Source organism: Pedobacter sp. AC402 (assembly GCF_979252805.1).
Genome location: NZ_CEEDAI010000015.1, coordinates 1 through 461,373 on the forward strand (window position 1 = coordinate 1; position 461,373 = coordinate 461,373).

415 protein-coding genes, 3 tRNA genes and 26 pseudogenes (1 of these 444 only partly in view) are annotated in these 461,373 nt (G+C 37.7%); 277 read left to right on the forward strand and 167 right to left on the reverse strand.

Annotated features, from left to right (window positions below; genetic code table 11):
* Positions 1-702: pseudogene (locus AC0IWE_RS23520) on the reverse strand (vWA domain-containing protein); the annotation flags it as partial.
* A 339-nt stretch (positions 703-1,041) separates the two neighbouring features.
* The gene (locus tag AC0IWE_RS23525) at positions 1,042-1,923 is read right to left on the reverse strand and encodes a carbohydrate kinase family protein (RefSeq protein WP_471794977.1); all 882 of its coding nucleotides are present in this window, start codon (positions 1,921-1,923) and stop codon (positions 1,042-1,044) included.
* 93 nt (positions 1,924-2,016) lie between these two features.
* Here AC0IWE_RS23525 and AC0IWE_RS23530 point away from each other — a divergent pair, with 93 nt between their 5' ends.
* On the forward strand, positions 2,017-2,352 hold the full coding sequence (locus tag AC0IWE_RS23530) for a Cif family virulence factor (protein WP_471794978.1): 336 nt from the start codon (positions 2,017-2,019) through the stop codon (positions 2,350-2,352).
* Between the two features lie 323 nt (positions 2,353-2,675).
* Here the strand turns inward: AC0IWE_RS23530 and AC0IWE_RS23535 are convergent, their stop codons facing one another.
* The 12 genes and pseudogenes from AC0IWE_RS23535 to hemW all read right to left on the reverse strand — a co-directional run bounded on the left by AC0IWE_RS23535 (position 2,676) and on the right by hemW (position 9,873).
* Entirely contained in the window at positions 2,676-2,915 is a 240-nt protein-coding gene (locus tag AC0IWE_RS23535; protein ID WP_471794979.1) for a hypothetical protein, read from the reverse strand.
* 45 nt (positions 2,916-2,960) lie between these two features.
* On the reverse strand, positions 2,961-3,299 hold the full coding sequence (locus AC0IWE_RS23540; RefSeq protein ID WP_471794980.1) for a hypothetical protein: 339 nt from the start codon (positions 3,297-3,299) through the stop codon (positions 2,961-2,963).
* On the reverse strand, positions 3,296-3,484 hold the full coding sequence (locus AC0IWE_RS23545; protein WP_471794981.1) for a hypothetical protein: 189 nt from the start codon (positions 3,482-3,484) through the stop codon (positions 3,296-3,298). Before AC0IWE_RS23545 ends, AC0IWE_RS23540 begins: the two co-directional genes overlap by 4 nt.
* Positions 3,485-3,509: 25 nt before the next feature.
* On the reverse strand, positions 3,510-3,809 hold the full coding sequence (locus tag AC0IWE_RS23550) for a hypothetical protein (RefSeq protein ID WP_471794982.1): 300 nt from the start codon (positions 3,807-3,809) through the stop codon (positions 3,510-3,512).
* A 49-nt stretch (positions 3,810-3,858) separates the two neighbouring features.
* Positions 3,859-4,284 (reverse strand): sugar O-acetyltransferase, encoded by a 426-nt coding sequence (locus AC0IWE_RS23555; protein ID WP_471794983.1) that lies wholly within the window; start codon positions 4,282-4,284, stop codon positions 3,859-3,861.
* On the reverse strand, positions 4,271-4,441 hold the full coding sequence (locus AC0IWE_RS23560; RefSeq protein WP_471794984.1) for a maltose acetyltransferase domain-containing protein: 171 nt from the start codon (positions 4,439-4,441) through the stop codon (positions 4,271-4,273). Before AC0IWE_RS23560 ends, AC0IWE_RS23555 begins: the two co-directional genes overlap by 14 nt.
* A gap of 131 nt (positions 4,442-4,572) precedes the next feature.
* Positions 4,573-5,454: pseudogene (locus tag AC0IWE_RS23565) on the reverse strand (cupin-like domain-containing protein).
* 127 nt (positions 5,455-5,581) lie between these two features.
* Positions 5,582-6,366: pseudogene (locus AC0IWE_RS23570) on the reverse strand (DUF3050 domain-containing protein).
* A gap of 191 nt (positions 6,367-6,557) precedes the next feature.
* A complete protein-coding gene (locus AC0IWE_RS23575; RefSeq protein ID WP_471794985.1) occupies positions 6,558-6,710 on the reverse strand; it encodes a hypothetical protein in 153 nt (50 codons plus the stop codon).
* Positions 6,711-7,074: 364 nt separating this feature from the next.
* Positions 7,075-7,626: a fasciclin domain-containing protein gene (locus tag AC0IWE_RS23580; protein ID WP_055913348.1), complete on the reverse strand. Its 552-nt coding sequence runs from the start codon at positions 7,624-7,626 to the stop codon at positions 7,075-7,077.
* A 265-nt stretch (positions 7,627-7,891) separates the two neighbouring features.
* The gene (locus AC0IWE_RS23585) at positions 7,892-8,674 is read right to left on the reverse strand and encodes an SDR family oxidoreductase (RefSeq protein ID WP_471794986.1); all 783 of its coding nucleotides are present in this window, start codon (positions 8,672-8,674) and stop codon (positions 7,892-7,894) included.
* 65 nt (positions 8,675-8,739) lie between these two features.
* A complete protein-coding gene (hemW, locus tag AC0IWE_RS23590; protein ID WP_471794987.1) occupies positions 8,740-9,873 on the reverse strand; it encodes a radical SAM family heme chaperone HemW in 1,134 nt (377 codons plus the stop codon).
* A 162-nt stretch (positions 9,874-10,035) separates the two neighbouring features.
* Between hemW and AC0IWE_RS23595 the strand changes: the two genes are divergently transcribed.
* The 6 genes from AC0IWE_RS23595 to porN all read left to right on the forward strand — a co-directional run bounded on the left by AC0IWE_RS23595 (position 10,036) and on the right by porN (position 16,666).
* The gene (locus tag AC0IWE_RS23595) at positions 10,036-10,992 is read left to right on the forward strand and encodes a DUF4271 domain-containing protein (protein ID WP_471794988.1); all 957 of its coding nucleotides are present in this window, start codon (positions 10,036-10,038) and stop codon (positions 10,990-10,992) included.
* 14 nt (positions 10,993-11,006) lie between these two features.
* Positions 11,007-11,777 (forward strand): uroporphyrinogen-III synthase, encoded by a 771-nt coding sequence (locus tag AC0IWE_RS23600; RefSeq protein ID WP_055913344.1) that lies wholly within the window; start codon positions 11,007-11,009, stop codon positions 11,775-11,777.
* Positions 11,778-12,001: 224 nt separating this feature from the next.
* Positions 12,002-13,327, forward strand: a complete 1,326-nt coding sequence (gene porK / locus AC0IWE_RS23605; RefSeq protein WP_471794989.1) for a T9SS ring complex lipoprotein PorK/GldK — start codon at positions 12,002-12,004, stop codon at positions 13,325-13,327.
* Between the two features lie 40 nt (positions 13,328-13,367).
* A complete protein-coding gene (gene porL, locus AC0IWE_RS23610; protein ID WP_055912936.1) occupies positions 13,368-14,174 on the forward strand; it encodes a type IX secretion system motor protein PorL/GldL in 807 nt (268 codons plus the stop codon).
* Between the two features lie 40 nt (positions 14,175-14,214).
* Positions 14,215-15,747 carry a type IX secretion system motor protein PorM/GldM gene (porM, locus tag AC0IWE_RS23615; RefSeq protein ID WP_471794990.1) on the forward strand — a complete coding sequence of 511 codons (1,533 nt, stop codon included), beginning with the start codon at positions 14,215-14,217 and terminating at the stop codon, positions 15,745-15,747.
* Positions 15,748-15,754: 7 nt separating this feature from the next.
* A complete protein-coding gene (porN, locus tag AC0IWE_RS23620) occupies positions 15,755-16,666 on the forward strand; it encodes a type IX secretion system ring subunit PorN/GldN (protein ID WP_471794991.1) in 912 nt (303 codons plus the stop codon).
* 109 nt (positions 16,667-16,775) lie between these two features.
* Here the strand turns inward: porN and uvrC are convergent, their stop codons facing one another.
* From uvrC to porW, 3 genes are all read right to left on the reverse strand, one after another.
* Positions 16,776-18,578 carry an excinuclease ABC subunit UvrC gene (uvrC, locus tag AC0IWE_RS23625; RefSeq protein ID WP_055912927.1) on the reverse strand — a complete coding sequence of 601 codons (1,803 nt, stop codon included), beginning with the start codon at positions 18,576-18,578 and terminating at the stop codon, positions 16,776-16,778.
* Positions 18,579-18,769: 191 nt separating this feature from the next.
* Positions 18,770-20,989: a transglycosylase domain-containing protein gene (locus AC0IWE_RS23630; protein WP_471794992.1), complete on the reverse strand. Its 2,220-nt coding sequence runs from the start codon at positions 20,987-20,989 to the stop codon at positions 18,770-18,772.
* A gap of 105 nt (positions 20,990-21,094) precedes the next feature.
* A complete protein-coding gene (gene porW / locus AC0IWE_RS23635) occupies positions 21,095-23,860 on the reverse strand; it encodes a type IX secretion system periplasmic lipoprotein PorW/SprE (RefSeq protein WP_471794993.1) in 2,766 nt (921 codons plus the stop codon).
* A 110-nt stretch (positions 23,861-23,970) separates the two neighbouring features.
* Between porW and AC0IWE_RS23640 the strand changes: the two genes are divergently transcribed.
* The 9 genes from AC0IWE_RS23640 (at position 23,971) to AC0IWE_RS23680 (ending at position 31,459) form a co-directional block, all read left to right on the forward strand.
* Complete coding sequence (locus tag AC0IWE_RS23640) at positions 23,971-24,195, forward strand: AtpZ/AtpI family protein (protein ID WP_471794994.1); 225 nt, start codon at positions 23,971-23,973, stop codon at positions 24,193-24,195.
* 228 nt (positions 24,196-24,423) lie between these two features.
* A complete protein-coding gene (locus tag AC0IWE_RS23645; RefSeq protein WP_471794995.1) occupies positions 24,424-24,813 on the forward strand; it encodes a hypothetical protein in 390 nt (129 codons plus the stop codon).
* Positions 24,814-24,827: 14 nt separating this feature from the next.
* On the forward strand, positions 24,828-25,958 hold the full coding sequence (gene atpB, locus AC0IWE_RS23650) for a F0F1 ATP synthase subunit A (protein ID WP_471794996.1): 1,131 nt from the start codon (positions 24,828-24,830) through the stop codon (positions 25,956-25,958).
* A gap of 41 nt (positions 25,959-25,999) precedes the next feature.
* Positions 26,000-26,215 (forward strand): ATP synthase F0 subunit C, encoded by a 216-nt coding sequence (gene atpE / locus AC0IWE_RS23655; protein ID WP_055912908.1) that lies wholly within the window; start codon positions 26,000-26,002, stop codon positions 26,213-26,215.
* 89 nt (positions 26,216-26,304) lie between these two features.
* Positions 26,305-26,799: a F0F1 ATP synthase subunit B gene (locus tag AC0IWE_RS23660; protein WP_055912905.1), complete on the forward strand. Its 495-nt coding sequence runs from the start codon at positions 26,305-26,307 to the stop codon at positions 26,797-26,799.
* 92 nt (positions 26,800-26,891) lie between these two features.
* Positions 26,892-27,431 carry an ATP synthase F1 subunit delta gene (gene atpH / locus AC0IWE_RS23665; RefSeq protein ID WP_471794997.1) on the forward strand — a complete coding sequence of 180 codons (540 nt, stop codon included), beginning with the start codon at positions 26,892-26,894 and terminating at the stop codon, positions 27,429-27,431.
* A gap of 139 nt (positions 27,432-27,570) precedes the next feature.
* Entirely contained in the window at positions 27,571-29,145 is a 1,575-nt protein-coding gene (gene atpA / locus AC0IWE_RS23670; RefSeq protein WP_025144014.1) for a F0F1 ATP synthase subunit alpha, read from the forward strand.
* Between the two features lie 87 nt (positions 29,146-29,232).
* Positions 29,233-30,129, forward strand: coding sequence for an ATP synthase F1 subunit gamma (atpG, locus tag AC0IWE_RS23675; RefSeq protein WP_463497450.1), 897 nt, complete (start codon positions 29,233-29,235; stop codon positions 30,127-30,129).
* Between the two features lie 202 nt (positions 30,130-30,331).
* Positions 30,332-31,459 carry an ATP-binding protein gene (locus AC0IWE_RS23680; RefSeq protein WP_471794998.1) on the forward strand — a complete coding sequence of 376 codons (1,128 nt, stop codon included), beginning with the start codon at positions 30,332-30,334 and terminating at the stop codon, positions 31,457-31,459.
* Between the two features lie 50 nt (positions 31,460-31,509).
* Here AC0IWE_RS23680 and AC0IWE_RS23685 read toward each other — a convergent pair whose 3' ends face one another.
* On the reverse strand, positions 31,510-32,220 hold the full coding sequence (locus tag AC0IWE_RS23685) for a hypothetical protein (protein ID WP_471794999.1): 711 nt from the start codon (positions 32,218-32,220) through the stop codon (positions 31,510-31,512).
* Positions 32,221-32,445: 225 nt separating this feature from the next.
* On the opposite strand from AC0IWE_RS23685, the gene AC0IWE_RS23690 reads away from it, so the two are divergent.
* The 5 genes from AC0IWE_RS23690 (at position 32,446) to AC0IWE_RS23710 (ending at position 34,915) form a co-directional block, all read left to right on the forward strand.
* Positions 32,446-32,841 (forward strand): HAD family acid phosphatase, encoded by a 396-nt coding sequence (locus AC0IWE_RS23690; RefSeq protein WP_471795000.1) that lies wholly within the window; start codon positions 32,446-32,448, stop codon positions 32,839-32,841.
* Positions 32,723-33,211: an HAD family acid phosphatase gene (locus AC0IWE_RS23695; RefSeq protein ID WP_471795001.1), complete on the forward strand. Its 489-nt coding sequence runs from the start codon at positions 32,723-32,725 to the stop codon at positions 33,209-33,211. Before AC0IWE_RS23690 ends, AC0IWE_RS23695 begins: the two co-directional genes overlap by 119 nt.
* Before the next feature lie 57 nt (positions 33,212-33,268).
* Complete coding sequence (locus tag AC0IWE_RS23700) at positions 33,269-33,487, forward strand: hypothetical protein (RefSeq protein ID WP_055912883.1); 219 nt, start codon at positions 33,269-33,271, stop codon at positions 33,485-33,487.
* 533 nt (positions 33,488-34,020) lie between these two features.
* Positions 34,021-34,482, forward strand: coding sequence for a DUF4349 domain-containing protein (locus AC0IWE_RS23705; protein WP_471795002.1), 462 nt, complete (start codon positions 34,021-34,023; stop codon positions 34,480-34,482).
* Position 34,483: 1 nt separating this feature from the next.
* Positions 34,484-34,915, forward strand: coding sequence for a hypothetical protein (locus tag AC0IWE_RS23710; protein ID WP_471795003.1), 432 nt, complete (start codon positions 34,484-34,486; stop codon positions 34,913-34,915).
* Positions 34,916-35,312: 397 nt separating this feature from the next.
* Here AC0IWE_RS23710 and ruvC read toward each other — a convergent pair whose 3' ends face one another.
* Positions 35,313-35,900 (reverse strand): crossover junction endodeoxyribonuclease RuvC, encoded by a 588-nt coding sequence (gene ruvC / locus AC0IWE_RS23715; protein WP_471795334.1) that lies wholly within the window; start codon positions 35,898-35,900, stop codon positions 35,313-35,315.
* Between the two features lie 41 nt (positions 35,901-35,941).
* Here ruvC and AC0IWE_RS23720 point away from each other — a divergent pair, with 41 nt between their 5' ends.
* From AC0IWE_RS23720 to AC0IWE_RS23730, 3 genes are read left to right on the forward strand one after another with little or no spacing between them, the layout of a single operon-like run.
* Complete coding sequence (locus AC0IWE_RS23720; RefSeq protein ID WP_463497440.1) at positions 35,942-36,919, forward strand: lysylphosphatidylglycerol synthase domain-containing protein; 978 nt, start codon at positions 35,942-35,944, stop codon at positions 36,917-36,919.
* Entirely contained in the window at positions 36,897-38,033 is a 1,137-nt protein-coding gene (locus AC0IWE_RS23725) for a glycosyltransferase family 2 protein (RefSeq protein ID WP_471795004.1), read from the forward strand. The genes AC0IWE_RS23720 and AC0IWE_RS23725 overlap by 23 nt, the downstream gene beginning before the upstream one ends.
* The gene (locus tag AC0IWE_RS23730) at positions 38,033-39,175 is read left to right on the forward strand and encodes an ABC transporter permease (RefSeq protein WP_471795005.1); all 1,143 of its coding nucleotides are present in this window, start codon (positions 38,033-38,035) and stop codon (positions 39,173-39,175) included. Before AC0IWE_RS23725 ends, AC0IWE_RS23730 begins: the two co-directional genes overlap by 1 nt.
* A gap of 60 nt (positions 39,176-39,235) precedes the next feature.
* On the opposite strand, the gene AC0IWE_RS23735 is transcribed toward AC0IWE_RS23730, so the two are convergent.
* The 7 genes from AC0IWE_RS23735 to pgi form a co-directional block, all read right to left on the reverse strand.
* The gene (locus AC0IWE_RS23735; protein ID WP_471795006.1) at positions 39,236-39,688 is read right to left on the reverse strand and encodes a QcrA and Rieske domain-containing protein; all 453 of its coding nucleotides are present in this window, start codon (positions 39,686-39,688) and stop codon (positions 39,236-39,238) included.
* 35 nt (positions 39,689-39,723) lie between these two features.
* Positions 39,724-40,671 (reverse strand): DUF5777 family beta-barrel protein, encoded by a 948-nt coding sequence (locus tag AC0IWE_RS23740; protein WP_471795007.1) that lies wholly within the window; start codon positions 40,669-40,671, stop codon positions 39,724-39,726.
* Between the two features lie 6 nt (positions 40,672-40,677).
* On the reverse strand, positions 40,678-41,220 hold the full coding sequence (locus AC0IWE_RS23745; protein ID WP_471795008.1) for a YceI family protein: 543 nt from the start codon (positions 41,218-41,220) through the stop codon (positions 40,678-40,680).
* Positions 41,221-41,270: 50 nt separating this feature from the next.
* A complete protein-coding gene (locus AC0IWE_RS23750) occupies positions 41,271-41,639 on the reverse strand; it encodes a hypothetical protein (RefSeq protein WP_055912863.1) in 369 nt (122 codons plus the stop codon).
* A gap of 395 nt (positions 41,640-42,034) precedes the next feature.
* Positions 42,035-44,062 carry a M16 family metallopeptidase gene (locus AC0IWE_RS23755; protein ID WP_471795009.1) on the reverse strand — a complete coding sequence of 676 codons (2,028 nt, stop codon included), beginning with the start codon at positions 44,060-44,062 and terminating at the stop codon, positions 42,035-42,037.
* Positions 44,063-44,094: 32 nt separating this feature from the next.
* Entirely contained in the window at positions 44,095-45,408 is a 1,314-nt protein-coding gene (locus AC0IWE_RS23760; RefSeq protein WP_471795010.1) for a M16 family metallopeptidase, read from the reverse strand.
* Between the two features lie 174 nt (positions 45,409-45,582).
* The gene (gene pgi / locus AC0IWE_RS23765) at positions 45,583-47,232 is read right to left on the reverse strand and encodes a glucose-6-phosphate isomerase (protein WP_471795011.1); all 1,650 of its coding nucleotides are present in this window, start codon (positions 47,230-47,232) and stop codon (positions 45,583-45,585) included.
* Between the two features lie 80 nt (positions 47,233-47,312).
* Here pgi and AC0IWE_RS23770 point away from each other — a divergent pair, with 80 nt between their 5' ends.
* Both AC0IWE_RS23770 and AC0IWE_RS23775 read left to right on the forward strand, forming a co-directional pair.
* Positions 47,313-47,897 carry a hypothetical protein gene (locus AC0IWE_RS23770; protein ID WP_471795012.1) on the forward strand — a complete coding sequence of 195 codons (585 nt, stop codon included), beginning with the start codon at positions 47,313-47,315 and terminating at the stop codon, positions 47,895-47,897.
* Between the two features lie 146 nt (positions 47,898-48,043).
* On the forward strand, positions 48,044-49,348 hold the full coding sequence (locus AC0IWE_RS23775; protein ID WP_055912854.1) for an amidohydrolase: 1,305 nt from the start codon (positions 48,044-48,046) through the stop codon (positions 49,346-49,348).
* Between the two features lie 17 nt (positions 49,349-49,365).
* On the opposite strand, the gene AC0IWE_RS23780 is transcribed toward AC0IWE_RS23775, so the two are convergent.
* A complete protein-coding gene (locus AC0IWE_RS23780) occupies positions 49,366-52,191 on the reverse strand; it encodes a TonB-dependent receptor (RefSeq protein WP_471795013.1) in 2,826 nt (941 codons plus the stop codon).
* 10 nt (positions 52,192-52,201) lie between these two features.
* The gene (locus AC0IWE_RS23785) at positions 52,202-53,458 is read right to left on the reverse strand and encodes a 6-bladed beta-propeller (RefSeq protein WP_471795014.1); all 1,257 of its coding nucleotides are present in this window, start codon (positions 53,456-53,458) and stop codon (positions 52,202-52,204) included.
* 500 nt (positions 53,459-53,958) lie between these two features.
* Between AC0IWE_RS23785 and prfB the strand changes: the two genes are divergently transcribed.
* Both prfB and AC0IWE_RS23795 read left to right on the forward strand, forming a co-directional pair.
* Positions 53,959-55,033, forward strand: a protein-coding gene (prfB, locus tag AC0IWE_RS23790; protein ID WP_463497420.1) for a peptide chain release factor 2 whose coding sequence is annotated in 2 segments (ribosomal slippage) — positions 53,959-54,018 and positions 54,020-55,033 — 1,074 coding nt in all. Because the reading frame shifts where the segments join, the coding sequence is not laid out codon by codon here.
* Positions 55,034-55,079: 46 nt separating this feature from the next.
* A complete protein-coding gene (locus AC0IWE_RS23795; protein ID WP_471795015.1) occupies positions 55,080-55,958 on the forward strand; it encodes an alpha/beta hydrolase in 879 nt (292 codons plus the stop codon).
* A gap of 133 nt (positions 55,959-56,091) precedes the next feature.
* Here the strand turns inward: AC0IWE_RS23795 and AC0IWE_RS23800 are convergent, their stop codons facing one another.
* Positions 56,092-57,216, reverse strand: coding sequence for a glycoside hydrolase family 18 protein (locus AC0IWE_RS23800; RefSeq protein ID WP_471795016.1), 1,125 nt, complete (start codon positions 57,214-57,216; stop codon positions 56,092-56,094).
* A 17-nt stretch (positions 57,217-57,233) separates the two neighbouring features.
* On the reverse strand, positions 57,234-58,097 hold the full coding sequence (locus AC0IWE_RS23805; protein WP_055903292.1) for a transglutaminase-like domain-containing protein: 864 nt from the start codon (positions 58,095-58,097) through the stop codon (positions 57,234-57,236).
* A 44-nt stretch (positions 58,098-58,141) separates the two neighbouring features.
* On the opposite strand from AC0IWE_RS23805, the gene AC0IWE_RS23810 reads away from it, so the two are divergent.
* The 9 genes from AC0IWE_RS23810 to AC0IWE_RS23850 all read left to right on the forward strand — a co-directional run bounded on the left by AC0IWE_RS23810 (position 58,142) and on the right by AC0IWE_RS23850 (position 66,646).
* Complete coding sequence (locus tag AC0IWE_RS23810; RefSeq protein WP_471795017.1) at positions 58,142-58,924, forward strand: O-methyltransferase; 783 nt, start codon at positions 58,142-58,144, stop codon at positions 58,922-58,924.
* A gap of 7 nt (positions 58,925-58,931) precedes the next feature.
* Positions 58,932-59,603: a DUF1345 domain-containing protein gene (locus tag AC0IWE_RS23815; protein ID WP_471795018.1), complete on the forward strand. Its 672-nt coding sequence runs from the start codon at positions 58,932-58,934 to the stop codon at positions 59,601-59,603.
* Positions 59,604-60,033: 430 nt separating this feature from the next.
* Positions 60,034-60,402 (forward strand): BlaI/MecI/CopY family transcriptional regulator, encoded by a 369-nt coding sequence (locus AC0IWE_RS23820; protein ID WP_055903289.1) that lies wholly within the window; start codon positions 60,034-60,036, stop codon positions 60,400-60,402.
* Positions 60,399-60,644, forward strand: coding sequence for a hypothetical protein (locus tag AC0IWE_RS23825; protein ID WP_471795019.1), 246 nt, complete (start codon positions 60,399-60,401; stop codon positions 60,642-60,644). Before AC0IWE_RS23820 ends, AC0IWE_RS23825 begins: the two co-directional genes overlap by 4 nt.
* Before the next feature lie 136 nt (positions 60,645-60,780).
* Positions 60,781-61,980 carry an N-acetylmuramoyl-L-alanine amidase gene (locus AC0IWE_RS23830; protein WP_471795020.1) on the forward strand — a complete coding sequence of 400 codons (1,200 nt, stop codon included), beginning with the start codon at positions 60,781-60,783 and terminating at the stop codon, positions 61,978-61,980.
* 13 nt (positions 61,981-61,993) lie between these two features.
* Entirely contained in the window at positions 61,994-62,524 is a 531-nt protein-coding gene (locus tag AC0IWE_RS23835; RefSeq protein ID WP_471795021.1) for a hypothetical protein, read from the forward strand.
* 4 nt (positions 62,525-62,528) lie between these two features.
* Positions 62,529-64,256: a hypothetical protein gene (locus tag AC0IWE_RS23840; protein WP_471795022.1), complete on the forward strand. Its 1,728-nt coding sequence runs from the start codon at positions 62,529-62,531 to the stop codon at positions 64,254-64,256.
* Positions 64,257-64,263: 7 nt separating this feature from the next.
* Positions 64,264-65,028 carry a carboxypeptidase-like regulatory domain-containing protein gene (locus AC0IWE_RS23845; RefSeq protein WP_471795023.1) on the forward strand — a complete coding sequence of 255 codons (765 nt, stop codon included), beginning with the start codon at positions 64,264-64,266 and terminating at the stop codon, positions 65,026-65,028.
* 43 nt (positions 65,029-65,071) lie between these two features.
* Positions 65,072-66,646, forward strand: coding sequence for an outer membrane beta-barrel family protein (locus AC0IWE_RS23850; RefSeq protein WP_471795024.1), 1,575 nt, complete (start codon positions 65,072-65,074; stop codon positions 66,644-66,646).
* Between the two features lie 119 nt (positions 66,647-66,765).
* Here the strand turns inward: AC0IWE_RS23850 and AC0IWE_RS23855 are convergent, their stop codons facing one another.
* Positions 66,766-67,536, reverse strand: coding sequence for a BamA/TamA family outer membrane protein (locus AC0IWE_RS23855; RefSeq protein WP_471795025.1), 771 nt, complete (start codon positions 67,534-67,536; stop codon positions 66,766-66,768).
* Positions 67,505-67,897: a hypothetical protein gene (locus AC0IWE_RS23860; protein ID WP_471795026.1), complete on the reverse strand. Its 393-nt coding sequence runs from the start codon at positions 67,895-67,897 to the stop codon at positions 67,505-67,507. The genes AC0IWE_RS23855 and AC0IWE_RS23860 overlap by 32 nt, the downstream gene beginning before the upstream one ends.
* A 508-nt stretch (positions 67,898-68,405) precedes the next feature.
* Here AC0IWE_RS23860 and AC0IWE_RS23865 point away from each other — a divergent pair.
* The 40 genes and pseudogenes from AC0IWE_RS23865 (at position 68,406) to AC0IWE_RS24060 (ending at position 109,090) form a co-directional block, all read left to right on the forward strand.
* A pseudogene (locus AC0IWE_RS23865) lies at positions 68,406-69,384 on the forward strand (deoxyhypusine synthase family protein).
* A 255-nt stretch (positions 69,385-69,639) separates the two neighbouring features.
* On the forward strand, positions 69,640-69,792 hold the full coding sequence (locus AC0IWE_RS23870; protein ID WP_471795027.1) for a hypothetical protein: 153 nt from the start codon (positions 69,640-69,642) through the stop codon (positions 69,790-69,792).
* Positions 69,793-69,803: 11 nt separating this feature from the next.
* Positions 69,804-70,010 (forward strand): annotated as a pseudogene (locus tag AC0IWE_RS23875) (cytochrome C); the annotation flags it as partial.
* An 88-nt stretch (positions 70,011-70,098) separates the two neighbouring features.
* Positions 70,099-70,944 carry a cytochrome c3 family protein gene (locus AC0IWE_RS23880; RefSeq protein ID WP_471795028.1) on the forward strand — a complete coding sequence of 282 codons (846 nt, stop codon included), beginning with the start codon at positions 70,099-70,101 and terminating at the stop codon, positions 70,942-70,944.
* 48 nt (positions 70,945-70,992) lie between these two features.
* The gene (locus tag AC0IWE_RS23885; RefSeq protein WP_471795029.1) at positions 70,993-74,028 is read left to right on the forward strand and encodes a TAT-variant-translocated molybdopterin oxidoreductase; all 3,036 of its coding nucleotides are present in this window, start codon (positions 70,993-70,995) and stop codon (positions 74,026-74,028) included.
* Positions 74,029-74,054: 26 nt separating this feature from the next.
* Positions 74,055-75,527, forward strand: a complete 1,473-nt coding sequence (gene nrfD, locus AC0IWE_RS23890; RefSeq protein WP_055903281.1) for an NrfD/PsrC family molybdoenzyme membrane anchor subunit — start codon at positions 74,055-74,057, stop codon at positions 75,525-75,527.
* Between the two features lie 2 nt (positions 75,528-75,529).
* Positions 75,530-76,066 carry a DUF3341 domain-containing protein gene (locus AC0IWE_RS23895; protein WP_055903280.1) on the forward strand — a complete coding sequence of 179 codons (537 nt, stop codon included), beginning with the start codon at positions 75,530-75,532 and terminating at the stop codon, positions 76,064-76,066.
* Positions 76,038-76,643 (forward strand): c-type cytochrome, encoded by a 606-nt coding sequence (locus tag AC0IWE_RS23900; protein ID WP_055903279.1) that lies wholly within the window; start codon positions 76,038-76,040, stop codon positions 76,641-76,643. The genes AC0IWE_RS23895 and AC0IWE_RS23900 overlap by 29 nt, the downstream gene beginning before the upstream one ends.
* Positions 76,644-76,659: 16 nt before the next feature.
* Entirely contained in the window at positions 76,660-77,883 is a 1,224-nt protein-coding gene (locus tag AC0IWE_RS23905; RefSeq protein WP_055903278.1) for a hypothetical protein, read from the forward strand.
* 69 nt (positions 77,884-77,952) lie between these two features.
* Positions 77,953-78,354, forward strand: a complete 402-nt coding sequence (locus tag AC0IWE_RS23910) for a hypothetical protein (RefSeq protein WP_471795030.1) — start codon at positions 77,953-77,955, stop codon at positions 78,352-78,354.
* A gap of 1 nt (position 78,355) precedes the next feature.
* A complete protein-coding gene (locus AC0IWE_RS23915; RefSeq protein WP_471795031.1) occupies positions 78,356-79,186 on the forward strand; it encodes a cytochrome c oxidase subunit II in 831 nt (276 codons plus the stop codon).
* Between the two features lie 116 nt (positions 79,187-79,302).
* A complete protein-coding gene (locus tag AC0IWE_RS23920) occupies positions 79,303-81,090 on the forward strand; it encodes a cytochrome c oxidase subunit I (protein ID WP_471795335.1) in 1,788 nt (595 codons plus the stop codon).
* A gap of 80 nt (positions 81,091-81,170) precedes the next feature.
* Positions 81,171-82,229, forward strand: a complete 1,059-nt coding sequence (locus AC0IWE_RS23925) for a COX15/CtaA family protein (protein ID WP_471795032.1) — start codon at positions 81,171-81,173, stop codon at positions 82,227-82,229.
* Positions 82,230-82,398: 169 nt separating this feature from the next.
* The gene (gene cyoE / locus AC0IWE_RS23930; protein ID WP_471795033.1) at positions 82,399-83,151 is read left to right on the forward strand and encodes a heme o synthase; all 753 of its coding nucleotides are present in this window, start codon (positions 82,399-82,401) and stop codon (positions 83,149-83,151) included.
* 15 nt (positions 83,152-83,166) lie between these two features.
* A complete protein-coding gene (locus AC0IWE_RS23935; protein WP_082458606.1) occupies positions 83,167-83,733 on the forward strand; it encodes a cytochrome c oxidase subunit 3 in 567 nt (188 codons plus the stop codon).
* Between the two features lie 31 nt (positions 83,734-83,764).
* On the forward strand, positions 83,765-84,472 hold the full coding sequence (locus tag AC0IWE_RS23940; RefSeq protein ID WP_055903272.1) for a cytochrome c oxidase subunit 3: 708 nt from the start codon (positions 83,765-83,767) through the stop codon (positions 84,470-84,472).
* A 24-nt stretch (positions 84,473-84,496) separates the two neighbouring features.
* Entirely contained in the window at positions 84,497-84,850 is a 354-nt protein-coding gene (locus AC0IWE_RS23945) for a cytochrome C oxidase subunit IV family protein (RefSeq protein ID WP_055903271.1), read from the forward strand.
* Complete coding sequence (locus tag AC0IWE_RS23950) at positions 84,850-85,545, forward strand: SCO family protein (RefSeq protein WP_471795034.1); 696 nt, start codon at positions 84,850-84,852, stop codon at positions 85,543-85,545. The genes AC0IWE_RS23945 and AC0IWE_RS23950 overlap by 1 nt, the downstream gene beginning before the upstream one ends.
* 68 nt (positions 85,546-85,613) lie before the next feature.
* Positions 85,614-86,156, forward strand: a complete 543-nt coding sequence (locus AC0IWE_RS23955; protein ID WP_471795035.1) for a DUF420 domain-containing protein — start codon at positions 85,614-85,616, stop codon at positions 86,154-86,156.
* A gap of 96 nt (positions 86,157-86,252) precedes the next feature.
* Entirely contained in the window at positions 86,253-86,855 is a 603-nt protein-coding gene (locus AC0IWE_RS23960; RefSeq protein WP_471795036.1) for an RNA polymerase sigma-70 factor, read from the forward strand.
* Between the two features lie 131 nt (positions 86,856-86,986).
* Positions 86,987-87,673: a FecR family protein gene (locus tag AC0IWE_RS23965; protein WP_471795037.1), complete on the forward strand. Its 687-nt coding sequence runs from the start codon at positions 86,987-86,989 to the stop codon at positions 87,671-87,673.
* Positions 87,627-87,959 carry a FecR domain-containing protein gene (locus AC0IWE_RS23970; protein ID WP_471795038.1) on the forward strand — a complete coding sequence of 111 codons (333 nt, stop codon included), beginning with the start codon at positions 87,627-87,629 and terminating at the stop codon, positions 87,957-87,959. Before AC0IWE_RS23965 ends, AC0IWE_RS23970 begins: the two co-directional genes overlap by 47 nt.
* A 25-nt stretch (positions 87,960-87,984) precedes the next feature.
* Complete coding sequence (locus AC0IWE_RS23975) at positions 87,985-91,614, forward strand: SusC/RagA family TonB-linked outer membrane protein (RefSeq protein WP_471795039.1); 3,630 nt, start codon at positions 87,985-87,987, stop codon at positions 91,612-91,614.
* Between the two features lie 10 nt (positions 91,615-91,624).
* Entirely contained in the window at positions 91,625-93,082 is a 1,458-nt protein-coding gene (locus AC0IWE_RS23980) for a RagB/SusD family nutrient uptake outer membrane protein (RefSeq protein WP_471795040.1), read from the forward strand.
* A gap of 17 nt (positions 93,083-93,099) precedes the next feature.
* Positions 93,100-93,945, forward strand: a complete 846-nt coding sequence (locus tag AC0IWE_RS23985; protein ID WP_471795041.1) for a zinc-binding metallopeptidase — start codon at positions 93,100-93,102, stop codon at positions 93,943-93,945.
* An 11-nt stretch (positions 93,946-93,956) separates the two neighbouring features.
* Positions 93,957-95,228: a DUF4302 domain-containing protein gene (locus AC0IWE_RS23990; RefSeq protein ID WP_471795042.1), complete on the forward strand. Its 1,272-nt coding sequence runs from the start codon at positions 93,957-93,959 to the stop codon at positions 95,226-95,228.
* Between the two features lie 278 nt (positions 95,229-95,506).
* Complete coding sequence (locus AC0IWE_RS23995) at positions 95,507-96,106, forward strand: RNA polymerase sigma factor (protein ID WP_055903268.1); 600 nt, start codon at positions 95,507-95,509, stop codon at positions 96,104-96,106.
* A 61-nt stretch (positions 96,107-96,167) separates the two neighbouring features.
* On the forward strand, positions 96,168-96,542 hold the full coding sequence (locus tag AC0IWE_RS24000; protein WP_471795043.1) for a hypothetical protein: 375 nt from the start codon (positions 96,168-96,170) through the stop codon (positions 96,540-96,542).
* A gap of 2 nt (positions 96,543-96,544) precedes the next feature.
* Positions 96,545-97,327 carry a FecR family protein gene (locus AC0IWE_RS24005; protein WP_471795044.1) on the forward strand — a complete coding sequence of 261 codons (783 nt, stop codon included), beginning with the start codon at positions 96,545-96,547 and terminating at the stop codon, positions 97,325-97,327.
* A 350-nt stretch (positions 97,328-97,677) separates the two neighbouring features.
* Positions 97,678-101,301, forward strand: a complete 3,624-nt coding sequence (locus tag AC0IWE_RS24010) for a SusC/RagA family TonB-linked outer membrane protein (RefSeq protein ID WP_162235773.1) — start codon at positions 97,678-97,680, stop codon at positions 101,299-101,301.
* An 11-nt stretch (positions 101,302-101,312) separates the two neighbouring features.
* Positions 101,313-102,782: a RagB/SusD family nutrient uptake outer membrane protein gene (locus AC0IWE_RS24015; RefSeq protein WP_463497381.1), complete on the forward strand. Its 1,470-nt coding sequence runs from the start codon at positions 101,313-101,315 to the stop codon at positions 102,780-102,782.
* A 5-nt stretch (positions 102,783-102,787) separates the two neighbouring features.
* Positions 102,788-104,206, forward strand: coding sequence for a substrate import-associated zinc metallohydrolase lipoprotein (locus AC0IWE_RS24020; RefSeq protein WP_055903264.1), 1,419 nt, complete (start codon positions 102,788-102,790; stop codon positions 104,204-104,206).
* 10 nt (positions 104,207-104,216) lie between these two features.
* On the forward strand, positions 104,217-105,314 hold the full coding sequence (locus AC0IWE_RS24025; RefSeq protein WP_471795045.1) for a DUF4302 domain-containing protein: 1,098 nt from the start codon (positions 104,217-104,219) through the stop codon (positions 105,312-105,314).
* A 371-nt stretch (positions 105,315-105,685) separates the two neighbouring features.
* Positions 105,686-106,072, forward strand: a complete 387-nt coding sequence (locus tag AC0IWE_RS24030) for a hypothetical protein (protein ID WP_471795046.1) — start codon at positions 105,686-105,688, stop codon at positions 106,070-106,072.
* A gap of 101 nt (positions 106,073-106,173) precedes the next feature.
* Positions 106,174-106,446 (forward strand): hypothetical protein, encoded by a 273-nt coding sequence (locus tag AC0IWE_RS24035; RefSeq protein ID WP_471795047.1) that lies wholly within the window; start codon positions 106,174-106,176, stop codon positions 106,444-106,446.
* Positions 106,447-106,470: 24 nt separating this feature from the next.
* Positions 106,471-106,674 (forward strand): DUF2683 family protein, encoded by a 204-nt coding sequence (locus tag AC0IWE_RS24040; RefSeq protein ID WP_055903260.1) that lies wholly within the window; start codon positions 106,471-106,473, stop codon positions 106,672-106,674.
* The gene (locus AC0IWE_RS24045; protein WP_471795048.1) at positions 106,674-106,937 is read left to right on the forward strand and encodes a Txe/YoeB family addiction module toxin; all 264 of its coding nucleotides are present in this window, start codon (positions 106,674-106,676) and stop codon (positions 106,935-106,937) included. Before AC0IWE_RS24040 ends, AC0IWE_RS24045 begins: the two co-directional genes overlap by 1 nt.
* A complete protein-coding gene (locus AC0IWE_RS24050; RefSeq protein WP_463497370.1) occupies positions 106,937-107,326 on the forward strand; it encodes a DUF983 domain-containing protein in 390 nt (129 codons plus the stop codon). Before AC0IWE_RS24045 ends, AC0IWE_RS24050 begins: the two co-directional genes overlap by 1 nt.
* Before the next feature lie 182 nt (positions 107,327-107,508).
* Positions 107,509-108,171: a DUF2461 domain-containing protein gene (locus AC0IWE_RS24055; RefSeq protein ID WP_471795049.1), complete on the forward strand. Its 663-nt coding sequence runs from the start codon at positions 107,509-107,511 to the stop codon at positions 108,169-108,171.
* 79 nt (positions 108,172-108,250) lie between these two features.
* Entirely contained in the window at positions 108,251-109,090 is an 840-nt protein-coding gene (locus tag AC0IWE_RS24060) for an OmpA/MotB family protein (RefSeq protein WP_471795050.1), read from the forward strand.
* 530 nt (positions 109,091-109,620) lie between these two features.
* Here AC0IWE_RS24060 and AC0IWE_RS24065 read toward each other — a convergent pair.
* Entirely contained in the window at positions 109,621-112,017 is a 2,397-nt protein-coding gene (locus tag AC0IWE_RS24065) for a hypothetical protein (RefSeq protein WP_471795051.1), read from the reverse strand.
* 437 nt (positions 112,018-112,454) lie between these two features.
* Here AC0IWE_RS24065 and AC0IWE_RS24070 point away from each other — a divergent pair, with 437 nt between their 5' ends.
* The 6 genes from AC0IWE_RS24070 to AC0IWE_RS24095 all read left to right on the forward strand — a co-directional run bounded on the left by AC0IWE_RS24070 (position 112,455) and on the right by AC0IWE_RS24095 (position 131,991).
* Complete coding sequence (locus AC0IWE_RS24070; RefSeq protein WP_471795052.1) at positions 112,455-120,158, forward strand: Ig-like domain-containing protein; 7,704 nt, start codon at positions 112,455-112,457, stop codon at positions 120,156-120,158.
* Entirely contained in the window at positions 120,139-125,919 is a 5,781-nt protein-coding gene (locus AC0IWE_RS24075; RefSeq protein ID WP_471795336.1) for an Ig-like domain-containing protein, read from the forward strand. The genes AC0IWE_RS24070 and AC0IWE_RS24075 overlap by 20 nt, the downstream gene beginning before the upstream one ends.
* A 37-nt stretch (positions 125,920-125,956) precedes the next feature.
* The gene (locus AC0IWE_RS24080; RefSeq protein WP_055903253.1) at positions 125,957-126,958 is read left to right on the forward strand and encodes a PorP/SprF family type IX secretion system membrane protein; all 1,002 of its coding nucleotides are present in this window, start codon (positions 125,957-125,959) and stop codon (positions 126,956-126,958) included.
* A 70-nt stretch (positions 126,959-127,028) separates the two neighbouring features.
* Positions 127,029-129,029, forward strand: a complete 2,001-nt coding sequence (locus AC0IWE_RS24085; RefSeq protein WP_471795053.1) for an OmpA family protein — start codon at positions 127,029-127,031, stop codon at positions 129,027-129,029.
* Between the two features lie 162 nt (positions 129,030-129,191).
* A complete protein-coding gene (locus tag AC0IWE_RS24090) occupies positions 129,192-131,765 on the forward strand; it encodes a thiopeptide-type bacteriocin biosynthesis protein (protein ID WP_471795054.1) in 2,574 nt (857 codons plus the stop codon).
* Positions 131,766-131,784: 19 nt separating this feature from the next.
* Complete coding sequence (locus tag AC0IWE_RS24095; RefSeq protein ID WP_471795337.1) at positions 131,785-131,991, forward strand: lantibiotic dehydratase C-terminal domain-containing protein; 207 nt, start codon at positions 131,785-131,787, stop codon at positions 131,989-131,991.
* On the opposite strand, the gene AC0IWE_RS24100 is transcribed toward AC0IWE_RS24095, so the two are convergent.
* Entirely contained in the window at positions 131,988-133,088 is a 1,101-nt protein-coding gene (locus AC0IWE_RS24100) for a sensor histidine kinase (RefSeq protein WP_471795055.1), read from the reverse strand. The genes AC0IWE_RS24095 and AC0IWE_RS24100 overlap by 4 nt on opposite strands.
* Before the next feature lie 159 nt (positions 133,089-133,247).
* On the opposite strand from AC0IWE_RS24100, the gene AC0IWE_RS24105 reads away from it, so the two are divergent.
* Positions 133,248-133,394 (forward strand): hypothetical protein, encoded by a 147-nt coding sequence (locus tag AC0IWE_RS24105; RefSeq protein WP_471795056.1) that lies wholly within the window; start codon positions 133,248-133,250, stop codon positions 133,392-133,394.
* A gap of 5 nt (positions 133,395-133,399) precedes the next feature.
* Here AC0IWE_RS24105 and AC0IWE_RS24110 read toward each other — a convergent pair whose 3' ends face one another.
* Positions 133,400-134,143, reverse strand: coding sequence for a LytR/AlgR family response regulator transcription factor (locus tag AC0IWE_RS24110; RefSeq protein WP_055903249.1), 744 nt, complete (start codon positions 134,141-134,143; stop codon positions 133,400-133,402).
* A gap of 348 nt (positions 134,144-134,491) precedes the next feature.
* Here AC0IWE_RS24110 and AC0IWE_RS24115 point away from each other — a divergent pair, with 348 nt between their 5' ends.
* Positions 134,492-134,866, forward strand: coding sequence for a hypothetical protein (locus AC0IWE_RS24115; protein ID WP_055903248.1), 375 nt, complete (start codon positions 134,492-134,494; stop codon positions 134,864-134,866).
* Between the two features lie 19 nt (positions 134,867-134,885).
* Entirely contained in the window at positions 134,886-135,380 is a 495-nt protein-coding gene (locus tag AC0IWE_RS24120) for a type I restriction enzyme HsdR N-terminal domain-containing protein (RefSeq protein WP_055903247.1), read from the forward strand.
* A gap of 146 nt (positions 135,381-135,526) precedes the next feature.
* On the opposite strand, the pseudogene htpG reads toward AC0IWE_RS24120, so the two are convergent.
* The 14 genes and pseudogenes from htpG to AC0IWE_RS24190 all read right to left on the reverse strand — a co-directional run bounded on the left by htpG (position 135,527) and on the right by AC0IWE_RS24190 (position 148,580).
* Positions 135,527-137,413 (reverse strand): annotated as a pseudogene (gene htpG, locus AC0IWE_RS24125) (molecular chaperone HtpG).
* Between the two features lie 613 nt (positions 137,414-138,026).
* A complete protein-coding gene (locus AC0IWE_RS24130; protein WP_471795057.1) occupies positions 138,027-138,194 on the reverse strand; it encodes a DUF4241 domain-containing protein in 168 nt (55 codons plus the stop codon).
* A pseudogene (locus AC0IWE_RS24135) lies at positions 138,164-138,763 on the reverse strand (DUF4241 domain-containing protein); the annotation flags it as partial. The pseudogene AC0IWE_RS24135 and the gene AC0IWE_RS24130, both read right to left, overlap by 31 nt.
* Positions 138,764-138,854: 91 nt before the next feature.
* A complete protein-coding gene (locus AC0IWE_RS24140) occupies positions 138,855-139,247 on the reverse strand; it encodes a response regulator (protein ID WP_055903245.1) in 393 nt (130 codons plus the stop codon).
* Positions 139,248-139,364: 117 nt separating this feature from the next.
* The gene (locus AC0IWE_RS24145) at positions 139,365-139,631 is read right to left on the reverse strand and encodes a hypothetical protein (RefSeq protein WP_471795058.1); all 267 of its coding nucleotides are present in this window, start codon (positions 139,629-139,631) and stop codon (positions 139,365-139,367) included.
* Positions 139,632-139,740: 109 nt separating this feature from the next.
* Positions 139,741-140,229, reverse strand: coding sequence for a hypothetical protein (locus tag AC0IWE_RS24150; protein WP_471795059.1), 489 nt, complete (start codon positions 140,227-140,229; stop codon positions 139,741-139,743).
* 172 nt (positions 140,230-140,401) lie between these two features.
* Positions 140,402-140,806: a hypothetical protein gene (locus AC0IWE_RS24155; RefSeq protein ID WP_471795060.1), complete on the reverse strand. Its 405-nt coding sequence runs from the start codon at positions 140,804-140,806 to the stop codon at positions 140,402-140,404.
* A 5-nt stretch (positions 140,807-140,811) separates the two neighbouring features.
* Positions 140,812-141,234: a hypothetical protein gene (locus tag AC0IWE_RS24160; protein ID WP_471795061.1), complete on the reverse strand. Its 423-nt coding sequence runs from the start codon at positions 141,232-141,234 to the stop codon at positions 140,812-140,814.
* Between the two features lie 5 nt (positions 141,235-141,239).
* Positions 141,240-141,656 (reverse strand): hypothetical protein, encoded by a 417-nt coding sequence (locus AC0IWE_RS24165; RefSeq protein WP_471795062.1) that lies wholly within the window; start codon positions 141,654-141,656, stop codon positions 141,240-141,242.
* Positions 141,657-141,661: 5 nt separating this feature from the next.
* A complete protein-coding gene (locus tag AC0IWE_RS24170; protein ID WP_471795063.1) occupies positions 141,662-142,081 on the reverse strand; it encodes a hypothetical protein in 420 nt (139 codons plus the stop codon).
* Positions 142,047-142,853 (reverse strand): hypothetical protein, encoded by an 807-nt coding sequence (locus AC0IWE_RS24175; RefSeq protein WP_471795064.1) that lies wholly within the window; start codon positions 142,851-142,853, stop codon positions 142,047-142,049. Before AC0IWE_RS24175 ends, AC0IWE_RS24170 begins: the two co-directional genes overlap by 35 nt.
* Before the next feature lie 202 nt (positions 142,854-143,055).
* The gene (locus tag AC0IWE_RS24180; RefSeq protein WP_471795065.1) at positions 143,056-144,366 is read right to left on the reverse strand and encodes a TolC family protein; all 1,311 of its coding nucleotides are present in this window, start codon (positions 144,364-144,366) and stop codon (positions 143,056-143,058) included.
* A gap of 1 nt (position 144,367) precedes the next feature.
* Positions 144,368-147,478, reverse strand: a complete 3,111-nt coding sequence (locus AC0IWE_RS24185) for an efflux RND transporter permease subunit (RefSeq protein WP_471795066.1) — start codon at positions 147,476-147,478, stop codon at positions 144,368-144,370.
* Positions 147,479-147,503: 25 nt separating this feature from the next.
* The gene (locus AC0IWE_RS24190) at positions 147,504-148,580 is read right to left on the reverse strand and encodes an efflux RND transporter periplasmic adaptor subunit (protein WP_471795067.1); all 1,077 of its coding nucleotides are present in this window, start codon (positions 148,578-148,580) and stop codon (positions 147,504-147,506) included.
* Positions 148,581-148,999: 419 nt separating this feature from the next.
* Between AC0IWE_RS24190 and AC0IWE_RS24195 the strand changes: the two genes are divergently transcribed.
* A complete protein-coding gene (locus AC0IWE_RS24195) occupies positions 149,000-150,778 on the forward strand; it encodes a M61 family metallopeptidase (RefSeq protein ID WP_471795068.1) in 1,779 nt (592 codons plus the stop codon).
* A 122-nt stretch (positions 150,779-150,900) separates the two neighbouring features.
* On the opposite strand, the gene AC0IWE_RS24200 is transcribed toward AC0IWE_RS24195, so the two are convergent.
* Positions 150,901-151,365, reverse strand: coding sequence for a hypothetical protein (locus tag AC0IWE_RS24200; RefSeq protein WP_055903231.1), 465 nt, complete (start codon positions 151,363-151,365; stop codon positions 150,901-150,903).
* Positions 151,366-151,618: 253 nt separating this feature from the next.
* Here AC0IWE_RS24200 and AC0IWE_RS24205 point away from each other — a divergent pair, with 253 nt between their 5' ends.
* The 3 genes from AC0IWE_RS24205 to AC0IWE_RS24215 all read left to right on the forward strand — a co-directional run bounded on the left by AC0IWE_RS24205 (position 151,619) and on the right by AC0IWE_RS24215 (position 156,507).
* Positions 151,619-153,394 carry an AMP-dependent synthetase/ligase gene (locus AC0IWE_RS24205; protein ID WP_471795069.1) on the forward strand — a complete coding sequence of 592 codons (1,776 nt, stop codon included), beginning with the start codon at positions 151,619-151,621 and terminating at the stop codon, positions 153,392-153,394.
* Positions 153,366-155,087 (forward strand): gamma-glutamyltransferase, encoded by a 1,722-nt coding sequence (gene ggt, locus AC0IWE_RS24210; RefSeq protein WP_471795070.1) that lies wholly within the window; start codon positions 153,366-153,368, stop codon positions 155,085-155,087. Before AC0IWE_RS24205 ends, ggt begins: the two co-directional genes overlap by 29 nt.
* Positions 155,088-155,244: 157 nt before the next feature.
* Complete coding sequence (locus tag AC0IWE_RS24215) at positions 155,245-156,507, forward strand: DUF6089 family protein (RefSeq protein WP_471795071.1); 1,263 nt, start codon at positions 155,245-155,247, stop codon at positions 156,505-156,507.
* A 202-nt stretch (positions 156,508-156,709) separates the two neighbouring features.
* Here the strand turns inward: AC0IWE_RS24215 and AC0IWE_RS24220 are convergent, their stop codons facing one another.
* The gene (locus AC0IWE_RS24220) at positions 156,710-157,672 is read right to left on the reverse strand and encodes a hypothetical protein (protein WP_471795072.1); all 963 of its coding nucleotides are present in this window, start codon (positions 157,670-157,672) and stop codon (positions 156,710-156,712) included.
* A 124-nt stretch (positions 157,673-157,796) separates the two neighbouring features.
* On the opposite strand from AC0IWE_RS24220, the gene AC0IWE_RS24225 reads away from it, so the two are divergent.
* The 8 genes from AC0IWE_RS24225 (at position 157,797) to AC0IWE_RS24260 (ending at position 167,459) form a co-directional block, all read left to right on the forward strand.
* Positions 157,797-158,231: a MarR family winged helix-turn-helix transcriptional regulator gene (locus AC0IWE_RS24225; RefSeq protein WP_055903221.1), complete on the forward strand. Its 435-nt coding sequence runs from the start codon at positions 157,797-157,799 to the stop codon at positions 158,229-158,231.
* Positions 158,232-158,308: 77 nt separating this feature from the next.
* Positions 158,309-160,714 (forward strand): 3-hydroxyacyl-CoA dehydrogenase NAD-binding domain-containing protein, encoded by a 2,406-nt coding sequence (locus AC0IWE_RS24230; protein ID WP_471795073.1) that lies wholly within the window; start codon positions 158,309-158,311, stop codon positions 160,712-160,714.
* A gap of 70 nt (positions 160,715-160,784) precedes the next feature.
* Positions 160,785-161,159 (forward strand): four helix bundle protein, encoded by a 375-nt coding sequence (locus AC0IWE_RS24235; protein WP_471795074.1) that lies wholly within the window; start codon positions 160,785-160,787, stop codon positions 161,157-161,159.
* A 137-nt stretch (positions 161,160-161,296) separates the two neighbouring features.
* Positions 161,297-162,472 (forward strand): acetyl-CoA C-acyltransferase, encoded by a 1,176-nt coding sequence (locus AC0IWE_RS24240; protein WP_471795075.1) that lies wholly within the window; start codon positions 161,297-161,299, stop codon positions 162,470-162,472.
* Between the two features lie 225 nt (positions 162,473-162,697).
* Positions 162,698-164,491 (forward strand): acyl-CoA dehydrogenase family protein, encoded by a 1,794-nt coding sequence (locus tag AC0IWE_RS24245; protein ID WP_471795076.1) that lies wholly within the window; start codon positions 162,698-162,700, stop codon positions 164,489-164,491.
* A gap of 362 nt (positions 164,492-164,853) precedes the next feature.
* Positions 164,854-165,300 (forward strand): FKBP-type peptidyl-prolyl cis-trans isomerase, encoded by a 447-nt coding sequence (locus AC0IWE_RS24250; protein WP_055903211.1) that lies wholly within the window; start codon positions 164,854-164,856, stop codon positions 165,298-165,300.
* A gap of 163 nt (positions 165,301-165,463) precedes the next feature.
* Positions 165,464-166,336: an FKBP-type peptidyl-prolyl cis-trans isomerase gene (locus AC0IWE_RS24255; protein WP_471795077.1), complete on the forward strand. Its 873-nt coding sequence runs from the start codon at positions 165,464-165,466 to the stop codon at positions 166,334-166,336.
* A 124-nt stretch (positions 166,337-166,460) separates the two neighbouring features.
* On the forward strand, positions 166,461-167,459 hold the full coding sequence (locus tag AC0IWE_RS24260; RefSeq protein WP_471795078.1) for a hypothetical protein: 999 nt from the start codon (positions 166,461-166,463) through the stop codon (positions 167,457-167,459).
* 3 nt (positions 167,460-167,462) lie between these two features.
* Here the strand turns inward: AC0IWE_RS24260 and AC0IWE_RS24265 are convergent, their stop codons facing one another.
* Positions 167,463-168,758 carry a cryptochrome/photolyase family protein gene (locus AC0IWE_RS24265; protein ID WP_471795079.1) on the reverse strand — a complete coding sequence of 432 codons (1,296 nt, stop codon included), beginning with the start codon at positions 168,756-168,758 and terminating at the stop codon, positions 167,463-167,465.
* A 61-nt stretch (positions 168,759-168,819) separates the two neighbouring features.
* A complete protein-coding gene (locus AC0IWE_RS24270) occupies positions 168,820-169,725 on the reverse strand; it encodes a TIGR01777 family oxidoreductase (protein WP_471795080.1) in 906 nt (301 codons plus the stop codon).
* Between the two features lie 167 nt (positions 169,726-169,892).
* On the opposite strand from AC0IWE_RS24270, the gene AC0IWE_RS24275 reads away from it, so the two are divergent.
* The 4 genes and pseudogenes from AC0IWE_RS24275 to odhB all read left to right on the forward strand — a co-directional run bounded on the left by AC0IWE_RS24275 (position 169,893) and on the right by odhB (position 175,483).
* The gene (locus tag AC0IWE_RS24275; protein ID WP_471795081.1) at positions 169,893-170,816 is read left to right on the forward strand and encodes a deoxyribodipyrimidine photo-lyase; all 924 of its coding nucleotides are present in this window, start codon (positions 169,893-169,895) and stop codon (positions 170,814-170,816) included.
* Entirely contained in the window at positions 170,756-171,166 is a 411-nt protein-coding gene (locus tag AC0IWE_RS24280; RefSeq protein WP_471795082.1) for an FAD-binding domain-containing protein, read from the forward strand. The genes AC0IWE_RS24275 and AC0IWE_RS24280 overlap by 61 nt, the downstream gene beginning before the upstream one ends.
* A 211-nt stretch (positions 171,167-171,377) precedes the next feature.
* Positions 171,378-174,176, forward strand: a pseudogene (locus AC0IWE_RS24285) (2-oxoglutarate dehydrogenase E1 component).
* Positions 174,177-174,253: 77 nt separating this feature from the next.
* Entirely contained in the window at positions 174,254-175,483 is a 1,230-nt protein-coding gene (gene odhB, locus AC0IWE_RS24290; RefSeq protein WP_471795083.1) for a 2-oxoglutarate dehydrogenase complex dihydrolipoyllysine-residue succinyltransferase, read from the forward strand.
* A gap of 876 nt (positions 175,484-176,359) precedes the next feature.
* Here odhB and AC0IWE_RS24295 read toward each other — a convergent pair.
* The 5 genes and pseudogenes from AC0IWE_RS24295 to ileS form a co-directional block, all read right to left on the reverse strand.
* The gene (locus AC0IWE_RS24295) at positions 176,360-177,040 is read right to left on the reverse strand and encodes a 3-keto-disaccharide hydrolase (RefSeq protein WP_471795084.1); all 681 of its coding nucleotides are present in this window, start codon (positions 177,038-177,040) and stop codon (positions 176,360-176,362) included.
* Between the two features lie 206 nt (positions 177,041-177,246).
* Positions 177,247-177,765 (reverse strand): DUF4269 domain-containing protein, encoded by a 519-nt coding sequence (locus AC0IWE_RS24300; protein WP_471795085.1) that lies wholly within the window; start codon positions 177,763-177,765, stop codon positions 177,247-177,249.
* Between the two features lie 545 nt (positions 177,766-178,310).
* Positions 178,311-178,914: pseudogene (locus AC0IWE_RS24305) on the reverse strand (lipoprotein signal peptidase).
* Complete coding sequence (locus tag AC0IWE_RS24310; protein ID WP_025144123.1) at positions 178,914-179,297, reverse strand: TraR/DksA family transcriptional regulator; 384 nt, start codon at positions 179,295-179,297, stop codon at positions 178,914-178,916. Before AC0IWE_RS24310 ends, AC0IWE_RS24305 begins: the two are co-directional and overlap by 1 nt.
* A 30-nt stretch (positions 179,298-179,327) precedes the next feature.
* Positions 179,328-182,732, reverse strand: a pseudogene (gene ileS / locus AC0IWE_RS24315) (isoleucine--tRNA ligase).
* An 82-nt stretch (positions 182,733-182,814) separates the two neighbouring features.
* Here ileS and AC0IWE_RS24320 point away from each other — a divergent pair.
* Both AC0IWE_RS24320 and AC0IWE_RS24325 read left to right on the forward strand, forming a co-directional pair.
* Complete coding sequence (locus AC0IWE_RS24320; protein WP_471795086.1) at positions 182,815-183,003, forward strand: hypothetical protein; 189 nt, start codon at positions 182,815-182,817, stop codon at positions 183,001-183,003.
* Entirely contained in the window at positions 183,000-183,272 is a 273-nt protein-coding gene (locus tag AC0IWE_RS24325; protein WP_082458603.1) for a hypothetical protein, read from the forward strand. Before AC0IWE_RS24320 ends, AC0IWE_RS24325 begins: the two co-directional genes overlap by 4 nt.
* 278 nt (positions 183,273-183,550) lie before the next feature.
* Here AC0IWE_RS24325 and AC0IWE_RS24330 read toward each other — a convergent pair whose 3' ends face one another.
* From AC0IWE_RS24330 to AC0IWE_RS24345, 4 genes are read right to left on the reverse strand one after another with little or no spacing between them, the layout of a single operon-like run.
* Positions 183,551-184,459: an MMPL family transporter gene (locus AC0IWE_RS24330; RefSeq protein ID WP_471795087.1), complete on the reverse strand. Its 909-nt coding sequence runs from the start codon at positions 184,457-184,459 to the stop codon at positions 183,551-183,553.
* 37 nt (positions 184,460-184,496) lie between these two features.
* Complete coding sequence (locus AC0IWE_RS24335; RefSeq protein WP_471795088.1) at positions 184,497-184,880, reverse strand: hypothetical protein; 384 nt, start codon at positions 184,878-184,880, stop codon at positions 184,497-184,499.
* Entirely contained in the window at positions 184,880-185,212 is a 333-nt protein-coding gene (locus tag AC0IWE_RS24340) for an MMPL family transporter (protein WP_471795089.1), read from the reverse strand. Before AC0IWE_RS24340 ends, AC0IWE_RS24335 begins: the two co-directional genes overlap by 1 nt.
* Complete coding sequence (locus tag AC0IWE_RS24345; RefSeq protein ID WP_471795090.1) at positions 185,190-185,903, reverse strand: hypothetical protein; 714 nt, start codon at positions 185,901-185,903, stop codon at positions 185,190-185,192. Before AC0IWE_RS24345 ends, AC0IWE_RS24340 begins: the two co-directional genes overlap by 23 nt.
* Before the next feature lie 121 nt (positions 185,904-186,024).
* On the opposite strand from AC0IWE_RS24345, the gene AC0IWE_RS24350 reads away from it, so the two are divergent.
* The 6 genes and pseudogenes from AC0IWE_RS24350 to AC0IWE_RS24375 all read left to right on the forward strand — a co-directional run.
* Complete coding sequence (locus AC0IWE_RS24350; protein ID WP_471795091.1) at positions 186,025-186,294, forward strand: recombination protein O N-terminal domain-containing protein; 270 nt, start codon at positions 186,025-186,027, stop codon at positions 186,292-186,294.
* The gene (locus AC0IWE_RS24355) at positions 186,287-186,499 is read left to right on the forward strand and encodes a DNA repair protein RecO C-terminal domain-containing protein (protein WP_471795092.1); all 213 of its coding nucleotides are present in this window, start codon (positions 186,287-186,289) and stop codon (positions 186,497-186,499) included. The genes AC0IWE_RS24350 and AC0IWE_RS24355 overlap by 8 nt, the downstream gene beginning before the upstream one ends.
* A 435-nt stretch (positions 186,500-186,934) precedes the next feature.
* Positions 186,935-187,010, forward strand: a tRNA-Val gene (locus AC0IWE_RS24360).
* 148 nt (positions 187,011-187,158) lie between these two features.
* Positions 187,159-187,233, forward strand: a tRNA-Val gene (locus tag AC0IWE_RS24365).
* Positions 187,234-188,182: 949 nt separating this feature from the next.
* The gene (locus tag AC0IWE_RS24370; RefSeq protein WP_471795338.1) at positions 188,183-188,263 is read left to right on the forward strand and encodes a GIY-YIG nuclease family protein; all 81 of its coding nucleotides are present in this window, start codon (positions 188,183-188,185) and stop codon (positions 188,261-188,263) included.
* 5 nt (positions 188,264-188,268) lie between these two features.
* Positions 188,269-188,436 (forward strand): annotated as a pseudogene (locus AC0IWE_RS24375) (GIY-YIG nuclease family protein); the annotation flags it as partial.
* A 132-nt stretch (positions 188,437-188,568) separates the two neighbouring features.
* Here the strand turns inward: AC0IWE_RS24375 and AC0IWE_RS24380 are convergent.
* Positions 188,569-188,988 carry a VOC family protein gene (locus AC0IWE_RS24380; RefSeq protein ID WP_471795093.1) on the reverse strand — a complete coding sequence of 140 codons (420 nt, stop codon included), beginning with the start codon at positions 188,986-188,988 and terminating at the stop codon, positions 188,569-188,571.
* A 395-nt stretch (positions 188,989-189,383) separates the two neighbouring features.
* Here AC0IWE_RS24380 and AC0IWE_RS24385 point away from each other — a divergent pair, with 395 nt between their 5' ends.
* The 5 genes from AC0IWE_RS24385 (at position 189,384) to AC0IWE_RS24405 (ending at position 193,431) form a co-directional block, all read left to right on the forward strand.
* The gene (locus AC0IWE_RS24385; protein ID WP_471795094.1) at positions 189,384-190,721 is read left to right on the forward strand and encodes a DUF3472 domain-containing protein; all 1,338 of its coding nucleotides are present in this window, start codon (positions 189,384-189,386) and stop codon (positions 190,719-190,721) included.
* Positions 190,722-190,841: 120 nt separating this feature from the next.
* Positions 190,842-191,753: a UbiA prenyltransferase family protein gene (locus AC0IWE_RS24390; protein WP_471795095.1), complete on the forward strand. Its 912-nt coding sequence runs from the start codon at positions 190,842-190,844 to the stop codon at positions 191,751-191,753.
* Between the two features lie 79 nt (positions 191,754-191,832).
* Positions 191,833-192,459 carry a class I SAM-dependent methyltransferase gene (locus AC0IWE_RS24395; RefSeq protein ID WP_471795096.1) on the forward strand — a complete coding sequence of 209 codons (627 nt, stop codon included), beginning with the start codon at positions 191,833-191,835 and terminating at the stop codon, positions 192,457-192,459.
* Positions 192,460-192,533: 74 nt separating this feature from the next.
* Entirely contained in the window at positions 192,534-193,283 is a 750-nt protein-coding gene (locus AC0IWE_RS24400) for an NAD(P)/FAD-dependent oxidoreductase (RefSeq protein WP_471795097.1), read from the forward strand.
* Positions 193,240-193,431, forward strand: coding sequence for an FAD-dependent oxidoreductase (locus tag AC0IWE_RS24405; RefSeq protein WP_471795098.1), 192 nt, complete (start codon positions 193,240-193,242; stop codon positions 193,429-193,431). The genes AC0IWE_RS24400 and AC0IWE_RS24405 overlap by 44 nt, the downstream gene beginning before the upstream one ends.
* Positions 193,432-193,445: 14 nt before the next feature.
* Here the strand turns inward: AC0IWE_RS24405 and AC0IWE_RS24410 are convergent, their stop codons facing one another.
* The 3 genes and pseudogenes from AC0IWE_RS24410 to AC0IWE_RS24420 all read right to left on the reverse strand — a co-directional run.
* Positions 193,446-193,610: a hypothetical protein gene (locus AC0IWE_RS24410; protein ID WP_157255310.1), complete on the reverse strand. Its 165-nt coding sequence runs from the start codon at positions 193,608-193,610 to the stop codon at positions 193,446-193,448.
* Positions 193,611-193,815: 205 nt separating this feature from the next.
* On the reverse strand, positions 193,816-194,676 hold the full coding sequence (locus tag AC0IWE_RS24415) for an APC family permease (protein WP_471795099.1): 861 nt from the start codon (positions 194,674-194,676) through the stop codon (positions 193,816-193,818).
* 100 nt (positions 194,677-194,776) lie between these two features.
* Positions 194,777-195,271: pseudogene (locus AC0IWE_RS24420) on the reverse strand (amino acid permease); the annotation flags it as partial.
* A gap of 433 nt (positions 195,272-195,704) precedes the next feature.
* Here AC0IWE_RS24420 and AC0IWE_RS24425 point away from each other — a divergent pair.
* The 6 genes from AC0IWE_RS24425 to AC0IWE_RS24450 all read left to right on the forward strand — a co-directional run bounded on the left by AC0IWE_RS24425 (position 195,705) and on the right by AC0IWE_RS24450 (position 202,129).
* Positions 195,705-196,040 carry a PadR family transcriptional regulator gene (locus AC0IWE_RS24425; RefSeq protein ID WP_055903176.1) on the forward strand — a complete coding sequence of 112 codons (336 nt, stop codon included), beginning with the start codon at positions 195,705-195,707 and terminating at the stop codon, positions 196,038-196,040.
* Positions 196,041-196,054: 14 nt separating this feature from the next.
* Positions 196,055-197,794 carry a PspC domain-containing protein gene (locus AC0IWE_RS24430; RefSeq protein ID WP_471795100.1) on the forward strand — a complete coding sequence of 580 codons (1,740 nt, stop codon included), beginning with the start codon at positions 196,055-196,057 and terminating at the stop codon, positions 197,792-197,794.
* Between the two features lie 113 nt (positions 197,795-197,907).
* Positions 197,908-200,139 carry a TonB-dependent receptor domain-containing protein gene (locus AC0IWE_RS24435; protein WP_471795101.1) on the forward strand — a complete coding sequence of 744 codons (2,232 nt, stop codon included), beginning with the start codon at positions 197,908-197,910 and terminating at the stop codon, positions 200,137-200,139.
* Entirely contained in the window at positions 200,132-200,356 is a 225-nt protein-coding gene (locus AC0IWE_RS24440) for a hypothetical protein (protein ID WP_471795102.1), read from the forward strand. Before AC0IWE_RS24435 ends, AC0IWE_RS24440 begins: the two co-directional genes overlap by 8 nt.
* A gap of 125 nt (positions 200,357-200,481) precedes the next feature.
* Complete coding sequence (locus AC0IWE_RS24445) at positions 200,482-200,844, forward strand: hypothetical protein (RefSeq protein WP_471795103.1); 363 nt, start codon at positions 200,482-200,484, stop codon at positions 200,842-200,844.
* A 706-nt stretch (positions 200,845-201,550) separates the two neighbouring features.
* Positions 201,551-202,129, forward strand: a complete 579-nt coding sequence (locus AC0IWE_RS24450; RefSeq protein WP_471795104.1) for a dihydrofolate reductase family protein — start codon at positions 201,551-201,553, stop codon at positions 202,127-202,129.
* Between the two features lie 517 nt (positions 202,130-202,646).
* Here the strand turns inward: AC0IWE_RS24450 and AC0IWE_RS24455 are convergent.
* Positions 202,647-202,973 carry an energy transducer TonB gene (locus AC0IWE_RS24455; protein WP_471795105.1) on the reverse strand — a complete coding sequence of 109 codons (327 nt, stop codon included), beginning with the start codon at positions 202,971-202,973 and terminating at the stop codon, positions 202,647-202,649.
* Positions 202,974-203,021: 48 nt separating this feature from the next.
* Between AC0IWE_RS24455 and AC0IWE_RS24460 the strand changes: the two genes are divergently transcribed.
* The 3 genes from AC0IWE_RS24460 to AC0IWE_RS24470 all read left to right on the forward strand — a co-directional run bounded on the left by AC0IWE_RS24460 (position 203,022) and on the right by AC0IWE_RS24470 (position 204,296).
* A tRNA-Lys gene (locus tag AC0IWE_RS24460) sits at positions 203,022-203,094 on the forward strand.
* Between the two features lie 281 nt (positions 203,095-203,375).
* The gene (locus AC0IWE_RS24465; protein WP_471795106.1) at positions 203,376-203,894 is read left to right on the forward strand and encodes a Panacea domain-containing protein; all 519 of its coding nucleotides are present in this window, start codon (positions 203,376-203,378) and stop codon (positions 203,892-203,894) included.
* Between the two features lie 216 nt (positions 203,895-204,110).
* Positions 204,111-204,296 (forward strand): hypothetical protein, encoded by a 186-nt coding sequence (locus AC0IWE_RS24470; RefSeq protein ID WP_471795107.1) that lies wholly within the window; start codon positions 204,111-204,113, stop codon positions 204,294-204,296.
* A gap of 124 nt (positions 204,297-204,420) precedes the next feature.
* Here AC0IWE_RS24470 and AC0IWE_RS24475 read toward each other — a convergent pair whose 3' ends face one another.
* A complete protein-coding gene (locus tag AC0IWE_RS24475) occupies positions 204,421-204,612 on the reverse strand; it encodes a hypothetical protein (protein WP_055903168.1) in 192 nt (63 codons plus the stop codon).
* A 158-nt stretch (positions 204,613-204,770) separates the two neighbouring features.
* On the opposite strand from AC0IWE_RS24475, the gene AC0IWE_RS24480 reads away from it, so the two are divergent.
* The 15 genes from AC0IWE_RS24480 (at position 204,771) to AC0IWE_RS24550 (ending at position 225,788) form a co-directional block, all read left to right on the forward strand.
* Entirely contained in the window at positions 204,771-206,756 is a 1,986-nt protein-coding gene (locus AC0IWE_RS24480) for an FUSC family protein (protein WP_471795108.1), read from the forward strand.
* Between the two features lie 782 nt (positions 206,757-207,538).
* Complete coding sequence (locus tag AC0IWE_RS24485) at positions 207,539-208,189, forward strand: GDSL-type esterase/lipase family protein (protein WP_471795109.1); 651 nt, start codon at positions 207,539-207,541, stop codon at positions 208,187-208,189.
* A 950-nt stretch (positions 208,190-209,139) separates the two neighbouring features.
* Complete coding sequence (locus AC0IWE_RS24490) at positions 209,140-210,129, forward strand: two-component regulator propeller domain-containing protein (RefSeq protein ID WP_471795110.1); 990 nt, start codon at positions 209,140-209,142, stop codon at positions 210,127-210,129.
* Positions 210,095-210,682, forward strand: a complete 588-nt coding sequence (locus AC0IWE_RS24495) for a hypothetical protein (protein WP_471795111.1) — start codon at positions 210,095-210,097, stop codon at positions 210,680-210,682. The genes AC0IWE_RS24490 and AC0IWE_RS24495 overlap by 35 nt, the downstream gene beginning before the upstream one ends.
* Entirely contained in the window at positions 210,624-212,060 is a 1,437-nt protein-coding gene (locus AC0IWE_RS24500; protein WP_471795112.1) for a triple tyrosine motif-containing protein, read from the forward strand. The genes AC0IWE_RS24495 and AC0IWE_RS24500 overlap by 59 nt, the downstream gene beginning before the upstream one ends.
* A 258-nt stretch (positions 212,061-212,318) precedes the next feature.
* Positions 212,319-212,804, forward strand: a complete 486-nt coding sequence (locus AC0IWE_RS24505) for a carboxypeptidase-like regulatory domain-containing protein (protein ID WP_471795113.1) — start codon at positions 212,319-212,321, stop codon at positions 212,802-212,804.
* A complete protein-coding gene (locus AC0IWE_RS24510; protein WP_471795339.1) occupies positions 212,773-215,502 on the forward strand; it encodes a SusC/RagA family TonB-linked outer membrane protein in 2,730 nt (909 codons plus the stop codon). The genes AC0IWE_RS24505 and AC0IWE_RS24510 overlap by 32 nt, the downstream gene beginning before the upstream one ends.
* Positions 215,503-215,515: 13 nt before the next feature.
* Positions 215,516-217,045, forward strand: a complete 1,530-nt coding sequence (locus tag AC0IWE_RS24515) for a RagB/SusD family nutrient uptake outer membrane protein (RefSeq protein ID WP_471795114.1) — start codon at positions 215,516-215,518, stop codon at positions 217,043-217,045.
* A gap of 95 nt (positions 217,046-217,140) precedes the next feature.
* The gene (locus AC0IWE_RS24520; RefSeq protein ID WP_471795115.1) at positions 217,141-218,547 is read left to right on the forward strand and encodes a glycoside hydrolase family 30 protein; all 1,407 of its coding nucleotides are present in this window, start codon (positions 217,141-217,143) and stop codon (positions 218,545-218,547) included.
* 25 nt (positions 218,548-218,572) lie between these two features.
* A complete protein-coding gene (locus AC0IWE_RS24525) occupies positions 218,573-220,324 on the forward strand; it encodes a cellulase family glycosylhydrolase (protein ID WP_471795116.1) in 1,752 nt (583 codons plus the stop codon).
* 13 nt (positions 220,325-220,337) lie between these two features.
* A complete protein-coding gene (locus AC0IWE_RS24530; protein WP_471795117.1) occupies positions 220,338-221,144 on the forward strand; it encodes a multiheme c-type cytochrome in 807 nt (268 codons plus the stop codon).
* Positions 221,080-221,535, forward strand: a complete 456-nt coding sequence (locus tag AC0IWE_RS24535) for a hypothetical protein (RefSeq protein ID WP_471795118.1) — start codon at positions 221,080-221,082, stop codon at positions 221,533-221,535. The genes AC0IWE_RS24530 and AC0IWE_RS24535 overlap by 65 nt, the downstream gene beginning before the upstream one ends.
* A 97-nt stretch (positions 221,536-221,632) precedes the next feature.
* Positions 221,633-223,957 (forward strand): TonB-dependent receptor, encoded by a 2,325-nt coding sequence (locus AC0IWE_RS24540; RefSeq protein ID WP_471795119.1) that lies wholly within the window; start codon positions 221,633-221,635, stop codon positions 223,955-223,957.
* A 4-nt stretch (positions 223,958-223,961) separates the two neighbouring features.
* On the forward strand, positions 223,962-224,771 hold the full coding sequence (locus tag AC0IWE_RS24545; protein WP_471795120.1) for a DUF4249 domain-containing protein: 810 nt from the start codon (positions 223,962-223,964) through the stop codon (positions 224,769-224,771).
* A gap of 138 nt (positions 224,772-224,909) precedes the next feature.
* On the forward strand, positions 224,910-225,788 hold the full coding sequence (locus AC0IWE_RS24550; RefSeq protein WP_471795121.1) for a 2-hydroxyacid dehydrogenase: 879 nt from the start codon (positions 224,910-224,912) through the stop codon (positions 225,786-225,788).
* A gap of 1,173 nt (positions 225,789-226,961) precedes the next feature.
* Here AC0IWE_RS24550 and AC0IWE_RS24555 read toward each other — a convergent pair.
* From AC0IWE_RS24555 to mutL, 9 genes and pseudogenes are all read right to left on the reverse strand, one after another.
* Positions 226,962-228,533 (reverse strand): hypothetical protein, encoded by a 1,572-nt coding sequence (locus AC0IWE_RS24555; protein WP_471795122.1) that lies wholly within the window; start codon positions 228,531-228,533, stop codon positions 226,962-226,964.
* Positions 228,520-229,002 (reverse strand): hypothetical protein, encoded by a 483-nt coding sequence (locus tag AC0IWE_RS24560; protein ID WP_471795123.1) that lies wholly within the window; start codon positions 229,000-229,002, stop codon positions 228,520-228,522. The genes AC0IWE_RS24555 and AC0IWE_RS24560 overlap by 14 nt, the downstream gene beginning before the upstream one ends.
* A complete protein-coding gene (locus AC0IWE_RS24565; protein ID WP_471795124.1) occupies positions 228,989-229,690 on the reverse strand; it encodes a hypothetical protein in 702 nt (233 codons plus the stop codon). The genes AC0IWE_RS24560 and AC0IWE_RS24565 overlap by 14 nt, the downstream gene beginning before the upstream one ends.
* Positions 229,691-230,101: 411 nt before the next feature.
* Positions 230,102-230,734: an NAD(P)H-dependent oxidoreductase gene (locus tag AC0IWE_RS24570; RefSeq protein ID WP_055903146.1), complete on the reverse strand. Its 633-nt coding sequence runs from the start codon at positions 230,732-230,734 to the stop codon at positions 230,102-230,104.
* Positions 230,735-231,312: 578 nt separating this feature from the next.
* Positions 231,313-232,425 carry an endonuclease/exonuclease/phosphatase family protein gene (locus AC0IWE_RS24575; RefSeq protein WP_471795125.1) on the reverse strand — a complete coding sequence of 371 codons (1,113 nt, stop codon included), beginning with the start codon at positions 232,423-232,425 and terminating at the stop codon, positions 231,313-231,315.
* Positions 232,425-233,279 (reverse strand): rhomboid family intramembrane serine protease, encoded by an 855-nt coding sequence (locus tag AC0IWE_RS24580; protein ID WP_471795126.1) that lies wholly within the window; start codon positions 233,277-233,279, stop codon positions 232,425-232,427. The genes AC0IWE_RS24575 and AC0IWE_RS24580 overlap by 1 nt, the downstream gene beginning before the upstream one ends.
* On the reverse strand, positions 233,272-233,496 hold the full coding sequence (locus AC0IWE_RS24585) for a rhomboid family intramembrane serine protease (RefSeq protein ID WP_471795127.1): 225 nt from the start codon (positions 233,494-233,496) through the stop codon (positions 233,272-233,274). The genes AC0IWE_RS24580 and AC0IWE_RS24585 overlap by 8 nt, the downstream gene beginning before the upstream one ends.
* The gene (locus AC0IWE_RS24590; RefSeq protein ID WP_471795128.1) at positions 233,412-234,002 is read right to left on the reverse strand and encodes a rhomboid family intramembrane serine protease; all 591 of its coding nucleotides are present in this window, start codon (positions 234,000-234,002) and stop codon (positions 233,412-233,414) included. Before AC0IWE_RS24590 ends, AC0IWE_RS24585 begins: the two co-directional genes overlap by 85 nt.
* 261 nt (positions 234,003-234,263) lie before the next feature.
* Positions 234,264-236,033: pseudogene (gene mutL / locus AC0IWE_RS24595) on the reverse strand (DNA mismatch repair endonuclease MutL); the annotation flags it as partial.
* A gap of 662 nt (positions 236,034-236,695) precedes the next feature.
* On the opposite strand from mutL, the gene AC0IWE_RS24600 reads away from it, so the two are divergent.
* From AC0IWE_RS24600 to AC0IWE_RS24610, 3 genes are all read left to right on the forward strand, one after another.
* On the forward strand, positions 236,696-238,330 hold the full coding sequence (locus AC0IWE_RS24600; RefSeq protein ID WP_471795129.1) for an amidohydrolase: 1,635 nt from the start codon (positions 236,696-236,698) through the stop codon (positions 238,328-238,330).
* A complete protein-coding gene (locus tag AC0IWE_RS24605) occupies positions 238,317-240,035 on the forward strand; it encodes a serine hydrolase domain-containing protein (RefSeq protein WP_471795130.1) in 1,719 nt (572 codons plus the stop codon). The genes AC0IWE_RS24600 and AC0IWE_RS24605 overlap by 14 nt, the downstream gene beginning before the upstream one ends.
* A 154-nt stretch (positions 240,036-240,189) precedes the next feature.
* Complete coding sequence (locus tag AC0IWE_RS24610; protein ID WP_055903128.1) at positions 240,190-240,711, forward strand: hypothetical protein; 522 nt, start codon at positions 240,190-240,192, stop codon at positions 240,709-240,711.
* 66 nt (positions 240,712-240,777) lie between these two features.
* Here the strand turns inward: AC0IWE_RS24610 and AC0IWE_RS24615 are convergent, their stop codons facing one another.
* From AC0IWE_RS24615 to AC0IWE_RS24645, 7 genes and pseudogenes are all read right to left on the reverse strand, one after another.
* The gene (locus AC0IWE_RS24615) at positions 240,778-241,440 is read right to left on the reverse strand and encodes a hypothetical protein (protein ID WP_471795131.1); all 663 of its coding nucleotides are present in this window, start codon (positions 241,438-241,440) and stop codon (positions 240,778-240,780) included.
* A gap of 1,123 nt (positions 241,441-242,563) precedes the next feature.
* Entirely contained in the window at positions 242,564-243,193 is a 630-nt protein-coding gene (locus AC0IWE_RS24620; protein ID WP_471795132.1) for a hypothetical protein, read from the reverse strand.
* On the reverse strand, positions 243,138-243,494 hold the full coding sequence (locus tag AC0IWE_RS24625) for a hypothetical protein (RefSeq protein ID WP_471795133.1): 357 nt from the start codon (positions 243,492-243,494) through the stop codon (positions 243,138-243,140). Before AC0IWE_RS24625 ends, AC0IWE_RS24620 begins: the two co-directional genes overlap by 56 nt.
* A gap of 69 nt (positions 243,495-243,563) precedes the next feature.
* Entirely contained in the window at positions 243,564-243,938 is a 375-nt protein-coding gene (locus tag AC0IWE_RS24630) for a Crp/Fnr family transcriptional regulator (protein ID WP_471795134.1), read from the reverse strand.
* A gap of 355 nt (positions 243,939-244,293) precedes the next feature.
* A pseudogene (locus tag AC0IWE_RS24635) lies at positions 244,294-244,566 on the reverse strand (DUF6929 family protein); the annotation flags it as partial.
* Between the two features lie 41 nt (positions 244,567-244,607).
* Positions 244,608-245,134 (reverse strand): annotated as a pseudogene (locus tag AC0IWE_RS24640) (DUF6929 family protein).
* 97 nt (positions 245,135-245,231) lie between these two features.
* Positions 245,232-246,173, reverse strand: a pseudogene (locus AC0IWE_RS24645) (isopenicillin N synthase family dioxygenase).
* 359 nt (positions 246,174-246,532) lie between these two features.
* Between AC0IWE_RS24645 and msrA the strand changes: the two are divergent.
* The 4 genes and pseudogenes from msrA (at position 246,533) to AC0IWE_RS24665 (ending at position 249,201) form a co-directional block, all read left to right on the forward strand.
* Positions 246,533-247,057: pseudogene (gene msrA, locus AC0IWE_RS24650) on the forward strand (peptide-methionine (S)-S-oxide reductase MsrA).
* Between the two features lie 690 nt (positions 247,058-247,747).
* Entirely contained in the window at positions 247,748-248,194 is a 447-nt protein-coding gene (locus AC0IWE_RS24655; protein ID WP_471795135.1) for a malate:quinone oxidoreductase, read from the forward strand.
* Positions 248,181-248,345 carry a malate:quinone oxidoreductase gene (locus AC0IWE_RS24660; protein WP_471795136.1) on the forward strand — a complete coding sequence of 55 codons (165 nt, stop codon included), beginning with the start codon at positions 248,181-248,183 and terminating at the stop codon, positions 248,343-248,345. Before AC0IWE_RS24655 ends, AC0IWE_RS24660 begins: the two co-directional genes overlap by 14 nt.
* Complete coding sequence (locus AC0IWE_RS24665) at positions 248,296-249,201, forward strand: malate:quinone oxidoreductase (RefSeq protein WP_471795137.1); 906 nt, start codon at positions 248,296-248,298, stop codon at positions 249,199-249,201. The genes AC0IWE_RS24660 and AC0IWE_RS24665 overlap by 50 nt, the downstream gene beginning before the upstream one ends.
* A gap of 1,390 nt (positions 249,202-250,591) precedes the next feature.
* On the opposite strand, the gene ytxJ is transcribed toward AC0IWE_RS24665, so the two are convergent.
* The 3 genes from ytxJ to ribH form a co-directional block, all read right to left on the reverse strand.
* Positions 250,592-250,924 (reverse strand): bacillithiol system redox-active protein YtxJ, encoded by a 333-nt coding sequence (ytxJ, locus tag AC0IWE_RS24670; RefSeq protein ID WP_055910188.1) that lies wholly within the window; start codon positions 250,922-250,924, stop codon positions 250,592-250,594.
* An 88-nt stretch (positions 250,925-251,012) separates the two neighbouring features.
* Positions 251,013-251,135, reverse strand: coding sequence for a hypothetical protein (locus AC0IWE_RS24675; protein WP_255352041.1), 123 nt, complete (start codon positions 251,133-251,135; stop codon positions 251,013-251,015).
* 53 nt (positions 251,136-251,188) lie between these two features.
* Entirely contained in the window at positions 251,189-251,680 is a 492-nt protein-coding gene (gene ribH / locus AC0IWE_RS24680) for a 6,7-dimethyl-8-ribityllumazine synthase (protein ID WP_471795138.1), read from the reverse strand.
* Between the two features lie 162 nt (positions 251,681-251,842).
* Between ribH and AC0IWE_RS24685 the strand changes: the two genes are divergently transcribed.
* The 5 genes from AC0IWE_RS24685 to AC0IWE_RS24705 all read left to right on the forward strand — a co-directional run bounded on the left by AC0IWE_RS24685 (position 251,843) and on the right by AC0IWE_RS24705 (position 258,183).
* Positions 251,843-252,655, forward strand: coding sequence for a hypothetical protein (locus tag AC0IWE_RS24685; RefSeq protein ID WP_471795139.1), 813 nt, complete (start codon positions 251,843-251,845; stop codon positions 252,653-252,655).
* Positions 252,656-252,723: 68 nt separating this feature from the next.
* Complete coding sequence (locus AC0IWE_RS24690; protein ID WP_471795140.1) at positions 252,724-256,230, forward strand: MG2 domain-containing protein; 3,507 nt, start codon at positions 252,724-252,726, stop codon at positions 256,228-256,230.
* Complete coding sequence (locus AC0IWE_RS24695; protein WP_471795141.1) at positions 256,199-257,263, forward strand: hypothetical protein; 1,065 nt, start codon at positions 256,199-256,201, stop codon at positions 257,261-257,263. Before AC0IWE_RS24690 ends, AC0IWE_RS24695 begins: the two co-directional genes overlap by 32 nt.
* A 111-nt stretch (positions 257,264-257,374) precedes the next feature.
* Positions 257,375-257,824, forward strand: coding sequence for a hypothetical protein (locus tag AC0IWE_RS24700; protein WP_471795142.1), 450 nt, complete (start codon positions 257,375-257,377; stop codon positions 257,822-257,824).
* Positions 257,713-258,183, forward strand: coding sequence for an alpha-2-macroglobulin family protein (locus AC0IWE_RS24705; protein ID WP_471795143.1), 471 nt, complete (start codon positions 257,713-257,715; stop codon positions 258,181-258,183). Before AC0IWE_RS24700 ends, AC0IWE_RS24705 begins: the two co-directional genes overlap by 112 nt.
* Positions 258,184-258,188: 5 nt before the next feature.
* On the opposite strand, the gene AC0IWE_RS24710 is transcribed toward AC0IWE_RS24705, so the two are convergent.
* The 4 genes from AC0IWE_RS24710 to AC0IWE_RS24725 form a co-directional block, all read right to left on the reverse strand.
* Positions 258,189-258,356, reverse strand: a complete 168-nt coding sequence (locus tag AC0IWE_RS24710) for a LytTR family transcriptional regulator DNA-binding domain-containing protein (protein ID WP_471795340.1) — start codon at positions 258,354-258,356, stop codon at positions 258,189-258,191.
* Positions 258,328-258,672, reverse strand: coding sequence for a LytR/AlgR family response regulator transcription factor (locus AC0IWE_RS24715; RefSeq protein ID WP_471795144.1), 345 nt, complete (start codon positions 258,670-258,672; stop codon positions 258,328-258,330). Before AC0IWE_RS24715 ends, AC0IWE_RS24710 begins: the two co-directional genes overlap by 29 nt.
* A gap of 5 nt (positions 258,673-258,677) precedes the next feature.
* On the reverse strand, positions 258,678-258,872 hold the full coding sequence (locus tag AC0IWE_RS24720; protein WP_471795145.1) for a LytR/AlgR family response regulator transcription factor: 195 nt from the start codon (positions 258,870-258,872) through the stop codon (positions 258,678-258,680).
* Positions 258,873-259,109: 237 nt separating this feature from the next.
* On the reverse strand, positions 259,110-260,648 hold the full coding sequence (locus AC0IWE_RS24725) for a sensor histidine kinase (protein WP_471795146.1): 1,539 nt from the start codon (positions 260,646-260,648) through the stop codon (positions 259,110-259,112).
* A 280-nt stretch (positions 260,649-260,928) separates the two neighbouring features.
* Here AC0IWE_RS24725 and AC0IWE_RS24730 point away from each other — a divergent pair, with 280 nt between their 5' ends.
* From AC0IWE_RS24730 to AC0IWE_RS24840, 23 genes and pseudogenes are all read left to right on the forward strand, one after another.
* Positions 260,929-261,354 (forward strand): arsenate reductase, encoded by a 426-nt coding sequence (locus AC0IWE_RS24730; RefSeq protein WP_471795147.1) that lies wholly within the window; start codon positions 260,929-260,931, stop codon positions 261,352-261,354.
* 68 nt (positions 261,355-261,422) lie between these two features.
* The gene (locus AC0IWE_RS24735) at positions 261,423-262,163 is read left to right on the forward strand and encodes a carboxypeptidase-like regulatory domain-containing protein (protein WP_055910169.1); all 741 of its coding nucleotides are present in this window, start codon (positions 261,423-261,425) and stop codon (positions 262,161-262,163) included.
* Between the two features lie 117 nt (positions 262,164-262,280).
* Positions 262,281-264,266 (forward strand): M1 family metallopeptidase, encoded by a 1,986-nt coding sequence (locus tag AC0IWE_RS24740; RefSeq protein WP_471795148.1) that lies wholly within the window; start codon positions 262,281-262,283, stop codon positions 264,264-264,266.
* A gap of 124 nt (positions 264,267-264,390) precedes the next feature.
* Complete coding sequence (locus AC0IWE_RS24745; RefSeq protein ID WP_471795149.1) at positions 264,391-264,798, forward strand: RidA family protein; 408 nt, start codon at positions 264,391-264,393, stop codon at positions 264,796-264,798.
* A gap of 366 nt (positions 264,799-265,164) precedes the next feature.
* Entirely contained in the window at positions 265,165-265,776 is a 612-nt protein-coding gene (locus tag AC0IWE_RS24750; protein ID WP_471795150.1) for a class I SAM-dependent methyltransferase, read from the forward strand.
* 20 nt (positions 265,777-265,796) lie between these two features.
* On the forward strand, positions 265,797-266,018 hold the full coding sequence (locus tag AC0IWE_RS24755; RefSeq protein WP_471795151.1) for a VF530 family protein: 222 nt from the start codon (positions 265,797-265,799) through the stop codon (positions 266,016-266,018).
* A gap of 282 nt (positions 266,019-266,300) precedes the next feature.
* Positions 266,301-269,117, forward strand: a complete 2,817-nt coding sequence (locus tag AC0IWE_RS24760; RefSeq protein ID WP_471795152.1) for a TonB-dependent receptor — start codon at positions 266,301-266,303, stop codon at positions 269,115-269,117.
* A gap of 430 nt (positions 269,118-269,547) precedes the next feature.
* Positions 269,548-270,120, forward strand: coding sequence for a chromate transporter (locus tag AC0IWE_RS24765; protein ID WP_471795153.1), 573 nt, complete (start codon positions 269,548-269,550; stop codon positions 270,118-270,120).
* 19 nt (positions 270,121-270,139) lie between these two features.
* Positions 270,140-270,778: a chromate transporter gene (locus AC0IWE_RS24770; protein ID WP_471795154.1), complete on the forward strand. Its 639-nt coding sequence runs from the start codon at positions 270,140-270,142 to the stop codon at positions 270,776-270,778.
* Entirely contained in the window at positions 270,778-271,806 is a 1,029-nt protein-coding gene (locus AC0IWE_RS24775; protein WP_471795155.1) for a sulfotransferase family protein, read from the forward strand. Before AC0IWE_RS24770 ends, AC0IWE_RS24775 begins: the two co-directional genes overlap by 1 nt.
* Positions 271,807-271,812: 6 nt before the next feature.
* Complete coding sequence (gene cysQ / locus AC0IWE_RS24780) at positions 271,813-272,577, forward strand: 3'(2'),5'-bisphosphate nucleotidase CysQ (protein WP_471795156.1); 765 nt, start codon at positions 271,813-271,815, stop codon at positions 272,575-272,577.
* Positions 272,578-272,586: 9 nt separating this feature from the next.
* The gene (gene cysC, locus AC0IWE_RS24785) at positions 272,587-273,156 is read left to right on the forward strand and encodes an adenylyl-sulfate kinase (protein ID WP_471795157.1); all 570 of its coding nucleotides are present in this window, start codon (positions 272,587-272,589) and stop codon (positions 273,154-273,156) included.
* 197 nt (positions 273,157-273,353) lie between these two features.
* Entirely contained in the window at positions 273,354-275,117 is a 1,764-nt protein-coding gene (locus tag AC0IWE_RS24790; RefSeq protein WP_471795158.1) for a SusC/RagA family TonB-linked outer membrane protein, read from the forward strand.
* Positions 275,095-276,450 carry a SusC/RagA family TonB-linked outer membrane protein gene (locus AC0IWE_RS24795; RefSeq protein ID WP_471795159.1) on the forward strand — a complete coding sequence of 452 codons (1,356 nt, stop codon included), beginning with the start codon at positions 275,095-275,097 and terminating at the stop codon, positions 276,448-276,450. The genes AC0IWE_RS24790 and AC0IWE_RS24795 overlap by 23 nt, the downstream gene beginning before the upstream one ends.
* A gap of 38 nt (positions 276,451-276,488) precedes the next feature.
* Complete coding sequence (locus AC0IWE_RS24800; protein WP_471795160.1) at positions 276,489-278,018, forward strand: RagB/SusD family nutrient uptake outer membrane protein; 1,530 nt, start codon at positions 276,489-276,491, stop codon at positions 278,016-278,018.
* 100 nt (positions 278,019-278,118) lie between these two features.
* Positions 278,119-279,519 carry an aryl-sulfate sulfotransferase gene (locus AC0IWE_RS24805; RefSeq protein ID WP_471795161.1) on the forward strand — a complete coding sequence of 467 codons (1,401 nt, stop codon included), beginning with the start codon at positions 278,119-278,121 and terminating at the stop codon, positions 279,517-279,519.
* A 4-nt stretch (positions 279,520-279,523) separates the two neighbouring features.
* Entirely contained in the window at positions 279,524-279,982 is a 459-nt protein-coding gene (locus tag AC0IWE_RS24810) for a hypothetical protein (protein WP_471795162.1), read from the forward strand.
* A 711-nt stretch (positions 279,983-280,693) separates the two neighbouring features.
* Positions 280,694-281,107 (forward strand): 30S ribosomal protein S12, encoded by a 414-nt coding sequence (gene rpsL / locus AC0IWE_RS24815; protein WP_029278631.1) that lies wholly within the window; start codon positions 280,694-280,696, stop codon positions 281,105-281,107.
* Positions 281,108-281,124: 17 nt separating this feature from the next.
* Positions 281,125-281,592 (forward strand): 30S ribosomal protein S7, encoded by a 468-nt coding sequence (gene rpsG, locus AC0IWE_RS24820; RefSeq protein WP_055910127.1) that lies wholly within the window; start codon positions 281,125-281,127, stop codon positions 281,590-281,592.
* 131 nt (positions 281,593-281,723) lie between these two features.
* A pseudogene (fusA, locus tag AC0IWE_RS24825) lies at positions 281,724-283,839 on the forward strand (elongation factor G).
* Positions 283,840-283,970: 131 nt separating this feature from the next.
* Positions 283,971-284,276, forward strand: coding sequence for a 30S ribosomal protein S10 (gene rpsJ, locus AC0IWE_RS24830; protein WP_008244591.1), 306 nt, complete (start codon positions 283,971-283,973; stop codon positions 284,274-284,276).
* A 96-nt stretch (positions 284,277-284,372) separates the two neighbouring features.
* Positions 284,373-284,618, forward strand: a complete 246-nt coding sequence (locus tag AC0IWE_RS24835; protein ID WP_055910120.1) for a hypothetical protein — start codon at positions 284,373-284,375, stop codon at positions 284,616-284,618.
* An 81-nt stretch (positions 284,619-284,699) separates the two neighbouring features.
* On the forward strand, positions 284,700-285,017 hold the full coding sequence (locus tag AC0IWE_RS24840) for a hypothetical protein (RefSeq protein ID WP_471795163.1): 318 nt from the start codon (positions 284,700-284,702) through the stop codon (positions 285,015-285,017).
* 232 nt (positions 285,018-285,249) lie between these two features.
* On the opposite strand, the gene AC0IWE_RS24845 is transcribed toward AC0IWE_RS24840, so the two are convergent.
* From AC0IWE_RS24845 to AC0IWE_RS24855, 3 genes are all read right to left on the reverse strand, one after another.
* A complete protein-coding gene (locus AC0IWE_RS24845; protein WP_055910115.1) occupies positions 285,250-285,444 on the reverse strand; it encodes a hypothetical protein in 195 nt (64 codons plus the stop codon).
* An 11-nt stretch (positions 285,445-285,455) separates the two neighbouring features.
* The gene (locus AC0IWE_RS24850) at positions 285,456-285,818 is read right to left on the reverse strand and encodes a hypothetical protein (RefSeq protein WP_471795164.1); all 363 of its coding nucleotides are present in this window, start codon (positions 285,816-285,818) and stop codon (positions 285,456-285,458) included.
* Positions 285,819-285,927: 109 nt separating this feature from the next.
* Positions 285,928-286,575, reverse strand: coding sequence for a hypothetical protein (locus AC0IWE_RS24855; protein ID WP_055910110.1), 648 nt, complete (start codon positions 286,573-286,575; stop codon positions 285,928-285,930).
* 137 nt (positions 286,576-286,712) lie between these two features.
* On the opposite strand from AC0IWE_RS24855, the gene dgt reads away from it, so the two are divergent.
* The 8 genes from dgt to AC0IWE_RS24895 all read left to right on the forward strand — a co-directional run bounded on the left by dgt (position 286,713) and on the right by AC0IWE_RS24895 (position 299,764).
* On the forward strand, positions 286,713-288,056 hold the full coding sequence (gene dgt, locus AC0IWE_RS24860) for a dGTP triphosphohydrolase (RefSeq protein WP_463497200.1): 1,344 nt from the start codon (positions 286,713-286,715) through the stop codon (positions 288,054-288,056).
* Between the two features lie 253 nt (positions 288,057-288,309).
* A complete protein-coding gene (locus AC0IWE_RS24865) occupies positions 288,310-290,730 on the forward strand; it encodes a beta strand repeat-containing protein (protein ID WP_471795165.1) in 2,421 nt (806 codons plus the stop codon).
* 6 nt (positions 290,731-290,736) lie between these two features.
* Complete coding sequence (locus AC0IWE_RS24870; protein WP_471795166.1) at positions 290,737-291,240, forward strand: gliding motility-associated C-terminal domain-containing protein; 504 nt, start codon at positions 290,737-290,739, stop codon at positions 291,238-291,240.
* Positions 291,241-291,253: 13 nt separating this feature from the next.
* The gene (locus tag AC0IWE_RS24875; protein ID WP_471795167.1) at positions 291,254-292,132 is read left to right on the forward strand and encodes a PorP/SprF family type IX secretion system membrane protein; all 879 of its coding nucleotides are present in this window, start codon (positions 291,254-291,256) and stop codon (positions 292,130-292,132) included.
* 674 nt (positions 292,133-292,806) lie between these two features.
* Positions 292,807-294,807, forward strand: coding sequence for a SusC/RagA family TonB-linked outer membrane protein (locus tag AC0IWE_RS24880; RefSeq protein WP_471795168.1), 2,001 nt, complete (start codon positions 292,807-292,809; stop codon positions 294,805-294,807).
* A gap of 172 nt (positions 294,808-294,979) precedes the next feature.
* A complete protein-coding gene (locus AC0IWE_RS24885) occupies positions 294,980-295,948 on the forward strand; it encodes a hypothetical protein (protein ID WP_471795169.1) in 969 nt (322 codons plus the stop codon).
* Between the two features lie 9 nt (positions 295,949-295,957).
* Positions 295,958-297,943, forward strand: coding sequence for a RagB/SusD family nutrient uptake outer membrane protein (locus AC0IWE_RS24890; protein ID WP_471795170.1), 1,986 nt, complete (start codon positions 295,958-295,960; stop codon positions 297,941-297,943).
* A 294-nt stretch (positions 297,944-298,237) separates the two neighbouring features.
* Positions 298,238-299,764, forward strand: a complete 1,527-nt coding sequence (locus AC0IWE_RS24895; RefSeq protein WP_471795171.1) for an RICIN domain-containing protein — start codon at positions 298,238-298,240, stop codon at positions 299,762-299,764.
* Positions 299,765-300,082: 318 nt separating this feature from the next.
* On the opposite strand, the gene AC0IWE_RS24900 is transcribed toward AC0IWE_RS24895, so the two are convergent.
* Entirely contained in the window at positions 300,083-300,694 is a 612-nt protein-coding gene (locus AC0IWE_RS24900; RefSeq protein WP_055910094.1) for a hypothetical protein, read from the reverse strand.
* Between the two features lie 170 nt (positions 300,695-300,864).
* Between AC0IWE_RS24900 and AC0IWE_RS24905 the strand changes: the two genes are divergently transcribed.
* The 36 genes and pseudogenes from AC0IWE_RS24905 (at position 300,865) to AC0IWE_RS25080 (ending at position 322,729) form a co-directional block, all read left to right on the forward strand.
* Positions 300,865-302,121, forward strand: a complete 1,257-nt coding sequence (locus tag AC0IWE_RS24905) for an NAD(P)-binding domain-containing protein (RefSeq protein WP_471795172.1) — start codon at positions 300,865-300,867, stop codon at positions 302,119-302,121.
* 8 nt (positions 302,122-302,129) lie between these two features.
* The gene (locus AC0IWE_RS24910; protein WP_471795173.1) at positions 302,130-302,723 is read left to right on the forward strand and encodes a hypothetical protein; all 594 of its coding nucleotides are present in this window, start codon (positions 302,130-302,132) and stop codon (positions 302,721-302,723) included.
* Positions 302,724-302,892: 169 nt separating this feature from the next.
* Positions 302,893-303,726 carry a sulfite exporter TauE/SafE family protein gene (locus tag AC0IWE_RS24915; protein ID WP_471795174.1) on the forward strand — a complete coding sequence of 278 codons (834 nt, stop codon included), beginning with the start codon at positions 302,893-302,895 and terminating at the stop codon, positions 303,724-303,726.
* Entirely contained in the window at positions 303,726-304,121 is a 396-nt protein-coding gene (locus AC0IWE_RS24920) for a DUF1634 domain-containing protein (protein WP_055910082.1), read from the forward strand. The genes AC0IWE_RS24915 and AC0IWE_RS24920 overlap by 1 nt, the downstream gene beginning before the upstream one ends.
* Before the next feature lie 172 nt (positions 304,122-304,293).
* Positions 304,294-304,910: pseudogene (gene rplC / locus AC0IWE_RS24925) on the forward strand (50S ribosomal protein L3).
* Between the two features lie 4 nt (positions 304,911-304,914).
* Positions 304,915-305,544 carry a 50S ribosomal protein L4 gene (rplD, locus tag AC0IWE_RS24930; protein ID WP_055910081.1) on the forward strand — a complete coding sequence of 210 codons (630 nt, stop codon included), beginning with the start codon at positions 304,915-304,917 and terminating at the stop codon, positions 305,542-305,544.
* Between the two features lies 1 nt (position 305,545).
* Positions 305,546-305,836 carry a 50S ribosomal protein L23 gene (gene rplW / locus AC0IWE_RS24935; protein ID WP_029278648.1) on the forward strand — a complete coding sequence of 97 codons (291 nt, stop codon included), beginning with the start codon at positions 305,546-305,548 and terminating at the stop codon, positions 305,834-305,836.
* A 20-nt stretch (positions 305,837-305,856) separates the two neighbouring features.
* Positions 305,857-306,327: a 50S ribosomal protein L2 gene (gene rplB / locus AC0IWE_RS24940; RefSeq protein ID WP_471795175.1), complete on the forward strand. Its 471-nt coding sequence runs from the start codon at positions 305,857-305,859 to the stop codon at positions 306,325-306,327.
* Positions 306,317-306,682, forward strand: coding sequence for a hypothetical protein (locus AC0IWE_RS24945; protein ID WP_471795176.1), 366 nt, complete (start codon positions 306,317-306,319; stop codon positions 306,680-306,682). The genes rplB and AC0IWE_RS24945 overlap by 11 nt, the downstream gene beginning before the upstream one ends.
* Positions 306,682-306,948 carry a 30S ribosomal protein S19 gene (rpsS, locus tag AC0IWE_RS24950; RefSeq protein ID WP_010599906.1) on the forward strand — a complete coding sequence of 89 codons (267 nt, stop codon included), beginning with the start codon at positions 306,682-306,684 and terminating at the stop codon, positions 306,946-306,948. Before AC0IWE_RS24945 ends, rpsS begins: the two co-directional genes overlap by 1 nt.
* Positions 306,949-306,955: 7 nt before the next feature.
* A complete protein-coding gene (gene rplV, locus AC0IWE_RS24955; protein WP_029278650.1) occupies positions 306,956-307,318 on the forward strand; it encodes a 50S ribosomal protein L22 in 363 nt (120 codons plus the stop codon).
* A gap of 9 nt (positions 307,319-307,327) precedes the next feature.
* On the forward strand, positions 307,328-308,173 hold the full coding sequence (gene rpsC / locus AC0IWE_RS24960; RefSeq protein WP_029278651.1) for a 30S ribosomal protein S3: 846 nt from the start codon (positions 307,328-307,330) through the stop codon (positions 308,171-308,173).
* A 40-nt stretch (positions 308,174-308,213) separates the two neighbouring features.
* A complete protein-coding gene (gene rplP, locus AC0IWE_RS24965) occupies positions 308,214-308,636 on the forward strand; it encodes a 50S ribosomal protein L16 (protein ID WP_010599903.1) in 423 nt (140 codons plus the stop codon).
* Positions 308,637-308,709: 73 nt separating this feature from the next.
* Positions 308,710-308,922 carry a 50S ribosomal protein L29 gene (rpmC, locus tag AC0IWE_RS24970; protein ID WP_055910078.1) on the forward strand — a complete coding sequence of 71 codons (213 nt, stop codon included), beginning with the start codon at positions 308,710-308,712 and terminating at the stop codon, positions 308,920-308,922.
* A gap of 13 nt (positions 308,923-308,935) precedes the next feature.
* Positions 308,936-309,190: a 30S ribosomal protein S17 gene (gene rpsQ / locus AC0IWE_RS24975; RefSeq protein WP_010599901.1), complete on the forward strand. Its 255-nt coding sequence runs from the start codon at positions 308,936-308,938 to the stop codon at positions 309,188-309,190.
* Position 309,191: 1 nt separating this feature from the next.
* Positions 309,192-309,560 (forward strand): 50S ribosomal protein L14, encoded by a 369-nt coding sequence (rplN, locus tag AC0IWE_RS24980; protein ID WP_010599900.1) that lies wholly within the window; start codon positions 309,192-309,194, stop codon positions 309,558-309,560.
* A gap of 1 nt (position 309,561) precedes the next feature.
* The gene (gene rplX, locus AC0IWE_RS24985) at positions 309,562-309,903 is read left to right on the forward strand and encodes a 50S ribosomal protein L24 (protein ID WP_471795177.1); all 342 of its coding nucleotides are present in this window, start codon (positions 309,562-309,564) and stop codon (positions 309,901-309,903) included.
* On the forward strand, positions 309,900-310,466 hold the full coding sequence (gene rplE / locus AC0IWE_RS24990) for a 50S ribosomal protein L5 (RefSeq protein ID WP_086547740.1): 567 nt from the start codon (positions 309,900-309,902) through the stop codon (positions 310,464-310,466). Before rplX ends, rplE begins: the two co-directional genes overlap by 4 nt.
* Positions 310,466-310,735, forward strand: coding sequence for a 30S ribosomal protein S14 (gene rpsN / locus AC0IWE_RS24995; RefSeq protein ID WP_025145214.1), 270 nt, complete (start codon positions 310,466-310,468; stop codon positions 310,733-310,735). Before rplE ends, rpsN begins: the two co-directional genes overlap by 1 nt.
* Positions 310,736-310,929: 194 nt before the next feature.
* Positions 310,930-311,328, forward strand: a complete 399-nt coding sequence (rpsH, locus tag AC0IWE_RS25000; protein WP_010599896.1) for a 30S ribosomal protein S8 — start codon at positions 310,930-310,932, stop codon at positions 311,326-311,328.
* A gap of 18 nt (positions 311,329-311,346) precedes the next feature.
* Positions 311,347-311,904, forward strand: coding sequence for a 50S ribosomal protein L6 (gene rplF, locus AC0IWE_RS25005; protein WP_055910076.1), 558 nt, complete (start codon positions 311,347-311,349; stop codon positions 311,902-311,904).
* 5 nt (positions 311,905-311,909) lie between these two features.
* The gene (gene rplR, locus AC0IWE_RS25010; protein WP_029278655.1) at positions 311,910-312,263 is read left to right on the forward strand and encodes a 50S ribosomal protein L18; all 354 of its coding nucleotides are present in this window, start codon (positions 311,910-311,912) and stop codon (positions 312,261-312,263) included.
* A gap of 17 nt (positions 312,264-312,280) precedes the next feature.
* On the forward strand, positions 312,281-312,799 hold the full coding sequence (rpsE, locus tag AC0IWE_RS25015; protein ID WP_010599893.1) for a 30S ribosomal protein S5: 519 nt from the start codon (positions 312,281-312,283) through the stop codon (positions 312,797-312,799).
* A 4-nt stretch (positions 312,800-312,803) separates the two neighbouring features.
* On the forward strand, positions 312,804-312,983 hold the full coding sequence (rpmD, locus tag AC0IWE_RS25020; RefSeq protein ID WP_010599892.1) for a 50S ribosomal protein L30: 180 nt from the start codon (positions 312,804-312,806) through the stop codon (positions 312,981-312,983).
* A 104-nt stretch (positions 312,984-313,087) separates the two neighbouring features.
* Positions 313,088-313,534 carry a 50S ribosomal protein L15 gene (gene rplO, locus AC0IWE_RS25025; protein ID WP_055910204.1) on the forward strand — a complete coding sequence of 149 codons (447 nt, stop codon included), beginning with the start codon at positions 313,088-313,090 and terminating at the stop codon, positions 313,532-313,534.
* A gap of 7 nt (positions 313,535-313,541) precedes the next feature.
* Entirely contained in the window at positions 313,542-314,882 is a 1,341-nt protein-coding gene (secY, locus tag AC0IWE_RS25030; RefSeq protein ID WP_029278656.1) for a preprotein translocase subunit SecY, read from the forward strand.
* 8 nt (positions 314,883-314,890) lie between these two features.
* On the forward strand, positions 314,891-315,676 hold the full coding sequence (gene map / locus AC0IWE_RS25035) for a type I methionyl aminopeptidase (RefSeq protein WP_471795178.1): 786 nt from the start codon (positions 314,891-314,893) through the stop codon (positions 315,674-315,676).
* A 71-nt stretch (positions 315,677-315,747) separates the two neighbouring features.
* Positions 315,748-315,966, forward strand: coding sequence for a translation initiation factor IF-1 (infA, locus tag AC0IWE_RS25040; protein ID WP_010599888.1), 219 nt, complete (start codon positions 315,748-315,750; stop codon positions 315,964-315,966).
* Between the two features lies 1 nt (position 315,967).
* A complete protein-coding gene (gene rpmJ, locus AC0IWE_RS25045; RefSeq protein ID WP_010599887.1) occupies positions 315,968-316,084 on the forward strand; it encodes a 50S ribosomal protein L36 in 117 nt (38 codons plus the stop codon).
* 68 nt (positions 316,085-316,152) lie between these two features.
* Complete coding sequence (rpsM, locus tag AC0IWE_RS25050) at positions 316,153-316,530, forward strand: 30S ribosomal protein S13 (protein ID WP_010599886.1); 378 nt, start codon at positions 316,153-316,155, stop codon at positions 316,528-316,530.
* Between the two features lie 151 nt (positions 316,531-316,681).
* A complete protein-coding gene (rpsK, locus tag AC0IWE_RS25055; RefSeq protein WP_055910073.1) occupies positions 316,682-317,071 on the forward strand; it encodes a 30S ribosomal protein S11 in 390 nt (129 codons plus the stop codon).
* A gap of 62 nt (positions 317,072-317,133) precedes the next feature.
* Positions 317,134-317,742 carry a 30S ribosomal protein S4 gene (rpsD, locus tag AC0IWE_RS25060; protein WP_029282720.1) on the forward strand — a complete coding sequence of 203 codons (609 nt, stop codon included), beginning with the start codon at positions 317,134-317,136 and terminating at the stop codon, positions 317,740-317,742.
* An 85-nt stretch (positions 317,743-317,827) separates the two neighbouring features.
* Positions 317,828-318,822: pseudogene (locus tag AC0IWE_RS25065) on the forward strand (DNA-directed RNA polymerase subunit alpha).
* 111 nt (positions 318,823-318,933) lie between these two features.
* Positions 318,934-319,458 (forward strand): 50S ribosomal protein L17, encoded by a 525-nt coding sequence (gene rplQ, locus AC0IWE_RS25070; protein WP_471795179.1) that lies wholly within the window; start codon positions 318,934-318,936, stop codon positions 319,456-319,458.
* Positions 319,459-319,758: 300 nt separating this feature from the next.
* Positions 319,759-321,459: a glycoside hydrolase domain-containing protein gene (locus AC0IWE_RS25075; protein ID WP_471795180.1), complete on the forward strand. Its 1,701-nt coding sequence runs from the start codon at positions 319,759-319,761 to the stop codon at positions 321,457-321,459.
* Entirely contained in the window at positions 321,431-322,729 is a 1,299-nt protein-coding gene (locus tag AC0IWE_RS25080; protein ID WP_471795181.1) for a glycoside hydrolase domain-containing protein, read from the forward strand. The genes AC0IWE_RS25075 and AC0IWE_RS25080 overlap by 29 nt, the downstream gene beginning before the upstream one ends.
* A gap of 486 nt (positions 322,730-323,215) precedes the next feature.
* Here AC0IWE_RS25080 and AC0IWE_RS25085 read toward each other — a convergent pair whose 3' ends face one another.
* The gene (locus AC0IWE_RS25085; protein WP_055910070.1) at positions 323,216-323,848 is read right to left on the reverse strand and encodes a gluconate 2-dehydrogenase subunit 3 family protein; all 633 of its coding nucleotides are present in this window, start codon (positions 323,846-323,848) and stop codon (positions 323,216-323,218) included.
* 11 nt (positions 323,849-323,859) lie between these two features.
* Positions 323,860-325,596 carry a GMC family oxidoreductase gene (locus AC0IWE_RS25090; RefSeq protein ID WP_055910068.1) on the reverse strand — a complete coding sequence of 579 codons (1,737 nt, stop codon included), beginning with the start codon at positions 325,594-325,596 and terminating at the stop codon, positions 323,860-323,862.
* A gap of 245 nt (positions 325,597-325,841) precedes the next feature.
* On the opposite strand from AC0IWE_RS25090, the gene AC0IWE_RS25095 reads away from it, so the two are divergent.
* Positions 325,842-327,029 (forward strand): class I SAM-dependent methyltransferase, encoded by a 1,188-nt coding sequence (locus AC0IWE_RS25095; RefSeq protein ID WP_471795182.1) that lies wholly within the window; start codon positions 325,842-325,844, stop codon positions 327,027-327,029.
* A gap of 139 nt (positions 327,030-327,168) precedes the next feature.
* Here AC0IWE_RS25095 and AC0IWE_RS25100 read toward each other — a convergent pair whose 3' ends face one another.
* Both AC0IWE_RS25100 and AC0IWE_RS25105 read right to left on the reverse strand, forming a co-directional pair.
* Positions 327,169-327,744: a murein L,D-transpeptidase catalytic domain-containing protein gene (locus AC0IWE_RS25100; protein WP_471795183.1), complete on the reverse strand. Its 576-nt coding sequence runs from the start codon at positions 327,742-327,744 to the stop codon at positions 327,169-327,171.
* Positions 327,745-327,802: 58 nt separating this feature from the next.
* On the reverse strand, positions 327,803-328,162 hold the full coding sequence (locus AC0IWE_RS25105; RefSeq protein ID WP_055910062.1) for a DUF1304 domain-containing protein: 360 nt from the start codon (positions 328,160-328,162) through the stop codon (positions 327,803-327,805).
* A 356-nt stretch (positions 328,163-328,518) separates the two neighbouring features.
* On the opposite strand from AC0IWE_RS25105, the gene dnaK reads away from it, so the two are divergent.
* Positions 328,519-330,429, forward strand: coding sequence for a molecular chaperone DnaK (dnaK, locus tag AC0IWE_RS25110; protein WP_055910201.1), 1,911 nt, complete (start codon positions 328,519-328,521; stop codon positions 330,427-330,429).
* 1,006 nt (positions 330,430-331,435) lie between these two features.
* Here dnaK and AC0IWE_RS25115 read toward each other — a convergent pair.
* The 7 genes from AC0IWE_RS25115 to AC0IWE_RS25145 all read right to left on the reverse strand — a co-directional run bounded on the left by AC0IWE_RS25115 (position 331,436) and on the right by AC0IWE_RS25145 (position 339,638).
* On the reverse strand, positions 331,436-332,512 hold the full coding sequence (locus AC0IWE_RS25115; protein WP_471795184.1) for a phosphotransferase enzyme family protein: 1,077 nt from the start codon (positions 332,510-332,512) through the stop codon (positions 331,436-331,438).
* On the reverse strand, positions 332,503-333,402 hold the full coding sequence (locus AC0IWE_RS25120) for a nucleotidyltransferase family protein (RefSeq protein WP_055910058.1): 900 nt from the start codon (positions 333,400-333,402) through the stop codon (positions 332,503-332,505). The genes AC0IWE_RS25115 and AC0IWE_RS25120 overlap by 10 nt, the downstream gene beginning before the upstream one ends.
* Before the next feature lie 302 nt (positions 333,403-333,704).
* A complete protein-coding gene (locus AC0IWE_RS25125; RefSeq protein WP_471795185.1) occupies positions 333,705-335,279 on the reverse strand; it encodes a helicase HerA-like domain-containing protein in 1,575 nt (524 codons plus the stop codon).
* A gap of 94 nt (positions 335,280-335,373) precedes the next feature.
* Positions 335,374-335,679, reverse strand: a complete 306-nt coding sequence (locus tag AC0IWE_RS25130) for a chaperone modulator CbpM (RefSeq protein WP_055910054.1) — start codon at positions 335,677-335,679, stop codon at positions 335,374-335,376.
* 5 nt (positions 335,680-335,684) lie between these two features.
* Positions 335,685-336,581 (reverse strand): DnaJ C-terminal domain-containing protein, encoded by an 897-nt coding sequence (locus AC0IWE_RS25135; protein ID WP_471795186.1) that lies wholly within the window; start codon positions 336,579-336,581, stop codon positions 335,685-335,687.
* Positions 336,582-336,852: 271 nt separating this feature from the next.
* A complete protein-coding gene (locus AC0IWE_RS25140; protein ID WP_471795187.1) occupies positions 336,853-337,065 on the reverse strand; it encodes a hypothetical protein in 213 nt (70 codons plus the stop codon).
* A gap of 155 nt (positions 337,066-337,220) precedes the next feature.
* Positions 337,221-339,638 (reverse strand): alpha/beta hydrolase family protein, encoded by a 2,418-nt coding sequence (locus tag AC0IWE_RS25145; RefSeq protein ID WP_471795188.1) that lies wholly within the window; start codon positions 339,636-339,638, stop codon positions 337,221-337,223.
* A 1,475-nt stretch (positions 339,639-341,113) separates the two neighbouring features.
* On the opposite strand from AC0IWE_RS25145, the gene AC0IWE_RS25150 reads away from it, so the two are divergent.
* The 5 genes from AC0IWE_RS25150 to AC0IWE_RS25170 all read left to right on the forward strand — a co-directional run bounded on the left by AC0IWE_RS25150 (position 341,114) and on the right by AC0IWE_RS25170 (position 345,639).
* Positions 341,114-341,533, forward strand: a complete 420-nt coding sequence (locus tag AC0IWE_RS25150; RefSeq protein ID WP_055910043.1) for a helix-turn-helix domain-containing protein — start codon at positions 341,114-341,116, stop codon at positions 341,531-341,533.
* Positions 341,534-341,745: 212 nt separating this feature from the next.
* Positions 341,746-342,858, forward strand: coding sequence for a Gfo/Idh/MocA family protein (locus tag AC0IWE_RS25155; RefSeq protein ID WP_471795189.1), 1,113 nt, complete (start codon positions 341,746-341,748; stop codon positions 342,856-342,858).
* Between the two features lie 370 nt (positions 342,859-343,228).
* Positions 343,229-344,305: a PAS domain-containing sensor histidine kinase gene (locus AC0IWE_RS25160; protein WP_055910034.1), complete on the forward strand. Its 1,077-nt coding sequence runs from the start codon at positions 343,229-343,231 to the stop codon at positions 344,303-344,305.
* Between the two features lie 40 nt (positions 344,306-344,345).
* On the forward strand, positions 344,346-344,996 hold the full coding sequence (locus AC0IWE_RS25165; RefSeq protein ID WP_471795190.1) for a response regulator: 651 nt from the start codon (positions 344,346-344,348) through the stop codon (positions 344,994-344,996).
* Positions 344,997-345,120: 124 nt separating this feature from the next.
* Positions 345,121-345,639, forward strand: coding sequence for an RNA polymerase sigma factor (locus AC0IWE_RS25170; protein WP_471795191.1), 519 nt, complete (start codon positions 345,121-345,123; stop codon positions 345,637-345,639).
* A 202-nt stretch (positions 345,640-345,841) separates the two neighbouring features.
* Here AC0IWE_RS25170 and AC0IWE_RS25175 read toward each other — a convergent pair whose 3' ends face one another.
* The 3 genes from AC0IWE_RS25175 to AC0IWE_RS25185 are packed head-to-tail and all read right to left on the reverse strand — an operon-like array spanning position 345,842 to position 346,786.
* Positions 345,842-345,997, reverse strand: coding sequence for a hypothetical protein (locus AC0IWE_RS25175; RefSeq protein WP_471795192.1), 156 nt, complete (start codon positions 345,995-345,997; stop codon positions 345,842-345,844).
* A 17-nt stretch (positions 345,998-346,014) separates the two neighbouring features.
* Positions 346,015-346,323: a hypothetical protein gene (locus AC0IWE_RS25180; RefSeq protein WP_471795193.1), complete on the reverse strand. Its 309-nt coding sequence runs from the start codon at positions 346,321-346,323 to the stop codon at positions 346,015-346,017.
* Between the two features lie 7 nt (positions 346,324-346,330).
* Positions 346,331-346,786, reverse strand: a complete 456-nt coding sequence (locus AC0IWE_RS25185) for a sigma factor-like helix-turn-helix DNA-binding protein (protein ID WP_471795194.1) — start codon at positions 346,784-346,786, stop codon at positions 346,331-346,333.
* A gap of 164 nt (positions 346,787-346,950) precedes the next feature.
* Between AC0IWE_RS25185 and xth the strand changes: the two genes are divergently transcribed.
* Positions 346,951-347,727 carry an exodeoxyribonuclease III gene (xth, locus tag AC0IWE_RS25190; protein ID WP_471795195.1) on the forward strand — a complete coding sequence of 259 codons (777 nt, stop codon included), beginning with the start codon at positions 346,951-346,953 and terminating at the stop codon, positions 347,725-347,727.
* Here xth and AC0IWE_RS25195 read toward each other — a convergent pair whose 3' ends face one another.
* From AC0IWE_RS25195 to AC0IWE_RS25240, 10 genes and pseudogenes are all read right to left on the reverse strand, one after another.
* A complete protein-coding gene (locus AC0IWE_RS25195; protein ID WP_471795196.1) occupies positions 347,728-348,138 on the reverse strand; it encodes a PAS domain-containing protein in 411 nt (136 codons plus the stop codon).
* Positions 348,139-348,478: 340 nt separating this feature from the next.
* Positions 348,479-348,646: a hypothetical protein gene (locus tag AC0IWE_RS25200; protein ID WP_471795197.1), complete on the reverse strand. Its 168-nt coding sequence runs from the start codon at positions 348,644-348,646 to the stop codon at positions 348,479-348,481.
* A complete protein-coding gene (locus AC0IWE_RS25205) occupies positions 348,570-349,124 on the reverse strand; it encodes a 2,3-bisphosphoglycerate-dependent phosphoglycerate mutase (RefSeq protein WP_471795198.1) in 555 nt (184 codons plus the stop codon). The genes AC0IWE_RS25200 and AC0IWE_RS25205 overlap by 77 nt, the downstream gene beginning before the upstream one ends.
* Positions 349,125-349,280: 156 nt before the next feature.
* Positions 349,281-349,541, reverse strand: a complete 261-nt coding sequence (locus tag AC0IWE_RS25210; protein WP_471795199.1) for a hypothetical protein — start codon at positions 349,539-349,541, stop codon at positions 349,281-349,283.
* Positions 349,541-350,657: pseudogene (locus AC0IWE_RS25215) on the reverse strand (M42 family metallopeptidase). The gene AC0IWE_RS25210 and the pseudogene AC0IWE_RS25215 overlap by 1 nt, the downstream one beginning before the upstream one ends.
* Positions 350,658-350,698: 41 nt before the next feature.
* Positions 350,699-351,148 (reverse strand): GNAT family N-acetyltransferase, encoded by a 450-nt coding sequence (locus tag AC0IWE_RS25220; protein WP_055910002.1) that lies wholly within the window; start codon positions 351,146-351,148, stop codon positions 350,699-350,701.
* 2 nt (positions 351,149-351,150) lie between these two features.
* Positions 351,151-351,735 carry a hypothetical protein gene (locus tag AC0IWE_RS25225; RefSeq protein ID WP_463497109.1) on the reverse strand — a complete coding sequence of 195 codons (585 nt, stop codon included), beginning with the start codon at positions 351,733-351,735 and terminating at the stop codon, positions 351,151-351,153.
* Positions 351,736-351,793: 58 nt separating this feature from the next.
* Positions 351,794-352,927 carry an MFS transporter gene (locus AC0IWE_RS25230; protein WP_471795200.1) on the reverse strand — a complete coding sequence of 378 codons (1,134 nt, stop codon included), beginning with the start codon at positions 352,925-352,927 and terminating at the stop codon, positions 351,794-351,796.
* A 91-nt stretch (positions 352,928-353,018) separates the two neighbouring features.
* A complete protein-coding gene (locus AC0IWE_RS25235) occupies positions 353,019-353,156 on the reverse strand; it encodes a carboxyl transferase domain-containing protein (protein ID WP_471795201.1) in 138 nt (45 codons plus the stop codon).
* Positions 353,131-354,510: an acyl-CoA carboxylase subunit beta gene (locus AC0IWE_RS25240; protein WP_471795202.1), complete on the reverse strand. Its 1,380-nt coding sequence runs from the start codon at positions 354,508-354,510 to the stop codon at positions 353,131-353,133. Before AC0IWE_RS25240 ends, AC0IWE_RS25235 begins: the two co-directional genes overlap by 26 nt.
* A gap of 414 nt (positions 354,511-354,924) precedes the next feature.
* On the opposite strand from AC0IWE_RS25240, the gene AC0IWE_RS25245 reads away from it, so the two are divergent.
* From AC0IWE_RS25245 to can, 5 genes are all read left to right on the forward strand, one after another.
* Positions 354,925-355,269 (forward strand): hypothetical protein, encoded by a 345-nt coding sequence (locus AC0IWE_RS25245; RefSeq protein WP_055909994.1) that lies wholly within the window; start codon positions 354,925-354,927, stop codon positions 355,267-355,269.
* A 158-nt stretch (positions 355,270-355,427) separates the two neighbouring features.
* Positions 355,428-356,294 carry a SulP family inorganic anion transporter gene (locus tag AC0IWE_RS25250; protein WP_471795203.1) on the forward strand — a complete coding sequence of 289 codons (867 nt, stop codon included), beginning with the start codon at positions 355,428-355,430 and terminating at the stop codon, positions 356,292-356,294.
* 44 nt (positions 356,295-356,338) lie between these two features.
* Positions 356,339-356,785, forward strand: coding sequence for a SulP family inorganic anion transporter (locus AC0IWE_RS25255; protein ID WP_471795204.1), 447 nt, complete (start codon positions 356,339-356,341; stop codon positions 356,783-356,785).
* A 121-nt stretch (positions 356,786-356,906) separates the two neighbouring features.
* Positions 356,907-357,038 carry a hypothetical protein gene (locus AC0IWE_RS25260; RefSeq protein WP_471795205.1) on the forward strand — a complete coding sequence of 44 codons (132 nt, stop codon included), beginning with the start codon at positions 356,907-356,909 and terminating at the stop codon, positions 357,036-357,038.
* 2 nt (positions 357,039-357,040) lie between these two features.
* Positions 357,041-357,697: a carbonate dehydratase gene (can, locus tag AC0IWE_RS25265; RefSeq protein WP_471795206.1), complete on the forward strand. Its 657-nt coding sequence runs from the start codon at positions 357,041-357,043 to the stop codon at positions 357,695-357,697.
* A 63-nt stretch (positions 357,698-357,760) separates the two neighbouring features.
* On the opposite strand, the gene AC0IWE_RS25270 is transcribed toward can, so the two are convergent.
* The 12 genes and pseudogenes from AC0IWE_RS25270 to AC0IWE_RS25325 form a co-directional block, all read right to left on the reverse strand.
* A complete protein-coding gene (locus tag AC0IWE_RS25270) occupies positions 357,761-358,021 on the reverse strand; it encodes a hypothetical protein (RefSeq protein ID WP_471795207.1) in 261 nt (86 codons plus the stop codon).
* Between the two features lie 69 nt (positions 358,022-358,090).
* Positions 358,091-359,740, reverse strand: coding sequence for a glycoside hydrolase family protein (locus AC0IWE_RS25275; protein ID WP_471795208.1), 1,650 nt, complete (start codon positions 359,738-359,740; stop codon positions 358,091-358,093).
* 182 nt (positions 359,741-359,922) lie between these two features.
* Complete coding sequence (locus tag AC0IWE_RS25280; RefSeq protein ID WP_471795209.1) at positions 359,923-360,357, reverse strand: L-rhamnose mutarotase; 435 nt, start codon at positions 360,355-360,357, stop codon at positions 359,923-359,925.
* Between the two features lie 14 nt (positions 360,358-360,371).
* Positions 360,372-360,890 carry an alpha-L-fucosidase gene (locus tag AC0IWE_RS25285; RefSeq protein ID WP_471795210.1) on the reverse strand — a complete coding sequence of 173 codons (519 nt, stop codon included), beginning with the start codon at positions 360,888-360,890 and terminating at the stop codon, positions 360,372-360,374.
* Position 360,891: 1 nt separating this feature from the next.
* Positions 360,892-361,674 (reverse strand): alpha-L-fucosidase, encoded by a 783-nt coding sequence (locus AC0IWE_RS25290; RefSeq protein ID WP_471795211.1) that lies wholly within the window; start codon positions 361,672-361,674, stop codon positions 360,892-360,894.
* 7 nt (positions 361,675-361,681) lie between these two features.
* Positions 361,682-363,334, reverse strand: a complete 1,653-nt coding sequence (locus AC0IWE_RS25295) for a sodium:solute symporter (RefSeq protein WP_471795212.1) — start codon at positions 363,332-363,334, stop codon at positions 361,682-361,684.
* A 10-nt stretch (positions 363,335-363,344) separates the two neighbouring features.
* Positions 363,345-363,479, reverse strand: coding sequence for a hypothetical protein (locus AC0IWE_RS25300; protein WP_471795213.1), 135 nt, complete (start codon positions 363,477-363,479; stop codon positions 363,345-363,347).
* Positions 363,454-363,918, reverse strand: a pseudogene (locus AC0IWE_RS25305) (RagB/SusD family nutrient uptake outer membrane protein); the annotation flags it as partial. The pseudogene AC0IWE_RS25305 and the gene AC0IWE_RS25300, both read right to left, overlap by 26 nt.
* 155 nt (positions 363,919-364,073) lie before the next feature.
* Entirely contained in the window at positions 364,074-364,868 is a 795-nt protein-coding gene (locus AC0IWE_RS25310) for a RagB/SusD family nutrient uptake outer membrane protein (RefSeq protein WP_471795214.1), read from the reverse strand.
* A 55-nt stretch (positions 364,869-364,923) separates the two neighbouring features.
* On the reverse strand, positions 364,924-367,986 hold the full coding sequence (locus AC0IWE_RS25315; protein WP_471795215.1) for a SusC/RagA family TonB-linked outer membrane protein: 3,063 nt from the start codon (positions 367,984-367,986) through the stop codon (positions 364,924-364,926).
* A 33-nt stretch (positions 367,987-368,019) separates the two neighbouring features.
* Positions 368,020-369,237: an enolase C-terminal domain-like protein gene (locus AC0IWE_RS25320; RefSeq protein ID WP_471795216.1), complete on the reverse strand. Its 1,218-nt coding sequence runs from the start codon at positions 369,235-369,237 to the stop codon at positions 368,020-368,022.
* Positions 369,238-369,246: 9 nt separating this feature from the next.
* A complete protein-coding gene (locus AC0IWE_RS25325; protein WP_471795217.1) occupies positions 369,247-370,011 on the reverse strand; it encodes an SDR family NAD(P)-dependent oxidoreductase in 765 nt (254 codons plus the stop codon).
* Between the two features lie 167 nt (positions 370,012-370,178).
* Here AC0IWE_RS25325 and AC0IWE_RS25330 point away from each other — a divergent pair, with 167 nt between their 5' ends.
* A complete protein-coding gene (locus tag AC0IWE_RS25330) occupies positions 370,179-371,057 on the forward strand; it encodes an AraC family transcriptional regulator (protein WP_471795218.1) in 879 nt (292 codons plus the stop codon).
* A 274-nt stretch (positions 371,058-371,331) separates the two neighbouring features.
* Here AC0IWE_RS25330 and AC0IWE_RS25335 read toward each other — a convergent pair whose 3' ends face one another.
* From AC0IWE_RS25335 to AC0IWE_RS25400, 14 genes and pseudogenes are all read right to left on the reverse strand, one after another.
* Positions 371,332-372,840, reverse strand: coding sequence for a sulfatase family protein (locus tag AC0IWE_RS25335; protein ID WP_471795219.1), 1,509 nt, complete (start codon positions 372,838-372,840; stop codon positions 371,332-371,334).
* 266 nt (positions 372,841-373,106) lie between these two features.
* Positions 373,107-374,742 (reverse strand): annotated as a pseudogene (gene pruA / locus AC0IWE_RS25340) (L-glutamate gamma-semialdehyde dehydrogenase).
* Positions 374,743-375,589: 847 nt separating this feature from the next.
* The gene (locus tag AC0IWE_RS25345) at positions 375,590-375,928 is read right to left on the reverse strand and encodes a hypothetical protein (RefSeq protein WP_471795220.1); all 339 of its coding nucleotides are present in this window, start codon (positions 375,926-375,928) and stop codon (positions 375,590-375,592) included.
* A gap of 113 nt (positions 375,929-376,041) precedes the next feature.
* On the reverse strand, positions 376,042-376,305 hold the full coding sequence (locus AC0IWE_RS25350; protein WP_055907588.1) for an acyl carrier protein: 264 nt from the start codon (positions 376,303-376,305) through the stop codon (positions 376,042-376,044).
* A 12-nt stretch (positions 376,306-376,317) separates the two neighbouring features.
* Complete coding sequence (locus AC0IWE_RS25355; RefSeq protein WP_471795221.1) at positions 376,318-377,418, reverse strand: beta-ketoacyl-[acyl-carrier-protein] synthase family protein; 1,101 nt, start codon at positions 377,416-377,418, stop codon at positions 376,318-376,320.
* Positions 377,408-377,578 carry a beta-ketoacyl synthase N-terminal-like domain-containing protein gene (locus AC0IWE_RS25360; RefSeq protein WP_471795222.1) on the reverse strand — a complete coding sequence of 57 codons (171 nt, stop codon included), beginning with the start codon at positions 377,576-377,578 and terminating at the stop codon, positions 377,408-377,410. Before AC0IWE_RS25360 ends, AC0IWE_RS25355 begins: the two co-directional genes overlap by 11 nt.
* Complete coding sequence (locus AC0IWE_RS25365; protein WP_471795223.1) at positions 377,571-378,011, reverse strand: 3-hydroxyacyl-ACP dehydratase FabZ family protein; 441 nt, start codon at positions 378,009-378,011, stop codon at positions 377,571-377,573. The genes AC0IWE_RS25360 and AC0IWE_RS25365 overlap by 8 nt, the downstream gene beginning before the upstream one ends.
* 30 nt (positions 378,012-378,041) lie before the next feature.
* Entirely contained in the window at positions 378,042-378,704 is a 663-nt protein-coding gene (locus AC0IWE_RS25370; protein ID WP_471795224.1) for a type III polyketide synthase, read from the reverse strand.
* The gene (locus AC0IWE_RS25375) at positions 378,640-379,095 is read right to left on the reverse strand and encodes a hypothetical protein (protein WP_471795225.1); all 456 of its coding nucleotides are present in this window, start codon (positions 379,093-379,095) and stop codon (positions 378,640-378,642) included. The genes AC0IWE_RS25370 and AC0IWE_RS25375 overlap by 65 nt, the downstream gene beginning before the upstream one ends.
* Entirely contained in the window at positions 379,092-379,661 is a 570-nt protein-coding gene (locus AC0IWE_RS25380; RefSeq protein ID WP_471795341.1) for a methyltransferase domain-containing protein, read from the reverse strand. Before AC0IWE_RS25380 ends, AC0IWE_RS25375 begins: the two co-directional genes overlap by 4 nt.
* Positions 379,662-379,677: 16 nt before the next feature.
* Entirely contained in the window at positions 379,678-379,806 is a 129-nt protein-coding gene (locus AC0IWE_RS25385) for a hypothetical protein (protein WP_471795226.1), read from the reverse strand.
* The gene (locus AC0IWE_RS25390; RefSeq protein WP_471795227.1) at positions 379,807-380,064 is read right to left on the reverse strand and encodes a hypothetical protein; all 258 of its coding nucleotides are present in this window, start codon (positions 380,062-380,064) and stop codon (positions 379,807-379,809) included.
* On the reverse strand, positions 380,045-380,941 hold the full coding sequence (locus tag AC0IWE_RS25395; protein ID WP_471795228.1) for an NAD(P)/FAD-dependent oxidoreductase: 897 nt from the start codon (positions 380,939-380,941) through the stop codon (positions 380,045-380,047). The genes AC0IWE_RS25390 and AC0IWE_RS25395 overlap by 20 nt, the downstream gene beginning before the upstream one ends.
* A 690-nt stretch (positions 380,942-381,631) precedes the next feature.
* Positions 381,632-382,771, reverse strand: a complete 1,140-nt coding sequence (locus AC0IWE_RS25400) for a sterol desaturase family protein (protein ID WP_055907606.1) — start codon at positions 382,769-382,771, stop codon at positions 381,632-381,634.
* A gap of 221 nt (positions 382,772-382,992) precedes the next feature.
* Here AC0IWE_RS25400 and AC0IWE_RS25405 point away from each other — a divergent pair, with 221 nt between their 5' ends.
* The 5 genes from AC0IWE_RS25405 (at position 382,993) to AC0IWE_RS25425 (ending at position 388,171) form a co-directional block, all read left to right on the forward strand.
* Positions 382,993-384,147: a carboxypeptidase-like regulatory domain-containing protein gene (locus AC0IWE_RS25405; RefSeq protein ID WP_471795229.1), complete on the forward strand. Its 1,155-nt coding sequence runs from the start codon at positions 382,993-382,995 to the stop codon at positions 384,145-384,147.
* A gap of 166 nt (positions 384,148-384,313) precedes the next feature.
* Entirely contained in the window at positions 384,314-385,375 is a 1,062-nt protein-coding gene (gene lpxK, locus AC0IWE_RS25410; protein WP_463497067.1) for a tetraacyldisaccharide 4'-kinase, read from the forward strand.
* Positions 385,347-386,162, forward strand: a complete 816-nt coding sequence (locus AC0IWE_RS25415; RefSeq protein WP_471795230.1) for a purine-nucleoside phosphorylase — start codon at positions 385,347-385,349, stop codon at positions 386,160-386,162. The genes lpxK and AC0IWE_RS25415 overlap by 29 nt, the downstream gene beginning before the upstream one ends.
* Positions 386,163-386,285: 123 nt before the next feature.
* A complete protein-coding gene (locus AC0IWE_RS25420) occupies positions 386,286-387,335 on the forward strand; it encodes a putative porin (protein ID WP_471795231.1) in 1,050 nt (349 codons plus the stop codon).
* A 35-nt stretch (positions 387,336-387,370) separates the two neighbouring features.
* Complete coding sequence (locus AC0IWE_RS25425; RefSeq protein WP_471795342.1) at positions 387,371-388,171, forward strand: putative porin; 801 nt, start codon at positions 387,371-387,373, stop codon at positions 388,169-388,171.
* 219 nt (positions 388,172-388,390) lie between these two features.
* Here AC0IWE_RS25425 and AC0IWE_RS25430 read toward each other — a convergent pair whose 3' ends face one another.
* Entirely contained in the window at positions 388,391-389,131 is a 741-nt protein-coding gene (locus AC0IWE_RS25430) for an outer membrane beta-barrel protein (RefSeq protein WP_055907563.1), read from the reverse strand.
* A gap of 282 nt (positions 389,132-389,413) precedes the next feature.
* Positions 389,414-390,596: pseudogene (locus AC0IWE_RS25435) on the reverse strand (asparagine synthetase B).
* Between the two features lie 233 nt (positions 390,597-390,829).
* On the opposite strand from AC0IWE_RS25435, the gene AC0IWE_RS25440 reads away from it, so the two are divergent.
* Positions 390,830-391,291 carry a peptidylprolyl isomerase gene (locus AC0IWE_RS25440; RefSeq protein ID WP_055907558.1) on the forward strand — a complete coding sequence of 154 codons (462 nt, stop codon included), beginning with the start codon at positions 390,830-390,832 and terminating at the stop codon, positions 391,289-391,291.
* 151 nt (positions 391,292-391,442) lie between these two features.
* Entirely contained in the window at positions 391,443-391,985 is a 543-nt protein-coding gene (locus tag AC0IWE_RS25445) for a DUF5606 family protein (RefSeq protein WP_055907555.1), read from the forward strand.
* 59 nt (positions 391,986-392,044) lie between these two features.
* Here AC0IWE_RS25445 and AC0IWE_RS25450 read toward each other — a convergent pair whose 3' ends face one another.
* Positions 392,045-392,173 (reverse strand): hypothetical protein, encoded by a 129-nt coding sequence (locus AC0IWE_RS25450; protein ID WP_255352031.1) that lies wholly within the window; start codon positions 392,171-392,173, stop codon positions 392,045-392,047.
* An 82-nt stretch (positions 392,174-392,255) separates the two neighbouring features.
* Entirely contained in the window at positions 392,256-392,729 is a 474-nt protein-coding gene (rlmH, locus tag AC0IWE_RS25455) for a 23S rRNA (pseudouridine(1915)-N(3))-methyltransferase RlmH (RefSeq protein WP_316845689.1), read from the reverse strand.
* 111 nt (positions 392,730-392,840) lie between these two features.
* Here rlmH and AC0IWE_RS25460 point away from each other — a divergent pair, with 111 nt between their 5' ends.
* The 8 genes from AC0IWE_RS25460 (at position 392,841) to AC0IWE_RS25495 (ending at position 404,387) form a co-directional block, all read left to right on the forward strand.
* Positions 392,841-394,655: a MutS-related protein gene (locus AC0IWE_RS25460; RefSeq protein WP_471795232.1), complete on the forward strand. Its 1,815-nt coding sequence runs from the start codon at positions 392,841-392,843 to the stop codon at positions 394,653-394,655.
* A 276-nt stretch (positions 394,656-394,931) separates the two neighbouring features.
* A complete protein-coding gene (locus AC0IWE_RS25465) occupies positions 394,932-397,664 on the forward strand; it encodes a DUF1553 domain-containing protein (protein ID WP_471795233.1) in 2,733 nt (910 codons plus the stop codon).
* A gap of 11 nt (positions 397,665-397,675) precedes the next feature.
* Complete coding sequence (locus AC0IWE_RS25470) at positions 397,676-399,187, forward strand: DUF1501 domain-containing protein (RefSeq protein ID WP_055907543.1); 1,512 nt, start codon at positions 397,676-397,678, stop codon at positions 399,185-399,187.
* A gap of 103 nt (positions 399,188-399,290) precedes the next feature.
* Entirely contained in the window at positions 399,291-400,223 is a 933-nt protein-coding gene (locus AC0IWE_RS25475; protein ID WP_471795234.1) for a sugar phosphate isomerase/epimerase family protein, read from the forward strand.
* A gap of 6 nt (positions 400,224-400,229) precedes the next feature.
* Positions 400,230-401,624 carry a c-type cytochrome domain-containing protein gene (locus AC0IWE_RS25480; RefSeq protein WP_471795235.1) on the forward strand — a complete coding sequence of 465 codons (1,395 nt, stop codon included), beginning with the start codon at positions 400,230-400,232 and terminating at the stop codon, positions 401,622-401,624.
* 435 nt (positions 401,625-402,059) lie between these two features.
* Positions 402,060-402,278 carry a hypothetical protein gene (locus AC0IWE_RS25485; RefSeq protein ID WP_471795343.1) on the forward strand — a complete coding sequence of 73 codons (219 nt, stop codon included), beginning with the start codon at positions 402,060-402,062 and terminating at the stop codon, positions 402,276-402,278.
* 125 nt (positions 402,279-402,403) lie between these two features.
* Positions 402,404-403,741 (forward strand): GH1 family beta-glucosidase, encoded by a 1,338-nt coding sequence (locus tag AC0IWE_RS25490; protein WP_471795236.1) that lies wholly within the window; start codon positions 402,404-402,406, stop codon positions 403,739-403,741.
* Positions 403,742-403,955: 214 nt separating this feature from the next.
* Positions 403,956-404,387: a putative signal transducing protein gene (locus tag AC0IWE_RS25495; RefSeq protein WP_471795237.1), complete on the forward strand. Its 432-nt coding sequence runs from the start codon at positions 403,956-403,958 to the stop codon at positions 404,385-404,387.
* A 701-nt stretch (positions 404,388-405,088) separates the two neighbouring features.
* Here AC0IWE_RS25495 and AC0IWE_RS25500 read toward each other — a convergent pair.
* The 3 genes from AC0IWE_RS25500 to AC0IWE_RS25510 all read right to left on the reverse strand — a co-directional run bounded on the left by AC0IWE_RS25500 (position 405,089) and on the right by AC0IWE_RS25510 (position 411,422).
* Positions 405,089-407,368, reverse strand: a complete 2,280-nt coding sequence (locus AC0IWE_RS25500) for an aconitate hydratase (protein WP_471795238.1) — start codon at positions 407,366-407,368, stop codon at positions 405,089-405,091.
* A gap of 191 nt (positions 407,369-407,559) precedes the next feature.
* Complete coding sequence (locus tag AC0IWE_RS25505; protein WP_471795239.1) at positions 407,560-410,325, reverse strand: bifunctional aconitate hydratase 2/2-methylisocitrate dehydratase; 2,766 nt, start codon at positions 410,323-410,325, stop codon at positions 407,560-407,562.
* Between the two features lie 428 nt (positions 410,326-410,753).
* Complete coding sequence (locus AC0IWE_RS25510) at positions 410,754-411,422, reverse strand: polysaccharide deacetylase family protein (RefSeq protein ID WP_471795240.1); 669 nt, start codon at positions 411,420-411,422, stop codon at positions 410,754-410,756.
* Positions 411,423-411,442: 20 nt separating this feature from the next.
* On the opposite strand from AC0IWE_RS25510, the gene AC0IWE_RS25515 reads away from it, so the two are divergent.
* The 4 genes from AC0IWE_RS25515 (at position 411,443) to AC0IWE_RS25530 (ending at position 416,004) form a co-directional block, all read left to right on the forward strand.
* Complete coding sequence (locus tag AC0IWE_RS25515; RefSeq protein WP_471795241.1) at positions 411,443-412,936, forward strand: TolC family protein; 1,494 nt, start codon at positions 411,443-411,445, stop codon at positions 412,934-412,936.
* 75 nt (positions 412,937-413,011) lie between these two features.
* Positions 413,012-414,352 carry an efflux RND transporter periplasmic adaptor subunit gene (locus AC0IWE_RS25520; protein ID WP_471795242.1) on the forward strand — a complete coding sequence of 447 codons (1,341 nt, stop codon included), beginning with the start codon at positions 413,012-413,014 and terminating at the stop codon, positions 414,350-414,352.
* 172 nt (positions 414,353-414,524) lie between these two features.
* Complete coding sequence (locus AC0IWE_RS25525) at positions 414,525-415,526, forward strand: NAD(P)H-dependent glycerol-3-phosphate dehydrogenase (protein ID WP_055907512.1); 1,002 nt, start codon at positions 414,525-414,527, stop codon at positions 415,524-415,526.
* Positions 415,527-415,662: 136 nt separating this feature from the next.
* Positions 415,663-416,004 carry a hypothetical protein gene (locus AC0IWE_RS25530; RefSeq protein ID WP_055907509.1) on the forward strand — a complete coding sequence of 114 codons (342 nt, stop codon included), beginning with the start codon at positions 415,663-415,665 and terminating at the stop codon, positions 416,002-416,004.
* A 52-nt stretch (positions 416,005-416,056) separates the two neighbouring features.
* On the opposite strand, the gene AC0IWE_RS25535 is transcribed toward AC0IWE_RS25530, so the two are convergent.
* The 10 genes and pseudogenes from AC0IWE_RS25535 to AC0IWE_RS25580 form a co-directional block, all read right to left on the reverse strand.
* Positions 416,057-416,560 (reverse strand): hypothetical protein, encoded by a 504-nt coding sequence (locus AC0IWE_RS25535; protein ID WP_471795243.1) that lies wholly within the window; start codon positions 416,558-416,560, stop codon positions 416,057-416,059.
* 258 nt (positions 416,561-416,818) lie between these two features.
* On the reverse strand, positions 416,819-418,150 hold the full coding sequence (gene rimO / locus AC0IWE_RS25540) for a 30S ribosomal protein S12 methylthiotransferase RimO (protein WP_055907601.1): 1,332 nt from the start codon (positions 418,148-418,150) through the stop codon (positions 416,819-416,821).
* Positions 418,151-418,231: 81 nt separating this feature from the next.
* Positions 418,232-418,402: pseudogene (locus AC0IWE_RS25545) on the reverse strand (GxxExxY protein); the annotation flags it as partial.
* A gap of 114 nt (positions 418,403-418,516) precedes the next feature.
* Complete coding sequence (gene ftsY, locus AC0IWE_RS25550; RefSeq protein ID WP_471795244.1) at positions 418,517-419,479, reverse strand: signal recognition particle-docking protein FtsY; 963 nt, start codon at positions 419,477-419,479, stop codon at positions 418,517-418,519.
* Positions 419,479-419,895 (reverse strand): type II toxin-antitoxin system VapC family toxin, encoded by a 417-nt coding sequence (locus AC0IWE_RS25555; RefSeq protein WP_471795245.1) that lies wholly within the window; start codon positions 419,893-419,895, stop codon positions 419,479-419,481. Before AC0IWE_RS25555 ends, ftsY begins: the two co-directional genes overlap by 1 nt.
* On the reverse strand, positions 419,896-420,123 hold the full coding sequence (locus tag AC0IWE_RS25560; RefSeq protein WP_471795246.1) for a hypothetical protein: 228 nt from the start codon (positions 420,121-420,123) through the stop codon (positions 419,896-419,898). It lies immediately after the preceding gene.
* A gap of 120 nt (positions 420,124-420,243) precedes the next feature.
* Positions 420,244-420,399, reverse strand: a complete 156-nt coding sequence (locus tag AC0IWE_RS25565; protein ID WP_010599808.1) for a DUF4295 domain-containing protein — start codon at positions 420,397-420,399, stop codon at positions 420,244-420,246.
* 86 nt (positions 420,400-420,485) lie between these two features.
* Positions 420,486-420,668 carry a 50S ribosomal protein L33 gene (gene rpmG / locus AC0IWE_RS25570; RefSeq protein ID WP_010599807.1) on the reverse strand — a complete coding sequence of 61 codons (183 nt, stop codon included), beginning with the start codon at positions 420,666-420,668 and terminating at the stop codon, positions 420,486-420,488.
* A gap of 44 nt (positions 420,669-420,712) precedes the next feature.
* The gene (gene rpmB / locus AC0IWE_RS25575; RefSeq protein WP_025145121.1) at positions 420,713-420,946 is read right to left on the reverse strand and encodes a 50S ribosomal protein L28; all 234 of its coding nucleotides are present in this window, start codon (positions 420,944-420,946) and stop codon (positions 420,713-420,715) included.
* Positions 420,947-421,037: 91 nt separating this feature from the next.
* Positions 421,038-421,529 (reverse strand): hypothetical protein, encoded by a 492-nt coding sequence (locus AC0IWE_RS25580; RefSeq protein ID WP_471795247.1) that lies wholly within the window; start codon positions 421,527-421,529, stop codon positions 421,038-421,040.
* 120 nt (positions 421,530-421,649) lie between these two features.
* Here AC0IWE_RS25580 and acs point away from each other — a divergent pair, with 120 nt between their 5' ends.
* Positions 421,650-423,545, forward strand: a complete 1,896-nt coding sequence (gene acs, locus AC0IWE_RS25585; RefSeq protein ID WP_055907492.1) for an acetate--CoA ligase — start codon at positions 421,650-421,652, stop codon at positions 423,543-423,545.
* Positions 423,546-423,935: 390 nt separating this feature from the next.
* Positions 423,936-425,060, forward strand: coding sequence for a M57 family metalloprotease (locus AC0IWE_RS25590; RefSeq protein WP_471795248.1), 1,125 nt, complete (start codon positions 423,936-423,938; stop codon positions 425,058-425,060).
* Positions 425,061-425,153: 93 nt separating this feature from the next.
* Here AC0IWE_RS25590 and AC0IWE_RS25595 read toward each other — a convergent pair whose 3' ends face one another.
* Positions 425,154-426,533 carry a RagB/SusD family nutrient uptake outer membrane protein gene (locus AC0IWE_RS25595; protein ID WP_471795249.1) on the reverse strand — a complete coding sequence of 460 codons (1,380 nt, stop codon included), beginning with the start codon at positions 426,531-426,533 and terminating at the stop codon, positions 425,154-425,156.
* A gap of 16 nt (positions 426,534-426,549) precedes the next feature.
* Positions 426,550-429,639 (reverse strand): SusC/RagA family TonB-linked outer membrane protein, encoded by a 3,090-nt coding sequence (locus tag AC0IWE_RS25600; RefSeq protein ID WP_471795250.1) that lies wholly within the window; start codon positions 429,637-429,639, stop codon positions 426,550-426,552.
* 199 nt (positions 429,640-429,838) lie between these two features.
* Here AC0IWE_RS25600 and AC0IWE_RS25605 point away from each other — a divergent pair, with 199 nt between their 5' ends.
* Both AC0IWE_RS25605 and AC0IWE_RS25610 read left to right on the forward strand, forming a co-directional pair.
* Positions 429,839-430,024, forward strand: a complete 186-nt coding sequence (locus AC0IWE_RS25605; protein ID WP_055907479.1) for a CsbD family protein — start codon at positions 429,839-429,841, stop codon at positions 430,022-430,024.
* A gap of 63 nt (positions 430,025-430,087) precedes the next feature.
* Positions 430,088-431,137 carry a glycoside hydrolase family 130 protein gene (locus tag AC0IWE_RS25610; protein WP_471795251.1) on the forward strand — a complete coding sequence of 350 codons (1,050 nt, stop codon included), beginning with the start codon at positions 430,088-430,090 and terminating at the stop codon, positions 431,135-431,137.
* Between the two features lie 215 nt (positions 431,138-431,352).
* Here AC0IWE_RS25610 and AC0IWE_RS25615 read toward each other — a convergent pair whose 3' ends face one another.
* Both AC0IWE_RS25615 and AC0IWE_RS25620 read right to left on the reverse strand, forming a co-directional pair.
* Positions 431,353-431,718 (reverse strand): hypothetical protein, encoded by a 366-nt coding sequence (locus AC0IWE_RS25615; RefSeq protein WP_471795252.1) that lies wholly within the window; start codon positions 431,716-431,718, stop codon positions 431,353-431,355.
* A gap of 4 nt (positions 431,719-431,722) precedes the next feature.
* On the reverse strand, positions 431,723-434,287 hold the full coding sequence (locus AC0IWE_RS25620) for a M16 family metallopeptidase (RefSeq protein WP_471795253.1): 2,565 nt from the start codon (positions 434,285-434,287) through the stop codon (positions 431,723-431,725).
* A gap of 224 nt (positions 434,288-434,511) precedes the next feature.
* On the opposite strand from AC0IWE_RS25620, the gene surE reads away from it, so the two are divergent.
* From surE to AC0IWE_RS25715, 19 genes and pseudogenes are all read left to right on the forward strand, one after another.
* Positions 434,512-435,351 (forward strand): 5'/3'-nucleotidase SurE, encoded by an 840-nt coding sequence (surE, locus tag AC0IWE_RS25625; protein WP_055907469.1) that lies wholly within the window; start codon positions 434,512-434,514, stop codon positions 435,349-435,351.
* 12 nt (positions 435,352-435,363) lie between these two features.
* Positions 435,364-435,636: a stationary phase survival protein SurE gene (locus AC0IWE_RS25630; protein WP_471795254.1), complete on the forward strand. Its 273-nt coding sequence runs from the start codon at positions 435,364-435,366 to the stop codon at positions 435,634-435,636.
* Positions 435,637-435,794: 158 nt separating this feature from the next.
* Positions 435,795-436,899 (forward strand): annotated as a pseudogene (gene lpxB / locus AC0IWE_RS25635) (lipid-A-disaccharide synthase).
* Between the two features lie 211 nt (positions 436,900-437,110).
* Positions 437,111-439,624 (forward strand): SusC/RagA family TonB-linked outer membrane protein, encoded by a 2,514-nt coding sequence (locus AC0IWE_RS25640; protein ID WP_471795255.1) that lies wholly within the window; start codon positions 437,111-437,113, stop codon positions 439,622-439,624.
* Positions 439,625-439,798: 174 nt separating this feature from the next.
* Positions 439,799-440,269, forward strand: coding sequence for a hypothetical protein (locus tag AC0IWE_RS25645; protein WP_471795256.1), 471 nt, complete (start codon positions 439,799-439,801; stop codon positions 440,267-440,269).
* Positions 440,270-440,279: 10 nt separating this feature from the next.
* Positions 440,280-441,950, forward strand: coding sequence for a RagB/SusD family nutrient uptake outer membrane protein (locus AC0IWE_RS25650; protein WP_471795257.1), 1,671 nt, complete (start codon positions 440,280-440,282; stop codon positions 441,948-441,950).
* Between the two features lie 195 nt (positions 441,951-442,145).
* Positions 442,146-443,150 carry a LacI family DNA-binding transcriptional regulator gene (locus AC0IWE_RS25655; protein WP_055907458.1) on the forward strand — a complete coding sequence of 335 codons (1,005 nt, stop codon included), beginning with the start codon at positions 442,146-442,148 and terminating at the stop codon, positions 443,148-443,150.
* Positions 443,151-443,370: 220 nt separating this feature from the next.
* Positions 443,371-445,815 carry a glutaminase family protein gene (locus tag AC0IWE_RS25660; protein ID WP_471795258.1) on the forward strand — a complete coding sequence of 815 codons (2,445 nt, stop codon included), beginning with the start codon at positions 443,371-443,373 and terminating at the stop codon, positions 445,813-445,815.
* A 105-nt stretch (positions 445,816-445,920) separates the two neighbouring features.
* On the forward strand, positions 445,921-448,188 hold the full coding sequence (locus tag AC0IWE_RS25665; protein ID WP_471795259.1) for a GH92 family glycosyl hydrolase: 2,268 nt from the start codon (positions 445,921-445,923) through the stop codon (positions 448,186-448,188).
* A gap of 67 nt (positions 448,189-448,255) precedes the next feature.
* The gene (locus AC0IWE_RS25670; protein WP_471795260.1) at positions 448,256-448,384 is read left to right on the forward strand and encodes a hypothetical protein; all 129 of its coding nucleotides are present in this window, start codon (positions 448,256-448,258) and stop codon (positions 448,382-448,384) included.
* Positions 448,385-448,388: 4 nt separating this feature from the next.
* Complete coding sequence (locus AC0IWE_RS25675) at positions 448,389-449,129, forward strand: ROK family protein (RefSeq protein WP_471795261.1); 741 nt, start codon at positions 448,389-448,391, stop codon at positions 449,127-449,129.
* A 259-nt stretch (positions 449,130-449,388) separates the two neighbouring features.
* Entirely contained in the window at positions 449,389-450,360 is a 972-nt protein-coding gene (locus AC0IWE_RS25680) for a basic secretory protein-like protein (protein ID WP_471795262.1), read from the forward strand.
* A gap of 282 nt (positions 450,361-450,642) precedes the next feature.
* Entirely contained in the window at positions 450,643-451,314 is a 672-nt protein-coding gene (locus AC0IWE_RS25685; RefSeq protein ID WP_463496994.1) for a basic secretory protein-like protein, read from the forward strand.
* A gap of 40 nt (positions 451,315-451,354) precedes the next feature.
* Entirely contained in the window at positions 451,355-453,643 is a 2,289-nt protein-coding gene (locus AC0IWE_RS25690; RefSeq protein WP_463496990.1) for a GH92 family glycosyl hydrolase, read from the forward strand.
* A 147-nt stretch (positions 453,644-453,790) separates the two neighbouring features.
* On the forward strand, positions 453,791-455,200 hold the full coding sequence (locus tag AC0IWE_RS25695; RefSeq protein WP_471795263.1) for a 3-keto-disaccharide hydrolase: 1,410 nt from the start codon (positions 453,791-453,793) through the stop codon (positions 455,198-455,200).
* An 11-nt stretch (positions 455,201-455,211) separates the two neighbouring features.
* Positions 455,212-456,414, forward strand: coding sequence for a PQQ-dependent sugar dehydrogenase family protein (locus AC0IWE_RS25700; RefSeq protein WP_471795264.1), 1,203 nt, complete (start codon positions 455,212-455,214; stop codon positions 456,412-456,414).
* The gene (locus AC0IWE_RS25705; protein ID WP_471795265.1) at positions 456,338-457,186 is read left to right on the forward strand and encodes a c-type cytochrome; all 849 of its coding nucleotides are present in this window, start codon (positions 456,338-456,340) and stop codon (positions 457,184-457,186) included. The genes AC0IWE_RS25700 and AC0IWE_RS25705 overlap by 77 nt, the downstream gene beginning before the upstream one ends.
* Before the next feature lie 303 nt (positions 457,187-457,489).
* A complete protein-coding gene (rpiA, locus tag AC0IWE_RS25710; protein ID WP_471795266.1) occupies positions 457,490-458,179 on the forward strand; it encodes a ribose-5-phosphate isomerase RpiA in 690 nt (229 codons plus the stop codon).
* 329 nt (positions 458,180-458,508) lie between these two features.
* The gene (locus AC0IWE_RS25715) at positions 458,509-458,898 is read left to right on the forward strand and encodes a LiaF transmembrane domain-containing protein (RefSeq protein ID WP_471795267.1); all 390 of its coding nucleotides are present in this window, start codon (positions 458,509-458,511) and stop codon (positions 458,896-458,898) included.
* 247 nt (positions 458,899-459,145) lie between these two features.
* Here the strand turns inward: AC0IWE_RS25715 and AC0IWE_RS25720 are convergent, their stop codons facing one another.
* The gene (locus AC0IWE_RS25720) at positions 459,146-460,132 is read right to left on the reverse strand and encodes a GlxA family transcriptional regulator (RefSeq protein WP_471795268.1); all 987 of its coding nucleotides are present in this window, start codon (positions 460,130-460,132) and stop codon (positions 459,146-459,148) included.
* Between the two features lie 132 nt (positions 460,133-460,264).
* On the opposite strand from AC0IWE_RS25720, the gene AC0IWE_RS25725 reads away from it, so the two are divergent.
* The 3 genes from AC0IWE_RS25725 to AC0IWE_RS25735 form a co-directional block, all read left to right on the forward strand.
* On the forward strand, positions 460,265-460,684 hold the full coding sequence (locus AC0IWE_RS25725) for a VOC family protein (protein WP_471795269.1): 420 nt from the start codon (positions 460,265-460,267) through the stop codon (positions 460,682-460,684).
* Positions 460,681-461,058, forward strand: a complete 378-nt coding sequence (locus AC0IWE_RS25730; protein WP_471795270.1) for a DoxX family protein — start codon at positions 460,681-460,683, stop codon at positions 461,056-461,058. The genes AC0IWE_RS25725 and AC0IWE_RS25730 overlap by 4 nt, the downstream gene beginning before the upstream one ends.
* Positions 461,059-461,213: 155 nt before the next feature.
* Positions 461,214-461,373, forward strand: partial view of a DUF3887 domain-containing protein gene (locus tag AC0IWE_RS25735; protein ID WP_471795271.1) — the 5' portion only. 119 nt of this gene lie beyond the right edge of the window; the window shows 160 of its 279 coding nt (coding positions 1-160); the start codon lies at positions 461,214-461,216; its stop codon lies beyond the right edge, outside the window.

Sequence of the window (461,373 nt, forward strand, 5' to 3'; positions counted from 1 at the left end):
GTAGGCTCAATGCTTATCGGCCAGGCATCATTTCCAAATACCACAATATCCAGTGTATCTTTAGGATATTTCGTTTTAATCAGCTCAGCTAAAGCCATTGCCACTTTTTTTGCAGGTGTAATCCGGTCTTCACCGTACAAAATCATCGAGTGCGAAATATCAATCATCAGCACAGTAGAGGTTAAGGTTTTAAAATCTTTTTCCTCCACTTCCAAATCTCGGTCGGTTAACTAAAATCACCAATACCATGGTTAATTTGTGCATTTTGAATCGAAGCAGTCATATCGATCTGGTCTAAACTATCACCAAAACTATACTCCCGCCTGTCGGCATTTTTTCTTCACCAATGCCCGATTGGTTACTGTTGTGGTTCCCGCGACCAGATTTTTTCAGTTTCCCGAAAATTTCATCCAATGCCGATTTACGGATCGTTTGTTCCGTTTTAGCGGTAATTTTAAATTCTCCCGATTGGTTGTCTTCCGTAAGGTAGCCCTTATCTTTCAGGTCATCAATAAAATTACCGATTCCGTAATCATTATTGGTTAATTTATATTGTTTGTCGAGTTCGTTCAGCCAGCTTAAAGCCTCTGCTGCATCTCCAGCTGTATAATTTAGCAATTCGCTAAATAATTTAAGCAACTCATCAAACCCACCTTTTGGCGTATCGCCAGGCTTATAATCAGAAAAACGAAAACCTCTCATGTGCTTGTATTAACGATTTATCGAAGATAAAAGTTTCGATTTGCATTAATTTAAGCGCGGTGTCATATTTGGTGCCAAGCAGAAAGGTAAAAGCCGAAAGACCAAAGCATGGTTAAATTGAAACTATAAACTGTCAACTAAAAGCTGTCAAACTGATCCGGGCGTTTCCCAAGCTGCGCAAGGGTCGGGCTTTTCAGGGCTGCGCTTCGCTCCGGTACCGATGAAGGATCGGTAATCTAACCCTTCCAATCCCTAACGCAAACCCCACCGTTTTAACTGCTGCCTATTAGGTTAAACTTTCCGTGTTAATCCGTCCATCCGTGGCAAAAAGGCAAAAGCTTACCCAAGCGCCATATGGTAGATCTTTTTGTTATAATCAGGGTTGGCACCAGCTTGTGAGGCTACAAAAGCGCCAACTTTGCAGGCATTATCTAAAGTGGTTTCCATTGGGTAACCTTGCAAATAACAGGCTATAAACGTGGCTAAAAAAGCATCACCGGCACCAACCGTATCGGCCACTTGTACTTTATAGCCCTTGTGTTTAAACAATTTGCCATCTTTTAACACACAAGCACCTTTATCACCAAGTGTAAGGCAAATGGTTTCGATATTAAATTGAGTAGAAAGTTGTTTTAAAAGCTGTTCGTCGGTATTGCCAGTTAAACCGAACGATTCTTTAACCCATAAAATTTCATCCTCGTTTATTTTTAATATATCAGCTTTTGCTAAAAGTTTTGCTATTAAATCTTTAGTATAAAAGGGCGCCCGAAGGTTAATATCGAATATTTTAATTTTTGCATCATCTAAAAGTGCAAGAATGGTCTTTCTTGATTTTTCTTCCCTACAGGTTAAGCTGCAATATACCAAAGCATCCGCCGCTTTAACTGCTGCAATATTTTCATCTGTTAATTTAATATCATCCCAGGCCACCGGCTGTTTAATGGTATAGGTAGCCTGATGGTTTTCATCCAGCTGCACCACAACCGTACTGGTTGGCAGTTCCGCATTTACCTGGATTAAATCGGTTGCAAAGTGGTTGTTGGCTAAAAAATTAAACAGTTCTCTACCATTTTCTTCGTTTCCAATAGCACTGATAAAACTACTTTCTATACTTTGTTTGTGTAAGTTGAGTGCTACGTTCATGCTTGAGCCGCCAGCTTTTTTTCCCTCCGGGAAAACATCCCAAAGTATTTCGCCAATTGTAATTACTTTATTTTGCATAGAAGATTTATAGATACGTAAATAAGGAATTTTTACGCATGGAACAAAATAATTTGTTTCATATCTTTATTTTTTACCATATTTTAAACAATCATGAAAAAACTACTCGTAATTGCCCTGCTTTTAATGTCATTCAGCGTGTTTGCCCAAAATGCAAAAGAAAAACAAGCGATTCTCAACCTGCTCGAAAAACAACGTACAGATTGGAATAAAGGCGATGTGGAAGCTTTTATGCAAGGATACGAAAAATCGGATAGTTTACTTTTTGTGGGTAAAAGCGGACGAACATATGGTTGGCAAAAAACTTTGGATAATTATAAAAAAGGTTATCCGGATAAATCTGCCATGGGCTTTTTCAGTGTTCGGGATAAAAAAAGTAGATTTTTTAAAACCCGACCTGGCCTTTGTGTTGGGGAGTTGGGATGTTAAAAGAGAAAAAGACGAGTTAAAAGGAATATTTTCACACTCTTGATCAAAAAAATTAAAGGAGAATGGAAAGTAATTGTTGATCATAGTAGTTAGTTATTCCGCTTCCTTTAATATATATAAAAGTACAGGATCGGTACCTTTAATTTTATCTATATAGCTCGTGTAGATAGACTTGTCTGGATTGACAGGATGTTTTGTTTTGTCGTTGCAATCTGCTCCCAAATCAAAACTTGTGGATACACTCATGCTAATTTTGCTCTTGGGAAGCAGAAAGCGATAGCCTTCACCAAAGTCGTTTGTATTTTCTCCAGTAGGTTCGCCAATTAGTGTTGCGAGATTAAATCTCTAATACCGTCTGCCAGCATATTTGCGCTCGAAAATGTCATCGGCCCAGTAATAACGTAAACTTTACCTTTGAAAAATGCTTCTTCACTAATATATTTTGGATCATATGGCGCACATGTTTCGGTTTGCCAAATGCTATCGTCATCCTGTTTTAGGTAAATATTACTGCTATCTCCATGTTTAATTAATTCGTTTTTATACAACCGACTTATTTTCACAGTATTTTCCGCTTGTTAGCGTATATTTTTTTGAGTTGAAATAGCCTAAAAGTAAATCTGCATTAATAAAATGCCGGTGTTTTTTCTGATGTCGATTGCAATGGTTTTGAGGTGCTTTTCCTTTATAATGGTAAAACATGAATCAAAAAACTTTAAGTATGGATGGTAATCTCCTTCAAGAGTATTTAATTCTATATAACCAATCTTATTCTTTAATATTCTGAATGAATATGGATTATTCACCAAATTTGGAAATACATCAGCAATTATATTTCTTAAAATTGTTCCTTCTGAAAGGGTTTTAATCTGTTTTTTGTTTTTGTAGATATATACTATTTTAAATGGTGCTTTAATATCAGAAAGATATAAGTTATAGCCCATCATTTTGATCGCGATTTCGTTGCTGTAGGATTGAAGCCGCCACTTCTTAATGCACATTCCTGATAAAATTTTTGTACTGATGTTCCATTAATTGAAAGAATTTCCGCTCCAACCGGAATAATATCAGACTTTGATTTTCCATCTGCATAAACTTTGTTTTTTTTGTCGGCAATAAATGTTATTGGCAAAAAAATAGGCTTACGGAAATCTGATTTAAAAATAGATTCGTATAATCGTTGGTGCAGTGTGGGCATCACCAATAACAGCTGTCATTTCTGTAAGTTTCAAAGTAAAAAGTTTGGTATCAATAGAATCTGGAATTGAACTTTTTAATTGATTTACCTTCTTCAGGTATTTAGAGGCTGAAGAAAATAAGAATGGATTAGAACTCACTGTGATTGTTTTATCAAGAAAATTGATATCTTCAATAGCATCTGCTTTGGAAATACTTTGCGCGAATACAGGCAATGAAACAAAAATTGTACAGAAAAATGTTATAGCTGTTTTCATCATATAAGTTTTCTTTCAAGACGATATAAAGAAGGTTAAAGTTGCATAAAGATTATTCTTCCAACTTAAAATCTTTATAATAGTAATCTTTGTCTGCATCTGTCAACTGGCGGATCACTCTGCATGGGTTGCCAGCAGCGAAAACATTATCCGGAATATCCCTGGTAACAATACTGCCAGATCCGATAACCACATTTGATCCGATTGTAACCCCAGGATTAATCACAACATTCCCACCAATCCAAACGCTGTTGCCAATGGTTACTTCCTGCGCCCACTCATATTCCTGATCTCTTAAATGTGCGTGGATGGGGTGCCCGGCCGTATATATAGCAACATTTGGCGCAATAAAAACACTATTCCCAATACTAACCTTGGCGCAATCTAAAATAACAAGGTTAAAATTGGCGTAAAAATTATCACCGATTTCAATGTTATAACCATAGTCGCATCTAAAGGGTGGCTCAACATAAAACATGCGTTCTGTTTTTCCGAAAAGTCTTTTTTAATAACTCTTTGCGTTGTTTAATAAACTTTGGAGCAAGATTGTTAAATTCATAAACAATTTCGCGTGCTTTTAACCGCTCTTTTGATAATTCTGCTCCACCAGCCTGGTAAGCTTTACCGGCTAACATTTTTTCTTTCTCGGTGGATCTTTGGGATCCATTTATAGATTTCTGATTTTATTTTGTGTTAGTATACAATATGTAAAAAAAAACGGGGCTATCGTAACCCGATGCCCCGCTATATTTTGCTTATAATAACATTAAGGTCTGCCTTTAGCCAAAGCCTTTTCTGCAATTTTTACTGCTTTTTTCTCTCTCCAGTTCGCATACTTCTCTTTAAAAGTCATTTTAATTAAACTGTCAATCGCGCCATGGGTAAATAAACTCCAAACGCTGGCTACTTTCACGTGTGATCGATTGATCCCAAGCCCTTAAACTCAGCGAGAATGAACCATCAAGATATTTCATCCAATGCCACATGCCTGTTGGCATAAATAAGGTATCGCCATGTTCTAAGAAAACTTCATAGCCCTCAACACCATTTAACGCAGGAAATTTTTCGAAATCAGGATTGGCCACATCATAATCTTCCAAGGCATAAGTTGCATTTGGCAAGCAATATAACCTATCTTTCCATTTGTTATCAAAAAGTACAATGTGTTTTTCTGCCACCAAAGTGGGTATGAAAAATATGTGGCAAATCGATATCGTAATGTAAAAAAGTTACCGAGTCTAGAACCACCAAAAAACATTGCTGGCATACTTTCGATAAAACCACCCATTAAATCCTTAGGGATTTTTACGTCATTTATTAAACTTGGTACTTTTTTAAACAGGTTAAAAAAGAAGATTCTCAATTCCGTTGGTTCACGTTTAATCAGATCGAGGTAATCGCCAAATTTCATGTGTGCGGTAGCCGCATTAATTGGTTTTGATGGATCTGCTTTAGAGTTGTCATAACATGGAACTTCCAGATCACCGCCAATTTGTTTTAAATATTCGGTTGTCCATTTTTCTCTGGCAGGCCAATCTTTAGTTAGGCCCCTGATTACTAACGGACGTTTAGTTTTCAGATAATTTTTCTTAAAATCTTCGGGAGTGATGCTCTCAACGATATCAACAGGTTTTAAAATGAAACTCATGCGCTTAAAATCGGTTATTTGTGCCGAACAACAAATGTGTAAATTTTATTTTACAAAATCGATGTTCAGAGGTAAATGTGACTAAAATCACGTAATCTAAATTAGCAAATACTTAACAATTTAATAATTACGCTTCAACTTTATTTTTAACAATTTCGGCATAGGCAGCATCCCAAAGATCGATCCTTTTTTGAAGGGCCTTTTTGGTGGTTTCTTCTGCTTCAACCCAAAAAGATTCATCTTTTTCGCACAGTTTCTCCGTCATCGATAATGCGAGGTGGCTATGGTGGTCGCCATCTACTTCGATATGACGTTCTAAATAATATTTAAAAATTGATACTTTATCAGCCTGTGTACTGTTTAAATCGTTTACCATGCTAAAAAACATGTTTGGAATCAGGTCTTCACGGCCAAATGTAAAGCTAGCTGCTTGTAAATGTGTTTTTCCGCTATTAATGGTTTCAAAAGTGGCATTTACAAAATCCTGACACTTGCAGGCACCTCTGCTGTTTCGAAAGCTTCCTCGAAACTTTTTCCATTTTTTAAACCTTCCAAAAAGGTATTGATCAGTTTCGTATTGGCACCACATTGATCCATTGCATCTAAATAAAGTTCAAAATGACTTTTAATCGCACCATTTGCGTCAACATCCGATTCTTCGCCTGCTACAATTTCATTAATTAATTGCCTCGTTACCGGATCACCTACCGGAAACCACGGAAGGGTGGTACAAGTGAGGTTGATCTGCAAGGCTTTAAGCAGCGACATAAAATCCCAAACAGCAAATATGTGATGTTCCATAAAAATCCTGAGGTCTTCCAGTTCACTAATGGCCGAATAAACTTTATGGTTAATGATTTCTTGCCTTAGCGGCTCTATTCTCTCTTGAATTTTTATAATGTTAGGATGCATATATTGAATGATTGAGTTATTGAATTTAAATTGCGAATGCGAGATGGATTAAACTAGCATCATAAAATATGCTCATCCAATCGGTCCTTCATTTCATCATTCAATAATTATTATTTTGGTAAATTTTTTTCTAATGCTTTATTTGCTTTTTTAACCGCAAGTTTTTCTTTCCAGTGCATGTACTTTTCGCGCTAGTTGGCTTTCATAAAGTCGTCAAATTTACGCTGTAAAGTTAAGTTATACAAGCTTTTTGCTTTCACAGCCCAGCTTTTGTCCCAGGCTCTTAAACTAATTGAGAATGATCCGTCCAGATATTTCATCCAGTGCCAGTATCCGGTTGGCATAAATAAGGTATCTCCATGTTAAATTGAATTTCATGTTAAATAACTATTAATGAAGCAAAATTAAATAGTTAAAAAACAACAGGCTTTACGAAAGCTAAAACTTGAAAAATGGCTGACAATAAATTAAAAATAACCCTGACTATCATTTACACATAAAAAAACGTTTTTACGGTTAAGCAAAAACGTTAATTTAAAAAAATCACACGGGTCGAGTAATATCAATTAATAAGGATATATTTTGCTGTTATGCCCATATTTACGATAAATAAATAACTATGGATTTAATGTAGTTTGTTTTTTTAAAACAAAAACGTTCCAGCTATTGCCAGAACGTTTTTTGTTGATCAAAAGGATATATTAAATATTATTTAGGCATTAATACGGTATCAACTACGTGAATTACACCATTTTTCTGATAAACATCTGCAATAGTTACAGTGCTCATTCCACCTTTTTCATCTTTTAACATTAATTTTTTGCCTTCCATCCAAGCCCAAAGTTTGCCACCTTCTACTGTTGTTAATTCTGCTTTACCACCACCAGCTTTAATTGCTTTTGCAATGGCTTTGCTATCCATTTTACCTGCAACAACATGGTAAGTTAAAATTTTTGTAAGGGTAGCTTTGTTTTCTGGTTTAACCAAATTGTCAACAGTTCCTGCAGGAAGTTTATCGAATGCAGCGTTTGTTGGTGCGAAAACGGTGAAAGGACCTTTACTTTTTAAAGTTTCTACTAAGCCTGCTGCTTTAACTGCTGCAACTAATGTAGTGTGGTCTTTTGAGTTTACTGCATTGTCTACAATATCTTTAGCAGGATACATTGCTGCTCCACCCACCATTGGGTTTTTTTGAGCGTAAACTTGGGTTGTGAATGCCATTGTAATTACGGCAAATACTGATAAGATTAAATTTTTCATTATTTCTAATTTTAAGTTTCTGTTATTTGATTCCATTTACGACGGCTTACAGATGCTTGGTTTTTAGAAATGAAAATTATTCTTTAATTATTTGATTATTAGTGTTTTATTTTTTTTGTTTTATGATTTTTAAAATGTGCCGCTGTCGTTCTCAGCGAAACCAAGTTTATTTAACAGCCATCTGTTTTTAACTTATCATGAAAATTTGTCCGATTTGCAAGCGTTAAAGAATCGCTCAAAAGTCTTAGTGCCAACCTCCATCAAACTAATTCACTTTAGCAGTTCTTACTTTTTTTGAAAAAATTTTTGGAAAAAAACGCTTCAATAAAACCGCTTTGGTTTCTTTTCCGCCGATATAAGCCTCTTCTTTTTTGCTTTTAACAGCATCTACAATTTTTTTTGCACATTGAGCGGGCGTCATGGCATTTTCGTGAGCATCACCCATTTTGTTTAGCGGGTTGCCATCTCCGGTAAGTGCATTATAAGTTACGTTGGTTTTAATAAAACCTGGGCATATGATGGTAATATCAATGTTTTTATCGTAAACTTCCGAACGGAGCGAATCAAAATAACCATGTAAAGCATGTTTCGACGCAGCGTAGGTAGAGCGGAATTTCGTGCCGAATTTTCCTACCAAGCTACTAATTACCACAATTTGGCCACTGCCATTGGCAATCATTGATGGAAGAACTGCTTTACTGAGTACAACCGTTCCCCAAAAATTGGTGTCCATAATCTGTTGTTCCGTTTGAAGATTGGTTTCGAGTGATAAACTTCTCTGACTAACGCCTCCGCTATTGATCAATAAATCTACCTTGCCAAAAATGCGTATCGCGTCAGCAGCTTTACTTTCGAGGGTAGTCGTTTCGCTCAAATCGAAGGGTACCACATGTACATTAAAAGAATTTTGGCAATTGCCTTTCACCCTAAAAAGTTCGTCGCGGTTTCTGCCTGAAATAATAAGTTTATCACCAGCCTTAAAATATTCATATACCAATGCTTCGCCAATTCCTGATGATGCACCTGTAATCCATACAATTTTTGACATAATATTTTATATTGAATTAAGAATGATGAACTATGGGTTTTCTGAAATATAACTAATCCGTTTCCTTAATCATTCTCAATAATAAACAATTCTGAAGCAATATGATCGGCAAATAATTTTCCGTTCTTGCTTAAACGGATATTATCCCCATCAATGATCAGCCAATCCTTATCCTCGAAATTTTTAAGGTTATATGTAGTTTCTTCCAAAAAATCTTTCCCGAAATCTGCATTTATCTTTTTAAGATCGGTTCCCCACATCGTTCTGAGGGAGGTCATTACATACTCGTTAAATCTGTCGTGAATACTAAGTGTTTCAATAATTTCCGGGAGTTTATTATGGGCCAAACTTTCTATAAATGAAGCATTATTGGCAGGATTCATGTATCTGTTCTGTCCATCAAAACCATGTGCCGAAGGCCCGATGCCAATATAGTTTATACCTTTCCAATAATTGGTATTGTGTACTGCATAATGGTTCGGCTTGGCGAAATTGGAAATTTCATAATGGTCAAAACCTGCCTCAACCAGTTTTTCCATTAAAATTACAAACTGTGCCGCACTTTGGTTATCGCTTACAGGTATTTGTTTCTTATTTTTAATGGCATGAGCTAAGGCGGTTCGCGGCTCAACGGTTAAAGCATAAGCTGAAATATGTGGAACTTCCAGCTCGATTGCTTTTGCAATGTTGTTCAGCCATTTCTGATCGGTGAGTAAGGGATACCCGTAAATTAAATCGAGTGTTAAGTTTTCAAAGCCGGCATCCTGACTTCTTCTAATGCAATCTTCAGCCTCCCGGGCGTGGTGTGCCCTGTTCATCCAGATTAAATCTTTATCATAAAAAGATTGAATACCAACACTAAAGCGGTTAACGGGAAGCTGTTTAAGCGCTTTTAATTTCTGAGCAGTTAAATCATCGGGATTGGTTTCGATGGTAATTTCGGCAGCAGAATCAACTGAAAAAGTATGGTTAATGGCATCAAAAATCTTTTGTAAAGCATTTTGAGATAAAATAGAAGGCGTTCCCCCACCAAAATAAATGCTTCCAACCTGACCAGAAATCCGGTCTTTTTTCATTTTAATTTCTTTACAGATCGCATCCACCATTTCATCAGCATATTTTAAGGAAGTGCTAAAGTGAAAATCGCAGTAGTGACAAGCTTTTTTGCAGAAAGGAATATGGATATAGATACCAGCCATTGGCGCAAAGATAATGAAGTTAGTTTTTCTTTAATGTCATAATAACCTACCTCTGCCAGAGTTGTAAAATTATCCGTTTATTTTCTTTAGGTAAACAATGATTATTCAACTACTTTTGCAACTTTAAGCTTGATGGACTACATGCCGAAATTTCTTTTCATTTTGTTCGCGTTTTTATGGTCTGCAGAATTTGTAGCAGCCCAGCAAATTCCTGTACAAACGGATAGTGCAATAGTAAATCAGTATAGGTACAGGCGGTACAGGCCGGATTCTGCAACACTTGCCAGGCAAAAATTTTCTACGGATTCTCTCATTCATCACACTTGGGTATTGCCCGATAGTTTAATTAATAAAAACGCCCTGATAGATACCATTGAAAAGGAATATCTTTTTAAAAAACTCGATTTGTGGGCATGGCATAAGAAATACCACCATTTAAAGAAAAAAGCAAACCCCTATCAACTGGGTACAAAAATTCCGAAAGGAAATGTTGGTTTATTGGGATTTATTTTTGGCATGTTAATCATTTTTGCCATTTTAAAAAATGCATTTTCGAAGCAACTTTCGGCAATTGTACAATCATTTTTTAGCAACAGGATTTTAAACAATATTAACAAAGAAGACAATCTTTTTAGCTCGTGGCCATTTTTGTTGCTTTTTGTGCAGTTTGGATTTGTTTTCGGGATGTTTTTTTTCCTTGTGGCACAGTGGAATGATATGTACCAGGCAAAGGATGGATTTAAGTTTTTTTTCAGCATCTCCATTACAATTATTGTTTTTTATGCGCTGAAACTTATCCTTTTGCGTTTTTTAGGTTACCTCTTCAATGTTCAGAAACCGGTGGGTGAATATATTTCCATATTGTACCTCAGTTACTTCAATGCTTCGCTATTATTTATCCCTTTGGTAGTCGCTTTTGCCTTGTCGCCGCTTAAATATGGGGCCGTGTATATCGTGTTGGCGTTCTTGTTGTTAGGCATAATTTTTGCTTTCCAACTACTGAGAGCGGGTATAACTATACTTTCTAATAATAAGTTTTCTAAAATGCATTTATTTTTGTATTTTTGCGCCCTCGAAATATGTCCTATCCTAATACTAATAAAAACGATAGGGCTGTAGCAGGAAAAAGGAAAATGCAAGAAAAGAACGACTCTAGAATCCGCAAAGTAAAAAGTATTTTGGTTACTTTACCAAAACCTGAAACAGAAAAATCTCCTTACTACGATTTGGCCAAAAAACACAACTTAAAAGTTGATTTCAGGTCTTTTATTCACGTTGAAGGTGTGCCAGCAAGAGACTTTAGGAAAGATAAAATCAATTTAGCCGATTTTACCGCGGTTATTTTCACCAGTCGCAATGCAGCAGATCATTTCTTTAGAATCTGCGAAGAAATGCGTTATGATGTACCTGCAGAGCTAAAATATTTCTGTCTTTCCGAAACCATCGCATTATACCTGCAAAAATACATTCAATACAGAAAGCGTAAAATCTTTTTCGGAAAACAAACTGCAGCAGATTTAGCTGAAGTTTTAAAAAAACATGCGAACGAGAAATTTTTATATCCTTGTTCGGATATGGCTACGGAAGATACCATGAAATTTCTTGAAAAGAGCGGATATAATTTTACTCCTGCTGTTTTATTTAAAACAGTTGTGAGCGATTTATCTGATCTTGCTGAAGTTTTTTATGATGTTATTGCTTTTTTCAGCCCGTCAAGTATCCAGTCTTTGTTTAAAAATTTCCCTGATTTTAAACAAAACAACACGCGTATTGCAGCTTTTGGAACGAATACAAGTAAGGCTTGTACGGATATGGATCTTATTGTAGATATCGCCGCACCAACCCCAGGTGTGCCATCAATGACGATGGCTATTGAGAATTACATCAAAATATCTAATAAATAATACATTCTATAAATTATTTTTAGTCATTATAATAAATGCGTAACTTCGCTGTAAATAAGAGAGTTACGCATATTATTAACAAAATTAGAGGTGGTTAAAATTTAGTTAACAAAATTTTAATTGCCTTTTAGTGATGATTTCATGTAAAATATTTGCTTTTGTTGATAATTGTAGTGATTTTTGATAAAATTGCTCCTAATCGTGCTTTGCACACCGTAAAAAATATGAAGAAAATCTACTTTCTAGCTATTGTAGGTATAACTGTGATGCTAGCAAGCTGTGGCCATGGCGGTCAGGGTGAGCTGGTGGGTGCTTATAACCGAAAATTTAAAAACGATAGAATCCCACTAGGAATGGTTTATATACCGCCTGGGCATACTCCACTGGGAGGTTCTGATGAGGATATTACCTTTTCTCAGAACGGGCCGAGTAGAATGACTACTATCAGTGCATTTTTCATGGATCAGACTGAGATCTCGAACGCTGAATACCGCCAGTTTACCAATTGGGTACGCGATTCGATTGCCATTGTAATGATGGGCAATCCTCAGCAGTTTATGATTACCCCAAGAGGTAATGCTGCCGCTGCAGTTGGTGGAGAAAAATACATCGATTGGAAAAAAGTTGGACCAAATGGTTCAAATATTTGGCGCAACAGGGGTAGAGGTACTGCTGCTGCTCAGGCTAGTCAGCTTGATGGGATGTATTACTCAGGTTTAGATGCTCTTCCAGGCAAAAAAGAACTGGATGTTCGCAAGTTTGAATATTCTTATGCCGAACTCAATATGGAAAAGGCAGCAATTGGCCATAAGAATCCAAATGCTAAGCGTCAGGATTATATCGACCGTTATAACGTTGCTATTTATCCGGATACAATGGTTTGGAAAACGGATTATTCTTATTCACAAAACGATCCAATGGTTCGTGGTTATTACAATCACCCTTCTTATGATGATTACCCTGTAGTTGGCGTAAGCTGGGAGCAGGCAAAAGCATTCTCTCACTGGAGAACAAGATTGTATGATGGTGTTGCCACAGCCAGGAAACTTCCGGTTGGATCAAGATCAGATTATAGACTGCCTGCTGAAACAGAATTTGAATATGCTGCAAGAGGTGGCAATACCAAAACTAAATACCCATGGGGTGGCCCTTACATTAGAAATACCAAAGGCTGTTTGCAGGCCAATTTTAAACCAGGCCGTGGTGATTATTCGAGCGATGGTGGTATTTATACTGTAGGTGTAAGATCTTATTTCCCTAACGATTATGGTTTGTACAATATGGCTGGTAATGTTTCTGAATGGACATTAACTGCATATAATAAAGGTGCCAGCCCATTGTTACATGATCTGAATCCTAACTTTACTTATGACGCGGGTGCTAATGATAGCAAATATAAAAAGCGTAAGGTAGTTAAAGGAGGCTCTTGGAAAGATACTGGCTATTTCTTACAAAATGCAGTAGCTACTTACGAATATCAAGATACACAAAGATCATATATTGGTTTCAGATGTGTTTCATCTTACCCTGGTACCGACTTAAGAAATTAAACCAAAATAAACTAAAACTAAAGAAAAACATCAAAATTTTATGGCAGCAAAGAAACAACCAGGCTGGTTACACGTAGCGATTTCATGGGGAGCAAGTATTGTAATTATCGGAGCGTTATTTAAAATTCTACACATTGGTGGAATTGTGGGTAACTACATGATTGGGCTTGGTCTAGGAGTGGAAGCATTTTTATTCTTTTTAACCGGATTTTTTCCACCAGAACCAGAACCAGCATGGGAAAGGGTTTACCCAGAATTAAATGCAGATTTTAAAGGTGAGTTACCAACAGCATCAGCAAGACCGGTTGCAGCAGTAGGATCTTCGAACACAGCAGCTTTAGACAAAATGTTATCTGACGCTAAAATCGGACCAGAACTGATTGAAAGCCTGGGTACAGGTTTGCGTACTTTTGGTGATAAAGTGGCAACAATTTCTAACGTTGCTGATGCTTCTACGGCTACTAACGAATTTACTGGAAAAGTTAAAACGGCATCAGCTGGTTTCGACAATTTAAGTGCATCTTTTGAAAAGGCAACAGCTAATTTGAAAGCAATGGGCGAGAGTAACGTAGATTCTCAGGCATACCATGACCAGGTTAACAATTTGGCTAAAAATTTATCTGCTTTAAATGCTGTATATGAATTAGAATTACAGGATTCGAGTGCGCATTTAAAATCGATGAATAAATTTTATTCAAACCTATCTTTAACCATGCAGAACTTTAACGAATCGATGGAAGATTCGAAACAGTTTAAAGAAGAGGTGAACAAATTGGCTAAAAACCTATCATCGCTTAATGCAATTTATGGCAATATGCTATCGGCTATGAACAGCCCACGTGTATAATTTGTTTAGTTTTTAATTTAAAGGAAAAGCTACATCAAACATGGCAGGCGGAAAAGAAACAACGAGGCAGCGGATGATCAATATCATGTATTTGGTATTGTTGGCGATGTTGGCCTTAAACGTATCAGATACCATTTTAGATGCATTCAAAAATATCAACGATAGTTTGGATACCTCTAAAAACAATGTAAATACAAGTATTAATCAATTATTTTCTGCCTTCGAAAACTCAAAGTTAAAAGAAGAGCCAGCACGCGCCCAGCCTATTTACGATAGGGCTAAACAAGCGCAAAAGGCAGCTGATGATTTAAATAACTATATTGAAAGCATTAAAAAAGAGTTTACTCAGGCTGGTGACGGAATCGATCCGGAAACCGAAGACTTAGTAAACAGATCAAATCAGGATATTGCTCAAAATATCATGATCAATCAAAAGAAGGCAGATGAGTTAAAGAAAAGAATTAATGCTACCCGCGAAAAACTAATCTCTTTATTGGATAAGGAAGATAGAGCAAGTGTTGCATTCTCTCTTGAAGCCAAAGATCCTGCAAGAAAAAGAAAAGGCAACTGGCAAGAAACTTACTTCGGTGAGGGTACGCCATTAACTGCTGCAATGACAATTTTAACTAAACTGCAAACAGATACTAAGAATGCTGAAGCAGAAGTTGTTAAAAAATTGTTCGGAAATATGGATAAGGCACAGGTTAATCTTGACCAGTTTGCAGCCGTTGCAGTAGCACCTACGTCTTATGTAATTCAAGGGCAGCCTTATACCGCTGAAGTATTTTTAACAGCCAGCGATTCCAGATCAACTCCTGATATTACAGTTAATGGGAATAAATTGTCTATTAAAGACGGTAAAGGAACATACACTGGCGGTACAGGTAGCGTTGGTCAGTTTACCTGGGTGGGTACAGTACGCGTTCGTCAAACTGATGGGCAGGTAAAAGAATACAAAACCCAGCCACAAACTTATCAGGTGGCAAAACCATCAGCATCTGTTTCATCAACAAAGTTGAATGTAATTTATGCAGGTATTGCCAATCCATTTACAGTTTCTGCTGCAGGTTTTCCATTGGAAAGTGTTCGCGCTTCTATTTCTGGAGGATCGATGAGTGGTAGTAACGGAAACTTTAATGTTAATGTTCCAGGCAGCATGGTTGGTCAGGAAGTTTCCATTAATGTATCGGCTAATAATGCTGGTAAAACGGTTAGTTTAGGTTCACAAAAATTCAGAGTAAAAGCTATTCCAGCTCCGGTAGCCAAGGTTGGCGGTCGTGCGGGAGGTGATGTTGCATCTGTACAGTTAAAAAGCGAATCGGAAATTGAGGCAGATTTGGATGATTTTCCTTTTGATGTGAAGTTCAAAATCCAACGTTATAAATTAACAATCATTAAACCTCGTTCTGATGCGGTTACCATTGCAGGTAGCGGTGGCAGTTTCGCTGGAGCGATTAAGGGAGCCATTAACTCAATTACACCGGGTACCAGAGTGTTTTTTGAAGATATTGTTTCTGTTGGACCAGATGGCCGTCAAAGAATTTTGCCTTCATTAGCGTTTAGCGTAAAATAAAAAGAAGATGAAAAGGATTGTAAGTATTGCTATTTTAGTTTTGTTAACCACATTTGCTTTTGCACAGAGAAAGCCTACCAGGTTAGCACCAAAAAAAGCTGCGCCGTTAGCTGCTGCACCCGCAGTAGATACTGTGAAAGCTCCTGTTAAAACGGCTAAAAAGAAGCTTAAGGTACCACCGAAAGATGGCTTTTATGCCCGTAAAGATATTGACAGTACTGAAATGGTTCCTTTGGCAGATGTTAGGGAAGAGGATGTTTTTTATGCAAAACGGATTTGGAGAGAAATTGATTTACGTGATACCGTTAATTCGGCACTTAAATCGCCAAAATCCAGGCTAATTGATGTGTTAATTTCAGCCATTAAAAAGGACGAACTCACCGCATATTCACCAATTGATAGTGCTTTAAACGAGGATGATGCTTTTCTTAATCCAATGTCTGCAGATTCTGCAGCAAAGTCGGCTTTAGGAACAGCAGAGGTTTCGAACAATAAAACAGGTACAGTTACTACTGTAGTTAACGATTTTAATCCTGAACTGTTCTTAAAATTCAGAATTAAAGAAGATTGGATTTTTGATACCAAACGTTCTATTTTCGAGCCTCGTATTGTAGGTATCGCACCATTAAAATACAATGAGGTTTCTAAACAATGGCAGCCTGTATTTTGGGTATATTATCCGGAAGCAAGAGAAATTTTAACTAAAAAGCGTTTAATTAATACTAATAATGACGCTTCATCATTAAGTTTTGATGATTTCTTTATCCGCCGTTTATTTAGCAGCTATATTGTTAAAGAATCAAATCCTGGCGACAATAAAATCAGAGATATTATCACTAACCCGAGAGAAAGATTGTACGAATCAGAAAGGATCAAAAAATCTGTTCTTGATTACGAACAAGGTCTGTGGGAATACTAATCTAATTAAAAAGGCTTCGATTAAATCGGAGCCTTTTTTTATACCCCGTTTTAGCCGTATTGGAAAATCTTTCTAAAATATGATGAGCGGATGAAGTTTATAAAAGAAATTATTCCTGATTGAAATAAGCTTTAAGGGTGAGCATCTGCTTTTTATTCAATACCTCAGCCAATTCTTTCTCTGTAGCTTCTTTAATCTTTTTAACAGATTTGAACTGCGTTAACAGCTTATCAGCTGTGGTTTTACCGATGCCTTCAATCTGTTCGAGTTCGGTTTTAAGTGTTCCCTGGTCGCGTTTCTTGCGGTGAAATGTAATTCCGAAGCGGTGGGCTTCATCACGCAGCTGCTGAATTATCTTTAAGGTTTCTGATTTTTTATCCAGGTAAAGCGGATAAGAATCGCCTGGATAAAATAATTCTTCCAAACGTTTTGCAATGCCTATTACTGTTACTTTGTTTTCTATGCCCAATAATTTTAAACTCTTCATTGCTGACGAAAGCTGCCCTTTACCGCCATCAATAATGATGAGTTGAGGTAATGTCTGGTTTTCATCTAACATTCTCCTGTAACGGCGGAAAACGGCTTCTTCCATGGTCGCAAAATCATTCGGACCTTCAACCGTTTTCACGTTAAAATGGCGATAATCTTTTTTTGATGGTTTGGCATCCTTAAAAACAACTATTGCAGAAACCGGGTATTTTCCCTGAAAGTTGGAGTTATCAAAACATTCAATGTGTTTTGGAAGCTGTGTTAAACGCAAATCTTTTTGCATGGTTGCTAAAATCCGATCCGTGCGTAGGTCTGGATTCAGTTTTTCATACTGATTTAACTTCTCTTTTTTAAAGAACAAAACATTCTTTTGCGAAAGTTCTAAAAGCTTTTTCTTTTCCCCGAGTTTAGGAACCGTAAATTTTAAACTTTCATCTTCTAAAGAAGGTTCAAAAGGCACAATAATTTCTTTTGAGGTACTACTGAACTTCGTTCTGAATTCGAGCATCGCCAGGGTTAAAATCTCATCGTCGCTTTCATCGAGTTGTTTTTTAACTTCTATGGTTTGCGTTTGGATGATTGTACCATTCATCACCTTTAGGTAGTTTACAAAAGCATAGCGTTCATCAGAAGCGATGCTCACCACATCAACATTGGTAATGGCACTGTTTACAACAGTCGATTTACTTTGATATTTTTCCAGAACCTGTAATCGGCGGGCATATTGATGCGCCATTTCAAAGTTCAAGTCTTCCGAAGCGGATTTAATAATGCCTTTTACATCGCGGATTACATTACCGATTTTGCCATTTAAGATTTCTTTAATCTCAGCAATATTTTTGTCGTAGTCGGTTTCCGTCTGATAATTTTGGCAAGGTCCTTTACAGTTGCCTATCTGGTATTCTAAACAAACTTTAAATTTTCCTTCGTCTATATTTTTCTCCGTTAGGGGCAAACTGCAGGTACGCAGTGGATAAGTTTCTTTAATAAGATCTAATATGGTATGCATCATGCCTATCGAGCCGTAGGGGCCAAAATAGGTAGAACCATCTTTAATTACCTTCCTTGTCCAGTAAATACGTGGAAAATTCTCATTTTTAACAATAATCCATGGATAGGTTTTATCGTCTTTTAAGTTGATGTTGAACTTGGGCTGATGCTTTTTAATCAAGCTGTTTTCCAGCAGCCAAGCATCTATTTCGGTATCAACTATAGTAAAGGTAATTTTTCTGATTCTGGATACCAGTACCCTTGTTTTGCCATTAAACTGATTCCGGTCGGTATTGAAATAAGACCCAACGCGGTTGCGCAAATCTTTCGCCTTGCCAATGTACATCAGCTTTCCATCCGCATCCCAATACTGGTATACGCCGGGTTTATGCGGAATTGCGGTTAATGCTGTTTTATGGTCGAAACTGCTCATTATTTACAAAAATAAGATTCGAAAGGGAGAATTTAATTAATTTGAGCACAGATTTACCATTTTATAATTTGGGCGTGCCACCTAAGCTTCGCAAAGGGTCGGGCTATCCGTTACAATCTTTTGTTACCTTTCGACTACGCTCAAGGTATAACAAAAGGATTTCCACTGCTATCCCTCACGCAGGAAAACCACTAGAAACCTAACTTCTCATCCAGCTCGCTTGTACCTTCTTCTTGCTGTTGGTATTGATTACAATCAAAGGTAATGGAAACACCAGATTTGGGTGCTTCAAAATCTGCATGACTGATTTTTAAGGCAGGATTTGCATAAACCTTTTTTATAAAACCTGCAAAAATTGGTAGTGCTGTATTCGCTCCCTCCCCTTGGCTGGTACTGATAAAGTGAAAGGCCCTGTCTTCGCAACCTGTCCAAATACCGGTAACCAATTGAGGAGTAATGGCCATAAACCATCCATCAGAGTTATTTTGTGTAGTACCTGTTTTAGCCCCGATTGGTGCATTAACCTTGTATTTATAATTTAATCTCGATCCGGTTCCATTGGTTACCACACCTTTAAGCATTCTCGTCATTACATAAGCTACTTCTTCGCTCATAATAGGTTTTGGTATTTCCTTCTGAGAAAACAGAACTACGCCGTTTTTATCCTCTATTCTTAACAGATAAATCGGTTTGGTATATGTTCCTTTATTGGCAAATGCACCATAGGCACCCACCATATTAAAAATAGAAGAATCGAAAGTACCCAAACAGATGGAAGGAAATGCGGGTACATTTGGTATCCCCATTTTGGTGGCCAATGTGGATACAGCAACAGGACCAACCTGTTTCATTAAATATGCTGTAACAAAGTTTTGTGAATACGCGAGTGCTTTTTGTAATGTAATATTCCCTGGCAAAGGTTTTCCAGAGTTTCTTGGTGTCCACGGATCTCCATAGCCCTCTATCGTTACCGGAACATTTGGAACAGTATAACAAGGTGAATAACCATTTTCGATGGCTACGGCATAAGTAAAAGGTTTTGCTGTCGAACCTACCTGCCTGGTTCCCATTTTCACCTGATCGTATTTAAAATGTTCGTAATTGATGCCGCCCACCCATGCCTTTACATGGCCATTTGTAGGGTCCATCGTCATCATGGCATTACGCAATAGCATTTTATAGTACCTAACTGAGTCGATAGGTTTCATTACGGTATCAATATTCCCTTTCCAGGTAAAAATGGTCATTTCAGTTTTGGTATTGAAATCATCTTTAATTTCATCCTCAGATTTACCTTCCAATTTTAACGATTTATAACGATCTGAGCGTTTAATGCCCTGTTCTATCTGCAAGGCTTTATCTTTAAATGGATTTCTTCCTTTCCAACTGGCTATAAATTGTGCCTGTAATAGCTTCATGTATTCTTTTTGGGCTTCTTCTGCATATACCTGCATGTCATAATTTAATGTGGTATAAATTTTCAAACCGTCGCGGTCTAAATCGTAAGGAGTGCCATCAGGTTTGGTAATCGATTGCTCCTGAAAAATAGTTTTGATATCATTCTTCAGTACGGAGCGGAAGTAAGGGGCAATGCCATCATTAACGGTTGCGGCATTAAAATGTAGATTTAAAGGTTTTTCCTTTTGTTCGTCAAATTCTTGTTGGGTGAGCAGTTCCGATTTAACCATTAAGGCCATTACCGTATTTCTACGGTCTCTTGAACGTTCAGGGTGGCGGGTTGGCGAATACATGGTGATTCCCTTTTGCATGCCCACAAGAGTTGCAGCCTGTGTTAAATTTAATTTATCGGGAGTGGTATTAAAGTAAACACGCGCTGCAGATTTAATGCCATAAGCCTGGTTTCCAAAATCAACCGTGTTTAAATACATGGTGATGATCTCTTCTTTGGTATAATTGCGCTCTAATTTAACGGCAACAATCCACTCTTTGAATTTAGTTAATACCAATGAGAAGAAATTAAGGTTTGATTCGCGAGGGAAAAGATTTTTGGCCAATTGCTGGGTAATGGTACTTGCACCTTGTTTTTTGCCGATTAAATTGTATCCGATAATCGAAAAAGTCCGTTTAAAATCAATGCCCGAATGTTCTTTAAAACGGGTATCCTCTGTCGCAATTAATCCGTTAATAACATTTTCAGAAATATCCTTATAGGTAACATTGGACCTGTTTTGGACAAAATATGTACCTAATGGACGGCCATCTTCGGCAATAATTTCGGAAGCCTGATTGCTTTTTGGGTGTTCGATATCCCTGAAAGAAGGTAATGCGCCAAAAAGGCCCAAACCGATCATAGAAATAAAAATAGCAAATAGCGCAATTCCGCCAATTAGTATTTTCCAGATGATTAAACTATATCTTTTTGTTTCTTGTGCAGAAAGAGACTTATTCATTTTGTTGTGTTATTTTCCATTAATCTCCAGAATAGGAGATTTTGGATGCAAATTTATTAATTTTTTATAGAATAGCTTTTTAGGCAATTGTTCAGTATTCTATAATTACTTGTAAGCGTCCTTTAAAAACTCCAGATACTCGTTAATCCGGGGGCGGTCTGTCAGCTTTAAAAAGTTTTCTTTACTGATGATAAATCCTTTATATAAATTGGCCGGAACCTTCATAATGTTCTTTAATTGTCCTGTAATGCTCGATTCGTAAAGTTTAGCATCCTCCAAATCAATAAAACTGGTGATGTAAATCAGCTGATCGTTATCCAACTCTACCAATTTATGTTCCAAATCATTATCAGGGTAATTGCCGCGGTTAAATTGTCCTATCCCAAAACGCGATGAACTTAAGGTTAAAGTGGCATCGGCTACATCAATTACATAATAATATTCTTCTGATTTTGCCTCGCTGAAAATGCTTGCAGGCTTATTTGTATCAGTTGGTTTAACCTCAACCGGTTTAGCGGGGGTAACTGGCTCTGCAGTTTTCACTATGGCATTATCGGTTACCAATGGTTTTACCGGAACGGCAATAGGTGTGGCCTGACTAACAAAACGTGGTGCGTTTGCATCAAAATCAACAAGAGCAAGTGGCCTTTGTTTAAATTCATCGAGGTTTGCCTCAATGTATTTCAAATGATCGCGAACTAAAGGTGTAATAATTTTATCGTTGGGATAAAGCGTGGTAATCAGGTTAAATTCTGTAAGTAAGGCATCTACTTTGGATGTACGCCCAACAGCAATGGCCTTTAAATAAGCGTATTGAGGAGCTAAATCATTATTAGGGAATGCAGCAATATTATCATCGGCCTGTTTTACCACGTTTGGATAATCTTTTTTGGCATAGGCATCAAAAGCTACGTTGTAATTATTAATGGCAATATTCTCAATTTCGGTTTGTTTAGCCGAATAGGATGGATCAAGGATGTTTTTAGCAAAATTAGATTCGGGGAATTTTGTAAGCACCAATTGTTTATATTGATCTGATTTTACTTCATCAATACCTTTATAATTTAAATGCAAACTATAGTAAATGGCAACAAGATGATTATTTTCAGGATACCTTTTTATCAGTTCCAGGTAGATTTTATTTGCTTCCGGTTTATCATTTAGTTCCTGTTGGTAAAAACTGGCGATTTCGAAATATGCATCTATAATTTTTTGATCAGATGTGGCCAGTAGGGCAGGGGTTGTTGGAAGACCATCCAAAAACTGTTTTTCTATGGAGGTTTGATCTGCAGCAGCCTGATTTAGCTCACCATTTGCCGGCGATATTCCAGTGGCTACATTACCACCAGCTAAAACCTGGTTGGTTTCCTGTGCCGAAGATCTGTTGCTCTGCCTCCAGTTGTCTTCCAGTTGCCTATTGCCCCAACGCTTTTTAAAATCTCCAAAACCATTACTTATTGCAGCATTATTATTAAAGTAAAAAGTGTTTCCGGTAGTATTGTTTGACGCATTTAGCGTTTGATTGGGGAAATTGGGATCATTTAGATATTGGTTGCTGATTACTCCACCAGTATTGCTTACTTCGACTTTTGGGGTTAAATATGCCTTAACCTTAGCCTCTCTCTCGTTTGCCGGTAGTTTAGCAATGGCCTGGGCTGTATCTTCTTTTGCGATGATAGTGTACCTGTCGGTTAAATATTTAAGATTATCGGCTTTTTTAACAATGTTTTCATAATCAGGGAAGTTTTTAGGCAAAATCATTACTGTACTGTCGTAATAAAGTTTCGCTTTGATATAATTGTTAACTTCCTTAAAGTTTAAATCAGCGATTCTTAAATAAGATAATGCTTTTTGGTTTTGATTTCTTGTACTTTTTAAAACTGATTTATGGTAATTTTCTTCGGCCTTTACAAAATTGCCTTCAGCAGAAAATAATTCTCCCACCTGGTAATAAATCTGATCCGTATAGTCGATGTTTTTATCATCTTTTAACAAAGCAAGCAATTGCTGTTCCTTATTTAATTTTACGCCGCTTAACAATGCCTTGAGTTTAATCCTGTTCAGATTGGCATGGAAATACATTTCGAAAGGGGCATTGCTCTTCTCAACCTTGGTAAAATTTGCATAAGCATCCTGAAGGTTTTTCTCTTTTTCCTGCAATTGTGCAAGAATAAAACGCCAGCGAATCCTTAATTGCTTATCTGCCGGAAGTGCAATTGCAGATTCAAGAAAAAGAATGGCTTCTTTATTTCTTTTTTGATAAATGCGCATCTGAGCAGCAGTTGCCAATGGCTCAGCCAGGTCTTTTTTCAATTCATCTGAGGCACGCAGCATGGTATCAAGAATTTTATCAGCCAGCACCATGTTGTTCAACTGCATTTGGCTGCGCGCTTTCCAGTTCATGGCCATGATGAAAGTTTTTAAATCGCTGCTGTATGTTTTTGCTGTATAATCGAAATATTCTGATGCGATAAAATAATTCCCTTTTAGGTAGTTTGCTTTACCCAAAAGCATGTAGGCATCATCAATATAGTTGCTAAAACTTTTATCGTTTATTATGGTTTGCCCTTTGGTAATTACTTCATCCAGTTGTTTATTGGCTACTCCTGGTGTTAGTACAAGGTTAATCTGCGGCTCAGGATCAAGATAAATAGGTAATGTTTTTTCATAATTATCTGCATAACTTTGTAATAAACTCTCGTTATACTCAGTAAGCAATACATTGGAATTATAGATATAATTATACCTTGCCGTTAAGTTTTGAAACCTGCGGTCTACAGCAGTATCTTTATTTGCGACGCAACCATAGATCAGGAGGACACTTAAAAAGATGAAGAAGAAATTTAAGTTTTTGCTAGCGTAATTTTTCAAGTATGATCAATCTCTTAGGTGGATATACAATAAACAATTTATATAGAAAAATATTTTATTTGGCACCAAATTTTAATTATTCAAAGTTAATTTAATTATTGCATTAAAAAATGGAAAATCCTAAAGAAGAAGATACAAAGAAAAAGGTGAATGCAGCGGCAAAATATTCTGCTATTGGCTTCCAAATGTTCGCCACAATTGGCCTGCTTACTTTTATTGGTTATAAAATAGATGAACACAGAAACAGCAAAACCAATTTAATTACAGCAGCATTTGCTTTAGCAGGCGTGGGGATTGCCTTGTATCAGGCCATTAGGCAGGTTACTAAAGATTAGTTTTTAGTTCTCAATCTTCAGTTTGTAGTTGGCAATCTTCAGTTTGCGATCAGCAACCGGCCTAAATTTTGAAGTTGGAACTTGTGTTTCGGTTAATGAATTCACATGGTTAACCACTTAACTCATTCATACAATTAACCACTCAAAACAATATTTTCTTTCATACTAGTTACTTGATCCTAAAAACCTTATCTTTGCAAAAGTTTTTATCTGCTAAGAATTTATACATTGACTCTAGCCAAATTTACAAGTATCTATTTCATTTTTGTAGGCCTATTAATAGGCATTGTTGCTGTTTTACCTTTATTATTTCCTGATCAACCACTTTTAATTAACAATTTTTGGGTGATGTTTGGCTTTTTAGCCGGGATTACTTACATCGCATACTTGTTGGTTGATATTGGTGTAAAACGCGACCCTGAAGTAGGTGTAATGGCTATTATGGGATCAATTGCAGTGAAGATGATTTTTTGTATGGCTTTTGTATTGATTTACAGTATAAAAGCAAAGGGAATTGGGCTTGTATTTCTGCTTAATTTTTTTTCTTTATATTTATTGTTTACGGCCTTTGAAATTTACTGTTTGTTACGTAACTTGCGCCACCAAAATTTAAAGTAAAAAACTGCCAATAAATGGATTGTAACCGAGTTTTTGTGTCTAAAGTTAAAAGGCTAACTATTGTTTTTACGCTTTTAATCGCGTTTTTATCTATCAAAATTGATACTTTCGCTCAGGTTGATAGCGCTGTTGTTCCCGTTGATAGTGTTGTAGCTGAATCTGCGCAAGCAGCTGCAGGCGAACATGGTGCTGCTGGTCATGAAGAAAAGAAATTTGAGCCTACAGAGGTAATCATGGAACACATTGCCGATTCTCATATTTGGCACTTTTGGGGCGATACTTCTATGCCTCTTCCGGTAATTTTATATACTCCGAATGGTTTGGAGGTTTTCTCTTCAGCTAACTTTCATCATGGAGAACATGATTATAACGGTAAATATAACAACTATCGTTTAGAAGAGGATCATATCAAAGTAGTTGGAGCTGATGGTAAAATTGATGAGGAAGCAAGTAAATCTGTTTTAGATTTCTCCATTACAAAAAACGTTGCTGCAATGTTTGTAGCTATTTTCCTGATTCTGATTGTATTTATATCTGTAGCTGGAGCTTATAAAAAACGTATTGGTAAAGCACCTAAAGGTTTGCAATCTTTCATTGAGCCAGTTATTGTTTTCGTAAGGGATGATATTGCTAAGCCAAATATTGGTCATAAATACGCTAAGTTTATGCCTTACTTGTTAACGATATTTTTCTTTATTTTATTTAACAACTTGTTGGGCTTAGTGCCAATTTTTCCTGGAGGTGCTAACGTTACCGGTAATATTGCACTCACATTTGTAATGGCTTTAGGTACTTTGCTTATTGTAAACTTAAATGGAAATAAATATTACTGGAAGCACATTTTTTTACCAGATGTTCCATTTTGGTTATGGCCATTAATGGTTGTAGTAGAGGTTGTTGGTATTATCTCTAAGCCTTTCGCCCTAATGGTTCGTTTGTTTGCAAACATTACTGCGGGTCACATTATTGTATTAAGTTTAATATCCTTAATCTTTATTTTCGAAACATTAGCTATTGCTCCGGTTTCAGTAGCATTCGTAATTTTTATGGATATATTAGAACTGCTTGTAGCATTTTTACAGGCCTTTATTTTTACATTATTAACTGCCTTATTTATTGGAATGGCAGTTGAAGAACATCATTAATAGAAAACTATTTTTTACAATTAATATAAATTAAATTAGTTATGGTAGGTTCAATCGCGGCAATTGGTGCCGGTTTAGCAGTAATCGGTGCAGGTATCGGTATCGGTCAAGTAGGTGGTAAAGCAATGGAAGGTATTGCTCGTCAACCAGAAGCTGCATCAAAAATTCAGACTGCAATGATTATCGCAGCTGCCCTTATTGAGGGTGTTGCTTTATTCGGTGTAGTAGTTGCATTATTAGGTAACAGCCTTAAATAATTCAAACTGAAAAATTTAGGCAGGGTATTTAACGATTGGTTATTTACCCCGCCTTATTAATAAGATTAAGATTTAAAAAATTAGATAAGATGGATTTAGTAACCCCAAGCATAGGATTAGTTTTTTGGACTGGAATATCGTTTCTGTGTTTATTGATATTACTTAGAAAATTTGCCTGGAAACCTATTTTAGGTGCTATTCACGAACGTGAGCAAAGCATTGATGAAGCCCTTAACAAAGCTGAATTGGCTAAACAAGAAATGGCCCGTTTAACCAGCCAAAATCAAGATTTAATGCAACAGGCACGTGCTGAACGTGATGAGATTTTAAAGGAAGCTAAAACCTTAAAAGATGGTATCTTAAACGAAGCTAAAAAACAAGCTCAGGTAGAAGGTACTAAATTGATTGAGAAAGCCAAAATCGAAATCGAAAACCAAAAGAAAGCAGCTTTAGCAGAAGTTAAAGACCAAGTTTCTACTTTATCATTAGAAATTGCAGAACGAGTTTTACGTACTCAATTGGATGATAAAACCAAGCAGGAAGCTTTAGTAGCAAACTTGTTAAAAGACGTTGAATTAAACTAGAATTTGAGATACTAGATTTGAGATATTAGATATGAGAGGGGTGGTAACGCCAAAGTCTCACATCTCACATCTCCGGTCTCACACCTAAGAATATGTCAGAAATTAAAGTTGCAAGCAGATACGCCAAATCATTAATAGACTTAGCCGTTGAAAACAACGCTTTAGAAGCTTCTTACAATGATATGGTTTTGTTTGAGAAAGTGGTTGATGAAACCCCTGAACTAGAAGCGATATTAAAAAACCCGATTGTACCTTTAGATAAGAAAACTGGTATTTTAGACGGTATTTTTGCTGATAAAGTAAGTAAACTAACCATCTCGTTTTTTAAGATTGTAGTAAGCAAAGGCCGTTCAGCAATTTTATTTGCTACTGCTAAACAGTTCGTACAACAATATAATTTAATTAAAGGTATTGTTACTGCTGATGTAACTACAGCAAGTGCGTTAAGCACTGTAGCTAAAGAGCAGATTGTAGAAATTGTAAAAAGAGAATTAAATGCCAATAAGGTAATTATTAATGAAAAAATTAATGAAAAACTGATTGGTGGATTTATATTAAAAGTTGGTGATAAGCAATTTGATGCCAGTATTGCCAGCGGTTTAAGTAAATTAAAAAAGGAATTTGCGCAATAAGCGCCAGGCGGGAAGCGTATAGCGGAAAACGCCATGCGCTAAACGGCGAATAAAAACATTGCGATAAGCGGATGGCAAATAAAAGCCAAGCGCCATGCGCTAAGCACTAAACATTTACAAAAAGATATAAAGTAAAATTATGGTAGAGGTAAGACCAGACGAAGTATCGGCAATTATCAGACAGCAATTGGCGGGCTTCAAATCAGAAACCGAACTGGAAGAAGTTGGTACCGTGCTGCAAGTGGGCGACGGTATTGCCCGTGTTTACGGTTTAACTAAAGTTCAATCGGGAGAATTAGTTGAATTTGCAAACGGCCTACAAGGTATTGTATTAAACCTTGAAGAAGATAACGTTGGTGTGGTACTTTTGGGTGCTTCAGACGAGATCAAAGAAGGTGATACGATTAAACGTACCAAAAAAATTGCCTCTATTAAAGTTGGTGAAGGTATGCTTGGCCGCGTAGTGAACACTTTAGGTGAGCCTTTAGATGGTAAAGGTCCAATTTTAGGTGAAACTTACGAAATGCCTTTAGAGCGTAAAGCACCAGGTGTAATATATCGTCAGCCGGTAAATGAGCCATTACAAACAGGTATTAAAGCAATTGATGCAATGATTCCAATCGGTCGTGGTCAACGTGAGTTGGTTATTGGTGATCGTCAGATTGGTAAAACTGCTGTTTGTATCGATACCATTATCAATCAAAAAGAATTTTATGAAGCAGGCCAGCCTGTGTTCTGTATTTATGTAGCTATCGGTCAGAAAAACTCTACTGTAGCCAACATTGTACGTACATTGGAAGAAAATGGTGCTTTACCATATACAGTTGTTGTTGCCGCTTCGGCTGCAGATCCTGCTCCAATGCAGTTTTATGCTCCGTTTGCAGGTGCTGCAATTGGTGAGTTTTTCCGCGATACAGGTAGACCAGCATTAATTGTTTATGATGATTTATCTAAACAAGCTGTAGCTTACCGTGAGGTATCTTTATTACTTCGTCGTCCACCGGGCCGTGAGGCTTATCCAGGTGACGTATTCTACTTGCACAGTCGTTTGTTAGAAAGAGCTGCAAAAATCAATGCTAACGATGATATCGCAAAAGCAATGAACGATTTACCAGAATCGATTAAACATATCGTTAAAGGTGGTGGTTCATTAACAGCTTTACCGATTATCGAAACTCAGGCAGGTGACGTTTCAGCATATATCCCAACCAACGTAATTTCGATTACTGATGGTCAGATTTTCTTAGAGTCGAACTTGTTCAACTCTGGTATCCGTCCGGCAATCAACGTAGGTATCTCGGTATCACGTGTAGGTGGTAATGCTCAGATCAAATCGATGAAAAAAGTAGCAGGTACTTTAAAGTTGGATCAGGCTCAATACCGCGAATTAGAGGCTTTCTCTAAATTCGGTTCAGACTTAGATGCTGCAACTAAATCGGTATTAGATAAAGGTGCACGTAACGTAGAAATGTTGAAACAAGCACAATTTTCTCCATTTACTGTTGAGAAACAAGTTGCTATTGTTTATGCTGGTACCAAAAACTTAATGCGTAGTGTTCCGGTTAACAAAGTGAAAGAATTTGAAACTGAATTCTTAACTCAATTGGAATTACGTCACCCAGAAACTTTGGCAGCCTTAAAAGCTGGTAAATTTGACGATACCATTACTGGTGTTTTAGATACCGTAGCAAAAGAGATTTCAAGTAAATATTAATAAGATTTGAGACATGAGATTTGAGATTTGAGATTAGGCCGGAAACGTCTTACATCTTACATCTCACATCTCACATCTAAATAAAGAATGGCTAATTTAAAAGAAGTAAGAAACCGGATTGCATCTGTACAATCAACGCAGCAGATTACGAAAGCTATGAAAATGGTTTCGGCAGCTAAGTTGAAACGTGCTACCAATGCAATTATCGCTTTACGTCCTTATGCAACTAAACTGAAAGAGATTTTAGGTAATCTATCTGCAAGTTTAGAAGGGTCTTCATCACCTTTTATTCAAGAGCGTGAGCCCAATAAGGTTTTAATTGTTACTGTATCATCAAACCGTGGTTTGGCTGGTGCCTTTAACATGAACGTAATTAAAGCGGCCAACAATTTAATTGCTGAGAAATATAGCGAACAGTTGAAAAACGGTAATGTAAGCATTATTTCAATCGGTAAGAAAACTCAAGATTTTTACGAAAAACGCAAATACAACGTTATTGGAAACAATAATGAAGTGTACTCAGCTTTAACCTTCGAAAATGTAACCAAAATTACAGACGCGATTATGGCTGGTTTTATTAAAGGCGACTTTGATAAAGTAGAAGTAGTTTATAACCGTTTTAGAAACGCCGCTGTACAATTTATTACCACTGAACAGTTATTGCCTTTGCCAAAAGCGGAAGAAGCACCAGCTGATTTAAAAGCAGATAAAAAAGCAGCTAACGTTGATTATATTTTGGAGCCATCTCAAGAAGAAATTGTTGAGCAATTGATTCCTAAATCAATCAAAATCCAATTGTATAAAGCTGTTTTAGATTCTCATGCTTCTGAACACGGCGCACGTATGACATCAATGGATAAAGCAACTGAAAATGCAGGAGAATTGTTGAAAGCTTTAAAACTTTCATACAACCAGGCACGCCAGGCAGCAATTACAACTGAGTTAACTGAGATTGTAAGTGGTGCAGCAGCATTGAACGGATAACATTTAGTGTGGAGTTGGGCGTTTTTAGTCCTGAGTCCAAAAAAATATAAAGCCCATTTCTTAATTGAAATGGGCTTTTTCATTCTCCAATAATTTTTAAATCAAAATTATTATGTTTTTCATGGATTAAAATCCATAATTATTATGTTTTTTATGGATTAAGATCCAAAATTATTATACTTTTGTTTAGTAATTTTTTGTTATGATTATTAGGAAACAGTTAAACTATGCCTTGGCAAGGCTCTTTAAAGGGAAAGCCTTCATCATATTTGGCCCAAGGCAAACAGGTAAAACTACTTTTGTAGAACAGCTGTTAGTCAAAGTGGATAAAAGGACATTGTACCTGAATGGAGATGATGCTGATGTAAGGGAAATTTTAGCAAAGCCCAACGCAATACAGATTGCGCAGATGCTTAGTAACTATGAAGTGCTTTTTATTGACGAAGCACAGCGCATAACTGAGGTGGGCTTACTGATTAAAATTATTGTAGATCGCTTTAAAAATGTTCAGGTAATTGCTACAGGTTCGTCGGCTTTTGAGTTATCGGGTAAAATTAACGAACCTTTAACTGGCCGGAAATATGAAATGATGCTTTTGCCTTTTTCGTATGCCGAACTGGTAAACGATACCGATTTCATTACCGAAGAAAGATCGCTGGAGCAACGTTTAATTTATGGTTCTTATCCCGAAATTATTAACGACCCGCATAATGCAGAGGAGAATTTGAAACTACTTGCAGATAGTTATTTATATAAAGATCTGTTCGCATTAGAAGATGTGAAAAAGCCGCTGTTGTTTGAGAAAATTGTAAAAGCATTGGCTTTACAGATCGGAAGCGAGGTTAATTTTTCTGAACTAGCACAATTGGTGAAAGCAGACCATAAAACAGTTGATAAGTATATCAATCTGCTCGAAAAATCTTTTGTGGTTTTTACGCTACCAGCATTTTCGGGTAATGTGCGCAATGAAATAAAAAAGAATAAAAAGATTTATTTCTATGATACTGGAATTGTAAACGCCATTACACGGAATTTTAATCCAATAGCCAACAGAAATGATGTAGGTGCATTGTTTGAAAATTATATGATTGCCGAGCGGATGAAGTTTTTGCATCAGCATCAAATGGAAGCTGAATGCTTTTTCTGGCGTACAACTCAGCAACAGGAAATCGATTATATCGAAAAAACGAAAGAGAGATTGTTAGCCGTTGAGTTTAAATGGAATGAAAGAGGTAAAAATAAAATTCCTGCAACTTTTACGCAGGCCTATCCAGAAGCAGAAACGCTGATCGTATCTAAAGCCGGTAGAGGAAGCTTTTTGAATGGTTGAAGTTTATTATAAAAGAGAAGCCCATTTCGCTTAAGAAATGGGCTTCTCTTTTATAAAAAGAAATCGTATGGGGATAATACAATCCTAAGATAGCCATTTTCCAGTTTTTTGCTATGGTTTTCGCTATTATAAACTGTGGCGTTAAACTTTGCTTCTAAAACGTAAGTTCCGGATTTTAACTTTCTGAAACTGATTACTTCAAATTTTGACTCCTTCTGAGCATCTGGGCTTAAAGTAGGGGGATTTCTAAAAGAATCTGATCCAAAGGTTTTGTAAGTGTCTTTATCAGAAATGCTTATGGCTATTCCATTCTGTTTGTTGTCTCGCCCAAAATCCAAAGCATAATTACGGCTACCAACTTTAAACAGATCGTATACATCGTTCGGAACCAATATAAGTACCTGCCTCATTACATTTTTGTTGTATGTTTTTATGAATGTGACATTAACGATCCTGTCATCGTTATAAATTGCGAACCTTTTTGAGTATAAAACAGAGTCTTTATTCCCAGAAATATAATAGGCATTTTTAACAATAGAATCAACCTTCGAGTTTGGCTGATAATTCCCTGCTCCTGAAATACTTGAATATTTGGCTGTGCTGTAGGTTTTTCCATCGATACTATAAGATATACTGTCTTTCGCATATTCAAGTGGATCTTCTTTTTGGATAACCGGCGGTTCAATAACGGGATTGTTTTTTTTGCATGCTGCAAAGAAAAATAGGGCAATAGCTATCCCCATTAAGTGTTTAAATTTCATAATCAAAGGTTTTATTTGTGTGTGGTCAAAAGTAAAGAAAAAACAATAACTAAAAACTTAATTGAGAAATTTTTTCCGGTTATTATTATTGAGATGTATTTTGTTTTTTACTCGAATGTATTTATTCTTATAGCAGAATTCAAAATGCAAACATGATCGTTTATAAAGTTTTTTATCAAGTCGGTTCTTATTGTCTTTTAATATCTTTGCATATAATATTTATGCATGAAAAAATACATCTTTATCATCTTATCTGCTTTCCCCTTTTTTACGAAAGCCCAAAATCCGGCAAGAGATTATACAAATGCCGTGTTATGGCAACAAACCTCGGGCGAGTATCGAGCCTTGTGCTTTCAGGCGTATAATTTTGCCAGGCTATCATTAAAAGAGGCATTATGGGCTGATACCAGCAAAAAAAACAACTGTATAATTGTTGATATTGATGAAACTGTGTTGGATAATTCTGCTTTTCAGGGCCACGAAATTAAAAAAGGACTCAGTTATGTGCCTGCAGACTGGACAGAATGGACCAGTTTGGCCAAAGCAGATACCGTTCCCGGAGGCATTGTCTTTTTTGAAGTTTGCGGCATCCAAAAATATCGAGACTTTTTATGTGAGTAACCGTGATGAAAAAGATTACACAGCAACATTAAAAAACCTTCAACATTTTGGATTTCCTTATGCAGATGATGCACATTTGATTGTAGCGAAAGGAACATCAAACAAAGAACCACGCCGACAAAAAATAGCAGAAACACATGATATTCTTCTGTTATGTGGCGATAATTTAAGCGATTTTAGTAATATTTTTTACCGCGAACAGAAAAATACCTTCGAGCAGGTAAATGCCAATCAGCAACTGTTTGGGGCAAAATATATTGTATTGCCAAACCCAATGTACGGAGATTGGGAAAAGCCTTTGTATCAGGGAGAAAAGCTTAGTGATCAGGATAAAGCAAAACAAAGATTAGAACGATTAAAAAGTTACTAAGTTTTATAATTATTCAGCAATAAGTATTACTTTTGCTGCATCATAAAAATAAACATTATGGAGAACAACGAATTAAAGCACAATACAGAAAGTATGAAAACGGCTAACCAGCCAGGAATTTATAAAATGATGATTTTTGGTGTACTGGTTTGCATGGTGGGTACTTATGCACGTTTCGCTTACGATTCGTGGCAATTATCATTGGCATCTTGGATTATTTTGTTCATCGGTGCAATTATTGCCATTAAAGGTGTATTCAAAATATTAGACGCATAAGCAATCTGCTTTCAAAATATAAAGGCCGGTCATGTTTACTCATGATCGGCTTTTTTGTTTTATAAATCACCAGTTAGATAAAATGTTACTGGTTATTTGAAAAAGCAAATTCACAAGCAGTTGAATTACAGCAGCTTCGCCATTTGCTTTAGCCTGATGAAGAATCAGTGCCTATCGCAGTTGTTGGGTTTAGGATAGAAAGATCTGTTCAAGTAATCTAAGCCTGATAGCAGTGAACATCGAAAGTAGTGAAGTAAATAAGATGGCAAGGCATTTAAAGCGATACACATAGTAACTTGCGCTCCAAAGAGTTTAAGACACGAAGTAAACCTTGTAGGTTATATAAGGTTGGATAATAAGCAAAATTCTCTCAAAACTCCAATTTCAGGGCTCCAAACCTAGGATTGGGTTACCTAAATACAATTATGGTATTAAGGGAAAACACAGCATTAAAAGCTAACCAAAATGCTGAACTTCTAATGGCCATTTGAAGCAAATATTTAAAATGATTACTTATTTAGAACCACTGAATCATGAAAAGGAATATTATTGCTATAGCCATAGTTTTAACAATTTTTGGCTGCCAAAATGAAAATAAAAAATACGCCAGTGCCGATGCTGTTAGCACTGAAGAATTAGAAAATGCTCCCCTTGATAGTACCGCCGCAGAAAAAATTATTAAAACTGCAGATATGCGTTTTAGGGTAAAAGACGTTCAGAACACTAAAGAACAGCTGAGTAAAACCATAAAAGCACAAGGAGGAACGGTTGCTGAATTCTCTATCGAAAGTTCAATTCAAGAAACCGATAAGGTTAAACAATCAACAGATTCGTTAAAAGAAATTACTTCCTATCGTATCCAAGGTTATCTGGTGGCAAAAGTTCCATCAGAGAAACTTGACGAATTTACCAACACCATTGCTAAAATGGCGGTTTTTGTAGATCACCAGTCGATGAAGATGGACGACCAGAGGCATCGCTTATTTAGCAAATAAATTGAAGGCCCAGAATAGGGTAGATGCAATAGAGAAGATCAATAAAGTAGCCTTAAAGAAAAGTGCCAATGTAGAGTCATCGCTTTATATTAAAGATGATTATGTAGATAAGAAAATTGAAAATCTGCAGATCGATAGCCGGGTTAAGTTGAGTACGATAACACTAAATTTTTATCAGGATAATACGGTTAAAACAATGGTGGTTGCCAATGATAACTTATATGATTATCGTCCTGCATTTTTTAACCGGCTTTGGCTTGGCATTGTAAACGGCTGGACGATTTTTAAAGAAATCATTATTGCTATTTCGAATCTCTGGATGTTGGTATTGGTTGGTATTGCCGCTTTCTTTACAATAAAATATTTTATTAAAAGGAATAAACTGGCCATAGATGAAGCTACGAAAAGTATGATCGATCAAGCAAGGATATAAAAGTTATTATTACGGTTCCATGGTCTGTGTCTGCACGGACCACTTTAAACTAATATTTATCCAATAGACCCTGAAATAAATTCAGGGAGACGAATGATTTATGATTGATAATACACATTCCATGGTCCGTATCTGCACGGACCACTTTAAACTAATATTTATCCAATAGACCCTGAAATAAATTCAGGGAGACGAATGATTTATGATTGATAATACACATTCCATGGTCCGTATCTGCACGGACCACTTTAAACTAATATTTATCCAATAGACCCTGAAATAAATTCAGGGAGACGAATGGTTTATAATTGATAATACACATTCCATGGTCCGTGTCCGCACGGACCATACTAACATTGTCAATCAGAGCATAGTCGAAGACTTATTTTCTACTTTATTACTTCTTCGCTTTAACCGCTAACCCTTTAACCTTGGTTTTATTATCGCTTACGAAAGATTCCCAACCCGAATAAGTTTTAGATTTACCTCCGGTGCTAATTTTTTGAAAGGAATGGCAAACGGCTACGGCCAAACCATCTGTAGCATCTAAAAACTCAGGGGTTTCTTTAAAATTCAGCAGTCTTTGCAACATCGCTGCCACTTGCTCTTTGGTGGCATTTCCACTACCGGTAATCGATTGTTTAATTTTACGTGGAGAATATTCTGTTACCGAAATATTCCTTGAAAGTGCAGCTGCAATAGCTATACCTTGCGCGCGACCTAATTTTAACAGTACCTGGATGTTTTTCCCATAAAACGGTGCCTCAATGGCTAAAACATCAGGTTTATACTGATCAATTAACACCACCGTTTTTTCAAATATCCGCTGAAGTTTAAGAAAAGGATCATCTAAATGGGTCATTTTTACAACCCCTAAACTGATCAGTTCCGTTTTATTGCCCTTCTCCAAAATTACGCCATAACCCATCACCGCAGTGCCCGGATCGATGCCCATAATTACCCGTTCCTTTTTTTCGTTCAACATTACAGCAATATTAAGCATATTTGCAAACTAAAAAGATAATCTTGACAGGCAAGCACAAAAAAATATTATCACTTTTCATTAAAGCTGCAATTGTAATATTTGCTTTTTGGTTCATTTACCATAAGCTTGTTGCAAACAAGAACCTGCACAATTTTAGCAGCCTGTTAAAAGATATACCTCATGTTGAGATCATTACTGTAATAGGTATTGTAGTTATATTAATGTTCGTAAACTGGTTTTTAGAAGCTGGGAAATGGAAATATCTCATGAGCCATATCGAACCTATTAGTTTCTACAGGGCGATAGAATCAGTTTTTTGTGGATTAACCCTGGCTATTTTTACGCCGAACAGGCTAGGTGAATACGGAGGAAGAGTATTCTTTCTATCGCCAAAAAGAAGAATAGTTGGTATAGTGGCCATGAGTGTTGGCAGTATTGGGCAATTGGTATTAACCAATGTTTTTGGAGCCATTGCAGCCTGTTTTTTTGTTTATAGGTTCATTCCGATAGATCGTGTTCTTTTTATTGCTGTTGTATTTTTAGCCGTTTTTTTCTGCCTGTTTTTTCTGATCTTCTATTTTAATATCCGCTGGTTAAATGGAATTTTACTTTCTTTTAAGTTCACCAGAAAATATAAAAAATTTTACAGCATTTTAGCGCGTTACCGAAAAAGGGAACTGTTTAAAATCATTACATACTGTTTTGTACGTTATTTGGTGTTCAGCTCGCAATATTTCATTTTATTTGTGTGGTTGGTGCCCGGCCTGCATTATGCAGATATTATTATGATGACGTGTTTACTCTTTTTGGTACAGTCGGCATTGCCATCTTTAGATCTGTTTGACGTTGGAATACGCAGTGTTACCGCTGTAGAATTATTTAAACATGTAACCGATCAACATGTAGCCGTTATTGCATGCACTGCAAGTATTTGGCTCATAAATATTATAATTCCTGCTATCTTAGGCACTTATTTCGTTTTTAAACTCAATTTTTTTGGAAATCTTAAATCTAATTAGTCTTTTATCCGCTGCTTTGACCTTAATTTATGGTTTTTTAGTCCTCAATTTTATTAGAGGATGGCATAAGCTGATATATTTTACGCCAAAAAAATCAGGTCCACAAACCAGGGTATCAATCATTGTTGCAGCAAGAGACGAAGAAGCCAATATTAACAAAACCATTGATGATCTTATCGCGCAGCAATACCCTAAAGCCTTAACAGAGATTATTATTATTGATGACCATTCAACTGATCGTACGGCTGAAATTGTATTAAGTTATGCTGATCAGCACGTAAAACTGATTAAACTAAATGAAGATAGAGCGTTAAATTCCTATAAAAAGAAGGCGATACAAACTGCCATAGGAACCTGTACTGGCGACTTAATTATTACCACGGATGCAGATTGCAGAATGGGGGCAGAATGGCTTGAAACGATTGTAAACTTGTACGAAGAGAAAAAATATAAAATGATTTCTTCTCCGGTGGCTTATTTCCAGGAAAAAAGTTTTTTTGAACGTTTACAATCTTTGGAGTTTCTTTACTTAATAGGTTTAGGTGCTTCTACCATTGGTAACAAACAACCCTCTACCTGTAACGGTGCAAATTTAGCTTACGAAAAAACTACCTTTTACGAAGTTGGCGGTTTCCAGGGGATTGATGATCTCGCTTCGGGAGATGATGAATTGCTGTTGCATAAAATCGCTGCTAAATATCCCGATCAGATCGGTTTCCTGAAAAACCGGGAGGCCATTGTATATACTCACGCAAAAGAAACATTAGGCTCGTTTATACAGCAACGTAAACGGTGGGCTTCGAAAAGTACCCGTTATAAGAATAAAGCAATTATAGTGTTGGGGGTATTAATCTGGATCTTTAACCTATCTATCCTGGCAAATTTTATTACCGGGTTATTCATTCCGGGTTTTTTATCCATCACATTTTATCAATTATTGGTTAAAATGATTTTAGAAACATTATTTTTATGGGATGTAACAGGCTTTGCTAAAAGGCGCAGTTTACTCATATTAATTCCCGTTTTAAATGTGCTGCACGTATTGTATATGGTGTACATCGGCATTGCAGGAAACAGTGGAAAATACAATTGGAAAGGCAGAATGGTTAGGTAATGGATAATAGCCCATCAAAAAAAGTATGGTTAAAGTTTAAGCGAAATAAATTTGCCTTAGGTGGATTGATTTTCATATTACTTTTAATGGTGATGGGTATTTTAGGCTACCTGATTATGCCTGATGATTCTCCAAATGCGAATGTTCAAACACTTCAGCTCAATAAAAAGAAACCAGGCAGTTCGTTTACCTTCTTGATTATTGGCAGAAACCCTAAAATAGAAAAGGTTGGTTTTTTTGAAAGGATGCTTAACGGACAATCACCAACTTTTAAAAGTATTCCGATTACGGCATATAAAATAGAAAATCAAGCTGTTTATGTGCAAGAATACATTGGAGAAGATGAAAAAGCAAAAGAAACCAGGTACGAATTAAAAGATTTATGCCCTTCTTGTGCCATACCTTCAAAAATTGCCACTCAAAAAACGCTTTTCGAAGCAAATAACATATACAAACACACTTACATTTTAGGTACAGATATTTATGGTCGGGATTTACTGAGCCGGTTAATATGGGGTATCCGCGTATCATTATCAGTAGGTTTGATGGCTGTACTCATTTCGCTTTTTATCGGGGTGAGTTTAGGTGCAATAGCCGGTTATTTTGGCGGGCGAATAGATGCAGCAATCAGCTGGTTCATGAATGTGGTTTGGTCGTTACCCTCATTACTGCTGGTAATAGCCATTTCATTTGCTTTAGGTAAGGGTTTTTGGCAGATATTTATTGCAGTTGGTTTATCTACATGGGTTGATGTGGCCAGGTTGGTACGCGGACAGGTTATGGCATTAAAAGAAGTCGAATTTGTAGAAGCAGCAAGAGCATTAGGCTTTAGCACAAGCCGTACCATTATTAAACATATACTGCCAAACATTGCAGGCCCTATTTTGGTGGTAGCCTCTTCTAATTTCGCCTCTGCCATATTGTTGGAAACAGGACTTAGCTTTTTAGGTTTCGGTGCTCAGCCACCAATGCCCAGTTGGGGGAGCATGATTAAAGAACATTATGGCTACATAATTATGGATGCTGCTTACCTCGCTATTTTACCCGGCTTAGCCATTATGCTTACCGTTTACGCTTTTAATGTGCTTGCTATTGGCCTGCGTGATGCCTTTGATGTAAAAGGACAAAATGTAACGGTTTAGGCATGCATAAAAAAAGCAGTACCAATTACGATACTGCTCAAACCTTAAAAAACAAAAATCTTAAGCTGTTGCTGTTAATATATTACCTGCAATTGTAATTGGGTAAATTTTAAGGGCACTTGTGGTACCACCATCGCTCGGTTGCGCCAAAATACTACCTGATGTAGTATACCTCGAACTATGTAAACCACATTGAATGTAGTTACTGGCCTGTATAAAACTCAATGCACCGCCCTGATGTGGGCAGGCAGCCTGTGTAGCCACAAAAGATGAGGCAGTGTTGCCGGCAGCGGTTCTGATAAAAAGAATGCTGTTTACAACCATTGATGCACCAACGGTTAATAATTGCGTGCTCAGATCTACCTTTGCTGAAGTACCTGAAGGAATGCCACCACCATTTGGTTTATTAGGTTCGGGTGAATCACTTTTTTTGCCACAAGCCGAAAAGCAGGCCCCAGTGCATACCATTGCTACGCCCAGGCCTAAAGATTTGATAAATTCATTGCGTTCCATAATTTTCTTATTAGTTATAGTTTGTTTGGTTTAATCTACTTTGCTTTCTTTTTATCGAAAGAGAACCTTCTGGCAATGCTGAAACCCCAACGGTATTGCCCTTTTAACCATGATGTATTGGTATCGGTAATAAATTGTGATTCTTGAATAGCGGTAGCGTTGGTAAAGTTTAGGTGGAAAATATGCCCGCCGGTTTCAAATTCCAATCCGGCACCAAGTGTGTTGTAATATTGATTGCCTGATGTGTTTTCTAGGTAAGCCTTTTTACCTTTATTTCTGAACGGAAACGTGTAATCTGCCACAAAAGCCATGCGTTTTGTGATTTTAATACGGCCACCAACTGAAAGGGCAAATAAGTCATTTTCATCACCAAAAACAGTAAAATTCCGGTGTACGTAGGATGGCATGATCAGCATCGAAAAGTTTGAATTGAACTTGCGTGCAATTACACCTTGTAAAACATATACCAGGCGATCTTGAAAGTTACGATAAGCGTTTGCTGCCGCAGGATCGGTTGATGCTTTTACCGCAGCAATTGTGCTGCTGCCGAATAAAGTTACCGCCACAGGTATTTTATCGTCGGTAGTTTGTTCTAAGAGGCGGTATTTTAAATTTCCTTCATATAGTTGAGTAACTATTCCCGCTCCTTTAGCCCTTGCCAAACCAACAGAAAGTTTATCACTGATGCCGTATTCAAAACCGATTCGTATATCGGTTGATTGATCCAATCCAAAAAAGTTTTTTATTCCGCCACCATTCCCGGCAATGTCTCCAAACCTGTGGTCTACCCTAAAATCCATTTCATTTTTATAAATGGTTTCATTGGTTTGTATATTAATGAGTTTCGTTGCTTTAAAAGTGGCTTTTACATTGCTCTTTTCTTTTGGAATCTCCAAGGCGTTTTCAAGGGAATCCTGTGCAAAAGCAAATGATGGAAAGCCGAAAATAAATAGATATAAAAGAGATTTTAGATGATGTTTCATGAAATTTTATTTTTTAGGTTGATAAGTAGCAGTCATTTTTACCTGGATGGTTTCTGCAATCTGTTTAAATACAATCGTTGGAATTTTGATATCATGATCTGCCAGTTTTACATTAAAAGCAGAACTTGCCTTCGCCTCATTATTACCAATAACCAATGATCCTTTTGCCGTATATTCTTTAGTTACGCCATGTATTTGTAAGTTTCCTTTTACGGTAATAGGGTAGGTGCCTGGTTTCGAAAAGTCGATCTGTTCAACAATTTTTCCCTTAAAATCTGAAGTGGGATATTTATCGCTTTCGATATAATTTTCGTTGAAATGTTCCTGCATCAGCTTTTTCTTAAACTGGTAAGAGGTATTATTAATCTTGAAAATGATTTCGTTGGTTTTGATGTTAATTGCAGAAGCTCCTGTTTTGCTTTGCGCATCAATATCTTCTACAGGTGTAGTAGAGAAGAATGAAGAAGTAACGTTTTTACTTATCCATATTTGTGCCTTTAAGCCCGTGCATAAAAACAAGGCTAATAACGTGAAAATTAATTTTTGCATTTGTAGAATATTTACTGTTAACGAATATTTTGTTTGCTGTTGATGATCTACTATTCGGGCATGTTTTTATCAAACCAGGCTTGGAGTAAGTCTCTTTCATTGGTAGTTAATGTGCTGCCTTTGGGCATGGTTTTAGTAACCAATATACTGTTGGCTACACGGGCATCGCTTTTTACTGAGGCTAAGCCGTTAAATAACCAAATGCTTTTAAGAGACCCATTAGGACCATGGCATCTGCCGCATTTGGTTTCCAGCAAGGCGCCAACGAAATTGGTATAGGTAACGTTTGCAGTTGTAACCACTGTTGGGCCATTTGGAACTGTAGTTTCGGGTTTTATCTCCTCTGCTTGTTTTTTTGAGCAGGCAAAAAGTAAGGCGGTAAACGCGACCAATAAAACTAGGGAACTTTGTTTTTTCATAAGGTATTTGTTAAAAATTAGCGTGGTGCAATTGAAATTTTAAGCGAATCGTCAGAATGGCTTGCAGATTTTACCGATATGTATAATATGATCAGAAATGATGCGAATAAAATCGCAATAACCTGTTTTTTTGCTGTCATATGCCAATAGCTTAAAATTTGTGTTTTGTTTAGTTAAAAATTCTTACTTTTTTAATTTGAGTAAGTGTTATAAATCGATTTTCTTTTGAAATCTTAATCGTTACGTAGCTTTTTACCTATTGGTTGCCTGAAATAAAAAAAAAGACAAAAAAAAGCCGTGTCGATTTTATATCGGCACGGCTTACTCACTAAATTGTTTTAACCTTTAGTTAAAATCTTCTGCTTTTAAAGGTGGATTAACCTTAATCTCTTTTATTACAATTGCAAATTCCTAGCACCTTGTGGAGTTGATATTGATTGCGTTAAAGTAAACGGAAACAATACATCGCCAACTTTTTTATAATTGCTGTATTCGGTAGTTTGACTGATTTCTACACCACCTTTGGTTGTAACGCTTTCATCCTTTAAAAGTAAACCTGATTTGGTATCGTAATATTCGGTTTTCTTTTTTCCTGATGGAGAAGTTACTGTTAATTTAAATGCATCGGCGGTTCCAACTTTTGCGCTCCCTGCTGATTCTATTTTAGTTCCATCTGTTGCATAGTACAATTGTGCGCCATAGCCTTTATCATCTTTCTTTTCGTTAAGGTCATCACCGGTTAATTCGGCTTTTTGACCCATCTGCATAGAATAACCAGTTTTTCCGTTATAAACCTGTTTCATTGCTGTTTGGCCAGCCATCGAAATTTCCATGCTGCTTAAGTTTGGTGCCATGTTTTTAATGGTAACCGCTAACTTCTGGCCCTGCATTTCCATTTCACCGGTTTGCTGTAAAGAAGTAAGTTTTTTAATGGCCTCTTCTCCGCCAATTGCTTTAATGTAATTCTTAATCACGTCAGCAGGGGCTGCTATTGGTCCGGTAGTTGCTTCGGTAGCTTTAACAGGACTTGCATAATTATCGTAAATTTGGGTTTTAAAGCCTGCTTTAGTTAAGCCTGCGGTAAATGCATCACTTTTACCCACAATAACAATCCGGGTATTGTCATGATTGTAATACTTTTTGGTAACCCTTAAAATATCATCAGTAGTTACCGCATTTACTTTTTGCAAATAAGTACGGTAAAAATCTTTCGGTAAACCGTTAATCAGGATATTACTTGCGAACCCTGCTGTACGTGCCGGATTTTCTAACCCTAATGCAAACGAACCGTTGAAAAGATTTTTTGCATTCTGCAATTCATCGGCAGAAACTTTTGTGGTGCGGATGGTATTAATTTCTCTTAAAAATTCTACCACGGCACTATCAACTTTCTCGTTTCTAACCGCAGCGTTTGCCAAAAATTTTGATTGAAAACGTCCGGAACCAGTGCTTGAGTATGCGCCATAGGTAAAGCCATGTTTCTCGCGAAGGTTGTTGAATAATCTCGATTCAGAGCCTCCACCTAAAATCTGGTTTGCCAATAACACCGGGAAATAATCAGGGTTGCTCATCGGAAGGTCGATTAAGTTTACTACTGTGATTTCTGATTGTACTGCATTACTTACATTAATGATATCAACTTCAGTTTTCGCTGGGTTAGCCACCTTTGCAAGTACCGGTAAGGTTAAAGCGGTTCCTTTCCAATCGCCAAATGATTTTTCGGCAAGGGCTTTTGCAGCTTCAGGTTTAATATCACCTACAAAAGTTAAGTAACCTCTTGATGGCGTAATGTATTTCTTGTAGGCAGTTTTTACATCATCCAAAGTAATGCCATTTAGCGAAGATTCGGTTTCGAATTCTCCATTGGGATGGTTTTTTCCATATGCCAATGCATTAACCACCCTTTCGGATATCGCTTTGGCACTTTTTTCGCTCGCTTTTAGGCCGGTTATTGCCTGAGATTTTAATTTCTCGAAAGATTCTGGGGGAAATGCTGGTTTACGGATGCTCTCTGCCATAAGTGCAAAAGCCTGAGGAAAATAACGCGTTAAAGCCGAAGCTGAACCGCCATAAGCCCCCGCACCAACATTAGCACCCAACTGATCTACTGCCTCATCGAATTGGGCTTTTGTTTTTGTAGTGGTACCTTCGTTTAGCATACTGCCCATCAGCCCAATCACACCTGCTTTTGCTCCTTCGGTAATCGGACCTGCATCAATACTGTAACTTGCAGAAATTTTTGGCAGTTTATGATTTTCGACAACCAAAACCGTAATGCCGTTTGATAATTTATATATAACAGGATCGGCTACGGTAATAACTGGTGCCGGACCTGGTTTTGGTTTTTGGCTTCGATCTATAGTTTGTGCTGAAATACCTTGAGCCAATAAGGAAACTGCAGCTATAATGAATAATTTTTTCATGTTTTTAATAGTTAAAATGAAAAGCGCTCCGCTTATTTTTTAGGTAAGTAATACAATACAACTCTCTGGTTTTTGTTGAGGTATTTTTTAGCAACATCTCTAATCTCCTCACGGGTGATGGATCTGATTACCTCTAATTCCTTATTAATGTCGTTAGTATCCTTATCGTGAAATGTGTAACCATCAGCCAGGTTTTCTGCGATACCGAGCATTTTGCTATTTGCACTTACATAATTGTTTTCGAACTTATTTTGCAACTTTTTGTAATCGCTTTCGCTGATTAAATCGGTTTGAAGACGCAAAACTTCCTCATCAATATCTTTTAACAAATCGTTAAGGGGGGTGTTTTTATTTGGTAAGGCAAGGGTAATGTAAGCTCCATAATCTTCCAGCGAATAATTAAAAGCAGCAACCTGTAGAGCCGTTTTCTTTTGATCGACCATTTTAGTGCTTAATCTCGAACTTCCTCCTTCTGATAAAATTGAGCTTATCATTCCTAACACTTTACTTTCTCTGGTTTTCATTCCAGGTACGCGGTAAGCTGCAAAAATTGCAGGAATTTGAATATTGGCGTCGTAAGCAGTATCAATAATTTCTTTGGTAATTTCTGGCAATTTGAAGTCTTTACGCACAATAGGGGCACCCTTAGGTACTTCATCAAAGTAAGATTTTACCAAACCTTTGGTCTTCTCTATATCTAAATCGCCTGCAATGGTTAAAACAGCATTGTTCGGTACATAATATTTTTTAAAGAATGCTATAAATTCATCAAGTTTAGCCGCATCTAAATGCTCCATTGAACCAATTGGCTGCCAGCGGTATGGATGCCCATCAAACAAATGGCCAAAAATTTTCTCAGTAAATTTTCCGTAAGGTGCATTATCAATACGTAAACGTTTTTCTTCTTTAACAACTTCGTTTTGGGTTTTTACTCCACCCTCATTAATTACCGGATGTAACATCCTTTCACTTTCTAACCATAAGCCGAGTGCCAATTGGTTTGATGGGAAAAGCTCATAATAAAAAGTGCGGTCTTGAGAGGTATTGGCGTTGTTTTGTCCGCCATTACTACTCACCAGTTTCATGAAATCTCCTTTTTTGATGTTTTTAGAGCCTTCAAATAATAAATGTTCAAAAAAGTGGGCAAATCCTGTGCGTTGGGTTTCTTCATCTTTTGAGCCAACATGGTACATTACCGAAACGGCAACAACGGGAGCGGTTTTGTCTTGGTGTAGAATGACGTGGAGGCCATTGTCCAGGTCAAATTCCGTGAACTGTACTTTTTGGGCAGAAGCACTTAAATACAGACCGGAAAAAGCCAAAGCAAAAAGAATTCTTTTTTTCATAAGGTTTTAATAGGTTTTGTTTTAATGATACGAAATGATCAAAGGCTGAGGCGAGTGATTATTTCTTGAAATAGTTAATTTGATTTTTTCACATGAAGTGAAATAACAATAAGGAAGGCCTAAATTATGGAATAAAACAAAAAAAGCGAGTATTAACTCGCTTTTTTTTAAGATTTATGATCTCCAGGCCTTATATTGGTTAATTAAACCATTTGTGGAGCTATCGTGACTCGAAATTTGTTCGCTACCTGCTAATTCAGGAAGAATCTTTTTGGCCAATTGCTTGCCTAGCTCAACTCCCCACTGGTCGAAGCTGAAAATATTCCAGATTACGCCTTGTACAAAGATTTTATGCTCATACATGGCAACTAAGCTACCCAAAGTATATGGAGTTACTTTTTTAAGTAAAATTGAATTTGTCGGGCGGTTTCCTTCAAATACTTTAAAAGGAGCAATTTTTGCAATTTCAGCATCCGATTTGCCTTCTTTTTTCAACTCTCCGGTTACTTCTTCTTCAGTTTTTCCATTCATTAAAGCTTCTGTTTGTGCAAAAAAATTGGAAAGTAAAATTGGATGATGATCGCCAAGAGGATTTAAACTTTGCGCCGGTGCAATAAAATCTGCAGGAATAATTCTTGTTCCCTGGTGAATTAACTGGTAAAAAGCATGCTGGCCATTTGTACCAGGTTCGCCCCAGATGATGGGGCCGGTTTCGTAATCAACTTCATTGCCGTTTCTATCCACGTGTTTACCATTACTTTCCATATCGCCTTGCTGAAAATATGCTGCAAACCTGTGCATGTATTGATCGTAAGGTAAAATTACCTGCGTTTCTGCATTATAGAAATTAATGTACCAAACACCCAATAAACCTAAAATTACAGGGAGGTTGCTTTCAAATTCAGCTGTTTTAAAGTGGTTATCGGTTGCGTGTGCACCAGCCAATAATTGTTTAAAATTGTCAAAACCGATACTTAAAGAGATCGATAAGCCAATAGCACTCCATAACGAATAACGGCCACCAACCCAATCCCAAAACTCAAACATATTTTCGGTATCGATCCCAAAAGCAGAAACATCTTTGGCATTTGTAGATAGCGCAGCAAAGTGTTTGGCAATATCGCCTTCTTTTCCACCTTTATCTAAAAACCATGAACGTGCAGAGTGTGCGTTTGTCATGGTTTCTTGTGTGGTAAATGTCTTAGAAGCCACCAAAAAGAGGGTAGTTTCAGCATTTAAACCGGCCAATGTTTCGGCGATGTGTGTACCATCTATATTGGAAACGAAATGAATATTTAAGTGATTTTTATAATGTTTAAGGGCTTCGGTAACCATAACCGGACCTAAATCTGAGCCACCGATACCAATATTTACCACATCTGTAATGGCTTTGCCTGTGAAGCCCTTCCAATCACCACTGATAATGCTGTTGCTAAATTTTTCCATTTTAGCCAATACCGAATTAACTTCAGGCATTACATCCTTGCCATCAACCAAAATTGGCGTATTGCTTAGGTTACGTAAAGCGATGTGGAGTACCGAACGATCTTCTGTTTCGTTAATTTTATCGCCATTGTACATCGATTTTATGGCTTTATCCAATTTACACTCACGTGCTAACTGAATCAGCAAAGCCAATGTTTCGTCGCTAATGCGGTTTTTACTGTAATCCAATAAAATATCCTCAAAAAAAACTGAAAACTTATTAAAGCGATCTGCATCTTCAGCAAATAGATCTTTAATGCTTTTTTGATTAATATCTATAAAATGATCGGCTAAATACTTGTAAGCCTCAGTTTCTGTAAAATTTACTTTAGGTAACATAATCTTTGTTTTTTTGTAAAAGTAATAAAGCAAAAATTTAAAACGGTCTTTTTAATGTTCAAAATCATTAAGAATTTTTAATGTCGAATAAACGCCTTAACTTTAATAGAAAGGTGCTGTTAATAACCATTGTTGTTTTAACCATTAACTTAATTACCATGATAGAAAATTTAAATGAAATGGTGCGCGAAAACGTACAGGAAAGTGTTGTAAACAATGCTGCTATTCCGAATGAGCATAATGAAGCAGTAATTCAAGCAGCTTCGGGTTCTATTTTCGATACGCTTAAAAACCAGGTGTCCTCAGGTAATATTGGTGCTTTAACCGATATTTTTAATGGAAATAAAGCAGAGGGTAATCAGGTTGCCGCACAGGCTTCGGGTAGTTTTATGGATAAACTTAGTGGATTGGGTATTAATGCCGATACGGCAAAATCTTTGGCTGCAAGTATTATACCAGGGTTGATTGCCAAGTTTACACAAAAAACGAATGATCCGAACGATAGTTCTTTCAATATTAAAGATGTATTGGGTAGTTTAGGGGGTAATGATGGCAAATTTGATGTGAGTGATGTAATTGGTATGTTTAATGGTGGCAAACAAGCACAGCAGCCAGGTGAAACTGGTGAAGGTGGCATTATGGATAAATTGAAAGGGATGTTCTAATGCTGCCTTTAAGGAGATTTTGAACTTTAATGGCATAATGGCTGTTAAACTTGACAAATCAAAAAAATCACTATTGCATAGTATCGTACAATTCCATCTCCCCTTAAAATTGTTTAGATTAGAGCACCTAAACTAAACAACTATTTATGAAGAAAATATACCTGCTCAGCATTTCCTTATTAACGTTAAATTCTTTTGCACAAAAATCAGATTTGAGGCCATTGGTCTCAAAAAAAGCTGATGCCATTGAACAAAAAGTAATTACCTGGCGTCGCGATTTTCATGAACACCCTGAATTGGGCAATACAGAGGTAAGAACTGCGGGCATAATTGCAAAACATCTCGAATCTTTAGGGATTAAAGTTTCAACTGGAGTGGCAAAAACTGGTGTGGTGGGTATTTTAAAGGGTGGAAAACCTGGCCCGGTGGTGGCTTTACGTGCCGATATGGATGGCTTGCCGGTAACCGAAAGGGTGGATGTTCCGTTTGCTTCGAAAGTAAAAACGCAATATAACGGCCAGGAAGTTGGAGTTATGCACGCCTGTGGACATGATAGCCACGTGGCCATTTTAATGGGGGTGGCAGAAGTGCTGGCTTCCATGCAAAAAGATATACAAGGTACGGTGAAATTTATTTTCCAGCCTGCCGAAGAGGGTGTGCCAGCAGGAGATGAAGGTGGAGCAGCTTTAATGATTAAGGAAGGGGTGTTAGAAAACCCTAAAGTGGATGTGATATTTGGTTTGCATATCAATTCTCAAACCGAGGTTGGCGAAGTTACTTACCGCCCGGGTGGCACAATGGCCGCTGTTAACGACATGAAGATTACGGTTACCGGCCGACAGGCTCATGGTGCTTATCCATGGAGCAGTATCGATCCGGTTGTGGTTTCGGCTCAGATTATTAATAACCTGCAAACCATTGTGAGCAGAAATTTAAACGTGACCGAGAATCCCGGTGTAGTAACTATTGGGGCTATCAATGGCGGTGTACGATCGAACATCATTCCCGAAAAAGTAGAAATGCTGGGTACGGTACGTAACTTTAGCAAAGAAGATGAGGCTATGTTTATCGAGAGGATTAAAACCATAGTAACCAAAACTGCCGAAGCTGGTGGTGCTACCGCCGAAGTAAAAATTCCTTACAGCAACCATTATCCGGTTACTTTTAATCATATTGCCCTTACCGAAAAAATGCTGCCTAGTATGCAAGCAACAGCAGGCAAAGATCATGTAAAATTAAAACCACCAGTTACCGGCGCTGAAGATTTTTCTTTCTTTCAGGAAAAAGTCCCTGGCTTGTTTGTGTTTCTTGGTGGAATGCCAAAAGGTAAAGATCCATTGAAAGCGCCATCTCACCATACTCCTGATTTTTACCTTGATGAAAGTGGCTTTGTGTTGGGTGTTAAATTGCTTTCTAACCTCACTTTAGATTATATGACAATGAAGAAATAAGATGATGTTTAATCATCTTATTTCTTTACAGTTTTTTTGCCAAATTGTCTTGGGTAATAGGAAAACGTTGTCATAAAGTATTGCTGTAACACATTTTGTGTGCCTACTGTAAAACTGTTAACGCCACCATAGTTAATAATATTGGTGTTTTGATGGAGCAGATCCATGGCCGAGAATTTAAACTCTGCGTTGTTTCCCTTTAAAAAGCGGTATGTTGCGCTTGCATTCCATATGGCGAAATTAATATTTGCAGCACTGTTCGATTTGCTGGAATTAAAGCTGATGTTGCTGCTTAAGGTAAATTTTTTGGTAATGTTATAAATTGAGCTTAATGAACTGGTTAAATTTATTCCACTGTATTTTGTATTAAAAGCTTCCTGCTCCGATCTATAAGTATCAAATCCCTGGCCTAACTCTGTGGCAAATTTATCTTTATAAGTATAGTTTAAACTTAGTTTTGCATTGGTATTTAAGGTATTCGAAAAACTAAATACATCATTGAGGTAACTGGCACTTTTTGCAATATTCAATCCACCGTTTATGCTTAGTTGCAGTTCTGAGGTTTTTAATTTAAATGTTTTCCTTAAATAACCACTGGAGTTAAAGTATTTATTGCCATTGGCATTGGTTAAATAAATGGTTCGCTTGTTTTGGTTATCAATAAAAATACTATCTACTATTCCATCATTTATAATACCTGCAGATACATTAAAGTTATAATTTAAGGTGTTTTTGCTTTTTTGATCAGAATGATTCACATTTAAGTTAATAGATCTGTCTTTTGATTCCCTAAGTTTAATATTGCCTATTTGTAAGTTATACACATTAGTACTATCAATTAAAGGAGCCAGTTGCTGTAAAGAGGGTATAATAATATTGGTTTGATAAGTCAAGGTAATCGACCTGTAGAATTCGCCATATTGGTAATTGCTTGAAGTGATATTGATTTCAGGTACAAAGCTGTTGTACGCGCGGTTGATGTTTTGCTGTGCCTTATCAGATTGATTATCCTGAATAATAAAGCGGTGTTTTGCCGAAACCTGAATCTGTAGATTTTTATCATACCGGTTAGATAAACTTTTTCTGAAAGATTTGCTTAAAGTGATACCTGGCGTTTCATCAACCAAATTTGTTTTGGTATGATTACTTAAATAACTATTGGTTGCATAAATCCCTCCTTTTAAATCTTCCACCTGGTTGTGGTCGGTATTGTGCTTAAGTGCTAAATTGTTGGATAGTGATAAATCGAAGTCAGCAAGATTTTTATAACCGAATAAAAGCGATTTTAAATTGGGAATTTCCAATGATAGGTTTTGATTGATGGATTTTCGCTGAGTGTCATACCTTCTATCGAAATCCGTATTGGATGCGGGGTCTACAAACGACCTAAAAGAGGTTAAATTAGACCTTTGGTTATCATTATCATTTACCGATAATTGATAACTCGCATTTAGGCCATTAAAACGATGTTCTTTTCTGGTAATATAATTTGGAGATAAACCATAGCTTATGGCAAGATTGAATCCTTTGTTGTTAAAGTCATTTTGTGCCCTACTATTATTGGTACTGGTAAGCACATTCTGACCATTGTAAGCACTTCTTTGTGTATCATTGTTTGACGTACCATTATTTACAGACATTGACGGCCTAATGTTAAACCTGTGGTTTTCGTTCGCATATTCGAAATTCGAATCAAAGTTTTGATTTGTTGATGCAGAATTGCCTGTAGAGGTGTTTGTATCGAATATTTTTTCAGTAGCATTGATTGAGGTGGTGGTTTGCGCATCAGATAAACTTTCGTTGTTTCTGTTTTGTATAAAATAATTGGCGTTTATGGTGCTTTTTTTATTATACTCAGGTTTTTCTACAAAGTTGTAGGTAAAAGTTACGCCACCTATATTGGGTTGGTTAATACCCGATTGCCTGAAATCAGGCTGATATTCTACATTTGTATTTAAACCTTTAAATGTACTATTGGCGGTTAAAGTTCTAACGTTGTTGGCTGTTTTGTTAATGTTGTTGCTCGCGCCGATAATACCAACCTGCATCTTGGGCGAAAACATGTTTAAGCTCGCATCAACCTCGTATTTTTTGGTGGTACCATAACCAGCACCAATTTTGCCAAAAAAACCAATATCCTTGCCTTTCTTAAGTTTTAAATTTACCGTCAGCGTGCTATCAAGTGGGTTTTTCTCATTTCTTTCACGATATACCTGAACTTTGTCTAAAGCATTTTTAGCTATGTTCTGTGTAGCAATTTTAAAATCGCCACCAAAAAACTGTTTTCCGTTTACGAGCAAACTTTTTACCTCGCGGCCATTCACGGTAATCTGTCCATCGCCCCACAAGGTTACATTGGGTATTTTACGCAAAAGATCTTCCACAACAGCATTTGTATCCAATTTAAAAGCAGCAGCGTTAAATTCGAGTGTATCGCCATTCATGGTAATAGGTGCTACCCTAATTTCCACATCCTGTAAATTGTTGTCTTTTATGGAGATAATCAATGTTTTTAAATCAAGGGCATTTTTCTCATCAACAATGGTGAAATTTTTCCGTAATAATTGGTAACCTACATGACTGATTTCTACATACATTTTAGCATTTAGCGGTAAATTTTTGAAGCTGAATTCACCATAATTATTGCTTAACTGATAGCTGATTAAGGTGCTATCGCCCTTAAACAACGATACTGTTGCCGATTTTAAATTGTAGTTGTGTGTGGTATCTCTAATTACTCCTTTTACAGCTCCAATCTGGGTTGGATTTGCCTGTTGGGCTTTTGTACTGTAAAAACTGAATAAAGATAAAGATACAATGAGGAGGCGTTTAAGATGGTACATTTAGGGATGGTTAGTCTAATTTAGGTTTAAGTTTGATAAGCACAGGATTACTCTTTTTATTCTGGGTTTTAAAATATGCTTCTAAAGCGGGTGGATATTTGTTTGTTTTACCTTCACTTTGTTCTTTAAATGCAAACATGGCCAAAGAAGAATAATTGGTGTAGAAATAGCCGTTTTCGTACAATTGGAAGCCGCGGTTAATGAAATCGTAGAAATCGCCGCTCGCATCTGTTACTGGCAAAAAGGAAGAAAGGGCATCGGGTTCCAAATCTTGTATAGATGTTAGCTCGTTGGTTTTCAAGTTATAAATCAATGCCTTTTTCATTGTTCTATCCCAGCCGAAGTTGTGCATTTTGAAATACAGGTTGTTGCCAACCAGGAAAGTGTTACTTAAACCATAAAAAACCTTTGGATTATTTTTGAAAAATTCTCCGCGCTTTTTTACATAAACCGGATTGCTAATAAAATCTCTCGGTAAGGAATTAGCTGCGGGAAATATAATATGGTAGGCAAGCGAAAGTTTTGATGGCCTTGCTTTATAAATGTCGTAAGAATAATAATTTAAATAAAGTATCTCATCTGGTGCGGTTTGAGAATAGCGCGAACCAGAGTTCCAAAATTCATCATTATCATATCTTTTTGAACTGTAAGGGAAATAGCCTACAGAATCTTTGTTCTTATTAATGAAACCCAATTCATAAAAAGTACTGTCTTTGCCTTGTTTTTCTAAATAATCAGGACGAACAATGGTTCCATTACTTGCAAACTTAAAATCGCGGCTGGAATGGCGGTTTACATAATCCTTTTCCATTATTTTTTTGACCAGTTTCCCCTTTAAATCAAAATAAAAAATGCGAACGCCTGCATATACGGCGATGTAGCTGATGTTGTTTTCTTGCTCAGGAATGAAACCATAAAACTCTGACTTGTTTTTTTCATTTTTATCCTGTTCTATATTGCTTGCATTGATTTTTGCTCTGTATTTCCCGTCTTTTCCAAAAATAAGTATGGCCTTGGTATCATAATCATATATCACGTAGTTATCTTCCATAATTTTCAACTGGCTGATACTACCAAAAAGACTTTCTTTAGTGGTTTCAAGCGGAATAAATTCTACTTCACTAAAAATCTGCGAAACAGCTGCGCCATGGGCAGTTTGTGGATCGATACGTAGGGTGAGCATTTCAGTGCTATCTATCTTTCCTTGCTGAGCCCAGGCTGCGGTACAGAAAAATAAATACGCTAAAAAGAGCATGCGCGTTTTCATTTGTATTGGTTAGAGGTTAATAATAGTTAAATATATCTGTTCAGTTTTAGCTACGCCACCTGATGAAGCGCAAGTTAATTTCCGGTCGATTTGATAAATATTGTTGGAAATTAATCAATTAAACAGTTAGTTGATTATTCATTTTATGATTTTAACAAGTTTTAACAGCTAAGTTACAGAGTAGGTTAATTTATAGCTGAAAAGGATTAAAATACAGGTAATTTAGTTCAGGCAAATTATCGTTGATTCTTAATCTTAACCGCCTGGATCATTTTAACCATTAAGAAGTTAAGTTTTCCTAATGTCCTTAATTCTTAAATGGTAAACGGCCTTTTTATTTCTAAAACATTAAGAAGTGAAGCTGGTTAAGGCTTTGATAAATTTGAATGTCTTTAACCGTTAAAGGATTTAGGTTATTTTCGTCACCATTAATATTGATGCTATCAAGGTTTTACTCAGCCTCACCTTAATAGTAGCTCATATTTGTTATATTTGTTGCTATGACCAAAGAAAATATTCAGGATTTAAGGGACAGAGTAGCGTCGCTGAGGAGGTATCTTTGACGTTGATGAGCTACTTTATGCCATTCGCGAAGAAGAAAAATTAACAATGGCACCCGATTTCTGGGATGATCCAAAGAAAGCAGAAAAAATTCTAGCAGAAATCAGCTCAAAGAAAAAATGGACTGATGGCTTTAACCAAACCAATAATGCGGTTGAGGATGCGGTAGTGATGTTTGAGTTTTTTCAATCTGGAGATGCTTCTGAAAAAGAATTGCAAGACCAGTTCGAGATCAGCAAAACTGCTGTAGAAGAACTCGAACTTAAAAATATGCTTCGTAGTAAGGAGGATCAACTTTCTGCAGTATTACAGATTACTGCCGGAGCTGGTGGAACCGAAAGTTGCGATTGGGCTTATATGCTGATGCGCATGTATATGATGTGGGGTGAAAAGAACGGTTATAAAATTACCGAACAGGATAGTCAGGAGGGAGAGATTGCAGGTATAAAATCGGTAACGCTTCAATTTGACGGTGATTTTTCTTATGGTTATCTTAAGGGCGAAAATGGGGTGCACCGTTTGGTTCGTATATCTCCATTTGATTCGAATGCCCGTAGGCACACTTCATTTGCCTCTGTTTATGTTTATCCACTGGTTGATGATACGATTCAGATTGATATTAACCCTGCCGATATAGAGTTTGAAACATTCAGAGCAGGCGGTGCTGGTGGGCAAAATGTAAATAAGGTAGAAACGGCTGTGCGGTTGTACCACAAGCCATCAGGCATTATTATTAAAAATCAGGAGTCGCGATCGCAATTGCAGAATAAAGAAAATGCGATCCGTTTATTGAAATCTCAATTGTACGAAATTGAAGAACGTAAGCGTAATGAAGCAACCGCACTGGTAGAAGGATCGAAGAAGAAAATAGAATGGGGCTCACAAATCAGAAGCTACGTTCTGGATGATAGGAGGGTAAAAGATCACCGTACCAATTATCAAACTTCAAATCCTGACGCTGTTTTAAATGGCGATATCAATGATTTTTTGAAAGCTTATTTAATGGAATTTTAATATTAAAAAAATGGCAAAGTCATCCATCATTATAATCTTATTGCTTATGGCAATCAACAGTATCAATGCACAAGAAGTTGTGCCTTTATATTCAGGCAGTATTCCTGGGGCAAAAGTTACACCTGCCGATTATGTAGAAAATACAGAGGTTCGTGCCAATGGTACGTTGAGTGTTACAAAAGTATCGGTACCTACTTTTACGGTTTTTTTAGCTCCGAAAAATATTGCTAATGGTACAGCTGTTATTATTTGTCCGGGTGGTGGTTATGGAGGATTGGCTTTTAGTCATGAAGGAACTGATGTAGCTAAAAGATTTAATGCCATTGGTGTAACCGCTTTTGTTTTAAAATACCGTTTACCGAGCGATCTTATTATGGTTGATAAAACCTATGGCCCTTTGCAAGATGCCCAGCAAGCAATTTACCTGATTAGGAAAGATGCCAAAAAATATGGTATCAAAACCAATAAAATAGGAATAATGGGTTTTTCTGCAGGCGGTCATTTCGCTTCAACCCTGGTTACGCATTATAACGATCTTAAAATTGCTGATCCCGAAAAGATAGATTTAAAACCAAACTTTGCCGCATTAATTTATCCTGTTATCAGTTTTGAAGAATCGGTACATACCGGCACAATGAAAAATTTATTGGGCCCGAATCCTCCTGATAGCTTAAAACATTATTTCTCGGCAAACAAAAATGTAACAAAAAAAACGGCTCCAACTTTTTTTGTTCATGCTAAAGATGATAAAACTGTTCCTTTTGCAAATAGTGTATTAATGAATGAAGCATTAAAGCAAAATAAGGTAGATACCGATATTTACCTTTACGAAAATGGTGGACATGGCTTTGGTTTAGTCAATAAAACTTCAGATGTGGATTGGTTCAACTTGCTGGCTGCGTGGATGAAAAAGGAGAAATTTTAACCCATTACATTTGTAGAAAGGCTAATAGATGCATTAACTTAGAGGCTGGTATGGGTATGGCACAAAATTATTGGGTGGTAACTTTTGGAGCACCACAGTAAGGCAAATTAAAAATCGAATTGGCCCTTTCCGGTTATTTGCTGCTTTTTATCGTTTTATCAATCACATCCAGTAAGCCATCGGTATAAGCATCATCGGTAAGTTCCCAAAACATAATGCCGTTTAATTTTCGATCAATTACATATTTCGTTTTTAATGAAATTGATTTTGGATCATCAAAAGTAGCGATGTATTTTGTTTGTGGATTATAATAATAAGGTGCCTGCGCCTGTTCATCCCAATAGTATTTATAGCCATTTTCGGTAGAAAACTGCTTTTTAAAATTTTTAAAAGAAGTTCCGCTTATAAATTTTGTTTGCTGGTACAAGCCTTGATTCGCATCGGTGGTATTTTCGAAAATTCTTGCATAAAATGCCGCGCCTAATGCAATTTTATTGGCCGGTACACCCAAGCCAATTAATGCTTTTACTGCGAAATCGCCAGAAAGTTTTTGTTGTGGCGTGCCATATAATGGAGAGTGGTGCCCGCTGGTTGTGGCATAACCGCTCACCAGATCGTAACTCATTACGTTCACCCTGTTTACTAAAGGCATTACTTTATCCCATTCAAAGCAAGAATCAATACAGTTTTGGGTTCCGCCTGCCGCAAAACTGATTTCAGCTTTTTTACCCAGTTTTTTGCGCAATTCTTTAATCAGTAAAGTAAAATTTTGCTTATCATCTACGGTATAGCGATGCCCCGGAAAGCCCATAACTGCAGGATATTCCCAATCCATGTCAATACCATCAGCATGGAAAAAATCTAGAATTTGTTTTGTGGTTTTGGCAAAGGTTTTCCGTCCATCTGCCCTGCTAAATACTTCTGAGTAATCTTTACAGCCACTCCAACCACCCATAGCTATCATCACCTTTAAATCAGGATTACGTTTTTTTAACGCAACCATACTGGTAATTAGTGCAGAATCTTTGGCCGATCTGATATTTAAGCTATCCCCTTTCAAATGTCCGAAGCTATAAATCAAGTGACTGAGTTTTTCTATCGGAAAACTGTCTATAACCGAATTTTGACCTGAATAATAAGCGATAACATTCGGTTTAACTCCTTGTTGTGCCTTTAAATTAATACTGAAAAATAACGACAAGATAATAACGGCAGCAAAATGAAAGGATAGGCGGTGGTTCTGGTTTAGTTTGTACACAGGTTCAATTTAAAAGTTTATTTTTCTGCAAGTATCTCCTGCAATTCGTTTAATTCGGCAACTTTTTCTGTAGCTCCTGCATTTTCGTAAGCCGAAATCAAGTTTCTGATTACGCGGCGTATAATATCAGTATTGCTGCAAGGCCTGTAATATTCTGGTAAGGCTTCTAAATTAAGCTGACGAAGAAACTGGTCTACATCATGTTTGCCGAAGATATTGCCACGGTTAAAAGCATTGATGTAGAAAAGAACGCCATACTCAGAACCTTCCTGTTTGCTGTCATCAATATAACCCAAAATAAAATGCTGCGGTAAATTAATCCCATAAACCGGCAGATCTAATTTTTGAGCAAGGGTAGAGTAAATAATGGCCAGCGAAATCTGATTTCCCTTTTTACTGTCTAAAACCTGGTTTAAATATGAGTTTTGCGGGTCGTGATGGTTTTTAGTATTGCCGCCGAAACCATATTGCTGGTATAAAACATGGTTAATCAACTTAACTTTCTCTACCGAACTCATCTCATATTGAAGGCCCAGCCAAATATCTCTTTTAATTTCTTCAATTTGGTTAATTACCTTCTGTTCGTCTAAATCAGGATATTGATAGCGGTTAATAATGAGTGCGCCTTGCAATAAATCAAATGCACCACTTAAATACCATAAATTTAAGTCTTCTTTAACAGTTTTAAATTGAATTTGGTGTACAATGCTCTCAATACGCTCCTGAAGTAAGCCATCAAAAGATTGTTCCCAGGCATTTTCTAAAAAATGAACCACCTCACCGCCATATTCGAGCAGTTTTTTTTCTACATGTTGGTACACTTCCTGATCCGGATCATCCAACAATTTTACTAAAGCACTTATCTCTGCGTTATTTTCCATAAAACATACATACGTTTGCGGCGTTTAATTACTTTTGCAATATTATGCTATTTCAATTTATTACAGATTACCTTAAACACCGTTTAACAGCAAAAAGCCGACATGGAACGCATTCGCCGTTCGTGTATAAGCTAGCTGATGAGGTAATTTACGATTTTACCGACAAATCTGAATACAAAAACATAGAAGAGCAGCGAAAAAAACTTTTTAATGACGATTCGATAATCACTGTTACAGACCTTGGCGCGGGTTCTCATCTCAATAAAAACCGTACAAAGAAGGTGAGTCAGATTGCAAAAAATGCATTAAAAAGTCCGAGGTTGGCCAAGCTGATTTATCGCCTTGCAAAACATACGCAGCCTAAAAGTGCAATAGAATTGGGTACCTGTTTGGGTATAACCACAGCATACCTTGCAAAAACGGATCCTGAAGCAGAAATTATTACCATTGAGGGCTGTCCGCAAACGGCAGAAGTGGCAAGGAAAAATTTCGAGGAGCTGGATTTAAATAATATCGAGCTCCATGTTGGCAATTTCGACCTTATTTTGCCCGATATTATTGCAAAGCAGCCAAGTTTAGACTTTGTTTATATTGATGGAAATCACCGTAAAGATGCTACCTTAAATTATTTTAAATGGTGCCTGCCTAAAGTTAATGAAGATTCCTTATTAATTTTTGACGATATTTATTGGAGCGAAGGCATGAAAGAAGCCTGGACCGAGATTAAAAACCATCCTGATGTTACCGTAACGGTAGATTTATTTTGGATTGGCCTGGTTTATTTTAAAAAAGGGCAGGCGAAAGAACATTTTAAGCTTAAATTCTAAGAAAATAATGACAGTTGAACCGAAATTAGAAGGAATTCAGAAAAGATCAGCCTTATTTATCCTTTTGATCAGCCTTTTTTCGGGGATTGGTTTTTATTTGATTTCGCTTTTATTCGAAATGAGCATGCTTACGCATATCATGTTTGGTTGGGATTTTTTCTGTTTGATTCTGATTACCCTGCATTGGTACATGTTTTTTCATACTTCAGCCGCCGAAACACACCTTAAAGCTAAAATGCAGGATGAAACGAGGGGAGAAATTTTTGCAATCGTAGTCGTTTCTACTTTTGCCGGTTTGTTAGCCGTAATTTTGGTGTTAATTAACAAAGAAATTAAGCCATTGGATTTGGTTATTGCCATTTCGGGCATGTTTTTATCGTGGTTTTTGGTTCATACAACTTTTAGCATGCGTTACGCACACCTTTACTACGGCGGTAAGCATAAAAAAACTGCTGATAAGAAAGAAACAGGGCTTGAATTTCCGGGTGATGATGAACCCGATTTTATTGATTTTGCCTATTTTTCCTTTGTGCTCGGAATGACTTTTCAGGTTTCCGATGTCGAAATTTCAAGTAGAAAAATCAGGAGGCTTTCCCTGCTTCATAGTTTAATCGCCTTTATTTTCAACACCGTTATTGTAGCCTTAACCATTAATGCGTTAGCTGGTTTAAGCAAATAATTTTTGATGTGGGTTGGGTATTAAATTCCGACTAACTACAGAACTTTTTCTCTTGATTAACTTCGATGGAATTTTTGGAAATGAGCATTCCAAAGCTTTTGGCGGTTTTCTGTCCCGCTCTCCATTCTTTCCGGTGAAAACCGGAACCACTCCAATCGGGTTTAGGTACAAAGGATAAATGCCTTTGGCTTCATGTTAGGAGCAGATGATCCTGGATAGTTTTATAAGGATTACTATTACTAAACTTGAGAGTTTAAATCTCAATCCCAAGTAGTGAAAAGCGAAGAATCACAGTCTGTGGGTTTTAAAAAAACTGATTAATATTATTTTATCTATCTATAAATCAGTATTTTATTTATTTTAACTGTTTTTTCAGTCATGTAACTTGTTTTTTAGTTGTAAAACTGAAAAATAAGTTATAGATTTGGTTATGGAAGAATTAACCAAAGCAGAAGAGCGCATTATGCAGGTTTTATGGAAACTGCAAAAAGCCTTTGTAAAAGATATTATCGATGAGCTTGAAGAAGAACCAAAACCACCATATAATACCATTTCGTCTATTGTAAGGCTTTTGGAGAAAAAAGGTTATGTAAATTATAAGGCTTACGGCAAAACATATGAGTATTTTCCGGCCATCACGAAAGATGAATATGCCAAAACCACTTTTTCAAAATTGTTTTCAGGCTACTTTGACAATTCTCCCACCAGTCTTTTATCATTCATGGTAAAAGAAGAAAAACTCAGTGAAAAGGATATAGAAGAAATTAAAAAAATCATTAATCAAGATGGAAAGCCATGATTTTAATCTACTTGTTAAAGGTTTCGGCATGTACACTGGTATTTTTTACTGTTTATCAATTACTGCTGGCCAAACTCACTTTTTTTAACCTGAATCGTGCTTATTTAATAATCATGCTGGTGCTGAGCTTCAGTATTCCGGCAGTTACCATTCAAAACCTGCACGAAGTAGCCGCTACAGAGCAGCAAAGTCCTGCTAAAATAGCGTACAGCAATGATGGGTTTATAGAAGCAGGATGGTGAAGCACAAGAAAGCACAATTGGCAAACCTGTAAATTGGGATCGGATTTTGGTTTACACCTACAGTTTAATTTTAGCCCTTCTTGTTTTTCGGATGCTGTTTATGATGCTTCGAATCCGGATGCAATTGAAAAAACATATGGTGGGCCAACAAGGGGTTGTTGTATTGGTTAATAAAAATTCGACGATAAAAAACTGTTCCTTTTTTAATCAGATCATTGTTGATGAATCACTCGGTGCTATAGAAAAACACCTTGTTATTAAACATGAATCTGTACATGTAAATCAGTTTCATTCTGTAGATAAAGTTTTAATCAATCTTATTGCAGCAATTCTCTGGTTTAACCCTGTTGTTTATTTCTGGCGGAATGCCATCGACCATAATCATGAATTTTTGGCCGATCGCGAAACATCAAAAGTTGCCGATAAAAAGGCCTATGCTTCTTTGCTTTTAAAGCTTGCCATGCCGGCGCAAAAATTATTCATCAACAGTTTTAGTAAACTTCCACTAAAAAATAGAATCATGATGTTATACAAAGAACCCAATGTAAAACTTAAAAAGCTGGCCTATTTAGCTATCATTCCTATTGTATTCATCTGCTGCATGGCCTTTGTAAACCGCGAAGAAGTTTTTGTAGAAAAAAAAGTAGCTATAGATGGAATTAAAAACACTGAAAACCAGGCTTCGGCTGATGCACCAACAATACCTAATGTTTATGCCTTGAAATACCTGAGTAGTGGTATAAAGGTTAATCCAAATGCAAACTTTGCTTTTAAAGCAATAAAACCGATATTGATTGTTGATGCTGGTCATGGTGGAAAAGACGGTGCGGTTGCTGCTTTAGATGGACAAAAAGAAAAAGATCTGAACCTTAGGGCTGTAAAGATTTTGCAGGAAGAAGCCGCAAAAAGGGGGATAAAGGTGATTTTGACAAGAACTAGGGATGAATATATGAAACTTAGCGATCGGTTGCCCAAACAGAAGGCTACAGCATTTATTTCCATCCACCATAATGCAACACCCGCCAATGAAGCCGCACCTTTTCCTGGTATTGAAGTGTATGTTTCTCAGTTGAACGGTAATATTAAAATTGCGGAAGATTTGGGTGCTGGTGTATTAAGCAAACTAAAACAATTGAATGGATTGGAAGTAAGGGATTCGTTAAAAAATGCCAATCTGTTATTGCTGCGCCAATCGAAAGTGCCGGCTATTTTAATTGAGCTTGGAAACATTTCCGACCGTAAAATATTGGATTATATCAATCAGGAAAACAACATCAGAAGAATCAGTAACCTGATTCTGGATGGATTTGTTGCTTTTTCTAAACGTGGTTGCTAAATAAATTATAACAATGGAGTGGTTAACCTATCTGCTTAAAGTTACGGCCTGTACAGTGTTGTTCTTCGGGTTTTATCTGCTGGTTTTAAGAAAACTGACATTCTTTAAGATCAATCGATTTTATTTATTGATTACCCTGTTGCTTAGTTTTATTATTCCGGCTTTACAGTTTGAAGTTGAACGCAATATGCCTAGGCTAGAAACTGAACTTGAAGGCATGCCAGAATTAAAACCAATTTATCCTGCTCCTATACAACTTATTCAGCCCATAGTAGTTGATTATCAACCAGAGGTAACACCTAAAATTGATTGGTTAATTTTAATGCCTTATGCCTATGGAAGCATCGCGCTGATTTTACTACTCATTTGTGTATGGCGATTGTTCATTTTGCTTAGGCATACAGGCACTTATACCAAAAATAATAACGGTTTAAAGTTGATTGATAAGGCTAAAGGTTTTACCAATTGTTCCTTTTTTAATTACGTTTTTATTGATGGGAGTACCTTAGGTGAATTAGATTTAAAGGTTTTGCTTCAAACATGAAGAAGTGCATGCGAAGCAATACCATTCTATTGATAAAATACTGCTGATGATCTGTAAATCGGTTTTATGGTTTAATCCGGTTATTTATTTCTATGATAAAGCTTTAGAGCAGGTGCATGAATATGAGGCTGATGAATTTACTTCTGCCAACTTTGGTAATCAGGCTTATGCCAACCTGTTGTTAAAACTCGCGATTAGTAAAAGTAATATGCCGTTCATTCACAATTTTGTGAAAAGCCCGATCAAAGACCGCATTAAAATGTTGTTCCACTCGAAATCTAAAAACATGAAAAAATTCAGGTACTTATTGGCCATTCCTGTTGTTATGGGATTAATCTGGCTATTTGCTGTGCAAGTGATATATGCGCAACATATAAATGATGACAGCAAACCTTCGAAAAATTTCTACCAGGGAACGCTAAAAGGCAAAGTGCTTAACACTAAGAAAGAAGCCATCGGTTTATACACGTTCGATTTATTAGCAGAGGGAAAGATTTATCCGATTGAAGCCACCATTTTTAAAGATAAAATTAAAGTTGGCGACGAGCTTATTGTCTACATCGACGGTACTGGCTTTAATATGAAAAAAATGGATAAAAACGGTAAAGTTATTGCCGAAGCAAAAGGACCAATTTATAGTGCAACAAGGGTAACAACTTTAACAGGAGTTGTACTTTACGAACGAAAGATAGAAAACCACGCCTTTTTATATGAAGCCAATAAAGCACGTTCTGCATCATCCAAAATTAAATCGATCACAAAAGGTGTGAATGGTAATATCGAAAAAATTGTTTTAAACGATGGCTTTTTTACCATCAATTTAAACCTTGCTACTCAAAATATAAAAAATAGCGATTTTAAAATTGGCGATCGGGTGCTGGCTAAGTTTATTGGCGAAAAATTGGTATCGAAGAACACTTATACTACAGATAAATTGATTGTATTATATTCTGAACCTAAAAAGTATACGATTAAAAATGAAGCACTTTATAATCGCTTTTATTTTGGTGATGGGAAACAAAAAATAGTTGCAGTAAAAAATGAACCGGCCAAAATATCAGGGCCTGTAGAGCCTAAAATTATCTCTTTTTCTAAAATAACCGGAGATGTGAAGCATAAAATCTCTTATATGGAGAATGCGGTTATCGATATTATCAACTGCAGGCTAGAAGCTAAATATGTTGAATTAGACAGGGCAAACAATAAAATGATCGCTAAAAATGCAGTTTTGAAGGCTAATGAAGGCGGATCAGTTACAGCTAAAATAATAATATTCGATCTCAGTAATGGAACTTATGTTGCAGAAAACGGCAATCGTAATTTAAAGGTTTCGGATGGAGATGCCCCTGATTTGCAAAGCATTAGAGACTCTTTAACGAAAGTAGAAGAATCAGGCATTGATAAAATCAAAAATCTGATTTCGCCAACCATTAAAAAACAAAATGAATCAATTAATAATCATTTTTTTAAGGACAAGAAATTATCTTTTTCATCTGATTCTGTTAAGCTTAGCAAAACTAAATTGATTTATCATTATACAGGAAACGTTAAAATAGAAAACGATGGATTAACTATTCTAGCTTCTGATGCCATATACGTTAAAAATTTGAATACGCTTAATGCCAGGAAGGTAAAATTATTATCTAAAGATAAGCAGAGCATAATTTCAGCTGATTCTATTACTTTGAATGTTGAAAATTCGAAGATTAAAATATTTGGGAAAAAAGATTGAAAAGTTAATGTTCTATAAAATCTTAGCTGTCATAATTATAGTATTCACTTTTTTATCCTCAAGTGCTCAAATCAAGCTCTCTGGTATAATAACAGATCAAGAGGATAAAACTTTACCGTATGTTACCGTTAAAATTATAAACGCTAAAAAACAGGTTAATTACACACAAACTGATAGTGCCGGATTGTATCATTTTAATAATTTACTGGCCGGAAAATATGTAATTGCTTATTCAGTAATCAATTATGAAACAGAAAACCGGGCACTCACTTTAAATGCTGATACAATAATTAATATTCAACTTAATGCAAGTTTAAACGCGCTTAAAGATGTTCAGATCGATGCTAAAAAGGTTTTAATTGAAAAAAAGATCGACCGTACAGTTTTTATTGCGGAGCATAGTGTATCTGCTATTGGTACAGATGCTTTAGAACTGCTTACTAAAGTGCCCGGCGTAAGGGTTTTAAACGATAAGGTTTCTTTAGTAGGTAAAGGAGATGTAAATGTTATGATTAACGATAAACTGGTGGTATTATCAGGTGATGAGTTATCGAATTATTTAAAATCGATCCCTTCGGCCAATATTTCCAAAATTGAAATCATTACCAATCCGCCTGCCAAATATGATGCACAGGGAAATAATGGTTTGATTAATATTTTGATGAAGAAAGTGGCTAATAATGGTTTTAAAGGCTCAATTAACACGGCTTTAACCAAAGCGAGTTATTTTACCGCATCATCAGGATGCAAATTTAAGTTACCGCGAAAATAAAATTACAGTTTCCGCTAATCTGAATTTCAGAAAAGGATCGCTGGTGCCATTTGAACAAAGTGATGTATTTTATCCCATCCAAACCCGGAACATTGTAAATAAGGATAGAAATTTTAGAACTGTACCCAGTGGGCAGGTTGGAGTTGAATATCAAGCCTCGCCAAAAACAGTATTGGGTTTATCGTATAATGGCGGACTTACAAATTTTCATTCAGAAGAAAACATTAAAACCACCGTTTACAACCAAACAGGAAATTTAGATTCTGTATTGAATGCTGATGCCAATGCCATCATCGAGTCTCATTATAATTCAGCAAATATTTACTTAAAACAAAATTTAGATTCTACCGGAAAACAGTTAACAGTTAATGGCGATTGGTTTACCTATGTTGACGATAAAAGCAGGTTTTTTAACAATACCAGTTATTTTCAAAGTGGATTAATAATACCGGGTTCGTTTGCCGAATATCTCTCTACCAGTAAACAAAATGTAGATTTATATACTTTAAAAGCTGATATCGATCTGCCTTATAAAACCTTTAAAGTTTCATTCGGTACAAAACTGAGTATGATTAAAAACCAGAGCGATCTTGCTTTTTACCGGTTTCGGAACACGGTTTATGAAGTTGATCCTGCACAAAGTAATGTTTTTAACTATCAGGAAAATACCCAGGCTTTATATATCAACTATAATAAAACCTCAAAGCAATGGGATTTTCAAGCCGGATTAAGAGGGGAATATACCCAGGTTGATGGTAAATCAGCTGACGATCAAAACCGGAACAAGTATTTTAGGTTATTTCCTACAGTTTATGTGGTTTACCGGGCGAATGATAAGAATACTTTTTCAATCAATTATGGCCGTCGGATAAACAGGCCCGCTTACCGCAAATTAAATCCTTTCCGCTGGTACAATAATCAGTATGCATATGCTGAAGGAAATCCTTTTTTACAGCCGTCTTACAATGATAATATAGAGATTTCACATAGTTATAAAAGTTTATTAACCACCTCGCTATCTTTTAGTTACACTGCAAATGGTTTTAACGATGTTAATTTTATTAATGTGGCCACTAATATTCAGTCTGCTAAGCCTGTAAATTTTATTACAGGTTATCATTATCAATTGAGTAATATGGTAAATCTTAATCCTGTAAAGTGGTTAGAGAGCATTAATCAGCTTGATGTTTATTATAATTTTTCCAATTCAAATATTCCTGAAACTCAAAATAATCTTAAAGGATTTGGTGCTTACTTTTCCAGCTCAAACCAGTTTGCCTTTAATCAATCAAAAACCATTTTATGCGAAGCCAGCTTTTGGTATCAATTCGCCTCGGTTGATGGATTAAACAGAAATAAGAGTCAATATAATGTCGATTTGGGGATTAAAACATTATTATTCCACAAAAAGATGCAGGTTGCTATTTCAGCTACTGATGTATTAAAAACAAACCAGTATAGGTATAGTAGTTTGATTAATGATATTAAACAAGAATACAATAATTATTACGATAGCCGCCAGTTAAGAATCACTTTCCGTTACAATTTTGGCAATGATAAGATTAAACAACAGGATCGGAAGTTGGGAAATGAAGAGGAGCGAAGGAGGAACAATTAGGTGATTTTGATGCTGTTTTAGAGTTAAAAATCCTTCAACTACGCTACCATTAGCAGGCTTCAGTAAAGCGGGTGCTTTCTGTGTTCCCGTGGCGAAAACTGATCTGTGCAGATCGGTGGCTAAAACGCCTCCGCTAAACTAATATAAAACCCTGCCTGGCGTTTTTCATTTGGCAGTTTTTCTCCTATACCATAATCCAAACGAACACTCAAACCTTTGGCCGGATCGAAGAAGTAACGCCCGCCAACACCAAAGTTTGGTTTCAAACCATCGCCATTAAATTCACCATTTGCAAATACTTTACCCGTACCTGCAAAAGCTACAATTCCAAAACGGTTCATAAAACGATAACGTATTTCTGCTTGTGCGGCCATTAAGTTTTCGTCGCGGTATCGGCCACTGTAATAACCCCGCATCATTTGGTCGTTACCCAATTGTTGTAATAAATAAAATGGAGTGTTTTTGCTTTGTATGGTATAAAATATGCCCTGAACCCCTAAAACCACTTTCGGTACCAAACTAAAGAAACCACGTAGATCCAGCTTAATTTGAGAACCGTTAAAACTTTCGCCACCAAAAAAATCGGGTGCATATTGATACGTTGCCCTTCCAAAAAAGCCTTTCGTTGGATAATTATTGCTATTCCGGGTATCGTAACTTTGCGATGCACCAATCCAGGCAACTGAACCACCATCTTTATCTAAAATTTGTGGGTTTGTGCTATATATACCACCAGGTTCCTTATCGGTAAAATGATAGTTTTCAAAACCAAGCGAAACACCTGTATACGCTTGAGGTAAAGTATTCATTTCAGCATCAAAAAGTGTTTTAAATATCTTTTGATCCAATTTATCTTCATCAGTCTTTTTTGCTGTAGTTGCCAATGCCATAAAAATTAAAAGGCTGGTTTTTGAAACGGATATCGCCAATAAAATGATATTTATTTCCTTTTGTCCACATATCGCCTTTAAGCATAAAATTAGCCGTTTTTTTAGTCGAGTATGTTGTGTTTAAGGCAAAATTCGAACTGCGGTTCAGTGTATCTTTACGGTCTATGTAAAAAGAATAAATTGCTCCAACACCAAATTCAAAACCTGTTTCCTGACTATAACCAAAAGCCGGTAATGGCAAAAAGCTTGCTTTACGGGTGGTATCTTTTTCGTTTGAGAGCATTTTCCTGATCAGTTTCATTTGTGCGAATGAACTTCCTGAAATGAGCGCGAGTAAAATAATTAGATAATATTTTTTCATCACGACAAAGAAAAGCAAATTTAGTTATAGTTTATTTGTTCGATAGTCATTTGTTATTTGGTCAATGGTACATTAGTCAATGGTTCATTGGTGCCTGAAATTGCCAACTGTACTGTTGTTTAACTATTTTAAAACTTGGAATTGAATATCCGGATTAAAAAGTTTGCTTTACATAGATTATGAAACAAGTTCAGGAAGATGATCGCTAGGCTTTGTTCAGTACTAGCACTCACCTAAACCGGATTGAGAAAGGCCCCAATAGAAAGGCGAGTACCGGAAACCGGATTACCTTTAATAATAGCTGCTGCAACTGCTTTTCAAAAAAGATTCTTCGAATATGCTCAGGATGACAACTGCTAGGGAAATGCGCCTTATGATTTTAATCGACTTTAGACTGAAAACTATAGACTTGGGACTAATTTAACGCTAAACGCAAAGCCTCAAGCGTAAAACGCTTTTACCTTTCGGCCGAAATGCCTATTTTTGCGGCAAAATAATACAAAACGAAATGAGCAATACTAGAGGACCAATATCTCAGTTTATGGAGCGTAATTACCTCCATTTTAATGCTGCGGCAATGATGGATGCGGCTAAAGGGTACGAAACGCATTTAGATGAAGGTGGCAAAATGATGATCACACTTGCTGGTGCAATGAGTACTGCAGAATTGGGAATTTCACTTGCAGAGATGATCCGCCAGGATAAAGTGGCTATTATTTCTTGTACCGGAGCCAACCTAAGAAGATATTATGAACCTGGTTGCACACTCACATTATAAACGTGTTCCAAATTACCGCGATTTAAGTCCGCAGGATGAGTGGGACTTATTAGAAAATCATTATAACCGTGTTACCGATACCTGTATTCCTGAAGAAGAGGCTTTCCGTCGTTTGCAAAAACACATCCAGAAAATATGGATGGATGCTGAAGCTGCAGGAGAGCGTTATTTTCCACACGAATTCATGTATAAAATGCTTTTAAGTGGAGATTTAGAACAATACTACGAAATTGATCCAAAAAACTCGTGGATGCTTGCTGCTGCTGAAAAGAATTTACCAATTGTGGTTCCGGGATGGGAAGATTCTACAATGGGTAATATTTTCGCTTCATACGTGATGAAAAAAGAGCTTACTGCTACTACTGTGAAAGGTGGAATTGAATATATGGGTTGGTTAGCTGATTGGTACATTGCAAATAGCGGTGGCAAAGGGATTGGTTTCTTCCAGATTGGTGGAGGTATTGCCGGAGATTTCCCGATCTGCGTGGTGCCAATGCTTTATCAGGATATGGAAATGGAAAATATTCCTTTCTGGAGTTACTTCTGCCAAATTTCTGATTCTACAACTTCTTACGGATCATATTCTGGTGCGGTACCGAATGAAAAAATCACCTGGGGTAAACTCGATATCAATACGCCTAAATTTATTGTAGAAAGTGACGCAACAATAGTAGCGCCGCTGATGTTTGCCTGGATATTAAAACAATAAACGTAACATTTTAATAAACCAAATTGGTTTCTGGTATGCCCATTTAAGATCTCGGATCAAAAATGGGCATTTTTATGCCCTGAATGGCTAGAAATGACATTTGTTTAGAATGATTATAAATTGTATTTCCAGTCACTATTATGTCATGGGATTTATTAATAAGTTATACTTTTGTTCAAGTTTTGATGGGGCTATCTGTGCTCAGGCATCAATTTCACAACAAAAAGTAAATTAAATAAGTATAAAGTGTTCATTATGAGAGATATCTCGATGATTTTAAAAAGCGTTTGGAAGTCGTTATTCGTGTTTTCAGCAATTTCCGTAATAGCGGTTTCTACCGTAAATGCGCAGGATGCTAAGAGGGAAGAACGCTTTTCAAAGCAAAATGTTCTTCGTGCCATGCGTTAGATCACAAAGTTGTTGGTCCGGCATTAGAAGGAGTAAGCGATCGTCACCCTGAAGCGTTCCTGTTAAAATGGATCCCGAACAACGCCGCAATGATTGCTGCCGGAGATCCTGCTGCTGTTAAATTGTTTAACGAAAATGGAAAAGTACCAATGACTACTTTCCCTGAGTTAGACGAAACAAAAGTAAAGGATATCCTAGCCTACATTAAGAGAAGGTGAGCCAAAACCAACTGGAGATGCTGCTGGTGGTGCTGCTTCTGCTGCTCCTAAAGATGATTCTACTTCAGGTTTATCTATCGTTGGTATCGTGGCTATCGTTGTATTAGCGGTTGTTATTTTGGTTATCTTAGGTCGTGCTTCTAAATTGTTAGAGCGTTTGATCTTACAGAAACAAGGTATCGAGGTTGAAGAAGAATTGCCATTAAAAGTTGGTGTGCGCAAAATGTTCAAGAACAAGAAATTTGTAATGTTCTTCATATTGTGTTTAATCATTGCTTTAGGCTCTTGGGGATGGATGGGCATGTGGAATACTGGTGTTCACACTGGTTATCAGCCAGTTCAACCAATTAAATTCTCTCACGAGTTGCATGCTGGTATCAATCAAATCGATTGTCAGTATTGTCACAACGGAGCATTTAAATCTAAAAACGCAACTATTCCATCATTAAATGTTTGTATGAACTGTCATAAGGCTGTTCAGGCGAGAGATAAATATGATGGTGAGATTTCTCCTGAGATCAAAAAAATCTATAATGCTTTAGGTTATGATCCTGAAACGCAGAAGTATGATGAAAGTAAATCAAAACCAATGGAGTGGGTACGTGTACACAATCTACCTGATTTTGCTTACTTCAACCACTCTCAGCACGTAGTTGTTGCAGAAGATGCAATTCGCAAAGCAAAAGGATTACAACCAACAGAGCCTGTATGTTTCGCTTGTCATGGTCCGGTTAATACAATGGAAGAAATTTATCAATATTCTCCATTAACCATGAAATGGTGTATCAACTGCCATAAAGAAACAGATATTTCTGGTCAGAAAAACAATGCTTTCTACGCTAAGGTTATCGAAGCGCACGAGAAAATTAAAAAAGGCGAGAAAATCACACCAGCTTTATTGGGTGGTTTAGAGTGTGGTAAATGCCACTATTAATAGATTAGAGTTTAGTAAGAACGTTCGATAAACAGTAATATAGCTTAAATGGAAAGCAATAAAAAATACTGGAAAGGCTTAGAGGAGTATAACAATACACCCGATTTTGTTAAAAATAACAAAAACGAATTCGCCGAGCCACTTCCAATAGAAGATGTTTTAAATGAAGCAGGGTTAAGTACCGTTACCCCACGCCGCGACTTTTTAAAGGCGTTAGGTTTTGGTTTAGGTGCCGTTACATTAGCTGCCTGCCAAAGTACCCCGTTAAAAAAATCTATCCCTTATTTGGTAAAACCTGAAGAAGTTACTCCAGGTATTCCTAACTATTATACTTCTAGCTTTAATGGCCAGAGTATTTTGGTTAAAACAAGGGAAGGTCGCCCGATTAAAATTGAACCAAACCCAAATGCGGGTCAGTTTAACCGTGGTACCGATGCAAGAGCACAAGCTTCAGTTTTAGATTTATATGATGTATCTAAACTAAAAGCACCTGCTTTAGTAAAAGGCGGACAAGTTGAAGAAACTACCTGGGCAAAAATCGACAGCTTTGTTAAAGGCGAGTTGGCAAAAGCACAGGCAGGCGGAAAGAAAATCCGTATTGTAGCTTCAACAGTAAACAGCCCATCAACCAATGCCGTTATTGCACAGTTTATTACTAAATATCCTGCTGCTAAATTGGTTCAGTATGATGCTGTTTCATATACTGGTATTATACAGGCCAACCAAAACAGTTTTGGTAAGGCCGTTTTACCAAAATACAATTTCGATAAAGCTGATTTAATTGTAAGTTTCAGTGCCGATTTCTTAGGTACCTGGATCAACGGAGAAGAGTTTACTGCTCAGTATACTGATAACCGTAACTATAAATCGTTAGCAAATAAAAAAATGAGCCGCCACATTCAGTTCGAAAGTGGTATGAGCTTAACAGGTACCAATGCAGATACCCGTGTTCCGGTAAAATTATCTGAAGAAGGACCAGCATTAATTGCTTTGTACAATGCAATTACAGGTGGTGCTTTACCTGGTGGAACATTAGGCAACAATACCACTGCTGATAAAGTAATTAAACTTGTAGCAAAAGAATTGGTACAGGCAAAAGGTAAAGGCCTTGTTGTTTGTGGTTCTAATGATGTTTCTACACAAATTTTAGTAAATGCCATTAACGCCGCTATCGGAAGTTATGGTACCACTATCGATTTAGATAATCCTTGTTATTTATATGCAGGTAACGATGCCGAATTTAACGGTTTAGTTGCTGAAATGAGCCGTGGCGAAGTTGGTGCTGTTTTATTCTTAAACAGTAACCCAGTTTATGATGCCGCAAATGCAAAAGCATTTACTGATGCATTGGCTAAGGTTCCTGCAAAAATTTCATTCTCTGATCGTGCAGATGAAACTGCTTCAGTTTGTGATGCAATCGCTATTAACCATAACTACTTAGAATCATGGGGTGATGCAAATGCATATGAAGGATATTATTCTATCGTTCAGCCAACCATTAATCCTGTTTTCAATAGCCGCCAGGCAGAAGAAAGTTTATTAACCTGGGCTGATGCACCTGTTAAAGATTACTATCAGTTTGTACGTAGCAACTGGGAAACTAAAATGTTGCCAGCTGTAGGTTTAAAATGGGATGAAGTATTAGAAAAAGGTGTAATTAACGCAACTGCAAAAACTGCTGGTGCATACAGCTTTACGCTTTCTTTAGGTGCTGTTGCCACTTCGGTAGTAAATAGCAGCAAAGCACTGGCAAAAGAAGTTGAATTGCAGGTTTACGAAAACATCCCAATGCGTGATGGTAAAAATGCAAACAATGCCTTTTTACAGGAGTTACCTGATCCGGTTTCGAAAGTAACGTGGGATAACTTTGTTGCCCTGGCACCAAAATTTGCTGAGAAATTAAAAGTTAAAGAATTTGATGTTGTAACTGTTAAAGGCAGCAACGGATATTCAGTAGATCTTCCGGTATTGATCCAACCAGGACAAGCGCAGGGAACTGCATCTATCGCATTAGGTTATGGCCGTACCAAAGTTGGTAAAGCTGGTAACGATGTAGGTAAAAATGCTTACCCTTTTGTTTCTTTTGTTAACGGAACATTCCAATATGCTACTTCAGTAACCATTACCCCAACAGGTGGTCATTACGAATTGGCACAAACACAAACTCACCACTCTTTCGAGGGCCGTAACGTTATCCGTGAAGCTACCTTTAAAGAATACCTTAAAGATCCAGCTGCTGGAACAGGTAAAGGTGAAGGACATAAAGATTACGATCTTTGGGATCAATATGAAAAACCAGGTAACAACTGGGTTATGGCAATCGATTTGAATGCTTGTACAGGTTGTGGTTCTTGTGTTGTTGCCTGTAACGTAGAAAATAACATTCCTGTTGTAGGTCGTGATGAGGTTCGCCGTCGTCGTGAAATGCACTGGATCCGTATCGATCGTTACTATAGCTACGAAACCAAAGAGGGTGATGTTACAAGAGAAAAAGAAATTGCTAAGTTAGAAGACTTAGATCATGTTTCTGTTGTTCACCAGCCAATGTTATGTCAGCACTGTGATCACGCACCTTGCGAAACAGTTTGTCCGGTATTGGCAACTGTTCACTCAAGTGATGGTTTAAACCACATGGCTTACAACCGTTGCGTAGGTACACGTTACTGTGCAAATAACTGTCCGTACAAAGTTCGTCGTTTCAACTGGTTTAACTACTGGAACGATTCTCGTTTCGATAACTATTTAAATAACGAGTTTACCCAATTGGTATTAAACCCTGATGTTACTACACGTTCTAGAGGGGTAATGGAAAAATGCTCTATGTGTATTCAACGTATACAAGGTGGTAAATTACAAGCTAAATTGGAGAAACGTCCATTAAAAGATGGCGATATTAAAATGGCTTGTCAGGAAGCTTGTTCAGCAAATGCGATTGTATTTGGTGATGCAAACGATCCAAATTCAGAGGTTTCAAAAGCATTACGTTCTGAGCGTATCTACTACGTATTAGAAGAAATCAATGTGAAACCGGGTATCGGATACATGACAAAAATTAGAAATACAGATACAACAGTACAAGCGTAAGCTTTAGTATAAAGAAAATACAAATTATGTCAGGACATAACGAATCAATACTTAGAGAACCATTAATTACCGGAGATAACATCACGTATGCAAAAATTACGGATGATATTTTAGGCCCGGTAGAGAACAAGCCAAACAAGGCTTGGTGGATTGGTTTCACCTTTGCTTCATTAGGTGCTTTACTTTGGGTGGTAGCCGTAAGCTATACCTTTTGGAACGGTATCGGTGCATGGGGATTAAATAAAACAGTAGGTTGGGCATGGGATATCACCGGTTTCGTATGGTGGGTAGGTATCGGTCACGCTGGAACACTAATTTCAGCAGTACTATTACTTTTCCGTCAGAACTGGCGTAACTCAATTAACCGTTCTGCTGAGGCGATGACAATCTTTGCGGTTATTTGTGCAGCTACTTATGTAGTATCGCACATGGGCCGCCCTTGGTTAGCTTATTGGGTTTTACCGTTACCGAATCAGTTCGGATCATTATGGGTAAATTTTAACTCACCATTGGTTTGGGATATGTTTGCAATCTCAACTTATTTCTCTGTATCATTATTATTCTGGTACACAGGTTTATTACCAGATATTGCTACCATCCGCGACCGTGCAGTAGGTACACGTAGAAAAATTTATTCTATCTTTTCTTTCGGTTGGAGTGGAAGTGTTAAAACATGGCAACGTTTTGAAGCGGTGTCGTTAATCTTAGCAGGTATTTCTACACCACTGGTACTTTCGGTACACACCATTGTATCAATGGACTTTGCAACATCGGTTATACCAGGATGGCACACTACAATCTTCCCTCCGTACTTTGTGGCAGGGGCGATCTTCTCAGGCTTTGCGATGGTGTTAACCTTATTATTGGTTGCACGTAAAGTATTGGGTTTAGAAAACTACATCACCATGTTCCACATTGAGTCGATGAATAAAATCATCATCTTAACAGGATCAATTGTAGGTGTGGCTTATTTAACAGAGTTTTTCATCGCATGGTATTCAGGTTCTGAGTACGAGCAATATGCATTTATCAACAGATCAACCGGTCCGTACTGGTGGGCATACTGGATGATGATGACCTGTAACGTAATTTCACCACAGCTGTTATGGTTTAAGAAAATCCGTTTAAGCATCCGTGCTACCTGGATTTTATCAATCGTGGTAAACGTAGGGATGTGGTTTGAGCGTTTCGTAATTATCGTTACTTCATTACACCGTGATTATATTCCATCAAGTTGGGCAATGTTTTATCCAACATGGGTTGATGTAAGTGTATTCGTTGGTTCAATTGGTTTATTCTTTACTTTATTCTTATTGTTCTTAAGGGTATTGCCATCAATCGCTATTGCAGAGGTTAAATTATTATTGAAAACTGCAAGTGAGCAAGCCAAAATGAAACAGATTAAAGAAGGACATGAAAATAAAGAATACGTTGCTGAATACGTAGAGTCTTTAGAGAAATTTGATAGTGTTAAACAAGAAGATTACGCAAAAATATAACAATGAGTGATATCAAATATATTTTAGGCAGTTTCGGTGATCCTGACGAAATGATGCATGGCATCGAAAAACTTCAGGAAAATAACATCAGTATCCATGATGTATATACTCCAATGCCTATACACGGAATAGAAGCCAAATTAGGAATTAAAAGATCTAGAATCGATATCGCAGCATTTTGCTTTGGTATTACCGGTACTTGCTGTGCATTCGCTTTGATTTATTTCTGCGCAGTAATCGATTGGAGAGTAAACATAGGTGGTAAACCATCATTTGCATTGCCGGATTTTATTCCGATAATGTTCGAGCTTACAGTATTATTCTGTGCTTTCGGTATGGTGTTAACTTATTATGCATCCACTCACTTATTTCCAGGGAGAGCACCACGTGTGATGGATTTAAGAGCTACTGATGACCGTTTTGTGATTGCAGTTGATGCAAAAGACAATTTGGAACATACTGTAATTGATGGATTATTAAAAGATGCAGGTGCTTTAGAAATAAAGTATAATGAAAGGAAGTACATTAGCTATGAATAAGAATAAATTTGTTTACACGGCGTTTTTAGCTATCGCTTTTGCAGCTACCTTTTCAGCTTGTAAAGATAAACGCAGTACTGGCTTAGAATATGCCAGAAACATGTATGATCCGATTGCTTACAATCCGGATCAGCCAAATAAGAATTTTAAAGATGGTAAAACTGCACAGTTGCCACCTGCACATACTAAACCTGTAGGTTTTAATGAGTATGATGAATTTCCTAATACCAAAGAGGGATATGAAGCAGCAGGTGTAAGCATGGTTAACCCTTTACCAGTTGATACTGTTAATTTGGCTCAAGGACAACACTTGTTCAAAGTTTTCTGTAGCCCTTGCCACGGAGAAAAAGGCGATGGACAAGGACACTTGGTTAAAATTGAGAAATTTAGTGGTGTACCTTCTTACTTCTCAGGAAGTTCGTCAAGAGGTGGAGAAATGAAAGCACTTACTGCCGGTAAAATCTACCACACCATTACATACGGTGTAAATAACATGGGTTCGCATGCTTCACAAATTACTCCGACAGATCGTTGGAAAGTAGTGATGTATGTTCAGGAATTACAAAAACAACAATAAGTAAAGCAGAATATAAATGGGAACTCACAATATTAATTTTAGTGAACAGTTTGAGTTTACAGGTAAAGTAAAAACATTAAGTATAGTTGGCATCATTTTAGGTGCTTTAGCTATAGGTTATGGCTTCTTTGCTGGTGATAAAGTGATGCACGAGCGTACTTTTGCCAACCTGTTGCTTATGGCATATTACTTTGCATGCGTATGTATGTCTGGTACATTTTTCCTGGCTGTTCAATATGTTGCTCAAGCAGGTTGGTCTGCATCAATTTTACGTGTACCTCAAGCTATGGCAAAAACATTGCCTATCGCAGCTGTAATACTTATTGTAGTAATTTCGGCAGGTTTGTACACACACAATTTATATCACCACTGGCATGCTGATGGATTAACAGATCCGAACAGTGCTAATTATGATTCTATCATTGCAGGTAAATCAGTATTCTTGAATGTACCATTCTTTTTAGGTCGCCAGGTAGTGTTTTTAGGTGTATATAGCATCTTTTCAATCATGTTTGTTAAGTTTTCTTATAATGAAGATTTAGCAGGAGGTTTAAATTCTTACAGAAAAAGCTTTAAAAATGCTTGTATCTTCTTGGTAATTTATGGTTTTACAACTCCTATTTTTGCTTTCGATACAGTAATGTCACTAGAAGCACACTGGTTCTCAACTATGTTTGGTTGGTATAACTTCGCAGCAATGTGGGTAAGCAGTTTAGCTACTATCGCAATTATCATCATCTTATTAAGAAGAGCGGGTTACATGCAATGGGTTAACAATAGCCATTTGCATAACTTAGGTCAGTTTATTTTCGGATTCTCTATCTTTTGGACATACGTATGGTTTGCTCAGTTTTTATTGATCTACTATGCAAACATGCCCGAAGAAACTATATACTTCTACAAACGTTTTGAATATTACAAGTTCTGGTTTTTCTTAAACCTTGCAATGAATTTCTTAGCGCCGGTATTGTTGTTAATGGATAGGGATAACAAAAGAACAGATGTGAAATTATTATTCGTTTCTATCGTGGTATTGTTAGGTCACTGGGTAGATTACTACCAAATGATTATGCCAGGAGCGGTAGAAGATGGTCATAATGGTTTTGGTATTATTGAAATTGGTACTGCAATAGGTTTCGTAGGATTGTTTACCTTTACAGTATTAACATCACTGAGCAAAAAACCTTTAATTGCAAAGAATCACCCATTATTACAAGAAAGTTTGCATCATCAACTATAGTGGTGACAGGATAGAGCAAATATTTAATTATTATTATAATTAGCAGTACAGCGTACTACTTTTAAGAAAATGAGTTTAAGAAAGTTTATAACGAATAAAACGACCGCAGCTTTAGCAGTACTGATTACTGTTTTTGCAAACACTAGCGTATTTGCGCAAGATGCAGCAGCAGGTGCTGCCGCGGCACCGAAAGTTGATATGGGCGAGGTTTATAAATCCGTAATATTTTATATTCTGGTTTTCCTTGCCGTATGCTTATTCATTGCAATTATTGGTAAAGCAATAAGAGTTTATGAATTGAGCCGTGAGGCACAAGGTAAGCCTGTAGGTATTAACTGGAACAGAATCCATGCAAGCTTATTTGCATTGTTTCTGGTAATCGGTTTATATGGTGTATACTGGGAATATACGGTGCATGGCGCAATGTTACTTCCAGCTGCAGCATCAGAAGCATGGAAAGAAAATAGATGAGATGTTTAATTTAACGTTAATCATCACCACAATTGTGTTTGTGGTTACACACATTTTATTATTCGGATTTTCTTATATCTACAAATACTCAGCTAAAAGAAAAGCTTACTACTATCCACATAACAATACAATCGAAAAAATCTGGACAATTGTTCCGGCTTTGGTATTAACGGTATTGGTATTGATGGGTTTCTTAACCTGGAGATCGATTTTCTTCAAAGTTGAAGATCCAAACCACAAGCCATTACAAATTGAAGTAACCTCAGAGCAGTTTAAATGGTCTATCCGTTATCCTGGAGCTGATGGTGTTGTGGGTAACAAAAATTACAAATTAACAACGCCAACCAATCCATTGGGTATCGATTTTAAAGATTTAAATTCTCGTGATGATGAGATGGCTGATGAGATGGTTCTTCCGGTTGGAAAGCCAGTTAAGTTAATCTTAACCAGTAAAGATGTAATTCATAGTTTTTATATGCCTCATTTCAGGGTTCAATTAAATACTGTACCAGGTATGAGAACTATTTTTGAGTTTACACCTACTAAAACTACTGCTGAAATGCAGCAGGAAACTAACGACCCTAACTTTAAGTACCTTTTCTTATGTGCTAAAATTTGTGGAGCCGGTCACTACAACATGCAGAAAGTTGTACGTGTAGTTTCTGAAGCCGAGTATAAAACTTGGATTGCTGAGCAGAAAACATACTTAAATGATGATTTAAGAAAACAATTTAATTTGCCAGTGGCACCTGCGCCTGTAAAATCAGTAGCAGATTCAGCAGCTAAAGATTCAGCAGCTGTAAAAACTAACCAAATGGCTTTAAATAAATAATATTAAGCAGGAGCGAACGAATTATGTCAACAATAGCATTACACGACGAACACAATCACGATCACGCTGATCATGGGCATCATAAAGAGACTTTGATTTCAAAGTACATCTTTAGTATGGATCATAAAATGATTGCTAAGCAATTTTTGATTACCGGTATTATTATGGCGGTAATAGCAATGGGCTTATCAATTTTATTCCGTATTCAATTGGCCTGGCCAGATAAAAATTTTCCTTTCTTAGAAACATTTCTAGGTAAATGGGCAGAAGGTGGCCGTATTAAACCAGATTTTTACCTTGCTTTGGTTACCATTCACGGTACCATCATGGTATTCTTTGTACTTACTGCCGGGTTAAGTGGTACTTTTAGTAACTTACTGATTCCACTTCAGATTGGTGCCAGGGATATGGCTTCGCCATTCCTGAACATGCTTTCATATTGGTTTTTCTTTATGGCTTGTGTGATCATGATGTCATCATTCTTTATTCAAACAGGGCCCGCATCCGGTGGTTGGACGGTTTATCCGCCATTATCTGTAGTAGCGAAGGCAATGCCTGGATCAGGTTTGGGTATGACACTTTGGTTGGTAAGTATGGTACTTTTCGTAGCATCATCTTTAATGGGTGGTATCAACTACGTAAGTACAATCTTAAACATGCGTACTAAAGGTATGGATCTTTGGAAAATGCCTTTAACCATCTGGGCTTTCTTTTTAACCGCTATTTTAGGTATTTTATCTTTCCCTGTTCTTGTAGCTGGGGTAGTTTTAATGGTATTCGACCGTAGTTTTGGAACAAGCTTCTATTTGTCAGATATCGTTATGGGTACTGATATTTTACCGAATGAAGGTGGTTCTCCAATTTTATGGCAGCATTTATTCTGGTTCTTAGGTCACCCTGAGGTATATATTGTAATTATGCCAGCGTTGGGTATTTCATCTGAGGTTATTTCTGTAAACTCACGTAAACCAATTTTTGGTTACCATGCAATGGTTTACTCTTTAATCGGTATTACCGTATTATCGTTTATTGTATGGGGTCACCATATGTTTGTAACCGGTATGAACCCATTATTAGGTGGTGTTTTCATGATTACAACATTAATCATCGCTGTGCCATCAGCAGTAAAAACCTTTAACTATTTAGCAACATTATGGCGTGGTAACATCCGTTTTACGCCTGCAATGTTATTCGCTATCGGTTTGGTTTCCTTCTTTATCTCTGGTGGTTTAACCGGTATCTTCTTAGGAAACGCATCTTTGGATATTAACTTACACGATACATATTTTGTTGTTGCCCACTTCCACTTGGTAATGGGATCTGCAGCAATCTTTGGTATGCTTGCAGGTGTTTATCACTGGTTCCCTAAAATGTTCGGTAGAATGATGAATGCTAAACTAGGATACTTACACTTCTGGTTAACTTTCATTGCAGCTTACCTGGTATTTTTCCCGCTTCACTTCTTAGGTTTAGATGGTGTACCTCGTCGTTACTATGCATTTACTGAGTTCGAATTTATGAAGAAATGGTTAACAGTTAACGTTTTTGTAACATGGGCAGCTATAATGGCCGCACTTGCTCAGGTGGCGTTTTTGTTTAACTTCTTCTACTCAATATTTAAAGGAAAAGTAGCTCCTCAAAATCCTTGGGAATCTAATACATTAGAATGGACTGCACCAGTTGAACACCTACATGGTAACTGGCCAGGAGAAATTCCAACTGTTTACAGATGGCCATATGATTATAGCAAACCAGGACACGATGCGGACTTTATTCCTCAAACTGTTCCTTTCTCTCAAACCATGAGCTCTAATTTACCTCACGATTTTGAAGGAAATGCTGAAGCAGAAAAAATACAGCAAGACTGGGAACTAGCTAACCCTGTTGAAGAAAACAAGGGCTAGTTTAAGCTTAAAACAATTTTAAAAGGGGTATCTGATTAAGTTTCTGCTTATCCGGATACCCTTTTCATCTTAATAGATATATGGTCAGCAGATCAGAACAACGTTTCATTCGAATTAACCTTATCACCATCATCGTTACGCTGTTGGTTATACTTGCCGGTGGTATTGTACGCAGTACAGGTTCAGGCATGGGCTGTCCGGATTGGCCGAAATGTTTCGATCGATATATTCCGCCAACCGATGTATCTCAGCTTCCTGCCAACTATAAAGAGAAATATGTGGCAGGTAGGGTAAAAAAGAATGAAAAGTTTGCCAAGTATCTGGAAAGCATGGGCAAAGTTGCCTTGGCTGATAGTATTAGGCACGATAAGAGTATAACCATACCTGAAGAGTTTAATCCGGCTAAAACCTGGACAGAATATTTAAACCGATTGGCTGGAGTGGCTGCAGGGATATTCCTGTTTTTAACGGTTGTGTACTCATTTACCTACCGTAAAACAGCAAAACGGATCATTGTATTAAGTATCTTGAATCTCTTTGTTGTGGGATACCAGGCTTGGTTGGGTTCAATAGTGGTATCAACCAATTTGGCACAATGGGTAGTTACGGTACACATGCTTTTGGCATTGGTTATTTTGGCAATCTCCATTTACACTTATAATTATGCGAAGCAGTTAAATAAGGCTCCTTCGGTAATTATGTATCGGATAGCCTGGTTAAAAGGTTTTTTATTCTTTACTCTTGTGATCAGTCTTATTCAGATTATATTAGGTACTGATGTGAGAGAAGCGGTAGATGTGATTGCAAAATCGCTCGGTTATGGCAATAAAGCTAGCTGGATTTCAAAGGTGGGTGAAGTATTCTCCTATCATCGTGATCTGGCGATATTGGTGATTGTGAGTAACGCTGTAGTTTATAAAATGGTAATCGACCGTTTTAGTGGTAAAGCAGCACCGTTGTTAACGGCCAGATTTATCTTAATTACGCTTCTCATACAATTATTAAGTGGTTTAGCATTGGCTTACATTGCTTTTCCGCCAGCAGCTCAAGCACTACATATTTTGTTCTCTACGCTGTTATTTAGTTTACAGTTTTATCTGTACCTGTTGGTTTACCGAACAAGCACTTATAAACAATAATATTTAAGAAAATTGAAGCAATATCTTTCAGATTTTTCTAAACTTATCAAATTCAGACTATCGTTCACGGTAGTGTTTTCGGCATCGATTTCTTTTTTAATCGGTCAGAAAATGCAGGTTGGAAGAGGTTATATTCCTAATATTGACTGGGGAAACTGGTTAATACTTATTGCAGGAGGATTTTTTGGTTACGGCAGCGGCAAACTGTTTTAACGAGATTATAGAAAAAGATCTGGATAAATTAATGGCGAGAACCAAAGATCGTCCTATGCCCGCTGGCAGAATGACTACCGGTCAAGGATTGATTCTTGGAATTTTTATGGCCTTTTTGGGTACATGGCTCTTGGGTAAATTAAATCTCGAAACAGGTTTGTTATCTGTATTTTCAATACTATTGTATGCCTTTGCGTATACGCCATTGAAAAGAAAATCGCCTATTGCAGTTTTTGTAGGTGCAATTCCTGGAGCTTTGCCACCGCTGATTGGTTATTTGGCCGCATTTGGCAGTTTAAAAGCAGAAATGTTCCATGAAATTGATTACTATATTGCTGGAATTTTATTCCTGATCCAATTTGTTTGGCAGTTTCCACACTTTTGGGCAATTGCATGGGTTTTGGATGATGATTATAAAAAAGCAGGTTTTAGGTTGTTGCCAACTAAAAAAAGAGATAAAACATCAGCATTGCTTACTTTTTTAAGCACGTTGATTTTGATTCCGGTAAGTTTATTGCCAACTATTTATGGATTTGGTGGTTATTACATTGCTGGTTTATCTTTAATTACAGGATTTATATTTAGCTGGCTTGCTTTTAAACTTTTAATGAACAGAGAAATGGTTGATGCCAGGAAAGTGATGTTCTGTTCATTTTTTTACATCCCGGCCGTACAGTTGGGTTTATTATTAAATTTTATAGCAAAATAATTTATGGTGCTAACAATGGAAAAGATGCAGGATACGTTTGACCCAAAACCAAGGAAATTTATCGTTTGGTTATTTGTCGTATCATCTACAATTATGTTTGGTGGTTTTACCAGTTATTATCTGGTGTTTGCCGCCTCAAAAGGAAAAGGGCATGGTTTGGTTTTACCAGATGCCTTTATTTATTCAAGTTTGGTAATTATTGCCAGTAGCATTACTTTGGTACTTGCTTCGAGAGCTTTAAAGAAATTAAACTTTAGCTTGCAACGCAATTTGCTTTGGGTTACGGTAATATTAGCCGTTATTTTTGGTGTAATGCAGTTTAATGCCTGGGGCAGTATGGTGCGTACAGGTGCAACCCTGGTAGGAAACAACGCCGCAATATCATTTATATATGTGGTATCGGGCATGCACCTTTTGCATATTTTAGGAGGTGTTGGCCTTATTATTAATGCTTTAGCAGGAAGTTACAAAAGCTTACCTGTTGCGAAAGTCCAGTATAGAATGGAAATTGCTTCTATTTTTTGGCATTTTATAGATATATTATGGATATATCTGTATGTTTTTTTACTTTTGAACCGTTAAATTTGTTAACAAACTATTATACTATTTCCAAATGAATGCAGTATCACAATTAGATCAAGTTAAAACCGGACCATGGAATGGTGGTCGTTCTCCGTGGTCGGTAGAATATGGTAAAATCATGATGTGGTTTTTCCTTTTATCAGATGCTTTTACCTTTTCATCTTTATTGATCTACTACGGCGCTCAGCGTTTTTCTAAATTAACATGGCCAGCTCCAGATAAGGTTTTCCAATCCATTCCTGGTATTGCAGAACATGGCGCTCCATTAGTTTTCGTAGGTATCATGACTTTTATTTTGATCATGAGTTCGGTAACTATGGTATTGGCTGTAGAAGCAGGACATCGCCGCGCTAAAAAAGAAGTTATCGGCTGGATGATCGCAACCATTATTGGTGGTTTCATGTTCTTAGGCTGTCAGGCAATTGAGTGGACGCACTTGTTTCACGAAGGTTTTGGCTGGGGTAAAATTCCTCCGTTAAAAACATTAGAGCACTTATTTAACGGTGAAGTATCATTAGTTTCGGCACAGCAGTTTGCAAACTTATTCTTTACCATTACAGGTTTTCACGGTTTTCACGTTTTCAGTGGAGTAATCATTAACATCATCATTCTAATCATGACGATTAATGGTACTTTCGAAAAAAGAGGCCATTACCTAATGGTTGAAAAAGTTGGTTTATACTGGCACTTTGTAGATTTAGTATGGGTGTTTGTATTTACATTCTTCTATTTGGTTTAATTTATCATATATAAAAATATTATCATGTCAGAGCACACACATTCAACAGAAGAACACGGTCACGAAGAACATGCAGGTTTATCGAAAGGTAAAATCTGGAAAGTTTTCGGAATCCTTTTGTTAATCACCGTTATTGAATTTATCATTGCGTTGGTATTAATTCCGAAAGGAGTTATGACACAGCACATCGGTAACTACATTTATATTGGTTTAACATTGTTAAAAGCATTTTATATTGTAGCCTATTTTATGCACTTAAAATATGAGAAATTAGGCTTACAGTTGGCATTAACAGTTTCATTTATTTTCATTATTTACTTTATTGTTTTAATGTTAACAGAAGGTGGATTCCTAAACATCCACATGATGAATCATTAATGAAAAGAAGCCCCATAAAAAAGGTAATAATCCTGGTAAGCATTTTAGCTATACCGGGATTTTTGTTTTTTTACTTATTGCCACATTTCGCAAAAAACAGGTATAAAAGTTTACCCATTTTTGGCAAAAAGATTGTTGCATCAACATTCCACAGTGTAAAGGGTAAGAAAATACCTGATACCATTTACCATAAGGTGCCTGATTTTAAACTTGTGAATCAGCAAAATGATACCATCAGCTGGAAATCATTGGAGAATAAAATTGTTGTGCTAAATTTGTTCTATACTGCGGCTGGCAGTCAGCAAACGATTAAATACATTAAGCAATTATCCGATGGTTATGAGCAAAAGCCTTTGGTTAAGTTTTTAAGTTTATCTGTAGATCCTGAAGATCAGCATAAAATAAAAGATTTCGCTGCTAAATTTAAAGCTAGAGAAGGCAAGTGGGAATTTTTGGCTGGTGATACAACGCAAACCTATCCTTTGATTAGAAAAGGTTTATTACTCGATGCTATAGCCGATCATGCAAAAGGCAATACCAACTTCATCTTTAGCAATAAGATTGTTCTAATCGACAATTTACACCGTATACGCGGTATTTACGAAGCTGATGATGCTGGTGCCAACGCTAAACTTGAGGATGAAATAAAAGTGCTCATTGCAGAGTATTTAAGAAATGTTAAAGATGGCAGGTAATTCTTATTTTCTAAACTTTAAGTCATCAGTCGAATAGATCAAATAAAATATAAAGAGATAAAATACTCATGGAAAATAGCCAGATTGAGAAAAAATATAGCAAGTGGATCATTATCCTTTCCATCTTTATTCCAGTAGCCGTTGCCTTCTTATTTGTAGTAAAACTTAAAGATTTAGGTATTGATGCACCAACATTACCATTTCTACCACCCATATATGCCACTATTAATGGCATTACCGCAGTATTATTGGTAGTAGCAGTTTGGGCCATAAAAAATGGAAAAATCCAGTTACATCAAAATTTAATGAAAACTGCCATAGCTTGCTCTTTGCTTTTTTTGGTGATGTATATTGCTTACCATATGACTACCCCATCAACCAAATTTGGGGGAGATGGAACCATAAAATATGTTTACTTCTTTATTCTGTTAACTCATATTTTACTTTCAATAGCCATCATCCCATTGGTTTTGGTTACTTATGTACGGGCGTTGGCACAGCGTTTCGATCGGCACAGAAAAATTGCTCGGATCACCTTTCCTTTATGGTTGTATGTGGCCATAACTGGTGTTGTAGTATATCTAATGATTTCCCCTTATTACCAATATTAACCTAATATTTTAGTTTAATATTGCTTTCGTCATAAAATTTGCACATTATTGTGTATAATTGGTTCGGTATTAGCCGTTGGATACAATTATATACTAATGGATGTTGCACAAATAGAAACGGGAAAGGATTTAATTTCCTTAATAGAAAAGGGAAACACTACTACTTTTACTCGTTTCTATACCTCTTATTTTCAGAAACTTATATTGGCTAGTGATAAATATATAAGTGATATTCATACCGCTGAAGAAATTGTCCAGGATATCTTTCTTAAGATCTGGGAATTTCCTGAGAACATGCAAGAAGTAAAGTCTGTTAAATCATATCTATACCGATCGGTTATTAATGCGTCCATCAATTTTTCAAATAGACAAAAAACACTCGAACAACATCATTTAAAGCTTGCAAGCGAATTTTCTGATGACTACCTGACTGATCTTGATGAAGAAAATGAAATGATCGTCATTTTGAGGCATGAAATTGATAAACTCCCATCGCAATGCAAAAAAGTATTCAAACTAAGCCGTTTCGAAAATTTAAAGTATAAAGAAATTGCTAATGTTCTTGATATTTCAGAAAAAACGGTTGAAAACCATATTGGAAATGCACTTAAGATTTTAAGAGCAAGATTTCTGAATGATGAATCACTAAATAAAAAAGGAAAGAGCTATTTAATGATGATGTCTCTATATCTTTATTAATTTTTCTTCCAAAAGAAGACTAAAAAATACTTCACGGATGTGCTTTTTCAAAAATTATTAATATTTTTTTAAATTTCTTTAGGGGTTTTTTAGGGTTGGTTTGTCTTTATACTACAAAACCAAACTAATTAATGCTTAATCAACCTGAATACCTGGATTTAATCGTTCAGTATTTAAACCATCCGCATGATGAAAATATTCGTTCTGCAATAGATTCCTATCGGGCAAAGTCAGCTGAACATGAAAAGTACTTTCATGAGGTGGAGAGAGTATGGAATTTAAGTTCAAGATCAGCCTTACTAGATTCACTGACTATTAAAGAAGCCGAAATTAATTTCAAAAAAGAATTACTTAAGCGTTCTGATAAGTCATCTGTCGGTTTTACCTGGTTCCGTAATGTAGCGGCTTCACTTGTTCTATTAAGTGTTGGTTACTGGCTTTATAACTTAGGTTCAACACCAGCTTATTTAACGATTAAAACTGGTTCCAATCAAAAAGATTCAGTGTTATTGGTTGATGGCTCTAAAGTTATCCTTGCAGAAAATAGTTTAGTGCGTTATCCAGTAAAGTTTGCGGCATCATCCAGAGAAATTTATCTTGATCATGGTAAAGCATTCTTTAAGATTGCCAAAGACCCAAAACATCCATTTAGTGTGCTAATGGGCGAATCGAAGGTTAAAGTACTGGGAACGTCATTCAACATAGGTTTTTCTCTCAACTCCATCGATTTGGATGTAAAAACAGGTAGGGTGCTATTTTCTCCTTATCGTGATGGTACCTCATCAAATTCTTGTTGCCGGCCAAGCTTTATCGTATAACATTTCGAATAAACAGTTTACTACACGGGTTTCTCAAAATGCCGATTCATGGCTAACCAATGAACTCATCTTTGTAGATACCCCGCTTGAAGAGGTGTGTAGGCAGTTAGGCAGTTATTACCAAAGAAATATAGTTTTAGAAACGAACCAACCACTCGTTAAGAAGTTTAATGCAACATTTAGAGGCAACAGTTTAACTGATGTTTTAGCTGTATTAAAAGAAACTTATGGTTTTAAAATTATTAATCACAAAAACACAATTACCTTAAAATCACCTATAAACTAATCAATTTAAAATTAACTAATCAACTATGGAGAAAAATTTCTACAAAAGAAGTACGGGAATGAATCTGTGCCGAATGGCCTTACTTCTGTGCGCATTCTTTTGGGCAAACTTGTCACGGGCTGATTCTCAGCAAGCCTTCGGAAAACCCGAAAGGCTAGACAATTACCTGAAAAAGATTGAACAGGCTTATAAAGTTAGCTTTGTTTACGATGCTGCAGAAATCAACAAAACAATGGTGCTGGATGTACCTTCAAAATTATCATCGATTACTGAATCGCTTGATCAGCTTAAACAAAAAAATATCTCATACCGCCTTGTTGGCAATCAAGTAATTTTAAAAGTAGTAGCGCAATCTGCTAATCAATCAAAAAAGAATGTTACTGTTAGCGGAACTGTTTACGATAAGAAAGACGGTTCTGTTATGCCAGGTGTAAGTGTACGCGAAAAAGGTGCGTCGAATGCGGTTTCTACTGATGGAAAAGGGGCCTATTTACTTAGTGTAAAAGAAGGTGCAACATTATCTTTTGCATCTGTTGGATACAAAACTCAAGATATCGTTGTCGGGAGCAAAACGGTTATCAATGTTACTCTAGAAGAAGATGCAAATCAACTGGGAGATGTTAATGTTGTTTCAACTGGTTATCAAAATCTAAATCCAAAACTATTTACCGGAGCCGCAACTGCATTGAAAGGTGTTGATGTTAAACAAGATGGTATTACTGATGTAAGTCGTATGCTTGAGGGTAGGGTAGCAGGAGTATCTGTACAAAATGTATCAGGAACTTTCGGTGCAGCACCAAAAATCCGGGTACGTGGAGCAACATCAATTACCGGCGAAAATAAACCGCTTTGGGTAATTGATGGTGTAATTTTAGAAGATGTGGTAAATGTTTCGAACGAACAGTTATCATCAGGAGATGCAACCACCCTCATAGGTTCTTCTGTTGCAGGTTTAAACGCTGATGACATTGAAACATTCAACATTCTCAAAGATGCTTCTGCTACTGCGCAATATGGAGCAAGGGCGATGAATGGTGTAATTGTTATCACCACGAAAAAAGGACGTATAGGTAAACCTGTAGTTTCTTATACGGGAAATTTTTCTACGAGTATGAAGCCTACCTATGATAATTTTAATATTATGAATTCTTCTGATCAGATGTCGGTATATTCTGAATTGGCTAGAAAGGGTTGGTACAATCATTCTGCAATTTCGCGTTCATCAGATGGTGGCGTATATACAAAAATGTATCAGTTGATCAATACTTTTGATGAATCTAACGGACAGTTTGGACTCGCCAATACACCGGAGGCAAGAACAGCCTTTTTAAGCAGGTATGCTGTTGCAAATACAAATTGGTTTGACCTTTTATTTAAAAATTCGCTTCAACAAGAACATGCGGTTAGTGTTTCTTCCGGAAATGAAAATAACCAGATCTATTTTTCGACAAGTTACTTAAACGATAATGGATGGGCAATGGGAAATAACGTTGAAAGGTATACTGCAAATTTGAATACCACATTTAAGTTATCAGAAAAATTCTCTGTAAATTTTATCACAACAGGTTCGATCAGAAATCAAAAGGCACCGGGTACTGTAGGGCGTGTGAGTAATCCGGTAGAAGGCCGTTATTCAAGGGATTTTGATATTAATCCATATAGCTATGCTACCAATACCAGCAGAACTATGACTGCATACCAGGAAGATGGAAGTTTAGAGTATTTCACCAGAAATTACGCACCATTCAATATTTTAAATGAACTACAGAATAATGCTATTGATTTAAATATCCTGGATTTTAAGTTGCAGGGTGGTTTGGCATATAAAATAACACCTAAATTAACTTTTAACACATTAGGTTCGATGCGTTATGTTAAATCGGGTCAAGAACATAAAATCAGTGAAAATTCGAACATGGCTGGAGCATATCGCGCAGATGGTGATTCATTTATTCAGGAAAATAACAGGTTTTTATACCGCGATCCGGAAAATCCCGAGTTGCAGCCAGTAAGTGTGCTACCATATGGTGGTTTCTATAATACTACAGATGATTTCTTAAGAACTTACATGGTAAGAAACTCACTGGATTATAACAATACCTTTAATAAAGATCATGTGCTAAATGTTTTTGCAGTACAGGAAATGCGTTTGGCCAACCGTCAAACGAAAAATCTAATCGGATACGGCTATCAATATGATAAAGGTGGAGTTCCTTTTATTGATCCCAATGCAATTAAGCAAGCTGTTGGAAATAATTTATCTTATTATGGCATGGGCAATAAATATGACCGTTTTGCTGTGTTTATGGCAAGAGCTGCTTATGCTTATAAAGAAAAATATGCGCTTAACGCCACCGGCCGTTTTGATGGATCGAACCAATTGGGAGATGCTCCAAATGCAAGATGGTTACCAACATGGAATGTTTCCGGAGCATGGTATCTTGATAAGGAAAACTTTATGCTAAACGAAAGTTTAACCAAAATTATAAATCGTGCAACGGTTCGGGCAACCTACGGTTTGGTGGGAAGTATCAATAGTACAACAAATTCAAGCTTAGTGGTAAGAAATGGGAGTACTTTACGCCCATATCCTTACGAAGTTGAATCGGTTTTAAGGATTGAAAGTTTAAAAAATGGTGATCTAACATGGGAAAAACAATATGAAACAAACCTTGGCTTTGATTTAGGCTTTTTTAAAGAAAAACTTACATTAACTGTTGATTTATATGATAGGAAAGGTTTTGATCTGATTAGTCCGTTGAAAACAACCGGTATTGGAGGGCAATATATCAAAAATGCGAATTATGCCGATATGAAATCTAAAGGTATTGAAGCTACTATTGGTGCAAATTTAAATATTAACAAGGATTTAAAATGGCGCACCAATTTTAATTTTGGCTACAGTACAAATAAAGTTACCCGGTTATTGGGCACGCCAACTATTTTTGATTTAGTAGGTGCAGATGGAGGCCCACAAGAAGGCTATCCGTACAGAGGTTTATATTCTATTGAGTTTTCTGGATTAAATCCGAATACAGGTGTTCCACTTTTTGTTAATGAAAATGGAGATGTAAGTAGCAAAGTTGATCCTCAGAGTAATTTAATAACCCATTTAAAATATGAGGGCCCAACTGATCCAAAATTGACCGGTGGTTTTTATAACATGTTTACATATAAAAACTTCACTTTATCAGGCTTAATTACATTTGCTACAGGTAATAAAGTGAGGTTAAACCCAATCTTTAACAGTTCTTATTCAGATTTGGATGCAACACCATTAGAATTCAGAAACAGATGGGTTTTGCCAGGAGATGAGGCAAATACTGTTGTTCCAAGCATTCCTGATCGCACAACATTTAATGCCTTTACCGCAGATAACGCTTATCCTTATAATGCCTATAATTATTCAACGGTACGTGTGGCAAAAGGCGATTTTGTAAAACTAAAAACAATATCACTTACCTATTCTCTGCCTAAAAGATGGATAAAAGCAATTGGTGCGGGCAATGCCTCAATTAGTGCGGTGGCCAACAACTTTTGGCTGATTTATGCAGATAAGAAACTGAATGGACAGGATCCGGAATTTTTCGGTTCGGGTGGTGTTGCGCTGCCAATAGCCAAACAATATACGGTTTCATTAAAACTTGGAATATAATTTTATAAAAATGAAAAAAATACTATATCTACTTTTTTTTATAGCGATACTAAACAGTGGTTGTAAAAAATTTCTGGAGCATCAGCCAGATGATAGAACTCAACTTGATTCACCGGTTAAAGTTGCCGAATTGTTAACTTCAGCATATCCACATGCAAACTACATCACTTTCTGTGAGGCAATGTCTGATAATGCTAAGGATAAAGCTACGGTAGGCCAGAATGATGAAAATGCTTTTCCCTGGAAATACGAGGATCAGAATAAGACTACGTATGATACGCCGACAATGTACTGGAACTCTTGCTATCAAGCAATTGCAGCAGCAAATGAGGCATTAAATGTAATTGAAAAAGCGGGTAGTACAGCTGAATATTCGGCAAGTAAAGGCGAAGCTTTAATTGCACGGGCATATGCTCATTTTATGCTTGTAACATTGTTTGCAAAAGCTTATGATCCGGCAACCGCCGCAATTGATCCGGGTATTCCTTACGTTTTAAAACCCGAAGAGGTTGTGCAGGGCGATTATAAAAGAGGTACCGTTGCTGCTGTATATGATCAGATCGAAAAAGATTTGCTCGAAGGACTTCCATTAATAAAAAATGGATCTTACAGAATTCCCAGGTACCATTTTACTACTTTCGCCGCTAATGCATTTGCCACTCGCTTTTATTTGTTTAAAAGAGATTATGCTAAAGTGGTCACTCATGCCAATGCTGCCTATCCAACGGCTACTGTAGCAAGTAATTTACGTCCCTGGAATTCGAGTTATGCGCCATTGGGTTATTATGAACTTCAGGCTGTTTATACAAATTCTACAGAACAGGCTAATGTGCTTTTGGCTGAAGTGAATACCACATGGGGAAGAAATTTCTCTAGCTATAATTATGGTTTCGAATCTACTTTGTTATCAAGTGTTTTAAATACCGGTACTAATCCGATCGGTACCAGGTTGGCTTATATTACAAAAGTGTTTGGGGCACAGCCAATTTATTATAACATCCCAAAATTTGGAGAGAACTTTATTAAAGAAACAATAAGTGCAAACTATGGTGAACCTTATAATACTGTTCCACTTTTTACTGTAGAAGAAGTTTTATTTAATAGGGCAGAAGCCAATGCAAATTTAGGTAAGAACAGTGATGTTGTGGCAGATTTAGATGCCTTTCTATCAAAAAGAGTAGTAAACTATAGTGCTACTACACATAAATTTACTGAAACAAAAGCTCAGGCATATTACAATACTTTATCATTAAAGGATGCCCTCATCCAATCTGTATTAAACTACAAACGTCAGGAATATCTGTTCGAAGGCCTGCGTTGGTTTGATATTTTAAGACTTAAAATTCCAGTTGTTCATCAATCAGCTGACGGAAAAATTAATATCACATTAGGACCGGATGATCCACGCAGAATGTTACAACTACCAAAAGAAGTAACCGCATTTGGCTTGGCAGCTAATCCACGTTAATTATAAAATTATTAATCATGAAAAAGAAATTAATTAGCGCATTCATTATTGCGATAGCTATTGCGGCAATATCCGGATGCAAAAAAAAGGAAATTCTGGATGCCAATCTTGTTGGCTTGGGCGGAGATACCTGGGCACCAACAGCAATTGATACATGGATTTCAGAAAATTATACCAAACCTTACAATATTGAGGTAAAATATAAATGGGACGGTTCAGAGCTGGATATGAGTAAAACTCTTGTGCCAGTAAAAGAAGATAAGGTTATACCTGTAATGGATGCCATAAGAAAAACCTGGATACAACCCTACGCAAGTTTAGCTGGCGAAAATTTTATAAAGAAATTATCTCAAAAACAGTTTGTATTAGTTGGGAGCCCTCAATACAATCCTAACAACACCATCACACTAGGTGAGGCTGAAGGCGGCAGAAAGATCACTTTATTTGTAATTAACGATTTTGTTAAAACAAATAAAACCGAGGTTAAAAGAATGCTCCATACCATTCATCATGAATTTGGTCATATTTTAAATCAGAATATCGCGGTAACTTCTAATTATCAACGCATTACGCCAGATGGTTATGATCCTACATGGTTTAATTATACTGATGCACAGGCTAGGGCATTGGGTTTTATTACCTCTTATGCCCGCTCGAATAAAGATGATGATTTTGTTGAAATGCTTGCTACCATGTTAGTTGAAGGAAAAACAGGATTTGATGCGATAGTAAATGGTTCCGGAACCGGTAAAACAGCATTATTGGCTAAGCAGGCAATTGTAACAGCCTACATGAAAGATGCTTTTGGTATAGATGTAAACTTACTGCAGGCTAAAACCGAGACTGCTATTAATGCCCTATAAACATGAATAAGATGAAAAAACATATATTATTTTTTGCGGGGTTGATGATTATATTCTCCGCCTGTAAAAAAATCGAGGATGCGCCTACTGATACAAGCGACCAAAAATTAAGTGCAGCACTAAAGGCTTATCAAACCCAGTTAACTGGGGCACAATTCGGCTGGAAAGGGTACCTTTTAACAAATGCGCAGGTTACTGCAACCTTCCTTTTTACCTTTACAGATAAGAATAGAACATCAATGTCTGCAGATTATGAACCAACGCTAAACGAAAGTTCTTATCGTTTAAAAGCATTACAAAGGCCAACTTTAATCTTCGATACTTATTCTACTTTACATTTGTTGGCAGATCCTACACCGACTAAATTAGGCGGCGAAGTAGGTGCTGGTTACTATTCTGATTTTGAATTTGCTTTTGTTTCTTCAAGTGCTGATACCATACATATGGAAGGAACTTTTAATAAAAGCAAACTGATTTTGGTAAGGTCAAAATCTGCTGAAGATAGTGCCTCGGCATTTACTGCGCCTGATGATATAGCAATCACATTATCCAAATTATTAACCTATTTCAAGAGAAGTACAGTAGGTGGTGTAGAATGCGAGCTAAGAGTTGATCCAAATGACAGGGTTTTTGGATTTAACTATCTCGAGAAAGGTGAACTTAAAACAGTGAGTAGCAACTATTTTGTTTCGGGTACTAAGATTATACTTTTTAAACCTTTAACCATTGGATCAGTAACAATTTCCGGATTAGAAGATATTGCATTTGATGCCGGAGCGAAAGTTATCAACGCGAAAATTACTGGCGGCTCTACAATGCAAATTAAAGAAGCAATTGCTCCATTAAAATACGACGCAACCGGGGGGCAAAGATGGTTGGAATGGGCATTTGCCAGTACCTATGTATCTTCTGAGCTCGGTTTCCACATCAATGGTGTAGATGATGCTTTAGGTTTGAGATCAATTGCAGGTTATAGAAGGATTGATTATTTTCCAAAAGCAAATGCAACTTATGACAGTGCCAGAATAGTAGCTACAACAAGTTATGGCCCCGCCGTTATACCAACTATAACCAGTACAGGGTTGGTAATTTTCCCAAATAGTGGCATTCAATTTGGTATCGTGCCTGCGGCAGCTAATGCCGTTTACACAAAATACCTTACGCAGCTTTTTCAAGCTCAGGGATATTATTTAATACAAACAAATAGTGGTTCAATAGAAACCATTACCTATGATATGGTTAATGTGGCCGATGCTAAAGCATGGGTAAGCTGGCACTACTAAATCATTTGAATTTTCAATAAAACTAGGTCAATAATTGCTATCTGTTAAGGTTTAGGAATTATAACCAGCTTTCAAGCCCTCACCCTAAAAAGTGAGGGCTTTATTTTTAATTTATTTTTTAGCAGCTAAAAATTCATAATCAGTATATTTGGTAAACAAGAGCTCATTATTTACTAAATTGTTTTAGTTTAAATATTTCTTTTTTTTTAATTATAAATCTATTTATTATTACGCCTCAGTATAATGAAAAACATAGTAAATTATGATTAACTAAATTTATGCCGTTAAAAAATCTGGATAAAGAACGTGCGCTGATTGATAAAATTGTAGAAGGAGATGAACAGGCTTTTTCTGTCATGTTCTTTAACTATCTTCCAGTATTACAGGTTTTTGCTGCAAAATTTACCAAGTCAGAAGATGCTGCTGAAGAAATTATCCAGGATGCTTTTTTAAGGGTATGGTTAAACCGGGATAAATTGGCTGAAGTAGAAAATGTAAAAGCTTATCTTTATAAGTACGTTTCTAATGAATGTTTAAGCCATTTGCGCAAAAAGCTTAAAGAAGGCAAAGTGGTAGATGCCTTTACTGCAAAGCAGCCCAATAGCCATAACCATACCGCAGATGTGGTGAATTTAAATGAAATAAATAAAATTGTTTCCAATGCCGTTGAGAAATTACCAGAACAACGGAAAAAAATCTACCAATTAAGCCGAGGCGATGGTAAAAGTATCCCCGAAATAGCCGAAATTTTAAATATTTCTCCAAACACAGTTAAAAATGCACTTGTAATTGCGTTGAAATCAATCCGCATACACTTGGATCAGCATGGAATTGTATTTCTTTTTCCGATTGTTCTCACTTTTTTGAAAATAAAATAAAAAAAAGTGAAATCCCGATAGTCCTAATTTTCTTTTAGTGCTTCTTAGTATCAGAATCTTTATGGAATTACGCATCAATTATCTTTTACAGCAGTTTGCATCAGGCAAAATCAACCAGGCAGAAAAGCAAGAGCTTTTGGCTTTGGCTGATGGCAATGCTTCACTTATTAGTGATGAAATTGTTAAAATGATCATTGCGGAAGAAGAAAATGCCGATCAGGTAATTGATAAAAAATGGAATCCAATTCTAAATAAAATTCTGAAGGTTGATAAACCAGCACCTGCACCGCGAAAAATTTTAATGAACAGTTTAAAATGGGCCGCCGCCGCAGTAGTATTCATTGTGTTCTCATTAACTACTTATGTAACGTTACATAAAAAAAGGAGCACGTTTTTGCCACTGATGTTCCTCCAGGTAATAATAAAGCGATTCTGACTTTGGCTAACGGCAAGAAAATTTCCCTTTCTGATGCCATGAATGGGAATATTGCTAAAGAAGCCGGTTTTTCCATTACTAAAACCAAGGATGGTCAGTTGGTTTACAATATTGCCGAATCAAATGATATTGAAGATGCAAGATTAAATACGATTTCTACACCTAATGGTGGCGAATGGCAGATCCGTTTACCAGATGGTTCCATCGTTTGGCTTAACGCGGCCTCTTCTATACAATACTCATTAAATATTGGAGCGGCGAAACAACGGATCGTAAAATTAGCTGGTGAGGCTTATTTTGAAGTGGCCAAAAATGCGGCACATCCTTTTATCGTAGAAACAGATAAACAGTCTGTTGAAGTATTGGGTACACACTTTAATATCAATAGTTATCATGATGAAATCGTAACCAGAACTACCTTATTGGAAGGAAGTGTGCGTGTTTCGCAAGGTAGTACAAAGCAGAGTGAAATATTGAAACCGGGAGAGCAATCCATCCTGTCGAATGCGGGTTTTGATGTTAAAGATGTTGATGTAGATGAGGCCATTGCATGGAAAAACGGCTATTTTATGTTCAATAATGAAAAACAGGAAAGTATTTTGCGCAAAGTGGCCCGTTGGTACAATGTAGAGATAGAATATGCAGACCCTGCAGCCAAAGAAGTAATGTATTATGGAACGGTGAGCCGTTTCGAAAAAATATCAAAAGTACTAACCAAATTTGAGCAAACTGGTGAAGTGCGCTTTGATATTAAAGGCAGCAAAGTGATTGTATATAAAGAATAAAAAAGCAAAGATGAAGGAGTAACTAACCTTTATCTCTAAAAATAAAACAACTTAATCAACCATAACCTAACCCTAACAAACTATGAATAGACCTCGACAAAACTCCTGACGATTCAAAGATAAATGAATAAAAAAAGGAGTGCTTGCAACACCCCCTTTATTATCTGTTTAGCTATTCCGTAAGCCGGAATCGATTAAAAATCAATTATTTCTTGGATAACCCGCGAAACGCTTTTTGGCGTCCAAACTTCATTGCGCTTCGCAAAAAAAAAACAGACTATTAAATGTACAAAATTTATATTGGAATTTTATGTACGCATCGCCGCTACATCCCTAAATTGCTATTGATTATGAAGTTAGTTACGGTCATACTGCTTGCCTCCCTAATGCAGGTAAGTGCAGCTTCATTTGGCCAGTTGGTTACATTAAAGCAAAGAAATGTAACCTTTGAAAAAATGTTTAAAGAAATCAGATTGCAATCTGGTTACGATGTATTGTTGTCTACAAATAAGATTAGCACTTCAACAACCTTCAATGCCAATTTTAGCAATTCGACCATTGAAGAAGTAATGGCTAAAATTATTGCCGGTAAAGATTTGACTTATTCTATTGAAGACAAAACCATTTTAATCAAGCCTGCAGAAAAATCGATTTTTGATAAAGTACTTGGCTATTTTGTTGCAGTTAAGATAACTGGTAAAGTAAAAGACAAAAATGGTTCAGCACTACCTGGTGTAAGCATTCGCGAAAAAGGTGCTGCTAACGCAGTTTCAACCAGTTCCAATGGAGATTATAGCATTTCAGTTAAAGAAGGAGCTACGCTTGTTTTCAGTTATATCGGCTATAAAAGCATCGAGTTACCTGTAGGTTCTAAAACGGTAATCAATGTTACATTAGAAGAAGATGCAGCACAGCTTAATGAAGTAAATGTAGTTTCGACCGGATACCAAACTTTGGAGAAAAAGACTTTTACCGGAGCGTCTACATTGGTAAAAGCATCAGATGCGGAGAGAGCAGGTGTAACCGATATTAGTAGGATGCTGGAAGGGCAGGTAGCGGGTGTAACCGTGCAAAACGTTTCGGGTACTTTTGGTGCTGCACCTAAAATTCGGGTACGTGGAGCCACCTCGTTTTCAGGAGATAATAAACCGCTTTGGGTAGTTGATGGTATTATTTTAGAAGATGTGATCAATATATCAAATGAAGCATTAACCAGTGGTGATGCCAATACTTTAATTGGCTCATCTGTAGCTGGTTTAAACCCGGATGATATTGAGAGCTTTAACATCTTAAAAGATGCTGCCGCAACAGGTATGTATGGTGCAAGGGCAATGAACGGTGTAATTGTGGTAACCACCAAAAAAGGTAAGTTAACAGAAGGCGCACCAAAAATTAGCTACAGGGGTAATTTTACTACCTATGCCAAACCGAGTTATTCGGATTTCGATATTTTAAACTCTGCCGATCAAATGGCAGTTTTAATTGAAATGCAAAATAAGGGTTATGTTCAAATTCCTTCTGAATCGAGAGGGGTTAGCGGAGGCCCTTTTTATAAAATGTATAATATGCTTTATAATTATGATGCAGCTACAAATACATATGCCTTAAAAAATACGAGCGCTGATAAAAACGCATTTTTGAATAGATATGCCAATGCCAATACCGATTGGTTTGATGTATTGTTTAAAAACTCTTTGCAACAAGAACATTCGTTAAGTATCAACTCGGGTACGGAAAAATTTAAAAGTTATGCATCAACCTCGTTTACCAAAGATAATGGCGTAACCATTGGAAACAGTGTAAGCAGGTTTACAGGTAATTACCGTGCAAACTTTAATATGTCTGATAAATTAAGTGCAGAACTTTTAAGTACAGGTTCGGTACGTAATCAACAGGCACCAGGAGCTACTGCACTGCAAGAAGATCCTGTGTATGGTAACTACTTTCGTAATTTCGATATCAATCCATATGCTTATGCAGTAAATACAAGTCGTATGCTTACCGCCTTTGATGAAAATGGTAATTATGAATATTTCCGTCAGAACAGTGCTCCTTTTAGTATTTTGAATGAGTTAAATAGCAACTATTTAAAATTGGGGGTATTAGATTTTAAAGTTCAGGGAAACTTAACTTATAAAATTATTCCAAGTTTAACCTATTCTGTTGACGGGGCTTATCGATTTGTGAAATCCGAATCACAAATATCTATTTTAGAGAGTTCCAACATGGCCACTTCATATAGAACTGTTGATGATGCAACATCTTCGCAAAGCAATGGTAATTTATATACAGACCCAGATCTTCCAGGAAGTTTACCAATTAGCGTATTGCCGAGCGGTGGTTTTTACAAAACATCTACTGATAACTTAAAAAGTTATTATTTCAGACAAAATTTAAATTTCAATAAAACTTTTAATACCAAACACAATATAATGGCTTTTGGTGCAATGGAAGTTCGTTATATCGATCGCCAGAGGGAAGCTTTTGACGGAGTAGGTTATCAGTTTGATAATGGAGGCTTGGTAACACCTTATTATAAATACTTTAAAGAAGCTGCAGAAGAAGGTAAGCCTTATTTTAGTATGGGCAATGAATATGAAAGATATAGTGCTTTTTTTGCCAATGCTTCTTATACTTATGATGAGAAATATACCGTAAAATTTTCTGGTAGGTATGATGGTTCAAATAAATTGGGTAGAACTGCAACTGCTAGATGGTTACCAACATGGAATATTGCTGCTAGCTGGAACATAAGCGATGAAAGTTTTTGGCCAAAAAGTGATATCTTAACTGGTGCCAAATTACGCGGATCTTATGGTTTAGTAGCGAGCATTGGTAATGCAACAAACTCTGCTGCTGTATTTTATAATCAGATTTCAAGAAGACCTGCTTTAGCAGATCAAGAAGCTCAGATTTATATTTCCAATTTAGAAAACTCAGAACTTACTTGGGAAAAAGCTAAAGATTTAAACCTCGGTTTAGATTTAGCTTTATTGAAAAACAGAATTAATTTTACCGTTGATGTATACAAAAGAAGCATCTATGACTTAATCGGTGCAATACAAACTTCTGGTATTGGTGGTCAGTATACTAAAATTGCCAATTATGGAGCCATGTCTGGTAAAGGGATCGAAGTTGCCATTACCGGTAGAGCTATAGATCATCCAAACTTTAAATGGACAACCAATTTTAACTTTAGCTACAATGTAAATAAGGTAACAGATTTAGAGATTGACCCTAATATTTTTAAATCAACATCAAATAATGGTACTGCAGTACTTAACTACCCTCAGCGTAGTTTGTTTTCAGTACAATTTGCTGGTTTAAATCATGATTACGGTTACCCAACATATATCGGTACTGATGGTAGGCCAACTACTTATATTTACATACAAGATAATGATCTAACACAATTGAAATATGAGGGGCCGATTGATCCTACGTTTGCTGGAGGTTTTTATAACCAGTTCAGCTACAAAAGTTTCACATTATCAGCTTTACTGGGTTTCTCTGCAGGAAACAAAATTAGGTTGAATCCAAATATGAAACCAAATTTTAATGATATTTCGTCAATGAGTAGAGATTTATTAAATAGATGGGTATTGCCTGGAGATGAGAAGTTTACCAATGTTCCGGCCATATTGGATCCCCTATCTGCATCGAAAATCGTTGATGCTAACGGATCTGCTGTTAATATCGTGAATACTTATAATTTATATAATTTCTCAACCGAACGTGTAGCGTTTGGCGATTATATTAAACTAAGACAAGTTTCGCTAAGTTATAATTTGCCAAAAAGCTTTTATTCTATGCTAGGTATGTCTAATGCCTCAGTATCTTTTGTCGGAAATAATTTATTGTTATTGTATTCTGATAAAAAACTGAATGGACAGGATCCTGAATTTTACAATACAGGTGGAGTTGCCTTACCAGTATCAAGACAGTATACCTTATCCTTAAAAGTTGGCTTTTAATTGAAAAAATCATGAAATTAAAGAAAATATCATTCAGCATACTTGCAGTCGCATTGCTATTCATAACGCCATCATGCAAGAAATATTTAGAACAAACACCTGATAACAGAGCAGAAATTAACACGGTAGACAAATTATCCCAATTGGTTTCAACAGCTTATCCAGGTACCGATTATTTAGCTTTTACAGAAGCCTCATCTGATAATTCGGAGGATAAAGGAGAAGGTATCGGAACATTGTATGATGTGATCGATCTACCTTATGCCTGGCAAGATGTAATAGGTGATGGAAGAAACACTGCAACTTCATATTGGAATGCGTGTTATGAAGCCATTGCATCAGCAAATCAAGCTTTAGAGTCTATCGAGACTAATAAACTTGGTGCAGGTGCAGCGCCCTATAAAGGAGAGGCATTGGTATGCAGGGCCTATGCACACTTTATGTTGGCTACTTTGTTTGCAACACCATATAAAATTGGAGGAGCAAATGATGCACCTGGTATACCTTATGTAGATAAGCCAGAAACTAAGGTGATTCAGCCATATAGTAGAGGTACTGTTGCCAGTACTTATGCCCGGATTCAACAAGATTTAGAAGAAGGCCTTCCTTTATTGCAAGCATCAGCCTATAAAATTCCAAAATATCATTTTACACCAGTAGCTGCACATGCTTTCGCTGCCCGTTTTTATTTATTTATGGGCGCGTGGCAGAAAGTAGTCGATCATGCTACACTTACTGTGCCTGGTAATGACTTTATTAATAATATGAGGCCTGTATCAACTACATTAAGGACTTATGGCAATGCCGAATATCAAATAAATTATATGGGAAGTGGGCAAAAATACAATCTATTGTTATTTAATGTCGATTCTTTCTATGCTCGCTATTCAAGTCCACGCCATGGTTTTGGTAACAAACAGCGTGCAATGTTTTCAGCGATTGGAAATATAACGGGCAAAGCCTTAGCGAATGTTGTATTACAATACAGTGTTCCAAATTATACAACTTATAAATTTAAAGAAAACTTCTTCACTACTGGACCTGGTTTTGGACTTCCTTATTTGGCTTTTGCTGGTTTTACAGTAGATGAGGCTTTAATGAATAGAGCAGAAGCATATGTAGAGCTAGGGCAAAATAACCTGGCATTAAAAGATGTTAATGATTTTTATAGTCAAAGAATTGTTGGTTATAACCCAAGTAGTGATGCTGTTACCACAGCTAAAATTTCTACTTATTATCCAACCATTACAGATCCTAAACAAGGTTTGATTAGAACTATTTTAGATGCAAAAAAAGCTGAATTTTTGCAAGAAGGTATAAGATGGTTTGATATTATTCGTCGTGATCTCACTGTTGTGCACAATACGATAGATATCACCACTAAAGAAACTTTTTCTGAGCTAAAACCAGGAGATCCCCACCGCATCTTCCAATTACCATTAGAGGTTAAAACATCAGGTGTAGAACTAAATCCAAGATAATCAAGATGAAAAATATACTAAAAGTAATATCGTTTCTTCTGCTTATTGCATTGCAATTTGCTTGTCGTAAAACAGAAACGCTTAATGTAGATTACAGCACCTTTAACGCGGATGATCCCCGTACAAATACTCCGCTAGATCAATGGTTGAAGAGTAGCTTTTTGGATCCTTATAATATTGATGTAATTTATAGGTACAACAGGTATTACCACGGTAATACTGCCAATGTGGTGCCGAGTAAATTGGAAAATATACAGCCAACAATGCAAATTGTATTAGATGGATTTATCAATCCATATCTTAAAATCGCAGGTCCAACATTTACTAAAACTTATATGCCAAAAGAGTGGGTATTATTTGGTTCGTATGCTTATGAAAATTCAAGCGACCCAGGTGTGGCGGGAACTGCAGCAGCTGGTCGTAGAATTACGTTATACGGTGTAAATGAATATCAACCGCTGCCAGGTGGTCAGTTTTATGCCTGGGATAGACACCGTATTATGCACCATGAATTCGGGCACATTTTAAACCAGATTATTCCAATACCGGTTGATTTTGAACCGATATCAAAAGGATTTTATAAACAGCCATATACCGATACACCACAGGATACTGCGCGTAGAAATGGTTTTGTAACCAGTTATGCCAGTGGTGTATATACCGAAGATTATGCAGAAACCATCAGTTGGCTATTAATTAACGGACAGGTTTGGTATGATGACTGGGCTAACTTTGCCAATACGGCTGGAAAAGCAAGATTCGTTCAAAAGGAAAATAATGTAATCAATTATTTTACAAACCTTGGCATTAGTTTCAAAGCCCTGCAAAAGGAAGTACAACAATATATGATTGGTATTGGCCGGAATGAAACCAAATTTGCATATTGGTTAAGTAAAGCACGTACTCCGTTGGTTACCCCAGCTCCAAACCCTGCACCAGCAGCACTACCTACATTTAAAACTTTAACCATTAGTACCGGTGCAGATTATTATATAAAATATGGTGGCTCAGATACCTTTTCTGCTCTTTATACTTCAGTTAAAAATGCGATAACTGCACAGGGTTATGCGTTGAACTTTATAAGAATTAATTTTACCTCTCCAACCGCAATGTACATTGAAGCTAATTTTACAGCCGGTACAACAACGTATCAATCATTTTATGCTTTTAATATGGCAACCACGGTTGCTTCCGGGCAAGTAAAGTTTACTACAGGTACAGTAGGGGGAACAACTTCTCCTTGGGTTGGTAATGCAGCTTTTACTAAGGCGTCTATGCAGCCCTTTTTGGACTATATCACAAATAACACCTTTGTAGCAGATTGGTTACCAGTGAATGTTACGGCAGACGATTATATGAAATTGGGCGGTTTTACTGTTTTAAACTCGCCAACCAATTATTTTTATGGACCATTGGCTTATTAATTTTAAAACGATGAAAAGATTTTTATACTTAATTGTATTGCTCTCTGTAATGATGAGCTGCAAAAAAACATCTTATGTAGCTGTTTTCGATAAAACGCCACAAGAGCGAGCTGCAGACCAGATTAATCTGGTGTCTACCACGTTAACCAGTGCTCCGAATGGCTGGATTGCAACATTGCCCACTCAAGCGGGGGGCGGCTATGGCTTTTATTTCACTTTCGATAACCAACAAAATGTAACCATGTATGCCGATATGACAAGCGCATCGGCTGGGACAGTGGGTAAATCAAACTATAGGATCAAACAAGATATTGGAACCGAACTGGTATTTGATACTTATAACTATATCTCGATACTTGATGATCCTAATGCTGCTATTTTAGGTGGTGCATCCAAAGTAGGTTATAGTAGTGATATTGAGTTTACTTTTGATCGGGTTAATGGTGACAGTATTATTTTTGTCGGAAAAAAATATAGACAGCCATTTAAGTTGGTAAAAGCAACCGCTGCACAACAAGCAAGCTATACATCTGGGGGGTATAATACTTCTATTGATAAAATTACAGCTTTTTTCAACACAAATAAATTCCCGTACATACAGGTTGTTTCGGGTTCAACCACACTTAAAGTTGCGGTTAGTCCAAACTTCAGCAATAATTTGGCAAGTGGTAAAAGAATGGATTTGACAAGCGTTTTGGCTGATGGGAAAACAATAGGTACGGCAGCAACTAAAATAGCACACACTTTGGATGGGCTATCTCTGTTAAATGGAGGATTGGTTTTTCAAGGTATCACATTCGTAAGAATGGCATGGAAAGATGCAAATATCTTAGCCTTATATGATTCTACTGGAAAAGAGTATATCATTAATGATAATGGTGTGCCAATATTAGATATCAATCTGTTATGGGGATCTAAATATGTTGGGCTTCGATCTGAGTTTAAACAAGTAAATCCTGGTACAAGTACTGCTGGAGCTGATATTATTAATTACTATCACAATAACCTTAATAATAGTGCATTGCTTGGTTTCGGTTTTAACTATGGAAGAATGGACTTAACTTGGAAGCAGACCGAACAACAGATTCATTTTTGCTGGTTTCAGTAGTCAAAATGGAGGAAGTAGTGGCTGGACAACTACGATAGTTTATAATTACACGGTTAATCCGGACGGTTCTTATAAATTTACCCAATACACAGCTGCCGCTGATGGTTATGTTGCTAAGTTAATGTTGCCAATGGATGCGTTCTTAAAGGCAAATGATGTAAAATTTGATTATTATTCAATAAATGGACTCACTTACGGAAGAATGTCTAGTGTGCAGAATCCTGCAATACAGATGACATTTATTCTACGATAAACTTATGTAGTAATTAATCATTATAATAATCTTGTTGGCAACTTACGTTAACTGTTGCCAATAAGATTAACTTTTATAGCTGAAAACTAAATATGCAAACCCTCTAAAAAATATAACTATGAAAAAATTATTGCTATTTTTTGCTTTGAGTGTATTTTTTGTAATTGGATTATCCTCATTTCAACCGGCTTCTGAAAAAGTGGTTCAATGCACTAAAGACGATCCGATTATTATTGTGGTAAATACCGATGGATATTATGGTGAATTGTATTTTGATAATGCAACTGATCAATTTTTAAGTGGCAGTGTAAGTAAAGCCATTCCTGGTAGTGGGGGTGCTTATAGAATGTATACCATTAATTCGGTAAGTGGAAATTTATCGCGATCATTAATTAATAATCAGGTTACACATTTTGATGGTAATATTTATGGCACTGCCGGCTCGGGTTTTTCAGTTACTTTAACTTTAAATTCCAGTAATAATGCTGCATTAATTGCTCAATAGGTATAATTATTCTCTCTCTCTAACCTCACCCTAAAAAGTGAGGTTTTTTTATGACATAATTTTTAAACCCCTGCAACCGTTTATGCTTATATTTGTAAGTCATGAAGAAAAAAGCAATTTTTATCCTGTTTGTATTGGTATTTACATTTGCGGTAAGCCCTAATGTTAATGCCCAATGCTCAATGTGTACCATAAATGCTGAACAAGGTGTTAAAAACGGAAATACACAAACTGCAGGCTTAAATACCGGGGTATTATATCTATTATCTATTCCATATTTAATGGCTGTTATTGTTGGTGTGGTTTGGTACAAAAAATACCGCAAAAAGAATATTCACCTTAACATGAAAAAAGAACCTTTTAATTTAAATTAGCGATTTGTTGCAATATACTTGATTATGGAAACACTAATTATGCACCCTAAAAATAAAGTACAGCTAACCGCATTAAAAGCAATGGCTAAGGCTTTAGAAATAAATTTTGAAACAAGCGAGTATAATTCGGATTTCGTGGCTAAAATTCAGACAAGTAAAAAAGAAATTGAAGCGGGTAAAGTAACGAGAGTTGCAAAGGAGGATTTGAAAAACTTCCTAGGGTTATAGTGAGCTACCACTTAGATTTTTCAGATCAGGCTAATAGTGATATCAGCTACCATAAAAAAATAGGTAATAAGGCCGTTTTGCGCAAAATATTGAATTTACTGAATGAACTTTCTGAACATCCATTCGAGGATACAGGAAAACCGGAAGCATTAAAACATAATCTTTCAGGTTTTTGGTCTAGACGAATAAATAATGAGCATCGACTGGTTTATGAAGTTTATATCGATATTGTATACATTATTTCAGTTAAAGGACATTATTAATGCCGACCTCAAAGCTTAATGCAATTATAAATTGTAAATGTCCGCATTGCCGCAGGGGAGCTATTTTTACAGGCAGTATGTACGGATGGAATATTCAACATACCAAAGAAATTTGTGGTCATTGTGCGCAACGCATCGAAATTGAGCCTGGGTATTTTTATGCAGCCATGTATGTGAGTTACGCCATGAATGTAATCGAGATGCTTTTTGCAAGCTTTTTAACCTATCTGGCTTTCGGTCCGCTTACCGATGCCACTTTCTGGCATTACCTGATTGTTATTTTCGCAGGTTGTTTTATCCTGTATCCATTTAATTACCGCTATTCCAGAATTATACTGCTTCATGTTTTATCGCCAAACATTAAGTATAAGCCATATTACGACAAATAGGGTTGGTTAGCGGTTAGCGATGGGCGATGAGCTAAACCATTAACCAATATTCACTGTTAAACCAAGAGTTTAATAAACCAATGGTTAATTAACTAATGACGAAGAGCCAATTTACAGTTTACAATTGGCAGTTTGCAATTACCCAATGAACTAATGGCCAGTGAACGAATAAACCTCAAGATATGCTTAAAAAAGAAACACTCAATTTTATAACAGATGTAGCGGAAAATAATAACCGCGAATGGTTTGCCGCCAATAAAGATGTTTATGAAAGTGCAAAAGCCAATGTATTGACACTCGTTACAGCACTTATTCCTGAACTGGCTAAGGTAGATCCATTGATTTCGGCCGAAACAGACCCCAAAAAAAGTTTATTGCGCATTTACCGCGATGTGCGTTTCAGCAAAAATAAAGATCCGTATAAAAATAATTTCGGCATTTGGTTTTCTGCTAAAAGCAAGGGTGGCAACGAGCCAGGTTATTATTTGCATATCCAACCCGGAAAAAGTTTTATCGCCGGTGGTTACTGGATGCCCGAAGCCGCACATTTAAAGTTAATAAGACAGGAAATTGATTACAATATCGGCGACTTTAAAGAAATTATCAACAGCAAGGAATTTAAGAAAGACTTTAAACTTGGATTGGATAACGCACTTAAAAATGCCCCTAAAGGGTACGATCCGGCAGATCCAAATATCGAATTCTTAAAATTGAAAAGTTTTGAAGCCACTACAAAAATTGATGATAAAGAATTTTTGCAGGCAAACCTCGTTAATAAGTTGATAAGTTGTTTTAAAACAGTACAACCATTAGTTGCATTTTTACGCAATGCTATAGATGCTTAACGGTTTAAACTGTATAAATAGGTAAACTGTGCCATTAGTCTATAAAAACTGTATTTGCTATTAACTCTGAAAATATAATATGAAAAATACCTTTCTTGCTTTTGCTCTTCTTTTGTTCATTTCATCCTTAACCTCATGTGTTGTATTATCGCCTAAAAAGTATAAGGCTTTATTGGGTAGCAAAGATTCACTTTACACAGCTTTTAACGAAGGTTTAATTAAAATTGAGAACTTGGAAAAAGAAGTAAACAAGCTGAAGAAGGATACCACTTTAATGGCCGAAGAACTTCGCGATTTGCAAAGCAATTACAATGAAATAGATGCAAATTATAAAAAACTCAAAAATAACTCTTCTTCAGAAATTACTAAACTATCCGGAGATTTGGCTGCCCGCGAAAAGCGTTTAAAAGAAGTAGAAGAAGTTTTGCGCAAACGTGATGAAGCCACCAATGCACTAAAAGAAAAGCTTCAACAGGCACTGCTTGGCTTTACTAAAAGCGGCCTCACTGTAGAAATTAAAAATGGCAAAGTTTATGTTTCGCTTACTGATAAACTGTTGTTCCCTTCCGGAAGTATCATTATTGATGAGAAAGGTAAACAAGCTTTAACACAGTTGGCCAATGTACTTAAACAACAACCAGAAATTAATATTGCGGTTGAGGGCCATACCGATAACCAGAAAATAAACAATTTAGGTCAGATTAAAGATAACTGGGATTTAAGTGTACTTAGGGCTACATCTGTGGTACGTTACCTAACCGAAAACGAAAAAGTAGAGAGCGTAAGAATGACGGCTACCGGTAAAGGAGAATATCAACCCCTGGGAACCAATGCAAATGCCGATGGGCGAAGCAAAAACAGACGCATAGAAATTGTACTTTCACCTAAATTAGATGAACTTTATAACCTGATTAAATAGATAATCAATTTATTTTGTGGTTAAAGTGTTCCTGTTTAATCAAAACCCATGGTTATGGTTAGGAATAAAGCAACTTTGCGCTCCCAACAACGAACAATATATTTATTTTGATCAGGAAATGAACAGTTCTGTGTACATGGCAGCTTTAGCCCCGCTTTATGCTTTATACCGATGAAGGATCGGTATGTTCGCTGCAATCGGGTTTAAAAACATCGGCTTCTGCACTTTGCAACCTTTCAAATGAAACACAAAGTAGCCACTTAGCCCCGGTTGAAGCGTTTACCCTGCAGCAACGAGGCACGAGACAGCGAAGCGTAAAAGCGTAAAAAGGGAAGAAATTTCGTGTTTTTCACAGGCTTTGCGCTCCCAAAAATGAACAATATATTTATTTTGATCAGGAAATGAACAGTTCTGTGTACTTGAAAAAGCAGGTTAAAAGTCAACGGCCTCTGCCTAAACCAATCCATTCCTGCGTTTCAATTGGTATTTACCGCGACAAAATGAATGATTTCTGACGATTACAGTAATTTTTATAAGTTCTGATGCCGGCGGTAAGATTTTAAAATCTTAAAAGTATGCTCAAACTCGGTTCCACTTAGATTTGAATAATCGGGCATGGAAAGTTTGTGTATGGTTAGAAAATTAAGCAGTTCTTTAATTACGTTCGATACCTCTTCTGATTCTTCCGTATGTTTCAGTGTATCAATTTTGCTTAACAAAAAAGCAATTTCGAACATTTTAAAATCATTCTTCCCTGTAATTTCCAGTCCGCGGTTGGTTTCTATAAGTGCCTGTTCATAATTGTGCGTAGCATTATAAAAGTTTGCTTTAAAAATGCTGAAACTGGCCAGGATAAAATTGGTATAGTAAGTATAATCGCTACTGATTATTTTATCTACGAACTGGATAATGCGCTGTGCTTTTTTAAAGTAATTGAGCTTAATGTAGGTTTGCCCTAAATGAAGTAGTAAAAACGGGGAGAAAACCGAATGCCTTACATAAAAAATATTTGGATATTTACTTAATATGGCCATAATAAAACGATGGCATTCTGCATAACTTTTTTGCGAAAACAGCGTAATCAATACCATCCGGTAAGAGAGTATTTCGGCAGAAGAAATTTCCTCGTTTCTTTTTGGTGTACTCCGGTCTATTTCCTGGCAAAGTTTTATGATTTTATCTTCAAGGCTTTTGCTTTCGTTAGGCTTGTTAATCAGGTTGTTGTAAAAGTATAAAATTAAATCGTATGGGTTAATTGGAAAAAGCTCATTTAATCTTTTATAATTTCTTTTTAACAACTGCATGGTATTGCCCAGCGATACCTTATCTACATCAATAAGGTGTACGTTGCATTCGATTACATGGAGCATAATCTGGATATCTTCATTCAGTACATTTTCAGAAATTGTTTTAATGGTTTCTTTATAAAGTGTACTCATGGTTCTGCCAGAAGCCATGATATCGATGAAATCGATATCTATAGTTAACTTATTAAAGTTGGAGTTGGGTTTACCCAATTCGAATTTAGACACATGGCAGATAAAATCGAAAGCATTGTTTTTTTCGATATTGGTAAACGAAAGTTTAAATATGTTTTTTAATGCTGCAATTTCATTCCTGTTTACGCAAAAGCGGATAGACCAGTTTAAAATATGGTCTCTACGTGCATTTTGTGCGGGGAAGCTCGCTAAAATATGTTCGAAAAATAATTTACCAGGCTTGTAGTCGAATTTATCGGTGATTTGAATAAAAAGGAAATAAGTATAAATATCGTCGCTTAAAAAACGTACAATTTCCGTTGGGATGGTTGTGCTTAATCTTTTTTCTTCGATAATAATCCCTGCGTGCAAAAGTTCTTCATAAGCATCAGGATAGCAATTGATATAGCTTAAAATCTTTTCTTTTGATACCCTTAATTTTTTATTGCCTTCAGAAATGCAATCGCTTATTTTTTTGAGTAGAAATATTTTTTCGGTACTCTTTTTTGCCAGAAAAACCCTTCTTTCTAAAAAATAGTTGATCAACTCGTAACACAATAAAGGGTTATTCAGCTCCAGATGGTGATTTTCATCTTTAAGTTTAAAATAAACCTGAAGCCAGAAAGGGGTTTTAAATTGTGCCAGTAGGGGTGGACTAACATCGGCCCTATTGATGATTTTGTTTTCGATATGGCTTAGCGTGTACAGCACCTCATCAATATTTAATGGCGGCACATTGCTCAACGTATCTTCATCGTAAAACAAGCCTGTATACCAGGCTTTGGTTAAAGATGCAGAACCGTTTATAGCGGGCTGAAGGTTAATCCAGCTATTTGTTCGTAAACCGAAAACCAGTTTAACAAAGTTGTTTTCTTCAATACTGTATAAGAAATCTATAAAGGTTTTAAAGTGATTACTTCTGGCCAGGTGCTCGTCTACACCATCAACAATTATAATAAAGCGGCCTTCGCGTTTTTCGGGGTTCTTTTTGAAAAAACTGATTAGTTCGGTAAGACTACCAAACTTAAATTCTTTTAAAAACCAATCTTTTAACGTACCGCCATTTTGTATTATCGTATTAATACTGGTAGAGTTAACCAGTAAAACAATGTCATTTTTATAAAGAGCGTTTTCTGAGAAGAAGAAATATTCTACCATGTGCGCAAGCAAAATCGATTTGCCCTGTCCTGGTTGTGCGCTTATGGTAGTAAACTGATAATTGTTTTTTAAAAAATAATCGAAATCGGGATAAAAGAAACTTCTGTTTGCGGTTGCATTAAATGGAACGCCCGAATTATTTTTCTTTGCGATGAGCGATACCTCTGTAATGGCATGTGCTTTTAACTTTAAATCCTGCCAAATACTCTGAACAGAGGTGGTTTGGTTTTCCTTGTCTTTGCAGAACGAATCCCAGTCGTTATAACCAATATATTGAGATAAACTGTTCAAGGTAAACAACGAAAACTTGTGCAAAGTGTTCGCGAAGCCAAAAAAGCGCTTTATCGTGGTTTCACTTACATAGTTTTTGGTTTCTTGAAATACGTATTCAGAAATAATCTTACAATGAGCCGGGTCGATATTTCTCAAACCAGATTTTATAAGGACAAATTTCCTGAGTTCGATAAGGAGATCGTTAGCATTCATGAATTAACAGATGGGATGACTACCGCTAATGTCATCATAATTTCACAATTGAGGAAATCTATTCACGAAGATCGGCCTGTATGAATAAAATGAATAGAATGAAATGCATAAAAATGAATAGCAATGGATAAGATAGGATGCTATTCTAGATTTAGATTTGTCATAATTATATAATGCACTTGAAAAAAACATTTACCAACAGTAGCATTCCCACATAGTAAGTCTTCTAAATAACGCCTGACATGATGAAAACTCATACTTTCTCGTCCCGAATAGGGATTATCCGCAATACTTTCGTTGCAATCATCATTCTTTTAACGCTCTTTTACTCGAAATCGTATGCGCAAAATAAAGTTTTTGCAAATAACGTGTCTGCACAAAGCAGGGTCGATAATGCAAGCAATGCCACACTGAACGATAACACTTTTGCTACTGTAAATTCTTACGGCGGAATTGCTGTTGGTATTGGTGGGTATAGTGGAGAGCTTGAATTGAAATATCCAACTCCACTTTTGGAAGGAGTTACTTCTTATATCAGAATAGATTTTGACGGAGATATACTGAACAGATTACTGGGAGGTAGTTTAGGCGGATTACTTGCTAACGTAGGCGGTACAGTAGTATTGGGGAACCACTCGTTTGAGGTAGGTGCCAGAAATGGTGCTTCTACAGTATTAACAGGTAGCAGTACAGCAGCGTTTTCTACTGATAACATTAAAATTGTTAAAGATGCCAACGGTTTCTTTTATGTAGCAATAAGGCCGGCACAGGCTTATGACCGTGTGTATATTAAAGACGTTACGAATGCTGTTTTGCTTGGTGTTAGTAATAGTACCAGAGTGTATAATGCATTTTATGTATCTGGCACCGATCCTTGTGCACAGGCATTTGCAACAGGCTTTGAGGGAACAGGAATAACACTGGATGCTTTGCAACTTGGAAGTTCGGGCGTAACCAATAGTGAACGGGCAATTGATGCCGATCCAAACAATTTTTCTACATTAAGTTTAGGTGTACTTGGCGTGACTTCATCCATCAGCCAAAATTTTTATTTTACAACTCCTTCAAATGCTGGTGATGATATTAACCTAAGATTCAGTTCTACGCCTGCACTGCTAACCGCAGGAGTTTTGCAAAACATTTCGGTAACGGCATATAGCGGCGATACCCAGGTGTATTCAACTACAGCTGCTTCTTTATTAAATTTAGATTTACTTGGTTTACTTAACAGCGGTCAGCCGGTAACTGTTCCTTTCTCACCGGGGGCAGCCGTGGTATACGATCGGGTTAAAGTTACATTAGGTTCGGTTTTAACTTTAAATGCTACACAAACCATTAATGTTTATGGCGTAACACGTTCGGCACCAAGACCAACTTTTACTGCGCCTGCAAGTAATGCAATAGCAGCATGTTACAATACAACAGTGCCTTTAACAGCTACCACAGCTAATGCCAATGAATTAATCTGGTATGATGTGATAGAAGGTGGAACGGCATTACAAACAGTAGCCTACAATGGAACTTTTACTACGCCGGCATTAACCGCCAACAAAACTTATTATGTTGCAGCCCGAAAGTCAGGCTGTACAACAGAATCGACAAGGGTACCTGTGGTGATTACCGTAAACCCGCAAATTATTTTTAATGGTGCTACCTTAACCAATGGTACACCTGGCTTTGCTTATGCTAAACAATTGGATGTAGCAACTGGTGGTACTGCAGGTTATACTTATGCTTTAGCTGCGGGAAGTACTTTACCGGCAGGCTTAACTTTATCTGCTACAGGTGCAATTACTGGCACACCAACTGTAGCTAATGCTTATACTTTTTCGGTTGTAGCAACTGATGCCAAAGGCTGTAAAGCTACCGCAACCTATAGTTTAACGGTTACTGCTGGATTGGTGCTTACACCAGGTGCATTACCAAACGGTATTACAGGAACGGTTTACCCAACACAAACCATTCCTGCTGCAACCGGTGGAACCGGACCGTATGTTTATACTGCAACAGGCGTTCCTCCGGGTTTAACTTTTAATCCAACAACAAGAGAAATTACCGGAACGCCAACCCAACCTGGTAACTATACCATTCCGGTTACTGTTGTTGATGCAAATGGCAATACCATTACTTCAAATTATACTGTAAAAATTACTGATCCTTTATTATTACCTCCAGCAACTTTGGCTGATGGTACTACCGGAACAGTTTATACTACACAGATTATTCCAAGTGCAACTGGTGGCACCACGCCTTATACTTATTCGGCAACTGGTTTGCCTCCGGGCTTAACCTTTAATCCATCTACCAAAGCCATTACAGGTACGCCAACTACAGCGGGTACTTTTACCGTGCCGGTTACCGTAACAGATGCTGATGGAAAAACGGTTACCACCAATTATACCATTAATGTAAACAACCCATTGTTGTTGCCTGCAGCAACTTTGCCTGATGGAACTGAAGGAACGGTTTATGCTACGCAAACTTTACCAAGTGCAACTGGTGGCGTTGGTCCTTATACTTATGCTGCTACAGGTTTGCCCGCGGGATTATCATTTAACCCAACTACAAGAGAGGTTACCGGTACGCCAACCCAGGCAGGTAATTATACCATTGGTGTTACGGTTACCGATAGCCAGGGTAAAACTGCTAATAACACTTATCCAATTAAAGTAAATGGTACCTTAACCTTACCAACCAGAACTTTACCTAACGGAATTGTTGGTACTTCTTATTTGCCACAAACTTTACCTGCGGTAACAGGAGGCACGGCTCCATATACTTATGCCGCTACAAACCTTCCTCCGGGCTTATCATTTAACCCAACTACAAGAGAAATTACAGGAACGCCAACTCAGGGTGGTACTTATAATGTTGCTGTAACTGCTACAGATGCCAATAACAATAAAGCAACTACAACTTATGCAATAACGGTAAAGGTTAATGCTCCGGTTGTGGCTTCTGCAACAGTTTGTACCGGCAGCACTGCTACTTTAACGGTAAGCAACCTGCAAGCTGGTGTAACCTATAACTGGTATGCCTCTACAGGAAGTACTCCACTGGTAACAGGCAATAACGGTACTTTTGTAACACCAGCAATAAGCTCGGCAACGGTATTTTATGTTGAGGCTGTTTCTGGAACAGCAATCAGCACAAGAACATCTGTTACAGTTTCTGTTAATCCGCCTGCAACTTTAGCAACGGTTACTACAAATAACCAGGTAATCAACTCTGGCCAAACTACAACATTAACGGCAACTGCTGACGCAGGAAATACCATTGCCTGGTTTGATGCGCCAACTGGCGGAACACAAGTAGGATCTGGAACTTCGTTCACCACACCAGCTTTAACTGCAACCAAAATATATTATATTGAAACTACAAGTGCCAATGGATGTATAAGCGCAAGTCGCGTTCCGGTAACTGTAACCGTAATTAACGGTGGTGGTGCAACGGCTTGTAATGCAGCTAATGGACAGAGTACCGGTATTAATGGTATTTGTTTATTATGCGCAGTAAACGGTGCGGGTAACTCAACCGATGCGAATGCAAACAACTTTACAAGAATTTCTCTTGCTGTAGGTGCTACGGCAACTGGTTACCAACAATTAATTTTCCCATCTACAGGGGTTGCTACTGATAGCATCCGCTTAGATTTGGCCTTACCAACCGGTTTAGCTGATGTTGGTTTATTAAACAATGTAACTGTTACCGTATTAAACGGTACTACAGTTGTTAAAACCGTACAATTAAACGGTGGCTTATTAAGTCTTCAACTTTTATCCGGAAACCGCTTTGCAGCAACTGTTTTAGCAGGTGGTGCTTACGATAGGGTACAAGTGAGTTTTGGTGCATTGGTTTCGGCCTTAACCAGTTTAGATATTTATGGTGCCACTGTGGTTTATCCAAACCCAACATTTATCGCAGGTGCACAATCCATTTGTTCAGGCAGCACTGCAACATTAAGCGCAACTGCAAACGGAGGTACAACTTTGGCCTGGTTTGATGCGCCAACAGGTGGAAATCAGGTAGGAACAGGTGCAAACTTCACTACTCCGGCATTAACAGCAACCACAACTTATTATGTGCAGGTAAGCAAAGGTACCTGTTCAAATACAACAAGAGTTCCGGTGGTTATTAGCGTTAACCCTGCCATTGTATTTGCGGGTACAACTTTAACCAATGCAACAATTGCTTCTCCATACAGTAAACAACTTCCGGTAGCAACTGGTGGTACACCTGGTTATACTTACACACTGGCTTCGGGCAGTACTTTACCCGCAGGTTTAACTTTATCAACAGCAGGTTTGGTGAGCGGAACACCAACTGCAACAAGTAATCCAACATTTGATGTTGTTGCAACTGATACAAAAGGATGCAGTACAACTTCAACATTTACTTTAACTGTAACACCAGCATTGGCTCTGGCTCCGGGAGCATTGCCTAACGGTGTAACAGGTACAGCTTATACTACAAACGGAATTCCAGCTGCAACTGGCGGAACTGGTCCGTATACTTATACAGCTACCTCCCTTCCTCCGGGATTAACTTTTAACCCTGCAACAAGAGAAATTACAGGAACCCCAACTCAAATTGGAACATATACTATTCCGGTTACCGTAACAGATGCCAATGGCAATACCATTACGGCTAACTACACAATAAAAGTAACCGATCCTTTGGTTTTACCAGCAGCAACTTTAGCCAATGGAACCACAGGAACAGTTTATCCTACACAAACTATTCCATCTGCAACAGGTGGATCTACACCTTATACTTATGCCGCAACTGGTCTTCCTCCGGGATTAACTTTTGATCCTGCTACCAGAGCAATTTCAGGCACGCCAACACAAGCTGGTACTTTTACTGTACCGGTAACGGTTACCGATGCTGATGGAAAAACTGCAACCAATAACTATACAATTGTAGTGGTTGATCCTTTATTGTTACCTGCGGCAACCTTGCCTGATGGTACAGAAGGTACTGTTTATGCTACACAAACCTTACCATCTGCAACTGGTGGTGTTGGTCCTTATACTTATGTGGGCACTAACCTTCCGGCTGGTTTAACTTTTAACCCGGCAACAAGAGAAGTTTCGGGAACACCTACACAGGCGGGTAATTATGCTATAGGCGTAACTGCAACAGATAGTGAAGGCAGAACCGCAAGTAACACCTATGCGTTAAAAGTAATCGGTGTATTATCGTTACCTGGTGCAACTTTGCCAAATGGTATTGTTGGTACACCTTATCCAACGCAAACTTTACCAGCGGTAACAGGTGGCACAGCACCATATACTTATTTAGCAACAAACCTTCCTCCGGGATTAAGTTTTAATACTGCAACAAGAGAAATTACAGGAACCCCAACTTTAGGCGGAACCTTTACCATCTCTTTAACTGCAACTGATGCAAATGGAAACAAAGCAACAACAGCTTATAGCATAACGGTAACCGTTAATGCTCCGGTAGTTGCTGCGGCAACCGTTTGTGCAGGTAGCTCTGCTACGTTAAGCGTTAGCAATTTACAGGCTGGGGTAACTTATAACTGGTATGCTGCTACAGGCAGTACGCCATTGGTTACCAATAATACTGGCGTTTTTGTAACACCAGTAGTAACTGCTCCTACTGTGTTTTATGTAGAGGCAGTATCTGGCACTGCAATAAGTTCTAGAACAGCGGTTAACGTTTCAGTTAACCCTCCGGCAACTTTGGCAACGGTAACTACCAATAGCCAGGTAATTAATGCTGGCCAATCTACCACCTTGTTGGCTACGGCTGATGCAGGCAACACCATTCAATGGTACGATGCTGCTACCGGCGGAACGCAGGTTGGCACAGGTACTTCATTTACTACGCCAACATTAGCTGCCACCACAACTTATTATGTAGAAACAACAAATGCAAGCGGATGTAAAAGCGCAAGCCGTGTTCCGGTAACTGTTACTGTTTTAAACAACGGTGGTGGTACAGCATGTAATGCAGCCAATGCGCAAAACTCTGGTATAACCGGAATCTGTTTATTATGTGGCATTACCGGTGCAGGAAATTCTACAGATGCAGATCCTGCCAACTTTACCAGAATATCACTTTCTGTAGGTGTTGGTTCTTCAGGATACCAACAATTAATTTTCCCTGCTGCTGGTACAGCTACAGACAGTTTACGCTTAGATTTGGCATTGCCAACCGGATTGGCCGATGTAGGTTTGTTGAACAATGTAACCGTTACCGTATTAAACGGCACTACAGTGGTTAAAACCGTACAGTTAAACGGTGGCTTATTAAATCTTCAACTTTTATCGGGCAACCGTTTCGCTGCAACAATATTGGCAGGTGGTGCTTATGATAGGGTACAAGTTAGCTTTGGGGCATTGGTAACTGCTTTAACCAGTTTAGATGTTTATGGTGCTACCGTAATTTATCCAAACCCAACAGTAACAGCAGGCGCACAAACCATTTGTGCTGGCAGTACTGCAACTTTAACTGCGACAGCAAACGGCGGTACAACTTTGGCTTGGTACGATGCTGCAACTGGCGGTACACAATTGGCCACAGGCGAAACATTTACTACACCAGCTTTAACAGCTACTACAACTTATTATATACAGATTAGCAAAGGTGGTTGCGCGAACGTAACAAGAGTTCCGGTTACGGTAACCGTTACACCGGCATTACCAACACCGGTATTGGCAACAATTGCCAATGTTTGCGAGGGATCATCTGCAACTTTATCGGTTGCTAATCCAGATGCTGCGGTAACTTATAAATGGTACGATGCTGCAACAGGTGGAAACTTGATATTCACCGGTGCGGTTTTCCCAACACCGGCATTAACGGCGGCTACTACTTATTATGTAGAGGCATCACAAGGAAACTGTACAAGTGCTGCACGTGCTGCCGCCGCAGTATCAGTAAATCCTCGTCCGGTTTTACCAGTGGTAACTGCAAGTTCATCGACTGTAAGTCCAGGTCAAACTGCCATTTTAACGGCGAGTTCAGCAGATCCAACAAATACTTTCAATTGGTATACTTCTAATACTTCAACTACACCAATTTATGTAGGTGCAACTTATGTTACTCCTCCATTATTGGCTACTACCACTTATTATGTAGAATCAGTTTCTACCAATGGTTGTACTTCAGCAAGCCGTGTTCAGGTAACGATTACGGTTGATGGTAACGGATCTCCTAACCCGGTACCATGTGAGGCTGCAACCACACAAGTTGGTGGGGTTACAGGAGTAGCTTTATTATCGGGTGTGTTTAACCCGGCTTTAGCGATTGATAACGATACGCAAACAGCTTCTTCACTGGTAATGCCTGTTGGCGCACTTGGCGCATCGGTTTACCAGAGAGTGGGTTTTGGCTCACTATCTAAAGTTGGCGATACGGTACGTGTATTAATATCATCACCAGGAAAACTATTGTCACTTTCTCTATTGGGAAATGCTGCGATAGCCACTTATATTGGCACCAACAGCAATGGTGATTCGCGTTTATTAAACGATAACTTATTAAATATTCAGCTGTTAAGCGGTAATACTCAGGCTTTAATCACTTTTGTACCAACCAGTGTTTTTGATGGGGTAGAAGTAAGGTTAAATTCAGGGGTATTGGGTGCTTTAACATCAATCAATTTAAATTACGCACAACGTATTTTGGTTGCACCAACGGTAACTTCTGCAAATGTTACTGCTTGTGTAGGCCAAACTGCACAGCTTGAAGTGAGTAACCCATCGGCAAGTTTAACTTACAGGTGGTATGATGCTACAGGCACATACTTAAGCGGTAAAGACGGTATTATATTTACTACTCCGGTTTTAACTGGCGGCACTAAATTCTACGTTGCAGCAGTTTCTGCTACTGGTTGTGTAAGTTATAAAACAGTTGTAAACGTAACTACAAACCCAGACTCCGGTAACCCCAGATCTGCTTTCAGCATCGGTTAATACCTGCCCTAATACATCGGTTACCTTCCAGGTTAAAAATCCAATTGCAGGTACTACTTACAACTGGTACGATAGTGCAACCTCTACAACAGTATTGTTTACCGGCGATAACTTTACAACGCCTTTAATTACTGCAAATACAAGTTATTTTGTAGCAGCGGTAAATGGCTGTGGTACATCATCAACAAGAACAGAAGGTAAAATTATATTGGGTACTATTGATGTTCCGGTAATTACACCACCATCAATTACCATTAGTGAAGGTGCTGTTGCAGTATTAAAAGCAACTTCGAGTACTGCAGGTGCTACTATTAACTGGTACACCACAGCAAACGGAATGGTGCCTGTATTTACAGGTGAAACTTATGTAACGCCACAGTTAACCACTACCACCACCTATTATGTAGAAGCCACTGTGCCTGGCGGTTGTACTGCAACAAGCAGGGCAACTGTAACCGTTACAGTAATACCTAACGGCAACCCGGTAGTTACACCTTGTGGTGCGGCTACAACTACTGTTGCAAGTGGTGTAACTGGTTTAGGTGTATTGGCAGGTGTATTTAACCCAACATTTGCGGTTGATAACGATATCAATACAGGATCTAGCCTGGTTATCCCGGTAGGCTTATTGGGTTCTTCGGTTTACCATCAAGTTGGTTTTACTGGTTTATCAAATGTGGGTGATACTTTAAGGGTAAAAATTACCACTCCGGGTACATTACTTTCGGTAGCTGTATTGCCAAACTTAACGGTAACCACTTTCCAGGGTACTACTAGCAATAACGATGCGGTTTCTGTATCGAACCCATTAATCAATTTAAAATTATTATCAGGCGGAACATCAGCCATATTAACTTTCGTACCAACCAGTAGATTCGACGGGGTAGAACTAAGATTAAGTTCAGGCTTGCTTGGTGCTTTAACTTCTGTTAATTTAGATTATGCCCAAAGGGTAATCACTACGCCAACCGTTACAGCCGCTACGGCGAGTGCTTGTCAAGGATCATCTGCAACCTTAAGTGTTCAGAATCCGCAGGCAGGAGTAACATACAAATGGTACTTAGGCACAACTTACCAGGCAGGAAAAGACGGTGTAACTTTTACAACCGATCCAGCTTTAACTGCCGGAACGTATACCTATTCGGTAACTGCTACAGCCAATGGTTGCGAAACGTTAGGTACTAAAGTGGTGGTAACTGTTTTACCTCCGGCGGTAACACCTATTCCATCAACAACCAATCCGGCTACAACCTGTATTGGTACTTCAGCTACTTTAAGTGTGCAGGCAGTTGCAGGTATTACTTACAACTGGTACGATGCAGCTGTGGGTGGCAATATGCTGGTAACCAATAACAGCAATTTTACCACACCGGCAAACCTTGCGGCGGGCACATACAACTATTATGTAGAAGCAGTGAGTGGCGCAGGTTGTACCAACCCAACTCGTGCGGTGGTTTCAATCACGGTTAATCCTTCAGCATTAGCTACCGATTTAACTGTAACCGGAACAACATCTTTATGTGCATCTGGTATAGCAGTTCTTACTGCAACAAGCACAACAGTAACAAGCCCGGTATTTACCTGGTATACTGATGCGGCCTTAACACAGGTTGCCTTTGTTGGTGCAGTATTTAATACGCCAGCAATTAATGTAACCACCAAGTATTATGTTACCGTTAGCGGAACCAATAAATGTGCAAATACGCCAGGTAATGCCAAAGAAGTTACCATTACGGTAAATCCTGTTGCAGGCCCAACTGATATCAACGTAGCCGGAACAAGCACCACTTGCGGTGGCTCTTCAGTTACTTTAAATGCCACAAGCACAACGGTAACCAACCCAATATTTACCTGGTATAGTGATGCTGCCTTAACAACAGTAGCATTTACAGGCGCAAACTTTATTACCCCGGCACTTAGTGCCACCACCACTTATTATGTAACGGTTAAAGGTGATAACAAATGTGAAAATACTGCGGCAACTGCCAAACCGATAACCATAACGGTTAATCCGGCAGCAACTGATGCAGATATTGCCATTACCGGAATTACCTCAATCTGTAAAGGTTCTACAGCTGCACTGTCTGCTTCAACAACAACAGTAATTAACCCTGTATTTACCTGGTATAGCAATGCTGCTTTAACTACCGTAGCATATGTTGGGGCTAGTTTTACAACACCTGCACTTAACGCAACCACCACTTATTATGTAACAGTTAGAGGTGATAATAAATGTGAAAACTTAGCCGCAAACGCTAAGGTTGTAACTGTAACGGTTAATGATTTTGCCACTGCTGCGGATATTGCAGTAAGCGATGCTAAAATCTGTGCAGGCTCTACCACAATGTTAATGGCTTCGAGCACAACGGTAACACAACCGGTATTTACATGGTACAGCGATGCATCGTTAACCAGCGTGGTATTTACAGGACCAACGTTTACCGTAACCGGATTAACAGCCACAACTACTTATTATGTAACGGTTAAAGGTGCCAACAAATGTGAAAACAGTGCGGCAGATGCTAAAGTGGTAACGGTAACTGTTAATCCACTGGCTACTACTACTGATATTATCCTGAGCGGAAGCACATCGGCTTGCGCAGGATCATCGGCAGTATTAAGTGCAACATCTTCAACTGTAACCAACCCGGTATTTACCTGGTACAGTGATGCAGCCTTAACCAATGTAAGTTTTATCGGTGCCACTTATACCACACCTGCATTAAATAGCACAACCACTTACTACGTAACTGTAAAAGGTGATAATAAATGTGAAAATGCACCGGGTACTGCAAGGGTAATTACCATCACGGTAAATCCTGTTGCAACTGCTTCGGATATTACAGCTACTGATGCAACCATCTGCGCAGGATCTGGAACTACTTTGGTGGCCAGCACTACAACTGTAACCAACCCTACCTTTACCTGGTATAATGATGCTGCTTTAACTTCGGTAGCTTATGTAGGAACATCATTTGTTACCCCGGTATTAACTGCAACAACAAAATACTATGTTACAGTAAAAGGTGATAACAAATGTGAAAATTCTGGTACTACTGCAAAAGTGGTAACTGTAAATGTAAACCAGGGAGCAACCCTTGCAGACATTACTTTATCTGCACCAACTTTAGTGTGCGGATCGGGTACGGCTGTAATTAATGCAAGTTCTACAACAGTAACAAACCCAGTATTTACCTGGTATAATGATGCTTCATTAACAAGTGTAGCCTTTACCGGCCCAATATTTACCACGCCGGTATTAACCACTACAACCACTTACTATGTAACCGTAAAAGGAACCAACAGATGTGAAAACACAGCAGCAAATGCAGCCGCAGTTACCATTAAAGTTAATCCTATAGCAGTTGCCAGTGATGTTGTAGTAAATGGATCAACAAACATATGCGGAGGTTCTGCCGCGGTATTAACGGCAAGTAGCACAACAGTTACCAACCCAGTATTTACCTGGTATACCAATGCAACTTTAACTGATGTGGCTTTTGTAGGCGCAGTATTTACAACACCAACATTAACAGCTAACACTACTTATTATGTTACAGTTAAAGGAGATAACAAATGCGAAAACAGTGCAGCAACAGCTAAATCTGTTAACGTTGTGGTTAACCCGGTAGCTTCAGCAACTGATGTTACTGCGGCAGATGCAACCATCTGTGCAGGATCGTCGGCCAGCTTAGTAGCCAGCACTACAACAGTAACCAACCCAATATTTACCTGGTACAGTGATGCTGCTTTAACAACACCATTGTTTACAGGTGCAACCTTTAATACGCCAGCACTAACTGCAACTACTAAATATTACCTCACGGTAAAAGGTGATAACAGATGTGAAAGTTCTGCTGCAAATGCAAAAGTGGTTACCGTAAATGTTAATGCAGGTGCAACAGCGGCAGATATTACTTTATCTACGCCAGCAAGGGTATGTGGTTCAGGAACAGCAGTAATCAATGCCAGTTCTACAACAGTAACCAATCCTGTATTTACATGGTACAACGATGCTTCATTAACAAGTGTAGCCTTTACCGGCCCAATATTTACCACACCGGTATTAACCACTACAACAACTTATTATGTAACGGTTAAAGGAAGCAACAAATGTGAAAACACCGCAGCTAACGCTAAAACAGTAACCATTACTGTTAATCCAATTGCTGTGGCAACAGATATAGCCGTAAACGGATCAACTTCAGTATGTGCAAGCTCAGCAGCAACATTGGCAGCAACAAGCACAACGGTAGCCAATCCGATATTTACCTGGTATAGCGATGCAGCATTAAATACAGTGGTGTTTACCGGTCCGATATTTACTACGCCAGTATTAACTGCAAGCACAACATATTATGTAACTGTTAAGGGCGATAACAAATGTGAAAACACTGCAGCTACAGCAAGGGCAGTAGCCATAACGGTAAATGCGATACCAAATAACCCTGTGGTTTCCGTACCAAACGGCGGTATATGTGCCGGCGACGGAGCTACATTAACCGTAAGCAACGCACAGCCTGGTGTTACTTACGAATGGTACAATGCAGCAGTTGGTGGTAATTTATTATTCACCGGTACAACCTATAATGTTACTGCATTGGCTGCAACAACCGATTATTACATTTTAGCAATCGGAACAGGTGGTTGCAACAACAACGGAGGCCGTGTTAAAGTAACGGTAACAGTTAATGCTAAACCAACTGTACCAACAGTAGCTTCAACATCGGTGAGTGTATGTTCAGGAAGCCCTGCTATATTAACGGTTACAAATCCTCAGGCAGGTGTTACTTATAACTGGTATACAGCTGCGGCAGGTGGAACATTGGCCGGTACAGGTGTAAACTTTACCACTCCGGCAGTTACTGCAAACACCACTTATTATGTAGAAGGTGCAAACGGAACATGTATCTCATCATCAAGAACAGCGGTAAATGTAGTTGCTTTGCCAGTACCAGTTGCACCAGCATCGGTAACAGCAGCAAACGGAACACTTTGCTCGGGTAGCTCAACCATATTAACTGTAAACAATCCGGTTGCCGGCTTAATTTACAGATGGTATGCTGCAAGCTCTAACGGCCCTGTACTTGCAGAAGGTATAACCTTTACCACACCAAACTTAACCGCTACCACAATTTACTATGTAGAGGCAATTGCTGTAGGCGGTTGTGCTAGTCCAACAAGAACAGCGGTTACGGTAACCATACTTCCGGTATTGGATAAACCAGCGGTAGTAGTACAAAGTACAACAGCAAATAGCATCACGTTTGCATGGGCTGCGGTTGCAGGTGCTACGGCTTACGAAGTATCGTTGGATAATGGTTTAACCTGGATCAATCCAACAAATGGATCAACCGGAACAACTTACCTGGTTACTGGCTTAAAACCAGATCAGAGTGTAAGCATCCTGGTAAGAGCCAGAGGACAGATTGAATGTCAAACCAGTGCAAATGGTAGTGTAACTGGTAAAGCAGCTAATCCGTTCGGAGATCAGGTGTACATACCAAATGCATTTACGCCAAACAACGATGGTAAAAATGATACCTTCCTAATTTATGGTAATACCATAGCAGGAGCTAAAATGAGTATTTACACACAATGGGGTCAGTTGATATTCCAATCAGATAATGTAGCAAATGGATGGGATGGAACTTTCAAAGGTGTAAATCAACCAATCGGGGTGTATGTGTATATGGTTGATATTACATTCACCAATGGTACAACATCATTAAGAAAAGGTACAGTAACGCTGATTAGATAAGAAGAGGATTAATAATAAACAGATAAAATCAAAGACCATGAAAATACTATCGGCTTTAAAAATATATGTTGCAGTGCTAGGATTACTGCTGTGTACTGCTAAGTCCTTTGCGCAAACTGATCCGCATTTTTCACAATACTATGCAAATCCGTTATACCTTAACCCAGCATTAACAGGGGTTATAGATGGCGATTACCGTGCAACGGTAAACTTTAAGCAACAATGGAGTGCTTTAAACAGTTCTTTTTTAACCGGGGGTGCCTCTTTTGATATGGCACCAAAAAAGAACTTCGCTTTCGGTGCTACCATTTTAAACCAAAGGGCAGGGGAGCTTGATTTTAACTACCTCTCTGCACTGGTATCGGGTTCGTACCGTTTAAGGTTTGGTGCAGAAGGTTTGCAAATGGTAAGTTTCGGCTTGCAGGCAGGCGTAATTAACCGCAGTTTCGATTTCTCTCAAGCCAGATTTGGCAACCAGTTTAATCCAATTTCGGGTTATGATGGCGGTATGATGAGTGGCGAAACACTTTCTTCACAATCATCGCTGGTACCGGATGTAAACGCTGGTATAATGTTTTTTGATGGTAACCCGAACAAAAGTGTAAACGTTTTCTTAGGCGCAAGTGCAGCACACTTAACCCGCCCAATGGATCGTTTCTCAGGCTCAAATTCACGTATTCCGGTTCGTTATACTGCACATGGTGGCGCAAGAATCAAAGCTTCGGAGTTGTTGGATATTGTTCCCAATGCCTTGTTTATGTACCAGGGTAATACAAACGAAGTTTCGTTGGGTGCTTATGCACAGCTTAATGTTAATCCATCAGCAAATATTTTGTTTGGTGGTAACTACCGGAATAAAGATGCCGCAATTGCATTTGTTGGCTTACAGCTAAAGAACATGGTTTTCGGCTTAAGTTATGATGTAAATACCTCAACTTTTAACCGTGCCTCAAACAGTAACGGTGGTTTGGAGCTTTCCATCTCGTTAATTGGCCGCAACGGTATCATTGGTCCAAACTTCTTTTGTCCACGATTATAATTATTCAAATGAAACTATTATGATTTAAAACCATAATAGTTTCATCACCATTGAAAACAAGTTTAGAAAGATGAAAAAAATATTACTCTTTTTGTTAGTGGCATTCGGCGGTTTTGCAAACGCACAGTACGTGGTAAATTATAAAAAAGTTGCAGATACTTATTTCGAAAATAAGGACTATTATGCGGCATCTACCTTTTATAAAAAAGCCTTAAAAATTACTGGCGATAGTACCCAGGCCATTTTGCCTTATGGTAAAGAAAGAAAATCAGCTACAGATGATAAAGTGGTGGAAGATTATGAAGGATCGATTTTTAACCTTGCAGAATCGAGCAGGTTGTACAGGGAGTTTAATGAGGCCGAAAAATATTATGCCATAGCAATCACCTTTACCAATACCCGTTTTAAAAAGGCCTTATTTTATTATGCCGAAAGCTTAAGGGCAAACAAAAAGTTTAACCTCGCCATAGATGCTTTTCAGCAGTATATTCAAAAAAATCCGGGTGATGCTTTGGCTAAAGAAGCTAAAAAGGAAGTAGAATCGTGCAAGTTCGCGATAGAAGAAATGCGTTTTCCACGTATGGTGCAGATTAAAAAAGTGCCTGGCAATGTAAATGGTTTAGGCTCTAACTACGCACCGGTTAAAATCAATAACGAATTGTATTTTACTTCATCCCGTCCCGTTGCAGTGGGCAGTAAAAAAGATATGGTTAAAACAGATGCCGGAGAAATTCAGGTATCAACCAAAACAAATCCCTTCATCAACAATATTTATGCAGCCAAAGGCGAATTAACTGCTGCCGATATTGCAGTAAGAAAGATCGATATCAACCTGCCTAAAAATTTGGAAGTGGCTGCAGCTACTTTTACCCCTGATGGAAATACAATCTACTTTACAGGTTGGAGAGACAAAGAAAAGTATACCATTTACAGTTCGAAAAAAACAGGCAATAAATGGGCAGATCCACTTCCGGCAGGTTTACAGGTAAACAGTAAAGATTTTAATTCATCGCAACCTTTTGTAACCAGTGATGGTAAATTCCTGCTTTTCTCATCAGATAGAAGCGGTGGCTATGGCAAATACGATCTTTGGTATTGTGCTGTTCGCGAAGACGGATCTTTAGGTCAGGCCGTAAACATGGGGCCAACCATTAATAGCGAAGATGATGAGCGCGCGCCATATTACAATCCATTAACCAAAAAATTATTGTTCAGCACCGATGGTCGAATAGGCTTTGGAGGTTTGGATTTTTTCGAATCTGAAGGCGATCTGGTAGATTGGACTACACCAAAAAACCTCGGTTATCCGTTCAATTCATCAAAAGATGATCTTTATTTCACTGCAACAGATGAAAAAGGAACAAAAGGATACATCAGTTCTGATCGCGAATCATCATGCTGTTTAGAAGTTTTTGAAGTGAAGAAAGAATTCTTCTCTATTGCAGGTATTTTAACCGACTGTAAAACAAAATTACCTTTAACAGGTGCAAACGTAACGCTAACAAATGCAGAAGGTGCTCAAAAATTAACTACAGGTACCGATGGTATTTACAAGTTTAAAGTTGATTCTAAAAGACCAGTTAAATTGCTTTTTGCAAAAGATAACTACTTTGCAATTACTAAAAACTATCCTTACGAAGAACTTGCAAAGGCAGATACATTAATTTATAAAGATTACTGCTTAAGTCCGTTTAAATTGGGTATTCCAATCGCTTTGGATAACGTATATTACGAATTTAACAGTGCAGAATTAACAGAGCCATCTAAAAAAGTGTTAGACTTCCTGATTCCGATTATGGAAGATAATCCCGAAATGGAAATCGAGTTAGGCTCTCATACCGATAATATTGGCACCGATGAATATAACCTCGATCTATCAAACAGAAGGGCAAAATCTTGTACTGATTATTTGGAAAGTAAAGGGATAGCCGCAGCAAGAATGACTTCGAAAGGTTATGGAGAATCGATGCCGATTGCGCCAAACGAAATTGTGGTTAAACGCAAGAAAAAAGATAATCCTGAAGGCAGAGCGAAAAACAGAAGAACAGAATTTAAAGTAACCAAAAAATAGCATACAATTAACATTTTCATTAAGCCATCTCTGTTAAGGAAGATGGCTTTTTTGTTTGTTCGTGCAGCAGCCTTGCTAATATTGACCGTTGGTGTTGGCAAAAACAAACTGATAAGCAGTTTTTGAATTAATCTTTGTAATTTTCACCACCATTAAAACGCAATGAAGATTAATATCCAACCGACTGTAATTTTTAGAACACCCAAATTTTCCTATCAATCTGAACTCAAAGATTGCTGGGAAGAACTAAAAGCAGCCATATCTATATCTTCTACAGCTTTTTACGAAACCATAAAAGAGGTTAAGGCCGATGAATTAAAAAGTCTTTCACCAAAGGTTTACTTTACCATCTGGAAATATTTTAACCGCGCAAAATTCCGTTCAACACCCTATGGCACGTTTGCTGGTTTTAGTTTATTAAACAATGCGATAAAACCATCAGCAAGCAATATTGTAATTGAAGAAGATCAAAAAATATGTGAACTGGTTGATTGGCCGTATAAAAATAACATCCAAATACCCATAGCCGATTTGCTTGCAAAGAACTGCCAGTTATTTAGCAATAGCAGCTACTATTTCATACCAGGCAGTATTCGTTACATTGCCTGCACCGATGGTGTTTTCGAATTGGCAGAACTGGATGATAACAGTTTTGTAAAACAAATATTGTTGGCCTGTTTACAGCCTGTTCGTGCTAACGACCTTATTAAAGCTCTTGATATAAAAGCCGATGAAGTAGAAAACCTCTTTGGCCTGCTTCAGGATATGCACGATCTGCAACTCCTTTTTACCAATTACGACCCAAATATTATTGGAAAAGACTATTTCGAACGCTTAGGAATGCCCGTTACAACAGCGTTACCAAAATATTTGATTGCACAGCGAAAAGTTCTGTCTGGAAATGTTGATGAAAGTTTACTATATGCTGTTCCCGGATTGGTTAAAACGCTGCAAGGGATTTTACTGGCTAACGATCGCGAAGCACTTAAGCAGTTTGCTAGCAGGTTTAAAAAGAAATTCGAAGATCAGGAAGTACCATTACTGCTGGCCCTTGATCCTGAAATGGGGATTGGTTATGATGAACTGGAGCAGGGTGGGCAGCACGACAATTTTATTGCTAAATTAACGAATAAAACAGCCAAACCTGATGCTGATAACGAGCGGATTAAATCCGCATTAAAAAATACATTAAACCAAAATTTCGAAAAAGGTAAACCGGTATTTCTAAATAAACTTAAACTTCAGTTAAACGAAAAACCACGGCCTTTACCCAATTCGACCAGTATGATAATGGCTGTGCATGACGATCTGATTTTTGCAGAACAGATTGGTGGAGCCACTGCCAATGCATTAACAGGAAGGTTTACCATGGCTAACGATGCTGTTGAAGATTATGCGAAAAGCGTTGCCAATGCCGAACAGGATGCAAACCCTGATGTATTGTTTTTCGATGTGGCCTACATGGTAGAAGCCAATGTAGATAATGTTAACCGACGGAAATTGATCTACAATCATCAGTTATCCATCCTAAATTTTGATACTTCAGCCCAACCGCTCGCTTTAAACGATATTCAGGTTTCTGTTATCGGTACTGAGGTAATTCTTCGTTCCAAATTCCTGAATAAACGTTTGGTACCTAGAATGGCCTCGGCATATAATTATTCCCGGTCTGATTTATCAGTATTCAGGCTTTTATGCGATTTGCAGCACCAGGGTGTAATAACCAGTTTATCATTACCGCTCGAAAGCCTTTTTCCTGATCTCGATTATTATCCACGCCTGCAATACCATAATATTGTTCTAAGCAGGAGCAAATGGCGCATTAAAAAAGAAGCACTTTTAGAAAAAGATCAAAAATACTTATCCATCGAGCTTTGCCGTAAATACCTTCAAAATTTAGGGGTGAGCAATTATTTTAAAGCCGGTTTATCCGATCAAACCCTATGTTTTGTCTTGCAGCATGATGATGATATTAACGCTTTTCTTCAATATATGCAAAAACAAACCAGCATTTACATTGAAGAATTTTACCTGCCTCAAAACAATGTTGTGGTTGATGAAAGCGCAAAGCCTTATCTGGCCCAGTTCGTTTTATGCATCGCCCATCAGGAGCAGATTTATGGCGGCTTAAGCAATCCTTCAGATCATAGCAATGTTACGCGTTATTTTCCTCCAGGAAAAGAATGGCTTTACTTCGAAATTTATTGTCACCAACAAAGATCCGATCAAATTCTGGCCACTATCATCAACCCTTATTTGGCAAAACATGCTGCCCAGATTAAAAAATGGTTTTTTATCCGTTACAATGAAAATGGAAACCATATCCGGTTTAGGTTATTGCTGAATGATTACCGCAATGCACAAATATTAACCTCCGGTTTAATGGATGATCTGGCTCCGTTTTTAAATGCCGGTTTGATATCAGATGTACAAATAAAAAGCTATAAACGTGAGCTTGAACGTTATGGCAGTACCATGATAGAAAGTGTTGAACAGCATTTTACTGCTGACAGTGACTTTGTGTTATCACTTTTCGAAACTCAACCTGATGATTTTAACAAGTATAAATACTGTTCAGATCTGGTAGCAAACATTGTTCAGTCAAAAGTTTTCGATCAGCAGGCGGCAGGCAAAATGATCAGGTTGTTTTCAGATTCTTTTAACCAGGAACATCGTTTGGAAGCGGCAGATTTTAAACAGTTAAAACAGCTATTATCAGGAATTCAGGAAAGCTGAGATTTTAGCGTTTACAGCCATACAACAACAAAAATTCGAAGTATTTGCTGCTTCATTTATCAATTGCCTCAATCAGGTTAAAACCGAAAAAATGGTTAAATTATTTGGCGATTTAATGCACATGCATGTAAACAGACTTTTTAATAAAGATCCGCGTACACATGAAATGGTAATGTATTACTTTTTGCTAAAAGATTTTCAACGCAGAAATGCAATTGGTGCTTAACGGTTTAGCCTGGCCAGTGGATTAACAATATCAACCGAAATTTCGGTAATGTACCTGTTTAAAGGATCTTTATCATACTTGAACAGAAAATCTTTGCCATAAAAATTGCTTAGGCGCTTCGCAATGTTTTCTATACCTACATGGTGACTTTCGCTCTGCTTACCTTTATTATCATTGATCATATTTATGGTGGTGATATTGAGGTGATCGTTTTGGTAGGTAATTTTGATAAGTGCAGGCTGGGTAGAGTGCGAAACGTTGCCATGTTTAAATATGTTTTCTACCAGCGTTAACAAAATAAGCGGTGGAAACCTTAATCCGAATAAATCTCCTGTTACCTCAAGTTCCAGATTAATCGTATTGGCTGTTCTGAGCTTATGCAGGTTAATTAAATGTTCTATCTGCTCAATTTCTTCACTGATGGGAACCATTTCTGATGCCTCCGGTCGTTTTAATGCATAGCGCATCATTTCAGCCAGGTTCATAATGGCATCAGCAGCCATTGGCGCCTTTTTGCGGGCATCGTTATAAATAAAATTTAAGGTATTAAACAGGAAATGGGGGTTAATCTGGCTTCGGAGGTAATTATTTTGCGATTGAACCAGATCGTTTTCCAAAGCCTGCTTCTCAATCTGGGTAACCAGGTTCTGTCTTTCCAATGCTTCAACTTTCTTTTGATCCTGGAAAGATTTCTTAATGTATACATAACCCGTGGCAAAGCCGATGTAGTATAAAGAACGATAAACACTGGTTAGGAAAAAATCTCGGTTGAAAGAAACAGGTCCACTTATCTTGATAAAATCTAATTCTATAAATACCAATCCGGAATAGTAATTAAACAAAGTATACGCACCAATATTAAGAATTATGAGTAACGAAATTTTTACTGGTATTAACTTTAAATTTTTATTACTTAACAGTTTATTTAGAAAAAAAGCATGAGTATAAAATACTGTAATATTGCTTAAGTAAATAAGGAGATAAACACCCGGTGGCCTGAATGATCTCGATACCAAACCAAGTACAAATACCTCATAAATGATATAAATACTCCAAATAAAGAGATGGAGTTTATATTTTTGAAGGAATTTTTTCAAGTAAAAAAAGATCATTTTATTGCTTTTTATCTATTAAATTAGGGTTTTTGTCTTCTAAATCGAGGGTTTTGTGTAAAAAACTAGTTGCGTTGTGTTTTGAGTTGCACCTTTACAGAAATTAATAACAACAATAAAATACATACTTAAAAACATTATATCATGAAAGCTCAAAACACAACTAAACTTGCTAAAAAAACTGTTTTCGTTTATAAAAACATTAAATCTCAAAACAACTATTCAACACACCCAACTGGTGATCAAAGTCAAACTGTAGTAACTAACGCTACCTGGATTTTTGCAATTTAATATTGCTATTGATTTCTGTTAGATTTTAATAAGCTATTCTGCACATAAGCGAAGAAAGTTTCTTTATAACCTTCGCCAATCTGAATCATTTCATTATTTACAAGGCGGATAATATTTCCATCTACCTTTTTAATGGCCGATTTAGCAACGATGTTCGATTTGTTAACCCTTATAAAAGCATGGTTTTCTAAGGCTTTTTCGATCTCCTTGAGTGTAAGATAAGTAGTATGCGTTTCGGATTTGGTAATGATCTGTATATAGTTTTGTAAGGCCTTAATATACAGTATCTCATCAATCGCAATATTGGAAAAAGCATATTTGTGGTCGCCTTTAATATAAAGTGCAGCCACCTGATCCGGTTCTTTTGAAGAAGGCTTGGCGCTATTCGCTTCTTTCTTCAGGATCCTGTCTATACCAAGCGCAAATTTTGCGAAAGAAATTGGTTTAAGCAGGTACTGATCCGATTGAACATCAAATGCCTGTAAGGCATAATCAGGATGTGCGGTGGTGAAAATTAAATACTTTGCTTTTTCCCTGATATTTTTGGCAAGCTCCAATCCATTGATTCCGGGCATGTCGATATCCATAAACAATAAATCAATCTCATCATCAGTGCTTATTTCAGTAAGTGCCTGTACGGGGCTGGTAAAGGTCTTAAAAATTGTTAGCCCAGGCATTTCCGCAATGTGGTCAGTTAACACCTCAATTGCATGTTGCTCGTCGTCGATAACAACGCATTTTAGATTCATGATTATTTAAATATGTTTGTTTTATTTGATTTGAATGCAAGTTAAATAAAAATGAATTGATTTAGCCATAGGGCCTAAAAAAATCTTCATTCTGTTTTCGTCTAATAAACTGATGGGTTTCGTGTAATATTCTATAGGGTTGATGTAAAAAACTTACCCAGTAAACTTCTTTTTCTAATCTTTAAACTGTTTGCCAAAAACAAATAAACATCTACCTGCCCAATATTGTGTAGCCTGTGGATAAGAAAATAAAAACAGGCCATACAACACTGGGTTTTAGATTTTAATAAAACTTAAAGAATTAAAAAAGAAGAAGAAAAATATTCCCTACATCTATCTACCGCCAAAATGAAACACAACGAATACGAATACTTGCTAAATAAAATCTACTACAAAGGGATTCTTAAAAATAACGGAATCAACGCAGATATGTACCAGAGAATGCAAAATGAATATAGCAATCTTGATCTACCTGCATTGGTTAAAGGAAAACTTGATGGTGATTATGCCTTCAGAAAATCTTTTTTAGTTGTTCGCAATTTTGTTCAGCAGGCCATTAAAGACGGTTTAAAAAGCTTTCATTTTACCATGAATTCAACAGATATCAACAAATTGACTTACATGGTGGATATGTTGAATAGGAACTTTTTTGATAAACAAAGTTTAGACAGGATTATCACTACAGCAAATTCTGTATTCAATCAATATAACTTAAAAAACTAACCATCTATAAAGATATATCATGGAATTAAAAGACGAAATCGGGCAATTTGCCGTAAGAATCAAGAAAATGCTTCCACAGGTTCAATCTGAAGATCTGACAAGGAATGCACTCGTAATGCCTTTTATCCAAATTTTAGGATTCGATGCATCTGAAGTTCAATCTGAAGCTGTATTAGATTTTGGAGTTAAAAAAAGTAAAAAAGTAGATTACACCATTATGAAAGATGGTGAGCCAACAATTTTAGTTGAATGCAAACACCACAACGAAAATTTAGATATCCATGATTCACGTTTATCTAAGTATTTCCGTAAAACAAAAGCTAAATACGGTTTATTAACAAATGGCCTTGTTTACCGCTTTTACACAGAGAAAATGGTGAGATCAAAGAAAAATCAAGAGCCTTTGTTTGAATTTAAAATAACGGATACCAAAGCTGCTACAATTGCTAAAATGATCGAAGAACATAAAGATTATTTTAACGTAGATCAAAAACAAACGCCATTAGCAAGCTAAAAATATATTAATTTTAATCTAAGAGTTCCCGAAAATTCTTACCTAAAAGTTCCGATCCAATCGGGACTTTTTTTATGTCCGGCCTTAAAAACAAAAAGGGAGAAACCGCATTGGTTTCTCCCTTTATTGTATTAATATAATATTGCTTAAATAAGTGCTACACTTCTGCTTACAAATGCCGTTAACTCAGCTCCTGTTAACATTCCTTGTGCCAATAGTGCTAAATCTACTGCTTGTTTAGCCAGTGTACTTTGCTCAGCCTCATCAGATGCTAAAATCTTGGTAATCAACTTGTGGTTTCCGTTAATGGCAACCTTGTAGCTGTCTGGCATTTGCCCATAAAAGCCCATACCACCACCCATTGCAGCCATATCTTTCATGCGGCGCATAAACTCATCCATGGTAATGGTAACAGGCAATTCTTCAGGGTGTAAAGCCACAATTTCTACTTGCATACCTGGTTTGGTAATGGCTTTTTCGAAAATTGCAGTTACTTCCTTTACCTGATCTTCAGTTAAAACATGCTCGTTTTGCTCATCTTTTTCAATCAGATTATCTGCAACGCTAGAATCAACACGTTTAATTGATGTTTTTTCTAATTTTTGCTCCAACTGATTAATAAAGTGATTATCAATTGGCGAATCCAATACCAAAACATCGTAATCTTTTTTATTGGCCGATTGGATAAACGCATCTTGTTTAGCAGCATCGTTAGTGTACAGATAAACTACTGAGCCGTTTTTATCTGTTTGTAATGCAGTAACCTTCTCTTTATACTCTGGTAAAGTGAAAAGCTCGTTTTTAGTGTTTCCAACCAAAGCAAAATCTTTTGCTTTATCGTAAAATTTCTCCTCACTAATCATTCCGTATTTTACAAATAAACCAATGTCTTTCCATTTATCCTCGTATGCTTTACGGTCTTTCGCAAATAACTCCGCTAATTTATCAGCAACCTTTTTAGTGATGTAGTTATTGATTTTTTTAACATTGCTATCAGCCTGTAAGAAACTACGCGATACGTTTAAAGGAATATCAGGTGAATCGATTACACCATGTAAAAGCATCAAGAATTCTGGTACAATATCTTTAACCTCATCGGTAATAAATACCTGGCGTGAATATAATTTGATTTTATTACGTTGCATTTCGAAGTCGTTTTTCAACTTAGGGAAATACAATACGCCTGTTAAATTAAAAGGATAATCAACATTTAAATGAATCCAAAACAAAGGTTCTTCGCTAAACGGATACAACTCACGGTAAAAGCTTAGATAATCCTCGTCTGACAAATCTGCAGGAGCTTTGGTCCAGATTGGGTTAGTGGTATTGATGATGTTATCAACTTCCACATCACTAAATTTAGCTTTACCTTCTTCATCAACACCATCTTCAACAGATTCTGTTTTAGTGCCAAATTTAATTGGAACAGGTAAAAATTTAGCGTATTTATCTAATATTTCCTGAAGTTTGCTTTCTGCTAAAAATTCTTCAGAATCTTTGTTCACGTGAAGGATAATATCGGTACCTCGGGTAGTTTTAGTGCCTTCGGTAATTTCGAATTCTGTACTGCCATCGCAAACCCAACGTGCAGGTTCTGCACCATCCTGGTAAGATAAAGTTTGAATTTCTACTCAATCCGCCACCATAAAAGCAGAGTAAAAACCTAAACCGAATTTACCGATGATTTCGTTGGCATCTTTAGCATCTTTAAATTTCTCAACAAACTCACTTGCGCCAGAAAATGCAACCTGGTTGATGTATTTCTTAATCTCTTCGGCAGTCATTCCCAAACCGTTATCACTAATGGTAATGGTTTTTGCGTCTTTATCAACGGCAACTTGTACCAATGGTTGGCCAACTTCTCCGTTAAACTGACCTAATGAACCTAGTCTTTTAATTTTCTGAACTGCATCTACTGCGTTAGAAACCAACTCACGAAGAAAAATTTCGTTATCAGAGTATAAAAACTTCTTAATTATCGGGAAAATATTCTCGGTATGTATCGAAATATTTCCTTTTTCCTGTATGCTCATATGTAAATAAATTGTTTAATCTATAGGCTGCATATCAAGGGTTGTTCCAAAAGGATTTGTTTGCCAAAATGACAGCCGCAGGGTTCGTCATCTTTTGATACTGTAGTCAGGAAAGCAATGACAGTATTTCTATGACATAATTTTAAGGAATGAATATCCTATGGGCATCGTCATGGCGATAAGGCTTTTTCAGCCGACGAAGCGAAGGAGCTTCATCTCATGCGTCTTCCTGAACTTTTTTCAGGATTTTAATCATGAATTAACCATAGCTACTTAATGTGTATTTTTTATTGCGTTTGCCACGGAAACACCGAAATCACGGAAAATTTATTTTGTCTTCTCTACGTATTCTCTTTTTTGGCTATCATTCTGAGGGATAACTTATATGGTAGCGGAGCTGAAGACTTTTTCACAGTAGTCGATTCAAAATCCATGATCTGTGTCCCACATAACAAGGTTTCTTAAGTTAAGGATTTCAACCTATGATGTACACAGATGCACACAGATTTTCATATCTGTGCGCATCCTTCCAATCTGTGGTTAAATTATTTTTTGCTTTTGCAAGGCTTAACTAAATGATAATGCCGCACATACCATCATTAGTAATCGTAATTTATTCTTCCTCAGTATAAGCCAACTCAATATCAATAAACTGGATAATCAACGAGCATACATTGCCTTCAATATCAAAACCATAATAAACAGGGTAGGTACCATCACCAAAGCCACTTTGAAAAAATGGAATATGATAATCTGTTCCTGGATTTTCCAATTGATCCAATCTCCGTCTTCTCGTTGATAAATCGGATTTTCGGCATAATTAGCAGCAAAAAGCAGTGCGAAATAATCATCGTAAAGGTTTTTGCCAGGATTTTCGTTATGAAACTTATCTTGAAAAGCGCAAAAATGTTTCAATGTTTCTTTGTCCAAAACACAAGCCAAACCTGCATCAACATTAAATCCGAAAAACTCGCCTTCATTAAAATCAACCAGGTCTTCCGTGCCAATTAGTGCTTCTTCAAAACGTATGGCATCATAAGCCGTAAATTGCACTTTAACAGCCGCATAGCGGGCACAATCTTCCCCATCAGGAACTACAACGGCAGCCGTTACCGGAAATACACCTACAGGAACCTTTATGGTGTAGGGCTCCGCATCTTTTTGAATGTACACCAATGGATCACGAACCAAAATTTCTCCCGTTGGGATGGAAACACTGCCCAGTTCAAGGTGGTCGATTTCTTTACCGGCTACTCTTGTTTCTTCGAAATAATCGTTTAGGTTGTTTGGACAGGTTAATAAATTACGTTTTTCGTTCCAGGTTTTTAACCATGTTTCACTTGGTGCCATTGTGTTTATTTTAGAAAATAGATATATGTAAAAATAAAAAAGCCAGAGAGATTTATGGTCTGCCTGGCTATGTATTTTGGTTGAATTACGATTAATTCAGATGAAAACTTGGTTTATCTTCTTCTAGAGAAAGAATTTTAGTGATTTTTTTAAGCAATACATCCATTTGGAAAGGTTTTGATAAAAAATCATCCTGACCATAATTTAGGGTTGTAAAATCTTTTGGATCATATAAGCCGGAAATCAACAGAATTGGAATTTTCGATGTGCTTTCTATTGATTTTAACTGTTCACATAAAACACGTCCGTCAATATGGCCAAGAGAGATATCAAGTAAAATTAAATCTGGATTAAAACTCTCGATCCTGTTAAAAACTTCTTCGCCATCATTAAGTGCCGAAACCTTAAAACCTCCGATTTCCAGTATCAATTGTATGGTTTCTAAAACCTCAATATCATCATCTACTACCAGTATTCTCTTCATATGTGTGAGCAATTTGTATGCTGTTAAAATAATAACAAAAGTTTGTGTTGTTATGTTTACAATCTTAAGAATATTTTAACAATAAATTTATAATTGCCGAAAAAATAGATTTCTAATTTAACTTGCCTGTTGTACTATACCTTCTTTATTCAGGATAAAATTGAATAGTTCTTCGATTGGTTTTTGCAGAATTTTTCCGGGCTCAATACCATTTTCAATTAATACAGAAATTAATGTTTCCTGGTAATAATATGCAATAGAACCAACAAAATGGCAGGGAACATTTTTATGTTTAGGGTAATCTTTAACATTGGTATCAACAAACTCCTGAAAGCCTGTTTTTAAAATTTCCTGAATAAATGGGTGGTCTTTATGGTTGGCCATAAAACGGCTAAAGCCTGCTAAATATATATTCGGAAAAGGTTTTTGGTATACGTTTGTGATAATCTGCTCTTTTTCTGCTGGAAAGGTTTTTTTAAACTCTGCTGCTAAATTAGGAGGCGATCTTGTTGTAAAGATAACTGAGCAGTACCTTTTTTCCGAAAAAAGTACCCGAACCTTCGTCGCCTAGCACGTAACCTAAACCATGGTGACCGTCGTGAATTTTCTTTCCATCGAAATAACAAATGTTCGAACCGGTACCCAAAATACAGTTTAAACCCTCGGCGTTACCGCAAGTGGCATAAACTGAACCTAAAAGATCGTGATCTACAGAGATAAAGGCATTTTCGAAAACAGCTGATAAGCCATTCGAAACCACTTCATGTTTATCTGGCGAAGAACAGCCGGCACCAAAAAAATAAATTTCCTTTACTTCTTCTGCGTATTGGAACAATGATTCATTTTTAGAAATCAGTTTGGTAATTTCTTGCTCACTTAAGAAATAAGGGTTTATTCCAGGCGTGCTAAATTTAATGGTTTCGCCATTATGATAGCCCATCCAATCGGTTTTTGATGAGCCACTATCTGCAACAAGTATCATGGGATTAAATATAAAAATTAATTGTAGAATTTCAAGATTGCAATAATTTCTTTACTTCTATTAAACCTTTGCATCAAGTAAATTTGTGCTTCCAATTGGAAATAATGACGAACAGAGAATCTATATGGTATGACTTTTTTCGCGTAGATTTTAGGATATATCTGCAAATTATTTAGTGTGCAGAAGGAATAGCTCTGGCTGCATCTTTTATATAGCGGATTACGCTTTTTATTTCGCAATCGCTTAAATTATCCATTTTAGAACCCTTAAATGTTCCACTTTTACTATACCAACCTTTGTGCTTTTTTGTAAAAGCATAATCAATCAGTTTTAAGCTATCCATACTAGATATTTCTTGGAAAGTAAAAATATTTTTATCCATTCTATCGCCATAAGGGACATGGCAGTTATGGCAACCCAAGTTGGAAACTATTCGATGAGCATCGTATTTATAATATTTGCAGGTATCAGCTTTTTTTTTCTTAACATCCTCATTATTTTTTATCTTATTTGAACAGGCAAGAACCAATGTGAGGACTAGATTACCTGCAATTAGCTTTATTATATTTGAAACCATATCAATTATTGAGAAGGTGCAGCAATATCTCTTCCAGTATCTTTTATGTAGCGGATTACGCTTTTTATTTGGCAATCATTCAAGGTATCCATAATATTTGTTTTAAATGCCCCGTTTTTACTATATGAACCTTGATGTTTTTTAGTGAATACATAATCAACAAGTTTTAAACTATCCATATTAGCTAATCCGCGGAACGTCGGCCAACCTCTATCATCTTTTATTTCTATATCTGGAGATAAATGGCAGGATTTACAACTAAGATTTGATATAATTTGATGTGCATCATAAGCTTGATATTTACAGGTATCCTTAAGCTTTTTATTAACGATGACAGCATTAGCATTATGTTCAGACTGATTATTACATGATATAATCATAAGCATTAATAAACTACCTAAGCTTAGCTTTTTTATATTTAAAACCATATTCGTTATTGGCTTGACATTGGGATATCTCTGCCAAAATCTTTTATATAACGAATTACGCTTTTTATTTCGCAATCGCTTAATGTATCCATTTTTGCCGCTTTGTACGGCCCAACCTTACTAAACCATCCTTTGTGTTTTTTTGTAAATACATAATTTATAAGTTTCAAGCTGTCCATAGCAGCTAAGCCTCGAAATGTTGGCCAGCCTCTATCATCTTTAATTTGAAGATTAGGTGATAAATGACAAAATTTACAGCTAAGATTTGACACAATTTGACCAGCATCGTATCTGTAATAGCGACAAGTGTCAATTGATTTTATTTGAGTTATGCTATTAATTTTCTTTGGTGAGTTCTTGCAAGCATAGAATGAAAGAACCAATAAGCTACCTAAACTTAGCTTTATTATATTTGAAACCATATTCGTTATTGGCTTGACATTGGGATATCTCTGCCGAAATCTTTTATATAACGAATTACACTTTTTATTTCGCAATCGCTTAATGTATCCATTTTTGCGTCGTTATATGGACCAGTCTTACTAAACCAGCCTTTGTGCTTTTTTTCAAAAGTATAAGTTACAAGCTTTAGGCTATCCATTTTTGCTAAATCATTAAAAGTGGCCCATCCACGGTCATCTTTTTGCTCAGGTGAAATTCTTAAGTGACAGTTCCAACAACCAAGATTAGAGACAATTTGGTGAGCATCGTATGCGGAGTATCTACAGTTATCAATCACTTTTTTTGTGACAGCTACATTTTTAGTCTTTTTAGGTTTAGTTGTGCACGATAGAATTGAAATTAGCAATAAACTAACGAAACTTAGCTTTATTATATTTGAACCCATTGGTTGAATCGTTTAAAAATCTTTTTAATCGGTATATTGTATTCAAGTTAATGTTTGAATAATTATTTTTCGTCATATTATCAATCTCACCTAAGATATATTGCATCATATCTCCCTTTTCTGTATCCGTTATTTCATTGCCAATATTATTTCCAAGATGATACATTAATCTGCTTTTCTTGCTATTATCTTCAATGTCACGTAAACTCAGAGTGTGAAAAAATTCATGAACGCCAACATGCTTGTTTTTTTGCCAGTAATCATAACATACTATCGCCGGACCACCAGTTCCATTCGTGAGTCCCGCTGAAATATGTTTCATTCCATATTGATCAGTAAATTGATAACCAATACTATCTACAATAGCCAACACAAAATCATTTCCCTTTAGCTGGCTTAACATATTAATTTGTATTACGTTTACCATAAAGTTAAAGTTATAGCGCAGGGAATAAGTATGGTTTTTATGAAAATCGAATGTCTTTTTTATAGTGTTAAATTTAAAAAAACGTATCCCGCTTTTATACCCACCGCCTCTTAACTTATTCGAAATTACCTGTTGGGTAAAAGTCATCAGGCTATTTAAGTTTGGTGCGCCATTAGTGGTGAGATCTAAAACTTTCAGGGTAATGGTAAAATCGCCATATAAGCTGAGTTCGCCACTGCCATTATCGCTAATCCGCAGGTTTTTAGCAACTATGCCGCCGGTTAAAGGTTGGTTTTGCAGCATTGCAAAACGCATTCGAAAATAATTTATTATGCCGTTTTCCATAGTATAAACAATAATGCCTCAACAGGGAATTGGGCGTAAAAATTTTTAGTTATCATTTATTGATGTAGGGCAACAATAAATGGTTTTTATAACTAAGAGTTAAATTACAAATAAAAACGGGAAAACACGAATAATAACTTTGCTAATCTATAAAGCAAAATAGGTTGATGATTGATTTAGGAATAAGCAATTCTTGATTAAATTAATTGCCCAAATTTATATTTCCACTGATTTCTTTCAATGTAGTTTCGGCTATTTTGGCCTGGTATTGCATTTCTATAAAACGGTTTTGCGCATCAATGGCGTTGCGCTGTGCTTCTCTGAGTTCTAAAGGTGCAATGCTGCCCAATCGGTATTTTGCTAAAGTGATATCCAGGTTTTCTTTAGCAATATCTACATTTCGCTGCTCCAGTTTAATCAGGTCGAGGTAGGTAGTGTAATTTTGATAGGCGGTAAGCAATTGCGAATTAACATCAAGCTTTGTTTTGTTTAATGTAAGTGTCGAATTATCAATTTCAATCTTCGCATTGCGTTCTTGTTGTCGCTGTAAAAACCCGTTAAAAAGATTTAAACTTGCAGTAACGCCATAAGTAAAACCGTTTGCTGCAAACTTTTGGTTAAAGCCAGTTGGGCTGGTACTGTTTGCCCTGCTGTAGCCAGAATTTAAACTGATAGAAGGATACCTTGCGCCGCGTACTGATTTTAAGGTTAATGAGGCAATACGCTGATTGATAAATGCATTTTGAACATTTGGATTCTGTTGCTCAGCCATTTCTGCCATTTTAGAAAACAAAATGCCTTTGTCAACATCAATTGTATTTTCTACTGAGAAGGCAGTGCTGATATCCCTCACCATTAATTGGTTTAAGCGAACTTTAGCTACTTGTAAAGCATTTTTAGTTTGCAGATAGTTTGAGGTATCTGTATTATAATCAACCTGCGCGGTCAAAACATCCAGTTTAGAACCACGGCCAAGTTGTAATTTAGTTTTTGCAATATTAGTACGCAATACCGAAACATCCATCGCACTATCGGCCGCAATAACCAGCTGTTGTTGCCTTACAATATCATAGTAAGCGGTAATTACATCAGCTACGGTGGTTAAAATGGTTAAACGTGCATTTAATTCGCCTTGTTTTTGCAGTTCTTTTAATCGGTCATAATTGGCAAACATGCTAAAGCCATCAAAAATGGTCCAGTTTAAATCGGCACCATAACTATTGTTGGTGCTTTTTGCTCCGGTTATTACACGGTCGGCACCAGTGGCTGGTGTTTGTCGCGTATTTTGTATACTTCCACCATTGGTATAACTACCAGTTAAATTAGGCAGCATACCAGCATTTCCAATATTGGCATTGTTTTTTGCAATATCTGTCTGGTTTTTGCTGATCTTAATATCGTAATTGTTTTGTAAAGCAACTGTAATGGCTTCCTGCAGGCTCAGCTTTTCTTGTGCAAAGCCCGAAAGGGATAAGCTTAACAGCAGGATAAATACTTTTAATTTCTTGCTCATCTTATTCTTCTGTATGTAAAGCTTCTTGTTCAAAACGATGGGCTTCTTTTAATTCTTTATTCGGTTTATATGGTTTTGCCCAGTAAGAGTAAATTGCAGGGATAACAAATAGGGTTAAAACCAATGAGAATAATGTACCACCAACAATTACGGTTCCCATACTCATTCTGCTTTTTGCGGCAGCACCTAAAGCAAGTGCAATAGGCAAGGCACCGATTGCAATGGCCAAACTCGTCATTAAAATTGGCCGTAAACGCGAAACAGCAGCTTCGCGAATAGCTTCGGGGATAGGAATACCCTGTTCTTTTAACTGGTTGGCAAATTCGACGATTAAAATACCGTTTTTGGTTACCAAACCAATAAGCATGATGGTACCAATCTGACTAAAAATATTCCAACTTTGCCCACATAACCAGAGGGATAAAAATGCACCTGCAACGGCCATTGGTACGGTTAATATGATGATAATTGGATCTTTAAAACTTTCAAACTGTGCCGAAAGAATTAAATAAACAAGTAAAAGTGCTAAACCGAATGCAAAAAAGGTATTTGAAGAACTTTCTTTAAAATCTCTCGATTCTCCACTTAAATCGGTAGAAAAGGTTTCATCCAATACTTTTTTGGCAATCGCATCCATCGCATCTATACCTTCACCAATACTTTTACCCGGTGCTAAACCAGCAGAAACAGTAGCGGCAATAAAACGGTTATTCCTGTACAATTGTGGCGGACTGCTTTCTTCCTTGGCCGTTACTACGTTATCGAGCTGAACGAGTTCGCCTTTATCATTACGCACATAAACAGAACTTAAATCGAGCGGATCTTTTCGATCTCCACGATCAAACTGTCCGATTACCTGATATTGTTTCCCGTTCATAAAAAAGTAAGAAAAACGTTGACCGCTTAACCCTAGATTTAAAGTTTGTGCAATGGCTGATATGGAAACCCCTAAATTTTTAGCCTTATCACGATCAATGGTTAAATTAATTTCAGGTTTGTTAAATTTAAGGTTCACATCCGACACGGTAAAAGTTGGATCTTTCGAAACCGCATCCATAAACAATGGAATTTTCTCCCTTAACTTTTCGAAATTTTGCGCCTGGATGATGTAACTGATCGGTAAGCCACCCCTACGACCAACCGAGATTGTAGGTTGCTGGTTAACAATGGTTTTACCTTCAGTATACTTTTTTGTAATCCTGGTCAGCATGTCAGCAATATCCTTTTGTGATCTCACACGGTCTTCAGGATCGGTTAAACCCATTCTTACAAAACCGGAGTTTACAGATCCCGAGCCACCAAAACCGGGTGAGGTAATGGTAATGTTTACATTTTTTTCAGGAACAGAATCAATCACCAATTGGTTCAGTTTCATGATAAACTTATCGGTATACGCAAAAGATGCGCCTTCTGGCGTAGTGGCATTGATGTTTATGGCACTCCTATCATCATATGGAGCGGTTTCTTTTGGTAAAACCTTCCAGAATAAGAATATTAAGCCCATACAAACCAATATAATCGGAATCGATAACCACCTTTTATCTAAAAATTTATTCAGGTTTGATTCGTAAGCATCATTTAATTTTACGAAATAAGGTTCTGTCCAATTGTAAAACCTTGACGGCTTGTGCCCGCCTTTTTTCATCAGGTAGGCATTTAACATTGGCGTTAAGGTAAGTGATACAAAAGCCGAAACCAACACTGCTGCGCCTATTACTACGCCAAACTCCCTAAATAACCGGCCAACAAAACCCTGCAAGAAAATTACCGGCAAAAATACTGCGGCAAGTGTAATGGAGATGGATATTACGGCAAAAAAGATCTCGTTCGAGCCTTTAATGGCCGCTTCAAATGGCGACATTCCTTCTTCTACTTTTTTAAAGATATTTTCGGTAACCACAATACCATCATCAACCACCAAACCAGTTGCCAGTACAATGGCGAGTAAACTCAATACGTTAATCGAAAATCCGAAAGCGTACATGATGAAGAAAGTGAAAACCAATGATACCGGAATATCAATTAATGGCCTGAATGCAATTGCCCAATCCCTAAAAAACAGGTAAATAATTAAAATTACAAGTACCAGCGATAAACCAATGGTTTCTGCAACTTCGGTAACAGAGCGTTTAATAAAAAGTGTATTGTCTAATGCAACCTTTAGCTTAATATCCTGCGGGATATCTGCTTTTAATTTATCAAAGCGGTTGTAAAATTCTTTACTGATATCAAGATAATTTGCTCCGGGCTGGGGGATAATGGCAATTGCCACCATCGGCCTGCCCGATTCGCGTAAAATGGTTTCTTCGTTTTCTGGCCCTAAAACTGCATATCCAACATCTTTTAATTTAATTACCTGGTTGCTGTCTGTTTTTAAAATCAGGTTGTTAAATTCACTTTCGTTAGTCAGTTTTCCTAAAGTTTTAACGGTTAACTCAGTGGTTGCACCAGTGATTTTTCCGGATGGAAGCTCAACATTTTCATTATCTAAAGCGGTTACAATATCCTGAGAGGTTAAACCGTAAGCACTTAATTTATTTGGGTCCATCCAAATCCGCATGGCATATTTTCGCTGACCCTGAATTTGTACGCTACTTACGCCTGGGATGGTTTGTATCCGATCGGCAATTACGTTTTCAGCAAAATCACTTAATTCCAGGGTGTTGCGTTTGTCGCTCTGTATCGTCATTGATAAAATCGGATCAGAGTTGGCATCAGCCTTGCTTACTACCGGTAAACCATCGATATCTTTAGGTAAAGTACGCGCAGCCTGCGATACTTTATCCCGTACATCGTTCGCTGCCTCTTCAATATTTTTATCAAGATTAAACTCTATGGTAATATTACTCGTGCCCTGGTTACTGGATGATGAAATGTTTCTGATTCCATCAATTGAATTGATCGATTTTTCTAATGGCTCGGTAATCTGCGATTCGATAATATCGGAGTTTGCACCTGGGTAAGATGTTCTTACCGAAACCACCGTAGGATCAATGGATGGATACTCGCGAACACCCAAAAAGGTATAACCAATTATTCCGAAAAGAACAATCAGTAAGTTCATCACAATGGCCAAAACCGGCCTTTTTATACTCGTGGTTGAGATACTCATAATTACTGCTTAACCAAATGAACTTTTACAGGAGCATCTTTTTTAGTGCCATCGATCCGGTAGTTAAAACGGTATCGCCAACTTTTAATCCTGAGGTAATTACAATATCTTCATCAGTACGGGTTCCGGCTTCTACCTTAACCTCCTGTGCTTTGCCATTCTTTTGAATGTAAACAATTTTACCCTTTAAAACCGGAACAACAGCTTCATTCGGGATAAGAATGGCATTTTGAAGCGTATTTAAAGCCAGTTTAATCTTGGCAAATGAGCCTGGTAACAGTGCATTATCTGCGTTCGGAGCCAAGGCCCTAATTTGTAATGTTCTGGTAGCGGCATTAATTCCTGGTTCTATCGCATAAACCTTTCCCTTGTTTTCTTTAGAAGATCCATCGGTGGTGAAAGTAATTTCAGAGTTTATTTTAATCTGTCCGGCATATTTCTCAGGAACTGAAAAAGTAACTTTAACGGGGTTTGTGCTTACCAAATTCGCAATAACGGTTGCTGGAGTTAAATAGGTTCCTGCTGATATACTGCGTAAACCCACTCTGCCTGTAAAAGGTGCCCTAATGGTGGTTTTAGCCAATTGAGCCCTGATTAATTGCGATTGTGCCTGCAACGATTTTAGATCGGCCAGCGAAGTGTCGTATTCTTCCTGACTGATTGCGCCCTTGGCCAATAACTGTTTCGCCCTGTTTTCATTCGTGCCAGATAATTTTTGCTTCGTTAGCGCATCCTGTAATTGAGCCTGTATATCTCTGTCGTTTACTTTAACCAGTACGCTTCCTTTTGATACCGTTGTGCCTTCCTTAAAAAAGATCCCGGTAACCAAACCAGAAACTTCACTTTTTAATACCACAGATTCGTTTGCATCAATGGCACCCGTAACCTCAAGGTCGTTATCAAACGATGTTGCTTTTACTACAATACCATCTACCACAAGCGGAGCCGATTTTCCATCTTTACCTCCGGCCTTGCCTTTTCCTGCCCCTGCAGCTGCACCGCCGCCTTTCCCTTCGAGTTTTTTGTTTGCGTTAATCCTGTAATATACCAGATAGGCCAAGCCTATTGCTAAAACAGCATAGATAATATACCTTTTCTTCATGTTTATATTTGTGTCGTGCGTATTCCGAACATTAAAATAAGATTAATGTTCTGGAATTAGAGGGTAAAAATATTCAAATAGTTTAGTCCTAAATTTGTTGTATTAAGGATGTTACAGCTTTTCCGTTTGGCTTTACAGTTTTAGTTTGGTGTTAATCCGTTGGCTGATACAATGTAATTGCTGTTTATATCCCCGTAACTAAGTTAGAGATGAGAAAGCAAATTGATTATTTAGGATTAAGTTGGCTAAAAAATCATTAACCATCTGCTATGTACGCATCTGACGGAAACAACTATTTTACACCACATTTAGCTATTTTATTCTAAAACCTCACCAATAAATATAAATTTGCAGCAAAACAAGTGAATATGTTTAATAAAAAATCAATTTTAAGTTTAGTTTTACTACTAACGTGTATTATGGCAGCTAAGGCGCAAGTTAAAATAGGCTTCGAGGTTTCTTTTAAAGAGCCGCAAGCACATTATGCAGAAGTTCAGATGAATATATCTGGCTTGGCAAAGGATTACGTAGATGTAAAAATGCCTGTTTGGACACCCGGTTCTTATCTTGTGCGTGAGTTTGAAAAAAGTGTTGAAGAATTTAAGGCCACCGCTGGAGGAAGAACCGTTAAGGTAGAAAAAGTAAGAAAAAATACCTGGAGAATTTTCTCTGCAAAAGCAGCAAATATCCAGATCAATTACCGTGTTTATGCATTCGAAATTTCTGTGCGTACACCTTTTATAGATGAATCTCATGCTTTTTTATCACCAACAGGAATTTTTATGCATCCTGACGGGATGATTAAATCGCCTAGCACCGTAAAAATTATTCCTTTTAATACCTGGAGTAAAGTTTCTACCGGTTTAACGCCTGTTGCTGGTGAGCAATTTACTTATAAGGCTACAGATTTTGATATCCTTTACGATAGCCCAATCGAAGTAGGCAACCAGGATATTTTTGAATTTACAGCTTCTGGCGTTCGCCATGAAGTAGCCATGTATGGTGGTGGTAATTATGATAAAGAAAAACTTAAAGTAGATATGGCCAAAATTGTCGATCAGGAAACGGCAGTTTATGGCGAAAATCCAAATAAATACTATCTTTTCATTGTGCATAATTTTTTAAGAGGTGGCGGCGGTTTAGAACATTTAAACTCTACAACCTTAGGTGCAACCAGAGATGCATACAGCACTGCAGAAGGTTATAAAGGTTTTTTAAGCCTGGTAGCACATGAATACCATCACCTTTGGAACGTTAAACGTTTACGCCCGGTGGCATTGGGTCCGTTTGATTACGACAATGAGAATTATACCACCAACCTTTGGGTAGCCGAAGGTTTTACCTCATATTACGAAAATAAATACGTGCACAGGGCTGGTTTTACCGATGTAAATGAGTTTTTGAAAGATCTGGCTGGTGGTGTTGCAACCGTATTAAATACACCTGGTGCCAAATACCAATCGGCAGCTGCTTCTAGCTACGATGCCTGGATAATAGGCTACCGCCCGAATGAGAACTCTAAAAACAATTCTATTTCTTACTATAACAAAGGAGAGGTAATTGGAATTTTAATGGACCTCGAAATCATCAATGCCACAAAAGGTGCTAAAAGTTTGGATGATGTAATGAAAGCAATGTATCTGCAATGCAAAACGCTTAAACGTGGTTATACCGATGCAGAATTTAAAGCAATGGTAGAAAAAATATCAGGGATCAGCTTTACCAATTTCTGGGCTAAATATGTAAATGGCGTGGATGATGCCGAATATGTAAAATACTTCGGTTATGCTGGTGTTGATGTTTCTACCGAAAATGCAACCCCTGGTAAACCGGTTACAGGAGCTTCGGGCCAGTTAACAAATGATGGTCTGGCAATTTCCTCAACAACAAGGAATTCTGCCGCATGGATTAGCGGTTTAAATGTGAATGATGTAGTGCTTACTTTAGATGGTACCTCACTAAGCGATGCACTAGCTACCGTTAGGTTAAAAAGTCCGTTAATTTCTTTGGATGTAATTCCTTTGGTTGCCAAAAAGAATATTGGTGATGTATTAAAACTAAAGGTTAAACGCGATGGACTTGAAAAAGAAATTTCTTTAACCTTAAAAGAAAATCCTAGTGTGCGTTTAAAAGCCACTGTTAACGAAAATGCAACTCCGGCACAAAAGGCTGTGTTAAAAAAATGGACAGGGGTTTAATCAATTTACTGTTAAAAGTTTTCAATTTGCAGTTAACTTAAACCCCACAAAAAAATCCCGTAAGATGAATTTCTTACGGGATTTCTTATGTAACGCTTTACGCTCCGCGCCATGCGCTATACCTAGAAAGTGTATCTAAATCCTAAACCAAAACGGCCAGCATTAAAGTCGCTATCATTGTCGCCAAGGTAAAGTCTTGGTCTCCAGTCTAAAGCCAATGCCAAAGGCGCACCGCTAAATTTGTAATCTAAACCAACCATTGGAACCAAATAAAAGCTAGAACCGCCATCATACAATTGAACAGATGGACCACCACCTAAATACCAGTCTAAACCTTTAGCTCCAGGGATTGAAGAATTGTATTGTAAAAAACCCTGAATAATAGTAGAGTTTCCACCAAATAAAACCTCGCCTTGAATAGCAGCTTTACGACTAAAATGATGTCTTACCGAAGGACCAACCAATGTGGCACCATCTCCAAAATCAATACCTAAACCAAGTCCGGTTTTGTAGTTTTGAGCTTTAACGGTTGTTGTAGTAAGGGCAAACAATGCAATGCATCCTAAAATTGTAAATAACTTTTTCATATTTTATATGTTTTGTAAATAATTATCAGCCTAACAACTTTAATGCCGTTTATGTTTTTTAGGTCAAAATCTAAAATCAGAAAAACAATGCTTGCATAGTAATTTTGTAATTGCTAAGTTTATTTAATTTTATTTTATAAAGCTTAATGCTTGCGTTTTTATACATCACGAGGTATTATTTTCATAAAAGAAGCATATAGATATCAATCTTTATGTTTGATTTTTTAACTTAACCAAATATTATACTATTCATATGGCGGCAGAAATTAAACGGGTTTTTGATCTTTTGAAATATAGCCTCGAAAATCCTAAGCAAGAGTTCATCAGCGGAAAAGTTAATGGAAAATGGATAAATTATAGTACAGCCGATTTTTGTAATGCTGTTGATAACCTTAGTCGTGGGTTAATTAAACAAGGCATAAGCAAAGGCGGTAGGGTAGCGGTAATGTCGCACAACAGACCCGAATGGAACATTGCCGATTTTGCTGCAAACCAGATTGGTGCCTATCAGATTCCGCTTTATCCAACGCTTGCCGAACACGATATCGAATTTATATTAAAAGATGCGGAGATTTCGATCATTTTCGTTGCAGATGAAGAATTGTATAAAAAGATTAAACCCTGCGCTGAGGCAATAAACCCAGGCATCAAAATTTATAGTTTTAATGAAATTAAAGAGGCTGAAAATTGGAATGTACTGATAGATGCAGGCAAGGCAAGTTTAGATATTAATTTAGATGAATACCGCAATAATGTAGCCCCAGAAGATATTTTAACTTTAATTTATACTTCCGGTACCACCGGCACGCCAAAAGGGGTAATGTTAACACACAATAACCTGGTGGCAAATTTTGTAAACTCTGCTGTGGTAATGCCCGAAGGTGTTAAAAAAGGATTGAGTTTTTTGCCCCTTTCGCACATTTTCGAAAGGATGATTATTTATCTGTACCTTTTTAACTATACCGGGATATATTATGCCGAAAGTATGGATACCATTGTGGCCGATATACAGCACGTTAAACCAAATGCATTTTCTACCGTTCCGCGTTTGCTTGAAAAAGTTTACGATAAGATTATGGAGAAAGGCAAGGCACTAACAGGAATTAAAAAAGGAATATTCTTCTGGTCTGTAGCTTTAGCCGAAAAATACACCATTGATGCCGGAGCCTGGTATAATTTTAAATTAAGCATTGCCCGCAAACTTGTTTTTAAAAAATGGCAGGAAGCGCTGGGTGGCGAAATTGTAGTCATTGTATCAGGAGGAGCAGCACTAAATCCGCGTTTGGCCAGGATTTTCTGGGCAGCAGGCATGCCGGTTTTCGAAGGTTATGGATTAACAGAAACCTCGCCCGTAATTACTGTTAACCATTTTGGCGGTACCATGTTCGGATCGGTAGGAGAGGTAATTAAAGGTGTAGAAGTTAAAATTGCTCAAGATGGTGAGGTTTTAACCCGTGGGCACCAGGTAATGAAAGGTTATTATAACCGGCCCGATTTAACAAATGAGGCTGTAGATAACGAAGGTTGGTTCCATACCGGAGATATTGGCGAATTGGTTGAAGGCCGCTATTTAAGAATTACCGACCGTAAAAAAGAAATGTTTAAAACAGCCGGTGGCAAATATGTTGCGCCGCAAATCCTGGAGAATAAATATAAAGAATCAATCTTTATCGAACAGATTATGGTATTGGGCGAAAACAGGAAATTTCCTTCGGCACTGATTGTTCCCAACTTTGAAACCCTAAAAACCTGGGCAGGTAAAAAAGGCATTGCCTTTACCACTAACGAAGAAATTATTAAAAATGAACAAGTGCTTACCAAATACAATGAAGTAATAGAAGCTGCAAATGTTGGTTTTGGTAAATGGGAACAAGTGAAAAGATTTGCACTGTTGCCAAAAGAGTGGAGTATTGATGGCGGTGAACTAACCCCGAAGTTAAGTTTAAAAAGAAAAGTAATTACCGAGAAAAACAATGCGGTAATAGAAAAAATATATAAAGATGCAGAAAACTACAAAGCCCCTCAATAAACTTAAAAAATCTTTAATCTACCTAAGCAGTGTGGTGCTGTTGGCTGGTTGTGCTACCGGCCAATTGGGTAAAAACAATAGTGGCGAATACAAAAATGGTATGGTGGTTTCTGCCCATCCCGAAGCTTCACAGGTAGGTATCGAGATTTTAAAAAAGGGAGGTAATGCAGTTGATGCTGCGGTGGCAGTGCAATTTGCGCTTGCCGTAGTGTATCCCAATGCCGGTAATATTGGGGGTGGTGGTTTTATGGTATACCGTGGGGCCAATGGAGAAATTAATGCATTGGATTTTCGTGAAAAGGCTGCTGCTTCTGCCAATAGAGATATGTATCTTGATGCTGCGGGTAACCCCATTGTAGATAAAAGCCTCTACGGCCATTTAGCAGCCGGTGTTCCGGGTTCAGTTGATGGAATGGTAGAAGCGCACAAAAAGTATGGTAAATTATCATGGGCACAAGTGTTGCAGCCTGCTATAGATTTGGCACAAAATGGCTTCAAAATCACCAAAAGGCAAGCAGAAGAACTGAATAGCCTGCACCGGAAATTTATGGAATTTAATCCTAATGGTACTGCTTTTGTTAATTTAGAAAGTACCTGGCAGGAAAATGGAATAATGGTGCAAACAGAACTGGCCAATACCTTAAAACTGATTCAGGAAAAAGGACGTGCGGGTTTTTATGAGGGAGCTGTTGCCGATTCAGTTGTGGCAGAAATGCAGCGTGGTAAAGGGCTTATCACCAAAACCGACTTAAAAAACTACCATTCTGCCTGGCGCAAACCCATTACCGGAAATTATAGGGGTTATAAAATTATTACCATGCCGCCAACATCTAGCGGTGGTATTGCGCTAATTCAATTGCTGCAATCTGTAGAGCCTTTTCCACTAAAAAGATGGGGGCACAATGCTGATTCTACCGTACAGGTAATTGTAGAGGCCGAAAGAAGGGTATATGCCGATCGGGCCACACACCTGGGCGATCCGGATTTTTATGCCGTTCCACAACAGCAAATGTTAAGCGCCGAATACAATAAAAGTCGCATGGCAAATTTTAACTGGGCAGCAGCAACACCGAGCAGCGCAGTACTGGCTGGCGAAATAAAAGGGGCAGAACACGAAGAAACCACACATTTTTCTATTGTAGATCATGATGGAAATGCGGTTTCAATTACAACCACCTTAAACGGCTCTTATGGATCGTTAGTTGCGGTAAAAGGTGCAGGATTTCTACTTAATAACGAAATGGACGATTTTTCCGTTAAACCAGGCGCACCAAATATGTATGGTTTAGTTGGCGGAGAAGCCAATGCCATTGCCCCAAATAAAAGAATGTTAAGCTCAATGACTCCCAGTATTGTAGAAAAAGACGGACATTTATTTATGGTTGTGGGTACACCCGGCGGATCGACCATTATTACCTCTGTATTTCAAACAATTATTAATGTAATAGATTTCTATATGTCTATGCAAGCGGCAGTTGCTGCTAAAAAATTCCATCACCAATGGTTGCCTGATGAAGTTTATTTAGAACCAGATGCATTGGATAGTTTAAGTGTACAGAAATTGAGGGCCAAAGGTTATAAACTTGAGGTAAGAGGCCCTATAGGAAGGGTAGACGCAATTTTGAAAAACAAATGGGGCAATTATCAGGGGGGTGCCGATCCACGTGGCGACGATAAAGCAATAGGCTATTAGTGTTGAAAAGTTGATAAGTATTTTTACAAGTGTGTATTTTTGGTATGGCTATTGTAAAGGAAGGGCAACGCTTATTCAACGTTATAATAGAAAAATATGAAATTACAACTATTCAAAACGCTACCAGTTGCACTCGCTGGTTTATTAATCGGATCGGTTGCTTCAGGCTCAGGAGAGCCCTGCAACTTCAACAGCAACGTTCAGAACATGGTCGATTGGTGTGAATGCAGGAGTTTTAACTCCACTTTCTCCGCTAGGAGGTAAAAATGATTTTAGTAACAACAAATCGAGCTTAGGTTACGGCCTTTACATTAAAAAACAATTTACACCTTACTTCTCACTACGTTTAGATGGAGTACGTGGAAAATTAAAAGGTGATAATACCGAACCTTATGAAAGTGGATTGGTTAACAATTCACCTGTAAAAGCTTTCGATACAGAATTATCGTATTCAGGAAGTTTAAATGCAGTAGTAAACATGTTCAATATAGATATGTTTAAAAAAGAGAACGCTTTACAGTTATATGCTTCTGCAGGTGCTGGTATTGCTGCTTACAAACCAACAATTACAACTGCCGCCGGAACTTCGGAGTTTGGTGGTGGTGATAACATCCACGAATTAATTATTCCGGTAGGTTTAGGTGCTAAATTTAAAATTTCAGACGCTGTTAATTTTGATTTAGGTTGGACAATCAACTTCCTTGATGGTGATAACTTAGATGGTTATTACAAAAACGGAAGTGATAAATATAACTATGCCTATGCAGGTTTAGAATTTGCTTTGGGTAGCGGAAAACAATTGGCTTTCCACAATCCGGTTGCTTTAACTTATGATGAAGCTTTAAAAGCAAAACAAACTGCAGATGGTTTAAAATCTGATTTAGATGCTCAAAAAGCTGAAAATGCAAAATTACGTTCAGAAATGAATGATATCCTGAAAGATACTGATGGTGATGGTGTTGCAGATAAATTAGATAAATGTCCTGATACTCCTGCAGGTACTGTAGTAGACGGTTCTGGTTGTCCATTAAAAACTCCAGAAAAAGTTGTTGAAAAAGTAATCGTAACAGAAGAAGATCGTAAAGTAGTTAGGGAAGCGATTAAAAACTTAGAATTCGATTTAGGTAAAGCAACAATCCGTTCTAAATCTTATGCTTCTTTAAATAGAGTTGCTGCATTATTGGTTCAGAAAAACTTCAGCTTAAAATTAGCTGGTCATACTGATAATACAGGTTCTAAAGAATTAAACTTGCGTTTATCGAAAGATAGAGCAGAATCTGTAAAAGCTTATTTAGTTTCTCAAGGTGCCAATGCATCACGTATTGAGGCTACAGGTTACGGAATGGGTCAACCAATTGCTACCAATAAAACAGCAGCTGGTCGTCAACAAAACCGTCGTGTAGAGTTTACACTTTACTAGTCTGTTTTTAATAACACAATAAAAAGTCCCGATGCAAATCGGGACTTTTTATGTTTAATAGGTTTTAAGCAACACCGTCGTCAGTGCTGGAGGGCTTTTTAGCTGAAGCAACCTTACTATTATAATTAAAGCGATCGTTTTAAGATGGCTTATTGTCCATCTTCAGTAATGGCGACTATTCTATTGAATGCTCACCAAATTTTTATTTAAGCGAAACAATAACTTTTTTAATCTGGCTTAAATCATTCATTTCAAAATTTAGTGATTGCGGATAAAATCGCTGATAAATAATTTTATCATCCTTACTATCGTAAATACTAATTATTTTATCGTTGGATCGTTGTGTATAAACCAGGTATTTAACACTATTTTCTTTGTTCAGAATTAAGCTATCAAGCACTTTATACGATACAAATTTAAGCTTGTAGTTGTAAGGCTCTGCAATGGTGCCTGATGGAGGCAAAAGTGTTAATCTCGACGAAAATACCTGCTTAATGTATTCAGGTACATAAAGTGTTTCTTTTGCCAGCGCAGGTAAGCGTACCTTATTGTAAAATTGGTAATCAATACTGCAGTTTTCGTTGGCCAGCAATCCATCGTTAATCTGCTTTAAATATCCGGTTAAAAAGCCCGGCGACCAATTTAAAAAGCTTGATTTATTATATAGATTAGATAAAAGATTGCTTTTTATGCTTCTTTTTGAGCCAAATTGCTGGTCTTGCGTTTCAATCAGCAAATTCGTATTCTGATCCGCAAAAAGCGTAACCGTAGCAAGTATGCTTTCTTCTTTAATTTTAGGTTTTTTAGATGGCGTGATTAATTTTAATGCATAAACTACATTTACCTTGGTTGTAGTATCCAGCTTCTCATTGTAACCGTCAAAGTAGAAAAATGAATAATTGGCAAGCGTATCGAAGCGGGCAAGCTCTTCAGGTTTGATGATTTTATAAGGGGTAATTGTCCAGTTTTTTTTAATCGCCTGATCAAATTTCTCCAATTCGGCATAATCGGTATACTGAAGTGTAAATAAGGTAGTTGTTTTTTTAAATATCTCTAATTTCTGGCTGTTTAAAAGTGCGCCTCCAAAATACGATACCTGGCTGTGGCAAACCGTGGTCCATAAAATAAAGATACTTAGGCAGGTTATTAATCTAACTTTTAGCATAGTAAAACGTTTTCAATTGTGCACGTCTATTATAGAAAAATTTTAACAATTATTTTAAATTTTCTATTTGCATTAACAAAATACATTCGCTAGCTTTGTTATGCAAGCATAATAAATTAGCAAAATGAAACAACAACAAACCATAGATTACCACGTTAAGTTTGCCTGGCAAAATATGTTTAATAAGTACAACCAAATGGCTTCCAGTTTTGGCATTACGCAGGCTATTGGTTACATGCTTATTAATATAGATGATGCTGAAGGAACTGCAGTTTCAAATTTAGCGGGCTTGCTTGGTGTAAAGGCTACCAGCCTATCTCGGATGTTGAATAACATGGAAGAAGCTAATCTTATTTATCGTGAAACTTCTGCCGGAGATAAACGTTCGGTAAAGGTTTTTCTTACAGATTTCGGTAAGGAGAAAAAGCAATTGGCCAAAGGTGTTGTTCGGAAATTTAATGAATACCTGGATGAGCATTTCTCTAAAAAAGAGAAAGAAACCTTTATAAATCTATTGATAAAACTAAATGATATCACAGTAGCCTATACTGTTGATTAACAAATATAATAATCAAACCTGTTTGATAGGTTATTACATAAAAATGGTTCTGTCAAACTACAGAAAAGCAAATAATAATGAAACGAAGCATTAATAAAGTTGCCGTTTTAGGTTCGGGTATTATGGGTTCGCGTATTGCATGCCACTTCGCCAATATTGGGGTTGAGGTTTTGCTGTTGGATATAGCCCCAAAAGATTTGAGCCCCGAAGAGCAGGCAAAAGGATTAACACTGGATAACCCAGCGGTAAAAAACCGGATTGTAAACACAGCATTGCAAACAGCTGTAAAAACAAACCCTTCGCCGGTTTATAGCAAAAAAGCATTAAATAAAATCAAAACAGGAAATTTTGATGATGATATGTCTAAAATTTCCGGTTACGATTGGGTAATAGAAGTGGTTGTTGAAAATCTGGATATCAAGAAAAAAGTTTTCGAACAGGTAGAGCAATTCCGCAAACCAGGTACATTAATTACTTCGAATACTTCAGGTATTCCAATCCACTTAATGGCTGAAGGAAGAAGTGATGATTTTAAATCACATTTCTGTGGAACACACTTTTTTAATCCGCCCCGCTATTTAAAATTACTGGAAGTTATTCCAACACCACATACGCAGCCCGAAATTGTTGATTTCCTGATGCAATATGGAGATAAGTTTTTAGGTAAAACAACTGTTTTATGTAAAGATACACCAGCGTTTATTGCCAACCGGGTAGGCGTTTATTCAATTATGGCACTTTTGCATTTGGTTGATAAACTTGATTTAACGGTAGAAGAAGTAGATAAGTTTACTGGTCCGGCCTTAGGCAGACCAAAGTCGGCAACTTTCCGTACTTCAGATGTGGTTGGTTTGGATACCATGATTAAAGTTGCCAAAGGTCTTTATGATAATTGCTTGGATGATAAAGCACACGATTTGTTTAAACTTCCTGCTTACGTGCAGAAAATGGAAGAAAATAAATGGCTGGGCGATAAAACCAAACAGGGTTTTTATAAAAAGACTAAAACTGCTGATGGTAAAACCGAAATCCTTGCATTGGATTTAAAAACTTTAGAATACAAACCTCAGCAAAAGGTAAAATCGGCCACGTTAGAAATGACCAAGCCGGTTGAAAACCTTCGCGAACGCATGAAAATTTTTGCCAAAGGGAAAGATAAAGCAGGCGAATTGTTCCGTCATTCTTCTTTTGGTTTATTTGAATATGTTTCAGATCGAATTCCAGAGATTTCAGACGAGTTATACCGCATTGATGATGCCATGCGTGCAGGTTTTGGCTGGGAGCTTGGTCCTTTCGAACTTTGGGATGCCGTAGGTGTAAAAGAAGCCATTGAAGGAATGGAGCAATATGGTAATAAAGCCGCGGCCTGGGTGCACGAAATGCTCGATGCCGGAAATACTTCATTTTATAAAGTAGAAAACGGCGTTAAAAAATATTATGATATTCCTTCCAAAAGTTATAAAGCTTTACCAGGAACCGACGAATTTATCATTTTAGATAACCTCCGCGAAAATAAAACCCTTTGGAAAAACTCAGGTGTTTCCATTATCGATTTGGGCGATGGCATTCTGAATGTAGAATTCCACACCAAAATGAATACCATTGGCGGTGATGTAATTTCAGGGATCAACAAAGCAATTGATATGGCCGAAAAAGATTACCGAGGTTTGGTAATCGGTAATGATGGTGCAAATTTCTCTGCCGGTGCAAACGTAGGGATGATTTTTATGATGGCCGTAGAGCAGGAGTGGGATGAATTGAATATGGCAATCCGTATGTTTCAGAATACTTCCATGCGCATCCGTTATTCCTCTATTCCGGTTGTAGTAGCACCACATAATTTAACTTTAGGCGGTGGTTGCGAATTTAGCTTACATGCCGATCATGTTCAGCTTTCAGCCGAAACTTATATGGGTTTGGTTGAATTTGGTGTGGGCGTTATACCTGGTGGTGGCGGTACAAAAGAGTTTGCACTACGTGCCTCTGATGAATATAAAGATGATCAGATTGTGCAAAATGCCCTGAAAGATCGTTTCCTTACGATAGGGATGGCTAAAGTTTCTACATCAGGTTATGAAGCCTACGAACTGGGTTATCTGCAGAAAGATAAATTCTCAATTTCAATGAACCGCAACCGTTTATTGGCCGATGCAAAGGCGAAAGCGATAGAGCTGGCTGATGCAGGATACACTAAACCCGTTCAGCGTAAGGATATTAAAGTTTTGGGTAAGCAGGGCTTAGGAATTGTATATGCAGGAGCAAATAGTATGTATGCAGGGCATTTTATCTCGGAACACGATAAAAAAATATCCGAAAAATTAGGTTATGTAATGTGTGGCGGCGATTTATCATCTCCCACAGAAGTAACCGAACAATATTTATTGGATCTCGAAAGAGAAGCATTTTTATCACTGGCAGGAGAGCGCAAATCGTTAGAGCGGATTCAGAGCATCATTACAAAAGGGAAACCTCTTAGGAATTAGATGTGAGATAGGAGATATTAGATTTGAGACAGGCCGCTTCGGTCATAGCATAAGCTTTACAATAAAAGAAATGAATAATTTAAAAGAGTTAAAAATTTGGAATAATGCTATCGATTTAGCTGTTGATGTTTACAAGGCAACATCGACATTTCCAACTGATGAACGCTTTGGTTTGATTAGTCAGTCAAGAAGGGCAGCAGTCTCAATTCCATCTAACATTGCCGAAGGTGCCGGGAGAAATTCAGTTAAAGAGTTTAACAACTTTTTAGGTATAGCCAACGGCTCTTCTTACGAGTTACAAACACAATTGGTGATCGCTAACAAGCTATCTATTCTCGAATCTGAGATTTTAGATCCTTTACTGTCTAAGATCGATGAATTACAAAAAATGACTTATGGTTTCCAGCAAATGCTGGAAAAGAAAATTAATATGAAAAAGATGTGAGAAACTAGATGTGAGATTGGAAACAGATTACCTTTTCACGTCTCACATCTAATGTCTCAAATCTAAATAATAATCGATTTGAGTTATTGGTTTGAATAAGTCTCAAATCTAATATCTCAAGTCTCAAATCTTAAACAATGGAAGCATATATTATAGCCGGATATCGTACAGCAGTGGGCAAAGCGCCCCGTGGCGTATTCCGTTTTACAAGAGCTGATGATTTAGCCGCAGAAGTAATCAGGGCTTTAGTGGCATCGGTTCCGAATTTAGATAATGAACAGATTGATGATGTAATTGTAGGTAATGCTACACCAGAGGCAGAACAAGGCTTAAATATTGGCCGTATGATTTCGCTGATGGGCTTGGATACCGATAAGGTGCCTGGGGTTACTGTAAACCGTTATTGTGCATCAGGTTTAGATACCATTGCAACAGCGGTTGCCAAAATTAAAGCCGGCATGGCCGATTGTATTATTGCCGGTGGAGTAGAGGTAATGAGCGGAATGCCTTTTGGTGGATGGAAATTAGTGCCAAATGCAGAAGTTGCTAAAAATAATCCCGACTGGTATTGGGGGATGGGTTTAACAGCCGAAGCTGTGGCCAAAGAATATAATGTGAGTCGCGAAGATCAAGATGCTTTTTCATTAAAATCACACGAGAAAGCCATTCATGCCATAACTAACGGTCATTTAAAAGATGGTATTTTACCCATTACAGTTAATGAAAATTACTTGGATGACAATCTTAAAAAGAAAACACGTTCATATGTTGTTGATACCGATGAAGGTCCGCGTGCAGATACAACTTTGGACAAACTTGCCAAACTGAAACCGGTATTCGATGCGGTAGGAAGCGTTACAGCAGGTAATTCTTCGCAAACATCCGATGGTGCAGCCTTTGTATTGGTGGTTTCAGAAAAGAAAATGAAAGAGCTTAATGCCGAGCCAATTGCCAGGTTAGTGAGTTATGGCATTGCAGGCGTTCCGCCGAGGATTATGGGTATCGGACCGATTGAGGCCATTCCAAAAGCATTAAAACAAGCTGGTTTAAGAAAAGAGGATATCGATTTAATTGAATTAAATGAAGCTTTTGCGTCGCAGTCATTGGCGGTGATCAGAACATTGGATTTAAACCCTGATGTGATAAACGTAAACGGAGGCGCAATTGCATTAGGTCACCCGCTAGGTTGCACCGGAGCAAAACTTACCGTTCAGATTATGAATGAGCTAAAAAGGCAGAACAAGAAATATGGAATGGTAACCATGTGCGTAGGAACAGGGCAGGGAGCTGCGGGGATTTTTGAACTTTTATAGACAGATCGTCATTGCGAGGTACGAAGCAATCACAAGCGAGTAAGCAAATGCTATGTTTGGTCGTCACCCTGAATTTATTTCAGGGTCTAATTGCAAAGTGGCTTAGCATGAAAGATGCTGAAATAAATTCAGTATGACGCATCATAAAAAAATAACATTACTGATTTGAGTTTGAATTTTGAGCAGGTCTCAAATCTCAAATCTCATTTCTCAAATCTTATAAAAATGGAAACAACTGAAAAAAGAACAATTAAAGGTGGCGAATTCCTAATTAAGGATACCACTTATCAGGAAGTATTTATCCCTGAAGAATTTGATGAAGAACAACAAATGATAGCACAAACCTGTCGCGATTTTTTGGAGGCAGAAGTTTACCCCAATTTAGATAAAATAGATAAACAGGAAGATCCTGAGTTAATGCCAACACTTTTAACCAAAGCTGGCGAACTGGGTATTCTTGGCGTATCGGTACCAGAGGAGTATGGAGGTTTTGGTAAAAACTTCAACACGTCTATGTTGGTGGCCGATGTTGTAGGTGCCGGCCACTCTTTTGCTGTTGCACTTTCTGCACATACCGGTATTGGTACTTTGCCGATTTTATATTATGGAAATGAAGAGCAGAAAGCCAAATATATCCCTAAGTTGGGCTCAGGCGAGTGGAAAGCTGCATATTGCTTAACTGAACCAAATTCGGGTTCGGATGCCAACTCTGGTAAAACAAAAGCAAAATTAAGCGAGGATGGTAAACATTATATCATCACCGGACAAAAAATGTGGATTACCAATGGTGGTTTTGCTGATATTTTTATCGTTTTTGCTAAAATAGATGATGACAAAAACTTAACTGCTTTTATTGTAGAAAAAGATTTTGGTGGCATCACCATGAATCCTGAAGAGCATAAAATGGGCATTAAAGGTTCATCAACCCGTCAGGTTTTCTTTAACGATTGCCCCGTACCTGTTGAGAATATGTTGAGTGATAGAGAAAACGGGTTTAAAATAGCGGTAAACATTCTAAATATTGGCCGTATTAAATTATCTGCCGCGGCTATCGGTGCATCAAAAGCAACTTTAAATACAGCCATTAATTATTCCAATGAGCGGATCCAGTTTGGTCGCCCGATTTCGAAATATGGCGCCATTCGCTTTAAAATTGCAGAAATTGCAGCTAAACTATATGCTGTTGATGCTGCAAACTATCGTGCAGGACAAAATATTGATGATACTTACGACCAATTGGTTGCCGGTGGAATGGAATCTGGTAAGGCCAGGTTAAAATCAGTAGAGCAATTTGCTGTGGAATGTGCCATTTTAAAAGTTTGGGGTTCAGAAGCTTTAGATTATACTGTTGATGAAGGCGTACAGATTTACGGTGGTATGGGCTTTAGTGCCGATGCACCTATGGATAGAGCCTATCGCGATGCGCGGATCAACAGGATTTTTGAAGGAACGAATGAGATCAACCGGTTATTAACCGTTGATATGATGCTGAAACGTGCCATGAAAGGGGAATTGGATTTAATGACACCAGCTACCGCAGTGGCCGCCGAGCTAATGAGCATCCCCGATTTTGGTGAAGAGGATACTACCTTGTTTGCAGCAGAGAAAAAAGTATTGGCGAATTTGAAAAAAGCAACTTTAATGGTAGCCGGTGCTGCAGTACAAAAGTTGATGATGACTTTAAGCAAAGAGCAGGAAATTTTAATGAATATTGCCGATATGGCAGGTTATGTATACGTGCTTGAATCAGCCTTATTGAGAACGGAAAAGTTAGTAAGTACCCGTGGTGAGGAAGCAGCAGCTGGTCAGCTGGATTTATTACGCATTTATTTAGTTGAAGCCGTAGATGGGATTGCCAAAGCAGGTAAAGAAGCACTTTGGGCTTTTGCCGAAGGCGATGAGCAACGTATGATGTTGGTGGGTTTACGCCGTTTTACTAAAGTAGAGCCGTTTAATGTTAAAGATGCCCGCCAGAGAGTTGCACAACAACTTATTGAAGCGAATAAATATATTTTTTAAGGGTAGAAGGTGTGAGGTTAAAGGTTTAGGGTTTGGGTGCATTAACTCAGGCACTAAACCTTTTTTGCTTCCCTTGCACTCGTCGTCATTTCGAGCGAAGAGCAAAGTAGTCGGGAAAATCTTTTAAAGATGCTATAAATCCATGTATAAAGATTTCTCTACTGCGGTCGAAATGACGTATCTCTAAGAGGTTTTTCTTCCAATCGACGTCATTTCGAGCGAAGAGCAACGTAGTCGAAAAATCTTTAAATTTGCAATAAAACCATATATAAAGATTTCTCCACTGGAGGAAATAAGGATAGCTGTATTCAAAAAAATCATAAGTACTTAGCTATATGAGATTAAAATCTTATTTTCGCCACATGATTAAATTTAGATTCCTTACCGTACTCTTTTTATGTGTAGTTGCAGTTTCATCTTGTAAAAAGGATGAAGATCCTGAAAAGCAAATTACTGATTTCATCAAGCAAAATAATATTAATGCCGTTAGAGATGATTCTGGCTTATATTATCAAATCATTAAGCCGGGTACTGGTTCGTTTGCTTATCCAAGCAATACTAAAATCACCATTAAATATGAAGGCAGATTGTTAAACGGCAGCGTGTTTGATAATGGGGGTGGTAAAGAGCAAACTTTCAATCTTGCCGAATTAATCACCGGCTGGAGAATCGGTATTCCTAAAATCCAGAAAGGTGGAGAAATTAGATTAATCGTTCCACCAAGTTTAGGCTACGGCAGCAGCGCTACAGGTCCTATTCCGGCTAATTCAGTTCTGGATTTTACCATTCAGCTTTCGAACGCGCAATAGCCTCATTTTTAAAATGTTTATAACGTGCTTATTTGTTAAAATAGGTTAAAAATTGTAGCATCCGTATTAAAAGCTTATTTTTGCGGATGATGGTTAAGTTTAAACATATTATATTTTTGGTATGCCCAATTTAACTATAACACTTACAGACGTACAATAATAAATGAACAATTTTACTAAACTTAGCTTATTTACGCTTTTACTAGCTACCACCATTTTCAGCTCGTGTAAAAAGGATTATGAATCTATTGAAAGTGTAGATGATGCAGCTATTCAGGTTTATTTAAAAAAGAATAATCTTAATTTTACAAAAGATGCAAAAGGCTATTATTATAACATAGTAACTCAAGGCACTGGTAGCAAAGTTGCCAATCAAGATTCGATCTTTTATACATATACTTTTAAAACATTATCAGGACAGATCCTAAAGGAAACTTCAGATTTAATGATTCTTGGGACCTATTTAGGTTACACAGATCAATTCTCAATTAATAGTAATGCCGTTAATTATGTTTTTACTCCTGTTAGAGAAGTGTTTACAAAGTTAAACCGTGGAGGTAAAGCTACGCTGATTATGCCTTCGCATTTAGCTTTTGGTAAAAATGGACTAAGTACTTTGAACATTGGCTCAAACGAAAATATCCTTGTTGATTTAGTAATGTATAACGAGTCAAAAAGACATGAAATTGACGAATTAGAGATAAATAAGTTTATTGCAAATAATAATCTGACGTTGATCAAAGATCCATCAAGGGCACGCTATAATATTATTACTCCTGGCACTGGAACAACAGCAATTAACTTGAACTCTACCTTAGTTGCAAACTACACTGTTCGCTATTTGGATGGTACAGTTTTGCAAACGAGTACAGATGGAACCTTTAGTGGGATTTTGAGTGATTTATACAAAGGCTGGCAATTAATTTTACCTGGCAAAGTAACGGCCGGAGGCAAACTTCGTTTAATTATTCCATCTGATTTGGCTAATGGTACACCATTAGATTTCGATATTGAAATAGTAAGCGTTACGAATTAGTAACTGTTTATAATATTATTTAAAATGCTTAACCACCGGTTAAGCATTTTTTTTGTGATAGGGTTTGTATAACTTATTTTTTAGTTGTATGTTTATGAAGTAAGGGAAAACATACAAAAATAATATGAAAAACAAAATCAATTTACACTGCTTAATACTACTTTTGTTAGGCGTCATCTCATTTAGTTCCTGTAAAAAGGAATCCAATGTTGGAAGCCCCAATGAAAATGCTTTTTCAGATGCTGTTAGCATCGAGAACGGCTATCTAAAATTCCGAGATCAAAAAGCTTTCGATTCTATCGGATCAGTTCTTTTAAATTATAGTCCTAAACAGCTTGATTCGTGGGAGCACTCAATTAATGGATTTACTTCGTACAGAAGTCTTTATAGTAATATTCAAAAAGAATATGCTGACGTTAATGATTCAGAAACATTTTCATTATTTCAGAGGAAATACGTTGATTTAATCACCATAAGGCAGGATAGTTCAATAACATTTAAATTTGGCACTCCTTATTCCGCCATTTTTATGAACAATTTAGGTGAATTTAAGGTTGGAGATCAATTTAGAAAATATACTAAAGAGAATAGTTTAATTCTTTATACAGGCGCTCATAGAAATTCGACCGAATTAAAAAATACATCAGATGTAACGGTTTTGCCGGTTAAACGACTTCTGATGTCTGTTGGAAATGCACAATCACTTGTTCCTCCGGCCGGACCAGTATTTAATAATGGAATGTTATCTCAAAGATTATTTTACAATGGAGATAATAATAGACGTGTTTATGTTGAATTGTGGCATGAATATACTCCACCGCCAAATCTTGTATCGTTTGGATCTTCTCGTTTATATTTTTCTGTTCTTCAGGAACTAAAAAAGACTTTTGGAGGATGGCGTTCAAATGAAACTGACTATTATTCTAACGGAACAGATTTACGATTTACTAGTACAGCGAATAACGGTGTGCCATTTTATGGTTTTACTGGTAGTTTTAACGCTCTTCAAGGTGTAACAGGACCAGTAATCTATAATATGCCATCTTTTCCGGGTCAGTGTACTTCAGTTACAGGTACAACCCGGTTTACAACTGGAGGTGTGCCTGATGATTCCAACTATTAATTATTAACTTAAAGCTTCCTTAAAAACTTTTAAAACCCTTTCCCTTGCAAAAGTATGCTCAACTATTGGTTGGGCATATTTTTTTGTCCCGAATTCTGGCACCCACTTTTTAATGTATTCAAACTTAGGGTCGAATTTTTTGGTCTGAAGTTCAGGATTAAAAACCCTAAAATATGGCGCAGCATCATTTCCAGAGCCTGCCGCCCACTGCCAGCCACCTACATTACTCGCCATTTCATAATCGAGCAACTTTTCGGCAAAATAGGTTTCACCCCAGCGCCAGTCAATCAACAAATGTTTGCTTAAAAAACTACCAACAACCATGCGTACACGGTTATGCATCCAGCCGGTTTGGTTAAGTTGTCGCATTCCGGCATCTACAATAGGGTAACCGGTATTGCCTTCGCACCAGGCCTTAAATTCATCCTCGTTATTTCGCCATTTAATTTTATCGTATTGTTTTTTAAATGAATTAAAACCAGCGTAAGGGAAATGCCAAAGAATGGTCATGTAAAATTCCCGCCAGGCGAGTTCTGAAAGCCATACGTTAGATTTTGCTTCAATTGCATCGTTTACTGCTTTTCTGATACTTAAAGTGCCGAAACGCAAATGCAAACCGATATGTGTGGTGCCATCCAGTGCCGGATAATCGCGCTCATTGGCATAATCATCAAGTTTGTTTTTATAACTTATTTTCGGGAAATCAAGCTTACTCATTTCAAATCCCATTTCTGCTAAAGTTGGGGCGGATAAATGTTTGCTCTGAAACAGGTTTTTGAAGTATTTTTTAGTAGGATAGGCCTTAATATAAAAATCGTTTAGTTTGGCATTCCATTGTTTATAGAAAGGTGTAAAAACCGTATATGGCGTTTTATCGGCTTTTAAAATTTCGTCTTTTTCAAAAATAACCTGGTCTTTGTAGGTTTTAAATGTAATTTTTTCACTGCTTAAAAACTCCGCCATGTTATCATCACGTTCGCGGGCATAAGGTTCATAATCATGGTTGGTGTATACCGCTTTAACGTTGTACGCTTTTAAAATCTCAGGCCAGATTTTTTCAGGTTCCCCATATTTCACCAATAAATCGCACCCTTGCTGCTGAAGTTCTTTCTTTAAATCGGCTACCGTTTGATAAATAAATGTTACGCGGGCATCATCTTTAGGCAGTTTATCCAATATATTCTTGTCAAAAATGAACAATGGTAAAACCGGGTTTTCACTTTTAAGCGCATGATATAAGGCGGCATTATCGTCTAACCGTAAATCGCGGCGGAACCAGAAAATGGATATTGGAGTCATGGAAAGTATAGTTGTGTGTTTTTTGCTTCTTAGGCTTAATTAAACCAATTAATCCATTAATTTATTTGTACAAATCCTTTAAAGCATCATCCAAATGTGTGAATTTAAATTTAAATCCTGCATCTAAAATTTTTTGTGCTGAAGTATTGTTGCTCATTAAAACGGCATCTACACGTTCTCCTAATAATAATTCCAAAGCTTTTTTTGGTACTTTGATCGGCCAAAAGGGGCGGTGTAATGTTTTTGAGATGGCTTTGGTTAATGTAGTATTCGTAACCGGAAAAGGCGCGCAGGCGTTATAAGCACCTTCCATTTTAAGGTTTTCGATGGCATCTACATACATTTCTACCATATCATCAATATGAATCCATGGCGTCCATTGTTTACCCGTACCTAAGGCCGATCCTGCGAAAAGTTTCACTGATTTATCCAATTGAGGTAAAGCGCCGCCATCAGTGCTTAAAACTATCCCTGTACGGAGTTTTACAACCCTTAAACTTAATTTTTTACCTTGGTCTACAGCATTTTCCCAAAGTTTACAGCAATCTGCTAAAAAGCCATAACCATTCGGACTTTCCTCTGTTAAAATTTCATCTCCACAATCGCCATAAAAACCAACTGCTGAAGCAGAAATGAACGATTTTATCTGATGATCAGGTTGAGCTTTTATGGTTTCGAAAAGTAATTCGGTTGATTTTACGCGGCTATCTATAATCTGCTGTTTGCGTTCATCTGTCCATTTTTTATCTGCAACAGGTTCTCCAGCCAGGTGGATAATCCCATCTACACCATTTAAACAATCCGCATCAATAGTTCCTTTATACACATCCCATACAAAACTGTTTGCATCATTACCTTTCTTGCGTGAAAGCGTGTTTACCAGATAATTTTTGCTTATTAAACGCTTTTTCAGCTCAGTACCCACTAGTCCGCTTGCCCCGGTAATCAGAATTTTCTTTGCCATCATTTTTAAACAACAAAGATACGAAAGGGTTTTTTCGAAGCGATTTTTAGCGATATTAATTCCGTTCTAATGCTTTTGTTACCTGTTTGTAAAGAAATATTTAGAGGTTTGATGTAGACAAAAAATAAGATAAATTTGTATTCGCGTTCTTACACCCTTTTCGATAAAACATGTCCAAAAAAATTTTAGTCTGGTTTAGAAATGATCTTCGCTTGCATGATAACGAAATGCTGGTGGAAGCTATTGCTAAATCTGATTCGATTTTGCCTGTTTACATTCTGGATCCCCGCTCTTTCGGCGAAACAAAATATGGTACGCTAAAAACAGGTAATATCAGAGCACAGTTTATTTTAGAAAGTGTTTTAGGTTTACGCAGTTCCTTAAAACAGATTGGTGGTAATTTGCTTATCGCGCAGGGTAATCCTGAAGATATTATTCCACAGCTTGTTCAGGAATATGAAATTACCGAAGTTTACCATCACCGTGAGGTAGCAAGAGAAGAAACACACGTTTCTACCTTAGTAGAAAATGCACTTTGGAAATTACGCGTCAACCTTAAGCATTTTATTGGCCATACCTTATATAATAAGGAAGATTTACCATTTCCGATTAAGGATATTCCTGATGCCTTTAACCAATTTAAGAAAAAAATTGAGCGCGATTCGATTATCAAGCCATGTTTTGCCGCACCCGATCGGATTAATGTAGCCGAAGTGATTGATTGGGGTACACTATCCTCATTAGCAGATTTAAACCTTACACCACAACAAAAAGATCAGCGGTCTGATTTTGAATTTGTAGGTGGCGAAGCTGAGGGCCTGGCCCATCTTCAAAAGGTAATTGTGGCTATGCAGCAGGCAGCAACCACCAAAAACTTGATTCTGGCGTCGAAATTATCAGCCTGGTTGGCCATGGGTAGTTTATCTCCGCGTAAAGTATATTGGGAAATCAAAAAAATGGAAGGGGTGCCCAACACCAAAGCCATGTTCAATCATATTTTATTGGGCTTATCTGGAGGGATTACTTCCGGTTTATGTTTAAAAAATACGGCAATACCTTTTTCAGTCCGGATGGCTTTGGCAGTCAGGGTTTGATTGATGTTGTGAATGAACAGGATAACTTCAATAAATGGAAAAATGCCCAAACAGGTTTTGCGGTAGTGGATGCGGTGATGACAGAGCTGAACCAAACCGGTTTTATCTCTAACATTGCCAGGCAAACGGCTGCTTTATATCTGATTAATAATTTAGAGGTAAGCTGGATTTTTGGTGCAGCTTATTTTGAAGAAAAATTGATTGATTATAACCCCGCTAGCAATTGGGGAAATTGGGCAAATGTAGCCGGAGTAGGAAACGATCAAAAATCGAAAAGTGTTTTCGATCTTGATAAAAATATAAAAAATCTCGATCCAAAAGGCAATTACTCGTTAACTTGGGCATCGTAATTGTGGTATTTGAATTATAGAATGATTGAGTGTTGAATGAGTAAGATCTCAATGATTAAATTTTAACGGATTCAGCCCATTTATTATCTGTTAGGTCATGCCAATCCCTCATTCACCCATTTATAATTCTTTCATTTATTTTAATCGAGATTTTTGCCATTTATATAAGGTAAAATTCTAATTTTGTAGTGCTTATAGTAAACAGTTAATAATGGATAAATTATCTTATCTTAATGGCGCAAACGCCGAATATATAGAGTCTTTATATCAGTCGTATCAGCAAGATTCTGAATCTGTTGAGTTTGGTTGGCAGAAATTTTTTGAAGGTTTCGACTTTGGAAGAGGGTCGGAAGCGCCAGCAGTAACCGCAGAAACTCCTGAACAATTTTTAAAAGAGGTTAATGTTTTAAACCTGATTGATGGCTATCGCAGCCGCGGTCACCTGTTTACGCATACCAATCCGGTGCGCGAAAGACGTAAACATTTGCCAACATTAGATCTTGCAAATTTTGGCTTATCTGATGCTGATTTAGAAACCGTTTTTAATTCTGGTGTAGAGATTGGTATCGGTGCTGCAAAGTTGAAAGATATTGTAGCCTTTTTAAAACAAACATACGCAGGTTCTATCGGAGCCGAATTTAAATTTTTACGTACACCAGAAGTGTTGAACTGGATTCAGCAAAAGATGGAAAGTGCACGTAATACCCCTAATTTCTCTATTGATGAGAAAAAACGCATTCTGCGGAAATTAAACGAGGCTGTAAGCTTTGAAAATTTCTTGGGAACAAAATTCTTAGGGCAAAAACGTTTCTCTTTTAGAAGGTGCAGAAGCTTTAATTCCTGCTTTGGATTCAGTAATCGAAAAAGGTGCTGAACTGGGTATTGAAGAATTTGTAATTGGTATGGCTCACCGCGGTCGTTTAAACGTGCTGGCCAATATCATGCAAAAAACCTACAAAGATATCTTTGCCGAATTTGAAGGCAAAAGTTACAATCCTGACACCCCATTTGGTGGCGACGTAAAATACCACTTAGGTTATTCTACAGATGTAACTACGGTTTCAGGTAAAAGTGTTCACTTGAGCTTATGTCCTAATCCATCTCACTTGGAAACTGTTGATGGTGTGGTAGAAGGGATGAGCCGTTCTAAAATTGATTTTAAATATGGTGGCGATAACAGCCGTTTAGCACCAATTTTAATTCATGGAGATGCATCTGTTGCCGGACAAGGTATTGTTTATGAAGTAATTCAGATGGCTGGCCTTGAAGGTTATAAAACCGGAGGAACCATTCACCTGGTAATTAATAACCAGATTGGTTTTACCACCAACTATAAAGATGCACGTACCAGTACCTATTGTACAGATATTGCTAAAGTAACCTTATCTCCGGTTTTCCACGTTAATGGTGATGATCCTGAGGCTTTGGTTTATGCAATCAATTTAGCAATGGAATACCGTCAGAAATATAAAAACGATGTTTTTATTGATATTCTTTGTTACCGTCGTTTCGGTCATAATGAGTCTGATGAACCTAAATTTACGCAACCATTATTATACAAAACCATCGAAAAACACCCTAACCCCAGGGAAATTTATATCGATCAGTTAACAAAAGAGGGTAAGTTAGAAGCCGGTTTGGCAAAAGAAATGGAGAAAGATTTCCGTGGTATTTTGCAGGAACGTTTAAACGAAGCTAAAGAATTTGTTGCAGGCAATGCCGAAGTTAAATTTGGTGGCGCATGGGCAGATTTGCGTATGGCTACACCTAAAGATTTTGAAACTTCTCCTGTTACTGCGGTTAAAAAATCTACTTTGTTAGAAATTGGTAAACGCATTACTACGCTACCAACAAATAAAAAGTTCTTCAAAAAAATCGAAAAACTATTTGCCGAACGTAGCAAAATGGTTAACGAAACCAATATTTTCGATTGGGCAATGGGCGAGCAACTGGCTTATGGTACTTTGTTATCAGAAGGTAAACGTGTTCGTTTAAGCGGTCAGGATGTAGAAAGAGGAACGTTTTCTCACCGTCATGCAGTATTAACGCTTGAAGATAGTGAGGAAGAATATGTACCATTAGCAAACATTTCAGATCAACAGGCACCGTTTGATATTTACAATTCGCATTTATCAGAATATGGCGTTTTAGGTTTTGAATATGGTTATGCTATGGCAAATCCAAATGCTTTAACCATCTGGGAAGCTCAATTTGGAGATTTCTTTAACGGTGCTCAAATCGTTGTAGATCAGTATATTGCAAGTGCCGAAACCAAATGGCAACGCGAAAATGGCTTGGTTATGTTGTTGCCTCACGGTTACGAAGGGCAAGGACCGAGAGCACTCTTCAGCGCGTATTGAGCGTTTTATGGAACTTTGTGCAGATTATAACATGCAGGTTACCAACTGTACAACTCCTGCCAATTTCTTCCACGTATTGCGCCGTCAGTTTAAACGCGATTTCCGTAAACCTTTGGTTGTATTTACACCGAAAAGTTTATTGCGCCATCCGGCCTGTGTTTCTAAATTGGAAGAATTTACAGATGGTGGTTTTAAAGAGGTAATTGATGATGTAAATGTTAAAGTTGCAGAGGTAACACGTATTGTTTTCTGTAGCGGTAAAATTTATTATGAGTTATTAGAAAAACAACAGGCTGATAAATTAAAACACGTGGCAATTGTTCGTGTAGAGCAATTATATCCAACTCCTGCTTGATCAGATGGAAGCAATTCAGAAAAAATATAAAAATGCCAAAGAAGTTTACTGGGTACAAGAAGAGCCAGAAAACATGGGTGCATGGCCATATTTATTCCGTAAGTTGTACAAAACTGCATTAAAAGGTATTGATGTAATTTCGAGAAGAGAAAGCAGTAGTACTGCAACAGGTTTTGCAAAACAACATGCCAACCAACAGGCTTACATTTTAGCAAAAGCTTTAGAAGTTTCAGTAACAGAAGATGTAAAGGATATTGCTAAAAAAGCAACAAAAAAATTAGTTCAGATCGATTAGGTGCAGTGCGCGAAGCGTTTTAAAGCATAGCGTTTGATATTGATTATTAGAAGATAGAAAAATATAACATTACAAAAATGAGTTTAGAGATAAAAGTTCCACCTGTTGGTGAATCGATCACCGAAGTTGTTTTATCAAGATGGATAAAAAACGACGGCGATGTTGTTGAAATGGATGAAGTTATTGCCGAATTAGAATCGGACAAAGCTACATTCGAATTAACTGCAGAACAAGCTGGAACTTTAAAAACCATAGCAGCCGAAGGCGATACTTTAGCCATTGGTGCAGTAGTTTGTAAAATTGAAGATGGCGGTGCAGCTGCTAGTCCAAAGGCAGAGTCCGAAAGCCCTAAGGCTGATGCACAAGCCCCGGTTGCAGTAGCTGAAGCACCTAAAGCTGCCGAATCAAAAGACTCATACGCTACAGGAACTCCTTCTCCTGCTGCCGGTAAAATTCTTGCAGAAAAAGGAATTGAAGCTGGTGCTGTAAAAGGTACTGGTGTTGATGGCCGTATTACAAAAGATGATGCTGTTAAAGCGGAAGCAGGTAAAAAATCAGAAGCACAGAAACCGAGTGCCCCGATAGCTGCTGCCATACCTGCTGGTAGCCGAGGCGAGCGTCGTGAAAAAATGTCTCCACTCCGCAGAACAGTTGCAAAGCGTTTGGTTGCAGTTAAAAATGAAACCGCAATGTTGACCACTTTTAACGAGGTTAACATGAAGCCAATTATGGATTTACGCGGAAAATATAAAGACCAGTTTAAAGAAAAATTTGGTGTTGGTTTGGGTTTCATGAGCTTTTTTACTAAAGCAGTTACCGAAGCTTTAAAAGATTTCCCTGCTGTTAATGGTCGTATAGAAGGTGAAGAATTGGTTTACAATGATTTCGCTGATATTTCTATTGCCGTATCTGCTCCAAAAGGTTTAGTTGTTCCGGTTATCCGTAATGCAGAAAGCATGACTTTAGCGCAGATTGAAAAATCGGTATTGGAATTGGCTTTAAAAGCACGTGATAGCAAATTAACCATCGAAGAAATGACTGGTGGAACATTCACAATCACAAATGGTGGTGTGTTTGGTTCAATGATGTCGACACCGATTATTAATGCGCCACAATCAGCTATTTTAGGTATGCACAACATCGTTGAGCGTCCGGTAGCTGAAAAAGGTGAAGTGGTAATCCGTCCGATGATGTATGTTGCGTTATCTTATGATCACAGAATTATCGATGGACGCGAGTCAGTTGGTTTCTTGGTTCGTGTGAAACAATTATTAGAAGATCCAGCTAGATTATTATTGGGTATATAGACTAAAACATATTTCATAAAGAAGTCAAGTTTTAATGGCCAGTGTGCTATAAAAACTTGACTTCTTTTTTTTGCCCGAAAATGAAATTAACACCCTGATTTCATCACCCTGAATTTATTTCAAGGTCTATTAAGCAGGAAAGATGCTGAAACAACCTTTTTTCGTCACTTCTGAATTTATTTCAGGGTCTATTAAGCAGGAAAGATGCTGAAATAAATTCAGCAAGACGATCATTTATGGGGTAATCAACTAATACCCTTCTTTCGTCACCCTGATTTATTTCAGGGTCTATTAAGCAGGAAAGATGCTGAAACAAGTTGAGCAAGACGATTATTTATGGGGTAATCTCCTAATACCCTTCTTTCGTCACCCTGAATTTGTTTCAAGGTCTATTAAGCAGGAAAGATGCTGAAACAAGTTCAGCAAGACGATCATTTATAGGGTAATCAACTAATACCCTTCTTTCGTCACCCTGAATTTATTTCAGGGTCTATTAATCAGGCAAGATGTTGAAATAAATTCAGCAAGACGATCATTTATGGGGTAATCAGCTAATACCCTTCTTTCGTCACCCTGAATTTATTTCAGGGTCTATTAAGCAGGAAAGATGCTGAAATAAATTCAGCAAGACGATCATTTATGGGGTAATCAACTAATAACCTTCTTTCGTCACCCTGAATTTATTTCAGGGTCTATTAAGCAGGAAAGATGCTGAAACAAGTTCAGCAAGACGATCATTTATGGGGTAATCAACTAATACCCTTCTTTCGTCACCCTGAATTTATTTTAGGGTCTATTAAGCAGGAAAGATGCTGAAACAAGTTCAGCATGACGGTCGTGTTAGGCAAAGAGGCTAAAAATTTAATAGATGTCAGTTTATTTAGACAGCGCCTTAATCGGTTTTAAATCCAGTTGTTTAAACTCTACTTCACTGCCTTCTGCCTGCAATGCAATTTGGCCGCTACTTACCGTGCACTTTGTGCCATAATTTACCAATGCATCATTAACCCAAACTTTAACTTCATCATTTAAGCATTGAATAATCATGGTATTCCATTCGCCAAGTGGTTTTTCACTGCCATCGGTCAAGTTTTTAATCCGGCGAAGCTTATCACCATTTACACCCCAGTTTTCTTTGGGGCCTCGCCTTGCAACCATATTAGGTACAGTAATATCTTCTTCAATGCACCAGAAATCACCCGCATCTTTATGTTGCATCTGTACTTCAAGCGATTTAGGAAACATACCATATAAAGCTCTGGGTGTTGATGCATGTACTAAAACGCCGCAATTGCCTGGTTTGCCAGCGAAGCGGTATTGCACGGTTAACTGATAATTTTTGTAAATTTTATTTGTTATTAAATGCCCGCCGGGAGTACCTAAACTTACCAGCATTCCGCTACGTACTATGAATGGATTAATGGTATCAGGCTTTTTGTCCATCGCTGGAACATCAACATGCCAACCATCCAGATTTTTACCGTTAAAAAGGCTTTTTTGTGCAAAGGTTGAACTGCTGATAATAACGAGCAGTAATAGGGCATGGTAGAATTTCATAATATTTGGTTTTTGTATTCCAAATATAATATTTTAAATAAGATATGATGAAATACGAATCCCAGATGAGAATTGGCTATTTCAATATCAGTCGTGATGCTCGCGCAGATGGGAATTTTAACCTACATCATCTACCAAGGGATTCGATTCCCAAATCAAGTTGTGAATGACGATATCTCGCTGACTGATCTGGCCTTAGCGACCCGCTAGAATAACAATTTCAACAATTCTTGGTATGGATCTCCTTCAAGGCCTAATAGCGTGGCAAATGCGGGCTCCGTTTTATAACCTTTTTGTTTTAAAGTGATAATTTCTTGCCTAAATGCTTCTCCCTTTTCTAAAAGTAATTTATGTTCGACTAGCATGTGGAGGTAGGCATTTTGTTGTGTTGTGGGTTTGTTCTGTCCGAATATTTCTATTTCAAAGTTATCGACTATGAAATTTGCTTTAATGGCATCAAACTTTAGGCTTTCAGAGATGGTAAAGCCTTTTTCAGTTCCAAACAGCGCCTTTAGTTCTGCATTAAATTCAGCTTTATCAGAAACTTCACAAATAACATCCAGATCACTGTTTTCGATATCAATATTAATTGGGATGGTACCTACCAGGATTGGATGGTAGGCATTAAGTTTAGCTAAAATTTTATTGTTGGTTAATATCCTGAAAGCTTGCTTTTGCCTTTCATTACCATGTTTTAGATAAGATATTTCGATGAAATTGATCATTTATTGAAATATTCAAATTATTAAAAATCTTTATTTTTTGTTGGTCGGTGTGACACCAACCAATAGGATAAAATTTTATTGTCGGTTAATATCCTGAAAGCTTGCTTTTGCCTTTCATTACCATGTTTTAGATAAGATATTTCGATGAAATTGATCATTTATTGAAATATTCAAGTTATTAAAAATCTTTATTTTTTGTTGGTCGGTGCCACACCAACCAATAGGATAAAATATTCAAGTTATTAAAATCATTTTGAATGACAATACGCTTTGGTATTTTTAGTTGGTTAGTGTGCCACCAAAAAGAAAGTCAACTAAATTATTATCATTGCGAGCAGAAACGACGAAGCAATCTTTCATGCTTTCGGATATTGCAATAGAGATTGCTTCGTTGGCTGAAAAAGCCTCCTAGCAATCACGAATTCATTAAATAAATAAAAGCCCATCTCAGTTAAGAAATGGGCTTTTGTTTTCGTCCACATGGATTTATTTCAGGGGCTCGCTAATATAGATGCTGAAACAAGCTAGGCAAAATGATCTGCTTTTTAATCTTCAACAATTTCACTGTTGATGCTTACTTCATCTTTTACATCTTCTTTAAAGTAATTTTTCTGAAAGATCAGGATCAATATTCACTCCAACTGAAATGGCTGCATCTGCGAGGTTAAAAACAGGTCTGAAGAAAACAAATTCTTCTCCTCCCCAAATTGGTAACCAGGTAGGGAAGTGGCCTTCTGCAATCGGGAAGTAGAACATATCTACCACACGACCATGAAACCAGCTTTCGTAGCCATAAATCTTTCCGTAAAATACAGAATCAATGATGTTTCCCAATGCGCCAGAAAAAATTAGAGCAACGTTCAAAATCAATCCCCGGTGGTATTTATGCTTAATTAAATAATGTAAGCCATAACCAATTCCTGCAACTGCGGCAATGCGGAAAAGTGATAAAGCCAATTTGCCAAACTCACCGCCAAATTCCATCCCAAAGGCCATTCCGTTATTTTCGGTAAAATGGATAATAAACCATTTTCCAATAATATGGAATTCCTGCCCCAGGTACATATGTGTTTTAACCCAGGTTTTAACCAGCTGATCGGCCAGTAGAACCAAAAAGATTATAATTAAAGGTTTTGTATAGCCTTTCATTAACTCTGTTTTAATTTAGCTTCCATGCTTAAAGTGGCATGAGGAACAGCACGTAAACGTTCTTTCTGGATTAATTTACCGGTTTCGCGGCAAATGCCATAAGTTTTATTCTCGATACGTACCAAAGCGTTCTCAAGGTTATCGATAAATTTTTTCTGACGGGCAGCCAATTGATTGATCTGCTCTTTTTCCATTGTTGCAGAACCATCTTCGAGTGTTTTGTAAGCACCAGAAGTATCTTCTGTTCCGTTTGCATTTGGGTTACTTAAAGAAGTAGTTAAAGAGTTAAGTTCCTCTTTAGCCATACGTAATTTATCTTGAATTAATTCTTTAAATTCCTGAAGTTCACTGTCTGAGTAGCGTGTTTTGTTGCTGTTTTCCATGTTCTTGTTCTAATTTTCTAATATATGGATTTATATTTTAGTTACTGAAATGCTTAACTCAACATCGTCGATAACAATTTTGTTTGCATTATTTACAGTATCTGTTAATTCAAATTCATCGGCTAATATTTCTGCGCAAATGTAATCCTTGTTTTTGGCAACTGCATTGATTACCAAGTTATCATTTTGTAACGAAACTTTAATCCTATCCGTCACTTCAAAGTTTAAATCCTTCCGTAAACTCTGGATTCTGTTTACCAGCTCACGCGAAATACCTTCCTGTTTTAATTCTTCTGTGATGGTAACATCCAAAGCAACGGTTAGGCTACCCAGATTGGTTACTTGCCATCCTGGAATATCTTCGGCAAAAACTTCTACATCATCATTTATATTGATGGTAAAATCTTCTCCATTACTTCCAACAACGATGATAAAACCATCAGTTTCTAAACGCTGGATGTCATCCTGATTTGAATTCTCTAAAGCCTGTTTAACCAGGAGCTCATGTCTTTTCCTACTTTTTTACCCAATGATTTAAAGTTCGGTTTTAGCTTTTTCTTAACGATACCATGTGTATCGGTAATGAATTCGATATGTTTTACATTCGTTTCAGAAAGAATATAATCTGCAACCTTTGAGATTTTTTGCTCAAAATCTCCACTTAATGATGGTATTAGGATTTTCTCTAATGGCTGACGAACATTGATGCTGGATTTTTTTCGCAATGATAAAACCATTGATGAAATATCCTGGGCATAAACCATACGTTCGTTCAAATCCGTATCGATTAAACTTTGATCGGCCTCTTGCCATAAAGTCAAGTGAACAGATTGCGCTGCATAAGCATCAGTAATCGTTAAGTTTCTGTATAACCAATCAGCAAAGAAAGGTGCAACAGGGCTCATCAACTGTGCCAAGGTTTCTAAACAGGTATATAATGTTTCGTAAGCTGCACGTTTATCATCGGTCATTTCGCCTTTCCAAAAACGGCGACGGCTTAACCTGATGTACCAGTTACTTAAATGTTCATCTACAAAGGCCTGGATGGCGCGGGTAGCTTTTGTTGGCTCATATGCATTGTAACTCTCATCAACTTCGTTAATTAAGGTTTGCAATAACGATAAAATCCAACGGTCTAATTCCGTTCTGTCTTCAACTTTGCTTAAGTTGTTTTTATCGATTTCAAATTTATCGATATTGGCATACAACGCAAAGAAAGCATAGGTGTTGTATAGTGTTCCGAAGAATTTACGGCGAACTTCAGCAATTCCGTCAATGTCAAATTTCAGGTTATCCCAAGGGTTTGCATTTGAAATCATGTACCAACGTGTAGCATCAGCACCATACTCGTTTATGGTTTGAAATGGATCAGCAGCATTGCCTAAACGTTTAGACATTTTTTGTCCGTTTTTGTCTAAAACAAGTCCATTTGATACCACATTTTTGTATGCTACTTTGTCAAAAACCAAGGTAGAGATGGCATGCAGGGTATAAAACCAACCACGGGTTTGATCTACCCCTTCGGCAATAAAATCTGCAGGAAAATCTTCGTTCCCATCAATGGTTTCTTTGTTTTCAAAAGGATAGTGCCATTGTGCATAAGGCATCGCACCAGAGTCGAACCAAACATCAATTAAATCACTTTCGCGGTTCATTGGTTTACCTGATGGAGATACTAAAACAATCTTATCCACTACATTTTTATGTAAGTCGATCAGGTCATAGTTTTCTTCAGACATGTTTCCGATTTCAAAACCTTTGAAAGGATTTTCTTTCTGAAAACCAGCAGCTATGGATTTTTCAATCGCATTATAAAGTTCTTCAACGGAGCCGATTAATATTTCTTCCTTTTTATCTTCAGTTCTCCAGATTGGTAAAGGAATGCCCCAGTATCTCGAACGTGATAAATTCCAGTCGTTAGCGTTTTTAAGCCAGTTTCCAAAACGACCTTCTCCTGTTGATTTTGGTTTCCAGTTAATGGTTTCATTAAGATCGAACATTCTGTCTTTAACATCTGTAACCTTAATAAACCACGAATCCAACGGATAATATAACAATGGTTAATCAGTTCTCCAGCTGTGTGGGTAACTGTGAACATATTTTTCTACCTTAAAAGCTTTGTTTTCTTCTTTTAATAAAATAGCAATTTCAACATCAATCGATTTCTCAGGGGCTTCGCCGGCGTTGTAATATTCGTTTTTAACATATTTACCAGCAAAAGGACCAACATGTTTAGTGAATTTACCCTGTAAATCTACCAAAGGCACAAGAACATCATTGTCATCCATTACCAGCATTGGTGGAATTTCAGGCACGGCTTCTTTGGCAACTTTCGCATCATCTGCACCAAAAGTAGGGGCGGTGTGCACAATACCAGTACCATCTTCTGTAGTTACAAAATCGCCAGAAATTACCCTAAAAGCATTTTCAGGATTGGTATAAGGTAAGGCATAAGTTAAAAGTTGTTCATATCTGATTCCAACCAACTCAGTTCCTTTACATTCAGCAAGGATCTGGTAAGGGATTTTTTTGTCGCCAGCTTCTAAATTTGTAAAATCCTCATCTTCATTGCTTTCGAAGAAAATTTTACTAAACTGTTTTCCAACCAGGCTTTTTGCTAAAATTACATTGGATGGTAAAAATGTATATTGATTAAAAGTTTTAACTAAAACATAGTCGATTTTTGGCCCAACTGTTAGAGCTGTATTCGATGGCAAAGTCCAAGGTGTAGTCGTCCATGCTAATAAATGTATGTCTCCAAATCCTTGTAAAAAACCTGGTAAGGTATCGCCTAAGGCTTTAAACTGCGCAACAATAGTTGTATCGGTAACATCGCGGTAAGCACCAGGTTGATTTACCTCATGCGAACTCAACCCTGTACCTGCTTTTGGAGAATAAGGTTGGATGGTATAACCTTTATAAATTAAGCCTTTATCGTAAATTTGTTTTAGAAGCCACCAAACCGATTCCATGTATTTCGACTTATAGGTAATGTATGGGTCATCCATATCTACCCAATAGCCCATTTTTTCAGTCAAATCGTTCCACACATCAGTGTAGCGCATTACTGTTTTTTTACATGCTTCGTTATAATCTTCAATAGAGATGGTTCTGCCGATGTCTTCTTTGGTAATACCCAACTCTTTTTCGGTACCCAGCTTCAACAGGTAGGCCATGCGTATCCCAGCCAGCTTTTCTTTTTACCTGGTATCCTTTAATTGTTTTATAGCGGCAAAAAATATCTTTAATTGCGCGCGCCATTACGTGGTGAATCCCCGGCATGCCATTGGCAGACGGTGGTCCTTCGTAAAAAGTAAACGGATTAGATTTAGGGCGTGAAGAAATGCTTTTTTCAAAGATATTTTCCTTTTTCCAGAAATCCAGTATTTCTTGTCCTATTTTGGCAAGATCCAGTTGTTTAAATTCGCTATACATCAATCAAGTACCTCAAAAAATTAAGGTTGCAAAGTTAACAGAATTGACTGAATTTTGGTAGTTTTGGTGTAAATACTTTAACGTGAAATTATTTAATATCGGGCTTATACTGATGATTGTTGCTGTAATTGTATTGCCAATTATCGTGGTAGTAAGTCCGTCTGACCGGGATTTTGTGCTATACGCTTTTTATTTCTGCGGCCTGCTCGAACTAATCGGGCTTATTTTTGTTCTAATGCATATTGTAACACTAAAAAGAAAGAACCCATGATTAAGCTGTTAAAATTGCAGAAAGCCGTTTTTGTACTCATCGCTGGCGTACTTTCATTTATTGCCTATAAAATTTTAGATGCCAATGAGGTTAAGGGAAGTATTTATTTCCAGATGCTTGCTGGTGTACTCATTATAATTGGTGCATTATGGCTCTTATACCCGATATTATTTGCGAAAAAAGACAATAATGGCAATGCTGAAATTATTACCGATCCAACTGTTGAAGTTCCGGTTGATGAAGAAGATCAAAAGCCTGCAACTGAATAATTTGCTTAAATCGAATTAAACCAGGGGAATCGCTGGCATCAGATTTAGGTAACCTGGGACTTATTTACGAATAAAAGAAACTCATTTTAAAGTCTTTGCAAGGAAAATTTTGCTTTAGAAAGCTAAATACAGGCTTACCGGTGGGCTAATGTTTGTTGCTAAACAAATGATTGATGGTTTTTTATGCACGAACCTTGGAAGACTTTTATCTAAAAATAATATAACCTTGGGGTTAAGTCGCTAGATATGCAAACTGTTAACTGAAAACTCCCAACTCATTAATGGTCAAACTCACCTATATTTTTTGCAGAATCTTCATCTGAAATCTTTTTCCTTACTTTCTTTTTATCCAGCCATAATACCAAGGCTGGCAATAAGGTTAAATTAAAAATTAGGGCTACAAGCAAGGTTATGGATAGGAGTAACCCAAGTACTACAGTTCCTCCAAATGTAGAAGCGGTGAAAATTCCGAAGCCAAAGAATAAAATTAAAGCAATGTGCGTCATACTCACACCGGTTTCAGTAATGGTATCGGTAATTACTTTAGGTACGCTAAAGTTGGTCAGGTTTAATTCTTGCTGATAACGTGTGAGGAAATAAATAGTTTGATCGGATGCCAAACCAAAGGCGATGGTAAAAATCAGAATTGTCGAGGGTTTAAGTGAAATTCCAAAATAACCCATAATTCCGGCAGTAATAATCAGCGGCACAATGTTGGGTAATAATGAAATAAACATGATGCCTAAACTCTTAAATTGGGCTAATCTTAAAAGCGAGATCAATATAATGGCAAGCGCAATACTTTCTACCAGGTGCCTTAACATATAATCTGTTCCTTTTGAGAATATAATGCTTGATCCGGTAAGTTCCACATCAAATTTGGATGGTGGTAAAATGCTGTCAATCCGCGGTTTTAATTCGGCCATTATTGCATCCAACCGTTTTGAACCTACATCGGCCATCTGGAAACTGATTCTTGTGCTTTGATTTCCTTTACTGATAAAGTTCGTAAGCAAACTTGCATTTCCTTTACCGCCATTTGCTATGTAAGCAAGAATGAAATTCTTTTCCAGATTGTCTGGCAACCGGAAAAAAGTAGAATCGTTATTATAAAAAGCTTGTGTAGCATATTTTAAGCCCATATTTACAGAAATAGAACGCGAAAACTCTGGATAAGCCGAAATCATCTTTTCCAGTTTTTCAATTCTTTTTAAATTGGTTAAATTAAAAACGCCGTTCTTTTTCTTTCGTATCTACGCTCACTTCCAATGGTAAAATACCCTCGAAATTTTTCTCAAAGAATTTTAAATCTGTTAAAATTTCAGAATTTTTGGGCAGATCATCAACTACATAACCATTTACATTAATCTTCATCACGCCTATAAAAGCAATAATGGAAATGATAATGGTTCCGATATAGATCAGGCCACTCTTGTTTTGAACAAGTGTATCCGTTTTTACCAGTAACTTGTGTAAAAAGCCCTCTTCAACATGGTTTTGAGGTTTAAGTTTTGGTGCTGGCAGGTAGCTGAAAATGATAGGAATTAAGCATAAACACATTAACCAGGTAACCATTACATTAATTGAGGCTACGCTGCCAAATTGCATTAACAGCTCGCTCCGGTGAAGTATAATACGCCAAAACCAATAGCGGCGGTAATGTTGGCAATTAGTGTGGTAATGGCAATTCTTTCTATGGTTACACTTAAGGCACGTTGTTTGTCACCATCTTTTCTTAGTTCATTCTGGTATTTATTCAGTAATAAAATGCTGTTTGGGATGCCGATAATTACAATAAGCGGTGGAATAAGTCCTGTTAAAATAGTAAGCTCGAAACCAAAGAGTACCAGTGTGCCAATACTCCAGATTACGCCCATAATCACTACTAAAATAGGAAAGAAAACGGCATAAAATTTCTTAAAGAAAAATAAAAGTATCAATGCCGAAACAAGGATTGATAGCCCTAAAAACAACACAAATTCGTCTGCTCACCAATTTACTTACAGCGGTACGGATATAAGGCAAACCGGAAATATGTACCTGAATTTTAGTGGCCGATTGAAAAGCTTTGGCTTTTGCTTCAATTTCTTCTAAAATCGGGTTACGCGCAGCAGTATTTAGAATTTTGGTGTCGAATGTGATCGCCATTAATGTGGCATTCTGGCGGTTATAAACCAATCCTTCAAAAAATGGATTGCTATAAATGGTATTTTTGATCGAATCCATTTCAGTGTCAGTTTTAACCAATCCACCTGGCAATGGCTTCAGCACAAATTTTTGGTTCACCGTATCTTTTTCCAGTTGGAAAATCCTTCCGGAAGACAATAAATGTTTAATGCCTTTAAGTTTTTGGATCTCATTAGAAAGTTGAACCCATTGATTGTAAACTTCTTTTTTAAAAATATCTGGGGATTGTATCCCAACTACCATCACGCTTCCATCTTCTCCAAAAGTCTTTTTAAAAGCATTGTATTTTACGAAAGCGCTATCTGTTACCGGCAAAATTTTGCTTCCTGTGTAAGAAAGCTTTACATTTTTGGCCTGATAAGCCATAAATATAGTTCCTAAAACAAAAAATACAATGATTGCGATACGGTTCTGAAGAATGAATCTCGATAGCTTAACCCACATGTGCAGCTTAGTTTAATAATAATATTAACGGCAAAACTAATCTTATTTGTAAAACGTGATTACTTTTTGCGCAATTAAATTTGCACAAATAACATACTTTTGAAAAAAATGTTTTATTCGAATGTTGCACAAAGTTAAGGGCATTGTTTTAAAAACCACAAATTACAGCGAAAGCAGTGTGGTGGTGCAGGTGCTTACTGATAAATTTGGCATGCAATCTTATCTGATCAATGGTGTTAAAAAGCCAAAAGCGAAGATTAAAATGAACATGTTGCAATCGCTCCATCTGCTGGATATGGTGGTTTATCATAAAGCAAATACCAATATACAACGGGTTTCGGAAGTTCGGCAAACACCTGTTTTTCAAAAGTATTCCTTACGATGTGATTAAAACCAGTATTGTGATCTTTCTGAATGAAGTGCTGTATAAAAGCATTAGGCAGCAATCGGCTGATGAGAGTTTGTTCGATTATATTTTTAATTCTATTGCCTGGTTTGATGAAATTGAGGAGATCAATCCCAATTTTCACCTCTCGTTTTTCTGTAAAACTTACACGTTTTTTGGGATTTTCGCCGAACGAGAAAAGAAGGAATGACCAAATTTATTTTGATCTCCAAGAAGGCGAGTTCACCTCCCGATTGCCAATGCACTCCAATTTTTTACAGTTGGAGGATGCAATAGGCTTTATTTTGCTTTTTAATACACCCCTCGAAAAAATTTCGGAAATAAAAATGAGCAATACACAGCGAAGGTTTTTGTTGGATAAGATATTGGTTTTCTATACCTTACATACAGCGTCGTTTGGGGTGGTGCAATCGCATAAAATCCTTGAAACTTTGTTAAGTTGAAAAAAAAGAAAAAAAGATTTGCAGAACAGTTTTATAGCACTATATTTGCATTCCCAAACGGAGGATGGGGCATTAAGTTTGACAAAATATAAAAGGGAAATTAGCTCCTTAGCTGGTTCAGAGCATCCCGACATTACAGTCGGGAGGGTCGGATCTAATGGGTTGATAAACTAAATATAAAAGGGAAATGAGCCCAGCTCGTTCAGAGCACCTCGTTTACACCGAGGGGTCGGGGGTTCGAACCCCTCATTCCCACCAAGCCTTTCAGAACAACTGGAAGGCTTTTTTATAAAACTTTGACATATATCCAACAGGGAAACTAGCTTAGCTGGTTCAGAGCATCCCGACATTTCAGTCGGGAGGGTCGAATTTAACAAGTAGAGTTAGTTTTAAAACATTACCAACAGGGAAATTAGCTCAGCTGGTTCAGAGCACCTCGTTTACACCGAGGGGGTCGGGGGTTCGAACCCCTCATTTCCCACTTAAGTCCTTCAATTACTGAAGGACTTTTTTTTGCCTAAAATTTTGGTTTAGAGCCCCCATTACACCGATTGGTCGTCCCGATTGAAATCGGGATCATTTCCCACTTAAGTCCTTCAATTACTGAAGGACTTTTTTTTGCCTAAAATTTTGGTTTAGAGCCCCCATTACACCGATTGGTCGTCCCGATTGAAATCGGGATCATTTCCCACTTAAGTCCTTCAATTACTGAAGGACTTTTTTTTGCCTAAAATTTTTGGTTTAGAGCCCCCATTACACCGATTGGTCGTCCCGATTGAAATCGGGATCATTTCCCACTTAAGTCCTTCAATTATTGAAGGACTTTTTTTTGCCTAAAATTTTTGGTTTAGAGCCCCCATTAAACCGATTGGTCGTCCCGATTAAAATCGGGATCATTTCCCACTTAAGTCCTTCAATTATTGAAGGACTTTTTTTTGCCTAAAATTTTTGGTTTAGAGCCCCCATTAAACCGATTGGTCGTCCCGATTAAAATCGGGATCATTTCCCACTTAAGTCCTTCAATTACTGAAGGACTTTTTTTTTGCCTAAAATTTTGGTTTAGAGCCCCCATTACACCGATTGGTCGTCCCGATTGAAATCGGGATCATTTCCCACTTAAGTCCTTCAATTACTGAAGGATTTTTTTTTGCCTAAAATTTTTGGTTTAGAGCCCCCATTACACCGATTGGTCGTCCCGATTGAAATCGGGATCATTTCCCACTTAAGTCCTCTAATTACTGAAGGACTTTTTTTTTGCCTAAAATTTTTTACTCCGAGTATCTCATTTAAACCGATCATTTCCAAATTGGTCTTAAAGTAGTATTTATATAATTATTGATAAATTTATTCTAACTTATCGAATTGTTAAAAATATAACAATAAGATTAAATTGACGTTCTACTTAATCCTGATTTACAAGCCTGATACAAATGTTCTATACTTATATTCTTTTTTCTAAAATCCGCGACAAATACTATATAGGTTCTACTATTAATTTAACTGACGCTTAAAGAAGCACAACACTAATCATTCAGGTTTTACAGGACACACAGGTGATTGGTATGTTGTCTGGTTCTCCATTTTCGATAGTTTAAAAGATGCAAGAGTTAAAGAAAATCAGATAAAAAAATGGAAAAGCAGGGTTATGATACAAAAATTGATTTCACATGTTGACAGCGTTTAGTACTATGCACCATTGGTCGTCCCGATTGAAATCGGGATCATTTCCCACTTAAGTCCTTCAATTACTGAAGGACTTTTTTGTTTCAAACTAATTTCTATAATATCGTCGTCTTGCTGAATTTATTTCAGCATCTTATTTAGGCTCCCATAATTCAATCTTATTGCCTTCTGCATCCATAATGTGGATAAATTTTCCATAATCATATGTAGCAATTTCATCGAGGATGGTTACGCCATTTTCTTTAAGTTTTTCCACAAGGCCTTCGATATTCTGCACCCTGTAGTTAATCATAAATTCCTTTTTGGATGGAGAAAAATATTCATCACCTTGTTTAAATGGGCTCCATTGTAGCGATTCTACTTCATCGGGATTGTTGAGGTTTCTTGTTTCAAAACTTGTGGTGCCCCAAGCACTCATTTCAAAACCCAAATTTTTTGCATACCAATCTTTTGTTTCCTGTGGGTTTTCTGAAAAAAAGAAAATACCACCTATTCCTGTCACTTTTGGAGTATTATCTGTGGCGGGAGTTGAACTGCTTTTTTGCTCTTCCATATAATTTATTTGAGTGGTCTGGTTATTAGTTTGAAGATAGCAGAAATTCATTTCTCATCAAACATTTTTTCTTCACACAAACGATTGATTATAGATTACAATTGCATGTATTTCATGTTTTTAACATGTGGATTAAGCGTTTTAAAATCAAAATACAACCCATAAAATTAACCCTTTTCAGAATAGCATGAGGTTGTAGTATTAATACATCAAAAGCAAGATTATTTAGTTGAAGTTGTGCAAAACCTAAATGCTTTAAAAACAAACGTTTGCGTTGATTTTTGCCTGTTGTTTTGTTAGAAGTGCCCCATCGCATCATTAAATTAGAGAAAGAAATTTGTTATATAAGTCCTTGTTTGATACATCATTACTAACCATAAATCTCAACCAAATCAATGAAAAAAATTATCAAATCAATTTCGGGCCTGGCTATAATGGGTCTGGTTTTATTTACCAGTTCCTGTAAAAAACAGGAAAATCTACAAGATGCAAACGACGCATCCTTATTACAAAAGGGTAAGCTTGGCCTTGCCAATACTCAATCTCTTGGTGGCACCTCACTTACGGTTTCGATGGGGGGCAACGCTTACGTAACCACCCTGGCATCGGGCGGTGCTGAAACAGTAACTTCAACCAAACTGGCAAACTGGACCAATGCCAACAGTATTTTCAGTGCTTATTTCAGGATCGGTAATACAGGCTCGCTAACCGTAGCGGTAAAGGCATCGGTACCCAGTGGCACAAGTGTTTTAAAAATTACCATTAACGGAACACCGTTTAACGTAACCGCTACAGGAACAGCCAATACCACTTATACTGTTGGTACGGTAAATATCACTACGCCGGGTTATGTAACTGTTCAATTCCAAGGTTTGAGCAAAACAGGCAGTTATTTTGCCGATGTTTCCGATCTGGTAATCAGTGGGCCTGCGGTAGCTTCAAACGTATATTATGCAAATGATCCTGCAAATTATTACTGGTCTAGAAGAGGACCTTCTGTTCATTTAGGATTTTCTGCACCAGCCAATACGGAGTGGTTTTACAATGAGGTTACAGTGCCAACAGGAGAAGATAAGATTGGAAGTTATTACATGGCAAACGGCTTTGATGGTGGCTATTTTGGTATGCAGGTTAACTCGGCAACGGAGCGCAGAATGCTTTTTTCTGTATGGAACCCTACAGGCGGAACTACAACCTGGACCAGAAAAGGAACTAATGTTGTCGCAACTAACTTTACTGGAGAAGGAGAAGGCGGTCAATCTTACCTCATTTACAATTGGGTTGCCGGAAATACCTATAAGTTTTTAACGCAGGGTAAACCAGATGGGGCAGGTAATACCGTTTATTCATCATGGTTTTATGCGCCAGAATTGGGCGTTTGGACATTTATGGCTTCATGGAAAAAACCAAATACCAACAGTTATTTATCTGGGTTGTACTCTTTCTTAGAAAACTTTAATGATAAAAATGGTTACCTCGGTAGAAAAGCCCAGTACAACAATCAATGGGTACGCAATGCCTCTGGCAGCTGGACGGAAATTACCAATGCGAATTTCACCGTTGATGCTACAGGTGGTAACCAACAGCGGATGGATTTTGCCGGAGGAGTTTCTGGTGGAAAATTTTATCTGCAAAATGGCGGTTTTTTTGCCAACTATGTCACCCCGAACCAATCATTTACCAGAACCGCTACAGGCACCGCACCAACGGTTAACCTAAACACACTTCCATAACTGTAACAATAAATTGCAAAGCAGGTTGATGTATACTGTTTTGCAATTTATTAATCTCTATAAATTATTTATCTTATTCAATTATAATATCCGAAATTGCCTGCAGAAAAACTGGGGTAAATGCTCAATAAGATTATCAGGTTCATATTCTTTGGAAACTACTTTGTAGGGCTCCTTGCTGTAGCTTTAACTCTCGAAGCAAGTTTTCAGCTCAGGTTGCCATTTAACACCTTAAATTATTATTTGTTGTTGTTTCTGGCACCAACCATTTATTATACTTACGCTTATAATAAAGTTTCCACCAATCCATCAAGCACCAATCCCCGCAATCAGTGGTATTTTAAGCATAAGCAATTTATTAACTGGAGTCAGGCCATACTATTTATCATTTGTATGTTGCTTGCAATAAAGCTTCTGTACCATAATTTTCATCATATTCTTGCGCTTCCAATCAGTTATTGGGTTGCAATATTAATTATCATTACCGCCGGAGCATTATATTATGGCTTATTGCCCAAATCTTTCCTCAGGTTCAATTTGCGCAATACAGGATGGCTAAAGGCTTTTGTTATCGGCTTTGTATGGGCGTGTTGTGCAAATGTATTGCCCTTAATTATGCTTAAAATAGAAACCGGAATAGGTTACCACGATTCTGTATTGTGGACCTGGCTTTTTATTAAAAACTGGATGTTCTGTACCGTTAATGCAATCATTTTCGATATTAAAGATTATCCTAATGATGCCAATAAACACCTTCGGACTTTTGTGGTACGTTATGGTTTAAGGCGTACAATTTTCAATATTCTGATTCCATTACTGGTAATTGGGCTAATTTCACTTGGTATATTTGCCAGTTATAAAGGATTTGGTTTGCCACAGGTTTTATTTAATGTGCTGCCGTTTATCCTAACAATTTATGTGGCTTACTCGATGCACCGCAGAAAAAATATACTGTATTACCTGATGGTAATTGATGGGCTTATTCTATTTAAAGCGATATGTGGGATAATCGGAATGCAGTTTGTGCGATAAGGGTTAATTGTTTTAATCGGCTAATAAGTGATCGGTAGTATGTTCAAATAATCAATTATCAAGTATTAACAGTTAACCAATGAATAATAACTACGATAAAATAGCCCCGCATTACGATACCTTAAGCAGGCTGGTGTTTTTTAAATCGCAGGTTAATGCACAGATCGATCAGCTTCAATATCTCCCCGAAAAAAGCAATGTATTAATTGTTGGAGGCGGAACAGGTTGGATATTAGAAGAAATTGCGAAAGTTTATGCAAGCGGATTGAAAATTGTTTACATAGAAATTTCGGCCAAAATGATTGCACGCTCCAAAAAACGCGATTGTAAAAACAATGCGGTCGAATTTATTAACCTCGGTATTGAAGAATTTGAAACCGAGCTCCTTTACGATGTAATTTTAACCCCCTTTCTGTTCGATAATTTTGCCGAACAACGCGCCATACAAGTATTTGAAAAGTTAAATAATTATCTCAAGAAGGGTGGATTGTGGTTTTTAGTAGATTTTTCACTCAATAAAACCAATGGAAACTGGTGGAAATGGCTAATTCTCAAATCGATGTACAGCTTTTTTAAACTTTTAGGCATTGTTGAAGCCAATAAGCTTATCAATATGGAGCCATTTTTTTTGAAGGCCCAGTACCAGATTATGGCAGAAAGACTGTATTATGGAGGCTTTATCAAGGCAACAATCTTCATAAAATAAAATGACATTCATTTAATGCAATATTGTTGCATTAAATATCAAGAATCTGATCTTTGTATTAAAATATATTAGATATGGATTTCGATGTAATTATAATTGGTGGCAGTTACGCCGGTTTATCAGCCGCATTAACCCTAGGCAGGGCAATAAGGAATGTTTTGGTAATCGATGCTAATCAACCCTGCAACCGGCAAACTCCGCATTCGCATAATTTTTTAACACATGATGGCGATAAGCCCTTAGATATCGCAAAAGCTGCAAGAGCAGAAGTGTTAAAATATCCAACCGTTAAATTTTTAGATGCAAGGGTTAATTCCGCAAAGCGTATTGATGGCGGTTTTAGTGTTGGAATAGAAAAAGGCGAAAATTTTACCTCAAGAAAAATTTTGTTGGCTACAGGACTCAAAGATGTATTGCCTGACATTAAGGGGTTGGCTGAGTGCTGGGCAATTTCTGCGGTACATTGTCCTTATTGCCATGGTTATGAAATCAGGAATGAAAAAATAGGACTATTAATGAATGGTGACCACGCTTTCGAAATGGCCAAAACCCTCCAGCATTGGAATAAAGATTTAACTGTTTTAACCAACGGAAAATCGCGCTTAACTGTAGAACAGCGTAGTATGCTAAAAGCAAAATCAATTGAAATAATAGAAAATGAAATTGAAGCACTGGCGCACCAAAATGGTGATCTTGAAGCGGTAAGATTTAAAAATGGAGATAAACTAAAGTTAAAAGCGATCTATGTGAAACCTGAAGTAGAGCAACATTCGAATTTAGATGAGGCAGCTTGGTTTCGATTTAACAGATTTAAAAACGATTAAAGTAGATGAGCAGCAGCAAACCACTGCCAATGGCGTTTATGCGGCAGGAGATTGTGCAACGTTATTCAGGTCGCTATCAATCATTACTGCAGCAGGAACAACGGCCGCAGTATGGATGAATAAGGAAATGATTGCAGAAGATTTTTGATCGTTCATCAGGTACTAAAATAAAATCGCACCTGCTATAGTGGCAATAAACATAGCTGCCATCACAATTCTATCGGCAGTAATCCATTGATCTCTTGTAAGCGGTGCAACCGTTTTTTGTACAGTTTCTGTTTTATGCCTGTGCAGCTTGAAAACTGATGTGTCTAATTTAATAAGCATAGCAATGAATTTAATAGGGTTGATTTTCTTAAGACAAATCCCAAGCCAAAAACTGAGAAAAATGTTTAATTGTTAATAACTTATATTTTTTTGTTATTTAATTGATATTTATGCGGTTGTAAATACGAGTGCTAAACAAATAAGCCCATTAAACTGTGTAAAATATTGCACAGTTTAATTGGCTCGTGTATAATAATTATGTCTGTTAAAGGTGCTCTGCTTGCTTTTCTCGCGCAGTCAACTTACTGTTCTTTTTACCGTACCAGAAATAAATGGCTAAACCAATAATTAACCAAACTGCAAGTCGCACCCAGGTTTCCCAAGGTAAAAATACCATCATTGCAATGCAGGTTAAAATGCCCAAAATCGGGATGAGTGGCACAAATGGCACTTTGAAAGGACGCTTAGCTTCTGGATCTGTTTTTCTGAGAATGAGGATGCCCACACATACCATTAAGAAAGCAAGTAAAGTGCCTATACTCGTCATTTCGCCAACAACATTCATGGGTACAAATGCAGCAAAGAGGGCAATAAATAAGCAAAGAATCAGGTTTGATTTGTAAGGTGTTTTAAATTTAGCATGTACATCCGAAAACATCTTTGGCAACAAACCATCTTTACTGATCGAATAAAACATCCGGGATTGTGCCATTAAATCGATTAAAATAACAGATGTATAACCAATTAGTATCGCCAAAATAATCGCCTGGCTTAACCATGCGTATGGTGTTTTTTCAATCGCTATGGCAACTGGTGCGCCGCTATTGGCAAATTCTTTATAATTGGCCAAACCCGTCATTACGTGCCCGAAAAGGCCGAATAAAACGGTACACACTACTAAAGAGCCAATAATACCGATCGGTAAATCTCTTGCGGGGTTTTTTGTTTCCTGGGCCGATGCAGCAACTGCATCAAAACCGATAAACACAAAGAAAACAAGCCCTGCACCACGCAATACACCACTCCAACCGAACTGACCAAATGTGCCTGTATTTTCGGGGATGTAGGGATGGTAATTTGCAGGATCGATATATTGCCAACCCAAGGCAATGAACACCAATACCACACCAACTTTTAAAAATACAATAATCCCGTTTACTATTGCATAGCTCTTTGGTGCCGCGGATTAATATTGCCGTCATCAATACCACCACTAATGCTGCGGGGATGTTGATAATGCCGCTAATGGTAGAGCCATCAGCAAGTTTAGCAGTTTCAAAAGGGGATAAAGTAAGCTGGGGAGGCAGGTAAATGTGTAAACTGGCTAAAAACCTGGTTAAATACTGCGACCAGCTGATGGCCACCGTAGCACAACCCACAGAATACTCCAATACCAGGTCCCAACCGATAATCCATGCAAAAAGTTCGCCCATGGTAGCGTATGAATAGGTATAAGCACTGCCTGCCACAGGGATCATGGATGCAAATTCGGCATAACATAATGCTGCAAAGCCACAGCCCAACGCAGCAATAACAAAAGATAAGGTTACCGCCGGCCCCGAATGATTGGCAGCTGCCAGGCCGGTTATAGAAAATAAGCCTGCACCAAGCGTTAGGCCAACCCCGATTAAAATGAGGTTAATAGGGCCCAAAGTTCTTTTAAGCGTGCCTTCGCCGCTTTCGTTCGCCTCTGCAACAATGCTGGCAATAGATTTTTTCATGAAAACAAGTTAAGAAGCTGTAAAATTATTAAAATATATTAATTCTATAGTATTTATATATTATTATAAACCTTTTAAAGCTAAAGTTCTATCTGATTTTTAGGTATTGTCCGTGAGCCATAAATAGCAGCACCAGCCTTTAACTGGTAAACCTGATCGAACCAGATAGCTCCCAATTTTATCAGAATATTTGAGTTTGAATAAGGATATAAATCGTGACTAAAGGTGAGCGAAGGACTGCAAAAACCGAATGATTATAGGAACTTTCTTTTCCGAAAAAGAGTAAAAAACTTAGTTGATTAAAGAATTATTTCCAGAAAGCAAAATTTAATTTAAAATTATATCGCTTATTATCAGTGATTTACATATTTACTTTAATTTATTTTAGTACTATGTATTGCATGGTAGTATATAAAACATATATCTTTGTTATATGATAGCAGAAAATACGCAAACACAAATGCGGAAAGGAATTCTGGAATACTGTGTTTTATCAATCATCTCACGGGGCGAAATTTATGCTTCGGATATTATTGCCGAATTAAGGGCGGCAAAGCTATTGGTGGTTGAGGGTACATTATATCCATTATTAACCAGGCTTAAAAACAATGGTTTGTTAAGCTACAACTGGGTAGAATCTACCTCAGGCCCACCGCGTAAATATTATACCTTAACCGAAGATGGTCGGGGAATTTTATCACAATTAGATCAAACCTGGCAGGAGCTGGCTTATGCTGTAGGTATTTCACAAAAAGGAGCCAATTCATAATTAGTAAAAAAGAAATGGAAAAGACCATCATCATAAATATAGGAAACACGATTATTCATATTGAAGAAAGTGCTTACGAACTTTTAAAGGCCTACCTGAACGAAGTAAAACAGTATTTTGCCAACCATGCAGACGACCTTGAAATTGTAACGGATATAGAAAACCGTATTGCTGAACTGTTAACCGAGCAATTGGAAGAGCAGAAAAAACAGGTTGTAGATTCGGCCAATGTAAACTCGGTAATTGCGCAGATGGGCAAGGTACAGGATTTTGATACCACAGAACCCGGTGAGGAAGAACCCGTAATCAGCAATGCTTACCAGCAGCAATATGCCGAGAAAAAGCTTTACCGCGATATGGACGACCGAGTTGTTGCGGGTGTTTGTGCGGGTATAGCGCATTATGTAAACGCAGATCCGAAGTGGATTAGAGTGGCTACCGTGCTTACTGTTTTTCTTGGTGGATCGGGTATTTTGGTGTATGCGCTGCTTTGGATTATTATGCCAAAAGCAAAATCGCGTATTGAGCGGATGGAAATGAAAGGTGAGCCGGCAAACCTGCAAGGCTTCCAAAAAAACCTTGATGAAGAACTGCTGGCCGTTAAAGAACGTTTGGGTGAGGTAAACAAACATGCACAACCGATATTTGCCCGTCTTGGTATTTTTATCGGAGAGTTTTTCGAATGGCTGGGCCGCTTTATTTCGGGTACAGGTAAAGTAATTTTTAAAGTAATTGCGGGTTGTATTGTGGTATTTGGTGTGCTGTTTTTGTTAACACTGATTATTAGTGCAGCTGCTTTTCAGGGTTTTTGGGATGCCAGTATATACGAGTACTTCCCTTTCTCCATCATCAATGAAGGCAACAGGGGCGTAATATTATTTGGCGCATTTATAGTATGTTTTGTGCCGGTTTTAGCTTTGGTACTATTCTCTATCCGGGTTGCATTTAACAAACAGGCCATTAATAAAACACTGTCGTTTGCATTGCTGATTATCTGGTTGGCTGGTGTGGCGGTAACGGGTTATCAGGCGGCTAAAATATCATCGGAGTTTAAACAGCACGCAGAGTTAACCCAAACTGTTGATCTTAAATCTTTCCCTGCCTATACCATCAACATTGATAAGAGCAAATACTTTAGTAAAGAGGATAGTGTGGCATACCATATTGATGCCAATAACCGCCACCAGATTGTAGTAGACGATTTTGAGGATGGTCCGTTTGTTTCGCCTAACCACATCCGCATTAATATTGAAAAAAGTGAAACCAGCGTAACGCGTTTAACGCAGAAATACGAATCGCAGGGCAAAACCTTCCAAAGCGCATTGCAAAATGCACAGAACATCAGTTACACCTATACTTTGAAAGATGCGGAATTGATTTTTAGTCCGAGGTTTCAATTGCGAAAAGGAAGCATCTGGCGAAACCAGGAAGTAAGGTTAACACTCGAAGTTCCGGTGGGTACAAAATTGATCTTAAAAGAAGATTCATACCGTTACGTAAACAATTATTGGACCTGGGACTGCAAAAACGCAGAAAATGACCACAACGATTTCACCGTTTGGATCATGACGGAAGATGGTTTAAAATGTGTTGCGCAATTAAAAGAAGAAGCCATTAAAAAGCAACAGTTAGAACAAGAGCTTAGTAATTTGGAGCTTATGCACAAGGATAAACCTACTGATACCGTATTTCAGGATTCTGTATCGAACAGGATAAGGGAAGTGAAAGAAGAGTTGGGAATAAAGCTCGAGTAATATTTCCATCATTCCGAGCGGAGCGCAGCGCAACCGAGAAACTTATTTATACAGATCTCTCCATTTCGCGGCGCTTCACTTGAGTTGACTAGTACACCTAAAAAAAAGATACCATGAAAACATTATTAACGTTAATTGCATGCTTTATAGCATGTGGGGCTTCTTTTGCCCAAAAATTAAACACACTTACGGGCAAAATTGTCGATGAAAAAACAGTACCGGTATCGTTCGCCATTGTAAGGGTATTAAATTACCCCGATACTACGGTGGTGAAAAGTGTATCAACCAATATTGATGGCGCATTTGTAATCGACCAGTTAAAAAACGGTGAGTATGTATTGTCGGTTTCGATTGTAGGTTTTAAAGATAAAAAGACCGGTCATTTTTCACTTAATGGAGACTTAAATTTACCCGCCATTGGCATAGAAAGTTTAACCAAACAGTTAAAAGAGGTAAGCGTTCAGGGTAAAAAGCCTTTTATCGAACATCAGATTGATAAAACCGTACTGAATGTAGAGAACAGCATTATTGCCACAGGTGGTACCGCTTTAGAAGTGTTAGAGAAAGCACCGGGTGTACAGATAGATCGGCAGACTGACCAGATTAAACTGAACAACAAAAGCGGTATTATGGTAATGATTGATGGGAAAGCGAATTTCCTGTCAGGTGCTGATATTACAACCTTGTTAAGCAATATGAGTAGCGATCAGATTGCCACGATAGAACTGATTACCAATCCATCGGCCAAATATGATGCCGCCGGAAATGCCGGAATCATCAATATTAAACTTAAACGCAACAAGGCATTCGGTACCAATGGTACTGTGAGCGTTAACAGCGGGCAGGGGATTATGCCCGATTCGCCAAGCGATTTGTACCGTGCCGGCGTAAACCTGAATTTAAACCACAGGCAGGGCAAATGGAATATTTTTGGCAATAGTACCGTGGCAAGGAAGGCTCAATTTAACAACACGTATTTAACACGAAGCACTTTATCAGAAGGTTTGGCCAGCGCGCTAACGCAAAATTTCGACCGCAAAAGTAAGGGTGTTGGTTACCAGGTTAAATTCGGTGCTGATTATTATGCTTCGGATAAAACGGTTTTTGGGGTGATGTTTGATGCCAATACGGTAAACAACAAGCTTACCAATTTTAGCAATACCAACATTAATGCAGTGCAAAATGGGGCAACTAACCTCAGTTATATATTGCAGGATGCCAATTCGAGCTCTCCGGTAGGCAATTTAACAGCCAACTTTAACATTAAACACGATTTCGATAAAAAAGGGAAGAGCTTAACCTTTGATATGGATTATTCGGGCTTCAGCAATAAAAAGGACGAAAACTTTTTGGCCAATTATTTAAACAGCGGTGGCAGCTCTACCAACAAAACAACTTTAAGAAACAATACCGATGCCGAGATTAGTGTATATGCTGCCAAAACAGATTTAACACTTCCACTTTCTAAAACGGCCAAGTTGGAGGCGGGTTTAAAAAGTAGTTATGTGGTTACCAATAACGATTTTATTTCGGAGCAGCTTATTGGTGGGGTATGGCAGAATGATTTGGGTAAATCGAACAATTTTGTATACAAAGAAAACATTAACGCCATTTATGGGAGCTTTTCTAAAGAGTGGAAAGTATGGCAGATACAGCTTGGCCTCCGTGCAGAACATACACACTCAAACGGTACTTCGGTTACCGACCAAAAGGAAGTAGACCGCAATTACCTTTCACTCTTCCCAACGGTGTTTGTTAACCAAAAACTTAATGAAAACAACAACATCCGTTATTCTTATGGCAGAAGGGTAGATCGCCCGAATTACCAACAACTTAATCCATTTGTTTTTTATTTAGATCCGTTGGCGGTTGATCAGGGCAACCCTTACCTTAAACCTCAGTTTACTGATAACTATCAGATTAGCTACAGTTATAAAGAATTTTCGTTCTCGCTAAATTATTCGAATACTAAAGATATGATTACGCAGATCAGTAAACAGGATGATGCCACAAGGGTAATCAGTGTAATCCGTGAGAACCTTGGTCGATCACAAAATTATTCGGCCGATATAAATGTACCGGTTAAGGTTACCAAATGGTGGAACATGCAGAACAATGTAAGCGTTTATTACAATAAATTCACCGATGGCAACATAGAAGGCGCAGCCTATAGCGCGGGTAAAGCTGCGGTAAACCTTTATACTTCTAACTCTTTTACCTTGCCTCAAAATTTTAGTTTGGAAATTAGCGCCTGGCTTAACTCGCCACGGGTTAACGGTGTAGAGCAAACAACCAATTACCAGGGTGCTTTAAATGCCGGAGATACAGAAAACCCTGATGGATAAAAAACTTAAACTGCGATTAAATATGGATGATATTTTGCTCACCAACCATTGGGAAGGAAAACTGGTTTACCAGAACATCAACATGAATGTAGTGAACCATTACACCAGCAGAAGAGCAAATTTCAGCATCAGCTATAACTTCGGAAATCAGAATGTAAAATCAGCACGATCAAGAAATACAGCTACGGATGATATGAAAGGCAGAGCCGGGGGGTAGTGTTGAGTTTGGAGTTTTGAGGTGGGAGTTTGGAGTTCTGAGTTGGGAGTTTGGGCCACCCGCGAGGAATTTGTCGCCCTTTTGAGGGGGGCTAGGGGATGAAAAACAATTAATCAATTAACAACATGAAAAAAATAATATACAGTATCGCAATTTTAGTTATCGTTTTAAGTTTCGGATGCCACAATGGTGGAGGAAACCTATCTATTAGTACGATAGATAACAATACCGACTTTAAATTTGAAGCAAAGTACAACGAAAGCAAAACAGGTAAGTTGGAGAAATACCTTGATAGTGCCCTGAACAACGAACTTCCGTTAGATCAGAATATCGATTTGTTTGTAAACTTAAATGGCAGCGATAAGTTTAACCTTAAAGCCAAAAAAGGCTGGTTGGTAATCGATTTCGATAAACGAAACAGTTCTTTAGCGGGTTTTATTAAAGTGAAAAACGTAACAGAAGGAATCAAGCGGAAATTAACGGAATAAGGTTGTGTAAACACAAAATCGTCATCTCGACTGGAGCGCAGCGGAATGGAGAGATCTTTTAAATACGCAGTTTTTTAACCACAAAGAACACAAAGAGAAGGCGCAAAGAACACAAAGCTGTGTGGGTTATCAACCACTACCATTATTAGCATTCGAAAAAAAATCGTCATCTCGACTGGAGCGCAGCGGAATAGAGAGATCTTTTAAATGCGTAGTTTTTTTAACCACGAAAGAGCGCAAAGAGTAGGCGCGAAGAACACAAAGCTGGGTGGGTTATCGATTACTACCATTATTTGCATCCGAAAAAAAATCGTCATCTCGACTGTAGCGCAGCGGAATGGAGAGATCTTTGAAATGCATAGTTTTTTAACCACAAAGAACACAAAGAGAAAGCGCAAAGAACACAAAGCTGGGTGGGTTATCAACTCCGCTCAGACTGACGAACATTAAATCTGCGTGTACCAACGTAATCTGCATGAGAAGATTCGAAGTAATGGGCGAAAAAGCAAAGTGGCGATTTAGCCGCTTTAGGTTGATTGATTATTATCCATATAAGAGACATAAGGCCATTTAAGTTAATAATCAAATAATAATCTTCTTATGTTCAGATTTGGATAGTCATAAAAACGCCTTTATATTGTCATGATTGCCCCTCATACGCGTTGCCCTTCCGTTGTAACTTTATCATCAAGATATAAATATAACAATGAGAAAGATTAAAATAATGGAACATGTTTCGCTTGATGGCGTAATGCAGCATGAAAATGGTGAAGGTTTCGAATATGGCGGGTGGACAACACCTTACAGATGTGCTGATGGTTTATCGGCTGTATTGGAAGCACAGGGCACTCACATCGATTTGCTGCTGGGCCGCAAAACTTATGATAGCTGGTCGGGATATTGGCCAAAGGCAGGCGAAAGCCCCATGGCCGATGCGCTGAACACGGCAACCAAATACGTGGCCACCCATAGGCCCGACAGCCTGGAATGGGGACCGTTTAATGATTTAGGAGTAGACGTTGCCGCCTCCATCCGCGAACTTAAATTAACCGAAGGACCTGATCTGATTGTTTGGGGAAGTTCGACAGTGATTGCTTTGCTGCTTAACGAAGGCTTGGTTGATGAACTGATATTAATGGTATATCCTGTACTGCTTGGCCAAGGCAAACGTTTCTTTCTGGATACAGCCGATGGCCGCCAACTGGAGTTTATAAGCTGTAAAACTACATCAACAGGGGTGTTGGTTAATACTTACCAATATGTAGGTACGTTGCAAAAGGGATAGTTTGAATAAAGCTTAGGTTTTTTAACCACAAAGAGCACAAAGAGAAGTCGCGAAGAACACAAAGCTGGGTGGGTTTTTCGTCCACTACCATTATTTCGCCCGAAAAAAATCGTCATCTCGACTGGAGCGCAGCGGAATGGAGAGATCTTTTAAATGCATCGTTTTTTTTAACCACAAAGAGCACAAAGAAAAGGCGCAAAGAACACAAAGCTGGGTGGGTTATCGTTTACCACCATTATTTGCACCCGCAAAAAAATCGTCATCTCGACTGAAGCGCAGCTGAATGGAGAGATCTTTTAAATGCGTAGTTTTTTTAACCACAAAGAGCACAAAGAGAAGGCGCGAAGAAAACAAAGCTGGGTGGGTTATCAACTCCGCACAGACTGACGAACGCTAAAATCTGCGTGTACCAACATAATCTGCATTAGAAGATTCGAAGTAATGGGCGAAAAAGCAAAGTGGCGGTCGTCATTCTCGCGCATGCGGGAATCCTAATGCTGAAGTGCTGGCGCAACCTTTATTCATATTTAAACTCAAAAGGCAGATGTAGCCGAAACCTGGCCGCTTGCCCATCTCTAGTACCGAGGGTGTTTTTTGGCAAGAGTTTAAGGATTCTTACTATTTCGTTTTGCATGGCCTCGGTGCCTGTTCCTTTTACTGCGTATTTAGAAACAGTGCCATCTTTTTCTACAATCGTGCTCACCTCTACTTTGGTATATAGCTTGTTTTTTTTAATCACATCCGAGGCTGCAAATTGATTGTTAATGAACTGCGTATAATCCACTTGACTTAGCGGTGATAGCGGAAACTGATCACGATAGCTGGTAATCTGTAACTTCTGCAACGCAAAATATAATTACTAATCCCTTTTTTAACTATATTTAATCAACCAGACTTCTTAGCTCAGTTGGTAGAGCAACAGACTCTTAATCTGTGGGTCCAGGGTTCGAACCCCTGAGGGGTCACTATATTACATTCAAATAAATTTTAATTAAAAAACCTTTATAGTGTATAATTTAGAAAAACTACTACTGTGCCCAATAATATTATAAATTATGTGATATTTTATGAATATTTTTAATAGTTGATATTAAAGTGGTAACGAGTTTTAAATGGTCTACGGGTTGTTCGTGTTATTGAATAAATAATTTTGTTTTGCTATTAATTTTAGTAAGTTTGTTTTTTATTGTTAAATAGTTCTCGTTTCTATCTAAAATGAAATAATTTTTCGTTTTAATTTATTAAGTTGTATAACAAAAAATATATGTATAGACCTAACCTAGTCGCTAATTACTTTATTAAAAAATCTTTAGACACAGGACAAGAGGTTACACCCATGAAATTGTTAAAATTGGTATATATTGCTCATGGATGGTATTTGCGTCTTGCAGGTAAAGATTTAATTGATGAAGGAGTCCAAGCATGGAGATATGGACCTGTCATACCATCAGTATATCATAAGTTTAAACTATATGGTAACAGCCCAATCACCAGTCTTGCTAGTGTGGATGTGCCTGGTTGGTCAGATGATCCTTTTAGTGATGGATTACCCTTAAAAAATTTGAATATAATAACGGAAGATGACACCAAATTTCTAGATAAGATATTCGAAGTGTATGGAAAATATACAGGTATTCAGCTTTCGAATTTAACGCATGAAAAAAATACTCCATGGGATATTATCTGGAATAAGCAAGGTGGCCAACAAGATGGGAAAAAACTAATCCCCAATGATTTAATTAAAGAGCATTACCTCAAGCTCTAATAATGTCAGGCGCTCCCACAAATTTTCTTACAAGTCTTAGCCAGATTGTTCAGTCTAATGCTCCGTCTGATCAACTTAATCCATTAAGTGAAGGCGAACAGAATGAATATGAAAAGGCTAAAACAAAGTATTACAAAAAAAATCAAAAAGCTTTATTAAAAAACTATAAGCAGGATATTCGTATGAGGAGAAGAGTATGCTGATAAAATTTATAATATGTTAGCCTTTTGGTTAATGTTCACAGGTGGAACAGTTTTCTTAGTTGCTCTTGGTAGACTTTCTTTAAAAGAAAATGTAATAATTGCTCTTTTAACTACTTCATCAGCAAATGTTATTGCCATTTTCATTTATGTGGTTAAATATCTATATGCTAAACCTGGTCAATTAGATCAGGAAAAATAATGGCATTTTTTATATGATTAAACAAATCTTAATCTGTGGGTCCAGGGTTCGAACCCCTGAGGGGTCACTCCATAAAAAAACGCCCATACTTTTCAGTATGAGCGCTAGTTGTTTGTTATTTTCTTTAGTTTTTTGCGTCAGCAGGTGCGTTTGTGGTCGAATCTGCAATTGCATCCGTACTTGCACTATCAACAGCTTTAGTGGTATCAGTATATTTACTCATGCTGTCTGCATTCTCCTGATCGGCTTTTTTACCAGTACAAGCTGCTAAGCTTAAACCAAATGCAGTTACTAAAATGATTAATTTCGTTTTCATATAAAATGGTATTGGTGTATAAATACAATCATTTTTAATCCGAATTGTTTTAATGTTTTAAATGTTGCCTGGTCGGTTTTACGATTGTGCTGTATGCATTCATTATAATGCTGTACATTTGCGGCTTTCTAACTGAGGTTTATTCATCAATATTGTTCATGGGCAAAAACAGCATCGGCTCTGCCATTTCGTATTTCTTTTTAGGCGAGTATTTTTCTGATGCATTGCGTACCACCATTACCGTGGTGTTGCCCATTATATTATTCTTTTACCTTGGCAACCCCGAGGCCGCTAAGGGTATAGGGGTGGGTGCGCTGCTAATCAGTTTAACCGATTTGCCCGATAACCGGCTAAATAAATTAAAAACAGCCCTCTCCAGTATCATCGTATTTTTTGCCACTACGCTGGTGGTTTCGATGGTTTTAGCCCACTTCTACCTTACCGCAATAGTTGTTGTAATTGCAGCTTTCAGCTTTTCGATGTTTGCCGTGTACGGGCAAAAACTTTCGCTCATTGGCACCATGGCGCTCATTGTTTGCACCTTTGTAATGGGGCTGCACCCGGCCAGGCCGCTCTATTTTAGCAGTTATATGCTAATTGGTGGCATTTGGTATTATGTAATCAGTTTAATCCAGATTTTGCTGCGGCCTTACCGCTCGCTTCACCATGCTATTTTTGAATGTTTGATGAGCAGTGCCCAGTTTTTAAATGCAAAGGCGAAAAATTACGATGTAGATATACCGCTCGATCTGCAACAGAAAGAAGCGATAAAACTGCATATAAAAGTAAACCAGAAACACGAACTGATCCGCAATTTGCTGCTTACCGATAAGTACGCCATGAACCCCAACAACCCCAAAGGGCGGTTGCTGCTGGAGCGGGCCAGGTTATTGATCGATTTATACGAGCAGCTAAATGCCGTACATTACGATTATGTTTTGGTTAGGAATACCCTGGCAACAGGCCCAAGTTTAAAACTGATTGCAGCACTGATAAAACTTTTGGCACAAGAGCTAGAACAGTTGGGCAGGCATGTACGCTCGGCTAAAGCTTACAAAGGCGAGGTAGCAACCAATATAGCATATTACCAAAAACGGCTGTTATTATTGCAGCAAATGGAGCAACTGAATGAAACCCAACGTAAAATGGTGTTAAAAGTGGTTTCGAACATGAACGATATTGTGCGTATTATCGAAATGATAAGAGGCAATGAGCATACAGCGGCCCAACACCTGCAAGAGTTAAGTGGCGGTATTTCCTATCCGTTATTTATTACCGGCGATCGTTTTACGATAAAGGAACACCTAACCTTAAAATCGCCTATTTTTAGGTTTTCGTTGCGTTTGGCTATCTGTTTTCTGTTTGGTTTCCTATTAATATGGCAGTTAGAACCGAGTAAGTACAGTTACTGGCTTTTTCTTACCCTGGTAATTGTAGCGCGCCCTAAATTCTCAATCACCTGGAAACGGAACCTGCAACGTTTAAAGGGCAGTTTAGGTGGCGTGGTTATCGGGCTGGTAATTGTATATTTTATAAAGAGCCCTGCAGTGTTGCTTTCTTTCTCAGTGATTTTTCTGCTCGGTTTTTATGCATTTAACCGTCTAAATTATACCATAAGCGTGCTGTTTATTACCCCCGCGGTTATTTTAACGCTGGGCAGTTACCAAAGGCATTTCGATCATATTGTGCACGATAGGATTATGTTTACCGTTTGGGGGTGTGTGATTGCAATTTTTGCTACCTATCTTTTTCCCATTTGGGATAGCCGCCAGTTGAAAGAAAAAATAAGCAGGGCTACTACAGATACGCTAAATTATTTGCAGGTAGCGATAGAAAGGAAAGAAAACCTGGGCGAAAACATATCGCGGATGGCACGCAAAAATGCCAACCTCAGTTTATCGGCCTTAAGTGAGGCTATAGAATCGGCCAGTCAGGAACCAATGCGTAAACATATTGATTTTAACGGTCTGTACGGCGTACAATCTACCATTTACCAAATTAATGCAATTATCACTTCAATATATCTTTCTGTAAACCATAAACCTGAGCAAGCCGACCCATTATTGGTTAAGCGGATTATGAATAACCTAAGCGATGGAGTTGGTTTGCAAAGTGATGCTGATGTTCGTGGTTCCCGATCATGACGATCACTCTACCAAGCAGAAGCTGGCGCACATTGCATCGTTATCAGTTGATTTTAGTAAGTATAGTGCTGGTTTTAGGGGATAGATAGAATTTTTTCGTTAACCACTGTCATTCTGAGGAGTAATTTATTTCCTTAAAATCAATATGAGTGGTATGATTTTAAGGAAATGAATACTTAAATAGTCCCTCGTTTGTAACGAGGATTTTTCGAGGTACGCATTTGCAATGCGAAAATAATTCCTTTTAGGAGCGATAAAATCGCTTTACTCGCACATCCTCGTTACAAACGAGGACGATATAGTATGATCATCCATGAATTCTCGTGCTTTCTGTGTTTCGGTGGCAAAAACTGTTTTCTGTGTAAATCTGTTAGTTAAAAGCCTTAAATAGTCCTCGTTTGTAACGAGAATTTAAGATGTACGCATTTGCAATGCGAAAATAATTCCTTTTAGCGCGATAAAATCGCTTTACTCGCACATCCTCGTTACAAACGAGGACGATGTAGTATGATCATCCATGAATTCTCCGTGCTTTCTGTGTTTCGGTGGCAAAAACTGTTTTCTGTGTAAATCTGTCGGTTAAAAGTCTTAAATAGTCCTCGTTTGTAACGAGGATTTTAGAGGTACGCATTTGCAATGCGAAAATAATTCCTTTAAGAATGCAAAGTAATCCATACTTGCTTTATCCGCCGTAATAAATTTGATTGATTGGTTTATAGAAATGATGATATTGGTATATTGTGCCCATTATAATACATCCCTACATAGTATGAAAAAAATATATGTTACCCTGTTTCTTGCTCTCTTCATTAGTAACCCTTACTGCATTTGCCCAAACGAAACCCAATTTTTGGGATGATGTGCAAACCATTAAAAAGTACGATCAGATGTATAAGGCGCCGGTAAACCCCGTATTGTTTGTAGGCAGTTCATCAATTCGAAAGTGGGACGATTGTACACAGGTTTTTGCTAAATACAATGCCTTAAACCGCGGTATTGGTGGTGCTGTAATAAATGATATTACTTTCTATTTAAACGATATAGTTTTTCCATACCAACCTAAACAGATTGTACTTTATGTGGGCGAGAATGATTTGGTAAATGATAAAGTAACACCTGATACGGTTTTAAACAGAACCATCCGTTTGTACCAGGGCATTAGGGCAAAATTGCCAACGGTACCGATTGTTTATATATCGATAAAGCCTAGTCCGAGCAGAGAGAAGTTTAAAGATAAAGCAGTAGCCTCGAATGCATTGATTAAAAAGTATTTATCAACAGAAGCCAATACGAAATTTGTTGATGTATATAAGCCGATGCTGACTAAAGATGGCAAACTCAGGCCAGAGCTATTTGTAGGGGATATGTTGCACATGAACGCTACAGGCTATGCCATCTGGCGAAAAGCCGTTGAACCACATTTATTAAAATAACATTTTCTTACCGTGTTATTTATAGTGCTTAGGTGATGAAAAGAATTTTTGAAGATGAAACATATTGGCTCAGGCCTATTAAAAACCAGGTTTTACTGCACTGCCTAATGTTAATTAGCCCCGATTGCAAGGAAAGCCCGGAGCGAGGCACGAGTGAGGACTTGCAGTAAAAGCGGGACAGGACTAAACCTATTACTACTGACATCCTGCTCTCCAAAACTAACCAGCTATATCCTCAACACCTAAGCTTTAATAATCAATTTACTAACAATGTTACCAGCTTATCAGGCTTAACAATATAATAACTATAAGAACATATTGGCTCAGGCGAAATAAGCATCAGTTTTTACTTGCACTGCCCAATGTTAATTAGCCCCGATTTCGCAGAAAGCCCGGAGCGAGGCACGAGTGAGGACTTGCAGTAAAAGCGGGACAGGAACAAACCCATCTCTACTGACATCCTGCTCCCCAAAAACTAAGCAGTTAATCCTCACCACCTAAGCTTTAATAATCAATTTACTAACAAGTTTGCCAGCTGATCAGTCTTAACCCTATAATAATTATAAGAATACATTGCCTCAGGCGCAATAAGCATCAGTTTTTACTTGCACTGCCCAATGTTAATTAGCCCCGATTGTGCGGAAAGCCCGGAGCGAGGCACGAGTGAGGACTTGCAGTAAAAGCGGGACAGGAATAAACCCATCTCTACTGCCATTCCGCTCCCCAAAGACTAACCAGTTAATCCTCACCATCTAAGCTGTAATAATCAATTTACTTATACATATCTTTTCAAATCTTATTAGTACTACAAAGCAAAATATAATGTTCATTATATAACTGATATGCCGAAAAGATGATCCATAAATTGATATGATCGGTTGTAAGCAAGATTAATCAGAATTAAAATTATATATTTATTATTGCGTTCAAAATCATCCTTCCCTAACCAGATGAATAAACTTCTACTTGCGATCATATTTTTACTAATATTCTGTAATGTGCATGCCCAGGATTTATTGGGTATTCCGCAAATTGTAAATTACAACAACGAACAGTATAACGCTGGAATACAGAATTGGGATGTAGAGCAGGATAAAAATGGGATACTTTATTTTGGCAATAACGAAGGTTTGCTCACTTTTAACGGCCGGTATTGGAACCTCTTTAGGTTGCCCAACTATACTTCGGTACGCTCAGTAGGTATCGATTCTAAAAACCGCATTTATGTAGGTGGGCAGGATGAGTTTGGATACTTCTACCCAAATGCGCAGGGTGTGTTAAAATATACTTCTTTATTAAACCTGCTGCCAGATAATATGCGAAAACTGGCCGATATCTGGGGTGTTTCCATTATACACGACGAGGTATTCTTCAGATCGATCCATGCCATTTTACATTATAAAGATGGCGTAATTAAAAGTTACAAAACCAATACCACCTGGCTGTTTATGGGAATGGCTAACAACAAAATATTTTCGCAATCTTCTGATTCGGGTTTACTGCTTTACGAGCACGAAATGTGGAAACCCTTTTGTAGCGACAGTATTTTAAACCGCTCATCTATTACAGCTGTGTTGCCATATGCTGGCGATACATTATTGATTTCTGTATTGAAAAAAGGGTTCTTTTTAGTAGTTAATCACCAGTTAATACCCTTTAAAACAAATCTGGATCAGGTTTTTTTAAATAACAGGATTTATTTTGCCAATCAGATCAGTGCCAATCTGTATGGCGTTGCCACCACATCTGGTGGGGTTTATATTATGAACAGGAAAGGTGAACTCGTTCAAAAATACAATTACAGGGAAGGTTTGCAGAACAACAATGTTAGGGGAATTTTAATCGATCGTGATAAAAACATGTGGCTTGCGCTTGATGATGGCATAGCCTATGTAGCCATTAACAGTGCTGTTAAAAATATTTTTCCCGATCCGCAATAAACAGATTACGAGTTATGCTTTCAGAAAATTTAAGCAATCTGTTTACATCGGTACATCAAATGGCCTGTACCGAACCAAGGTTAGTGCCCAAGAACAGGATTTGAGCTATTCGCCTGCCAGTTTTGAAGAAGTAAACAACACCAAAGGCCAGGTTTGGGGCCTTGATGAGATTAATAGCCAGCTGTTAATGGCCCATGAAGATGGTACGCTACTGGTTGAAGACAATGTAGCCAGGCCAATTTACAGCTTAATCGGTACTTGGATGTACCAAACACCTGATAATATTTACCCCAGTAAAGAGCTTATTGCCGGAACTTATGCAGGGTTACAAAAAATTGTTTACAACAACTCCCGTTTTAGCAATGCAGGCAAAATTGGCGGCATTGCCGAAACTTTACGCTTTATTGTGGCTGATAATAACAATCCCGATCGCATTTGGGCATCACACCCCTATCATGGTGTTTATAAAATAGAATTGCAACCCGATCATCAGCATGTGCTACCGTACCACGCTATATACCGAAAAAAACGGCTTACCATCAAAGCTCTATAATTATGTTTTCCATATCAAAAACAGGGTTGTTATTGCAACAGCCGATGGAGTATATGAATATGATGAAAGTGCACAGAAATTTGTGCGGTTTAAATTGCTTGCCAACGCCATAAACCATATATCGGTTCAATATATGAAAGAAGATGGCGATGGCAATGTGTGGTTTGTAAGCAATAAAAAGGTAGGGGTAATCGATTTTAAACATCCATCCGGATCAAACCCCTTTACTGTATATTATTTGCCCGAACTGGATGGCAAAGTTGTAGGCGGTTTTGAATCTATTTATGCGCTCGATAGCAAAAACATTTTCATAGGGGCCAATAAAGGTGCTTACCACATTAATTATGATAAATACATCAAAAATATTATTAAACCTGTTGTAACACTCGGCCAAATTAAACTGCTTGGCAATAAAGATAGTTTGGTATTTGGCGGCTACTTTGTAAGTAAAGGAATAATTTCTGATAAACAAGATCAAAAGGAAATACCTGAATACGTTAACAGCTTAAACTCCATTCATTTCGAATATGCTTCTACACTTTTTGAGCACGATAAAAATACAAAATTTAGCTATCAGCTGGTGGGCTTCGATAGCGAGTGGTCTGCATGGGGCATAAAAAGCGAAAAAGATTACACCAATTTACCCGCAGGCAAATATACTTTTAACATTAAAGCGCGAACGGATGTTGGCAACGAATCGGCGGTAGTGGCCTATACTTTTGTAGTATTACCGGCCTGGTACAATACCATTTGGATGAAGATTTTTTACCTCATTTTAATTGTGCTGCTTATCAGACTGTTAATTAAGTGGCAAAAACGGAAACACATTAAAGAGCAAGATCGCATGAGCTACCTCCACCAGCTGGAACTGGATAGGAACGAAAAGGAAATTGTAAGGCTGCAGAACGAAAAGTTAGAAGCCGATGTAAATTATAAAAACAAAGAACTTTCTACCATGACGATGCATTTGGTGCAACGGGGTAAAGTGCTTGCGAAGATAAAAGAGGTTATATCTGCGGTAATTAAAAACCACGATATTAATGAAAGTTCACCAAGTTTCAGGCATTTGATCAGGTTGATTAGAGATGTAGAAAAAAAGGATCAGGAACTGGATCATTTGAGTGTACACTTTAACCATGTAAACACCGAATTTTTTAACAAGTTAAAAGATCTTTACCCTGATTTAAGTCAAAACGATTTAAAGTTTTGTGCCTATTTATCCATGAATTTATCTTCGAAAGAAATGGCGCAATTGATGAATGTTACCATTAAAGCCATCGAAGTTGGCCGATATAGGTTAAGAAAGAAACTCCAACTTAAACCCGAAACCAATTTGTATGAGTTTCTGATTGATATTGCGCGTCAAAAAACGCTTTAAATCGATGTTTTTGTTACAATTGAAACATTTTCTGTCTGTATATATTAATTAACTGATTTACAGTGATTTTGATTCTCGTTGTAGGGCTTATGTAGGTCTGTTTTTCTTTATTTTGAGTTAATTGAGGGCTTCTGTATGGTTCGTGTAGTAGCAGCAAATGCTGCAATTATTACGCGCCACCATAGATTTGATTTATGAAACTCGGCCACCCAAGCCGCGATCACTAACTAACCAAATATTAACTTAAAACTAATTTCTATGAGAGGAAGATTTACATTCGTATTCTTCATTTACTGTATCTTGGCATTTCCGGCGGCTTTACTTGCGCAAGATATTCCCGTTACAGGAAAAGTAACAGAACAAAATGGCAGCCCATTACCTGGGGCCACAGTTAAGCTTGATGGTACAAGCAAAGCAGCCTCTACAGATGCCAATGGTAATTTTAGCATTCAGGCGCCAGTAGGTGGTAAATTAACCATTAGCTTAATAGGCATGGCTACCCAAACTGTAACTGTACCGGCAGGAGGAAAATTAAATATTACCCTTGCCGCCAGTTCAAAAGATTTAACAGAGGTTGTTGTTGTAGGTTACGGCACACAAAAGAAAAGTGTGGTAACTGGTGCAATCTCCAGTGTTAAAGCTGCCGATTTGGAAAACCAACCTGTAGTGCGTATCGAGGCAATCGTTACAGGGCAGAACTTCGGGTTTAACCATTGCTGCAACATCTGGTCAGCCAGGGTCTAGCTCAACAGTACGTTTGAGAGGTTTTACCTCTTTTGGTAACAGCAAAAATGAGCCACTTTGGGTAATCGATGGTGTGGTGATTGATGCAGGTGGTATCGGTTATTTAAACCAGGATGATATCGAATCAATCGAGGTATTAAAAGATGGTGCATCTGCAGCAATTTATGGAACACGTGCAGCAGCAGGTGTTATTTTGGTAACCACCAAAAAAGGAAAAGCAGGTACACTTAATATTAATTACAGCGGTTATTACGGTACCCAGGCACCAGCTAAAAAACTTGATCTGTTAAATGCTACTCAATATGCTACCTTACGCAACCAGGCATATGATGCAGGTTTTGTTCCGGGACCGGGCAAAGTATACAAACTTCCGTTCGCCGATCCTGCATCCTATGGTGAGGGAACAGATTGGCAGGATTTAATTTTTAATAATAGTGCACCAAAACAAAGTCATGAGTTTAGCGTATCTGGAGGTAGTGATAAAGCCACCTATTTTACGTCATTTGGTTACACGGACATTAAAGGAATTGTGGCTTCTCCAATTTCGAAGTTCAATAGGGCCAATGTAAGGATAAATACCTCATTTAAACCGATCAAAGGTGTAGTTTTTGGAGAAAATATGGGTTATAGCCATGGCATAAACAGTGGCATTGGCGAAACCAACCGTGAGTTTGGCGGAATATTAAGTTCGGCTATAAACTTAGATCCAATTACTCCAGCTGTTGTAACTGATCCGGTTGCACAGAAAGATTTTGCTCCTCAAACAGCTGCGCAAATTGCAGCAGGTACAAGGAATGATGCTGGTCAGTTTTATGGTATCTCTCCTATTGTATTACAGGAAATGAAAAATCCTTTAGCTGTTACGAAAAACAGATTAGGTAATTACGGTTATGATCATAATATAGTTGGTAATGTGTTCGTAGATCTGGAGCCTATAAAAGGATTACATGTTCATTCTTCATTAGGAACCAAAATGGCTTTTTATGGAGCTAACAATTTTACACCAGTTGCATTTTATAATACCTCAACTGCAATAAACCAGTCATCATTATCAAGAGAAAATACTTATGTAATCAACTGGAATTTAGAGAATACTATTTCGTACAATAAAATTTTTGACAAACATAACTTTACTTTATTACTAGGACACGGTGAATACAAGGATGGTAACCAGAGAAGGGCTACTGTAGTTTATAACAATATTCCTGCAAAAACTTTTGATGAAGCTTCTTTCCGGTATGAGTCTCTTCCTGATGACAGAAGAAGCAGTAGTGGTGGTGATGGTACTGATCATAGGATTAATTCATTATTCTCGAGGCTTCAATATAATTACGGGGAAAAATATTTATTCTCTGCCTTGATCAGACGTGATGGATCATCAAGGTTCGGCGGCAACAATAAATTTGGTTACTTCCCATCTGCTTCAATTGGTTGGGTACCAACTGCTGAAGATTTTTTTCCTAAGAATGATGTGATCAGTTTCTTGAAAATCCGCGGAAGCTATGGTGTAACCGGAAATGATGGAATCGGTGATTTTCCATATGTGCCACTTGTGGGTGCAGGCGGAGATCGGAATTATGTATTTGGATCTACTACTGAAGCAGTTTACATCGGTTATAGTCCCGGTGCACCTGCTAATCCAGATTTGAAATGGGAAGAAACCCGAACTGCCGACATTGGTATTGATGCGACATTATTTCAAAATCTAACTTTAACTGTTGATATCTACGACAAAAAAACTACAGGCATTTTACAGAATCCACCAATTCCTGGATATGCGGGCTATGGTAGTTTTGCACAAAATGTTGCCGATATCCAAAACAGAGGATTAGAGATCGAACTAGGTTATCGCAAAAAACTTGGTGCGGTTGATTTTGGTGTAAACGGAAATATATCTTTCTACAAAAATAAAGTAACTCAATTACTGCCAGGTAATACGTTTTTGGAGGATAATAGTGCAACATTTCAAAACTTTGGGGCAATTACCCGTACAGGCTTGAATATGCCTTATCAACAATATTATGGGTATCAGGCTGCCGGTATCTTCCAGTCACAAGCAGAAGTTGATAGCTATCTTGGTGCTGATGGCGTAACCAAGTTACAGCCAAATGCAAAACCAGGTGATTTAAAGTTTGCCAACTTAAAAAATGATAATATTATTAATACAGATGACAGAACTTATTTGGGAAATCCTAACCCAACAGTAAGCTATGGTATCACCATTAATTTGGGCTATAAAAACTTCGATTTCACTGCATTTGGTAGTGGCTCAGGTGGCAACCAGATTTTTCAGGGCTTAAGGAGGTTAGATATTTCAACGGCGAATTACCAAACAAAATACTTAAATGTATGGACTCCAACCAACACGTCTGCAACATTGCCAAGAATTGCGGATAATGATCTGAATGGCAACTATACCAAATTTACCAACTTGTATTTAGAAAGCGGAAACTTTTTCCGATTAAGGACTATGCAACTCGGGTATTCTTTGCCAAAAGAAATTATTAGCAAATGGGGCATGAAAAGATTGCGTGTTTATGTGCTAGCCGAAAATTTGTTTACCATAACCAAGTATACAGGTTATGACCCTGAATTGGGTGTAACATCCGATTCAGGTGGTGGTGCACAATATGGTATCGATCGTGGCGCCTATCCACAAGCAAGGGCATTTTTGTTTGGGTTAAATGTTGGATTTTAATAGAAGTTAAATCATGATGAAAAAGAATTTTTTATACTTTACAGCAATTGTGTTTACTGTATCGTTAGGTTCCTGCAAAAAGAATTTGGAGGTTAATCCACAGGAACGTGTAACTTTGGATAATTACTATAAAACGCAAGCTGATGCTTTTACAGGATTAGTTGCAGTTTACGACCGGTTTGCATACCAATCAGGTGGTCTATATGATAAATCTGCCATAATGAGTGTAGCAGGTGGCGATCAGCTGGCAGGCGGTGGAGGTCCAAGTGATATAAATGATCTGCAGGTGATGCAGAATTTTACACTTAGTGCCAATACTGGCCCACAGAGTTACCTTTGGAATAGGGGTTATGGCGGAATTTATAGAGCCAATATATTGTTGCAAAAAATTGTCGATATCCCAATGGATGCCAGTTTAAAAGCACGGTATATTGCAGAAACAAAAGCCATGCGTGCTGCATTTTATTTTGATCTTGTTACCTTCTTTAAAAACATTCCTCTAATTGAAGGTACAGTAGATCCAAAGGATTTATATAATATTACACAAACGGCACCATCTGCAATATATGCCTATGTTGAAAAAGATTTAAACGATGCAATACCTGGTTTGCCAAATACAGTTCCTGCAGCTACAGAAGGCGGACGCTTAACTAAAGGTGCCGCACAGGCATTACTGGGTAAAGTTTTACTATACCAGAAAAAATGGCAATTAGCAGCAGATCAATTAGCAGTAGTTAACGGCACTGCACCGGGTGTATCATCTTCGGTATATGGCTATAAATTAGTGCCTAATTTTGCCGATTTGTGGAAACCTACTAATAAATTCAATTCAGAATCAATCATTGAATTTGTGCATAGTGGTAAATCTAATGGCAATTGGAACGCAGCTGGTAATAGCGAAGGCAACTTATTGTCTATTACAACCGGTCCAAGAGGGTATAGCAAAACTATGCCTACAGCACCTGATTATTTTAGTGGGTATAGCTTTCTGGTATTTACTAAAGAATTCTTTGATTTTATTCATTTTGATCCCCGTAATGGTGCAACAGTGGCCAATTTGGATAGTTTAAAAACCAATGGTATTGCAAATTACACAGCAGGATATAACAATACAGGTTACTTTTTTGGAAAATATATCGGCCTAGCTGCTAATGCAGCAGCAAATACCCCAGAATTAAATTTCGGGGTAGATGAGTATGAAATCCGTTTAGCTGATACTTATTTAATGGAGGCCGAAGCATTACTGAACGCCAACGCAGCAGTTGGCGTAGGTAGCCGTGCATATCAACTGTTAAATGCAGTAAGGGCAAGAGTAGGCTTAAATCCAGTTGCGGTAACCCAAGCAAATATTGAAAAAGAAAGAAGACTCGAACTTGCTGGTGAAGGGCAACGATTTCCTGACTTAATTCGCTGGGGGAAAGCAGCAGCAACTTTATCTTCAAGAGGTTTTATTGCTGGTCGACATGAAATCTTCCCAATTCCACAGGGCGAATTAAACAATACCAAGTTAGAGCAAAATAAAGAGTGGGGCGGAACAAAATAGTTGCTCATCTATTACATACGCTTAATGTTTAATTGTTAACAGGAAGGAAGCAGCGTCTTTCTTCCTGTTTTTTTAATCTGATCATTAGTTTACCTATGCTTCATTCCAAACCGTTACACCTATTTATTGCTTTTATTTTTACCTGCTCTTCCCTTTGTGCTGTTGCCCAGAGCCAGGCAGAGGTTTGGCTCACCAAGGCAGATCGATCTGTACTATTTGCCAAACAGGCAGCAGGCTTAAGTTTTAAAACCGTTAAAAATGATAACCCAACTATTTTAATTAATGAAAAGGAAACTTATCAAACCATAGATGGCTTTGGTTACGCTTTAACCGGAGGCAGTGCGCAGCATATTATTAAAATGTCGGCACCGACAAGAGCTGCACTATTGAAAGAACTTTTTGCTATAGATGGGAACAACATCGGCGTGAGTTATATCCGTTTGAGTATTGGCGCATCAGATTTAAATGAAAAAGTATTTTCTTACAACGATCTTCCCGAAGGACAAACTGATTTAACACAGGCCAAATTCGACCTCGGTCCCGATAAAGTGGATGTAATTCCGGTAATGAAGGAAATCCTGGCGATAAACCCAAAATTGAAAATTATGGGTTCACCATGGTCTCCCCCCTTATGGATGAAAACTACATATGATGCCCGTGGAGGCATGTTAAAGCCAGCTTATTATGATGCTTACGCTAAATATCTTGTCCGTTATGTACAGGAAATGCAGAAAGAGGGCATTTCTATCGATGCAATAACCGTTCAAAACGAACCTTTACACCCTGGCAATAACCCAAGTTTGTTAATGGTTGCACCAGATCAGGCACTTTTTGTAAAGAAATTTCTCGGTCCGGCATTTGCAAAAGCAAATATTAAAACCAAAATTCTGGTATACGATCATAATGCCGACCGGCCCGATTACCCGATTACGATTTTAGATGATCCTGAAGCCAAAAAGTATATCGATGGTTCTGCGTTTCATTTGTATGGAGGAAAAATTGAAGCTTTAACCGATGTACACAATGCCCATCCTGATAAAAACATTTACTTTTCAGAACAAATGGTGGTTGAACAGCCAGATGCTACAGACATTAAAATTGTGAACCCCGTTAGGCGTTTAATTATTGGTGCTACCCGTAATTGGAGTAAAAATGTATTGGAATGGAATCTGGCTGCCGACCCCGAAAATAAACCCTACACCGATAGAGGAGGCTGCTCCATGTGCCAGGGTGCGGTAACCATTAATAAAGATGCCTACAGTAGAAACCTGGCTTATTATTCCATTGCACATGCATCTAAATTTGTGCGGCCGGGTGCTGTTCGTATTGCCACTAACGATTTAAGCGATTTACCAAATGTTGCCTTTAAAACACCTGATGGAAAACACGTTTTAATTGTAGCAAATAGTGGTAAAAACGCGGCATTGTTTAATATCGGCTTTAATGGCAAAAGCCTTGTGGCAGCACTTGATGAAGGAGCTGTAGCAACCTATGTGTGGTAATTATCTAAAACCTAACCTAAATTTTATGTCTTTTATAAAATCAATAATATATACTTTTTTGCTCAGCGCCATTTCGTTTACAGGGTTTTGTCAGGGATTTTTAGAGGCCGATGGCAAAAAAATAGTCAATGAAAAAGGAGAGAATGTTTTGCTCCGTGGTTTTGGTTTAGGAGGATGGATGTTGCAAGAAGGCTATATGCTCAAAATTAATAAAGAGGCGCAGCAATACAGAATCCGCGAAAGGATAGAAGAACTAATGGGGCCAAAGCAAACGCAGGAGTTTTACGATGCCTGGCTAGCTAACCACATGCGCAAAATTGATGTAGATTCGATGAAACGCTGGGGGTTTAATTCCATCCGATTGCCCATGCACTATAATTTATATACATTAGCGGCTGACAAAGAACCTGTTGCAGGCAAAAATACCTGGCTCGATAAGGGTTTTGCCTTAACCGATAGCTTGTTGGCCTGGTGTAAAGCGAATAAAATGTACCTCATTTTGGACCTGCATGCCGCACCTGGCGGACAAGGCAACGATTTAAATATAGCAGACCGCGATCCTTCAAAACCGTATTTATGGGATAGTGAAGCCAATCAGCAAAAAACGATTGCCCTATGGAAAAAACTGGCAGAACGGTATAAAAATGAACCTTACATTGGCGCATATGATATTCTGAACGAACCCAATTATGGTTTCTCAAACCCTGAAGAAGATAAAAATGGCACGAAAGAAAAAGTAAATGCACCATTGCGGAAACTGATGGTTGAAATTACCAAAGCCATTCGCGAGGTTGATCAAAAACACATCATTATCATCGAAGGAAATGGCTGGGGCAATAATTATAATGGTGTTTTCCCGCTTTGGGATAAAAATATGGTTTTAAGTTTCCACAAATATTGGAATTATAACGATCAGGCTTCCATTGCACATATTATCAAAGCCAGAGATGAGCAAAATGTTCCGGTTTGGCTGGGCGAAACAGGCGAAAATTCTAACGTTTGGTTTACTGATGCCATTAGCCTTTTAGAAAAAAATAACATTGGCTGGTCTTGGTGGCCATTAAAAAAGATCGGCAGCAATAACCCTATGGAGATTAAATCGAACCCCAATTATGATGCTTTGGTGAAATACCTAAATAATGGAGGCAACAAACCTAAAGATAGCAATGTGTACAGTGGCTTAATGGAACTTGCTATTTATTCGCGGTTAGAGAATACCATTATTCACCATGATGTAATTGATGCGATGATCCGCCAGCCTTTTAGTAACGGAACCAAACCCTTTAAAGCCAATTTAATTAAAAATAAAAGCATTGTTTATGCGGTAGATTACGATCTTGGTAGAAATGGTTTTGCTTATTCTGACACCGATACTGCCGATTACCATACTTCAACAGGGAAACGTACTGCCGGAAACCGTGGCCGCATTTACCGTAATGATGGGGTAGATATTGCAAAAGATTCAGCACAGTACGAAAAGTATTATGTAAACCATATCGAAAAAGGAGAGTGGTTACAATACACGGTAAATGTTGCACAAAAAGGAACTTACACACTTAAAATTAATACAGCAGCAGATCATGCTACAGGCAAAATAACCATTGCAATTGATGGCAATACTATAGCGAAAGATATTGCTGTACCCAATACCGGCGATAGTAAGAAGTTTGCAACTTTTGAACTTAAAAATATCGCCTTAAAAGCAGGAAAGCAAAAAATAAAGGTGCTGGCAGAGGTTGGAGGCTATAATTTTAGTTATATTCAATTTATAAAGTAATAAAACACATCTAGTGAAAGGCGCGAAACGTATCCTGTTTATTTTAGGGGCTCTTGCTGTTGTAATCGTAATCCTTTCGCGATGTATGAATGCTGCGGATAAATTACCACCGGATATTAGAGGCGAAGCCTATGCCGGAGCAGCTACATGCGTAAAATGCCATAAAGATTTAACGCAGTCTTTTGCGCACAATGCACATGGTTTAACATCTAAACCCGTTGTTGATGCTGCCTTATTGAAAATTTTTTCACCCGATTCTAACCGCTTTTTATTTGATGAACATCAAAAAGTAGTTATAGAGAAAAGAGATAGTGGCATTTTTCAGGTAGCTTATCAAAATAACAAAGCAGTACGTGCCCAAAAATTCGATATTCAATTCGGATCTGGCGAAAAAGCGTATACCTATGGTTATTGGATTGGGAATAAGTTATACGAATTACCATTATCTTATTTCTCTGCTATCCAGAACTGGGCCATTAGTCCGGGCTTTCCTAAAAATACATTTTACTACGATAGGGCAATTACAAGCCGCTGTTTGGAGTGCCATGCCTCTTATGTAGATGTAATAATCAAGCAGGAGTCTGCTTTTTCCAAAGAAGAAGAAATGGAAAAAGGATCTGTAATTTATGGAATAGATTGTGAGCGTTGCCACGGCCCGGGTAAACAACATGTGGTATTTCATATGGAAAACCCGGGAGAAAAGACGGCAAAATTCATCAGCATTTTTAAAACACTTTCCCGCAAGCAAAAAATGGATGTTTGCGGGAGTATGCCATTCAGGCAATACTTTGGTGGCACAACGATCGGTATTTGTTTTTAAACCTGGCGATGACCTGGATGCCTATTATTCGCAGGATTTTGTTGGTTTTGGTGGTGGCGGTATCGATGTACATGGTAACCAGAGTGCCATGTTAAAGGGGAGTAACTGTTATCAGAAAAGTGAAACCATGACCTGCCAATCGTGCCACAGCACACACGAAAATATTAAAGGCAATTTGGCAATTTACTCGCAACGTTGCATCAACTGCCATCAAACAACCAGGCATAGCAAGGCTACCCTTGCAAAAGGATCACTCACCAGCAATTGCATTGATTGCCATATGCCCAAAGAATCTTCAAAATTAATCAGTTTTCAGCAGGCCGGTAAAGATCATTTAAGTGCTTATATGTTGCGCTCACACCATATTGCAATTTATCCCGTTATAAAGTAAATAAACCCGTTTGTATGAAGAAATTGCCCATTATCTGTTAAAAGGGCTTGGAATTCGTACATTTGGTTTCGACCTTATAAATTAGATAGTAGCCAATATGCTCATAAAACACTACTTAGCGTTATTTTTTCTCGTCTTCATCACATCTGCTACTTTTGCTCAAAATAAATTTACCCTCAGTGGTACCATCCGTGATGCCAGCTCGGGCGAAACGCTGATTGGTGCAACGGTAAAAATTATTGGAGCATCTACAGCAGCAACTTTAACCAATAATTACGGGTATTTTGCCTTAACCCAACCAGAAGGAACTTATACTGTTACAGTAAGTTATACAGGCTATGCAGCTATTGTTAAAACCATTGATTTAAATAAAGATACCAAGCTTAACGAAGAATTAAAAAGTGCAATCGATTTGGCCGAGGTAACGGTAAATGCAAATAACCGTAAAAATGAAAATGTTAAAAGTGCACAAATGGGGTTGGAGCGGATTGATATGAAGTCGCTAAACTCCATTCCCGTATTATTGGGCGAAAAGGATATTTTAAAAACCATTCAGCTGCTGCCTGGTGTAAAATCAGGCGGCGAGGGCAATACCGGATTTTATGTACGTGGTGGTGCTGCCGATCAGAATTTAATTATTTTGGATGAAGCAGTGGTTTACAATTCCTCGCACTTGCTTGGCTTTTTTTCAACCTTTAATGCTGATGCAATTAAAGATGTAAGCTTGTACAAAGGCGGTATGCCTGCACAATATGGTGGTCGTTTATCATCTGTTTTAGATGTAAAAATGGATGATGGCAACAATAAGGAATTTAAATTTCAGGGCGGGATCGGATTAATTGCCTCGCGCATAAAGGCAGAAGGACCGATTGTTAAAGACAGAGGCTCTTTTATGGTGAGTTTCCGCAGAACGTATATCGACTTGTTTTTGAGATCGTCGCCCGATTCGTCTGTAAACGGCAGTACCTTAAATTTTTATGATATCAATGCTAAGGCGAATTATAAAGTCAATGATAAAAATACCATTTATATTTCTGGCTATTTTGGCAAGGATAACATTGGTGTTAAAGATCTGTTCGAAAACAATTGGGGCAATGTAACCACCACCATCAGGTTAAATCATATTTTTAGCGACCGTTTATTTTCCAATACATCATTAATTTATAATAACTACAATTATACCGTAAGGTTGTTAAATGATGCCACTAACTTTAAAGCAACCTCATTGGTTAGGGATTTTAACTTTAAAGAAGATTTTCAGTATTTCAGCAATAAACACACCTTAAGGTTTGGTATAAATGCCACACAACACCGCATTTCGCCTATAGATATTGATAGCGATGAAGCATCGCAGGTTAATTCACTTACACAAGAAAGGCGTTACGGAATAGAATCTGCTGCTTACATTTCAGATGAATGGGCGGTAAACGAACATTTAAACTTTTTATATGGTGTGCGCCTGGCTGCTTTTTCTTTAATGGGCCCAGGTAATTTTAGTACCTACGATGCGGATGGAAATACCCTATCGACCGAAAATGTAGCCAAAGGAAAATTCCATAAAAACTACTTTAACCTCGAGCCCCGTTTTTCTGTAAGTTATCTCTTTAATGAAGAAAATTCAATCAAAGCTTCTTATAACCGCAATACGCAAAATGTACACATTTTAACCAATGCAACATCAAGCTCACCAACCGATCAATATGTTTTAAGCAGTACGAATATAAAGCCCGAAATTGCCGATCAGGTTGCTTTGGGTTATTTTAAAAATATTCAGGATAACAATTATGAGCTTTCGGGTGAGATTTATTATAAATGGCTTCAAAACCAGATTGATTACAAAAATGCAGCAGAATTATTGGCCAATTCGAATGTAGAATCCGAACTTTTATACGGAGTAGGCAGGGCTTATGGCTTAGAGCTATTTTTTAAAAAGAAATTTGGAAAACTGAACGGTTGGGTAGGTTATACCTTATCGCGTACCGAACGTAAATTTACAGAACTTAATAATGGTAATTATTTTCCGGCAAGGCAGGATAGGACCCATGATATTTCAGTAGTGGGTATTTACAACATGACTAAACGCTGGACTTTCTCTTCAAGTTTTATATACAGCACCGGTAATGCAGTAACCTATCCCGCAGGTAAATACAGCATTGGTGGTCAAATGGCCTATTATTATACCGAAAGAAATGCAGGCCGTATGCCTTATAACATGCGTTTAGATGTAAGTGCAACTTTAGAAGGCAAACCAGGTAAAAAATATCAATCGAGCTGGAATTTCGGTATTTATAATGTTTTGGCCAGAAAAAACCCTTATTCCATTGAGTTTATTACCGATCCGGATAATCCGGGTAAAACTGCTGCTCAGCAAACCTCATTGTTTGGCCTTATTCCTTCAATTACCTGGAACTTTAAATTTTAAGCGCATGAAAAAACTGATTATATATCTATCGCTGATTACCTTATGTTTAACATCTTGCAAGAAAATTATCTCTATTGATACCGAAAATGCCGATCCACAGATTGTTATCGAAGGCAAGATTAATGATCAACTGATCGATCAGCAGATTAAGATCAGCAAAACCATCGGCTATACAGAAGCAAACGTTTTTCCAAAAGTTTCGGGGGCAAGTGTTACCGTAACGGATAATAAAGGGAATAATTATGTTTTTAAAGAAGGTGCAATAGCCGGTACTTATATCAACAGAATGCGTGGAGTTCCAGGTGTTACCTACAATTTAAATGTTACTTCAGAAGGACAAACTTATACTGCAAGTTCGAAAATGCCGAACGTGGTAAAAGTGGATTCTATTGGAGTGATTAAGAACTTTTTCTTTGGCAGGGAACGTAAAACTGCCGCAGTATTTTTGAAAGATCCGGTTAACGAAACCAATTTTTATCACTTTAACCTTTATGTAAATGATATTTTATCAGAACGTTTTTACGTTAATAACGATCGTTTAACAAATGGGAATGAACTTAGAATTCAATTGTTTTTTAAACCGCCAACTAACGATCATGATAGCGACGAGCTAAATTCTAATGATAAGATAAAGATAGAAATGGAATGTATTGATACCAACATATTTGATTATTGGTATGCGCTGAGTCAGCAATCTAACCGTGGGCCAAACCAGGGCACTACACCAGCCAATCCAACTTCAAACATTTCCAATAATGCACTGGGCTATTTTAGCGCAAATACCTATCAGGTATTAACAGCAACAGTTAAATAATTGCGTATTTAGTAATTATAATTGATTAAAACACCCAGGATTTTTTACTGTTAATTAAAATATGAAAGTATTTATAAGTGGCAATATTGCTTCAGTTGGCATACAGGAACTCGAAGAAAACAACATTTCGATTACCCAATGGAAAGAAACAGGCAGATTACTGCCGAAGAACTTGTAGAGGCCTGCCAGGATCAGGATGGATTGATCAGTGTAGGGCCGAATAAAATTAATGCCCAATTTCTTGAAGCCTGCAGTCACTTAAAAGTTATCGCTTTACACTCTGTTGGTTACGATCAGGTTGATGTAGCGGCTGCGAAACGATTAAATATTCCAATAGGCAATACTCCGGGTGTTTTAAGCGGTGCCACTGCCGATACAGCTTTTTTATTAATGCTTGCCGCATCGCGAAAAGCTTTTTACGCCCACAAAAAAATTATTAATGGTGAATGGAAAAACTATGAGCCAACTCCCGAATTGGGGATAGAAATAAATGGCAAAACCCTTGGTATTTTTGGTTTAGGGAAAATTGGTTTGGAGATGGCCAAAAAATGCATCGGTGCCTATCAAATGCAGGTAATTTACCACAACCGCTCGCGTAACGAAGAAGCTGAAAAAGAAATTGGTGCCACGTATATTTCGTTTGAAGAACTTTTGGCACAAAGTGATGTGCTTTCTATCCACACCGCACTCACACCAGAAACTAAAGATAAATTTACACTTGATGTTTTTAAACAGATGAAACCCAATTCAATTTTCATTAATACAGCAAGGGGCGGCATACATAACGAAAAGGATTTGATTAAGGCACTTGAAGAAAAAATAATTTGGGGAGCAGGTTTGGATGTAACCAATCCGGAGCCAATGGATAAAAATAATCCATTACTGGCAATGGAAAGTGTTGCAGTATTACCACATATTGGTTCGGCCACTGAAGAAACAAGGGCAGCCATGGCGCAGATTATTGTAAAGAACGTTTTAGCTGGTTTAAAAGGAGAAAAGTTACCTTATGAGGTCTGAGTGGGGGATGAGTAGAGTTGTTGTTGGTTGAAGTTTAATGGGTAATGGTTGATGGTTAATAGTCCATGGTATAATGGCCAGGGTTCATCATTTGCATAAACTAAATTGGTTAATAATCAACGGTATATGGGCCAGGGTTATGAATTAACCCATACCAAATTGATAACTATTCCTCTGGGTTGATAACTTTAGCTATTAACTATCAACCATTGACTATTCTATTTAACACAAATTGGTTAATAGTCAATGGTAATAATGGCCAGGGTTGATTAACTGCGTAGACCAAATTTGTTAATGGTCTAAGCTATAATAGCCAGGAATCAGTTTAGTAGCATAATGGCCAGGTCCTATGAATTAACCCATACCAGATGATAACTATTCCTCTGGGTTGATAGCCTTAGCTATTAACTATCAACAATTGACTATTCTATTTAACACAAATTGGTTAATAGTCAATGGTAATAATGGCCCGGGTTGATTAACTGCGTATACCAAATTTATTAATGGTCTAAGCTATAATAGCCAGGAATCAGTCTAGTGGTATAATGGCCAGGGTTCATCAACTGCATCTACAAAATTGATAACTATTCCTCTCGGTTGATAACCTTAACTATTAACTATCGACTATCAACCATTGACTGTAAGCTATCCTACTTAACACAAATTGGTTAATAATTAACGGTTATGAATTAACCCATACCAGATTGGTAACTTATTCCTCTGGGTTGATAGCCTTAGCTATTAACTATCGACTATCAACCATCGACTATAAGCTATACTACTTAACACAAATAATCAAAGGTATAATGGCCAGGGTTCATCAACTGCATCTACAAAATTGATAACTTATTCCTCTCGGTTAATAACCTTAGCTAATAACTATCAACCATCAACCATTGACTATAAGCTATCCTACTTGACAAAAATTGATAAATGGTATAATGGCCAGGTCCTATGAATTAACCCATACCAAATTGATAATTTATTCCTCTCGGTTGATAACCTTAGCTATTAACTATCAACCATCGACTATAAGCTATACTACTTCTCAAATAATCAACGGCATAATGGCCCGGGTCTATAAATACCCCATACCAAATTGGTAACTTATTCCTCTCGGTTGATAACCTTTGCTATTAACCATCAACCATCAACCACCGACTATAAGCTATCCTACTTAACAAGATACTTAAATACCGATCTTCCTAAATTTCCGTTCGCATCAATTCCTTCAATAATTACTTTATACTGGCCTTTACCATCTGCATTATAATATTCGAAAGAAGCATTACCAGTTGCATCGGTTACAACTTTAGGGTTCCAATATATGGTGGTTCTTAAATCGTTGCGGTTCATACTCGCCGGAACATCGTATTTTGGAGAATAAAACTGTTTCTCTTTGTTATAACCTTGTGGTGAAAAAGTAAGCTCGTAATATTTCGGAAGCATATCCATTAACTGGGCTTTCGAAATTTTGGTTCCTTTAGGTGCTTTCTTCTGGTTAAATACAATTACACCATTTACGTTATTTGCTCGGTTTACCAAACCCAAATCATCTCTCAGGAAAACCTCAACAGATTCAAGCTGGTTAGCATCTAAGGTGTTAATCTGGTTAACATCCACATTCATGCCGTTGATGAAAATACCCATCGGCACTTTTTTACCCTGGTTGTAATCTCTGCTTACATAAAAGTTATTATCAGCAAAGGTTACGCCAGCAAGCATGCCCTGTAAACAGTTTATTAATAAACCACAACCTTTTAAACGGTCGCCAATAATTTCATGATCAGCTATTTGGCTCAGTCCACTTAATGCAGGGTAATCCTTATGGCTAACCTTTGGTACTACAGCTGCTTTAATATTTACATCTTTTAAAGTGTGTAAATAGGCATATTGTCTTTTACTGTTATCCAGGTAACTGGTTAAAGCACTGTCGATATTTAAAACTTCTTCAGCGGCACTAAAATTTCTTGTTAATGATGGAATCGGTGCACCATTTAAGCTCAAAGTCATGTTTTTATAATTCACATTATATTTCGCTGTAATGGTAACTTTAGAAGAATCATTAAATACCAGGTTCTGAAATTTAAAATTGCCAACAGGATCGGTGGTGCTTTCCAAATTAAAACGTTTATCGGGGATGGTTAACAATAAAGCGCCCTTTCTAACCGGAATCCCATTATTTTGACGTAAAATACCCGAAATTTCAATGCCTTGTTCAGGCAAAAAGTCGATTTTAGGCAATTTATTGGCAACAATATCTGTGTATTTAAAGCTGCGGTATCCCTGGGTAAGGAGCAGTACATCCAAATCAGCATTTTTCTTTGCATCAGGGGCATTAAAATAGTAGTTGGCCTTTTCGATATAGCCTTTAACATCGCTGCTTAACAACAAGCCTGTTAATATGGTACTGGTTGCATCTTCACTCGATGGAACTTTGGTTTCATCTACAACAGCTACCGAGAAACTACCTTCTACCGGGGCACCATCCTTTTTTGCAGCTACATTAATCTTTACTTTTTTCTTAATGCCATAAGTAGTAGCAGCACTGGTTAGGCTTACTGCCATGGTGTTTTTGTGTTGAACAAATGCCAGTCTTTCGCTCAATGGCTTGCCAAATTCATTGAATAAAGTAAACTGGGCAATTCCATTAGGAAATTTAGATTTAAGTACAGTGGTATTATATTCCTTGTTTGATAACGCAGTTTGTGCACCATAACATATAACACCCTTACTTTTGTGCAATCAGATAGAACTTTTTGCCTTGGTTTTGTTCAAAAAAAGCATCATTGGCCGCAATTTTTATAGCTACATTATCGGCATTGCTGTTATCGATGTTTATGGCAATACCATTGGCTGTAACTGCGGGTAAGTTATAATTTTGTGTGGTACCATCGGCATAAGTAACTGCGGCTTTATAAGTTTTGCCTGCCTCGGCAAGTAAATTAAAACTGCCCATACCTAAATGCTGAGCGGTAAAAGTTACCACCGTTTTACCATCACTATCGGTAATGGTTCCTTTTGAGCTGATGCCCAAACCATCACTTTTAATGGCCTTAAACGCTACCTTATTGGTTAAACCTGCAATTATACTTCCACCCTCTGGAAAAAACTGAAAATCTTTGCTTAAAATGGCATTTTTAAGTTGAAAGCTACTGTTGGCTACATCTTTATCAGTAGTGTTGATGCTGGTAATTAACTCACCTTTTTGCAATTGATATTCTGCCTTTTGCGCATTGCCTCATAGCAATGGTTAAATAACCGTTTGCATCTGTTGTGCCCCTGCCTTTTGCAATTACCGTATAACTGGTAACCACCTGCCATGTTACACTTTTATTTGCATAAGGTTTATTGTTGGCATCTTTAAACTGAACCCTTGCATCAATCTTTTCAAGTTTATCAGTAGATGTATTTTTATACGTAATATGCGTTTTTACTTCCTTATCAATGGCTTCTCCTACATAAAACGTTTTGTTAAAGTAGGCAGGATCTTCACTATTAAGCATCCACAAGGTATAGGCCCTAATGTGGTAATTGCCTTGTTTGTAATTTACCTGGTCTAAAGGGAAACTACCATAAGCGAAACCACCTGTTATAGGTAATTTTAAGGTTTGAATAAGGGAATCTTTCTGATTAATCACGTCAACATAAATGATTTTACTGATGCCGGATAAAAAATTCTGATTTTCGGTAACATAAGCTTTAAACCAAACAGTATCGGCCACAGCATAATAAGGTTTATCAAAATGGAGATAAATTTTTTCAGCCGGATAATCGCTTAAAACTTTATTGGTTTTGCTGATCAGCGAATTTATACTTATGGTATCGGTTTGTGCCGAAGATGAAAAACTTAGTGTGGATAAAAGTGACAGTATAACAAACGATAATCTAAAAATCTTCATGATTGGATATTAAATGCTAAGCCCGTAAATATATCCAATTATAAATAGAGCACATAAAATGTAGTGATGTTTAACATTTTTTTACAAATAATTGGTTCATTCCCGCATACCATCCTCCTGAACTTGTTTCAGGATTTAATATGAGATTGTTTGTTTAACTGATTAATCGTTTAAATCGGTTAACTGACTGCAAATTCCAGGTAAGTTTGATGGGCAACTGGTTCTTCGTTTAATATCGACCTCGTTTGTAACTGGGATAGGAGCGTTGCGATTTTATGATCATAAGAAAGCTTTTTGATTAGTGTATTCACATTGTAAATGTGATTCTCGTTGCAAACCACGACTATATTATTGCTATAAAACAAAACAGGCCACTAATAGCGGCCTGTTTTTAAATTATGATGTGTTTGCCTATTTAAACTCGATTAAGAATTCTTCTTTAGGTGAACGTACCTTTTTAAGGTTTGCCAACCAATCTCCGGCTTCGTCTCTGTAACCCAATGGCAATAAGGTTACGCTTTTTAAACCTTTTTTATCTAAACCTAAAAGTTCGTCTAAGGCTGGTCCGTTAAAGCCTTCCATTGGGGTAGCATCAACTTTTAAAACCGCTGCTTCTGCAATAGCAATCCCAAAACCAATATAAGCCTGGCGCGCAGCATGATTAAAGTTTTCTTCGGCAGATTTAGCTAAAAGCATTCCTTTTAACTGTGCTTTGTAAGCATCAGTAGTATCTAAAGGTAAGCCCCGCTCAGCATTCATTCTGTTAAAAACTTCATCAATTCCTTCTTCAGTATAATTTTCGATTGCGGCGAAAATCAACAAATGAGAAGAATCGATTACCTGCGATTGGTTATATGCAATCGGTGCAATTTTCTCTTTTAATTCCTGATTGGTTACCACAATAACTTTAAAAGGCTGTAAACCTGATGATGTTGGTGCCAAATGTGCTGCAGCAATGATTTTATCAACCTTTTCTTGTTCTACCGGTTTACCGTTCATTTTTTTAACGGCATAACGCCAGTTTAGGGCATCTATTAAACTCATATTTTTGAAGATTTTTTTTAAAATTTATAAGGCAAATATGAACATAAGCCTCAAACCTATTGTTGATGTATGGTAAGAAAAAAAAAGCTAGTAATTTGGTCGACTTTTTCATGCTCGATTAATGCCATGATTCTTGTTACCCCCTTATTATAGTTTACTTGCCTGCTGTATTAGCCCTTGAAATAAAAGCATATTACTATTTATTGAGTTAGTAAATGAGCGGTTTGTGGTTCTTGGCGGTTTGCAGTCCCGCCATTCGCTATAGTCCGGATGAAGAATCCGGTGCTGCCGCTTCTGTCGGGTTTAGGAACAATGGTTCTTGCACCCTGCAACCTCACAAATGGAATACTAATGTCGGCCATCTAGCCCCGGTTGAAGCGATACCCTGCAGCAATGAGGTACGAGGAAGCGAAGCGTAAAAGCGCAAAACGGGAAGAAATTTAGTGTTTTGCATAGGCTTTGCGCTCCAAATGAAATTGATAGTTTTTAATCAGGAAATGAGCGGCTTGTGGTTATTTATCCTATCGGTTGGTGTCTCACCGACCGAAATAAGCCTATCAATTTTGTTTTTCAATTGTTTACGGTAAAAACCTTAAATCACTGCGTACAGGAAAATGATCAGATAATTTAGCTTGAGTAATTTTGTAATTGAGCACCTCTAAATCTTTTGATGTGGCAATATAATCGATCTGAAAATTAGGGAATTTGCCATTGTATGTTTTGCCAAATCCGTTGCCTTTTTTTATAAAACTATTGTTTAGTCCGGTAGTAATTTGTGTAACTACATAAGAAGCAGGGGTATCATTAAAATCGCCAGCAATAAGGTATGGGGTTTTACAGGTGGCCATTTCTTTTTTCATGATGTCTACCTGACCGCTCCGTTTTAAAAATGCACTTTTTAACATCCTCAAAATCCGCTTCGAAGGTTGCAATTCCGTATTCATTTCTTTCATCTTGTCCAGGTATTCGTAATCCTGTTTTTCGAAAGATATAGACTGAAAATGTACGTTATAAATTCTCAATGTTTTTCCCTTGATGTTCAGATCTGCATAAATACTCATGTTTCCGGGGAAACCTTCAACGAAAGGAATTTTACCCGAATCTTTAATTGGGTATTTAGAAAAAATGGCTAAACCAGTGGCTTCGTAATCATTTTTATTGGTGGGCACAAAGTAGTAATATTTTGTATTCAACAATGCTTTTAGGCTATCAACAGTATCGAAAGCACCTTTATAACGGGTAAAAAATTCCTGAAAACAGATGATATCCGGATTTTGATCTTTAACTACCTGGAGCATTTTCTCCTTTACCGATTCGGTATTGTCTTCGCCATATAGTTTAAAGCTATGCACATTGTAAGTCATCATTCTGATGCTGTTTTCGGCTTTTTCTGAAAGGCCTTCATCACCACCAACGGCAAAGGTAGCTTTTAAAGTTTTGGCACCGATAGCGATAACCAAAACAGTGGCAATAGCAAAAAGCCATTTTTTGCTTAAAAACCACCAAACCAAAAAGATAATATTAATGAATAATACAAAAGGGTAGGCCAAACCAAAAAAAGCAATCAAAGCATGTTTTCTTGGATCCATATTTCCTGCAAGTACACCCAAAAGCAAGGCAATTGCCAGTAAAACGGCAACGGGTAAAAGGAGTTTATCCAGGAAACTGTATTTCTTCTTCTTTGTGGCCATTAATCTTTGCTTGCCTTAAATAGTTTTTCTTTTTCCATTGCCGTTAGTTTATCATATCCTGAAGTAGATATTTTATCCAAAATGGCATCAATTTCCTGTTGAGAAACGCCGCCTTTAAATTCGGGTTTTTTAACGGGTTTTTCATTGCGGACTACTTTTAATTTTGGCTTCCTTTCAAAAATTTTGCTCCAGTCGCTCCCATTCTGTAAACGCTTAATAAAAACAAAACCCAGTAGTGCACCACCAATATGGGCTAAACTACCTCCTGCATTTACAGAACCGATTGAAATAAAATCAAGCACAAAATATACAATGGCAATCCATTTTATCTTTACTTCACCAAAGAAAAGCAACATAATGGTATAATTGGGAACCAAAGTTGCTGTTGCAAAAATAATGGCCATTACGGCTGCAGATGCACCTACAATGGTTACACCTTCTAAACCATTTGCGTAAAGCGGAAATATATTTAATGCAGCAACAGCAAATAAACCACCGAAAATACCACCTGCCAGGTATACGAAATGAAACTGGCGGCTTTTTAGGAAATTCATAAATATATTGCCAAACCAAAATAACCCCAGCATATTAAACAGGATGTGAAGAATCCCATCATGAATAAACATGTAGGTGAGTACCGTGTAAAAACGTTCCGGTAATTTAGAAATACTTGCGGGCAAACCTACATACTCCTTAACAAACGGACTAATCAAATCTCCTTTGCCACTTAGCAAGCTCAATACACTAATAACAGCAATTGCTAAAAACAGCATTACATTAACTCCAATGTAAAAGAACAATGGATTGCCAGATTGAAAAACCTTGTATTTTAAATCTTTGAAAGTATTATTCATAAAGGGTATAAAATGTATCGTTTTTATCTTTCCATATTTTAACAAGGATAAAGCCAATTAAAGCTCCACCAAGGTGGGCGTAATGTGCAATAGAATCGCCTTCAAACTGCGCAACACCTAAAGATAACTCCACTAAAATATAAATTGGGATAATATATTTTGCTTTAACCGGTACCGGAATAAACATAATATACAATTCAGCATTAGGATAAAGCATGCCAAAAGCAACCAATAAACCAAAAATGGCACCGATGCACCAACCATGCCACCAAAGTAAATACTGCGCAGTGTAATGGCCTGGGCCATTGAAAGCTGACTTGTGTTAAATTCGCCCCGAAATAATGCGGTTAGATCGATTTTTCCGTTATTGGTAACGCTACCGATTATCTGATGTACCTCATAAGCCTGTACCGCCCATTGCAATGCAAGTGCACCTAAACCGGTGATGAAGTAAAAAATAATAAATTTTTTTCCGCCCCATCTCGTTTCTAATAAGCTGCCAAAAGAATATAAGGCAAACATGTTAAAAAAGATATGTGCTATACCGCCATGCATAAACATATAGGTAATGGGTTGCCAAAACCTAAATTTTGGAGAATCAAAATAAAAAACCCCTAATAGATCATCCAAATGGAGATTAGTAAGCAAAAAAGTAGCAGCAAAAAATAGAACGTTAATGATCAGCAAGTTCTTTACTACTGGTGGAATATATATGTTATTCATTTAAATTTTAAAATTGATTAATCGGTTAATTGTTCAGTCGTGGTTAATTCTTTAAACTGGTTAATCGGTTAATTTTTCAAATTGGTTAGTCGGTACTAAACGCCTAACACCAAACGCTGAGCCTGATAAATTGTTTAAATTGATTAATCGACTCCAAACTCAACACCTAACTCTTCTCAAATTCTTTCTCTATCCAATTCGGCGAAAGTTATGGTTTGGATTAGTCGGCACCACCGCTCAATCGCTTTAACGTGAGGTTGATGTTTTGCAGGCAAAAAGCTCATCAATCAAGGTATTCATTTCCTCCTGCCCGAGGCTTGTACCTGCTTTAATGGCACTGTTTTTTGCTAAACTCCGGGCCAGACTATCACGTTTGCTCAATTTTAGTTCCTGTTGCGAGTTTTTAAAGCCCTCAATCAACTGTTCAAATAATTGGGTTTCGTTAATATTGCTGCTGCCTAAATCAACAGGAACACCCTCGACTACCAACGTATTTTTCCCAAATTCTCGTACATCAAAACCCAAACTTTTTATATCATCGCAATAGACTTTTTGCCAATAGTTCTTCAAAATCGTTGGCATTAAGTGTAATGGTTTGCGGAAACAAGCTCTGCTGTGATGCTCCTTTGCGATCATCCAGATGTACGAGAAAACGCTCATAAAGGATCCTGTCTTTCATGTGCCATTTGTGTGGTCGATAACCATCAAACCCGATTTGATTTGTGAAACAATATAGCGGTTATGCAACTGCATATATTGTTTTTGTTTGGTTTCTAAAACGCTTTCATCCGCATAAATAGAAGTTTGCTCTACAACAGGTTGTGCGGTGATATCATAAAGGGAGCCCCAGTTTTTGGCGCTCGGTTTTGCGTCATAATTTCGGGGTGAGGTAGCGTAACCGAGGTAGAACTGCTATCACTGGCGAATGGGTTAAAATCAGGATTAAAATTTATACTCGGCGGTACTATATCTTCAACCGCTTTGTGAGTAATCATGTTGCTAAAACCTGTTTCCTGGTCAAAATCTAAGGTTGGCGAAATATTGTAACGGCCAATTGAACGTTTTACCGCCGATTTCATAATGGCATAAATGGATTTTTCATCCAGATATTTTATCTCCGTTTTTGTAGGATGTACATTTACATCAATTTTTGAAGGATCAATCTCGATAAACAACACATATAGCGGATAACTGTCATCGGGCAACAATTCTTCAAAAGCAGAACTTACTGCGTGGTTTAAATAGGGATCTTTTATAAAACGGTTGTTAACAAAAAAGAACTGTTCGCCCCTGGTTTTTTTTGCAAAAGCAGGTTTGCCAATATATCCTTTTAGGTTTATAATGGTCGTTTCTTCTTCAACGGGCACTAAACGTTCATTGTAATTGTTGCCAAAAAGGTGAACAATCCGCTGTTTTAAATTGCCTTTTGGCAGATTAAATATTTCCACGCCATCGTGATGCAAACTAAAAAACACATTTGGATGTGCCAATGCAACCCGTTGAAATTCATCCAGAATGTGACGCATTTCTACCGGGTTACTTTTAAGAAAATTCCTTCGGGCGGGTGTATTGAAAAATAAGTTTTTAATCGAAATTTGAGTTCCGGCAGAGGTTGCTACCGGTTCCTGGTTGATAACCTGGGCACCTTCAATAGAAATACAGGTGCCAATTTCATCTTCATGCCTGCGGGTTTTCATTTCTGACCTGCGAAATTGCTGCGATAGAAGCCATGGCCTCACCACGGAAACCCATTGTGCGTATGGCAAATAAATCTTCCGCCTTTTTAACTTTAGAAGTGGCGTGGCGTTCAAAGCACATTCTGGCATCGGTAACACTCATGCCACAGCCATTATCAATAATCTGAATCAGTGCCTTTCCCGCATCTTTTACTACCAGTTGAATTTTGTCTGCGCCAGCATCTATTGAGTTTTCAAGCAATTCTTTAACTGCAGAAGCAGGTCGTTGAACAACTTCTCCAGCAGCAATTTGATTAGCAACGGCATCAGGCAATAAGTGAATAATATCAGTCATGTATTAAGGCAAAGTGAATTCGCTAAATTATGCAAAATAAGCTTAAAGAACCGGATTTGTTTAAAACTCAACAGATAAATGACTGTAGGTAAATAGAATGAATTGCTTAGCAGGCTTTTTTATTTAAATTGTTATCCTGGAGCAAGACTCAATTGATTTTAAAGGATGAAAATATTTTCTATGCACCGTTAATCCATTAACAGTTTTATGAAGATTCGTCTTCCTGAACTTGTTTCAGGATCTATTAAAAAATATTATTGAAATTGGCAGGGTACAGAAATGATTTGTACTGTTCTGTGGCGACACAAACTACGGATTAAGTGCATCATAGAATCAAAATCTGTCAAAGATTCGTCCTCCTGAACTTGTTTCAGAATCTATTAAAAATTATTGAAATTGGCATGATACAGAAATGATAAGTACTGATTTGCCGCCACACAGACCACGGAGATGACATCACAATTTAAATCTGTGTTTATCCGTGTACATCTGTGGTTAAAAATATTGCTGAGAAATCTTAACAGAAGCCTAAAGCTATAAATTAAACTATGCACGAGCCAATAATCCGTCAATTCCGTATTTCCATGGCAAACTATTTCGCAATCTCTCTGTAAAACCGAATTTACAAAAGCAAATGCATTCAATTTTCTATCTTTATCGATATGAAAACCACTTTATATAGTCTCTTTCTGGCTTTACTATTTACTTCTTGTGCCAAAAAAGAAGAAGTTGATGTAATTGTTTACAATGCTAAAGTATATACCGTAAATAGCAATTTCGATACAGTTGAAGCCTTCGCGGTAAATAACGGGAAGATATTGTTGTTGGGTAGCAGCGATGAAATTAAAGGGAAATACAAAGGAAGAGAAGAAATTAATGCCGAAGGTAAAGCAGTTTATCCTGGTTTTATTGATGCACATGCGCACTTTTATGGTTACGGACAAAGTTTACAAACCGCCGATTTACGAGAAACAAAATCTTGGGAAGAAGTCATCAATCGCTTAACTGATTTCGCTAAAACACATCCCGAAGGCTGGCTAATTGGTAACGGTTGGGATCAGAACGATTGGGATGACAAAGCTTTTCCTACAAATGATAAACTTACAGCACTTTTTCCCGGTCGCCCGGTGTTTCTAAACCGTATCGATGGTCATGCCGCAATTGCCAACCAAAAAGCACTGGATGATGCAGGCATCAAAGGCCCACAGAAACTGGTAGGTGGCGATATGCTAACGCAAAATGGAAAGTTAACAGGTGTTTTAATCGATAATGCAGTAGGCTTGGTAGAGCGTAAAATTCCTTCGCCAAATGCTAAACAGGCGGAGAAAATATTTGTTGATGCACAAAAAAATTGTTTCGCTGCAGGCCTAACCACTATTGATGATTGCGGATTAAGTTACCTGGCAGTAGAGTTTATTGAAAAACTTCAGAAAGAAAAAAAGCTTAAAATGAGGCTTTATGTAATGCTATCTGATGAACCTGATAATTATAAATACCTATTTAGTCGCGGCCCGATAAAAACCGACAGGCTAAATGTCCGTTCATTTAAAGTTTATGCCGATGGTGCATTAGGATCCCGCGGGGCATGTTTGTTGCATCCATATAGCGATATGCCCGGTAAAACAGGTTTTCTGCTCAGCAATCAAAAGCACTTCGAAGAAGTGGCCGAAAAAATTGCAGCAAACCACTTTCAAATGTGTACCCATGCCATTGGCGATTCGGCCAACAGGGTAATCCTGAATATTTACAATAAAATTTTAAAAGGTAAAAACGATCAGCGGTGGCGGATTGAGCATGCACAAGTGGTAAATAAAAACGACTTTAATCTTTTCGGGAAAGCAAACATTGTACCTTCTGTGCAACCTACACATGCTACTTCTGATTTGTATTGGGCCGGACAGCGTTTAGGTGCCGAAAGGTTGAAAAGTGCTTATGCCTACAAACAATTATTGAAGCAGAACGGTTGGATTCCTTTAGGTACCGATTTTCCGGTCGAAAACATTAATCCATTATTAACGTTTTATGCAGCAACGGTGAGAGAAGATGCAAAAGGTTATCCAAAAGGAGGTTTTCAGATGGAAAATGCTTTAACACCAGAGGAAGCTTTACGCGGAATGACGATTTGGGCGGCAAAAGCCAATTTTGAAGAACAAGAAAAAGGAAGTCTGGAAGAAGGTAAACTGGCCGACTTTGTAATTCTCGATCAGGACATTTTAAAATCAACACCACAAAACATATTAAAAACCAAAGTTTTAAAAACCTATCTGAACGGAGAAAAAGTATATGAAGCGAAATAGATTGTATATCCTGGCTGTAGCAACCTGCTGCAATGTTTTATGTTTAATGGCCTGCGCACAGGAGCATACAGCGAATGAGAAAAAACTCACCCTTGCCAATGCCATATCTGGTACAACTGTATTGTTGAATAACCAGGATGCAATTATCCCTGTAAAATCGCTCGATAAAAAAAATATTGCTGCTGTAAGTTTGAGCTTCGCATATAGTTCAGTATTTGATAGTTTGGCCAATAAATACGATAAAATCACCTCGTTTTCTGCCGATTCTTATAAGGATAGTATAAACCTGAACGATTTAGAAGATGACCTTAAATATTTTAATACCATTTTAATTACAATCGACGATCAGAACATAAATAAGCCCAAATACATGAATTTTATTAACAGCATCAGCAAAAATAAACAGGTTATCATTTCCTTTTTTGGCAACGGACCAGGTTTAAAATCTTTTGATCTGATAAAATCGCCAATCGTGTGGACGGCTCAAAACAATGCTGATGCGGCGGCAATTGTTCCACAATATATTTTTGGAGGTATAGCTGCTGTAAACAAGTTAACCACTGCGTACTCTGCGCGTTATACCATGGGCTCTGGTTATGTAACCACTGCTACGCGATTGAAATATACCGTACCAGAAGATGCTGGCTTAAACTCAAATAATTTAAAAGAAATTGATGCCATTGCTTCAGAAGCAATCAGTCAGAAAGCTACCCCAGGGCTGGTGGTTTTAGTGGCTAAAGATGGAAAAGTAATTTTTAACAAGGCCTATGGTACACATACCTATGATACCAATGTACCAGATAAAGTAACTGATATTTTCGATCTGGCTTCGGTTACAAAGGTAACAGCTACCACACCAGCGGTAATGCGTTTGTTTGAAGAAGGTAAATTAAAACTCGACACCAATATTGGTGCTTACATTCCAAAAGCGCGTACCACACCAATGAGCAATATCCAGGTGCGTGAAGTAATGTTGCACCAGGCGGGCTTTATCCCTTACATTCCTTTTCATGATTATGTGAAAACTGGCGATTACAGCAGAGATTCATCAGCAGCTTTCCCTACCAAAGTGGCTGATAACTATTATATTAAAAAAGGCTTTTTTAAGGATTTTATGTGGCCTAAAATGCTTAATTCTCCTATAAGAACGCGGGGCAAATATGTATACAGCGACATCAGTATGTATGTGATGAAAGATATTGTTGAGCACATTAGCGAAGAGCCTTTAAATCAGTATGCTTACGAAAATTTCTACAAACCCCTGGGGATGCAGACTGCAGGGTTTTTGCCACGTAACCGTTTTAAGCCAGAACAGATTATCCCGACAGAAGATGACAAGTATTTCAGAAAAACGTTATTAGTTGGCTACGTTCATGATCAGGGCGCGGCATTAGCTGGTGGCGTATCCGGACATGCGGGTTTGTTTGCCAGTGCCAACGATCTTGCCATCATATATCAGATGCTTTTAAACCGTGGCAGTTATGGAGGAGTGGAGTATTTTAAAAATACAACAGTTGATATGTTTACTTCAAAACAATCGAATGTGAGCAGGAGAGGCTTAGGTTTCGACCGCTGGGATCCTGATAGTACCAAACACTATCCGTCAGAACTGGCTTCACCACAAACCTATGGCCATACAGGGTACACCGGAACCTGGTGTTTGGGTAGATCCATCGCGTGGGTTGGTGTATGTATTTTTATCTAACCGTGTTAACCCCACCGTTACCGATAAATTATCTAATTTAAAGATTAGGGGAAGAATACAGGATGTGGTTAATAAAGCGATTGATGAATCAAAGAAATAACTGATGTTAATCAGCTTTTATACCTAAATTGGCTGTACCTAAGAAATAACAATTATGAAATGGATTAAATCATTTGTTTTTTTATTGCCTTTATTAGCAATAGCATCAGTATCAAAGGCACAACAGATCAAAGATGGCGAAACTGTAAACCTTAATGGAATCGCAGTTACGTACTCGGTGGTAAATAAAGAAAAATTAACCATTAAGGATCAGGATTTCGACCGTTACAAGGTTTTGGCTTCAGTTAAAAACAATACAGGCAAATCTTTAAATATCCGTTTGTCAAATTCAATGGACTTGTCTGGAATTAGCAGTTCAAAAATTGTTGAATTGGATTGTATTAATGCAACCGGAGCAAGGTTAACCTCCAAAAAGGTTCAGGTGAGTATGAAAAGTCATTTAATAAATGTTACTTATCCTACGAGAGATAAAGACGGAAAAACAACAACAGCTATATTGCCGGTTACAGCAGGTTATTACCTCGACGAAGGGCAAACGATAGAAAATGATGCCATTTTTATTGTACCGGCCGGCGAAACACCAAAAGTTTCTGTAAGGAGTTTACTAAAGAATTAAAACTAAGAGTTGTCAACTTTTATAGCCAATTTGCTAGAAAGTTGACAGCTCTTCATTAAATTAGTTTTAATTCCAAATGCCGTTTTCTCTTTGTTTCTTCAAAATGTCAATCATAACCTCCCGAAAATATTGAGGATCATTTTCTAAAATTTCTTTGAGTAAGGGATTTTTATCCTTTAACGCATTTAGATGTTTATTCACTTTATCATTTTGCATCGAATTGCTGCATAACGACCATTTTGCACTAGAGCCGGCAAGAAATAAATTTAAGTCGCTTCTGTTTTCTGCATAGGGTATATGTGATATAATATTATCGAGATATTTTGTGTTGCCCGTTGCAAAGAATGAAGACCAGTACATGTCATTTAATGATGCTGTTAATTTGGTTTGCGAATAAAGCGTATCAATATTTAAGGAGAATAGAGAAATAAATAATTGCTTAAATTCTGGTTTTTGTACACGATTGATGTTTAGCGTGAAATTTTTCTTTAATGTTTCATTGCTAAGAAATGCCGCACCAAAGAAACCAGTTAAAATGGGGCTCAGCTTATTATAATTACCTGGTGTATTATTTACAAAATCGATGGCTTTTTCAACAATGTCTTTATCTTGAAATAGATAGTAGGTTTGCAGTATTTGCCCAAAATTTCTATTGGTATTTTGTGCGTGAGCATTTTTAGCAGGCAATAATGCTATTGCTAAAAGAAAAATAATTAATAACTTTTTCATGTTTGATTTAATTTTTGGAAGGTAGGTAGTTATGTGTCGGCCCGGGTACTCCTCTGGAATGCCTATATACGTAGTTAGAACAAGGAGTAATATCAAAAGAAGTTGAATAATTCGCTTGTAAGTAAATGTGAAAATCATTTTACTAATTTTTAGTTCGATAGAGCATTTAATGTTATATGTAACCGATTTTGATGGAATATTCAATTTGAAAATATTTAATAAATCTAAATGCCTCCCGCTGATAATAAAAACTCTTAAACCAGATGTTTCCCTATGGGCTTTTTTGTAAAGTACTAGCATCTAAATTTTTAAAATTCTTTATAATTAATATAACAGAACTTATTACAAAAACTAAAAACGGATATATAAACCAAGGTTGTATTTTATCATAGTGACGAAGCACTCCACACATATATACTCCAGTACAGCATAGAATTATAAAAGAAACTAGTAATGGATAACGATTTTTATATCTTCTTGATAATAATATGATCAAAATAGAAGCAATTGTAGAAATGCCAACAAGACCTAATGACCAGGAAATTTCTATGTTTTTATAGTGGATATAATTAAGTAAATCACTTACAAACTGATACATACAAAGCCCAATCCCGGCAAAAGTTGGAATACCATGTTCTCCTAGTCCGTTAATGAGGCAGAAAAGAAATGATTGATAAAATTTTTAAGTATCTCATAGTATTTAAATTAATTACAAGTTCTTTGAGTTTTTGGGGCTTTTCCATTCATACTTGTTGCATATGGCTTAGTTATATCATATATATTATCTGGAGTGCAAATTCCTGTCATGTCTGTTACCCCCATTATTCTTAGCACTTCTAATACAAAATTAGCACAGTTATTATTGGTTAAAATATAATTACTAGTATGAGAATTTGATAATCGTATCAATGATCTTTTGTAGTTTTTCAGCAGAAATATCTCCATAATTGGTAGCTGAATTATATGCGTGCTCTCCCATTGTCACCCATGATTCCAGGTCCTGAAACAGTGCTAGGAAAGCTTTCCTTAGGGTAAAACCCCAAAACCATTGTATTAGATCCCTGTTTAATTGATATAAATGCATGTCCAGGAAACGAAGTCGCTATCTTTTCTGCGTAAATAGTTAAACTTGCAGGCTTGCTTTTGTCAAAACAGCTAAGTATTTTATAATGTCTGTTATTGGTATTTCAGGAGTAGGGGGCATAGTCATTTTGGTCGTGATAGAGCCGTTTCCATTGTTATGAGGGTCATCTATTAGTTTTGGATAATAGGTGCCTGGATCTCCATAGCTGCCGCCACCTATACACATACTTACATAGGTATAACCAGTTATTGCATAGGTACATTCCATATACGCATTTGTGCCCACACAACTTACAGCGTATTCAGGTATACCAGTTAAGCAAGGATCTGACGACTCTTTTAATAATTTACCGCGATCAAAGTTGTTTTTTCCAATTTGAGAAAGCTTATCAAAATTCGAATTGATCATTGCTGTTTCACTGCTTGCCGTAATTGGGTTATAGATTTTGCCATTGACATACTTCCACCCATTAGCAAAACTTCCATCAATGTTATAATATAAAACTAGGCCTGTAAGATTTTGGTAAAATTTGTATTTTATAGATTTGGGGTCGTTGCCAGTTCTTTCATCAATTATTGATAAATAACTTCCATAAAGGAATTTATTGGTTTTTTTATCTTTGAATATCAGTAATCGAATATTGTTTTTTTTTACTGAATTTTTTTTCACTCCCCTTTTCCAAAATTATGGTGGATTGAAAAATTTGTTCAGAATTATTTAGGCTTATCTCATACACTTCTTGGTCTGGTTGGTTATTAACTAAAGTAGATTCCCAATTAGGGGTCATTGTTTTAAATCTATTGAATTTTTGATCAACTGAATTTATTTGAAACCAATCTTTAAGTCTTGTGATTTCATGGTTAGAAACTTTTTCGTTTGTATCCAAGTCTTTCTTGCAGGATCCATTAAATATTAAACAAAAGAATACAATTATTAAGGTAAGATTGGGGAATTTAGATTTGTTTTTCATAGGTTTCTTTTAGATAAACAAATCTATATGCTCAGGACGATATGACTTTTGATAAAAGTCAAAAACGGCTTACTTTCTAATCCGGCTCAGCGTCTCCTGGGAGATACCCAAATACGAGGCAATGTGACCCAAAGAAACACGCTGAAAAAGCTGTGGATTACGCTTAAACAATTGTTCGTAACGCTCTTTTGCACTCAACATTCGTAGTTCATTGGCCAGTACTTCGTTACGGATGTAATAATATTCTGTGAGTTTTCGGCCGATATAATTGAACTCCATAAACTTAAGGTACAGTTCATCAAGTTTTTCTCTTTTTACCACTATAAGAGTTGTGTCTTCTAAAGTTTCAATATACTCGAAGCTGGGTTGTCCGGTGAAGAAACCATAAACAGAAATCAGCAATTCGTTTTCGAATAACAAACCAGGTGTTGGTTTGTTTGCCATCTTTATCAAGATAATACACCCTCGCGCCACCTGAAACAATAAAATAGATGGTATTACTGTTTTCTATGTGTTTAATAGTGTGGTTTTTTTATCGACTTTAGCAATATGGCTGTTCTTAATGATAGCCGATTTTAATTCCTCACTAAGTGGATGAATGGCATTGAAACAGAAAATAAATTTTGATAATCTTCTAAATAATCCTCTTGTAGCATATTTCTTTTTCAAATGGACGCTATCATTAAATATGGGATTATTCAAATGTAATATTTATATGTCTATGATGTAAGTTTAAATTAACATTATTGATTTAAATAACTGTCAATTTGATAACTAAATGGCTCAAAGCTGACAACTATCAGCTATGATTAATCTCTAACTTATAAATCACCGTTTTAAGTTCATCTGTATCGCGATCTTCACACAATAGAAATGTTGCTTGGTGTTCATTTTGACTGTGCAAGGTAATTCCTTCAAACTTATGATTTCCGGTAATTTTATTGATAAAATTTAACTTTAAAGTTTCAAAATTAATACTCCCAATAAAACTGCCTAAAATATCACCATCCGCATAGGTCGATTTGCTATTCTCTGCCGTGGCAATAAAAAATATATCATTTTTTAGCAATAACGCATCCGTAAGAAGATTCTACATCATTGATATTAGGAAGTTTAAAGCTGTTGAAGGTGGCATGCAATGTGTTTTCTAATTCTTTCCCCACTTAAAAATGCCGTTTTTTCCGTCTGTTCCGTTACCGCGGTTAAATAATAACCATTTGTTGCCGGTAAAAATTGCACCTTCGAGGTTAAAAAATCCTGAGCATCTATTTTGGCTATAGATTGTAAGTGAGTATAAGTTTTTGATAGGTTTTTTTGAAAAATCTTTTGTGTTTTCAGGTCAAATTCAATCATTAGGTTTCTTTTAGGTGTTGAAGCAGAACCTAAAATGTATAATTTATCGCCGTGCTGACAAAGGATTTCGAAATTGGGTTTAAGGGCTTAGGTATATTCTCGAGTTGTGAAAGCGCTGGATCAAATAGAATCTGAATCTTCCGTAATGCTTTGGTTTTAATATTATATTCATTGATATAGCCACTATTATCCCCAATAATGTACAATAAATCTTTATCAAGAAATAGGCCAGAAGCAGAGCCAATACCATCAATTTCTGCAAAAACCGTTAAACGTGTAGAATACATATTTCAAAATAACAAAAAAGCACCGGTTTTAGCCGATGCTTTTAATCTTTCTCTATAATTTCGTTTGATTTAAGGACGATGGACTTATAATTCCAAACTACTTCTTCAATCCTATTTCTCTTAATCTTTCATCAAGATATTCGCCGGCAGTCATATCGCTATAAGCTTTAGGATGATCCGCATCAATAGTTGATGGTAAAACTGGTCAAGTCCATTCACTACGTGGTGAAATAAAAAGGAACATAAAAAATGTGTACGTTTTCATCAATCTTGTGGATTTACCATGATGTGTTGTTGATTGTTGGTTAACCGGTTGTAACATTTACATTTACCACAATATCAGTATGGTGTGCTTTAATAGGTAACCATTCGTTGCTGCGGGTTAATACCTCTAAGCCATCGGCACTGGCACCAATTAATAAGGTAATCAGGTTAATATCTTCATGTGCACCTGCGCGCACCGCATCATCAGGAATCGTTTCGGGATTCTCGATCGGGAAATAATGTATTCCCCTCAAAATAGAGTTTCCGTTATGTACGTGTTTATCGAAATAATTGATCGGCAATTCAAGGTAAGTGGCAATGGCACGTAACAAATGCGTTCCGTTTTCTTCCAGTTTTTTGTAAATATCGCCTGTAACTTTATTAAATTCAGGTAGTTCTGTTAAAACCTCATTGTCAGGATATTCATTTTTTACCGGATCACCATCTGTTACTTCCTGACCAATTTGCCAAAACTCTTTTAAATCTGGTGTTTTAGCTCCTTTAGCAGTTTCTTTACCTGCACTGGTGTAGCCGCGCTGACCAGCCAATTCTGGTTTTTCGTATTTTCTTTTAATTTCAACCGGAAGCGCAAAAGCAGCCTTTATGTTTTCGTAAAGTTTATCAATTAATTCCTGGCTTAAACCATGATTGGTGATGGTAACAAAACCCGAATCGTTAAAAGCTCTCCCAATTCATCAGAAAACTTTTTACGCTCTTCTGCTGAACCATTGATGTAAGAACCTAAATCCAAACAAGGAATATACGGTGTAGACATAATTATTAAATTTTAATGTTGTACGAATTTAAAAAAGAATTGTTAATAAGTGTTGTTGGTGTATTATTTTGTGGTGTAAAAATTTATAAATCAATGTTTTAAGTTGTTAACATTAACTGCAAAATTCACAAATAGTTGTATTGTCACATAAAATCCATTATAATTCAAACACAAACTACAGTTTAATTCATTTCGTATAATTAGGTAGAAAATAATCCAATGAAACTGTAAGGTTAAAGGGTTATTTGCGACTAATAAAATAAACACACATGAAAAAAATACTTTTAATATTATTAGCTGTATTGGCCTTAAACCAGGCAAATGCACAAGGGAAAAAAACAGAAAAGGCTACATTTGGAATGGGTTGTTTTTGGTGTACCGAAGCTATTTTTCAACGCTTAAAAGGAGTAGTTTCAGTTAAATCAGGTTATGAAGGAGGTACATTAAGCAATCCAACTTACGAAGAAGTGTGTACTGGTGCTACCGGACATGCAGAAGTTTTAGAAATTACATATAATCCGATGGTGATTTCGTATGATGATTTATTGGAGGTTTTTTGGAAAAGCCATGATCCAACTACCTTAAATCGCCAGGGAGCAGATAGCGGTACGCAATACCGTTCGGTGGTTTTTTACCATACACCAGAACAGAAAGCTTTAGCAGAAAAAAGATAAAAGGCTGAATTGAATAAAACCAATGCATACGGCAAAAAAGTAGTTACAGCGATAGAAGCTGCGAAACCATTTTATATAGCTGAAAATTATCATCATAACTATTTCAATAAAAATGGAAGCGAGCCCTATTGCAGATTGGTTATCCAGCCTAAAATAGATAAACTGGAAAAATATTTAAAGCCAAGCTTAAAAATTAATAATGCAGTTTGAAGAGCCCTGTAATAAACATTGCAGGGCTTTTTTATCAAAATATTAAATATGGAAAATGTAAATCCTGGATGGCAGCAGAAACCAACAGCTATTTTAGCGAATTTAAAAAATGTGATTTTATCATAATTAATGTACTCATTTAGTTTTTTCTGATCAAGTTCGAGTAGAAGCTGGTCGGTTTTTTCTTTTAAGCAGGAAATAAAAAAGAACACAGTTAACAATAGAAGTAAGTTTCTAATGAGGAATCTAACGGTAAAAAAGATTTATAAAACTAACATTTTAGGGTTAAAAAAAACCAATGAGGCTTCTTCATGCTATTATCATTAAAGAAATTGAATGGCTTATTGTAGAATTTTTAAATTTATGCCGCCTTTAAAAGTATATTCGCAATTATTTTAAGCAAATAAGTAGTGGTTTTATTAAATTAATAATGGCTTGTAAGTGTTAGTGTAATGTCTTTTTTCTTTGGCAGATCAAGTACCATAAATTTTGGATTAAAATTTGATTAGAACTTGCTAAAACATTGGTGTATTTCTAATTTTTAGGCAATTTTTTTAAGATTTAATGCCTTAAAATTCGTGGGATGTTTAAAATCATTCTAAATTTGTAACTCCTTTAAAGTAAGATGACAAAAAGAAAAAGACAGTTGGTAAAACTGACGCAGATGTAATTTTAATAGGGGCTGGCATCATGAGTGCAACCCTTGGTGTTTTATTAAAGCAATTAGAGCCGAATCTAAGTATTGAGATTTACGAACGTTTAGATATTGCAGCAGCAGAAAGCTCTGATGCCTGGAATAATGCTGGAACGGGACACTCTGCTTTTTGCGAATTAAACTATACCCCTGAAAAGAAAGATGGCACAGTTGAAATTAAAAAAGCTGTTCAGATTGCTGAACATTTTGAGGTTTCAAAACAGTTTTGGTCTTACTTGGTAAATAAAGGACTGGTTTCTGATCCATGCAATTTTATCCGCAGCATTCCTCATATGAGTTTTGTTTGGGGTAAAAAGAATGTAGAATATCTTAAAAAACGTTACAATGCTTTAACGCAATGCGACCTTTTTAGCGATATGCAATATACCGAGGATACTGAACTTGTGAAAAGCTGGGCGCCATTTAATTATGGACGGCCGTAAAAAGAACGAGAAAGTTGCCGCAACAAAAATGGATCTTGGTACCGATGTTAACTTTGGTACGCTGACCCGCGACATGTTTAACAACTTAAAGGAACAAAGTAATGCTAACCTATATTTTAACCACGAAAATGCGCGACCTGAAAAAGAATAAAGATGGCAACTGGATTGTAAAGGTTAAAGATTTAGAAAGCGGAGACAAACGTAAGCGAGTAGCAAAATTTGTATTTATTGGCGCTGGTGGTGGTTCTCTGCCATTGTTAGAGAAATCTGATATTCCTGAAGGAAAAGGTTTCGGTGGTTTTCCGGTAAGCGGGCAATGGCTAAAATGTACCAATGAGGAAATTATCAAAAAACACCATGCAAAAGTATACGGTAAAGCTGCGGTAGGTGCGCCTCCAATGTCGGTACCACACTTGGATACCAGAATGATTAATGGTAAACAAGCGTTATTATTTGGTCCGTATGCAGGTTTTTCTACAAAATTCCTTAAAAATGGCTCGTTCCTGGATTTACCAAAATCAATAAAGTTTAATAACATCCGTCCGATGATATCTGCCGGATTACATAACTTAGATTTAACAAAATATCTAATTGAACAAGTAAGGCAATCGCCAGAAGATAGATTAGAAGCCTTGAAAGAATATTTACCAACTGCCGAACTTAAAGATTGGGAATTGGAATATGCCGGACAACGTGTTCAGGTAATAAAAAAGGATGAAAAACAAGGTGGCGTTTTAGAATTTGGTACAGAAGTAGTGAGCGCAGCCGATGGATCTATTGCGGCTTTATTGGGTGCTTCTCCTGGTGCATCAACCGCGGTATCAATTATGCTCGATCTGCTAAACCGTTGTTTCGCTGATGATTTGGCAACTGATGAATGGCAGGCGAAAATTAAAGAAATGATCCCGACTTATGGTAAATCACTCGCAGAGGATGCAGATCTTTGTAAAGAAACCAGAAGCAAAACATCAAAAGTTTTAAAAATAGAAACCACCGTAGTTGCTTAAGCAACAAAAATAAAATTTAAAAGGTTCCGATTTTATCGGGACCTTTTTTTTTGAAAAAAATCGACCTCTACCGTATTCTTCTGTATACCGAGGATGCGTCCCGCTGGGAAGGCTTGGGTTGAGAAAATATGATGTAGACCCGTAGTGTATTCCAAGGGCCTTTATTTATTGTGTAAAAAGATCAATACCAACAACCCACTCCCTTGGTCTGTGTCCTCACAGACCGAAACTTGCTATATCATCAATCGTTTGCATTACCAAACGTTCCTATGGAACGAACACAAATAACAAATTGTTATTTGCTACCGATGAGGCGTCCCGCTGGGACGGCTTAGATACTAAAAAAAAATAATGTCGACCCTGAGTGTAGTCGAAGGGCCTTTAATTTATTTGTTAAAAAAGATCAATACCAACAACCCACTCCCGCGGTCTGGGTCCTCACAGACCGAAACTCTTGCTATATCATCAATCGTTTGCATTACCAAACGTTCCTATGTAACGAACACAAATAACAAATTGTTATTTGCTACCGATGATGCGTCCCGCTGGGACGGCTTGGATCCTGAAAAAAATTGTGTAAACCTTGAGCGTATTCCAAGGGCCTTTATTTATTGTGTAAAAAAGATCAATACCAACAACCCATTCCCTTGGTCTGTGTCCTCACAGACCGAAACTTGCTAAATCATCAATCGTTTACATTACCAAACGTTCTTATGGAACGAACACAAATAACACATTGTTATTTGCTACCGATGAAGCCTCCCGCTGGGACGGCTTGGATCCTGAAAAATATGGTGTCGCCTTTGAGTGTATTCCAAGGGCCTTTATTTAATGTGTAAAAAGATCAATACCAACAACCCACTCCCTCGGTCTGTGTCCCCACAAACCGAAACTCTTGCTGTATCATCAATCGTTTGCATTACCAAACGTTCCTAGGGAACGAACACAAATAACAAATTGTTATTTGCTACCGATGATGCGTCCCGCTGGGACGGCTAGGGTTGTGAAAAAAATTGTGTCGACCCTGAGTGTATTCCAAGGGCCTTTATTTATTGTTAAAGGAGATCAATACCAACAACCCATTCCCTCGGTCTGTGTCCTCCCAGACCGAAACTTGATAAATCATCAATCGTTTGTATTTCCAAACGTTCTTATGGAACAAACACAAATAACAAATTGTTATTTGCTACCCAGGATGCGTCCCGCGGGCACGGCTAGGGTTGAGAAAAATATGGTGTCGCCCCTGAGTGTAGTCGAAGGGCATATTATTTGTTTCTTAAAAAGATTATATCAATAGCCCTTAGAATTTAACATAAAAAAAACGTCCAAAATTTATTTTAGACGTTTTCAATTCTGAACCAATTCAGGATTAAGATTTTGTTGTATTTAATTAAGCGGCGATCACTTCTGCAACTTCATCGGCAGAAATATCGCTGTGTGATGCTTCTAACACACAATCGCCATTTTTAATTAATAAAATTTGTGGCGATTGGTGTGCCACCTGAAATACCTCTGCAATCTTGTTTGAAATATCCCGGTAACTAATTAAATCTAAAAAATAGAGTTTTGTGTCAGCTGGAATAACTTCCCAATCAAACTCAAAATTCTTTTTGGCCATCAAGCTAATGGAGCAACGTGTACTGTGCTTAAATATAAGGCTAAAACCGCTCGCGTTTTTGATTTCATCAAGCTGTTCTATTGAAGTTAAGTTAACCCAAGTCATGATATTATATTATTGTTTTACAGAATAACAATTGCAGCTGAATAATGTTCTGCAAATGACCTGAATATGAGATTACAAATGAGTTAGATTAGTTTCTTCTGCGTTTACCTTCTGGGTAAGAGCCATAAGCAGGGCAAAGCTTAGAAGAACAAGATTCTAAAATGGTAATGGTGCTAAACACCGCCAATAGTAAGATGGCTACTTTTTTCATCGATCTGATAAATTTTAAACGTCTAAGGTACAAATATTTATTAAAAACCAAGTTTATATTTGTGCAGAAAAATCAGCCATTTTAATTGCAGTAATTGCGGCTTCATCGCCTTTATTACCATGTTTACCACCTGCACGATCTTGCGCCTGCTCTAAATTATTAGTAGTTAACACGCCAAAAATAACAGGTTTACTGTATTTAATGCCAACATTTGTTACACCCTGTGCAACCGCATCGCAAATAAAATCGAAATGTTTGGTGTCACCTTGTATCACACAACCTAAACAGATTACAGCATCAATATCACTTCTTTTACTTAATAAAATTTCTGCACCCACTGTAAGTTCAAAACTTCCCGGAACAGGTAAAGAGATTATATTTTCTTCTTTTACCCCGTTGGCCAACAAAGTTTTTAATGCTCCATTGTAAAGAGCACCGGTAATTTCGGCGTTCCACTCGGCTACAATAATTCCAAATTTATAGTTTGCTCCTCTTGGAACTGTAGTATGAGAGAAATCTGACAGATTTTTTAATTGTGTTGACATAAGGCAAAGATAATGTTATGCTGTGAATGTTAAAAACCTTAATGTTTGTTGCTTGTAACATTTAACTGGTAATGTTTAGATTAGTAAGATAATCAGATAAATTTTAACCGCTTATGGAATTTCAGCATTCTGCCCATCTCTATTAAAACGCAAAATCATCTTATGAATACATCATTACGTATAGCCACATCATTCCTTTTTATCTTTTTATTATCGTTTAATGCTTCTGCGCAGGTCAAGTACACACTGGCCGATTTTGAAAAGGTAGATTTCATTGCAAACGAAGGCAAACCAAAAGATGCGCTTAATTTGATCGCAAAAATTAATAAGCAGGCGCAAAGTGATAACAATGCACCGTTGCTGATCAAATCTGTTATTTACAGAATGATGTTTCAAAGTTACCTGGAAGAGGATGCTTTTGATAAAATTTTGATTGATTTGCGTAAAGATATCAGCAATGCCAAGCAACCTGAAAAAAGTATTTTACAATCTCTTTTGGCTGAAACCTACTGGAATTATCTACAACAAAACAGGTGGCAGATTAATCAGCGTACACAGATAGAAGGCGATGTAAGTACCGACATTAAGACCTGGAGCATAAAAAAACTCAATGATGAAACGGTAAAATACTATCTGTTATCCTTAAGGGAGAGTGAGCTGTTGCAGCAAACAAACGTTGATGTATTAGACGCTGTTTTGGCCGGAGATAAAAATAACCGAAAGTTCAGGCCAACATTATACGATTTACTTGCCCATCGTGCCATCGGTATTTTTAACAATACCCAACTTAACCTGACGCAATATGATGAGGAATTAATCAACATGAGTAATGTAGATTGGTTTGGAAACCACGAGGCCTTTTTAGGAATGTCAATTCTGCCCGATAGCACATCCTTTAAACCCCCAGGCTTTAAAATTATTTCAGCAGTTAATAAAATTTCATCAAAACGACAGCAATTTGTCGGCATTGGTTGATGTTGACCTAAAACGTTTAAAATTTGTAAAACAGAGTTTTAATGGCGATGGCTTAGAATTATATTACAATGCGTTGGATGTATTGGCCAAACAAGCTCGAACAAACTGAAGTTTATGCCGATATTTTATACGAGCAGGCCGAAATTCGTAAAAATGCACAATTACCGGGCGATACCGACAAACAAAATCTGATCAAAGCTATAGCGTTGGCAGAAAAAGCGGTTTTTGCCTATCCGAAAAGTATTGGTGGGCGTAATGCAGAAAACTTGATTAAACAAATTCAAAGTAGCGAACTATCAGCTATAACCAAAAGTTATATTTTACCTGATAAACCCTCACAACTCCATCTATCTTACAAAAATGTAGATACCATACAGTTTAGGTTATTTAAAACACCTGAATTTGAGAATGAATATGAGCAGTTTAAATACAAAGCAGATTTTTTAACTTTCTTAACCATAAATAAGGTTGTAAAACAATGGTCAGTTGTGGTTCCAAAAAGTACCGACTACCAAAGCCACACCTTGATTGATAAAATTGATGGGTTAGCTTTAGGAGCTTATACTTTAATTGCCCAAGCCATTAACCCAAAACAAAAAGATACCGTTTACAGCAATATCAATTTCAAGGTTACTATAATGGCCGTAACCAATAGGCGCAATATCGAAAAGCACGAGTATACAGTTTACCGGTTAAGTAATGGCACACCCTTAAAAAACGTTAAAATTCTACAACGGAGATACAATTACAATACAAAGAAATACATTGATGGTGATTTAATGATCACGAATGATAAGGGTTACGCCAGTACAAATGAAACCGAAAATAACATGGCCTATGCATTGGTAACACATGGTAACGAGGAATTGAAATTAAACATTAATAATTACAACAGTTATCGTGAGGATGTTGATCAGGAACGCATAATTCTTTTTACCGATAGGCCGATCTATCGCCCGTGGCAAACCATTTACTATAAAGGATTATGTTTAACGTCTGAAAAAGGAAAAAATAAAATAATTCCAAGTAAAGTGGTTGAGGTTTATTTTAAGGATGCCAATAGAAAAGAAATAACCAAAAATGAGGTTACCAGTAATGAGTATGGTACTTTTCAGGGTTCATTTACTATACCAATGGGTAAGCTAAATGGCAATATGGCAATTGTAACCACCTATGGCAGCATTGGTGTACAGGTTGAAGAATATAAACGGCCAACATTTGAAGTGGTTTTCGATAAGCCAAACCAAATTTATAAACTTAACGATAGTATTAAAGTTCAGGGTAAAGCCACTTCCTTTTCAGGATATGCTGTTGGCAATGTGAAGCTTAGTTATAAAGTTTTTCGCAGGGCGATTTATGATGGCAGAATAGATTATTCGCAAGGTGAGGCTATTTATGGAGCAACATTTTTTCAGCGGAAACAAATTGCCACCGGCAAAACGAGCACCAGGCAGGGCGGACAATTCGATATTAAGTTCTTTGCGAAAGCAATCAATTTAAACCAAAATTACAGCTATGAAGTTGAAATAGAATTAACGGATATAAATGGCGAAACCCGCACAAAATCAACAAGTATTAATGTGGGGCAAAAAGACATTAACATTAATATAGATACCCGGCAGGTTATTTATTTAAGTAGCAAAACTGACAGTATTCCATTTTGGGTAACCAATTTAAATAACGAACCGATAAAAGCCGATATCATGGCAGAGTGGAGTTTACTCCAGGCCCCCTCAAGGCTGGTGAACAAAAGCCCTTTTAATGCCGAAAGTTATACCATGAGCAGAGAGGAGTTTATTAAAAACTTTCCTGACCAGGAATATAATAATGAGTTGGAAGTAGCAAAATGGCCGATAAAATCAGTATCACTGAAACAAAATTTAACCATAAAAGATGGTCGGGGGAATTTAACTTTAAATCAAAAAAATATAAAGCCAGGTTATTACAAAATCAGTGTGTTGGCCATAAATGCTCAGAAAGATACAATTAAAGTTGATAAATATTTAGTGGTGTATAGTGAGCAACCAGCTTTAATACAGTCAAACATCGAATGGATTTCACCAGAGGTAAATGTAATCAAACCAACCGAAAGTGCGGTTTTTAGATTGGCCGGACTTGCAGAAAATACCATTGCCTATTATGAGGTTTATTATCGCGATAGCATTGCCGAAAAAGTTTGGATTAACCTATCGCCAAAGCAGCATATTGTTAAAATTAAACCCAATCCTGTTTATAAAGATGGATTTGCCGTACAATTTACGATGGTTTACCAGGGAACGATTTACCAATCGATGCAACAGGTACGCATTACCGACCCTGCAAATGAATTGAACATTCAATTTTTAACCTTTAGAAATAAACTTCAGCCAGGTGAAAAAGAAAGCTGGAAATTACAGATCAGCAATAAAAATGGCGAAAAGCAAATGGCCGAAATGGTGGCTACACTTTACGATGCCAGTTTGGATGATTTTAAAAGGATGGATTGGAACACGCAGTTGACCAGCGGCTTTAACTATTATTTTTACAACTGGAATTTTAATGCCAATGATATTACTAACCAGGGTTATTTATGGTTTTTAAGAACCCACAAAAATTATACTGTAATTGAACGTTGGTATGAAAACCTTAATTTATTTGGCTACAATTATTATGGAGGCTACAACAACAGTTACGAAAATTATATAAACAGCTTACATAAACCTAAAATAAAAGGTTTGTCGGCAGGGGCGAAACAGAAACTGGCAGCATTAGAAAAAGGAAAATCGGTTTATGGAGTGGTATTCGACAGCGAGAATGAAACACTGCCAGGTGTACAGGTAAGCGCTGGTAAACGTGTAACAAATACAGATAATGATGGTATTTACATTATTGAAGCCAAAGCAGGAGAAAAATTAAACTTTGCTTTTATAGGGTTTAAAAATTATGCTGTTAATATAGGCAGTAAAAAACGCGTTGATGTAATTTTAAAAGAAGATAGGCAATCGTTAAACGAAGTTATGGTTGTGGGCTATGGCGAGCAACGAAGGAAAAGTGTAACTGGCTCTGCTGTACAGATAAGAGGTGTTTCTGCTTTGCAGGGAAAGGTTGCCGGGTTGAATGTAGCGGCACCAATGGCTGAATCTGCAGTAGCACTGAATGATGAATCTAAAGATCCAACATTGCGTCAGGAAATTGAATCCCTTAAGAACAAAAATATAACCTTACGCACAAATTTTAACGAGCTTGCATTTTTCTATCCACAACTACTCACCGATGCCAAAGGTGAAATTAAGATAGAATTTACCATTCCGCAGAGCTTAACCCGTTATAAAATGATGGGCTTTGCACATACCAAAGATTTAAAAACTGCATCCATTACCAAAGAACTTGTTACCCAGAAACAATTGGCTATTGCCATCAATGCACCACGCTTTTTCCGTGAAGGAGATACCATTTTATTAAGTGCCAAGCTGAATAACCTGGCAGGAAAAAAACTTATGGGCAATGCCAGTTTGGAGCTAACTGATGCTTTAACCGCGAAACCGATCAGGATTTTTGCAATGAATGAAAAAACAGAAGCAGGATTTCGTGGTTGATGATGCGGACAACACTGTTTTAAAGTGGAAATTAATTATTCCATCAGGGATTAGCGCCATTACCTATAAAGTTGTGGCGCAAAGCGGCAAATTTAGCGATGGAGAAGAAAATACCATCCCGGTTTTAGCAAACGCGATGCTGGTTACCGAAAGCATGTCTATAAATGTACGCGGCAATACCACAAAAACTTTCGATTTCGAAAAGCTAGAAAAATCCGGCAGTTCGAAAACCTTACGCAACCAGAGTTTAACTTTTGAGTTTACATCCAATCCTGTTTGGTATGCCGTGCAGGCCTTGCCTTACTTAATGGAATACCCTTATGAGTGTGCAGAGCAAACTTTTAGCAGGTTTTATGCCAATAGTTTTGCCACCGGAATTATCAATTCAACACCAAAAATTAAAACTGTTTTTGAGCAATGGCAAAATACCAATAATGGGCAGGCATTGTTATCCGATCTGGAAAAAAATAAGGAATTAAAATCTATTTTGTTGGAAGAAACGCCGTGGGTACGCAATGCAGAAAACGAGGCAGCGCGTAAAAAACGTTTGGCTATACTTTTCGATTTAAACCGAATGACTTACGAATTGAAAAACAATTTCGAGAAATTGGAGAAAATGCAGTTCAACAACGGTGCTTTCCCATGGTTTACCGGCATGCAGGAAGATAGATACATTACACAACACATTGTATTAGGAATGGGCCAGTTAAAAAAACTGAAAATGATCGACGAAAAAGCCTATCCGAATTTTAATGTGATGTTGAATAAAGCCATTATTTATTTAGACGCAAAGTTTGTTAACGATTATAAAGATGAAGTGAAGGGAAAACGTTTTGGCTACTTACCATTACACTATCTTTTTGCGAGAAGTTATAGCAATCAAAAAAATACCACTGCCGATTTTACAAAAGCCAAAGATTTCTATCTCCATAAATTAATCGCCAATTGGAAAACCTTCGATACCTACCAACTGGCACAGGCTGCTTTAGTTTTAAACAGAAAAACGGAAATACTGAAGAAGCTAAAAAAATAATCACCTTATTAACACAAACTGCTCAACAAAGCGACGAAATGGGCATGTATTGGGCTAAAAATCGAAGCAGGCTGGTGGTGGTACCAAAACCCGATAGAAACACAGGCACTATTGATTGAGGCTTTCGGCGAGGTGGCAAATGATACCAAATCCGTAGAGGAGATGAAAATCTGGTTGCTTAAAAACAAACAAACCAACGATTGGAAAACCACAAAGGCTACTACTGCGGCCTGTTATGCCTTGTTAATGAACGGAACAGATTTATTGGCAGAAAGTAAGGAGCCAGAAATTACAATAGGTGACCAGAAACTGGCACAATTGCAAGAACCTAACCCGGTAAAAGAGGCTGGCACAGGTTATCAAAAATTAACCATCCCTGGTATAAATGTGAAGCCAGAAATGGGTAGGGTAGCGGTTAAAAATAACAACCAAACCATTGCCTGGGTGCTATGTATTGGCAGTATTTCGAACAGCTGGATAAAATTACACCTGCAAACACTGGTGTTAAAATTAAAAAAGAGCTGTTTATTCAGAAAGCAAGTATTAAAGGAGACATTTTAACGCCATTAACTTCGACCAATGTACTGGCTCCGGGCGATTTATTAAAAGTACGCATCGAAATTTACTGTGATCGTGATATGGAATATATTCATTTGAAAGACATGCGTTCATCGGGATCTGAACCTGTAAATGTAATTTCAGGATATAAATATCAGGATGGACTTGGTTATTATGAAAGTACAAAAGATGCATCAACCAACTTCTTTATCAGTTACATGCCAAAAGGAACCTATGTATTTGAATATCCATTGCGGGTAACGCATGCAGGAAATTTTTCAAATGGAATTACCAGCTTGCAAAATATGTATGCACCAGAATTTACCACACATTCTGCTGGGATAAGGGTTACGGTAAAATAAATGAATTAACTTGTTAAGGTAGCTGAATACCGCCATAAGTTCGCCCCATGGAGAATAATTTTCTCTCCAATCCAAATTTGGCTGCGGTCAAATTTGGATATTTTGTTTTTGGCCACAATAAATGCCCGGTGGCAGCGGATAAAATCAGCTTTTGGCAGCAGTTCTGCGAAGATCGTTAATTGTTATTCGTGAACTTAAAAGCTTGCCGACAAGTTTAATTTGTGTATAATTTCCTGAAGCTTCCACATATAAGATTTCGTTTAATTCCACCTTAATTTGTTCATAACCATCTTTTACAAATATGTATGCTGTTTTAACTTCTAGCCTTTGATTTCGCAGATTAAAGAGTTCTTGTGCCTTATTACAGGCCTTTAAAAAGCGTGAAAGTGAAAAAGGTTTTAACAAATAATCAACAGCATCAAGTTCAAAACTTTGAACGGCATGTTCGGTATAAGCAGTGGTAAAAATAACCATGGGTGGTTTGCTCAAACTTTTTAAAAATCTATACCGCTAATGTCTGGCATTTTGATGTCGAGAAAGATTAAGTCAACCTTATTGTGCTGAAGGTAAGTAATTGCCGCAAAAGCATCTGTAAAAGTTTCCTGCAATTCTACAAACGGAACTTTTGAGGCATGAGATTTTATAATATCAAGTGCAATGGGTTCATCATCTATAGCAATAGCAATCATGTTTTTATTTGTTCTTTGTGTTTGTTAGGCTTTTTATTATGCTGAAGAAGGAAGCATCTCCAACCGATTATCACTGATCTAACGACGTTCGCCTGTTGCTTTTCTGTAATTCAAGCCAGTTTTCATCGTTAAAAGATCCTTCATTGCATTCAGGATGACAGCACCAATTTAAATTCAATAATAAGAATTTTTACTAACAAATTGTCCTCATTTAGCCTCTGCTCGGATTGTACTGCCTTAATCCAACTGCAAAGTTAAATGAACAAAAAACTCATTGGCATTCTCCCGAATAATTAGTTCATGCTTCCCATAATAAAGTAACGATAAACGTTGTTTTACATTCTCCAATCCGATACCGCTTTTTAACTTTTCGGGGTCGTTATCGGCTTTAATATAAATGCTATTGCTTACATCGAAATATAATGTGCTTTCTTTAGTTTGTAAGGTTATTTTAATATACGAGGGCTGTTGCAAACTGATTCCATGTTTAAATGCGTTTTCGATAAAAGGAATTAACAGCATTGGTGTAATCTGTAAATTGTTCAGTTGTTCTTCAATGTGTGTATCAATCTTAATGTCTCCTGATCGTGAGGTGCGAAGCTTTTGTAAATCGATATAATTGTTCAGGTATTCTACTTCCCGGGTTAACGAAATTTTATCCTGTGTATTTTCGTGGAGCATAAAACGCATCATATCACCAAGTTTCTGGATTCCTTCCCCTGTACGTTCTGCATTTTCCTGCAAAGCGGTTCCGAAAAGTGTATTTAGTGCATTAAATAAAAAATGTGGATTGATCTGTGATTTTAAGAAATTCAGGTTAGCATCCGATTTTCCCAGTTCGGTTTTAAGCATTTGTATTTCACTCAGTTTCTCGAATTTATGTTTGTATATATACCAGGCTAAAGGTGTGGTAACGCAGATTAAGCAAATGGCATTTAATATCAGGGCAATCGGGATGGCATTACGGTTGCGCATAAACGCAACTAAAACAATTAATAAAAGCATCGAAACAATGATGGTAATGCCCACATTTCCCCAAAAATATCTTGCAAAACCCTTAAAATTTTTTCTCAGGTTTGGGATGATGTAATAGATGGCACAAAATGCAACGAAAATATTTACCGGTGGAACAATCACCCAGATCACCAGCAACTCATAATCTATTCTTACCGAAAGTACGGTTGCAAATATCATCAGCGTAATCAGCCAGATTTTGGTTGATGTAAAAAGTTCGGGAGTGATATTGTCGTTATAACCTTTTAAAATTGGGATTCTTTTCAGCAGTTCTAATCCCCGCTCATTAAAATAGGCATAAATGTTAAACAGTAAATAAATGAAAAAGATATAGGTAAAAGCTTCACCGAAAAATATATCATAGGCGTGCTCTATGTCATCATATTCTACCAAACGGTATGCTTCTGAGTAGGTGTTGGCTATCATCCAGGCCAGGATAGAAATGAAGGTAACAGAAACGGTTAAAATTACATTCATAATGATGTTCCGCTTTCTTGCCAAATGGGGCATCGAAACAAAATTGAAAAACAAAAAACTAAAGTAGAGAATGCTGATTTTTACAATTTCGGGCAAAAAGAAGTTTTGCATTACGCTATAATCGAGCGAGTTTTCCGAAAAACGGTACGAGCCCCCGGAGCCATAAGTGGTTTGCGTACAGATACTGATCAGCGCAAGGATATATAATGTTGTGGAAATCCAAAATTCAAGCTGATTAATACTTTTGGATTTGATTGATGAGGGGTTGCCAGATAGAATTTCCATTTGATTTAGTTTATGCTGCAATTTTACGAAGAGTATCTACATCAATATTTAAAATGTGATGGAAGTGCTAAAAAATGTGACGAATGAATAAGGTATTCAGGATTGTCGAGTTGTCAACTTTCCTCGCACGCCCGCTAGAAAGTTGACAACTCTTGATGTGTAGTCACATGTTACCATCTGACTAATTTTAGGTTAGTAATTGATATTAATGCGAGTGTAGAATAGTAATAACTCACACCGCCAACCGAATACCCACCACCGATAAACAATTTTACTATCTTTGAAACGGATTTTTAGATTGATTTCGATCATTCACCTCAATTTCCCACTTACTCATACCATAAATCACTCAATTAACATGACCGTTTACGGAATTCCGAATTGCAATACAGTTAAAAAATCACTCGATTGGTTAAAAGCACATCAGGTTGATTTTGAATTTCATGATTTTAAGAAAAAAGGCATAACCGAAGAAAAATTAAACGAATGGTGTAATGCTTTTGGTTGGGAAACCGTTTTGAATAGAAAAGGATTGACCTGGAAAAAACTCAGCAATGAGGAGCAGGCAAAAATAGACAACCAGGAATTGGCTATCGCTTATTTAAAAGAAAATACCAGTGCCATTAAACGCCCGGTTGTTGAGCAGAACAATAAAGCTGTATTAATCGGATTCGATGATAATAACTATTTAAAAACACTAACCTAATTCATTTGTTCTAATGTTAAAGTTTGTTAAATGCAAATTTTAAATGTCGAACTAAGTTACTTTTGATTATGTACAAACTGATCATTTTTCTATTACTTGCCCTGCCTATCGGCGTTTATGCACAAACGGTAACTACAGGTACAGTTTTCGATTATTCGAAAAAAACACTCTCACTTCCTGGTGTAACCATCAGAAATCTGAACAGTAAAAAAACCACCAGTACCAATCGAGAGGGTAAATACACCATCGGAGCAAATATTGGCGACCTGATTGAGTTTTCGGCCATTGGCTACCATACCGATACCTTATATTTAACCAATTTGTTAAACAGAACCATCTATCTTCCTACAAAATCGAATAGCTTAAAAGATGTAGATGTTACCGCAGTGCGGATGAACAGCCAGGTTACCGATGCAAAAGATCCGTTGGCAGAAAAATATACCCTTTTAAGTACCGGCGGTAACCTTAACCGTAAAAGAATGAAAGATAAAGTTGGTGGCTTAAACCTTAACCTTGGGTATGGTAAATATAGAAGGCAACAACGCAAAGAAGCTGATCTTGAAGAGAAAGAAATGTATCAGCAGGAAATTGATGAAAATTTTACCCCAAAAGCCATTACCGAACTTACCAAATTAGATGGTGATGACCTTAAAAACTTTATGATCATTTATAGGCCATCTATTGAGGCGGTAAAAGCAGAAAGACCATACCGTTACCCTTATTACATCTCACGTGCCTTTGCTGCATGGAATAAATTAACCCCGCAAGAAAGAAAACTTCAAGATTTACCTAAATTAAAGGCAAATTAAGAAGTTTTAAATCATAACAACCGAATTGTTGCCAAAATAGGTAACATTATAACCACATATAAATCTATATGTGGTTATTTTTTATATTTACAGCAGTATTACAACCTTATTATTATCATGAAAATGACTAAACTGATTAATTTTTGTTTAGTTTGTTGTGTTTTTGCGCTTTCAGCATCTGCCCAGCAAGCTACAACACCTGCACCAGCAACAAATTATAATCCTGCTGAAGCATTCGGACCATTATTTTATACTCAAAACGGAAATGAATTCCGTTCGGCAATTGGTGCGCCAGGGCCAAAATACTGGCAAAACCGTGTAGATTACAACATCACCGCCAACCTCGACGAAACTAAAAACATGGTAAGCGGAACAGTTACCATTACTTACAAAAACAACAGCCCTGATAAGTTACCATATTTATGGTTACAGTTAGATCAGAATACCTTTAAACAAACCTCTCGCGGGTACGCAATTACACCATCCCGCAGCCGTTATGGAGCACAGGGCGAAAAATTTGATGGTGGATATCAAATCCAGAACATCAGTGTATCGCAAAAAGCAGGTGCTGTAAAGTTTACCTCTTTAGTTGAGGATACCCGGATGCAGATCCGTTTAGATCAGCCTATGGCCGCCAATGGTGATATAGTTACTGTAAAAATGGACTATTCGTATGTGGTACCAAAAGAAGGATCAGACAGAACGGGCCATTTAACCACTAAAAATGGAGAAATTTTTGCCATTGCACAGTGGTTTCCACGCATGTGTGTTTACGATGATGTAATTGGATGGAACACCTTACCATATTGGGGCGGTGGTGAGTTTTATTGCGAATATGGCGACATTAACTTTGCCATTACCGCACCGGCAAGCCATATTGTTATGGGTTCAGGAGAGTTGTTAAACCCTGCCGAAGTTTTTACAGCTGAGCAGTTAAAAAGATGGAATGCCGCTAAATTGAGCGATGCTACCATCCACATCCGTAGTGAAGAAGAAGTAACTGATCCTAAATCGCGTCCGGCGAAAGATAAATTAACCTGGAAATTTAAAATTACCAATGCACGTGATGCGGCCTGGGCTTCGTCAAAATCTTTTGTATTAGATGCAGCAAGGTATAAATTGCCAAGTGGTAAAACCGGTTTGGCAGTTTCTGCACAACCTGTAGAAAGTAATGGTGCTGATGGTTATGGCCGGGGTGTAGAATATGTAAAATCTACCATCGAACATTATTCATCAAAATGGTTTGAGTACCCTTACCCAATGGCAGTTAATGTGGCCACAAATATTGGTGGTATGGAATATCCTGGTATTGTGTTTTGCGGTTGGAAAGCTAAAAAAGCAAGTGCCTGGGGTGTAATTGACCATGAATTTGGTCATACCTGGTTCCCGATGATTGTAGGATCTAACGAACGTAAATACGGTTGGATGGATGAAGGTTTTAATACTTTCATTAACGGAATATCGAAAAGCAGTTTCAATAAAGGCGAGTACGCAACTCCACCAGCAGATTTAAACAAAATTGGAAAGGCTGTAATTGGCAACCCGATTTATGAAAACATTATGCAAATGCCTGATGGAATGGCTGAAAGAAACATTGGTGTTAATTTATACAGCAAACCAGGTTGGGGATTGGATATTTTGAGAAATCAGATTTTAGGCGAAGACCGTTTCGATTATGCTTTCCGTCAATACATTAAAAACTGGGCGTTTAAACACCCAACACCTTTTGATTTCTTCCGCTCGATGGAAAATGGCGCAGGTGAAGATTTAGCGTGGTTTTGGAGAAGCTGGTGGTTAAACAGCTGGAAAATGGATCAGGGCATTGCTACTGTTGAAGCTGTTAAACAGGATGATAAATTGGTGGGTTACAATATTAAAGTGGTAAACCTCGAAAAAATGCCTATGCCAATCATCCTTCAGGTAAAAACTAAAAGCGGTAAAACTGAAATTGTAAAAGTTCCGGTTGATGTTTGGATGAAAAATACCAGCTGGTTGGTGCGTTATCCAACAACTGAAGAACTTGAATCAGTTACTTTAGATCCAAATAAAGTATTGCCGGATTCGAATCCTGATAACAATACATGGACAGCTACAGGAAACTAATTCCGCTGTAAATGGTATAAAGCCTCCTGATTATTAAAAACATCAGGAGGCTTTTTTTATTGCAAATTGCCGACGGTTTACCATTTCTTATCGGATAATTTAGCGGCTGATAAATTTGTAGCAAATGGAAATAGATTCTTTAGAGATCACCAATCCCGATGGGATATATGATCCCCGTGCACATGGCTACTCTCATGTAGCAACAGTGCAGGCAAACAGTAAACTGGTTTTTGTTGCCGGGCAAGGTGGGAGCAGAACCGACGGTGTTTTAAGCGAAGATTTTAGAACACAGGTAAGCATTGTATTTGAAAATATTGCGCTCGCCTTAAAGAGTAAGAACCTTAGCATGGCCAATATCGCAAAACTGACAACATTAGTGGTGGGCTATGATGACGAAAAACATCAGATTCTGATTGAGGAATCAGTAAAGATATGGCCAGATCAGAAATTTCCGGTTAACACATTAATTCCGGTGTCACGGTTGGCCTTAAATGGTATGTTGATTGAAATTGATGCAACTGCGGTAGGTTAACTGTTAAATCATTATAAAATATTAAGCGCATCAGTATTTTTAGTGATTATGATTGGTTACCGCTTATTAAGATTATAGGGTCAAATCATGATTAAAGCTTTAGGCTATAAGTGCCAAACCAAGCATGATGGTCATGAAAGCTCCCTGCCGTGGGCAGCAACCGATCATGAGGGTCATAAAAGCCTCCTGCTGTGGGCAGCGACTGATCATGATGGTCATGAAAGCCTCCTGCCGTGGGCAGCGACTAATCATGAGGGTCATGAAAGCCTCCTGCTGTGGGCAGCAACTAATTATGAGGATCATGAAGGTTCGGTGTTGGTAACATCAACTTATAGGCAACAAAAGCAGCAGTTTAAAAAACAAAACATGGAAAAACTAGAGCGTAAAAACGTTTATAAAGTTTACGATAAAATAGGTCAATGGTTTGCCGAAAACCGTTATTCAGTTTTAGAAGAAAAAGCTTATCTGGATGAGGTGCTTAAGAAGCTCCCGCTCAACGCAAGTGTTTTGGATTTAGGCTGTGGCAGTGGAAAACCCATACTGGAATACCTGCTAAGCATGAAAGTTAAGGTTTTAGGTATTGATGCCAGTACACAGATGCTCGAAATTGCAAAAGCAAATTTTCCGGATACGCGATTTATCCATAAAGACATGCGGAAGTTGGATCTGGATGAAAAATTTGATGCAATAATTGCCTGGCATAGCTTCTTCCATCTTCCCGTTGCCGATCAGCCTGGCATGTTCAGTATTTTTGGTCGGCACCTTAACCCCAACGGAGTTTTGCTTTTTACCTCAGGTACCGAAAGGGGAGAAGCCTGGGGAATGAACGGTGGCGAAAATCTTTTTCATGCCTCATTGGCTGTAGCAGAATACCATCAATTGCTCGAAGAGAATAATTTTGAGGTACTTACCCATAAAGTTAACGATCCAGAATGTGGCGGTGCAAATGTTTGGCTGGCGCAATATAAACCCCGATAATTTTGCCTTAACTTTGCCCAATGGCCGAACAGCAAAAAAATAACCCGTTACACGGTATTACCCTTGAGAAAATTGTAACCGATCTTCAGGTACATTATGGTTGGGAAAAACTGGGATCACTGATCAGGATTGATTGTTTTAACAACAACCAAACGATTAAATCGAGCTTAAAATTTTTAAGAAGAATGCCCTGGGCCCGGAAAAAAGTAGAGGAATTATATCTTGATACGTTTAATAAATGATAGCATGAGTGGGTTGTGCATGATTGAATTCCTCAGCGATCAAATCCTCCGTTCAATCATTACATCTTTCTTTAATTCGATTATTCAAACTTTCAATAATTCGATTATTTAATAACTTAATAAGTTTCAGCACCGGTAAATGCTAGGTTTCTGGAACTTTTTTAACTTTCCAGACAAAAAAAACATCTTTTTTTGTCACACTTTCCATCTTTTGGTGTCTTATAGCTGAAACCTTGAGAAAAGGTTTTTCAAACAAACTAAAGAAAAATCAAAATTTCAGTTATGAAAATCTATTTATGGATATTGCTGTGCGTATTATCTACGAAAGTGTTCGCACAACAGGCTGCCAGTATCAATGGAAAAATTATTGATGGGAAAACCAACCTTCCGATTGAATATGTAGGAGTTATTTTATCAAACACAGCCGACTCAACCAAAAAAGTTGGTGTAGTAACCAATAAGGTGGGCGAATTTACCATCAACACTGTTGCCAACGGAGATTATCAGATCAGGATTTCTGCAATGGGTTATAATCCGGTTACGAAAAAAATTAACGTAAACGGAAAAGTGCTTAACCTTGGAACATTCAAAATGCAAGAAGATGCAATAGCTTTAAAAGATGTTGCAGTTAGCGGTAGGTATGCTATGGCAACGGTAAAAAAAGATACTGTCGAATTTAATGCCGATGCATATAAAACCAGGCCAAATGCAGCGGTAGAAGATCTGCTGAAAAAGTTGCCAGGCGTAACGGTTGATAAAGATGGGAGCATTTTGGTACAGGGACAAAAAGTTACCCGTTTAACCGTGGATGGAAAAGACTTTTTTGGTACCGACCCTAAAACAGCAACTAAGAATTTACCTGCCGATGCCATTGCCAAAGTACAATTGATTGATAGCAAAACACAGGAAGCCAAAGCAACCGGAATTGATGATGGGCAAAGGGAAAAGGTTTTAAACTTAACCATTAAAGAGGATAAGAAAAAAGGCTGGTTTGGCAATGCCAACCTAGCCGGGGGTAATACCGATAAATACGGAACATATTTAAGTGCGAACCATTTTAATAAGAATTTGCAGTTTGCAGTTTTGGGGATGAGCAACAATACCAACGATGCCAGTTTTGGTTATGATGACCTGAGTAGTTTTAGTGGAGGAAACATCGGAAATATATTTGCACCGCCTGCCGGGGGAAGTTTTTCGATTAACAACAATAATGGTAAAACCACTATAGGAGGAAGCGGCGTTTTTGATAACAATGCCATTGGGTTATATACTACGCACAGTGGTGGCGTAAACTACAGCAACTCATGGGGCAAAAACAATAAGTTAGCCATTAGCGGGAGTTATTTTACTTACTTCTCTTCCGGTTTAGGTAATAAACTATCAAATATTCAGGATTTAAGCTCGGGCGATATCTTACGTACATTGGATAATACTGATCGGAACAGCAATAACCAAGCACACCGATTCAATTTCAAGGCAGAATATCATCCAGATTCGTTAACGGATATTGTATTGCGTCCGAATGTTATATTAAACAATAGCACCAACATTAACAACCGGACTTTTAATGCAAATTTTGATGCTACAGGAAAGGCAAACGATGGAACTCAGTATTATAACCAACATAATTTTACGCCTTCATTATTTGGCGAATTTACCGTACTCAGAAGGTTGCCAAATAAAAAGGGTTCAGTATCAATCCGCTTAAATGGCACTCAGAATACTTACAATGCCGATTGGCTCAACCAATCGCTGCTAAACCAATATGTAAACGGCGCGGTTAACGTTACCAATATTAACCAGCAGGCCAACCAGGAAAACGCAGCCAAAACTTATACCATTAATGGGAATTATGCCAGGCCTTTAAATCAAAAATGGAGTGCCAATGTAGCCTATGGTTATACGCGCAGTATTGTAGATGCCCAACAGCTTACTTTTGATTATAACCCAACCACCGATCGGTACGAAACCATTGTTCCTTTATTAACCAATACTTTCGATAACCATAATAGCCTGCAAACTGCTGGCTTGGGCTTTATTTATACAGGTAAAGACTGGACCTATAATTTTGGATTAAATGGCCAGCAAAGTTTATTAAATGCAAACGTATTGAATAACATTGGTGCTAACATCGGCAATATCGAAAAGTCTTATTTTAACTTATTGCCGAGGCTAACCGTAAATTTTAAGAATAAAGCCAATCAAACCATAGCCATCAATTATCGCGCAAGTGTTAATCTGCCATCGGTAACCGATTTACAGCCGGTGCAGAACAATACCAATCCGTTATACCAGAGGATTGGAAACCCTGATTTAGAAGCACGGAAAAATCATCGCCTGTCAGTCAACTTCAATACGTTCAGTCCTGATAATAACCACTATTGGAACGGTTATTTCCTGTATAATTTATCTTTTGATGATACAGGCAATGATATTACCTATAATAACGGAATCCAAACGGTTAAACCCATAAACGTAAACGGAAATTATTACCTGCGGGCAGGAACATTTTTCGGTATGCCATCAAAACTTAAAGGATTAAGGATGAACTATGGAATGAACTTCTTTACCGAACATAGAACAAACTTTATCAGCAGTGCTAAAAACATTACCAACAGGTTCGAAATCGGGCCAAACATTAATTGGAGTTATGATATTGATGATAAATTTAATGCTGGTATTTATGCTTACGTGGCCTATACCAAGATAAATAATACAGCAGAATCGGCAATTGATAACAAATATTTTAGTCTGGAGAATAACCTTAACCTGAGTTATGAGTTTATTAAAGATTTAAGGGTAGAGGCCGATGTGAACCATGTTGGGTCAGCCGGGCGTGCAGACGGATTTAACAACAATTATTTTTTGCTTAATGCAGGCATTAACAAGTATTTAATGAAACGCAGGGTAACACTAAGCTTAAAAGGGTTTGATATTTTGAATCAAAATACCAGCATTGATAGAATTGTAAACAGCAGCCGGATAGAAGATGTGCGCTACAATAACATTACCAGGTATTTTTACCTATCGTTAAATTACAAGTTAACCAAAGTAGGTGCAAATAACGAAAGAAGTAATCCCCGCAATACGGTTAATTAAGTTAAGCGTTTAAATTTTGATCAGGCCCCTGGCAATTGCTTTTAAGAAGTAAATGTTAGGGGCTTTTTATTAAAGAATTAAGAAAGAATCTTCGCGCAAACGTTTGTGGATACTTTTTTGATAAAAACATGCATTTTAAGCAGCCTTTTCCTTTAATTTCTTGAGAAGTATTCAATAAATAGGGGAGTTCATACCCATTTCTAAATCCGCCTCTTAATATTTGATGTTGTTTTGTTCGTAAAACCATCAATTCGTGGGTTTAATCAAACGTTTGCGTGGTGTTTTAATGGTTTATGCATTCAAAATCGCATAAATTAGGTACTTAAACAAAACCAATAATTGATAAGTAATTCGAAAGATGATTTACATTTATTGCGTAAAAATAAATGGTATATTGTTTAAGCATTCAAGTTAAATCATTACAAAGAAGATGGAGTTATCAGTAGCAGGCGATATAACCAAAGAAAAAACAACGCTGAAATATCTTTTCTTAACCTTTCTAAAAATTGGTTGCGTGAGTTTTGGCGGTCATATGGCACTGGTTTCATTAATTCAACGGATTATGGTTGAGCAAGATCAGTCTATCGATAACGAGGATGTGTTAAACAGCGTTACTGTAGCATCTTTTATGCCCGGCCCTATGGCGGTTAATGTGGTTGCCAATATTGGCTATTTGTTAAAAGGGAAATGGGGTGCCGCAATAAGTATGTTCGCAGTTTTGCTTCCTGCCTGTACTTTAGTGTTGGCGTTGGCCTACATGTATTTATCAAATGGGCAAAGTATGGCCTGGACATCCATAATGCAGTATGTTGGTGCTATTGTAGGTATTATTATACTATCAACCGGTTTACAGCTGTTTAAAAAGGAAATTGCCCTTAATTATGCTAAAATCTTCCTTTTTTTACTGGCCACAACACTCGATCTGATCAAAGGAAATTATTTAATTACAATTGCACTTATTGCTATTGGGGCAATTGCAGGTTTAATGCTTCGACCGGAATAAAGTAGATCAGATTAAAGTGATGAGTAGCTTTAAAACCAATTTTAAACTAAAAATAAAGTCATTTTCATTTATCGCCGTAACTTTTTTATTCATCAATCAAATCTTGTTTATTACGGCTGCATTTAAATCCTATCAGAACATTTTATTCAAAATAGCTACGGTTTTTTCGGGAATCAGTATTTCTCTTTTTGGAGGAGGTTATGTGGTAATTCCGATTATGCAATCGCTATTGGTTAAAGATTTGCACTGGCTTAACGCGAAGGAATTGATTGATGTAATTGCTTTTAGTCAGGTTACGCCAGGCCCAATCCTGGTAAGCGCAACGTTTATAGGTTTTAAGCTGGGTGGTTTTTTAGGTGCCTTTGTTGCTACCTGCAGCATGTTTATCCCTTCGGCCATTTTGATGATTGTGGTTTCAAAAATCTTTAATAAAACCAAAGACCATCCTTTTATTAAAAGCATGATCTCAGGAATTAAAGTGGTGGTTGTGGGGCTGATTATTTCTTCAGCCATTAAAATATTACTACTTCAGCCACGAACACTTTTAGTGGGCGCAATATGCATTGCTGCTTTAATAGTAAGCTTTAAATATAAATTAAGCCCTGTTTATTTAATACTCGGTGCAATTTTTCTTGGTACAATATCAATTTTTATATAATGGAAAGTTTTTTAAAGCCTGATGGTATTCAGATTATCGGAACACAAAGATCCGGTTCCAATTTGTTGAGGGTAATATTAGATCAGTCTGAGCAGATTGCCTCACCCCATCCCCCACATATTCTGGTCACCTTTGTGCCCTTGCTTGGTTTGTACGGGTTTTTAACTGAAGAAAAGTATAAGGTACTAATTGCAGATGTGGTAAGTTACGTAAAAGCTAACCCAGTGCCCTGGGATGGTGTTGAGCTAAGTGAAACCTGGATTTTTGAAAACTCAACAACATACAGCCTTTTCGAAATCAATAGATTGATTTATGAAACTGCAGCAATTGCCAAAAACGCAAGGTACTGGTGTTGTAAAAGTATGGCTAACGTGCATTATGCGGCCAATCTTGAACAGCACAACCCCAATTTAAAATACATTTATTTATACCGCGACGGGCGGGATGTTGCCCTATCGTTTAAAAAGGCAATTGTTGGCGAGAAACACATCTATCACCTGGCTAAACAATGGTTTACAGATCAAAATGCGTGTATTGAGCTGTCAAAGAAAATTACAAAGGATTGGTTTTTCTCTTTAAATTATGAAGAATTGATTGCCAATCCTTCAAAAGTGATTCAGGAATTGTGCCGCTTTTTAGCCATTGATTATTCAGAACGCATGTTGGATTTTCACCATTCAAAAGAATCGAAAGCAACAGCCAGCGCAGGCGAAATGTGGGAAAATTTGGCCAAGCCGATTATAAAAGACAATACAGGCAAGTATAGGAAAGAACTCAGTGCAGAAGAAATCGACATATTCGAATCTATAAACCACCAAACCTTAACCGATTTGGGTTATAAGTTAGATAGACCGGAAAATAAACATAAGCAAATCTCTGAAAATGATATTGAAGAGTATAACAACGAAAACGATCTGCTTAAAAAAAGCATACTTTTAAATGCCCGTCAATCAGATCTCGATAACCGGGGGCCACAATTAGCAATATTAAAAAGAATAAAATCGCAGTATTTAACAGCAACCGTTTAAAATAACATGATTGATACTATTGATATAAATAGCATACTGGAAATAGCGGTTGAAGCCGGAAAAGCAATTTTAACTGTTTACGATAATGAAGATGACTTCGAAATCTCAACCAAAAGTGATTCTTCTCCTTTAACCAAAGCCGATAAAATAGCAAATGATATCATCTGTTCCCAACTGAAAAAACAGTATCCTGCAATTCCTATCCTCTCAGAAGAAGGAAAAAGCATTCCTTACGAAGAAAGGAAAAACTGGGAATTGTATTGGTGTGTAGATCCATTGGACGGAACTAAAGAATTTATTAAAAGAAATGGAGAGTTTACTGTAAATATTGCTTTAATCTATAAAAATGCACCAATATTAGGAGTAATTTATATTCCGGTACAAAATCTTTTATACTACGCTAATGAAGCTTCAGGCAGCTGGAAACAAACTCCAGGACAGCCACCTTTAAAAATAAATGCAATTAAAAAGGCCAATAACTGGACGGCAGCGGTAAGCAGATCGCATGCTGATGGCGAAGAACGCGCAATACTTGCCGATTATCCAATTGTAGATTTTATTGCCGTGGGCAGCTCCCTTAAATTCTGTTTACTGGCCGAAGGCAAGGCCCAGATTTACCTTCGAACAGGCCCTACAATGGAATGGGATACCGCTGCGGGGCACGCAATAATCTTGTATAGCGGTTGCCACATGCATACCTTATCCGGGCTGCCGATGCTTTACAATAAAGTATCATTGTTAAATGAAGGCTTTTTGTGTAAAATAGATTAATAATAATATATGCCTGTTGAACTGATGTCTGAAAATAATATTCCAGCGCAAAATGGAATGGTGATCTGGTTATTTGGACTATCAGGATCTGGTAAAACGACCATTTCAACTTTATTGAAAGAAAAACTCGAAAGCGAAGGCTTTTTTGTTACCACATTGGATGGTGACGTACTTCGTGAAGGGATAAATAAAGATTTAGGTTTTAGCGAATCAGATCGGGCCGAAAATATCAGGCGCGCCGCAGAAATAGCCAAAATAATGATGTTGAACAATATTATTACGATTTGTTCATTTATCACTCCACTAGCACAGCACAGGGCATTAGCAGCCAATATTATTGGCGAAAAGTATTATGAGGTGTTTTTAGATTGTCCCCTTACAGTTTGCAAAGAGAGAGATGTAAAAGGTTTGTATAAAGATGCAGATCTTAAGCTGATCCCTAATTTTACAGGTGTAAGTGCCAGGTTTGAGCCCTCTGTAAATGCCAATCTCGTGATTAAAACCAATACAGAAAGTCCATTTCAAAGTATGAACAGGTTATTTATGGAAGTTATTCCACAAATTAATCCCAATTCCTGATCGCTTTCCATAGCAATTGCCTTTTTAATCATTCCCCATTCAATTTTGATCTTTGTTTTAAGTGCTGTTGAGGTGCTTAGTCAATCGATTGCGCAGTGTTTTTGCATTTAAATAAGTGCTTTAATCCCTAATATTATAAAAGCAAGAAAGAATAGCCCTCGCTTTTTTGTGAGCAGTCAACTATCAAACAAAACACTATGACCAAAATCTACGAACAAACCACGGAGAATTATAGGAAAAATGTTCCTATACCTGAACGCTCTTTTTTAACGACTCTTTTTAAATCTATTTATTTTTCTTTAATTCTTTTGCTCCCGCTGGCGGTTAGTGCGCAAACGGTGGTAACCGGTACGGTGAAAGATGAAAAAGGACTGCCGGCTGTTGGAACTTCGGTAACAGAAACAGATGTAAAAAACGGAACCTCGGTTGATGGCAACGGTAAATTTACCCTTACATTGAAAGGAAAATTAAAGGTTTTATCTTTCGCATTGGTTGGTTACAAAACACAAAAGGTTACTATTGGGGCTTCCAATGTGGTAAATGTAAATCTCGAAGAAGATTTAAATAAGCTGAACGAAGTTGTGGTTGTAGGCTATGGAACACAGCGTAAAACAGATTTAACAGGTTCCATCAGTTCAATAAAAAGCGATGACCTGAATCTTGGTGGTACAACCTCTAACATCGGTCAGGCAATACAAGGTAAGGCTGCAGGTGTGCAGGTGCAGCAAACCAGTTTTGCACCAGGCGCAGGCATGTCTATAACGGTAAGGGGTGGTAATTCCATCAATACAACCAACAGCCCGCTGTATGTTATCGATGGGTTTATATCCGATAATGGAAGTACGGTAAACCCGAACGATATTGAAGATATTCAGATTTTAAAAGATGCATCATCTGCAGCAATTTATGGTGCAAGGGGAGGCAATGGTGTTGTTTTAATTACAACAAAAAAAGGCAAGGCCGGTAGGGTAGCTATCGATTTGGATTTATCAAATGGTAACCAGTTTTTAACTTATAAGCCATCACTATTAAATGGGCAGCAATACACAGCTATTCAAAATGCAACAGCCATTGAAGATAGTAAGCCTGCACCTTTCCCATCATCTTTTGCCATTGCAAATACCAACTGGTTGGATGAAGCAACGCAAACAGCTTCTGTACATAACAGAAGTTTGAGTATCAGCAGCGGCGACCAGAATTCTAAAATTTATGTTTCTGGAAATTACCTTAATCAAAAGGGTGTTTTGCAGGGTACCGGGTTAGAAAAATATACAGCCAGAATAGGTGCGGAAAAAACACTTAATGAACGTTTAAAGTTAGGCGCTAATTTTTATGGATCAAGTGCCAAAGTATTGCAACAGTCTTATTCTGCTGATATTACTGCACCATTGTTCGGCTTATTAACCGGGCTTCCTAATATTCCGGTTTACAACCCTGATGGAAGTTATTACCGTTATCAAGGTAAAGATAATCCACTTGCAAGTTTATTGGAGCCCACAAATACGAGTAACAATAAATTGGTAAACGGAAATATTTCTCTAGATTATCAAATCATTAAAGGCTTAACTTATCATTTAGGGGCAGGTGCTGAGTATACCAACCTTAATGAGGGGCAATATATACCTAGAACTTTGAGTGCAGGCGCAAAAAACGGAGGCTTGGCCGCTCAAAAGAGTTCAACTACATTTAGGTGGTTGGTAGAAAATTATTTAACCTATAAATATAAAACTGGAGATCATGACTTTACTTTCTTAGCCGGAGTATCCAGCCAGAAAGATGTTAATGATTATTTAGCTGCGGGTAGTAAAGGTTTCCCTACAGATGCATATTTATTTTATAACCTTGGTGCAGGTTCAACCCCAAATGGTTCTGGAGTTACCATTAGCAATTTGGGCAACGGTTACAATAGCTTTAAAGAGGCAATTTACCTTCAATTCAATGTACGGCAGGGTAAATTATAACTATAAAGATAAATTACTTACATCATTTACATTAAGAAGGGATGGTTCTTCGAAATTCGGGCCCAATTACAGCTATGGATATTTCCCTTCTGGCGCTGTTGCCTATAAATTTACCGATGAGGAATTTATCAAAAACCTAAATACTTTTTCGAACTTAAAACTACGTGCAAGTTACGGCGTAACAGGTAACGACCGGGTTCCTAATTACTTGTATTTGGCAACTTTTACCAATTATAGCACTGTATTAGATCCAGGCAGTCCGCTGCAGATTGGTACTGAGCCTAAAACCCTGCCAAACCCTGATTTAAAGTGGGAAAGTACTACCCAATATAACTTCGGTATCGATATGGGTTTTCTGAATGGCCGTGTAAATGCAACAATTGATCTTTATGCAAAGAAAACAACCAATTTGTTAATTAATATTCCATTAGAACAATATTGGGGTTTCAACTCTATCACTGTAAATGCTGGTTCTATCCAAAACCGTGGTATCGAATTTCTATTGAATACGGTAAATGTTCGTAATGATAACTTTACCTGGAACACCAATTTTAATATTTCACTTAACCGTCAAAAAGTATTGTCGTTAGGTCCTGTTAATCAAATTTCTGTTAATACGGCAAATCCGAGTGGTACAGTATCAGGTCGCGAATTTTCAAGAGTAGTCCCTGGTCGTGAACTTGGTGAACTTTTTGGATACATTTATGCTGGTGTAATTAAAACAGGAGAAACATATGCTCCACAGCCAGGTTCTAAAGCGGGCGATCCGAAATATCAGGATGTTAATGGCGACGGTAAAATTACACCCGATGATATGACCTTTTTGGGTAACTCTACACCACGTTTTACAATGGGTTTTGGTAATGATTTCCATTATAAAGGTTTCGACTTAAATATCTTCTTCCAAAGCTCTTTCGGTTATTCGTTGTATAATATGAACAGATTGGTGTTGGAATCTACAACGAGCACAGATGCATTGAACAGGTTTGTTGCAGGTACCAATGAAAATACAGATATTCCACGTGAAGGGTATTTCTTAACTACCTATGGCAGTTATGTTAATTCGCGTTTTGTGGAGGATGCATCCTATTTAAGATTGAAATCAGTTTCTTTAGGCTACAATGTACCTACCAAATGGTTAGATCATATCAAAGTAATTAAAGGTTTCAGGGTATACGCAGAAGCCCAGAATTTGTTTACGATCACCAACTACAGTGGAACCGATCCTGAAGTTAACTCACATTCAGGAAGTAATTTTGGAGGAGGGATAGATTTTAATGCCTTCCCTGCATTCAGAACATTTTCTGCAGGTTTAAAATTGACGATCAACTAGTGTTACTTTCCAATTTTAGGATTAATAAAGATAAAAAGATGAAAAGATATAAGATTATTTTGGCGATTACTGCAGTTGTACTTTTGCAGTTTTCTTGCAAAAAGGATTTGGAACCAGTAGTATATAGTAGCTTAACCTTAGGCAATGCTTTTAAAACAAAATCCGACGCTATTGCTGCGGTAAATGCCGTTTATGCCCGTTTAAAAGGCCCCTCTGTTGGCGATAATTTTGATTATTGGACAGTTAGGCATTTTGCTTTGACTGATTTAACCACAGATGTTGGACATTGCAGCTATGGAGGAGATCCTGGTCAGTTATCAAATGTACAATGGAACTCAGCAAATGGCTTGATTGCTGAAGATTGGCGACAAATTTATAAGCTTATTGCAAATGCAAATAATGCGATTTATAACCTCTCTAACATGAGTGCAATTACTCCAGAAGAGAAAAGCCAATTCCTTTCTGAGATGAAATTTTTAAGGGCCGTAGCTTATATGGATTTAACCGATGCCTGGGGCCCGGTAGTTTTAGCAACTGAAAAAGATGTGGAAGAGGCGAGTAAATCACCTAACTATTTTGCCAACAAACAATTAACTCCACTTGATCAGATTGAAACATTTTTAATTAATGATCTTCAAGCAGCAGCTACAACTTTACCTTTAAATTATGTGAATAATTCCATATATTCTAGCAACGATGTTGGCCGTGCAACAAAAGGTGCCGCACTTAGCCTATTGGCTAAATTGTACCTGCGCCAGCACCAATGGCAAAAAGTTGTTGATGTAACCAAACAAGTAATGGATTTAAAGGTATACTCGCTTTTTTCAACTTATGAGGGGCTTTTTGCAGAAAAAAATCAATGGTGTTCAGAGAATATTTTCTCTGTTTTGAGCGATGCAAATGTTAATGGAACAGAATTGCTAAATCACTTTGGCCCACAACAACATCCTGTTTTAACAGACAGGTGGCAATATTACGCTGTAACCTGGGATTTTTACAACAGTTTTGATGATGCTGATGATCGTAAAAAACTATTCTTTCCTGAGTATCTGGGCGTGGATAAATTGGTACACAAGCAAGCTCCTACCTTAGGTGCTACTCCTCCGGCAGGTACTTTTTATATGCAAGATGTGGCCACAGCGAAATATGCTGATCCAAATGGAGCAAATACCTATTACGATGGGCATAGTGTAAATATACTCCGTTATGCAGATATATTATTAAGTAGGGCAGAAGCGATAAATGAATTAAGTGGTCCTAATGCCGAATGTATCGATCTGATTAACCAGGTAAAAGGACGATCACATGCCAAGCTTTTGGTAGCTGCAAACTACAACCAAACCACTCTGAAAGATGCCCTTTTACAAGAACGCGGTTGGGAATTGTTTTACGAAGGAAAAAGGAGAGCAGATTTAATGAGGTTTGGCAAGTATGAGGCCGTGGTAAACGGTTACTTAAAGCGTACTAATCAAACGCCTACAGTAGTTATGCCACGCGATCAGTTTTTTCCATATCCATTAAACCAGGTGAATATAAATCCGAATTTAAATAATTCTGGCAGACAATAATTTCTTACTTTTAATTATAGATAAAAAGAATATGTAGTTTTTGCTGCATATTCTTTTTTATTTAAAAACGGCTATCCCTAAATTTTAATATTTCCATTATATGAGGTGTTTATTTAAACTTGTTGTTTTACTTGCCGTGCTTACGTTTTACGGCTGTAACCAGGGAGAGGGCATTAAAGAGATTAAGCTAGGCTTACACAATAACAATGTGCTAAAAATACAGGTTGATGTGGTTGCCAATGCTGCTGTTGATGCCTATATCGAATACTGGCCAGATAAAGTTCCCGATGCACAGAAAGAAAGTACAGCACTGTCTAAAAATAAAAGTAACCACCAGTTTGTGCTGTGCAACATCATGCCAAAAACCAGCTATGCTTACCAGGTTATCACCATAAAAAATGGAACCAAAAAAGTAAGCAAAACCTACAACTTTGTTTCTAATGAATTGCCCGAGTGGCTTAAAGATCAATTTAAAGCAAAGAGTGCTGATGATAAGTTAATACCAAAAGATTTAAAAAGCGGATTAATCCTGGTTAACAAAAGGTATGCTCCCGGCATGGCTTACCTGGTTGATTATAAAGGAAGGTTGCGGTGGTACCATATGGTAGATAATGTTGGTTTTAAGGTAATTAATTTTACAAAAGATAAAACCCTGCTGTCGATTTTAGGCGGTAATGATGAGCCAACAAGTTATGGTAGTCAGATCTTGGAAATTAATTTGGAGGGCGATACCGTTCTCATGTTAAAAAAAGGCCAGGGTGATTTTAAACAGACCATTCACCACGAAATTTTAAAAAACCAAAAAGGGCAGTTGGTTACCCTATTTGTTGATCAGAAAATTTCCGATTTGAGCAGTATTGGTGGTAAGAAACAAGATACCATTAACGGTGATGGTATTTTGGTAATGGATAAAAAAGGAAAACAGATCTGGAAATGGAGTGTGTTTGATAGCCTTGATCCCTTTAGCGATAAAGCACTGCTTAAAACGAAAAAAGACTGGATGCACGCCAATAGTTTAAACTATGATAAAGATGGAAATTATATTATTTCCTTTTATAATAATGGCCAAATCTGGAAAATTGATGCTAAAACCGGTAAAGTGATCTGGAAATTTGGCAAAGGTGGTAACATTAAAATGCCAGCCAATACGGGTTTCTCCCAGGCCCACGCAGTACACATCAATGCTGAAGGCAACTTAATGTTCTTTGATAATGGAATTGAAAAACATCAATCAGGTGCTTATGCCTTTAAAATAAATGAGCAAACCAAAAGTGCAGGCTTAGATATGCATATTCAACTGCCTCCGCAAATATATAACGACCGGATGGGCAGCGCGTATCTGATTAACAGAGAAAACATTTTATGTTGCAGCTCAAAAAGGCATATTGTAGTCCTTACCAATAGAAATGGTGTTTTGTTGTGGACGTTAGAGGCTTCAGTGCCATCATATAGAGGAATATTTGTAACTTCGAATCAATTAAGTCCGTATTTAAAGCCGTAACCTGATGAAAAAAGCTATATTCCTTATTTCTGCAATAGTAATAAGCCTAACTTTTTCTGCATGCAAAAAAGGAAAAGTTAAAAACCTGAACAGTATTGGTTATGGCTCATCTTTTGGGATGTGTGCTGGCTATTGCTCCAATAACCTGCTTATTAGCGATTTAAAACTCACCTTATCAAAATCAAAAAACGGACAGCCTTCTGATACCAAAATCTGTAGCAAAACAATTTCTGAAGCAGATATTAATGCCATTAAAAACGATTTAAATATGGATAAGATCGCAGCATTGCCAGAAGTGATCGGTTGCCCTGATTGTGCAGATGGCGGAGCAGAATGGATCTCCATCAATGCGGATGGCAAACAATATAAAATTACTTTCGAATATGGTAAGGCGCCAAAAGAACTCGAAGCTGCGGTTGAGCGATTTAAGGTACTAAAGGAGGGATTTAAGGATTGTAATTAATTTTAACAATCGAACATAAAAGATTGGAGTGTTAACAAGAAAGATTTCCGCAAGCCCCTGAAATTTCCCTTAATTCAGCTCTCAAAGCCGATTTTTAGTGTACTGTTCTTGCAAGCTAAACCCGATATACGTGGAAAGCGAGTTTTTCAGGAGCTTGGAACATTAGCGGGGCGGAACCTCACATAGGTATTACTGAGTTTGCTTTCCAAAAAAATAATCACATTTATTTAAGTTGATGAAATAAATTCAGCATGACGAGTATATGAAAAGTTTCATCTGCAATTCATTTCGCAATAACGATTTTTAGTGTACTGTTCTTGCAAGCTAAACCCGATATTCGTGGAAAGCGAGTTTTTCAGGAGCTTGGAACATTAGCGGGGCCGAACCTCACCTAAGTATTGCTGAGGTTGCTTTCCAAAAAAATAATCACATTTATTTAAGTTGCTGAAATAAATTCAGCACGACGCTAGTATAAGAAAGGTTTCATCTGAAATTTGGAAACCCTTTAGTTCTCAATATCGACATAAGAATGGGAGAACCACAACTCCTTAACCATCAACTAGAAAATAATAGCTGCCAACTGAAAACTTTTTACGCTAACCCCTTGATTTTTAAAAAGAATTGTTCTACTTTTGCAGTCCGTTTTATGGGCTATCTGTAAGGATGCCGGGGGAGCGGTAAATTTTTTAATAAAAAACATAAAAAAGCACAATGCCAACCATTCAACAATTAGTTAGAAAAGGTAGAGTAGCACTGGAGTTCAAGAGTAAGTCTCCAGCGTTGGACAGCTGTCCACAGCGAAGAGGTGTATGTACACGTGTGTACACCACTACCCCTAAAAAACCAAACTCAGCAATGCGTAAAGTAGCCCGTGTTCGTTTAACGAACGGTAAAGAGGTTAATGCATACATTCCTGGAGAAGGTCACAACTTACAGGAACACTCAATCGTATTGATCCGTGGTGGTCGTGTTAAAGATTTACCAGGTGTACGTTACCACATCATCCGTGGTGCATTAGATACATCAGGTGTAGCTGGTCGTAACCAACGTCGTTCTAAATATGGTACTAAACGTCCTAAACCAGGACAGGTAGTTGCGGCACCAACAAAAGGTAAAAAGAAATAATCGGGAGGAAATAAGAAATGAGAAAGTCAAAACCAAAAAAGAGAATTATTCTTCCTGATCCAAAATTTAACGATGTTCAGGTAACTCGTTTTGTAAACAATATGATGTACGATGGAAAAAAATCTATCGCATATGCTATTTTTTACGATGCTGTTGAAATTGCTGAGAAAAAAGCAGGTGAAAATGGTTTAGAGATATTTAAACGTGCTTTAACTAACATTATGCCAGCTGTAGAGGTTAAATCTCGTCGTGTTGGTGGTGCTAACTTCCAGGTTCCAACTGAGGTTAGACCAGAGCGTAAAACAGCTTTAGGTATGAAATGGTTAATTTTATACGCTCGTAAACGTGGCGAAAAAACCATGAAAGAGAAATTAGCTGGTGAAATCGTAGCTGCTGCTAAAGGTGAAGGTGCTGCTGTTAAGAAAAAAGAAGATACGCATAAAATGGCTGAGGCTAACAAAGCGTTCTCTCACTTCAGATTCTAATTATTAGGATTAACAGATTAGTAAGATTACACAGATTTAATTAGAAGATTATACTGATTAGATAAATTACACCGATTTGTTTTAACATAATCGGTGTAATTATTTAAAATCAGATAAATCAAAAACATAACATGGCAAGAGATTTAAAATTTACAAGAAATATTGGAATCGCGGCTCACATTGATGCAGGTAAAACTACAACAACAGAGCGTATTCTTTATTATGCTGGTGTAAGTCATAAAATTGGTGAAGTGCACGAAGGTGCTGCAACAATGGACTGGATGGCACAAGAGCAAGAGCGTGGTATCACGATCACTTCTGCTGCAACTACTGTTGAGTGGAAATACAGAGGTCAGGCTTACCATATGAACATTATCGATACACCAGGACACGTGGATTTTACCGTAGAGGTAAACCGTTCGTTACGTGTATTAGATGGTTTAGTGTTCTTGTTTTCTGCAGTTGATGGTGTTGAGCCTCAATCAGAAACCAACTGGCGTTTAGCTAACAACTATAATGTTGCCCGTATCGGTTTCGTTAACAAAATGGACCGTTCTGGAGCAGACTTTTTAAAAGTTGTTAAACAAGTTAAAGATATGTTAGGTAGTAATGCAGTTCCATTGCAATTGCCTATCGGTTCTGAAGATGCATTTAAAGGTGTGGTTGATTTGATCAACAACCGTGGTATCGTTTGGAATGAGCACGATAAAGGGATGACCTTTACTGAAGTGCCTATCCCTGAAGATATGATAGATGAGGTTGCTGAGTGGAGAGAGAAATTATTGGAATCAGTTGCTGATTACGATGAATCTTTAATGGAGAAATTCTTTGAAGATCCAAATTCAATCACTGAGCGCGAAATCTTAGATGCATTACGTGCAGCTGTTTTAGATGCTAAAATCGTTCCTATGGTTTGTGGTTCATCTTTCAAAAACAAAGGTGTTCAAACCATGTTGGATTATGTGATGGAATTATTGCCTTCACCTCTTGATTCAGAAGGTGTTGTTGGTACTAACCCTGATACTGGTGCTGAAGTTTTATTAAAACCAAGCATTAAAGAGCCGTTTGCAGCTTTAGCATTTAAAATTGCCACTGACCCATTTGTAGGCCGTTTATGTTTCATCCGTGTTTACTCAGGTAACTTTAGATGCTGGTTCTTACGTTTACAATACCCGTTCAGAAAGTAAAGAGCGTATTTCTCGTATCTTCCAAATGCACGCTAACAAGCAAAACCCTGTGCCTAATGTGGCTGCTGGTGATATTGCTGCGGTAGTTGGATTTAAAGATATCAAAACTGGTGATACACTGTGTGATGAGAAAAACCCAATCATTCTTGAATCAATGAACTTCCCTGAGCCAGTTATCGGTTTAGCTATTGAACCTAAAACTCAGGCAGACGTTGATAAATTAGGTATGGGCTTATCGAAATTGGCTGAAGAAGATCCTACATTCAGAGTTCAAACTGATCAGGAAACTGGTCAAACTGTAATCTCTGGTATGGGTGAGTTACACTTGGATATTTTAATTGACCGTTTAAAACGTGAGTTTAAAGTAGAAGTTAACCAAGGTGCGCCACAAGTAGCTTACAAAGAAGCAATTTTTGGTACTACTCAACACCGCGAAACATACAAGAAACAATCTGGTGGTCGTGGTAAATTTGCTGATATCCAGGTTATTATTTCGCCAATCGATGCTGATTTCGAAAAAGGTGGTTTACAATTCGTAAACGAAATTACAGGTGGTTCAATTCCACGTGAATTTATCCCTTCAGTAGAAAAAGGATTTGCTGCTGCGATGTCTAACGGTGTATTGGCTGGTTACCCACTTCCTGATATGAAAGTACGTTTGATTGATGGTTCATTCCACGCAGTCGATTCAGATGCTTTATCATTTGAGCTTGCAGCTAAAATGGCATATCGTGAAGCTTTACCTAAATGTAAACCTACATTGATGGAGCCAATCATGAAAATCGAAATCTTAACCCCTGAAGAAAACATGGGTGATGTTATCGGTGATATGAACCGTCGTCGTGGTCAATTACTAGGTATGGATACCCGTAACGGATCTCAGGTAATTAAAGCAACCGTGCCACTTTCTGAAATGTTTGGTTATGTAACTCAGTTACGTACAATCACTTCAGGCCGTGCAACTTCAACAATGGAATTCGACCACTATGAAGCTGCGCCTAAAAACGTACAGGATGAAGTAATTGCTAAATCAAAAGGCAGAATTAAATCTGAAGACTAATAATGTGATGTGAATAGCGTTTTGCGTTTAGCGATGATCTGTCGCCCTACGCAAAGCGCTTAACGCAAAACTTAAAATAAATCCGGCTTCTGTTGTTAATAGCTCTAACAGGAAGCCATAATTAAAATAAGATGAGCCAAAGAATCAGAATTAAATTAAAATCTTACGATTACAACTTAGTAGATAAATCTGCTGAGAAAATCGTAAAAACTGTTAAACCTACGGGTGCAGTTGTAAGTGGACCGATTCCACTTCCTACAGAGAAGAAAATCTTTACTGTTTTACGTTCTCCACACGTTAACAAAAAAGCTAGAGAGCAGTTCCAATTATGCGCTTACAAACGTTTATTGGATATTTATAGCTCTAACTCTAAAACAGTTGATGCTTTAATGAAACTTGAATTACCTAGCGGTGTTGAAGTTGAAATCAAAGTTTAATTGATTTAAAAAAGAATTAAAAGTCCCGATGCAAATCGGGACTTTTTTTATGCCCAAAAATTCGAAACAAAAATCAGGCTGATCGGTTTTATTAATATGGAAAAGGATGATAATCAGCAAGAAGAGTTGCCAATTGAAGGTCAGGATTTTGCAGATCCTCAGGAAGGATCAGTACAAAAACCTTCGTCGCATGGGGAAGTTGCCAACCAGAAAGGCAGTGATTTTTCTGAACTTGAAGAAAGCAGAATGGAAAAACCACCTAAACACAGGTATGAAAATGGATCAAGTAAAGATGACCTGGACAGTGATACTAAAATAGATCAAAGTAAAGGTGTTAAATAGGCACGCTGAATGATTTTAGTATAAACTTTTTAGTATCGTCAATTGTTCTTAAAAATAGAAGCATCTTAAATAGCAACGACTATGGAAATGAATGATAATAATAATAAAGATGTAAATCCTCAGATAGGCGGTAGCCATGATGATGATATTGAGTGGGATAATGGCGAGGCTACCTACGGACACAAACGTGCTGATTTTAAACGTAAAGATCAACCAGATGATGCGCACCTCGCAAAAACTGAAACTGTTCGTAAACACAACATCAATAAGGAATTGAATAATGCCAATTTGAGTCAAAATGAAGATATTGGCAATAGAAATAAAGAAAAAGACAGGGGAATAAGCGGAAGGATTTATAGTCGTTTAAAAAGGGAATATTCATGTAGAATAATCCCTTAATAATAATTTTGCATTTTCCGGCAGATGGAATTAATAGGATTCTACAACTGAAATGCGTTAATCAAGTGGCGAATGCCCTTAAATCGTTTAGTCTCTGATTTTTGTTAATCTTTGTCGCGAATCCTACAGCGGGCGCAAATTTCAAGAACTTAAAATCAAATTGCAATTCTGAATTCTATAATTCGATTGACAAATGTCAATTTCGTTTGTCTTTCCGGATTTCCTGATCTTGTCAGTACAATTCACTTGTTTGTGAATAATCTCTTTTAATCTGATCCCCGTAACTTTTAACCCGATCTACATATTTAGGGGCCTGATCTTTCAGGTCATCTAACAATGATTTACCGTCTACAGCTCTTTTTTTCGTAGCATATTTAAAACCATAAACAGCTGCTGCGCCTAAAATGGCATATTTTAATAATCCCATAAGTTTATATATTATATTCCTGTATTTAAAGCGTGGTCTTCATCTGTTTCATCAATATCTGATTTACTTTTAAAATCATCTGATGAACTTCCCGTATGGCTTTCGGCACTTTCTAAGGTTGGGTGTTTATCCGGGCTGTTATAAGCATCATCGCTAAGCGAATCTTTTCCTTGAGTGCCCGAATTATCCATCCCGTCTTTAGCCAATGGATTACCTTCAATCAGTTCACTAGGTTCCTTGCCATAAGCGGTTACAATATTGGTATCATTACCTTTTTCATAAGCTTTCTGTACATCAGATTTTTCTGATTGTTTATCATCAGCGCCTACATAACCTTCAATATGTTCTTCCTTATTATAAATGCTCGTTTTCATAAGATCATCTGTTTGGTTATAAAACAGACTAAGGCCTAAATAGTTTGTTTATTATGAAGGAGCAATATGGGAGTAACAAAAAAGGCAGATATTTCTATCTGCCTTCGGGTTAACTTTTGTAAGGAAAATTCCTTGATATCTTCCTCATCATCCTTTCTACCATATCATCGGTAGAACTCATGATGGTATCATCCATCGTTTTAAAGAAACGCCATAACAGCTCGCCGTCTGATCCATTGTTAATGGTTAAAAACATTGTTCCCGTTCCTGATTTGCCACCAAAACCCCCAAATAAAACAGCAGATGCAATTGCACCAGCTTCAGATTTTGTTTGTTCAGTTTCGAAACGACCACCAATTACAGCGTCAACACCAAGTATTTTGGCCAGTTCATCTTTAGTGGTTTCATCTAATTTACCCAATACACCAGCTTTTTTCAATAAGATATTGGTTTTATCAACATCCTGAAAAGTTACCGTGTAATCAGAAGCTTTTCTTAACAAAAAGGTGTACATGCTGGCTTGTATCGATTTAGCCATTGATTCTTCCTGATTTTTGTTGGCATCAGGATTGAAATTTTTTGGTTGTTTCCTGTAGGAGATTTTTACTTCAAAAGGTAAAATGGCTACAATTTTCTGTGTTTTGATCGTTTCCTTTAATTTCGGACTTTCAAAAATTTGCTTCGAGCCTTCAAATTGTGCTTTGGTCAAAACCGTAAAGCAGCACAAGATAGCCAGCGTTAAAAAGATTTTCTTCATTATTTGTTTGTTTGATTTTGTAGCGAATATAGTGATATCTTTTAATAATGGTAATATGAATTTTACCTGAAATTTTATGCTTAACCATTTTATCGTTTTGTTTAACTTGCGCCCAAATTTTAAAGGCGAACGGATAAATGGAATGGAAATATTTACTTTCTAATAAGCGGTACGGGCAGGAACAATATGGTGCAAGTACCGATCGGGCACGTTCTGATTTTCAGCGTGATTATGACCGGTTAATTTTTTCTTCTCCATTTAGAAGGTTGCAAAATAAAACCCAGGTTTTCCCATTGCCTGGGAGTGTGTTTGTGCATAACCGTTTAACGCATAGCCTGGAAGTGGCCAGTGTAGCCCGTTCTATGGCGAATATCTTTTTAAATAGTGTAGAGATTCACAATCCTGAACTGATTAAGGAAGTGCCATTAATTAACGAAGTAGGCAATATTGTGGCAGCTGCAGCCCTTGCTCATGATTTAGGAAATCCCGCTTTTGGCCATTCAGGAGAAGCCGCCATTTCAAGATATTTTACCGATGGTGATGGCCGTGTTTATCAGAAAGACATGAGTGATTCGCAATGGCATGATCTCATCAATTTTGAAGGGAACGCCAATGCGATCAGAATCCTTACGCATCCTTTAAAGGGAAAAGGAAATGATGCTTATGCACTAACTTATTCCACTTTGGCATCCATTGCAAAATATCCTTGTGCATCTATCGCCGGAAAACAAAAAGGATTGTTGCATCGTAAAAAATATGGTTTTTTTCAGTCGGAGGCCGATACCTTTAAACGAATTGCTACTGAATTGCATTTGGAGCAGGAAGAAAGCGAATACCTGATCTACAAACGTCATCCATTGGTTTATTTGGTTGAAGCTGCAGACGATATTTGTTACAGCATCATTGACCTGGAGGATGCGCACCGCTTAAAAATTCTTTCTTACGAAGAAGTAAAAAATTATCTGTTGCCTTTTGCAAACTCAGCGACTATCGAAAATCGCTTAAAAAATGATTATGAAGATGATGATGCAAAAATTGGTTTGTTACGGGCAAAGGCAATAAATACTTTAACAAATGCGTGTGCCGGTATATTTTTTAGAGAGCAGGAAAAGTTGTTAAATGGTGATTTAAATCAAAGTTTAACCGATTTATTACCCGAACCCTATATTACAGCCTGGAAAGAGGTAGAAAGAATCTCGGTAGAACGCATTTATAATTTCTCTTCTGTAATACAGAAAGAAGTAGCGGGGTATAAAATTATGGCTGGTTTATTAGAAGAGTTTGTACCCGCTTTAATTCACAACAATACCCATTACTATAAAAAATTGGTTAAACTAATTCCCAAACAGTACCATACAGATTTAACTGATGTTTATTCCATCACCCAAAGCGTGCTGGATTTTGTTTCAGGTATGACTGATTTATATGCAGTAGATTTATACCGCAACATTAAAGGAATATCTTTCCCCTCCGAAACATAGTAATCCTAGCTATAATAATTGATTAATTAATTTGTACTTAACATATAAAACAGTACATAATAATCTGTTCGTGTAAAATTATAAAATATAATTTTTTGTAACTATTTGATAGTAAATTAATTACTTTCAATAAAGTATTTTCGAAAAGGCCTTTGTGTAATGTAGCCATTATGGGATATACTAATTGGTAGATTTGAACGTTTGGCCGCTGATATTTACATCTCTGGTCAAATAAATAGATCTCATCCCGTTCATGAAAAAATTTCTACTGATTGCTTTGCTAAGTTTAGTTTTGGCAGTAGCTGTTAAGGCGCAGGCCCCACAGCAGTTTAATTATCAAGGTGCTGCCAGAAACGCTAACGGTACTCCGATAGCAAACAAAAACATTTCCCTTCGGATTAGCATATTAGATGCATCTTCAACCGGTACCACACAGTATTCGGAAGTAAGGAATCTAACTACGAATGCTTTGGGTTTATATGCTGTAGCCATCGGATCAGCAGGAGCAACCGCAGTTAGCGGTACAATTGCTGGCGTAACATGGGCTAGTGGATTAAAATTTATAAAAGTAGAAATTGATCCGGATAACGGGAGTAATTTTAATCTTGCCGGTACCGCCCAGTTATTAAGTGTTCCTTATGCACTTTATGCTGCCAACGGACCAATTGGCCCAAAAGGTGATCCAGGTGCAACAGGCCCGGCAGGGCCTGCCGGAGTTGCCGGAGCTGTAGGTCCGCAAGGTATAAAAGGTGATACTGGTGCAGCAGGAGCTACTGGCCCTGCTGGGGTTGCCGGGCCAGTAGGTTTACAAGGTCCTGCCGGGGTGCCTGGAGCAACAGGTGCGCAAGGCCCTACAGGTTTAACTGGCGCAACAGGTGCGCAGGGAGCAGTTGGCGCAACAGGCCCACAAGGAATTAAAGGCGATACTGGTGCGGCGGGAGCAAATGGCTTACAAGGTTTACAAGGAATACAAGGTGTTAAGGGTGATAAGGGCGACAAAGGTGATGTAGGTCCGGTTGGCCCTTCAACCGGTGTTGCCGGAGGTGATTTAAAAGGGAACTATCCAAACCCTACAATAGCCAATATTCAAGGTAAATTATTAAATGCAGCTACTCCTGTTAATAACCAGGTGCTTTTGTTTGATGGTTCAGCATGGAAACCAGTAACATTGGATGTAAATCAATTGGCGGGTGCTAAAGCTTTAACCTCAACAGATTTAAGTGTAAGTGCAAATGGCACATCGGCTTTATTAAAAGATGTGGTAATCGACATTAATGCGGGAGCAGTAAGTACAATAAAACTCGCTGATGCTGCTGTAACTACGCAGAAACTTGCCAATGGCGCAGTAACTTCAGTTAAAATAGGAAATAAAGAAGTTAAGAATATCAATATCGATGATGCTGCTGTTAATACACTTCAGCTTGCAGATGGATCGGTAACAACAGTAAAACTTGCCAATGGCGCAGTAACTTCAGTTAAAATAGGAAATAAAGAGGTTAAGAATATCAATATCGATGATGCTGCTGTTAATACACTTCAGCTTGCAGATGCTTCGGTAACCACACCAAAACTGGCTGATGCCTCAGTAAACCTTGCTAAATTAACTACTGATGGAGTGAGCGATGCCAATAAGGTTTACATTACCAACGCCACAACCGGTAAGCCTGAGCTGATTAGCAGAACACTTTTTGCCAATGCAAATGCCTGGGCATTAAGAGGAAATACTGGTAATATCGACCAGAACAATAACTTTTTAGGTAATACTGATGATATTGCCATTAACTTTTTGGTTAACGGGTTAAAATCTGGTCGTTTGGGTAATTCTTCTGAAACCAATTTATCTTTCGGTTATAAAACGCTTACCTCAAATGTATCTGGTTTTTACAACAGTGCATTTGGCCGCGAAGCTTTATCGGTAAACATTTCAGGTTACGAAAACAGTGCTTTTGGTTATTTGGTATTGCAGCGTAGCTTTAGTGGGATCAATAATAGTGGTTTTGGTTCGCAGGCATTAGCCATTAATACTGTAGGTTCTAATAATACCGCAATTGGTACGCATACACTTATGGCAAATGGAACAGGTGTGGCAAATACTGCCATAGGTAGTTTAGCCCTCGAAGCCAACAATGGCGACAACAATACCGCATTAGGTTATGCAGCAGGCTCAAAAAATAGTGGTACAGGTAACATTTTTATCGGAAATAATGCTGGTAGTAACAGTACCAATATAAATAACAGCCTTATTGTAGCCAATTCCAATACAGTTTATCCATTAATTGCAGGTAATTTTACAGCAAACGGAGGGGCGCTAACCATAAATGGCACTTTAGCTGCAAATTCTACTTCTTATGCCCCTGCAAATGTGAGCACCTTAAATGTAAATGGTTCAGTTGCGGCAAGCATTTTAACCTATACCACAGCGGGATCTTTAACGCTTGATGCCAGCCATTATACCGTTAGGATAAAAAATGCAGGAGCAGCAGTAACCGTAAATCTTCCGGCGGCCTCAACTTGCAAAGGGCGAATTTATATACTCATAAAAGCTTTATCCTCCGGAGATGTTAGCCTCAGTAACCCGGTTCTATTGAACGATGATTCGAGCCTGACAACCATTACGGGAAATAAAACTTACACTATCCAAAGTGATGGCTCGGCCTGGATTTCTTTAAACTAAAGTAAGATGAGAAGAATATTCTATCCGTTTATTTTCTTGCTGTTCGGTTTTTATAGCAATAGTTTAAAGGCACAGAGTTTACCTTATGTTTTAAATTCGGCCAGTGGTTATGGAAAAATCAATAATCAGCTGTATGATTTTAGTATTGGAGAAATGGCTGTTGTACAAACTTTTCAGTCTGCCAGTACCACATTGACACAGGGTTTTTTGCAACCTTTTCTGATTATGCAGACCGATGCAGATGTAGCTATTGTAAATAATATCCTTACACCAAATGGCGATGGTAAAAACGATTTTTTTATAGTTAAAGGTTTGGAAAAGTATCCGAACAATAAACTATCGATTTTTGATAGAGGGGGAAGGTTGCTTTATGCCACTACAAACTATCAGAATAACTGGGATGGATATTTTAATGGGAAACCATTGATGGAAGATACTTATTACTACATGCTTGATTTGGGTGCAGATGGATCTATTAAGGGGTTTATATCAATTTTATATAAAAAATAACAGGGTGAGGAAAATGAAATGTTATATAGCCGTACTGTTATTTATATTTAGTACATCGGCATATGCCCAGCTTAACCCAATGGGTAGCATCTATTATCAAAATCAGTTTTTAGCCAATCCGGCAATGGCAGGTTTAGAAAAAGGAATCAATTTAAATGCAGCCCTTAAAACGCAATGGGTTGGGGTAGATGGTGCACCTAAAATCCAGTACCTTACCGCCGATTACGGTTTAACCAATAATAAGGTTGGCTTGGGATTACTTTTTTATAATGAGGGGGCTGGAGCCATTAACCGAACAAGGGCAACCGTAACCTATGCCTATCACCTGCCTTTAAATAGTGGAACCAACTTTCTCGATTTTGGCCTATCGGCAGGTATTATGAACGAATGGGTGGATATTGGGAAGGCAAAAGGCGACCTGGATGATGATGTACTGAACACTTTTAATGATCGGAAATTGTATTTGGATGGCGATTTTGGCGTGGCTTACCGCACTGATAAACTAACTTTACAAGGCACATTACCTAACCTTAAGCGGTTTTTTAAAAGAGATGTGTTGAGAAATGTTGTAGACCGTTCGATTTACTTTTTTGCAGCAGGTTACAAATTTACTACCGATAAAGTAATCAGCAGCATTGAGCCAAAACTGGTGTACAGAGGAGTACAGAATTACGACGGGATTTTTGATGCTGGTATAAATCTTCAGTTTTTAGAAAACAAACTCATGTTTAACGGCATTTACCACAGCACCAATAGTTTTACCGGTGGTTTTGGCGCCAATTATAAAAACCAGTTTTCTCTTCTTTTTCAATATACCACCAATACCTCGAAAATGCAGAATTACAGCAATGGCGAATTTGAGGTGGGCCTAAAATATAGTATCAAAAAATAAAAGCTTTTTTAACAGGATTGAGTACAACAAATAATCTATTTTAGTTGTGCTTCAGATTATCTATTCGCTGTTTTTTTGTTGAAATGACTACCTTTTAACTGAAATCTCCATAAACAGGCCTTCGATTACAAAACGTTTCATGTTTTGCCTTGGTCAAGTTCTTTATATCGCATTAAGGATCATTCATTCCGTCTCCGCCGACAAATATGGTATTTATTACGTTAATAGATCAAAAAGCCCGATTTACCACCCCTTTTTTCCCAATTCCACCTCTTTTCTTCTGTATACAACGTATATTTTTACACCCTTCAGCTCGTTATGCCGAGAACCAATATTGGTTATTTATATCCAATTTTCTTCGCATTAACAAATGAAATTGATAAATGCATTATTTATCAAAATTTTAACCAATTATAAGCACTATTTGAGACGGAAGGCCTTATTTCCCCAAACTTTTTTGAAAAAAGGTCTGCACTATTAATAGTTGCGAAGTATATGCCATGTCCCTAATGTTTCAAAAACGATCCGCAGCCTGAATTTACATTTTCTTAAGTTTCACAATATCATTAATCATTTTATGACAAAACAACTATTATTTTTGATTCAGGAGCTGTATTGCACTGTTTGTATTTGCAATCTGTTCTATTGGTAGCACACATGCCCAGGATACAACTGTGCAGGGTATAATAAAGGATGCCGGAGGCCCACTGCCCGGCGTAAGTATATCAGTAAAAGGAACCAGTACTGCCACAGTATCCGGCAATGATGGTCGATATACCATCAAAGCATCATCTGCCTCCACATTGGTTTTTTCATCAGTTGGTTATGCTCCAAAAGAGGTTAAGTTAGGCGGCCTTACTGCACAGGCTGGTATTTATAAAATTGACATAAGCCTTACTGCCGCAAATAAAGATCTTGATGAGGTTGTTGTTGTTGGTTTTGGAAAGCAGAAAAAAGTTAACCTAACAGGTGCTGTGAGCAGCATTGATGCCAAAGCTTTTGAATCACGTCCTGTTGTAAACGCCACCCAGGCATTACAAGGTAAGGTAGCTGGTTTAAATATCACCCAAAATAATGGTTCGTTAGATGCAAGTCCTACAATAAACATGAGGGGTATTGGTACTATAAGTGGCAATTCATCAGCAAGTCCACTTATACTCATTGATGGGATGGAAGGGCAACTGAACGTACTTAATCCACAGGATATCGATAATATATCATTTCTTAAAGATGCTTCTGCATCATCTATATATGGTTCTCGTGCTGCTTTCGGAGTCATATTGGTAACTACAAAGCGAGGTAAATCTGGCCTAACGCAGGTTAATTACAACAACAACTTTCGTATTACAAGTCCTGTAAGCTTACCTCAACAGCTCGATTCTTATAATTTTGCATTATACTATAACGATGCGAGTATAAATGGTGGAAGCGGTGCACGCTTTAGCCCTGAATACCTGCAACGCATAAGAGATTACCAGGCCGGCATTTTAAAAAGCAGTATTGCGCCAAACCCAGGAAACGTTCCGTATTGGCAGGATGGTTATGATTCTGGGAATGATAATGTGGATTGGTACAAAGAAATTTATTCCAATCATGCATTCTCCCAGGAACACAATCTTAGCTTAAATGGAGGCAATGATAAAACCACTTATTACCTCTCAACAAACTACCTTGATCAAAAAGGGCTTTTAAAAATCGGTGAAGACCTTTATTCCCGCTATAGCCTTGCGGCAAAGATCAACACTAAGATTTCTGAGGCAGTTTCATTGAATTATAGTACGCGGTTTTTAAGAGAAGATTACCGCAGACCCAGTGATCTTGGTAACGGTCTATATGCAAATCTTGCACGTCAGGGATGGCCAACTTTGCCCTTGTATGATCCGAACGGATTCCTCTATAGCTCTCCTTCACCAGCCTTAGGCCTTAGGGACGGAGGGATAACCAAGAATCAGAAAGATTGGATGTACCAGCAGTTACAACTTGTGTTTGAACCGATTAAAGGATGGAGAACTTTCGCAGAGGTTAATTACCGCACAAGAAATGATTTTAACCATTATGATGTTCAAAAAACCTACAACCATGATGTAAATGGGAATGCTTATCTATACAACCGAAATTCTGCTGTTTTTGAAGAGGGATACCGCGAAAATTATTTCAACTCCAATATTTATTCTGAATTCTCAAAAACATTGGCTGAAAAACATAATTTCAAGGTGATGGGTGGTTTTCAAACAGAGATGACCAGGCTAAGGGGGCTAAATGTATCGAGACAGGGCATTATTGTGCCCGAACTTCCAACCATTAACACAACTTCCGGGGCCGATCCTGATGGTAAAATTCAGCCTCCTGTTGTTAACGGAGATTATCAGGCATACAGCATAGCTGGCTTTTTCGGTAGGTTAAATTACGATTATGATGGAAAATACCTTTTGGAAGCTAACCTAAGATACGATGCATCCTCAAGGTTTAGGGCCGATCAGCGGTGGACTTACTTTCCATCGGTATCTGTTGGATGGAACATTGCCAGGGAAGATTTTGTGAAAGATAACTTAGCCTTTATTGATGTATTTAAGTTTAGATCTTCATATGGAAGTTTAGGAAACCAAACAACAACCAAAAACGAGCTCACCAGATCCTTATCCAACTTATTTAACTTTACCTGTTGCTACGGGTAACGGTAACTGGCTGGTAAATGGTGCACAGCCTAATACTGCCAGCGCACCCGGGCTGATCAGTTCTACACTGACATGGGAAACCGTAAAAAGCCTTAACCTTGGGCTCGACTTCGCTTTTTTTAAAAACAGGCTTACCGGAAGTTTTGATTGGTATAACCGCAAAACTATCAATATGCTTGGGCCAGCAACAGAACTACCTGTGGTTTTGGGAACTGCTGTTCCGCCTACAAACAATACTGATTTAAAAACCGTAGGTTTTGAATTGGAGCTGGGATGGGCAGACAAGCTTAAAAATGGACTTGGATATAGTGCACGTTTACAGTTGAGTGATAATCAAACTACTGTTACCAGGTTTCCAAACCCTAGCGGCTCATTAAACACTTATATAGAAGGAAGAAAGCTTGGAGAAATTTGGGGGTATACCACTATAGGTATTGCAAAAACCCAGGCAGAAATGGATGCCCACTTGGCTACTTCTTCTAATGGCCAGAATTTTTTTGGTTCACAATGGGCAGCAGGGGATATTATGTATGCAGATTTTAATGGTGATGGCAAACTTGACCAGGGTAACAATACCCAGTCGGATAGTGGAGACAAACATGTGATCGGTAATTTTTCACCGAGATATAATTTTGGGCTGGATTTAAATGTGGATTATAAGGGCTTTGATTTAAGGGTATTTTTCCAGGGAGTGTTAAAAAGAGATTTTTACACACCTAGTGCCTACTTTTTTGGTGCTACGGATGTAATCTGGTTTTCAACCGGACTTAAAGAGCATTTGGATTATTTCCGTGCAGACCCTAACAATCCATTAGGCCAAAACCTTGATGCTTATTACGCCAGGCCAATATTTGGAACTTTAAAAAATCAGGCTGTTCAAACCCGGTATCTACAGGATGCATCTTATATCCGCTTAAAAAACCTGCAACTTGGCTACTCGCTTCCAGTGCCATTAGTGAAAAAATTAGGGTTGGAAAAGGTTAGGGTATATGCTTCCGGAGAAAACCTGTGGACGGCTACAAAGCTAACGAAGATTTTTGATCCTGAAACCATTGATTATCAGCCTGGAGATTCAAGATCCAACGGTAATGTTTATCCAATCACCAAGGCACTATCCTTCGGTCTAAGTGTCACTTTTTAATATAAGACGATGAAAAATTTTAACAAAATAAGCCAGCTTTGGGCTGGAGCAATACTTTTAGTGCTTGTTTCCGTTTCATGTAAGAAATACCTTGATCAGGAACCATTATCAACTATAAGTCCGGAAAAATACTTACAGGAAGAGTCGCAACTAGGTGCCTACGCAATAACACGTTATACCGATATCCTCCCTTCTCATACCAATTATTCATTCGGAACTTTTGGAATTGATGCCAATACAGATAACATGGCAACCACTTCTATGGACAATAGATATGCACCCGGGCTTTTCAAAGTTGGATCATCAGGAGGCGACTGGGATTTTAGCAACATTTATCAGTTAAACTATTTTCTTCAGGATGTGGTTCCCAAATGGAAAACCGGAAAAATAGGTGGTAGTGAAGATAAAATTAAACAATATATAGGAGAAGTTTACTTTTTAAGGGCCTATGTTTATTTCTCAAAACTGCAGGCATTAGGCGATTTTCCCATCATTAAAACCACTTTAAGTGATGATGCGGCAAAATTGAAAGAGGCAAGCAGAAGAATGCCAAGAACTGAGGTTGCCCGCTTTATACTTGCTGATCTTGATTCGGCAGCAATGTTGATGAACAATTCTGATGGATCTAAAAACCGCCTTTCTAAAAACTGTGCACTGTTGTTAAAATCAAGGGTTGGTCTATATGAAGGTACCTGGCTTAAATATTTTAAAGGCACCGCTTTTGTACCTAACGGACCAAGCTGGCCAGGCGCAAACAAGGCTTATAATGCAGGCTATCAGTTTAAAGCTGGAAGCATTGAAGCCGAATCACAGTTTTTTTTAAGTGAATCAATGTCTGCAGCTAAGGCAGTGGCAGATGCTGTTCAGTTGGTAACAAACACAGGGATTATTGAATCGGCCAATAATGAAAATCCGTATTTCAATATGTTTAGTAACGTAAATATGGCTGGGTACAGTGAAGTTTTGCTTTGGAGACAATATTCAGTAAATATAACCCATAACGTTCCTGTGTATGCGCAATTGGGCAATAATTCTGTAGGGTTAACCAGAAGTATGGTAGAAAGTTTCCTTATGGCAAACGGACTTCCAATTTATGCACCAGGTAGCGGCTACAAAGGTGATGATTACATTAAAGATGTAAGAGAAGGCAGGGATGGCCGTCTAAACCTTTTCTTAAAAGAACCAGGACAAAAAAATCAACTGGTAAACATCGGAGCAGGCAGTCATGGAACCACTATAGAGCCTATACCTGCTATAGATCAATCAAGCGCTGAAAAAAAATATTCAACAGGCTACACCATTAGAAAAGGCTTGAGTTATGATGGTGCCCAAACCAATAATGGGGGAGGTTATACCGGAAGTGTAACTTTTAGGGCTACCGAAGCGTATCTAAACTATATTGAAGCCGATTTTGAGCGAAACGGTGTATTGGATGCAGTTTCCGTTGGTTATTGGCAACAGATAAGAACCAGGGCAAAGGTTGATCCTGATTTTAATAAAACCATTGCTGCAACCAACATGAACCTTGAAAAAAAGGACTGGGGAGCTTACTCAAATGGTGTTTTGGTTAGTCCAACTCTTTATAACATCCGACGCGAAAGGCGCAATGAGCTTATGGCTGAAGGGTTAAGATTTATGGACCTTAAAAGATGGAGAGCTATGGATCAGATGATTTCTACGCCAGACCATATTGAAGGATTTAAATTATGGGGGCCGATGAAAGACTGGTACAAGCCGGCCCAGCTTGCTTCTGGTGCATCAAACCCTGGAGCAATCGTATCAGATCCGGCTTTAAGTTTATACCTCAGACCTTATGAGATTTATGGCAACAATGAATCTTACAAAGGCGTACGGTGGACGATGGCGCATTACTTAAATCCAATTGCTGCACAGCATTTCATTATTACTGCAGAAAATGGAGATTCTAATTCGGCTGTGATCTATCAAAACCCTGGCTGGCCCGTTAATGGCGGTGCTGCGGCTATCGGTTTTTAAATAAAGCTTAAAGATTGGAGAAGTGTGATCAGTATTATTCTTCTCCAATCTGTTAATAATAAATCGGTTAATTATTAAATTTTAATAAAATCTACACGAATATCTAAATAAAAAACCTTTTACATTATATTTTGATGTCTAGCCCGACAAATGAAATTAGAGGCATTTGCTTTCTAATATTGCATATATATATTATAGGAGATTTTCTAAACGGATGAGCTTGCTCACTGGATGCTAATCTCAACGCTTAAAAATACCTACATCTAACCATTTATATCAAGTTATTCTTAACCTATGAAAACATTAAAAATCTCATCAACGATGATTGCATTTTTGCTATTCATCTGTACGGTATTGAGTTGCCGAAAAACCCCTGATCAGGCTGAAGCCCAGCTCGAACAGTTCAAAACACAAAAAAACAATAAGCTTAGCGCAACAAATTTTACTGCCGACCCAAATGCCAGTTTCTACACCGGAGGAGATATGTACGACACAAATGGAAACATTGTACATGCAGTTGAAGGAGGAATAATCAAAGTTGGAAACCTTTATTATTTGTGGGGAATGGATAGATCGGATAACAACTATACCTTCAAAGGTGTAAATATTTACTCATCTGCAGATTTGAAAAACTGGACATTCGTAAATACCATTCTAAAAAACTCAACCCATGGCGATCTTGCTGCTGGTTCAGTTGTAGAGCGGCCGAAGTTATTGCACAATACCACAACAGGGCAGTTTGTATTATGGGTACATTACGAGGGTTGGGGAGCATATGGAACAGCAGAAGTAGGTTATGCAACCAGCAGCACCATAGGTGGTAACTACAATTGGCAGGGCCATTATCGCCCATTAGGCCTGGATAGCCGCGACATGAATGTTTATAAGGATACGGATGGAAAAGCATATATGATTAGCAGTGTAAGTGTAAACTCCCAGGTAGCAATTATGGAGCTTAACTCATCGTACACCGGCCATACACGTGTAGTATACCGCGGATCGGAAGTAAGCTGTGAAGGTCATGCCCTGTTTAAATCGGGCAATACTTATTTCCTGGTCGAATCCAAATGCTCTGGTTGGGATACAAATGATAACCATTATTATACTTCAACTTCACTGGCCGGCCCATGGACTTACCGTGGATTGATCGCTCCGAATGGTGCAAAAACTTATCAATCACAAATTACAAATGCTTTTCCTGTATCAGGCTCAGATCGAACAACATGGGTATATCTTGGCGACCGCTGGTCAACATGGGATATGGCTTCTACCAGGTTGGTCATTTTACCCTTTCAGCTTTCAGGAACTACGCTTAGCCTTCCCTGGTACGATCAATGGTCGGCAAATACGGCTACTGGCAACGTTACGGTTTCACCTGCAATACAATTTGATGGTCAAGTAAAGATTATTAACCGGAAATCTGGGAGGGCAATGGAAGTTGGCGATTGGTTGCAAAGCGATAATGCTTCAATAAAGCAATACGACTATCTGGGAGGCAATAACCAACGGTGGACAATAACCAATTTGGGTCGTGGAGAATTCAGGATTAGTAATGTGCATAGTGGAAAATCGCTCGAAGTACCTAATTCAACAAGAAATACAGGTACAAATGCCACCCAATATACCTGGAATAATGGTTTTAATCAGAAATGGCACATTATCCCTTGCAAGGGAGGTTACTTTAGATTTATAAACGTTAATACTTTAGGAAAAACACTGGGTATTAGAGATGCATCAACCGCTAATAGTGCTGATGTAGTTATCAATGAGTTTAGGTTTGAAGAAGATGCGCAATGGCAGATATTGCCTGCATCCAACTAACTTTCGATAACGAACAAAAGAATCAATTAAAAGCGCAGAATAGTTTTTTAGAATAGATAGCGATAAATCGTTGTTGCGAGGAGGAAACGGAGAAGCAAGCTTACAAATGTTGCCAATAGCTAACGTTTTGAGCTTGCTTCCTGCTTCGCAATAACGATCGCTCTATGAAATCTACCATCAATAGCCAGTTGAAAAGATAATATTTTAGGTTTTCCCCTGCTAAAATCTTTTATATTCAAAACGGGCAACACGTAATTAGTTAAAGCTTAATTATTCTGTTTGAACGACTCCCCGGCAGAAAAAATAGAATTTTTTCGCCTATCTTCCTCTGCCTTCATCCCATTTATTACGCTCATCTTGCAGTTCGCGTGCCAGTTTCATTTCTTTATCTTTAGCTTTTACCTTGTGCGCCTGAAACTCATCGGCTACCTCTTGGTAAAGGGCTGTTCTGTATTTAGCTTCGTGCCTAAACTTACCCGATTGGAAAATTACAAATGCTAAACCTATCCCTAGTATAATGATAATGGCCCAAACAATTGTGTTGTAGGTACCCTTATCAAAAGATATTCCTAAAAATTTAATTTCATTAACAGCGGCATTGGCATTGGCCAACGAACTTTCTTTGCCATTTACCTCACCTTTTAAGGTCGAAATGTTACCAGCCTGAGATTTAATTTCCTGCCTGGCCTCTTGTAACTGTTTGCGTTCTTTCCTTAATGTATCGTTAACACTTTTCCATAAGGATGATAATCTTGACGGATTGATCAGCCTTGCGCCATACAAACTTTTAGATTTTTTTAACATGAACTGATACTGTCCGTTTAAAGATGGATCAGTATTTTTAGTTGTGTCGGGCAAAGCTTGTCCAAACGCAACGTTTAAAAATAGCATAGCGCCTAAAAACAATAGGGTGTGTTTAATTTTCTGCATAGTTAAATATAGGTGTTAGAATGTAAAACTACATTTTTATCCATTTCCCGGTTAATAAATTTTGTTTAAGGTTTAGGAAAAGTGTAAAACCGTTTGCTGTTTAACATTCTAAATAACAATTTTATCACAGTTTTATTATAAATTTATTTGCGATAGGTTACATTTGTTCCATGCAAATAGGAATTATTGGTTTAGGCGATATGGGCAAATTGTACGCACTATCGTTTGTAAACGCTGGTTACAAGGTATGTGGAGCAGATATGCCTTTACGTTTTACCGAGCTAAAAAATGAATTAGTACCAAAAGGAATCGAGGTTTTAATTGATGGCCATGAGGTTGCCCGCAAATCAGACTTTATTATCTATTGCGTTGAAGCTGAAAAAATTGATGAGGTAGTAGCCGTATTTGCACGATCTACTAAATATGGTGCAATAGTAGCCGGACAAACATCTGTTAAGCATCCTGAAATTGCAGCTTTCGAAAAACATTTGCCAGAAGATACCCAGATTGTAACCTGCCATTCTTTGCACGGTCCGGCATTTAGTCCGGAGGGTCAAACCCTTGTTGTAGTGCGTCACCGTGCTACCGATGCCGTTTACGCCAAAGCTTTGGAAATATATAAATCTTTAAAATCGAACATTATTGAAATGGACGATTACAGGGAGCACGACCGCATTGTGGCCGATACTCAGGCGGTTACGCACATGGGTTTCGAAAGTATGGGTTCTGCATGGAAAAACGCAGGTTTTTTCCCTTGGGACAATCCTGCCTATGCAGGTGGAATAGATAATGTTAAAATTTTGACCACATTAAGGATTTTCAGCTACAAATCGCACATTTATGCAGGTTTGGCTATTTTAAATCCTTATGCGCAAAAACAGGTAAAATATTACGCACAAGCAGAATCAGAACTGTTTAAATTGATGATCTGTGAAAATGAGGCCGAGTTTAGAGAAAAGATTTATGCCGCCCGCGATTTTGTTTTCCATGAAAGTCGTGCCCTTTTGCTGCTAGACGATAATATCATGAAAGAATTCAGCCTGTCAGATGCAAGCCATAAACAAAAACCCAATTCACATTTAAGTTTGTTGAGTATGGTATATGCCTGGTATAAAATGGGGGTAAATCCTTATGATAACCTGATCTGCCAAACACCTCCATTTAAATTGAGATTGGGCATTGCCGAGTATCTTTTCAAAAATGAAGAAATGCTGGAAGAATCGATAAAAACTGCATTATATGATAAATCTATCCGTGGGGATGATTTGGAATTTCATACAGCAGTACACGAATGGGCATCAATTATTGGCTATGGCGATTTAAAAGGTTATAAAGAACATTTCGAAGCTGCCAAATCATTTTTTGCCAACCGTTTAAATGATGGACGGGATTTAAGTGCGGAAATGATTAAAAGGCTGGGCAAGTAAATTCGAATATGAAAACCATTTTGAATAAACCAGAACTGGTTTCGCTATTGCAGCAACAAATAATAGATATCGAATTACTTTGTGGTGAATATGATCTGGGAAATGAAGCCGTTATTTCTTCAATAGCTGAAAAGATTATTATGATTTTTCATAACTCCGATCAAACAAAAGCATTGGTGAATCAGCTTAAATTAACCCATCTTGATATGTATTGCAGTTCTGAGATTTACAACTCCAAAAGCCTCACCAATTTTATCGGATTGTTAAAATTGGCACATCAAGCAGGGGAGGGCTGGAGATATTCTTCTAAATTAGACCCTGGAGAATTAAAAAGGGTATCCCAAGAAAACTGGTGGAATAATAAAAAGGTAATCATCGATTCAGATGAAATAGCATTTACAAGGGCTAAAATAATTAAATCGGTGGCCAGTTCCAGTCCATTGTTGCTTAATACGTCGGGCTGGAATATAAAAGATGCTGAAGGTAACAAATCAACTATTAACCCAATACCCGAAACAGTGAGGCAAATCGCTTTCGAATTGCTGGAAAGTTTTAAGGGTGTTGATTTAGATAAAGAGAGTAAACTTTATTATAAGTCATAGTTAATGATTGAATTTTGAATGAGCAGGTGCTTTATTCACTCATTCATAACTCCATCATGCTCTCATTCAATAATTGCTTCAAAATTCTATTTACCCATATAACATATAGACTTTATTTTATTCCCTTAATCCTTCGTTTACCCAAAAACAGTGCATTATATTTGCCCGCATGTCGGTATTGCTGTTTACCATTATCGTTTTATCAGGTGCTTTTTTAGCCGGTTTACTGGGCTCTTTAACAGGTTTGGGTGGCGGGGTAATAATTATACCCCTGCTTACTCTGGCTTTAGGCGTCGATATTCATTATGCCATTGGTGCATCCATTGTTTCCGTTATTGCAACATCTTCAGGTTCTGCGGCAGCCTATGTAAAAGAAGGGATTACGAATATCCGGATTGGCATGTTTTTAGAAATTGCAACCACAATAGGAGCAGTTTGCGGTGCAATTGTAGCCGTTTACTTAAACGCCAACTATATCGCAATTCTTTTTGGCTGTATACTGATTTTTTCGGCCATCATGACTTTGAAGAAAAAAGTAGACCATACCACATTGGACAATACCGATAAATGGGCCAAATTTTTTAAGTTAAACGGATCTTATCCTGATAAAGGAATTGATCACCCATACGCAGTTAAACATGTTCCCGGAGGGTTTATGATGATGCTTTTTGCAGGAACATTATCGGGTTTGCTTGGTATTGGGAGCGGGGCGCTAAAGGTAATCGCGATGGATAACATTATGCGTTTGCCCTTTAAAGTATCAACCACTACCAGTAATTTTATGATGGGTGTAACAGCAGCGGCCAGCGCGGTTGTTTATTTACACCGCGGTCAGATTGATCCTGGAATTGCCATGCCCGTATGTATTGGTGTACTAACAGGGGCTACCGTTGGCTCAAAAATTCTGTTAAAAGCTAAAACCGATAAACTTAAAATTGTATTTGCGGTAGTAGTTGCTTTTTTAGCGCTGCAAATGATCTATAAAGGAATAAGCGGATTATAATGAATACTACTGAAAAGGAAAAGATGAACGATAAAGATATTCAGGTTATTCTGGGTACGCTTTTGCGGGCAGGTGTAATTATCTCAATGAGTATTGTATTAATTGGTGGCGCAATCTTTCTGATCCATAAAAATGGCGCTATTACCGACTATAAAGTTTTTAAACCCGAGCTAAGCAAATTTTCTTCCATAATAGCCATATTTAAAGGAGTAGCTACTTTTCAAGGCGATGCAATTGTTCAGTTTGGGATCCTAATGCTTATTTTTACGCCGATTGCACGCATTGTTTTTGCTATTTTTAGCTTTTTAATTGAGCGCGATTACCTATATGTACTCATTGGATTTATCATTTTAGCGATCATAACTATCAGTTTAAATGGCGGTTTAGCACATTAACATCTCTTTTTTAGTTAAATCCCATCATATCAGCAATTTATTTGAAAAAATATTTGGCTAACTATTTGAAAATTAATATTTCTTGCCTATCTTTGCCGTCCCTTTCGGGGGATGTACAACCACCTTGAACGAAGCCCTACTGCTTCGATGGGTGTTAAAAAGAAAAGATAAAATGTCAGGAATTATTGGAAAAAAAGTAGGAATGACCAGTATCTTTGATGCCGAAGGAAGAAACATTCCTTGTACGGTAATCGAGGCTGGGCCTTGTGTAGTTACACAAGTAAAGACCGAAGAAAAAGACGGGTATTCATCAATCCAACTGGGTTACGATGAGAAAAAAGAGAAAAACACAACTCAACCGTTAAAAGGCCATTTCGCGAAAGCAAACACAACTCCGAAACGCAAGCTGGTAGAATTCGATTCGTTTACAACTTCACTTAATTTAGGTGATGTAGTAACGGTTGATTCTTTCGCAGAAGGCGATTTTGTTGATGTTGTAGGTACCTCAAAAGGTAAAGGTTTTCAAGGTGTTGTAAAACGCCACGGATTTGCCGGTGTTGGTATGCAGACTCACGGTCAGCATAACCGTTTACGTGCCCAGGTTCATTGGGAGCATCATCATTCCCTTCACGTGTATTCAAAGGAATGCGCATGGCTGGAAGAACAGGTGGAGACAGGGTAAAAGTTCAGAACTTACAGGTTTTGAAAGTTTATGCTGAGCAAAACTTATTAGTAGTTAGTGGTTCCATTCCAGGAGCTAAAGGTTCTTACGTAATCTTAGACAAGTAATCAGATGGAAGTTAAAGTATTAAACATTTCAGGTAAAGAAACAGGTGCCAAGGTGCAACTTCCTGAATCGGTATTTGGTATCGAGCCTAACGACCACGCGATTTATTTAGATGTAAAACAGTATTTGGCTAACCAACGTCAGGGTACTCACAAATCTAAACAACGTAATGAGATTGCTGGTTCAACTCGCAAACTATACAAACAAAAAGGTACAGGTGGTGCCCGTGCTGGTAGCATTAAATCTCCGTTATTTAACGGTGGTGGTCGTGTTTTCGGTCCTCAGCCACGTGATTACAGTTTTAAATTGAACAAGAAATTAAAATCATTAGCACGTAAATCTGCTTTAGCTTATAAAGCAAAAGATAACAACGTGGTAGTTTTAGAAGATTTCAACTTCGATACAATTAAAACTAAAAACTATACAAGTTTATTGGCTGCGTTAAACGTGGGTACTCAAAAAACTTTGTTGGTTTTACCTGCACAAAATAATAATATCTATTTATCAAGCAGAAACGTTCAGAAAACTAAAGTGATTGCTGCAGCAGATTTGAATACATATGATGTATTAAATGCTGGTGTACTTGTGTTAACTGCTGATTCTGTTAAAACTTTGGAGGAGGCATTTGCCAAATAATATGGAAATTTTAAAAAAACCAATATTAACCGAAAAAGCTTCAGCTTTAACCGAGAAATCTAACCGTTTCACGTTTAGCGTTAACCATAAGGCTAACAAAATCCAGATTAAACAAGCAATTGAAAAATTGTACGGTGTAACCATCGTTGCAGTTAACACAATGGTTGTTGATGGAAAAGCTAAATCTCGTTACACTAAAGCAGGTTTTGTTTCAGGCCGTAGCCCGAAATACAAAAAAGCAATCGTAACGTTAAAAGACGGCGAAACAATAGATTATTACGCAACCCTTTAATTTAATAATTCATTATAACTATGGGCTTAAGAAAATTTAAACCAGTTACTCCAGGTACCCGCTTCAGAGTTGGTGCTAGTTTTACGGAGATTACAGCAACCAAGCCCGAAAAATCATTGGTTGTATCATCAAAAAAGTCTGGTGGACGTAACAACACAGGAAAAATGACTATGCGCTACATGGGCGGTGGTCACAAAAAATCATATCGTTTAATCGACTTCAAACGCGATAAATTCGATATTCCTGCAACAGTAGCTACTGTTGAATACGATCCAAACCGTACTGCCCGCATCGCATTATTACATTATGCAGATGGCGAGAAGCGTTATATCATCGCTCCTGAAGGATTGCAAGTTGGTTCGGTATTATTATCGGGCGATAAAGCAGCACCAGAAGTAGGTAACACTTTAAAATTATCGAACATTCCATTAGGTTCTATCATCCACAACGTGGAGATTCACCCTGGAAAAGAGAGCACAATTGGCTCGTAGTGCAGGTGCTTATGCACAATTAGCTGCCCGCGATGGTAAATATGCTACTTTGAAAATGCCTTCAGGCGAAACCCGTTTAATCTTGACTACTTGTCTTGCTACTATCGGTGCAGTATCTAACTCAGATCACGCAAACGAAGTATTAGGTAAAGCAGGTCGTAAACGTTGGTTGGGCCGTCGTCCGAGAACTAGACCGGTAGCGATGAACCCTGTCGATCACCCAATGGGTGGTGGTGAAGGTAGATCATCAGGTGGTCACCCACGTTCAAGAAATGGTGTTTTAGCTAAAGGCTTCAAAACCAGAGAACTTAAAAAATATTCTAATCGTTACATCATAGAGAGAAGGAAGAAATAATGGCTCGTTCGATAAAAAAAGGACCTTATATTGACCATAACGTAGAGAAAAAAGTAAACTCTATGAATGATTCAGGCAAAAAGTCTGTAATCAAAACTTGGTCTCGCAGATCAATGATATCACCAGATTTCGTGAATCATACATTTGCAGTACACAACGGAAATAAATTTATCCCTGTGTACGTAACAGAAAACATGGTTGGTCACAAGTTGGGAGAATTTGCTCCAACCAGAACATTCAGAGGACACGCTGAAAAGAAAAAATAATTAGACAATGGAAGCAATAGCAAAATTAAACAATTGTCCAACCTCACCGCGTAAGATGCGTTTGGTTGTAGATCTTATCAGAGGTGAACGTGTAGAAAAAGCATTAAGCATTTTAAAGTTTACCAATAAAGAAGCAGCAATAAGAGTTGAGAAATTATTATTATCTGCTATCAAAAACTGGGAATCTAAAAATGAAGGTGCCCGCCCTGAAGAAAACCAACTTTTTGTAAAAACAGTTATGGTTGATGGTGGCCGTCAGTTGAAACGCTTACGTCCAGCTCCTCAAGGCCGTGGATATAGAATTCGTAAACGTTCTAACCACGTAACGCTGATTGTAGATAGTAAAAGTACAGAAACAACTCAAAACTAATTTTAGGAAATGGGACAAAAAGCAAATCCAATAGGTAACAGGTTAGGTATCATCAAAGGATGGGATTCTAACTGGTTCGGTGGCAACAACTACTCCGATAAATTAGTTGAAGATGAGAAAATAAGAAAATACCTTTCTGCCCGTATCGCTAAAGGCGGTGTTGCAAAAGTAGTTATTGAGCGTACGTTAAAACGTATCACAGTAACTATCCACACAGCTCGTCCGGGTATCGTAATCGGTAAAGCAGGTGCTGAGGTTGATAAAATCAAAGAAGAGTTAAAGAAATTGACTAAAAAGGAAATTCAAATTAACATCTTCGAAATTAAACGCCCAGAACTTGATGCACAATTAGTTGCAGAAGGTGTTGCAAAACAATTAGAAGCAAGGATCTCATTCCGTAGAGCAATGAAATCTTCTATCGCATCAACCATGCGTATGGGTGCTGAAGGTATCAAAATCATGACTTCTGGTCGTTTAGGTGGTGCTGAGATGGCACGTACTGAGCAGTACAAAGAAGGAAGAGTGCCTTTGCATACATTCCGTGCTGATATCGACTACGCTTTAGCTGAAGCCTTAACTACTTATGGTAAAATAGGTGTTAAAGTTTGGATATGTAAAGGTGAGGTTTATGGAAAACGTGATTTGTCTCCAAACATTGGTGCAACAAACAACGGTCCAAAAGGCGCATCAGATAAACCAGCTTTCGGTGGAAGAGATAACCGTGGTGGTGGAAGAGATAACCGTGGCGGTGGTAACGACAGACGTGGTGGAAACCAAGGCGGCGGTCGTGGTCCGGGCCAAGGTGGTGCAAACAGAGGTGGTGGCGCAGGCGCTAACAGAGGTCCTCGTAAATAATTGATTTATTAACATCGTTTAACGATTAGAACAAAATAAAATGTTACAGCCAAAAAGAACGAAGTTCAGGAAGATGCAAAAAGGCAGAATGAAGGGTTTAGCTTCTCGTGGAGCTGAGTTAGCATTCGGATCTTTCGGTATCAAATCTCTAGAAGCTACTTGGATCACAAGTCGTCAGATAGAGGCTGCCCGTATTGCCGTAACTCGTTTCATGAAACGTGAAGGCCAAGTATGGATCAGGATCTTCCCGGACAAACCGGTAACTAAAAAACCTGCTGAGGTACGTATGGGTAAAGGTAAAGGTGCTCCTGAATATTGGGTAGCAGTTGTAAGACCAGGACGCGTAATTTTCGAAGCTGAAGGTGTGCCTTTAGAAGTTGCTAAAGAAGCATTGCGTTTAGCAGCTCAGAAATTACCGATCCAAACCAAATTCGTAGTACGTAGAGATTACGTAGAAGCATAGTAAAGTGTTGAGGTGAATGTTGTAAATACTTGTTTATTATAACCGCTACACTCAACGTAAAAGAAAAAGAAAAATGAAAAATTCAGAAATCACAGGGCTTTCAAAAGAAGAATTAGTAGCTAAGATTGCGGAAGAAAAAGAGAACTTATCAAAATTGAAGTTCGCTCATACTATTTCAGCTATCGAAAATCCTTCGCGCATTGCAAAAGTAAGGAAAGACATAGCCCGTTTAAACACTGAGTTGACAAAAGTGAAAAACACTGAGTCAGCTACTGAAACTAATTAATTTGAGAGTCGACATGGAAAGACAATTAAGAAAAACAAGAACCGGGTTAGTGGTAAGCAACAAGATGGATAAATCTGTTGTAGTGAGCGTGGAACGTAAAGTAAAACACCCGATTTATGGTAAGTTCGTAAAGAAAACTACCAAATTTATGGCTCACGACGAGAAAAACGAATGCGGTATCGGTGATACAGTATTGATTATGGAAACTCGTCCTTTGAGTAAAAACAAGAACTGGAGATTGGTACAAATTTTAGAAAGAGCTAAATAAGATGGTACAACAGGAATCAAGATTAAACGTTGCTGATAACAGCGGCGCAAAAGAAGTATTGGTAATTCGCGTGCTAGGTGGAACCGGCAAACGTTATGCTTCAATTGGTGATAAAGTAGTTGTTACCGTAAAAAGCGCGTTACCTTCTGGTAACATTAAAAAAGGTACAGTTTCTAAAGCAGTTGTTGTAAGAACTAAAAAAGAAATCCGTCGTAAAGATGGTTCTTATATCCGTTTTGACGATAATGCAGCTGTATTATTGAACGCACAGGATGAGCCAAGAGGTACACGTATCTTTGGCCCGGTTGCGAGAGAACTACGTGAAAAACAATTCATGAAAATTGTATCATTAGCACCGGAGGTATTATAAAATGGGAAACAAAGTAAATACACCATCAAAACTTAAAATCCGTACAGGAGATTTAGTTAAAGTCATTGCTGGCGATTCAAAAGGTCAACAAGGAAAAGTACTTTCAGTACAAATAGATAAAAAAAGAGCCATTGTAGAAGGCATTAACTTAGTATCTAAACATACTAAACCAAATGCTGCAAATCCAAACGGTGGTATTATTAAAAAAGAAGCTGCTCTTCACATTTCTAACTTGATGTTGGTTGATCCAAAATCTGGTAAAGCTACCCGCGTAGGTCGTAAACTTAACGCAGATGGTAAATTAGTTAGAGTTGCTAAAATTTCAGGAGAGGAGATTAAATAATGGCTACACCAAGATTAAAAAGCAAATACAAAGAAGAAGTTGTAAATGCATTAAAAGAAAAATTTCAGTACAAAACTGTAATGCAGGTTCCTAAATTGGAAAAAATCTGTATCAATCAGGGTGTTGGTCGTTTTTCTGTTACAGATAAAAAGATTATGGATACCACTATCGTTGAGTTGACTACCATTACTGGTCAGCAAGCGGTTCCTGCTAACTCTAAGAAAGATATCTCTAACTTTAAGTTACGTAAAGGTATGCCAGTAGGTGTACGTGTTACATTACGCGATAACAACATGTACGAGTTCTTAGATCGTTTGATCTCTGTAGCTTTACCTCGTATCCGTGATTTCAAAGGTATTAACGATAAAGGTTTTGATGGAAAAGGTAACTATACATTAGGTGTTACTGAGCAAATCATCTTTCCTGAGATTAATATCGATAAAATCAATAAAATTTTAGGTATGGATATAACTTTCGTAACTTCGGCAAAATCTGACGTTGAGGCTCTTGAGTTATTGAAACAATTCGGATTACCATTTAAAAATCAAAAAACAGCAGAATAATGGCAAAAGAAGGTGTAAAAGCACGCGAAGTTAAGCGCCAAAAATTGGTAGCTAGATACGCTGAAAAACGTGCAGTTTTAAAAGCTGCAGGAGATTTCGAGGGTTTAGATAAATTACCTAAAAACTCATCTCCAGTACGTTTACACAACCGTTGTAAATTAACTGGTCGTCCTCGTGGATATATGCGTACCTTTGGTATTTCAAGGGTAACGTTCCGCCAGATGGCATTAGACGGTAAAATACCAGGTGTTAAAAAAGCATCTTGGTAGTATAGCTTAAAGACTAAAGTCTTGAGCTTAAATACTAAAGCTGAAAAAGAATTAAAGTTCAAAGTTTAAGGCGATATACAATCGCTTTAGACTTTGGTCTTTTAGCTTTCGGCTTGAAAAAGAATTTTAACCGGTAGCAGGTCCCATACCGATGTGAAATCGGCACAGGAAACCACTATCACAAATAATAAAAAATGAATACAGATCCAATAGCAGATTATTTAACAAGAGTAAGGAATGCCATTAAGGCCAACCACCGTGTTGTAGAAATTCCTGCATCAAACCTTAAAAAAGAAATTACTAAAGTTCTTTTCGATAAAGGTTACATCGCGAACTACAAGTTTGAAGATACTACAGTTCAAGGCACCATTAAAATCGCTTTGAAATACAATCCGATTACTAAAGTTCCTGCTATTCGTACATTAGTGCGAGTAAGTAAACCAGGTTTGAGAAACTATGCTGGTGTTGAAAATATGCCAAGAGTATTAAACGGTTTAGGTATCGCAATCTTATCTACTTCTAAAGGTGTAATGACCGATAAAGAAGCAGCCAAATTAAACATTGGTGGTGAGGTATTGTGTCACGTTTATTAATATTAGGAGAACAGCACAATGTCAAGAATAGGAAAAGCCCCAATTACAATCCCTGCAGGTGTTACAATTACCGTTTCAAAAGATAACGTTGTAAGCGTAAAAGGTCCTAAAGGTGAATTAACACAAGCAGTAGATTCAGATATCACTGTAAGTCAAGAAGAAGGAATTTTAACAGTTCAACGTCCTTCAGAACAAAAGAAACACAAAGCATTACACGGTTTATATCGCTCTTTGCTTAACAATATGGTTATTGGTGTTACAGATGGTTATAAATTAACTCAAGAATTAGTAGGTGTTGGTTACCGTGCTACAAACACAGGTAATACATTAGATCTTGTTTTAGGTTATTCTCACCATTATGTGTTCCAGTTACCAGAAGAAATTAAAGTAACTACATCTTCAGAAAAAGGTCAGACTCCTAAAATCATTTTAGAAAGTATTGACAAACAATTGATCGGTCAGGTAGCAGCGAAAATCCGTTCGTTACGTGCACCAGAGCCATATAAAGGTAAAGGTATCAAGTTTGTAGGTGAAGTGTTAAGAAGAAAAGCAGGTAAATCAGCATCTAAAAAATAGTAATCATGGCAGGTAAAAAATTATCAAGAAGAGATCGTATTAAAAAAGGGATCAGAAAAAGACTTACCGGTTCGGAAGAACGTCCAAGGTTATCTGTATATAGAAGCAATAAAGGGATTTATGCGCAGGTAATTAACGATGTAACCGGTAAAACAATAGCATCAGCATCATCATTATCGAAAGATTTTACTGGTACTGGAAACAAAAGCGATCAGTCTGTTGCAGTAGGTAAATTAGTTGCCGAAAAAGCAATCGCTGCAGGTGTTAAAGAAGTTGTTTTCGATAGAAATGGCTATTTATACCACGGTCGTGTAAAATCGTTGGCAGAGGGTGCCCGCGAAGCTGGTTTAGTATTTTAATCTGAAGAAAAAGTAAGATGTCAACTATTAATATAAAAAGAGTAAAAACCACCGATATCGAATTAAAGGATCGTTTGGTTAGTATACAACGTGTTGCCAAAGTAACCAAAGGTGGCCGTACTTTCAGCTTCTCAGCAATTGTTGTTGTAGGTGATGAAAACGGTGTTGTTGGTTTCGGTTTAGGTAAAGCGAAAGAGGTAACTGAAGCAATCGCTAAAGGTGTGGATGATGCTAAAAAGAACTTGGTAAAAGTTCCGATTTTAAACGGTACTGTTCCTCACGAGCAAATCGGTAAATTCTCTGGTGGTTTTGTTTTAATCAAACCAGCTGCAGTAGGTACCGGAGTAATTGCTGGTGGTGCGATGCGTGCTGTATTAGAGAGTGCTGGCGTGCATAACGTATTGGCAAAATCTAAAGGATCATCTAACCCACACAACGTGGTAAAAGCAACTGTTGATGCATTAACTAAAATGCGTGATGCTTATACAGTAGCTCAAACTCGTGGTATAGATTTAAACAAAGTATTTAACGGATAATATCATGGCTAAGATCAAAATAACACAAGTAAAAAGCGTTATCGACAGAAGCGAGCGCCAAAAAAGAACCGTTCAGGCTTTGGGTTTATCTAAAATGAACCAAAGTGTTGAGGTTGAAGCTACTCCACAAATTATCGGTATGGTTCGCAAAGTGAACCATTTGGTAGCAATCGAAGCAATTTAGTAAAAGTTTTAAGGGTAGTACGGGTAAAAGCCTGTACTACCTTTATATATGTTTAATCGTTGTACCTGTTTAGTGAAAGCGAAGGGCAACACAAATTCAAAAAAATGAATTTAAATAATTTAAAACCTGCAGTAGGTTCTACAAAAAACAGCAAAAGAATTGGTCGTGGTACAGGTTCTGGTCGTGGCGGTACTTCAACTCGTGGTCACAAAGGTGCGGGTTCTCGTTCAGGTCACAAAACCAAAATCGGTTTTGAAGGTGGTCAAATGCCATTACAACGTCGTGTGCCTAAAGTTGGTTTCAAACCAATTAACCGTACAGAGTATGTTGGCGTAAACTTAGATGTTTTACAAGCATTGGCTGAAAAACACAGCTTAACAACTATCGATTTTGCTGCTTTACAAGCGCATGGTTTAGCTTCTAAAAACGACTTGGTTAAAATTTTAGGTCGTGGTGAAGTTAAAGCAAAGCTAGAAATTACAGCACATGCGTTTTCTGCAACCGCACAAAAAGCTATTGAAGCTGCAGGTGGTTCTATTGTAAAATTGTAATTATTAAATGAAGAAGCTATTTACTACTTTAAGTAATATCTGGAAAATTCAGGAATTAAAAGAGCGTATATTGTTTACGCTCTTAATTCTTTTGGTATACCGTTTCGTATCTCACGTGGTTTTACCAGGTGTGGATCCAACTGCTTTAGGCAATAACGAAAAATCAGGAATCTTAGGCTTACTAGATATGTTTGCCGGGGGTTCTTTCTCTCGTGTGTCTATTTTAGCATTGGGCGTAATGCCTTATATCTCTGCGTCCATCGTGGTGCAACTATTGGGTATTGCTGTTCCTTCTTTCCAAAAAATGCAGAAAGAAGGCGAAAGTGGTAGAAAGAAAATGAACCAGATTACCCGTTACCTAACGGTAGCGATCACAATCGTTCAATCTGTTGGTTACGTTAAAACGCAAGTTCCTGCAGAAGCTATTTTATTGCCAAATACTTTATTTTTAGTGTTATCTACGTTTGTATTAACAGCAGGTACATTATTTGTAATGTGGTTAGGTGAAAAAATTACTGATAAAGGTATTGGTAACGGTACATCACTAATCATTATGGTTGGTATTATTGCCCGTTTACCAGTAGCAATTTCTCAAGAATTTAGTGCACGTGTAGGTTCATCTAGTGAAGGTGGAGGTCCTGTTGCATTAGTTTTAGAGATCGTTGCATTATTTGCAGTGGTGATGTTTACCATTTTAATTGTTCAAGGTGTACGTAAAGTGCCTGTACAATACGCTAAGAAAATTGTTGGTAACCGCCAGTTTGGTGGTGTTCGTCAGTACATTCCTTTAAAAGTGAATGCTGCTGGTGTTATGCCGATTATTTTTGCTCAGGCGTTAATGTTTATTCCAGGTGCTTTAATGCAGTTTGTTCCTTCATTACAAGGTTCTTGGTTAATCCAGTTCAGCAATACAACTTCGTTGGCTTATAGTTTAACGTTCGCATTTTTAATTATCGCATTTACTTTCTTCTATACTGCAATTACAGTTAATCCAACTCAAATGAGCGACGATATGAAGAAAAACGGTGGTTTTATTCCTGGTGTTAAACCAGGTTTTGCAACATCAACTTTTATTGATGATGTAATTTCTAAAATTACTTTCCCAGGTGCAGTATTTTTAGCGATCATTGCTATTTTACCTTCATTAGCGGTTAAGTTCGGAATTAAACAAGAGTTTGCACACTTCTTTGGTGGTACTTCTTTATTGATTTTGGTTGGTGTTGTTTTGGATACTTTACAACAGATCGAAAGTTATTTATTGATGCGCCATTACGATGGTTTGATGAAAACGGGTAGAGTTACCGGCAGAACAGGTGTTCCTGCTGCAAGTAGCAATGCTGCGTTGTAGTGTAAAGGATGTCTAAAATTTATTACAAATCTCTTGAGGAGATCGAGTTAATAAGAGAAAGTTCCATGCTTGTTTCTAAAACTTTGGCCGAAGTGGCCAAGGTGATAAAAGCAGGCATGACTACCATTCAATTAGATAAGCTGGCTTCCGAATTTATAAGTGACCACGGAGCAATCCCGGCATTTTTAAATTATAATGGTTTCCCAAATTCTTTATGTATTTCGCCAAATGAGCAGGTTGTTCATGGTTTTCCAAGCGAATACGTAATCCAGGAGGGCGACTTAATTTCAGTTGACTGTGGTGTAATCAAAAACAATTATTTCGGCGATTCGGCTTATACTTTCTCCATCGGGGAAATTGATGCTGAAAAACAGAAATTGGTTGAGGTTACCAAGCGTTGTTTGGAGTTAGGAGTAGAAAAGGCCGTAGTGGGTATGCGCATTGGTGATATTGGTTTTGCCGTTCAACAATATGCAGAAGCTAATGGATTTGGTGTAGTAAGAGAACTTGTAGGGCATGGTGTTGGTGTAAAACTTCATGAGAAACCAGAAGTTCCGAATTATGGGAAACGTGGTGCAGGACCAAAACTTGAAGAAGGAATGGTAATTGCAATAGAACCCATGATCAATGCAGGCGTAGCCGGTGTTAAATTCCATAACGATGGATGGACTGTAACAAGTAAAGACAATAAGCCATCGGCACATTTTGAACACACAGTAGCGGTTAAAAAGGGCAAAGCAGAGGTTTTATCAACGTTTTCTATTATAGAAGAAGTTTTACAACAAAAAAAATAAATAATTAAAATTTTTTATTTAATTTTGCAACCCTGTTTAGAAGCAGCTAATTAAGTAACAATCAATAAAATATGGCTAAACAAGCCTCAATTGAACAAGACGGAGTAATAAGAGAAGCATTATCCAATGCAATGTTCCGGGTAGAACTCGAGAACGGGCATGAGATTATTGCGCATATTTCAGGTAAGATGAGGATGCACTACATCAAAATTCTTCCTGGTGATAAAGTTAAATTGGAAATGTCTCCTTATGATTTAACAAAAGGACGCATTACTTATAGATACAAATAAAATGAAAGTTAGATCATCAATTAAAAAGCGTAGCGCTGATTGCAAGATTATTCGCCGTAAAGGAAAACTTTACGTAATCAACAAGAAAAATCCTAAATACAAGCAACGTCAAGGGTAATTAAAAATACTGTAATCAACCGCACAACGGTGGCCCGCCGTTCGGAATTACTCAAAAAATAAATAAATATGGCAAGGATTTCAGGTATTGATTTACCAAGAAACAAAAGAGGAGAAATCGGTTTAACGTATATCTACGGAATTGGCAGAACAACTGCACAACGTATATTAACTACAGCTGGTATCGACTTGAACAAAAAAGTACAAGACTGGTCTGATGATGAGTTATCAGCTATCCGTACAATGATTAACGATGAGATTAAAGTAGAAGGTGCTTTACGCTCAGAGGTTCAGTTAAACATCAAACGTTTAATGGATATTGGTTGTTACCGTGGTTTACGTCACAGAAAAGGTTTACCTTCTCGTGGTCAGCGTACTAAAAACAACTCACGTACTCGTAAGGGTAAGAGAAAAACAGTTGCTAACAAGAAAAAAGCTACTAAGTAATAGATAGATAAGAGATATGAGATTTAAGATGTGATCACCATATCTTCAAAATCTGCTCAAATCTGGAATAAAAGAGAAAAAGTAGGATACTGAGTATCGGGGTAGGGTAGTTTCCTATCTCAAGTCTCATATCTAAAATCTAAAAGATAAAATGGCTAAGAGTAAAAAAGTAACAAAAAAACGTATCGTTGTAATTGAGTCTGTAGGTCAGGCCCATATCAATGCTACCTTCAACAACATTATCGTTACCTTAACAAACAACAACGGACAGACTATTTCATGGTCTTCTGCTGGTAAAATGGGCTTTAAAGGTTCTAAAAAGAACACGCCTTATGCAGCTGGTCAAGCAGCTTCAGATTGCGGTAAAGTTGCATTTGATTTAGGTTTACGTAAAGTTGAAGTATTTGTAAAAGGTCCGGGTTCAGGTCGTGAATCTGCAATCAGAACTTTACAAGTAGCAGGTATTGAGGTTATGTCTATCAAAGATATCACTCCACTTCCTCACAACGGATGTCGTCCTCCTAAAAAGAGAAGAGTTTAATTAATTTTAAAGCTAAGAATCTCCAGCTTCAGGTTGGATGATACTTTAAAACAAAAAAAAAAATGGCAAGATATACAGGCCCAAAATCAAAAATCGCCCGTAAATTCAGAGAACCAATCTTCGGTCCTGATAAGGTGTTAGACAGAAAAAATTATCCTCCTGGGCAACATGGCTCATCAAAAAGAAGAGGAAAACAATCTGAATATGCTATCCAGTTAATGGAGAAACAAAAAGTAAAATATACTTATGGTGTATTAGAAAAACAATTCAGTAACTTGTTTAAAAAAGCATCTTCTCGTGCTGGTATTACCGGTGATAACTTACTTCAGTTATTAGAAGCACGTTTAGATAACACAGTTTACCGTTTAGGTATTTCAACAACCCGTTCTGGTGCACGCCAGTTAGTTAGCCATAAACACGTAACCGTGAATGGTGAAGTTGTAAATATCCCTTCGTATCAGTTAAAAGCTGGTGATGTGGTTGCTGTTCGTGAAAAATCTAAATCTTTAGAATCAATTAGTAACTCAGTTGCAGGTAGAACAATCAATAAGTTCGCTTGGTTAGAGTGGAACGCTAGTGAATTAACTGGTAAATTCTTAACCTATCCTCAACGTGATGAGATTCCTGAAAACATTAAGGAAAACTTAATCATCGAGTTATACTCAAAGTAATAAATGATCTAGTTAATTACCTCAAAAGGGTAATTAACTTTTTTCATGTTACTATATATTCAATAACGAATTTAAAAAATTATAAATGGCAATTTTAGCATTTCAGAAACCAGACAAAGTGATCATGCAGAAATCGACTGATTTCGATGGCACATTTGAATTTCGTCCTTTAGAGCCCGGTTTCGGTGTAACAATTGGTAATGCCTTAAGAAGAATTTTACTTTCTTCATTAGAAGGTTATGCTATTACTACTATTCGTTTTTCAGGCGTTTTCTCACGAGTTTTCTACCATGAAAGGTGTTGTAGAAGATTTAACTGATATCATCTTAAACTTAAAACAAGTTCGTTTTAAGAAAACAGGCGATTCAGGTGATTCTGAAAAAGTGTTCATCATCGTTAATGGTCAAGATCAGTTTAAAGCTGGTGATATCACTAAATTCTCTAACAACTTTACAGTTTTAAACCCTGAGCATGTAATTTGCAACATGGATAAATCTGTTACTTTGGAGGTGGAATTAACCATCAATAAAGGACGTGGTTATGTACCTGCTGAAGAAAATAAAGTTGCTGATGCTGTTGTAGGTGTAATCGCAATCGATTCGATTTATACTCCAATGAAAAATGTAAAATACACGATTGAAAACTTTCGTGTTGAGCAAAAAACGGATTATGAAAAATTGGTTTTAGATATCTCTACTGACGGTTCAATTCATCCAGAAGAAGCATTAAAAGAAGCGGCTAAGATCCTTATCCAACACTTTATGTTATTCTCTGATGAGAATTTAGTATTAGAATCTCAAGCTAAAGAAGAAACTAAAGAGGTAGACGAGGAAATTTTACACATGCGTAAAATCCTTAAAACTGAATTAGTGGATATGGACCTTTCAGTTAGGGCATTAAACTGCTTAAAAGCTGCTGATATCCGTACTTTAGCTGATTTAGTTTCTTACAGACGTTGCTGACATGTTAAAATTCAGAAACTTCGGTAAAAAATCTTTAACAGAGATCCAAGAACTAGTAAAATCAAAAGGTTTATCATTTGGTATGAACCTGTCTAAATTTAAATTAGACGAAGAATAAAACGCATGGCGCCATGCGCTTAGCGCAAAGCGTTGAACAAATTAATATTTCACAGTGTATAATTCCCTCAGCTTAATTGCAACGAGACGGTATACACTCAATTAAAAAACAATGAGACACGGTAAAAAAGTAAATCACTTAGGTAGAACCGCAAGCCACAGAAAGGCGATGTTAGCTAACATGGCTTCATCACTTATTTTGCACAAAAGAATTACAACAACTTTAGCTAAAGCTAAAGCTTTACGTACTTATGTTGAGCCAATTATTACTAAATCAAAAAATGATACAACTCACTCACGTCGTACAGTATTTGCTTATTTACAAGATAAAGAAGTAGTAACAATCTTATTCCGCGAAATTGCTGAGAAAGTTGCAAACCGTCCAGGTGGTTACACTCGTATCATTAAATTAAACAACCGTTTAGGCGATAACGCTGAAATGGCTTTAATTGAATTGGTAGACTACAATACAGTTTACGGTAAAGATGCAGAGGTTAAAGAAGAGAAGAAAACAACTCGTCGTGGTAGAAGTAAAGCTACTACTGCACCTAAAGCTGCTGAAGCGAAAGCTGAAGTTACTGAAGAAGTTGCTCCTGCTGAAGAAGCACCTGCTACTGAACAACCAAAAGGAGAGTAATTTAATTCACCTTAAGATTAAGAAAGTCCTGTTCGAAAGAGCAGGACTTTTTTTGTGCCGTCAGATGTCCTATGTGACGGTTGCTATGTTGTTATCACGATAGCGTTAGATTTTGGTTTTGCGTAGGAGGATAACATCTGCTATTAAGGGTATAAATTCAATTAAGCTAGCCTGTTTAATAAACAATAAACCATTTACTATTAAACTATTAACAAAATCAAGCAAACGTTTGTCTCATTTTTTCATTACATAGCATTATTTCAAGTAGGTATCTATAAATTAGCCTAAAACAAATTTGAAATGAAATTTAGGCTTTTTCTATTATTCTGTCTTTTCGGGCAGTTATCACTTAATGCTCAAACACTAAAATATACCAATGGCAATAATGCCTGGAATCCTGATTCGTTAGGAAACCATAGAGTTGTTCTTCAATTTCAGGGAGCTGGTAAAATTGCACATGCTAAAATTGATTGGCGCAGGAGGGATGAACATCCTGAACTGAAGGGAATCATTATACAAGATGCCAATGGTAAACCGGTTTCGGTTGTTGGCACAGATAAACTGACCAGAGAAAGTGCTGATATTTATTTCGAAGCATCTGCTGCTGGAAAATATTATGTTTATTATCTCGCTTATAAAAACGAAGGCAGAAGCAACTATCCAAAAGGGGTTTACATCAAACCTAAACAGGTGGATCAATCTTGGTTAGCCAATGCAAAGAGTGTTAAAGTAAATGCTGCTGTTGTCGAAATTCAATCTATAGATACCTTTAATTCTTTTTACCCAATGGAAGTAATTGCAACGGGCAAAGAAACGGCAGCAATAAGAACCAAATATAGCGCAGATGCTTTTGTTGTTTTTCCAGAAGACAGAATGTTTCCAATCAAAATGCAAAACGATTTACCTTATCGTTGGGTGCAAAAAGGTGCTTTAAATACTTTTGAAGGCTCAGCTGCTAAAGGTGAAAACTATGCTTTTCAATTGGGTGTATTTGCATTGAAAGATCTCAAAAATGTTGTGGTTAGCTTCGGTGATCTAAAAAATGCAACTGGAAATGTGATTTCTTCAAAATATATAAATTGTTTAAACACAAACGGTATAAGTTATGATAACAAACCTTTAATTGAAACGGTTGATGTAGCCTCTGGCAAAATTCAGCCGATGTGGATTACAGTTAACATTCCTAAAAGTACCAATGAAGGCGTTTACTCAGGTAAATTTACAGTAAAGGCCAATGGGAAATCGAAAATAGTTGATGTCAAAATTACAGTTGGGAAGCAGGTTTTAGCCGATGCAGGTGTTGGTAATCCAGAAAAACAAACACGTTTAACCTGGCTAAATTCTACTTTGGCACAAGCCAATACTGTTGTTGCACCATATACGCCCTTAAGTGTTGATGGAAATGTGATCTCGCTTTTAGGCAGAAAGTTCGAAATAAATACTGATGGTTTTCCAAAACAGATTCAAACATTCTTTAATCCAGAAATGACGGCTTATAGCGAAAAGCCTAATAATATTTTGGCTGAACCTATCCATTTTCACTTTTTTAATACACCAAAAACACAGGAGAAGTTTGTTCCAAGCAATTTCCAGATTACCAGTAAAGAAGCTGGAACTGTTAAATGGACAACTACCAATACTTCCGAAAACCTGAAAATGGATTTGGAAGGTGCTTTAGAATTTGATGGCTATGTACACTATGTTATTAAAGTAACGGCATTAAAAGATGTCGAATTCAGCAATGTTGATTTTCATATTCCATTTGATAAAAACGCTACAAAATATTTAATGGGTTTAGGTGAAAAAGGTGGGGTTAGACCAGATACTGTAAAATGGAAATGGGATGTAGCGAACAAAAATCAGGATGCTGTATGGATCGGTAATGTAAATGCAGGCTTATATTATAACTTGAGAGACGAAAACTATGTTCGGCCGCTTCAATACAAATTTCTATCTTCAAAAGCCTTTATTATTGCCAAAATCATGGGGCAATGGAGATAAAGGTGGTATCCAGATTAATGTTAAAGGAAGTTCGATGCTTGCCGACAACTTTACCGGGGCAAGAAGCATGAAAAAAGGTGATGTGCTTTATTATAATTTCAATTTATTGATTACACCTTTCCATTTACTTGATACCGATTTTCAATGGGATAACCGCTTTTATCATAAATATGGTGATTTGGATAACATTAAATCATCAGGTGCTACGGTTGTAAATATTCACCATGCCACGCCAATTAACCCATGGATCAACTATCCATTTATCGAATGGAAAAAGATGAAAAGTTATATTGATAATGCACACGCTAAGGGCTTAAAAGTAAAGATTTACAATACCGTTCGCGAACTTTCGAACCATGCTTACGAGTGGCCTGCATTAAGAAGTTTAGGTACTGAAGTATATTCACCGGGTAAAGGAGGAGGTTTTAGCTGGTTACAGGAACATTTAGACTCCAATTATATTGCAGCCTGGTTTGTACCCGAAATTAAAGATGCTGCCGTAATTAATAGTGGAATGAACCGCTGGCATAACTATTATGTAGAAGGAATGAACTGGCTGGTAAACAATGTGGGTATTGATGGCGTGTATTTAGATGACGTGGCTTTTGACCGCGTAACGATGAAACGCATTAAAAGGGTGTTAACACAAAATAATCACCCTGGCATTATCGATTTACACTCGGCAAACCAGTATAACAAAAGCGATGGTTTTAACAATAGTGCGATTTTATACCTGGAGCATTTTCCTTACCTGAACCGTTTATGGTTTGGCGAATATTTCGATTATCAAAAAAATAATCCGGATTTCTTTTTAACTGAAGTAAGTGGAATTCCTTTCGGTTTAATGGGAGAGATGCTGCAGGATGATGGAAATCCTTGGCGCGGTATGATTTATGGGATGACAAGTCGATTAGGGTGGTCGGATAAAAGTGATCCTAAACCTTTATGGAAAGCCTGGAGTAATTTTGGTATTAAAGGATCTGAAATGATTGGTTACTGGAGTGAAAACTGTCCTATTAAAACCGACAACCCTAAAGTATTGGCCACTGTTTACAAACAAAAAGGTAAAACAATGATTTCATTGGCAAGCTGGGCTGAAGATGATGTAAAGGTTAATTTAACAATCGATTGGGCCAAACTGGGTTTAGATGCAGGTAAAGTAAAGATTACAGCCCCTGCAATTGATAAATTCCAAACCGCAGGAAATTATCCTGATGGGAAATTGGTTCCTATTGAAAAAGGAAAAGGTTTGATTTTGATAGTAGAGTAATATTTTATTTTCTTCACCCTGAACTGGTTTCAGGTCTTTACTGCAATAAATAAAAGAAGTCAAGTTTTTAAAACTTGACTTCTTTGGTATTACTATATTTTATCAGCCGTGGTTCGCGTATTCACAAACCATCGCATTTCGGTACTTGAGGACACTTAATATCATTAAGGGGAATCCTATTCACAAGAAAATATCTTTTAACCACAGATAAAAGGATGCACACAGATATAAAGATCTGTGTTTATATATGTCCATTTGTGGTTAAAAACGCTTAAATAAAGAAGTCAAGTTTTTAAAACTTGACTTCTTTGCTATAAGATTATATTTTCCATCTACCATGGTTCGAGTCTTAACAAACCGCGTAATTTTGCATTCGTCGCCATCGAAAGAAGTAACGAAGAGGCAATCTTACAACGATCGCTACCGGCTAGCGCTTTAAGATTACTTCTTCGGCTGAAAAGACTTTTGGCACTGATGATTTTTAGGCTATACCTTCACATTCTCCATACCGTACTGTTTCAGTACATCCGCTGGAACACCTGCCCATTGGTTTGGCGCATTGCCAACATAGCCAATATCTTTAACGCCAATTTCAGTTGTATAAAACCCTGATGCAGTTAAATTTCTCATTCTGTTGAAAAATGTTACCCCTGCCTGCATTTCTGGTCGGGCTTTTTTCGGGTAAGCAATTTCATCTACAATCGAAAGCTGTTGATCTGTAGATGCCTCAACAAAAGGTTTCTGGAATTTATTAAAACTGTAAACATCAAGCCATTTCAGGCCGCCACGCATGGGTACTTTATGCTCTGGAATATCTTTTACAATAAACTCAATAAATTCTGGCACCTTGGCATCAGAAGCACTGCCAGAAACATCATCTTTAGGTATAATGATATCAGCTAAAACCGTAATTGTAGCCATTTCATGTTTGGTAAAATAGGTTTCGGCTTTTAATTTTTTATCGCGGTCAATTTCCCAGGGCTCTCTTCCGGTTTCTTTTGCCGTTTCTTCTGGTGCTGCTACATCGGTTTTTGTTTCAGGTTGCTTACAGGCTTCAAGTAGTACTGTGGTACTAACAACTGTTAAACCCAGTGCTTTTAGGGAATCACGTCTGTTCATATAGTAATTCTTTAAATGTTTTGTTTTTTCTTTTGCGCTAAAATGTATTCGGCTGTACGCATCGAAAGTGCTAAAATAGTCCAGGTGGCATTTTTGTCGCCCTGCTGTACAAACGGACCAGCATCAACCACAAACAGGTTTTTGCAATCATGTGCCTGGCAATATTTATTCAATGCTGATTTTTTAGGATCGTCGCCCATGCGGATTGTTCCAACTTCGTGAATAATTTTACCTGGGTTGAGTAAACCATAATTGGTGTCTGCTCCCTGTATTTCAGAGGTTACAACAGCACCCATTTCTTTCATAATTGACAGGAATGTTTCCTGCATGTGTTTGGCTTGCAGAATTTCATCTTTGTCCCATTTATAATTGAACCTCAAAACAGGTATTCCATATTTATCAACCGTATTAGGATCAATTTCGCAGTAATTGCTTTCTCTCGCAATTGCGGTACCTCGGCCTGCCATACCAACTCCAGTTCCATAAAAACGGCGATAATCATCTTTTAGAGATTTACCATACCCACCAGCTTCTTTCATTTTACCGTCTCTTCCAGGTACCATTCCATTCATTTCGGCAACGCCACCGCCAAAGCCATAAGCAGGCATGCCCATTCCACCCCAATATTCGATATGATAACCCCGTGGAAAGTTTAATTTCCGGTTATCTAACCACCAGGGCGAATAAATATGCACACTGCCAACACCGTCTTCGTTGTAACGCTTCCTGTCCATTAACTGCGGAAGAAAACCCGAAACACTTGCCCCTGTAGAATCATGCAGGTATTTGCCGATTACACCACTGCTGTTGGCCAAGCCGTTTGGATGTGAATTTGATTTTGAATTTAATAATATACGGGCCGATTCGCAAGCACTAGCTCCTAAAATAACCAGCTTGCCAGTAACCTGATATTCTTGTAAATCTTTACGGTTTACATACGAAACGCCCTTAGCTGTACCATCTTTATCGGTAATCACCTCGCGTACCATTGCATCAGTAATTACAGTAAGGTTACCGGTTTTTATTGCAGGATTTACCAAACATGAAGAAGAAGAAAAATCGCCATAAACTTTGCAGCTTCTTCCGCATTGCCCACAGTAAAAGCAAGGAGCACGGTCGCTGTTATTCGGTAAAGCTTCGGTAAGTACCGAGCCACGACCAGTAATTACTTTTACACCAGCCTTTTCTGCACCTTTTTTGATAAAAAGCTCATTTAACCTTGGTTTAGGTGGTTTCATAAAAATTCCATCAGGTTCATTTTCTAAACCTTCTGCTGTTCCATAAACCCCAATCATGCGGTCTACTTTATCATAAAACGGTTTAACATCGGCATATGTTATAGGCCAGGCATCTGTTAAGCCATCTTTAGGTTTAAAATCTTCGGGGCCCATCCGCAAAGAAATTCTTCCCCAATGGTTGGTACGGCCACCGAGCATCCGCGAGCGGAACCACTCGAATTCGCTTTTATTTTTTTGGGTATAAGGCTCACCTTCCAATTCCCAGCCTCCGTAAGAAGCATCGAAATCGCCAAATGGCCTAACAGTACCTGCACCTCTACGGGGAGATTCCCAGGGCCATTTTAGTTGATGTGAATCTAATCGGGGATCGAAATTTTGACCGGCCTCTAGCATTAAAACCTTTTGACCTGCATGGGCCAGAACATATGCAGCCATTCCACCACCCGCACCAGAGCCAACAACAATGGCATCATAAACGGTAGGCGATTTTTTTATCTGAAAGTCACTCATGGATTATGGTTAGCTATTTTTATATGCTCTAATCTAAAGTTTAATTTTTTGAAATAAAAGCATTAGGCTTCTTTGGAATCAATATAGATAATTGCTGCCTTTGTGTATTTCTAAATCGTATTACGTTAACAATGTATCAGCCCTTTTTTGGACATGAAAAATTTAATTTGGTCGCTCTATTGTTACATTATCACGCAGATGTTCTGCTCCGGGTAAACTTGATTATCTTTGTCATTTAAATTTCAATGCCAGTGTCAGAATATATCAAACAATTTATCGCAGCTTTAAAAGAAAGCCTGAATGCAACAACTTTTGTAAAAGTTTCTTTAGGGAACTATAAAGGCAATGAAGAAGCATTAAAACAGTTGTTGGTTCGTAAAGTTGTAATTAAGCGCGATGATAAACTGGCTTTTACCTACCGTTACAAAACCCGCGATGTGGTGAAAAATTATCCGGTTGATGAAGCTATAGATCTAATTTCTGAATACCTGGAGCAAGGTTTTAAAATCGGTACTTTATTTACGACTGAAAAGGACCTGATTTTGGAAGAATTGAATAATGGTAAAATTGTTTTGAGAGAAAGTACGGCATCAAGCGCGACCGCTCCTTCTGTAAACCACGACAAAGAAAAAGCGCGTTTAATTAAACCCGATTCAAAGTCGTATTTAACGGAACTGAAAATTACCGATGCCGATGGTAAGGTGTTTAAAAATGCCCAGGATAAATTCCGCCAGATAAACCATTATATTGAAATTTTAAGTTCTTTAATTAAGGAGCTGCCAGAAGGTACGATTAAAAAAGTGGCTGATATGGGCTCCGGTAAAGGATATTTAACTTTTGCATTGTACGATTACCTGCATTCGGTTTTAAAACTGAAAACTGAAGTAATTGGTGTGGAATACCGCCAGGATATGGTTGATTTGTGCAATCAAGTGGCCGACAAATCTGCTTTCGATAAATTAAAATTTGTTCAGGGAACGATTGAGGAATATAATGCTGAGGATGTTAATTTGTTAATTGCCTTGCATGCCTGCGATACCGCAACTGACGATGCAATTTTTAAGGGAATTAAAGCCCATGCCGAACTGATTGTGGTTGCGCCTTGTTGTCACAAACAAATCCGTAAAGAAATTGAGCAACATAAAGTAAAGAATGAGGTATCATTTTTAACTAAATATGGTATCTTTTTAGAACGTCATGCCGAAATGGTTACTGATGGTATACGTGCCCTGATTTTGGAATACTTCGGGTATAAAACCAAGGTATTCGAATTTATTTCTGATGCGCATACGCCTAAGAATGTACTTGTGGTAGGGATAAAGGGCAAGGAGCATGGCGCAGAGAAGAAAGCAGAAATTTTACAGAAAATTAAAGCAAGTAAAGAATATTTCGGGATTGGGCACCACCATTTGGAAAGATTATTGGGGCTTTAGATTTTTTAATGTGGTCGTCATGCTGAATTTATTTTAGCATCTATCATACATTTAGAAAAACAAATGGGGCGTTATCCCCTTTTAAACTAGCCCCTAAAACAGGTTCAGGGGTAACGAAGGCCTTTATTAAGTTGATCGCCTAAGAATAAATCCAAAGCAACACTGGCTTTTTCCTGTTTTTGAGTAACACATCAATCTTTAGCATGGTACCATCTGATAAAACAGGGCAGCCGGCACTTTGGCCAAATAAGGTTTGAGGATAAATTTCCTGGTTGGGTACAGGCGTATAGGAATGTAAAACGACAATTCGCTTAAAAGCATTACTGTTTGATTGCTCTAATCCAAACATTTTATAGTGTACATGAATCCCCCAATTACTATAAGAGCGGCCTTTCACTTTATACTTACCCAATGAAGTACAATAACTACCTTCTTTATTGCTAAAAACGGGTTTGGTGGGAGTACTGCCTCCGCCAACACCATGCGCGCACAATCCTTCAACGGTAATTGCTTTTTGTTTGAAATCGTAAACGAAAATTCTGTTTTTGCCGGAGTGGATACTCATATCAACCATGATGGCGATGGAAGTGTCCATCTTGTTTTTATGGCAAAAAGCTAGGGCTTCATTAATTCTTTCTTCTCTTATTTTGTTACCAGTAGTGGGTTTTAAACCTAACAGCGTAAATAAGAAAAGGATAGCGGATAACTTAAGCATATAAGATTAATGAAAAAGAATACATTTTGGTTGTTGAGCCACTAACCGATAGATGAATTTACAGATGCAATAAAATCAAGGCTACCAATGCAGGTATCGACTGTACATACAGAATCCTTTTACTGGCCGTGGCTGCACCGTAAATACCGGCAATAATTACGCAGGTTAAAAAAAATACAGCCACATAAATTTTCCACTGATGATCAGTTATACATAGCGACCAGATTAAACCTGCGGCTAAAAATCCATTGTACAATCCCTGGTTTGCTGCCAAGGTTTTGGTTGGCACAAATAAATCTTTAGGGATGGTTTTAAAAACTTTTGGTGCTTTGGTAGTCCAGGCGAACATTTCTAACCAAAGGATATAGATATGGATGAAGGCTACCAAGCCGATTACGATTTGAGCTGCTAATTGCATTTTATAAGGGATTATACAGATTTAAATGATTGTACAGATTGATTGTATCTCTAAAGATATAAAAATTAAGGACGGTATTTTAACGGGCTATTGTTATTAAACCCTAAAGTGGAACTGCTGCCTCCAATGCACTACTGACTTTCATTTTCAAATCATTTTAAGAAATTTGTACTTTGCTATAGTGTTTAAGCCTTAGCTTTTCAGCTTGTTTCTGTCATGCTGTCAGTAAACTATAACCTCTTTTTTTACATTTTATCAGTCTTTTACCTGTATTATCTGCCAAAACCCAATTGGCACAAGCATTGTTTAATAGGAGTAGAAATTATAATACTTTAAAAAGAGAAAATACAAATACAATGGGAAAAATTATTGGAATAGACTTAGGAACAACAAACTCTTGCGTGAGCGTAATGGAGGGCAACGAGCCTGTAGTTATCGCAAACAGTGAGGGTAAACGTACTACACCGTCTATTGTTGCTTTTGCAGAAAACGGTGAGCGTAAGGTTGGCGAGCCTGCTAAACGTCAGGCTATAACCAACCCAACAAAAACGATATATTCGATTAAACGCTTTATGGGTAACAGCTACGACGAAAGTGCGAAAGAAGCTGGACGTGTACCTTATAAAGTTGTTAAAGGTGATAACAACACACCACGTGTTGAAATCGACGACAGAAAATATACTCCACAGGAGATTTCTGCAATGATTTTGCAGAAAATGAAAAAAACTGCTGAAGATTTCTTGGGTCAGGAAGTTACAGAAGCGGTTATTACAGTACCAGCTTATTTTAATGATGCACAACGTCAGGCTACTAAAGAAGCAGGCGAAATTGCAGGTTTAACTGTAAAACGTATCATTAACGAGCCAACTGCAGCTGCTTTAGCTTATGGCTTGGATAAAGCACACAAAGACATGAAAATTGTTGTGTTCGATTGTGGTGGTGGTACACATGACGTTTCTGTATTGGAATTAGGTGATGGCGTTTTCGAAGTAAAATCTACTGATGGTGATACACACTTAGGTGGTGATGACTTTGACCACATTATTATTGATTGGTTAACTAGCGAATTCAAAGCTGAAAACAGCATGGATTTGGCTAAAGATCCAATGGCTTTACAACGTTTAAAAGAAGCTGCTGAGAAAGCTAAAATTGAGTTATCAAGCACAACTTCAACTGAAATTAACTTACCATACATTACTGCTGATGCTAGCGGCCCTAAACACTTGGTGCGTACATTATCTCGTGCTAAATTTGAGCAATTGGCTGATAGCTTGATCAAACGTACTATCGATCCTTGTAAATCTGCTTTGAAAAATGCTGGTTTAAGCACAAGCGATATCGACGAAATTATTTTGGTAGGTGGTTCAACCCGTATTCCTGCAATCCAGGATGCAGTTAAAGCTTTCTTTGGTAAAGAGCCAAGTAAAGGTGTTAACCCTGATGAGGTTGTAGCAATTGGTGCTGCTATTCAAGGTGGTGTATTAACCGGTGATGTAAAAGATGTATTGTTATTAGACGTTACGCCTTTATCATTAGGTATTGAAACTATGGGTGGTGTAATGACTAAATTAATCGAGTCTAACACAACAATCCCAACCAAAAAATCTGAAACTTTCTCAACTGCAGCTGATAACCAGCCTTCAGTAGAAATTCATATTTTACAAGGAGAGCGCCCAATGGCTGGTCAGAACCGTACAATTGGCCGTTTCATTTTAGATGGTATTCCACCAGCACCTCGTGGTGTGCCTCAGGTAGAAGTATCATTCGATATTGATGCCAACGGTATCTTACACGTAAGTGCTAAAGATAAAGCTACTGGTAAAGAGCAAAAAATCCGTATCGAAGCATCTTCAGGTTTAACTGATGCTGAGATCAAAAAAATGAAAGAAGAAGCTGAAGCTAATGCAGCAGATGATGCTAAGCAGAAAGAAGAAGCTGATAAAATCAACGGAGCTGATGCTTTAATTTTCTCAACTGAGAAACAATTAAAAGAGTTTGGTGATAAATTATCTGCTGATAAAAAAGCGCCAATCGAAGCTGGTTTAGAGAAATTAAAAGCAGCACACGGTTCTCGTAACTTTGCAGATATCGATGCAGCACAAGCTGAATTGCAAAATGCATGGAATGCAGCATCTGAGGAAATGTACAAAGATGGCGGTCAGCCTCAAGGTGGTGAACAACCACAAGCTGATGGTCAGCCTCAAGGTGGTGGCGATAACGTTACCGATGTTGATTTTGAAGAAGTAAAAGAAGACGATAAGAAATAAGTCTTGAGTCTTTAGTTCTGAGGCGAGAGTCTTGGGAGAATATTAAAAGCGTTCCGATTTCACATCGGAACGCTTTTTTTGTATATGATGTAAATCCCGCAGGTTTGATGCGATCATAATGCTGAATTAATTTCAGCATCTTTTTATCACTTAAGGCCCTGAACTAAATTCAGGGTGAAGAATGAGGTTAAATCCATTCTTTTATTAATATAATATCCAGGCGATAGTTTACTTATGCGTTTTTAAATATCTATATGATTAAATGGGTTTGGAAATGAACGATTCGGTACTTTTCGGTTCATGTAGTCCCGCCATTTGCTAATCCGATGAAGGATCGGAACCGCTGCTGTCGGGTTTAGGTAAGAGGGTTTAGTGCTTTTGGGGCAGGTTGAATAGCGATCGGTTTAACTAATGCGATCGTAATGCTGAATTTATTTCAGCATCTTTTCATCACATAAGGCCCTGAACTAATTCAGGGTGAAGAATGAGGTTAAATCTATTCTTTTAGTAATATAATATCCAGGCGATAATTACTTATGCGTTTTTAAATATCTATATGGTTAAAAGGGTTTGGAAATGAACGTTTCTATAGCTGAAGCGATCGTCATGCTGAATTTATTTCAGCATCTTTTCATCACTTAAGGCTCTGAACTAAATTCAGGGTGACGAATGAGGTTAAATCCATTCTTTTAGTAATATAATATCCAGGCGATAATTACTTATGCGTTTTTAAATGCCTTATATGGTTGAAAGGGTTTGGAAATGAACGGTTCGGTACGTTTCGGTTGATGTAGTCCCGCCATTTGCTAATCCGATGAAGGATCGGAACCGCTGCTGTCGGGTTTAGGTAGGAGGGTTTGGTGCTTTTGGAGCAGGTTGAATAGCGATCGGTTTAATTAATGCGATCGTCATGATGAATTTATTTCAGCATCTTTTAACATTTAAGGCCCTGAACTAATTCATGGTGGCGAATGAGGTTATACTAAATTAAGTATGAGGGATTTAATTAAACTAAATTTTGTTCAATAATATCCTGTAATTCTTTTTCGTTTGCAGCAATTTGTTGCAATAGTTTAAACTGATTTTTGGCCCTATCTAAATTTTGTGTGGGGTAGCTAATAGGGTAATACTTATTGCCGCTCAAATAATCAGTTAAGAAGCGCAGGGCCTGCATATAAATGATGTATTTGCCTGAGAATAAAATGAGTTCTTTTTCTGTTTCGGTTAAAATACCTTTCATCTCCGATAAATAACCTTTTATGGTGGCCTCAAAGTAAGGCAAACGTATTTTTATCTTATCTAAATCGGTTTCATTTTCAGAAAATGCACAAAGATAAGTGCGCATCATATCGCCTAGGTCCGAAATAAATTTACCGGGCATAATGGTATCTAAATCAATTACGCAGATGCCCTCATAAGTTTCATCATCCAATAAAACATTGCTTATTTTGGTATCGTGGTGCATTACACGGTCAGGGAAATCAGTCCTGTGCGAGTATGAGGTATAATAATCTAAAATATATTTATGAGCTAGAGCATCTTCAATCTGCGTATTTGCCGCATTTTTGAGCATTTCTTCTGCCTGGTTTAAAGCTAAAATAAACTGTTCGTACCTTAAAGCCAGGTCGTGGAAACCAGGAATGGTAGCCTGAAGTGTTTTAGTCTCGAAATGATTAAGCAGCCTGCTAAGTTTTCCAAACTGCTTTGCTGCTTCATAAGCTTGTTTTGGGTCGGCCAGTACATCCAATGAGATTGTGTTAGGCACAAAGGGAAGCATGCGCCAGTATTCATGATGAATATTGGCCATTTCTTCGCTGTTAGCTGTAGAAACCGGTTTTATAAAAAGGTAATCAGGATAGTTAAACGCAAGATAATCGGCAATTGCCCTGAGGTTATTTGCAATAGCTTGTGGCGATTTGAACACCGAGGTATTGATGTTTTGAAGAATGTATTTTTTTTCTTCTGCTAATGGAGCAAGCAAATAAGTACGGTTAATTAAACCCGTACCTATTTGTGTGATTTTGATATTTTCTTTAGTGTATCCGTAGGCTTTTAAAACTTCAGAATCTAAATTTAGTTCCATAGTTTTTCCGGATATGTTCCGTTTTTAACCAGCTGGTCAATACTATCCTGAACATAAGGTTTGTCTTCTTTGTAAGTTACACCAAACCATTTATTTGAAGTTGGTACCACTTTAAAGGTTGCTGTATTGCTTTTTACCAAACTTTCGCCAATTAATGGAATAAAGAATTCTGCCTTAGGTTTATCTTTGTTCGCTTGGGCAAATTCTCTGAAAAGTTCTTCGGTAATTTTAAATACTGAAGGTGTAAAACCCCAGAAATTCATCGATACAGGTGTTTCAAAAGCTAAAGGGAATTCTTCGCCATTCTCTTCGTAAAAGATACTGCCATCTTTAGGATAAACTTTTGTACGTTCTACAATTTCTTCCAGGTTACCAGCTGCATCTACTTTACAAACACCGCGTGATACTGCACCAAACTCAGATAAAGTTTTGCCAATTTCATATCCAATAATGGCATAATTGCTGTCGGTAACTTCTGTAGATAAGAAATCGACCATTTTTTTAAAGGCATCGTAACCATAATAATCATCTGCATTAATAACGCAAAACGGTTCTTTGATTACGTTTCTTCCAGAAAGAATTGCATGGGCAGTACCCCAAGGTTTTTCCCTGTAAATTTCTTCTTCGATACCGAATTGCTTCAAATCAAAGTTCTGAAAAACGTAATCCGTTTCAATTCTTCCGGCAAGTTTAGGCTCAAAAATAGACTTAAAGTTTTCTACAAACTCTTCTTTAATGATAAATACAACTTTGCCAAAGCCAGCATTAATTGCATCATATATTGAATAATCGATAATGGTTTCGCCGTTCGGGCCAAAACCATCGATCTGTTTCATACTTCCATAACGGCTTGCCATACCTGCAGCCAATATTAATAGGGTAGGTTTCATCTATTGTTTATTGTTTTTTTGGGATTACACCAATATCATTTAAAGTCATTTCTATTGGTAATGTTATTGCGAAATTAGTTATATGAGCGTTTTTTATATTGTTATTTAACCAGTTTTAAAATTCAAACAGACTATCTCAGCTTTTTGAGCATGTTTTATTCTTTTAATCATGCCGAAATACGAGGTACAGTCTTTTACCAATCTGGTGTGTTATTGTTGCGAAAATAGTAATTTCTATGTTTATTATTAATGGCCCTTGCGGGCCATTAGCTTAATTGCTATAATGTATTTATATCATTTATTTAAAATCCAAACAGGCCTCCACCGGTTTTTGAGCGTGTTTTTTTTCCTGTAAGCATGCAGAAAATGCCCCGAACAATTTCTTTACCAATCTGGCGTGTAATTGTTGCACCCATTACCTGCTCTACCAAACTTTTTTCGCCTGGTTTAGGTTTGCTTTCCTTTTCGGCCTGTTTCTGCTCCTCAGCTTCCTGTTTTTGTTGCTCAGCAGCTGCGGTTTGTTCATTAATGCGTTTTGTTAAAATCTCATAGGCACTTTCCGGATCAATCGGATCTTTATATTTGGTGTACAATGGACTTGCATGCACCACCTGATCGAAATCTGCCGCCGTAAGTGGCCCCATTACTGCACGCGGGGGCGTAAGCATGGTTGCAGAAACCTCAGTGGGTATTCCTTTTTCATTTAATACAGTTATCAATGCCTGCCCTGTACCCAATGCGGTTAATATCTTGTCAATTTCATAAAAATCGGATTTTGGATAAGTATTAACAGTTTTCTTTAAAGCATCTACATCATTCGGGGTAAATGCCCTTAGGGCGTGCTGAACGCGATTACCCAATTGGCCCAAAACACTTTCCGGAACATCGGTAGGTGCCTGCGTACAGAAGAAAACGCCTATTCCTTTTGAACGGATTAACCTGATAATGGTTTCTATCTGCTCTAAAAATGCTTTCGAAGAGTTTTTGAAAAGTAAATGTGCTTCGTCAAAAAAGAAAACCAGCTTCGGTTTATCTAAGTCGCCAACCTCCGGCATGGTATTGAATAATTCGGCCAATAAGCTTAAAAGGAAGGTAGAGTATAATACCGGCTGATTTTGAACATCAGCAATGTTTAATAAACTAATGGTTCCTTTGCCATCAACACGTTCGAAAAGATCTTCGATATCGAAAGATTTTTCACCAAACATACCTGCCAGTCCCTGTTGCTCTATGGCCACAATTTTTCGCAATATAGTGCCTGATGTTGCGGTTGATATGGTACCATAACTGCTTTTTATTTCTGCTGCACCAGCCCCTTCAGAAAGGTAAGATACCAGTTTCTTTAAATCATTTAAATCAATTATCGGCATCTTGTTATCGTCGGCATATTTAAATATTACCGCCATAACGCCTGATTGCGTATCGTTTAAATCTAAAATTTTTGATAAAAGCGTAGGTCCGAATTCGAGCACGGTTGCCCGCATCTGCGCACCCATTTTACCTGAAAGCGAATAAATTTCTATTGGGAAACCAGATGGTGAAAAAGGTTTGTTGAGCTGTTGTGCCCTTTCTTCAATTTTTGGATTAACTGCGCCAGGCTGGTTCAACCCCGATAAATCACCTTTCACATCCAACATAAATACCGGAACACCTGCATCTGATAACTGCTCTGCCAATAATTGCAGCGTACGTGTTTTACCGGTTCCTGTAGCTCCCGCAATTAAACCGTGTCTGTTCATCATTTTTAACGATAAATTAACTTCGGCTTCGCTGTAAACCTGTCCGTCTAAAATTCCGGCGCCTAAATAAATGTACGAGCCTGTTGGGGCATAAGATGATTTTATTTTTTCGATGAATTTTGAAGAAAGATCGCTCATTTTTTAAAATTAGATTGCCAATTTAAGAAACATATCTTAAAAAGGATGTGTTTTTGTTACCACTTTTAATGCAAAATACTGCACAAACGGTTGTTTAATGGTGTTGGTTAAGTTGCTTATAATAATTTAGTTCGTTCTGAAGTGTTGTTATTTCCTGCTGCATATTTTGCAATTGATTAAGCAGATGGGAAACGGCATGAATCCCTTCTAAATTGATTTCAAGATCGTGCGCTAAACGCAGGTATTGCTCCAATTTAGCTAATTCATCAACAGGTAAAAAGATCGATTGCTTTTTAACAGTGGTATGGATCAGGCCAAAATCTTCTAAAGACTGGATAAAATTGATCTCCACATGGTGGTAAGCGCAAATATCTTCTACAGGGATTAGATAGGTTTCCATAATGGTTAGAATTTGGAAAGTTTTTCAAATAGTTCTTTTTGTTCGGCGTTTAAGTTGGTAGGCAATTTAACCTGCCATTTGATGTACAGATCACCAAACTGATTGTCTTTTTTATAAAGCGGAAATCCTTTCCCTTTCAAACGCAGTGTAGCATCGGGTTGTGTGCCTTCGGGTACTTTAAGTTTCACTTTGCCGTTTAGGGTTTCTACAATTTTCTCTCCGCCTAAAATGGCTGTATATACATCTATTTCTTCCTGAATGTAAATGTCGTTGCCCTTGCGTTTAAACTTAGGGTCGTCAATAATATTAAATTTAATAAACAGATCGCCCGGAGGACCATTGTTTACACCTGCTGCGCCATAACCTGGCAATTTAATTTTCTGTCCATTTTCTACACCAGCCGGAATGGTAATGCGCACCTGTTTACCGTTTACAGTTAGCGTTTGTTTATGTGTAGTATAAGCATCGAGTAGGTTTAACTGCAAATCGGCATTATAATCCTGACCTTTAAAAGGAGAATTTCTACTGCTTCTGCCCCCACCACCAAACATGGAAGAAAAGAAATCAGAGAAATCATCTCCGCCAAAACCACCCGAATAGCTATTTCCTCCTCCATAGCCGCCGCCTTGCGATTGATATTGTTTTTGCTGCTGCTGTCGCGCATCCAGCTGATCGGCATGTTGCCAATCTTTACCATATTTATCGTACTTCTTTCTTTTATCCGGATCGCTTAAAACTTCATTGGCTTCATTAATCTGTTGAAATTTTTTATTCGCTTCCTCATTATTGGGATTAAGGTCGGGATGGTGCTTTCTGGCTAATTTTCTATAAGCTTTTTTAATATCCTCAGTTGTTGCATCTTTCTTTAAATCGAGGATTTTATAATAGTCTATGTAGTCCATATTGGCATAACAAATAAGTAAAAAGAATGTTCAGTTTTAATGGTATAAATGTAAGGTTTTAGGTTGAAAATGCGGCTAAACCGTGGTGCAAAGCGTATAGGAAATAGAGCAAAGGGTAAAGAGAATAGAGCTGAGGGCGTGAGTTGAATTTGATGCGGTTAGCTGTTATAATTCTGGCTGATTGATAAGTGGCTGATTAACTATTGAGCACAATGGCAAAGAATGAGCAAAATTTAAATGCTAAGCAAGGGTTTGCCTGTTTATAATGATGTTAAGCAGCGCAGGGCACTAAACCTTCAAAGTTACTTTGTTTTGCCGCTGCCCACGGCAGGAAGGTTTCCAAGTTACTTTGATTTGTCGCTGCCCACGGCAGGAAGGTTTCCAAGTAACTTTGATTTATCGCTGCCCACGGCAGGAAGGTTTCAAAGTAACTTTGATTTATCGCTGCCCACGGCAGGAGGTTTTCAAAGTTAATTGATGCCATTTTACTCCAGATAACCAAAAGGATAAAAATAAGCGATTGAAAGATAGTTCATAATCAGTGTCATGTAGAAATAGCTAATACCCTCGAAATTAAATTTAGAAACAAAAAAAGTGCCCCGGTTAGAGGCACTTTAATCGATAAAGGTAGAGAGAGATTTATTTTTTGTTTTTAACGTATTTTTCCAACCACTGGTCTTGCTCCCAAAGCATGTGCAATAAGTTTTCTTTACCGCGGTAACTGTGTGCCTCGTAAGGTAAAAATACAAAACGGGTGGTGCCTCCAGCTCCTTTTATAGCGTTAAATAAACGTTCGCTGTTAATTGGGAAAGTTCCTGGGTTATCGTCAGAATCACCGTGGATTAACAATATAGGTGTTTTAATTTTATCGGCATAACTGAAAGGGCTCATTTCATAATATAATTGAGGGGCCTGCCAGTAGGTGCGTTCTTCGTTTTGGAAACCAAATGGTGTTAATGTACGGTTATAAGCACCGCTGCGGGCTATACCTGCTGCAAAAAGATTGGTGTGTGCCAACAAATTTGCTGTCATAAATGCTCCATAACTGTGACCGCCTACAGCCATGCGCTTTTTATCTCCAACGCCTAAATCTGATAATTTATTAATGGCAGCTTCTGCGTTTAACTGCAACTGATCAACAAAGGTATCGTTGGGCTTTTTGCCATCTTTAGCAACAATCGGCATTTCGGCATTATCCAGAACCGCATAACCACGGGTTACCCAAAATATAGGTGATGCCCAGCTGATAGTTGTAAATTTATCTTTCGATCCGCGGATCTGAGCCGCATCAGCTGCTGAATTAAACTCTCGTGGATAAGCCCAGATTAATGCTGGCAACGGACCATCTTTTTCCTTATTGTAGCCTTTTGGTAAATACAAATCGCCCGTTAAATCAACCCCGTCTGCACGTTTATAAGAAATTTTTTCTTTGGTAATACCTTCTAAAGATGGATATGGATTAGTGAAATTGGTAATTGGCTGATCTGCAATGCGAAGCATCAGGTTTTTGATAAAGTAATTGGGAACCAGTTTCTGACTCTCCTTACGGGTAAGTAAAACCAGTTTATCCGGGTTAATTACATCAGTTACATATTCAAAAGTTCCTTCCGCACTGCGCCAGATAATTTCGTTCTTTTTGGTTGCTAAATCAAACTTGGCCAAAAACGGTAAGTCGCCTTTTTCTGATGAGCCTACAGTGTTGTTCATCAATAGTTTGGTGCCATTGTCAACTGTTTTTATTACCTGCCGGCCATATTTGTTTTTTGTTGTAACCGGCGAACCTGGATTGCCATAAGCATCAGTTTGGTTCCGGCTGTACAACTCCTCTACAGCACCGGTAGTTGGATTGTACCTGCTTACTTTACTGGTTTGTTTGCTGCGTAAGCCTTCCATAATGAGGGCAAGGTTGGCATCGCCCCATTGTACACCACGGTAACGGGTTTGTGTTTTAAACAGTTCTTTTTCTGCCCCTGTAAAAGGCGCGCTCAGGGCGTAAACGGCATCATGAAAAGGAACATCTTTTTTAATTAAACCACTGTCTAAAGGTTTGCTCCAAACCAAAGTGGCAGGCTCATCATCTCTCCAATCAAAACCACGCGCTACGTTTTGTGTATTATCATAACCTGATGGAGTGCCTTCTGAAGATGGTAATTCGGCAATAACTTTTATTGTTTTACCAGTTAAATCGGTAATGGTTACGGTAGAAGGGAAACCATAAGCAGAAACCAGGTAAGAAAAAGGTTTGCGGATGGTTTCAATCATCATGTAGTTTTTATCGGGCGATATGCTTGTTAAACCATAAATGGCTGGTTTACCAATTGGAGTTTCTATGCCCGCAGTATTTTTAACCAATTGTGATGTGGCAAAAAACTCAAATAATTGTTCGTCAAAAGGCGATTTTATTAAATCCTGATAAGTAGCACTTGGCGCGGCTTTACCTAAATTTTGTTGTATGGTTGGCCCTTTTGGCATTAATGGTTTTGTTGGTGCGGCACTTGCTGGTTTGGTTACCGTGCGGTAAATAATGGTGTTATCGTTTAACCAGGTAAGGCCACTGCCCAAAACTACATTTAAGAAAGCTTTATTTGTTTTAATAGCTTTTTTTGTAGTTAAATCTATAATGTAAAGATCTACACCTTTTTGTGTGGTGTTGGTAAAGGCAATTTTGTTTTCTGAAGGGTTCCAGTTGATATTGCTTGCATATAATGGCGTTGGCAAACCAGTTACCTGGAAGGTTTGATTGGATTTTATATTTTTAAGACTGAAGTTATTAATGTACGTCTGCCTGCTTGGCGAATAATTGTTTGGATTTAACCTTAAGCCCGCAATCCGATACTCGGGCATGGCCAATTCTTCTACAGATGGGTAAGAATTACGTTCGCTAAACAAGATCCATTCTGCCTTGCCATCAATGCTAACGCCAGGTGTGGGTTTGGCCAGCAGCAAATCTGCAATTTCTTTTGGTGGGGTTTGGTAGCTTATGGCATCCTGTGCCGCTGCATTAAGCGAAACACAAGTGCCCGCTATCAGTAAATAGAGGTGTAGTTTTTTAATCATTTCCAGTTAGTTTGTTCGAAATAAGGAATAATCAAATATTGCAAAATTTAACTAATTATAGCGTAACTTCTTATTTACATCGTACTGGTAAGGTTATTATTCCCGCGGAGGAGGGAACCCTAAAGCAATCGCTATATTTTCGCTCAGCTCGGTCTTGCCTCGGCTCACCGCCGCCGACGGGGCTCTTACCTTTTTCTTGATAAAAAGGTAACCAACCTGAGCGCAGCGAAAGCATGACTACCTATAAAAACAACAAACAATAAGGCATAACTGAAAGGCTTGGAACTGATGTCGGATAAATTCGTTAAAGCTTTTTAGTCGTCAGCATAAGTTCCGCCGAAGGGGGCAGAAAGTGTGTGCTGCCTCAATGCAATTATTAACTAAAAGGTATTGATAAAGCTTTAACGTTTTCTCCTTCCATCATTTCCTATGCCGGATAGCATAGAGCATATAGCGAGGTGCATGTAGCAAGGTTCAGATTAAAACGGTCGTCATTCCCGCGCAGGCGGGAATCGTAATGCAATCGCTATATTTTTACAATCTTAATCTTATTTATTTTAAGAAACTGAAGGGGTACATAGTAACGTCATTTCGACCGTAGTGGAGAAATCTTTGGATTTGCCATCACAATAAATCCGTCATTCTCGCGCATGCGGGAATCGTAATGCGATAGCTATGTTTTTACAATGTTAATCTTATTTATTTTAAGAAATTAAAGCGGTACATAGTATCGTCATTTCGACCGTAGTGGAGAAATCTTTGGATTTGCCATAAATAAATCCGTCATTCCCGCGCAGGCGGGAACCGTAATGCGATCGCTATATTTTCGCTCCGCTCGGGCTTGCCTCGGCTCACCGCCGACGATGGGGCTCTTACTTTTGGCTTGGCCCAAAAGTAACAAACCTGAGCGCAGCGAAAGCATGACTACCTATAAAAACAACAAACAATAAGGCATAACTGAAAGGCTTGGAACTGATGTCGGATAAATTCGTCAAAGCTTTTTGGTCGTCAGCACAAGTTCCGCCGAAGGGGGCGGAAAGTGTGTGCTGCCTCAATGCAATTATAAACTAAAAGGTATTGATAAAGCTTTAACGTTTTCTCCTTCCATCATTTCCTATGCCGGATAGCAGGGAGCAGAAAGCAGGTGCAGTTTCAGGCATCCGAAAATTGATTCTTTTTAAACTATTTAGGGAACGCATAAATCCTTCATTTCGACCGTAGTGGAGAAATCTTTGGATTTGCAATCGCTATGTTTAACGAAATTATTTTTCCCCTGTACCACATTCTTATTGCATTATAACCATCACTCCCCAACACTTATCCTTTTACAATTATTCTTAAATGAAGATTGACAAATGTCAAAAAAACAATATATTTTATACAACCTTTTACACTTTTTTCTACATTTGAATTGTCAATCGTCCCCGATAGCTGATTTAATTATTTTTTCATTTTTTAAAAAATTAATTATCTCAATGACAACACAATTAAAGCAAGGAGAAATTCTTGAGCGCTTAGTGCGCAGAGATCGTATGGGTATCAGTGAGCTTTCGAGAAAGCTTAATGTAAGCCGCAGAACAATTTACAACTGGTTTGGTCAGGATAGGATTGGTCATGAAGTAATTTGGCAGGTAGGCAAATTATTAGGGCAGGATCTTTCAGCATCATTCCCGGAAGCTTTTCCCCGATATAGTTCAGATAATGCAAATCAAACTGCAGATCCTTCAAAACAAATCGGATCTGATGCCAATTCGGTTTATTTCTGGATGAACAAGTACATTCACTTATTAGAAAAGTACAATGATCTGTTAATTACCGAAGAGCAACAGGAAGATCCAATTAGTAAAGAGTTTCCGTTAAGAAATAAAAAAACTGAAGCATTTTTGTACCAATAAAATATAAATACTAACCAAATATCGTGCAATTGCACAACTTAATGTGAGTGATCTAATCATCCCGTTAGATTTTATTTTTTCTACCACTCACCCTTTAAGTTGAATCAATTGTTTCTCACCTCCCTATTCTAAACTCTGTAATATTTTTGGGTGTTAACATCTATGCTTTTATAAATTTCTAAATTGGTAATCATCAATAGAAATCAGAAGTCATGATTATTAACCGAAACAACTATTTATTAAGCTTAAGTAGCTTAGTTGCCTGCTTTGTATTTTCTTTTTTTACTGTTTGTGCGCAACAGAAATTAAATGTGGCAATTGCCGGGTTAAACCACGATCATGTGTATCTTATTATGAACAGTTACCAAAAGGCAGAGGTTAATATCATCGGTATTGCAGAAAGTAATCCTGAACTGGTAAACAAATTTAAAACACGCTACAAAATTCCCGACAGTATATTTTATACTAACCTTGTTAATTTATTAAAGAAAAAGAAGCCTGATGTTGTACTGGCCTATAATGCCATAAGCGATCATTTAGCCGTGGTAGAAGCTGCTGCACCGCTTGGCATATCGGTAATGGTAGAAAAACCTTTGGCGGTAACGGTTAAACAAGCAGAAAGAATGGCGGCACTGGCCAAACAGTATCAGGTGCATGTGCTTACCAATTATGAAACCACCTGGTATCCCAGTAACCAGGAAGTATATAAAAATGTTAAAGAAACCAATAGCATAGGCACCTTAAGAAAAATAATTGTACATGATGGGCATGAAGGACCAAAGGAAATTGGTGTAAGTAAGGAGTTTTTAAGCTGGTTAACTGATCCTGCTAAAAACGGTGGAGGTGCATCAGTGGATTTTGGCTGCTATGGTGCAAATTTAATGACCTGGTTAATGGATGGTAAAGCACCCATTTCAGTTACAGCAGTTACGCACCAGATTAAAAAAAATATTTATCCGAATGTGGATGATGATGCCACAATTTTATTAGAATACCCTGGTGCAACCGGCATTATTGAGGCCTCATGGAACTGGCCGTTTAGCATAAAAGATATGGAAGTGTTTGGCGCAACAGGATATATACAAGCGGTAAACGAAAAAGATTTAAGGGGAAGGAAAAACGGGAAGGAAGATTATAAGGTATATGCAGCAAAAGCATTACCGCCAGTATATGCCAATCATTTAAATTATCTATCAGCAATATTAAAAGGCGAAATTAACCCAACAAATGATTTATCCTCTTTAGCCAATAACTTAATTGTAGTTAGAGTTTTGGAGGCGGCTAAAATCTCTGCCAGAACGGGCAAAAAAGTGATGTTAAAGTAAGCAGCCCCGAAATAAAAATAGCCACCTGTAATGATGGCTATATTGGTAAAAGATATTCCTCTTTTTATGGTGTGCCTGCCCTCCGCGGATCTCCCGCTCACAGGACTTTTTTGTCTTTCCTTTATGCTTAACAATTTAGGCAATAGTTAGTTTTGTTATGCAAAATAATTTTACACATCTTGTGGAAAATGTTAATATCTCTGCAAAAGCCAGCTGTATATCTATAGTTTAGGTAAAAATGACGATTAATTGTAAACCCGTTTTACGTAATTTTTTTATGTAAAACATTTTACGGCCTGCTGCGTTTCTGATTAGGTTGCTCAGAAGGTTCATAACCATCCTCGTGTACAAATTATCAAACACTAAATCTATGATCGAATTAAATAACGAGCTTTTTTGCAAACTTGGCGATTTGTCTGTTGATGGCTACTTTATTTACGAACATGATCAACAGAAATTTTCTTACCTGAATAAATCCTTGGCTGCAATATGGGAAACAACACCAGATGATATTTATACCAATCCACAAGTACTTTTGGAGCGGATTCATCCTGAAGATACAGCGCATGTATTTTCATGTTATGAAGAATGTTTAGAAAATGAAAAAGAAAAGAGATATGAGTTCCGCCTCACTTTTAAAGGTAGAGAAAAGTATGTGCGTACAACAGTGTTTGCTGTTGCTGATGCAGGCAGAGCGCGGATGATTGGTACTGTAGAAGATACTACTGTAGTACGGCACAATAAAATCCATATTGAGCAAATTAACGCCAGAAAGAACATAACCCTTGAGGTGCTGGCGCATGATTTGAAGGAGCCACTTGGCATGATGAAATTAACAGCATCATCAATGGAAGATAGCATTGCACAAATGGGCGATGAACGGATGGTGAATTCGTTAAGTTTTATTAAGGATATGTGCGAGCGCAACCTGCTCTTGGTAAGGAGTATGATTAACCGGGAATTTCTTAAATCATCAGTAATAGAAATTGGCAAGGAGCGCGCCGATCTGGTTTGGGAGCTTAGGGATGTGGTGCGTTTTTACAAGCGATCTAAATTGGGCAAAACCAAAAATATACAGTTTACCAGCTCCGCCGAGCAAATTTACCTGCGCCTGGATAGCATGAAGTTTTTGCAGGTAATTAATAATTTAATTTCAAACTCCTTAAAATTTACAACCGATAACGGTTACATTGGTTTGCATGCCGAAGAATTGGAAAAAACGGTTCTAATCACCGTAACTGATGATGGCATAGGGATACCGGATGAGTTGCAGGCAGGACTATTTGATCATTTGCCTGAAACTTTAAGGCCGGGTTTAAAAGGCGAAGAATCCGGAGGTTTTGGAATGAGCATAATCAAGTCGATTGTAGATTTGCATCAGGGGAAAATTTGGTTTAAGAGCAAAATTGGTGTCGGAACCACCTTCTATATCGAGCTTCCGAAGTAGCCGTTTTTAATTTTAAAATGGCGTAAGTTATATTTGAATTATGATTAACATTATTCTTGCAGACGATCACCATATTATCCGCACCTCTCTAAAAGCACTTATAGAAAAACATGATGGGATAAAAGTTGTAGCAGAAGTATCTGATGGTTTAGGTGTTTTAGCACTTTTGGAAAAAGGAATAAAGGCTGATATTGTTTTGTCTGATATGGCCATGCCGAACCTTGATGGTTTAGGTTTAATTAGTGCAGTTAAGGCACATGGATACAATACAAAAGTTGTAATTCTCTCTATTTTGGACGATGAAAAATATGCTTCAAATGCCTTTATTTCAGGAGCTTTTGCTTACCTCTCTAAAGATATTGAAGAAGATGAACTGCTGTTTTGCATTAAACATGTAATGAAGGGAAAACGGTACCTTTCATCTAATTTATGCATCTCAATTTTGGAGCGTTTTAATACCCAATTAAATATGCTGTCGCAAAAAACCAACGGAGAAATTAATTTTTCTGAGCGCGAAATTAACGTATTACAACTCATAGCAGATGGTTTAACCAACCAGGAAATTGCAGATAAATTGTACCTCAGCAGGCGTACAGTTGAGAGCCAAAGGGAGGCTTTAATCAATAAAACGGGTACCAAAAACTCAGCATCTTTAGTCCGTTTTGTGATGCGGAACGGGTACATTTCTTAACAATTTTGGTGGTTTTGGGGTTCATTTTACGGTGTTTTAAATAAACCGTAAAAAATCGGGTATTTCTACAAATAACATTGCATGTTACCGTTTGTTGAACATTTACATCAATCCCAAAACCAACATGGAAACATTAAATTTCAATTGCGACATTTACCAATATCGCCAGCCACTTTTCGAGCGGGCATTAGCATACACTCGTGATGAAGACGATGCCGCCGATCTGGTTCAGGATACCTTTATGAAAGCATTTAGGTTTTCGGCCAAGTTTGAAATGGGCAGTAATGTTAGGGCATGGCTTTTTACCATTTTAAAAAATACCTTCCTTAATCATTATTATAAATTAAAGCGGAAAAACGAAATGATCCAGCAGGAAGAAGATTTAACTTCTTTACAGTTGGCCCCAAGTGCATCAAGCAATGCCGGAACTGCTAAGTTTATGATGGAAGATATTCAAAAATCATTAAATGCATTGCCAGAAGATTGCCGCTTTTGTTTCTGCCGCTATTTTGAAGGGTATAAATACCATGAAATTGCTGCAGAACTGGATATTCCCCTTGGTACTGTTAAAACCAAAATACATGTGGCCAGAGGACTTTTGAAAAAGATGCTTAAAAATTATAAATCTGGCTTGGCAGCATAGTTTTATTGCTTAGCTAAATTCAAAATTCTACAGCTATCTAAAAAATAAGGAGTTTAAATATTAAAAAAGGGATAAGTAATTAGCTTATCCCTATATCTAAACTCAAACATGCGCTCAAACATGAATGAATCTTATCTACTAAACAGTTCAATTAACTATTGGTTTTAAAAAGGCGAGGTTATTCTACGCAAATTTTTCAATATTACCTCAGCTTCTGCTTCAATTCTATTTTCAGTTCATTTATTTGCTCCTGCGCCTGTCTGTTTTCCAGGTAAAAATAAATTGCAGTAGCCAAAAATATCTTTCCCAATACAAAAACAGCTATAAATGCCCATTTCCAGGCTTTATTAACCCGCATCTGGTTAGATTCTGATTCTACCTCGATATAGCGCTCTTGTTTGGCATATTCCTGCTCCCTGTTATCGTACCTGAATGCTGGCTCTGGTTCGGCCTGTAAAGCTTGGTTACGGCGTTGAATTTGGTTAATCTCCTGTTCAATTTTCTCCAGAGTTCCGGCAGGTGGATCAGATGCCTCATGCTTTGCGCCAATATTTCCATATCAAACTCTAATTGATCTAAAGCATTTTTAAATTCAGGGTGTGTTTTTGTTAATGATAAAACCTGCTGAATTTCCTCTTCGGTTGCAATACCCATTACATAGGTTTCCATTAAACCGCTTTCCATTAATTTTTTAATTTCCACGGGCCCTCCTCATTTTATCAATTGCTAATTTTAATTGGTTACGTATTTCCTCTTCTCCATAATTTAAGCTTATGGCCAGTTGTGAAATTGATTTTCCGTGATAGTACACGGCTTTAAAAACTATTTTTTGCAAATCATCAAGCGATGCTAAGCCCGGCTCGCTAACAGATTGTTTTTGTATAAGCTGACGATCTGATAATGCAGCCGAATTTAACCTGTTTTGTGCATACTGGCGCAACTCAAGCCAGATGTGCTGATTGCTTTTTTCTACCGCCACAAAATCCTGGGTAAAAGAGGTAAGGATTTTAACCAATTGATCTTCTGATTGCTGCTTGTCTTTAACAATGCCATTAATGTAGCCAAGCAACATTGCCGCATAGCGATCATAAAACCAACGGATATCCTTTGGTTCTGCAGGAGGGATATTTAAAACTGCTTTGAACATGGGTACTTACGGGATAATTTAATATACTGCAAGATAGTTGCAAATTTTTTATAAGTCATAGTTTTTTAACTCAAAAGAAATTTTTATTGCTAAAATTGTAGCTTTAGTATAATAAGTTGAAACACTTGCTTTCAATTTGGCGTTTTAATACTGAGATTTATAAAATGAAGATAGCAACTTATAATGTAAATGGAGTTAATGGTCGCTTGCCTGTTTTATTGCGCTGGCTCGAAGAAACCCAACCCGATGTAGTTTGTTTGCAGGAATTAAAAGCACCGCAAGAAAAATTTCCTGAACAGGCCATTAAAGATGCTGGTTATAATGCCATTTGGCACGGACAGAAAAGCTGGAACGGTGTTGCCATATTGGCCAGAAATTTAGAAATAAAGGAATTAAGGCGTGGGTTAGACGGCGACCCTGAAGATTTGCATAGCCGGTACATTGAGGCTATGGTAAACAATGTAATTATTGGCTGTTTGTACCTGCCAAACGGCAACCCGGCACCGGGGCCAAAGTTTGATTATAAATTACAATGGTCTGAGCGCTCTACTGCCCATGCTGCCAAATTACTCACCTACAATTTGCCTGTGGTTTTGGCTGGAGATTACAATGTAATTCCAACAGAACTTGATGCTTATAAACCCGAACGCTGGGTGGAGGATGCTTTGTTCAGACCTGAAACACGTTTGGCCTTTAAAAATTTAATAGGGCAGGGGTATACAGATGCCATCAGAAAGTTATATCCTGATGAAACAATTTACACCTTTTGGGATTATTTCCGCAATGCATACGGAAGAAATGCAGGGTTACGGATTGATCATTTTTTGCTGAGCCCACAGGTTAGCGATCGCTTAAAATCGGCAGGAGTAGATAGGGAAGTTAGGGGATGGGAAAAAACAAGCGACCACGGACCTGTGTGGATTGAAATTGATGATTTATAGTTAAGAAACAGATTGCTTTAAATCGGTAACATCTAAAGTTGTTCCGATTAGTTTTAAACTTTCGCCATCTTGCTGAGATAGTATTCCATCCGCTTTAATCCATCTGATTTCACCATCAGGACGGCGGATGCGGTAAAGCACATTGTAACTGCTTTTTTCTCTGGTTACAGTCAGCTCAATTTCGTCTTGAACATGGTCAAGATCTTCTGGTAAAATTAAGCCTAAAACGGTTTCATAACTTAAAACGGCATTTGGCGGGTACCCAAAATTTTCTTTAAACGACCTGGTTGAGCGGAGTATTCCAGTGGCTACACTTAACTCCCAAAAACCCAGACAAACGTGGTCGAACACAACATCCCAATGACCATCGCAGATAATTGAGAGATCGATGCTTCTAATATTTGATCTCATAATAAGGATAAACTAATTGTTATAATAACGCAAACAATGTAAATATAATTTTAAGTATTAATAACAATAAACGCAGTGCTTAAGGTTTTAATTGGTATAGTTGGCGAAAATTTTTCTCTACGGGGAGGTAAGTAGGTGAAATTGGTATAAAATTACTCTATGTGCTGTTAATTCGCAGAAGTTTTTCAGCTAATTAAGCAATCTTTTAAACAAAAAATATCTAGCATGATAGTTTACATCTCGTTTTCCTCCCTCGAATGACGGTATTTTTATAAATACAGCTTCTTTTAGTATTTATTCAAGATAATAATGCCTGATTTTTTGCAGGTTATCATCCAGTTCATAAACCAGTGGCACCCCTGTAGGGATCTCTGAAAGCGGTAACTTCTTCGTTTGATAAGTTATCGATGTATTTAATCAGTGCCCGTAAACTATTGCCATGTGCGCTGATAATTACTTTTTCGTTTTTGCTTATGGCGGGTACAATGCGCTCGTTCCAATAAGGCAATACCCTTGCAATGGTATCGCTTAAGTTTTCGGTTAAGGGCAATTCTTCGGGTTTTAAGAGTTGATAACGGGAGGTCGTTCCCAGGATAGCGTTCATCATCTTTGGTAATTTGTGGCGGTGCTTCATCAGGATTTCTTCTCCATTTATATACCTGATCTGCTCCATATTTCTCTGCAGTTTCTGCCTTGTTCAGCCCTTGTAAAGCACCATAAAAACGCTCGTTTAAATGCCAGCTTTTATGTTCGGGGATCCAAAGATGATCAAGATCCTCCAAAATGATGTGTAATGTTTTAATAGCCCGTTTTAATAGCGATGTAAAAGCGATGTCGAAATTATAACCATGCTTTTTTAAAATTTCACCTGCCTTTTTTGCTTCCTGGTAACCATTTTCTGATAAATCTACATCCGTCCAACCGGTAAAACGGTTTTCGAGGTTCCAAACGCTTTGTCCGTGGCGAATTAATACAAGTTTTTTCATAACTACCTGCTTAAACAAATAAGATGTAAAATGTTCTAAAAATGATTGTAGTGAAATTGTAAAATGCCTTTTAAATAAAAAGAAGTCAAGTTTTTATAGCGCATGGCCATTAAAACTTGACTTCTTTAGCAACTAATCTTGCTCGGATATTAAAAATTAAATTTGTCGATTTTCTTTTTCGATCAATTCTCTTTGATCTGTTAAATCTTTATAATAGAAATAAGCTGTAAACCCTAAAATGAGGATAATGTTGCTTATTTTAAAACTATGGTCGGGCCAGTAAGCAAGTGGCGGTGCATTACCGTTCATGCTTTGTTTTATGCTTGGCCATGAGTTTAGCGTAAAAATGATCAAAATCATCAGCAAGAGCTTTAAAAAGGTTCTGATGATGATTTTTTTATGGTTTACTTTTTTCATTATTTAAATTCCCTGAAATCATGACCATCGGTAATGTTTAATAAACTTTCGTAAATTAAACTGATTACATTGTCAACATCTTCTTTATGCACCATTTCTACAGTGGTATGCATATAACGTAGCGGTAATGAAATTAATGCTGATGGAACACCCCCATTTGAGTAGGCAAAGGCATCGGTATCTGTTCCGGTAGAGCGTGATGAAGCCTGACGCTGAAATGGAATATTATTTTTTTCTGCAGTTTTAATTAACAGTTTATTCAGGTTGGTTTGCACGGCTGGAGCATAATGAAACCACCGGGCCTTTACCGGCAGATAAATCGCCCTGAATGTTTTTGTTAATCATTGGGGTAGTGGTATCGTGGGTTACATCGGTAATGATAGCCACATTAGGTTTAATACGTTGTGCAATCATTTCTGCCCCACGCAACCCAATTTCTTCCTGTACAGAGTTTACAATGTATAAACCGAACGGAAGCTTTTTCTTGTTTTCTTTTAATAAACGTGCAACTTCGGCAATCATAAAGCCACCTACACGGTTATCTAAAGCGCGACCAACATAATAGCGGTCGTTCAATACCATAAACTCATCTTCGTAAGTAATTACACAACCTACATGGATGCCAAGGTTTTCTACTTCCTCTTTTGAAGTACAACCACAATCTAAAAATATATTTTTAAGTTCAGGGGCCTGTTCTTTTTCACCATGGCGGGTATGGATGGCCGGCCAGCCAAATACTGCTTTTACCAGGCCTTTTTCGGTGTGGATGTTTACGCGTTTTGAAGGCGCAATCTGATGATCAGAACCACCGTTGCGGATCACATAAATTAAACCATCGCTTGTGATGTAATTTACATACCACGAAATTTCATCAGCATGCGCCTCAATAACTACCTTAAAAGCTGCTTTAGGATTAATTACACCTACTGCTGTGCCATAATTATCTATAAAATGCTCGTCGATATATGGTTTTAAATAGTTTAACCAAAGTTTTTGCCCTTCCCATTCGTAACCGGTAGGCGCTGGGTTATTAATGTATTCTTCCAGAAATTGTAGCGATTTTTTTGTTACTACCGGAGTATGTTTCTTTTTTTCGTCGTCTTTTTTCTTAGCCATATGATATTTGTTTTACCACCAAAGCACCAGGGGGCACAAAATTAAATTTCTTTGTGATCTTCGCGTATTGGGGGTTCTTCGTAATTTAATATTAATTGCATGATCACAAAATCGTACCCATCTTTAAAAAAGGTTTTATCGGTTTCGTGGAAGCCAAATTTAAAGTAAAATTCTTTAGCATTTACACGGGCATTGCACCATAGTTTTGTCGCTTTTTGAATTTTACAAAAATCAATGATATATTCCAGCAATTGCGAACCTAAACCAGTCTTTTGTGCTGTAGGAAGAATGGCCAGTTTCCTGAATTGGTAAACATCTCCATCATTAAATACGGAAACTACACCTGTTAATTTATGATCAAGATACAATCCAAAATGGATGCCATTAAAATCATCTGGTAGTTTTACAAAATCAAAGGGTTGATCAGGATACATGGTTTCATGCCTGATCCGCCAGGTTAAAGAAGGAAATATTTGCTCAATTTGAACCATCGTTATAATAAAAAGCTAAAACCGATTCTGCCGTCAACCCCAAAGTATGGATCAAAGGCGCTTAAGCGAACGGTTGGACCTAGCATCAATTCAAAATTTATTTTTTTGCCAATACTTCGTTGGTACCCCCATTGCGGAGTAATTCCAATCTCACCATTACCAAAATAATCATTGTTTAAAAGCGGTTTAAAGTATGCCGAAACATCCAAGCCGTAATAGTTGGCGGCATTGTTGGCCGTTTTCCTTCCTTTTTTATTTCTTTTGTCAAAATTATAGTAGCGCCTAAACCCTGCATTAATGTTTGGAGAGATATTAAAATAGGTATTCGTTTTAGCAATAAGGCCATAATCCTCTGTTTGGATGGCAAAGGAAGCACCTATACCTCCGGCAAAATATAAGGTGGCCAGTCTATCAATTTTTTGTTCCCGCTCATAACTAATGCCCAATAAGGTAAGCCTTATTTTGTTCAGCGATTTAACTTCTGTTTGTTGTTCTACATGTGTACTGTCTTGCGCCTTTAACTGGCCTGCAAAAACTAAAGAGAATAAGAGAATTGAAAGTGTTTTGATTGCGTTTTTAGATTTCATGTATTTTTATTAATTAATGGATTTATTTTTTCTTCCGTAAAATTGGTAAATTAATATGTTAAGGATTATTATACCCGTCATCCCGTAGCAGAATAAAGCCCATCCACCTTGATCCCAGAGCCATAAACCGAGTGCCGACCCACAGCTTGCTTCCGATAAAACTAACCGACATAAAAATGGTATTTAACCGGTTTCTTGCTTCGGGTATTAAAGTGTAAATCCGGGTTTGGTTAGTAACATGGATAGCCTGCTGGCCAATATCGATCAATACAATGCCGATTACAAAAAGATACAAGTGGCTGCCTGTAAAATAGAATAAGGCAATGCTTACAATTTGGAGGATAAAGCCAATCATCAGGTTTTTACGTGGATTGTTACCATCGCTCAGTTTACCTACCAATGGTGCCGCCAATGCGCCTGCAGCTCCGGCAATTCCAAATAACCCAATCTGTAAAGTTTGAAAACTAAAGGGTGGATTGGCGAGAAAAAGCACCATGGTGGTCCAGAAGGCACTGATTATGGCGAAGGCCAAAAAGTTAATAATCGATGTTTCTCTTAAAGCAGGCTGGGTTTTGATGTAGCCAAACATCGAGCGCATTAATTCTTTATATGTTCCTTTAAAGGCAGGGTAACTTTGAGGGAAACGTTTGGCCATTAAAATGATTAGTAACCCACAAATGGCAGCAGCGATATAATAAACAGCCCGCCAGCCCAACCAAAAGCCAATGCTTCCGCTCACCGCGCGTGAGGCTAAAATGCCCACTAATAAACCGCTCATAATCATGCCGATATTTGCACCACGGTTTTCATCGGTGCTTAAGTTGGCCGCCAATGGTAAAATTAATTGTGGTACAATAGAGCATGTTCCGATTAATATGGAGGCAATTTCGAGTAGAAAGAAAGTGTGCGAAACTGCCGCCACAAGTAAGGCGAAAATAGCCAGACCAGTAATCATGAGAATCTGTTTCTTGCGCTCAAACATATCGCCAAGTGGTACCAATAGGAAAAGGCCAAGGGCATAACCAATTTGTGTGAGGTAAGTGATTTTTCCGGCATCGGTTTCGCTGAGCTTAAAATCTTTCGCAATTAAGATCACCAATGGTTGGCAATAGTAAATGTTTGCAACAATGAGGCCTGTGCAAAAGGCCATGAGTAAAATATCTGTCCGTGATAATTGGGGAGTAATCTGCATGTTGGTTTTTGAGTCAGAAGTCAACAGTCAAAAGTGTTAATGGGCGGGTTGCTATACAACCTGAATATGCACTTATGACTATAAACTATTTCTACAAAGGTATATTTCCGTGTTTCTTTCTTGGGCTGTTCACTACCTTATTTTCTAACATCTTAAAAGCTTTTATCAACTTTACACGGGTTTGGGCGGGTTCAATTACTTCATCAACAAAGCCACGCTTCTGCCGCACGGTAAGGGTTAGCGAAGATATCGGAGTAGAGCTTTTCTTTTTCGAGCCACTTTTCTTCGGGTTTATCTGCTGAATTGATTTCTCTTTTAAAAATAATTTCTGCGGCACCTTTAGCACCCATAACTGCAATTTCGGCACTTGGCCAGGCATAGTTCATATCCGCACCAATGTGTTTGCTGTTCATTACATCGTAGGCTCCGCCATAAGCTTTTCGGGTAATTACTGTAATACGCGGTACAGTAGCTTCGCTAAAGGCATACAATAATTTTGCACCATTGGTGATAATTCCGTTCCATTCCTGATCTGTACCTGGTAAAAAGCCCGGAACATCTTCAAATACAAGCAAAGGGATGTTAAAACAATCGCAAAAGCGGACAAACCTTGCGGCCTTATTTGATGAATTGCTGTCTAAAACACCTGCTAAATAGGCTGGCTGATTGGCCACTATGCCAATGCTTCTTCCTGCAAGGCGGGCAAAACCTACTACAATATTCTCTGCATAGGCGGCATGTACTTCCAAAAAGCTATCGCTGTCGGTAACAGTGGTAATTATTTCGCGGATATCATATGGCTGTGAAGCATTTTCGGGCATAAAGGTATTCAGTTCCGGCCTGCTTTCATCAGCGGCTTCGTATGGTAAATGATCGGCAATTTCCTCACAGTTTTGAGGCATATAACTGAGTAAGCGTTTTACGTGGTTAATGGCTTCAATTTCGTTGGCACAGGCAAAGTGCGTAACGCCTGATTTTGTGGCATGTGTGGTTGCGCCGCCCAATTCTTCTGAGGTTACTTCTTCATGTGTTACGGTTTTAACCACATTTGGGCCGGTAACAAACATATATGAAGTGTTTTCTACCATTAAAATAAAATCGGTAATGGCGGGCGAGTACACTGCACCTCCGGCACATGGGCCCATAATGGCCGATAGCTGCGGGATAACACCGGATGCCTGTACGTTTTTATAAAAAATATCTGCATAACCGCCTAATGAAACAACCCCCTCCTGAATACGGGCACCACCGCTGTCATTTAAGCCGATTAAAGGTGCACCATTTTTCATGGCCATATCCATTAATTTGCAGATTTTTTCTGCATGGGTTTCGGAAAGTGAACCGCCAAATACCGTAAAATCCTGAGAGAAAACATAAGTTAACCTTCCGTTGATTGTTCCATAGCCTGTTATTACACCATCACCAAGATATTTTTCGCGTTCCATGCCGAAATCGGTACTGCGGTGGGTAACCATCATCCCGATTTCTTCAAAGCTCCCTTCATCCATTAAAAAATGAATGCGTTCGCGGGCTGTAAGTTTGCCTTTTTTATGCTGACTGTCTATCCGCGCTTGTCTCGCCACCTAAGTTGGCCTGGTTAATCTTATCTTTAAGTAATGCTATTTTCTTATCCATTGCTGAAGCTATGAGAATTTAAAATTAAAAATTACTAACGGTAATGCAAGGTTTGCACCAGGTTATTTATCCTTGGATTATGCCCGATGTTAATTAAACCTCACAGCCGCGATATCCTTTTTGGCCTGGTTTGATTTTAATTTTGAAATAAATTTGCCAGAAAGATTAAGAAAATGGCAGGGCTGCGCTGGCCGATGGTAACCAAGCCATGATGTTTCAAAAGATAAATAAAGCCTTTTTTATAAGCTACAAACTAAGATTTACGATATAATTACATTTTTTTTACAGCCTAAAGCATTGAAAAACCAATTATCCGTTTATTTTTGTAACTGTTAGTATTAGAACAACATTAGAATTAGTAAATGTTTTTAAGGAAATACAAGTATTTAATCGTTACATCATTCATGTTCATCTTCATGGCGAAGATGGGTATATCTGGTGCACCGGTTTTTTGTACGAGTATTGATAAGGAAATCATGAACGCTGTAATCATGCAAATTGAGTTAGAGCATGATGGCGGAAAGGATACCGCCAAAGACACCGCAAAGTTTACCGATTTTAAGCTTGTTGAACTTAACCATCCTATTTTTTCTTACGAGTTCTCTTCAAGTCATTTCTTTTTGAAGAGCAGTTTTATAGAACATTTCAAAAGATATGTAGATCCATATCATCCTACGGTACCAACACCACCGCCTAACTTTATTTAGTCAGTTTTTATTGGGGTAATCTTTTTGGTGAGTAACCAGCTATGATGGGATATGCCGTGTTTAAATACCTGCACGATATAATCATTGTGATTTGTGATCGCTTTTAAAAATTTCCCCAACGATTTATTCGTTAAAATTTACCAGATAATTATATCGTTATGCAAAAGTTTAACCCGGCCTTTTCAGGTTCGGACGTGAAGAAATATATTCTTAAAAAGAATTTAAAGAAAGATCTACCATCAAGTATTGTAGTGTTTTTGGTGGCCCTGCCATTGTGTTTAGGTATTGCACTTGCCTCGGGTGCGCCATTATTTGCCGGTTTAATTACCGGTATTATTGGTGGTATTGTAGTGGCCTCATTTAGCGGCTCGCAACTGAGCGTAAGTGGCCCCGCAGCAGGTTTAACCGTTATTGTTTTGGGCGCTATTACCTCTTTGGGTAGCTATCCAACCTTTTTACTTGCTGTCGTACTGGCAGGGGTATTCCAATTAATTTTAGGCCTGGTTAAGGCCGGAACAATTGGTAACTACTTTCCATCAAGTGTAATTGAAGGCATGCTTGCTGCAATCGGACTGATTTTAATTTTAAAACAGTTGCCGCATGCATTAGGTGTTGATACTGATTTTACAGGCGATGAAGGTTTCTTTCAACAAGATCACGAAAATACTTTTTCTGCAATTACTGCAGCAATAAGCCATTTTAGTTTGGCTGCTGTAGTAATCAGCTTATTATCGATAGCCATTCTTATCATCTGGCCTAAATTTCCTAAATTGGCAATTGTGCCGGCACCATTACTTGTAGTAACCTTGGGTATTATTGGTACTATAATTTTTGCTGGTACAGATCATCCTTTAAGGCCCGATCAAATGGTGAAAATACCTGTAGTAAGCGGATTCGGTGAATTTTTAGGTTTGTTTACCATGCCCGATTTTTCGCAACTGGCTAATAAAAACGTTTATATTGTGGCTATAACCATTGCTGTTGTAGCCAGTTTAGAAACCCTGCCTACAGTATTGAGGCGGTAGATAAGATTGATCCGATTAAGCGTGTTACGCCAACAAACAGAGAATTGATTGCGCAGGGGATAGGCAACATCACCAGTGGAATGGTTGGTGGTTTACCCATGACATCGGTAATTGTACGGAGTTCGGCCAATGTAAATGCTGGAGGAAGAACAAAAATGTCGGCAATTTTCCATGGAACCTGGTTATTGTTATCCCTGTTGTTTATTCCGGGTTTAATTAACATGATTCCATTGTCGTGTTTGGCAGCAATTCTTTTGGTAACGGGTTATAAATTAACTCGCATCAGCTTGTTTAAGCACATGTACCATAAAGGATGGGATCAGTTTGTGCCGTTTGTAATTACGGTTGTTGCGGTGTTGTTTACCGATTTATTAAAAGGAGTGGCCATTGGTATGTTGGTTTCGATATTTTATTTATTGCGTACCAACATGCGTAACCCCTTCTTTTACAGAATTTCAAACGAAGGAGACAAAAAAGAATATAAGGATTAAACTGGCAGAAGAGGTTTCATTTTTAAATAAAGCAGCGATACAGGTAGTTTTAACGAATATCCCTAAAGAAACAAATGTAACTATTGATGGTTCGAACGCCAGGTACATAGATCCTGATGTATTGGAAACCATTTTTAATTACAAACATAATGCCTATACAAAAGGTATTATTGTAACCCTGGAGAACATCCAGAAACATTATACAGTACCAAAATTAAATATTAAAGTAAAAGAAGAAATTAATAAAATATAGTTATGTGCGCAAAAACAATAGAAACACAAGATATTACTTACGATAACTTGTTACAAGGCAATAAGGATTGGGTTAAGGATACTATAGACAAGGATCCTGCCTTTTTTGATAAACTTTCTGCAGGCCAGAGTCCGCCTGTATTGTGGATAGGCTGTTCTGATAGCCGTGTACCTGCCAACCAGATTACGAATACCCGCCCTGGTGATATTTTTGTACATAGAAATATTGCCAATGTAGTGGTGCATACTGATATGAATTTACTTTCGGTACTGGATTATTCTATTAATGTATTAAAAGTAAAACATGTAATTGTTTGCGGCCATTATGGTTGTGGTGGTGTTAAAGCGGCCTTGGGTAACAAACAGGTTGGTATAATCGACAACTGGTTGAGAAACATCCGCGATGTATACCGTACGCACGAAAATGAAATGGCGGCGATTGAAGATGAGGATCAGCGTTTTGATCGTTTGGTTGAACTGAATGCTATTGAAGGTGCAGCAAATGTAACGAATACTTCAATTGTACAAAGTGCCTGGGCAAATGGCCAGGAGCTTTCTGTACATGCTTGGGCTTATAGCTTAAAAACAGGAATCATTAAAGATTTACAGGTAACATGTACTTGTATTGATGATGTTGCTCCTGCTTTTAAAGTTGGATAAAACACCACCATAGGTGTTATTTTTTAGTTGTTAGGAAAAGCCTCCGGTTTATATCGGGGGCTTTTATTTTTCTGTGCTATCCGGCATATTCCCTGCATGGCCTTTGTTGCCTTTTTCTGCATCTGTTCGTGCTTCTTCCGATCCGAAATCGCCTTTTCCGAAATCTCTGCCTAAATTGCCTGCTTCGGTTTCTACCGTATTTTGCGTTTCGTTATCATTGCTGCGGTGGCGTGGCACCTGCTGATCGGGCATATTGCTTTTATCGGCACTGTTATCTGCATTTTTATCACCCAGATTTTCGTTGTTGTTTTTTGTGCTTTCCATAATCTTAAATTAAATTGCTCAGTATAGAACAGGATAATAGCAGATTAGTTTTAGCTTGTTTATTGGGTTTTAATTGATTTTAGGTATGGCTTTGAAATTAAAGGTCGATCTGTTATCACCAGTGATGATATATAGTGTGAAATCATAATTTTGACCTTTTTCGAAGGCAAAGCTTGTGGGCAGTGTTTTGGTAAATGCTGCGTATTTTTCAATTTGGGGAATTTCACCTTTTGTAATTAATTGCTGTTTATTGGCAATTGTTGCATAAAGTTCAATCTTGCTCGGTACCGATGTATTTAAACCGAAATTTTCTATGGTTATTTCTGTTGCTTGTAGATTTGAATTGTTTTTGAAAACTGGTTTTCTTGCACTTAAAATGGCTTCTTCGTACTTTACCCAGGGTACGCGAGTGTAGCCGAAAAGTGTTTTCCCAGATCGGTACTTACCGAGTAATTTTGGTGCAAATTCATCTTTGGTTAAAGCTAAACCGGTTGTGCTAAAAATCAGAATAAGATCTTTACCTGATTTTTCTGTACCAATTATTTTAGCTCCTTTACCAAAATTTACAGCATCAGATGCACCAAAACGCAACGATTTAAGGTCGATATCGGTTTGGGGATTAAAATCTTTTTCGGCTTTAACTTTTATCTTAATATTTTTGGTTTTATCATTAGGAAAATTTTTTGTGAGTGTGGTAAGCAGTACACCTGGATTTAGCGGAATTACAATATTTTTGGAACTGTGGTTGTCATTCGCAAAATCTTCTTCTTTTTGTGCATCAATTACAGCGAAATTTGCTTGAGTTGCTCTACCATATTGGTCTTGAAAAACACGCATTCTTTCATATTTAAACCAGTTTTCTATCAATCCGTTTTTATGAAAAGATATGCCCGGAACGTAAGCTTCACCAGCATCTGTAACCCAATTTACACCATCTTTTGATCGCAGGTAATAGGCAATGCGGCCAAGCCAATCGTTTACAATCAAGTTATACTGAACATGATCGCGCCAGATAACAGGGTCTTCAAATTCTCCTTTTATGTTAGGATAGGCGGTTTTATTCGATATTTGATAATAGGTTGATAACCCCGATTTGCTTACCCAACTTCCGCCACCTCTACATACCATAAGGTAAGAACCATCTGCTCTTTGTGCAAAGGTGAGGTTGGAAAGCCCTTCAATAATCCGCCGGTCTCTTCGGTCAAAATCAAATTTTCCTTGGGTCCAGGGGCCATCTTCGTTATTTGCGGTGTAATTTTTATCTATGGCGTATAGTACCAGTTTACCATCTTTAGCTTTAAAAACATCTACATTGTGGCCATAACCAATGGTATCTTTGATAATGAAAGGGCCGAAAGAGTTTTTACATGTTGCATGGTAAATTATTGATTTTGGCCATTCGAAATGCCCTTTGGGAGCACTTTCTTTCCATCCATTTACATACAAATGGTATAAATTATCTTGTCCTTTAATAATATCACCACACCAGTAAGATCGCTTACGATCTTCAATGCCATTATCTACATACCTTGGTACAACATTTTTATCACCCCAGGTATCGCTACTTAATTTTCCATCTGGCATGGGCAGAAACCGATCTTTAAAAGCTCCTCCTTTAACCAGTTGTTTCCAGCTTTCCGGGCGTGCACGCTCAGTTATCTGTGCATTAAGTTGATAGGCAATTGTTATGAACAAGAATAGGTTTAATAATTTCTTCATTAATTGTGTTGTTTGATTAGTTAGGCAATAGCAACAACTAATTTGAGCCAATTGATTAGTGCTTATTTACTAACTGGAGCTTAATTATACATTGTACGTTGTGTTTTGTAATATAAATAAAAATTTACTAGATATTAAATACCACTTTTACCATAGGCAAATAATAAACATTACTAAATCAGTTAATTGTGGTGGAATACTTCTTCCATATTGCTCCATGTTTCCCCTTTGGCGGCAGCATCAGGCAGTGGGATTTGCATTGGTGCAGTTTCTTTCCACCAGCGTTGGGTAGTTGTATCGGCCGCCATTTTCTTCATGTCTGCATTGAAATCTTTCCCGGTATATTCAAAGTAGCTGAACAGGTAGGGTTTTCCATCTATATCTTTTAAATAAATAGAATAATTGCGGATGTTGCACTCACTTATTTTTTTAAGTACCGCTGGCCATGCTGCTGCATGGAGTTTTTTGTAATCGGCAATTTTATCCGGTTTTAATCCTGTTATGCTTCCATAGCGTACCGGGGTTGCTGATGAATCTGTTTTTTCTGATGAATTACAGGCAAAGAGGACTAACATTGGAGCCAAAAGCCATACAAAGATTGTTTTCAGATTTTTCATATAATCATATAGCTTTAGTTAATTACAGGAATATCTTCTGCGTTGCCATCCAATTCGAGTACAACAATATAATCGGGTTGCGCGGTTTGATTGGCTGGAAGCTGAACAGCAATATTTTCATTTATTTTAAAGTCGACCGCTTGTTTATTCAATAAGTATGCTTTTTTTACCTGTCGGTTTGGAATTTGTTTTAAGCTCAGTTTAGCTAAATTGGTATTGAATATATGCAGGTAAATTTTGTTGCCTTTTCTGGTTGTTGCATAATCATTGTTGGGTTGGTAAGGGCCACCTAAGGTACTGTAAATGGCCTCCCCATTAATTTTTAACCAATCGCCAATTTCTTTCAGGCGTTCAGTTTGCCTGGCTTCAATGCGGCCATCAGGCATTGGCCCAACATTTAGTAATAGATTACCGTTTCCGCCTGCGGTTTTCGAAATAATTTCCAGGCATTGTTTTAAAGTCTTCATTTTATCATTGGGTTTCCAGGCCCATTGCTCACAAATGGTAAAGCAGCTTTCCCAAGGTGTTGTCATGTTAAGTTTGCCTACCACTTGCTCTCGGTGTATCGTAATCGCCTACCATTTTAGCAACATCAATATTTTTATTTTCCATCGCCGCAAATTCTTTTCCCAACCGGTTATTAATAATAATATCCGGTTTTAATGTTTTGAGGTAAGCATATAAATCCTTTCCCATTTCATCTGTCCAGGGTTTTTCCCATTGTCCATCAAACCAAAGCATATAAGGGTCATATTTAGTTATCAGTTCTTTTAACTGATTTTTCATGTACGTTCTATAACGGTCCATATCCGATTTGGGATCAATGGTTTGGTTTTTTGCCGAGTGAATAGGGTAATCGGGATGGTGCCAATCCAATACGGAATAATAGATGCAAAATTTAATTCCCTGCTTCTTGCAAGCCTCGTTCAATGCGCCTACAATATCTTTTTTGTAAGGGGTATTGGCAATATCATAATCCGTAAAGGCACTTGGCCATAAACAAAAGCCATCGTGGTGTCGTGCGGTAATGTTGAGGTATTTCATGCCGGCATCTTTTGCAGTTTTCACAATCGCATCTGCATTAAACAATATGGGGTTAAATTCTTTGTACAAGTTGTCGTAATCTTCTATCCCAACCTGATCGCCACGGCTCCAGCCAATTTCAGTACCACGTAAACTTACCGGCCCCCAATGGATGAACATGCCGAAGCGTTTATCCATAAAATTGTTCATGGGTGATGATTTTATATTTTTTGTTTGTGCACCAACACTGAGAAATGCTGTTAATGCAAGCAGGATTAAAAGATTTTTTTTCATATCAATCTTATTTAAAATACACATATAAAATGCCCATAATGGCCAGCAGTGCCACCGATAAAAATTTGTAATTGCCTATCCCCGTCCACCCTTTACTTTGTAGGGGTTCCCAGATCGATTTCCAATACAATACTTCGCTTTGTGCGGTGTGTTTAACGGGATAGCAATAAGAAAAAATTACCTGTATGGTTACACATGCACAGAAAAGATAAAAGGCCATCATCATAAATGGAATCCCGCCGATGAAGGTTCCGGTACCATAAACCTTATTTACAATAAATACAGCAACGCCAAGGATAGAGCCAATAAGCAAGGTATACTGGGCTGCTTTTGCAGATGCTTTTTTCCAGAAAACCCCTAAAAGAAATACACAGGTAATGGGTGGGGCAATATGTGCAATTACATCATTTATACCCTCAAACAAACTTTGATAACTGTTTAGCAATGGCAATAAGGCGATAGATAATACCAGGGCTATGCCTGCACTCCAACGCCCAACGGTTACCAGTTGCTGATCGGTAGTTGCTGGTTTAAAACGTTTGTATAAATCGTAACTGCTTAGGGTGGCAATAGAGTTTAGTGCTCCTGCTATCTGACTCATTAACCCCGATAGAAGTGCCGCTACCAGTATCCCAACCAATCCTTTTGGTAAAAGCTGAGTAATCATCAAGGTGTAAATGCCTTTAGTGTTTAATACCGTTTCGCCGTTTGTACCGATAGTTTGTAAGCTTGATAAATCCATTGTACCTGATTTGTATAGCGCATAAGCAAATAAACCGGGTAGCACAAAAATGAAAACAGGTAAAATTTTAATGAAACCACAAAATAGTGCACCTACACGGGCATGGTTTTCATCTTTTGCACCCAATACCCTTTGTACTATAGTTTGATCTGCACACCAGTACCAGATACCCAATACCGGATAGCCCAAAAATACCGCAACCCAGCTCATGCCGCTTTTATCACCAACAGGGCGTATCATGCTGAGTTTATCCATTGTGTTTTCGTGTTGTAAAACCGCAGTCATTTCGTGCCAGCCACCAACTTTGTTCCATGCAAATACAGTAATAATAATTGCACCGGTTATCAATACCAAACTTTGTATGGTTTCGGTAACTACAACGGCTTTTAAACCACCAATAATGGTGTATAAGCCTGTTAAGGCGGCAATTACGACAATGCTGGTGTACATCGGGATGCCAAATAAAGTTTCGAGTACTATGCCGCCTGCTAAAAAGGAGAAGGCAATGTGAATGATAATGGCAGATAAGATGGAAATAAATGCGAGCCAATCTCTGCAGGCGCGGTTATAACGGCGTTCTAAAAAATCGGGTAGGGTAGAAATGCCCGAGCGGATATAAAAAGGGATAAACAGCAAAGCCAAAAGGATGAGTGTAAAAGCAGCCATCCATTCGAAATTGCCATTTAACAGGCCCGAATCGAACCCACTTTGGGCAAGGCTTACCAAATGCAGACAGGAGATGTTGGTAGCAAAGAGGGCAAGCCCAATCATTGGCCATTTAAGGCTTTTACCTGCCAAAAAATATTCGCCGCTTGTGGTTTCCTGATTCTTTTTTTTGCGTGTGCCCGTCCACAGTCCTATGGTTACAATGAACAATATATAGGAGATGGTAATTACAATATCTATTGTACTAATCATATTTGGTTGATTAATAAAGTGGGTTTTGCTGTAGCTGTTTATTTTTATCCAGCTCACCTTGAGGAAATGGCAGCACATTATTTTTCTCTCCGAACTTTAAAGGTACTCCTGCCGGATTTTTAAGTGGCGTCAATTTGGTATCCATAAGGCTTCTTCTTTGTAAGATCATAATACCGCTGTCCTTCAAGCGCAAGCTTCAATTCTTCTTCATGAAGGATAAAATCTCTTAGTTTATCCTTGGTGTTGTAAACGGTTTGATCTACGCGAGGCATTTCTACACTTTTTCTTGTTCTGATGGCATCCAAAGCATCATAAATGGTTAAATCCGGACCGCTTACTTCATTTTTGGCTTCGGCAAACATCAATAGTACATCGGCATAACGGAGATGGATAATGTTTTGATCGGTAACCGGAATTTTAGTCCTGTCGAATGGTAGTTTTGATAAATCGATATATTTCTTTTGTACATAAGTGGTTAAAAGGGGGTCTGTTTCTTTAAACTCCGATCCATCTGGATTAATGTATTTCTCTGTAGGTACTTTTATGGTAAATTTTAAACGGGGATCCCTGTTGGCGTAGGGGTTTGCAGCATTGTAACCTTAGCCAGGTTCAGCAATCATTTTTCCGTTGGCCATTTCATATTCATCAACCAGGTTTTGGTAAAGGAGCTATTGAGCCATACCAAGCCACTTCTACCAATACACCTTCATTGCCCTGTGGGTTGTTGGGCGAAAGATATTTAGTAGAGAATATAATTTCGGGATTGCTTTGCTGTGTAGCGGTAAGGAAAAGGTTGGAGTAGCCTCCCTGGTAAATCTGATATTTGCCTCCGGTAATTACGGCGTTTGCAAATTCTACTGCTTTTGGCCAGTTTTGTTCGGCAAGGTAAACTTTGGCCTGCAGGGCCTAGAGCGCTTCCTTTTACAGCATGGCCGTTATATACTACATCAGGTAGATTAGCGATAGCAAAATCCAGTTCATCGTGTACAAACTTTAAAACCTCTTCTTTTGTGCTTTGTTTAATTTTTGCCGCTTCAACTGATGCCGGCACGCTTTTGTATAAAATTACTCCACCAAATGCCTGTTCGAGCTCAAAATAAAACATGGCTCTTAAAAAGCGTACTTCAGCTTTATAAATTGTTTTGCTGGCTTCGGCAGTTGGTGCCTTATCTACATTATCTAAAAAGTAATTGCAGCCTGCTATTCCCTGGTATGGAATGTCGTAAAAAGCCGAAGTTACGTTACTTGAGTTTACAATTCCTTGCGTTAAATTACCAAAGCCGTAAAAAGAATGCCTATCAAGTGCATTATCTGAATAGGTATCGAGCCATAATTTACGGTGACCTAAAAAGCCGTTCTGCAAGCGCTTGTATACTCCTGTCAGTGCCAGTTGTACATCGGCATCACTTTTCCAAAAAACCTCAGCAGAGATGGCTGATGTAGGGTTTTTATCCAGAAAATCTTTTTGGCAAGCGGTAGATAATCCAATTATGATCAGTATAATTAAAGATATGGTGGTTTGTTTCGTTTTCATCTTATATATTTTTAAGTACAAAATATTTTACCCTTATATTTTATCAGGTTAAAATTTAACCTTTAAACCTGCTGTATATATCCTGAAGCTGAGGGAACTGAGCGAAAGAACCAGAACCAGCTCTTTCCGGATCATTGCCTTCGTATTTTGTCCAGGTAATTAAATTATCTCCCGATACATACACGGTAATGCCCTGTGAAGCTATTTTTTTAGAGATTGCTTCTGGAAAGGTATAAGAAAGGTAGAGGTTTTTTAAACGTAAATAAGAGGCATCCTGAATAAAATACGTTGATGTATAACCTGATACCCCCTGATAACCTGTAAGGTATACTGCCGGGATGGTATTACTGGGGTTGGTTGGCGACCATGCATTTAAAAATTTAGATGGAGGAGGAGAGCCCTGTCTGAAGGGTTCGTATCCCCAGCCATCTACCTGAACTTTTTGACCTTGTACGCCTTGGAAAAATGCACTTAAATTAAAGCCTTTATAACCAGCATTTAAATTGAATGAATAGGTGTAATCGGGAAATCTGCTGATGCGGATCCGATCTTCAGGACCTACTGTGCCATTACCGCTCACATCTCTTATTTTTAGATCGCCTGGTTTTAATACGCCAGAATTGGGTTGTTTTGGAGAAGCATCTATTTCTGCCTGGCTTTGGAAGACACCGATCCAATCGTAAACAAAGAAATTATTGTATGGTTGCCCCACCTCAAAAGTACCGAGTGTTTCGGCCAATACTTTGGTTACCTTATTTCTATAGCTGTGAAATATAAAATTTGCACCGTAGGTAAACTCACCGATTCTGTTTTGATGTCTTAATTCTATTTCAATCCCCTTATTTGTCATGGCACCAGCATTTACAACGGGTGCGGTTACGCCCATGCTTGCAGGCACATCTGCACGGCGGGCCAATATATCGGTGGTGTTTTTGTTATACCAGCTTAGGGTTGCACCGAACAGACCTTTAAACAGGTCGAAATCCAAACCGAAATCGGCAATAGCTGTTTTTTCCCAGCGTAAATCTTTTGTGTTTATACCAAGAAGTTGTACTCCAGAATTTAAAGTTGAAAATGGATAGCTTGTTAGTGAAAGTATGTCTTGGTAAGGGTAATAGTTAGGGTTTCCTTCAGTAACTATTTCCTGATTACCCAATACACCATAAGATGCCCTCAATTTTAAATTGTCTATCCATGAAATGTTGTCTTTTATAAAACTTTCTTCAGATATTTTCCAGGCAGCCGATCCTCCACCAAATGTGCCCCAGCGGTATCTTGGATCTACTCTGGAGGTACCATCATACCTGATATTTCCTTCTAAAAGGTATTTCCCTTTATAATCGTAATTAACCCTGCCAAATAAGGATTGTAAACCCCATTCGAACGAACTGCCACTCAAACTTTGATTAATGGGAGAACTTCCGTTCAATTCCATAATGGTATTGTTCGGAAAATCGTATCGGTTGCCTCCAATGCTGGTGCTGCGGTTATCTTGTTGTTCGTAGCCGGCTAATGCGCTTAAATTATGTGCATTGGCAAATGTGGTGTTGTAATTAAAGGTACTATAAAGTGTTTTGGTAATGTTTCTGGCAGAGCTTTGTTGTAAACCAACAAAAGTAGGGTTGCCATTTCCAACTAGTTCGTAAACCCCGCTGGTATTTGGTTGGTAAGCAAATGATGGTGTGCCAAACTGGCGCTGCCTGTAATCTTGATTAAAAAAAGTTATAGCACCTTTTGTGGTCCATTTTAAACCTTTAATAATATCAACATCTACATAAGCTTGTGCATTAACATTATAGTTTTTCGTAAACTGGCCACCTGTAGCATATACTTCTTCAACCGTTCTGTTAGTACCGCTACTTGTGGTAAAATCTTTATCTGTAATTCTTCCACTCCCATCGGGTAAAAAAGGCTTAAACGTAGGGGCAGAGGCGTAGGCCAATAGTAATAGATCTGCATTAGTTAGCCAAGGTGCTTTAAAATCTTCATATGAAAAATTTATGTTGGTACCAACTTTTACTCTTTTGTGTACCCGATTGGTATAATCTAATAAAGCATTATAGCGGTTGTATTTATAACCTTTTGTTATCGCATCCTGATCGAGGTAGTTTAATGATAAATTATAAGTGCTTTTATCGGTGCCACCCGAAAAACCTAAATTGTGGTTTTGGATAGGGCCTTTATCCAAAACATAATCTAGCCAGTCAAAATTGGGGTATTGCTCGCTGTTAGGGTTATTTTTATAAGCATCAATCTGTGCCTGTGTATATTGTGCAGGCTGACCGCTTCTTGCTTTTGCCTGATTGTACATTTCCATGTAGGTTACCGAGTTGGTAATCAGGTCAGGATATTTAGTGGCATAACTAAGGCCATAGCTGCCATTGTATTCTATTACATTGGTGCCTGCTTTACCTTTTTTAGTGGTAACCAATATTACCCCATTTGCAGCCCTTGCACCGTATATTGATGCCGATGATGCATCTTTTAGTACGGTTACACTTTCAATGTCCTGTGGTGATAAATTACTCATCGTACCAATTACACCATCTATTAATACCAAAGGATTTGGTGAAGCACCAGTAGAGCCAAAACCACGCAGCCTAAAGCTGGCACCATCTCTGCCAGGTTCACCGGTGGATTGTACAACATCGAGTCCGCTTACCCGCCCCTGTAATAAGTTTTGAACATTGGGTACAGGCCGCTCAGTAAGTGTTTTGCCTGTTACCGTTGAAACAGAACCCGATAGGTTGATTTTCTTTTGTGTGCCATAACCCACTACAACCACTTCATCAAGCTTATTGTCGCTTTCGCTAAGGGTAATACTTACTTTTTCCTGGTTTTGAACAATAATCTGTTGGTTGGTATAACCCACCATGGTAATTTCAAGTTTATTGCCTTTCTCTCCAGCGATGCTAAATTCGCCATTGCTGTTAGAAATGGTTTTGCTCCTATCTTTTGAGCTCGTATTGGTGATGGTTACACCAGGCAGTGGCTGATTGGAAGCATCTACCACTTTACCTTTAATCAAGGTTTGTGCTCCAGCATAATAAAAGCATAAACAAAGTGCCAGTACTGTTAAAAAATAACGTAAGCACGTTTTTCTCAATACCTTTTTCATAATAGTTTAAATTTGGTTTATAATTTGGTTAGCTTATTTTAAATCACAGCTGCTACCTGCTTCCTGTGGGGTAATGTAAACTCCTTTTTCAATTTTAATCGGGTTTACAAAATGTTGTTTTAAATGTGGGATATGTTCTAAAAATAAGGCCTCATGGCCCATTGCTATATGGTTAAACAATACAAGGTGTTGGTGCAGCTGCCCCATATCGCCTACATGCGGTACAACAGGAACGCCAAATTTTTTGCACATTAAGCTAATGGTAATAAATTCACTTACCCCACCAACCCTTACGGCATCTACCTGGGCAAAACTGGCACAACCCGTTTGTAGGTAATTTTTAAAAATAATGCGGTTTGGCACGTGCTCGCCCAGGGCAAGTTTAACCGGTGCAATGGCCTTTGCTAAAATTTGGTGTGCTAAAACATCATCCGGATGGGTGGGTTCTTCTACCCAGTAAGGGTTCATGTTTTTTAATTCATTGCATATTGATATTGCTTGCGGTAAAGTCCATTGCTGGTTGGCATCGAGCATTACTTTTGAGTTATCGCCTGCAACCTCGCGTACAATATTTGCCCTGCGGATATCTCTTTTCGGATCTGCTGAACCTACTTTAAGTTTCATGGCGGTAAAGCCGTTAGCTATCGCTTTTTTGCAGTTTTCGCGTACCTGGTTATCATCATAATTAAACCAGCCCACAGAAGTATCGTAACCTGGGTAACCAGCATTTAATATACCTGCTCTTGATGGCTTGCTATCTACCTCATTTTGCAGCATTTCAATTGCTTCTTCTCTTGTAAGCACATCTTCCAGGTAGGACAGATCGAGGGTGTTTACAATTTCTTCAGGGCTTAGGTCGATTAATAATTTCCATAGTGGCACGCCTCTTTTTTTTGCCCATAAATCATAGCAGGCATTGGTAACAGAGGCCAAACCTAAATGTACCACGCCTTTATGAGGCCCGAGCCACCTAAACTGTTGTTCGTTTGATAAGGTTTTAAAGGTTTGGCCAAAATTCCCCATCAGCTCTTCAATACCAATGCCTTTTAGGGTATCGGCATAAAATTTTGCGGCATTGCAAACCAGATCATTACCTGCCCCGAGTGTAAATGCCAATCCTGTTCCGGTTATATTATTTTCGGTTAATTGTGTTACTGCGTAAGAATATTGGGGATCTTTATGTATCGCATCGCTTCCTGCTCCGGTTGTTAGTGCAAACCTTTTATCCTGGATTTGTATTTTATCAATCATTTTTAGGGGTTATATTGTAGTTCTGTATCCTAATTCTGCGCCACCACTTACGGGTAAAATTGTTCCGGTAATGAAGCGGGCAGCGTTGCTTAAAAGAAAAGTACAGGCATCGGCAATTACGTCGCCAGCCGGCATATTGCCCAAAGGCTGTAAATTATTCAGGTATTTTTCTATTTCGCCCGTATTAGGTTGTTCCTGGCTCCAGGCTTGTAATGTTGGGGTATTAATTGCTGCGGGCGATACGGCGTTTACCCTGATCTTAAATGGTGCATAATCAAGTGCCATTGCTTTGGTAAGGGCATTAATGCCTCCTTTGGTTGCCACGTATACGGCATGGTTATCTTGCCCAATACTGCCCACCATCGAACTTGTGTTTAATATACAGCCTTGTGATTTTTTTAAATGTGCAATACCATAACGGGTGGTGTATAAAATGCTTTTCAAATTGATGTTCATCAGTAAATCCCATTCTGCATTACTGGTTTCATCTAAAGATTTTGAAGGATGGGCTATTCCAGCATTATTGTGAATGGCATCTATACGGCCATACTTTTCGATGATGATATTTATTGCCGTTTCCACTTCAGCTTCATGCGCAACATTACAGTTTATAAATAATGCTTTTGTGCCATCAAGTTCTTCGAGTTTATTCTTAGCTGGTTGGTTTTTATCTAATATGCAAACAGTAGCTCCTGCTTTTACATAGGCTTTTGCGCATTCCCAGCCAATACCATCGCTACCGCCGGTTAATGCGATAATTTTATTTTCGAGCATAATGCTTTAATATTTGGTTATGATTAAGCTAATGTATCGATGAAAATTTGAAATGACTGGAAGGAGGTTTGCTGATACTGACGCTATATTAGCCCTGGTCGATATTGTTAAGCTTGATTGTGATAATATATCCGTTTTTTATAAATTGCCATTCTCAAACCAAATATATGAAGCCCATTTTCGCCAAAATACTGGATGGTAAACTAAACGATGTATATGGTTTAAAGGTGGTTGATGCGCCTTATTTTTCTACCGAATTTCATTTCCACGAAGAGTGCCAGCTTACATACACCATTGAAAGTGAAGGGCGGAGGATGATTGGCGATAGTATTGAAGATTTTAATTCTGACGAACTTATTTTTGTAGGTTCTAATTTGCCTCATGTATGGCACAACACCAATCAATATTTTAACAATGCAGATGCAGCTACTCACGCACGATCAGTTTCTGTATTTATACATCCCGATAAAATTCTTGACCTTTTTAAAGAACCTGATACAATACAAAGACTTAAAAACTTCTTCCTACTGGCAAAAAGAGGGATAAAGTTTGGTAATGACGTTAAAAAGAAATTAAAAGAACTGATGTTAAAAGTAGCCTTGCAGACTGAAGAAATAAGTCGTTTAATTGATGTGCTCGAAATTTTGAACCTACTTTGTTTTACCAGGAATTATGAATTGTTGGCAAGCCCGGGCTATACAAACAACTATCAATTGAAAGATAATGATAGGATGGATAAAATCTTAAAATATGTTTTTGATAATTTTAATCAGGAAATTTTACTCCATGCGGCGGCCGAAATGACAAATATTAACAAACAGGCCTTTTGCAGGTATTTTAAAAACCGCACGCAAAAAACTTTTGTAACTTTTGTTAACGAAGTAAGAATAGGCCATGCCTGTAAGTTAATGGCGCAAACCGATAAGCAGATTAGTGAACTTGCTTATGCCTGTGGTTTTAACAGTTTATCAAACTTTAATAAATTTTTTAAACTGGCTAAAGGTGTTACGCCTAAAGAATATAAAAAGATGTTGCTGGTAGATTAGTGTTTTGAGCGCTTTACACTGCGGTTTATCATCCTGAGGGATAATTTATTTTATAAAAATCAATATGAGTGACATGATTTTATGGAAATGAATATCCTATGGGTATCGTAATTGCGAAAAGGCTTTTTCTTCGTACCGCCAATGACGATCGATTTACAGACGCCTGTCAATGGTGGCGGAGTCGAAGGAAGCAATCTTAAAACAATCGCTTATAGCGTGCGCTTAATATTGCTTCCCAGAAAGTCTTTTTTAATTCCCACCCGTCAACAATGCGCTACCTGGTTCTTGTTTCTTCAGCACTTAATAAAGCCTCCAGTTCCTTAATTTTTTCAGGGTATTGTAAAGCAAGGTTATTTTTCTCACTTACATCATTTGTTAAGTTGTATAATTGAGCTGTTGGTAAATTGCCGGTATCGGTATGGGTTAGCTTGTAATATGCTTCTCCCTTTGATGGTCGGATGTATTTCCAGTTATCTTTAACAATGGCCAGTTGGTTGCTTTGCTCGATGAAAAAATCACGGCCTTTGTGATCTTGCCCAATCAGGGCGTTCCATACATTTTTACTATCCATAGCATTTTTACTTTCCAGCTTAAAATAGCTTGCAAAGGATGCCAGAAAATCAATCTGTGATACCAAAGCATTAGAAACACCTGGTTTAACCATTGCCGGCCACGAAATGATAAAAGGTTCTCTTGTGCCACCTTCTAAAATACTGTATTTGCCACCACGTAAATTGCCTGCGGGTGTATGGCCATTTAATTTTTCGGCTCCCTGATCTTCATATCCATCCATAATTACAGGGCCGTTATCACTGCTAAAAATAATCATTGTGTTTTTGTCAATACCAAGGTATTTCAGCTGTTTTGTTATTTGGCCAACGGCCCAATCCAGTTGCAGGATTACGTCGCCTCTGTAACCCAGCTCACTTTTACCTTTAAACATGGTTGAGGGCAAGCGTGGTACATGTGGTTCAGTTAAGGCATAGTACAGGAAAAAGGGCTGTTGTTTATGGTCTTCAATAAAATTTTTAGCCTTGGTTAAAAAGGTAAAAGGGAGTTCCTCATCTGTCCAACGTGCCAATTTGCCACCTTGCATGTAACCAATACGGCCAATGCCATTTACAATGGTTTGGTTATGCCCATGGTTTACTTCTGCCTGCATTTTTAACAATTCCGGATGATCTTTGCCAGTAGGATCTGTGCCTATGGGATTTTTGTAATCAACGGCAATCGGGTCGTTGGCTTCTAATCCCACCACCAATTGGTTTTCCATAAAAACAGTTGGTACGCGATCTGCGGTGGCCGGAAAGATAAAAGAATAATCAAAACCTACTTCTTTCGGACCTGGTTTTACTTCCTTGTTCCAATCTTTTTCTACGGCAGTACCCAAACCCAAATGCCACTTACCAACCAGGCCGGTTTTATAACCTGCCTGTTGAAAAATTGCTGCGAGTGAGCTGTTATCTGTCGGAACAATCAATGCAGCATCGCCAGGTAAAACACCGGTGCCTTTTTTACGCCAGGCGTATCTGCCAGTCATTAATGAATAACGTGATGGGGTACAGGTTGAGGCGGTGGCATGCCCATTGGTAAATCTTAATCCTTGCTTTGCAAGTGCATCAATGTTTGGTGTTTTAATTTTAGTTGCTCCATAGCAGCTGAGGTCGCCATAACCCAAATCATCTGCATAAATGATTATGACATTGGGTTTCTTTTGTGCGGATGCATGAAAGTTGAAACTTGCTAAAAAAACAAATAAGGAAAGTAAAAATCTGTGGCTCATGGTTAGAAAAAGGTGGTTTATTAGTAAGCGATGCAATCGCTTTTCTCTATAATCCTCGTTACAAACGAGGACTATGAATTTATATTTTTAATATGGTTTGTCAGTTAAGCGATGCAATCGCTTTTCTCTATAATCCTCGTTACAAACGAGGACCATGAATTTATATTTTTAATATGGTTTGTCAGTTAAGCGATGCAATCGCTTGTCTAAAAACTATGGGCATAAAAAAGGCCAAACAAATATGTCTGGCCTAATATATTTCAGTATTAATCTTCTGCTAAAAACGGGTAACGGTAATCCGTTGGCGATTCGAAAACCTCTTTAATGGTACGTGGAGAAACCCAACGCAATAAATTGATCATCGAGCCGGCTTTATCATTTGTACCCGAACCTCTTGCACCACCAAATGGCTGCTGACCTACAACGGCACCAGTACATTTATCGTTGATGTAAAAGTTACCTGCCGAGTTGCGCAAAGCATGACTTGCTTTATCTATTGCATACCTATCCTGCGCAATTAAGGCTCCGGTTAAAGCATAAGGAGAAGTAGTATCAATTACTTCTAAAATCTGGTCGAAATCCTGATCTGCATAAACATAAACAGTTAAAACAGGGCCAAATAATTCTTCGCTCATGGTGGTGTATTTTGGATCATCTACAACCAGTATTGTTGGTTCAATGAAATAACCTTTAGTTTTATCGTAGTTTCCACCAGCAATAATTTCTACACCGCTATCTTTTTTAGCCTGATCGATGTATTTAGCCAATTTATCGAAAGAACGTTCATCGATTACGGCATTAATAAAGTTGCTGAAATCTTCTGTTCCACCCATTTTAAATGTAGCTAAATCAGCCAACATCTGTTCTTTAATTTCTGGCCAAAGACTTTCTGCAATGTATACGCGACTAGCTGCAGAACATTTTTGTCCCTGGTATTCAAAAGCACCACGCACAATTGCCGTACTGGCCACTTTTGTTTGTGCTGATGGATGTACGAGAATAAAATCTTTACCTCCGGTTTCGCCTACAGTACGTGGGTATGATCTGTATTTATGGATGTTTGTTCCGATTGTTTTCCAGATTTCCTGAAATACTTTAGTAGAACCTGTAAAGTGGATACCCGCAAAATCAGCATGGTTAAAAATCACTTCTCCAGTTTCGGGTCCGTCTGCATAAACCAGGTTAATTACGCCATCAGGTAATCCTGCTTCGCGGAAAATTTCCATTAATAAGTTTGCTGCGTAAACTTGCGTATCAGCAGGTTTCCAAACCACAACATTTCCCATCATGGCTGCAGATGCAGGTAAATTTGCTGCAATTGCGGTAAAGTTGAAAGGTGTAAGTGCAAAAACAAAACCTTCTAATGGGCGTTGCTTCAACACGGTTCCAGCTTCCGCGAGGAGAAACAGGAGGTTGTTGTTTGTAAATATCTACCATGTAACTTACATTAAAACGTAAGAAATCAATCAGCTCGCAAGCGGCATCAATTTCGGCCTGATAAGCATTTTTGCTTTGACCTAACATTGTTGCCGCATTTAATTTATAGCGGTATTTACCGGCAATAAGATCGGCAGCCTTTAAAAAAATGGCAGCGCGGTGCTCCCAGGTTAGGTTTTCCCAATCCTGTTTTGCAGCCAAAGCAGCATCAATGGCTTGTGTAATATGGGTTTTATCACCAATGCTGAATTGAGCTAAAATATGTTGGTGATCGTGTGGTGCAACAACTTTACCTTTTTTGGTGGTATGAACTTGTTTGCCACCAATGTACATCGGAATATCTTGTTGGTATGAGCGGGCTTCGGCAAGTGCTTCTTTTAAAAGTGCACGCTCTTTACTGCCTGGGCCATAATTTAATATAGGTTCGTTTACCGGAGTGGGTACGTTAAAAAATCCTTTAAGCATATTTTATTTTTTATGATTTGTACAAAGATAATGCTTTTTGAGCTAGGCCATTCCATTATTCTGTAAAGAAAACAGGGCAAACGTTTGTGTAGATAGCTTAGAGGAAGAAGCAGGAAGCCTATAGATAATGAGCAGTTATTTTTAAAGAAGTTATGGTTAAAATATGGGGATTTGGATTTTATTTATAGTGGTGTCAGTTGTTACCAACTGACACTCATTTAGCTCTTCCTTTGTTTCCCGCAGATTACGCAGAAAATACCGCGGATTTAGGAGGCTTTAGTGGGTTTTACTTTTGTATTAAGAGTTGATAACTTTTCTTGCCATCCTACTAGTAAAGTTGTCAACTCTTTTAATGGTGTCAGTTGTTAGTAACCGACACTCATTTAGCTCTTCCTTTGTTTCCCACAGATTGCGCAGAAAATACCGCGGATTTAGGAGGCTTTAGTGGGTTTTACTTTTGTAATAAGAGTTGACACCTTTTCTTGCCACCCTGCGAGTAAAGTTGTCAACTCTTTTAATGGTGTCAGTTGTTAGTAACTGACACTCATTTAGCTCTTCCTTTGTTTCCCGCAGATTACGCAGAAAATAACGCGCATTTAGGAGGCTTTAGTGGGTTTTACTTTTGTAATAAGAGTTGACAACTTTTCTTGCCACCCTGCTAGTAAAGTTGTCAACTCTTTTAATGGTGTCAGTTGTTAGTAACTGGCACTCATTTAGCTCTTCCTTTGTTTCCCGCAGATTGCGCAGAAAATACCGCGGATTTAGGAGGCTTTAGTGGGTTTTACTTTTGTAGAAAGAGTTGACAACTTTTCTTGCCACCCTGCCAGTAAAGTTGTCAACTCTGGAATTAATACACCAATGCCAAAAACTTCCCATGATGGCTTACACAACCTGGCCTGGTGCTTTTATAATCAAACAAATGATCTGGAGCTTTGTAAATGGCAATTTGGGTGCAATTCAAATCTACAGCCTCTGCCGTGGCAATGGTATGCAGATAACTGGTGTAAATATCACTTTTAGTAAAATAAGTGTGCCCTTCAACATGCACTTCGCCAAAAGTTTGGTTGGTATCAGGGTGAATTATACACCTTAAACTCGTAGGGGCAAAACTCCTGATGCCGGTTTTGCGGTTATAAATTTTATAGGCTGCTTCTTTCAGTCCTCCACAACAGCCACACCATTTCATCAGGTTTCTGTGATGAGGTAATGAGTAGCTTTTCTTCAGCGGTAAAAATTTTATCAAGATAGTTCCTCCGCCGCCAGTTGCTCTGGGTTTTGGCTAAACCCAAATCAACAATATCATTGCCCAGCATTGGCTTCCAGTTTTTGCGTTATAATTTCTGTGGTCGCTTTTACTGTGAGCATTTTCGCCATCGAATCGTTGTCTATCTCAATATTGAATTTCTCTTCAATATCCAGGATAATATCCACCAGGTTGGCCGAATTTATTTTCAGGTCGTTAATGAAATCCGTGTTTTCGTCGATATGGGCAATTGCCGATGTTTCTTCGCTATAAGGCTCAACAATTGTTTTTAGGGCTTGGATAATCTGTTCTTTATTCATGGGATATATTTTTTAAAGATAACGCCAGGCATTAATGTCGCCAAATCCGAAACTGGCTTTAGCTAATATATTAATTGGTTGTTCAATTAGGGTTTGTGGAATGCTTTTTACATCGATCAATGCACTAATCTCAGGATTTAAATCTTCACAATTGATATTGGGGAAAATAAATCCTTCGTGCAATTCCAATACTGAGGCAACACATTCTATACTTCCAGAGGCTGCAATACAATGACCGATCATGCCCTTTAACGAATTAATGTAAGGGAAATTTTCGGCAGGTAACTGTAAGGCTGTTTTCCAGTTTTCAATTTCAAAAGCATCTTTTGAAGTAGCGGTAAGGTGACCGTTAATTACATCTATTTCGTGGGCTTTAATGCCTGCATTTTGCAAAGCAGCCTGTATACAACGCTGAACGGCAATAGGGTTTGGGGCCGTCATGGTGCCTAATCCCCGCTGACCGCCAGAATTAACATGACCGCCAAGCACCTCACCATATATTTTGGCCTTTCTGGCTATTGCACTATCGAGCGATTCTAAAACCAAAGCCCCTGCTCCGCTTCCGGGTACAAAACCACTTGCTGTGGTACTCATTGGCCTGCTGCCTTTTTTTGGCTCGTGGTTATGTTTAAAGGTGCAAACTTTCATGGCATCAAAACCGCCCCAAATATAAGGTCCGCTATCGCTTGTACTGCCTGCCAGCATTCTCTGTGCCTGCCCGGTTTTAATCCTTTCATAAGCCAGTAAAATACTTTCTGCACCGGTTGCGCAGGCTGATGAGTTGGTGCTTACCTGGTTTCCTAAACCAAGTTTACCACTTATAAAAGCACTTACCCCACTGGCCATTGTTTGGATCACTACAGAACTTCCAAGTTTTTTAATTTCGAGGTCGTCAATTTTGTTAATTGCCCACCTAAACTTATCTATACCCGAAGTACCCGTGCCAAAAATCGTTCCGCTGTCCCAATCCGGCTCATCGTTGTTTTCAATTGCAAAACCTGCATCTTTCCAGGCATCTAAACCTGCAATTACGCCATAAACTATACCTGTACTGTTTAAATTCCGAAGTTCGAGTGGGGTAAAATATTCGCTGATGCGTTCATCACTTAGCACTGGTTTTCCTGCAATCTGGCAGGAAAAGTTTAAGGCTTCCCAGATCGGGCTGATGGCGGATACCCGAAGTTCCCTTTTTAATCGCATCTGTAAATGCAGCAACAGTTGTACCATTGGGTGCACATACGCCTAATCCGGTTATAACCACTCTGTTATTCATTTCCTGTAGAAATTAACATTCCAGCAATATTTCCTTTGCAAATCACTTTGCCTGCAGCATTTTCCATTTTAACATTACATTTCAACTTATTAAACCTGAAATATATTTTCTCGCTTGTTACCGTTACCTGTTCGCCTGGGTAAACCGGAATCAAAAAATCAATTGCGTTTGATGTCATGGCTACAGACATATTTAACGCTTTATCCCGTAAGAGGTAAATCCCTAAACACACCAATCCAATTTGTGCCATAGTTTCGGTAAGCACTACTGCGGGGGTAACCGGGTGATTTTTAAAATGACCTTCGTAAAAGGATAGCTTTTCATTATAAGTAAAAATCCCTTTCGCTCCGTTTTCATCAACATGCAATAAATCATCTACAAATAAAAAAGATTTGCCGTAGGGGAGTTTAGCCAATATTTCTGCGTTTGTCATGATTGGAATTATATAACTGAATGATTGATTTTACCATTGTAAAAGTATGCGCTGTGCAGAAAAACCTGGTCCGAAGCTTAGCATCAATCCTTTTTCTCCAGTTGCAGGCTTTTTATCCATAATCTGTTCTAAAACATACAGTACCGTTGCGCTGCTCATATTTCCATATTGCCTCAATACTTCTTTCGTTTCATTAATGTTTTTGCCAAGCTGTCCAAACAGTTCATCAACGGTCTGAATAATTTTTTTGCCACCTGGATGAAAGATCAAGTGGTCTATATCATTAATGCGCAAACTATTTTTGGCTAAAAAGGGGTGGATGATATCGGGGAAATGATTGGCAATAGTTTCGGGCACGGCAACATCCAGTACCATTTGTAAACCGGTATTGGTGAGTTTAAATCCCATCATTTCTTCAGCATCATAAAAATGATACATTTCCTCGGCTAAAATTTCGGGGCCACCATCTTCCTCGTTCGAACTCAACAGCACACAGGCGGCACCATCGCCAAATATTGCGGCACTTACAATGTTGGCCATCGAAAAATCGTTCAGTTGAAAAGTTGCGGTAGGCGATTCTACTGCTACAACCGCGGCACGTTTACCCGGATTGGCTTTTAAGAAGTTTTTAGCATAAATACATCCCCGATACCCCGGCTGCGCAACCCATTTCTGTAACCGGCAGGCGCACAATATCCTGCCGAAGTTTGAGTAAATTGATTAAATATGCATCTAAAGAAGGGATCATAATCCCTGTACAGCTTACTGTGATGATATAATCTAAATCTTTTGCCTGCCAACCTGCTTTATCAAGTGCCGAGGTTAAACATTGTGTGCCCAGTTTAATGCCTTCCCTAACATAAATATTGTTCCGCTCCTCAAAACTTAAATCACTGAATACTTCCTCAGGCGACATTATAGAATAGCGTTTATCAACCGCTGCACCTTCAAAAATCTTTTTTACCTTTCTGATAAAACGCTCATCCTGATCCTTTAACCAAAGATCAAGAAAAGGTAAGATTTCATCCGTTGATCTGGAGAATTCGGGCAAGGCTTTACTTACTGCTTTTACGGTTACGCTCATATTGTTTTAATTATCCATTGGTAACGGAAAGCCCATTTCCATCTTATCGAACTCGATTTAAGGTTTAATTGTTTGCTATATTTAATCAGATCAGCCTTTTTAAATCCACGCAGAATAGATACCAATCCATCCTCGCGCGACATATCATTTAAACGGAACACATAACACAGTGCCTTAAAAAGATTATAGGCAATTGCGCTTCTTTCTAAATCGTTGATCACAATGCCCATTTTTGCCGATTTTTTGAAATTCTCCAATAAGCCGATAATCTCTTCATCTTTGAAATGATGTAATGTTAAGGTGCAAAGCATAATATCGCAGTCTTCGTTTTTATCCAGGTCATCAAAAATATTGCTGCACTTGTAAGAGATATTCTGATAGTTGTGCGATAAATTTTCTGCATGTTTTATAGTAAAGTTATTGGCATCTATTCCTTTTAAAATAAAATTTAAACCTTTGCTTTTTGCATAATCGGCCAAAGTGCGTAGCATATCACCATTTCCACATCCAATATCAGTAATACGTATAACCTGATCTTTTGGTTTGTTTTTGATAAGGCTTTTAATGCCATTGAGCGTAACTTTATTGCCGCCCCAAAAGCTGGTTTATACTTGCTATTTTGTCTAATGCATCGCGCAGTATTTCACCTTCCATGGCAAAATCGTCCATAATTTCGGGTGCTGTGCTTCTGTTCGTGGTATCTACAGCCATTTATTGGGGGATATTGATAGGTTTTCCATGGGTTTGTTTGATGATTTGCTTAAGTAGAAGAGGAATCCGCGTTAAGGTGTTCATTGCAAAACCCTCTAATTTATTGTTTCTGAGCAATGCAGATAAAACCCTGCCCATTTTTAGCCGGGTTTTAAATTCCCTGTTCCATTGTGCGGTATAATTTTCTTCCAATGCCGCACGCGAGGTTATTTTACCTTTAATTTTTTGGTGCAACAATTCAGAAAGAAGCTTGAGCACTGTTGTGTATCGCCATTGCCATTCCATTTCCACAAAGCGGATGAATCAGTCCTGCGGTATCTCCAATCATTAAAATATGTTTATAAACAGGTTCCTTGGTTTCGAAAGAAATCTGACTGATGGTTAATGGGGCGTCAAATATAATTTCTGCCTGCTCGAAAATATTTTTTAAATGTTTGTTCTTGTATAGAATGTTTTCCTGGTAAGCCACAATATTTTTATGTTTTTTAAAACTGTTGTAATCTGCCAGGTAACAGATGTTCAGCTTGTTGTTTTCTACTTTCGATAGGCCACAGTAGCCTCCTTCAAAATTGTGCAGACTTACCACATGATCAGGAAAATCGGCTTTGTAATGTGCTTTAACTGCAAGATAGGGAGATTGTTTGTTGATGAAATTCCGGTTGAGTTTAACATCTATGGCTGATCTTTTTCCATAAGAACCGATTACGTATGGCGCAATGTAAGTGTTATTGGTAGTTTCTACCATAAATTGATCGTTAGCAAAGTCTATTTGCACTACACGTTCGTGGATAACCTTAATGTTTCTTTTAATAAGCTCATTGTAGAGGTAATAATCGATGGTATAACGGCTCAAACCAAAACCACCAAGCGGGAGTGCTGTTTGTATACTTTTGCCTGAAAGGGAGGTAAATAGCAAATCGCTAATGGATGTAGGATTTAGATCTTCCGTGTGTAAACCAAGCCATTTAAAATAGGGTAATACCTCATTCGAGATGTATTCGCCGCAAACTTTGTGGTGAGGGTAGGTATCTTTCTCAATCAGTGTTACATGTATGCCCAGTTTGTTTAGGTGGAGCGCAGCAGTTAAACCGGCCAAACCACCACCAATGATTAAAATTTCTGTTTCGGGCTGCATAAAATTAGATGGAACGCTAATATAACATTTAAACCATCTGTTTTGTTCCGCATCCATATTTTAACTGCTGGAGTTTTAGGAATGGATAAATAGGTTAGGGTTTCGTTGTTAGAAGCGACGAACTATACAACGCTCGTTTGTAAACGGGTGCTTAAATAGCTTACCGAATTAATCGTTAAATTTAGCTTTAGTTCAAAAACCCTTAATAGTAGCAGTGCCCAACTTTATTAAACAGGATTGCAGCGGTATCCTTTTGTTTTTTTCAATACAAAAGATTTAGCAGAAAGCCTGACGAACATTAATCTTATCTATTGCCTCTGCTTTCCAAATAATTCTGCTTAATGGTTTCTTCGTTAAGAGCGACGAACTATACAATGCCCTTTTCCGAAACGAGTGCTTAAATAGCTTACCGAATTAATCGTTAAATTTAGCTTTAGTTTAAAAACCCTTAATAGTAGCAGTGCCCAACTTTATTAAACAGGATTGCAGCGGTATCCTTTTGTTTATTTCAAAACAAAAGATTTAGCAGAAAGCCTGACTAACATTGATCATAGCTATTGCCCCTGCTTTCCAAATAATTTTGCTTAATAGTTTCTTCGTTAGGAAGCGACGAACTATAACAACGCCCGTTACAAACGAGCATTAGCGTCAGTTTAATCCTTAAATTAGCTATGCCCCACAGCAAGATATTTATCTATCACTCCGTTCTTCCATATTTAAATCCGTATCAAACGGACTTTTAGTAAATGGATAAATAGATTGTTTAACAAAACCTTTCGGGTAAGCCGCTTCATGCACGCCTGTTCCGGCTGGCCATTCTTTGCCTGGTAAATAATAAGTGCCAAAAATCATATCGATAAAAGGAAATATCGAAGCGAAGTTATGTCCGTAATATTTTGGGTCTTCACAATGGTGCCAATGGTGATATTGAGGTGTAGTAAAAATATATTTAAGCGGGCCGAAGTTTATGCGTGTGTTGGCATGAATGAGTACAGCATGGATGGCAATAAAAATAATGTAAACGTTAAAAACTGTCGACGAAAAGCCTAATACATACAGCGGTATAAACGTCATGGCGCGGGTAAAAAAGATATCGATAAAGTGTGTACGGCTTCCGGCCAGCCAATCCATATTTTGTGTAGAATGGTGTATAGAATGGAAACGCCACAACGATACCCGCGTATGGAAGAAACGGTGTGCCCAGTACTGGAATAAATCTGTACTGAAAAACGCCAGAAACAATGCCACAATAAAAGGCAAACCCTGTACCCAGGCATGAAGCTTATCTAAACCCATCCAGCCGAAAAATAACACAGCAGGTTTTTGCGTAACAATACCAAAAAACTGAATAAACAGGTGACTGATTACAAAGTAAGTTAAATCGGTACGCCATTCTTCATGAAATTTAGTTTGTTCATTGTTTTTTGGGAAAAACAGCTCAAGCGGAACAAATATGGCTACCATTAAAAGTAAATCTAAAATCATCCAGTCTAAACCGAAATGCCAGCTGGATTTAGCCACATCTCTACCTTCTACACTTAATGCACCAAGTACAACAGCCAGTGCACCTAAAGCAAAACCAGGCCATGCCCACTTAACTTTTTTACTGAGAATTAAACTTAACAACGAAAAAAAGAAACAGCCAATAACACCGCCAAGCATTAAAGCTTCCATACTATCTTTAGTGTATATTTCGCGGAATTCGGGGGTGGTTAACTTTTCTGGATAGTGGAAGCAAAGAATGCCCAATAATGCCAGCACAGCTAAAAAAATAGAGATATATCCGCTAATCTGGCCCTGGCCTATTACTAATCTTTTATTTGGAGACATTAAATTGTTTTTTTGGTAGACAGCAATGATAATAAAAAAATTAAAATAACTGTTCATTCAATTATTATAGGTTAGCTCATAATCGGTCAATTGCTAAATCAATTTACGATGATAACGGTAAACCATTATCGAAAATTTATGCTGCATTTTGGTTATTTATTTAGAATAAGTAAATTCACCACAGATAACCAAGTAATTCCCCAAATAACGCCTCCAAACCTATGCCTTACCGCTCAAAAATTATTTTACCCTTCTTATTCTGCTGTTTATTCTTTTTGCCTGCAGCATGGGCACAAAAAATAATTAAAGGGCATGTAATTAATCATGTAAATAAAGGTATTGCATCTGTATCCATTTATAATAAAGGAAAATTGATTGCATTGAGTGATGAAGAAGGCCAATTCAGTATCAAAGTAGATTCGCTAAATAAAGGGCAGTTACTTTCTTTTAGTTCGGTTGGTTACGAAAGCCGTTCGGTTAAGGTTGATGATAGCCAAACCGATGACCTTACCATAAAATTAAAGGATAAATACGTTACGCTAAATGATGTGCAGATCTATTCTTCCAATTTCGTTACAACACTCGTAAAGAATGCAATGGCGCACCTTGCAGATACAGGAGTGGTGAGTAAAAAGCTCCTTTGCAGGCAATATTTAGTTAAAGATGGCAAATATAACACCTTTGCCGAAGGCGTACTTAATCTGCATACCGACGAATACAAAAACGATATCAAATTACAGCTTGAAGGAATTAGAAGGCTTAAAGATTTAAGAAAATCTAAAACTGTAAAAATTAATTATGCGGTAGATTTAAGAATGGAGCTCAAATCTTACTTTGTAACTAACCTTAATGATAATATGCTCAGCGAGGATAACGATTATGAAATAGAAGGACAGGTAGATTACGAAGGAACAAAATGTTATAAAATCTATTTTAACAGGGCAAGAAACGTATTGTATAAAAGGAAAAGCGGGTGGATTTACATCACGGTTGATAAACACCTGATTAAAGGGATGGAGAGTAATATTGCCACGATTAACAAAAGTATGATCTGGATCAATAAACAGGATTACACGATTGAAAATGGATTATCGCACCTTAATGCTACCTACTTAAAGTGTAATGTAGTAGCCGGATTATTCTCGGAAGGGGAGCCCTCGGCAGAAATGGAACTGCTTTTTCTTGATGATATAGAACCTGAACAGAAAAACAGTAATAATTTCTCCACCTTTAAACTCAGACAGGATTTTTATCAATACCCAAAAAAGAACAATGCCGAACTTTGGGCATCCCTTTATCAAAAACATAACCTTTCCATTCCAAAGGTGATTGTCGAAACCTATAAATCAGATCAAGATATATTGGAGCAATTTTAAGTGGATTTGGTAAATTGTTTCAATTGCTTAATTGAAGGCAAGGTACACAACTCCCAACTAAAAACTCCCTATTTCCCTCTCCACCAAACCATTTCCTGCGCTTAAGGGTTGCTCTATAGGCTGATGCCTTTCTTTTTTAAATAATCAGTATTTTTGAAACCACGATATGCTACTTAACTATCTACGCCTTTTACTGCTTCCTTTTTCATTAATTTATGGAATGGCCGTTACACTCCGCAAAAAATTATACGATTGGGGCTTAATCAGGTCTGTAAAATTCGATTTACCCGTAATCTGCGTAGGCAATCTGGCTGTAGGCGGATCGGGCAAAACACCAACAACCGAATATCTGGTGAGGTTACTGGCCGATTATAAAATAGCGATATTAAGTAGAGGCTACGGTCGCAAAACAAAAGGATTTATCCTTGCTGATGACAATGCAACTGCCGAAACCATTGGAGATGAACCGTTACAATACCATCAGAAATTTGCAAAGGTAACCGTTGCTGTTTGCGAAGACCGCGTAAATGGAATTAATCAGCTCAAAGAAAACCATGATTTAATTATCCTTGATGATGCCTTTCAGCACCGTGCAGTAAGGGCGGGTTTTAATATTTTGCTTTTCGAATTTAGAAAATTGGGCACTCTGCAGTTCCTCTTGCCAGCAGGTAATTTAAGAGATGTTTTCTCGTCACGTAAAAGAGCCGATGTGCTATTAGTCACTAAATCGCCAGTGCCCTTGTTACATGTAGCGCAACAAGCTTCAATAAACGAACTGCAACCCGATGCAAATCAGCCGGTATTGCACTCCTATTTAAAATATGGCCACCTTGTTCATTTATACAATAAAGAAAGCCGCGTACTCGAATCGATAAAAGATTACGAAATTTTTCTATTAACAGGTATTGCCAATCCAGAACCATTGATCGAAGAACTGGGTAAATATTCCAAAACCATTAAACACGAAGAATTTCCTGATCATTATGCCTTTAAAGAAGCAGATATCAGCAAATTTAAAAGTGCATTTTTGGCCGGAAATAAAAAAGAAAAAATCATCATCACAACAGAAAAGGATAGCAAACGTTTAAGAGCTACCGGATTTGAAGATTTACTGGTAAATTTACCTGTATATTATTTACCCATCGAGGTTGAATTATTTGAAGAAGATAAGATTACCTTTGACGAACTCATTTTAAACTATGTTAAGAGCAATAGAAGAAACCGTTGAATATATAAAACGTAAAACAGAGAACTTTAAGCCCAAAATAGGCATTATTTTAGGAACAGGCTTAGGAGGCCTTGTGAAAGAAATCGAAGTTGAACATCAGTTGATGTATTCTAATATTCCCAACTTTCCTATTTCAACATTAGAATTTCATAGTGGTAAATTAATTTTTGGAACGTTAAACGGTAAAAAAATTATTGCCATGCAGGGGCGTTTGCATTATTATGAGGGTTACAGCATGCAGCAAATTACGTTCCCTGTTCGGGTAATGAAAGGATTGGGCATCGAAAACCTGATTGTTTCTAACGCAGCAGGATCATTAAACCCCGAATTTAGAAAAGGCGATTTAATGATTATTGAAGATCACATCAACCTGCAGCCTGATAACCCTTTGCGCGGTATTATCGAAAGTGACCTTGGTCCACGTTTTCCGGATATGAGCCAACCTTACAAACGCGATATTATTGCAAAGGCTTTAAACATTGCGAAAGAAGTTGATATTAAATGCCATAAAGGTGTATACGTTGCCGTTACGGGGCCGAATTTAGAAACCAAGGCAGAATACAAATACCTGCGCTTAATTGGTGCCGATGCTGTGGGGATGAGTACCGTACCAGAAGTAATTGTGGCCAACCACGCAGGTTTACCAGTTTTTGCCATTTCTGTTTTAACTGATGAAGGTTTTCCTGAAGATTTGCAACCCTTTGATTTAGATGAAATTTTAGCTGCTGCGGCCAAGGCCGAACCAAAAATGACAGAAATTTTAACCCGCTTAATTGCCGAACTTTAAGATGCGTAAAGTTGTTCAGATCTGTTTTTTACTGTTTGTGCTATTGGGCATCAACAAGGCTTTTGCTAGGATTTAAAAACCAATGTTGGTACAAATAAAGAACTCGATTCGGTTAGGAAAAAATTGGATGGCGGAAAAGATTCAGTTGTTTTTACTGCAAAATACATCCGTTTTACCAAACTATCGCTAAGTAAAGATAGCATTGTACTATTGCCTTTAGATACCACTACTACCAATATCCAGAATTACAGTCCGCTTTTACAACCCATGCACCCCACCATAAGTACTGGTAACATGGGTTTGGCAGCCCGGCCATTATTGTTTGAGCCCAGTAAAAGAATCGGGTTTGATGCAGGTTTCCATTCGTTCGACTATTACGCGTTAACACCAGAAGATATTATTTATTACCAGGCCAGAACCCCTTTTACGAGTTTGTATTTTGTGAGTGGCGGCAAAACAGAGCAGCTTTTTAGGGCAATTCATACACAGAACATCAAGAAAAACTGGAATGTTGGCGTAAATTTTAACCGTGGAGATTCGAAAGGGTTTTATGCAAGGCAACGTGGTGATAATTTAAATGTGGCGGTATTTTCATGGTACCAATCGCCAAGTAAACGTTATAATATGTGGGCATCAGCCATTTTTAATACCATGCGTGGTTATGAAAACGGTTCAGTGGTTGCTCAAAATATTTTTGATCCAGGTTACAACAAGATCAGCAGAGATGCCGAAGCCATCAACTTATCAGATGCGCGCAACATGTACAAAAAGAATACCGTGTTTTTAAAACAAACCTATTATGTAGGGCGGATTGATACTTCTGCCAATGCAAATAATGCTGTTTTGCCAACCAATAAGGTTACTTATACTTTTGAGTACAATAACGAAAGTTACGATTTTTATAAAAATGGTACCGATCCGAACAATGTTTTACCTCCCGGCATAAACAGCACAACTTTCACAAATGATTCTACCCATGTGCAGCACTTTAAGAATGAATTTATATACAGTTTCTTTTTACGTCCAAAAAATTCATCACTCATTAAAAATGAGCTAAAGGTTGATGCCGGCATCCGCCATGATTATTATAAACACGAGTTTTTAGGAATTAAACAAGATGGTAAGTATTATGAAAGCAAAGCAGATTTGGTTATCAAAATATTACCATTTTAGGTGCCACAGGATACAGGTTTTCGAATAATATCGATATTAACTTAGATATACAGCAAATTTTGCAGGGTGAAAATGCAGGTGATTATCTGTACGAAGCCAAAAGTAAAATCCTGTTAGGAAAAACCATCGGAAGGATAGAATTAGGTGCCTATGTACAAAACCAAACACCAGCCAGAATTTTCGATTACTACCATGGCAACCATTACCAATGGAGCAATACTGATTTTAATAACACTAAAATCGCCAATCTATCTTTTAATTACATCAATGATAAATATGGTTTTAATGCAGGAGCTAAATATTTCCTAACCAGTAATTACCTGTATTTTGCAGCAGATCACAGCAATGGTACAACAGCCATTCTGCCAAAACAGGAAACAGCTGATATCAGCCTGATCAGGTTTGATGTTTCCAAAAAATGGAAGTTTGGCAGGTTTGTAATGGAAAATTATTTAGCCTATCAAAAAACCGATAAAAATGCAATTTTAAGAACACCCGAATTTTATACCTATAACAGTATTTATTTCGACAATACCTTTTTTAAAGTATTAAAAGCCAATGTAGGTATCGATGTAAGGTACAATACCGAATATGCAAATTATTTGTATTCGCCAGCAACCTCACAGTTTTATATAGATGAAACCAATCCGGTAACTTTTGTTTCTAAGCCGATTGTAGATGTGTTTTTTAAAGCCAATTTAAAACGTGCAAACCTTTTTGTTAAATACGATTTTATCAATCAAGGCCTTTTCCAAAATGGTTATTACACTGTAAACAGGTACCCTATGCAAGATGCCTTATTAAAGTTTGGTGTAAGCTGGAACTTTTACGATTAAAACCAGGCTTGATTTAATAAATTCTTTATCTTTTTTACGGAGAGCGCTTGCATTTGCTATCGCGAAATTATTGCAAAGCTTGTGAAGCATGTATCAAAGCAACCATAGTAGATTGTTCTCGTGTTTATGCCAATGCGGTTCTTATTTGCCTGATTGCATATAAAAAAAAGCCGTGCTGATGATATATCAGCACGGCTTTTAATTTTAAAGGCTTTTATCTTAGAAAGAATAACCAACTGAGAAACCCAATACACGGTTAGTTAATTTATTTGAATTAGCCTGTCTGTCTTTAGGTGTTAAATCTGTTAAACCTAAACCATAGTTTGCACCAACTAAAAATCCTGAGTTTGTACGGTAAGCTAAACCAAAGTTTGCACCAAATTCGGTACTGTTATAGTTTTTATCACTTGCACTACCGAATGATAAGTCTCTATCGTTAGATGTGGTAACAGTAGAACTGTTATTGTTAGCGTTATTTACTGTTGTAGTAACCGTTTCGCCTTTATCTTTACCAGAAATGTTGAAACCTATATAAGGACCAGCACTGATTTGAACGGCACCAGCATCACCTGTAGGGATTCTAAACACAGCGTTAACCGGTACTTCAATAGTCATTAAATTTGTTTTTACGGAACTAGTGGTAGTAATTGTATTGCCCAAAGCCGTATTGGTAAGCACAGATTCAAATTTATTACCTTTGTTTTGTAATGAAACACCCGGTTGGATGAAGAAATTGTTTCCTACACCGAAATCACCAAATGCAGTAACGTTAAAACCAACATTGTTTTTTGCATTGTCGTTAAAATTATTTGCTGCGGCATCATCACCACCAGCGTGGAATTTCGAAAGGTTTACACCAGCTTTAATTCCGAAACGGGAAGTTTCTCCGGTCATTTTTGTTTGTGCAAATGCACCTGTTGCTAATAATAAAACTGAAGCGCTTAATAATAACTTTTTCATAATATTTTTCTTTTAGAAGAATCTTGTTTAAAAAATCAGGTTTATCCTGTTGTTAATTACAAGCCTCAATTCCAAAAGCTGTGCCAAAGTATCAAGTCTGTTACAGTTTAGCGGGTAAGCTATTGATTTACAGCATATTTTTTATCTACATTAGGTATATATACGCTACAAAAATGAAATACCCAACACGCTAACTTTGTGTATACATAATAGGAATGTACCGCATTATACAGGCAGTTTTGATAAGTTTTGTATAATTATGCCAAAGATTGAAGAAGCAGATTAAGTTTTTTGCGGTTTCTTTTTGGCCGCAGGAAAAAGCACATTGTTTAAAATTAAGCGGTAACCTGGCGAATTTGGGTGCAAATTTAAATCAGTTGGAGGGTCGCCAACAGCATGCTGATAATCTTCCGGATCGTGACCACCATAAAAAGTAAACTGTCCTTTACCAATTTCGCCATGTAAATAACGTACTTCAGCAGCTCCTTTATTTTCGCCCAATACCGTAACGCTTGTTTTAACGAGGCTTTTTCTAAAGGCAGTGGTTTGGCCCATAAAACCTTTAATCACTTTATCGTGATCTTGCGTAAGCATGGTAGGAACAAGATCCCACTTGGCCGAGAAATCGAAAAGGGTAAAATAATCATTGCTTTGGTTTAAAGTTCGGGTTTGCGTGGCATCAATGTCCGAAAATTCGTAATTCATAGGGTTGTTATCCAGCTTAAAATTCTGAAAAGCCAATGTTTTATTAAAATCCAATTTAGCCTGTGCATTAGGATCTGCTGCATCGCCATCAAACATTTGCGCACAAATGTCCACCCCATCTGCGGCCAGCGCAATATCAAAACTATCCGTACCAGAGCACATGGCAAACACGAAAGCCTCCACCAGCACAGTACTCTTTAATGTGTTTGGCTACGGCAAGTTTCATTTCTGAAACTTTTTTATAACCCATTCGCTTGGCAAGGGTTTCCTGATTTTTAACATCTTCCTGATACCAGGTGGCATACCTGAAATTGGCCCAGAACCTTCCATATTGCCCGGTAAAATCTTCATGGTGCAGGTGCAGCCAATCATATTTGCTCAGTTTATCCTGAAGAATATCGTCATCGTAAATTACTTCATACGGAATTTCGGCATAAGTTAACACCAGCGTAACGGCATCATCCCAGGGTAGTTTGCTTTTTGGCGAGTACACTGCAATTTTTGGTGTTTTCTCCAATTTAACCATTTCCATGTTTACCGATGGATCACTGATTTCGTTTAAAAGATTGGTTACCTTTCCATCAGCCAGTACTTCGTAAGAAACCCCGCGGATTTTAAGCTCATCCTCAACCGTTTTATTATACTTAATTAGAAAACTTCCGCCGCGGTAATTTAAGAGCCAGTCAACTTCCAGTTGTTTACTGATTGTCCAGTATGCAATACCATATGCTTTAAGGTGGTTTTTTTGGTCTTCATCCATATAAATTAACAGCGAAGAAGCCCTTAACCCTAAGGAGCAAAGCAGGCAAATAAGGAGTATATAATATTTCTTTGTCAAATCGATAGACTTAAAACACTAAAATACCGCATTTAAACTGGATAGAAAAATTTAATGATGTTATAAGTTATACAATTTTGTTATTTTTGCCCTCTACTAAAAAAATGCGATTGTTTTTTAGTCGGATTAAATTTAAAATTAGTACTGATATTGATATGAGTAAAGCAATAATAAAAACAGAAAAAGGCGAATTAACTGTAGAATTCTACGAAAATGATGCGCCAAAAGCCGTTGCAAACTTTAAAAAATTAGCTAAAGAAGGCTTTTATGATGGGGTAACTTTTCACCGTGTAATTCCTAACTTTATGGTTCAGGGTGGATGCCCAAATTCAAAAGACCCGGCTAAAGCACATTTGGCAGGTACTGGTGGCCCAGGTTACAAAATTGATTGCGAACTTGATGGCGAAAATCAATATCACGATCGTGGCGTATTATCTATGGCACATGCTGGCCGCAACACTGGTGGTTCACAGTTTTTTATCTGCCATAGCAGAACCAATACTGCTCACTTAGACCGTAACCATACTTGTTTTGGTAAAGTTGTGGAGAATGTTGATCTTGTAGATGATATCCGCCAAGGTGATAAAATTTTAAACATCGAAGTTTTAGAAGACTAGAAATAGATACTAGATTTGAGACATTAGATTTGAGACTTGATTCTCTAAATTGGTGCTCCTATCTCATTTAATAATTGAACAAAGAGTTTTAGTTATTTGATCTGAGTGATTTCTCATTTCTTATATCTCAAATCTCATATCTCAAAAAAATATGAATTTAAGAGGAATTGTTGCCGTATCTGGCAGACCGGGTTTGTTTAAACTGGTTGGACAAAATAAAGTGGGTTACATTTTAGAGGGTTTAGATGCTCAGAAAACTAAAATTGTAGCCAATATCACCAATACTAAACTGGCTTCGTTAGAAGATATTACGGTATATGGTGAAGATGAAGAAATTAAACTGGCAGATATTTTTGCCAAAATTTCTGCCAAAGGAGCTACTCCTGATTTAAAAGGCGATTTACGTGCTTATTTCCTTGAAGTAGCACCAGGCCACGATCAGGAAAAAGTTTACGCTTCGGATATGAAGAAAATCATTACCTGGTATAACTTATTAAAAGATTTGCCATTGTTTACGGAAGAAACTCCTGAAACACCAGGTACACCAGCTGAAGTTAAATTATCAGAAGAAAAAGCAGCTTCAGATAAAAAACAAAAAGCTTCAGGAACCAAGTCATCAGCAAGTGCTAAAGCAACTACTAAAACTTCGGCGCCAGCTAAAAAAGCAAGCATGACAAGTAAAAAAGGCGTTTAAGCTTTATTTAATTGTTTTACAGAACACCAGGCCATTCGTCTGGTGTTTTTTTGTGGAATTTAATCGAAGAAATAATAAAGCAAAGCTACAATTACCAAAGAAGCAATAATGCTGATCCATAGGTATTTATTGTTGCCGTTTTGATTGCTCTTATATCTGTATTCCCGTTTATATTTATCTAGTAACATCTTTTTTTTATTTAATGATGATTTTTGTTCGCCATTTCCACACCGCTATTAGCTTTTCGGGCCAACCAGGCAATTTTTAGTGTTAAGCGTGGTGGTAAGGTTCTCCCTTTAAAATACTAAAGCCCCGGTAAAGCTGCTCTACAAAAAATAACCTGATCATTTGGTGCGAAAAGGTCATATCAGATAAAGAGATTAAACCATTTGCCCTTTTGTAAATGCTTTCGTCAAAACCGTACGGACCGCCTATAATAAAAATTAAATGCTGCACACTACCGATCATCTGTTTATTTAAATAGTTGGAGAACGCTACTGATGAGTACTTTTTTCCTTTTTCATCCAATAAAATAACAACATCGCCATTATTAATTTGTTTGTGCAACAATTCTGCTTCTTTGGTTTTTTGCTGTGCTTCGCTAAGGTTTTTAACGTTTTTTACATCCGGTAAAGCCAAAAAGCTGAAGTTAATGTAATGTTTTAGGCGGTTAATGTATTTATCAATTCCTTCAATCAAATACTTATCTTCTGTTTTGCCAATGGCGATCAGCGTAATCTTCATTTAATATTTCCCTATCTTTAGAATTTTCGAGATTCAAACTTAGATAAAATTGTAACAAATAGTGTAATTTATCGATCTGAAACCTCCGAAAGTATATTTATTAATCCAGTCATGTTAAAACAACAAACAGAAATAATAGCCGGTTACGATCAGAATATTAAGCAGGTAATAGCAGATATTGATCAAACAAAAAAACTGATCGATCAGCTTTCTTTTATCCGCATCGGTTTGTTTGTAGCAGAGATTATACTGTTTATCTTTTTAGTTCAATCTGCAGATGATGAATTACGCACATTAATACAAATTGGCTTACTGGTGCCGGTAATTATTTTTGCATTGGTTGTGCGCAGGCAAAGCATTCTCGATCGTGAAAATGATTATAAAAAGCAGCTTTTATGGGTGTATGAAAATGAATCGAATATTTTAAAAGGAACCGAAAATGGTTACGATGCTGGTAAAAACTTTCAATCAGAACTTCATCCCTATAGTTCTGATCTTGATATTTTCGGAAGCGCATCGCTCTTTGCGCTGGTAAACCGTTGCAGTACCAAAAGTGGAAACGACCTGCTGGCCAAAAGCTTTGCAGAAAAACCAATAAAAAATAACATCATTGAGCGGCAGGAAGCAGTAAAAGAAATGGTGGCTAAAATAGCCGATACTTTTAGTTTCCGCGCAAACCTGCATGGCTACGACCCTGAAAGGATAGAACTGATTAAAACACAATTGAAACACCAGCTTGGTGCGCAACTGGAATTTGTTGGCAGTAAAATTTTAAGGTTGTACGTTAAATTTGTGCCTTATATCATTATTGCCCTTGTTTTGGCTGCGCTATTGGTGAGCAGTGTTTTCTGGAAAATACTGATATTGCTCTGTATCATTCATGCCGGGTGGAATGTTTTATGGGGAGCGAAGATCAATAAAGTTTTTTATAGCTTCGGCGGAAGCTCCAGCCTGCTTAACGGTTATGCCACTGCTATTTTGTGGACAGAAAATCAAGACTGGAAAAGTAGCTATACGCTAAGTTTACTGGATTCGAAAATTCCTGCCAGTAAAGAAATTAAAGCACTATCTAAAATTATCAAGAATTTTGATGCCCGGCTAAATATGATCGTTGGCGGAATTTTGAATGCACTTTTATTATGGGATTTAAGGTGCTGTATCAGCTTGGATATCTGGTACAAATCGTCATCAAAGGAGGTAATTAAAGCGCTTGACCATTTGGGCAATTTTGAAGAAATAATATCACTGGCCACAACGGCTTATAACCAGCCCAACTGGGTTTTTCCTGTGCTTACCGATCAATTTGCATTAAATGGTATTCAAATCGGGCATCCGTTAATTGATGAACAATTAAGGGTGAGCAATGATTTTAACCTCGAAGCAAAACCTACTGTCGATATTGTAACCGGATCGAATATGGCAGGGAAAAGTACCTTTTTGCGTACCTTGGGTATTAATATGGTGTTGGCTTATGCAGGTGCACCGGTTTGCGCAAATGCCATGCAGTTATCGGTATTTTCGATTAACACTTACATGCGGATTAAAGATTCGCTGAATGAAAGTACATCTACATTTAAAGCTGAATTAAACCGCCTTAAAATGATCCTTGATAATGTGGTTAAAGATAAAGATACTTTTGTATTGATCGACGAGATGCTTCGGGGTACCAACAGCAGGGATAAATACCTTGGCTCAAAGGTTTTTGTGCAAAAGTTAATTGCCGAAAAAACACCGGCACTTTTTGCCACACACGATCTGCAATTGGCCGATCTTATTTTAGACCATCCCGAAACGGTGCGTAATTTCCATTTCGATATCCAGATTACAGCCGGCGAAATGAGATTTGATTACCAATTAAAACAAGGCCCTTGCAAAACGTTCAATGCCGCAATCTTGTTAAAAGAAATCGGTTTATCGCTTGATTAGCGTTTCGTGTTGGATAATGGTTTAGTCAGGTGCTGTGCTGTTGAACGAGTTATCGATTTCAAAAAGCTTTAAGTAATATAATCCATCTTTTGGGCAAATTAATGCATTCTTAGCTAAAGTTTTTCTCTTCATCTTTGGTTTAAGCGGAGTTAACAAAGGGGCTATTTAGCCAATTAACGCAATTTGTTACTTTGATTATTGTTTAGTATTGTTTAACATTGTGTATAGATGTTAAGTTGCTAAACATTAGCTTAATTTATACTAACCAAAATGTTGTTGAAAAAGAAAATGTTGTTTGCCTCTGGCTTTCTGCTAATTGCGACTGCTTTAATTGCCTTTTCGCTTTTTTCTTCTGAGAAAGAGGTTGATTTTAACACCCAGGTTAAACCTATTTTAAATAAAAAATGCATTTCGTGCCATGGCGGCGTTAAACAGCAAGGTGGTTTTAGCGTGCTGTTTAGAGAAGAAGCACTTGCCAATACCAAAAGTGGTAAGCCGGCAATTATTCCCGGTAATGCAGAAGCCAGCGAATTTATAAAACGCTTAAAATCCAACGATCCCGAAGAAAGGATGCCTTATAAACACCCTGCCTTAAATGGTGAGGAGATTGATGTGTTAAGCAGCTGGATAAACCAGGGCGCAAAGTGGGGGCAGCATTGGGCCTACGTAAGTGTTAAACCTACTAATGTGCCTGATGTAGATAATGACTGGGTGCGCAATGACCTGGATAAATTTATTTTTGCAAAACTCAAAGAAAACAAGTTCGAACCTTCCAAAACAGCCGATCGGGCAACTTTATTAAGAAGAGCGAGTTTGGATCTGATTGGTACTTACCCATCAGAAAAACTGGCGAAATTTTACCTCAATAGCGAAAACGAACCTCAGGCATACAGTATATTGGTAGATAGTTTGCTGGCATCGCCAAAATTTGGCGAGCGTTGGGCTTCCATGTGGCTGGATATTGCCCGGTATGCCGATACAAAAGGTTATGAGAGCGACCCTAACAGAAACATCTGGAGCTACCGCGATTGGGTGATTAAAGCCTTTAACCGCGATATGCCATATGATCAATTTATCACCGATCAGATTGCCGGCGATTTATTCCCCAATCCAACCGATGCTCAATATATTGCTACCGCTTTTAGCCGGAATACGCCCACCAATGATGAAGGTGGTACAAACAACGAAGAATTTAGAACATCGGCAGTGTTGGATCGGGTTAATGCAACCTGGGAAGGGCTGATGAGTACAACGTTTTCTTGCGTACAATGCCATAGCCATCCATACGATCCTTTTAAGCATGATGAGTATTATAAATTCATGTCGTATTTTAACAATACAAGGGATGAAGATGTGCAGGCCGAATATCCTTTATTCAGGAATTTTAACGATAGCTTAAAAAACGAGTTGAATACTTTAACAAGCTGGGTTAAAGCTGTTGCAGGTAAAGAAAGAGCAGATCAAATGAGTTTGTTTTTAAAAACAGGTGAGCCTACAATAAATTCAACCACGGCTGATCAATTGGTTAATTCGGTAATTGGCAACAATAACATTGCGTTATATTTTAAAAACAGTTCATCGGCAAGGCTAAAATCAGTAAACCTTCAGGATATAGATCAACTGATTCTGCGTTACAACTGTAACCAACCAAATGGCACAATGAGTTTGCACCTTGGTTCGGCAAACGGACCGGTTATTAAATCGTGGAAACTTGCTCAAACACAGGGTTATGAAAATGTAGCGATTGATTTTCCTAAACAGAGTGGCTTGAAGGACGTATACTTAAACTATACGAATGCCTCGGTAAAAAATCCTGATCAGTTTATGGTGTATTTCGACTGGTTTTATTTTACAAAGCAATTTCCTGGCAAGGGTAAGCCCGAATACGCAGCCAAAATGAAAACGTTTACTGATTTAATGAATGCCAAGGTGCCTACTACACCAATAATGGTCGAAAATCCTTTGAGCATGCAGCGCAAAAACTATGTGTTTGAGCGTGGTGCGTGGACATCAAAGGGTAAGGAGGTAAAAGTTGGGGTGCCAAATTCTCTTGCTTTTGCTATGCCCAAAAATGCACCCGATAACCGCATGGGCCTTGCAATGTGGCTTACCGATAAAAGAAATCCGCTGGTATCAAGAACAATGGTTAACCGGTTGTGGGAGCAATTATATGGAGCAGGTTTGGTAGAAACCCTCGAAGATATGGGTACGCAGGGCATGGCACCAACCCACCAGGAGCTGTTGGATTTTATGGCTTACCAGTTTATGCATAAATACAACTGGAGCGTTAAAAAAATGCTGAAAGAGCTGGTGATGATGGCCACTTACAGGCAAGACAGTAAGGTATCGGAAGAATTAAAAGAAAAAGACCTTTTTAACAAGTTTTACGCCCGTGGCTCGCGCATCAGGCTTAGTGCTGAGCAGATAAGAGATCAAAGTTTGGCTGTTTGCGGTGTACTGAGCAACAAAATGTATGGCCCGCCAGTAATGCCCTGGCAGCCCGAAGGCATTTGGTTTTCGCCTTATAGTGGTGCCAAATGGATTACCAGTGGTGGCGAAGAACAGTACCGCAGGGGTATTTATACTTATTGGAAAAGAACGGCCCCTTATCCATCAGCTATTGCTTTCGATGGGGCATCGCGGGTAGTTTGCAGTCCGCGGCGAATCCGTACCAACACCCCTTTGCAAGCCCTTGTTACCTTAAATGATAGTGTTTACATCGATCTGGCCAGAAAACTGGCAGAACGTATGGATAAGGTTGGCGGGAACAGCAGCAAATCAAAAATTTCAAAGGGATATGAACTCATTTTATATAAAGCAATCCCTCAAAACCGGCTAAAAATATTTGAAGATTTATATGCCAAAGCCTTTGATGAGTTTAAAAAGAATGCGGCTAACGTATCGGCTTTTATGGGCGATAAACAAAAGAAATACAAGCCAGAGGATGCAGCAATGGTTTTAGTGGCAAATGCGATGCTCAATCTGGACGAAGTGGTTACCAAAAATTAATCTGATTCATTATGACAAGAGACGAGTTAAACGCTCATCGGTTAATTAAAGAAGCCCATGAGGCCAATGCGCAACTTCATTCGCGGAGGCATTTTTTAAAAGAAAGTGCAATGGGCCTGGGTGCTTTAGCGATGGGATCTTTATTGGGTGGCTGCGGCAATCTTTTTTCCAGTCCACAAACTAAAATTGCTTACGATCCGGCACATCCTTTATTGCCAAAATCGCCCCCCTTGGTTGGTAAGGCTAAAAGTGTAATTTATTTACATATGGCGGGCGCACCATCTCAATTGGAGCTGTTTGATTTTAAACCCGAACTGATGAAAATGGATGGGCAAGACTGTCCGCCATCATTACTGGCAGGCAAAAAATTTGCGTTTATCACTGGCGTACCAAAAATGCTGGGTCCACAGGCGGTATTTGCCAAGCATGGTCAGTCTGGTGCTTTGGTAAGCGATAATCTGCCACACTTTTCTACTATGGTAGATGATGTAACTTTTTTAAAAGCGGTAAAAACCGATCAGTTTAACCACGCACCAGCTCAATTATTGGTACATACCGGTTCGCCACGCTTGGGCAGACCAAGTATGGGCAGTTGGGTTACTTATGGTTTAGGTTCAGAAAATCAGAATTTACCCGGATATGTAGTGCTTACCAGCGGAGGAAGTTTTCCTGATGCCGGGAAAAGTGTTTGGGGGAGCGGTTTTTTACCTTCAGTATACCAGGGTGTACAATGCCGCAGTGAGGGCGATCCGGTACTTTTTATTAAAGATCCTGATGGGATGAACCGCGATTTAAGAAAAGCATCTATCGAGGCCATCAACAAAGCAAATGAACAACAATATCAGGAATATAACGACCCGGAAATTTTATCGCGGATAGCACAGTACGAAATGGCTTACCGCATGCAGATATCGGCACCGGAAGTGATGAATATTAATGATGAACCCGCCTACATTCATGAAATGTATGGAACACAACCTGGTAAAGCTTGCTTTGCCAACAATGTGTTGCTTGCCCGTAAACTGGTAGAAAAAGGAGTACGGTACATTCAATTGTTCGATTGGGGTTGGGATGCGCATGGCGATAGTTCGAATAACTCGCTCAATATTGGCTTAAAAAATAAATGCAGAAGTATCGACAGGCCGATTACTGCTTTACTGATGGATTTGAAGCAACGTGGCTTATTGGAAGAAACTTTGGTGGTTTGGGGAGGTGAATTTGGCCGCACACCTATGATGGAAAATAGAAACGGTATTCAAAACCCATTCAAAGGCAGAGATCACCACACAGAAGCATTTACCATCTGGATGGCAGGCGGAGGTGTTAAAAAAGGCTTTACCCATGGCGAAACCGACGAAATAGGTTACAGTGCCATCAGCGGTAAAGTGGATGCTTTCGATGTTCAGGCCACGATATTAAACCAGTTGGGTTTCGATCACGAACAGTTTACTTACCCTTTTCAGGGCCGGCCGTTCAGGTTAACTGATGTAGCAGGTAAGGTAATAAGGGAGGTTGTGGCGTAGGAACTAGTCGGAGGATAGAAGTTTTGAGTCCGAAGTTTAGAATAGAAATACCACCATTCAATAATCCAATCACGAATAAAATAACTCATTCAATCATTAATTCATGTCTCAAACCAGGAGAAAATTCTTACAAAATACCGCCCTTGTAACGGTGGCTTCGTATTTGGCACCCCTACAAGATGTTAGTCCACATGCGCTTAGCAGGGTAAAAACCAAAGTAGGGTATGAACTTTTATTTATGCAAACCGATTGGGGTTTTGAAGGTACAAGAGATGAATTTTGTGCAGCCGCAAAAAAGGAGGGGTACGAAGGAATTGAGGTGTGGTGGCCTGGAGAAGATAAAGCAGTGAAAGAACTTTTTGATGCCGTAAAAAAATATAAACTTGAGATAGGATTTTTATGTGCCGGCTCACAGGCAAATATTGCAGATCATCTGGCATCATTTAAAAAAAATATAGATGCCATTTGCGCCAATACCTATCAGAAACCACTTTACATCAATTGCCATTCGGGGAAAGATTTCTTCACATACGAAGAAAATAAACGGATTATCGATTATGTAACAGCCAAAAGAAAATCATCAGGGATACCGATTTATCATGAAACGCACCGGAGCCGGATGATGTTTGCCGCCCCGGTTGCAAAGCATTTTGCCAAAAAAAATCCTGAAATAAGGTTCACCCTCGATATTTCACATTGGTGCAATGTGCACGAAAGCTTACTGGCTGATCAAAAGCAAACCATCGACTTTATTTTGGAAAAAACAGATCATATCCATTCCAGGGTAGGGCATCCCGAAGGTCCGCAGGTAAACGACCCAAGGGCACCTGAATGGGCCAAAGTAGTAGAGGCGCATTTGGCCTGGTGGGACAAGGTGATTGCCAGGAAAAAGAAAAACGGAGAACGGATGACGATCTTAACCGAATTTGGCCCGGCAGATTATATGCCAACTTTGCCCTACACCCGCCAGCCTGTTGCTGATCAATGGGCAATAAATGTGTATATGATGAATTTATTAAGAAAAAGATATCAATAAATAAAGATGCTTGAGTTTTTTGGCCGTTTTCATCCTGTTTTTGTTCACCTTCCCATCGGCATTTTATTGTTGGCTTGCATCTGTATTGTACTGTCGCTCAAAGCCAGCTTTGCAAATCTAAAGCCTGCAATTTCCATCATGTTGCTTTTAGGCGCATTAAGTGCCATAGTTTCTTGCATAACCGGGTATCTTTTGGCAAATGGTGGTGATTATGATGTCAATTTGGTTAGCAACCATCAATGGATGGGCATTAGCGTTGCTGCGTTATCGCTTGTTTTTTGGATCATTTACAATAAAATTAAGGCTAAAGGGATATTGGGAGCAGTTGCAGTTATCCTTACGGTACTAATTTCTATAACAGGCCATATGGGTGGATCTTTAACCCACGGATCAGATTATTTAACCGCACCCCTAAAAGAAAGTGGCTCAAAAGGGGCTGCGGCCATTCCTGCAATTCCAAATGTGCAGGAAGCATTTGTTTACCAGAATGCAATTCAACCCCTCTTTAAAAACCGTTGTTACAGTTGCCACGGCAGCGAAAAGCAAAAAGGAAAACTCCGGTTGGATGAAGAAGTTTATATTTTAAAAGGAGGAGCAAACGGGGCTGCCCTGGTAAAAGGTAAGGCTGAAGAAAGTGAACTGGTTAAGCGGATCCTGTTGCCATTAAATGATGAAGACCATATGGCACCTAAAGAAAAGTCACAGCTTACCGCTAATGAAATTGCTTTATTAAAATGGTGGATAAAGAATGGTGCTGATTTTAAGATAAAATTTAAAAACCTTCCTCAAACACAAGAAATCAAACCTGTTTTAGCCATGTTGCAAAATGGTGAAGCAGCAAATGAAGAAATAAAAAATACCGATATCCCGGAGGAAGAAGTTTCGCCTGTTGATGAAAAAGTACTTAAAAAGTTTACTGATGCAGGTGTAACCATAATTCCTGTTTCACAAAATACAAATTACCTTTCGGCAAACTTTATCAATGCAAAATCGATGGGTAAAGAGGTGTTGGATCTTATTAAATCGGCAGATAAACAGCTGCTTTGGCTTAAACTCGAAAATAAGTATGTAACCGATCAAACACTGGCAGCCATTAAAGATTGTAAAAACTTAACCCGGTTAAGCCTAAACAATACCCAGGTAACTGATGCTGGTTTGGTAGCACTAAAAGATTTAGATCAGTTGCAATCATTAAGTTTGGTAGGTACTAAAATTACAGCCAGGGGAATTAATCAGTTAAAAAAACTTCAAAATCTAAAGTACCTCTATATCTATCAAACTGGGATAAATAAAGCCGATCTGGCTGGCATCAAAAAAGTATTGCCAAAGGTAACTGTAGATACTGGAAATTATAAGATTCCTATGTTGGCGCAAGATACCACTGTAGTTAAAGCACCATAGCCAACAATAGCAGATAGGTTGCTTTTAGGTAGCGAGTCGGAGCTTTTAGGTAGTGAGTCGAAGCTTTTAGGTAACGGGTTGGAGCTTTTAGGTAACGGGGCGGAGCTTTTAAGTAGTGAATCGGAGCTTTTAGGTCAAACGATTGAGGTCAGAGGGTAAACGATTGGGGTCAGAGGGCAAACGATTAGGTTCAGAGGTCAAACGATTGAGGTCAGAGGGTAAACGATTGGGGTCAGAGGGCAAACGATTAGGTTCAGAGGGCAAACGATTGAGGTCAGAGGTCAAACGATTGAGGTCAAAGGGCAAACGATTGGGGTCAGAGGTCAAACGATTGAGGTCAAAGGGCAAACGATTGGGGTCAGAGGTCAAACGATTAGGGTCAGAGGGCAAACGATTGGGGTCAGAGGTCAAACGATTGGGGTCAGAGGGCAAACGATTAGGGTCAGAGGTCAAACGATTAGGGTCAGAGGTCAAACGATTAGGGTCAGAGGGCAAACGATTGGGGTCAAAGGGCAAATGATTGAGGTCAGAGGTCAAACGATTGGGGTCAAAGGGCAAATGATTGGGGTCAGAGGGCAAACGATTGGGGTCAGAGGTCAAACGATTGAGGTCAGAGGGGGTCTGTTCAATAAACTGTGTCAAACAGAAAATTAATATTAAGGCTAATCACGAATAAAAATATATTTCGGTTTCCTATTTGTAGCCTAAAAGTCTTTTCTGCACTTTATTAATGATTTGTTAATATTAAACTTGCAACTTATGGCAATTAATTGGTAACAATGGTTAATGCAAGCAATTTTGGTCAGGATTTTTTATGGGGTATAGCCACCGCTGCTGCACAGATAGAGGGTACGGCAACTCAATATGGTAAAGGGCCTTCCATTTGGGACACCTTTACCGCCAAAAATGGTAAAATAAAAAAGAACCATAAATTAGATCCCGCCTGCGATTTTTATCATCGTTATGCCGAAGATGTTGCCCTGGTTAAACTTTTAGGCTTTAAAGTTTTTAGGTTTTCAATCTCCTGGTCGCGCATTTTGCCCTTAGGTAGGGGAGAAATCAACCAGGAAGGAATCCGTTTTTACCACAACCTTATCGATGAATGTTTAACAAACGGCATTACCCCTTATATTACGCTTTATCATTGGGATTTACCCCAGGCTTTGGAAGATGAGGGTGGCTGGACAAGCTTCAGTATTAATGCGGCTTTTAATGCTTTTGTAAGCATTTGCGCCTTGGAATACGGCGATAAAGTAAAAAACTGGATTGTACTGAATGAGCCTTTCGGCTATACCTCACTAGGGTATATGCTGGGTGTACATGCCCCTGGCAAAACTGGGTTAAGTAATTTTTTTCCTGCTGTTTTACATACCGCATTGGCACAGGCCGATGGCGGAAAAATATTGCGTGCTGAGGTTAATAATGCCAATATTGGTACTACCTTCTCCTGCTCGGAGGTGATTCCAAATACGCAAAGCGATAATGATATACTGGCTGCGAAACGTGTAGACTGTTTAATGAACCGCTTATTTGTAGAACCTACCTTGGGCATGGGTTTTCCTACTGCCGATTGGGATGTATTGGAGAAATTTCAAATTGAATATGGAACATGGCGGCTTCAGGAAAGGATGAAATTTGATTTTGATTTTATCGGACTTCAAAATTATTTTCCATTAACTATAAAATACAATGCTTTTATTCCGGTTATCCAGGCTTGGGAAGTAAAAGCAAAAAGCAGGAAAAAGCCTCATACCGCTATGGGATGGGAAATTAATGCCCAAAGTTTTTATAACATTATCAAACAGTTTTCGGCTTACCCAAATGTTAAAAACATCATCATTACAGAAAACGGAGCTGCCTATCACGATAAATTGACCGATGGAAGAATAGAAGATCCTGAGCGGATTGAATATTTTAAACTTTACCTCAGTGCGCTTTTAAAACTCAAAAATGAAGGGGTTAACGTTACTGGCTATATGGCATGGACATTAATGGACAATTTTGAGTGGGCTGAAGGATTTACAGCCCGGTTCGGGTTAATTTACAACGACTTTAAAACCCAGCAGCGAACCATTAAGGATTCTGGCTATTGGTGGCAGGAATTTTTAAAGCAATAAGTAGATCAGCTAAGTTTTTCAATCCTATATACTGCTCATCTTAAGTTTTTTATAAACCGTTTAGGATGATTTAACAAAGCCATATTTAAGGAAGCTGGCTTTGCAGCATCCCCTATTTAATTATGAAAGTTATTATATTAGCTAATCTTATGCTTTAAGCGCATTTGTTTCTTATTTTAAATCTGCGAAAGCTTTTTTTATCTAAATTAACATCATGAATGATAAAACTGTTGTTTATAAAACCTTTTATAACCCCATAGAAGGCAACATTGTTAAGGCCAGACTGGAAGATAGTGGTTTTTCATGTTTCCTTGCAGATGAAAATGTTTCTACAATTTATCCTTTATATAACCAGGCAATTGGAGGAATTAAATTAATTGTTTTCGAAGATGATGTAGATCAGATCAATCAGCTTTTGGCTGAAGATAACAGCGCCCTTGTTCTTGATGGTGAAGAACCACAGCACCAGCCGGAAGAAAAGATTCTTTGCGAGGTTTGCGGATCTGACAATGTTGGTTATGGAATGGCAACAAAAAAGAAATTTAGCTGGTGGGTTATTTTAATCTCATTCTTTGTTGCGGTTTATCCTCCTTTCAAAGGCAATAAATGCTACCATTGCTACAATTGCGGCCATGAGTTTAAATAATTATTAAAGAATAAAGGAGAGGTATTATGCTGAGCCTGTAGATGGGCTTTATTAAGATATTCCTAAATTAATCGTCATTGTGAGAAGGCTTTTTCAGCCGACGAAGCAATCTTTCCTGTAGATATCGCCAACATAAAAGATTGCTTCGTCGTTCCTCCTCGCAATGACGATCGTTTTATTAAACACCAAAGTCTGTGTCAACACCAAGGTCTGTGTCCCCACAGACCTTTTTACGGAATATTCCTAAATAAATCGTCATTGCGAGAAGGCTTTTTCAGCCGACGAAGCAATCTTTCCTGTAGATATCGCCATCATGAAAGATTGCTTCGTCGTTCCTCCTCGTAATGACGATCGTTTTATTAACACCAAGGTCTGTGTCAACACCCAAGGTCTGTGTCCCCACAGACCTTTTTACGGAATAGTCCTAAATAAATCGTCATGCAGAGAAGGCTTTTTCAGCCGACGAAGCAATCTTTCCTGCAAATATCGCCATCATGAAAGATTGCTTCGTCGTTCCTCCTCGCAATGACGATCCCTTTTATTAACCCCAAGGTCTGTGTCCCCACAGACCATTACATTACCATCATTCTCTTCGCAATCACGGCATTTTTGATATTAAAAAATCCCGTTCTGAATTAACAAAACGGGATTGATATTTTAAACGCTAGAATCCCGACTTCAGTAATCGGACTCCTAACTAATTAAAGTGCTGCTTTAGCTGCGGCTTCTGCGCGGATAATATTTAATGCACCACCAGCTTTAAACCACTCAATTTGTTGTGCATTATAACTGTGGTTAACCGCGAACTGCTCTTCAGTACCATCAGCATGGTGCAATACCAATGTTAAAGGTTTATCTGGAGCAAATTCTGTTAAACCTAAAATATCGATGGTATCATCTTCCAATATTTTATCGTAATCATCTTTATCAGCGAAAGTTAAACCCAGCATACCTTGCTTTTTCAGGTTGGTTTCGTGAATACGGGCAAAAGATTTTACCAATACGGCACGAACACCCAAGTGGCGGGGCTCCATAGCGGCGTGTTCACGGGATGAACCTTCGCCATAATTTTCATCACCAACTACGATAGAGCCTAAACCAGCTGCCTTATAATCGCGTTGAGTTGCTGGTACAGGACCATACTCTCCGGTTAATTCATTTTTAACGTTATCGGTTTTATCATTAAAGTAGTTAACCGCACCGATAAGCATATTGTTGGAAATATTATCCAAGTGACCACGGAATTTTAACCACGGACCTGCCATAGAAATATGATCCGTTGTACATTTACCTTTGGCTTTAATTAAAAGTTTCAAGCCTTTTAAGTCCGTACCTTCCCAAGGGGTAAAGGGATCTAACAATTGCAAACGGTGAGAAGTAGGAGAAACCAAAACCTGAACGGTTGATCCATCAGCTGCTGGTGCCTGGAAACCTGCATCATCTACAGCAAATCCTTTAGTCGGCAATTCATCTCCTGTAGGTGGATCTAATTTAACCTGCTCACCTCTATCGTTGGTTAAGGTATCTGTTAACGGGTTGAAACCTAAATCACCTGAAATGGCAATTGCAGCAACCATTTCTGGCGAAGCTACAAAAGCGAAAGTATTCGGGTTACCATCGGCACGTTTAGCAAAGTTTCTGTTAAAAGAGTGTACGATTGTATTTTTTTCTGCTTTTTCTGCACCCGTACGGTCCCACATACCAATACATGGTCCGCAGGCGTTGGTGAAAATTGTGGCATCTAAATCTTCGAAAGTTTTTAAGAAACCATCACGGTTTGCGGTATAACGAACCTGCTCAGAACCGGGGTTAATACCGAAAGCTGATTTGGTAACCAATCCTTTTGCAATAGCCTGGTTAGCGATAGAAGCCGCTCTTGATAAATCTTCGTATGATGAATTGGTACAAGAACCGATTAATCCCCATTCTACTTTTAAAGGCCAGCCATTTTTCTCTGCCTCAACTTTCATTTGTGAAACAGGAGTAGCTAAATCCGGTGTAAAAGGACCGTTTAAATAAGGCTCAAGGGTATCAAGGTCAATTTCAATTACCTGGTCGAAATAGCTTTCAGGGTTGGCATAAACTTCTTCATCACCTGTTAAATAGGCCGCAATTTTATTTGCTTCATCAGCAACTTCATTTCTACCTGTGGCACGTAAGTAACGTTCCATGCTTTCATCATAACCAAAAGTAGAAGTTGTTGCCCCAATTTCGGCACCCATGTTACAAATGGTACCTTTACCGGTACAACTTAAATTAACAGCTCCATCGCCAAAATATTCTACAATAGCCCCAGTACCACCTTTTACGGTAAGGATACCGGCAACTTTAAGAATTACATCTTTGGCGGCAGTCCAGCCGTTTAATTTTCCTGTTAACTTAACACCGATTAGTTTAGGGAATTTAAGTTCCCAGGGTAAACCAGCCATAACATCGCAGGCATCGGCACCGCCAACACCAATTGCAACCATACCTAAACCACCTGCATTAACCGTGTGAGAGTCGGTTCCGATCATCATACCACCAGGGAAAGCATAATTTTCTAAAACTACCTGGTGAATAATACCGGCACCTGGTTTCCAGAAACCGATGCCATATTTGTTAGATACGGATGATAAGAAATCAAAAACTTCAGCACTTTCGGTTTTGGCATGAGGTAAATCTATTGCAGCACCTTCTTTAGCTGTAATTAAGTGATCGCAATGAACCGTAGATGGAACGGCAACTTGAGGCCTGCCCGCCTGCATAAATTGCAATAAAGCCATTTGTGCAGTTGCATCCTGCATCGCAACGCGATCTGGTGCAAAATCTACATAGTCAGAACCACGTTTAAATGCCGTTTTAGGATCTCCATCCCAAAGGTGTGCATATAATATTTTTTCAGATAATGTTAAAGGTCTGCCAACTATTTTACGGGCAGCTTCTACACGGCTACCAAAGTTTGCATACACCTTTTTGATCATGTCTATATCAAAAGCCATACTTTATTTTTTATAATTATTGTCAATAATGGGACTACCTAAATTAAACAAATTTTAACAGACTTGTTTTTGTGAATTGTCAAATTATGTTATTTAAAAACATTCTATGCAAATTTTACATAAAACAAAAAGGCCATTCTGTTTACCAGATAGCCTTTTTATTGTTAACAAATAATACGCTTATTTGTTTATTACTGTTTTGTAGAAATAGGGGTAAACTTGGTTAAGTTAATGCCTTCTACTGCTACTTTATATTCTTCGATATTTGGAATACGACCTAATATGGCAGAAAGTACAACCACCGGAGTTGATGCCAGTAAGGATTCGCCTTTTTTGCCATCTTTATCTTCTACAACACGGCCCTGAAATAAACGGGTTGAAGTAGCCATTACCGTATCGCCTTTGGCTGCTTTCTCCTGGTTACCCATGCAGAGGTTACAACCCGGGCGTTCCAGGTACATAATGTTTTCATATTCTGTACGCGCCGAGCTTTTTGGTAAGGCATCGCTAAATTCAAATCCAGAGTATTTTTGTAAATATTCCCAGTCGCCTTCTGCTTTCAGCTCATCAATTATATTATAAGTAGGGGCAGCAACTACCAACGGCGCTTTAAAGGTAACACTACCAGTTAATGTTTCAACGTTTCTCAACATTTGAGAAACAATTTTTAAGTCGTCTTTATGCACCATACAAGAACCTACGAAGCCAAGATCTACTTTTTTATCGCCACCGTAATAAGTTAAATCCCTGATGGTATCGTGCGTATAACGTTTTGAAACATCTGCATTATTCACATCCGGATCAGCAATCATCGGTTCGTTGATGAGGTCAAGATCAATAACTACTTCTGCATAATATTTTGCGTTATTATCCGGCATTAAAGCGGGTTTAATACCAGTTTTAATTTCTTCGATTCTTTTGTTTGCTTTATTGATTAAACCCTGTAAAACCTGGTTATGGTTGTCCATACCTTTGTCTATCATGATTTGAATACGGCTTTTAGCAATTTCTAAAGATTGGATCAGGGTATCATCCTGCGAAATACAGATAGACGCTTTCGCTTTCATCTCTGCAGTCCAATCTGTAAAAGTAAAGGCCTGATCGGCCAATAAAGTACCTATGTGTACTTCAATAATGCGGCCCTGGAATACATTTTCACCATCAAACTGTTGCAACATCTGCAATTGCGTAGCATGAACCACATCACGGAAATCCATGTGTTCTTTCATCTGGCCTTTGAAAGTTACTTTTACCGATTCAGGAATTGGCATAGAAGCCTCGCCTGTTGCCAGTGCCAAAGCTACCGTACCAGAATCGGCACCGAAAGCTACCCCTTTAGACATACGCGTATGCGAATCGCCACCAATGATAATGGCCCACTCATCAATCGTAATATCATTCAGTACCTTGTGAATAACATCCGTCATAGAATGGTATTCGCCTTTAGGATCACGGGCAGTTATTACACCAAAATCATTCATAAACTTCATGAGTTTAGGGATGTTTGCCTGTGCTTTTTTATCCCAAACGGATGCAGTATGACAACCTGATTGGTAAGCTCCATCAACAATCGGAGAGATTACCGTAGCCGCCATTGCCTCTAATTCCTGGGCAGTCATTAAACCTGTTGTATCCTGAGAACCTACAATGTTTACTTCAACACGCACATCAGAACCCGCATGTAAAACTTTACCTTGTGTTAAACCTACTGCATTTCTGTTGAATATTTTTTCTACAGCAGTTAAACCCTGACCCACTATTGAAACTTCTTTAGCAGGGGCAAAAACCAACGGAGCTTCAATGCCTAAAGTTTTGGCCGCAAATGTTTGGATTTTTTTACCAAATACAATTGCGTAAGAACCACCCGCTTTAATAAATTCAACTTTTTGTGGTGTTAGGGCTTTCGAAATATCAATTAATTCCTGTTCGCCGTTGTATAGTTTTTTGGTTCTGGTATTGATGGTGAGTACTGTACCTGTTTCTATTGAGTAAACCTGCTCTAAAATTGGCTCATCGTTTTCGTTACGGAGCACATTGCCGTTTTCGTCGGTTTTCTTTACCCAGTTTTTAAGGTCGATACCGATACCGCCAGTTACATCAACCGTTGTTAAAAAAATAGGAGAAATACCATTGGTACCACCCACAATAGGAGCAATGTTTACAAAAGGAATATATGGACTTAATCTTTTACCTGTCCACAGTGCCACATTGTTCACACCCGACATACGAGAAGAGCCAACGCCCATTGTGCCTTTTTCGGCTACGAGCATTACGCTTTTATCGGGATGTAGTTCCTGTAAAGCTTTTATTTGTTCCTGAGCTTCAGGTGTGATCATGCATTTACCATGTAATTCACGATCAGAACGGGAGTGTGCCTGGTTACCTGGCGATAATAAATCCGTAGAGATATCACCAATACCAGCAATGAAAGTTACTACTTTAATTTCTTCAGCAATTGGAGGTAATTCTGTAAAGAATTCGGCCCTTGCGTAGCTTTCCAGTATTTCTTTGGCAATTTCATTGCCATTGTTGTATGCTTCTTTTAAACGATCGGTATCTGCATCGTACAAATAAACCTGTGTTTTAAGTACGTTCGCTGCTTTATGTGCTTTATCACCATTATCAGCAAGGGCGATATCTAACAATACTTTGATAGAAGGGCCGCCTTTCATGTGCGATAATAATTCGAAAGCGAAATCAGGTGTGATTTCTGGCACGATGGTTCCGCCTAAAATAATTTCTTTTAAAAACTCGGCTTTTACACCAGCTGCCGCAGTGGTGCCGGGCAAGGTGTTGTAGATGAAAAAATTAACAGCATCTGCTCTGTTAAAATTATTTACATTTTTGATTTGGGAGATGATTTCACCTAATAATTCGGCTCCATCAATAGGTTTAGGATGAAGACCCTGGGTTTTCCTGTCTTCAATATCCTGGATATAATCGTTATAAATACTCATCTTAGTTATTTTATCCTTATTGATGAGCGCAGGTGCAATAAAAATGCACAAGTGCTTTCCATCGAAAGAATACTGTTATTACATTTTAATTTGTGGTTTCCGACTGTAAAAACGCAGTTTTTAACGGCCAAAGCAAAAATAACAAAATGCAACCTTTAAATGTAATTTAGCCAGTCGATAACGTAATTTGGAATTGATCTAAATTGCAAGGTAAACAAGCTAAAAATTGCCATATAGGATGGCATTAACCGAGCCATGGTTAGTTAATAAAAAGAATAATAAAAGCTGCATTATATGATTGTGTTAACCGTTCGTTATCGAACAGGTTTGTGCGATTTTGAACAGTTATTTAATTGTCATTTGATTAATGTTTTGATATTAAGTGGTTTAAACGGCACCAAAAGCCTTGGCATAACATTGGCTTACCGCTAAAGCGATGAAAACCTAAAACCTTTTTCAGTAAAATAAGCCAATACCTTGGGCAGGGTGTAAGATAAACGGTCGAATGCTTTTAAACTGTCGTGAAATACAATTATAGAACCATTTTCGGTATGTTTAATTACGTTTTTATAACACTTTTCTGGCGGGAGATTGGTGTCGAAATCGCCGCTGAGCACATCCCACATTACGATGTTGAGCTGGGAGCTGGGCGCTGAGAGTTGAGAGTTGTTTGGTGCTGTAGACTCCGAACGCCAAACTAACGACTCCAAACTTTTGATCTGGCTTTTCTTAATTCTACCGTAAGGTGGGCGGAAAAGGTTCGATTGAGTGAGTTGCTGGCATTTTAATGTGTTTTGGAGATAGGTTTCATCGTCGGTTTTCCAGCCTTTTAAGTGGTTAAAAGTATGGTTGCCGATGGCATGGCCGGCGGTTTTTACACGTTCAAAAACGTCGGGATGTTTTACAATATTATCGCCAATGCAAAAAAATGTAGCTTTAGCATTGAAGGCTTTTAAAGTTTTTAGTACAAAATCTGTAACATTGGGTATAGGTCCATCGTCAAAGGTCAAATAAATAACTTTTTCGGTGCGGGATTTATTCCATAATAGCGATGGATAATACCATTTTAGCAGAAGCGGTGATTTGATCAGGTACATTTTAGCAACAAAGTTACTAAATGCCTGTACAGATTGAAATTATTAAAGTTGTTTATATAGATTTGAAACAAATTATGAAGATGTTTACCAAGAAAAAGTTAATTACCGGTTTTGCTTTTGTTGTAGCCCTCGGTTTTGCCAGTAATGCCAATGCCCAGCAAGTTTTAACCATCCAGCAGGCAGTAGATAATACCCTTAAAAATAATTTACAGATCAAACAGGCAGCTTTTAGTGCTGCTTTAACTAATGAAACGCTCAGCCAATCAAAAAATGCGCTTTTGCCAACACTTAATGGGGCGGCAAGCTATAATAAAAACTTTGGCCGTAGCATCGATCCATCAACCAATCAGTTTATATCACAACAATTTTCATCAGCTAATGGTAGCTTAAGTGCAAGTGCCGATCTTTTTCAGGGTTTCCAGAAAATTAATCAGATCAGACAGAATAAACTGTTGCTTGCTGCTGATCAAACCAATGTAGAAAAAATAAAAAACGATCTGATTTTGCAGGTAGTAACCTCATATATGCAGATTTTATACAATAAAGATTTACTCGCCGCCTCACAGCAACAACTAGAAGTTGCCAAACAGACTTTAAAAAGAGAGCAAGCATTATTAGATGCCGGAAACAAAACGCTTGCAGACATTTCTCAGGCAAAATCGCAAGTTGCAACAGCCGAACTGAATACCACAAATGCTCAAAATACATTATCGGTTTCTTATTTAACTTTAAATCAATTGATGGAAATGCAACCAGAGAATAGGTTTGAAGTGCAAGCCCCAGCTATTGCCGAAAATTATTCATTACAGAACAGTTATGATATCAACACTATTTTTGCAAGTGCAGTTACCTCATTCCCTGATATTAAATTGGCGACTTTAAGAACTGAAGCTGCATTGAGGGGTGTAAGTGTTGCCAAATCATCTTATTATCCACGCCTTTCAATCGGTGGTGGTTTAGGCTCAAATTTTTCCAGTGGAAGAAGTAAAGTGCTTTCAGTTACCCCTAACGGTTTTTCAGAAATAGGAAGAACATTAGGTACAAATGAATCTGTTGTAGCCCCTGATTTTGTAACTGTTTTAGGTAAGCAGGCATTTGGTTCTCAGATTGAAGACAACTTTAACCAATATGTTGGATTAAATCTTTCAATTCCAATTTTTAATGGTTTTCTAGCCAGAACAAACGTTAGAAAGGCAAAAATCAACTATCAAAATACCCAGGTACAGGAGCAACTGACCAAAAATAACTTAAGTAAAGTAATTTCGCAGGCTGTTTACGACGTGAAAGCAGCAGAAAGCCGTTATTCTTCTACACAAAATGCTTTTCAGGCCCAAAAAGATGCTTTCTATGTTATTGAGCAACGTTACAATGTTGGTTTAGTTAATTCATTAGATTATAGCACTGCACAAACCAATAGAAATAAAGCTGAAATTGATTTTATTCAAGCCAAATACGATCTTTTATTCAGAGCTAAAGTAATTGATTATTACCTTGGCAAACAGATAACCTTTTAACTAATTTAAAATTGAAGGCTATTTAAAACCTTTAACGATTACAACCTTATACAAACAAAAGAAATACAATAAATTATGAAACTGAAGCATATCATTATCATCATAGTTGCTATCGTAGCCATTCTAACCATTCTATCCCTAACGGGAGTTATTGGTGGTGCTAAAACAGAGAAAGTAACTACAGAAAAAGCATCAGATAAAACTGTTGTAGAAACAGTAACTGCAAGTGGTAAAATTCAGCCAGAAACTGAGGTAAAATTAAGTTCTGAAGTATCAGGTGAGGTTGTAGAGTTAAAAGTTAAAGAAGGTGATATTGTTAAAGCCGGACAATTACTTTGTAAGGTGCGCCCTGACGTTTTACAATCAGGTTATGAAAGAACAGTAGCTACATTTAATGCTCAAAAAGCTAGTGTGGCTGCAGCACAACAGCAATTGATACAAAATCAGGCTAACTTTGTAAATGCAGAGGCAACCTATAAACGTAATGTAGAACTGTTTAATAAAAAAGTAATTTCTGCATCAGAATTTGATTCGGCTAAAGCGGCATTTTTAACGGCTAAAGCCAATTTGGCAAGTGCAAAAGAAAATGTAACCGGTGCCAGGTTTACCTTAGAGCAAACAGGTGCAAATGTTAAAGAAGCGGGTGCAAATTTAGCTAAAACGACTATATATGCCCCAGTTGATGGTGTGGTATCAAAGTTATCTATCGAATTGGGAGACCGTATTTTAGGAACTTCTCAAATGGCAGGTACAGAGATTATGCGGATTTCTAATTTATCATCAATGGAGGTGAATGTAGATGTGAATGAAAATGACATTACCCGTGTTAAAGTTGGCGACAAAGCTTCAATTGAGGTAGATGCTTTCTCTGATAAGAAATTTAGGGGTGTGGTAACTGAAATTGCAAGTTCATCAACCGCGGTAGGTACTACGGTATCAACTTCAGTAGATCAGGTAACCAATTTCTCAGTAAAAATTAGAATTACCGAAGAACTGGCCGGTAAACAACAATCTATTTTCCGCCCGGGTATGTCGGCCACTGTTGATATTGAAAGTGAATCGTTAACAGGTTTGGCTATTCCAATCCAGGCTGTATTTACAGATAACGCAAAATCTGGTGATGCTGGTCAGAATCAGGGTAACCAGGAAAATACTGATAAGCAGAAATCAAAGTTGACTGATAAAAAGGTGAAACAATACATTTATGCTTATGATGCGAAAACCAAAAAAGTGAAAAAAACAGAGGTAACTACAGGGATCCAAAATGACCAGTACATTATTGTTAAATCTGGTGTTAAATCTGGTGAAGAAATCGTTACCGGTCCGTATTCTGCGATCCAAAATAAATTAAAAGACGGAATGGTTGTAGAAAAAACAGCTAAAGACCAATTGTTTAGCAAAGACGCTAAGAAGTAGTTTATAAATACCCGCAAGAAATAGTAACTTGCGTTGTTTAAGGTGTATTCCTAAGGTTAGGGTGTAAGGTTTATGGTATGAGGCAAATGGTCTTAAACCCTAAGCCTTACACCTTTTGCCTTATACCTTTAAGAAGGCCCTATACCTTTTACTTTAAACCTTTTTTATAATCATGGTACCTAAAATAGCGATGATAGGGGGCGGGAGCTGGGCTACTGCCATTGTAAAAATGCTTGCAGATAATTTAGCTGAAAAGGAAATTTTTTGGTGGATGCGGAATGAAGCAGCCATAGCGCATATTAAAAAATTTAAGCATAACCCTAATTATATCAGTTCTGTTGAGATTAAACTTAGTGAAGATGATCATATTTCATCTGACATCAACGCCGTTATAAAATCTGCCGATTTCGTAATATTGAATGTGCCGGCAGCATTTTTAAAAACAACACTCGCTGGCATCACCCCGGAAGATTTAAAAGGAAAAAAAATAGTTTCTGCCATTAAAGGGATTGTTCCGGAAGATAACCTGATTATCGGTGAATTTATGCACGAAAATTATGGTATCCCATACCATGATATTTTAGTTGTAAGTGGGCCATGCCATGCAGAAGAAGTGGCTTTGGAAAAATTATCGTACTTAACCATTGCCTGTACAGATGTGATACAGGCCGGTACATTTGCTTCTTTATTAAATACACGTTACATTAAAACAAATGTATCAGATGATATTTTTGGTACGGAGTACGCTGCGGTTTTAAAAAACATTTATGCAGTGGCAAGTGGTATTTGCCATGGTATAGGTTATGGAGATAATTTTCAGGCAGTGCTGATCAGTAATGCCATACGTGAGATTAAACGCTTTGTTGATGCCGTACACCCGATTAACCGTGATATTAAAGAATCTGCATACCTTGGCGATTTATTGGTAACTGCCTACTCTCAGTTTAGCCGCAACCGTACTTTTGGCAATATGGTAGGAAAGGGTTATACTGTAAAATCGGCACAATTGGAAATGAATATGATAGCCGAAGGTTATTATGCGGTAAAATGTATGCACATTAAAAACCAGGCATACCATGTAGAAATGCCAATTTGTAAGGCTGTACATGCAATTCTTTACGAAAACCGTTCGCCACATATCGAGATGAAGCTCCTGGCAGAAAAATTAAATTAATTGATTGTTCGGCAAGCTAAATCTGATTTAAATATTGAGGCTTTAAATGCTAAATGTTGTTTATTTCTAATCTATTTGAATTTAAAAACAAATCACCTAACTGTCTGTTATAGCTTTAAATAAAAATATAGCTGTCATGAAAAAGAAATTAGTAATGGGTATGTTAACACTTGCCTTGTTTGGTGGTGTTGCCTTAAATGTGAATGCGCAAGAAAAGAAAACTGAAGTTGGTAAAGCATTAGATCATACTGGTAAAGCAATTGGTAAAGGTGCAAAATCGGTAGGTAATAAAACTGCTGAAGTAGCGGTAAAAGGTAGCTCAAAAGTGGCTGATAAAACCTGGAAAGGTAAAATGGCACCAGATGGAAGTGATGTTTACATCAATGCAAAAAATGAAAAATATTACGTAAACTCAAAAGGTGCTAAAATCTGGTTAAAAGCCAGTCAGATTAAAAACAGACCTGAGCCTAAAAAATAAAAAAAAGTCCCGGTGAATATTCACCGGGACTTTTTTTTACCACATATTGCCACTATATCTTTAACTTGTAAATGCCATCAAAATACGAATTGGTAGCGGGCTGTATTTCTCTGGCTGCTTCTGTTTTATCGATCAATAATTTTTCTACAAGATTATTATTTACCTTCAAATTAAGCTCGTATAGTTTGTTATCGCCAAGTTTAAGATAAAAGGTGCTTTCTATACTTTTAGCCAGGTTAGGTATTTCATAAGAGGTAAGCTGATAATAATCTATTTTTTGGTTATTGCCAAAACTAAAAGGTGGGCGGATTTCAAATTGAATCTTTTTAACTGCGTTATTCGCATCTTTCGAAAATAACTGGATCTGGTTTTTATCGAAATAACCGGATGTACTTGGATTAAGTAAATCTACGTCGGCATTATTTTTAATCACTAAGATTAATGGTGCGGTTGAAATAGGCGAACACGCACATAAACCACCGCCACCTACTCCTGCTTTTTTGCAACCTAAATTGGCAATAAAAATCACCATGAGCACAGTTAAAATTTTTTTCATCTGATTTGGTTTTTGTTTAAATGGTTATAAAGAATTAGTTATAAGTGCTTTATGTCTGTACTATATTAAACGGCTAAAAAGTCTGAATCGCTACAGCTGAAATAATAATCATGCAATTGTTGCTGTAGAAATTTTCATCTCAGCACTCTTTCTTTAATAAATTCTGAAATAAATCCGACAGCTATTGGATCAGGCTTACCACTATAACAAAAAAGCCCGGAAATGTAATTTCCAGGCTTCAGTATCTTTGAGTGATTACTAAATAATCGTTCCGTATAAATCGAAATCTTCGGCTCTATCGATCTTTACATTAACAAAACTTCCGTTTGCCGCATAACCTGTTGAAGCATCAATTAAAACTTCATTATCAACCTCTGGTGAATCAAATTCGGTTCTTCCGACGAAGAAATCCCCTTCTTTTTTATCCACCAGTACTTTAAAGGTTTTGCCTACTTTTTCCTGGTTAATATCGAAAGAAATCCCTTGTTGAATTTCCATAATATCATCTACACGTTGTTGCTTTATTTCATCAGGAACATCATCAACTAAAGTATGTGCATGGGTTTTTTCCTCATGAGAGTAGGTAAAACAACCCAAACGGTCGAATTTGGTTTCGGCAACCCATTCTGCCATTTCTTCAAAATCGTATTGGGTTTCTCCTGGATAACCGCAGATTAAAGTGGTACGCATGGCGATATTTGGCACTTTATCTCTGATCTGGTTTACTAAATCAATGGTTTTTTGCTTGGTAGTACCACGGCGCATTGATTTTAGCATGTTATCGGTAATGTGCTGTAATGGCATGTCTAAATACTTACAGATGTTATCGCGCTCGTTCATTGCATCTAAAATCTCCATCGGAAAACCAGAAGGGTAGGCATATTGCAGGCGGATCCACTCAATGCCTGGTACATCAGATAAACGGCGCATCAATTCATCTAGCTTGCGCACTCCATATAGGTCTAAACCGTAATAAGTAAGGTCTTGAGCAATTAAAATTAATTCTTTAGTGCCGTTTCTGGCTAATATTTTAGCTTCGTTAACCAATTCTTCCATTGGTTTGCTTAAGTGCTTTCCTCGCATTAATGGGATGGCACAGAAAGAACATGGACGGTTACACCCTTCAGCGATTTTGAAATAAGCAAAATGTGAAGGTGTAGTTAATAAACGCTCACCAATAAGTTCGTGCTTGTAATTTGCGCCAAGCTCATGTAATATGTTCTGTAAATCGTTGGTGCCGAAAAAAGCATCAACATTTGTAATTTCTGATTCTAATTCAGGTTTATAGCGTTCGGATAAACATCCTGTAACCACTACTTTACCAATTTTGCCGGCTTCTTTTAGTTCGCTAAACTGTAGGATGGTATCAATTGATTCTTGTTTGGCATTGTCGATAAAACCACAGGTATTGATCACAACGATATCATCTTTGCCCATCTTATCTGATTCATGTACAACGTTTAAATTGTTGCCACGTAACTGGCCCATCAATACTTCCGAATCGTATATGTTTTTGGAACAACCTAATGTAATTACATTAATTTTAGGCTGTTTAATTGCGCTTTTACTTCTTACTATTTTGGTATTCATATCAATTTTATTTACGCTTTCCTTGCGGCTTGATTCCACAGATTTAGCGATTCCACAGATTATCATGTGGATATATCAGGATTATAAAGCTATCCTTTTGACTTCACAACTTGTATTGCCAAAATTAATCAATAATCCGGTTTTAATTTTACTGGCTTTTAAGTATGATATAAGTTGACTTTGAAATAACTTAGGCTGAAATCCTGTAACAGATTTTAATTCTACGATTACTTTCTCTTCTACTGCCAGGTCGCATCTAAATTTCCAATCACCTAACTTTCAAACATCACTACAAACTCCTTCTCAATATCAAAACACGAAGTGAGCCTTGTAACTAAATCCTCTGCAGAATCATCTCCCGAAGTGCTATTTAAATAAACTATTCACAAACTCTTTCTTATCAAAAAGCTGTAAGTCGCCTATTTTTTCACCCACACCAATGTATTTAACCGGGATTTTAAACTGATCTGAAATTCCGATTACCACACCGCCTTTTGCTGTTCCATCTAATTTGGTAATGGCCAGGGCGTTTACATCGGTGGCTTCGGTAAACTGTTTACACTGTTCAAAAGCATTTTGTCCGGTAGAAGCATCGAGTACCAACAAAATTTCGTGCGGGGCATTGGGTACAACCTTTTGCATTACCTGCTTAATTTTGCCGAGTTCGTTCATCAAACCGATTTTGTTATGTAAACGTCCGGCGGTATCGATAATAACAACATCTTCGCCATTGGCAACGGCAGATTGTAGTGTATCAAAAGCTACAGAGGCAGGATCTGATCCCATGGCCTGTGCAACAACCCTTACGCCAACGCGTTCGCCCCAAAGTTTAATCTGATCAACAGCTGCAGCCCTAAAGGTATCGGCAGCCCCTAAAACTACTTTAAGCCCTGATTCTTTAAGTTTATGTGCCAGTTTTCCAATCGTAGTGGTTTTACCCACACCGTTTACGCCAACCACCATAATAACATATGGTTTGTGGTCGCCATATTCGAACTGGCGGAAATCGTTACTGTTATTTTCAGATAGAAGCAACTGAATTTCGTCGCGAAGAATAAAGTTTAGCTCAGAGGTATTGAGGTATTTATCTTTGGCAACACGTTCTTCGATGCGTTTGATAATTTTTAATGTAGTACTTACGCCCACATCTGAAGTAACCAAAACTTCTTCCAGATTATCGAGCACTTCATCATCAACAGAAGATTTTCCTGCAACAGCTTTGGTAATTTTATTAAAGAAACCGTCTTTAGTTTTCTCTAAACCTTTATCAAGAGCTTCCTGAGCTTCAGGCGCAGTTTCTTTCTTTTTGAAAAAATCGAATAAACCCATTAGTTATTTTTATGTTTTTTTAGGAAATCGGTAGGTGTTTGAGCCGGTATTTTACCGGCAGTGAAGTCTTTTGTGTTTCGGGTTATTATAAGATCAATCTGATTTAACTCTGCAGCTGCATTTTGTACTGCATCTTCAAAATCTGAAAAATTGGAATGCATTGCGAAGATAATTGTATCTTTATTTATACCTAGAATGTTTATCGTACTTATAAGGGTAAGAAGAAGATCTATCGTTTTATCGTGGCCTATATTTTTTTTGCAGATGTAGTATATGTCAGTAAAAGTTGAGGCCAAAATGAATCCATTTATATTTATATCATCAACTTTGTTCAATACTTCGAAGGAATCCTCAAAAAAAGGATGTCTTTTTAGACTTATATCTATAAAAATATTGGTGTCAAATAGAATGTTCATTTACTTATGTTTATCCATAAGATAATCATATCTAGCTTTATCTGGATCAATTCCCTCCAATATTCCGGTAAACTTATCAAGAAAATCTTTCATTTTTATATTTGGCGGGTTTTGAACTACCTCATCCAAAATAATCACTTCAACTTCTTTATTTTTTATATCAAATCTGTCAGGAACAACAATAGTTCCGTTTTCAGAAACTTTTGCTTTAAACTTATACGTTTCCATGGCTATGCTTTTTTCAAAGATAATCAATTATTTCCGAACGTAAATTTCACTAACAAAAAAAGCCCTTCCGGTTAAAACGGAACGGCCTTTAATATCTTTTAATATTAAAAAATATTAACCTTATTTAGATGCGATAGCATCTTTTACGTGGTCGTTGTGTACGATAAGTTCTTTGAATGAATAAGCACCAGTTTTTGGTGATTTTACCATTGTAATTACTTTCGAATATTCTTTACCTGTACCTGTTTTAAGGGTTGCAACTACTTTCTTTGCCATGTTCTTATAAATTTAATGATTGAATGATAGATGGATAGAATGAGAAATGGGTATACCCTTAACTTTCTACCTTTACAACATCAATCTTATTTAATCTCTTTATGTACGGTTACTTTTCTCAACACTGGATTGAATTTTTTCAATTCTAATCTCTCAGTAGTGTTTTTACGGTTTTTGGTAGAAATATATCTAGACATACCTGGCATGCCACTTTCTTTATGTTCAGTACATTCTAAAATAACCTGAACTCTGTTACCTTTTTTTGCCATTTTATTATAAATTGAAAACTGTTAATCTCAACAGTTAATGTTTTTTACAAAAATCCTTTTTTTACGAAACGGTTAATCGCTTCGCTAATGCCCACTTTATTGATGGTTTTAATCGCTGAAGTAGAAACTTTCAACGTAATCCAACGGTTTTCTTCAGGAATATAAAATTTCTGAAGTTGTAGGTTTGGGTAAAATTTGCGTTTGGTTTTAACGTTCGAGTGAGAAACGTTGTTACCTACCATTGCTTTTTTTCCTGTTAAATCACAAACTCTTGACATGACTTGTAAATATAGTTGTTTAATACGTCCGCTTAATTTTTTTAAGAGTGTGCAAATATCTGAATAATAATTGTAAATGACAATAGCGAAGCTAATTATTTTTATAATTTACGTTCACATCCCAGCGGCCTGCATCTTTTATTTCAAATTCAACATAATCTTTTCCCGAATGCATTTTTAATCTTAATGGAAAATTAATGTTTTTAATGGTATACATGTTTTGTGTGGTTGATACTTTATCAACTTTAATCTCATCATAACCGCCATTTAAAACTTCTATTTGATCGAAAACCGGACCAGTTGCATTTCTGGCTTCCTTTGATTCTGACTTTCCCTGCAAACCAATGCCTGTTACGTTGTTGTCCTGGGCATTAAGTTTTTTAATTCCAACCGATACATATAGTATATTGCCACTCTTTTTACTTTTTCTGATGGTAACAGAAGCTATTGCCGGTGATTTTGCGATAACTTTATAAGCTTGAGTAGTATCCGCCGAAACAGAACTTTTAAATTCGGTTGCAGCGTATGATTTGATGCTAAATACAATCAGTATCAGTGCTATAAATGAGGTTAAATTCTTCATGCATAAAAATAATTATTTCTTATCAAACGTTTGATATTTATTTTGATACAATTAGACTATTTCTGCTAATTATTATTTCTTTAAATTAGCCGCAACTAATCCAAAATATAAAACAGAGCAATGCAAATTACATCTTTTAAGCAGTACGAAGAAGATTATAAAAAGAGCGTAGAAAATCCAGAACAGTTTTGGGGCGAGGTAGCGCAAAACTTTCAATGGCGTAAACCCTGGTTTAAGGTTTTATCATGGAACTTTAACGAGCCAAATATTAAATGGTTCGAAGGAGCTAAACTTAACATTACCGAAAATTGTTTAGACCGCCATCTTGCTACCAATGGTGATAAACCTGCAATTATCTGGGAACCGAATAATCCTGAGGAAGAAAGTGTAACCTATACTTATAAAATGCTGCATGAGCGTGTTTGCCGCTTTGCAAACGTGCTAAAACGTAACGGTGCTAAAAAAGGAGATCGCATTTGTATTTATATGCCAATGGTGCCCGAACTTGCCATAGCTGTTTTGGCTTGTGCGAGGATTGGTGCTGTTCATTCTGTTATTTTCGGTGGGTTTTCTGCAAAATCAATTGCCGACCGCATTAACGATTCGCAATGTAAGGTTGTGATTACTGCCGATGGTTCTTACCGTGGTAACAAACAGATTCCTTTAAAAGATGTAATTGATGATGCATTGATCGGTTGCCCAACAGTAGAAAAATGTATTGTACTAACTCATATCCGTACTCCTGTTTCCATGTTGAAAGGTAGAGATGTGTGGTGGGAAGATGAAGTGAAGCATGTAAACGATACCTGCGAAGCCGAAGAAATGGATGCGGAGGATATGCTCTTCATTCTTTATACATCAGGCTCTACCGGTAAACCCAAAGGGGTGGTGCATACCTGTGGCGGTTATATGGTGTATGCGGGGTATACGTTTTCCAATGTATTTAACTACAAACCTGGCGAAGTTTATTTCTGTACTGCAGATATTGGCTGGATTACCGGACACTCCTACATCGTTTACGGACCGCTTTCTCAAGGTGCAACATCTGTACTTTTTGAGGGGATTCCAACCTACCCAACGCCATCACGCTTTTGGGATATTATAGAAAAACACAAAGTAAATACTTTATATACCGCACCTACGGCTATCCGCTCGCTGATGAGTTATGGTGATGAACCGCTTAATGGCAAAGATTTAAGTTCGATCCGCGTTTTAGGCTCGGTAGGAGAGCCTATCAATGAGGAGGCATGGCATTGGTTTGATGAAAAGATTGGTCATGGTAAAGCGCCTATTGTAGATACCTGGTGGCAAACTGAAACCGGGGGAATTATGATTTCTCCAATTGCTACGGTAACGCCAACCAAACCTAGTTTTGCCACTTTGCCTCTGCCAGGAATTCAACCTATTCTGGTTGATGAAAACGGTAATGAAATTGAAGGAAACGGAGTAATGGGAAATCTTTGCATTAAATTCCCTTGGCCGGGGATGTTGCGTACCACCTATGGCGATCATGAACGTTGCAAGCAAACCTATTTTTCTACTTACGAAAATCTTTATTTTACAGGTGATGGCTGCTTGCGTGATGAAGATGGTTATTATAGGATTACTGGTCGTGTAGATGATGTACTGAATGTTTCAGGACATAGAATTGGCACTGCTGAAGTAGAGAATGCGATTAATATGCATGCAGGAGTGGTAGAAAGTGCTGTGGTGGGTTATCCGCATGATGTAAAAGGACAGGGCATTTACGCTTTCGTAATTTACCCTGAAATGCATGGAGAGGCAGAATTGTCTAAAAAAGATATTTTACAAACAGTTACCCGCGTAATTGGAGCCATTGCGAAACCTGATAAGATATTGTTTGTATCTGGTTTACCAAAAACGCGCTCAGGCAAAATTATGCGCAGAATTTTACGGAAAATTGCGGAGGGCGATACCACAAATTTAGGCGATACTTCTACTTTATTGGATCCTGGAGTTGTTGAGGAGATTATTGCAGCAACAAAAACGCTTTAAGCATAAAGTGAATTATAAAAAGCAATGCCCCCGGTTTCCGGGGGCATTTTTTGTTAATGAGATATTTTAGTTGGCAGTGGTTTAACATTTTGAAATTTCCATCATTTCACCTCATTTAAATGGCATTACCAATCTGTAAACATTTAATAGTTGCTTCCAATATTTATTTGGTTTCGTTTGGCTTCATGTAATAGAAAGTAGCACAATGTTATCATATTCCGGATTGATTTAAATTTTTATTTTAACTAAATAACTAGTCTAAATCGTTTAATCTATTCTTGTTTTTTGTAAATGGTTGATTATTAGTGTTTTTATTTTTATTTTTAGCTGTTTAATAAGTATTTGTAGCCTGTTTACAAATACTTTTAACTGTTGCCTAAAATAAAATCTATGAAAACGAAAAAAATTCTAACTCTATCCTTATTGGTAATTCTAGCTGTATCCTGTAAAAAGGGCGACAATAAAGATCAACCTGAACCACCTCAAAACCTAGAGTTGCGCTCTTATATAAAAAGTCTTGGATTTTCTGAATCTTCCATTAAAGATTTAGGTACGGAGTATCAGGTTGAAGGAGATATTTCTTTCCCGAAAGATATGGAAATGCCCTCCGATAGAAGCACAAAGGTGGCCACTTCGCTTGTGTTAAATTCAAAATTTATGGGTACGCCAATAGTTGGGAGTCCGAAAATTGGTCAGACTTATACCGGGCACTTGGTAGATTTGACAAATCGCATAAATGTTAGGCTCTATATACACCCTAATTTGGCCAGCTTAGCCGGTGAAATAGATGCAGCAATTAACTTATGGAATGTTGTAGACAACTCTGGCATTTTTTTTACCATTGTTCCCAACGGCGCATTCGATATTGAAATTAGATCGGAGAGCATTAGTGGTTACGGAAAAGCTTATTTTCCGCTCAGCGGCAGGGCGGGTGCTTTGGTTAGGGTTAATTCTGAAAGTATGGCCAACGCCGGGCTTAATCCAGATCAAAAGAAAACCGTTATTGCTCATGAACTTGGGCACTGTATCGGTTTTAGGCATACAGATTGGGTAGGGATAGAAACTGCTGATGGAGCCGATGATATTGGTACACAAGTAACTGCTATTGATGTTCCAAATGCTGGTGGAACTGATTTTAACTCAATTATGAATAGTGGACCAAATAACACGCTCTCTGGTGTTCTTTCTGATAAAGATAAGCTTGCATTGGTAAATTTATATCCTCTTGGTTCGCCTAAAATTAGCGGAGGAGGTATATTGAGCGCTAATAGAAGTTATACTTTTACTTTATCTTATGTATGGCCATCATCAGTAGTTGATTGGAGTGTAAGCGGTAAACCCTCAAGTATTTCATTTACGCAGGGCCAGGGGACTGGAAGTTTAACAGTAAACGTTAATAATAATGTTGGTGAATACCCGCAAGATTTACAATTGTTAGCTCGGATGACTAATAGTAATGGAAAATATATTATATTAACTAAGGATTTAATATTACAAGGAAGTAAATATAAATAATGAAATAATCGGTGGTATTCTTTTAAATAGTTTAGTTAATCGATTATAAACAAACAGCCAATCAATTGATTGGCTGTTTGTTTATAATTTTAGTTAGTAACCTGGATTTTGAACCAGTTTATTGTTTGCGTCAATTTCACGTTGTGGAATCGGGAAGATCAATCTGGTAGAATTCCATGGTATATTTCCAATATTCGTTTGCGTTCTTTTAGCATCGTGTAGTGAAAAGCCTTCAAAAGCAAATTCGAGTTTTCTTTCGTTAAGAATATCTGTAAGAGTGGCTGAATTTGTTGTTAAGCCAGCCCTACTTCTAACCGTAGCCAAATCTTGAATCGGTGCAATACCACCAATGGGAGCTGAAGGAGCCAAACGCACATTGCATTCCGCTCTAATCAAATACATTTCCGATAACCTGATTACAGGAACGTTTCCAAATTGGTTACCAAATTTGGAGGTAAATATATCATCATCGTCATAAAAAGCATTAATTCTGTCATCATTCGCAGCATAAGTCTCATCAATCCAATCCTGTGAAATTACAGCGTCCCCACGACCACCAAATGTAGATGAACCATAGAATTCATTAAAGCCATTAAAACCTGTCAAAGTAGTTACCTGCATGGCAAAAACATCTTCAGTGGTATTATCTCCAGGTTTTGCGGGTCTACCGCTTTCGGGCATTTTAGGAAAAGCGCTTAAGTAAGTATTTGTTAGTTGATAATTTCCAGAGGATATCACGCGGTTTGCTGCCGCTCCGGCCGCACTATAATTACCCATTTGTAAGTAAAGTCTCGCAAGCATTGCAGCAGCTGCTGATTTTGTTGCGAAAAAACCATTAACGGCCGGAAGTTTGGCTTCTGCATCTGTTAAATCTGCAATAGCCTGGTTGTAAACTGCAGCTACAGTAGCCCTGCTTACATAGTTTGCTTCGCTTATTAAATTTGTTGGTGTTAATACAATGGGTATTCCTAAATTGGTGCTGGGAGTGCCATCATTGTAGGCTTTTCCAAATAATCTAACGAGTTCAAAATAAGCTGCACCCCGAATAAATTTTGCTTCGCCTTCCACTCTGCTCTTTTTAGTAGGCTCTACTTTATCAAGAGCAGCAATTACGTTGTTGGCATCATTGATTGAGGCATACCCTGCAGCCCAAACATTATCTACAAACACATTTGTTTTTAGAAGAGATTTGTTTATGGCCTGTGTTAACTCCTCATAAGTTCCGAACCATTCGATAGCATCAGTGTTTGCTAAGAAATCAGTTATCAAAAATGGACGGCCACCAAAAAAATTCCGGCTACCGAGGTCTGAGTATGCACCTGTTAGGGCTCCTTCAACATCCTTGGAGGTGAGTAATGCATTTTTTTGTTCTATGGTATCAACAGGATTTATTTCAAGTGCTTTCTTGCACGATAGTAAAGCCATCAGAAACATGCAAGCAAATATGATGTTGGTTATATATGTCTTTTTCATTTTGATTCTTTTTTAATTATAGGCCAATGTTAATACCAAATGAAATTACTCGTGGTTGTGGTGCTGAGTAAAAATCTACGCCTTGATTGATGTTCGTCGATTGATAATCTGCATTAACCTCAGGGTCCCATCCTTTGTAACCGGTTATGGTGAGCAGGTTTTGCGCCGTAGCATATAACCTCAATTTGCTTAACTTAATTTTCGTTAATACCGAAGCTGGAAAAGTATAACCAAGGGTTAATGTTTTTAAACGGACATAAGAGCCATCAGATAAATACCTTGTTGAATTTCCAATACCATTGCCTGCAAACAAACGCGGCTCTGGCACGGAAGTAATGTCACCAGGTTTATCCCAATAGCTCATTTGATCTGTGGTTTGATTATCATAGCCATTTGAACCATTGGCACTCATGTATTGGCCTCCTGCGTTGAAAATTTTATTGCCCTTAACACCTTGGAAAAATATACCCAGATCAAAATTCTTAAAAGAAAAAGTATTATTTATACCAAAAGTATATTTAGGATTTGGGTTCCCGGCAAATATCCGCTGTGCTTTATTAATATCAGTTGTTGTTGATCGATCAACATTTCCTGAAGCATCAGTTGTGTTAACATAATATAATGCATCGCCATTAGCCGGATTTACTCCGGCATATTCTGGTATGTAAAATACACCAATAGGTTGCCCTGAAATAGCTGCATTTATTTCATTGCCATTTAAAATCTGCCCTCCTAAATTGGTAATCTTATTGTTGTTAATTGCACCAGTTATTGCCGTTGACCATTTAAATGCGCCAACAAAATTTTCTGTATTTATACCCAATTCAAACCCAGTATTTTTTAATGAACCTAAATTCTGAGTTTTTGTAGAAAAACCCGTTGTTTGCGGAATAGGAACATCCAACAATAAATCGCTGGTATTTTTTTGATAGAAATCGAAAACACCTGTAATTCTATTCTTCAAAATACCAAAATCAAAGCCAATGTCGAGTTGTTTTGTTTTTTCCCACGTTAAATCCGGATTCGCTATTCTAGAAGGTATTTGTCCTGGCAAACCTCCGTAAGCTCCTGATCCACTGAATAAACCTCGTGCAGAATAGTTTCCAATTTCAGCATTACCTGTTAAACCATAACTGGCCCGTAATTTTAATAAACTGATGATTTCGCTCTCCTTTAAAAAATCTTCTTCCGAAGCAATCCATGCTAATGAGCCTGCAGGGAAATATCCATACCTGTTATTGGTGCCAAAACGTGATGAGCCATCTGCTCTTACACTAAAGCCAAATAGATAACGGTTATTGTATTTGTAATTTGCCCTAAAGAAATAAGATAAAAAGCTAAACGCACCTTCATTACTTGTTGCTATAACTTTTGTTGCAGCAGAACCCAATTTAATATAAGAATCACTCGGGAAATCCTGCCCTTCAATGGTACTGTATTTTGTAGTCGATTTTTGGTAACTTGTTCCTAAAATCAGGTCAAAAGCACTTTTTCCAATTGTATTATTGTAACTGAAAAAATTGTTTGTGTTGCTATTAATTACAAAAGTCGAAATATTTTGCCCGTAACCATTTGTAGTGCCTGTGTTTCTGAAAGTTAAAGCACCGTAATAGCTTTCTTCGTTTTGATTCAAGTTATCAATAGAGAAATCTGTGCTAAATTTTAAGCCTTTTGCGATATTAATGTTTGCAAAAGCTTTTCCTATTGTTCTATATACCGTTGCTTTATAAAATGCATTATCGACACTGATAAATGGATTATAATATACTGGATAGTTAGAGGCTGCTCCTGGTAATGTTCCGCTAACCAAGCCTGATCTTGGGTCTATAAAAGGGGTAATAGGAGAAAGTGCAACAGATTGCAGTGGACTTGAAAAGGCATTATCATTTGATAACCTATTATTAATGCTATTAGAAAAATTAAGATTAACACCCATTTCTAAAAAATCAGTTACCTTATTAGTCAGATTTAACCTGCCGCTATAGCGTTTATAACTGTTTCCAATTACAATTCCTTGTTGATCTAATGCCTGTCCGCCAATGTAAAATTTAGTTTTTTCATTTCCGCCTGTTAAATTCAGATCATATTGTTGTGTAACGGGCTTGTCTTGAAAAGAGGCAGCTTCCCAATTAGAGTTTACTTTATAAGTTTGGTAATCATTGTTTCCGGCTGAATATCGGTTTAAACGCGCTTCTACACTTTCACTGTAATCATCTAACGCTTCTTGTAAAGTTGCATATTCTCCATTTAGAAAGTCTTGTTTAGCCTGGCCTTGCCCAGCTCTACGCTCTAACTGAACATATTGTTCTGCATTTAAAAAATCCCTATGGTTAGAAGGGGAGCTAACTCCACCTAATGCATTGAACTGAATAAGTGTTTTGCCTGCCTTACCTTGTTTGGTTGTGATTAATACTACACCGTTTGAGGCTCTTGCGCCATATATTGCAGATGCAGAGGCATCTTTTAAAACTTCTATAGATTCGATATCATTGGTATTTAAATCAGCTAAAGCACTGGTTGGTGCTGTTGTACTGGAAAAATCGCCTGAGGTAATAGGAATTCCATCAACAATGTAAAGTGGCTCGCTGCCCGCAGTTACCGAGGCAGCCCCCCTGACCCTTACCGTTATTCCTTGCCCTAATTTTCCATTTTGAGCCGCAATCTGTACGCCTGCTGCTTTTCCCTGCAAGGCTTGTTCAAAACTTGTTACAGGTAAGTTTTCCAGGTCTTTCGATTTAACAGAAGCTACCGATCCCGTTATATCCCGTTTATTCTGCGTGCCGTATCCCACAACAACCACATCAGATAAGGTATTGTTTTCTTCCTCTAAACTGGTGTTAATCGTTGCTCCGGTAATCGGCACTTCTTTTGTTTTGTAGCCGATAAAGCTAAAAACGATTGTTTTAGCATCGTCTGATACTGTTAGTTTAAAGGCTCCGGAGGCATCACTCTGTGTGCCCGCTGCTGGTGAGCCTTTTACAAATACGCTAACTCCTGGAATTGGTCCAGAAGCCGACGTTACTTTCCCCGTGATAACCTTGCCTTGTGCGAAAGCAAGTGAAATTACACAGAGAGACAAAAGCATACTTAAGAGTAGTTTTTTCATCAAAATGGTAGTTAAGTTAGTAATGTTTAATAGTTTGTATAAATGATACACTTAATATAATCAATAATATGTTCAAAACCTTGAGGAATAGGTTAAAATTTGGCTATGTTAGGCTAATAAGCAATTAAACCAAAACAAAGCATTGAAAACAAATGTTGATTGGTATATAAATTGCATTTTTTTATTAAAAAACACAAGCATGGATAAGTTAGAATTAAAAGGAAAGTGGAATGAAATAAAAGGAAAGGTTAAACAAGCTTATGCTGATTTAACTGATGATGATTTAGCGCATGAGGAGGGCCAAGACGATGAGTTATTGGGAAAACTTCAACAAAAAACCGGAAAGGGAAGAGATGAACTTGTAAAATGGATCAACTCATTATAATATCAATTCTATGAATAAACAGGCGGCCTATACGGTCGCCTGTTCGCTTTAAAACCATTTTTTATGCCAGATATTGCCAAAAGATTTGTCGAGAATCCAATCTTGCATCCAAAAGACCTTTTGCCGAGCAGCGCCGGACTAGAAATCGAATGTTTGTTAAATCCAGGTGTTTTTACTTTTGAAGGTAAAATATGGTTGCTGATCCGCGTTGCTGAAAGACCAGCCCAACAGGAAAACGTAATCTCTTTCCCTGTACTTAAAAAAGGGGGAATAGAGATTTTGGCCATAGCAGAAAGCGATCCGGATTTAAATGCAACCGACCCCAGGGTAATCAATTATAAGGGAGCAGATTATTTAACCACACTTTCTCATTTAAGGCTGGTGTGCAGTGATGATGGGATACATTTTTATCAACCGGATGCTTATCCTTTATTACAGGGGGAAGGTGAGGATGAAATCTTTGGCATTGAAGATTGCAGGGTAGCCCAAATTAACGGTACTTATTATTTAACTTTCACGGCTGTTTCTGAACACGGTGTTGGGGTAGGCATGCGTAGCACTAAAGATTGGAAAACCTTTGAGTACCATGGCATGATTATTCCACCTCATAATAAAGATTGCGCTTTATTTGAAGAACAAATTAATGGCAAATTTTATGCCTTGCACCGGCCAAGTAGTGTTGCTTTAGGCGGTAACTACATTTGGCTGGCCGAATCGCCTGATGGCATTCATTGGGGCAACCATAAATGTATCATTAAAACCCGAGCTGGCTTTTGGGATAGTGCACGCGTTGGTGCGGGTGCTGCACCTATTAAAACAGCAGCGGGTTGGCTTGAAATTTATCACGGAGCAAACGAAAAACATCAGTATTGCCTGGGTGCTTTTTTGCTGGATTCAAACAATCCGGCTAAAGTATTGGCAAGAACAGATCAACCTATAATGGTGCCTACTACTGATTATGAGCTGCATGGTTTTTTTGGTGAAGTAGTTTTTACCAATGGCCATTTAGTTAGCGGAGATGAATTAACAATTTACTACGGTGCTGCAGATGAATTTGTATGTGGAGCTAAGTTCTCGATAGCGGAAATTTTGGAGACTTTGAAATATGTGTAATTTTTTGCCATAGAAACACTGAATAACACCGAAAATGTTGTTTAGTCTTTTTATCACCAAGCCTCGAAAACACAATGGTTTTTCAGCATATGGCAACCAATGACTTACTGAAACTAAATAAAAAAAGCGATTCCCATTGCCGGGAATCGCTTTTGATTATGATATTAAAGCATCAGGTTTCACCTTAAACCCTCCGCTTTCTATCCGTAATCTTATTAGTATCCAAAAATCTGTTCTAAACTTAATTTAGTTACCGGACCAAATTTCGCTAAATCAGCCATGTTGATTTTCTTTTCAGAAGCAACGATACAATACGTGTAAGGTTTGCCAGAAAGATTGGTTTGGTGGAAAGATTTTACGTCATTAAATGTCAATGGTTTTAAGTTGGCATATTCATCAATTCTCGAATCATGGTCGAAACCTAATTTTTTATCTGCCAGGTAGCTATAAATAATTCCATCTTTTGTAATGCGGCTTGTTTCAATACCATTTAATGAATTGGTTTTAGATAAATCGAACGATTTATCAGATTCTGGCAGCGTTGTCAATAATTCATTCATTCCCGCAACTGCTTCATTCATTTTATCAGCCTGTGCACCTACGTAAGCAATAATCGAATTTTCTTTTTTCTTTGGTATTTGGAGAAGAATATACTGCAAAAGTAGAGTAGGCAAGTGCTTTAGATTCACGGATGGTTTGGAACACTACAGAACCCATGCCACCACCGAAATAATTGTTAAATAAAGCAATTTTAGCAGCGTTAGTAGGATCATATAATCCACCGTTGCGTACCCAGCGGATTTCTGCCTGCACCATATCGTAATCAGCAAAGTATACTTTGTTTGAATCGGTTTTGGTGTAAACAAATTTCTTGATTGGCGCTGCATCGGTAAATTCTTTCGCCAATGGATGTGCTTTCACAATATCTGCAGAAAATGCTGCTAAAGTTTTTGGACCATAATACGTTATGGTATGTTTATAATTGGTAAGGTTATGAAGGATATAAATCAGATCGGCTGATTTCATATTCTTGATCTCATCATTGGTTAATCCATAATTAAATGGATTATCGGCGCCAAATTGTGCATAACTCATTAAACCACCCAAAATTGATGATTTGTTTAATTTTGCATTATCTCTCGATTTTAATAAACGCCCTTTTAAATCTTCAAGGGCTTTTTCGTTTGGTTTGCAGTTCGCCAGTACATCTTCAAGTAAAGCAACCGCTTTATCAAAGTTTTCTTGTAACCCACTGATCGAAACGGTTGTTACATCAGTACCTACGTTAACACTATAGCTACAGGCAATGTTATAAAAAGCTTTACTGATATCTTCAGCCGAATATTTATCGGTGCTTAAAAAAGATAGATATTGAGCAGCATAAGGCAATAACTTGTAGTTGTAAGAACCCATATCAAAACGGTAGCTCATGCGGAAGATTCCATTCTCCGTATTTTGCACTGCAATTACATCAGCAATACCTGCTTTACCAAAATTGAGGTCTTTAGTGTAATCCAAAAATTTAGGTGCAATGGGTTTTACCGGAGCTGCAATAATGTCTTTCGTAAAAGGAGAAACTTCATTAACATTTGTTTTTACAGCGGTAATGGTTGGTTTTTCAACTTTAACAATGCTTTTATCTTCGCCTTTATGTTTTAAGATGGAAACATAATCATTGATGAAAAATTTATTGGCAAAATCTACAATCTCCTTTTTAGTTACTTTAGCCATTGCATCGGTAGAGGCCAGGGTTTTATCCCACTCTGTACCACGGTTCTGGATAAAAGCATTCATAGCAAAATCTGCGCGAACATCATTATTGTCAAAACTCTGTAGTTCTGCCAATTTAATGTTGGCCACTGTAGCTTTAATCAAGCTTTCATCAAATTCGCCTTTTTTAAGTAATTCAACCTGTTCTAACAATAGCTTTTGAGCATCTTCCAGGCTTTGTCCTGCTTTTGGTGAACCAGATAAAATGAAGATTCCATAATCTTTCATCGAGTTGTAACCGGCACTTGCCCTTAACATTTTTTGCTGTTTATTGATGTTGATATCCATTAAACCCGCTTTGCCATTGGCCAAAATGCTACCAATTAAATCTAACAACAAACTCTGATGTGTATTTTGCGCAAAACCTCTGTAGGCCACGTATAAGTTCTCAGCACTCGGACCGTAAATATCAACCTTTTGAACCTGAGTTAAAGGTTTTTCGGGTGCAGGGTTATAAAGCGATAAAGGTTTTGATACCATGTAGGCAAAATCTTTATCAATTTTTTTAATCAGATCGTCGTAGTTAATATCACCGCTCATAATCAGCGCCATGTTGTTAGGCACATAATATTTGTTGTAATATTTCCTGATTTCGATTAAGGATGGGTTTTTTAAATGCTCAATGGTACCAATGGTTGTTTGTTGTCCGTAATTATGTGTTGGAAACAAAGCATAAAGCATTTTTTCATACATTTTACGGCTATCGTTATCCATGCCAATGTTTTTCTCTTCATAAACAGCTTCCAGTTCGGTGTGGAAGATGCGGAAAACAGGTGCGCGGAAACGTTCTGCCTGTACAGCTAAAAATTTATCGATGGCATTTGAAGGAAGATCTTCTTCATAAACGGTTTCTTCTACAGAAGTATGTGCGTTTGTGGAGTTACTGCCGATCGATTTCATCATTTTATCGTATTCATTTGCGATAGAATAATTAGAGGCATCACCAGATGTTTTATCAATTTCCTTATAAATTTCTTTACGTTTTGCCGGATCGGTTGTTTTGTTGTACGTTTCGTAAAGTGCTTCAATTTTATCTAAAAGCGGTTTTTCTTTGGCGTAATTTAATGTTCCGAATTTATCTGTTCCTTTAAATAAAAGGTGCTCTAAATAGTGCGCCAAACCAGTATTTGTACGTGGATCGGTATTGCTACCCGCCCTTACGGCCATTTTGTAGATAATATTTGGCTCTTTGTTATTTTGCGATAAAATTACGGTTAAACCGTTTTTTAGGGTATAAAAACGTGTTTTAGTCGGGTCGTTGGTTACATACTTGTACGTATAGCCACCAGAAGTTCCTGTTTTCCATTGGTAGGTTGTTTGTGCTTTCGCTAAAGAACCTGAAATTAGAAAACAAGCCAAAGTAAATAGTTTCAATTTCATTGAGTTTGTTTTGGTTTATGATAATGAGTGGGTATCTGGCAGTTAAAGGAAAAATCCAAATACAGCGTTCATTTTTAATAAGTTATTTATTCAAATATATATGCTTTCTGTTATTGAATGAAAATAATTTTGATTTCCAAAACTAAAAATTAAGGAATAAATGATTTTTGCATATAAATCACCGTTTATTGTGCCTTGAAATTATAATCTGTATTTTTACCGCCATGACAAAACAGGGCACAAAACCAAATATTTTAGTTGTAAACGATGATGGAATTACAGCTACAGGTATTAAAAACTTAATGGAAGTAATGCAGGAACTGGGTAACGTTGTTGTTGTTGCGCCAGATAGCCCACAAAGTGGAATGGGACATGCCATTACAATAGGTAAACCGATCCGTTTTGATAAAGTAGAGCTTTACGAAGGTGTTGAAATGTATAAATGCAGCGGAACACCTGTTGATTGCGTTAAAATTGCAGTGAATAAGATTTTTAAAGGTAAAAAACCTGATTTATGTGTGTCAGGAATCAATCATGGCTTAAATAATTCGATTAACGTATTGTATTCAGGAACCATGTCGGCTGCGGTAGAAGGTGCAATTGAAAAAATCCCTTCTATCGGTTTTTCTTTGGATGATTTTGCTGCAGATGCTGATTTTAGCCATACTAAAAAATACATTAAAAACATTTGTGAGCAGGTTTTGGCCAATGGTTTGCCAGAGGGCACCTTATTAAATGTGAATTTCCCGAAAGGAGATCATTTAAAGGGCGTTAAAATCTGCCGCCAGGCCAATGCCAAATGGATGGAAGAATTTGATGAGCGGACAGATCCTTATAAACGCCCATATTATTGGTTAACAGGGGTTTTCGAAAATTTTGACAAAGGTGAAGATACCGATGTTTGGGCTTTAGCACATCACTACGTCTCTATCGTTCCGGTACAGTTCGATTTAACGGCGCACCATGCCATACAAACCCTTAACAGTTGGGATTTTATCGGTAATAAGGATGATAAAACTTCTGGAAGCAAAGTTTCTGCACCAGATGGAATTAATTTAGGTTAATTTTTGGTTGTGATGATTGATCATTTAAAAAAATTGAACAATTCCGTTTGGGTAGGCTTAGGTGTTGGCTTATTGCTGCCAGCAATACTTTGCACAATTGCCTGGTACATTATTAACCATGTTAACTACCTTGCAAAAGCCGATTTGTTGTACATTGGTGGCATTGCTATAAATGCTTACACCATGCAATACTTTTTTAAGTACAATAAAGAAAATATTGGCAGGGGCATATTGGCCGCAACATTTTTATGTGCTTTTGTGTTTTTTGCTTATAAGGTTTTTTAAGAGAATTACAAGAGTGACAATGACTGATCAAGTCGGTTCGTCCATTCCCAACTTGATTGGGAATCCTAATGCTATAAGCTTTAAGATTCCCGCCTACGCGGCAATGACGATTGTTTATTTCTTACATACAATGACGTTTTTTCTATAAAAATTATAACATGAAATACTACCTCGTAGCCGGAGAAGCCTCTGGCGATTTACATGGTGCCAACTTAATGAAAGCCTTAAAAATTGAGGATGGCGAAGCTATATTCAGGTATTTCGGAGGCGATAAAATGCAGGCCGAGGGTGGCGGATTGGTAAAACATTATGCCGATATGGCTTTTATGGGTTTTACAGAAGTGTTGTTAAATTTAAGAACCATATTTAAAAATCTCAAAGCTTGTAAAGAAGATCTTCTACAATGGAAACCCGATGTGCTGATTCTGATCGATTTTCCGGGTTTTAATTTAAAAATTGCGGAGTTTGCAAAAGCAAATGGTATAAAGGTTTGTTATTATATTTCGCCTAAAGTTTGGGCCTGGAATCAAAAGCGGGTACTGAAAATCAAGAGGGTAGTAGATCACATGTTCTGCATTTTGCCTTTTGAAGTAGATTTCTACAATGAGTGGGGGATGAAAGTAGATTATGTTGGTAATCCGCTATTAGATGAAATTGCACAATTTACACCCGATTTAAATTTCCGCGAAAATAATCGGCTGGGCAATGGGAAAATTATTGCTTTATTGCCCGGTAGCCGCAAACAGGAAATAGAACGCCTGCCTTCCGGTAATGTTAAGCATTACCGAAAATTACCCTGATTATATTTTTGCCATTGCTGCTGCACCAACTTTTAACGAAAATTATTACCGCCAGTTTACCGGCAATAAGAATGTTCATTTACTCTTTAACAACACTTATAATTTATTGCACCATGCCCATGCTGCAATTGTAGCTTCAGGAACGGCTACACTCGAAACCGCCTTGTTTAAAATACCTCAGGTTGTAGTTTATAAAGGAGGTACAATTTCGATAGCAATTGCCAGGATGCTGGTAAAAATTAAGTTCATTTCATTGGTTAACCTCATTGTAAACAAAAAAATTGTAACCGAACTTATTCAGGAAGATTGCAATACTCAAAAAGTAAACGCAGCACTCGAGATTATCTTAAATGGAGCAGGTAGAAATGAGATGTTAAAGCATTACGATGAGCTACTTTTACTCATGGGAAAACCTGGAGCTTCTGCAAAAACAGCTGGATTAATTTCTAAGTATCTCCATTAAGTTAGGCATTCCGCGAACGTAACAATTTAAGGTTTTTTCATTTTTTTTAAAACAAAACACTGTTTAAGGCGTTACTAAATCGTTTTGCGGAAATCCTAAGTCACACTAATTAATTCTTATCGCTCTTATTAATTTGGTAAAAGGTTGGCCGCATTGCGTAACTAATTATAAACTAAACTAGTGAGTGCCAATGAGAAACATTTTACTCAGGATGTCAGGATTCCTATGCCTGTTCCTACTTTCAAGCCCCCAGTTGTTTGCAAAAATTACGAGCGAAAAAAAGAATTTTAACCGCTATTATTTTCAGCAAGACACAACTAAAAAACAAGACACAACCAAAAAAGTTCCTGTTGCAAAGCCTGCCGATACGGTAAAAGCACCTGCGAATCCTTTGGGTGGTGCGCGGCCGGTTACTACCCCTGCACCAGTGCCTGCAGCCACAACGCCTGCAACTACAGCTGCACCCGCAACAGCTGCATCGCAAAAAACAATTACCGGTATTGTTGTGGATGAGAAGAAAATCGGTTTACCTGGCGTCGGGATTAAAATCCAGGGCAAAACCGGCGGTGCCGTAACACAAGAAAACGGTAAGTTCAGTATCAATGTAACTTCGCCAACAGATGTGCTGGTATTCAGTTATATCGGCTATCAAAGCAAATCTGTTCCGGCGGGTAATGGGGCTGCACCCTTAACAGTTAGCCTGGCGCCATCAGGAGCACAAAATTTAAGTGATGTTGTGGTAGTTGGATATGGTACACTGAAAACCAAAGAAGTTACCTCATCAGTTGCACACGTAGATACCGCACAATTTCGACAAAGCGGCGCGCGTAATCCGCTCGATCTGATACAGGGAAAAGTTGCTGGTTTAAACCTTACGCGAACGAGCGGTTCCAATCCAAATTCTGGCGTAAACGTACAGCTTAGGGGTGCGGTAACTGTAACAGGGAGCTCGAGCCCATTATTTGTAATTGATGGTATCCCGGGTGGTAACCCCGATCTGTTGCAACAGGATGATATACTCTCGGTTGATGTACTTAAAGATGGTTCTGGTGCGGCAATTTACGGTACCAGCGCAAATGCTGGTGTAATTCTAATCACTACAAAAAAAGGAAAACCCGGCGCACCACAATTTAATTACTCCACTTATTTCCGTAAAGAATACATTCAGAACAGATTGGATTTTCTATCTGTAGATGAGTTTAGACAAAAAATTAATTCTAAAGCTCTGGATGCGCAGGATTATGGAGGAAATGAAGATTTGTATGGCAGTTTGATCAATAAAGATAACTTGTCTCAAAATCATAATCTTTCGTTATCCGGCGGTACAAATAATACAAATTATCGTGCAAGTTTAAATTATCGTGATTTGCAAGGCATTGGTTTAGAAAATGGCAGAAAAGAATATACCGTTAGGTTAAATGTAAACCAGAAAGGTTTTAACGATAAATTAAATATTCAAATGAACCTGGCTTCCAACTTCAACAATGCAAATACATTAGGCGGGAGTGGTTGGGAAGAAGAACTGGTTAAAAATCCAACCAAAAGAATCTATAATCCAAACGGCACTTTTTATTTTGATAACCAAAGTACAAACCAATATGCCCGGTTACAGCAAGAAAGAAGCAAAAGGCAACAGCAAACAAGCTCTGCAGATATTAAAGCAGATATAGATTTGGCAAAAGGATTAAAGGGATCAATTTTCGGATCTGTTCAGCGCGATAGTTATACCGATGGGGCTTGGGCATCTATTTTTTCTGAACGTTCTGTAGAGGATGCTGACTATCCTGGCGGTGGCTACGCAAGTAAGGGAAATTTCTTATCGCAGGCTTTTGCTTTCGAACCTACCTTACAATACAACACCATTATTAAAGAAAAGCATTCCATTTCTGCCGTAGCCGGATACAGTTATCGGTACAATGTAGAAGAAGGACAATCGGCAAGTAACCGTGGTTTCATAAACGATCAGTTTCATGAGGATAACCTGACTACCGGTATCGCCTTAACCGATGGAAGAGCCACAGCAACAAGTTTTAAAAACGACAATACGTTGATTGCTTTTTTTGGAAGGATCAACTATGCTTTCAATAATAAATATTTATTGCAGTTGATTTTAAGACATGAAGGTTCATCCCGTTTTGGTATTAACAACAAGTGGGGAAATTTCCCGGCAGTTTCGGTTGGATGGAACATATCTGACGAGAATTTTATGAAAGACATTAAATGGGTTAATTATTTAAAATTACGTGCGGGTTATGGGGTAACAGGTAATTCCGGTTTCTCAAATAATGCCTCGAGGGTAGTTTTAGGTGGTGGTGGTAGGTACATCTATCCAGATGGAACATACCGCGAAACTTATGGACCAACAACAAATGTAAACCCTGATCTAAAATGGGAAACCAAAAGGGAATTAAACATTGGTGCCGATTTTACCCTGTTTAACAGTAAGCTTAAAGGTGCCCTGGATGTGTTCGATCGTACAACCAAAGATTTGTTAGATCAGTACACTACGCCACAACCACCTTATGTGTTATCAAATATTTATGCCAATGTGGGTACAATATCATCTAAAGGTATCGAATTGGCTTTAAGCTATGAAGCCATTAAAACAAAGGATTTAACTTTTAGCATGGATTTTACAGGAAGTACCTTAAGCAATAAGCTGGTAAGTTATTCTAACGATATTTTTGATGTTAAATATAAAACATTTGGCGGTATTGGTGGCTAAGGCGATTTAGGCGATGCCATTACCACTTACGAAGGTGCTCCACTCGGAGAGTTTTGGGGTAAACGTTTCGCAGGTTTTGATGCACAGGGAAAATGGTTATTCTACAATAGAAACGGTGTTGCTGTTCGCAATGATCAGATAAACTATTCAAAAGATCCCAACCTTACCGATTTGGTGCGCATCGGTAATGCCATACCTAAATATTATGCCTCATTTACAGCAAATCTAGCGTACAAAAACTGGGATTTCAGAATGTTTGTAAGAGGAAAATTTGATTACCAAATTTTAAATACCACAGCATTATCCTATGGTAACCCATCCATCAAAGGAAGTAACTACTTGCGTTCAGCATTCGATAAGTACAGCCAGATTAATGATACCTACCAGTATTCTGATTATTATTTGGAAAATGGTACAAACCTTAAAATTGATGAGATCACAATCGGTTACAACTTTAAGTTAAAAACAAAGTTGATCCGTAATTTAAGGGTATACGCCACCGGCCAAAACTTAATTACAATTACAGGCTATACCGGAAACGATCCTGATTTCGTGCTCGATTCTGGCTTAGGTCCTGGTGTTGATAACAGAAATGCATACCCAAGTACCAGGTCATTCTTGTTCGGACTAAACCTTGGCTTTTAAACTTAATATCATGAAAAAGAATTTAAAATATATAGTGTTGTTTGTGCTTGTAGGACTAGGCTTCTCCTGTACTAAACTAGATGAAAATGCCTACGACCAGATTCCGGCAGATGTTTTCTATACCAATAAAAATGAAGTTTTATCGGCGGTACTTCGTCCATATACACATGCAAATGCATGGGTTGCCCCGGCCGGACAAAATGGTTGGTGGCGAATGGCCGAGCTTTCTGCAGATCAGTTGGCCTGGCCAACCAAAGGCCCGCATGGTGAAGATGGAGGCCAATGGAAAAGGTTGCATTATCACAGTTGGACAGTTGATGAATCAGGATATAACAATGCATGGAACTTAATGTATTGGGGAATGGGCTTGTGCAATAGCCCGATACAAAATCTCGAAAACAGAAGTATTTCGGAAATGGGCATTACCCAAGCTGAAAAAGACTCCTATATCGCTGAGCTGAAACTCCTTAGGGCATTCCATTATTTAAAGCTGATGGATTTGTTTGGCAATATTCCCATAAGCCTTAACGTACCAACAGGCAGTGTACCTACAAGCGAATATCCTGCTACAGCAAGCAGAAAAGAAGTATTTGATTTTATAGAGAAAGAAATCAGGGAAAATATTGAAAAAACACCAAAGCTTTCGCGTTCAATGCTAGGCAGAATGACCCAGGCTGGTGGTTATGCCATGCTGGTAGAGCTTTATCTGAATGCCGAAACCTGGACAGGTACACCGCGTTGGGATGATTGTATTGCTGCCGCTGATAAATTGATAACCAATCAGGCTGGTGGCCAGAACGGTACCATGGCTTTAGATACCAATATTGTAAACCAGTTCAATACCACTAATGATTTATCAAAAGAAGTGATTTTTTCAATCGCATACGATTATAAGCGGGCCAATTTTGAACCGGGTTTTGCAGCAGATTTTTTCCACTTTGCCCAAAAAGACATATATGGCGGTGGTAGAAATGGTAACGATGGTGTGGTATTGATCCCAGGTGTATATACAACTTATGATGATGATGATTTAAGGAAAAAAGAATGGTTGCTTATTGGTCCACAATTTAAATTTGCAAATCCGAAAGCACCAGTAGAAGGAACTGTAGAATATGCAGGTAAACCACTCGTATTTGTTGATAACATCCAAAAAAACTCTAAAAATTCTACTGTTTCAAACATGAGCGAAGGAGAAGAGAATAGTGGTGTACGTTTTAACAAATATAAATTAGGAAATTCGATTCCTGGTTATGTTGTTAAAGGAACAGATACCATCCCTGTATTGCCTGATCCAAATTACAACAATACCGACTGGAACATTTACCGTTTAACCTGGGTTTATTTTGCTAAGGCAGAAGCCTTAATGCGTAAAAATGGAGGTGTTGCAACTGCCGATGCCGTAACCTTAATTAACGATGTCAAAAAAAGGGCATATACTAAAACAACATGGCCAAGCCATGCATATACCACTGCAACTTTAACTTTAGACGAGCTTTTGGCAGAAAGAGGAAGAGAATTTATTTTTGAAGGCTTTAGAAGAAATGACCTGATTAGGTTTGGGAAATTCACAACAACCAAGTGGTGGGACCACAATCCATCATCAGCCAATAGAAATCTATTCCCAATTCCACAGCGGCAAATAGACCTAAATTCGAAACTTAAACAAAATCCGGGATATTAATTCCGTCCAAAAGGCACTTAAATAGTGCCTTTTGTTGTTTTAAACCGACATAATTAAAATGGACGGCAATTAAAAGCCGTTTCTAAAATGATTAATATAAAAAATGCTAAATTGCATCTTTTATAATGGGCTAAAATTTAAAAACAGTAGTTTTTGTTTAGCTTTTAATTGTTTACTTAAAAGAATTCCAACCAAATGAAATCGCTTTCTATCAAAGATATAGCTGTTAAAGCAAACGTATCCATTACCACAGTGTCTTTTATTATTAACGGTAAAGCAAAGGAGAAATCGATAAGTGAGGCGGTAATTGAGAAAGTAAAAAAAATTATCGAAGAAAGCGGTTATAAGCCAAATCAGATTGCGCGAAGTTTACGCACAGGTAACTCGAATATTATCGGACTGATTATTGAAGATATTTCCAATTCATTTTTCTCCCGGATAGCCAGGTTAATAGAAGATAAGGCTTACAAAAAAGGATATAAGATTATTTATTCAAGCACCGAAAATAGTGTAGAAAAAGCGAAAGAATTAATCAATATGTTTAAATCGCGTAAAGTTGATGCATATATTATTTCGCCAATTAAAGGGATAGAAGAAGATATAAAAATGCTTATAGACGATGGTAATCCTGTAATTTTATTCGATAGGAATTTACCAGATGTTAATACCAGTTACGTAGGTGCTGATCATTTTAATGCTTCCCATCAATCGATCCAAAGTTTTATCGATCAGGGCAAAAAGAACATTGCATTGGTTACCACTGATATTAATGTTGAGCAGATCGTAGAACGTTATGAGGGTTACAAAAAAGCACTCGAAGATAACGGGATTAAATATGATGAAAGCCTCGTTTTAAAAATTCACTTCAATCAGGAAGAAAGTGAAACAATTGAACAGATTAAAGTCCTTTTGGAAAATAAAAAGGTTGATGCTGTTCTTTTTGCAACCAATTATTTAGCCATAAGTGGTTTAAAAGTTCTCAAAAAGATCAATAAGAAAATTGGAGATGATTTCGCTGTAATTGCATACGATGATCACGAAGCTTTTGAACTGCATACTCCTGGTATTTCTACCGTTCAGCAGCCGTTAGAAGAAATTGCCGAAAATGTAATCAAGTTGATCCTTAAACAACTGTCATCCAAAACCAAAATCGAAAACCAACAGGTTATCATTCCTGCCAGACTCATCATCAGGGATTAATTGCGTAGTAACTTAAATGTTACGAAAGGCTATTTTAATATGATTTTAATTTCTCTAATATTGAATTAGTAAAACGTTTTACTTTAATGTGGCTTTCGCTTACAAAAATCAGCTAAAGCAGAATTATCTACCTTGTTTAAATTCTTCATTTAGAATAAATATCTGGTGAATAAATCAAGTAAAACGATTTATTATTTTACAATGAACCAAATATTTATCTATGAGAAACCTTTCCTTACTATTGCTATGTCTGTTTTTAGGACTTTCAGTTAAAGCACAAGACAAAGCCCCAGCTTATCCATTAATTACACACGATGCCTATTTCAGCATCTGGTCTTTCGGCGATGGATTAAACAAATCCGTAACTAAACATTGGACAGGGAAAGAACAATCTCTATTAGGAGTTATAAAAGTTGACGATCAATTTTATCGCTTTTTGGGTGAGGAAACCAAAAATTACATTTCTATTCTGCCTGCCGCAGATGAATTAAAATACCAGGCCAGTTATACTTTTGATAAATCAGAAAGCGATTGGGAAAGCGTAACATATAATGATGCTGCATGGAAAAAGGGCGAAGCACCATTTGGTGATGACCGTGCCGACAAAACAAAATGGAATACCGACGATCTTTATTTTAGAAGAACTTTTGATGTTGCAAATCCAACCACAGCTAAAAAGTACCTTAAACTTAACCATGATGATAATGTGCAGGTGTATTTAAATGGTAAGCTTATTTACAGAAAAAGTGGATGGGTTTCAGATTACATCTACCTGCCGATTGAAGATGGCATACTACAAAAAGGAAAAAATGTATTGGCCATCCATTGCAAAAATACCGCTGGTGGCAGGCATTTGGATGCCGGAATAGTGGAGGAGGATACAAAAAATGTAACAATTGCATCTGCCACTCAAACCAATGTAAAAATTGAGGCTACCACCACAAAATATACTTTTACAGCAGGTAAGGTAGAATTACAAGTGAGTTTTACCTCGCCATTATTGCTTAATGATATTAAATTAACCGCCAGGCCAATCAGTTACATAAATTATGCGGTAAAATCTACTGATGGCAAATTGCATAAAGTTGATGTTTTCTTTGGAGCTTCATCAAATATTGCCGTAAATACCCCAAATCAACCTGTTTCTGCGTTGAAAACTTCAAAAAACAGCCTTTCTATATTAAAAACTGGCACTGTGGAGCAACCTGTACTCAAAAAACGCGGTGATGATGTGCGTATTGATTGGGGTTATTTATATGTAGCCGTTCCAACCAAATTTAACGCCACTCAATTTATAGCGACAGAAAATGAAAGTTTAAAAAGTTTCATGAGTACTCAATATCCTAGTCAGAATCAGGTTTCCAACTCGAAAAATTTAAATCTTTGTAGCGTAATTCCTTTTGGCCAGGTGTCTTCAACAGAGGTAGAAAAATACGTTATGATTGGTTATGACGATTTAAAATCGGTTGAATATTTTGGCGAAAAACTATCTCCGGTTTGGAGAAAATCAGGCAGCCAGCAATTTGAAGATCAATTGGCCGAGGCAAACACGCAATACCCAGTATTAAAAAATAAGTGTGCAGTTTTTGATGCCAAACTTTATAGCGATGCCGAAAAAGCAGGTGGCAAAGCATACGCCGCAATGTGCAAATTGGCTTACAGGCAGGCTATTGCCGCACATAAAATTGTTTATGCGCCTAATGGCGATATTCTTTTTTTATCAAAAGAAAACTTTAGCAACGGATCAATCAATACGGTGGATGTAACCTACCCATCGGCACCGCAATTTTTAGTATATAATCCTGAATTGCTAAAAGGAATGCTAAATGGCATCTTTTATTATTCAGAAAGCGGAAAATGGAAAAAACCTTTTGCTGCACACGATTTAGGTACTTATCCACTGGCAAACGGACAAACCTATGGCGAAGATATGCCTGTAGAAGAAGCTGGTAATATGATTATTTTAACTGCAGCCATTACCAAAGCCGAGGGCAATGCTAAGTATGCCGAAAAACATTGGGAAGTGCTGTCCGTTTGGGCAAATTATCTTTTAAGAGAAGGTTTCGATCCTGCCAACCAATTGTGTACTGATGATTTTGCAGGTCACCTTGCCCGCAACGCCAACTTATCGGTAAAGGCAATTGTGGCTTTAGGCGGTTATGCGCAAATGGCGCAATTGTTAGGTAAAACCGATATCGCTACAAAATACAGAACAGCTGCTTTACAGATGGCGCAGAACTGGATGAAACTTGCGGATGATGGTGATCACTACGCCTTAACCTTTAATGATAAGAATACCTGGAGCCAGAAGTATAACCTGGTATGGGATAAGTTGTTAAAACTCGATCTTTTTCCGAAAGAGTTATACAAAAAAGAGATTAATTTTTACCTCACCAAGCAAAAAGATTTTGGCTTACCATTAGACAGCCGTAAAACTTACTCCAAATCAGATTGGATTATGTGGACGGCTACCTTAGCCGATAATGACGCCGACTTTCAAAAATTTATTCAACCGATTTACCGTTTTGCTACTGAAACAGAAAGCAAGGTTCCTTTAAGCGATTGGCATGAAACCACAAACGGTAAAATGGTAGGTTTCCAGGCACGAAGCGTTGTTGGAGGTTATTTTATTAAAATGCTGGCCGATAAATGGAATATTAAATAAATCATGATTTAGTTTTCGCCTGGATTAGTACAAATACAGGCAAAAGCAAATTTTAAAATATGCAATCTGATTATCACGGGCTGAAAAAACACACACAAACAAACAATGAAACTTAAATTAATTACAACAATTTTATGCTGCATGGCCGCCCAAGGTATATCAGCGCAGCAGAAAGATTGGGTTCACTATGTTAACACCCTTCAGGGCACCAATTCCAAGCATGAACTCACACGTGGAAACACCTATCCCACAACTGCATTACCTTTTGGTATGCACACCTGGACTCCACAAACCGGGAGAAATGGCGATGGCTGGAAATACCAGTATTTTAAAGATAAAATCAGGGGATTTCAGCAAGCACATCAGTGCAGCTCATGGACCAGAGATTACGCTGTATTTTCGTTAATGCCAGTGGTTGATGAGCTGATTGTGGATGAAAATCAGCGGGAGGCAAAATTTAGCCATAAAGATGAAATTGCAAAACCAAATTATTATAAAGTAACCTTCGAAAACGAGATCACAACAGAGATTTCGCCCTCAGAACGTGGAGCGCACCTCCGTTTCAGCTATCCAAAAGGTAAAAGGAGCTTTTTAGTGTTAGATGGATATACCAGGTTGAGCGGTGTTCAGATTTATCCGAAAGAAAATAAAATAACCGGTTGGGTAAACAATGGAGAAGGCTTTAAAAGGGGCTGGAAAAGTTATTTCGTCATCCAGTTCGATCAGCCGATCAAATCTTACGGCACCTGGGAAAACAAACGTAATACAGTAAATAAAGATTCGCTGGTAGCCGAAGGATTAGGAAAAGGTGCATTTGTGCAATTTGAATCGGGCTCAAAAGTTCAGGTGAAAACGGCTTCCTCCTACATTAGTTTAAAACAGGCCGAACTGAATTTAAAACAGGAATTAGGCAACGATAAAACAGTAGAAGATACAAAGAAAAATGCCGCTGCGGTATGGAATAAATCGCTGGGTAAGGTAGAAGTAGAAGGTGGTTCTAAAGCAGATATGGAAACTTTTTATTCGTGCTTTTTCAGGGCGAGTTTGTTTTCCAGAAAATTTTATGAAATTAATGAAGCCGGCAAACCTTATTATTTTAGTCCTTACGATGGTAAAGTACACAACGGTTATATGTTTACCGATACCGGTTTCTGGGATACTTTCCGTGCACAGTTTCCATTAAATACTTTGCTACAGCCCGAAATGCATGGTCGATACATGCAAGCCATGCTCGATGCTTATGAACAATGTGGATGGTTGCCTTCGTGGTCTTTCCCTAGCGAAGCTGGAAGTATGATCGGTAACCATGCCATTTCTTTATTGGCTGATGCCTGGGCAAAAGGGATCAGAACCTTTGATCCTAAGAAGGCATTGGATGCTTATTACCATGAAGCAATGAATAAGGGGCCTTGGGGGCCAGCAAACGGAAGAGATGGCGTTACAGAATATAACCAGTTAGGCTACGTTCCATATCCGAAATATAGAGAGGCTACCGCAAAAACTTTAGAATATGCCTACGATGATTACTGTGCATACCAATTGGCCAAAATGACCGGTGATAAACATTACATGGAGCTTTTCGAAAAGCCGATGTACAATTATAAAAATGTTTATGATGCTTCAACCAAGTTTATGAGGGGCAAAAATGCAGAAGGCAAGTGGACGCCAAATTTCGACCCGACAGAGTGGGGCGGTCCTTTTACCGAAGGCAATGCCTGGCACTGGCAATGGTCGGTTTTTCAGGATACAAAGGGCCTGATTAATTTAATGGGAGGGAACGACCTTTTTACAGCAAAATTGGATTCTGTATTTACCGAACCCAATAAAGTAAATGTAGGCTCGTATGGTGGTATGATTCACGAAATGACTGAAATGGTGATGGCCAATATGGGTCAATATGCCCATGGAAACCAACCCATACAGCACATGGTGTATCTGTATAATTATGCCAATCAACCCTGGAAAGCTCAATTTCATGCCCGTGAGGTGATGCACAAACTTTATGATGCTACCGAAAACGGTTATCCGGGTGATGAAGATCAGGGGCAAACTTCTTCCTGGTATGTTTTAAGTGCTTTGGGGTTTTATAGTGTTACTCCAGGTTCAGGAGAGTATGTTTTAGGAAGTCCGGTATTTAAAAAAACGACCATCAATTTAGAAAATGGTAAAAAATTCGTGATAGAGGCACCCGCAAATGATCAATCTCACGTTTATATAGAAAATGCAACACTGAACGGCAAAAACTTCACAAAAAATTTCATCAACCACAGTGATATTTTAAAAGGTGGCGTGTTAAAATTGGAAATGAATGTTAAACCTTCGTTAAAAAGAGGGTTATTGGAAGAAGATAAGCCATTTTCGCTCAGTAAATAGATATTGAATCGCTACTTTTGGCGAATTAATATAGGATAGTAGAATAAATAACAGAAATATATATAGAATGGAAAAGCCTGTTGCATTAGGTGTAGATATTGGCGGCTCGCACATTACAGCCGCATTGGTGGATTTAGAAACAAGAACTTTGGTGAAGGATTCCATCAAGCGTAGCCCTGTGAACTCGCGAGAATAAAGAAGTGATTTTATCAGCATGGTGTGAAATCATCAGCAAGGCTTTTAAAAACGTTAAAAACGGATCGAGAAATGTTGGAATTGCAATGCCTGGGCCATTTAATTATGACGAGGGCATTTCGCTGATTAAAGATCAGGATAAATTTAAGTCACTTTACCAGGTAAATGTTAAAGAAGAATTGGCCAAACGTTTGGCAATTCCTACCGATAACATTCATTTTATAAATGATGCCGCAGGCTTTCTTCAGGGCGAGGTTTTTGCCGGGGCCGCAAAAGGCAATGCCAGTGTATTGGGTTTAACGCTTGGCACGGGCCTGGGATCATCACTTTGTTTAAATTATAAAGCATTTGATGCAGACCTCTGGAATTCTGAATTTTTAGACGGAATTGCAGAAGACTACCTCTCTACACGCTGGTTCGTAAAACGTTTTAAGCAATTAAGCGGAAAAGAAGTTGACGGCGTTAAGGAATTGGTAGAAATTGTAGAAACCGACCATTTTGCAACCATGGTTTTTATGGAGTTTGGCTACAACCTTGCGCAGTTTTTAATCCCGATTATTAAAAAACATAAAATTGATACCGTTATTGTTGGTGGTAATATTGCCCAATCATTCAATGCATTCGCTCCAGAATTAATTGCTACCCTAAAGGGAAATGGTATTGATACCGAAATTAAAATTTCAGAACTTAAAGAGCACGCAGCACTTATAGGTGCAGCCAGCTGTTGCGATTTAAGTTTAACATAACCTCATATTACTGCAGGATGCTTATTCTGCAGTAAATTTCTTCCCATACAATACGGCGGTATTATTGCCCGTTTCTCTTCTGGATTACCTTAATTGGTGCGTATTTCGAGCGTGAGTTACTAAAAAAAATAAAATAAATTTTTCATCTGCAAGAATATGCTTATCATTGCTTAATAAAACGTTTTAGTGTAGCTATTAATCAGGTTTATTTAGGCGTTTTATATTTTCATATAGATCCTAAACACACCAATAAACCACAATGAAAAAATTTTTAATCATAGCATTACTGTTAGGGCCACTAAGTGTACTTGCTCAGGAAAGAGGTTATCGGTTAACCATCAGCGATGAAAATAATGTTGTTGATGCAAAAACCAAAGTTAAACTGGATACAGCCTTTAATCATGTTTACCCAAAATTTGCCATGGCAGACGGCTACCGGACCAAGAGAAAAGCCGAACTAACTTTTGCCAACAGTGAAACGCCTACCATTAAGGCTAAAGCAGGAGAAATTAAGGTAAACAGCGAATGGGTTAAAAACAAATCTCAAAAGAAAATTGAAAAAGAATTGTTTACAGCACTTTCCAAAAACTGGGTTTCTTACAGCAAAGAAAAACATAAAGGCTATACCTTAACTTTTATCAGCAAAGATCCAAATTTAGATCCTGCGGTGAGGAAAAACCTCATTTCTACCTATTTCGAAATTTACCCAACTTTGGTTAAAACCTTTAACGAAAAATCTACTCACGATGTATTATTTGTGGTAGATACTGCCTACAAAGCGGTTGCCGAAGCTAGCGGAAACAGAATTCTTTTTAGCGCGGGTTATATGAAAGCACATCCAACCGATATTGATGTGGTAACACACGAAACCATGCACATTGTACAAGGGTATGGATATAGCGCTGGCCCGGTGTGGTTAACCGAAGGCATTGCAGATTATGTACGTTATAAATACGGTGTAGATAATGTGGGTTCTAAATGGAGCCTGCCAGCCTACACCGAAAAGCAAAATTATACCAATAGTTATAGAATTACCGCCCGCTTTTTTGCCTGGTTAGAACAAAATGTAAAACCCGGATTAATTGCCACCTTAGATCAGCAGTTGAAGGCACATCAGTATACTGAACAATCGTGGACAGCTTTAACTGGAAAAACACTAGATCAGCTTTGGGCCGATTATGGCAAAGAACCCCAAAAAGTAACCCTTTCCTACAGCAGTAAGAAATCATAAAAAGAAATTTATAGAGAAGTCAAGTTTTACAAGCGATGTGCCCAGGCAAACTTGAATTCTCTTTGGATACATACCAAAAAGAAATTTATCTAGACAGGTTTAGCTTCGCTGAACACTCCGTTGAACCCGCTAGCTTTCGGGTCTGCTCAAAATTACGACCGCTGTTTTGTAAAAATAACCATCACTAAAGTAAAATTTTTGAATATTTACTAAAACGTTTTACATATTATATTTATTTTGCAGAACTAAATACGCTAACCAAAGTAATAATATCCCTAATAAATGAAAAAAATATTTATTCTTACCATTTTCGCAGCCCTTGTTTCTACTTTTTCCATACAGTTAAAAGCACAGGAAATTACCAAAAAAAACGGTTATACGCTTTCTTTCGAGAGTAATTTTGCAGCACTTGATCCTCAACTGAAAAAACGTTTGATCAAAACTTTCTTCGAAGTTTATCCTAAACTGGCTAAAGAATACAATCCATCAACCGTTAAAGAGGTAAAGTTTTTTGTTGATACCGCTTACGATGGTGTTGCCGCAACTGCCGATGGCAAAGTAACCTTCAGTTCGATGTGGATGATAAAGCATCCTGAAGATATTGATGTGGTTACCCACGAAGTGATGCACATTGTACAGGATTACGGAAGGAGTGTTGGCCCGGGTTGGTTAACAGAAGGTATTGCAGATTATGCACGTTACAAATTCGGTGTAGATAATGAAGGTGCCAAATGGTCGCTGCCAGCATTAAAGCCAGATCATTCTTATAAAAACAGCTACCGCATTACCGCTGCATTTTTTGCCTGGATGGAGAAAAATGTAAAGCCAGGTACCATTAAAGCTGTAGATGCCGCATTAAGAGATCATACCTACACCAAAAATATCTGGGAAAAATTAACAGGTAAAGATTTGGATGCACTATGGGCAGATTACGTTAAAAATTCTGAAGTTTAAAAAATAATTCCAAGCATATAAAAAAACACAAACACAACAAATGAAAAAATTACTTATCGCCTTATTGAGTGTTGCGGCATCAACCAGCTTTGCGCAAACAATAGGGAAAATTACAGATCCTGTTGATTGGATAAACCCATTAATGGGAACAGCATCCAAACAGGATTTATCAAACGGGAATACCTATCCGGCAATCGGTTTACCATGGGGAATGAACATGTGGTCGCCACAAACCGGTAAAAACGGCGATGGATGGGCTTATGTTTACGATGCAGATAAAATCAGAGGTTTTAAACAAACCCACCAACCATCACCATGGATGAACGATTACGGTGCTTTCTCTATCATGCCTGTAACGGGTAAGCTTAGGTTTACTGATGATGATCGCGCAAGCTGGTTCAGCCACAAAGCTGAAATTTCTAAACCATATTATTATAGCGTTTATTTAGCAGATGCTGATGTAACCACCGAAATTACCCCTACAGAAAGAGCAGCTCAATTTAGGTTTACTTTTCCTAAAACAGATAGTTCTTATGTAGTTGTAGATGCCCAAAACAAGGGTTCGTATATTAAAATCATTCCGGCAGAAAGAAAAATCATTGGTTATACTACAAAATATGCCCGTGGTCCGCTGCCTAAAAACTTCAAAAACTATTTTGTAATCTATTTTAATAAAGATTTTAAACTGGCTAAAACCTGGGATGATAAAAAATTAAATGATAAAGATTTAGAGTTAACAGTAGATCATGCAGGTGCAGTAATCGGTTTTGCCACTCAAAAAGGCGAGCAGGTAATTGCAAAAGTTGCCTCTTCGTTTATCAGTTTTGAGCAAGCCGATTTAAACTTGAAAAGAGAGTTGGCCAATGATGGTTTCGATGCTACAAAAGCAAAAGGCCGCGCAACATGGAACAAAACTTTAAGCAAAATCAGCGTAGAAGGTGGTACAATCGATCAAACACGTACTTTCTATTCGGCGATGTACCGCACATTGTTCTTCCCAAATAAATTATACGAAGTTGATGCACAGAACCAGATTGTACACTGGAGCCCATATAACGGTCAGGTATTACCAGGCTATATGTTCGCTGGTACCGGTTTCTGGGATACTTTTAGGGCTTTATATCCTTTCTTAAACCTGGTTTATCCTTCAATCAACAAAGAAATGCAGCAAGGGTTAATCAACGATTATAAAGAAGGTGGTTGGTTGCCAGAGTGGAGCAGCCCAGGTTATGCCAATATTATGGTGGGTAACAACTCAGCTTCAGTTGTTTCTGATGCCTACATTAAAGGTATGCGAGGTTATGATATCGAAACTTTATGGTCTGCTTTAAAACATGGTGCCAACAACGAAGGCCCGATGGAAGCGGTGGGCCGTGATGGGGTTAAATATTACAACGAACTGGGTTATGTGCCTTTTGATGTTAAAAAGAACGAAAATGCAGCTAAAACCTTAGAATATTCTTATGATGACTTCACCATTTATCAATTGGGAAGAGCTTTAGGCAAACCGGCATCAGAAATTGATATTTACAAGAAAAGAGCCATGAATTATAAAAATCTTTTCGATCCGGCTTCTGGTTTAATGCGTGGTAAAAATCAGGATGGAACTTTCCAAAGTCCGTTCAGTCCATTTAAATGGGGTGGTGCATTTACTGAAGGTAACAGCTGGCACTATACCTGGTCGGTTTTTCAGGATATTGATGGTTTAGCCAAATTAATGGGCGGCCACAGTAAATTTGTAACTAAATTGGATTCAGTTTTCTCTATGCCTCCGGTATTTGATGAAAGTGCTTATGGTGGCGTAATTCATGAGATTCGTGAAATGCAAATTGCAAACATGGGTCAGTACGCTCATGGTAACCAACCGATTCAACACATGATTTACCTTTATAATTATGGTGGTGCACCTTATAAAACACAATATTGGGTGAGAGAAACCATGAACAGGATGTACAAAGCCACTCCTGATGGTTATTGTGGTGACGAAGATAACGGACAAACTTCTGCATGGTATGTATTTTCGGCCATGGGTTTTTACCCGGTAACACCAGCTGTAGATCAATATGTTTTAGGCGCACCTTTATTTAAAAAGGTAACAGTAACTTTAGAAAACGGTAAAACTGTTGTCATAAATGCTGCTGCAAATAGCGATAATAACCGTTATGTACAATCGTTGCAAATGAATGGTAAGCCTTATTCTAAAAACTGGATTAGCCATAGTGGTTTACAAAAAGGTGCCGTGCTCAATTTCAATATGACTGCCACGCCTAACAAAACCAGAGGTTCAAATCCTGCTGATTTCCCTTATTCATTATCAACAGAAAAATAGAAAAAGATTAAGACTGTATCATAAAATAAAATTGTCATAAAGAGCGGATAAGCACTGTGCATGATTAATTGGAATTCAACTTTATGATACAGTCTCATTTTAAAATAACAATTGGTTCTTAATTAAGGCCAAACTAAAACCAAATATATGAACATCAACGTCTCGAAGACGGGTTTTACAGCCATTGTCTGGCTATGCGGAACCCTGCTGGCATTTGGCCAGCGTATTGATCTCAAAGATCTATCAGCCTTCAAAAATCCTTCAAATTCATGGTCATTAGCACAAAATGTTGTTACTGATCTTAATGCCGAAAATGTTTTAAAAACTACCAAAGGTGAAGGTATTCTCGTTAATCAATCTACAGCGAAAAAAGCCGGAGCAGATTTATACACGGTTAATGAGTATGGTGATGTAGCAGTAGAACTGGATTATTTAACTGCAAAAGGAACAAATTCAGGAATTTACCTTCAAGGCAATTATGAAATTCAGATTGATGATGCATGGGGATTAAAAAATGCAACATCATCAAATAACGGTGGCATTTACCAGCGTTGGGATGACAGCAAACCAGAAGCAGAAAAGGGATTTGGAGGCATTGCACCACGTCAGAATGCCAGTAAAGCACCAGGTTTATGGCAACACATTAAAATCATTTTCCAGGCACCAAAATTTGATGCTTCCGGAACAAAAACCCAGAATGCTAAAATCATCAGTGTAGAATTAAATGGTGTGCTTATTCACGAAAATGTTGAACTATTCGGCGCAACAAGAGGAGCAGCCGGTGCTGAAAAAGCAAAAGGCCCTTTGCGTTTGCAGGGCGATCACGGTTCGGTAGCATTCAGAAATATCGAAATTAAAGAACTATCAGAAATTCCTAAAGCAAATCAAAACGGGGGTGCAGATCCAATCTATATCGAGGCGGCAAGCAACAATATGATTAGAAGCTTTGTTGATGTGGCACCACGCGTACGTTCGGTACATGCCATATCGGTAGGTGGACCAGAAAAAACTGCTTATAGCTATGATTTAGATAATGGAACCCTATTGCAAGGATGGCATGGCGATTTTATAGATGCTACACCAATGTGGGATGGCCGTGGAAACGGAACTTCGCGTGCTTTGGGCAGTGTAACCCGTTTTACCCAAAAACCTATCCTGGCCATTGCAAAATTAACAAACGATCAGGCTAAATGGGTTGCTGATACCGCAGGTACTGGTTTCAGAACCAAAGGTTATGTAATGGATAAACAAGACCGCCCGGAATTTAAGTATATCATCAATGGAACAAATGTTACCGATGCCGTTAAGGTAATGGAAAATGGACAAGGTTTAACAAGAGAAGTTACAGTGGATAAACCATCAAAAGATTTATATTTCCTATTGGCAACTGCTTCAAATATCGAAGAGGTAACAAAAGGTTTATACCTGATTGATGATAAATCTTATTACATCCAATTAGCTGATGGATCTGCAAAGCCGGTAATCAGAGATGTTGATGGTAAAAAAGAGATTATTGTAGCTATTGGAAGCAAGTTAAATTATACCATTTTGTTTTAATTGGAATCACAATGAGAAATACATTTAAAAAATTAGCAATACTGGCATTAAGTTTTAGCTTTACCACAGTTTTTGCACAGGAAACACCGAAAGAAGAAGATTTTTTCAAAATAAATAAAGTACGCGTACCCGAAGGCCCTATTTTAGAAGTTGGTGGCTTAATAACCCTTCCAAATGGAGATTTAGGAATATCTACCCGTAGGGGCGATGTTTACATTGTAGAAAACCCAACCAGTGCAAAGCCCTATTGGCGCAGGTTTGCTTACGGTTTACACGAAATTTTGGGTATAGCCTATAAAAACGGTGCAATCTATGTAGCACAGCGGGGCGAATTAACTAAACTGGTTGATAAAGATCAGGATGGCAAAGCCGATGTGTACGAAACCGTTTATGCATGGCCTTTAAGCGGTCACTACCACGAATATAGTTTTGGCCCCAAATTAATGCCTGACGGTACTTTTATGGTTACCGCAAATGTTGCTTTTGGCGATGAAGAATGGTGGCGCGCCGAAAGTCGTGTGCCGATGCGTGGCTGGGCAATGAATATTACCGAAGATGGAAAAATGAGCCCTTATGCTGCAGGTTTCCGCTCGCCGGCAGGAATTGGAAGTATTGATGGCAAATTTTATTATACCGAAAACCAGGGCGACTGGGTTGGTTCAGGTGGTTTATGGAAAGTAAATAAGGGCGATTTTATGGGTCACCCGGCTAGTTTAAGGTGGACTAACCTTCCAAATTCTCCAGTTAAACTACAGTCAGATTTCTTTTACTCGCAAATAGATGAGCGAAGAACCAAAAACGAAGAAGGAAGATACATCAAACCAGAAAATAGGGTAAACGAGAAATTCAAAACCTTATTCGAAATGAAAAAAGTGTTTCCTGAGCTGCGTTTACCTTCAGTTTGGTTGCCTTATGGTATTTTGGGTATCTCATCTGCCGAACCTGTTAAAATTCCTGAAAATACATTTGGTCCATTTGCAGGTCAGATTTTAGTTGGCGATCAGGGAATGAGTATCATTTCAAGAATTTTTATGGAAACCGTAAAAGGTGAAGAGCAAGGTGCAGCCTTTCTTTTCCGCAAAGGTTTCCGTTCAGGAGTATTGCGATTGGAATGGGGTACTGACGGATCTTTATTTGTTGGAGAAACCAATCGTGGTTCGGGGATCTGCAGGCGACGCAAACGAAGGTTTAGAAAGATTGGTTTACAACAATAAAACACCTTTCGAAATGAAAGCCGTAAGGGCAATGCCTGATGGTTTTGAAGTGGAATTTACCATGCCTGTCGATCGTAAATCGGCTGAAGATTTAGCATCTTACAATGTTGAAAGTTTCATTTATAAATACCATCCAGTTTATGGTTCACCTCCTGTTAATACGGAGAAATTAAAAATTTCTGGTGTTAAAGTTTCAGCAGATGGCTTAAAAGCCAGAATTATTGTTGCTAATCTCCGTCAATATTATATTCATACCTTAACATTGGATGGAATCAGATCGCAAAACGGTTTTTACTCATTGATTCATCCTGTAGCTTATTACACACTGAACCAGATTCCGGATGGAAATAAACTATCTGCCAGCGAGGTAAGTACTAAAAATTCGGCAACTCCAGCTGCGCCTGCAAAGAAAACCGCTGTGCCTAAAGGAACATTACGTAAAGCCCCGGAAGCAAAAGGACCAGCAGGAACCGAAGCAAAACCTACTACTGCTACTACTACTTCAACAAAGGCACCAACTTATAAAGAGGTAGAAGGTTTGCTCGCTAAAAATACCTGTTTAGCCTGCCACAATCCAACCAAAAGACAGATTGGCCCGCCTTTCGCAGAAATTGCAAAACGCAAATATTCACCTGAAAAAATATTTCAGTTAATTCATAACCCACAACCGCAAAACTGGCCGGGTTACTCAACCGAAATGCCGCCAATGCCTCAGGTAACCAAAGCAGAAGCGTTGAAAATTGCAGGATGGATAAATTCCTTAAATAAATAAGTTAGATTAGTTGTTAATGAACGGTTGGTAGAAATGCCAGCCGTTTTTTATTTTTATAAGAAAAAATTAAGAGCATTATACGGTTATTAAAGCTGTTCTTCAGGTTTCACGCTATCAATTAGTGCATCACCTACCGGATATAAATCAGAACTTAAAAAAGAAATGGGGATTCCACAAGTGCAGAATCCCCATCATCTAAATTAACGCTCTCATATACATAAACGCTATATAATTGATTTATTGCATCAGATGTAATTTTTTTTTCGTTTTTGGATATTTACCATTTAAACCTACTTTTACTTTATGGCTACGATAAATCAAACCGAACAGAATGCAGAAAAACTGGCGGCTGCAATGGCTGCAGTAAAATTTGTTAAAGATGGCGATGTTGTAGGGTTGGGTACAGGATCTACCACAACTTTTGCCATTAAAGAATTGGGTAAGCGCGTAAAAGATGGGCTAAAAATTACTGCTGCGGCAAGTTCAATCCGGACGGAAGAATTGGCCAGATCTTTGGGCATCCAAATTTTAGATCTTGGAAGTATAAGCGAAATTGATATCAGTATCGACGGGGCAGATGAATTTACAGAGACCCTCGATCTGATTAAAGGTGGTGGTGGAGCATTATTTAGAGAGAAAATAATCGCATCCTTAAGTAAAAATGCCATTGTCATTACCGATGCCTCTAAAAAAGTTAAAAAACTGGGTGCTTTTACTGTTCCGGTTGAAGTTATTCCCTTGGCTTATCAATATGTATCAGACCAAATCAATAAACTTGGCGGCAAAGCAATATTAAGATTGGCAGGGGAGAAGCATTATATTACCGATAACGGAAACCTGATTATCGATGCAGACTTTGGCTTAATTGCCGATCCTCAAAAGCTATCATTCGATCTCAATCAGATTAATGGAGTGCTCGCCCATGGCCTTTTCGTAAATATTACCTCAAAGGTGATTATGAGCGAAGGAAAAGATATTATCATTTTTGAATAGTAGTTGGTTGATTCGTCATTTGGTCATTAGTTTGTTTATCACTGGTTCATATCCAACGTTATTGCGAACTGAAGGGTTAAGGTAGCGGGCAGTGTGAAGCAATCTTTTAATGGTTTACTTGTCATTAATTTATCGGTTGTTTAATTTTAAACGAATAGTCGACTTCGAAGTAATCCAGAATTTCACCGATAAAATTCAATTTTTAAAAACACCTAAATTTTTTTACCGACGGTTTTATTTCACTCACCGATAAAACCTCCCAACTAAGAGAAAAGCCATTCCCCGGCGTTGGTTTCTGTGCTACATTTGATTCATAAAACAAAACGGTCATGGAAAATTTCATCAAAAAAAATCACGCAGATAAACAATTCGGTTTAGGTATTTTAATCATCACAATCGGTTCAGTATTCTTACTAAGAAACTCAGGTATCGATGTTCCACATTGGATTTTAAAATGGCATACCATCATGTTAGGTGTAGGTTTGTGGATGGGTTACCGTAAAAACTTTCAGGGCAGCAGCTGGTTGGCCTTAACAATAATTGGTGGTTTATTTACCATAAAAGCGATCAGTATTTTCGATTTCGATTTATCACGGATCAGTACAGCTTTGATGCTAATCGGCTTAGGATTATATGTAATTCTTAAACCTAAAAAGGTTCAAAATTTCGATCCTTATTTTGAAAAAAAACCAGTTGACTTTACTGAAAAAGAAAGCTAAAATTCTTAACTCCATCATATATTTTAAAAAAGGGACATTTTTGAACAATGTCCCTTTTTTTGTGCTCAATAGCAGCAGGCTTAGATGGCGATGCAATATGCATTTTCCCTTATAAAAAAGAAACGGGGATTCCACCCTTAGGCAGTATCCCCGTCATCTAAATTAACGCTCTCACATACATAAACGCTGTAAATAGAATATATTGTGTTCAGCTAAATTTTTTTTGATTTTTTTTCTGCAGATACAATTAAACCTGCAATACCGGTACTGCTTTATGGTATTTATTGCGGTACTCAATCGGTGTTAAACCTGTTATTTTTTTAAAAACATCCCTAAACGATTTGGTATCAGTATAACCTACATCGAACATTACTTCTGTTATATTCTTTCTGCTCGATTCAAAGCTCCGTTTTGCAGCTTCAATTTTTACCCTTTGGATATATTCGATTACAGTATTTTTGGTGGCACTTTTAAATCTTCGTTCAAAACTCCTTCTTCCCAAAGCCAGCATATCTGCCAATTGATCTACAGTGATCCGATCCTGATAATTGCCATCAATAAATTCCTGTGCTTTTTTAATTTTTGCATCCTCATGGCCTTTTTGCCCCTGGAACATCATAAAAGCCAGCTGGCTCTCGCGATCGATATCAATAGCGAAATATTTGGCCGCTAAAATGGCCGTGTCCCTGTCTGTATATTTTTCTACAAGGTATAAAAGTAAATTCCAGTACGAATTGGCCCCACCGCTGGAGTATAAACCCTGAGCATCAGTAATAATACTACCATCAACAAGCGTTACATCCGGAAACATTTCTCTAAACTGGTTGGCAAATAACCAGTGTGTAGAGCATTTGCGGCCATCTAATAAACCCGTTGCAGCCAGTAAAAAAGCACCCATACAAAGTGAAGCTACTTCTGCACCTTTAGCATGTTGTTTTATAATCCACGGCAACAAATCCTGATTCGCTTCCATGGCATAACCGATATTACCACTAATGGCCGGTACAAAAATTAAATCCGTTTGATCCACCTCGTGCAGTAGCTTATCTACATGTACCGAGAAAAGGCTGTTATTTAACCTCACCTCTTTAGTCATCCCAACAAGCTCTACTTTAAACAGTGGCAACTTGCCCGAAGCCTGTAAGAACTCGTTAACAGCGGTAAATAAATAGCGTGGATCTGCAATGGCTTCGATCACGGCAGTCTCTGGAATTAAGATAGATACATGTTTCATAATCCAAATATAACGAGCCTGTTTGTCGTAAACAACCCCCGCAATTGTCGTTTCTCCATATTCAGCCTGTTAATTTCTGCACGTATGTTTGCATTGTAGCACTAGTGGCTTAGCAACATAAAAATAGAATCAATGACTTGTATAAACTCATATCTTACATTTAATGGCAACTGTAGGGAAGCAATGACTTTTTATCAGCATTGCCTGGGAGGAGAACTAAGTTTCGAAACCATTGGTGAATCGGAGCATGCCGATAAAATGCCCAACCATATGAAAAGAAGCATTATGCATGCTGTTTTAGCAAAAGATGAGCTCGTAATTATGGCTACTGATATGGTTGAAGAACGTGGCTTAATAAAGGGAAATGCTATTGCGATGATGCTCAGTTGCAGTTCAGAAGAAGAAGCCCGGTCTTTTTACCATAAACTTTCAACAGGTGGGCAGCCATCACACCCTCTAGAAGTAACATTTTGGGGCGCATTATTCGGCGATTTAACAGATCGGTTCGGAAACACATGGTTAATTAATTACGATAATAATAAATACACATGAAAAAGTTAAACACCTGGTATTGGATTGCCACAATTATTTTTGCACTAATGATGATAATGGATGGTGTTGGTGGAATAACGCAGCAGGAAGCCGGTAAAGAAGTGCTTAAACACCTTGGCTACCCGATGTACCTGCTGATCATTGTTGGCATTGCCAAATTGCTTGGTGCAGCCTCTATTCTTCAAAACAAATTTGTAGCCATTAAAGAATGGGCTTATGCAGGTTTTGCCATTAATTTTATCGGGGCTTTTGCATCCAGAGCGTTTGTGGGTGATGAAATATCATTGCTGATTCCGCCTATTGTTGCGCTGGTTATTATGTTTATTCCTTATGTTTTGTGGAAGAAATTAGAACCAAATGTTAAAATAAGTTAAAAAGAAACGGAGGGTTTAGTTAAGGACTTTTGAGAACCAAATATTGTTAACTTTGGGTATTGTAAACAACCAAACACAATGATGTGAACTGTTGAATTTAAGCCGCAATAAAAGGTAAATCGACAATTTTACTACCAAAAAAAACAAGAACCCGGATGAAAAAGAGCCTTTTATTCATAATCGCTTTATTATTTACTACAACAGCATTTTCTCAAAATGTAATCCAGTTATTTAATGGAGCAAACGATTTTTTTAAACTGTTGCAGGAAGAGAAATTTAAAGATGCCCATGCATTTTTTGATGATACCTTAAAAA

Coding starts and splice junctions, on each gene's coding strand:
- ribH (WP_471795138.1), bottom strand. CDS start 251,680: ATGTCAACACAATTAAAAAATCTGTCAGATTTCTCTCATACTACAGTT.
- AC0IWE_RS24845 (WP_055910115.1), bottom strand. CDS start 285,444: ATGGGATTATTAAAATATGCCATTTTAGGCGCAGCAGCTGTTTATGGT.
- AC0IWE_RS25720 (WP_471795268.1), bottom strand. CDS start 460,132: ATGAAACATGTATCTATCTTAATTCCAGAGACTGCCGTGATCGAAGCC.
- AC0IWE_RS24310 (WP_025144123.1), bottom strand. CDS start 179,297: ATGGAAAACAGCAACAAAACACGCTACTCAGACAGTGAACTTCAGGAA.
- xth (WP_471795195.1), top strand. CDS start 346,951: ATGAAGATAGCAACTTATAATGTAAATGGAGTTAATGGTCGCTTGCCT.
- AC0IWE_RS24800 (WP_471795160.1), top strand. CDS start 276,489: ATGAAAAGATATAAGATTATTTTGGCGATTACTGCAGTTGTACTTTTG.
- AC0IWE_RS23540 (WP_471794980.1), bottom strand. CDS start 3,299: ATGATGGGCTATAACTTATATCTTTCTGATATTAAAGCACCATTTAAA.
- AC0IWE_RS25520 (WP_471795242.1), top strand. CDS start 413,012: ATGAAACTGAAGCATATCATTATCATCATAGTTGCTATCGTAGCCATT.
- AC0IWE_RS24180 (WP_471795065.1), bottom strand. CDS start 144,366: ATGAGCAAGAAATTAAAAGTATTTATCCTGCTGTTAAGCTTATCCCTT.
- AC0IWE_RS25730 (WP_471795270.1), top strand. CDS start 460,681: ATGAAAAAGTTAAACACCTGGTATTGGATTGCCACAATTATTTTTGCA.
- AC0IWE_RS25165 (WP_471795190.1), top strand. CDS start 344,346: ATGATTAACATTATTCTTGCAGACGATCACCATATTATCCGCACCTCT.
- rpsC (WP_029278651.1), top strand. CDS start 307,328: ATGGGACAAAAAGCAAATCCAATAGGTAACAGGTTAGGTATCATCAAA.
- AC0IWE_RS24325 (WP_082458603.1), top strand. CDS start 183,000: ATGATTAAGCTGTTAAAATTGCAGAAAGCCGTTTTTGTACTCATCGCT.
- AC0IWE_RS24430 (WP_471795100.1), top strand. CDS start 196,055: ATGGAAAAGACCATCATCATAAATATAGGAAACACGATTATTCATATT.
- AC0IWE_RS24140 (WP_055903245.1), bottom strand. CDS start 139,247: ATGAAGAGAATACTGGTAGTAGATGATGATATTGAGGTTTTAGAAACC.
- AC0IWE_RS24300 (WP_471795085.1), bottom strand. CDS start 177,765: ATGATCAATTTCATCGAAATATCTTATCTAAAACATGGTAATGAAAGG.
- AC0IWE_RS24230 (WP_471795073.1), top strand. CDS start 158,309: ATGAAACGAAGCATTAATAAAGTTGCCGTTTTAGGTTCGGGTATTATG.
- AC0IWE_RS24335 (WP_471795088.1), bottom strand. CDS start 184,880: ATGCAATTTGGCAGCGTAGCCTCAATTAATGTAATGGTTACCTGGTTA.
- AC0IWE_RS25655 (WP_055907458.1), top strand. CDS start 442,146: ATGAAATCGCTTTCTATCAAAGATATAGCTGTTAAAGCAAACGTATCC.
- AC0IWE_RS24395 (WP_471795096.1), top strand. CDS start 191,833: ATGAATAATAACTACGATAAAATAGCCCCGCATTACGATACCTTAAGC.
- AC0IWE_RS25700 (WP_471795264.1), top strand. CDS start 455,212: ATGAGAAATACATTTAAAAAATTAGCAATACTGGCATTAAGTTTTAGC.
- AC0IWE_RS24080 (WP_055903253.1), top strand. CDS start 125,957: ATGAAAATACTATCGGCTTTAAAAATATATGTTGCAGTGCTAGGATTA.
- AC0IWE_RS23960 (WP_471795036.1), top strand. CDS start 86,253: ATGGATGTTGCACAAATAGAAACGGGAAAGGATTTAATTTCCTTAATA.
- AC0IWE_RS25530 (WP_055907509.1), top strand. CDS start 415,663: ATGAAAAAGAAATTAGTAATGGGTATGTTAACACTTGCCTTGTTTGGT.
- AC0IWE_RS25595 (WP_471795249.1), bottom strand. CDS start 426,533: ATGAAAAAGACATATATAACCAACATCATATTTGCTTGCATGTTTCTG.
- AC0IWE_RS23640 (WP_471794994.1), top strand. CDS start 23,971: ATGGAAAATCCTAAAGAAGAAGATACAAAGAAAAAGGTGAATGCAGCG.
- rplN (WP_010599900.1), top strand. CDS start 309,192: ATGGTACAACAGGAATCAAGATTAAACGTTGCTGATAACAGCGGCGCA.
- AC0IWE_RS24085 (WP_471795053.1), top strand. CDS start 127,029: ATGAAAAAAATATTACTCTTTTTGTTAGTGGCATTCGGCGGTTTTGCA.
- nrfD (WP_055903281.1), top strand. CDS start 74,055: ATGTCAGGACATAACGAATCAATACTTAGAGAACCATTAATTACCGGA.
- AC0IWE_RS24445 (WP_471795103.1), top strand. CDS start 200,482: ATGAAAAAAATAATATACAGTATCGCAATTTTAGTTATCGTTTTAAGT.
- AC0IWE_RS25250 (WP_471795203.1), top strand. CDS start 355,428: ATGCAAAAGTTTAACCCGGCCTTTTCAGGTTCGGACGTGAAGAAATAT.
- AC0IWE_RS24685 (WP_471795139.1), top strand. CDS start 251,843: ATGAATACATCATTACGTATAGCCACATCATTCCTTTTTATCTTTTTA.
- AC0IWE_RS25210 (WP_471795199.1), bottom strand. CDS start 349,541: ATGAAAAAAGTAAACCATAAAAAAATCATCATCAGAACCTTTTTAAAG.
- AC0IWE_RS24380 (WP_471795093.1), bottom strand. CDS start 188,988: ATGGAAGAGCAAAAAAGCAGTTCAACTCCCGCCACAGATAATACTCCA.
- AC0IWE_RS23795 (WP_471795015.1), top strand. CDS start 55,080: ATGGCAATCAACAGTATCAATGCACAAGAAGTTGTGCCTTTATATTCA.
- AC0IWE_RS24450 (WP_471795104.1), top strand. CDS start 201,551: ATGAGAAAGATTAAAATAATGGAACATGTTTCGCTTGATGGCGTAATG.
- AC0IWE_RS25680 (WP_471795262.1), top strand. CDS start 449,389: ATGAAAAAATTTTTAATCATAGCATTACTGTTAGGGCCACTAAGTGTA.
- AC0IWE_RS24570 (WP_055903146.1), bottom strand. CDS start 230,734: ATGAGTTTAATAGATGCCCTAAACTGGCGTTATGCCGTTAAAAAAATG.
- porN (WP_471794991.1), top strand. CDS start 15,755: ATGAAAAGGATTGTAAGTATTGCTATTTTAGTTTTGTTAACCACATTT.
- AC0IWE_RS25150 (WP_055910043.1), top strand. CDS start 341,114: ATGACAACACAATTAAAGCAAGGAGAAATTCTTGAGCGCTTAGTGCGC.
- AC0IWE_RS25105 (WP_055910062.1), bottom strand. CDS start 328,162: ATGCAATTAGCAGCTCAAATCGTAATCGGCTTGGTAGCCTTCATCCAT.
- rpmC (WP_055910078.1), top strand. CDS start 308,710: ATGAAAAATTCAGAAATCACAGGGCTTTCAAAAGAAGAATTAGTAGCT.
- AC0IWE_RS23825 (WP_471795019.1), top strand. CDS start 60,399: ATGATTTTAATCTACTTGTTAAAGGTTTCGGCATGTACACTGGTATTT.
- rpmJ (WP_010599887.1), top strand. CDS start 315,968: ATGAAAGTTAGATCATCAATTAAAAAGCGTAGCGCTGATTGCAAGATT.
- AC0IWE_RS24490 (WP_471795110.1), top strand. CDS start 209,140: ATGAATAAACTTCTACTTGCGATCATATTTTTACTAATATTCTGTAAT.
- AC0IWE_RS25490 (WP_471795236.1), top strand. CDS start 402,404: ATGGTTAATGCAAGCAATTTTGGTCAGGATTTTTTATGGGGTATAGCC.
- AC0IWE_RS24755 (WP_471795151.1), top strand. CDS start 265,797: ATGGCCGAACAGCAAAAAAATAACCCGTTACACGGTATTACCCTTGAG.
- AC0IWE_RS24155 (WP_471795060.1), bottom strand. CDS start 140,806: ATGGTTTCAAATATAATAAAGCTAATTGCAGGTAATCTAGTCCTCACA.
- AC0IWE_RS24165 (WP_471795062.1), bottom strand. CDS start 141,656: ATGGTTTCAAATATAATAAAGCTAAGTTTAGGTAGCTTATTGGTTCTT.
- AC0IWE_RS25695 (WP_471795263.1), top strand. CDS start 453,791: ATGAACATCAACGTCTCGAAGACGGGTTTTACAGCCATTGTCTGGCTA.
- AC0IWE_RS25170 (WP_471795191.1), top strand. CDS start 345,121: ATGGAAACATTAAATTTCAATTGCGACATTTACCAATATCGCCAGCCA.
- AC0IWE_RS24220 (WP_471795072.1), bottom strand. CDS start 157,672: ATGCTAAAAGTTAGATTAATAACCTGCCTAAGTATCTTTATTTTATGG.
- AC0IWE_RS24040 (WP_055903260.1), top strand. CDS start 106,471: ATGGAAACACTAATTATGCACCCTAAAAATAAAGTACAGCTAACCGCA.
- AC0IWE_RS24875 (WP_471795167.1), top strand. CDS start 291,254: ATGAAATGTTATATAGCCGTACTGTTATTTATATTTAGTACATCGGCA.
- AC0IWE_RS24030 (WP_471795046.1), top strand. CDS start 105,686: ATGAAAAAATTATTGCTATTTTTTGCTTTGAGTGTATTTTTTGTAATT.
- atpB (WP_471794996.1), top strand. CDS start 24,828: ATGGATTGTAACCGAGTTTTTGTGTCTAAAGTTAAAAGGCTAACTATT.
- dgt (WP_463497200.1), top strand. CDS start 286,713: ATGGAATGGAAATATTTACTTTCTAATAAGCGGTACGGGCAGGAACAA.
- AC0IWE_RS24870 (WP_471795166.1), top strand. CDS start 290,737: ATGAGAAGAATATTCTATCCGTTTATTTTCTTGCTGTTCGGTTTTTAT.
- rlmH (WP_316845689.1), bottom strand. CDS start 392,729: ATGAAGATTACGCTGATCGCCATTGGCAAAACAGAAGATAAGTATTTG.
- AC0IWE_RS24610 (WP_055903128.1), top strand. CDS start 240,190: ATGAAATGGATTAAATCATTTGTTTTTTTATTGCCTTTATTAGCAATA.
- AC0IWE_RS24565 (WP_471795124.1), bottom strand. CDS start 229,690: ATGAAGATTTTTAGATTATCGTTTGTTATACTGTCACTTTTATCCACA.
- ruvC (WP_471795334.1), bottom strand. CDS start 35,900: ATGTTGAACGAAAAAAAGGAACGGGTAATTATGGGCATCGATCCGGGC.
- AC0IWE_RS24735 (WP_055910169.1), top strand. CDS start 261,423: ATGTACAAACTGATCATTTTTCTATTACTTGCCCTGCCTATCGGCGTT.
- AC0IWE_RS23955 (WP_471795035.1), top strand. CDS start 85,614: ATGGAAAATAGCCAGATTGAGAAAAAATATAGCAAGTGGATCATTATC.
- AC0IWE_RS23575 (WP_471794985.1), bottom strand. CDS start 6,710: ATGCCAACCGGATACTGGCACTGGATGAAATATCTGGACGGATCATTC.
- AC0IWE_RS24170 (WP_471795063.1), bottom strand. CDS start 142,081: ATGGGTTCAAATATAATAAAGCTAAGTTTCGTTAGTTTATTGCTAATT.
- AC0IWE_RS25220 (WP_055910002.1), bottom strand. CDS start 351,148: ATGGTTCAAATTGAGCAAATATTTCCTTCTTTAACCTGGCGGATCAGG.
- AC0IWE_RS24585 (WP_471795127.1), bottom strand. CDS start 233,496: ATGCTTTATCCTAATGCTGAATTGTATATTATGTTTATTCCGGTACCG.
- lpxK (WP_463497067.1), top strand. CDS start 384,314: ATGCTACTTAACTATCTACGCCTTTTACTGCTTCCTTTTTCATTAATT.
- AC0IWE_RS24840 (WP_471795163.1), top strand. CDS start 284,700: ATGGAAATGAATGATAATAATAATAAAGATGTAAATCCTCAGATAGGC.
- AC0IWE_RS24265 (WP_471795079.1), bottom strand. CDS start 168,758: ATGACTCCAATATCCATTTTCTGGTTCCGCCGCGATTTACGGTTAGAC.
- AC0IWE_RS24200 (WP_055903231.1), bottom strand. CDS start 151,365: ATGAAAAAGTTATTTACAATTTTAGGATGCATTGCATTGTTTGCCCTT.
- ggt (WP_471795070.1), top strand. CDS start 153,366: ATGCAGAAAACTACAAAGCCCCTCAATAAACTTAAAAAATCTTTAATC.
- AC0IWE_RS24750 (WP_471795150.1), top strand. CDS start 265,165: ATGGAAAAACTAGAGCGTAAAAACGTTTATAAAGTTTACGATAAAATA.
- AC0IWE_RS24055 (WP_471795049.1), top strand. CDS start 107,509: ATGCTTAAAAAAGAAACACTCAATTTTATAACAGATGTAGCGGAAAAT.
- AC0IWE_RS24850 (WP_471795164.1), bottom strand. CDS start 285,818: ATGAAAACGAGCATTTATAATAAGGAAGAACATATTGAAGGTTATGTA.
- AC0IWE_RS25120 (WP_055910058.1), bottom strand. CDS start 333,402: ATGAAACCTACCCTATTAATATTGGCTGCAGGTATGGCAAGCCGTTAT.
- AC0IWE_RS23965 (WP_471795037.1), top strand. CDS start 86,987: ATGCTTAATCAACCTGAATACCTGGATTTAATCGTTCAGTATTTAAAC.
- AC0IWE_RS23975 (WP_471795039.1), top strand. CDS start 87,985: ATGGAGAAAAATTTCTACAAAAGAAGTACGGGAATGAATCTGTGCCGA.
- AC0IWE_RS24475 (WP_055903168.1), bottom strand. CDS start 204,612: ATGAAAACGAAATTAATCATTTTAGTAACTGCATTTGGTTTAAGCTTA.
- AC0IWE_RS25125 (WP_471795185.1), bottom strand. CDS start 335,279: ATGAGCGATCTTTCTTCAAAATTCATCGAAAAAATAAAATCATCTTAT.
- AC0IWE_RS25285 (WP_471795210.1), bottom strand. CDS start 360,890: ATGACAACACCTTGGGAAAGCTGCTTTACCATTTGTGAGCAATGGGCC.
- rplF (WP_055910076.1), top strand. CDS start 311,347: ATGTCAAGAATAGGAAAAGCCCCAATTACAATCCCTGCAGGTGTTACA.
- AC0IWE_RS23775 (WP_055912854.1), top strand. CDS start 48,044: ATGAAGAAAATATACCTGCTCAGCATTTCCTTATTAACGTTAAATTCT.
- AC0IWE_RS24390 (WP_471795095.1), top strand. CDS start 190,842: ATGCTCAATAAGATTATCAGGTTCATATTCTTTGGAAACTACTTTGTA.
- AC0IWE_RS25375 (WP_471795225.1), bottom strand. CDS start 379,095: ATGAGCGTAACCGTAAAAGCAGTAAGTAAAGCCTTGCCCGAATTCTCC.
- rpsS (WP_010599906.1), top strand. CDS start 306,682: ATGGCTCGTTCGATAAAAAAAGGACCTTATATTGACCATAACGTAGAG.
- AC0IWE_RS24120 (WP_055903247.1), top strand. CDS start 134,886: ATGGAATTAAAAGACGAAATCGGGCAATTTGCCGTAAGAATCAAGAAA.
- AC0IWE_RS23700 (WP_055912883.1), top strand. CDS start 33,269: ATGGAGAACAACGAATTAAAGCACAATACAGAAAGTATGAAAACGGCT.
- AC0IWE_RS24915 (WP_471795174.1), top strand. CDS start 302,893: ATGTCGGTATTGCTGTTTACCATTATCGTTTTATCAGGTGCTTTTTTA.
- rpsH (WP_010599896.1), top strand. CDS start 310,930: ATGAATACAGATCCAATAGCAGATTATTTAACAAGAGTAAGGAATGCC.
- AC0IWE_RS23740 (WP_471795007.1), bottom strand. CDS start 40,671: ATGAAACATCATCTAAAATCTCTTTTATATCTATTTATTTTCGGCTTT.
- AC0IWE_RS24400 (WP_471795097.1), top strand. CDS start 192,534: ATGGATTTCGATGTAATTATAATTGGTGGCAGTTACGCCGGTTTATCA.
- AC0IWE_RS25185 (WP_471795194.1), bottom strand. CDS start 346,786: ATGTTCAAAGCAGTTTTAAATATCCCTCCTGCAGAACCAAAGGATATC.
- rplP (WP_010599903.1), top strand. CDS start 308,214: ATGTTACAGCCAAAAAGAACGAAGTTCAGGAAGATGCAAAAAGGCAGA.
- AC0IWE_RS25360 (WP_471795222.1), bottom strand. CDS start 377,578: ATGAATAACAGAGTGGTTATAACCGGATTAGGCGTATGTGCACCCAAT.
- AC0IWE_RS24630 (WP_471795134.1), bottom strand. CDS start 243,938: ATGGCAAACAAACCAACACCTGGTTTGTTATTCGAAAACGAATTGCTG.
- rplR (WP_029278655.1), top strand. CDS start 311,910: ATGGCAGGTAAAAAATTATCAAGAAGAGATCGTATTAAAAAAGGGATC.
- AC0IWE_RS25715 (WP_471795267.1), top strand. CDS start 458,509: ATGGAAAATTTCATCAAAAAAAATCACGCAGATAAACAATTCGGTTTA.
- AC0IWE_RS23980 (WP_471795040.1), top strand. CDS start 91,625: ATGAAAAAAATACTATATCTACTTTTTTTTATAGCGATACTAAACAGT.
- AC0IWE_RS24500 (WP_471795112.1), top strand. CDS start 210,624: ATGTGCTACCGTACCACGCTATATACCGAAAAAAACGGCTTACCATCA.
- map (WP_471795178.1), top strand. CDS start 314,891: ATGTCTAAAATTTATTACAAATCTCTTGAGGAGATCGAGTTAATAAGA.
- AC0IWE_RS24660 (WP_471795136.1), top strand. CDS start 248,181: ATGGACGGCCGTAAAAAGAACGAGAAAGTTGCCGCAACAAAAATGGAT.
- AC0IWE_RS23760 (WP_471795010.1), bottom strand. CDS start 45,408: ATGAAAAAAAGAATTCTTTTTGCTTTGGCTTTTTCCGGTCTGTATTTA.
- AC0IWE_RS24070 (WP_471795052.1), top strand. CDS start 112,455: ATGATGAAAACTCATACTTTCTCGTCCCGAATAGGGATTATCCGCAAT.
- AC0IWE_RS24690 (WP_471795140.1), top strand. CDS start 252,724: ATGCGTTGGATGTATTGGCCAAACAAGCTCGAACAAACTGAAGTTTAT.
- rpsK (WP_055910073.1), top strand. CDS start 316,682: ATGGCTAAGAGTAAAAAAGTAACAAAAAAACGTATCGTTGTAATTGAG.
- rpmG (WP_010599807.1), bottom strand. CDS start 420,668: ATGGCAAAAAAAGGTAACAGAGTTCAGGTTATTTTAGAATGTACTGAA.
- AC0IWE_RS24150 (WP_471795059.1), bottom strand. CDS start 140,229: ATGATACTTGTTGCAGATAGTGGCTCATCAAAAACCGATTGGATGGGC.
- AC0IWE_RS24245 (WP_471795076.1), top strand. CDS start 162,698: ATGGAAACAACTGAAAAAAGAACAATTAAAGGTGGCGAATTCCTAATT.
- AC0IWE_RS23755 (WP_471795009.1), bottom strand. CDS start 44,062: ATGAAAAAATTATTCATTATAGCTGCAGTTTCCTTATTGGCTCAAGGT.
- AC0IWE_RS23685 (WP_471794999.1), bottom strand. CDS start 32,220: ATGAAATTTAAACACTTAATGGGGATAGCTATTGCCCTATTTTTCTTT.
- AC0IWE_RS24060 (WP_471795050.1), top strand. CDS start 108,251: ATGAAAAATACCTTTCTTGCTTTTGCTCTTCTTTTGTTCATTTCATCC.
- AC0IWE_RS25130 (WP_055910054.1), bottom strand. CDS start 335,679: ATGGAAACCTATCTAATCCCTGTAGAAGATATTTGCGCTTACCACCAT.
- AC0IWE_RS25330 (WP_471795218.1), top strand. CDS start 370,179: ATGAAGCCCATTTTCGCCAAAATACTGGATGGTAAACTAAACGATGTA.
- ytxJ (WP_055910188.1), bottom strand. CDS start 250,924: ATGACTTGGGTTAACTTAACTTCAATAGAACAGCTTGATGAAATCAAA.
- AC0IWE_RS24270 (WP_471795080.1), bottom strand. CDS start 169,725: ATGATGGCAAAGAAAATTCTGATTACCGGGGCAAGCGGACTAGTGGGT.
- ftsY (WP_471795244.1), bottom strand. CDS start 419,479: ATGGGTTTATTCGATTTTTTCAAAAAGAAAGAAACTGCGCCTGAAGCT.
- AC0IWE_RS24740 (WP_471795148.1), top strand. CDS start 262,281: ATGAAAATGACTAAACTGATTAATTTTTGTTTAGTTTGTTGTGTTTTT.
- AC0IWE_RS23820 (WP_055903289.1), top strand. CDS start 60,034: ATGGAAGAATTAACCAAAGCAGAAGAGCGCATTATGCAGGTTTTATGG.
- AC0IWE_RS25600 (WP_471795250.1), bottom strand. CDS start 429,639: ATGAAAAAACTACTCTTAAGTATGCTTTTGTCTCTCTGTGTAATTTCA.
- AC0IWE_RS24600 (WP_471795129.1), top strand. CDS start 236,696: ATGAAAACCACTTTATATAGTCTCTTTCTGGCTTTACTATTTACTTCT.
- AC0IWE_RS24345 (WP_471795090.1), bottom strand. CDS start 185,903: ATGTGGGTTAAGCTATCGAGATTCATTCTTCAGAACCGTATCGCAATC.
- AC0IWE_RS25725 (WP_471795269.1), top strand. CDS start 460,265: ATGACTTGTATAAACTCATATCTTACATTTAATGGCAACTGTAGGGAA.
- AC0IWE_RS24235 (WP_471795074.1), top strand. CDS start 160,785: ATGAATAATTTAAAAGAGTTAAAAATTTGGAATAATGCTATCGATTTA.
- AC0IWE_RS25160 (WP_055910034.1), top strand. CDS start 343,229: ATGATCGAATTAAATAACGAGCTTTTTTGCAAACTTGGCGATTTGTCT.
- AC0IWE_RS24725 (WP_471795146.1), bottom strand. CDS start 260,648: ATGGAAATTCTATCTGGCAACCCCTCATCAATCAAATCCAAAAGTATT.
- can (WP_471795206.1), top strand. CDS start 357,041: ATGTGCGCAAAAACAATAGAAACACAAGATATTACTTACGATAACTTG.
- AC0IWE_RS24175 (WP_471795064.1), bottom strand. CDS start 142,853: ATGGAAAACGGCATAATAAATTATTTTCGAATGCGTTTTGCAATGCTG.
- AC0IWE_RS25090 (WP_055910068.1), bottom strand. CDS start 325,596: ATGAGTGACTTTCAGATAAAAAAATCGCCTACCGTTTATGATGCCATT.
- AC0IWE_RS25395 (WP_471795228.1), bottom strand. CDS start 380,941: ATGCAGCCCGAAACAGAAATTTTAATCATTGGTGGTGGTTTGGCCGGT.
- AC0IWE_RS25535 (WP_471795243.1), bottom strand. CDS start 416,560: ATGAAAAAAATTTTAACTGTGCTCATGGTGATTTTTATTGCCAATTTA.
- AC0IWE_RS23900 (WP_055903279.1), top strand. CDS start 76,038: ATGAAAGGAAGTACATTAGCTATGAATAAGAATAAATTTGTTTACACG.
- AC0IWE_RS24145 (WP_471795058.1), bottom strand. CDS start 139,631: ATGGCCAACCATAAAGACCACCCATTTATTCAGGAAATTTTAAAAACA.
- AC0IWE_RS24205 (WP_471795069.1), top strand. CDS start 151,619: ATGGCGGCAGAAATTAAACGGGTTTTTGATCTTTTGAAATATAGCCTC.
- AC0IWE_RS24805 (WP_471795161.1), top strand. CDS start 278,119: ATGAGGTGTTTATTTAAACTTGTTGTTTTACTTGCCGTGCTTACGTTT.
- AC0IWE_RS25155 (WP_471795189.1), top strand. CDS start 341,746: ATGATTATTAACCGAAACAACTATTTATTAAGCTTAAGTAGCTTAGTT.
- AC0IWE_RS24745 (WP_471795149.1), top strand. CDS start 264,391: ATGGAAATAGATTCTTTAGAGATCACCAATCCCGATGGGATATATGAT.
- secY (WP_029278656.1), top strand. CDS start 313,542: ATGAAGAAGCTATTTACTACTTTAAGTAATATCTGGAAAATTCAGGAA.
- AC0IWE_RS25335 (WP_471795219.1), bottom strand. CDS start 372,840: ATGAGCCACAGATTTTTACTTTCCTTATTTGTTTTTTTAGCAAGTTTC.
- AC0IWE_RS24025 (WP_471795045.1), top strand. CDS start 104,217: ATGAAAAGATTTTTATACTTAATTGTATTGCTCTCTGTAATGATGAGC.
- AC0IWE_RS24515 (WP_471795114.1), top strand. CDS start 215,516: ATGATGAAAAAGAATTTTTTATACTTTACAGCAATTGTGTTTACTGTA.
- AC0IWE_RS23735 (WP_471795006.1), bottom strand. CDS start 39,688: ATGGAACGCAATGAATTTATCAAATCTTTAGGCCTGGGCGTAGCAATG.
- rimO (WP_055907601.1), bottom strand. CDS start 418,150: ATGAATACCAAAATAGTAAGAAGTAAAAGCGCAATTAAACAGCCTAAA.
- AC0IWE_RS24255 (WP_471795077.1), top strand. CDS start 165,464: ATGAACAATTTTACTAAACTTAGCTTATTTACGCTTTTACTAGCTACC.
- infA (WP_010599888.1), top strand. CDS start 315,748: ATGGCTAAACAAGCCTCAATTGAACAAGACGGAGTAATAAGAGAAGCA.
- AC0IWE_RS25640 (WP_471795255.1), top strand. CDS start 437,111: ATGTCAGGATTCCTATGCCTGTTCCTACTTTCAAGCCCCCAGTTGTTT.
- AC0IWE_RS24795 (WP_471795159.1), top strand. CDS start 275,095: ATGTACGGCAGGGTAAATTATAACTATAAAGATAAATTACTTACATCA.
- AC0IWE_RS24410 (WP_157255310.1), bottom strand. CDS start 193,610: ATGCTTATTAAATTAGACACATCAGTTTTCAAGCTGCACAGGCATAAA.
- AC0IWE_RS25205 (WP_471795198.1), bottom strand. CDS start 349,124: ATGAAAAAACTTGTATTAATTCGCCACGGACAAAGCGTTTGGAACCTC.
- rpsE (WP_010599893.1), top strand. CDS start 312,281: ATGTCAACTATTAATATAAAAAGAGTAAAAACCACCGATATCGAATTA.
- AC0IWE_RS23910 (WP_471795030.1), top strand. CDS start 77,953: ATGAGTTTAAGAAAGTTTATAACGAATAAAACGACCGCAGCTTTAGCA.
- AC0IWE_RS25460 (WP_471795232.1), top strand. CDS start 392,841: ATGTTAAAACAACAAACAGAAATAATAGCCGGTTACGATCAGAATATT.
- AC0IWE_RS25650 (WP_471795257.1), top strand. CDS start 440,280: ATGAAAAAGAATTTAAAATATATAGTGTTGTTTGTGCTTGTAGGACTA.
- AC0IWE_RS24275 (WP_471795081.1), top strand. CDS start 169,893: ATGTCCAAAAAAATTTTAGTCTGGTTTAGAAATGATCTTCGCTTGCAT.
- acs (WP_055907492.1), top strand. CDS start 421,650: ATGCAAATTACATCTTTTAAGCAGTACGAAGAAGATTATAAAAAGAGC.
- AC0IWE_RS25610 (WP_471795251.1), top strand. CDS start 430,088: ATGCCAGATATTGCCAAAAGATTTGTCGAGAATCCAATCTTGCATCCA.
- AC0IWE_RS24890 (WP_471795170.1), top strand. CDS start 295,958: ATGAAAAATTTTAACAAAATAAGCCAGCTTTGGGCTGGAGCAATACTT.
- AC0IWE_RS23950 (WP_471795034.1), top strand. CDS start 84,850: ATGAAAAGAAGCCCCATAAAAAAGGTAATAATCCTGGTAAGCATTTTA.
- AC0IWE_RS25560 (WP_471795246.1), bottom strand. CDS start 420,123: ATGGAAACGTATAAGTTTAAAGCAAAAGTTTCTGAAAACGGAACTATT.
- AC0IWE_RS23860 (WP_471795026.1), bottom strand. CDS start 67,897: ATGAAAAAATATTATCTAATTATTTTACTCGCGCTCATTTCAGGAAGT.
- AC0IWE_RS25630 (WP_471795254.1), top strand. CDS start 435,364: ATGATTGATCATTTAAAAAAATTGAACAATTCCGTTTGGGTAGGCTTA.
- AC0IWE_RS23985 (WP_471795041.1), top strand. CDS start 93,100: ATGAAAAAGAAATTAATTAGCGCATTCATTATTGCGATAGCTATTGCG.
- rpiA (WP_471795266.1), top strand. CDS start 457,490: ATGGCTACGATAAATCAAACCGAACAGAATGCAGAAAAACTGGCGGCT.
- hemW (WP_471794987.1), bottom strand. CDS start 9,873: ATGGCTGGTATCTATATCCATATTCCTTTCTGCAAAAAAGCTTGTCAC.
- AC0IWE_RS23585 (WP_471794986.1), bottom strand. CDS start 8,674: ATGTCAAAAATTGTATGGATTACAGGTGCATCATCAGGAATTGGCGAA.
- rpsJ (WP_008244591.1), top strand. CDS start 283,971: ATGAGCCAAAGAATCAGAATTAAATTAAAATCTTACGATTACAACTTA.
- uvrC (WP_055912927.1), bottom strand. CDS start 18,578: ATGAGCAGTTTCGACCATAAAACAGCATTAACCGCAATTCCGCATAAA.
- AC0IWE_RS23905 (WP_055903278.1), top strand. CDS start 76,660: ATGGGAACTCACAATATTAATTTTAGTGAACAGTTTGAGTTTACAGGT.
- AC0IWE_RS23810 (WP_471795017.1), top strand. CDS start 58,142: ATGCTATTTCAATTTATTACAGATTACCTTAAACACCGTTTAACAGCA.
- AC0IWE_RS25365 (WP_471795223.1), bottom strand. CDS start 378,011: ATGACAAACGCAGAAATATTGGCTAAACTCCCCTACGGCAAATCTTTT.
- AC0IWE_RS24770 (WP_471795154.1), top strand. CDS start 270,140: ATGAGTAGCTTTAAAACCAATTTTAAACTAAAAATAAAGTCATTTTCA.
- AC0IWE_RS25615 (WP_471795252.1), bottom strand. CDS start 431,718: ATGAATGAAGCAGTTGCGGGAATGAATGAATTATTGACAACGCTGCCA.
- AC0IWE_RS25400 (WP_055907606.1), bottom strand. CDS start 382,771: ATGTCTCCAAATAAAAGATTAGTAATAGGCCAGGGCCAGATTAGCGGA.
- rpsQ (WP_010599901.1), top strand. CDS start 308,936: ATGGAAAGACAATTAAGAAAAACAAGAACCGGGTTAGTGGTAAGCAAC.
- rpmB (WP_025145121.1), bottom strand. CDS start 420,946: ATGTCAAGAGTTTGTGATTTAACAGGAAAAAAAGCAATGGTAGGTAAC.
- AC0IWE_RS23730 (WP_471795005.1), top strand. CDS start 38,033: ATGGATAATAGCCCATCAAAAAAAGTATGGTTAAAGTTTAAGCGAAAT.
- AC0IWE_RS24370 (WP_471795338.1), top strand. CDS start 188,183: ATGTTCTATACTTATATTCTTTTTTCTAAAATCCGCGACAAATACTAT.
- rpsM (WP_010599886.1), top strand. CDS start 316,153: ATGGCAAGGATTTCAGGTATTGATTTACCAAGAAACAAAAGAGGAGAA.
- AC0IWE_RS24605 (WP_471795130.1), top strand. CDS start 238,317: ATGAAGCGAAATAGATTGTATATCCTGGCTGTAGCAACCTGCTGCAAT.
- AC0IWE_RS24655 (WP_471795135.1), top strand. CDS start 247,748: ATGAGTGCAACCCTTGGTGTTTTATTAAAGCAATTAGAGCCGAATCTA.
- AC0IWE_RS24385 (WP_471795094.1), top strand. CDS start 189,384: ATGAAAAAAATTATCAAATCAATTTCGGGCCTGGCTATAATGGGTCTG.
- AC0IWE_RS24905 (WP_471795172.1), top strand. CDS start 300,865: ATGCAAATAGGAATTATTGGTTTAGGCGATATGGGCAAATTGTACGCA.
- porK (WP_471794989.1), top strand. CDS start 12,002: ATGAAGAAAATCTACTTTCTAGCTATTGTAGGTATAACTGTGATGCTA.
- AC0IWE_RS23780 (WP_471795013.1), bottom strand. CDS start 52,191: ATGTACCATCTTAAACGCCTCCTCATTGTATCTTTATCTTTATTCAGT.
- AC0IWE_RS23785 (WP_471795014.1), bottom strand. CDS start 53,458: ATGAAAACGCGCATGCTCTTTTTAGCGTATTTATTTTTCTGTACCGCA.
- AC0IWE_RS25690 (WP_463496990.1), top strand. CDS start 451,355: ATGAAAAAATTACTTATCGCCTTATTGAGTGTTGCGGCATCAACCAGC.
- AC0IWE_RS24615 (WP_471795131.1), bottom strand. CDS start 241,440: ATGAAAAAGTTATTAATTATTTTTCTTTTAGCAATAGCATTATTGCCT.
- AC0IWE_RS25175 (WP_471795192.1), bottom strand. CDS start 345,997: ATGCGGGTTAATAAAGCCTGGAAATGGGCATTTATAGCTGTTTTTGTA.
- AC0IWE_RS23805 (WP_055903292.1), bottom strand. CDS start 58,097: ATGGAAAATAACGCAGAGATAAGTGCTTTAGTAAAATTGTTGGATGAT.
- AC0IWE_RS23995 (WP_055903268.1), top strand. CDS start 95,507: ATGCCGTTAAAAAATCTGGATAAAGAACGTGCGCTGATTGATAAAATT.
- AC0IWE_RS24185 (WP_471795066.1), bottom strand. CDS start 147,478: ATGAGTATCTCAACCACGAGTATAAAAAGGCCGGTTTTGGCCATTGTG.
- AC0IWE_RS24350 (WP_471795091.1), top strand. CDS start 186,025: ATGTTGCACAAAGTTAAGGGCATTGTTTTAAAAACCACAAATTACAGC.
- AC0IWE_RS23630 (WP_471794992.1), bottom strand. CDS start 20,989: ATGAATAAGTCTCTTTCTGCACAAGAAACAAAAAGATATAGTTTAATC.
- AC0IWE_RS24775 (WP_471795155.1), top strand. CDS start 270,778: ATGGAAAGTTTTTTAAAGCCTGATGGTATTCAGATTATCGGAACACAA.
- AC0IWE_RS23560 (WP_471794984.1), bottom strand. CDS start 4,441: ATGTTAGCCGGTAAAGCTTACCAGGCTGGTGGAGCAGAATTATCAAAA.
- AC0IWE_RS23855 (WP_471795025.1), bottom strand. CDS start 67,536: ATGGCATTGGCAACTACAGCAAAAAAGACTGATGAAGATAAATTGGAT.
- AC0IWE_RS25320 (WP_471795216.1), bottom strand. CDS start 369,237: ATGATTGATAAAATACAAATCCAGGATAAAAGGTTTGCACTAACAACC.
- AC0IWE_RS24885 (WP_471795169.1), top strand. CDS start 294,980: ATGCTTGGGCCAGCAACAGAACTACCTGTGGTTTTGGGAACTGCTGTT.
- AC0IWE_RS25525 (WP_055907512.1), top strand. CDS start 414,525: ATGGTACCTAAAATAGCGATGATAGGGGGCGGGAGCTGGGCTACTGCC.
- AC0IWE_RS23750 (WP_055912863.1), bottom strand. CDS start 41,639: ATGAAAAAACAAAGTTCCCTAGTTTTATTGGTCGCGTTTACCGCCTTA.
- AC0IWE_RS25605 (WP_055907479.1), top strand. CDS start 429,839: ATGGATAAGTTAGAATTAAAAGGAAAGTGGAATGAAATAAAAGGAAAG.
- AC0IWE_RS25430 (WP_055907563.1), bottom strand. CDS start 389,131: ATGAAAAAGTTATTATTAAGCGCTTCAGTTTTATTATTAGCAACAGGT.
- AC0IWE_RS23925 (WP_471795032.1), top strand. CDS start 81,171: ATGGTCAGCAGATCAGAACAACGTTTCATTCGAATTAACCTTATCACC.
- cysQ (WP_471795156.1), top strand. CDS start 271,813: ATGATTGATACTATTGATATAAATAGCATACTGGAAATAGCGGTTGAA.
- AC0IWE_RS24250 (WP_055903211.1), top strand. CDS start 164,854: ATGATTAAATTTAGATTCCTTACCGTACTCTTTTTATGTGTAGTTGCA.
- rplX (WP_471795177.1), top strand. CDS start 309,562: ATGGGAAACAAAGTAAATACACCATCAAAACTTAAAATCCGTACAGGA.
- cysC (WP_471795157.1), top strand. CDS start 272,587: ATGCCTGTTGAACTGATGTCTGAAAATAATATTCCAGCGCAAAATGGA.
- AC0IWE_RS24520 (WP_471795115.1), top strand. CDS start 217,141: ATGCTTCATTCCAAACCGTTACACCTATTTATTGCTTTTATTTTTACC.
- AC0IWE_RS23895 (WP_055903280.1), top strand. CDS start 75,530: ATGAGTGATATCAAATATATTTTAGGCAGTTTCGGTGATCCTGACGAA.
- AC0IWE_RS24720 (WP_471795145.1), bottom strand. CDS start 258,872: ATGATTGCTATTGCTATAGATGATGAACCCATTGCACTTGATATTATA.
- AC0IWE_RS23940 (WP_055903272.1), top strand. CDS start 83,765: ATGAATGCAGTATCACAATTAGATCAAGTTAAAACCGGACCATGGAAT.
- AC0IWE_RS24295 (WP_471795084.1), bottom strand. CDS start 177,040: ATGAAATTCTACCATGCCCTATTACTGCTCGTTATTATCAGCAGTTCA.
- AC0IWE_RS25470 (WP_055907543.1), top strand. CDS start 397,676: ATGACAAGAGACGAGTTAAACGCTCATCGGTTAATTAAAGAAGCCCAT.
- AC0IWE_RS23970 (WP_471795038.1), top strand. CDS start 87,627: ATGGTACCTCATCAAATTCTTGTTGCCGGCCAAGCTTTATCGTATAAC.
- AC0IWE_RS25100 (WP_471795183.1), bottom strand. CDS start 327,744: ATGCTTAAGTTATCCGCTATCCTTTTCTTATTTACGCTGTTAGGTTTA.
- AC0IWE_RS24535 (WP_471795118.1), top strand. CDS start 221,080: ATGTTTGCGGGAGTATGCCATTCAGGCAATACTTTGGTGGCACAACGA.
- AC0IWE_RS25135 (WP_471795186.1), bottom strand. CDS start 336,581: ATGGACTACATAGACTATTATAAAATCCTCGATTTAAAGAAAGATGCA.
- AC0IWE_RS25480 (WP_471795235.1), top strand. CDS start 400,230: ATGCTTGAGTTTTTTGGCCGTTTTCATCCTGTTTTTGTTCACCTTCCC.
- AC0IWE_RS25415 (WP_471795230.1), top strand. CDS start 385,347: ATGTTAAGAGCAATAGAAGAAACCGTTGAATATATAAAACGTAAAACA.
- AC0IWE_RS24590 (WP_471795128.1), bottom strand. CDS start 234,002: ATGAATAACATATATATTCCACCAGTAGTAAAGAACTTGCTGATCATT.
- AC0IWE_RS25310 (WP_471795214.1), bottom strand. CDS start 364,868: ATGAAAACGAAACAAACCACCATATCTTTAATTATACTGATCATAATT.
- AC0IWE_RS24705 (WP_471795143.1), top strand. CDS start 257,713: ATGTATTGGCAGTATTTCGAACAGCTGGATAAAATTACACCTGCAAAC.
- AC0IWE_RS25345 (WP_471795220.1), bottom strand. CDS start 375,928: ATGAAATGGTGTGGCTGTTGTGGAGGACTGAAAGAAGCAGCCTATAAA.
- AC0IWE_RS23770 (WP_471795012.1), top strand. CDS start 47,313: ATGTCGAATAAACGCCTTAACTTTAATAGAAAGGTGCTGTTAATAACC.
- AC0IWE_RS24760 (WP_471795152.1), top strand. CDS start 266,301: ATGAAAATCTATTTATGGATATTGCTGTGCGTATTATCTACGAAAGTG.
- AC0IWE_RS25280 (WP_471795209.1), bottom strand. CDS start 360,357: ATGAAAAATCTGAAAACAATCTTTGTATGGCTTTTGGCTCCAATGTTA.
- AC0IWE_RS24525 (WP_471795116.1), top strand. CDS start 218,573: ATGTCTTTTATAAAATCAATAATATATACTTTTTTGCTCAGCGCCATT.
- atpE (WP_055912908.1), top strand. CDS start 26,000: ATGGTAGGTTCAATCGCGGCAATTGGTGCCGGTTTAGCAGTAATCGGT.
- AC0IWE_RS25295 (WP_471795212.1), bottom strand. CDS start 363,334: ATGATTAGTACAATAGATATTGTAATTACCATCTCCTATATATTGTTC.
- AC0IWE_RS25590 (WP_471795248.1), top strand. CDS start 423,936: ATGAAAACGAAAAAAATTCTAACTCTATCCTTATTGGTAATTCTAGCT.
- AC0IWE_RS25075 (WP_471795180.1), top strand. CDS start 319,759: ATGAAATTTAGGCTTTTTCTATTATTCTGTCTTTTCGGGCAGTTATCA.
- AC0IWE_RS23945 (WP_055903271.1), top strand. CDS start 84,497: ATGTCAGAGCACACACATTCAACAGAAGAACACGGTCACGAAGAACAT.
- AC0IWE_RS23600 (WP_055913344.1), top strand. CDS start 11,007: ATGCAAGAAAAGAACGACTCTAGAATCCGCAAAGTAAAAAGTATTTTG.
- AC0IWE_RS23845 (WP_471795023.1), top strand. CDS start 64,264: ATGTTCTATAAAATCTTAGCTGTCATAATTATAGTATTCACTTTTTTA.
- rpsL (WP_029278631.1), top strand. CDS start 280,694: ATGCCAACCATTCAACAATTAGTTAGAAAAGGTAGAGTAGCACTGGAG.
- AC0IWE_RS25555 (WP_471795245.1), bottom strand. CDS start 419,895: ATGAACATTCTATTTGACACCAATATTTTTATAGATATAAGTCTAAAA.
- AC0IWE_RS25565 (WP_010599808.1), bottom strand. CDS start 420,399: ATGGCAAAGAAAGTAGTTGCAACCCTTAAAACAGGTACAGGTAAAGAA.
- AC0IWE_RS24000 (WP_471795043.1), top strand. CDS start 96,168: ATGGAATTACGCATCAATTATCTTTTACAGCAGTTTGCATCAGGCAAA.
- AC0IWE_RS24910 (WP_471795173.1), top strand. CDS start 302,130: ATGAAAACCATTTTGAATAAACCAGAACTGGTTTCGCTATTGCAGCAA.
- AC0IWE_RS23870 (WP_471795027.1), top strand. CDS start 69,640: ATGAGAGATATCTCGATGATTTTAAAAAGCGTTTGGAAGTCGTTATTC.
- AC0IWE_RS24485 (WP_471795109.1), top strand. CDS start 207,539: ATGTTACCCTGTTTCTTGCTCTCTTCATTAGTAACCCTTACTGCATTT.
- AC0IWE_RS24865 (WP_471795165.1), top strand. CDS start 288,310: ATGAAAAAATTTCTACTGATTGCTTTGCTAAGTTTAGTTTTGGCAGTA.
- atpH (WP_471794997.1), top strand. CDS start 26,892: ATGTCAGAAATTAAAGTTGCAAGCAGATACGCCAAATCATTAATAGAC.
- AC0IWE_RS25660 (WP_471795258.1), top strand. CDS start 443,371: ATGAGAAACCTTTCCTTACTATTGCTATGTCTGTTTTTAGGACTTTCA.
- AC0IWE_RS24540 (WP_471795119.1), top strand. CDS start 221,633: ATGCTCATAAAACACTACTTAGCGTTATTTTTTCTCGTCTTCATCACA.
- rplQ (WP_471795179.1), top strand. CDS start 318,934: ATGAGACACGGTAAAAAAGTAAATCACTTAGGTAGAACCGCAAGCCAC.
- AC0IWE_RS23695 (WP_471795001.1), top strand. CDS start 32,723: ATGTGCCTGCAGACTGGACAGAATGGACCAGTTTGGCCAAAGCAGATA.
- AC0IWE_RS24810 (WP_471795162.1), top strand. CDS start 279,524: ATGAAAAAAGCTATATTCCTTATTTCTGCAATAGTAATAAGCCTAACT.
- rpmD (WP_010599892.1), top strand. CDS start 312,804: ATGGCTAAGATCAAAATAACACAAGTAAAAAGCGTTATCGACAGAAGC.
- AC0IWE_RS24195 (WP_471795068.1), top strand. CDS start 149,000: ATGGCAGCTAAGGCGCAAGTTAAAATAGGCTTCGAGGTTTCTTTTAAA.
- AC0IWE_RS25140 (WP_471795187.1), bottom strand. CDS start 337,065: ATGGCATCAATTAACTTTGAAAACCTCCTGCCGTGGGCAGCGATAAAT.
- AC0IWE_RS24575 (WP_471795125.1), bottom strand. CDS start 232,425: ATGGCCACAAAGAAGAAGAAATACAGTTTCCTGGATAAACTCCTTTTA.
- AC0IWE_RS23660 (WP_055912905.1), top strand. CDS start 26,305: ATGGATTTAGTAACCCCAAGCATAGGATTAGTTTTTTGGACTGGAATA.
- AC0IWE_RS24105 (WP_471795056.1), top strand. CDS start 133,248: ATGAAAGCTCAAAACACAACTAAACTTGCTAAAAAAACTGTTTTCGTT.
- AC0IWE_RS24835 (WP_055910120.1), top strand. CDS start 284,373: ATGGAAAAGGATGATAATCAGCAAGAAGAGTTGCCAATTGAAGGTCAG.
- AC0IWE_RS24790 (WP_471795158.1), top strand. CDS start 273,354: ATGACCAAAATCTACGAACAAACCACGGAGAATTATAGGAAAAATGTT.
- AC0IWE_RS25275 (WP_471795208.1), bottom strand. CDS start 359,740: ATGAAGAAATTATTAAACCTATTCTTGTTCATAACAATTGCCTATCAA.
- rplW (WP_029278648.1), top strand. CDS start 305,546: ATGGAAATTTTAAAAAAACCAATATTAACCGAAAAAGCTTCAGCTTTA.
- AC0IWE_RS25500 (WP_471795238.1), bottom strand. CDS start 407,368: ATGGCTTTTGATATAGACATGATCAAAAAGGTGTATGCAAACTTTGGT.
- AC0IWE_RS24900 (WP_055910094.1), bottom strand. CDS start 300,694: ATGCAGAAAATTAAACACACCCTATTGTTTTTAGGCGCTATGCTATTT.
- AC0IWE_RS25505 (WP_471795239.1), bottom strand. CDS start 410,325: ATGAGTATTTATAACGATTATATCCAGGATATTGAAGACAGGAAAACC.
- atpA (WP_025144014.1), top strand. CDS start 27,571: ATGGTAGAGGTAAGACCAGACGAAGTATCGGCAATTATCAGACAGCAA.
- AC0IWE_RS24505 (WP_471795113.1), top strand. CDS start 212,319: ATGAGAGGAAGATTTACATTCGTATTCTTCATTTACTGTATCTTGGCA.
- AC0IWE_RS24440 (WP_471795102.1), top strand. CDS start 200,132: ATGGATAAAAAACTTAAACTGCGATTAAATATGGATGATATTTTGCTC.
- AC0IWE_RS25580 (WP_471795247.1), bottom strand. CDS start 421,529: ATGAAGAATTTAACCTCATTTATAGCACTGATACTGATTGTATTTAGC.
- AC0IWE_RS23915 (WP_471795031.1), top strand. CDS start 78,356: ATGTTTAATTTAACGTTAATCATCACCACAATTGTGTTTGTGGTTACA.
- AC0IWE_RS24110 (WP_055903249.1), bottom strand. CDS start 134,143: ATGAATCTAAAATGCGTTGTTATCGACGACGAGCAACATGCAATTGAG.
- AC0IWE_RS24240 (WP_471795075.1), top strand. CDS start 161,297: ATGGAAGCATATATTATAGCCGGATATCGTACAGCAGTGGGCAAAGCG.
- AC0IWE_RS25475 (WP_471795234.1), top strand. CDS start 399,291: ATGTCTCAAACCAGGAGAAAATTCTTACAAAATACCGCCCTTGTAACG.
- AC0IWE_RS24920 (WP_055910082.1), top strand. CDS start 303,726: ATGAATACTACTGAAAAGGAAAAGATGAACGATAAAGATATTCAGGTT.
- AC0IWE_RS23530 (WP_471794978.1), top strand. CDS start 2,017: ATGAAAAAACTACTCGTAATTGCCCTGCTTTTAATGTCATTCAGCGTG.
- rpsG (WP_055910127.1), top strand. CDS start 281,125: ATGAGAAAGTCAAAACCAAAAAAGAGAATTATTCTTCCTGATCCAAAA.
- AC0IWE_RS24665 (WP_471795137.1), top strand. CDS start 248,296: ATGCTAACCTATATTTTAACCACGAAAATGCGCGACCTGAAAAAGAAT.
- AC0IWE_RS24010 (WP_162235773.1), top strand. CDS start 97,678: ATGAAGTTAGTTACGGTCATACTGCTTGCCTCCCTAATGCAGGTAAGT.
- AC0IWE_RS23555 (WP_471794983.1), bottom strand. CDS start 4,284: ATGTTTTATGTTGAGCCACCCTTTAGATGCGACTATGGTTATAACATT.
- AC0IWE_RS25315 (WP_471795215.1), bottom strand. CDS start 367,986: ATGAAAAAGGTATTGAGAAAAACGTGCTTACGTTATTTTTTAACAGTA.
- AC0IWE_RS25515 (WP_471795241.1), top strand. CDS start 411,443: ATGCCTGTACAGATTGAAATTATTAAAGTTGTTTATATAGATTTGAAA.
- odhB (WP_471795083.1), top strand. CDS start 174,254: ATGAGTTTAGAGATAAAAGTTCCACCTGTTGGTGAATCGATCACCGAA.
- AC0IWE_RS24160 (WP_471795061.1), bottom strand. CDS start 141,234: ATGGTTTTAAATATAAAAAAGCTAAGCTTAGGTAGTTTATTAATGCTT.
- AC0IWE_RS25450 (WP_255352031.1), bottom strand. CDS start 392,173: ATGTTACTAGATAAATATAAACGGGAATACAGATATAAGAGCAATCAA.
- AC0IWE_RS25180 (WP_471795193.1), bottom strand. CDS start 346,323: ATGGAAAGCGGTTTAATGGAAACCTATGTAATGGGTATTGCAACCGAA.
- AC0IWE_RS24280 (WP_471795082.1), top strand. CDS start 170,756: ATGTTTAAAAAATACGGCAATACCTTTTTCAGTCCGGATGGCTTTGGC.
- AC0IWE_RS25225 (WP_463497109.1), bottom strand. CDS start 351,735: ATGAAATCTAAAAACGCAATCAAAACACTTTCAATTCTCTTATTCTCT.
- porL (WP_055912936.1), top strand. CDS start 13,368: ATGGCAGCAAAGAAACAACCAGGCTGGTTACACGTAGCGATTTCATGG.
- AC0IWE_RS23580 (WP_055913348.1), bottom strand. CDS start 7,626: ATGAAAAATTTAATCTTATCAGTATTTGCCGTAATTACAATGGCATTC.
- AC0IWE_RS25145 (WP_471795188.1), bottom strand. CDS start 339,638: ATGATTAAAAAACTACACCTCTATTTACTGATAGCGGGCACTTGTGTT.
- rpsD (WP_029282720.1), top strand. CDS start 317,134: ATGGCAAGATATACAGGCCCAAAATCAAAAATCGCCCGTAAATTCAGA.
- AC0IWE_RS25115 (WP_471795184.1), bottom strand. CDS start 332,512: ATGGAACTAAATTTAGATTCTGAAGTTTTAAAAGCCTACGGATACACT.
- AC0IWE_RS25290 (WP_471795211.1), bottom strand. CDS start 361,674: ATGAAAAAAAATCTTTTAATCCTGCTTGCATTAACAGCATTTCTCAGT.
- AC0IWE_RS25300 (WP_471795213.1), bottom strand. CDS start 363,479: ATGGATACCAAATTGACGCCACTTAAAAATCCGGCAGGAGTACCTTTA.
- AC0IWE_RS24625 (WP_471795133.1), bottom strand. CDS start 243,494: ATGAAAAACAAATCTAAATTCCCCAATCTTACCTTAATAATTGTATTC.
- AC0IWE_RS24090 (WP_471795054.1), top strand. CDS start 129,192: ATGAAGATTAATATCCAACCGACTGTAATTTTTAGAACACCCAAATTT.
- AC0IWE_RS25385 (WP_471795226.1), bottom strand. CDS start 379,806: ATGGCTGTAGATACCACGAACAGAAGCACAGCACCCGAAATTATGGAC.
- AC0IWE_RS23745 (WP_471795008.1), bottom strand. CDS start 41,220: ATGCAAAAATTAATTTTCACGTTATTAGCCTTGTTTTTATGCACGGGC.
- AC0IWE_RS24115 (WP_055903248.1), top strand. CDS start 134,492: ATGAAACACAACGAATACGAATACTTGCTAAATAAAATCTACTACAAA.
- atpG (WP_463497450.1), top strand. CDS start 29,233: ATGGCTAATTTAAAAGAAGTAAGAAACCGGATTGCATCTGTACAATCA.
- AC0IWE_RS24050 (WP_463497370.1), top strand. CDS start 106,937: ATGCCGACCTCAAAGCTTAATGCAATTATAAATTGTAAATGTCCGCAT.
- AC0IWE_RS23920 (WP_471795335.1), top strand. CDS start 79,303: ATGGATCATAAAATGATTGCTAAGCAATTTTTGATTACCGGTATTATT.
- AC0IWE_RS24550 (WP_471795121.1), top strand. CDS start 224,910: ATGGAAAGAAACAGGCAGATTACTGCCGAAGAACTTGTAGAGGCCTGC.
- AC0IWE_RS24765 (WP_471795153.1), top strand. CDS start 269,548: ATGGAGTTATCAGTAGCAGGCGATATAACCAAAGAAAAAACAACGCTG.
- AC0IWE_RS24330 (WP_471795087.1), bottom strand. CDS start 184,459: ATGATTTCGGCTTATCCAGAGTTTTCGCGTTCTATTTCTGTAAATATG.
- AC0IWE_RS24435 (WP_471795101.1), top strand. CDS start 197,908: ATGAAAACATTATTAACGTTAATTGCATGCTTTATAGCATGTGGGGCT.
- AC0IWE_RS24545 (WP_471795120.1), top strand. CDS start 223,962: ATGAAAAAACTGATTATATATCTATCGCTGATTACCTTATGTTTAACA.
- AC0IWE_RS25440 (WP_055907558.1), top strand. CDS start 390,830: ATGAGTAAAGCAATAATAAAAACAGAAAAAGGCGAATTAACTGTAGAA.
- surE (WP_055907469.1), top strand. CDS start 434,512: ATGACAAAACAGGGCACAAAACCAAATATTTTAGTTGTAAACGATGAT.
- AC0IWE_RS24470 (WP_471795107.1), top strand. CDS start 204,111: ATGTTAGCCTTTTGGTTAATGTTCACAGGTGGAACAGTTTTCTTAGTT.
- AC0IWE_RS24190 (WP_471795067.1), bottom strand. CDS start 148,580: ATGAAGAAAAGGTATATTATCTATGCTGTTTTAGCAATAGGCTTGGCC.
- AC0IWE_RS23885 (WP_471795029.1), top strand. CDS start 70,993: ATGGAAAGCAATAAAAAATACTGGAAAGGCTTAGAGGAGTATAACAAT.
- AC0IWE_RS24020 (WP_055903264.1), top strand. CDS start 102,788: ATGAAAAATATACTAAAAGTAATATCGTTTCTTCTGCTTATTGCATTG.
- AC0IWE_RS23830 (WP_471795020.1), top strand. CDS start 60,781: ATGGTGGGCCAACAAGGGGTTGTTGTATTGGTTAATAAAAATTCGACG.
- AC0IWE_RS23835 (WP_471795021.1), top strand. CDS start 61,994: ATGGAGTGGTTAACCTATCTGCTTAAAGTTACGGCCTGTACAGTGTTG.
- AC0IWE_RS24855 (WP_055910110.1), bottom strand. CDS start 286,575: ATGAAGAAAATCTTTTTAACGCTGGCTATCTTGTGCTGCTTTACGGTT.
- AC0IWE_RS25325 (WP_471795217.1), bottom strand. CDS start 370,011: ATGCTCGAAAATAAAATTATCGCATTAACCGGCGGTAGCGATGGTATT.
- AC0IWE_RS24260 (WP_471795078.1), top strand. CDS start 166,461: ATGAAAAACAAAATCAATTTACACTGCTTAATACTACTTTTGTTAGGC.
- pgi (WP_471795011.1), bottom strand. CDS start 47,232: ATGTTACCTAAAGTAAATTTTACAGAAACTGAGGCTTACAAGTATTTA.
- AC0IWE_RS25270 (WP_471795207.1), bottom strand. CDS start 358,021: ATGGAAAGCACAAAAAACAACAACGAAAATCTGGGTGATAAAAATGCA.
- AC0IWE_RS25405 (WP_471795229.1), top strand. CDS start 382,993: ATGCCTTACCGCTCAAAAATTATTTTACCCTTCTTATTCTGCTGTTTA.
- AC0IWE_RS23680 (WP_471794998.1), top strand. CDS start 30,332: ATGATTATTAGGAAACAGTTAAACTATGCCTTGGCAAGGCTCTTTAAA.
- rplB (WP_471795175.1), top strand. CDS start 305,857: ATGGGCTTAAGAAAATTTAAACCAGTTACTCCAGGTACCCGCTTCAGA.
- AC0IWE_RS24895 (WP_471795171.1), top strand. CDS start 298,238: ATGAAAACATTAAAAATCTCATCAACGATGATTGCATTTTTGCTATTC.
- AC0IWE_RS24425 (WP_055903176.1), top strand. CDS start 195,705: ATGATAGCAGAAAATACGCAAACACAAATGCGGAAAGGAATTCTGGAA.
- AC0IWE_RS25095 (WP_471795182.1), top strand. CDS start 325,842: ATGCCAGTGTCAGAATATATCAAACAATTTATCGCAGCTTTAAAAGAA.
- AC0IWE_RS23550 (WP_471794982.1), bottom strand. CDS start 3,809: ATGATGAAAACAGCTATAACATTTTTCTGTACAATTTTTGTTTCATTG.
- dnaK (WP_055910201.1), top strand. CDS start 328,519: ATGGGAAAAATTATTGGAATAGACTTAGGAACAACAAACTCTTGCGTG.
- AC0IWE_RS24405 (WP_471795098.1), top strand. CDS start 193,240: ATGAGGCAGCTTGGTTTCGATTTAACAGATTTAAAAACGATTAAAGTA.
- AC0IWE_RS23690 (WP_471795000.1), top strand. CDS start 32,446: ATGAAAAAATACATCTTTATCATCTTATCTGCTTTCCCCTTTTTTACG.
- AC0IWE_RS25350 (WP_055907588.1), bottom strand. CDS start 376,305: ATGAATAAAGAACAGATTATCCAAGCCCTAAAAACAATTGTTGAGCCT.
- AC0IWE_RS25495 (WP_471795237.1), top strand. CDS start 403,956: ATGAATGATAAAACTGTTGTTTATAAAACCTTTTATAACCCCATAGAA.
- AC0IWE_RS23705 (WP_471795002.1), top strand. CDS start 34,021: ATGAAAAGGAATATTATTGCTATAGCCATAGTTTTAACAATTTTTGGC.
- AC0IWE_RS24695 (WP_471795141.1), top strand. CDS start 256,199: ATGAAAAAACAGAAGCAGGATTTCGTGGTTGATGATGCGGACAACACT.
- rplD (WP_055910081.1), top strand. CDS start 304,915: ATGGAAGTTAAAGTATTAAACATTTCAGGTAAAGAAACAGGTGCCAAG.
- AC0IWE_RS24035 (WP_471795047.1), top strand. CDS start 106,174: ATGAAGAAAAAAGCAATTTTTATCCTGTTTGTATTGGTATTTACATTT.
- AC0IWE_RS25670 (WP_471795260.1), top strand. CDS start 448,256: ATGGAAAAGCCTGTTGCATTAGGTGTAGATATTGGCGGCTCGCACATT.
- AC0IWE_RS24580 (WP_471795126.1), bottom strand. CDS start 233,279: ATGAATAATACTTTCAAAGATTTAAAATACAAGGTTTTTCAATCTGGC.
- AC0IWE_RS25665 (WP_471795259.1), top strand. CDS start 445,921: ATGAAACTTAAATTAATTACAACAATTTTATGCTGCATGGCCGCCCAA.
- AC0IWE_RS23990 (WP_471795042.1), top strand. CDS start 93,957: ATGAAAAAACATATATTATTTTTTGCGGGGTTGATGATTATATTCTCC.
- AC0IWE_RS24675 (WP_255352041.1), bottom strand. CDS start 251,135: ATGAAAAAAGTAGCCATCTTACTATTGGCGGTGTTTAGCACCATTACC.
- AC0IWE_RS23815 (WP_471795018.1), top strand. CDS start 58,932: ATGACAGTTGAACCGAAATTAGAAGGAATTCAGAAAAGATCAGCCTTA.
- AC0IWE_RS25510 (WP_471795240.1), bottom strand. CDS start 411,422: ATGTACCTGATCAAATCACCGCTTCTGCTAAAATGGTATTATCCATCG.
- AC0IWE_RS23525 (WP_471794977.1), bottom strand. CDS start 1,923: ATGCAAAATAAAGTAATTACAATTGGCGAAATACTTTGGGATGTTTTC.
- AC0IWE_RS23935 (WP_082458606.1), top strand. CDS start 83,167: ATGGAAAAGATGCAGGATACGTTTGACCCAAAACCAAGGAAATTTATC.
- rplO (WP_055910204.1), top strand. CDS start 313,088: ATGAATTTAAATAATTTAAAACCTGCAGTAGGTTCTACAAAAAACAGC.
- AC0IWE_RS25195 (WP_471795196.1), bottom strand. CDS start 348,138: ATGAGATCAAATATTAGAAGCATCGATCTCTCAATTATCTGCGATGGT.
- AC0IWE_RS24225 (WP_055903221.1), top strand. CDS start 157,797: ATGAAACAACAACAAACCATAGATTACCACGTTAAGTTTGCCTGGCAA.
- AC0IWE_RS24015 (WP_463497381.1), top strand. CDS start 101,313: ATGAAATTAAAGAAAATATCATTCAGCATACTTGCAGTCGCATTGCTA.
- AC0IWE_RS25445 (WP_055907555.1), top strand. CDS start 391,443: ATGAATTTAAGAGGAATTGTTGCCGTATCTGGCAGACCGGGTTTGTTT.
- AC0IWE_RS25085 (WP_055910070.1), bottom strand. CDS start 323,848: ATGAACAGACGTGATTCCCTAAAAGCACTGGGTTTAACAGTTGTTAGT.
- AC0IWE_RS24480 (WP_471795108.1), top strand. CDS start 204,771: ATGGGCAAAAACAGCATCGGCTCTGCCATTTCGTATTTCTTTTTAGGC.
- porM (WP_471794990.1), top strand. CDS start 14,215: ATGGCAGGCGGAAAAGAAACAACGAGGCAGCGGATGATCAATATCATG.
- rpsN (WP_025145214.1), top strand. CDS start 310,466: ATGGCAAAAGAAGGTGTAAAAGCACGCGAAGTTAAGCGCCAAAAATTG.
- AC0IWE_RS25685 (WP_463496994.1), top strand. CDS start 450,643: ATGAAAAAAATATTTATTCTTACCATTTTCGCAGCCCTTGTTTCTACT.
- rplV (WP_029278650.1), top strand. CDS start 306,956: ATGGAAGCAATAGCAAAATTAAACAATTGTCCAACCTCACCGCGTAAG.
- AC0IWE_RS25245 (WP_055909994.1), top strand. CDS start 354,925: ATGTTTTTAAGGAAATACAAGTATTTAATCGTTACATCATTCATGTTC.
- AC0IWE_RS25620 (WP_471795253.1), bottom strand. CDS start 434,287: ATGAAATTGAAACTATTTACTTTGGCTTGTTTTCTAATTTCAGGTTCT.
- AC0IWE_RS25230 (WP_471795200.1), bottom strand. CDS start 352,927: ATGCAGATTACTCCCCAATTATCACGGACAGATATTTTACTCATGGCC.